At 47.4% G+C, this 461,373-nt stretch carries 473 protein-coding genes, 4 tRNA genes, 1 other RNA gene, 1 pseudogene, 3 riboswitches and 3 other annotated features (1 of these 485 running past the window's edge); of the genes and pseudogenes, 374 read left to right on the top strand and 105 right to left on the bottom strand.

Going from position 1 to position 461,373, the window contains the following annotated elements:
- From ADS79_RS21495 to ADS79_RS21465, 7 genes are all read right to left on the bottom strand, one after another.
- Positions 1-556, bottom strand: the 5' portion of a protein-coding gene (locus ADS79_RS21495; protein ID WP_049740414.1) for a metal ABC transporter permease. It extends 326 nt beyond the left edge of the window; only the first 556 of its 882 coding nucleotides appear in the window; it begins with the start codon at positions 554-556; its stop codon lies beyond the left edge, outside the window.
- On the bottom strand, positions 553-1,905 hold the full coding sequence (locus tag ADS79_RS21490) for a metal ABC transporter permease (protein ID WP_049740413.1): 1,353 nt from the start codon (positions 1,903-1,905) through the stop codon (positions 553-555). Before ADS79_RS21490 ends, ADS79_RS21495 begins: the two co-directional genes overlap by 4 nt.
- A complete protein-coding gene (locus ADS79_RS21485) occupies positions 1,902-2,690 on the bottom strand; it encodes a metal ABC transporter ATP-binding protein (RefSeq protein ID WP_049740412.1) in 789 nt (262 codons plus the stop codon). The genes ADS79_RS21490 and ADS79_RS21485 overlap by 4 nt, the downstream gene beginning before the upstream one ends.
- Positions 2,691-2,723: 33 nt before the next feature.
- Positions 2,724-3,677, bottom strand: coding sequence for a metal ABC transporter solute-binding protein, Zn/Mn family (locus ADS79_RS21480; RefSeq protein WP_049741097.1), 954 nt, complete (start codon positions 3,675-3,677; stop codon positions 2,724-2,726).
- Between the two features lie 211 nt (positions 3,678-3,888).
- Positions 3,889-4,287, bottom strand: a complete 399-nt coding sequence (locus ADS79_RS21475; protein ID WP_049740411.1) for an SET domain-containing protein — start codon at positions 4,285-4,287, stop codon at positions 3,889-3,891.
- Between the two features lie 137 nt (positions 4,288-4,424).
- On the bottom strand, positions 4,425-5,075 hold the full coding sequence (locus ADS79_RS21470) for a response regulator (RefSeq protein WP_049740410.1): 651 nt from the start codon (positions 5,073-5,075) through the stop codon (positions 4,425-4,427).
- Entirely contained in the window at positions 5,072-5,878 is an 807-nt protein-coding gene (locus ADS79_RS21465) for a sensor histidine kinase (protein WP_049740409.1), read from the bottom strand. Before ADS79_RS21465 ends, ADS79_RS21470 begins: the two co-directional genes overlap by 4 nt.
- Positions 5,879-6,023: 145 nt before the next feature.
- Here ADS79_RS21465 and thiD point away from each other — a divergent pair, with 145 nt between their 5' ends.
- Entirely contained in the window at positions 6,024-6,818 is a 795-nt protein-coding gene (gene thiD / locus ADS79_RS21460) for a bifunctional hydroxymethylpyrimidine kinase/phosphomethylpyrimidine kinase (RefSeq protein WP_049740408.1), read from the top strand.
- A gap of 76 nt (positions 6,819-6,894) precedes the next feature.
- Here thiD and ADS79_RS21455 read toward each other — a convergent pair whose 3' ends face one another.
- Both ADS79_RS21455 and ADS79_RS21450 read right to left on the bottom strand, forming a co-directional pair.
- Positions 6,895-8,223: a DUF4179 domain-containing protein gene (locus ADS79_RS21455; RefSeq protein WP_049740407.1), complete on the bottom strand. Its 1,329-nt coding sequence runs from the start codon at positions 8,221-8,223 to the stop codon at positions 6,895-6,897.
- A 5-nt stretch (positions 8,224-8,228) separates the two neighbouring features.
- Entirely contained in the window at positions 8,229-8,759 is a 531-nt protein-coding gene (locus tag ADS79_RS21450; protein ID WP_049740406.1) for a sigma-70 family RNA polymerase sigma factor, read from the bottom strand.
- A gap of 138 nt (positions 8,760-8,897) precedes the next feature.
- Between ADS79_RS21450 and ADS79_RS21445 the strand changes: the two genes are divergently transcribed.
- From ADS79_RS21445 to ADS79_RS21430, 4 genes are all read left to right on the top strand, one after another.
- Complete coding sequence (locus ADS79_RS21445) at positions 8,898-9,110, top strand: hypothetical protein (RefSeq protein WP_049740405.1); 213 nt, start codon at positions 8,898-8,900, stop codon at positions 9,108-9,110.
- 76 nt (positions 9,111-9,186) lie between these two features.
- Entirely contained in the window at positions 9,187-10,260 is a 1,074-nt protein-coding gene (gene splB / locus ADS79_RS21440; protein WP_049740404.1) for a spore photoproduct lyase, read from the top strand.
- A gap of 137 nt (positions 10,261-10,397) precedes the next feature.
- Positions 10,398-11,030: a deoxynucleoside kinase gene (locus ADS79_RS21435; RefSeq protein ID WP_049741096.1), complete on the top strand. Its 633-nt coding sequence runs from the start codon at positions 10,398-10,400 to the stop codon at positions 11,028-11,030.
- Positions 11,031-11,082: 52 nt separating this feature from the next.
- Positions 11,083-11,769 (top strand): deoxynucleoside kinase, encoded by a 687-nt coding sequence (locus tag ADS79_RS21430; protein WP_049740403.1) that lies wholly within the window; start codon positions 11,083-11,085, stop codon positions 11,767-11,769.
- 62 nt (positions 11,770-11,831) lie between these two features.
- Here ADS79_RS21430 and ADS79_RS21425 read toward each other — a convergent pair whose 3' ends face one another.
- Positions 11,832-12,422, bottom strand: a complete 591-nt coding sequence (locus ADS79_RS21425) for a TetR/AcrR family transcriptional regulator (RefSeq protein WP_049740402.1) — start codon at positions 12,420-12,422, stop codon at positions 11,832-11,834.
- Between the two features lie 18 nt (positions 12,423-12,440).
- Positions 12,441-12,872 carry a VOC family protein gene (locus ADS79_RS21420; RefSeq protein ID WP_049740401.1) on the bottom strand — a complete coding sequence of 144 codons (432 nt, stop codon included), beginning with the start codon at positions 12,870-12,872 and terminating at the stop codon, positions 12,441-12,443.
- A gap of 186 nt (positions 12,873-13,058) precedes the next feature.
- Here ADS79_RS21420 and ADS79_RS21415 point away from each other — a divergent pair, with 186 nt between their 5' ends.
- The 6 genes from ADS79_RS21415 to ADS79_RS21390 all read left to right on the top strand — a co-directional run bounded on the left by ADS79_RS21415 (position 13,059) and on the right by ADS79_RS21390 (position 16,939).
- Positions 13,059-13,796: a class I SAM-dependent methyltransferase gene (locus ADS79_RS21415; RefSeq protein WP_049740400.1), complete on the top strand. Its 738-nt coding sequence runs from the start codon at positions 13,059-13,061 to the stop codon at positions 13,794-13,796.
- An 88-nt stretch (positions 13,797-13,884) separates the two neighbouring features.
- Positions 13,885-14,169 carry a 4a-hydroxytetrahydrobiopterin dehydratase gene (locus ADS79_RS21410; RefSeq protein WP_049740399.1) on the top strand — a complete coding sequence of 95 codons (285 nt, stop codon included), beginning with the start codon at positions 13,885-13,887 and terminating at the stop codon, positions 14,167-14,169.
- 103 nt (positions 14,170-14,272) lie between these two features.
- Positions 14,273-14,596 carry a hypothetical protein gene (locus ADS79_RS21405; RefSeq protein WP_049740398.1) on the top strand — a complete coding sequence of 108 codons (324 nt, stop codon included), beginning with the start codon at positions 14,273-14,275 and terminating at the stop codon, positions 14,594-14,596.
- Positions 14,593-15,366, top strand: coding sequence for a DUF3109 family protein (locus ADS79_RS21400; RefSeq protein ID WP_049740397.1), 774 nt, complete (start codon positions 14,593-14,595; stop codon positions 15,364-15,366). The genes ADS79_RS21405 and ADS79_RS21400 overlap by 4 nt, the downstream gene beginning before the upstream one ends.
- 69 nt (positions 15,367-15,435) lie before the next feature.
- Entirely contained in the window at positions 15,436-15,945 is a 510-nt protein-coding gene (locus ADS79_RS21395; protein WP_049740396.1) for an acyl-CoA thioesterase, read from the top strand.
- A 73-nt stretch (positions 15,946-16,018) separates the two neighbouring features.
- Entirely contained in the window at positions 16,019-16,939 is a 921-nt protein-coding gene (locus ADS79_RS21390; RefSeq protein ID WP_049740395.1) for an aldo/keto reductase, read from the top strand.
- A 47-nt stretch (positions 16,940-16,986) separates the two neighbouring features.
- Here ADS79_RS21390 and ADS79_RS21385 read toward each other — a convergent pair whose 3' ends face one another.
- The 5 genes from ADS79_RS21385 to uvsE all read right to left on the bottom strand — a co-directional run bounded on the left by ADS79_RS21385 (position 16,987) and on the right by uvsE (position 21,344).
- Positions 16,987-17,412: a thiol-disulfide oxidoreductase DCC family protein gene (locus ADS79_RS21385; RefSeq protein ID WP_049740394.1), complete on the bottom strand. Its 426-nt coding sequence runs from the start codon at positions 17,410-17,412 to the stop codon at positions 16,987-16,989.
- Positions 17,413-17,497: 85 nt separating this feature from the next.
- Positions 17,498-19,003: a histidine ammonia-lyase gene (hutH, locus tag ADS79_RS21380; RefSeq protein ID WP_049740393.1), complete on the bottom strand. Its 1,506-nt coding sequence runs from the start codon at positions 19,001-19,003 to the stop codon at positions 17,498-17,500.
- Between the two features lie 595 nt (positions 19,004-19,598).
- Positions 19,599-20,069 (bottom strand): hypothetical protein, encoded by a 471-nt coding sequence (locus ADS79_RS21375; protein WP_176600553.1) that lies wholly within the window; start codon positions 20,067-20,069, stop codon positions 19,599-19,601.
- Entirely contained in the window at positions 20,056-20,223 is a 168-nt protein-coding gene (locus ADS79_RS35355) for a hypothetical protein (RefSeq protein WP_161807312.1), read from the bottom strand. The genes ADS79_RS21375 and ADS79_RS35355 overlap by 14 nt, the downstream gene beginning before the upstream one ends.
- A gap of 188 nt (positions 20,224-20,411) precedes the next feature.
- Complete coding sequence (gene uvsE / locus ADS79_RS21370; RefSeq protein ID WP_049740391.1) at positions 20,412-21,344, bottom strand: UV DNA damage repair endonuclease UvsE; 933 nt, start codon at positions 21,342-21,344, stop codon at positions 20,412-20,414.
- A gap of 206 nt (positions 21,345-21,550) precedes the next feature.
- Between uvsE and ADS79_RS35735 the strand changes: the two genes are divergently transcribed.
- From ADS79_RS35735 to ADS79_RS21335, 8 genes are all read left to right on the top strand, one after another.
- Positions 21,551-21,688, top strand: a complete 138-nt coding sequence (locus ADS79_RS35735; RefSeq protein ID WP_162839545.1) for a hypothetical protein — start codon at positions 21,551-21,553, stop codon at positions 21,686-21,688.
- A gap of 17 nt (positions 21,689-21,705) precedes the next feature.
- Positions 21,706-23,238, top strand: coding sequence for an amino acid permease (locus ADS79_RS21365; RefSeq protein ID WP_049740390.1), 1,533 nt, complete (start codon positions 21,706-21,708; stop codon positions 23,236-23,238).
- A 51-nt stretch (positions 23,239-23,289) separates the two neighbouring features.
- Positions 23,290-23,604, top strand: a complete 315-nt coding sequence (locus ADS79_RS21360) for a hypothetical protein (protein ID WP_049740389.1) — start codon at positions 23,290-23,292, stop codon at positions 23,602-23,604.
- 278 nt (positions 23,605-23,882) lie between these two features.
- On the top strand, positions 23,883-25,058 hold the full coding sequence (locus ADS79_RS21355; protein WP_049740388.1) for an amidohydrolase: 1,176 nt from the start codon (positions 23,883-23,885) through the stop codon (positions 25,056-25,058).
- A 27-nt stretch (positions 25,059-25,085) separates the two neighbouring features.
- Positions 25,086-25,913, top strand: a complete 828-nt coding sequence (locus ADS79_RS21350) for a DUF3100 domain-containing protein (RefSeq protein WP_049740387.1) — start codon at positions 25,086-25,088, stop codon at positions 25,911-25,913.
- Positions 25,910-26,347, top strand: coding sequence for a hypothetical protein (locus ADS79_RS21345; RefSeq protein WP_049740386.1), 438 nt, complete (start codon positions 25,910-25,912; stop codon positions 26,345-26,347). The genes ADS79_RS21350 and ADS79_RS21345 overlap by 4 nt, the downstream gene beginning before the upstream one ends.
- A gap of 214 nt (positions 26,348-26,561) precedes the next feature.
- The gene (locus tag ADS79_RS21340; protein WP_049740385.1) at positions 26,562-27,353 is read left to right on the top strand and encodes an ABC transporter ATP-binding protein; all 792 of its coding nucleotides are present in this window, start codon (positions 26,562-26,564) and stop codon (positions 27,351-27,353) included.
- An 85-nt stretch (positions 27,354-27,438) separates the two neighbouring features.
- The gene (locus tag ADS79_RS21335; RefSeq protein WP_049740384.1) at positions 27,439-28,134 is read left to right on the top strand and encodes an MBL fold metallo-hydrolase; all 696 of its coding nucleotides are present in this window, start codon (positions 27,439-27,441) and stop codon (positions 28,132-28,134) included.
- Positions 28,135-28,198: 64 nt separating this feature from the next.
- Here ADS79_RS21335 and ADS79_RS21330 read toward each other — a convergent pair whose 3' ends face one another.
- From ADS79_RS21330 to ADS79_RS21320, 3 genes are all read right to left on the bottom strand, one after another.
- On the bottom strand, positions 28,199-28,828 hold the full coding sequence (locus ADS79_RS21330; RefSeq protein ID WP_049740383.1) for a SurA N-terminal domain-containing protein: 630 nt from the start codon (positions 28,826-28,828) through the stop codon (positions 28,199-28,201).
- 164 nt (positions 28,829-28,992) lie between these two features.
- Positions 28,993-29,682, bottom strand: coding sequence for a tetratricopeptide repeat protein (locus ADS79_RS21325; protein ID WP_049740382.1), 690 nt, complete (start codon positions 29,680-29,682; stop codon positions 28,993-28,995).
- Positions 29,683-29,763: 81 nt separating this feature from the next.
- The gene (locus ADS79_RS21320) at positions 29,764-31,749 is read right to left on the bottom strand and encodes a beta-propeller domain-containing protein (protein ID WP_049740381.1); all 1,986 of its coding nucleotides are present in this window, start codon (positions 31,747-31,749) and stop codon (positions 29,764-29,766) included.
- A 183-nt stretch (positions 31,750-31,932) separates the two neighbouring features.
- On the opposite strand from ADS79_RS21320, the gene ADS79_RS21315 reads away from it, so the two are divergent.
- The 4 genes from ADS79_RS21315 to ADS79_RS21300 all read left to right on the top strand — a co-directional run bounded on the left by ADS79_RS21315 (position 31,933) and on the right by ADS79_RS21300 (position 35,767).
- Positions 31,933-33,465, top strand: coding sequence for a fumarate hydratase (locus ADS79_RS21315; RefSeq protein ID WP_049740380.1), 1,533 nt, complete (start codon positions 31,933-31,935; stop codon positions 33,463-33,465).
- 116 nt (positions 33,466-33,581) lie between these two features.
- Positions 33,582-33,835, top strand: a binding site (T-box leader).
- 104 nt (positions 33,836-33,939) lie between these two features.
- Complete coding sequence (trpS, locus tag ADS79_RS21310; RefSeq protein ID WP_049740379.1) at positions 33,940-34,932, top strand: tryptophan--tRNA ligase; 993 nt, start codon at positions 33,940-33,942, stop codon at positions 34,930-34,932.
- Positions 34,933-35,091: 159 nt separating this feature from the next.
- The gene (locus tag ADS79_RS21305) at positions 35,092-35,475 is read left to right on the top strand and encodes a LysM peptidoglycan-binding domain-containing protein (protein WP_049740378.1); all 384 of its coding nucleotides are present in this window, start codon (positions 35,092-35,094) and stop codon (positions 35,473-35,475) included.
- A gap of 103 nt (positions 35,476-35,578) precedes the next feature.
- Positions 35,579-35,767 carry a hypothetical protein gene (locus ADS79_RS21300; protein WP_049740377.1) on the top strand — a complete coding sequence of 63 codons (189 nt, stop codon included), beginning with the start codon at positions 35,579-35,581 and terminating at the stop codon, positions 35,765-35,767.
- Between the two features lie 103 nt (positions 35,768-35,870).
- Here ADS79_RS21300 and ADS79_RS21295 read toward each other — a convergent pair whose 3' ends face one another.
- Entirely contained in the window at positions 35,871-36,131 is a 261-nt protein-coding gene (locus ADS79_RS21295) for an alpha/beta-type small acid-soluble spore protein (RefSeq protein WP_049740376.1), read from the bottom strand.
- Between the two features lie 31 nt (positions 36,132-36,162).
- Entirely contained in the window at positions 36,163-37,278 is a 1,116-nt protein-coding gene (gene yfkAB / locus ADS79_RS21290; RefSeq protein WP_049740375.1) for a radical SAM/CxCxxxxC motif protein YfkAB, read from the bottom strand.
- A gap of 75 nt (positions 37,279-37,353) precedes the next feature.
- Here yfkAB and ADS79_RS21285 point away from each other — a divergent pair, with 75 nt between their 5' ends.
- The 3 genes from ADS79_RS21285 (at position 37,354) to ADS79_RS21275 (ending at position 39,579) form a co-directional block, all read left to right on the top strand.
- Positions 37,354-38,034, top strand: coding sequence for a DUF1385 domain-containing protein (locus ADS79_RS21285; RefSeq protein WP_049740374.1), 681 nt, complete (start codon positions 37,354-37,356; stop codon positions 38,032-38,034).
- Positions 38,035-38,233: 199 nt separating this feature from the next.
- Complete coding sequence (locus ADS79_RS21280; protein WP_236700050.1) at positions 38,234-38,941, top strand: class I SAM-dependent methyltransferase; 708 nt, start codon at positions 38,234-38,236, stop codon at positions 38,939-38,941.
- 161 nt (positions 38,942-39,102) lie between these two features.
- Positions 39,103-39,579 carry a GNAT family N-acetyltransferase gene (locus ADS79_RS21275; RefSeq protein WP_049740372.1) on the top strand — a complete coding sequence of 159 codons (477 nt, stop codon included), beginning with the start codon at positions 39,103-39,105 and terminating at the stop codon, positions 39,577-39,579.
- A gap of 87 nt (positions 39,580-39,666) precedes the next feature.
- On the opposite strand, the gene ADS79_RS21270 is transcribed toward ADS79_RS21275, so the two are convergent.
- The gene (locus ADS79_RS21270) at positions 39,667-40,200 is read right to left on the bottom strand and encodes a gamma carbonic anhydrase (protein ID WP_049740371.1); all 534 of its coding nucleotides are present in this window, start codon (positions 40,198-40,200) and stop codon (positions 39,667-39,669) included.
- A gap of 15 nt (positions 40,201-40,215) precedes the next feature.
- Positions 40,216-40,524, bottom strand: a complete 309-nt coding sequence (locus ADS79_RS21265; RefSeq protein WP_049740370.1) for a HesB/IscA family protein — start codon at positions 40,522-40,524, stop codon at positions 40,216-40,218.
- Between the two features lie 162 nt (positions 40,525-40,686).
- Here ADS79_RS21265 and rnpB point away from each other — a divergent pair.
- The 4 genes from rnpB (at position 40,687) to ADS79_RS21245 (ending at position 46,556) form a co-directional block, all read left to right on the top strand.
- Positions 40,687-41,072, top strand: an RNA gene (rnpB, locus tag ADS79_RS34575) — RNase P RNA component class B.
- Between the two features lie 238 nt (positions 41,073-41,310).
- Complete coding sequence (locus ADS79_RS21255) at positions 41,311-43,656, top strand: S-layer homology domain-containing protein (RefSeq protein ID WP_049740368.1); 2,346 nt, start codon at positions 41,311-41,313, stop codon at positions 43,654-43,656.
- Positions 43,657-43,874: 218 nt separating this feature from the next.
- Entirely contained in the window at positions 43,875-45,911 is a 2,037-nt protein-coding gene (locus tag ADS79_RS21250) for a molybdopterin-containing oxidoreductase family protein (protein WP_236700049.1), read from the top strand.
- Between the two features lie 93 nt (positions 45,912-46,004).
- On the top strand, positions 46,005-46,556 hold the full coding sequence (locus ADS79_RS21245) for a DL-endopeptidase inhibitor IseA family protein (RefSeq protein WP_049740366.1): 552 nt from the start codon (positions 46,005-46,007) through the stop codon (positions 46,554-46,556).
- Between the two features lie 116 nt (positions 46,557-46,672).
- On the opposite strand, the gene asnB is transcribed toward ADS79_RS21245, so the two are convergent.
- Positions 46,673-48,520 (bottom strand): asparagine synthase (glutamine-hydrolyzing), encoded by a 1,848-nt coding sequence (gene asnB / locus ADS79_RS21240; protein ID WP_049741095.1) that lies wholly within the window; start codon positions 48,518-48,520, stop codon positions 46,673-46,675.
- A 131-nt stretch (positions 48,521-48,651) separates the two neighbouring features.
- On the opposite strand from asnB, the gene ADS79_RS21235 reads away from it, so the two are divergent.
- The 9 genes from ADS79_RS21235 (at position 48,652) to ADS79_RS21195 (ending at position 58,465) form a co-directional block, all read left to right on the top strand.
- Complete coding sequence (locus tag ADS79_RS21235; RefSeq protein WP_049741094.1) at positions 48,652-50,403, top strand: LytS/YhcK type 5TM receptor domain-containing protein; 1,752 nt, start codon at positions 48,652-48,654, stop codon at positions 50,401-50,403.
- Positions 50,403-51,131, top strand: coding sequence for a LytR/AlgR family response regulator transcription factor (locus ADS79_RS21230; RefSeq protein ID WP_049740365.1), 729 nt, complete (start codon positions 50,403-50,405; stop codon positions 51,129-51,131). The genes ADS79_RS21235 and ADS79_RS21230 overlap by 1 nt, the downstream gene beginning before the upstream one ends.
- A 172-nt stretch (positions 51,132-51,303) precedes the next feature.
- Positions 51,304-51,654, top strand: a complete 351-nt coding sequence (locus tag ADS79_RS21225; RefSeq protein WP_049741093.1) for a DUF485 domain-containing protein — start codon at positions 51,304-51,306, stop codon at positions 51,652-51,654.
- A complete protein-coding gene (locus ADS79_RS21220; RefSeq protein ID WP_049740364.1) occupies positions 51,651-53,177 on the top strand; it encodes a solute symporter family protein in 1,527 nt (508 codons plus the stop codon). Before ADS79_RS21225 ends, ADS79_RS21220 begins: the two co-directional genes overlap by 4 nt.
- 165 nt (positions 53,178-53,342) lie before the next feature.
- Positions 53,343-54,899: a solute symporter family protein gene (locus ADS79_RS21215; protein WP_049740363.1), complete on the top strand. Its 1,557-nt coding sequence runs from the start codon at positions 53,343-53,345 to the stop codon at positions 54,897-54,899.
- A gap of 48 nt (positions 54,900-54,947) precedes the next feature.
- Positions 54,948-55,259: a hypothetical protein gene (locus ADS79_RS21210; RefSeq protein WP_049740362.1), complete on the top strand. Its 312-nt coding sequence runs from the start codon at positions 54,948-54,950 to the stop codon at positions 55,257-55,259.
- A 121-nt stretch (positions 55,260-55,380) separates the two neighbouring features.
- A complete protein-coding gene (locus ADS79_RS21205) occupies positions 55,381-56,238 on the top strand; it encodes a patatin-like phospholipase family protein (RefSeq protein ID WP_049740361.1) in 858 nt (285 codons plus the stop codon).
- A 142-nt stretch (positions 56,239-56,380) separates the two neighbouring features.
- Positions 56,381-57,442: an HD-GYP domain-containing protein gene (locus ADS79_RS21200; protein WP_049740360.1), complete on the top strand. Its 1,062-nt coding sequence runs from the start codon at positions 56,381-56,383 to the stop codon at positions 57,440-57,442.
- Between the two features lie 153 nt (positions 57,443-57,595).
- Positions 57,596-58,465 (top strand): universal stress protein, encoded by an 870-nt coding sequence (locus ADS79_RS21195; protein WP_049741092.1) that lies wholly within the window; start codon positions 57,596-57,598, stop codon positions 58,463-58,465.
- A 1-nt stretch (position 58,466) separates the two neighbouring features.
- On the opposite strand, the gene ADS79_RS21190 is transcribed toward ADS79_RS21195, so the two are convergent.
- On the bottom strand, positions 58,467-59,708 hold the full coding sequence (locus ADS79_RS21190; protein ID WP_049740359.1) for an MFS transporter: 1,242 nt from the start codon (positions 59,706-59,708) through the stop codon (positions 58,467-58,469).
- A gap of 62 nt (positions 59,709-59,770) precedes the next feature.
- The gene (locus tag ADS79_RS21185; protein WP_049740358.1) at positions 59,771-60,364 is read right to left on the bottom strand and encodes a TetR/AcrR family transcriptional regulator; all 594 of its coding nucleotides are present in this window, start codon (positions 60,362-60,364) and stop codon (positions 59,771-59,773) included.
- A 148-nt stretch (positions 60,365-60,512) separates the two neighbouring features.
- On the opposite strand from ADS79_RS21185, the gene ADS79_RS21180 reads away from it, so the two are divergent.
- Positions 60,513-61,355 carry a deoxyribonuclease IV gene (locus ADS79_RS21180; RefSeq protein WP_049740357.1) on the top strand — a complete coding sequence of 281 codons (843 nt, stop codon included), beginning with the start codon at positions 60,513-60,515 and terminating at the stop codon, positions 61,353-61,355.
- A 52-nt stretch (positions 61,356-61,407) separates the two neighbouring features.
- A complete protein-coding gene (locus ADS79_RS21175; RefSeq protein WP_049740356.1) occupies positions 61,408-61,812 on the top strand; it encodes a hypothetical protein in 405 nt (134 codons plus the stop codon).
- Between the two features lie 277 nt (positions 61,813-62,089).
- Here ADS79_RS21175 and ADS79_RS21170 read toward each other — a convergent pair whose 3' ends face one another.
- A complete protein-coding gene (locus ADS79_RS21170) occupies positions 62,090-63,517 on the bottom strand; it encodes a sigma-54 interaction domain-containing protein (RefSeq protein WP_049740355.1) in 1,428 nt (475 codons plus the stop codon).
- 283 nt (positions 63,518-63,800) lie between these two features.
- Between ADS79_RS21170 and ADS79_RS21165 the strand changes: the two genes are divergently transcribed.
- The 6 genes from ADS79_RS21165 to ADS79_RS21140 all read left to right on the top strand — a co-directional run bounded on the left by ADS79_RS21165 (position 63,801) and on the right by ADS79_RS21140 (position 68,706).
- Positions 63,801-64,466 (top strand): CoA transferase subunit A, encoded by a 666-nt coding sequence (locus tag ADS79_RS21165; protein WP_049740354.1) that lies wholly within the window; start codon positions 63,801-63,803, stop codon positions 64,464-64,466.
- Complete coding sequence (locus ADS79_RS21160) at positions 64,466-65,128, top strand: 3-oxoacid CoA-transferase subunit B (protein WP_049740353.1); 663 nt, start codon at positions 64,466-64,468, stop codon at positions 65,126-65,128. Before ADS79_RS21165 ends, ADS79_RS21160 begins: the two co-directional genes overlap by 1 nt.
- A gap of 44 nt (positions 65,129-65,172) precedes the next feature.
- The gene (locus ADS79_RS21155) at positions 65,173-65,985 is read left to right on the top strand and encodes a transporter substrate-binding domain-containing protein (RefSeq protein WP_049740352.1); all 813 of its coding nucleotides are present in this window, start codon (positions 65,173-65,175) and stop codon (positions 65,983-65,985) included.
- 87 nt (positions 65,986-66,072) lie between these two features.
- Positions 66,073-66,738, top strand: coding sequence for an amino acid ABC transporter permease (locus tag ADS79_RS21150; protein ID WP_049740351.1), 666 nt, complete (start codon positions 66,073-66,075; stop codon positions 66,736-66,738).
- Positions 66,739-66,756: 18 nt separating this feature from the next.
- A complete protein-coding gene (locus ADS79_RS21145) occupies positions 66,757-67,497 on the top strand; it encodes an amino acid ABC transporter ATP-binding protein (protein ID WP_049740350.1) in 741 nt (246 codons plus the stop codon).
- 27 nt (positions 67,498-67,524) lie between these two features.
- Positions 67,525-68,706, top strand: coding sequence for a thiolase family protein (locus ADS79_RS21140; RefSeq protein WP_049740349.1), 1,182 nt, complete (start codon positions 67,525-67,527; stop codon positions 68,704-68,706).
- A 94-nt stretch (positions 68,707-68,800) separates the two neighbouring features.
- On the opposite strand, the gene argS is transcribed toward ADS79_RS21140, so the two are convergent.
- Complete coding sequence (argS, locus tag ADS79_RS21135; RefSeq protein ID WP_049740348.1) at positions 68,801-70,516, bottom strand: arginine--tRNA ligase; 1,716 nt, start codon at positions 70,514-70,516, stop codon at positions 68,801-68,803.
- A 413-nt stretch (positions 70,517-70,929) separates the two neighbouring features.
- Positions 70,930-71,418, bottom strand: a complete 489-nt coding sequence (locus ADS79_RS21130) for a hypothetical protein (RefSeq protein WP_049741091.1) — start codon at positions 71,416-71,418, stop codon at positions 70,930-70,932.
- Positions 71,419-71,706: 288 nt separating this feature from the next.
- On the opposite strand from ADS79_RS21130, the gene ADS79_RS21125 reads away from it, so the two are divergent.
- Positions 71,707-72,204, top strand: a complete 498-nt coding sequence (locus ADS79_RS21125; RefSeq protein WP_236700084.1) for a sigma-70 family RNA polymerase sigma factor — start codon at positions 71,707-71,709, stop codon at positions 72,202-72,204.
- Positions 72,195-74,390, top strand: coding sequence for a YcdB/YcdC domain-containing protein (locus ADS79_RS21120; RefSeq protein ID WP_049740346.1), 2,196 nt, complete (start codon positions 72,195-72,197; stop codon positions 74,388-74,390). Before ADS79_RS21125 ends, ADS79_RS21120 begins: the two co-directional genes overlap by 10 nt.
- A gap of 74 nt (positions 74,391-74,464) precedes the next feature.
- Here the strand turns inward: ADS79_RS21120 and ADS79_RS34565 are convergent, their stop codons facing one another.
- Complete coding sequence (locus tag ADS79_RS34565; RefSeq protein WP_084766014.1) at positions 74,465-74,572, bottom strand: YjcZ family sporulation protein; 108 nt, start codon at positions 74,570-74,572, stop codon at positions 74,465-74,467.
- Between the two features lie 217 nt (positions 74,573-74,789).
- A riboswitch (SAM riboswitch) is annotated at positions 74,790-74,891 on the top strand.
- A 133-nt stretch (positions 74,892-75,024) separates the two neighbouring features.
- Between ADS79_RS34565 and metH the strand changes: the two genes are divergently transcribed.
- Together metH and ADS79_RS21110 are read left to right on the top strand one after the other, a co-directional pair.
- Positions 75,025-78,471, top strand: a complete 3,447-nt coding sequence (gene metH / locus ADS79_RS21115) for a methionine synthase (RefSeq protein WP_049740345.1) — start codon at positions 75,025-75,027, stop codon at positions 78,469-78,471.
- Positions 78,472-78,503: 32 nt separating this feature from the next.
- Entirely contained in the window at positions 78,504-80,372 is a 1,869-nt protein-coding gene (locus ADS79_RS21110) for a bifunctional homocysteine S-methyltransferase/methylenetetrahydrofolate reductase (RefSeq protein ID WP_049741090.1), read from the top strand.
- A gap of 159 nt (positions 80,373-80,531) precedes the next feature.
- Here the strand turns inward: ADS79_RS21110 and ADS79_RS21105 are convergent, their stop codons facing one another.
- From ADS79_RS21105 to ADS79_RS21100, 3 genes are all read right to left on the bottom strand, one after another.
- Positions 80,532-81,110, bottom strand: coding sequence for a mismatch-specific DNA-glycosylase (locus ADS79_RS21105; RefSeq protein WP_049740344.1), 579 nt, complete (start codon positions 81,108-81,110; stop codon positions 80,532-80,534).
- 93 nt (positions 81,111-81,203) lie between these two features.
- Entirely contained in the window at positions 81,204-81,347 is a 144-nt protein-coding gene (locus ADS79_RS35725; RefSeq protein WP_162839544.1) for a hypothetical protein, read from the bottom strand.
- Positions 81,348-81,612: 265 nt separating this feature from the next.
- Positions 81,613-83,133 (bottom strand): carboxypeptidase M32, encoded by a 1,521-nt coding sequence (locus ADS79_RS21100; RefSeq protein WP_049740343.1) that lies wholly within the window; start codon positions 83,131-83,133, stop codon positions 81,613-81,615.
- A gap of 175 nt (positions 83,134-83,308) precedes the next feature.
- Between ADS79_RS21100 and ADS79_RS21095 the strand changes: the two genes are divergently transcribed.
- The 3 genes from ADS79_RS21095 (at position 83,309) to ADS79_RS21085 (ending at position 85,942) form a co-directional block, all read left to right on the top strand.
- The gene (locus ADS79_RS21095; protein WP_049740342.1) at positions 83,309-84,907 is read left to right on the top strand and encodes a peptide chain release factor 3; all 1,599 of its coding nucleotides are present in this window, start codon (positions 83,309-83,311) and stop codon (positions 84,905-84,907) included.
- 212 nt (positions 84,908-85,119) lie between these two features.
- Positions 85,120-85,593 carry a GNAT family N-acetyltransferase gene (locus ADS79_RS21090; protein ID WP_049740341.1) on the top strand — a complete coding sequence of 158 codons (474 nt, stop codon included), beginning with the start codon at positions 85,120-85,122 and terminating at the stop codon, positions 85,591-85,593.
- Between the two features lie 25 nt (positions 85,594-85,618).
- Positions 85,619-85,942, top strand: coding sequence for a DUF2834 domain-containing protein (locus ADS79_RS21085; protein ID WP_049740340.1), 324 nt, complete (start codon positions 85,619-85,621; stop codon positions 85,940-85,942).
- A gap of 54 nt (positions 85,943-85,996) precedes the next feature.
- On the opposite strand, the gene ADS79_RS21080 is transcribed toward ADS79_RS21085, so the two are convergent.
- Positions 85,997-86,443: a nuclear transport factor 2 family protein gene (locus ADS79_RS21080; RefSeq protein WP_049740339.1), complete on the bottom strand. Its 447-nt coding sequence runs from the start codon at positions 86,441-86,443 to the stop codon at positions 85,997-85,999.
- A 14-nt stretch (positions 86,444-86,457) separates the two neighbouring features.
- Positions 86,458-86,982, bottom strand: a complete 525-nt coding sequence (locus tag ADS79_RS21075; protein WP_049740338.1) for a GNAT family N-acetyltransferase — start codon at positions 86,980-86,982, stop codon at positions 86,458-86,460.
- A 259-nt stretch (positions 86,983-87,241) separates the two neighbouring features.
- On the opposite strand from ADS79_RS21075, the gene ADS79_RS21065 reads away from it, so the two are divergent.
- Both ADS79_RS21065 and ADS79_RS21060 read left to right on the top strand, forming a co-directional pair.
- Complete coding sequence (locus ADS79_RS21065) at positions 87,242-88,390, top strand: MFS transporter (protein ID WP_049740336.1); 1,149 nt, start codon at positions 87,242-87,244, stop codon at positions 88,388-88,390.
- Between the two features lie 172 nt (positions 88,391-88,562).
- The gene (locus ADS79_RS21060; RefSeq protein ID WP_049740335.1) at positions 88,563-89,531 is read left to right on the top strand and encodes an ABC transporter substrate-binding protein; all 969 of its coding nucleotides are present in this window, start codon (positions 88,563-88,565) and stop codon (positions 89,529-89,531) included.
- Positions 89,532-89,593: 62 nt separating this feature from the next.
- On the opposite strand, the gene ADS79_RS21055 is transcribed toward ADS79_RS21060, so the two are convergent.
- From ADS79_RS21055 to ADS79_RS21045, 3 genes are all read right to left on the bottom strand, one after another.
- Entirely contained in the window at positions 89,594-90,388 is a 795-nt protein-coding gene (locus ADS79_RS21055) for a DUF817 domain-containing protein (RefSeq protein ID WP_049741089.1), read from the bottom strand.
- Positions 90,389-90,605: 217 nt separating this feature from the next.
- Positions 90,606-92,432 carry a cyclic nucleotide-binding domain-containing protein gene (locus ADS79_RS21050; protein WP_049740334.1) on the bottom strand — a complete coding sequence of 609 codons (1,827 nt, stop codon included), beginning with the start codon at positions 92,430-92,432 and terminating at the stop codon, positions 90,606-90,608.
- 311 nt (positions 92,433-92,743) lie between these two features.
- Entirely contained in the window at positions 92,744-93,577 is an 834-nt protein-coding gene (locus ADS79_RS21045) for a sulfurtransferase (RefSeq protein ID WP_049740333.1), read from the bottom strand.
- A 121-nt stretch (positions 93,578-93,698) separates the two neighbouring features.
- Between ADS79_RS21045 and ADS79_RS21040 the strand changes: the two genes are divergently transcribed.
- The gene (locus ADS79_RS21040; RefSeq protein WP_049740332.1) at positions 93,699-94,262 is read left to right on the top strand and encodes a DUF502 domain-containing protein; all 564 of its coding nucleotides are present in this window, start codon (positions 93,699-93,701) and stop codon (positions 94,260-94,262) included.
- A 108-nt stretch (positions 94,263-94,370) separates the two neighbouring features.
- Here the strand turns inward: ADS79_RS21040 and ADS79_RS34560 are convergent, their stop codons facing one another.
- Together ADS79_RS34560 and ADS79_RS21030 are read right to left on the bottom strand one after the other, a co-directional pair.
- Positions 94,371-94,616 (bottom strand): hypothetical protein, encoded by a 246-nt coding sequence (locus ADS79_RS34560; protein WP_084766013.1) that lies wholly within the window; start codon positions 94,614-94,616, stop codon positions 94,371-94,373.
- An 86-nt stretch (positions 94,617-94,702) separates the two neighbouring features.
- On the bottom strand, positions 94,703-95,146 hold the full coding sequence (locus tag ADS79_RS21030) for a DUF2621 domain-containing protein (RefSeq protein WP_049740330.1): 444 nt from the start codon (positions 95,144-95,146) through the stop codon (positions 94,703-94,705).
- Positions 95,147-95,325: 179 nt separating this feature from the next.
- On the opposite strand from ADS79_RS21030, the gene ADS79_RS21025 reads away from it, so the two are divergent.
- Together ADS79_RS21025 and ADS79_RS21020 are read left to right on the top strand one after the other, a co-directional pair.
- On the top strand, positions 95,326-95,700 hold the full coding sequence (locus ADS79_RS21025) for a hypothetical protein (RefSeq protein WP_049740329.1): 375 nt from the start codon (positions 95,326-95,328) through the stop codon (positions 95,698-95,700).
- Between the two features lie 60 nt (positions 95,701-95,760).
- Complete coding sequence (locus tag ADS79_RS21020) at positions 95,761-96,720, top strand: tetratricopeptide repeat protein (protein WP_049740328.1); 960 nt, start codon at positions 95,761-95,763, stop codon at positions 96,718-96,720.
- 82 nt (positions 96,721-96,802) lie between these two features.
- On the opposite strand, the gene ADS79_RS21015 is transcribed toward ADS79_RS21020, so the two are convergent.
- The 4 genes from ADS79_RS21015 to ADS79_RS21000 all read right to left on the bottom strand — a co-directional run bounded on the left by ADS79_RS21015 (position 96,803) and on the right by ADS79_RS21000 (position 100,017).
- Positions 96,803-97,300: an 8-oxo-dGTP diphosphatase gene (locus ADS79_RS21015; protein WP_049740327.1), complete on the bottom strand. Its 498-nt coding sequence runs from the start codon at positions 97,298-97,300 to the stop codon at positions 96,803-96,805.
- Between the two features lie 130 nt (positions 97,301-97,430).
- Positions 97,431-98,237, bottom strand: coding sequence for an ABC transporter permease (locus ADS79_RS21010; RefSeq protein WP_049740326.1), 807 nt, complete (start codon positions 98,235-98,237; stop codon positions 97,431-97,433).
- Complete coding sequence (locus ADS79_RS21005; protein WP_049740325.1) at positions 98,218-99,021, bottom strand: ABC transporter ATP-binding protein; 804 nt, start codon at positions 99,019-99,021, stop codon at positions 98,218-98,220. The genes ADS79_RS21010 and ADS79_RS21005 overlap by 20 nt, the downstream gene beginning before the upstream one ends.
- A 3-nt stretch (positions 99,022-99,024) precedes the next feature.
- Positions 99,025-100,017, bottom strand: coding sequence for an ABC transporter substrate-binding protein (locus ADS79_RS21000; protein WP_049740324.1), 993 nt, complete (start codon positions 100,015-100,017; stop codon positions 99,025-99,027).
- A 132-nt stretch (positions 100,018-100,149) separates the two neighbouring features.
- On the opposite strand from ADS79_RS21000, the gene rnz reads away from it, so the two are divergent.
- The 4 genes from rnz to ADS79_RS34555 all read left to right on the top strand — a co-directional run bounded on the left by rnz (position 100,150) and on the right by ADS79_RS34555 (position 102,300).
- Positions 100,150-101,109 carry a ribonuclease Z gene (gene rnz / locus ADS79_RS20995; protein WP_049740323.1) on the top strand — a complete coding sequence of 320 codons (960 nt, stop codon included), beginning with the start codon at positions 100,150-100,152 and terminating at the stop codon, positions 101,107-101,109.
- Positions 101,110-101,152: 43 nt separating this feature from the next.
- On the top strand, positions 101,153-101,377 hold the full coding sequence (locus tag ADS79_RS20990) for a hypothetical protein (RefSeq protein WP_049740322.1): 225 nt from the start codon (positions 101,153-101,155) through the stop codon (positions 101,375-101,377).
- A 92-nt stretch (positions 101,378-101,469) separates the two neighbouring features.
- The gene (locus tag ADS79_RS20985) at positions 101,470-102,081 is read left to right on the top strand and encodes a YczE/YyaS/YitT family protein (protein ID WP_049741088.1); all 612 of its coding nucleotides are present in this window, start codon (positions 101,470-101,472) and stop codon (positions 102,079-102,081) included.
- Positions 102,082-102,204: 123 nt separating this feature from the next.
- Positions 102,205-102,300 (top strand): sporulation protein YjcZ, encoded by a 96-nt coding sequence (locus ADS79_RS34555; RefSeq protein ID WP_141260806.1) that lies wholly within the window; start codon positions 102,205-102,207, stop codon positions 102,298-102,300.
- A gap of 69 nt (positions 102,301-102,369) precedes the next feature.
- Here the strand turns inward: ADS79_RS34555 and ADS79_RS20980 are convergent, their stop codons facing one another.
- On the bottom strand, positions 102,370-102,621 hold the full coding sequence (locus ADS79_RS20980) for a stage VI sporulation protein F (protein ID WP_049740321.1): 252 nt from the start codon (positions 102,619-102,621) through the stop codon (positions 102,370-102,372).
- A gap of 187 nt (positions 102,622-102,808) precedes the next feature.
- On the opposite strand from ADS79_RS20980, the gene ADS79_RS20975 reads away from it, so the two are divergent.
- Positions 102,809-103,732, top strand: coding sequence for a S8 family peptidase (locus ADS79_RS20975; RefSeq protein WP_049740320.1), 924 nt, complete (start codon positions 102,809-102,811; stop codon positions 103,730-103,732).
- Between the two features lie 86 nt (positions 103,733-103,818).
- Here ADS79_RS20975 and ADS79_RS20970 read toward each other — a convergent pair whose 3' ends face one another.
- Positions 103,819-104,145, bottom strand: coding sequence for a hypothetical protein (locus ADS79_RS20970; RefSeq protein WP_049740319.1), 327 nt, complete (start codon positions 104,143-104,145; stop codon positions 103,819-103,821).
- Positions 104,146-104,217: 72 nt separating this feature from the next.
- Here ADS79_RS20970 and ADS79_RS20965 point away from each other — a divergent pair, with 72 nt between their 5' ends.
- Positions 104,218-104,664, top strand: coding sequence for a DUF188 domain-containing protein (locus ADS79_RS20965; protein WP_049740318.1), 447 nt, complete (start codon positions 104,218-104,220; stop codon positions 104,662-104,664).
- A 1-nt stretch (position 104,665) separates the two neighbouring features.
- Complete coding sequence (locus ADS79_RS20960) at positions 104,666-105,334, top strand: phosphatase PAP2 family protein (protein ID WP_049740317.1); 669 nt, start codon at positions 104,666-104,668, stop codon at positions 105,332-105,334.
- 3 nt (positions 105,335-105,337) lie between these two features.
- On the opposite strand, the gene ADS79_RS20955 is transcribed toward ADS79_RS20960, so the two are convergent.
- Complete coding sequence (locus ADS79_RS20955; protein ID WP_049740316.1) at positions 105,338-106,219, bottom strand: LysR family transcriptional regulator; 882 nt, start codon at positions 106,217-106,219, stop codon at positions 105,338-105,340.
- Between the two features lie 136 nt (positions 106,220-106,355).
- Between ADS79_RS20955 and ADS79_RS20950 the strand changes: the two genes are divergently transcribed.
- Positions 106,356-107,573 (top strand): MFS transporter, encoded by a 1,218-nt coding sequence (locus tag ADS79_RS20950; protein WP_049740315.1) that lies wholly within the window; start codon positions 106,356-106,358, stop codon positions 107,571-107,573.
- Positions 107,574-108,029: 456 nt separating this feature from the next.
- On the opposite strand, the gene ADS79_RS20945 is transcribed toward ADS79_RS20950, so the two are convergent.
- Positions 108,030-109,421 carry an amino acid permease gene (locus ADS79_RS20945; RefSeq protein ID WP_049740314.1) on the bottom strand — a complete coding sequence of 464 codons (1,392 nt, stop codon included), beginning with the start codon at positions 109,419-109,421 and terminating at the stop codon, positions 108,030-108,032.
- Between the two features lie 214 nt (positions 109,422-109,635).
- A complete protein-coding gene (locus ADS79_RS20940) occupies positions 109,636-111,033 on the bottom strand; it encodes a sigma-54 interaction domain-containing protein (protein ID WP_049740313.1) in 1,398 nt (465 codons plus the stop codon).
- A gap of 220 nt (positions 111,034-111,253) precedes the next feature.
- On the opposite strand from ADS79_RS20940, the gene ADS79_RS20935 reads away from it, so the two are divergent.
- Positions 111,254-112,444 (top strand): ornithine--oxo-acid transaminase, encoded by a 1,191-nt coding sequence (locus ADS79_RS20935; RefSeq protein ID WP_049740312.1) that lies wholly within the window; start codon positions 111,254-111,256, stop codon positions 112,442-112,444.
- Between the two features lie 274 nt (positions 112,445-112,718).
- The gene (sda, locus tag ADS79_RS20930) at positions 112,719-112,856 is read left to right on the top strand and encodes a sporulation histidine kinase inhibitor Sda (protein ID WP_049740311.1); all 138 of its coding nucleotides are present in this window, start codon (positions 112,719-112,721) and stop codon (positions 112,854-112,856) included.
- Positions 112,857-112,940: 84 nt separating this feature from the next.
- Here sda and ADS79_RS20925 read toward each other — a convergent pair whose 3' ends face one another.
- Positions 112,941-113,447 (bottom strand): molybdopterin-binding protein, encoded by a 507-nt coding sequence (locus ADS79_RS20925; protein ID WP_049740310.1) that lies wholly within the window; start codon positions 113,445-113,447, stop codon positions 112,941-112,943.
- A gap of 144 nt (positions 113,448-113,591) precedes the next feature.
- Between ADS79_RS20925 and ADS79_RS20920 the strand changes: the two genes are divergently transcribed.
- The 4 genes from ADS79_RS20920 (at position 113,592) to ADS79_RS20905 (ending at position 117,902) form a co-directional block, all read left to right on the top strand.
- Positions 113,592-114,764, top strand: a complete 1,173-nt coding sequence (locus ADS79_RS20920) for a MalY/PatB family protein (RefSeq protein ID WP_049740309.1) — start codon at positions 113,592-113,594, stop codon at positions 114,762-114,764.
- 80 nt (positions 114,765-114,844) lie between these two features.
- Complete coding sequence (gene glsA, locus ADS79_RS20915; RefSeq protein ID WP_049740308.1) at positions 114,845-115,777, top strand: glutaminase A; 933 nt, start codon at positions 114,845-114,847, stop codon at positions 115,775-115,777.
- 93 nt (positions 115,778-115,870) lie between these two features.
- Positions 115,871-116,152, top strand: coding sequence for an Fpa/YlaN family protein (locus tag ADS79_RS20910; RefSeq protein ID WP_049740307.1), 282 nt, complete (start codon positions 115,871-115,873; stop codon positions 116,150-116,152).
- A gap of 103 nt (positions 116,153-116,255) precedes the next feature.
- Positions 116,256-116,494 (top strand) — a binding site (T-box leader).
- 73 nt (positions 116,495-116,567) lie between these two features.
- The gene (locus ADS79_RS20905) at positions 116,568-117,902 is read left to right on the top strand and encodes a sodium-dependent transporter (protein WP_049740306.1); all 1,335 of its coding nucleotides are present in this window, start codon (positions 116,568-116,570) and stop codon (positions 117,900-117,902) included.
- An 82-nt stretch (positions 117,903-117,984) separates the two neighbouring features.
- Here ADS79_RS20905 and cax read toward each other — a convergent pair whose 3' ends face one another.
- Positions 117,985-119,028, bottom strand: coding sequence for a calcium/proton exchanger (gene cax, locus ADS79_RS20900; protein ID WP_049740305.1), 1,044 nt, complete (start codon positions 119,026-119,028; stop codon positions 117,985-117,987).
- Positions 119,029-119,193: 165 nt separating this feature from the next.
- Between cax and ADS79_RS20895 the strand changes: the two genes are divergently transcribed.
- The gene (locus tag ADS79_RS20895) at positions 119,194-119,451 is read left to right on the top strand and encodes a hypothetical protein (protein WP_049740304.1); all 258 of its coding nucleotides are present in this window, start codon (positions 119,194-119,196) and stop codon (positions 119,449-119,451) included.
- Between the two features lie 69 nt (positions 119,452-119,520).
- On the opposite strand, the gene sleB is transcribed toward ADS79_RS20895, so the two are convergent.
- On the bottom strand, positions 119,521-120,297 hold the full coding sequence (gene sleB / locus ADS79_RS20890; RefSeq protein ID WP_049740303.1) for a spore cortex-lytic enzyme: 777 nt from the start codon (positions 120,295-120,297) through the stop codon (positions 119,521-119,523).
- 146 nt (positions 120,298-120,443) lie between these two features.
- Here sleB and ADS79_RS20885 point away from each other — a divergent pair, with 146 nt between their 5' ends.
- Positions 120,444-122,072, top strand: coding sequence for a thiamine pyrophosphate-binding protein (locus tag ADS79_RS20885; protein ID WP_049740302.1), 1,629 nt, complete (start codon positions 120,444-120,446; stop codon positions 122,070-122,072).
- Between the two features lie 78 nt (positions 122,073-122,150).
- On the top strand, positions 122,151-122,489 hold the full coding sequence (locus tag ADS79_RS20880) for an Asp23/Gls24 family envelope stress response protein (RefSeq protein ID WP_049740301.1): 339 nt from the start codon (positions 122,151-122,153) through the stop codon (positions 122,487-122,489).
- A gap of 155 nt (positions 122,490-122,644) precedes the next feature.
- Here ADS79_RS20880 and ftsW read toward each other — a convergent pair whose 3' ends face one another.
- Both ftsW and ADS79_RS20870 read right to left on the bottom strand, forming a co-directional pair.
- Positions 122,645-123,814 (bottom strand): putative lipid II flippase FtsW, encoded by a 1,170-nt coding sequence (gene ftsW / locus ADS79_RS20875; RefSeq protein WP_049740300.1) that lies wholly within the window; start codon positions 123,812-123,814, stop codon positions 122,645-122,647.
- Positions 123,815-123,886: 72 nt separating this feature from the next.
- Positions 123,887-124,231 carry a YugN family protein gene (locus tag ADS79_RS20870; RefSeq protein WP_049740299.1) on the bottom strand — a complete coding sequence of 115 codons (345 nt, stop codon included), beginning with the start codon at positions 124,229-124,231 and terminating at the stop codon, positions 123,887-123,889.
- A 167-nt stretch (positions 124,232-124,398) separates the two neighbouring features.
- Between ADS79_RS20870 and ADS79_RS36760 the strand changes: the two genes are divergently transcribed.
- From ADS79_RS36760 to ADS79_RS20835, 8 genes are all read left to right on the top strand, one after another.
- The gene (locus ADS79_RS36760) at positions 124,399-124,497 is read left to right on the top strand and encodes a putative holin-like toxin (protein WP_373419714.1); all 99 of its coding nucleotides are present in this window, start codon (positions 124,399-124,401) and stop codon (positions 124,495-124,497) included.
- Between the two features lie 272 nt (positions 124,498-124,769).
- Positions 124,770-125,210, top strand: a complete 441-nt coding sequence (locus tag ADS79_RS20865) for a CBS domain-containing protein (protein WP_049740298.1) — start codon at positions 124,770-124,772, stop codon at positions 125,208-125,210.
- A 134-nt stretch (positions 125,211-125,344) separates the two neighbouring features.
- Positions 125,345-126,394, top strand: coding sequence for a MerR family transcriptional regulator (locus tag ADS79_RS20860; protein ID WP_049740297.1), 1,050 nt, complete (start codon positions 125,345-125,347; stop codon positions 126,392-126,394).
- Between the two features lie 389 nt (positions 126,395-126,783).
- Entirely contained in the window at positions 126,784-128,283 is a 1,500-nt protein-coding gene (locus ADS79_RS20855) for a YcdB/YcdC domain-containing protein (RefSeq protein ID WP_049740296.1), read from the top strand.
- A 71-nt stretch (positions 128,284-128,354) separates the two neighbouring features.
- A complete protein-coding gene (locus tag ADS79_RS20850; RefSeq protein ID WP_049740295.1) occupies positions 128,355-128,900 on the top strand; it encodes an RNA polymerase sigma factor in 546 nt (181 codons plus the stop codon).
- Positions 128,884-130,440, top strand: a complete 1,557-nt coding sequence (locus ADS79_RS20845; protein ID WP_049740294.1) for a YcdB/YcdC domain-containing protein — start codon at positions 128,884-128,886, stop codon at positions 130,438-130,440. The genes ADS79_RS20850 and ADS79_RS20845 overlap by 17 nt, the downstream gene beginning before the upstream one ends.
- Positions 130,441-130,585: 145 nt before the next feature.
- Entirely contained in the window at positions 130,586-131,302 is a 717-nt protein-coding gene (locus tag ADS79_RS20840) for a thermonuclease family protein (RefSeq protein WP_049741087.1), read from the top strand.
- Between the two features lie 337 nt (positions 131,303-131,639).
- Complete coding sequence (locus ADS79_RS20835) at positions 131,640-134,063, top strand: sensor domain-containing protein (protein WP_049740293.1); 2,424 nt, start codon at positions 131,640-131,642, stop codon at positions 134,061-134,063.
- Between the two features lie 75 nt (positions 134,064-134,138).
- Here the strand turns inward: ADS79_RS20835 and ADS79_RS20830 are convergent, their stop codons facing one another.
- A complete protein-coding gene (locus tag ADS79_RS20830) occupies positions 134,139-134,678 on the bottom strand; it encodes a shikimate kinase (protein WP_049740292.1) in 540 nt (179 codons plus the stop codon).
- A gap of 196 nt (positions 134,679-134,874) precedes the next feature.
- Between ADS79_RS20830 and ADS79_RS20825 the strand changes: the two genes are divergently transcribed.
- The 3 genes from ADS79_RS20825 to ADS79_RS20815 are packed head-to-tail and all read left to right on the top strand — an operon-like array spanning position 134,875 to position 135,962.
- Positions 134,875-135,099: a spore coat associated protein CotJA gene (locus ADS79_RS20825; RefSeq protein ID WP_049740291.1), complete on the top strand. Its 225-nt coding sequence runs from the start codon at positions 134,875-134,877 to the stop codon at positions 135,097-135,099.
- On the top strand, positions 135,096-135,371 hold the full coding sequence (locus ADS79_RS20820) for a spore coat protein CotJB (protein WP_049740290.1): 276 nt from the start codon (positions 135,096-135,098) through the stop codon (positions 135,369-135,371). The genes ADS79_RS20825 and ADS79_RS20820 overlap by 4 nt, the downstream gene beginning before the upstream one ends.
- 21 nt (positions 135,372-135,392) lie before the next feature.
- Positions 135,393-135,962: a manganese catalase family protein gene (locus tag ADS79_RS20815; RefSeq protein ID WP_049740289.1), complete on the top strand. Its 570-nt coding sequence runs from the start codon at positions 135,393-135,395 to the stop codon at positions 135,960-135,962.
- Positions 135,963-136,007: 45 nt separating this feature from the next.
- Here ADS79_RS20815 and ADS79_RS20810 read toward each other — a convergent pair whose 3' ends face one another.
- Complete coding sequence (locus ADS79_RS20810) at positions 136,008-137,672, bottom strand: ribonuclease J (RefSeq protein ID WP_049740288.1); 1,665 nt, start codon at positions 137,670-137,672, stop codon at positions 136,008-136,010.
- Between the two features lie 153 nt (positions 137,673-137,825).
- Between ADS79_RS20810 and ADS79_RS20805 the strand changes: the two genes are divergently transcribed.
- The gene (locus tag ADS79_RS20805) at positions 137,826-138,167 is read left to right on the top strand and encodes a hypothetical protein (RefSeq protein ID WP_049740287.1); all 342 of its coding nucleotides are present in this window, start codon (positions 137,826-137,828) and stop codon (positions 138,165-138,167) included.
- A 136-nt stretch (positions 138,168-138,303) separates the two neighbouring features.
- Entirely contained in the window at positions 138,304-138,723 is a 420-nt protein-coding gene (locus tag ADS79_RS20800; RefSeq protein WP_049740286.1) for a hypothetical protein, read from the top strand.
- Positions 138,724-138,831: 108 nt separating this feature from the next.
- On the opposite strand, the gene ADS79_RS20795 is transcribed toward ADS79_RS20800, so the two are convergent.
- The gene (locus tag ADS79_RS20795) at positions 138,832-139,275 is read right to left on the bottom strand and encodes a protease complex subunit PrcB family protein (protein WP_049740285.1); all 444 of its coding nucleotides are present in this window, start codon (positions 139,273-139,275) and stop codon (positions 138,832-138,834) included.
- Positions 139,276-139,345: 70 nt separating this feature from the next.
- Between ADS79_RS20795 and ADS79_RS20790 the strand changes: the two genes are divergently transcribed.
- A complete protein-coding gene (locus ADS79_RS20790) occupies positions 139,346-141,247 on the top strand; it encodes a hypothetical protein (protein ID WP_049740284.1) in 1,902 nt (633 codons plus the stop codon).
- A 64-nt stretch (positions 141,248-141,311) separates the two neighbouring features.
- The gene (locus ADS79_RS20785) at positions 141,312-141,767 is read left to right on the top strand and encodes a YlbF/YmcA family competence regulator (protein WP_049740283.1); all 456 of its coding nucleotides are present in this window, start codon (positions 141,312-141,314) and stop codon (positions 141,765-141,767) included.
- Between the two features lie 22 nt (positions 141,768-141,789).
- Here ADS79_RS20785 and ADS79_RS20780 read toward each other — a convergent pair whose 3' ends face one another.
- Positions 141,790-142,113 carry a hypothetical protein gene (locus ADS79_RS20780; RefSeq protein ID WP_049740282.1) on the bottom strand — a complete coding sequence of 108 codons (324 nt, stop codon included), beginning with the start codon at positions 142,111-142,113 and terminating at the stop codon, positions 141,790-141,792.
- A gap of 76 nt (positions 142,114-142,189) precedes the next feature.
- Here ADS79_RS20780 and ADS79_RS20775 point away from each other — a divergent pair, with 76 nt between their 5' ends.
- Positions 142,190-142,531: a YlbG family protein gene (locus ADS79_RS20775; protein WP_049740281.1), complete on the top strand. Its 342-nt coding sequence runs from the start codon at positions 142,190-142,192 to the stop codon at positions 142,529-142,531.
- Between the two features lie 159 nt (positions 142,532-142,690).
- On the top strand, positions 142,691-143,455 hold the full coding sequence (locus ADS79_RS20770; protein ID WP_049740280.1) for a LamB/YcsF family protein: 765 nt from the start codon (positions 142,691-142,693) through the stop codon (positions 143,453-143,455).
- Positions 143,456-143,565: 110 nt separating this feature from the next.
- Here the strand turns inward: ADS79_RS20770 and ADS79_RS20765 are convergent, their stop codons facing one another.
- From ADS79_RS20765 to modA, 3 genes are read right to left on the bottom strand one after another with little or no spacing between them, the layout of a single operon-like run.
- The gene (locus ADS79_RS20765; protein WP_049740279.1) at positions 143,566-144,240 is read right to left on the bottom strand and encodes an ABC transporter ATP-binding protein; all 675 of its coding nucleotides are present in this window, start codon (positions 144,238-144,240) and stop codon (positions 143,566-143,568) included.
- 33 nt (positions 144,241-144,273) lie between these two features.
- Positions 144,274-144,942: a molybdate ABC transporter permease subunit gene (gene modB, locus ADS79_RS20760; protein ID WP_049740278.1), complete on the bottom strand. Its 669-nt coding sequence runs from the start codon at positions 144,940-144,942 to the stop codon at positions 144,274-144,276.
- Positions 144,943-144,978: 36 nt separating this feature from the next.
- Entirely contained in the window at positions 144,979-145,806 is an 828-nt protein-coding gene (modA, locus tag ADS79_RS20755) for a molybdate ABC transporter substrate-binding protein (RefSeq protein WP_049740277.1), read from the bottom strand.
- 148 nt (positions 145,807-145,954) lie between these two features.
- Between modA and ADS79_RS20750 the strand changes: the two genes are divergently transcribed.
- From ADS79_RS20750 to ADS79_RS20740, 4 genes are all read left to right on the top strand, one after another.
- Positions 145,955-146,914: a helix-turn-helix transcriptional regulator gene (locus ADS79_RS20750; protein WP_049740276.1), complete on the top strand. Its 960-nt coding sequence runs from the start codon at positions 145,955-145,957 to the stop codon at positions 146,912-146,914.
- 174 nt (positions 146,915-147,088) lie between these two features.
- Positions 147,089-148,942 carry a stalk domain-containing protein gene (locus tag ADS79_RS20745; protein WP_049740275.1) on the top strand — a complete coding sequence of 618 codons (1,854 nt, stop codon included), beginning with the start codon at positions 147,089-147,091 and terminating at the stop codon, positions 148,940-148,942.
- A 140-nt stretch (positions 148,943-149,082) separates the two neighbouring features.
- Positions 149,083-149,244, top strand: coding sequence for a YqzE family protein (locus tag ADS79_RS34550; protein ID WP_084766010.1), 162 nt, complete (start codon positions 149,083-149,085; stop codon positions 149,242-149,244).
- A gap of 30 nt (positions 149,245-149,274) precedes the next feature.
- Entirely contained in the window at positions 149,275-149,529 is a 255-nt protein-coding gene (locus ADS79_RS20740) for a YkuS family protein (RefSeq protein WP_049740274.1), read from the top strand.
- A 36-nt stretch (positions 149,530-149,565) separates the two neighbouring features.
- Here the strand turns inward: ADS79_RS20740 and ADS79_RS20735 are convergent, their stop codons facing one another.
- The 3 genes from ADS79_RS20735 to ADS79_RS20725 form a co-directional block, all read right to left on the bottom strand.
- A complete protein-coding gene (locus ADS79_RS20735; protein ID WP_049740273.1) occupies positions 149,566-150,420 on the bottom strand; it encodes a hypothetical protein in 855 nt (284 codons plus the stop codon).
- 109 nt (positions 150,421-150,529) lie between these two features.
- Positions 150,530-151,657, bottom strand: coding sequence for a YqhG family protein (locus ADS79_RS20730; protein WP_049740272.1), 1,128 nt, complete (start codon positions 151,655-151,657; stop codon positions 150,530-150,532).
- A gap of 42 nt (positions 151,658-151,699) precedes the next feature.
- Positions 151,700-153,400: a DEAD/DEAH box helicase gene (locus tag ADS79_RS20725; RefSeq protein ID WP_049740271.1), complete on the bottom strand. Its 1,701-nt coding sequence runs from the start codon at positions 153,398-153,400 to the stop codon at positions 151,700-151,702.
- 221 nt (positions 153,401-153,621) lie between these two features.
- Positions 153,622-153,718: riboswitch (glycine riboswitch) on the top strand.
- Positions 153,719-153,835: riboswitch (glycine riboswitch) on the top strand.
- 181 nt (positions 153,836-154,016) lie between these two features.
- Here ADS79_RS20725 and gcvT point away from each other — a divergent pair.
- From gcvT to ADS79_RS20700, 5 genes are all read left to right on the top strand, one after another.
- Complete coding sequence (gcvT, locus tag ADS79_RS20720) at positions 154,017-155,120, top strand: glycine cleavage system aminomethyltransferase GcvT (RefSeq protein WP_049740270.1); 1,104 nt, start codon at positions 154,017-154,019, stop codon at positions 155,118-155,120.
- Between the two features lie 41 nt (positions 155,121-155,161).
- A complete protein-coding gene (gene gcvPA, locus ADS79_RS20715) occupies positions 155,162-156,514 on the top strand; it encodes an aminomethyl-transferring glycine dehydrogenase subunit GcvPA (RefSeq protein WP_049740269.1) in 1,353 nt (450 codons plus the stop codon).
- Complete coding sequence (gene gcvPB, locus ADS79_RS20710; RefSeq protein ID WP_049740268.1) at positions 156,507-157,976, top strand: aminomethyl-transferring glycine dehydrogenase subunit GcvPB; 1,470 nt, start codon at positions 156,507-156,509, stop codon at positions 157,974-157,976. Before gcvPA ends, gcvPB begins: the two co-directional genes overlap by 8 nt.
- Positions 157,977-158,082: 106 nt before the next feature.
- Positions 158,083-159,150, top strand: a complete 1,068-nt coding sequence (locus ADS79_RS20705; protein WP_049740267.1) for an undecaprenyldiphospho-muramoylpentapeptide beta-N-acetylglucosaminyltransferase — start codon at positions 158,083-158,085, stop codon at positions 159,148-159,150.
- Between the two features lie 77 nt (positions 159,151-159,227).
- Positions 159,228-160,058: a lipoate--protein ligase family protein gene (locus ADS79_RS20700; protein WP_049740266.1), complete on the top strand. Its 831-nt coding sequence runs from the start codon at positions 159,228-159,230 to the stop codon at positions 160,056-160,058.
- Between the two features lie 79 nt (positions 160,059-160,137).
- Here the strand turns inward: ADS79_RS20700 and dat are convergent, their stop codons facing one another.
- Positions 160,138-160,989 (bottom strand): D-amino-acid transaminase, encoded by an 852-nt coding sequence (gene dat, locus ADS79_RS20695; protein WP_049740265.1) that lies wholly within the window; start codon positions 160,987-160,989, stop codon positions 160,138-160,140.
- Positions 160,990-161,440: 451 nt separating this feature from the next.
- On the opposite strand from dat, the gene ADS79_RS20690 reads away from it, so the two are divergent.
- Positions 161,441-162,790 (top strand): M28 family peptidase, encoded by a 1,350-nt coding sequence (locus ADS79_RS20690; RefSeq protein WP_049740264.1) that lies wholly within the window; start codon positions 161,441-161,443, stop codon positions 162,788-162,790.
- A 248-nt stretch (positions 162,791-163,038) separates the two neighbouring features.
- Positions 163,039-164,601: a PAS domain-containing sensor histidine kinase gene (locus ADS79_RS20685; RefSeq protein WP_049740263.1), complete on the top strand. Its 1,563-nt coding sequence runs from the start codon at positions 163,039-163,041 to the stop codon at positions 164,599-164,601.
- Between the two features lies 1 nt (position 164,602).
- On the opposite strand, the gene ADS79_RS20680 is transcribed toward ADS79_RS20685, so the two are convergent.
- On the bottom strand, positions 164,603-165,613 hold the full coding sequence (locus ADS79_RS20680; RefSeq protein WP_049740262.1) for a hypothetical protein: 1,011 nt from the start codon (positions 165,611-165,613) through the stop codon (positions 164,603-164,605).
- Positions 165,614-165,768: 155 nt separating this feature from the next.
- Between ADS79_RS20680 and ADS79_RS20675 the strand changes: the two genes are divergently transcribed.
- From ADS79_RS20675 to ADS79_RS20665, 3 genes are all read left to right on the top strand, one after another.
- The gene (locus ADS79_RS20675; protein WP_049741086.1) at positions 165,769-166,332 is read left to right on the top strand and encodes an NADPH-dependent FMN reductase; all 564 of its coding nucleotides are present in this window, start codon (positions 165,769-165,771) and stop codon (positions 166,330-166,332) included.
- Between the two features lie 99 nt (positions 166,333-166,431).
- Entirely contained in the window at positions 166,432-166,860 is a 429-nt protein-coding gene (mntR, locus tag ADS79_RS20670; RefSeq protein ID WP_049740261.1) for a transcriptional regulator MntR, read from the top strand.
- 163 nt (positions 166,861-167,023) lie between these two features.
- The gene (locus ADS79_RS20665; RefSeq protein WP_049740260.1) at positions 167,024-167,953 is read left to right on the top strand and encodes a patatin-like phospholipase family protein; all 930 of its coding nucleotides are present in this window, start codon (positions 167,024-167,026) and stop codon (positions 167,951-167,953) included.
- Positions 167,954-168,039: 86 nt separating this feature from the next.
- Here ADS79_RS20665 and ADS79_RS20660 read toward each other — a convergent pair whose 3' ends face one another.
- The gene (locus tag ADS79_RS20660) at positions 168,040-168,405 is read right to left on the bottom strand and encodes a hypothetical protein (protein ID WP_049740259.1); all 366 of its coding nucleotides are present in this window, start codon (positions 168,403-168,405) and stop codon (positions 168,040-168,042) included.
- A gap of 36 nt (positions 168,406-168,441) precedes the next feature.
- The gene (locus tag ADS79_RS20655) at positions 168,442-169,377 is read right to left on the bottom strand and encodes a DUF1385 domain-containing protein (protein WP_049740258.1); all 936 of its coding nucleotides are present in this window, start codon (positions 169,375-169,377) and stop codon (positions 168,442-168,444) included.
- Positions 169,378-169,507: 130 nt separating this feature from the next.
- Here ADS79_RS20655 and ADS79_RS20650 point away from each other — a divergent pair, with 130 nt between their 5' ends.
- The 4 genes from ADS79_RS20650 to efp all read left to right on the top strand — a co-directional run bounded on the left by ADS79_RS20650 (position 169,508) and on the right by efp (position 172,308).
- Positions 169,508-169,996, top strand: coding sequence for a YqhR family membrane protein (locus ADS79_RS20650; protein ID WP_049740257.1), 489 nt, complete (start codon positions 169,508-169,510; stop codon positions 169,994-169,996).
- A gap of 165 nt (positions 169,997-170,161) precedes the next feature.
- The gene (aroQ, locus tag ADS79_RS20645) at positions 170,162-170,602 is read left to right on the top strand and encodes a type II 3-dehydroquinate dehydratase (RefSeq protein WP_049740256.1); all 441 of its coding nucleotides are present in this window, start codon (positions 170,162-170,164) and stop codon (positions 170,600-170,602) included.
- A 34-nt stretch (positions 170,603-170,636) separates the two neighbouring features.
- Positions 170,637-171,707 carry a M24 family metallopeptidase gene (locus tag ADS79_RS20640; protein WP_049740255.1) on the top strand — a complete coding sequence of 357 codons (1,071 nt, stop codon included), beginning with the start codon at positions 170,637-170,639 and terminating at the stop codon, positions 171,705-171,707.
- Between the two features lie 43 nt (positions 171,708-171,750).
- The gene (gene efp / locus ADS79_RS20635; RefSeq protein WP_049740254.1) at positions 171,751-172,308 is read left to right on the top strand and encodes an elongation factor P; all 558 of its coding nucleotides are present in this window, start codon (positions 171,751-171,753) and stop codon (positions 172,306-172,308) included.
- A 106-nt stretch (positions 172,309-172,414) separates the two neighbouring features.
- Here efp and ADS79_RS20630 read toward each other — a convergent pair whose 3' ends face one another.
- The 3 genes from ADS79_RS20630 to ADS79_RS20620 all read right to left on the bottom strand — a co-directional run bounded on the left by ADS79_RS20630 (position 172,415) and on the right by ADS79_RS20620 (position 175,796).
- Positions 172,415-172,876, bottom strand: coding sequence for a GbsR/MarR family transcriptional regulator (locus tag ADS79_RS20630; RefSeq protein ID WP_236700047.1), 462 nt, complete (start codon positions 172,874-172,876; stop codon positions 172,415-172,417).
- A 100-nt stretch (positions 172,877-172,976) separates the two neighbouring features.
- Positions 172,977-174,434, bottom strand: a complete 1,458-nt coding sequence (locus ADS79_RS20625) for a serine hydrolase domain-containing protein (protein WP_049740252.1) — start codon at positions 174,432-174,434, stop codon at positions 172,977-172,979.
- A gap of 99 nt (positions 174,435-174,533) precedes the next feature.
- Complete coding sequence (locus ADS79_RS20620) at positions 174,534-175,796, bottom strand: MFS transporter (protein WP_049740251.1); 1,263 nt, start codon at positions 175,794-175,796, stop codon at positions 174,534-174,536.
- A 202-nt stretch (positions 175,797-175,998) separates the two neighbouring features.
- On the opposite strand from ADS79_RS20620, the gene ADS79_RS20615 reads away from it, so the two are divergent.
- Positions 175,999-176,973, top strand: coding sequence for a helix-turn-helix domain-containing protein (locus tag ADS79_RS20615; protein ID WP_049740250.1), 975 nt, complete (start codon positions 175,999-176,001; stop codon positions 176,971-176,973).
- Positions 176,974-177,211: 238 nt separating this feature from the next.
- Complete coding sequence (locus ADS79_RS20610; protein WP_049740249.1) at positions 177,212-178,237, top strand: NAD(P)/FAD-dependent oxidoreductase; 1,026 nt, start codon at positions 177,212-177,214, stop codon at positions 178,235-178,237.
- Between the two features lie 199 nt (positions 178,238-178,436).
- Here ADS79_RS20610 and ADS79_RS20605 read toward each other — a convergent pair whose 3' ends face one another.
- Genes ADS79_RS20605 through comA form a run of 3 tightly spaced genes read right to left on the bottom strand, consistent with a single transcriptional unit; the run spans position 178,437 to position 180,466 of the window.
- Positions 178,437-178,898, bottom strand: a complete 462-nt coding sequence (locus tag ADS79_RS20605; RefSeq protein ID WP_049741085.1) for a DUF441 domain-containing protein — start codon at positions 178,896-178,898, stop codon at positions 178,437-178,439.
- A gap of 39 nt (positions 178,899-178,937) precedes the next feature.
- Complete coding sequence (locus ADS79_RS20600) at positions 178,938-179,654, bottom strand: 2-phosphosulfolactate phosphatase (RefSeq protein WP_049740248.1); 717 nt, start codon at positions 179,652-179,654, stop codon at positions 178,938-178,940.
- Positions 179,645-180,466, bottom strand: a complete 822-nt coding sequence (gene comA, locus ADS79_RS20595) for a phosphosulfolactate synthase (RefSeq protein ID WP_049740247.1) — start codon at positions 180,464-180,466, stop codon at positions 179,645-179,647. Before comA ends, ADS79_RS20600 begins: the two co-directional genes overlap by 10 nt.
- A 145-nt stretch (positions 180,467-180,611) precedes the next feature.
- On the opposite strand from comA, the gene ADS79_RS20590 reads away from it, so the two are divergent.
- From ADS79_RS20590 to ADS79_RS20490, 21 genes are all read left to right on the top strand, one after another.
- Positions 180,612-180,875, top strand: coding sequence for a YqhV family protein (locus ADS79_RS20590; protein WP_049740246.1), 264 nt, complete (start codon positions 180,612-180,614; stop codon positions 180,873-180,875).
- Positions 180,876-180,954: 79 nt separating this feature from the next.
- A complete protein-coding gene (locus ADS79_RS20585; RefSeq protein WP_307725590.1) occupies positions 180,955-181,443 on the top strand; it encodes a CD1247 N-terminal domain-containing protein in 489 nt (162 codons plus the stop codon).
- Positions 181,444-181,639: 196 nt separating this feature from the next.
- The gene (spoIIIAA, locus tag ADS79_RS20580) at positions 181,640-182,593 is read left to right on the top strand and encodes a stage III sporulation protein AA (protein ID WP_049740245.1); all 954 of its coding nucleotides are present in this window, start codon (positions 181,640-181,642) and stop codon (positions 182,591-182,593) included.
- On the top strand, positions 182,590-183,108 hold the full coding sequence (spoIIIAB, locus tag ADS79_RS20575; protein ID WP_049740244.1) for a stage III sporulation protein SpoIIIAB: 519 nt from the start codon (positions 182,590-182,592) through the stop codon (positions 183,106-183,108). Before spoIIIAA ends, spoIIIAB begins: the two co-directional genes overlap by 4 nt.
- Positions 183,109-183,124: 16 nt before the next feature.
- Positions 183,125-183,328 (top strand): stage III sporulation protein AC, encoded by a 204-nt coding sequence (gene spoIIIAC, locus ADS79_RS20570; protein ID WP_049740243.1) that lies wholly within the window; start codon positions 183,125-183,127, stop codon positions 183,326-183,328.
- 13 nt (positions 183,329-183,341) lie between these two features.
- Complete coding sequence (gene spoIIIAD, locus ADS79_RS20565) at positions 183,342-183,731, top strand: stage III sporulation protein AD (RefSeq protein ID WP_005827266.1); 390 nt, start codon at positions 183,342-183,344, stop codon at positions 183,729-183,731.
- A gap of 17 nt (positions 183,732-183,748) precedes the next feature.
- The gene (gene spoIIIAE / locus ADS79_RS20560) at positions 183,749-184,933 is read left to right on the top strand and encodes a stage III sporulation protein AE (RefSeq protein ID WP_049740242.1); all 1,185 of its coding nucleotides are present in this window, start codon (positions 183,749-183,751) and stop codon (positions 184,931-184,933) included.
- Between the two features lie 9 nt (positions 184,934-184,942).
- Positions 184,943-185,614, top strand: coding sequence for a stage III sporulation protein AF (gene spoIIIAF, locus ADS79_RS20555; protein WP_049740241.1), 672 nt, complete (start codon positions 184,943-184,945; stop codon positions 185,612-185,614).
- A gap of 31 nt (positions 185,615-185,645) precedes the next feature.
- Positions 185,646-186,287: a stage III sporulation protein AG gene (gene spoIIIAG / locus ADS79_RS20550; RefSeq protein ID WP_049740240.1), complete on the top strand. Its 642-nt coding sequence runs from the start codon at positions 185,646-185,648 to the stop codon at positions 186,285-186,287.
- Positions 186,288-186,300: 13 nt separating this feature from the next.
- The gene (locus ADS79_RS20545; protein WP_049740239.1) at positions 186,301-186,966 is read left to right on the top strand and encodes a SpoIIIAH-like family protein; all 666 of its coding nucleotides are present in this window, start codon (positions 186,301-186,303) and stop codon (positions 186,964-186,966) included.
- Between the two features lie 220 nt (positions 186,967-187,186).
- Complete coding sequence (accB, locus tag ADS79_RS20540) at positions 187,187-187,690, top strand: acetyl-CoA carboxylase biotin carboxyl carrier protein (protein ID WP_049740238.1); 504 nt, start codon at positions 187,187-187,189, stop codon at positions 187,688-187,690.
- Between the two features lie 16 nt (positions 187,691-187,706).
- Positions 187,707-189,062: an acetyl-CoA carboxylase biotin carboxylase subunit gene (gene accC / locus ADS79_RS20535; protein WP_049740237.1), complete on the top strand. Its 1,356-nt coding sequence runs from the start codon at positions 187,707-187,709 to the stop codon at positions 189,060-189,062.
- Between the two features lie 67 nt (positions 189,063-189,129).
- On the top strand, positions 189,130-189,546 hold the full coding sequence (locus ADS79_RS20530; protein WP_049740236.1) for an Asp23/Gls24 family envelope stress response protein: 417 nt from the start codon (positions 189,130-189,132) through the stop codon (positions 189,544-189,546).
- Positions 189,547-189,663: 117 nt separating this feature from the next.
- The gene (amaP, locus tag ADS79_RS20525) at positions 189,664-190,221 is read left to right on the top strand and encodes an alkaline shock response membrane anchor protein AmaP (protein ID WP_049740235.1); all 558 of its coding nucleotides are present in this window, start codon (positions 189,664-189,666) and stop codon (positions 190,219-190,221) included.
- A gap of 12 nt (positions 190,222-190,233) precedes the next feature.
- Entirely contained in the window at positions 190,234-190,446 is a 213-nt protein-coding gene (locus ADS79_RS20520; RefSeq protein WP_049740234.1) for a DUF2273 domain-containing protein, read from the top strand.
- Between the two features lie 52 nt (positions 190,447-190,498).
- Entirely contained in the window at positions 190,499-190,903 is a 405-nt protein-coding gene (nusB, locus tag ADS79_RS20515) for a transcription antitermination factor NusB (RefSeq protein ID WP_049740233.1), read from the top strand.
- Between the two features lie 18 nt (positions 190,904-190,921).
- Positions 190,922-191,884: a tRNA (adenosine(37)-N6)-threonylcarbamoyltransferase complex transferase subunit TsaD gene (locus ADS79_RS20510; protein WP_049740232.1), complete on the top strand. Its 963-nt coding sequence runs from the start codon at positions 190,922-190,924 to the stop codon at positions 191,882-191,884.
- Positions 191,885-191,972: 88 nt separating this feature from the next.
- Positions 191,973-192,827, top strand: coding sequence for a bifunctional methylenetetrahydrofolate dehydrogenase/methenyltetrahydrofolate cyclohydrolase FolD (gene folD / locus ADS79_RS20505; RefSeq protein WP_049740231.1), 855 nt, complete (start codon positions 191,973-191,975; stop codon positions 192,825-192,827).
- Between the two features lie 70 nt (positions 192,828-192,897).
- Positions 192,898-194,277, top strand: a complete 1,380-nt coding sequence (gene xseA / locus ADS79_RS20500; protein ID WP_049740230.1) for an exodeoxyribonuclease VII large subunit — start codon at positions 192,898-192,900, stop codon at positions 194,275-194,277.
- Entirely contained in the window at positions 194,246-194,497 is a 252-nt protein-coding gene (xseB, locus tag ADS79_RS20495) for an exodeoxyribonuclease VII small subunit (RefSeq protein ID WP_049740229.1), read from the top strand. The genes xseA and xseB overlap by 32 nt, the downstream gene beginning before the upstream one ends.
- Positions 194,497-195,399, top strand: coding sequence for a polyprenyl synthetase family protein (locus ADS79_RS20490; RefSeq protein WP_049741083.1), 903 nt, complete (start codon positions 194,497-194,499; stop codon positions 195,397-195,399). Before xseB ends, ADS79_RS20490 begins: the two co-directional genes overlap by 1 nt.
- 102 nt (positions 195,400-195,501) lie before the next feature.
- On the opposite strand, the gene ADS79_RS20485 is transcribed toward ADS79_RS20490, so the two are convergent.
- Positions 195,502-197,196 carry a M3 family oligoendopeptidase gene (locus ADS79_RS20485; RefSeq protein WP_049740228.1) on the bottom strand — a complete coding sequence of 565 codons (1,695 nt, stop codon included), beginning with the start codon at positions 197,194-197,196 and terminating at the stop codon, positions 195,502-195,504.
- A gap of 253 nt (positions 197,197-197,449) precedes the next feature.
- On the opposite strand from ADS79_RS20485, the gene dxs reads away from it, so the two are divergent.
- The 8 genes from dxs (at position 197,450) to ADS79_RS20440 (ending at position 207,022) form a co-directional block, all read left to right on the top strand.
- Complete coding sequence (dxs, locus tag ADS79_RS20480) at positions 197,450-199,336, top strand: 1-deoxy-D-xylulose-5-phosphate synthase (protein ID WP_049740227.1); 1,887 nt, start codon at positions 197,450-197,452, stop codon at positions 199,334-199,336.
- Positions 199,333-200,151, top strand: a complete 819-nt coding sequence (locus tag ADS79_RS20475) for a TlyA family RNA methyltransferase (protein ID WP_049740226.1) — start codon at positions 199,333-199,335, stop codon at positions 200,149-200,151. Before dxs ends, ADS79_RS20475 begins: the two co-directional genes overlap by 4 nt.
- Positions 200,152-200,262: 111 nt before the next feature.
- Positions 200,263-201,120 carry an NAD(+)/NADH kinase gene (locus ADS79_RS20470; protein ID WP_049740225.1) on the top strand — a complete coding sequence of 286 codons (858 nt, stop codon included), beginning with the start codon at positions 200,263-200,265 and terminating at the stop codon, positions 201,118-201,120.
- Positions 201,121-201,125: 5 nt separating this feature from the next.
- Positions 201,126-201,575, top strand: a complete 450-nt coding sequence (gene ahrC / locus ADS79_RS20465) for a transcriptional regulator AhrC/ArgR (protein ID WP_049740224.1) — start codon at positions 201,126-201,128, stop codon at positions 201,573-201,575.
- Positions 201,576-201,590: 15 nt separating this feature from the next.
- Complete coding sequence (gene recN / locus ADS79_RS20460; protein ID WP_049740223.1) at positions 201,591-203,315, top strand: DNA repair protein RecN; 1,725 nt, start codon at positions 201,591-201,593, stop codon at positions 203,313-203,315.
- 153 nt (positions 203,316-203,468) lie between these two features.
- A complete protein-coding gene (gene spoIVB, locus ADS79_RS20455; protein ID WP_049740222.1) occupies positions 203,469-204,809 on the top strand; it encodes a SpoIVB peptidase in 1,341 nt (446 codons plus the stop codon).
- A gap of 264 nt (positions 204,810-205,073) precedes the next feature.
- Entirely contained in the window at positions 205,074-205,862 is a 789-nt protein-coding gene (spo0A, locus tag ADS79_RS20450; protein WP_049740221.1) for a sporulation transcription factor Spo0A, read from the top strand.
- 626 nt (positions 205,863-206,488) lie between these two features.
- Entirely contained in the window at positions 206,489-207,022 is a 534-nt protein-coding gene (locus ADS79_RS20440; RefSeq protein ID WP_049740219.1) for a hypothetical protein, read from the top strand.
- Between the two features lie 59 nt (positions 207,023-207,081).
- On the opposite strand, the gene ADS79_RS20435 is transcribed toward ADS79_RS20440, so the two are convergent.
- Positions 207,082-207,771, bottom strand: a complete 690-nt coding sequence (locus tag ADS79_RS20435) for a YidC/Oxa1 family membrane protein insertase (RefSeq protein WP_049740218.1) — start codon at positions 207,769-207,771, stop codon at positions 207,082-207,084.
- A 28-nt stretch (positions 207,772-207,799) separates the two neighbouring features.
- Complete coding sequence (locus tag ADS79_RS20430; RefSeq protein WP_049740217.1) at positions 207,800-208,066, bottom strand: hypothetical protein; 267 nt, start codon at positions 208,064-208,066, stop codon at positions 207,800-207,802.
- Positions 208,067-208,677: 611 nt separating this feature from the next.
- On the opposite strand from ADS79_RS20430, the pseudogene ADS79_RS34545 reads away from it, so the two are divergent.
- The 3 genes and pseudogenes from ADS79_RS34545 to ADS79_RS20415 all read left to right on the top strand — a co-directional run.
- A pseudogene (locus tag ADS79_RS34545) lies at positions 208,678-208,793 on the top strand (winged helix-turn-helix transcriptional regulator); the annotation flags it as partial.
- An 83-nt stretch (positions 208,794-208,876) separates the two neighbouring features.
- Positions 208,877-209,455, top strand: a complete 579-nt coding sequence (locus ADS79_RS20420; protein WP_049740215.1) for a beta-class carbonic anhydrase — start codon at positions 208,877-208,879, stop codon at positions 209,453-209,455.
- Positions 209,448-210,311 carry a metallophosphoesterase gene (locus ADS79_RS20415; RefSeq protein ID WP_049740214.1) on the top strand — a complete coding sequence of 288 codons (864 nt, stop codon included), beginning with the start codon at positions 209,448-209,450 and terminating at the stop codon, positions 210,309-210,311. Before ADS79_RS20420 ends, ADS79_RS20415 begins: the two co-directional genes overlap by 8 nt.
- Here ADS79_RS20415 and ADS79_RS20410 read toward each other — a convergent pair.
- The gene (locus ADS79_RS20410) at positions 210,308-211,174 is read right to left on the bottom strand and encodes a LysR family transcriptional regulator (RefSeq protein WP_049740213.1); all 867 of its coding nucleotides are present in this window, start codon (positions 211,172-211,174) and stop codon (positions 210,308-210,310) included. The two genes, ADS79_RS20415 and ADS79_RS20410, sit on opposite strands and share 4 nt — an antisense overlap.
- 100 nt (positions 211,175-211,274) lie before the next feature.
- On the opposite strand from ADS79_RS20410, the gene ADS79_RS20405 reads away from it, so the two are divergent.
- From ADS79_RS20405 to ADS79_RS20370, 9 genes are all read left to right on the top strand, one after another.
- Entirely contained in the window at positions 211,275-212,078 is an 804-nt protein-coding gene (locus tag ADS79_RS20405; RefSeq protein WP_049740212.1) for a class I SAM-dependent methyltransferase, read from the top strand.
- Positions 212,068-212,445, top strand: a complete 378-nt coding sequence (locus tag ADS79_RS20400) for a VOC family protein (RefSeq protein ID WP_049740211.1) — start codon at positions 212,068-212,070, stop codon at positions 212,443-212,445. The genes ADS79_RS20405 and ADS79_RS20400 overlap by 11 nt, the downstream gene beginning before the upstream one ends.
- Positions 212,446-212,447: 2 nt before the next feature.
- On the top strand, positions 212,448-213,236 hold the full coding sequence (locus tag ADS79_RS20395) for a class I SAM-dependent methyltransferase (RefSeq protein ID WP_049740210.1): 789 nt from the start codon (positions 212,448-212,450) through the stop codon (positions 213,234-213,236).
- Positions 213,237-213,334: 98 nt separating this feature from the next.
- Entirely contained in the window at positions 213,335-214,732 is a 1,398-nt protein-coding gene (locus ADS79_RS20390) for an Asp-tRNA(Asn)/Glu-tRNA(Gln) amidotransferase GatCAB subunit A (RefSeq protein ID WP_049740209.1), read from the top strand.
- A 129-nt stretch (positions 214,733-214,861) separates the two neighbouring features.
- The gene (locus ADS79_RS34540) at positions 214,862-215,038 is read left to right on the top strand and encodes a DUF2759 family protein (RefSeq protein ID WP_084766005.1); all 177 of its coding nucleotides are present in this window, start codon (positions 214,862-214,864) and stop codon (positions 215,036-215,038) included.
- 112 nt (positions 215,039-215,150) lie between these two features.
- Entirely contained in the window at positions 215,151-216,317 is a 1,167-nt protein-coding gene (steA, locus tag ADS79_RS20385) for a putative cytokinetic ring protein SteA (RefSeq protein WP_049741082.1), read from the top strand.
- 15 nt (positions 216,318-216,332) lie between these two features.
- Complete coding sequence (locus ADS79_RS20380) at positions 216,333-216,890, top strand: copper transporter (protein ID WP_049740208.1); 558 nt, start codon at positions 216,333-216,335, stop codon at positions 216,888-216,890.
- Positions 216,877-217,569: a glycosyltransferase family 2 protein gene (locus ADS79_RS20375; protein WP_049740207.1), complete on the top strand. Its 693-nt coding sequence runs from the start codon at positions 216,877-216,879 to the stop codon at positions 217,567-217,569. Before ADS79_RS20380 ends, ADS79_RS20375 begins: the two co-directional genes overlap by 14 nt.
- The gene (locus ADS79_RS20370) at positions 217,551-218,435 is read left to right on the top strand and encodes a hypothetical protein (RefSeq protein WP_084766004.1); all 885 of its coding nucleotides are present in this window, start codon (positions 217,551-217,553) and stop codon (positions 218,433-218,435) included. Before ADS79_RS20375 ends, ADS79_RS20370 begins: the two co-directional genes overlap by 19 nt.
- A 34-nt stretch (positions 218,436-218,469) precedes the next feature.
- Here the strand turns inward: ADS79_RS20370 and ADS79_RS20365 are convergent, their stop codons facing one another.
- Complete coding sequence (locus tag ADS79_RS20365; protein WP_049740205.1) at positions 218,470-218,730, bottom strand: DUF2627 domain-containing protein; 261 nt, start codon at positions 218,728-218,730, stop codon at positions 218,470-218,472.
- 171 nt (positions 218,731-218,901) lie between these two features.
- On the opposite strand from ADS79_RS20365, the gene ADS79_RS20360 reads away from it, so the two are divergent.
- The 10 genes from ADS79_RS20360 to ADS79_RS20315 all read left to right on the top strand — a co-directional run bounded on the left by ADS79_RS20360 (position 218,902) and on the right by ADS79_RS20315 (position 233,306).
- A complete protein-coding gene (locus tag ADS79_RS20360) occupies positions 218,902-220,968 on the top strand; it encodes a sigma-54 interaction domain-containing protein (protein ID WP_049740204.1) in 2,067 nt (688 codons plus the stop codon).
- 246 nt (positions 220,969-221,214) lie between these two features.
- Positions 221,215-222,306 carry a Glu/Leu/Phe/Val dehydrogenase dimerization domain-containing protein gene (locus tag ADS79_RS20355; RefSeq protein WP_049740203.1) on the top strand — a complete coding sequence of 364 codons (1,092 nt, stop codon included), beginning with the start codon at positions 221,215-221,217 and terminating at the stop codon, positions 222,304-222,306.
- Positions 222,307-222,599: 293 nt separating this feature from the next.
- Complete coding sequence (gene lpdA / locus ADS79_RS20350) at positions 222,600-224,021, top strand: dihydrolipoyl dehydrogenase (protein ID WP_049740202.1); 1,422 nt, start codon at positions 222,600-222,602, stop codon at positions 224,019-224,021.
- Between the two features lie 18 nt (positions 224,022-224,039).
- A complete protein-coding gene (locus tag ADS79_RS20345) occupies positions 224,040-225,032 on the top strand; it encodes a thiamine pyrophosphate-dependent dehydrogenase E1 component subunit alpha (RefSeq protein WP_049740201.1) in 993 nt (330 codons plus the stop codon).
- A gap of 13 nt (positions 225,033-225,045) precedes the next feature.
- Positions 225,046-226,029, top strand: a complete 984-nt coding sequence (locus ADS79_RS20340) for an alpha-ketoacid dehydrogenase subunit beta (protein WP_049740200.1) — start codon at positions 225,046-225,048, stop codon at positions 226,027-226,029.
- Between the two features lie 20 nt (positions 226,030-226,049).
- A complete protein-coding gene (locus ADS79_RS20335; RefSeq protein ID WP_049740199.1) occupies positions 226,050-227,402 on the top strand; it encodes a dihydrolipoamide acetyltransferase family protein in 1,353 nt (450 codons plus the stop codon).
- 376 nt (positions 227,403-227,778) lie between these two features.
- Positions 227,779-229,941 carry a copper amine oxidase N-terminal domain-containing protein gene (locus tag ADS79_RS20330; RefSeq protein WP_049740198.1) on the top strand — a complete coding sequence of 721 codons (2,163 nt, stop codon included), beginning with the start codon at positions 227,779-227,781 and terminating at the stop codon, positions 229,939-229,941.
- A 344-nt stretch (positions 229,942-230,285) separates the two neighbouring features.
- A complete protein-coding gene (gene mce / locus ADS79_RS20325; protein ID WP_049740197.1) occupies positions 230,286-230,705 on the top strand; it encodes a methylmalonyl-CoA epimerase in 420 nt (139 codons plus the stop codon).
- Positions 230,706-230,850: 145 nt separating this feature from the next.
- On the top strand, positions 230,851-231,966 hold the full coding sequence (locus ADS79_RS20320; protein ID WP_049741081.1) for a M20/M25/M40 family metallo-hydrolase: 1,116 nt from the start codon (positions 230,851-230,853) through the stop codon (positions 231,964-231,966).
- Between the two features lie 146 nt (positions 231,967-232,112).
- On the top strand, positions 232,113-233,306 hold the full coding sequence (locus ADS79_RS20315; RefSeq protein WP_049740196.1) for a DUF3866 family protein: 1,194 nt from the start codon (positions 232,113-232,115) through the stop codon (positions 233,304-233,306).
- Here ADS79_RS20315 and mciZ read toward each other — a convergent pair.
- Positions 233,221-233,481 carry a Z-ring formation inhibitor MciZ gene (gene mciZ / locus ADS79_RS36555; RefSeq protein ID WP_084766003.1) on the bottom strand — a complete coding sequence of 87 codons (261 nt, stop codon included), beginning with the start codon at positions 233,479-233,481 and terminating at the stop codon, positions 233,221-233,223. The two genes, ADS79_RS20315 and mciZ, sit on opposite strands and share 86 nt — an antisense overlap.
- Here mciZ and ADS79_RS20310 point away from each other — a divergent pair.
- From ADS79_RS20310 to ADS79_RS20095, 44 genes are all read left to right on the top strand, one after another.
- On the top strand, positions 233,464-234,021 hold the full coding sequence (locus ADS79_RS20310) for an NUDIX domain-containing protein (RefSeq protein ID WP_049740195.1): 558 nt from the start codon (positions 233,464-233,466) through the stop codon (positions 234,019-234,021). The two genes, mciZ and ADS79_RS20310, sit on opposite strands and share 18 nt — an antisense overlap.
- Before the next feature lie 28 nt (positions 234,022-234,049).
- Positions 234,050-235,198, top strand: coding sequence for an endonuclease Q family protein (locus tag ADS79_RS20305; protein ID WP_049741080.1), 1,149 nt, complete (start codon positions 234,050-234,052; stop codon positions 235,196-235,198).
- A 78-nt stretch (positions 235,199-235,276) separates the two neighbouring features.
- Positions 235,277-235,903: a stage II sporulation protein M gene (gene spoIIM / locus ADS79_RS20300; RefSeq protein WP_049740194.1), complete on the top strand. Its 627-nt coding sequence runs from the start codon at positions 235,277-235,279 to the stop codon at positions 235,901-235,903.
- Positions 235,904-235,997: 94 nt separating this feature from the next.
- The gene (gene fur, locus ADS79_RS20295) at positions 235,998-236,462 is read left to right on the top strand and encodes a ferric iron uptake transcriptional regulator (RefSeq protein ID WP_049740193.1); all 465 of its coding nucleotides are present in this window, start codon (positions 235,998-236,000) and stop codon (positions 236,460-236,462) included.
- A 118-nt stretch (positions 236,463-236,580) separates the two neighbouring features.
- A complete protein-coding gene (ald, locus tag ADS79_RS20290) occupies positions 236,581-237,711 on the top strand; it encodes an alanine dehydrogenase (protein WP_049740192.1) in 1,131 nt (376 codons plus the stop codon).
- Positions 237,712-237,771: 60 nt separating this feature from the next.
- A complete protein-coding gene (locus tag ADS79_RS20285; protein ID WP_049740191.1) occupies positions 237,772-238,011 on the top strand; it encodes a YqzK family protein in 240 nt (79 codons plus the stop codon).
- A gap of 89 nt (positions 238,012-238,100) precedes the next feature.
- Entirely contained in the window at positions 238,101-238,988 is an 888-nt protein-coding gene (gene xerD / locus ADS79_RS20280) for a site-specific tyrosine recombinase XerD (protein WP_049740190.1), read from the top strand.
- Positions 238,989-239,150: 162 nt separating this feature from the next.
- Entirely contained in the window at positions 239,151-240,323 is a 1,173-nt protein-coding gene (gene deoB, locus ADS79_RS20275) for a phosphopentomutase (protein WP_049740189.1), read from the top strand.
- A gap of 57 nt (positions 240,324-240,380) precedes the next feature.
- Entirely contained in the window at positions 240,381-241,190 is an 810-nt protein-coding gene (locus ADS79_RS20270; protein ID WP_049740188.1) for a purine-nucleoside phosphorylase, read from the top strand.
- Between the two features lie 24 nt (positions 241,191-241,214).
- A complete protein-coding gene (locus ADS79_RS20265) occupies positions 241,215-242,519 on the top strand; it encodes a pyrimidine-nucleoside phosphorylase (protein ID WP_049740187.1) in 1,305 nt (434 codons plus the stop codon).
- A gap of 333 nt (positions 242,520-242,852) precedes the next feature.
- Complete coding sequence (locus ADS79_RS20260) at positions 242,853-243,323, top strand: Lrp/AsnC family transcriptional regulator (RefSeq protein ID WP_049740186.1); 471 nt, start codon at positions 242,853-242,855, stop codon at positions 243,321-243,323.
- Positions 243,324-243,435: 112 nt separating this feature from the next.
- Complete coding sequence (locus ADS79_RS20255) at positions 243,436-245,091, top strand: peptide ABC transporter substrate-binding protein (protein WP_049740185.1); 1,656 nt, start codon at positions 243,436-243,438, stop codon at positions 245,089-245,091.
- A gap of 247 nt (positions 245,092-245,338) precedes the next feature.
- Positions 245,339-246,271 carry an ABC transporter permease gene (locus tag ADS79_RS20250; RefSeq protein ID WP_049740184.1) on the top strand — a complete coding sequence of 311 codons (933 nt, stop codon included), beginning with the start codon at positions 245,339-245,341 and terminating at the stop codon, positions 246,269-246,271.
- Between the two features lie 6 nt (positions 246,272-246,277).
- Positions 246,278-247,195 carry an ABC transporter permease gene (locus ADS79_RS20245; RefSeq protein WP_049740183.1) on the top strand — a complete coding sequence of 306 codons (918 nt, stop codon included), beginning with the start codon at positions 246,278-246,280 and terminating at the stop codon, positions 247,193-247,195.
- Between the two features lie 19 nt (positions 247,196-247,214).
- Complete coding sequence (locus ADS79_RS20240; protein ID WP_049740182.1) at positions 247,215-248,210, top strand: ABC transporter ATP-binding protein; 996 nt, start codon at positions 247,215-247,217, stop codon at positions 248,208-248,210.
- A gap of 15 nt (positions 248,211-248,225) precedes the next feature.
- Complete coding sequence (locus ADS79_RS20235) at positions 248,226-249,185, top strand: ABC transporter ATP-binding protein (RefSeq protein ID WP_049740181.1); 960 nt, start codon at positions 248,226-248,228, stop codon at positions 249,183-249,185.
- A 317-nt stretch (positions 249,186-249,502) separates the two neighbouring features.
- Entirely contained in the window at positions 249,503-251,575 is a 2,073-nt protein-coding gene (locus ADS79_RS20230) for a methyl-accepting chemotaxis protein (RefSeq protein ID WP_049740180.1), read from the top strand.
- A 100-nt stretch (positions 251,576-251,675) separates the two neighbouring features.
- Positions 251,676-252,860 carry a D-alanyl-D-alanine carboxypeptidase family protein gene (locus ADS79_RS20225; protein ID WP_049740179.1) on the top strand — a complete coding sequence of 395 codons (1,185 nt, stop codon included), beginning with the start codon at positions 251,676-251,678 and terminating at the stop codon, positions 252,858-252,860.
- Between the two features lie 146 nt (positions 252,861-253,006).
- Complete coding sequence (spoIIAA, locus tag ADS79_RS20220; RefSeq protein WP_049740178.1) at positions 253,007-253,357, top strand: anti-sigma F factor antagonist; 351 nt, start codon at positions 253,007-253,009, stop codon at positions 253,355-253,357.
- A 2-nt stretch (positions 253,358-253,359) separates the two neighbouring features.
- Positions 253,360-253,809 carry an anti-sigma F factor gene (gene spoIIAB / locus ADS79_RS20215; RefSeq protein ID WP_049740177.1) on the top strand — a complete coding sequence of 150 codons (450 nt, stop codon included), beginning with the start codon at positions 253,360-253,362 and terminating at the stop codon, positions 253,807-253,809.
- A gap of 11 nt (positions 253,810-253,820) precedes the next feature.
- Positions 253,821-254,576: an RNA polymerase sporulation sigma factor SigF gene (gene sigF / locus ADS79_RS20210; protein ID WP_049740176.1), complete on the top strand. Its 756-nt coding sequence runs from the start codon at positions 253,821-253,823 to the stop codon at positions 254,574-254,576.
- Positions 254,577-254,709: 133 nt separating this feature from the next.
- Complete coding sequence (locus ADS79_RS20205) at positions 254,710-255,324, top strand: stage V sporulation protein AA (protein WP_049740175.1); 615 nt, start codon at positions 254,710-254,712, stop codon at positions 255,322-255,324.
- Entirely contained in the window at positions 255,321-255,740 is a 420-nt protein-coding gene (locus ADS79_RS20200; RefSeq protein ID WP_049740174.1) for a stage V sporulation protein AB, read from the top strand. Before ADS79_RS20205 ends, ADS79_RS20200 begins: the two co-directional genes overlap by 4 nt.
- A gap of 105 nt (positions 255,741-255,845) precedes the next feature.
- Positions 255,846-256,334 (top strand): stage V sporulation protein AC, encoded by a 489-nt coding sequence (gene spoVAC / locus ADS79_RS20195; protein WP_049740173.1) that lies wholly within the window; start codon positions 255,846-255,848, stop codon positions 256,332-256,334.
- A gap of 12 nt (positions 256,335-256,346) precedes the next feature.
- Positions 256,347-257,372, top strand: a complete 1,026-nt coding sequence (gene spoVAD, locus ADS79_RS20190) for a stage V sporulation protein AD (protein ID WP_049740172.1) — start codon at positions 256,347-256,349, stop codon at positions 257,370-257,372.
- Positions 257,372-257,722: a stage V sporulation protein AE gene (gene spoVAE, locus ADS79_RS20185; protein ID WP_049740171.1), complete on the top strand. Its 351-nt coding sequence runs from the start codon at positions 257,372-257,374 to the stop codon at positions 257,720-257,722. The genes spoVAD and spoVAE overlap by 1 nt, the downstream gene beginning before the upstream one ends.
- Positions 257,723-257,757: 35 nt before the next feature.
- Positions 257,758-258,372, top strand: coding sequence for a stage V sporulation protein SpoVABEA (spoVAEA, locus tag ADS79_RS20180; RefSeq protein ID WP_049741079.1), 615 nt, complete (start codon positions 257,758-257,760; stop codon positions 258,370-258,372).
- Positions 258,326-259,795, top strand: a complete 1,470-nt coding sequence (locus ADS79_RS20175; RefSeq protein ID WP_049740170.1) for a spore germination protein — start codon at positions 258,326-258,328, stop codon at positions 259,793-259,795. Before spoVAEA ends, ADS79_RS20175 begins: the two co-directional genes overlap by 47 nt.
- Positions 259,796-260,125: 330 nt before the next feature.
- Positions 260,126-261,448 (top strand): diaminopimelate decarboxylase, encoded by a 1,323-nt coding sequence (lysA, locus tag ADS79_RS20170; protein WP_049740169.1) that lies wholly within the window; start codon positions 260,126-260,128, stop codon positions 261,446-261,448.
- 142 nt (positions 261,449-261,590) lie between these two features.
- Positions 261,591-263,864, top strand: a complete 2,274-nt coding sequence (locus ADS79_RS20165; protein WP_049740168.1) for a GGDEF domain-containing protein — start codon at positions 261,591-261,593, stop codon at positions 263,862-263,864.
- Positions 263,865-263,931: 67 nt separating this feature from the next.
- The gene (locus ADS79_RS20160) at positions 263,932-264,366 is read left to right on the top strand and encodes a peptidylprolyl isomerase (RefSeq protein ID WP_049740167.1); all 435 of its coding nucleotides are present in this window, start codon (positions 263,932-263,934) and stop codon (positions 264,364-264,366) included.
- Positions 264,367-264,505: 139 nt separating this feature from the next.
- Positions 264,506-265,174, top strand: coding sequence for a site-2 protease family protein (locus ADS79_RS20155; protein ID WP_049740166.1), 669 nt, complete (start codon positions 264,506-264,508; stop codon positions 265,172-265,174).
- 19 nt (positions 265,175-265,193) lie between these two features.
- Positions 265,194-265,961, top strand: coding sequence for a segregation/condensation protein A (locus ADS79_RS20150; protein ID WP_049740165.1), 768 nt, complete (start codon positions 265,194-265,196; stop codon positions 265,959-265,961).
- Complete coding sequence (gene scpB, locus ADS79_RS20145) at positions 265,951-266,535, top strand: SMC-Scp complex subunit ScpB (protein ID WP_049740164.1); 585 nt, start codon at positions 265,951-265,953, stop codon at positions 266,533-266,535. Before ADS79_RS20150 ends, scpB begins: the two co-directional genes overlap by 11 nt.
- A 95-nt stretch (positions 266,536-266,630) precedes the next feature.
- Positions 266,631-267,809, top strand: coding sequence for a D-alanyl-D-alanine carboxypeptidase family protein (locus ADS79_RS20140; RefSeq protein ID WP_049740163.1), 1,179 nt, complete (start codon positions 266,631-266,633; stop codon positions 267,807-267,809).
- Positions 267,802-268,392, top strand: coding sequence for a nucleoside recognition domain-containing protein (locus tag ADS79_RS20135; RefSeq protein ID WP_049740162.1), 591 nt, complete (start codon positions 267,802-267,804; stop codon positions 268,390-268,392). Before ADS79_RS20140 ends, ADS79_RS20135 begins: the two co-directional genes overlap by 8 nt.
- 13 nt (positions 268,393-268,405) lie before the next feature.
- Positions 268,406-268,939, top strand: coding sequence for a spore maturation protein (locus ADS79_RS20130; RefSeq protein ID WP_049740161.1), 534 nt, complete (start codon positions 268,406-268,408; stop codon positions 268,937-268,939).
- A 113-nt stretch (positions 268,940-269,052) separates the two neighbouring features.
- Positions 269,053-269,802: a pseudouridine synthase gene (locus ADS79_RS20125; RefSeq protein WP_049740160.1), complete on the top strand. Its 750-nt coding sequence runs from the start codon at positions 269,053-269,055 to the stop codon at positions 269,800-269,802.
- Positions 269,803-269,911: 109 nt separating this feature from the next.
- A complete protein-coding gene (resA, locus tag ADS79_RS20120; RefSeq protein ID WP_049740159.1) occupies positions 269,912-270,439 on the top strand; it encodes a thiol-disulfide oxidoreductase ResA in 528 nt (175 codons plus the stop codon).
- Between the two features lie 8 nt (positions 270,440-270,447).
- Positions 270,448-272,076 carry a cytochrome c biogenesis protein ResB gene (gene resB / locus ADS79_RS20115; RefSeq protein ID WP_049740158.1) on the top strand — a complete coding sequence of 543 codons (1,629 nt, stop codon included), beginning with the start codon at positions 270,448-270,450 and terminating at the stop codon, positions 272,074-272,076.
- 23 nt (positions 272,077-272,099) lie between these two features.
- Positions 272,100-273,329 carry a cytochrome c biogenesis protein CcsA gene (ccsA, locus tag ADS79_RS20110; RefSeq protein WP_049740157.1) on the top strand — a complete coding sequence of 410 codons (1,230 nt, stop codon included), beginning with the start codon at positions 272,100-272,102 and terminating at the stop codon, positions 273,327-273,329.
- 84 nt (positions 273,330-273,413) lie between these two features.
- Complete coding sequence (locus ADS79_RS20105) at positions 273,414-274,130, top strand: response regulator transcription factor (RefSeq protein WP_049740156.1); 717 nt, start codon at positions 273,414-273,416, stop codon at positions 274,128-274,130.
- A 1-nt stretch (position 274,131) separates the two neighbouring features.
- The gene (locus ADS79_RS20100; protein ID WP_049740155.1) at positions 274,132-275,919 is read left to right on the top strand and encodes an ATP-binding protein; all 1,788 of its coding nucleotides are present in this window, start codon (positions 274,132-274,134) and stop codon (positions 275,917-275,919) included.
- 14 nt (positions 275,920-275,933) lie between these two features.
- Positions 275,934-277,070 (top strand): HAD family hydrolase, encoded by a 1,137-nt coding sequence (locus tag ADS79_RS20095; protein WP_049740154.1) that lies wholly within the window; start codon positions 275,934-275,936, stop codon positions 277,068-277,070.
- Between the two features lie 61 nt (positions 277,071-277,131).
- Here the strand turns inward: ADS79_RS20095 and ADS79_RS20090 are convergent, their stop codons facing one another.
- The 6 genes from ADS79_RS20090 to ADS79_RS20065 form a co-directional block, all read right to left on the bottom strand.
- The gene (locus ADS79_RS20090) at positions 277,132-277,407 is read right to left on the bottom strand and encodes a hypothetical protein (protein ID WP_049740153.1); all 276 of its coding nucleotides are present in this window, start codon (positions 277,405-277,407) and stop codon (positions 277,132-277,134) included.
- Between the two features lie 12 nt (positions 277,408-277,419).
- Positions 277,420-278,703 (bottom strand): ArsB/NhaD family transporter, encoded by a 1,284-nt coding sequence (locus ADS79_RS20085; protein WP_049740152.1) that lies wholly within the window; start codon positions 278,701-278,703, stop codon positions 277,420-277,422.
- Positions 278,704-278,828: 125 nt separating this feature from the next.
- Positions 278,829-280,412: a phosphoglycerate dehydrogenase gene (gene serA / locus ADS79_RS20080; protein WP_049740151.1), complete on the bottom strand. Its 1,584-nt coding sequence runs from the start codon at positions 280,410-280,412 to the stop codon at positions 278,829-278,831.
- Positions 280,405-281,559 carry a pyridoxal-phosphate-dependent aminotransferase family protein gene (locus ADS79_RS20075; protein ID WP_049740150.1) on the bottom strand — a complete coding sequence of 385 codons (1,155 nt, stop codon included), beginning with the start codon at positions 281,557-281,559 and terminating at the stop codon, positions 280,405-280,407. The genes serA and ADS79_RS20075 overlap by 8 nt, the downstream gene beginning before the upstream one ends.
- 68 nt (positions 281,560-281,627) lie before the next feature.
- Positions 281,628-281,875, bottom strand: a binding site (T-box leader).
- Positions 281,876-282,244: 369 nt separating this feature from the next.
- Positions 282,245-282,451: a ferredoxin gene (locus ADS79_RS20070; RefSeq protein WP_031305339.1), complete on the bottom strand. Its 207-nt coding sequence runs from the start codon at positions 282,449-282,451 to the stop codon at positions 282,245-282,247.
- A 103-nt stretch (positions 282,452-282,554) separates the two neighbouring features.
- A complete protein-coding gene (locus ADS79_RS20065; protein WP_049740149.1) occupies positions 282,555-283,472 on the bottom strand; it encodes a hypothetical protein in 918 nt (305 codons plus the stop codon).
- Positions 283,473-283,589: 117 nt separating this feature from the next.
- On the opposite strand from ADS79_RS20065, the gene ADS79_RS20060 reads away from it, so the two are divergent.
- The 7 genes from ADS79_RS20060 to ADS79_RS20030 all read left to right on the top strand — a co-directional run bounded on the left by ADS79_RS20060 (position 283,590) and on the right by ADS79_RS20030 (position 289,896).
- Entirely contained in the window at positions 283,590-284,708 is a 1,119-nt protein-coding gene (locus tag ADS79_RS20060; protein WP_049740148.1) for a YpbB family protein, read from the top strand.
- Positions 284,705-286,216 carry a RecQ family ATP-dependent DNA helicase gene (locus tag ADS79_RS20055; RefSeq protein ID WP_049740147.1) on the top strand — a complete coding sequence of 504 codons (1,512 nt, stop codon included), beginning with the start codon at positions 284,705-284,707 and terminating at the stop codon, positions 286,214-286,216. Before ADS79_RS20060 ends, ADS79_RS20055 begins: the two co-directional genes overlap by 4 nt.
- 16 nt (positions 286,217-286,232) lie before the next feature.
- Complete coding sequence (locus ADS79_RS20050) at positions 286,233-286,814, top strand: CPBP family intramembrane glutamic endopeptidase (RefSeq protein ID WP_049740146.1); 582 nt, start codon at positions 286,233-286,235, stop codon at positions 286,812-286,814.
- Entirely contained in the window at positions 286,811-287,467 is a 657-nt protein-coding gene (locus ADS79_RS20045; protein WP_049740145.1) for a LysM peptidoglycan-binding domain-containing protein, read from the top strand. Before ADS79_RS20050 ends, ADS79_RS20045 begins: the two co-directional genes overlap by 4 nt.
- 33 nt (positions 287,468-287,500) lie before the next feature.
- Positions 287,501-288,451 carry an NAD(P)/FAD-dependent oxidoreductase gene (locus tag ADS79_RS20040; RefSeq protein ID WP_174769574.1) on the top strand — a complete coding sequence of 317 codons (951 nt, stop codon included), beginning with the start codon at positions 287,501-287,503 and terminating at the stop codon, positions 288,449-288,451.
- A gap of 150 nt (positions 288,452-288,601) precedes the next feature.
- Complete coding sequence (locus ADS79_RS20035; protein WP_174769575.1) at positions 288,602-289,042, top strand: hypothetical protein; 441 nt, start codon at positions 288,602-288,604, stop codon at positions 289,040-289,042.
- Between the two features lie 251 nt (positions 289,043-289,293).
- Positions 289,294-289,896, top strand: coding sequence for a genetic competence negative regulator (locus tag ADS79_RS20030; protein ID WP_049740144.1), 603 nt, complete (start codon positions 289,294-289,296; stop codon positions 289,894-289,896).
- 76 nt (positions 289,897-289,972) lie between these two features.
- Here the strand turns inward: ADS79_RS20030 and ADS79_RS20025 are convergent, their stop codons facing one another.
- Entirely contained in the window at positions 289,973-290,725 is a 753-nt protein-coding gene (locus ADS79_RS20025; RefSeq protein WP_049740143.1) for a PIG-L deacetylase family protein, read from the bottom strand.
- A gap of 314 nt (positions 290,726-291,039) precedes the next feature.
- Here ADS79_RS20025 and ADS79_RS20020 point away from each other — a divergent pair, with 314 nt between their 5' ends.
- Positions 291,040-292,329: a Glu/Leu/Phe/Val family dehydrogenase gene (locus tag ADS79_RS20020; RefSeq protein ID WP_049740142.1), complete on the top strand. Its 1,290-nt coding sequence runs from the start codon at positions 291,040-291,042 to the stop codon at positions 292,327-292,329.
- A gap of 105 nt (positions 292,330-292,434) precedes the next feature.
- Here ADS79_RS20020 and ADS79_RS20015 read toward each other — a convergent pair whose 3' ends face one another.
- On the bottom strand, positions 292,435-293,409 hold the full coding sequence (locus tag ADS79_RS20015) for an asparaginase (RefSeq protein ID WP_049740141.1): 975 nt from the start codon (positions 293,407-293,409) through the stop codon (positions 292,435-292,437).
- An 83-nt stretch (positions 293,410-293,492) separates the two neighbouring features.
- On the opposite strand from ADS79_RS20015, the gene prsW reads away from it, so the two are divergent.
- The 17 genes from prsW to ADS79_RS19935 all read left to right on the top strand — a co-directional run bounded on the left by prsW (position 293,493) and on the right by ADS79_RS19935 (position 306,618).
- Entirely contained in the window at positions 293,493-294,167 is a 675-nt protein-coding gene (gene prsW, locus ADS79_RS20010) for a glutamic-type intramembrane protease PrsW (RefSeq protein WP_049740140.1), read from the top strand.
- Between the two features lie 20 nt (positions 294,168-294,187).
- Positions 294,188-294,346 carry a hypothetical protein gene (locus ADS79_RS35720; RefSeq protein WP_162839543.1) on the top strand — a complete coding sequence of 53 codons (159 nt, stop codon included), beginning with the start codon at positions 294,188-294,190 and terminating at the stop codon, positions 294,344-294,346.
- A gap of 140 nt (positions 294,347-294,486) precedes the next feature.
- Complete coding sequence (locus ADS79_RS20005) at positions 294,487-295,098, top strand: cell wall hydrolase (protein WP_084766002.1); 612 nt, start codon at positions 294,487-294,489, stop codon at positions 295,096-295,098.
- 31 nt (positions 295,099-295,129) lie between these two features.
- The gene (ypeB, locus tag ADS79_RS20000) at positions 295,130-296,497 is read left to right on the top strand and encodes a germination protein YpeB (protein WP_049740139.1); all 1,368 of its coding nucleotides are present in this window, start codon (positions 295,130-295,132) and stop codon (positions 296,495-296,497) included.
- 118 nt (positions 296,498-296,615) lie between these two features.
- The gene (locus tag ADS79_RS19995; RefSeq protein ID WP_049740138.1) at positions 296,616-297,299 is read left to right on the top strand and encodes a flagellar brake protein; all 684 of its coding nucleotides are present in this window, start codon (positions 296,616-296,618) and stop codon (positions 297,297-297,299) included.
- Positions 297,300-297,324: 25 nt separating this feature from the next.
- On the top strand, positions 297,325-297,507 hold the full coding sequence (locus tag ADS79_RS19990; RefSeq protein ID WP_049740137.1) for a hypothetical protein: 183 nt from the start codon (positions 297,325-297,327) through the stop codon (positions 297,505-297,507).
- A gap of 138 nt (positions 297,508-297,645) precedes the next feature.
- Entirely contained in the window at positions 297,646-298,317 is a 672-nt protein-coding gene (gene cmk, locus ADS79_RS19985) for a (d)CMP kinase (protein WP_049740136.1), read from the top strand.
- The gene (locus ADS79_RS19980) at positions 298,314-298,919 is read left to right on the top strand and encodes a lysophospholipid acyltransferase family protein (RefSeq protein ID WP_049740135.1); all 606 of its coding nucleotides are present in this window, start codon (positions 298,314-298,316) and stop codon (positions 298,917-298,919) included. Before cmk ends, ADS79_RS19980 begins: the two co-directional genes overlap by 4 nt.
- 175 nt (positions 298,920-299,094) lie before the next feature.
- Positions 299,095-300,267, top strand: coding sequence for a 30S ribosomal protein S1 (rpsA, locus tag ADS79_RS19975; protein WP_049740134.1), 1,173 nt, complete (start codon positions 299,095-299,097; stop codon positions 300,265-300,267).
- 72 nt (positions 300,268-300,339) lie between these two features.
- Positions 300,340-301,425 carry a type 2 isopentenyl-diphosphate Delta-isomerase gene (fni, locus tag ADS79_RS19970; protein WP_049740133.1) on the top strand — a complete coding sequence of 362 codons (1,086 nt, stop codon included), beginning with the start codon at positions 300,340-300,342 and terminating at the stop codon, positions 301,423-301,425.
- Positions 301,426-301,481: 56 nt separating this feature from the next.
- The gene (locus ADS79_RS19965) at positions 301,482-302,117 is read left to right on the top strand and encodes a YphA family membrane protein (protein ID WP_049740132.1); all 636 of its coding nucleotides are present in this window, start codon (positions 301,482-301,484) and stop codon (positions 302,115-302,117) included.
- 6 nt (positions 302,118-302,123) lie between these two features.
- Entirely contained in the window at positions 302,124-303,020 is an 897-nt protein-coding gene (locus ADS79_RS19960; RefSeq protein ID WP_049740131.1) for a YIEGIA family protein, read from the top strand.
- Positions 303,021-303,032: 12 nt separating this feature from the next.
- Positions 303,033-303,215 carry a capping complex subunit for YIEGIA gene (locus tag ADS79_RS19955; protein WP_049740130.1) on the top strand — a complete coding sequence of 61 codons (183 nt, stop codon included), beginning with the start codon at positions 303,033-303,035 and terminating at the stop codon, positions 303,213-303,215.
- A 54-nt stretch (positions 303,216-303,269) separates the two neighbouring features.
- On the top strand, positions 303,270-304,583 hold the full coding sequence (gene der / locus ADS79_RS19950; RefSeq protein ID WP_049740129.1) for a ribosome biogenesis GTPase Der: 1,314 nt from the start codon (positions 303,270-303,272) through the stop codon (positions 304,581-304,583).
- A gap of 15 nt (positions 304,584-304,598) precedes the next feature.
- Complete coding sequence (gene plsY, locus ADS79_RS19945; RefSeq protein ID WP_049740128.1) at positions 304,599-305,201, top strand: glycerol-3-phosphate 1-O-acyltransferase PlsY; 603 nt, start codon at positions 304,599-304,601, stop codon at positions 305,199-305,201.
- 27 nt (positions 305,202-305,228) lie between these two features.
- Positions 305,229-306,287: an NAD(P)H-dependent glycerol-3-phosphate dehydrogenase gene (locus tag ADS79_RS19940; protein ID WP_049740127.1), complete on the top strand. Its 1,059-nt coding sequence runs from the start codon at positions 305,229-305,231 to the stop codon at positions 306,285-306,287.
- Between the two features lie 73 nt (positions 306,288-306,360).
- Entirely contained in the window at positions 306,361-306,618 is a 258-nt protein-coding gene (locus ADS79_RS19935; RefSeq protein ID WP_049740126.1) for a stage VI sporulation protein F, read from the top strand.
- A 119-nt stretch (positions 306,619-306,737) separates the two neighbouring features.
- On the opposite strand, the gene ADS79_RS19930 is transcribed toward ADS79_RS19935, so the two are convergent.
- Positions 306,738-307,241, bottom strand: a complete 504-nt coding sequence (locus ADS79_RS19930) for a hypothetical protein (RefSeq protein WP_174769576.1) — start codon at positions 307,239-307,241, stop codon at positions 306,738-306,740.
- A gap of 136 nt (positions 307,242-307,377) precedes the next feature.
- Here ADS79_RS19930 and ADS79_RS19925 point away from each other — a divergent pair, with 136 nt between their 5' ends.
- The 44 genes from ADS79_RS19925 (at position 307,378) to ADS79_RS19715 (ending at position 343,906) form a co-directional block, all read left to right on the top strand.
- Entirely contained in the window at positions 307,378-307,566 is a 189-nt protein-coding gene (locus ADS79_RS19925; RefSeq protein WP_049741076.1) for a DUF2768 family protein, read from the top strand.
- Between the two features lie 12 nt (positions 307,567-307,578).
- The gene (locus tag ADS79_RS19920; protein ID WP_049740124.1) at positions 307,579-307,875 is read left to right on the top strand and encodes a 2Fe-2S iron-sulfur cluster-binding protein; all 297 of its coding nucleotides are present in this window, start codon (positions 307,579-307,581) and stop codon (positions 307,873-307,875) included.
- 16 nt (positions 307,876-307,891) lie between these two features.
- The gene (locus tag ADS79_RS19915) at positions 307,892-308,233 is read left to right on the top strand and encodes a 2Fe-2S iron-sulfur cluster-binding protein (RefSeq protein ID WP_049740123.1); all 342 of its coding nucleotides are present in this window, start codon (positions 307,892-307,894) and stop codon (positions 308,231-308,233) included.
- 23 nt (positions 308,234-308,256) lie between these two features.
- Complete coding sequence (locus ADS79_RS19910) at positions 308,257-308,982, top strand: hypothetical protein (RefSeq protein WP_049740122.1); 726 nt, start codon at positions 308,257-308,259, stop codon at positions 308,980-308,982.
- A gap of 289 nt (positions 308,983-309,271) precedes the next feature.
- Positions 309,272-310,750, top strand: a complete 1,479-nt coding sequence (gene spoIVA / locus ADS79_RS19905) for a stage IV sporulation protein A (RefSeq protein WP_049741075.1) — start codon at positions 309,272-309,274, stop codon at positions 310,748-310,750.
- Positions 310,751-310,988: 238 nt separating this feature from the next.
- Entirely contained in the window at positions 310,989-311,261 is a 273-nt protein-coding gene (locus ADS79_RS19900; protein WP_005831316.1) for an HU family DNA-binding protein, read from the top strand.
- Positions 311,262-311,501: 240 nt separating this feature from the next.
- Positions 311,502-312,065 (top strand): GTP cyclohydrolase I FolE, encoded by a 564-nt coding sequence (gene folE, locus ADS79_RS19895; RefSeq protein ID WP_049740121.1) that lies wholly within the window; start codon positions 311,502-311,504, stop codon positions 312,063-312,065.
- Between the two features lie 496 nt (positions 312,066-312,561).
- A tRNA-Pro gene (locus ADS79_RS19890) sits at positions 312,562-312,638 on the top strand.
- A 108-nt stretch (positions 312,639-312,746) separates the two neighbouring features.
- The gene (locus ADS79_RS19885; protein ID WP_236700045.1) at positions 312,747-313,565 is read left to right on the top strand and encodes a lytic transglycosylase domain-containing protein; all 819 of its coding nucleotides are present in this window, start codon (positions 312,747-312,749) and stop codon (positions 313,563-313,565) included.
- Between the two features lie 36 nt (positions 313,566-313,601).
- The gene (gene mtrB / locus ADS79_RS19880) at positions 313,602-313,832 is read left to right on the top strand and encodes a trp RNA-binding attenuation protein MtrB (protein WP_049740120.1); all 231 of its coding nucleotides are present in this window, start codon (positions 313,602-313,604) and stop codon (positions 313,830-313,832) included.
- 73 nt (positions 313,833-313,905) lie between these two features.
- Positions 313,906-314,421 carry a hypothetical protein gene (locus tag ADS79_RS19875; protein ID WP_049740119.1) on the top strand — a complete coding sequence of 172 codons (516 nt, stop codon included), beginning with the start codon at positions 313,906-313,908 and terminating at the stop codon, positions 314,419-314,421.
- 116 nt (positions 314,422-314,537) lie between these two features.
- A complete protein-coding gene (locus ADS79_RS19870) occupies positions 314,538-315,374 on the top strand; it encodes a heptaprenyl diphosphate synthase component 1 (protein ID WP_049740118.1) in 837 nt (278 codons plus the stop codon).
- Positions 315,375-315,379: 5 nt separating this feature from the next.
- Positions 315,380-316,099, top strand: coding sequence for a demethylmenaquinone methyltransferase (locus tag ADS79_RS19865; RefSeq protein ID WP_049740117.1), 720 nt, complete (start codon positions 315,380-315,382; stop codon positions 316,097-316,099).
- Between the two features lie 73 nt (positions 316,100-316,172).
- Positions 316,173-317,042 carry a UbiA-like polyprenyltransferase gene (locus tag ADS79_RS19860; RefSeq protein WP_049740116.1) on the top strand — a complete coding sequence of 290 codons (870 nt, stop codon included), beginning with the start codon at positions 316,173-316,175 and terminating at the stop codon, positions 317,040-317,042.
- Entirely contained in the window at positions 317,039-317,635 is a 597-nt protein-coding gene (locus tag ADS79_RS19855) for a UbiX family flavin prenyltransferase (protein WP_049740115.1), read from the top strand. The genes ADS79_RS19860 and ADS79_RS19855 overlap by 4 nt, the downstream gene beginning before the upstream one ends.
- A gap of 5 nt (positions 317,636-317,640) precedes the next feature.
- A complete protein-coding gene (locus ADS79_RS19850) occupies positions 317,641-318,504 on the top strand; it encodes a menaquinone biosynthesis protein (protein WP_049740114.1) in 864 nt (287 codons plus the stop codon).
- A 9-nt stretch (positions 318,505-318,513) separates the two neighbouring features.
- Positions 318,514-319,479: a heptaprenyl diphosphate synthase component II gene (hepT, locus tag ADS79_RS19845; protein WP_049740113.1), complete on the top strand. Its 966-nt coding sequence runs from the start codon at positions 318,514-318,516 to the stop codon at positions 319,477-319,479.
- A 107-nt stretch (positions 319,480-319,586) separates the two neighbouring features.
- On the top strand, positions 319,587-320,030 hold the full coding sequence (gene ndk / locus ADS79_RS19840; protein ID WP_007716560.1) for a nucleoside-diphosphate kinase: 444 nt from the start codon (positions 319,587-319,589) through the stop codon (positions 320,028-320,030).
- A 137-nt stretch (positions 320,031-320,167) separates the two neighbouring features.
- The gene (locus ADS79_RS19835; RefSeq protein ID WP_049740112.1) at positions 320,168-320,941 is read left to right on the top strand and encodes a CheR family methyltransferase; all 774 of its coding nucleotides are present in this window, start codon (positions 320,168-320,170) and stop codon (positions 320,939-320,941) included.
- Between the two features lie 74 nt (positions 320,942-321,015).
- Complete coding sequence (locus ADS79_RS35715; protein ID WP_162839542.1) at positions 321,016-321,186, top strand: hypothetical protein; 171 nt, start codon at positions 321,016-321,018, stop codon at positions 321,184-321,186.
- Between the two features lie 351 nt (positions 321,187-321,537).
- Complete coding sequence (aroC, locus tag ADS79_RS19830) at positions 321,538-322,698, top strand: chorismate synthase (RefSeq protein ID WP_049740111.1); 1,161 nt, start codon at positions 321,538-321,540, stop codon at positions 322,696-322,698.
- Positions 322,698-323,798, top strand: coding sequence for a 3-dehydroquinate synthase (gene aroB / locus ADS79_RS19825; protein ID WP_049740110.1), 1,101 nt, complete (start codon positions 322,698-322,700; stop codon positions 323,796-323,798). Before aroC ends, aroB begins: the two co-directional genes overlap by 1 nt.
- Before the next feature lie 2 nt (positions 323,799-323,800).
- Positions 323,801-324,178: a chorismate mutase gene (aroH, locus tag ADS79_RS19820; protein WP_049740109.1), complete on the top strand. Its 378-nt coding sequence runs from the start codon at positions 323,801-323,803 to the stop codon at positions 324,176-324,178.
- 382 nt (positions 324,179-324,560) lie between these two features.
- Positions 324,561-326,075, top strand: a complete 1,515-nt coding sequence (trpE, locus tag ADS79_RS19815; protein WP_049740108.1) for an anthranilate synthase component I — start codon at positions 324,561-324,563, stop codon at positions 326,073-326,075.
- Positions 326,069-327,094 carry an anthranilate phosphoribosyltransferase gene (trpD, locus tag ADS79_RS19810; RefSeq protein ID WP_049740107.1) on the top strand — a complete coding sequence of 342 codons (1,026 nt, stop codon included), beginning with the start codon at positions 326,069-326,071 and terminating at the stop codon, positions 327,092-327,094. Before trpE ends, trpD begins: the two co-directional genes overlap by 7 nt.
- A complete protein-coding gene (gene trpC / locus ADS79_RS19805) occupies positions 327,084-327,887 on the top strand; it encodes an indole-3-glycerol phosphate synthase TrpC (protein ID WP_049740106.1) in 804 nt (267 codons plus the stop codon). Before trpD ends, trpC begins: the two co-directional genes overlap by 11 nt.
- Positions 327,884-328,552 (top strand): phosphoribosylanthranilate isomerase, encoded by a 669-nt coding sequence (locus ADS79_RS19800; protein ID WP_049740105.1) that lies wholly within the window; start codon positions 327,884-327,886, stop codon positions 328,550-328,552. Before trpC ends, ADS79_RS19800 begins: the two co-directional genes overlap by 4 nt.
- A complete protein-coding gene (gene trpB, locus ADS79_RS19795) occupies positions 328,515-329,747 on the top strand; it encodes a tryptophan synthase subunit beta (RefSeq protein ID WP_049740104.1) in 1,233 nt (410 codons plus the stop codon). The genes ADS79_RS19800 and trpB overlap by 38 nt, the downstream gene beginning before the upstream one ends.
- Positions 329,744-330,562, top strand: coding sequence for a tryptophan synthase subunit alpha (trpA, locus tag ADS79_RS19790; RefSeq protein ID WP_049740103.1), 819 nt, complete (start codon positions 329,744-329,746; stop codon positions 330,560-330,562). Before trpB ends, trpA begins: the two co-directional genes overlap by 4 nt.
- Positions 330,563-330,591: 29 nt before the next feature.
- Entirely contained in the window at positions 330,592-331,686 is a 1,095-nt protein-coding gene (gene hisC, locus ADS79_RS19785) for a histidinol-phosphate transaminase (RefSeq protein WP_049740102.1), read from the top strand.
- Between the two features lie 69 nt (positions 331,687-331,755).
- Complete coding sequence (locus ADS79_RS19780) at positions 331,756-332,856, top strand: prephenate dehydrogenase (RefSeq protein WP_049741073.1); 1,101 nt, start codon at positions 331,756-331,758, stop codon at positions 332,854-332,856.
- A gap of 78 nt (positions 332,857-332,934) precedes the next feature.
- Positions 332,935-334,215 carry a 3-phosphoshikimate 1-carboxyvinyltransferase gene (aroA, locus tag ADS79_RS19775; protein ID WP_049740101.1) on the top strand — a complete coding sequence of 427 codons (1,281 nt, stop codon included), beginning with the start codon at positions 332,935-332,937 and terminating at the stop codon, positions 334,213-334,215.
- Positions 334,216-334,495: 280 nt separating this feature from the next.
- Positions 334,496-335,623, top strand: coding sequence for an amidohydrolase family protein (locus tag ADS79_RS19770; RefSeq protein WP_049740100.1), 1,128 nt, complete (start codon positions 334,496-334,498; stop codon positions 335,621-335,623).
- Between the two features lie 147 nt (positions 335,624-335,770).
- Entirely contained in the window at positions 335,771-336,361 is a 591-nt protein-coding gene (locus tag ADS79_RS19765) for an RNA polymerase sigma factor (protein WP_049740099.1), read from the top strand.
- Positions 336,358-337,005 (top strand): zf-HC2 domain-containing protein, encoded by a 648-nt coding sequence (locus tag ADS79_RS19760; protein WP_049740098.1) that lies wholly within the window; start codon positions 336,358-336,360, stop codon positions 337,003-337,005. Before ADS79_RS19765 ends, ADS79_RS19760 begins: the two co-directional genes overlap by 4 nt.
- Before the next feature lie 103 nt (positions 337,006-337,108).
- Positions 337,109-338,053, top strand: a complete 945-nt coding sequence (locus tag ADS79_RS19755; protein WP_049740097.1) for a tetratricopeptide repeat protein — start codon at positions 337,109-337,111, stop codon at positions 338,051-338,053.
- Between the two features lie 119 nt (positions 338,054-338,172).
- Positions 338,173-339,291, top strand: a complete 1,119-nt coding sequence (locus ADS79_RS19750) for a hypothetical protein (protein ID WP_049740096.1) — start codon at positions 338,173-338,175, stop codon at positions 339,289-339,291.
- Between the two features lie 9 nt (positions 339,292-339,300).
- Complete coding sequence (locus tag ADS79_RS19745) at positions 339,301-339,516, top strand: IDEAL domain-containing protein (RefSeq protein WP_049740095.1); 216 nt, start codon at positions 339,301-339,303, stop codon at positions 339,514-339,516.
- Between the two features lie 195 nt (positions 339,517-339,711).
- Positions 339,712-340,137 carry a DUF2487 family protein gene (locus tag ADS79_RS19740; protein ID WP_049740094.1) on the top strand — a complete coding sequence of 142 codons (426 nt, stop codon included), beginning with the start codon at positions 339,712-339,714 and terminating at the stop codon, positions 340,135-340,137.
- Between the two features lie 222 nt (positions 340,138-340,359).
- Positions 340,360-340,878, top strand: a complete 519-nt coding sequence (locus ADS79_RS19735; protein WP_049740093.1) for a Rieske (2Fe-2S) protein — start codon at positions 340,360-340,362, stop codon at positions 340,876-340,878.
- 1 nt (position 340,879) lies between these two features.
- On the top strand, positions 340,880-341,551 hold the full coding sequence (qcrB, locus tag ADS79_RS19730; RefSeq protein ID WP_049740092.1) for a menaquinol-cytochrome c reductase cytochrome b subunit: 672 nt from the start codon (positions 340,880-340,882) through the stop codon (positions 341,549-341,551).
- Positions 341,552-341,580: 29 nt separating this feature from the next.
- Complete coding sequence (locus ADS79_RS19725) at positions 341,581-342,372, top strand: menaquinol-cytochrome c reductase cytochrome b/c subunit (protein WP_049740091.1); 792 nt, start codon at positions 341,581-341,583, stop codon at positions 342,370-342,372.
- 70 nt (positions 342,373-342,442) lie between these two features.
- Positions 342,443-343,042: a DUF1405 domain-containing protein gene (locus tag ADS79_RS19720; protein ID WP_049740090.1), complete on the top strand. Its 600-nt coding sequence runs from the start codon at positions 342,443-342,445 to the stop codon at positions 343,040-343,042.
- Positions 343,043-343,090: 48 nt separating this feature from the next.
- Entirely contained in the window at positions 343,091-343,906 is an 816-nt protein-coding gene (locus ADS79_RS19715; protein ID WP_049740089.1) for a sporulation protein YpjB, read from the top strand.
- An 82-nt stretch (positions 343,907-343,988) separates the two neighbouring features.
- Here ADS79_RS19715 and ADS79_RS19710 read toward each other — a convergent pair whose 3' ends face one another.
- Positions 343,989-344,846, bottom strand: coding sequence for a YitT family protein (locus tag ADS79_RS19710; RefSeq protein WP_049740088.1), 858 nt, complete (start codon positions 344,844-344,846; stop codon positions 343,989-343,991).
- A 221-nt stretch (positions 344,847-345,067) separates the two neighbouring features.
- Here ADS79_RS19710 and ADS79_RS19705 point away from each other — a divergent pair, with 221 nt between their 5' ends.
- From ADS79_RS19705 to ADS79_RS19525, 37 genes are all read left to right on the top strand, one after another.
- On the top strand, positions 345,068-345,412 hold the full coding sequence (locus ADS79_RS19705) for a nucleotide pyrophosphohydrolase (RefSeq protein WP_049740087.1): 345 nt from the start codon (positions 345,068-345,070) through the stop codon (positions 345,410-345,412).
- Complete coding sequence (gene dapB / locus ADS79_RS19700; RefSeq protein ID WP_049740086.1) at positions 345,409-346,161, top strand: 4-hydroxy-tetrahydrodipicolinate reductase; 753 nt, start codon at positions 345,409-345,411, stop codon at positions 346,159-346,161. The genes ADS79_RS19705 and dapB overlap by 4 nt, the downstream gene beginning before the upstream one ends.
- Before the next feature lie 48 nt (positions 346,162-346,209).
- A complete protein-coding gene (locus ADS79_RS19695) occupies positions 346,210-346,620 on the top strand; it encodes a methylglyoxal synthase (protein WP_049740085.1) in 411 nt (136 codons plus the stop codon).
- Positions 346,617-347,312 (top strand): bacillithiol biosynthesis deacetylase BshB1, encoded by a 696-nt coding sequence (gene bshB1 / locus ADS79_RS19690; protein ID WP_049740084.1) that lies wholly within the window; start codon positions 346,617-346,619, stop codon positions 347,310-347,312. Before ADS79_RS19695 ends, bshB1 begins: the two co-directional genes overlap by 4 nt.
- A 19-nt stretch (positions 347,313-347,331) precedes the next feature.
- On the top strand, positions 347,332-348,447 hold the full coding sequence (gene bshA / locus ADS79_RS19685; protein WP_049740083.1) for an N-acetyl-alpha-D-glucosaminyl L-malate synthase BshA: 1,116 nt from the start codon (positions 347,332-347,334) through the stop codon (positions 348,445-348,447).
- Positions 348,448-348,563: 116 nt separating this feature from the next.
- Positions 348,564-349,787 carry a CCA tRNA nucleotidyltransferase gene (locus tag ADS79_RS19680; protein WP_049740082.1) on the top strand — a complete coding sequence of 408 codons (1,224 nt, stop codon included), beginning with the start codon at positions 348,564-348,566 and terminating at the stop codon, positions 349,785-349,787.
- Entirely contained in the window at positions 349,777-350,760 is a 984-nt protein-coding gene (locus ADS79_RS19675) for a biotin--[acetyl-CoA-carboxylase] ligase (RefSeq protein WP_049740081.1), read from the top strand. Before ADS79_RS19680 ends, ADS79_RS19675 begins: the two co-directional genes overlap by 11 nt.
- 260 nt (positions 350,761-351,020) lie before the next feature.
- A complete protein-coding gene (gene panB / locus ADS79_RS19670) occupies positions 351,021-351,884 on the top strand; it encodes a 3-methyl-2-oxobutanoate hydroxymethyltransferase (RefSeq protein ID WP_049740080.1) in 864 nt (287 codons plus the stop codon).
- Positions 351,881-352,744, top strand: a complete 864-nt coding sequence (gene panC, locus ADS79_RS19665; protein WP_049740079.1) for a pantoate--beta-alanine ligase — start codon at positions 351,881-351,883, stop codon at positions 352,742-352,744. Before panB ends, panC begins: the two co-directional genes overlap by 4 nt.
- Positions 352,745-352,793: 49 nt before the next feature.
- Positions 352,794-353,177 carry an aspartate 1-decarboxylase gene (gene panD / locus ADS79_RS19660; RefSeq protein WP_049740078.1) on the top strand — a complete coding sequence of 128 codons (384 nt, stop codon included), beginning with the start codon at positions 352,794-352,796 and terminating at the stop codon, positions 353,175-353,177.
- Between the two features lie 83 nt (positions 353,178-353,260).
- Positions 353,261-354,742, top strand: coding sequence for a tetratricopeptide repeat protein (locus ADS79_RS19655; RefSeq protein WP_049740077.1), 1,482 nt, complete (start codon positions 353,261-353,263; stop codon positions 354,740-354,742).
- Positions 354,743-354,833: 91 nt separating this feature from the next.
- A complete protein-coding gene (gene dinG / locus ADS79_RS19650) occupies positions 354,834-357,743 on the top strand; it encodes an ATP-dependent DNA helicase DinG (protein ID WP_049740076.1) in 2,910 nt (969 codons plus the stop codon).
- A 41-nt stretch (positions 357,744-357,784) separates the two neighbouring features.
- Positions 357,785-358,678, top strand: a complete 894-nt coding sequence (locus tag ADS79_RS19645; protein ID WP_049740075.1) for a ComEC/Rec2 family competence protein — start codon at positions 357,785-357,787, stop codon at positions 358,676-358,678.
- A 17-nt stretch (positions 358,679-358,695) separates the two neighbouring features.
- Positions 358,696-359,319, top strand: coding sequence for a redox-sensing transcriptional repressor Rex (locus ADS79_RS19640; protein ID WP_049740074.1), 624 nt, complete (start codon positions 358,696-358,698; stop codon positions 359,317-359,319).
- Positions 359,320-359,335: 16 nt separating this feature from the next.
- Complete coding sequence (locus tag ADS79_RS19635) at positions 359,336-360,640, top strand: amidohydrolase (RefSeq protein WP_049740073.1); 1,305 nt, start codon at positions 359,336-359,338, stop codon at positions 360,638-360,640.
- A 378-nt stretch (positions 360,641-361,018) separates the two neighbouring features.
- Complete coding sequence (locus tag ADS79_RS19630) at positions 361,019-361,714, top strand: hypothetical protein (protein ID WP_049740072.1); 696 nt, start codon at positions 361,019-361,021, stop codon at positions 361,712-361,714.
- 29 nt (positions 361,715-361,743) lie between these two features.
- Positions 361,744-362,226, top strand: a complete 483-nt coding sequence (locus ADS79_RS19625; protein ID WP_049740071.1) for a cell wall elongation regulator TseB-like domain-containing protein — start codon at positions 361,744-361,746, stop codon at positions 362,224-362,226.
- Positions 362,227-362,381: 155 nt separating this feature from the next.
- On the top strand, positions 362,382-362,909 hold the full coding sequence (locus ADS79_RS19620) for a hypothetical protein (RefSeq protein WP_049740070.1): 528 nt from the start codon (positions 362,382-362,384) through the stop codon (positions 362,907-362,909).
- Positions 362,902-364,416 carry an AAA family ATPase gene (locus tag ADS79_RS19615; protein ID WP_049740069.1) on the top strand — a complete coding sequence of 505 codons (1,515 nt, stop codon included), beginning with the start codon at positions 362,902-362,904 and terminating at the stop codon, positions 364,414-364,416. Before ADS79_RS19620 ends, ADS79_RS19615 begins: the two co-directional genes overlap by 8 nt.
- Positions 364,417-364,578: 162 nt before the next feature.
- Positions 364,579-367,047, top strand: coding sequence for a WIAG-tail domain (locus ADS79_RS19610; protein ID WP_084766001.1), 2,469 nt, complete (start codon positions 364,579-364,581; stop codon positions 367,045-367,047).
- A 226-nt stretch (positions 367,048-367,273) separates the two neighbouring features.
- Positions 367,274-368,563 (top strand): asparagine--tRNA ligase, encoded by a 1,290-nt coding sequence (gene asnS / locus ADS79_RS19605; RefSeq protein ID WP_049740068.1) that lies wholly within the window; start codon positions 367,274-367,276, stop codon positions 368,561-368,563.
- A 116-nt stretch (positions 368,564-368,679) separates the two neighbouring features.
- Positions 368,680-369,378, top strand: a complete 699-nt coding sequence (locus tag ADS79_RS19600; RefSeq protein ID WP_049740067.1) for a DnaD domain-containing protein — start codon at positions 368,680-368,682, stop codon at positions 369,376-369,378.
- 131 nt (positions 369,379-369,509) lie between these two features.
- Positions 369,510-369,947, top strand: a complete 438-nt coding sequence (locus ADS79_RS19595) for a hypothetical protein (protein WP_049740066.1) — start codon at positions 369,510-369,512, stop codon at positions 369,945-369,947.
- Positions 369,928-371,106: a glycosyltransferase family 4 protein gene (locus tag ADS79_RS19590; protein ID WP_049740065.1), complete on the top strand. Its 1,179-nt coding sequence runs from the start codon at positions 369,928-369,930 to the stop codon at positions 371,104-371,106. The genes ADS79_RS19595 and ADS79_RS19590 overlap by 20 nt, the downstream gene beginning before the upstream one ends.
- 122 nt (positions 371,107-371,228) lie before the next feature.
- Complete coding sequence (locus ADS79_RS19585; RefSeq protein ID WP_049740064.1) at positions 371,229-372,275, top strand: glucose-1-phosphate thymidylyltransferase; 1,047 nt, start codon at positions 371,229-371,231, stop codon at positions 372,273-372,275.
- Complete coding sequence (locus tag ADS79_RS19580) at positions 372,272-373,075, top strand: glycosyltransferase family 2 protein (protein ID WP_049740063.1); 804 nt, start codon at positions 372,272-372,274, stop codon at positions 373,073-373,075. Before ADS79_RS19585 ends, ADS79_RS19580 begins: the two co-directional genes overlap by 4 nt.
- On the top strand, positions 373,072-374,025 hold the full coding sequence (locus ADS79_RS19575) for an NAD-dependent epimerase/dehydratase family protein (RefSeq protein ID WP_049740062.1): 954 nt from the start codon (positions 373,072-373,074) through the stop codon (positions 374,023-374,025). Before ADS79_RS19580 ends, ADS79_RS19575 begins: the two co-directional genes overlap by 4 nt.
- A gap of 21 nt (positions 374,026-374,046) precedes the next feature.
- On the top strand, positions 374,047-375,120 hold the full coding sequence (locus ADS79_RS19570; protein ID WP_049740061.1) for a glycosyltransferase: 1,074 nt from the start codon (positions 374,047-374,049) through the stop codon (positions 375,118-375,120).
- Between the two features lie 12 nt (positions 375,121-375,132).
- Positions 375,133-376,419 carry a UDP-glucose dehydrogenase family protein gene (locus tag ADS79_RS19565; protein ID WP_049740060.1) on the top strand — a complete coding sequence of 429 codons (1,287 nt, stop codon included), beginning with the start codon at positions 375,133-375,135 and terminating at the stop codon, positions 376,417-376,419.
- Positions 376,420-376,584: 165 nt separating this feature from the next.
- Entirely contained in the window at positions 376,585-378,393 is a 1,809-nt protein-coding gene (gene pepF, locus ADS79_RS19560) for an oligoendopeptidase F (protein WP_049740059.1), read from the top strand.
- Positions 378,394-378,654: 261 nt separating this feature from the next.
- Complete coding sequence (locus ADS79_RS19555; RefSeq protein WP_049740058.1) at positions 378,655-379,884, top strand: efflux RND transporter periplasmic adaptor subunit; 1,230 nt, start codon at positions 378,655-378,657, stop codon at positions 379,882-379,884.
- Between the two features lie 3 nt (positions 379,885-379,887).
- A complete protein-coding gene (locus tag ADS79_RS19550; RefSeq protein WP_049740057.1) occupies positions 379,888-382,974 on the top strand; it encodes an efflux RND transporter permease subunit in 3,087 nt (1,028 codons plus the stop codon).
- Between the two features lie 119 nt (positions 382,975-383,093).
- Positions 383,094-383,882, top strand: a complete 789-nt coding sequence (locus ADS79_RS19545) for an SDR family oxidoreductase (RefSeq protein ID WP_049740056.1) — start codon at positions 383,094-383,096, stop codon at positions 383,880-383,882.
- 43 nt (positions 383,883-383,925) lie between these two features.
- Positions 383,926-384,417, top strand: a complete 492-nt coding sequence (locus tag ADS79_RS19540; protein ID WP_049740055.1) for a YajQ family cyclic di-GMP-binding protein — start codon at positions 383,926-383,928, stop codon at positions 384,415-384,417.
- A 136-nt stretch (positions 384,418-384,553) separates the two neighbouring features.
- Positions 384,554-385,030 (top strand): hypothetical protein, encoded by a 477-nt coding sequence (locus ADS79_RS19535; RefSeq protein ID WP_049740054.1) that lies wholly within the window; start codon positions 384,554-384,556, stop codon positions 385,028-385,030.
- Positions 385,031-385,260: 230 nt separating this feature from the next.
- Positions 385,261-386,919 carry an AMP-binding protein gene (locus ADS79_RS19530; RefSeq protein ID WP_049740053.1) on the top strand — a complete coding sequence of 553 codons (1,659 nt, stop codon included), beginning with the start codon at positions 385,261-385,263 and terminating at the stop codon, positions 386,917-386,919.
- A 68-nt stretch (positions 386,920-386,987) separates the two neighbouring features.
- On the top strand, positions 386,988-387,500 hold the full coding sequence (locus ADS79_RS19525; protein ID WP_049740052.1) for a GNAT family N-acetyltransferase: 513 nt from the start codon (positions 386,988-386,990) through the stop codon (positions 387,498-387,500).
- 61 nt (positions 387,501-387,561) lie between these two features.
- Here the strand turns inward: ADS79_RS19525 and leuD are convergent, their stop codons facing one another.
- Together leuD and leuC are read right to left on the bottom strand one after the other, a co-directional pair.
- A complete protein-coding gene (gene leuD, locus ADS79_RS19520) occupies positions 387,562-388,149 on the bottom strand; it encodes a 3-isopropylmalate dehydratase small subunit (RefSeq protein ID WP_049740051.1) in 588 nt (195 codons plus the stop codon).
- Positions 388,146-389,576, bottom strand: coding sequence for a 3-isopropylmalate dehydratase large subunit (gene leuC / locus ADS79_RS19515; RefSeq protein WP_049740050.1), 1,431 nt, complete (start codon positions 389,574-389,576; stop codon positions 388,146-388,148). The genes leuD and leuC overlap by 4 nt, the downstream gene beginning before the upstream one ends.
- Before the next feature lie 116 nt (positions 389,577-389,692).
- Between leuC and ADS79_RS19510 the strand changes: the two genes are divergently transcribed.
- Complete coding sequence (locus ADS79_RS19510; RefSeq protein ID WP_049740049.1) at positions 389,693-390,580, top strand: LysR family transcriptional regulator; 888 nt, start codon at positions 389,693-389,695, stop codon at positions 390,578-390,580.
- 35 nt (positions 390,581-390,615) lie between these two features.
- On the opposite strand, the gene ADS79_RS19505 is transcribed toward ADS79_RS19510, so the two are convergent.
- Together ADS79_RS19505 and ADS79_RS19500 are read right to left on the bottom strand one after the other, a co-directional pair.
- Complete coding sequence (locus ADS79_RS19505; RefSeq protein WP_049740048.1) at positions 390,616-391,293, bottom strand: class F sortase; 678 nt, start codon at positions 391,291-391,293, stop codon at positions 390,616-390,618.
- Positions 391,294-391,343: 50 nt separating this feature from the next.
- A complete protein-coding gene (locus tag ADS79_RS19500; RefSeq protein WP_049740047.1) occupies positions 391,344-391,568 on the bottom strand; it encodes a hypothetical protein in 225 nt (74 codons plus the stop codon).
- Positions 391,569-391,744: 176 nt separating this feature from the next.
- Here ADS79_RS19500 and ADS79_RS19495 point away from each other — a divergent pair, with 176 nt between their 5' ends.
- The 6 genes from ADS79_RS19495 to ADS79_RS19470 all read left to right on the top strand — a co-directional run bounded on the left by ADS79_RS19495 (position 391,745) and on the right by ADS79_RS19470 (position 397,729).
- Positions 391,745-392,092: a thioredoxin family protein gene (locus tag ADS79_RS19495; RefSeq protein ID WP_049740046.1), complete on the top strand. Its 348-nt coding sequence runs from the start codon at positions 391,745-391,747 to the stop codon at positions 392,090-392,092.
- A 33-nt stretch (positions 392,093-392,125) separates the two neighbouring features.
- On the top strand, positions 392,126-393,031 hold the full coding sequence (locus ADS79_RS19490) for an RluA family pseudouridine synthase (protein ID WP_049740045.1): 906 nt from the start codon (positions 392,126-392,128) through the stop codon (positions 393,029-393,031).
- Positions 393,032-393,093: 62 nt separating this feature from the next.
- Positions 393,094-394,212, top strand: a complete 1,119-nt coding sequence (locus tag ADS79_RS19485) for a YheC/YheD family endospore coat-associated protein (protein WP_049740044.1) — start codon at positions 393,094-393,096, stop codon at positions 394,210-394,212.
- 271 nt (positions 394,213-394,483) lie between these two features.
- Positions 394,484-394,996 (top strand): hypothetical protein, encoded by a 513-nt coding sequence (locus ADS79_RS19480; RefSeq protein ID WP_049740043.1) that lies wholly within the window; start codon positions 394,484-394,486, stop codon positions 394,994-394,996.
- 32 nt (positions 394,997-395,028) lie between these two features.
- Positions 395,029-397,221, top strand: a complete 2,193-nt coding sequence (locus ADS79_RS19475) for an ABC transporter transmembrane domain-containing protein (RefSeq protein WP_049740042.1) — start codon at positions 395,029-395,031, stop codon at positions 397,219-397,221.
- Entirely contained in the window at positions 397,205-397,729 is a 525-nt protein-coding gene (locus tag ADS79_RS19470; RefSeq protein WP_049740041.1) for a hypothetical protein, read from the top strand. Before ADS79_RS19475 ends, ADS79_RS19470 begins: the two co-directional genes overlap by 17 nt.
- Positions 397,730-397,901: 172 nt before the next feature.
- Here the strand turns inward: ADS79_RS19470 and ADS79_RS19465 are convergent, their stop codons facing one another.
- Entirely contained in the window at positions 397,902-398,822 is a 921-nt protein-coding gene (locus ADS79_RS19465; protein ID WP_049740040.1) for a LysR family transcriptional regulator, read from the bottom strand.
- Between the two features lie 164 nt (positions 398,823-398,986).
- Here ADS79_RS19465 and ADS79_RS19460 point away from each other — a divergent pair, with 164 nt between their 5' ends.
- Positions 398,987-400,474: an SLC13 family permease gene (locus tag ADS79_RS19460; protein ID WP_049740039.1), complete on the top strand. Its 1,488-nt coding sequence runs from the start codon at positions 398,987-398,989 to the stop codon at positions 400,472-400,474.
- A gap of 14 nt (positions 400,475-400,488) precedes the next feature.
- Positions 400,489-401,730 (top strand): 2,3-bisphosphoglycerate-independent phosphoglycerate mutase, encoded by a 1,242-nt coding sequence (apgM, locus tag ADS79_RS19455; RefSeq protein WP_049740038.1) that lies wholly within the window; start codon positions 400,489-400,491, stop codon positions 401,728-401,730.
- A gap of 64 nt (positions 401,731-401,794) precedes the next feature.
- On the opposite strand, the gene ADS79_RS19450 is transcribed toward apgM, so the two are convergent.
- Positions 401,795-402,247, bottom strand: coding sequence for a GNAT family N-acetyltransferase (locus tag ADS79_RS19450; protein WP_049740037.1), 453 nt, complete (start codon positions 402,245-402,247; stop codon positions 401,795-401,797).
- 483 nt (positions 402,248-402,730) lie between these two features.
- On the opposite strand from ADS79_RS19450, the gene ADS79_RS19445 reads away from it, so the two are divergent.
- The 14 genes from ADS79_RS19445 (at position 402,731) to ADS79_RS19380 (ending at position 418,636) form a co-directional block, all read left to right on the top strand.
- Positions 402,731-403,402, top strand: coding sequence for a helix-turn-helix transcriptional regulator (locus ADS79_RS19445; protein WP_049740036.1), 672 nt, complete (start codon positions 402,731-402,733; stop codon positions 403,400-403,402).
- Positions 403,399-404,508, top strand: a complete 1,110-nt coding sequence (locus tag ADS79_RS19440; RefSeq protein ID WP_049740035.1) for an alanine racemase — start codon at positions 403,399-403,401, stop codon at positions 404,506-404,508. Before ADS79_RS19445 ends, ADS79_RS19440 begins: the two co-directional genes overlap by 4 nt.
- An 11-nt stretch (positions 404,509-404,519) precedes the next feature.
- Positions 404,520-405,482, top strand: a complete 963-nt coding sequence (locus tag ADS79_RS19435; RefSeq protein WP_049740034.1) for an ornithine cyclodeaminase family protein — start codon at positions 404,520-404,522, stop codon at positions 405,480-405,482.
- A 15-nt stretch (positions 405,483-405,497) separates the two neighbouring features.
- On the top strand, positions 405,498-406,457 hold the full coding sequence (locus tag ADS79_RS19430) for a dipeptidase (RefSeq protein WP_049740033.1): 960 nt from the start codon (positions 405,498-405,500) through the stop codon (positions 406,455-406,457).
- Between the two features lie 65 nt (positions 406,458-406,522).
- Positions 406,523-408,187, top strand: a complete 1,665-nt coding sequence (locus tag ADS79_RS19425; RefSeq protein ID WP_049740032.1) for a peptide ABC transporter substrate-binding protein — start codon at positions 406,523-406,525, stop codon at positions 408,185-408,187.
- A gap of 36 nt (positions 408,188-408,223) precedes the next feature.
- A complete protein-coding gene (locus tag ADS79_RS19420) occupies positions 408,224-409,159 on the top strand; it encodes an ABC transporter permease (RefSeq protein WP_049740031.1) in 936 nt (311 codons plus the stop codon).
- Positions 409,156-410,181 carry an oligopeptide ABC transporter permease gene (gene opp3C, locus ADS79_RS19415; RefSeq protein ID WP_218033828.1) on the top strand — a complete coding sequence of 342 codons (1,026 nt, stop codon included), beginning with the start codon at positions 409,156-409,158 and terminating at the stop codon, positions 410,179-410,181. Before ADS79_RS19420 ends, opp3C begins: the two co-directional genes overlap by 4 nt.
- 13 nt (positions 410,182-410,194) lie before the next feature.
- A complete protein-coding gene (locus tag ADS79_RS19410) occupies positions 410,195-411,211 on the top strand; it encodes an ABC transporter ATP-binding protein (RefSeq protein WP_049740030.1) in 1,017 nt (338 codons plus the stop codon).
- 9 nt (positions 411,212-411,220) lie between these two features.
- Positions 411,221-412,231: an ABC transporter ATP-binding protein gene (locus tag ADS79_RS19405; RefSeq protein WP_049740029.1), complete on the top strand. Its 1,011-nt coding sequence runs from the start codon at positions 411,221-411,223 to the stop codon at positions 412,229-412,231.
- Positions 412,203-413,516: a serine hydrolase domain-containing protein gene (locus ADS79_RS19400; protein WP_049740028.1), complete on the top strand. Its 1,314-nt coding sequence runs from the start codon at positions 412,203-412,205 to the stop codon at positions 413,514-413,516. The genes ADS79_RS19405 and ADS79_RS19400 overlap by 29 nt, the downstream gene beginning before the upstream one ends.
- 77 nt (positions 413,517-413,593) lie before the next feature.
- The gene (locus tag ADS79_RS19395; RefSeq protein WP_049740027.1) at positions 413,594-414,667 is read left to right on the top strand and encodes a M42 family metallopeptidase; all 1,074 of its coding nucleotides are present in this window, start codon (positions 413,594-413,596) and stop codon (positions 414,665-414,667) included.
- Between the two features lie 41 nt (positions 414,668-414,708).
- Entirely contained in the window at positions 414,709-416,298 is a 1,590-nt protein-coding gene (locus ADS79_RS19390) for a serine hydrolase domain-containing protein (RefSeq protein ID WP_049740026.1), read from the top strand.
- Positions 416,299-416,674: 376 nt separating this feature from the next.
- Positions 416,675-417,124, top strand: a complete 450-nt coding sequence (locus tag ADS79_RS19385) for a hypothetical protein (protein WP_049740025.1) — start codon at positions 416,675-416,677, stop codon at positions 417,122-417,124.
- Between the two features lie 291 nt (positions 417,125-417,415).
- Positions 417,416-418,636, top strand: a complete 1,221-nt coding sequence (locus ADS79_RS19380) for a hypothetical protein (protein ID WP_049741071.1) — start codon at positions 417,416-417,418, stop codon at positions 418,634-418,636.
- 134 nt (positions 418,637-418,770) lie between these two features.
- Here the strand turns inward: ADS79_RS19380 and ADS79_RS19375 are convergent, their stop codons facing one another.
- Both ADS79_RS19375 and trhO read right to left on the bottom strand, forming a co-directional pair.
- Positions 418,771-420,219 (bottom strand): amidase family protein, encoded by a 1,449-nt coding sequence (locus ADS79_RS19375; RefSeq protein ID WP_049740024.1) that lies wholly within the window; start codon positions 420,217-420,219, stop codon positions 418,771-418,773.
- Between the two features lie 150 nt (positions 420,220-420,369).
- Positions 420,370-421,314 carry an oxygen-dependent tRNA uridine(34) hydroxylase TrhO gene (gene trhO, locus ADS79_RS19370; RefSeq protein WP_049740023.1) on the bottom strand — a complete coding sequence of 315 codons (945 nt, stop codon included), beginning with the start codon at positions 421,312-421,314 and terminating at the stop codon, positions 420,370-420,372.
- Between the two features lie 211 nt (positions 421,315-421,525).
- Here trhO and dut point away from each other — a divergent pair, with 211 nt between their 5' ends.
- Positions 421,526-422,062: a dUTP diphosphatase gene (gene dut / locus ADS79_RS19365; RefSeq protein ID WP_049740022.1), complete on the top strand. Its 537-nt coding sequence runs from the start codon at positions 421,526-421,528 to the stop codon at positions 422,060-422,062.
- Between the two features lie 104 nt (positions 422,063-422,166).
- Here dut and ADS79_RS19360 read toward each other — a convergent pair whose 3' ends face one another.
- The gene (locus ADS79_RS19360; protein ID WP_049740021.1) at positions 422,167-422,469 is read right to left on the bottom strand and encodes a DUF3846 domain-containing protein; all 303 of its coding nucleotides are present in this window, start codon (positions 422,467-422,469) and stop codon (positions 422,167-422,169) included.
- Positions 422,470-422,760: 291 nt separating this feature from the next.
- Between ADS79_RS19360 and ADS79_RS19355 the strand changes: the two genes are divergently transcribed.
- The 9 genes from ADS79_RS19355 (at position 422,761) to ADS79_RS19315 (ending at position 433,283) form a co-directional block, all read left to right on the top strand.
- Positions 422,761-423,129 (top strand): cytochrome-c oxidase, encoded by a 369-nt coding sequence (locus ADS79_RS19355; RefSeq protein ID WP_049740020.1) that lies wholly within the window; start codon positions 422,761-422,763, stop codon positions 423,127-423,129.
- Positions 423,130-423,400: 271 nt separating this feature from the next.
- The gene (locus ADS79_RS19350; RefSeq protein ID WP_161807311.1) at positions 423,401-425,086 is read left to right on the top strand and encodes a methyl-accepting chemotaxis protein; all 1,686 of its coding nucleotides are present in this window, start codon (positions 423,401-423,403) and stop codon (positions 425,084-425,086) included.
- A 159-nt stretch (positions 425,087-425,245) separates the two neighbouring features.
- Positions 425,246-426,532 (top strand): FUSC family protein, encoded by a 1,287-nt coding sequence (locus tag ADS79_RS19345; protein WP_049740018.1) that lies wholly within the window; start codon positions 425,246-425,248, stop codon positions 426,530-426,532.
- Positions 426,533-426,631: 99 nt separating this feature from the next.
- Positions 426,632-427,153 (top strand): hypothetical protein, encoded by a 522-nt coding sequence (locus tag ADS79_RS19340; RefSeq protein ID WP_049740017.1) that lies wholly within the window; start codon positions 426,632-426,634, stop codon positions 427,151-427,153.
- Between the two features lie 232 nt (positions 427,154-427,385).
- Positions 427,386-428,435 carry a sulfate ABC transporter substrate-binding protein gene (locus ADS79_RS19335; protein WP_174769586.1) on the top strand — a complete coding sequence of 350 codons (1,050 nt, stop codon included), beginning with the start codon at positions 427,386-427,388 and terminating at the stop codon, positions 428,433-428,435.
- 30 nt (positions 428,436-428,465) lie between these two features.
- A complete protein-coding gene (gene cysT / locus ADS79_RS19330; protein ID WP_049740015.1) occupies positions 428,466-429,302 on the top strand; it encodes a sulfate ABC transporter permease subunit CysT in 837 nt (278 codons plus the stop codon).
- Between the two features lie 12 nt (positions 429,303-429,314).
- Entirely contained in the window at positions 429,315-430,181 is an 867-nt protein-coding gene (gene cysW / locus ADS79_RS19325; protein WP_049740014.1) for a sulfate ABC transporter permease subunit CysW, read from the top strand.
- Positions 430,178-431,299, top strand: a complete 1,122-nt coding sequence (locus ADS79_RS19320) for a sulfate/molybdate ABC transporter ATP-binding protein (RefSeq protein WP_049740013.1) — start codon at positions 430,178-430,180, stop codon at positions 431,297-431,299. Before cysW ends, ADS79_RS19320 begins: the two co-directional genes overlap by 4 nt.
- A 370-nt stretch (positions 431,300-431,669) precedes the next feature.
- Positions 431,670-433,283, top strand: coding sequence for an ABC-F family ATP-binding cassette domain-containing protein (locus tag ADS79_RS19315; RefSeq protein ID WP_049741070.1), 1,614 nt, complete (start codon positions 431,670-431,672; stop codon positions 433,281-433,283).
- A 97-nt stretch (positions 433,284-433,380) separates the two neighbouring features.
- Here the strand turns inward: ADS79_RS19315 and ADS79_RS19310 are convergent, their stop codons facing one another.
- Positions 433,381-433,566 (bottom strand): hypothetical protein, encoded by a 186-nt coding sequence (locus tag ADS79_RS19310; protein WP_049740012.1) that lies wholly within the window; start codon positions 433,564-433,566, stop codon positions 433,381-433,383.
- Positions 433,567-433,772: 206 nt separating this feature from the next.
- Between ADS79_RS19310 and ADS79_RS19305 the strand changes: the two genes are divergently transcribed.
- The 13 genes from ADS79_RS19305 (at position 433,773) to ADS79_RS19245 (ending at position 445,889) form a co-directional block, all read left to right on the top strand.
- Complete coding sequence (locus tag ADS79_RS19305; RefSeq protein ID WP_049741069.1) at positions 433,773-435,038, top strand: M20 family metallo-hydrolase; 1,266 nt, start codon at positions 433,773-433,775, stop codon at positions 435,036-435,038.
- A gap of 167 nt (positions 435,039-435,205) precedes the next feature.
- Complete coding sequence (locus tag ADS79_RS19300; RefSeq protein ID WP_049740011.1) at positions 435,206-436,063, top strand: carbon-nitrogen hydrolase family protein; 858 nt, start codon at positions 435,206-435,208, stop codon at positions 436,061-436,063.
- A 37-nt stretch (positions 436,064-436,100) separates the two neighbouring features.
- Entirely contained in the window at positions 436,101-436,769 is a 669-nt protein-coding gene (locus ADS79_RS19295; RefSeq protein ID WP_049740010.1) for a GNAT family N-acetyltransferase, read from the top strand.
- A gap of 47 nt (positions 436,770-436,816) precedes the next feature.
- Positions 436,817-437,488 (top strand): hypothetical protein, encoded by a 672-nt coding sequence (locus ADS79_RS19290; RefSeq protein ID WP_049740009.1) that lies wholly within the window; start codon positions 436,817-436,819, stop codon positions 437,486-437,488.
- A 116-nt stretch (positions 437,489-437,604) separates the two neighbouring features.
- Positions 437,605-437,850 carry a hypothetical protein gene (locus tag ADS79_RS19285; RefSeq protein ID WP_049740008.1) on the top strand — a complete coding sequence of 82 codons (246 nt, stop codon included), beginning with the start codon at positions 437,605-437,607 and terminating at the stop codon, positions 437,848-437,850.
- 368 nt (positions 437,851-438,218) lie between these two features.
- Entirely contained in the window at positions 438,219-439,088 is an 870-nt protein-coding gene (locus ADS79_RS19280; protein ID WP_049740007.1) for an energy-coupling factor transporter ATPase, read from the top strand.
- Positions 439,085-439,951 (top strand): energy-coupling factor transporter ATPase, encoded by an 867-nt coding sequence (locus tag ADS79_RS19275; RefSeq protein WP_049740006.1) that lies wholly within the window; start codon positions 439,085-439,087, stop codon positions 439,949-439,951. The genes ADS79_RS19280 and ADS79_RS19275 overlap by 4 nt, the downstream gene beginning before the upstream one ends.
- A gap of 11 nt (positions 439,952-439,962) precedes the next feature.
- Entirely contained in the window at positions 439,963-440,799 is an 837-nt protein-coding gene (locus ADS79_RS19270) for an energy-coupling factor transporter transmembrane component T family protein (protein ID WP_049740005.1), read from the top strand.
- Between the two features lie 60 nt (positions 440,800-440,859).
- Positions 440,860-441,417 (top strand): ECF transporter S component, encoded by a 558-nt coding sequence (locus tag ADS79_RS19265; protein WP_049740004.1) that lies wholly within the window; start codon positions 440,860-440,862, stop codon positions 441,415-441,417.
- Between the two features lie 4 nt (positions 441,418-441,421).
- Entirely contained in the window at positions 441,422-442,381 is a 960-nt protein-coding gene (locus ADS79_RS19260) for a P1 family peptidase (RefSeq protein ID WP_049740003.1), read from the top strand.
- A 51-nt stretch (positions 442,382-442,432) separates the two neighbouring features.
- Positions 442,433-443,650, top strand: coding sequence for a M20 family metallopeptidase (locus ADS79_RS19255; RefSeq protein ID WP_049740002.1), 1,218 nt, complete (start codon positions 442,433-442,435; stop codon positions 443,648-443,650).
- Between the two features lie 110 nt (positions 443,651-443,760).
- Positions 443,761-445,548 carry a M3 family oligoendopeptidase gene (locus ADS79_RS19250; RefSeq protein WP_049740001.1) on the top strand — a complete coding sequence of 596 codons (1,788 nt, stop codon included), beginning with the start codon at positions 443,761-443,763 and terminating at the stop codon, positions 445,546-445,548.
- A 92-nt stretch (positions 445,549-445,640) separates the two neighbouring features.
- Positions 445,641-445,889, top strand: a complete 249-nt coding sequence (locus ADS79_RS19245) for a hypothetical protein (RefSeq protein WP_049740000.1) — start codon at positions 445,641-445,643, stop codon at positions 445,887-445,889.
- 54 nt (positions 445,890-445,943) lie between these two features.
- Here ADS79_RS19245 and ADS79_RS19240 read toward each other — a convergent pair whose 3' ends face one another.
- Positions 445,944-446,849: a C40 family peptidase gene (locus tag ADS79_RS19240; protein WP_049739999.1), complete on the bottom strand. Its 906-nt coding sequence runs from the start codon at positions 446,847-446,849 to the stop codon at positions 445,944-445,946.
- A gap of 188 nt (positions 446,850-447,037) precedes the next feature.
- Between ADS79_RS19240 and ADS79_RS19235 the strand changes: the two genes are divergently transcribed.
- The 3 genes from ADS79_RS19235 (at position 447,038) to ADS79_RS19225 (ending at position 447,474) form a co-directional block, all read left to right on the top strand.
- Positions 447,038-447,114 (top strand) — tRNA-Asp (locus ADS79_RS19235).
- A gap of 191 nt (positions 447,115-447,305) precedes the next feature.
- Positions 447,306-447,381, top strand: a tRNA-Thr gene (locus ADS79_RS19230).
- A gap of 6 nt (positions 447,382-447,387) precedes the next feature.
- Positions 447,388-447,474: transfer RNA gene (locus tag ADS79_RS19225), tRNA-Leu, on the top strand.
- A 324-nt stretch (positions 447,475-447,798) separates the two neighbouring features.
- Here the strand turns inward: ADS79_RS19225 and ADS79_RS19220 are convergent.
- Entirely contained in the window at positions 447,799-448,149 is a 351-nt protein-coding gene (locus tag ADS79_RS19220; RefSeq protein WP_049739998.1) for a winged helix-turn-helix transcriptional regulator, read from the bottom strand.
- A gap of 162 nt (positions 448,150-448,311) precedes the next feature.
- Between ADS79_RS19220 and ADS79_RS19215 the strand changes: the two genes are divergently transcribed.
- The 8 genes from ADS79_RS19215 to ADS79_RS19180 all read left to right on the top strand — a co-directional run bounded on the left by ADS79_RS19215 (position 448,312) and on the right by ADS79_RS19180 (position 456,453).
- The gene (locus tag ADS79_RS19215; RefSeq protein ID WP_236700044.1) at positions 448,312-449,514 is read left to right on the top strand and encodes an MFS transporter; all 1,203 of its coding nucleotides are present in this window, start codon (positions 448,312-448,314) and stop codon (positions 449,512-449,514) included.
- Positions 449,515-449,942: 428 nt separating this feature from the next.
- Positions 449,943-450,176, top strand: coding sequence for a hypothetical protein (locus ADS79_RS19210; protein ID WP_049739997.1), 234 nt, complete (start codon positions 449,943-449,945; stop codon positions 450,174-450,176).
- Between the two features lie 268 nt (positions 450,177-450,444).
- Positions 450,445-451,059, top strand: coding sequence for a VanW family protein (locus ADS79_RS19205; protein WP_049739996.1), 615 nt, complete (start codon positions 450,445-450,447; stop codon positions 451,057-451,059).
- Positions 451,060-451,210: 151 nt separating this feature from the next.
- Positions 451,211-451,732: a hypothetical protein gene (locus tag ADS79_RS19200; protein WP_049739995.1), complete on the top strand. Its 522-nt coding sequence runs from the start codon at positions 451,211-451,213 to the stop codon at positions 451,730-451,732.
- A 174-nt stretch (positions 451,733-451,906) separates the two neighbouring features.
- On the top strand, positions 451,907-452,533 hold the full coding sequence (locus tag ADS79_RS19195) for a fumarylacetoacetate hydrolase family protein (protein ID WP_049739994.1): 627 nt from the start codon (positions 451,907-451,909) through the stop codon (positions 452,531-452,533).
- A gap of 287 nt (positions 452,534-452,820) precedes the next feature.
- On the top strand, positions 452,821-453,726 hold the full coding sequence (locus ADS79_RS19190; RefSeq protein ID WP_049739993.1) for a C40 family peptidase: 906 nt from the start codon (positions 452,821-452,823) through the stop codon (positions 453,724-453,726).
- 225 nt (positions 453,727-453,951) lie between these two features.
- Positions 453,952-455,532 (top strand): acetate--CoA ligase, encoded by a 1,581-nt coding sequence (locus tag ADS79_RS19185; protein WP_049739992.1) that lies wholly within the window; start codon positions 453,952-453,954, stop codon positions 455,530-455,532.
- A gap of 102 nt (positions 455,533-455,634) precedes the next feature.
- Entirely contained in the window at positions 455,635-456,453 is an 819-nt protein-coding gene (locus tag ADS79_RS19180; RefSeq protein ID WP_049739991.1) for a transglycosylase domain-containing protein, read from the top strand.
- A gap of 69 nt (positions 456,454-456,522) precedes the next feature.
- Here the strand turns inward: ADS79_RS19180 and xerS are convergent, their stop codons facing one another.
- Positions 456,523-457,635, bottom strand: a complete 1,113-nt coding sequence (gene xerS, locus ADS79_RS19175; protein WP_049739990.1) for a tyrosine recombinase XerS — start codon at positions 457,633-457,635, stop codon at positions 456,523-456,525.
- A gap of 92 nt (positions 457,636-457,727) precedes the next feature.
- Between xerS and ADS79_RS19170 the strand changes: the two genes are divergently transcribed.
- From ADS79_RS19170 to ADS79_RS19160, 3 genes are all read left to right on the top strand, one after another.
- The gene (locus ADS79_RS19170; protein WP_328135226.1) at positions 457,728-458,180 is read left to right on the top strand and encodes a (2Fe-2S) ferredoxin domain-containing protein; all 453 of its coding nucleotides are present in this window, start codon (positions 457,728-457,730) and stop codon (positions 458,178-458,180) included.
- Positions 458,181-458,489: 309 nt separating this feature from the next.
- Positions 458,490-459,683 (top strand): glycine C-acetyltransferase, encoded by a 1,194-nt coding sequence (locus ADS79_RS19165; RefSeq protein ID WP_049741067.1) that lies wholly within the window; start codon positions 458,490-458,492, stop codon positions 459,681-459,683.
- Entirely contained in the window at positions 459,680-460,642 is a 963-nt protein-coding gene (locus tag ADS79_RS19160) for an L-threonine 3-dehydrogenase (RefSeq protein WP_049739988.1), read from the top strand. Before ADS79_RS19165 ends, ADS79_RS19160 begins: the two co-directional genes overlap by 4 nt.
- A gap of 86 nt (positions 460,643-460,728) precedes the next feature.
- On the opposite strand, the gene ADS79_RS19155 is transcribed toward ADS79_RS19160, so the two are convergent.
- A complete protein-coding gene (locus ADS79_RS19155) occupies positions 460,729-461,025 on the bottom strand; it encodes a hypothetical protein (RefSeq protein WP_049739987.1) in 297 nt (98 codons plus the stop codon).
- Positions 461,026-461,166: 141 nt separating this feature from the next.
- Entirely contained in the window at positions 461,167-461,352 is a 186-nt protein-coding gene (locus tag ADS79_RS19150; protein WP_084765997.1) for a YozQ family protein, read from the bottom strand.
- Positions 461,353-461,373: the final 21 nt, after the last annotated feature.

Below are 461,373 nucleotides of genomic sequence, written 5' to 3'. Positions count from 1 at the left end.
AGTAATGAAAGAGGACAACAGGGATTCCGATGGCCGCTGCCAATGCCGGATCAAAGCTGCACAGCTTAAACTGTTTGAAAAAAAGGCCAATGACGACCAGGCTGAAGAAAAAGACACTGCCGATTCCCCACAGAGCACGAGGCCCCATATCGAAACCGCCCCATTGCCACGTATCCCAAGGGACGTAGGCAATCTCTCCATACAACACACAATCCAGATCGAGATCGACCTGCTGGGTGAAGAGGGAGACGAGTACTACACCCACAGAAAACAGGGCGGTAAATGTCACGCCGATGGCAGCATCTGACTTTACTCCACTTTGGTGCAAAAGCTGTACGATAAACACGGTGATAAGCCCGATGAGTGCAGCTCCGATCAGCATCGGCAAAATCTCCCGACTGCCGCTAAATAAGAAAGCGATGACGATACCAGGGAGGATCGCGTGACTGATAGCATCTCCGAGCATCGCCATGCGTCGCAGGATCAGAAAGCAGCCGAGAAATCCGCAAGATGCTGCTACGAATGAACCTGTCAAAATAATCAAAAACGTGTTCACAGCGATAAACCTCCTTGGTTCGAAGGCTGTAGCAGATGCGAGACGCCACCATGTGTAGGAAGCTCTGGCGTCAGATCGTAGACCTTTAATTGGGCAAGCATAAGCGACAAGGTTTCGTGGGACAGCTGCGGAGCCAGCTCATCCTGATTCACATCAATTTCCAGATCGTGGTACTGGTTTTGATTCATATGATAAACATCCCACAGTCGCTGATTCAGAACGAGACGATGAGCCGTCTGCAAACCATCGGCAGTAAACGTCCAATATGCATCTGATTGAGCATGTGCACGCTGTGAGACAAAGCTTTTTTTCTCCAGACCTCTCAATACCTTGCGCACAATAGCAATCCTTTTTCCGCATTTTTGCGCCAGGTTCTCTGCATCGAAGCCATAATAAACACTGGCTGGACGGCTTTTCATTCTCTCTTCGAGGCGTTCATACAGAGCTTGCATGACGTCCTCCTCACGCACCTTGCTGCGCATCGCTACATAGCGAACTAGCCGAGCGATTACACCGCGTCGAGGAGAGAACAACAGCGAAATCAGGAAAAAGGCTGTCGCAGAAAGGACGATGGTAGGTCCAGTCGGCAAATTCTCTTGCTGGGTACTGATCAGCGTGCCCAAAACACCACTGAGGGCACCAAATATTCCGGAGAGGACGACCATTCGCCCGAGTTTGTCTGTCCAGTAGCGGGCTGTAACTGCCGGAGCGATCAGCATGGCAGCGACGAGGACGACACCTACCGCCTGTAGTCCAATGACGACAGACATGAGAAGCATGAGCATCAGTAAGCCATCCAGAAGACCCATAGGGAATCCAAGCCCTCGGCCGAAGCCAGGGTCAAAAGAGAGCAGGGTAAATTCCTTGAATAGCAAGCCTGTCGCGATTATGAGGACAGCAGCTACTATCATGATGGTGATGACATCACTTGCGACGAGGGATGCGGCTTGCCCGAATAAAAATTTGTCAAGGCCGCTTTGATTTCCGCTCGCACTGTGCTGGATGAAGGTGAGCAGCACAATTCCGATTCCAAAAAAGACGGATAGCGTTAGTGCGAGTGAAGTATCCTCTTTGATTCGGGTATGACGCGAGATTGCCGTGATGCAATACGTAGCGAGCAATCCGGCAACGCCAGCTCCGATGAGAAATAACCCGATTGATTTTGAGCCAGTCAAAAGATAGACGAGGCAGACACCAGGAAGGGCCGCATGTGCCAAGGCGTCACCAACAAGTGATCGCCCGCGTAAAAAAGCGAAGCAGCCCAAGACGCCACTGCTTATTCCAAGCAAGACACACCCCATCAAAACCCACTGCGTGTTCGGGTCCTGCAGGGCTAACCAAATGTTCATGGCTCAATCTCTCCTTTTGCAGATGAGCTGGTGAGCAGCACTTGATTGCCGAGGACGTGGAGACGCCCTCCGTACGTTTTTTGCAAATTGTCAGAGGTGAAGGTTTCTTTTGTTGGTCCGGCAGCGATCACTCTTCGGTTTAGCAAAATGGTCCAGTCAAAATATTCTTCGACGGTCTGCAAATCATGATGGACGACAAGCACCGTTTTTTTCTGCTGCTTCAATTCATTCAGGAGTAGAATAATTGCTTTTTCCGTAGCGGCATCTACTCCCGCAAATGGTTCATCCATGAAATAGAGATGGGCTTCCTGTGCCAGTGCCCGCGCAAGAAAAACGCGTTGCTGCTGACCACCGGAGAGCTGACTGATTTGTCGACTGGCGTAATCGGCCATACCGACTTTTTGGAGGCATTCCATGGCGTAATCTCGATCTGTCTTACTGGGGCGACGAAACCACCCCAGACGGCCATACCGTCCCATGAGTACAACATCAAGTGCATCGGTAGGGAAATCCCAGTCTACAGACTCGCGCTGCGGGACATAGCCGACCAGCTTTCTTTGCTGCCGATATGGTTTACCATAAATATGCGTTTCACCCGAGGCAACAGGAATCAGCCCCTGCACTGCCTTAATAAAAGTGGATTTGCCTGCTCCATTTGGTCCGATGATCCCGATCAGCTTCCCCTCAGGTACCTCTACATGAACACTTCTCAGGACCGGCTTTTTCTGATAAGCAACGGTCAAGTCCCGCACGCTTAGCGGAGCGGAAGAGGTAGTAACTGACATGCCTGTTCATCCTTCCCTGCAGTTTTTTTCGTACTATTTCAGTGCATTCACGATTGTATTCACATTGTGCTTTACCATTCCGATGTACGTACCTTCTGGTGTTCCGGTAGTTCCCATCGCATCAGAGAAAAGCTCTCCACCAATAGAAACGGTATGACTCTTGGCAGCAGCTCCCTGCACGACTGCTTCAATCGAGCGCTTGGGCACAGAAGATTCGACGAAAACGGCTTTAATTTGGCGAGCCACTAGTGTATCGACCAGGCTCTGGACATCCTTCAAGCCATATTCAGAAGCTGTACTGATACCCTGCAGGCCGAGAACCTCTACATCATAGGCATGGCCAAAATACTGGAAGGCATCGTGCGCCGTAACAAGCACGCGCTGTTCTTTCGGAACAGAAGCAAGCTGGGTTTGGGCATACGTATCGAGCTCTTTTAGCTCAGCCAAGTATTTTTCTGCATTTGCCGTATAGCTATCCTTGTTTGGAGCGTCAAAGGCGATCAAATCATCCCTTACTTGCTCGACTGCTTTCATCCAAAGCGATACATCAAACCAGACATGAGGGTCGGGATTGTCAGGAGAAGCGGGATCAGCGAGCAGATCATCAGTGGTCAGCTTGGCGGTAACAGCCTTGACAGGTTTGGATTTTCCGATCTTTTCGAAAATATCAATCATTTTTCCTTCCAGATGCTGTCCCGAGTAAAAAATGATGTCGGCACGATCAATTCGCTTGATATCACCCTCCGAAGCTTTGTACAGGTGAGGGTCTACCCCAGCCCCCATCAGCTGGGTTACCTCTACATGATTACCGCCTACCTGGTTGACGATATCAGCGACCATGCCAGTCGTTGTTGTCACCTTCCATTTGCCGTCATGAGATCCGGGTGATACACGATTGCTGTCTGCACAACCGGCAAGCAGGAGAGAGGCAGTAATTACTGCGGTGAAAACTCCCTTTCCCCATAACGATCGATATGTAGCTGTCATGGTTTGTCTCCCTTCAAGTTTTTTATGTGTATGCATGAATGTTTCCTCCAGGCAACATTGACGCAAAAAAATGACATCATGCAACATTGTTTTCCAAGGATAAAATTTGCTTCCTTTGGACAAACCTGTTCATTGATGCTGGGTGTAGCTGTGCAACAGCATATGCAAAAGGCAGGTGAACGTGTCACCTGCCTGCTTGTGTTTTACTCTGTTATTTGCTTGCTCGCTTATTTTCTTCCTCATAAAACCAGAGGGGATCATCGCAATCAACATCGCCGTTGTAGTTGATCAAGATTTCTTCTCCTGCTGCAATATCCGTATAGGCGTAAAAATCAAAGGTGTGGTTGTCGAAATTAATATCGTACGTCGCGTTAGGAGTGTACGAATGGTTAAATAACATGCCATATCCGAGGAGAAACGCTGTGTGGTTAGCACCATACTCGAAGGCGTAATCAGCGAGCATTGTTTTCTCGATATGATCATGCTCCTCATTGGGGTATGGAAGGACAGGGGCTTCATGAATGAGATCGCCTTTTGCAATGTCACGTGTAGCGAATACGCCTCTATTTAAATCTCCGTTGCTAAGCTTGGATGTCTTTACTTCTATCACGAATTATCACCTGCGTTCTATTGACTGTGGAGTTTTTCCTTTTTAAGAATGACAGTTGATTCGGCTGAAAGCAACACTTTTTCCTCGTGAATGGCCAAGGTGATGGATGGAAACCTGCTATTCTCCCTGTATTCCAGCTATTTTTTCATGACAAGATGATGACGGACGGCGTAGGCTGCCAGCTGTACACGATTAGCCAGCTGCAGCTTCTCCAAAATATTTTTCAAATGATTTTTGACTGTATTTTCAGCGATGATGAGTGCTTCACTGATTTCCCTGTTCGTTTTTCCAGCACCAACATAAATGACAATTTCTCGCTCGCGGGGAGTGAGAACATCAGGAACCGTTTCGTCTACATGCTCCTCCTGCCTGAAACGATAAAGCAGTCGTGTCGCCATTTCGCGGGATAACTCACTGTCCTCGCCGAGCAAGGCATGAAGATAGTTGACCCAATCATCTGGCTCCAAATTTTTTAGCAGGTAGCCTTGGGCACCGAATTGAATAGCTGTAATCAAATCGGCAACATCGTCTGAAATGCTCAGAATGACGACCCTGATATGCGGATAGGCTTTTTTGACTTCACGTGTAGCCTCCAGCCCACTCCATTTGGGCATATTGATGTCCATCAAAACCAGATCCGGCTTTAGCTTGCCGCAAAGCTCGAATGCCTCCTCGCCATTTTCTGCTTCGCCAATCACCTCAAAGGATGGATCAGCGTCAAGGAGACTGCGGATGGCCATGCGTGCCATCGGATGATCGTCAGCGATCAATACACGGTAACCGTTCATCTAGTAGAACCTCCAGAGTGGGAAGTCAGGCTTATGATTGTGCCGCCTTCCTTACGTTTTCGAATATCGACAGCGGCTTGCAGCTGACGGGCACGTTCGCGCATCATCGATAGTCCGTATTTTTTGGTATCCACGGATGTGTGCGTGATCCCAATTCCATCATCCTCGATGGAGAGGACCCAATTGCGTGGATCTTCTGTCGTGAGAGAAATCCAGGAGTGACGTGCCTGTGCGTGCTTGCGAATATTGGCAAATGCTTCCTGGATGATCCCGAATAGCTGTACTTCTTCGGCGGCGGAAAAAAAGTTTTCCTTGATTCGAATTTGCGAAGCGACATCTACGCCTGACAGGGCACTCCATTGGCTAAGCCATTTTTCCAAGCGTTGATCAAAGCTGCCTTCTTCAGGCAGAGCGCGCAAATTAAAAATGGCTTGCCGGACATGATTGTCAATGGCAGATACGGCGACGCGGGCTTCATCCAGATGACCCTGCTTCAGCTTCACATTCAGAAAAAACAGAGACTGTGCAATCCCGTCGTGCAGTTCCCGTGCCAATCGCTCGCGCTCCTCATAAACAGCTCGGCGGGCCTGCTCCTCCACGATACGCGCATTCATCCTTTTAATTGTGCGAAACATCCAGGTGGCGAACAAATAGGACAAGAGGAGAGTGAGCAGGGTGATGTACACATTGCCCGTCTCCATCGACATATAGGGTAACAAAAAATCATGGCGAACGAATTCGAAGCCTCCGATGATGATCGTAGGAATCAATACGGTCAACCAGTAAAAAATGCGATAAGACATTTCATAATCCCTTCTTTACTTATAGCAATCACTACGAGTGCGTGTTCAACTGACCACTTTTTGAACAACCTCTACTAAGTATACCGAATGGGACAAGTGGATGATATACTCGTATGAGAAAAGGTGGAAAGCAGGAGGGAGATTCATGCAAACCATTGCGAAAGCATTGACAATAGCAGGCTCAGATAGCGGGGGAGGAGCGGGAATTCAGGCAGACCTGAAAACCTTCCATCAGCTTGGTGTATATGGCATGAGTGCAATCACGGCAATTACCGCCCAAAATACATTGGGAGTAGCAGGTGTATATCCATTGCCGACAGAAGCTGTCTCGCACCAGATGCGTGAGGTGCTGCGAGACTTGGGAGCAGATGCTGCAAAGACAGGAATGCTGTTCGATGCGGCAATCATCAAAGCCGTTTCGGAAGAGATTCGCACATTTGGTCTGAAGAAGCTGGTGGTTGATCCAGTCATGATTGCCAAAGGCGGAGCGAAGCTGCTTTTGGACGAGGCAATCGCTGCGTTGAAGACGGATTTACTTCCGTTGGCAGAGGTCGTCACACCGAATTTGCCAGAAGCAGAATGCATGACAGGGATGGAGATTCGTACCCCGGAGGAAATGCGGGAGGGTGCAAGAGCCATTCATGCACTGGGTGCGCGCAATGTCCTTATGAAGGGTGGTCATCTCGAAGGGGATACTGTCGTTGACATTTTGTTCGACGGAACGAATTTTTATGAGCTGGCACATGAGCGTATCCAAACGCGCCATACACACGGAACAGGCTGCACGTTCTCCGCTGCATTGACAGCCGAATTGGCAAAAAATACACCGCTCGTTGGGGCAGTAGAGAAGGCAAATCGCTTTATCTTTGAGGCGATCAAAACAGCTCCGCAAATCGGGGGCGGACACGGTCCAACGAATCATTGGGCAGTAGTGGAGTAGGTTGCATCCTTTCAGAAAAAAGAAAAACTCGAGTTCCTATACGCGGGAGCTCGAGTTTTTGTATATGTGTCCTTTTTTATTTGACTTGAACGGAAAAATCCCCATGCAACCGAATTGGGTAATTATTTAACGTGAACGTATAAAAACTGGGTTCACCTTTGTTCGTCAATCGCTTGAACCAATACCCGTAGGATTGGGTGGTTTCCTTATCGCGCGTGGAGGAGGTTCCTTGGACATAATCGTATTCATTCCCGAGATCATCGGTTAATTCGTTTACAAGCCCATAAAAATGGTTTACGTCCTGCTGCGCAACCTCCAGCGTAAAGTCCATGCCGAGACCATCGCCCGTTTGACGCAAAGCATCTAACTGAAGCTGGGTGTCTGGTGCTTTTACCAACGTTTTGGCCTTGGCATCAATAACGACCTCAAGCTTATCTTTATCGATGGCCCGAATGCCGTTTGCCTTCAAATACAGCTTTGCGGGTTGGACAAAATACGTGCTTTCCAAATTGTAAACCATGCCATTTTCTCCGTAGGCGCGAGACGGCACCCCATTCCCCCAGAAGGCGTAGTTCTGCCCTTTTTCATCCACGAGCCGGAGCTGATCGAAGTCAAAGACGTGCTTTTTATTGGCTGGATCAAAAAGAATACTGACTTCTGTTTGCGTTGGGAAAACGGCGATCTGCTCAATGGTGAAGTGCAATCCATCCACCGTTACCTCTTTCATGACAGGATAGACCTGCTTTTCCAACGAAACATATTTCGTCTTGTCAATCGCAAAGGAAACGTATAGCGGAGTGTCCTGAGGAGCATTGTCTATTGCGACGGTAACCTTTGCAGTCAAAGTCTCTGGAATGTTGCTGTCCTCACTGATATAGACGTCAAACCGATCGCGGCTGACCGATGCTTCCTTGTGATTGCCGGGTGACCAGGAAATGCCGTACTGCCAATCCTTTCCGTTCGGATTAGTCAGCTCGATTTTATCCAGAGAAACATGCTGATCGAGCTTTTCAGATTGCAGGGTATAAAACACAAGCATACGCTTTTGATCCATCAAAACCTGATCGATGGTAAAGCTGACTCCATCCAGAGAGGTGCTCGCCCCAACACTTTGCACCATATTGTGTTCTACTGCCAATCGCATGCCTTTGTCGTCGCTAATCAGCTCCACCAGTTTTTCCATACCAGGAATATGACTGACGTATGCCGCAACCGCAGGAGAAAGCTTGATAGAGAAAAAGAAACTTAACAAAAGCATACAAGCAGCAGCACCCGAGCCTAGACGGATAAACCTCCGGCGGCGCTTTTTCTTGACAAGATTTGCCTGTTTGATTCCATTGCGAATGTACTGCTCGATTTGGGGAGGCATTGTGTGTGATTGTGCCCGTTGCGTATCTTCCTGCATTCCCGTCACCATCCTTTCCTGAGGTCTTTGCGTAGGGCCCCCAAAGCCTTGTGCAGCCATGTTTTGATCGTTCCCTCTGGATGACCGAGCACATCAGCAATTTCCCGAATGGTTCGATCCTCAAAATACTTCAGAATGATGATATGACGATGCGCTGGGGTCAAACGGGAGAGGGCCTCCTCAATATACATGCGCTCGACAGTTTGCTCATGAAGGTCTATGTCCAAGTCACGGTTCTGCTCGTTGCCCACCTCTATCGGATCGACCAAAAGCCGTTTTTTCCTTTTTTGCTCATCGACACAGACGTGTATGAGAATTCTCGTTAGCCACGTGCTGAAATAGGCTGCCTGTTCAAGTCGGGACAGCTTGAGATAGGAGCGGCAGGTCGCCTCCTGGATGGCTTCCAGAGCATCATTTTCATTGTGTAGAAAGGCGTAAGCCACTTTATACAATTTTTCCTTTTGCAGACTGACGGCTTCAAAAAAAGCTTCATCATCGCCGCGTGTGGCACGCAGGACAAGCTGTTCCAGATTCACATTTTCTCCCTCCTAGAAATTAGACGCGCAACTGGGTGAAACGGTTTTAACAAAATGTGCAGCCTCATCGTTTTTGTCGAACCTACCGCCCACGAAGTGCTTACAGTAAAGAAAGAAGAGAAAGGGTGGGGCAGATGAATGTGGATCAAATGGGTAACGATTCATGAGTCGTACGGTCTTCCCAGAGTAGCGCAGGAGTGCCGCAGATTTCTCGAGACAAAAGGAATTTCGGTTAGATTGACGTCCCAAAAAACGAAAAGAGCAGGGTATCTCTATATGCTCCAGGTGCCTTCGAAGCAGGAGGAGCAAGCCAAAAAATGGCTTGCTGATTTCAAAAGCTCATTAGGATAGTAACCGTGGACCAGCCAGTCATCCCCTCAGCAAGACCAAGCAACTCGGGTCATACTAGTCAAAGGGGTGATTCTCGATGGCGACTACACTTATGGAAGCACCAGAAAAAACAGAACAGAAGGGCTCCCGGCTTTTTGTTCCGGATTATGTGTTTGTGGAGCCAAATGCGCTTCAATATCCACTTGGACAAGAGCTGTATCGCCGTTTTCAGGACGAAGGTATACCGATGCAAATGACTACAAGCCATAATCAGGTAAGGGGCATACCAGGGGAGACGGATGTAGAGAAGTACCGCAACGCGAAGCGCACACTTGTGATCGGGGTAAGAAAGACGTTAAAATTCGAAACCTCGAAACCGTCTGCTGAATATGCGATCCCGCTTGCTACTGGCTGTGCCGCTCATTGTCACTACTGCTACTTGAATACGAATATCGGCACCAAGCCATATGTTCGTGTCTATGTCAATACAGATGAAATTCTCGAACAGGCAAACAAATACATTCAGGAGCGTCCAGGGGAAATTACCCGCTTCGAAGCAGCCTGTACATCCGATCCGGTTAGTATTGAGCATATTACAGGCAATTTGAAACGGGCGATTGAATTTATGGGGAAACAGGAGTTTGGACGCCTGCGGTTCGTTACCAAATTTCATCACGTAGATTCCTTGCTGGATGCGAGTCATAACAAGCATACCCGGTTTCGCTTCAGCATGAACGCCGATTATGTCATCAAAAATTTTGAGCCCGGCACTTCCAGCTTCAGTCAACGTATCGAAGCAGCGGGCAAGGTAGCGAAAGCGGGCTATCCGTTAGGGTTTATTCTTGCCCCATTATACTGGTTTGATGGCTGGGAGGCAGGCTACACGAATTTGTTGGAGAGTTTACGTACCCAATTGGTTCCCGAGGCTTTGGAGGATTTGACTTTTGAATTGATCCAGCACAGATTTACAAAAATCGCCAAAAACTTGATCCTGCAGCGGTATCCGAAAACGAAGCTGGAAATGAACGAGGAAGAGCGCAAGTACAAGTGGGGAAAATACGGCAAAGGCAAGTACGTTTATCCTGATGTGCAAGCAAAAGCGCTGCAAGGACATTTGGAGCGGGAAATCGCTCGATTATTCCCGCAGGCACGCGTCGAATATTTTACATGATGAACCGGCTGGAAAGCTGCTCTCACTGGGAGCAGTTTTTCTTTTTTTTGGCTATCATTCGAATGGTTTCGACAAAAGATTGCGTGCGTGCTAAAATATGGAGTGCTCTCATTTTCGTGAAAGGATTCGAAGCATACATGAAGTCCATATTAATAACTGTCGAGGGACCTATTGGCATCGGCAAAACATCTTTGTCACGGGAACTAAGTCGTGCATTTGAGTTGCAGCTGCTGGAAGAAATCGTTTACGAAAATCCATTCTTGGGAAAATTTTACGAGAATATTGCGGAATGGAGCTTCCAGACAGAAATGTTTTTTCTGTGCAATCGCTACAAACAATTACAAGACATCCACAACGATTATTTAAATCAAGGCATCTCTGTTGTATCTGATTATAATATTTTTAAAAATACTATTTTTTCCAAAAGGACCTTGACTGGAGAAAACTTGCCCAAGTATTTGAAAATCTACGATATTTTGACTGAGGATTTACCACAGGCGAACTTGGTTATCTATCTGACAGCTTCGCTGGATACGGTCATGAAGCGGATTGGGTTGCGGGATAGGGAAGTGGAGCGATCCATGGATGTATCCTACATGGAAAATCTGATTGCGGATTACGATGAATTTATGAAAGCGTTTGAAAAGCATCATCCAGAAGTACCGGTTATCAAATTTGACTGTGATGATCTGGATTTCGTACATAGACCAGAGGATTTGCGCTATGTATTGGATCGTCTCGAACCACAGATTCGTGCGCTTAAGGCGTAACGGCATCATTTTTCAGTCAGTTTGCAAGTATTGTGAATAAGGAGTTGCGTACATGTCTAGGTTTCAAAGCAGCCAAATCCGTGAAAAATACGGAATACCAAGCAATGCGGTCATTACGATTGGAGGAACAGTCGGGGTAGGCAAGTCTACCTTTACACATGCTCTGGCTGAGCAGCTAGGTTTTCGTGTCTCGGTAGAAAAAGTGGATAACAACCCTTATCTGGGCCGCTATTATCATGATTTGTCGCGTTGGGGCTTTCATTTGCAAATATTCTTTTTGGCTGAGCGTTTCAAGGAACAGAAAAGAATGTTTGAGTATGGTGGAGGGTTTGTCCAAGACCGCTCGATTTATGAGGATACAGGAATTTTTGCCCGCATGCTGTATGAACAAGGCAATATGACCGAAGAAGATTATCGCACTTATACGGAATTATTCGAAGCGATGGTGATGACGCCATACTTCCCGCATCCAGACATCCTGATTTATCTGGAAGGCAGCTTTGACGATATTATTGACCGCGTCAAAGAGCGTGGACGTCCGATGGAGCAGCAAACTCCCATCGATTATTGGCAAGACTTGTTTGGACGCTATGAAAAATGGATTGGCTCGTTTCAGGCTTGTCCGATTTTGCGTGTCAATATCAATGAATATGATGTCGTGGATGATCCGACATCTGTTGAAAATATCATTGCTCGCGTAGCGGAAAAAATTCGTATTGGACGAGCTACCAGATTATAATGGTAAAAATATAGCGCACCCCTTACAACGCATGCTGGCGAAGCAGGGGTGCCTTTTTGTTCTTATTTTGCTTTCCAGCCTTCCAGCAAAAGCGATAGTGCAGTCTTTATTTCCAGCAGAGCCTGTTCCTGATCTGGCATCTGTGCAACCCAGAGCACACCCTCGTTCATCGCTCCCGATAGCAAATGGGTCATCGCGTTTATCGAAAAAGACTTGAGATAACCTTGCTGCGCCATGTCTTCAAGCTGCTCCCGCAAGAGTCGCATGGAATGCTGTTCATCCATCTTGCGCCACGCCTCCCAGCCTACCACTGAAGGACCGTCAATCAACAGGATGCGTCTGTTTTGGTTTTCGACGGCAGCGCTCACGAAAGCGAGACAACCGAGAAGCAGCTGCTCCCAAGGGTCACTGCTTTTTCCGGCTTCTGTCTCAACACGTTCGGCAATTTCTTTTTGAACCAAGTCAAGGATTGCCATAAATAAACCTTCCTTATTGCCAAAATGATGATAAAGAGCACCACGGGTTAGTCCGGCTTTTTTGACCAGATCCTCCATGGCGGCATCGGCATATCCATATGTGGTAAAAAAGTCCCTGGCTACTTCTGTTAGCTTGCTGATGGTTAGTTTGGCTTGCTCTGCTTTTGATGTTTTCATGAAAAAGGCAACTCCTGTCTATTCCCTGCTGTCGTTTTCAATGTATTGGCTGCTGAAATCCTCAGATGGCGGGATGACGGTAATGACATCAATTAATACTCCGTTTAGATCGGAGGTAATAAAATGGCGCTGCCCAAAAGCCTCGTCTCGGATATCCAGTTGGAGGTGCAGACCAGCTTTTTTGATTAATTTTTCGTATTCGGCGTCTACGTCATCCACTTCAAAATTCATGATAATCCCATTTGTCGTTTGGCGAAAGCCCGAAGGAATGGTTGAGTGTGTCGATTCAAGAACAGCCAGTTCAAAAGGAGGGATACTTTTATTATTTTTCAAGCTGACATACCAATCTGCTTCAAACACAAGATCAAAACCAAAATGATCGATGTAAAAAGCTGCGGTTGCAGCAACCTGCTCCGTAAGAATGACTGGATAAAAACTGTTTACTTTCATATATAGGCACCCCTTATTGGAAGATATCAACAATTTAACATACATACTGTATGTATGCAAGCGTGAAAAGCAAAAATATTTGCTCATGGCTTGCTCCTTTCTACACTTTGCGCATGGGAAAACGCCTGCGGATAAACCCCTCTGTGGTATAATAAGAACATCTTGGAACGATAAAGGAGCTCAGACATGGCAGAAGAATGGTTTGAACGCAGCTTTCGCGAAGATTACGTGCTTGTGTATCGGCACCGGGATGACTCGGCAGCCGATGGAGAGATCGCCAATTTACTGGAACGGTTGCCGATCAAGGACACAGGACGGGTACTCGATCTTTGCTGTGGGAGCGGGCGTCATTCGCGTGCGCTGGCTCGCCGGGGGTACGATGTGGTAGGAGTGGATTTGTCGCCTGTCCTTTTGCAGTTGGCAGAGGAACAGAACACCTATCCACAGCTGAGTTTTGCCCGCTGTGACATGCGTAATATTCCGTATCAGGGCGAATTTGATATCGTCGTGAATTTGTTCACCAGCTTTGGTTACTTTTCTACGGATGAGGAAAATGCAACCGTTATCCGAAACATGGCAAAGGCGTTGAAAACGGAAGGCGAAGTAATAATCGACTATTTGAATCCCGCCTACGTAACCGCGAATTTGGTCGCGCAGTCTACAAAGGAAGTCGGCACCATGTTGATTGAGGAAAATCGCTGGATCGAAAATGGTTTTGTAAAAAAACGAATCGTCATTCATGAAGATGCGACCGACGAGCCGAGAGTATATCACGAGCAGGTTCGACTTTTTCAGGTAGAACAAATGATTGCCATGCTTGAGCAAGCAGGCTTTGGGCAAATTCAAGTATTTGGTAATTATCAATTCGAAGAGTATGTCGCAAATGAATCACCACGCATGATTTTCTATGCGATTAAGCAGTAAGATAAAGCGGATAAGCGTGACTAACCGTTACGTCTGGTGAATATGATGGTGTAACAACCATTAATCGGACAAAAGGGGGCGTCTGGACATGAGCAGATTGTCTTTGGAACAGGTCAAACTGTATTTGGGCAAGGTGCCAGGATGGAAGCTGGTTGAGGACAGGATGGCATTATCACGCACTTACAACTGTCGAGACTTTGCTACAGCGATCAGTTTTGTCAATCGAGTAGCAGAACTGCTTGAGCCAGATAGCCAGCACGTGGAGATTCATCTAAACGGCGGGATGGTTACCTTTACACTCGCTACTCGTGAAGCAAAAGGCTTGACAGGAAAAGATTTTGCACTCGCTCAGACGATCAGCAAAGTCAGCTGAGCAAAAGGAAGTAGCCGCTTCTTTTTTGAAGCGGTATTTCTTTTGCTTCCATCCGATTGTTTGATATGATGAGCACGAGGAACAAGTAACGGAGGGAAATGAAATGGAAATTCAGCAGCACGCACGGTTATTGAGCATATTGACAGGTGACTTTGAAAAGCAGCAGGCAACGATTACTTTCACCCAATGGGATACAGACAGTGAGGATGACGAAGAGGTTGCCGAGTTTCGTGGACAGCTGGTAGGTGTCAAGCTGACCGAAAATGAATTCGACGAAAAAGACCTGCTGCTTCTATTCGCTGATGAAGAGAACGAGACAGTGGAAATATTGATGGAAATTCCGGGCGAGGAAGTAGACTTGGCGACATACAATGAAGGACGTCTCCAAATTTTTGGTACAGAAGCGGAGATCGTTTTGGCAAAATGAAAACGAAACATGCCTTTCGTTATGTAGGTACTCCTGATCCGATCACGGAGAGAGAAGCTTATCATTGCGAAAAATATATCAAAAAAAACAAAGACCAAATGCTTCAGACGCAGAAGTATTTGGTCGATGTTCCCGCGCTTTTATCGTTGTTTCATCTGGATTGCTGGAACTGTCGGAAGGTCCATCGTGAAACATGCTGTGAAGGTGGACAGCCTTACGCGGTAGAAAAGTGGCAGATTCCCATTATTGAGGGAGAGATTCCCGAGATTTCGAAACGGATCAAAGATGAGCAAGTGAAAAAAGCTTTGCATCAGGAAGGCGTATGGGACCCAGAGCAGCTTGTGGGAACCATTCGGATGAGGCACGGCAATTGTCTGTTTTATCAAGAAAACAATGGACGATATGGTTGCGCGATCCATGCCTATGCGGAAGAGACAGGGCATGATGTGCATTCGCTCAAGCCTTTTAGCTGCCAATTGTATCCCATCGATCTGATTGATACAGGCGAGAATATATTGCTAACTGCCGTTACGCAGGAGACCTCCACGTTTTCTCGCTGGGGGACGGATTATTTGGAGCAATTTTACTGTGCAAGCCGAAATCGTAGACAGCTTGCGGTTCACCTTAGTGACGATTTATTTGCCCTGGGCGGATATCGCCCGGCCTATGAATGGAACCTGCCATTACTGCGTTACTTATTGCAGGAAGAAGCGGATCATGTTGAAAAAATTCTGGCAGATCGCTACGACCTGTTAAGTGTGCAAGTGTGATTGGAACCATCCACACCATGTGTTATGATGGGTGAGGCTTAAAGTAGATTTGCAAAGGAGTAACAACAAATGAACGTCAAGACAACACAGGAATCTCGTACAATCCAGGCTTCTTTGGTACAACCATCCGACACCAATTATCATGGAACGATTTTCGGTGGAACCATGATGGCTTATATAGATGAAGTAGCTGCCATTGCTGCTATGCGTCACTCACGGCGTCCAGTTGTAACGGCTTCCATCGATTCGATAGATTTTCTCGCTCCTGTTAAAATGGGTCACTCCATTTGCCTAGAAGCATTCGTTTCTTCGACAGGCAGAACCTCCATGGAGGTTTTTGTGAAGGTGATCTCTGAAAATTTGCAGTCAGGTGATCGCGTGCTTACCGCAACCTCGTTTCTCACATTTGTAGCTCTGGATGAAGAGGGGAACCCAACGGAAGTGGCGGCTGTGGTCCCTGAAACAGAGGAAGAGAAAAATCTCATGACGTCTGCTGACGAGCGCAAGAAAATGCGCAAGGAGCGAAAAAGCAATACGCAAGCCTTTATTAGCCAATTGTCGGTTAAGAAAAGCATTTAGTCTAAGCGTGCTTTCAACCTGAGCGACAGCTCGTTCAGGACGCACTACATTTTCAAACCTGGGAGGAATGGGGATGAAATACCGGAGACTAGGGAAAACCGATCTGAAGGTTTCGGTGATCGGAGTAGGTACTTGGCAGTTTGGCGGCGAGTGGGGAATGGACTTTAGCCAGGCTGAGGTAGATCAGATCCTTGACAAAGCAAAGCAACTGGGAATCAACCTGATCGATACGGCAGAATGCTATGGGGATCATTTGTCTGAAAAGCTGATTGGCGAGTATTTGAAAAAGGATCGACGTGAGGACTGGATTGTTGCTACCAAATTCGGTCATCATTTTCATGAGCGATTTACTAGGACGAATGACTACTCTGCAGAGTCGGTCCTCCAGCAGCTGGATCAATCATTGAAGGCACTGCAAACAGACTATATCGATTTGTATCAGTTCCACTCTGGGCCGGATGAGGCGTTTGACAATGACGCTCTGTGGACGATGCTCGATAAGCAGATTGCTGCCGGGAAAATCAGACATCTCGGTTTATCAATCGCCAAAAACGATAACCTGCACCAAACGGCTTCTGCATCCAAAATCAATGCAAAAGCGGTCCAAGTCGTCTACAACCGTTTGGACCGAAAGCCGGAGGAAGAGGTTTTTGTTTCTTGCCAGGAGCAAGATTTGGGTGTGTTGGCACGTGTGCCGCTTGCAAGCGGGTACCTCAGTGGAAAGTACAAGCCAGGAGCGGTTTTTGCTGGCAACGACGTTCGCCACCGTCACGACCAGGAGCATGTTCGCAATTTGCTTGCACAGGTTGAAGAAATCAAACAGCAGGAAGTTCCCGAGGGCATGGATATGGCACAATGGGCTTTAGCGTGGTGCTTAAATCATCCAGCAGTCACTACGGTGATTCCAGGCAGTAAAAACCCTGCACAGGTAGAGGCAAATGCCAAAGCCGCTGACTATGTCAGTGACGAGCATCCACAAGCAGTACGGTCATAAAAAGGAGGAGCCAGCTGGACTGGTTCCTCCTTTTGTTTTGCACGGATTCAATCGATAAAACGAGATTTGATTTGCGGGGTAGGCAGCATGCATTGTTCGGCTTTGCCCATCCAGCGATAACGATTGCGCGCTACCCAATCATATAAAGCATCGCGCAGGAAACGTGGAACTAGCTGTGCGGCAGTTGAGAGAAGCGGCCACGCTCCGGATAGCTTTTTTCCTATACGCAAAACAGCATCTGACTTCGTGTAGAGCTGACCATCGGAGAGGAACACAACCGATGACAGTCCACGATCCGGGTAATCAAAATAGTGGAGCAGCTCCTGTCCTTTTTCCGATTGCAGGGAGGCAAAATGAATATGACCGGTTGGATCGCGTTTTAAAATGAATTGAACGGCGCCATGACATAAATGACAAACACCGTCAAAAAGTAAAATATGATCTGGATGGCCAGGCGGTAATGAGCGCTTCATTTGCAGCCCTCCAATAGAAGTAGCTTTTTATAGCCACTTCTAGTTTATCAGAGAACGTCGCGCGTTTGTAGGAATGAACGCATTTTTACCACAATAATGTGCCTTGTTGAACAAGCTCTTCCGCCTTCGTGAGATCGGGATGCATCTCACGGTCATCATGCAAGCGTGAAATGACGGAACGAAGTGCTTGATATGCGCGTGATGTGCCTGCTCCAAGCTCCCCTGTACCAAAGTCTATGGCTTGAGCGGCAGCCAAATACTCGATCGCAAGTACCTTTGTAGTATTGGCTACGACGGTCCGAAGCTTGCGAGCGGAGGTGGTACCCATACTGACGTGGTCTTCCTGGTTCGCCGAGGATGGGATCGAGTCGACGGAGGCAGGATGGCAGAGCACTTTGTTTTCCGAAACAATGGAAGCGGCTACATATTGCGTAATCATAAAGCCGGAATGAAGCCCACCGTTTTCTGTCAGGAATCCAGGCAGTCCACTTAGCTGTGGATTGACAAGTCGCTCTGTACGTCTTTCTGATATATTGGCGAGCTCTGCAATCGCAATTGCCAAGAAGTCTGCGGCAAAGGCCATTGGCTGTCCATGAAAATTACCACCCGAGATGACGTCCCCAGTTTCTGTAAAGAGGACAGGATTATCGGTCACACTGTTGCACTCGCGTGATACAGTAGTCCAGACATATTCGAGTGTATCCCTGGTAGCACCGTGGACTTGGGGAATGCATCGCAGGCTGTAAGGGTCCTGTACGCGCAGTTCACCTTGTTCTGTTGTACGCTGGCTTCCCGCAAGATGCTGAAGCAATCGCTTGGCAGATTCCTGCTGCCCTGGATGGGGGCGAACAAGATGGAGCTGAGGGTCAAAGGCTTTTGGAATTCCGCGCAGAGCTTCGATCGTCATGGATGCGATCACTTCAGCGCTCTCCAAAGCGATACGAGCATCATAGAGAGCAAGACACAATTGAGCAGTCATGGCTTGGGTTCCGTTAATGAGAGCGAGCCCTTCTTTTGCTTGCAAGCGAATAGGGGAAAGACCGACCTCGCGCAGTGCTTCACTTCCTGTTAAAAGCTTGTCGTTTACCGTTGCCTGTCCTTTGCCGAGCATGACTAATACCATATGAGCCAAAGGCGCAAGATCCCCGCTGGCACCAAGGGAGCCCTGCTGAGGAATCACAGGGTGTACACCACGATTGCACATTTCTACCAGATGCATCAGTGTTTCTTCCCGAATCCCCGAGTATCCTTTGGCTAGAGCATTGATTCGAAGTGCCATCATCGCCCGGACGACATCGGTTGGATAGGGATCGCCCATCCCGCATGCATGGCTCATGATGAGATTTTCCTGCAGCCTGCTTACGTCCTCACCTTGAACCATGACATCCGAGAACTTGCCGAAGCCAGTGGTAATTCCATAAACAACACGATTTTCACTGACCATTTTTTCTACCATGGAGCGAGAATGGCGGACCTTTTCTATCGATTCCAGTGTGAGTTCGATCGTGGTAAAACGACGTGCAATGGAAACCACCTCTTCAATTCGAAGATGATCTCCATCTAATTTTACGAGTTCAGGTTGCTTGTTCATGTTTGTTTTCCTCCTTTAGCAGAGCAGAGAACGAAAAGAAAGAGGGGTTAGGATAAAATATCCTAACCCCTCTTCCCGGGTGTATATGAAATTGGCAAAACGTGAAAGCCTGAAGCGGCAGCCCGGCGACATACGTTTTCCTCACTTTCGTCCTCATGCAACTGTCAGATTATTAATAGTTATTGCTTAATTGTAACCGATGTATACGTGCAGTCAAGATGCATATTGTCACGGCGACTGCACTAATTTCGAAAAATCGGGCTTAGTCCATTTTTGGAAACTGGGCGAGTGTCGTTTCTTGAGCGGGATATATGTCATACCATGTACTGTGTTAGTTCATCCGAAAGGACGTGTATGATTCAGTGGAAAAGCGACGCAAAATGCCGCCTATGCCTCCAGCACAGCCGAGGCGTCCTAAAGAAATGCCGAAACCGCCTTCGTCGAGTATGCCAATGCCATCACCGATGATGCCATCTCCTTCAATGCCTTCTCCGGTGAAGCCATCACCGATGAATCCGTCGTCAGAAATGCCCAGTCCTCAACCGGTAAAGCCAGTACGTCCGATGCCACAAAGGCCAATTATGCCTAATCCCAATCAGAACATACCGAAACCGCCAAACATGAAGCCAGCAAACCCAATGCCGCCAAACATGAAGCCAGCAAACCCAATGCCGCCAAATCGGATGCCAGCGAACCCAATGCCGCCAAACCAGATGCCAGCGAATCCAATGCCGCCAAACATGAAGCCATCAAATCCAATGCCGCCAAACCGCAGGCCAGCGAATCCAATGCCACCAAACATGATGCCATCAAACCCGATGCCGCCAAACCGTAGGCCATCGAATCCAATGCCGCCAAACATGATGCCATCGAATCCAATGCCGCCAAACCGCAGACCATCGAATCCAATACCACCAAACATGATGCCGCCAAATCGCAGACCAGCAAATCCAATGCCTCCTAGTTCGATGATGCCGAACAGAAGACCACCGAATGCATCACCGAATGCGATGCCACCAAGGCATAGAATGGAAGCCGGCATGGAAGTTGAACTATATTTGTTCAAATTCCAGTTCCATATGGATCGGATGCAATATTTCCACCACAAATGCGAAAAACATCGCGACAATCGACGCAAATACAATGAATATCGCAAGCATTACAGACATCACCAACGGAGAATGAAGCATTATCACGACCGCTGCCAATCCTGGCATCATAAAGGCAGCAGCTCATTCGGACGCGGTCCATCCTCATCGTTCGGGCACGGACACAGACATTCTTCCTCTTCAGGACATGATTGCGGCTGTGATTGCGGTTGTTCCTTCTAAAAACATAGCAAAGAACGCCAGTTCATCAGCTGGCGTTCTTTGGCGTTTTCTTTTGCGACCAAATCGAGTGGTATCGCTTATGCCTGTTCAGCAAAGGCTTCCACACTTATTCCTTTTTTCTTTAATTCACGACGCAAGGTCAACAGTGCATCATCTTTGTTTTTACATTCCAGGATGATATCAACATTGTAATCACCCAACGCTGAAACAAATTGAATAAACTGTTCCACGTCAATGTTATCAGCATGAGCGCGGAATTCCTGTTCTGATTTTGGCGATGACAAGTGCATTTTTGGCGTGCGCTCACCCCAGGTTCGAATGATCCGTGGCAAATAATCCACCCAGTTTTCACCATCAGAATGACACATGTGATGGTGGATATCAAAAACCATTGGAATGCCAAGTCTCTCCGATAGCTCCAGCACCTCGCGCATCGTAAAGGACGTATCGTCATTTTCCAAGACGAGGCGTTTTTTTACATTCTCGGGAAGTCGTTCGAAGTTACTTGCAAACCGATCCAAGGAAGCTGCCTTGTCATCAAAAACTCCTCCGACATGTGTAACCAAGACCGAGTTATCGTCTAACCCGAGTAAATCGAAAACACGTGCGTGATAGGCGAAATCTGTGATCGTCGATTCAATCACTGACGGTTTATCGCTATTGAGGATGTTGAAATGCCCTGGGTGGGCAGTCATGCGAATTCCGTTTTTACGAATAAATTCGCCTGCTTTTTGAAAATCCCATGAAAACTCCTTGGCCCAATCCCACTCAGCGGAAACGGGATGGGTAGCAAGCGGTACAAACTCGGAGGGGAGACGATACAAAAAAATGTGCCGTTCCACATTGTAGGCGAGCAGATCCATCAGATTAAAGAAATTGGTCTGCATGACTTGGCGCATTTTTTTCAGTCGTGCCTGAGGCTCCAGCTTGTTCAACTGGGCAACTGTCGTCTTTTTGTTTGGATTGTTTTTGGTGTTTACGCTGATGCAGGCATAGCCCAAACGGATCAAGGAACTCCCTCCCTTATAGGCGGCGTCATGATAATAGTATTCCCTGTGCTACAACCGAATGTTTGCCTGAAAACTTCCCAGCCAAGGGATAACCTTCACAGGTCCCATAGACAAACCAAACTGGTATAGCCCAGATTTTGCAACGTAAAATGTACTAATCCTGTCGCCATGTCACAAGAAAAATGTAGGAAGAAAGGAGGGGTTCTATGCTGCTGCTTGGGGTATTGCTCATATTGATTACGATTGGCGTAGCCGTAGCAATTGGTTACCGAGCTAATGAAAATGTTCGCAAGTTTGATGAAAGCAAGCACGAAAGCTTTATCGGCACAAAATCGAATTCGTGATAAAGGAGGGAATGCGAATGAAGCAGGAAAAAGAGCACCAGCTGCTGGAGGACAAAAAAGACCTCAATAAGTTTGGTTATGCGCAAGAGCTGCTTCGTGATATGGGCGGATTTTCCAACTTCGCGATATCATTTTCCATTATTTCCATCTTAACTGGCGCGGTTTCGTTATATGGACATGGACTTTTGTATGGCGGCTCGGGAATGATGGGGTTTGGCTGGACGATTGTTGCTTTGTTTGTCATTTTGATTGCTGCATCGATGTCGGAGCTGGCATCCGCGATTCCGACGGCTGGAGCATTGTACCACTGGGCTGCGATTTTAGGCAGCAAGAGGTGGGGGTGGTATACCGCCTGGATTAACTTGATCGGGCAAATCGGGATTGTAGCAGGCATCGACTACTCCTTTTCCTTGTTTGCCGATCCGCTTTTGGCCAGTGCATTTGGCTATACTTCAACAGATACGACAACCTTGATCCTGTTTGGGATTACACTGCTGCTTCACGGAACATTTAATCACATCGGCATCAGGCTGGTGGCACGACTTAACGACTTTTCTGCTTGGTATCATATCGGCGTTGTCGTGATTTTGGTTGGCAGTCTGGTATTTTTCTCACGTCATGAGCTTCAACCCCTCGATTATTTATTCCAGGTAGGGCAAACCTTCTCCGATAAACCGTATGCGATTGCTTTTTTAATTGGTCTTTTGCAAGCGCAATGGACATTTACCGGTTATGATGCTTCCGCCCATACGATCGAAGAAACCATTAATCCACGGGTTCGAGCAGCCTGGGGAATTTTCACTTCTGTGGCCTTTTCCTTTATTTTTGGTTTTATTATGCTTGCCTTTGTCACATTGTCGATCAAGAATGCTGCAGCTGCGAGTCAGGCTGACAATGCGTTTATTTATGTCATCAGCGAAGCATTAGGCGGAACTTTTGGTTCTGTCGTTTTGTGGTTTGTTACGTTTGCGATGTGGTTCTGTGGTTTAGCTTCGATCACGTCTTTCTCACGGATGCTTTATGCGTTTTCGCGCGATAAAGGGATGCCGTGGAGCCTTCACTGGGCCGAAATTTCAAGAAAATACAGAACGCCTGCGAAAGCCATATGGCTGGTTATTATTCTGTCATTTGCACTCGCGCTGTTCGATTATATTGTCAAAACGATCAATCCGAATACGACCTATACCACACTCGCTTTTCTGACAGCCGTTAGCGTGGTGGGATTGTACGTAGCCTATGGAATTCCGTTGTATCTGAAGCTGAGAGCGGAAGCAAACGGTCTGTTCCAGAAAAAGCATTATGGTCCGTGGAGCTTAGGCAATTGGAGTAAGCCGATTAACGTATTGAGTCTCATCTGGATTGTATTTATTTGCGTAATGATGGTGATTCCGCCTAACGAAACTGCAGGGTATGCACTTATCGCCATGTTTGTCGTGTTGTTGATCATGGATCTGGCGTATTACAAAAAGCATTTTAAAGGACCACAGGCTGCACTTGGTACGTCAGAAGAAGATATCAAGCGGCAAGAGGCAAAATTTAAAGAGCTCTAAAAAACGACTGGTCGCCCTCATAGCCAAGCTTTTGGCTGTGGGGTTATTTTTTTGGTCAAACAAAACGATCATGACGTTTTTGCACAATTACAGGCTGCGGTAGAAAAAGGGGACAAGCACCTGGTCGCAAAAAAAATGAAATATCCCCTGCGTGTAAACAAGGAGGGGCAAAGTCGGTTTGTCCACGACGAACAGCAATTTTTGACAGAGTACGATCAATTGCTGACGCCAAAGGTGAAACAGGCTTTGCTCCAACAAAATGTGGCTGATACGTTTGTAAATGCACAAGGTGTAATGGTGGGAGATGGGGAGATTTGGTTGGGGCAATTTGGAAATCAATTTGGTGTATTTGCTATTAATTTGTGAAAAGAAAGGGTTTTCAATCGAGTTTTTTTAAAAATCACTCAATAAAATATTTTTATCGTTTAGATTGTTTATTTAGAATGGACATAATAGACAAACAATTCTAAAATAACTTATAAATAGACAAGCTAGGAGGATAAAATTGGTAATATGTCCACGTGAAATGGACATTTGTTATTTTTAAAAAAGCATGATAAGATTCACATAAAGCTATTTTTTTTAATTTTACTTAACTAATCAAAAAAGGCACTACGTTTGACAGGGTAAAAGGAGTGGATTAAATGAGCTGGAATGCAGAAAAGCTGGCGGCTGAAGTCGCGGAGCAGGTTGTGGCTTGGCGCAGATATCTTCATCAGCATCCGGAATTATCGTTCCAAGAGGACAAGACGTCTCAATATGTGTATGAAACGTTAGAATCTTTCGGTAATTTAGAGCTGTCTCGTCCTACGAAAACAAGTATCGTAGCTCGACTTATTGGTTCTGAGCCAGGTAAGGTTCTTGGAATTCGCGCAGATATTGATGCATTGCCGATTCATGAGGAAAATGAAGTACCTTATGCATCCAGTAAGCCAGGTGTCATGCACGCGTGTGGACATGATGGTCATACGGCAATGCTGCTAGGTGCAGCCAAGATTCTTTCAGGATATAAAGACAAGATCAAAGGCGAAGTTCGCTTCATTTTCCAGCATGCTGAAGAATTGCCACCGGGTGGAGCGGCTGAAATCGTCAGATCTGGGGCTGCCGATGGTATGGACTCGATTATCGGGATCCACTTGGCGTCGTATTTGCCAGTTGGAAAGTTTGGTGTTCTGTACGGTGCATTGACTTCCTCAACGGATCGTTTCGACATTACGATCCAGGGAAAAGGAGGACACTCGTCCCAACCTGAAATGACTGTTGATCCAATCGTAATTGGTGCTTCTGTGATCAGCCATTTGCAACAAATCGTCTCCCGGAATGTGAGTGCATTGGACAAGGTGGTTATTTCCGTCACCATGCTGAATGCAGGTACAGCTTACAATATCATCCCGGATACGCTGACGATTACTGGCTCGACGCGTTGCTTTGACGAAGAAATCCGCAAAAACATACCGATTTGGATCGAAAAAATCGTTAAAGGGATTACTGATGCTCATGGTGCGAGCTATGAGTTTACGTACTCACTAGGCTATACCTCTGTAGTCAATGATCAGAACGTAACGAAGCTGATGGAGGATACGATTCGGGAGCGCTGGGGGGACGAAGACATTGTTTTCATCGACCCAGTCATGCCGGGAGAAGATTTCTCCGAGTATCTGAAAAAGGCTCCAGGCTGCTTCATTCAATTGGGCGCAGGAAATCCTGAAAAAGGCTTTACCTACCCACATCACCATCCACGTTTTGATTTTGATGAAGATTGTCTCGTCCGCGGGGTAGAGCTGTTCATTCGTGCGGCGGAAAAAGTAGTTATGGAATAACAGAAAAGGTAGAACTGGGGGAAGATTATGACTGAGGGACGCGCTAATGTGTACAAGCTCCATTTACTTGTGCTTGCACTTGTGGCAGTGACAGAGTTTATCGGAACAAAGAAAATCAACATAGGCATCGGTGTCATTGCGTTGTTTCCCATGTTGTATGCGCTTGTTTTAGGCGGAGTAATCAGCTGGCCTAAATTCAAGCTTTTGAAAGAGAAAGAAATGAATGCTGCAGCTAGCATTCTGGGTATTTCCTTTCTTCTCTTTATTGCGAAGCTGGGTGCGAATATCGGACCTGAGCTGCCAAAGCTCCTTGGTTCAGGTGTATCGCTGCTCGTACAAGAGGTCGGTCATATCGTTGGTACCATTGCTCTCGGGTTGCCGGTAGCTTTGTGGCTCGGCTTGAAACGCGAATCGATCGGGGCTACGTATTCTCTCGACCGTGAGCCAAACCTGGCGATTATTGTGGACAAGTTCGGAGCGAATTCTGCAGAAGCTCGCGGAGCATTGGGTGTGTACATTTGCGGAACACTGTTTGGTGCTATTTATATGTCTATCTTAGCGAGTTTATTAGGTAGTAGTGGGCTGTTTCACCCGATTTCACTTGCGATGGGAGCAGCAGTTGGTTCTGGTAGTATGATGGCAGCAGCAACTGGATCTCTCGCCGTCATTTTCCCGGAAGCGACAAAAGATATTGCCTTTTACTCAGGTGCAGCTAACTTGATGATGAGCATTGTCGGAACTTATGTGTGTATCTTCATTTCGTTGCCTCTTACTCAGCGCTTGTACAAATGGCTTGAGCCTGTTATCGGACGCAAAAACGCTTCCACTACAGAAGGAGGTAGACGCAGCGCATGAATCAAGTACTGACTATTTTACTTATCGGACTCATCGCCCTCATCGGAAACTGGATTGGATATGGGGTAGGGCCAGCTGAAGGATTGCCAGGTATTTTGTTGCTTGCGATCGTTACCTTGATCGGGATGGGCTTCACTAAAATTTTGCCATTCAAATCTCCAGTGATTGTATGGATTTCCTTGTTCGCGATGATCGCAACATCCCCTATCTTCCCAGGGAATGAATTCATCGCAGCATCAATCGCAAAAATCAATTTGCTGGCATTGGCTACGCCAATTCTTGCTTATGCAGGTTTGTCCTTAGGGAAGGATATTCATTTGTTCAAGGAGCTCAGCTGGCGGATTGTTGTCGTTTCATTGGTTGTCTTTACAGGAACGTTCTTGTTTGCAACCTTGTTTGCAGAAATCGTATTCAAGATTCAAGGCAAATTCTAATTCTCATCAAACCTTCTCAAACCTCTGTGAGCAGCTACTAGCTCATAGAGGTTTTTTCCATCCGCCGGAAGGAACGGTCGTGGGAATTGCCAAGAGACCATGCAGTTGAACGGTTTTGATACCTATAAAAGAATTGAACGAATGGAGAAGGACGGGTATACTCTTAATAATCAGAAAGATTACGGGGATAAAAAGAGACAGGAGTGGAGCAAGCATGATTCTAGATGTGAAAAATGTGACGTGGCAAAGAGATGAGACCACCATCCTGAAAGACATCAGCTGGCAGGTTCACAAAAATGAACATTGGTGTTTGGTCGGATTAAACGGCTCGGGAAAAACGAGTCTCTTGAAAATTATTTGTGGTTATACATGGCCCACATCTGGTGAAGTAAATGTACTAGGTAATCTGTATGGGACAGTAGATTTGCGAGAAGTACGAAAGACAATCGGGTGGGTAAGCACGGCTTTGATTGCTCAGCTGCATGATCATGAAACGGCCTATCGGATTGTGCTTAGCGGACGAGAGGCGACAATCGGGTTGTATTCCGTTCCGTCTGCCGAAGATAAGAAGAAGGCGGAGGATCTACTGAATACATTTGGCTGCGAAGCGTTAAAAAATCGGCCTTTTTCTGCATTGTCCCAAGGCGAACGTCAAAAGGTGCTTATTGCACGTGCGCTGATGGCTTCACCAAAGCTGTTGATTTTAGACGAGCCATGTACAGGGCTGGACTTGTTGTCGCGTGAACAATTACTAGCCATGATCGAACAAATCGCAGCGCAGCCTGATGGACCAACTCTCTTGTATGTCACGCATCATATCGAAGAAATATTGCCCTGCTTTACCCATACACTTTTGCTCAAAGAGGGCGCAGTAGATCAGGTTGGTCCTTCTCAGGAAGTTTTGACTGCCAATCGATTGACACAGTTTTTTGGAGTGCCTGTGAATGTTCAGCGCTCACAGGGGAGAGCATGGATTAGCCTTGGAGAAGAAGCTTCTGTGCGATAAGTGTCGGTAGGATCAGCACGCTTGTGTATGATTGTGTATAATAGCAGTAAGGAACTGTATCTGGGAGGAGAGGAGAGATGGAGGCATGACCAATGCGATTGCACCGATCACGGACTCCACCTGGGCGATCATCACCTACGAAGAAGCATGGAATAGCTTTGTCAGCAGCTACGTGATCCAAAAAGGTGATGCGTTTGTGGTGATTGATTCCCATCTGCGCAAGCAGCGTGCATACTTTCAACAGGCGCTTGTGGAGATTGGAGTCAAAACTGAACAAATTGAGTACGTTTACTTTACGCATCGACACGCAGATCATATAGGGAATGCTGACTTGTTTCCTTCTCGCAATAATTGGATTCACTTAGAGGATTATTATGAGCTGGACGACTTTTCGCAAACACTCTTCGGTCATACGTTTACGGGGGCTGGTGGAGACCTGCCAGTCCTTCGTTTTAGACAACTAGCGTTTCATACCGAGGGCTCTGTCGCATTTTTTGATCCTCAGAGCAAGGTCTGTTTTGTGGGCGATCATCTCATTTTGGGAGAGACGAAGGCAGAGCTTGGACAAATGGTGGGAACCGAGGATGAGCGCAGGGCAGCGTATAAAGCATACGTCCGAAAATTTGCCTTGAAGGAACCTGAACGAGCGCTTGCCTACGCGGTCGGGTTGGAGATTTTGCTGGATTGGCCAATCGAATGCCTGGCTACTGGGCATGGTCTGATTTTTCAAGGAGAGGTTGTTTCGTTTATCCAGGATTTGATTTCAATCGTAAAATCATAAGCAGCAAAAAAGACTTCTGTTCCATCCAGGTAGATGGTGTCAGAAGTCTTTTTGTTTCGCAGCCTTATTTTGATTTTGCTTCTTCGACAGAGTCGAGAGCAGGGTCCAATACCTTTACCTGGTATTTTTTGCTCATCTCGTCCATCCACTCAGGAGTATTTTTACGTCTGTTTCTGTCTTTTGCTTTTTCCTCAACCTCAGGGCGCACTTGCTCCAAGGTGCCATTCAGCTTATCTTTATATTTTTCATAGTAGTCCGTGATGTCTTTATCCGTAGTTGGGTAGGCTTTTTCGATCAGCTTGTCACGCAAGAGCAACAGTCTTGTTCGCTCCAGGAAGGCTTGCTCGTCCATTCCTTTTTCCTTCAAATACTCTTGGAATTTTTCTGGTGTTTTTAATTTCTCTTTAACAGGACCAACGACTTTGTTGAGCTCTTCATCAGAGATCGTAACTCCTTGAGCTTTTCCTTCCAGCCTAATCAGTTCTGTCGCAATGATATTAGCCATTGCTTCTTTACCGACAGTGAGCTTCATTTCGTCATAGATCTGGGTTTGTGTAATGCTATTGCCGCCGATCGTTGCTACAACAGCGCCAGACGCTTCACCAGCGGGTTCTTTAGCCTGAGAAACTCCTAACACGACGAGTCCGAGGACGAGAACGGATGCTGTCAAAATGGTTACATCAAATTTTTTCATTAGATAAATCCTCTCTTTCATGCATGTATGCCTCATATTGTAAGGTAGAATTACGGGGGAAAAATGAAAGCTTGTCTATACAAGTTTTACACAATTACTCCCCATGAAAAAACCGCACACGAAAAACGCATGCACGGTCGTGTGAAACATAGCAGTGAGTGCGATCAGCCTGCTTGCGTAGCAGCCTTTTGCCATTCCTCCAAACGTTTTTCCAGTTCAGAATAATTGAGATGCAAAAAGCGTGCTGACGATTTTCCCATTAATTGTCGCAAGTAGGCGAGAGCATGCTCGTAGTTTCCTTTTGCTGCCTCGATTTCAGCCAGACAGAAGAGCTTCCAATCACGAGCAGAACGTTTGCGTGCAATGAGCTTATAGGCTTCCAGCGCACTATCCACTTCACCGAGGCGTGCATGGGAACAAGCAATCAGTGCCAGCGAATCGGTCATTCCCTGATCCCGTTGATAGATGCGAAAAGCCACTTCTAATGCCTCACTATAGCGCCCTGACGAATAGTAGACAACCGCCAGATTATAGAACAAATAGTGAATCATGGCTTGATTGAACAAAGTGGGCTGTTCTTTGCATACGTTGATCCCTTGTACAACGAACTTTTCCGCCAGTTCATAATTGCCACTCATGATTTCGTGAGTGGATTTATCCAGCATGGCTACTGAGCGCGAACGGTTCTTGCGATAAGAAGCATCCAGAAAGCGAAGCCGAATGTCCAGTCTGCGTTTGTACAGATTGGCCATATATTGGAAGCGAAAGGGCCAGTGGAGCCGAAGAAACATGACCAAAATCACAGCTGCTAACCCTGCAAGTGTTGATGTCAAATTAAGACTAAGATAATCCACGTAGGGACACCCTTTCTATCTAACGCTACGTTCACTTACTCATCTTAGCACAGAACCAGTCCGCATGACAGAGCATTGCCGCTATTTCGTCAGTGGTAGAGTTCCTACTTGTCGTTTCGTAGAAAGCTGATGGGCTTTGACGTAACTGTCCGAAACGGTGTAGATCGTGTCATCAATAGTAAGGATTCGACTGATATTTTTTTCGGTTTGATACCAGCCGTCGCCAGCTTTTTTCATGTCTTGTTCATCCAGATGTGTAATTTTGTTTGCGAGGGTAAATCCTGATTGCAAATCCAGGTGATACACATATGCTCCCTGGAAGGTGAAGCGTCCGTAATCCCGTATGTTGTTTGCTGCCTTTTGTTCAGCTGTCCATTCATACACGGTCACCGGAAACGCCAAAAGGTCCTGATCCTTCGAGAAAAGAAGTGCTTTATGATTGTACAGCAGCTCAGAATCTGTTCCCCGATCACCGATGACGGTTTTGAATTTTTCTTTTGGATGAGAGACATCGGATACGTCGAAGAGAGCGACTTTCATTCCTTGGTAATACGCCATGTCTTTATCTGATTCTGCTTCTTTGCCAAAACCGATGATATGGTTCTCGTCATAGGGATGGAGGTAGTCGCTGTAGCCTGGTATTTTGAGTGCCCCCAGAACCGTTGGCGTTTTTGGCTTTGTCAGGTCCAGCACAAACAGTGGATCTACATTTTTAAAGGTAACCATGTAAGCACGATCACCCATAAAGCGAACAGAGTAGATTCGTTCTCCTGGTGCGATTCCTTCCAGCTTGCCGTAAATCGAGAGGTTGTTGTCCAGCACGTACAGATTGTTTTTGGAAGTATACTCATCCGTGCGCCACATCTCACCGTTCGTGGTGGCTACCCGCAAATACCCGTCATGTTCATCTAGAGAAAATTGATTGAGTATGCGACCCGGGACAGACCCTTTTCCGGCATAGGTGAGAGTGCCTTGATCCATGGCAAAACGGTACACATTGGTGTTTATTTCGTTTGTGGGCGCAATTATGATTTCTGGAGCAAAGGATTCTTTTGACTGGACAGGCAAAGGTGCTGCTTTGTATTCAGTAACTGCCACATACAAATTTTCCTTTGAGGCATAAGTGTTTTCACCAGCGCCCAGGTACGTATTTATGGACATTTTTTGCTTGGGATCATCGAGATTGACCCCTGCGACCATCAAGTAGTCGGGCTGTATTCGTTCAGGAAAGTATCGTATATCGCTGTAAGGGATGGTTTTATAGCCATCACCTTGCGTACTGTCACGGTAGATTGGTCCTGGTATTTCGCCCTGCTCCTGAAGGATTCTATATGTGTTTACATAGTTGTTTGCAGTCATGTACAAGCTTGGGCCAATTTTACGGGAAGACAGGTATTGACCTTCTACCTCGACCTGGCGAGTGAGCTGTGGATGCTTTTTGTCGGCGAGATCATATATCAGTGCTTTGACTGTTTGCTTTTCCGGGTACCAAGGGATACCGATTTTGTACGCCTGAACAGAGGATGTGCTCGTTGTAGGAGCGGGTGCCGATGCCGCCTGTGTTGCTTGCCCGATCACAACAAGTCTTTCTTCGTCGACGTACATTTCGAGTGGCTGGAATAATCCGTTCTCGTACGTAATGCGTGATTCCACCCTCAGCTCATTCACAGGGAAAGCCTTGACAATTCGTACCTCTGCATTCGTAGCTTGATAGAGATAGTTGCCGTCTGTTTTGACGATATCGGCTTCGTCAACTCCCTGCACCTGTGTATTTGTGGTGGAATAGCTCGCAGGTGAATCTGCTGAGCCCGATTCTCCTGCCATTGCCGGAGCTGCTGCCACAGGACTTGGTACGTTTTCCAGTGCAAGCGTATTGTATTTGTACATGATGCCCGAGTTACTTACTTGCAGCAGCTTTTTCAGGTTCTCGTATGATCCCACTGCAGGAAGCTCTGCTTTATCCGCAGCTGATGCAGTTGGCTCCTTCAAGACGCCATTTGCATAAAGAAACGGTGTAAGCGCCAAAAAGAATGCAGCTGATAAAAGACCAGCCCGTCTTTTTCTCATATTGATCCTCCCTTGTATGTTTTTTCTAGTGAGAAAGATTTCTGGTTATTAGACGGTGAGATGATCGGAATGTTTCACATCTTGATATGGGCTCCAATCTACGGACAGGTAGGACAGCATGTGCTATAATAGTAGGCGGTTTAGGATACCAATCACACCACTTCGTCAAAAGGGGCGTCATAGATGGAAAACTTGAAGCAAAGCATCCTGGAACTGATTACGGATACCTCCACAAACCTGCCACCAGACGTACGTCGTGCCGTCAATGCAGCAAAAGTGAAGGAAGATTTGGGCACACGCGCAGCGATCTCTTTGTCTACAATCACGCAAAACGTGGTTATGGCAGAAGAAAATGTTTCCCCAATCTGCCAGGACACAGGAATGCCGACATTCGAGGTAAAAACTCCGGTTGGAGTTAACCAAATCATCATTAAAAAGGCAATTAAAGAAGCAATTGTGGAAGCTACGAAAACAGGAAAGCTTCGTTCCAACTCCGTAGATTCCTTGACAGGTGCAAACAGCGGGGACAACCTCGGTCCTGGAACACCTGTGATCCATTTCGAACAATGGGAAGAGGACGATATCGAAATCAAGCTGATTCTCAAGGGCGGCGGCTGTGAGAACAAAAACATTCAATATTCTCTGCCCTGTGAGCTCGAAGGCCTTGGTAAAGTAGGCCGTAATCTGGATGGCGTTCGCAAATGCATCCTGCATGCGGTTTACCAAGCACAAGGTCAAGGCTGTAGTGCCGGCTTCATCGGTGTTGGGATCGGTGGCGACCGTACATCTGGATATGCGCTTGCGAAGCACCAATTGTTCCGCCATGTGGATGATGTTAATCCAAACGCTGATTTGGCCAAGCTGGAAGACTACATCATGGAAACAGCAAACCAACTGGGTATCGGTACAATGGGCTTTGGCGGAAATTCAACGCTGCTCGGCTGTAAGGTCGGTGTAGAAAATCGCCTGCCGGCAAGCTTCTTCGTATCCGTTGCCTACAACTGCTGGGCGTTCCGCCGTCAAGGTGTGCGTCTGAACCCAGAGACAGGTGAAATCAAGCGCTACCTGTACAAGGATGAAAAAGTAGATATGGACCTGACTCCAGCTGCAGCGGCTGAAGCGGGAGAAACTCGTCGCGAGGTTGTTCTTGAAGCGCCGATTACCGAAGAACAAATCCGCAGCCTGAAAGTGGGCGACGTGGTAATCATCAACGGTGAAATGCATACAGGACGCGATGCCCTGCACAGCTACCTGATGGAAAACGATTGTCCGGTAGATATGAATGGCGGAATTATTTATCACTGTGGTCCGGTAATGCTGAGGGATGAAGCTGGCGAGTGGCACGTAAAAGCGGCAGGTCCAACTACCTCTATTCGCGAGGAGCCATACCAAGGCGATATTATCAAGAAGTTTGGTATCCGCGCTGTGATCGGTAAAGGCGGCATGGGAGCAAAAACGCTGAAAGCACTGGGTGAGCATGGAGCGGTTTACCTCAATGCAATCGGTGGAGCGGCTCAATACTATGCAGAATGCTTGGAAAAAGTAGAAGGTGTCGACTTCATGGAATTCGGTGTTCCGGAAGCAATGTGGCATCTGCGTGTAAAAGGCTTTGCTGCGATTGTAACGATGGATTCTCACGGAAACAGCTTGCATGCGGATGTAGAGAAATCCTCCCTCGAGAGATTGGCTCAATTTGCAGAACCTGTATTTAAATAAGAGACTTGCGAAAAGCCTCTGGCGCACGAATGGTGCAGCTGGAGGTTTTTTCGTTATGTTTCAGTTGATTTCTTGATCATTTCCGTTTACGATGGTGGAAATCATATACGAACGGATTAACGATGTTGAAGAAGAGCAAGTACGTATCAGATCATGAGGTCCAGAGAGTCGGTGGTTGCTGCGAACCGATCCTCACCTGATACCGAATGGGCTTCTGAATCGCTTCGCTGAACGATGAGTAGGCGTTGCCGGGACTCTCTCGCCGTTATCATGAGAGGAGTATCGCAAAGATTTTTTCATTTTGCCGTACTTTAGAGTGAATCGCTTGTTGCGATTAAAAAGGTGGTACCACGATAACCTCGTCCTTTGTTGGGCGGGGTTTTTTGTATTCTTTGAAAGGGGGGATGTCCATGGATGAGGGTTGGTGGATCTCAAATGCACATGAAAAAAGCCAAAATTTGAGGAGGATCATCAATGACCGAGCGAATTTTAACAGGAGATCGGATTACGGGAAAACTTCACCTTGGACATTATGTCGGAAGCTTAAAGAACCGAGTGGAGCTGCAACATCATTACGAAACATACTTGCTCCTAGCGGATGTCCAGGCGCTGACTACTCACTTCGAGAACCCGGTGTTGATCAAAGAGAACCTGCACAATGTAGCGTTAGACTATTTAGCCGTAGGAATGAACCCAGATAAAGCAACCATATTTATACAATCTTTGATTCCGGAAATTGCTGAGCTTGCGACGTACTTTTCCATGTTTGTGACGGTTAATTCCTTACGTCACAATCCTACGATTAAAGCGGAGGCCGTGGAACGCGGATTTCAGGATATGTACTATGGATTCCTTGGCTATCCGGTGAGTCAAGCTGCAGATATTACTTTTTGCAAGGCTACACTGGTTCCGGTCGGAGAGGACCAGGTCCCTCACATTGAACAAACCAGGAGAATCGTGCGGCGTTTTAACCAGCTTTATAAGCCTGTATTGGTAGAGCCAAGGGCATTGGTTGGGGAGGTTCCGCGACTTGTTGGCCTAGATGGAAACAATAAAATGAGCAAAAGCCTAGGAAATGCCATTCATTTGGATTCTTCAGCGGAAGAGGTTCGTGAGAAGATAAAAAAAGCGACGACGGATCCTGCCCGAATCCACAAAACGGATATCGGCAATCCTGAAATTTGCCCAGTTTATGCTTATCATCAAGCCTTTCGGGAAGAAGGCTCCGATGAGATTTATGAAAGCTGTAAAAAGGGGCAAATCGGTTGTGCGGAATGCAAGCAAAAAATCACGCATGCAATCAATGATTTACTGGAACCTATGAGAGAGCGCAGAATCGTGTACCAAAATAATCCGCAAAGGGTCAATGAAATTCTGATGTCCGGTACAGAAAAAGCGCGTCTTGCAGCAAAGGAAACCATGCAAGAGGTACGAGAGGCAATGAGTATGAACTATTTCAAAAAATGAGTTCATGAAAAGAGATAAGCCTTTGGATGTTTGTGCCTGCAACGGCGAATGTACTGGGTGTTTGACCATTCTGGGAAAAATGGGTATTCGTTTATTACCTCACAGTCCAGGCGGGCATAGGTTAATAACGAATAAAAAACCATGGAGGAGTGGTCGTAAGTGAACTATGTAGTCCGTTCGGGGGATACACTGAACAGCATCGCTTCTCGTTTTGGCGTACCGGTTCAGGAGTTGATCCGTGTCAATAATATCGCGTATCCGTATTACATTTACGTCGGTCAAAACCTGTTCATCCCAGTTGCGACGACACCGACACCTGCACCAGCAGGTGAAGTAAATCGGAGACTGGACCGTTTGGAAAGACGGGTGGACGCGCTTCGTGATGATTACACGAGACTAAGTGACCGGGTGGATCGCCTGGAAAGTCGTGTTACCCGCTTAGAGACTCGTGTTACACGTCTGGAACGTTTGGTCATAGTACCAACCCCAGCTCCAACCCAGCCACCCAGGCCACGCCCACCAGGAACTACGCCGCCGAGATAGTGGACTTGTGACTTTTGACTTATGTAATTTTCCATCGATTCTTGATTTCCACTTTCCCCGTTTGTGCATAAGGTGGTAGTAGAGATCAGAAGGAGGTGCGGCCATGTTTGGGATAAACGGAAAAATTGTACGACACCATTTCATGGGCATCTATGGAAAAGTGGTGCAGATCAGGGAATTGGTGGAGGTAATTGATCAAGTATTCGACTCGTTCCATAAAGTGAACCATATCAGCAAGACGATGCTTGGTCCACGCAAGCCAAGTGCTAAAAAGCTGGATAAACTTCGCTAAATCAACGGAACGAGATCGGGAGAATGCAAAAAGAACCGCCTCCATGCATCGGGTAGCGGTTCTTTTTCATTTGATTCGGGTTTTCGGGTGATGCTGCATGTGTTTAGATGTTGTTTTTCTGCTTCATTGCTTGCATACCCATTCGCACCAATTCCTTGACCATGCTGCCTCCCAATCGACCACCGATGCGCCCGGCGGCGTTAGAGGGAAGTTGACCGTTATAGCCAGGCTGAAGAGGGATATCCATCTCCTGTGCGACCTCGTATTTCGCTTGATCAGGGTCTTCCACTTTGGCTACACGAGCTTTTAGAGAATCAAGTCCGCTTCGGGCATGGGGGACGAGAGGACGTCTGCGTCTACTCATATTGTCTCACCTCTGTCCGTAGTATGCCCAATTAGACGAGTGCTTTGCGCTCGGTAAAATCAATCTGTGGATAATACGTGTTGGCTACGAGCAGATTTGGCCCTGCACATGCAACGGCTGGGCAGAAACAATTGATTTTTTGATTGAGTGCATGTCCCTGCCATTTCGTAAACATGGATTGTAACGGGTCTGTCTGGATATTTCCCAACGGCTCGACATCACCGAAGTCAGTCACAATCACATCACCTGTAAAAATGTTGATGTTGAGTCTGTTGCGGCCGTCTGGATCATTGCGTGTCGTGACGTTTTTAGCTGAGCGCAGGCGATGGAGCAATTCGCGATCTGCTGCTTCAGAGCTGCATGCAAAAAACGGCAGCGTACCAAAAAGCATCCATAGCTCCTCGTTGCGAACATCCAGCATTCGATGAATGGCAGAACGAAGCTCATCTAGTGACAAGACATCCAGATCTCGTGCAAAATCGCTTGCGTACATCGGGTGCACTTCATGCCGTTTACTACCCATTTCCTGAATTTGTCGATGAAGAATCTCAAGCTTCGGCCATGTCCGATGATTCAGCATCGTTTCAGCAGAAACAAAAACTCCTGCCTCCGCAAGCTTGCGCGTATTTTCCATCATCCCGTGAAAAAGAGTTTCTGCCTGTTTGGATGAAACCGACTGTCTTGCTTTTGCGTAAACAATATCATGGAATTCTTCCGGGGTAGACCAGTTCCATGAGATATGCATCACATCTATGTAAGGCAGGATCAGCTCGTAACGGGAAAACGGCATAGACATGTTGGAATTGATCTGTGTGCGCAGGCCGCGATCTGTCGCATATTGAAGGATCGGAAGGATCACTTCTTTTACAGTACGCTCGCTGTACATCGGTTCTCCGCCTGTTATACTGAGGGTAAGCAAATCTTTTGCGGCGTCCAGTCGACGAAGAATCAGATCAACAGGCAGTGCGGGGGCGTCCTTGTATCTCAATGTATCACCAACCGCACAATGCTCACAGCGGAGGTTACATAGATTTGTGACGGTAAATTCGACGCTGGTCAGCTTATAGGCGGGTGGTGTCGCACCTAACAACGGCTCCCATGGATCGTGCCCGGGTGTAAGTGGTGTGGTTGGAACCATGCGGATCAATTGTGAAACCTCCTTCATACTGCATACACTCAACCATTATAACGACATTAGAGCGGAAGGAGAATAGTTTACGACATGATTATGGGAATGTCTTTTGGACGTGGTGTGCTTTTTCATGATCGCAATGTGCTGGCATGTGCCGAAGTAAAAGATGGCGTCATCCATTTGTGGGCTGAAAAAATCACGATTCGAACCATTGGCAAGCTATGGTATCGTATCTTTTTTTCCTTTCCTTGGTATTATCAACTATTTCACCTGCTGCTCGCTGGCTACGTAATAGCGACTTTCGTGAATCCTGCATGGGAAATCATAAGCCCGCTTTGGGTCGCGGTTTATATTGGCGGTTTTCACTTTGTTTTTCCACGTATGATGAAAAAATTTCATGGTGCAGAACATAAGGTGTTTAGCTACCACGGGAAAAAATCACTCTCTGCACTTAGTGACATTGCCAGAGCAGATATTGTAAATGATGGTTGCTCGACTAATATGGTGGTCTGGTTTTTTACCGGGTTTCTCCTTTCTGCCTTTTTCTTGCCGATGGAATGGAGTCTTGTCTGTGGTCTCGCCGGGTTATTCGCTGGGATGTTCGGAGATCGCGTCCTCCGCAAATATTGTGGATTTATTTACAAGCTCTCCGGTTTTTTTCAAAAGTATTTCACTACAAAAGAGCCTGATCGTCTGCACTTAGAAACAGCGATTCGGTCTTACATTTTATTTGAACATATTCGTGAAGCAGATCGTAAGCAAGCTGCCTGAACCTATAAACAATCTCTGTGTTTAAAACGGCGTTTTCTACATGAATACGCCGTTTTTCATTTTCTATGGCTCGATCTTGATTCGTTATACGTGTTTTGGTAAAATTTTGATAATCTTGTTGACTTCGTTCAGAAGAGAGCAGGATGCCGAGCTGAGTTGAGTATGTAGAGAAATGAAAATGAGTAGAGGAGAGCTGAGTATGGAACAAAATCAAGGCGTGTACGAACAAGTAGGAGTAGCCATGACGTGCCGCTCATACCAAGAGTATGTGGACATGTTTTCGCTGACAGAGGAGATAATGGCGCAGGGCCCAATATTGGACGTCGGGGCAGGAGCGTCCTCTTTTACAGCGGAGGCAACAGCGCGGGGGCTTAGTGCGATTGCAGTTGACCCGTTATATGAGCTGGGTGATCAAGCTATATATGAGAAGGGGAAGCTGGAGATCCGGGAATCGACGGAAAAGCTGGCAAGAATCGCTTCCACCCTTCATTGGAGCTATTATGGTTCTCTCGACAATCACCAGAAAAACAGAGAAGATTCGTTAGAGCGATTTATTCAAGCATATCGCGCTGACACGCAAGGTCAAAAATTCGTGGCAGGGGTATTGCCTCATCTTCCTTTTGCAGACGAACAGTTTTCGCTTGTGATCGGTAGCCATTTTCTATTTTTGTACCATCAGCAATTTGATGAAGGATTTCATCAGCGTGCATTGACGGAACTGGTCAGGGTGTGCAAGCCTGGTGGTCAGGTGCGCTTGTATCCAATAATCGGACTGGATCGGAAACCATACGCCCATCTGGAACAACTGGTGCAAGGAATGGAGAGGCTCGGATGTAGGGCAAGCTTGCAGCCAACATCATTTCGCTTTCTTGAAGGGGCTACCCATTTTCTGCAAATAGTGAAATAAATTCTGGAAAAAGTCGCTGATAAAGCGACTTTTCTGCGTAGAAGGGATGACTGTGTGATAAGAAACGAAAATGGAGATCTTGTTGCCGAAAAGTAAATAACTCTTTCAGGAACGTACGTTCTTGTGTTATCATGAAACAAAAGGGCAAGGAGCATAGACATATGGACACTGCTTCTCACGTTGGATTGCAACACTTTACCGATCAGCATGCAGATGCATTGCATCGCTTTGAGTTACCAGAGGAACAAGGGCAGTTTACCTCCTTACCTGAAAAAGTCTTGGGTGTAACTGAAGGTCAATATCGAATTGTGATTACAAGTGATTCTGTTCCTGTCGGCTTCTTCTTATTACATGCAACACAGCGAGTAAAGGAGTACACGGATAATCCAAATGCGATGCTGTTAACTTCCTTTTCTATTAATTTTGCTGAGCAAGGAAAAGGCTTTGCCAAAAAGGGACTTCTTTTGCTGCCTGACTTTGTTCATGCGGAATTTCCGGATTGTGATGAAATTGCTTTAGCGGTGAATCATAAAAATGTCCCTGCTCAAAAGCTGTATTTGCATACCGGATTTACAGATACGGGTTTGAGACGAATGGGTGCGATCGGGGAGCAGTTTATTTTTCGACTCGCTCTTTAATGACAAGAAAAAAGATCGGACGAAACAGATACGTGTTTTCGCCTGATCTTTTTTGATTTCCTGATTTGGCTTATCTCGGGACGGATGCTACTCACGCTCTAGCGGACTCTCCTCGAGCTTGCGATACATTTTACCCTTATCTACATAGGATTGACGAATGCGGATCAGCTCTTTAAAGTCTGCTTCTGTCAACTCACGCTTTACTTTAGCAGGATTTCCTACAACGAGTGAGCGTGGGGGAACTTTCATGCCAGGCGGTACGAGTGCTCCGGCAGCAACCATGGCGTCTTCGCCAATCTCAGCTCTGTCCATAATGATAGCACCCATACCGATCAGAGCACCGCGACGGACGATGCAGCTATGTAAGATCGCGTTGTGACCAACCGTGACTTCATCCTCCAGAATAAGCGGGTTGTTCGGGCTTTGGTGCAGGGTGCTATTGTCTTGAACGCTCACACGTTTACCGATGATTGTGGGAGCAATATCTCCACGGATGACAGTGTTGTACCAAATCGAAGTATCCTCACCAATTTCTACGTCACCTGAGACGACAGAGCCTTTGGCAAGGAAGACGGTTGGATGAATGCGTGGTTTATGATGCTCAAACGTAAGCAGTAGCATGAATAATCCTCCTAATCAGTGGGTGTGCGGACAATCTGTTTGCAGCGGACTTGGGTGAAGGATTGAAAAACGGCCTGATTTCATGTCACAATCAATCACGATTCCCGTTACTTTTTCCACATCCCATTCTTGATAAAAGATGCGAATGCCGTGCATTTCCTGGACCAGATCGCCTGCTTGTTTTTCAGTGATCGCGATGCTATAGGTATAACTGCCACAACCTGTAGTGGTAGGTACGAGCTTGATCCCTAGCTTGTCTGCATCACTCTCTTCCGCAATCATCAATGCCAGTCGTGCAGCGGCTTGCGGGGTAATGTTTATCACGGTCAACCCTCCTTGTAGCTCTTTTATTGTACTACAGGTTGGGCGAATGAACGAATGCGAAGAAAAGAATAATGCTAGAATATGGTTGTGCTTCCAATGTCCATGTGTTGACCGGCGAAGAGCCATGTGATAGAGTATGTGTTACTGATCCCGATACGCAGGAAATGTGGGTAGTCGCTGCCGTGATCGTTTCGACGATTGACGGTAGAGGAAAGTCCAGGCTCGCCCAGGCTGAGATGCTTGGAGTGTTCGTACCTGGTGCAAGCCAGGGCAGCTAGCTTCGTCTAGCTGACGGCGTGGAAAGGGCTCTCTCTGAGGCCCGAGTACGCTGAAAGTGCCACAGAAACGTAGCTTTTCTGGCGACAGAAAAGATGGAACGCGGTAAACCCTGCGAGCGAGAAACCCAAATTAGGTAGGGGAACCGTCCCAAAGGAATCAAACAGAGGGGCGGATGGTATCCTTGGATGCCATAGATAGATGGCTACCGCTCTTGGTGCGAGGGTGTAACCCGTTTGAAGCACGGGAGAGACAGAACCTGGCTTATAGCATTTCCTGCTGGAATGAAAGTAAAACCGTCTGATACTCAGGCGGTTTTTTTGCGTTTTACGCACGATTGGAAAAAGTTCCCGCAAGAAATGGGTGCAACATTTCACCATATGCTCACGTCAAATAGAGCACTCGCCGAAAAAAGTAGTTCTACGAATGGCACTTCTAACATTTGATCAAAAGGGGCAAGTTTTGGCGGGATTCATTTAAAGTAAATACAATATGGTGGAGGGATTTCTTTTGCAGAACTTCAAGGCACGATCTGCTAAGGATTTTAAAAAAATGGTAACAGGTGCGATAGTAGCAGGATTGCTGGTGATTCCGAATACGGGAATGGCTGCAACCTCGTTGCCATTAACTGATATTGCGAAAAATGTGAACAAGGATGCAATCCTCAAATTGAACTATGCAGGCGTACTCAAAGGATATACGGACGGTACATTCAGACCGGATAGAGAAGTGACGCGGGCGGAATTTGCCAAAATCGCGGTGCTGGCGATGGGATACACAGATGAACAGGCAAAAGTCATGCAAGGCAAGACGGCTTTCAAAGACTTGCCATCCAATCACTGGGCGACTGGCTACATAAACCTGGCCGTTTCCCAAGGAATCATTAAAGGCTATCCAGACGGGACCTTCAAGCCAGAAAACAATGTAAAAGTTTCAGAGGCACTGACTGTACTCGTCCAAGGACTGAAGATCAGTGTAAATACGTCGACAACTAGCGAATGGTACTTCCCTTATTTGCTGGAAGCGAACAAAGTAGGGATTTATGGTAACGAAGAGTCTCCAATTACAGCGGCAAAACGAGATGTAGTTGCAAAGTATACAGATCGTTTTATGGAAATGCCAGTGTATGCCAATGGCGCTTACTATGACAAGAACGGTAACGCAAAAGGAACTGTTCAAAAGCTCCAGGTCATCAAAGGAACAATCGCTTCCTATGACAAAACAAACAAGAAGTTCAGATTGATCGGAGAAAAAGACGACGTGACCATCTCGGACTCTGCTCAAGTATACGGCACGATTGTCGTAGGGGCTCGTGTTGAGTATATCGTGAAAAATGGTAAGGCCAATTTCCTGACCGTAGCGACGACCGAAGATGAAATCATCGAGGGTATCGTCAAGACAGGGCTAAACTTCACGACAGCTGTTGGTGATGAAAACAAATTCAAAGCAATCGTAGGCAATAAAGAAGTCATCCTCGAAGTAGAGGACGGAGTAAGCGTGTCGCGCTCCCAAATTGGCCAGAAGTTTGTTGCTGTAGTTGGCAAGAATGGCAAAATTGAATCGATTAGCTTCAGCAAAAATACAACATCGGGTATCGTAGAGAAAGTTTCGACTGTTACCGGCTCCAATGCGAAAAAAGAAATCAAGCTGGACGGAACTACGTATGTACTGGATTCCAAAGCTACAGTTAAAGGAAAAGCACATCCAAAGGCCAAGGAGACAGCGGCTGCCTACAGTGACCTGGAAAAAGGCGACCTCGTTGAGCTGACCTTGGACGTAGATGGAAAAGTAACGAACATCGTGTATACAAAGCTCTCTGCGACAGGCACGATTACTGTGGATACCGATGATAATTTCATTACGATCGACAAGGTCGACTATGATGTATTGCGCGATACCAAGCTGTACGTTGATGAAAAAAGAGTAGACGAACTGGATGAGTTGTCGAACAACAAGGTAGCGATCCTGACATTTGATGAAGACGGCAACCTGATCAAGGTCGAGCAAGGTGTCGGGGCAGCGAGCAACAAGCTCATTTCTGGTACAACTGGCTACCAGTCGGGCAATCCTGCCAAGCTTGCAACCATCAAAGTTGACGGAATAACCTACGATCTGCTGACTACTGCCAAGCTGACGATTGATGGAAGCAGCGTCTCTCCTACTTCGATCAAAGAAGATCAGCTCAACGATTATCGCATCATCACCTGGAAGTATAATGTCGGTACCAAGGATATTGTGGAGCTGACACTGGAAAAGCAAACGGTAAAAGGATACGTCACGAAAAAGTCAGGTACTAAAATTACTGTGGACGGGAAAGTGTACGAACTGGCAGCAGGTGTATCCATTGACAGTGATGCGGCAACCAATGACAAAGAGTACACACTGGTACTGAACAACGCAGGAAAAGTGAAAGCTGTTTCAGGTGCTTTGAAAAAAATCAGTGGTCTCGTTGATTCAGTAGAGGTTCGTCATGAAAACGGCAGCGTCATTTCTGCAAAGGTAGAAGTCGATGGCAAGACGTACAAGGTAAGTAATGAGGACGCAGTAGAAGACGTGGATCAGTTTGAATACGTGACACTGACGCTGGATCGCGACGGAGATGTCATTGCAGTATCTGTCCAAGGAAAGAAAACAAAAGAGGCGCAAAAGTTCATCGGGATCGAGTCGCGGGTGAACGGAGACAAATATGTTTACTACATGGATGACTCCACAAGCCTGAAGCTGACAAAAGGTGCCAAAGCCAAATACTACGATGGATCGAACATCAATCTGGACAACATCAAATCGACAGATAAAGTGGATTTGTGGGTAAACGATGCGGGCCAGGTGTACGTGATTGTTGTGAATAAACGATAAAAAAGAATGGTGGAATTTGAAAGAGGCAGTCACTTTTCGATGAGGAGTCGAGAGTGCCGCCTCTTTTTTTGGGGACTTTATTACGGTCAGGAAGTGAGAGAAATGTCGTAACATTCATGATAAAATGAGGGTAGAATGAGAAAAGCGTAGTTATTCGATGTGTTTATATGCCTATTGTCAAATGGCTCTCAGAACCTACAGTGAAAGAGGGACGTGTCGTGAATTTTACTGCACAAAAGGATGGCGTATTTCCTGGTGTTTGCTCACTCGATTGTCCTGATCAGTGCGGCTTGCTCTTGCATAAGCAGGACGGGAAAATTGTAAAAATTGAGGGTGATCCGAATCATCCGGTTACCAAAGGAAATATTTGCAATAAGGTCAGAAACATGACAGCGCGAATTTATGATGAAAAGCGTCTCGCTTATCCGTTAAAACGAGTTGGACCAAAAGGCAGCGGGCAATTTGCTAGAATTAGTTGGGAGGAAGCAATCGAAACCATCACAACCCGTTGGCGTAAGCTAATCGATATAGACGGTCCAACGAGCATCTTGCCTTACAGCTTTTACGGGAATATGGGCAGGATTAATGTCGAGGGTATGGATCGACGCTTCTTTCATCGCATGGGTGCCAGTCTTTTGGACCGCACGATTTGCAACAGTGCCGGAGGAGTAGGCTACAATTACACGATGGGCGGCGCTTTTGGCACCGATCCGGAAGACACCGTTCATTCCAAACTCTTCATTATGTGGGGAATCAATACGGTCAGCACAAATATGCACCAGGTTGTCCTTGCTGAGCAAGCCCGTAAAAATGGAGCCCAAATCGTCGTTATTGATGTCCATAAAAATCAGACGGGTCGCTGGGCAGACTGGTTTATCCCGATTCTTCCTGGAACAGACAGTGCATTGGCTCTGGGATTGATGCATGTTTTATTTGCAGAAAATCTGGTTGACGAAGCATTTTTACAAAAGTACACCGTTGGACACGAAGAGCTCCGTGCACATATCGTCCAGTATGATCCTGCTACTGTTTCAACCATCACAGGTGTTCCTGTTGATAGCATATATCGCTTGGCGAGAATGTACGGCGAGACGTCTCCATCCTTCATTCGGATTGGCAACGGCATCCAGCACCATGACAATGGTGGCATGTGTGTTCGAACGATCGCTTGTCTCCCCGCCCTTACAGGTCAGTGGTTGTTGAAGGGAGGAGGAGCAATCAAAGGCAATAAAGGCTTTCTGGAGCATAACAAGCAGGCAGTACAGCGCCCGGATCTCCTCCAAAACAAACAGACGCGAATGATTAATATGAATGAACTGGGGAAAGCATTGCTTGACGCAGATCCACCTGTACGATCCCTGTTTGTTTATACAAGCAATCCAGCCATCGTTGCACCAGATGGAAACAGAGTAAGAGAAGGCTTGGCCAGAGAAGATTTGTTTACGGTCGTACACGATTTATTTTTAACCGAGACGGCACGCTATGCAGATATCGTCCTGCCTGCGACCTCCTCCTATGAAAATATGGATTTTTATACGTCTTATTGGCACCATTATATTCAATTACAACAGCCCGTTATGGAGCCCTATCATGAAAGCAAGTCCAATACAGAATTATTCCGGCTGCTGGCGAAAGGCATGGGCTACCATGAGCAAGAATTTCAGGATACCGATGAACAAATGATCCGCCAAGCGCTTCATGAAAATCGCAATCCGTACATGGATGGAATCAGTTTTGAAGCACTTGTGGAAAATCATTATAGGAAAGCAAATATCGCAGGTTATTTTGAGGGGAAAATGGCAACTCCAAGTGGGAAGATCGAGCTGTATTCACAACTTATGGCCGACAGAGGGTATCCGCCTTTACCGACGTATGTTCCGCTGCCCGATGATGGACCATTTCCTTACTTGTTTGTTCCTGGTCCGAATCATAACTTTTTAAACTCCACTTTCTCGAATAATGCAAAGCACATCAAATTGGAGAAAACGCCTCGTTTGCACATGAATGCCGATGATGCTAGCAAAACAGGAATTGTGGACGGAGATATGGTCCGGGTATGGAATGACCGGGGAGAATGCGAGCTGATGGTATCAGTCGGGGATAATGTGCTCCCTGGTGTCGTTGTGAGTCAAGGACTATGGGCAGATTCACCACAGTCTAAACATTTCGTGAACGCACTGACTCCAGATCGCATTGCCGATATGGGCGGAGGAGCTACATTTTTCTCTGGCCGGGTTGATGTTGAAAAACGCTAATGCTTATCCACCGCCTTTTCTGATGAAAAAGGACAAACGGGCGTACTAGCATAAGCCCTTTTCCATACGGTTTATGGAGGAGGTGAATTTTTCTTGGATGAGTTGCGGATGTTCAAGCAGTTTATTAGCTCGGCTGAGCATGTGTGGACACAAATCGCATCCTCACCGACAGGCAAGTCCGTTTATACGGTAAATGGAGTGGATTATACGCCTTTACCCGAAAAGTATAATTCGAAGCGCAAGATTTCCAGGATTTTTCGCCGGTATTGGGGAAAACAGCTAACGGATGCGATGATGCGAAACCTTCAATTACGCATTCTGAAAGGAAAGCTGTGTATACCCTACGGAGGAATTCCACCTTTTCCCACCACCGTTCAATCATTACAAGTGCGGGCGATTCAGCCCAATCAGCGGGTCGTCCAAGCAATCCTGGTTGGAAAGGGCAAGAAAATCACTGTGGATTACCGCCTGATCAAAACGGGAAATTCCACTTCTTTTACTATCATGAAACGCTCGGGAAGACAGCTCGACCAGCGCTTTCGTCCAGCGACACCGGTGGCTGCTCAACCGAAGCCGTATATCCATCCAAAGGCTGCGCCCCAAGCAAAGCCCAGAGGCAGAAAAAAACTCCTCAATACCCCATAATTTATGGGGTAGAGGAGTTTTTTGTACTATCGGAAAGTATAAATGTAAGGATGATAGTGTAAGTGCAACTAAGGCTCCGCCAAAAGCTTGGCGTAGCCAAGTTTTCTAATGTCTGTTCAAGTGATGATCGATACGCGATATTCGCGAAGCCAGTAATCCAATTGCCCCAAATAGGCAAACAGCTGAGGCGTGCTCATTAATTGTCCGAAAAACGGGATGCTCGAGGCCTCTGCATCTGATTCAGCAATTTTGCGAATGGTCTTGAGATCAATCAATTGCACCAATGGAGAAGTGGGATCATGTAAAATGTCCAGGAGCCAGGAGCGGACCGCTTCTGTGTAGGCCGGGTTATGTGTCTTTGGATACGGGCTCTTCTTACGGTAGAGCACTTCGTTTGGCAATGTTCCTTCCATTGCTTTGCGTAGAATGCCTTTTTCTCGATCACCGTAATTTTTCATGTCCCACGGGATATTCCATACGTATTCGACAATTCGATGATCGCAAAAGGGGACTCGAGCTTCCAGACTGGCTGCCATGCTCATCCTGTCTTTGCGGTCCAATAGGGTATTCATAAACCAGGTAATATTGAGATAAAACATTTCTCGACGACGTGCCTCCAGTGGATTTTCCCCTGGAAGCTGCGGCACCTCATCCAATGTTTCCTCATAGCGCATCGCAACATACTCCTCGGGTTTAACCCAGTCTCGAAGCTCGGGAGATAACCAGGAGGCCCGTTCCTTGGTGGCTCTCGACCATGGGAATGTACCTGCATGCAACATATCCTCGCGATGAAACCATGGATAGCCTCCAAATACTTCGTCTGCGCACTCACCAGAAAGAACGACCGTCGTTTCTTTTTTGATTTCACGACAAAATAAATAGAGGGAAGCATCTACATCCGCCATTCCAGGTAAATCTCGGGCTATCGTCGCTGCTTTCAATGCCTCGACGAGGGCATCCGTATCGAACTCCATCCGATGATGCTGTGTCCCCAGATATTCAGAGACGAGCTGTACGTACGGAGCATCCTCATTTGGCTGAAAAGCGCTGGCTTTAAAGTGGCGAGCATTGTCCACGTAATCAATCGAATAGCTATGCAGTGTTCCGCGTCCCTCGCGCTTGAACGTATCCGCTGCAACTGCGGTAATAATGCTCGAATCCAGGCCGCCAGACAGCAAAGTCGAAACGGGGACATCGGCCACGAGTTGACGCGCAATCGCATCGGTTACCAATTCATTGACACGTTTGGCTGTTTGCATTACGTCATCTGTGTGTGGACGGCTTTCAAGCTGCCAATAGCGTTTATTCCGAATACCGTCTCGTGTCACAGTCAAAAAGCAGCCGGGCCTAAGCTCATGCACATCGTGGAAGACACCATGTCCAGGAGTACGCGAAGGGCTGATGCCAAACACCTCTGCCAGCCCTTCGCGAGAGAGAACTGGCTTTACATCAGGATGGGCAAGCAACGATTTCAGCTCAGAGGCTAGTAAAAAGGAGCTGCCTCGTTGTGCGTAAAAGAGCGGTTTGACACCCATACGGTCACGACCAACGAAAAGCTTTTGTTCACGTTCATCCCAAATGGCGAAAGCAAAAATCCCATTTAGCCTGCGCAGGCAGTCGTGGCCCCACTCCAAATAACTATGCAAGAGCACCTCGGTATCCGAATGAGACTGAAAGGTATGTCCAGCTGCCAACAGCTCTTGTCGCAAATCCTCGGTATTGTACAATTCTCCATTGTAAATCATCGTGCAGGCATGCTTGCTCTGGCATGTGCTCATAGGCTGCACGCCACCGCTCGGATCAACCACAACCAATCGGCGATGGCCGAATGCGACGCGAGGATTCAGCCAAAAGCCTTCTGCGTCGGGACCTCGTTTTGTCAGGCATTGCGTCATTTTCTGAATAACTGGAAGCTCCTGGGAAAGGTCTTTTTCCCAATCAACCCAACCGACAATTCCACACATCATGATCACCCTTCCCTGAAGCTTTTGCACACTCAGCGTATGCGAAAAGCCTAGATGAATTGTCTGTCCAGCAGGGAAATAAGAAGAAAAAGCGGAATTTATAGAAGATTTATACATAAATGGAGGGTGCGGTGGACAATCTCACACTTTTGCTCATCGAGAGAATGGGCATTCTGCTGACTTTGGCTTTTATTCTGACGCGTATTCCTTTGTTTCGTCAGTTATTGGACCGTGAATTGCACATGGGAACCTCGATTGCTTTTTCCGTTATGTTCGGCTTGTTTGGGATCGCGGGAACCTATGCAGGAGTAGTCGTGGGGGAAGCGGGTTATGTACCGAGCTTCTGGATTTTTCAGCTGAATGCCAGTGAAATCATCGCCAATTCGACTCTTGTTGGCGTGGTCATTGGCGGTTTGCTGGGAGGTCCTTTAGTAGGAATGGGTGCGGGCATCATAGCGGGCTTCCATGTGTTTCACATGGGCGGCTTTGGCGCTTTGCCGATTGGATTATCCGTACCGCTTACGGGATTGTTGGCAGGTTATGTTGCGCGCTTTTTTTCACAGGAGCGTGTCATCTCGCCATCGAAGGCGCTGTTTATCGGCATGTTTGCACCCGTCATCCAAATGTCGCTGCTGCTGATTATGGCGGGACCTCCTGACTTCATACGGACGATGGTGAATATAATCGGAGTACCAATGGTGTTGACGAACAGTATTTCCATCGCCATTTTTACAACGATGATTCGGGTTGCCCTGCAGGAAGAGGAGCGCTCAGCCGCATTGGAGGCTGAACGTGCCTTTAAAATAGCGGAGAGAATTCAACCGCATTTGAAAATGGGGCTTACGCCACAAACGGCACAGGCAGCAGCCTTACTACTTCAGCGCGAAGTGAAGGCGGCAGCCGTTGCCGTTATGGATCGTAAGCAGCTGCTTGCCCATGTAGGAGCTGGAGCAGATCATCATCTGCCTGGTGAAATGCTTTTGAGTGATTTGGAGCGCAGGGCTATCTACAGCGGTGGGATTGAAAAAGGTTTTGGCAGAGAGAGCATGGGCTGCTCGCACAAAAACTGTACGCTGCAAGCCTCGATTTTGCTTCCGATTCGCGAGGGAGGCAGCGTCATCGGCTTGATCAAGCTCTATTTTCGCCGTCCGCAGCAGATAGGCAAGGTAGAAGAAGCGTTGGCTAGAGGGCTCAGCAATCTGATCGCCAATCAAATGACACTTGCCCTGACCGAAAAAATGAAAGGGCTGATGAAGGATGCCGAGCTGCGTATGCTGCAAGCCCAAATCCACCCGCATTTTTTGTTTAACACGCTAAACTCGATTGTGACTTTGATTCGGATTGATCCACAGCTTGCCCGTCATATGACGATTCAACTGGGCACATTCATGCGGCTGAATTTAAAGCTGACCTCAAGCCCGCTCGTTTCTGTCCAGCAAGAGCTGGATCATCTATATGCCTACCTGGAAATTGTTAGAATTCGTTTCTCTGAACAGTTTGTCATCACCTGTCAAGTCGATGACGGCGTAGGGGAAGCGATGATTCCGCCCGGAACCTTGCAGCCCTTGATTGAAAATAGCATTCATCATGGGCTTAGCCATATGACGACGGGGGGAGAAATTAGCCTGACCGTGAAAAAAACTGCGGCACAGATTGTATTTGATCTAGAGGATAACGGGAGAGGGATTTCGGATGAACTCCTGCCGATTTTGGGAAGCGTCCCGATGAAGGGTGGGGATGGCAATGGGATCGGTGTACATAATGTCAATTCTCGTTTAGTCAGTTTGATGGGCCCAAGTGCCAAGCTTGTTTTTCGTAACAAACCTGAGGGTGGTTGTCATATTACCTTTGCGATACCGATTCAAAAGGAGGAGAGTGCCTGATGCCGATTCGTGTCATGATCGCAGAAGATGAGCGACTGGCTCGTGAAGAACTAATCTATTTGTTGCAGCAGGAGCATGATATTGAGCTGCTTCCCTATGCAACGAATGGGCGGGAGCTTTTGGACATGGTGGATGAGCACCAGCCAGATGTTGTGTTCCTCGATATCAAAATGCCAGAGCTAGAAGGTGACCAGGCGGCTAGAATGCTTGCTTCTCGCAAGCAGCAGCCACTTATCGTCTTCTGTACAGCGTACGAAGAGTTTGCGGTGAATGCGTTTGGCTTGCGGGCTGTCGATTATTTATTAAAGCCTACAGAACCGAGGCGACTCGCAGAGACACTTCAAAGAATACGCGAGCGACTGATTCAATCGAAAACGGAGTATGGACAAGCAAAGCGCTCCAAGCTGTTAGTCGAGGAAAACAACCGATTGGTCGTGATCGATCCTGCCACAATTGTGTATGCAGTACGAGAGGAACGCTTTGTCCAAATTAGTACACAGACAGAGACATATACGACGAAGATGACACTCACTCAATTAGCTGAAAAGCTGAATGGCTACGACTTTTTTCGGACGCACAAAAGCTATTTGGTAAATCTGCAATTTGTCCAAGAGCTGGAGCCGTGGTTTCATGGGGCGTACAACCTGACGTTAAAAGGGCAAAAACAGCTGCGCATTCCCGTATCACGAACGAGTGCAAAGGATTTATTAAAGCGGCTGGAAGAGTAGGCGATCCTGGGAGTCTTGTACTGCTTCCGGTAGCCACTGCATTTCGTGATACAGAATCTGCTTTTGACGCACGCTTCTCAGCATCTTGCGCGCAAAAAACGCCATGGATCGGTCAAATTCTCTACAATGGAGGAAGCGCTTACAAATGATCATTGAAGAGGAGGAGATTCCCATGGGCAAGTCGGCTTTAGCGCAAAAAGGCGATGGACAGCAAAAGACGAGCAACCACTATGCAGCGGTAATCCAGTCGGAAACTTTCAAGGAACTTTTGAGGAAAAAAAGAGCCTTCATCCTGCCTTCATCCATCTTTTTCTTCGTGTTTTACTTTACTCTTCCCATCTTGACCTCCTACTTCACGGTTTTGAATCAGCCTGCCTTTGGAGCGATCACGTGGGCATGGGTCTTCGCTTTCGCCCAATTCATTATGACGTGGGGGCTCTGCATCCTGTATACCAAGCGCGCGGCACAGTTTGATCAGCTCGTAGAAAAGATCAAACAGGAGACAGGGGGTAGAGGCCAATGAATGTAACAGCATTTTTGCTCTTTTTGGGAATCGTGCTTTTGACCTTGGTCATTACGTATTACGCTTCCAAGAAGACGAATACGACGAGTGAGTTTTACACGGCTGGCGGGGGATTGACTGGCTGGCAAAACGGGCTGGCAATTGCGGGCGATTACATGTCGGCGGCTTCCTTTTTAGGAATTGCCGGAATGATCGCGTTAAGTGGATTTGATGGATTTTTCTATAGTATTGGTTTTTTGGTAGCGTATCTGGTTGTTCTTTATTTAGTTGCGGAACCATTGCGCAACCTCGGGAAATACACGATGGCGGATATGATTGCAGCGCGTTTTGACAATAAGCAGGTACGGGGTGTGGCGGCACTCAATTCGATTACAATTTCCATTTTTTACATGATTGCGCAGTTAGTGGGTGCGGGGGCCTTGATCAAGCTGTTGCTGGGGATCGATTATACAACCTCGGTGCTGATCGTAGGTGCGCTGATGACCGTGTATGTCGTCTTTGGCGGTATGACGGCTACCTCGTGGGTGCAAATTGTCAAAGCGGTGCTATTGATGATAGGTACCTTCATCATCTCACTGATGGTATTTGCGAAGTTCGATTACAATCTGATGAATATGTTTGCACAGATGAAAACGGCAACTCCTTTAGGGGACCAATTCTTAAATCCGGGCAACAAATTCAAGGTAGGGCTGGATACGATCTCGCTCAATATGGCGCTTGTCCTCGGGACAGCAGGCTTGCCACATATTTTGATCCGCTTTTTCACCGTAAAAGATGCAACAACAGCGCGTAAATCAGTCGTCTATGCAACATGGATTATCGGCTTGTTCTATGTCATGACTGTCTTCCTCGGATTTGGCGCAGCTGCATTTGTCGGTGCCGGAAATATGGATGCGGCAGGGAATTTAGGTGCTCCGCTTCTGGCGCAAGCTTTGGGTGGCAACTTCTTGTTTGCTTTCGTATCGGCCGTTGCGTTTGCTACGATTTTGGCTGTAGTAGCAGGCTTGGTACTCACAGCAGCCTCTGCTTTTGCCCACGATTTTTACGGGCACGTTATTCGTCACGGCAAGGCAACAGAAAAAGAACAAATGAAGATGGCAAAATGGGCATCAGTAGGTGTATCCGTAATTTCGATTTTGCTTGCGTTGTTTGCCCAGAGCTTGAATGTTGCCTTCCTCGTAGCACTCGCTTTTGCGGTCGCGGCTAGCGCGAATTTGCCAGTCATTCTGTTTACAATTTTCTGGAGACGATTTAATACGACAGGGGCAGTCAGTGGCATGCTGGTCGGACTGTTCAGCTCCCTGATTCTGGTTGCACTGAGCCCGAATGTTTGGAATCCGGTTGCAGGCAAAGCGATTCTCGTAGGAGAGGCACTGTTTCCCTTGCCGAATCCGGGAATCGTCTCGATCCCCCTCGGATTTTTGGCTGCCTGGATTGGGACGATGCTATCGAGCACACGAAACGATGCCAAGTACGACGAAATTTTGGTGAAAGCGAATACAGGAATGAAAGAAACTGCGTAGAACAAGTATTCACAAGGAAACGCATGCCAATATCTGGAGGCTGGGGCGAACCCTCAGTCTCTTTTTGTATCGATCCAATAAAACGGATGGTTGCTTTGCTCTTACGTCGCCTAAAAGCTAGGCATCGCTGAGATTTCTTATTTGAACGAGGAGGAAGAGCTGCTCGTGACGACAATCATTTTTTTCCTTGCTGTGATTATTGGAACCATGGCAATTACGTATTCCGCTGCCAAGCAAACGGGAACGACAAGAGATTTTTATGCGGCGGGGAATCGTCTGACAGGGCTGCAAAATGGGATTGCAATCGCTGGCGACTATATGAGTGCTGCTTCGTTTTTAGGGATTGCGGGGACGATTGCTGTCTACGGCTTTGACGGGTTTGTGTACGCTATCGGCTTTTTTGTCTCTTATTTGATTATCTTATTCCTTGTGGCAGAGCCGCTGCATAATCTTGGCCGCTATACCCTGGCAGATGCGATTGCTGTTCGTTTTGACAGCCTGTGGCTGCGCGGTGTGGTCGCTTTAACGACTTTATTAATCACGATTTTTTACATGCTGGCACAGCTGGTTGGAGCCGGAGCACTGATCTACTATTTGCTTGGAATCGAGTACGACACAGCGGTCATGCTGGTTGGAAGCCTGATGACATTTTATGTTGTGTTTGGCGGAATGGTTGCAACCTCGTGGGTACAGATCATCAAGGCGATTTTGCTGTTGACTGGAACGCTTGTGCTCAGTCTGATCGTCTTTGCCCGTTTTCACTGGAGCTTTTCAGAGATGTTCTTGCATGTCAGCACGGCTACCCCTTTAAAAGAACAGTTTCTGCAGCCTGGCAATCAGCTAAATCATCCATTGGAAACCATTTCTTTGAATCTGGCGCTTATTTTGGGAACAGCAGGGCTGCCACACATCATTTCCCGCCTGTTTACGGTAAAGGATGCGGTGACGACGCGATACTCGATCTACACAGCGACGTGGGTCATCGGTGCATTTTATTTGATGACGGTTTTTTTAGGCTTCGGTGCAAGTGCTTTTGTCGGTTATGAAGCATTGAAAAATGTTGGCTTCGGTGGGAATTTAACCGTCACGCTACTGGCAGATGCTTTGGGCGGAGAATTTCTGATGGCCTACATAGCCGCGGTTGCTTTTGCCACGATTCTTGCTGTGGTTACAGGCTTGGTCTTGTCTGCGTCTTCTGCTTTTGCCCATGATGTGTACAGTCATCTCATACGCAGGGGGATGGCCTCTGAGAAGGAACAGGTCATGATTGCCAAATTTTCTTCGATTGCTGTAGGGTTGATCTCGATCTGGCTGGCGATCAGCGCCGAAAAAATGAACGTGGCAAGCCTGGTCGGTCTTACGTTTGCTGTTGCAGCATCAGCTAACCTGCCGCTCATCTTGTTCACCTTGTATTGGCGCCGATTTACATTTCGTGGAGCAATCAGTGGCGTTCTGACAGGGCTTGTTGCATCGGTTGTACTGGTCATGCTCGGTCCGACGGTGATGGACCCAAATAATGGACCGATTCTAAAGGAGCCGATATTTCCACTAGCCAATCCAGGTCTTGTTTCGATCCCGCTAGGCTTTCTGGGGGCAGTTATCGGAACACTTTTCGACCATCCAGAGCATGGGGCAGATGCACATTATGAGCGTGTGCTGTTCCAGGCCATGACTGGTGTTAAGACTCCGTATAGCTCGCAAGCAGAGCGCAAACGTGCATAAAGAAGCATTTCCTGCTCCACCCTACGTAAAAGGAAGGAGGGGAAGTCGTTGGGTGTAAACAAAGAGACCGATTCCGTATTAGCTGCTCAGCTGGACGTGTATGAGACGACTCGAGTGGCCCTCAATGATCTGATTGCTGAGTTATGTGAGGCACTGGAAGAGGAAGACACGGACCCGTATACGCGAAAAGGCTATGAAATGATCGGGCATTATTATCGAACTCCTGTCCATACAGGAGAATTGACGCTGGTTTTTGCTTCGGTGTTAGCGGATATTCTTCACAAGCTGGAGCTGACTCAGCAAGGCGAAGACGTATCGATGGTGCGTGATCAGTACAGCGTGATGAAAAAGGATGAGTAAGCAGGCGGCCCGCGCATCGGGTCGTTTTTTGTTGTTGGTTGCAATTGCAGGCAATCCTGTCGCATGAAGCGAACTTGATCCACTCATACTAGCCATAACCTCTACTGAACAGGTGATGGGTATGGAAAAAGTCGGTCTTGTTTTGCAGGGCGGAGGTATGAGAGGGATTTACACCGCTGGGGTTCTCGACTATTTTATGGAGCAGGATTTATACATTCCGTACGTCATTGCAGTGTCCGCAGGAGCATGTAACGGTGCCGCCTATTTGGCGAGACAACACGGATTGGGTAAGATCATGCACACGAAGTACATCCATGATCCACGGTATTTTAATCTCGCCCATTTATTTTCCAGCAAGCCCTTATTCGGTATGGATTTCATTTTTGACGAGATTCCACACAAGCTGGAGCCGTTTGCATTTGAACGTTTTCGCGAGGCGACTGAACAGTTTGTCGTCGTAGCAACCGACTGTGCCACAGGGGAGGCAGTTTTTTTCGGGAAAGAGGAATGCGATAATTTATTCCACGTCATCCGAGCCTCGTGTAGTCTGCCTTTTGTTTCATCCAAGGTTGTCATTAACGGGCGAGAGCTATGGGACGGGGGAATTACCCATCCTGTGCCGCTGCAAAAGTCGCTGCTCGATGGAAATCAACGCAACATTGTCATCCTGACGTCGTCGAGTGCACCTGGCTGGATTGTACGTAATCTTTGGCGAGTGGAGCGCTTCTTTACCGGATGCAATCAGCTCCAGCAGGCATTGATCCGACATTTTCGCATGTTTATTGAAGCGCTGGAGCAGGTGCGACAGCTGCAGCGGGAGGGGAAAGCCTTCGTGATTGCTCCTCCTGAGGGATCATTTATTCGTGGATTTGAAAGACGTCAGGAAAAGCTGCTTCATTATTACAACCAAGGCTACGAGGATGCACAATCCAGTTATGTGCGTCTGCAGACATGGCTGAAACAGAACGGGGATGGGTGAGTGTTGAAAGTCAGGAGTCACAGGAAAAGCACCTGTCAGAAGGGTGCTTTTTTGCATGAACAAAAAGAACTACGAAAGATGTTTTTCAAGTGCTAAGATGGGGAAATAACATCAGGGGAGATAGATTCAGGAGGAAGACCCCATGAAATATGTGAGCTTAGAACAGGTGGAGCCAGGCGATGTATTGGCTCGTAGCATTTATTCCAGTGAAGGCTTGACGCTGCTGCAAACCGGTGTTCAGCTAACGGTTGGAATGATTAATAAATTGCGTCGATTTGGTGTAAGTATGCTCAGTATCAAAGACCCGTTTCTCGATGAGATCAAAGAGGAAGAGGTCGTGACCGAAGCGACGCGAAAAGATGCAATCCGCAATTTATCTGGCGCCATCGCGTGTGTGCAGTCGGGAAAGCATCTCGATGTCAGAGGGATTCAGAAGTCGGTTGGCAACATTGTAGAGGAAACCTTGCGCAACAGGCGTGTCCTTTTGAACCTGGGGGAAATCAGAACGAATGATAATGCCCTCTATATTCATTCCCTGAATGTGTGCATGATGGCCACCGTAATGGGTGTAGGCTTAGGGTACAATACCAGTCAATTAAAAGAGCTGGCAATCGGTGCGATTTTGCACGATATCGGAAAGTTGTCAGTGGACAAGGAAGCCCCCGCCTACAAGAAGAATAGCATGGACAATCACCATACCTGGCTTGGCTTTCACATCCTCCGAAAAAAGCATGAGATGAGTATCGTCTCTGCACACGTGCCTCTGCAGCACCATGAATGGGTAGATGGCAGTGGGGTACCACGTGGACTATCGGGGGATGAAATTCATGACTTCGCCAAGATCGTGGCAATCTGCAACTACTATGACAATCTCATCTCTCCTTTTTCTGATGAAGAAGATACCATCGCACCTTACGAGGCATGCGAGCGGGTCATGGGTTTGGCAGAGAAGCGCTTTGACCATAAAATGGTGATTCACTTTTTGCGTTCGATTGCTTTCTATCCGACGGGAACCTCACTCAAGCTGAGTACAGGAGAGATTGGAATCGTCATTGATCAGAATCGCGGCTTGCCTTCACGACCTGTCGTTCGCGTCATCAAACGAGAGCAGGCAGCCAATAAGCGAATGTCGGATGATCATGAAATCAATGATATTGATCTTGGGGAAGAGACTACGATTTTCATTACGGGCGTGATGGAGTAATGGTCAAAATTGGTTATCAGGGTTTTTTTCTTCCAACATCAGGGATATTCCCTACATACAAACAAAAAGGCTTGGGCTACAATGGGGGTAGGTAGAAGGTTGATCAATCAAGTACAGCCTCGCCATGATGAAAAGAGGAAAGGACGTGTTTGTATGTCCCGTATTCTAGTTCCGATTGATTTTTCTGCACAGTCTATTCAGGCGGTCCGCTTCGCGCTGGCCTATGCCAAAGATAAGCATGAGTTGACCTTGCTGCATGCGATTCCTCCGTTCCCATCCCGAAATGTCGTTCGTAAGCTAGGACAAAAAAGCGTTGAGGATTTCCAATTGGATGAAGCGAGAGAAGATTTGAAAAAGTTTCTGACCATCGTGGAAGAAGCCCAAGTGCCTTACAAGCTGGAAATCGAGTTCGGCGAGCCACATGAAGTTATCGCCAAGCATGCAAAGGAAGAGCATGCTGCAATCGTAATGGGGACGCATGGCTATGGCCGAATGACGGGCTTTTTGCTGCAGAGCGTCAGTTATCCAACCATTCACGACGTACAGATTCCTGTCTTCTTGATTTCGGAGGAAACGGATGCAAGCCGCTTCCCATGGAAAAAGGTGCTGGTCACTGTAGACGGCTCCGAGCATGCAAAAGAAGCTGCAAAAAAAGCAATCCAGATGAGCAAGGAAATAGAGGGAATCTCCTTTAACCTGCTGACTGTAGTCACTCCTCCTGTTGCGTACGCTGGCGTATACGGCGTAGGCTGGGAAGACACAGGAACGCTGGAAGACTGGGGCCGCGAGACGATTCGACCATACGAAGAGCTGTTTGAAGCCGAGCAGATTCCATTCGAAAGCAAAGTAGTGATCGGTGATCCGGCAACCATGATCAGGGAGACTGCGAAAGAAGAAGCGATCGATCTGATCGTTCTTGGTCATCACGGCATGGGTGGGATTGCAGGTACATTACTCGGCAGCGTAACGTTTAAAACCATTCATCGCACCCAAACGCCGCTGTTGATTGTTAAAACATCATAAACTAGGCTTGAATCGTACAACTGTCCGTATTGCGGGCAGTTGTTTTTTGTTCATCAGAAGTCGCATTCCAATCCACGCGTGAGCTTCTCCAGGCTGCGAACAGGACGATGAAGCCAGCGATGACAAACACCGTGATGAGTGAGGTCGCCTGCATAAGTGGTCCAGCCAGGAAAGAGCCAATCATCATCAGCCCAACGAGAAGCGGCATGATGGTTCCATTAACGCGTCCTACATAAGCTTCATCAACGAGCTTGATCATGCGCATCCCGATCACGATTTCTAAAAAGGCCATGCCGACACCGGTGAAGAAACGCATCGTTGCAGTCACGTATACCCACACAGAGAGTGCTTCGATTACGACGGAGAGGGCGAAAAAAATCAAACCTCCAGTAACGATATGTCGTCCGTTTAGCTGCTTGTGGCACGCTGATGCCAGGATACCGCCAAGCAGCATGCCAAGTCCCTCCAGGGCGACAAACCATTGAATGGATTCTTTGGATAGGTGGAGCCGATCTGTAACCACAAAAACCTCGAGTGGATTGATCAGCCCGGAGCCAAGACCGAGGCAGGCAAAAGAGATGGAAATTCCTTTCAGGGACGGATTTTGCTTGACGTAAGTAACCCCTGCCTTGATATCGGATAACAGGGAGCTGTCCTCTTCACGTACGTTTGCTCCCGATGTCGGAAGCGTTGTTAAGATAAGCGTAGAGATGAGAAATAACACCGCCATCGTCATGAGCGAAGGGTAAATGCCCCCATGTTCATAGAAAAAGCTGCCGATAATCGGACCGGCGAGAAGGAATATTGCCCCCATGCTTTGTGAAATGGAGACGGCGACTCCAACATGCTCCTCAGGAACGTGACGCTTGATCAATTTGGAGGAGGAAGGCTGGGAAAATTGAGAGACGATTGCGGAGATAAAGGTGGCAAAAAAGACGGCAACCCAAAGTCCTTTCCACAGCAAGAAGACAATCACGAAAACGGATAAAGCGCTGAGCAGGTTCCCTGTGATCATTGTCCGCTTCGGATTCCAGCGATCAGCCAAGGCTCCGCCGATGATAGAAAAGAGCAAGATCGGAACAAGCTCGATCGCAGTCAAGAGAGAAACCGCGATCGGATTGTTGCCGCTGATTTCCATGACATAATAAAGCAGGGCCATATTTCGAATCCAGATCCCGATGTTCTCCAGCGTATCTGTGATAAAAACGGTTAAAAAGATGCGGTTTCCCCATAATTCTTTCATGATATTGATTCACTCCTTTTAATTAAACCGAACGCTCGGTCTAATTTTGTTTGAAAAAAAAGCTACCTGGCAACAATACCATGCAGCATGACATCAATTCCTCGCTTCATCAGCGAATGCAGACGCTCTTCTTCGAATTGGAAGCCGACATTTATCAGTCCGTTTAACAGTCCCTCGTAGATCATTGCGAGCTCAGCAGGATCACCTTTTGCAAACTCCCCGTTTTCCATACCCTCTTGGAAAAGGGAGATATACAACGTATAGGTGGAGCCGAGAATCTCCATTACCTGATCCATGATGGCCGGGTCAGCTAATTGGCTGCCAGAGAACTCTTCACCAGCTCTTTTTAATGGATGGGACAAAAAATCGTCAATGATAAAAGTCCCAAGTCCATACAGCTTTTCAATCGAGGTGGAGTACTCCTTCTCTTTTTGCTGCCACAGCTCAATAAACTCCTGATACTGCTTTTCTAGTAAGAACAGGAACAATTGCTCCTTGTTTTTAAAATGATAGTAGAGGCTTCCCTTGCTGGCTCCGGTTGCCTGGCAAATGTCTTCGATCGATGTTGCGGAATAGCCTTTTTGGGAAAACAACTCGGTAGCTTTTTCAGCGATATGTAGCTTTGTTTTCTCTCCGTCAAGCCGGCGTTTGGACATGGTAAGCCTACTCCTTTTATTAGACTGAACGTTCGGTTTAGATTTAGTCTACTGGATCGTGTGAAGAAGTGCAAGTGTCATTACTCTATCCGATTGAGAAATTGTGCCTGTGGAGAAACTGGATAGAAGAATGGAAAGGGAGAGAGCGATGCAGATTGGATGTCATGTAAGTATCCGCAACGGATATGTAGAGGCAGCGAAAACGGCGTACAGACTTGGAGCGAGCTCCTTTCAGTTCTTTCCAAAAAATCCGCGCAGCCTGGGAGTGAAAGCATTCGATGCACGGGATGCAGAAGCATGTCGTTTGTACTGTGCGGAAAAGAAGCTGCTGTCTATCGCCCATACAGCGTATCCCGTAAACCTTTGTACAATCGATCCAGAGCTTGCCCAGATAACGAGGAAATCAGTACGAAATGATCTAGCCATCGCGGAAGCTTGCGGGGCTATCGGCGTAGTTGTTCATTTTGGTCATTATAAAGGCGCGGATGTGCTCGAGGGGTACAAGCTGATGATCGAGATGGTAAATGAAATTCTCGATGGCTGGGAAGGCAAGGCTAAGCTGCTTATTGAGAACAATGCCGGGCAGGGGAGTCGGATGGGTACGACGCTTGAAGAGCTGACACAGGTACGCGAGCTGCTTGCCGAGCCACACAAGGCAGGCTTTTGCCTGGATACATGTCACGGCTTCGCCAGTGGATTATGGGACGGGAGCAATTGGGAGCAGGTCGCGGATAAAATGCGTGACTTAAACTATTTCTCCAGCTTGTGTGCGGTGCATGTAAACGATTCGATCTACCCGGCAAACTCCTTTCGAGATCGTCATGCGCAGATTGGCAAGGGGATGATTGGCGATGAGGCATTTGCTGCATTTCTGCGGACACCTGAATTACAAGGCTTGCCGCTTGTATTGGAGACGCCAAAAACGGGAGAAGACAGTCATGCAGAGGAAATCAGGCATGTGCAACAGCTGGCAGGTAATTGGCAGGGTTGACCCAGTTGTGGTACAGTGTGAGTTGATGTGGTGAACAATGGGAGGAGTACCTATGACAAAACGAGTCAAAGTGACAATCGCGGATTTTGCTCCGCTTAAAGAGAATTTGAACAACCCGGAGGAGCTGGCTCTGTACGAGACAGCAAACGGGAATATATACGATGCGGAAATCGAGCATGACGGCTATGCTATTGTTGATGTCACGGAGGAAGACTATATTGAGCTTGCACCGGGCGAATATCAGCTGATGATTGAAGAGTGGGTGAATGCTGGACAAATCGGGGAGCTCACCTTGCAAACAAAATCTGACCCTGCAGATGACAAGGCTCTCTTGTACCGAAGTGTTGATGCGAGCGGGAACGAAGTGCAAGCGCCGCAGTCATTGTCTAAGCAGGCGGTAGAAATGGTAGCAAACACATGGTTTGGCAAAAAGAAGAAGGCCGAAATCGAAGGGTAAGTCAAGGAGAACAGTTAGACGATTTGAGCCAGGGAGTCCAATTGATTCTAGAGGACGATCCACAGCCTCCTTTCGATACGGTTCACCAAAGAAAGCTCCAGCGCCAATGGTTGAACAAATAAGAGGAATGCTTCAAGCGTTTGCACAGCAGGAGCCTGCGAAATAAATATCCATGACAAAAACAGCCGGTACTTCCTTGATAAAAGGGAAGTATCGGCTTTTGTTTTGACCTTCATTTCCTCTGGTTTAGACCAATGAATCGCCTGACAGCCCTTGGTTAGATTGTATCGTCCTCAATGTCCAGCTGGATTTCATACTTTTTGATCCTACGCATTAAAAGCGACTGGGTAATGCCGAGAGCAGCAGCCGTTTTTCGGGTCGTTTTGTGAATACGCAAGGCTTGCATGATAAATTCGATTTCGATTTTTTCCATACGATCAGTCAGCGGTAGAGAGCCCAGTGTGAGCAGGCCATCCTCGAGCTCGCGGATGCTGCGCATTTCTTCCGGCAAATCGGTGACGTGAATTTCATCGAGCTTGGACGTGATAACGATACGCTCGACCAAATTTTCCAGCTCGCGGACATTTCCTGGCCAGTCATATTGGTGCAAAACATCCAGGACCTCCGAGGTAAACCTTCTTTTCTGGTTATGCTTGCGGTTGAATTTCTGCAAATTATGATGCAGTAGCGGGAATACATCGTCTTTTCGCTCGCGCAAAGGCGGTACATGGATCGGCAAAATATTAAGGCGATAGTACAGATCATGTCTGAATTTACCCAGCCGCACCAGCTCCTGAAGATTGGCATTGGTGGCAGCTATGATTCGAATGTCAGCCGTATAGGTTTTGGTGCCGCCAATGGGCATAAACGTTTTATTTTGCAGGAGCAACAGTAGCTTTGACTGTAGGTGGTAGGGAAGCTCGCTTATTTCGTCCAGAAACAGCGTCCCTTTATCCGCCATTTTCACCAAGCCGATTTTTCCTGAGTGGCTGGCCCCTGTAAACGCCCCCTTGTGGTAGCCGAACAGCTCAGATTCGATCAAGGTTTCAGGAATAGCGCTGCAGTTGACATGGATGAACGGTCCGCTGCTGCGCTCACTCAACTGATGTATTTGTTCAGCGAGATAGCTTTTTCCTACACCTGTTTCCCCTCGAATTAAGACGGTAGTATCGATGGGCGCGACTTTTTTCATCAACTCCAAAAGGGCGAGGTAAGACCGACTGTTCCCGATCAAGGTTTGAGAAGAGCTTTGGCTAGCTTCCCACTTCATCTGCTGGATTTCTTCGCTGTAACGCTTGAGCAATGCAACCGTTTCTTCCAACTGCGAGCTGGCACGTGCTGCCTCGGTAATATCCCGGGAATGGGCGACAATTAACTCGGGCTTCCCATCCTCATCAGGGATGATATGCCCGGTCACCAAAAACTTTCCTTTGCTATTGACCATTTGAATGGTAGTGGTTGGCTTCCCGGACTCCAGAACCAGTCGGGTAACAGAAGGATTAAAAATCCCCATTTCTTCTAAATCGGTCACATTTTTTCCGATAATCTCGGATTTCGGTATGCCACATAAATTTTCACTCGCATTGTTCAGCCATAACGTGGTTCCTTGCGCATCAGAAATGAATATACCGTCTGCCAGCGCATTGAGAATATCAATAAAACGACCGATTGAGGACAAAGCTAGTATCTCCGCATCTTTCTCCAAATGAATAGCTCCCCCCATTTTTCAACTGATTGTACAGGATCATACTGCTGATTGTATAGTGAATCGATTTTAAAAAGAAGTGAGTCGAAATAGATTCATACGAAAAGAAAGCATTTCTCGCTATTTTCGGTTCGAAAGTGAATTGACTTCGATTCAATAAAAAGACACCGCTTTCACAATATTCGTCATAATTCAGCTTTTTTCGAGTTGGCATAGAATTTGCAAAATGATGAGAGACGTAAGCGACTTACACGAGACTAAGAGAGATAAGGAATTGCATGCTATGTTGTCGAAACTGGTGACGCGCGAACAAGCTGTAGAGTATGTACAGAATGGTAGCCGGCTAATGCACGGTGGCTTCGGTACGATTGGTTCACCTGCATTATTGATTGATACGATCTTGCAGAAGGGCGTACACAGCTTGACGCTCATTGGGATTGATACCGGATATCCGCAAGTGGGAATCGGCAAACTGATCAGTCATAGGCGGGTGAGACACTTGATTACTACGCATATCGGCTCCAATCCCGAAGCCGGTCAGCAAATGATGGACGGGGAACTCGAAGTGACGTTTTATTCACAAGGGATTCTCGCAGAAAAGATTCGTGCGGGAGGCGTTGGTATTCCCGGAATCATTGTAGATGCGAACATGGGAGGAGAGAGGACGGGAGGAGGAGAGCCAGTCATTGTTGCGGGAAGACCCTGTCTCATTGAACCGGCGATTACGGCGGAGGTTGGGATCGTCTATGCAAAGCAAGCGGACACATACGGAAATCTTATCTATGACAAAACAGCGAGGAACCTGAATCCGTTGGTAGCCATGGCTTCTGATATCACCATCGCTGAGGTAGAGGAAATCGTTCCAGTAGGAGAATTGGACCCGGAAAAGATCGTGACGCCCGGCATTTTCGTAGACTGGATCGTCACGCGCAGCGGAGGGAGCTTGTAATGGGGCTAGGAATGGATCAGCGAAACATGATCGCCAGGCGCGCAGCCAAAGAGATAGCTCCTGGAATGGCCGTTAATCTGGGGATCGGGATTCCCGAGCTGGTCGCAGATTTTATCCCGAATGAATGGCACGTGATGTTTCACTCGGTAAATGGAATCCTCGGGCTTGGTCCAACGCCACTGCAGGGGGAAGAAGATCAGCATATATCCAATGCGGGTGGAACGCCTGTTACTGTTGTGCCTGGGGCATCGTACTTCGACAGCACCATTGCATATGGCATGATCCGCAGGAGAAAGCTCGATGTAGCTTTCATCGGAGCCTTACAGGTGAACCGCAAAGGCGACTTGGCAAACTGGATTGTTCCCGGATCGCGCGTCCATGGTTTCGGTGGCGGAGCCGAACTGGCCTACTACGCGAAAAAAGTGATTGTCCTGATGAGTCATGTGGATCCGAGTGGCGAGCCGAAAATTCGCAAGGAATGCACATTGCCGCTGACTGCAAAAGGATGTGTCGATTTGATTATCACAGAGCGGGCAGTCATTGAAGTCACTCAGAATGGATTGCTGTTGACTGAGGTCATGTACCCGTATTCTTTGGAAAATGTCGTTTTGCATACCGGAGTGACCTTGAACATTTCAGAAAATTTACAACTGGCAGAGTAGCGAAATAAGAAAACGCTACCAAATAAATAAGGGGGCCAATAAAAATGAAAAAAACAATCAAAACGATCGCAAGTGTAGTATTCTCCATGTCACTTCTCGTGGGATGTAGCCAAGGAGCTGCTCCTGGCAACAATGGGGGACAAGCAGGTGCACCATCCGGTGAAGCTTCTTCTATGACGAAAGAGGCGGGTGTGTTCATTTTCGCCGCTTCTGGTGAATATCAGCCATTCAGCTATTTTAAAGACGCGCAATTGACCGGCTTTGATATTGAAATCGGCAATGAAATCGCCAAGCGCTTGGGTCTTGAGCCGAAGGCAGTGACTTCTCCTTTTTCAGGAATTATCGCCGGGGTAAAAGAAGGACGTTACGATGCGGCTATTGCGAGTCATGCGATTACAGAAGAGCGGAAGCAGCAGATCGATTTCGCTGACCCGTACTACTTGTCCGGTGGTCAATTGTTCACACGTCCAGACGGCACGATCACTACCCTGGAAGAGTTGAAAGGCAAGGAAGTGGCGGTAGCTCTGGGTACAACCCATGAAAAGATGGCTCGGGAATATACGGATAATATTAAAACGTATGACAGTGATGTAACCGCTCTGCGTGCAATGGAGCAGGGAAAGCATGATGTCGTGATTACAGATAGTGTCGTTGGAGAAATTGCCATTCAACAAGGTCTGAAGATTAAGAAAAGCGGTGCAGCGCTGTCCGAGGTTCAGCATGGAATCGCTGTACGCAAAGGAAATACAGAACTTTTGAACAAGATCAACGAAGCGTTGAAGCAAATGCATGAAGACGGTAGCTACGCAAAGCTGAGTGAAAAGTATTTCAATCGTGACATCAGCAAAAACGAATAGTCTGTTTCATTCCACATATCGCCTGCCGTACCTCTGGACACAAAGGCACGGCAGGTGAATACCATTACAAGCGAGGGGTGGCATCGAGTGCCCAGTTTTGCACATCTGACTGAAGAGTTTTTCCGTACATTGCCGTTTTTTTGGAAGCCATTGCTCCTGACGTTCGAGTTGACGATCGCTTCCGTTATTGTGGGATCAATTATCGGGCTATTTGTCGCTCTCATGAAGGTATCCAAGATCCGCGTGGCTGCGATTATCGCTAACGTTTATATTATGGTCATCCGCGGAACACCGCTTATCGTACAGATTTTTGTCCTCTATTTTGGCTTTTATAAAGTCATCGATCTTGGTCAATTTTGGTCAGCTGCCCTTGCACTCGCGATTCACAGTGGAGCTTACATCGCAGAGATTTTCCGGGGTTCGATCCAGTCAATTGATAAAGGACAGATGGAGGCAGGGCTGTCTTTGGGGATGTCCGGTCGCCAAACCATGCGCCGAATCATTTTGCCACAAGCGTTGAAACGGTCCATTCCGCCACTCGGCAACCAGTTTATTCTGTCACTTAAGGAGTCGTCTCTGGCAGCATTCATCGCAATGGACGAGCTGTTCTCTCTGGCACGTCGCCTGTCTGCGGAAACCTTTGATGAAATGACGTATTTTTTGATCGTGGCCTTTTACTACCTGGTGGTTGTCATGATATTTACGTATGTTGTCCACCTGATGGAAAAGCGTTTGGCAAAAGGAGACGCGTAGAGCGCTGGGGGGAAAACGATGGAGAACAAACAAGAAATGATTCGTGTGCAAAACATGAAGAAAAGCTTTGGTCAGGTAGAAGTTCTGAGGGACATTACCTTGCAAGTAAACAAGGGTGAGGTCGTGGTCCTGATTGGAGCCAGTGGATCGGGAAAGAGCACTTTGATCCGATGCATCAATTTTCTGGAGACAAAAAGCGGCGGAGAAATATTCATTGAAGGAAAAAGCATCGATCCGAAAAAGGACGATTTGACGAAAGTGCGTCAAAAGGTGGGCATGGTATTCCAGCACTTCAACCTGTTTCCACACAAAACCGTTTTGGAAAACATCATGGAGGCACCTTTAATTGCGAAAAAGGCGGACAAGGAAGAAACGAAGCAGGAAGCACTCCGTCTGTTGCAGAAGGTAGGTCTGTCGGATAAGTCGAATGTCTATCCGTCCAGCCTCTCTGGTGGTCAGAAGCAACGCGTGGCAATCGCGCGATCGCTTGCGATGAAGCCCGAGATCATGTTGTTTGACGAACCGACGTCAGCGCTTGATCCAGAGCTGGTAGGGGAAGTGCTGGAGACGATGAAGCAGCTTGCCCAGGAAGGAATGACGATGATCATCGTTACGCATGAGATGGGATTCGCCAAAGAAGTGGCTGACTGGGTTGCCTTTATGAATCAGGGCAGGATTGTGGAGATGGCCCGCCCTCAGGAGATTTTTAACAATCCAAAAGAGGAACGCACGAGAGAATTTTTGAACCGGGTCTTGTAGATTGACAAAATGAAAGGGAGCATTGGTATGAGAGAAGTCGTAATCGTATCCGGAGTGCGCAGCGCGGTTGGAGCCTTCGGGAAAAGTCTGCGGGATGTTCCAGCAACAGAGCTGGGACGTCAGGTTTTGGAAGGCTTGATGAAGAAGACAGATTTTCCTAAGCAGGAAGTCAATGAGGTCATTTTTGGCAATGGCTATGTACATGGGGGAGGATTGAATGCTGCCCGTATCAGCTCGCAGCTAGCCGGATTTCCCCGCAGTGTGTACGGACATATTGTCATCAAAGCTTGCGGCTCGGGGCTAAAAGCAATTGGAAGTGCTGCTCTGGCGATTACTGCGGGACAAGAAGACGTAGTGATTGCGGGAGGCGTGGAGAGTATGAGCAACGTTCCCTATTTAGTAAAGAATCGCTGGGGGAGCAAGTTCGGTAACTTGACCATGGAGGATGCGCTTTTGTCCGATGGCTTGATCTGCTCGCTAGAAGGTGAGCATATGGGCATAACCGCAGAAAGGCTTGCTGTACAGTACGGTATTTCTCGTGAAGAGCAGGACCGATTTGCCTACGAAAGTCACAAAAAGGCAGCGGCCGCAATCGAAGCGGGAAAATTCGTGAGTGAGATTGTGCCGATTGAAATCAAGGATCGCAAAGGAACTCGAGTTTTTGAACAGGACGAATCGGTGCGACTGGATATCAAGCTGGAGGAGCTTGCAAAGCTGCGCAGTGTTTTCCAAAAAGAGGGGACAGTCACCGCAGGCAATGCTTGTCCGATGAACGATGGTGCAGCAGCCGTTTTGATGATGTCTCGCGAAAAGGCAGCTCACGCCGGATTGAAGCCGCTTGTGAAAATTAAAGCTTTTGCCAGTGCAGGTGTCGAACCAGGCGTAATGGGGATTGGGCCAGTGCCAGCGACACATAAAGCCCTGGAAAAGGCGGGCTTGACACTGGATGAGATTGGACTTATCGAATTGAACGAGGCTTTTGCCGCTCAAGCGCTGTCAGTGATCAAAAGCCTGGAGCTAGACGAGAGCAAAGTAAATGTAAACGGGGGAGCGATTGCCTTGGGCCATCCGGTTGGAGCGACTGGCGCAAAGCTGACTGTGACTCTGATAAACGAAATGCTTCGCAGACAAGAAAAATATGGCATGGTGACGCTTTGCATGGCAGGCGGGATGGGCATGTCTGTAATATATGAAAACCTGACACTCTAATCAGTACGGATGGACTTCAGGAGAACAAAAGCCGGTGCTTCCTATCGAGAGGAATGCAGCCGGCTTTTGTATGGTTTCAGCAAATGGATGGTGATTACATTTCTTCTGGTGCAGCCAGTCCCATGAGTCGCAAGCCTTCCTTGAGGACGCAAACAACTGCAGCTACGAGCTGGAGGCGAGAAGCCTTGATGTCTTCTTCTTCCGCGAGAATGCGGACATTGGCATAAAATTTGTTGAAGGATTGAGCGAGATCGATTACATATTTTCCGATTTGCGATGGATCGAAGTTTGCCGCAGCACGATCAATCACTTCCGGGAAGCTGTTTAACAAGGTAATGACAGCCCATGCTTCCTTACTATCCAAAGAACCTGGAGTTAGGCTTGCTGAAGACGAAGGCTGGTAATTTCCTTTACGTAATAGCGAGCATGCGCGAGCGTGGGTGTATTGTACGTATGGACCTGTTTCTCCTTCGAAGGTGAGCATTTCTTCCCAAGAGAAGTTAATGTCGTTCAGACGGAAGTTTTTCAAGTCATGGAAAATAACTGCACCCACGCCAACTTGGCGAGCAACCTCTTCTTTGTTTGCCAAGGAAGGATTTTTCTCCTCGATCACTTTTTGTACATCCGCAATCGCTTGGGCCAAAACTTCTTCTAACAGAACAACCTTCCCTTTGCGAGTAGACATTTTTTTGCCGTCCTTGAGCATCATGCCGAACGGGATGTGATGCATGTCTGCCGACCAGGAGTAACCCATTTTCTCCAGCACTTTGTAAAGCTGTTGGAAGTGGAGGCGTTGTTCGTTACCTACAACGTAAAGCGCCTTGGCGAAATCGTATGATTCGTGGCGGAACAATGCGGCGGCCAAATCACGTGTAGCGTACAAGGTAGCGCCGTCCGATTTTTTGATCAGACATGGCGGCATGTTGTATTCATCGAGAGAGACTACCATCGCCCCATCTGATTCGGTCAGCAGACCTTTTTCCTCCAGCAGGGTAACTACGCGATCCATTTTGTCGTTGTAAAAGGCTTCGCCATTGGTAGAGTCGAACGACACGTTCATCAGGTCGTAAATTTTCATGAACTCCTTGAGCGATTCTTCGCGGAACCATGTCCACAGATGTTCAGCCTCTGCGTCGCCGTCCTCCAGCTTTTTAAACCACTCACGGCCTTGGTCTTCCAGAGTAGAATCGTTCTCTACTTCTTCATGGAAGCGTACATACAGGCTCAGCAGCTCCTTAATCGGCTCGGCTTTTACTTTCTCCTCATCACCCCAGAGTCGATAAGCGACGATCAGCTTACCGAACTGTGTGCCCCAGTCACCCAGGTGATTGATCCGTACAGGCTGATAGCCTTGCTTTTCCATAATGTTTGCGATCGCGTTTCCGATCACGGTAGAGCGCAGATGTCCCATCGAAAACGGTTTGGCGATGTTCGGGGAAGAGAGGTCAATTGGAACCTTGCGACCTTGTCCGAGGTTGCTGTCACCGTACTCGCTTCCTTGTCCGAGAATGGTTCCAATTACTTGAACCGCTACGTCTTCTTGATCCAGGAAGAGGTTTACATACGGTCCTACTGCTGTCGCTTCCTTCAGAGGTGAGCCAGTGATTTGACCAGCCAGCTCAGCTGCGATCATAGGCGGAGCCTTGCGCAGTGCTTTTGCCAATTGGAAGCAAGGGAATGCGATATCACCCATAGCAGGGTTTGGTGGTGTTTCGAGCATGGCGTACACGTTTTCCGAGGTAAAGGTGTCTACGCCAAGTGTTGTGAGCGCTGAAGCAATCTTTTCAGCAACTTGATGTTTGTAGCTCATCATGATTTCTCCTTTCGATTGTAAAACGGTTCGGAACCCAAGAAAAAACAAAAAAACCTCTACGTCTCCTGTAAAAAGAGACGAGAGGTTGTTCTCCCGCGGTGCCACTCTTGTTGTTTTTGCCGCACGAACCATAACGGGCAAAAACCGCTTAACCTGCTGTAACGGGCAGTCCCGGCAAAACCCTACACGATCCGGTTGTCTATACGCACAACCAGGATGTTCAGGCAGCATCTCCGAGGGGCGCTTCCTCACAATGTGAACGCATCGGGCTCGCACCATCCCCGACTCGCTTTGGCTTCATAAATGGAGTACTATCCTCATCAACGATTCGCTTTGTCTCTTGCATTATAGCTGTTTGCTACCCTTGTTCGCAACACACTCTTCGTTTTTTCATCGATGATATACTTCGGTCAGGGTTGTTTTAAGATTTTGTCCAACGCAGCGAAGTATTCCTTTGTCAGCTTTTCTTTTTCTTCAGCGCTCAGGTTCTCGGAATCAGCCCATTGCTGCTTGAATTGCTCCAGTTGCTCCAGCATGGCCAGCTCGGCCGCAGCTTCTTCCTCCAGATCATAATTTTCGGAAGGATCAAATGGAATCAACCGATTATCGTTGCCGCTGCGCAAGTAAGAGGTACGCCAATTTTCTGGAAAGCGATAAGCTTGCTCCCCAAACATATATCCGAGAACATCATCAGAGTCGATTGGCAAAAAATGATCGTAATCGTCTCTTCGGCCACCCTCTGATAAATTTATGTGGGAGAGGAAGTAGCGGAGGTAATGCTCGCCTGTTTCCGGATTTTTGACAACGGAATATGTTTCAAACTCGGATTTCTCCAGCTCCTTGAGCGTCTCCAGACAGGAGATAAATTCGTCTTTATCGCGAGGGAGTAATGAGTCCATAATCATATCGTCCTTTCGATTAGCAATCAGCCCCATGATAACAAAAGCGGTTGGCTCTGACAATAAACGCTGGGCAGCCAGATGTAGATGGGGCTCTTTCCAAAATAACAGGGTCTCGAAAAGAAAAACGAAATTCGTTGTCACAAAAAGGCTGTAGCTGGATCAAATGTATGTCGTTCTTCTAAGGGAGGTGAATAGTTTGTGAATGCAAATGTAAATGCGGAAACCAGTACCAGCAAGGCAGAATGGACACTGCAGCCGACAAAAGAAGCTAAGCTGGCAGCGCTGATGAGGGAATATGGCGACAATATTGTACAGCTGGCGTATTTGATCGTCAAGGATAGAGGGATTGCCGAAGACATCACGCAAGAAGTCTTTCTAAAAGCTTATCGTGGACTGGATCAATTTCGCCAGGAGAGTAGTGTAAAAACATGGCTCTATCGGATCGCAATCAACGAATCGCGGAAATATTTACGTTCGTGGTCGTTTCGTCAAATCTTTTCCACCTATCTTTCGAAAAAGGAACCGGTGCCGGAAAAGGTAGCCGACACGAATGTTGAAGCAGCGGTCTTGCAACGGCTGAGTAAGGTGCAAATCGCTGAACGGGTGATGATGCTGTCTCCTTTGTACCGAAAAGTGATGCTCCTACATTACTATGAGGATTTGTCGATAAAAGAAATCGCACATGTGCTGGATAATTCCGAGGACGCGGTACGTGCACAACTACATCGTGCCCGCAAAAATTTTAAGGCATTGTGTGAAAAGGAGGGATCGGAATGGATGTAGATAAAGAGCTGCGAGAAGCTGTTCGCGTAGCAAGCAGACAGACAGCGGAGCAGGTGTCTTTTTCATCAGCATTGGCAGGGAGGATTCAAAAAGAAGTGGCAAATCAGAAGAAAGCGAGACGAAAAACAGCTGTTATGAGCGGTACGATTGCAGCATGCTTGGCAGCTGCAGTATGGGTCGGACAGCAGCAAGGCATGTTCACGATGGAGGGAACTGGGGCGTCACAGACAACAATAACAGAGCAGACAAATACACAGGTGAAAAACAAAGTGACTGCACAAGAAGCGTTTGCTCCCATTCTTGGAGCTGTGCCAGAGCTTCAAGGGCTACGGCTGGAAGAGAGGGGAAACGTAGGTGATATCAAACAGGTTGCCCTCCTAAAGGGAGACCGCTATGAAGGGGAATTTAGCTACGATGCGACAACCGGGCAAATCGAATGGTATCGCTATGAGAAAGAGGAGTCGAGAGAAGGTAAGCTACCTGAAATGATGGTGGCACAACAAAAAGCAATCACCTTTCTCCAATCCGTTTTAGGTGTAGAAAGCAAGCAGTATGCCCCTATATCTACTCATAAATTAACAGATGAAGGAATGCGCAACGGTACGTGGATGAACGTCACGTTCCAAAAGGAGCAAGAAGGCGCACGCATCCCGTTTGACATTATTTCTGTTCAAATAGACAGCAAGGGTCAAGTGGCATTTTTCGGTCGAACAAACAAAGAGGAGCAGGCCCTGCTTGGAAAATTGACTAAGTCTCTTCCTGAATTGAACCCTTCTCCTACTTTGGACAATAAATCCATGTATTACGGCGGTTTCGAAATCATGCTTGGAAACGCAGATCATGAAGAGTGGAAACAGGCTTCAATCAGCATGACAGGAAAAGCAGAGGATTTGCGGGCCTACCGCCTGATACAGGAAGGGGCCACTTGGAAGGAAGCCCCGGAAGCTCTGGCCAAAACTACAGCAAACGATTTCCTGCAGGATATGGTTGGAGCAGACAGTAAAAATTACCGATACGCATACAAAAATGACACAGTTGAATACCAGCGATATTACAATGATCTGCCGGTCATGAATGATACGATCCGGATGTCTGTTAACCAAGCGGGACGGGTTGTCTACTATTCCAAAGAAGCGATGAAAAAGCATGAGCTAGCCTCTTTTCCTGATGCAATCTCTGCTCTTTCAGAAGAAAAAGCGATAAAGGAAATGGAGGCAAATATCAAGCTGAACTACGTGCAGCTCTTTCCGGTTAAACGAGATGAAAGGACAAGGCAAATCATCCAAACGAGGTCACTGCTGGAATACACGATGTCCGTATCCACAAAGCAGCTTGGCCAATCACCTTCATTAGGCTGGTATATAGACGCTGCCAATGGAAAGATTGCCTATAGTACGGGTAACAATGGTCTTGACTACGATCGACGCAATGAGGCTAAAGTATTTTCTGTCCAACCATCCGCGACAAGAAGCATAGTGAAAACAAAGGAAGAAGCGAAAAGCCTGTTAAACAAACAATTCGGCGTTCAAGTAGACGGCTTTACGTATAATGAACATGCAGGTTCCCATCCGAGTACGGGTCAAGTCCGAAAAAGCTATGTATGGACAGACAAAAACCAAAAGCGTTATGAAGTGGGAACGGATGAAAAATCCGGCCGTGTCCTGGGGATCGAAATGCCTCGTCAGGGAAACCAACTGACCGTTAAGCGCGAGGAGGCACAGCAGGCCGCACTGGAGATGCTCGCTACCTATATTGATCCGGCGGTGAAGGAAGTGCAGCTGGCTGAGGTTATCGAACCAGGCGGTGCAACACCCGTTTCTTCGGGCAATTGGGGATTTGAATTTTTCATGAGTAAAGACGGTATTCCAGTTCTCGACAATGAACCAAATGAGGCGTACATCGTAACAGTTGATCCTACCAGCGGGAAAGCGAACGGGTTTGAAAACCGAAGAGGGACAGAGAGTCATGTGGAGCTGCCCGATGCAACCTCCGTCATTTCAAAGGAAAAGGCTGTAGAACAGTATTTGCGCGCCATGCCGTTGAAGCTCGTCTATCTGTTAAAGAACGAAGACGATCAATGGCTGGAGCGCCCGATTCTGGCCTATATACCTTGGAGTTATGACGAGAATGCAGGCAAGCATCTGCATATCGATGCTTTAACGGGCGAAATCACGGGGGAGCCGTAATCACTAAAAATAAAAAAGGGCTATGCCGCAGCCACTATGGATGGCTTGGCGATAGCCCTTTTTCTACATATTAACTAACATTCGTCACACGAACACCCAACAATGACCAAAAGGATAAACAGTACGAGCACCAATGCGAAGCAATCACCGAAGAATCCGTTTCCGCAGTAAGATGTACTCATTTATGTTTCCCCTCCTTTCCGTTATGCTCTAGTCTATACACGAACGCACAGATTGGCATGGGCGAATGACTAGTGCCAGTAAAAATGGGCGCCTGCAAAAAATGCGGCAGTAAAGAATAGACAAATTCTCAATTGACGAAGTGACAGGGGGGTGATAAGATACTGTCAAACGTCAATCACAATTGAAAAAATACGAATAACTCCATAAAATGTACGACTCTTATCCAGAGAGGCAGAGGGACTGGCCTGATGAAGCCTCGGCAACCGGTAGAAATCCGGTGCCAATTCCAGCAAAGCTACGTGCTTTGAAAGATAAGAGGATGGTTCAGGCGTTGCTGTATCCGCGGACAAATCCTCTTCTTTCAAAAGAAGGGGATTTTTTTTGTACCCTTTAGTAGCCTCAACTTTCGATCAAAGAAATAAGCCATGCTGTGGAGAGAAGGAGCAAGTGGATGAAACCTACTTTTCGTGAACAACTATCCCAAAAAATTCTGATATTGGATGGTGCGATGGGCACAATGCTGCAGCAGGCTAACTTGACTGCAGAGGATTTCGGTGGCGAGGAATACGACGGTTGTAACGAGCTGCTGAACTTGACCAGACCTGATGTCATTCGTTCTATCCATGAAAAATACCTGGAGGCAGGAGCAGATATCGTAGAAACCAATTCATTTGGTGGAGCTTCCATTGTATTGGCTGAGTACGATGTGGCTGACAAGGACATGGAGATCAATATTGCAGCTGCACGTTTGGCAAAAGAAGCTGTGGATGCTTACTCCACTGAGGAGTGGCCACGTTTCGTTGCTGGTGCGATGGGACCCACGACCAAGACACTCTCGCTTACAGGTGGAGTGACGTTTGAAGAATTGGTAGAAGCCTATTATCGTCAGGCAAAAGGCTTGATTCTGGGTGGTTCTGACGTTCTTCTCTTGGAAACATCACAGGACACACTCAACGTCAAGGCGGGTGGAATCGGTATCCGCAAAGCGTTTGACGAGCTGGGAAAAGAAATTCCCGTGATGCTTTCAGGCACCATCGAGCCGATGGGAACGACTTTGGCAGGTCAAAACATCGAGGCGTTCTACATTTCGCTGGAGCACTTAAAGCCCGTTACAATTGGTCTGAACTGTGCGACGGGCCCAGAATTTATGCGTGATCACCTCCGTACCTTGTCCGGTCTTGCCCAATGCGGTGTAAGCTGCTATCCGAATGCCGGGTTGCCCGATGAGAATGGTCACTACCATGAAACCCCACAAGGCTTGGCCTCCAAAATGCGGGCATTTGCCGAACAAGGCTGGTTGAACGTAGCGGGTGGCTGCTGTGGTACAACACCGGATCATATCCGAGCGATGGCAGAGACGTTAAAAGACTGTAAGCCGCGCAACAGTGTGAATGATCCCATAAGTGCAGTCGCCGGGATTGAAGTTGTGTACGTGGAAGACGATAATCGTCCACTCTTCGTTGGAGAGCGCACAAACGTCATCGGTTCCAAAAAATTTCGGGATCTGATTGCAGCTGGCCACTATGAGGAAGCATCAGATATTGCCCGTGCGCAAGTAAAGCGGGGCGCCCATGTAATCGACATTTGTTTGGCTGATCCGGACCGTGACGAATACGAAGATATGGAAAAATTCCTGCAATTCATCGTGAAAAAAGTAAAGGCACCGCTCATGATCGACTCGACTGATGCCAAAGTGATGGACCTGGGATTGCGTTATTCCCAAGGGAAAGCGATTCTCAACTCGATTAATCTGGAGGATGGCCTTGAGCGGTTTGAAGAGGTCGTTCCGCTCATCCACAAATACGGCGCTGCTGTCGTCGTTGGAACGATTGAGGAAGCAGGTATGGCCGTTACCCGTGAAAAGAAGCTGGAGGTAGCGAAGCGCTCCTACGATATTCTTGTCAACCAATACGGGATAAACCCAAATGATATTATTTTTGATCCACTCGTTTTCCCGGTGGGAACGGGTGATGAGCAATATATCGGCTCTGCCAAAGAAACGGTAGAGGGTATTCGCTTAATCAAGCAAGCCATGCCAGAGTGCAAGACCATTTTGGGTGTGAGCAACGTTTCGTTTGGATTACCGGCAGCGGGACGTGAAGTGCTGAATGCAGTGTTCCTGTATCACACGACAGTAGCCGGACTCGATTATGCGATTGTCAATACAGAGAAGCTGGAGCGCTATGCCTCGATTCCAGAGAGTGAACGAAAGCTGGCCGAAGAGCTTTTGTTTGAAACAAATGACGAGACGCTCGCAGCCTTTACCGAATTCTATCGTCAAAAGAAAAAGGAAGTAAGTGTCGAGGTATCCTCGCTGACTCTGGAAGAACGTCTGGCTCGATATGTAGTCGAAGGCTCAAAAGACGGATTGACGGAAGATCTGAAGCTGGCTTTGGAAAAATACGTGCCACTCGAAATCATCAACGGACCTCTGATGACCGGGATGGAAGAGGTAGGCCGATTGTTCAACGGAAACCAGCTGATTGTAGCGGAGGTTTTGCAAAGTGCAGAGGTCATGAAGGCATCGGTATCCTATTTGGAACCGTTTATGGAGAAATCGGATGCTGCGGCCAAAGGCAAGATTCTCTTAGCAACGGTCAAAGGTGATGTTCATGATATCGGTAAGAACCTGGTCGAAATCATTTTGTCCAACAATGGCTATGATGTCGTGAATCTGGGGATCAAGGTACCGCCTGAGCAATTGATTGCTGCTTGCAGAGAACAAAAGCCGGATGCAATCGGCTTGTCAGGTCTCTTGGTGAAATCCGCACAACAAATGGTCATTACTGCTCAAGATTTGCGTGAAGCAGGAATTGATGTCCCAATGATGGTAGGTGGCGCAGCGCTGACTCGCAAATTCACATCGAATCGGATTGCGCCGGAATACAGAGGAATCGTTCTGTATGCCAAAGATGCGATGGATGGATTAGACCTTGTAAATCGGCTGCAAAATCCGGAAGAGCGGGAACGTCTCGTAGAAGAACAACAAAACTTGATTGAGGCAGCGGCAACAGTACAGCCGATCGTCGAAGAGAAAAAGACGACACTACCAGCTCGTTCTGCGATCAGTCGGACAGTACCTATCCATTTGCCGCCAGATTGTGAAAGGCACGTCCTACGCTCGTATCCGATCAGCCATTTGCAGCCTTATCTGAATTTGCGGATGCTCCTTGGCAAACACCTTGGTGTTCGCGGAAATGTTGATAAGCTGCTCGAAGCGGGCGATGAAAAAGTATTGCAGCTGTACGATGTGGTAGAGGAATTCTTGGCGGATGCAAAGCAAAGCGGAACGATTACTGCGCATGGTGTGTACCAGTTTTTCCCGGCGCAAGCAGACGGCAATGACATTTTGGTTTACGATCCAAAAGATCCCAAAAAGCTTCTGGAGCGTTTTTCATTCCCACGTCAGCCAGAAGAGCCGCATCTGTGCCTGTCAGACTTCCTGCGTCCTGTTGAGAGCGGGGAAATGGATTACGTAGGTTTCCTGACCGTAACCGCTGGTGGTGGTATTCGCGAGAAGTCTACTGAGCTGAAAGATCGCGGCGACTATCTTCGTTCGCACGTACTCCAGGCGCTTGCACTGGAGCTTGCGGAAGCATTTGCGGAACGAGTGCACCACATCATGCGTGATGGCTGGGGCATTCCTGATCCACCGGAAATGACAATGCTGGAGCGTTTCGGTGCGCGTTATCAAGGCATTCGCGTATCGTTTGGTTATCCGGCATGCCCGAGCTTAGAAGACCAGGCGCAGCTATTCCGATTGCTGCAGCCGGAAAACATCGGTATCCATTTGACAGAAGGCTTCATGATGGAGCCGGAAGCATCTGTATCTGCGATGGTGTTTGCTCATCCAGAGGCGCGCTATTTTAACGCTGGACCTTCTGTATTTGAAGCATAGAGGAAAATCGATAAAGGAGAGAAGTGATTTCGTTGACAACAAGCAAGGTAGGTTTGCGAGAATTTCTACATGACAACCTGCTGATTGGTGATGGAGCCATGGCAACCCAGCTGCACCGGCTGGGTATGCCGGTAGGTGTCAGCTTTGAAGAGTTGTGCCTTTCTAATCCACAACTGGTTCACGATGTGCATGCGTCCTACTATCAGGCGGGAGCACGCTTTTTGGAAACCAATACATTTTCAGCGAATCGCGATGCTCTGGCCCGCTATGGTCTGGAGCATAAGGTGGCTCGGATCAATCGCTTGGCTGTAGCGATCGCGCGGGAAGCAGCCCAGGAGGATGCGTATGTAGCGGGTAGCATCGGGTCTATCCTGGCAGGGCGTGTTCGAAAAAAAGTATTGGATGAGTATCGTGATCAGTACGAGGAGCAGGCGATTGCACTCTTGCACGCTGGAGTTGACGGCCTTATTTTAGAGACCTTCGTCGACTTGGAGGAGCTGCTGCTTGCTCTGGAGGTCATTCGTCCACTGACAGAAGCGCCTTTGATCGCACAATTGGCGACATTGGAGGTAGGCCGCACACGTGACGGATATTCCCTGACTGAAGCATTTGCACACTTGAAGGCAGCAGGTGCCGATGTCGTTGGTCTGAATTGTCGCTTAGGACCAGCCGAAATATTGCGATCCTTCGAACAGGTGCAAATTCCGATAAATACCATTTTATCCGCTTTTCCAAACGCGGGACGCCTCGGCATGACAGACGGAGAATACGCATTTAAATCAACGCCAGACTATTTTGCCGAAAGCGCACTTCGTTTGCGGGAACAAGGTGTTCGTTTGCTGGGTGGATGTTGTGGAACGACGCCAGAGCATGTGCAGGCGATGGCCACTGCCCTGCAATCGCTTGAACCACTGGAGCGTGTCAATCCGCCGATCGTAACGGGCGACACACCTTCCATCACTGTGCAAAGTGCACGACTACACGACAAGCCAAGCATCGTAGAACGAGTAAAAACTGGTACAACCATCATCGTAGAGTTTGATCCACCACGGGACCTGGATGCCGAACAGTTTCTACACGGGTGCTGCGAGCTGCACAAGGCGGGTGCGGATGCGATAACCTTGGCTGACAACTCACTGGCTACTGTCCGTATGAGCAACATGGCACTCGGAGCATTAATGAAAAACAGACACGGTATCGATCCGTTGTTGCACCTCGCATGTCGTGACCGCAATCTGATCGGACAGCAGTCCCATCTGATGGGTCTTCATGCGCTGGGAATCGACCAAATTTTGGTCATTACAGGTGATCCGGCAAGATTCGGGGATTTGCCAGGTTCGAGCTCTGTTTTTGACGTTACTTCGTTTGACTTGATTCGCATGGTGAAGCAACTAAACGAGGGTATCTCCTTCTCAGGACGACCTTTGAAGCAAAAAGCGCAATTCATTGTTGGGGCTGCTTTTAATCCGAACGTACGGAAGATCGATGCAGCGATCGCAAGGCTTGAAAAGAAAGTGGAGGCGGGGGCCGACTACATCATGACGCAGCCTGTGTATGATGCGGAGTCCATCAAGCTGGTTTACGAATCGACCAAGCATATCGGGATTCCTGTATTTATCGGTATCATGCCACTGACGAGTTCGAGAAACGCAGAGTTCCTTCATAATGAAGTACCTGGAATCAAGCTGTCTGATGAGGCATTGGCGCGGATGAAGAGCGTACAGGGAGCAGAAGCGCGCAAAGAAGGTATAGCCATCGCCAAGGAATTGCTCGATACAGCCATCCGTTACTTTAATGGCATCTATTTGATTACACCGTTTAATTATCATGAGATGGCGGCAGAATTGATCCAATACGTGCGCCAGCAGAGCGCACTGGTGAAGGCAGTCGCACAGCCATAGCCATATCCATATACGAGTGAAAGAGGCCCAAGCATAAGAGCTGAAGATGACGAGCTCTCTGTGCAAGGGCCTTTCATTATAGTGGGCTGGCTTCTCGCAAATCAGTTGGTACACATACTGTCATTATACGAATCTGGCGGCAGTTGTGACACTACGACATTACTTTTGTGGATCGGGAAGGGGATGCCAGTCTTTTCTACGCAAAAATACGCTCAGTTCCCCGAATTTGGCGATGCGTTCCTCGCGCGTAAACGAGGCGTTAGCACCACTGGTGGAGGGAATGACAAACACGTAGCTGCCCTTCCAATCGTCCGTACCAAAGGCTTGCTCTGGCTGGAGGCCAAGCGTAACGGCTTCTTTTTTTTGTCCAGTGGCATGGCGAAAGGCTGTAATCCCGTTAAAACAGATGACTCGCGGACGGTAGGTTTGGATCATCTGGACGAAATGAGCTGCACCTGTCGCATAATCATCCTCACGCAATTCTGTTGAGGAGCGCGTAGGACGCGATACGAGATCAGTAATGCCGTAGTTGTAATCGAGCAAAGAGGATGTTTCCTCAGGCAGTAATTTGCGAGGTGTGAGACCACCCTCGAACAAACCTCGCCAAAAGAGATTGGCTGGATTCGCATAGTGGTACCCGGCAGTCGCCGAAACTCTGCCAGGGTTAATTCCACAAAATAAAACCGCCAAGTCGCGGCGGATGTAGGTAGGCAGCCATTTTTCCATAAAATCAACCATCGTGAGTTCCTCCCTTTCAGCACATTGTAGCACATCAGTGAGCGCTTTCACGAAAACGCAAAAAAAGCTGCCGATTAGGGCAGCTCACAGTTCTTACAGCTGAGGATATGGCACGATTGGTTCAGGCTGATTCACCATGAACTGATCCATTTCATTGCGAACGTACTTCTTTTCCTCAAACGACATTACTTCATGCTTTTCGTTGCCCCACAACCAGCGTGACAATGACTGCATCATTTTGAATCCCTCACTTAGTGGTAATGTTTTACATGCTCATCATACTCCTGTTTTGTGTGCTTGTGGTTGGTAAAGTGTGAAAAGAAAGTGAAGAAACAGTGGATAGAACGTGAACAAAAAGGAAGCGATTTCAGGTTCATTCAAACGATCCACTCAGAAAACCCTCATATTCTTGTGGCTGGAAAGTAGAAGCAAGAGGATACCCTTGCTCATACGAAAAAGCGCCCCCTACAAAAAAGGAGCGCTTTGCGTGAGAAAAATAAAACTACAGCTTGTAAATCTCGCTATATTTTTTCTCCAGGTAATTCATCAAGTAGGTAGCATTTGTACCTTCACCCGTGATCGCGGAAACAAGTTCACGTGGGCTTTTCATTTTACCATATTGATGAATTTTGTCTTTTAGCCATGCGCGAATCGGAGCGAAATCTCCGTTTGCTACCAACTCGTTGTAGCCGTTGATTTCTTGCTCCATAACGTGGGTAAACTGAGCAGCATATACGTTACCGAGCGAATAGGTTGGGAAATAGCCAAAGCTGCCGCCGGACCAGTGAACATCCTGCAAGACGCCGAGTGTATCTGTAGGAGGCACTACGCCAAGATATTCCTTCATTTTTTCATTCCAGATCTTCGGTAGATCAGCAACCTCAATCGTCTGGTTAATCAGGCCCTTTTCGATTTCGTAGCGAATCATGATGTGCAGATTGTACGTCAATTCATCTGCTTCTGTACGAATATACGAAGGTGTTACTTCATTAATCGCACGGTAGAAATCTTCTACGCTAACCCCCTCGAATTGCGCAGGGAAAGCTTTTTGCAGGTCAGCAAAGAAATGTTTCCAGAACGGCAGGCTGCGTCCGACCATGTTTTCCCAATAGCGAGATTGCGATTCGTGAATACCCATGGAGGTACCATCACACAGGGTTGTGAAGAGCAGCTCAGGATTGATGTTTTGCTCGTACATAGCGTGTCCTGCTTCATGAATGCAGCTGAACAGGGCTGAGTTAAAATCATTTTCGCTAAAACGGGTTGTGATCCGTACATCGCCTGGGTTAAAGGTCGTGCAGAAGGGATGTACGCTGCGGTCCATGCGGCCTGCATTGAAATCGTAACCGATGCGCTCGAGAATAAAGCGGCTGAATGCGTCCTGCTCCGAAATCGGGAAGTTTTTGGTCAGGAAGGAAGTGTCCGGTTTGTTCGGGGATTCCGCAATAGCTGCAACGAGCTTGACGGTTTTTTCACGCAAGGTAGCAAAAATCGGGTCCAGCTGATCAACTGTCATTCCTGGCTCATACAAGTCCAACAGGGTGTTGTATTTGTTTTTTCCGTCATTTCCCCAATACTCGATAAATTCGAGCTGGAAGTTTACGATTTTTTGCAAATAAGGCTGGAACAGAGAGAAATCGTTTTTCTCACGCGCTTCCTCCCAAACGGTCTCTGCGTTGGACGTGAGAACGACAAATTCCTGATAGCGTTCTGCCGGGATACGCTTGTTGCGGTCAAATTCTTTTTTGCACTCGAGAACAGTGTGACGGGTAATTTCGTCAAGGGCTTCGAGGGTGGCTGGCTCGCTCAGCTCTACTAAAAATTGCTCCATTTCCTTGGAGGTTGCTAGCTTGAATTGCTCGCCAGCGAGTGTGCCGATGATTTCAGAGCGGGCTTCCATTCCTTTGCGGGGCGCTTGTGTCGCTTTGTCCCAGTGAAGAACAGCGAGTGCTTGATTGTAGCTTGTCATCTTTTTCACATAGCTTCGGAAAGCGGTTGCACTTGTTTCGATGCTTGTTGTCATGAGGTCCCTCCTATTATTTGGGTATATGTAGGGTGGAAAATCAGTCAAAAAATTTTTACTACTAATATTATAACTGATTGAAGAAAAATTACTAGGTGGATGCAGTACGCAGTTGTCTTGTATAATCGTTAAAGTAAAGATAGTGGCTACTTATTCGAATGACAGGAGAATGAAGATGAGTCAAACCAATTCCCAATGGGAAAATGAAATAGCAAAACGACGTACCTTTGCGATCATCTCCCACCCGGACGCCGGTAAAACAACAATGACAGAAAAGCTGCTTTATTACGGTGGAGCGATCCGTGAGGCAGGAGTGGTCAAAGGACGCAAGAATTCCAAGCACGCTACCTCCGACTGGATGGAGATCGAAAAAAAGCGCGGAATCTCCGTAACCTCCAGTGCGATGGATTTTGAATACAACGGGCACCACATCAACATTTTGGATACGCCTGGTCACCAAGATTTCAGTGAAGATACGTATCGTACGCTGACAGCAGCGGATGCAGCTGTGATGATTATCGACGTGGCAAAAGGGGTAGAGGCGCAAACGATCAAGCTGTTCAAGGTTTGTCGGATGCGTGGAATCCCGATCTTTACCTTTGTGAACAAGCTGGACCGTCACGGAAAAGACCCGTTCGAGCTTTTGGAAGAGATTGAGCGCGTACTCGGAATTCGTTCGTACCCGATGAACTGGCCGATCGGCATGGGCAGTTATTTCAGCGGTGTATTCGATCGGATGAAATCGCGAGTTGAGCTGTATCAAACAGGCACTCAGCACGAAGATATTTCCTTTTTCCCTGTAGAGGGAGCAGAAGATTCATTGATCGGCGATCGAGTGGGTCCGGATCTCTGGCAGCAGCTTCAGGATGAAATCTCACTGCTTGACGTTGCCGGTGATGAATACGACCCGGAGCTAATTAACCAAGGACAGCTAACTCCCGTCTTTTTCGGTAGTGCGATTAACAATTTCGGCGTGCAGACCTTCCTGGACAACTTTTTACAAATGGCACCAGCACCTTCTGCCAAGAAAAGCTCTGCTGGCATGATTGATCCGTATACGAATGCGTTTTCTGGCTTCATTTTCAAAATCCAGGCGAATATGAATCCGGCACACCGTGACCGAATTGCGTTCTTGCGTATTTGCTCCGGAAAATTCGAGCGTGGAATGGCGGTTAAGCACGTTCGTTTGGGTAAAGATATTAAGCTTGCCCAGCCAGTACAATTTATGGCGCAAGACAGGGAGATTGTCGAGGAATCGTTTGCTGGTGATGTGATCGGGTTGTTTGATCCGGGCATCTTCCAAATTGGCGATACGCTCTGTGTTGGACAATCGTTCGAGTACGAAGAGATGCCTCACTTCTCGCCAGAGTTTTTCTCCAAGGTAATGGTAAAAGACGCGATGAAACACAAGCAGTTCCAAAAAGGGATCATGCAATTGACCGAAGAAGGAACCGTTCAGCTCTTCCGTACCTATCCGATGGAAGAATTAATCCTGGGTGTGGTAGGGGTGCTCCAGTTTGAGGTTCTCGAGTACCGCCTGAAAGCTGAGTATGGCGTAGAGATCATGCTGACGCGGATGCCATATCAGATCGCTCGTTGGCTTGAAGGGGATAAGGCAGAACTGGATGTACTTAAAAACAAGACCGTAACTGATCGCTACGGCCGTCCTGTTATGCTGTTTGAAAGTGAATACCAGCTGCGTGTGGCAATGGACAAATACTCTAACGTCAAGTTCCACGAAAGCTCTCTCGGGCTAAAAGCTGTTCAATCTTAAATGACGTATGATGAGGGTCTCACAACTATTGTGAGGCTCTTTTTTTATCTACAAGTACAGACTGCTCGCTGTTTCACCTGCGCAATGCGAAGGGCGTATCACGTATCAAAAATCCCCGAGATTGAAACAAATTGCTATTCACGGATGTTTTGTGAGCTTTGCTGCATGGTATAATTTGGATGTGATTGGATTGTCCATAGAGGAGGAAGAGCATGGGGCAGATCAGAAACGCCAATGAGCAGGATTATACGAAAGTGATTGCGGTTATAAACGACTGGTGGGGCGGTCGGCAAATGTCGGATATGCTTCCCAAGCTGTTTTTTGTTCATTTTCAGCCAACTAGCTTTGTAATGGAAGCAGAGGGGGAGATCATCGCTTTTCTCATCGGCTTCCTATCTCAAACGAAGCCCGAAGAGGCGTATATCCACTTCGTCGGGGTTCATCCTGACAGGCGAGGAGATGGGGTTGGCAAGGAATTGTACCAGATGTTCTTTAAAGAGGTAAAGCTACGCGGCTGTCATACCGTCCGCTGCATTACATCACCTGTGAATAAAGGCTCAATCCAGTTCCATAGTAAATTGGGCTTTGAGGTGGAGGAAGGTGATAAAATCGTTGACGGTGTTCGGGTCACGACCAACTACGACGGCCATGGAAATGACCGTGTACAATTCGTAATCAGGATCTAAAAAAGAGAAAGGAAGCGGTATCGAGGTGAAGGCTATCTATTTGATGCTCGCCATCATAGGAGCAATTCTGCCATATAGTCATTTCATTCCGTTTTTGCAGACCAACGGCTTAGACTCCAAGCTTCTTGTATCCCAATTGTTCGCAAACGATATCTCCTCTTTTTTTGCCACTGATTTTCTCATCTGCTGTGTCGTCTTTTTTTGCTTTCTCTATCAAGAAACGAAAAAACATCAGATCAGGCATGCATGGATCTATGTTGTCGCGACACTTACGATCGGGCTGTCATTTTCCCTGCCACTTTTTCTGTTCTTCAGACAGAAAGCGATGGAGAGAGTTCATACTTTTTAATCTTCATGGATGTGAACAAAAGACCCGAGGCAAACAACCTCGGGCTATTTCCTATCACCGGTTTCGATATTTCTCAGGAATCGTTACCCCACTTTTTTCGTCATTCCAAGCTACAGAACAGAACCTCCAGCCATTTGGGGTATAGATAAACTGCATCGTTTTCATCCCTTCTGTTTCAAATCTCTCTCCAGAAAGCACTCCGGATTTGCGATAGAGGCTGAAGCGATGAGCAATATTCCCGAAAATTTCAGTGACAGAAGAGGTTTCTGCTTCCTCAAAATCGACCAGTGCCCCATCGGTTAATAGCTTCTCTCTTGGCTCAATAAATTGCTGGAGAGAGTACACAACAGGGGCAGCATCTGTATTTTTTATAATCATGCCTTCAGGAATAAAAAGCTGGTAGATGATAGCTACATTTGGCTTCATTCCATCTTTATTCGTAAAAGCAGTATAGAAGGCAGCAACCAGATCATCGAGGATCGCGTTTGTAGCTGTATCCATCAAGCATTCTCCTTTTACTGCGCAGCAGGCTGAAAATCAATGGCAAACAGCTTCGACTCTTCGGGATTGTTCCCCAGTTGAATGGTTCCTTCTACATGCAATCCGATTTTTTCAAGGAGTCGTCCAGATGCATGGTTGTCCTGATCAGTGATGGCTACCAGGCGCTTTAAGCCGACAACATCTCTTGCATACGAAAGTACTGCTGAAGCAGCCTCATAACCATAGCCCATGCCGCGATAATCGGGTAGAAAAGCAAAGCCGATATCCACATCCTCGAGCGTGTCCCGCTTGATCATACCGCAAATACCGATAGGGACATTCCCTTCTTTTATCTCAGTCAAATAAAAACCAAATCCGTATCGCTCGTAATACGAGATGGCGCTATTCACAATATAATTCCGTGCATCTTCTACGGTTCGAACCCCGCGGTCGCCTATAAATTGGAGCCAGGCGGGATCGTTGACAAGAGAGAGAATAAAAGGTGCATCCTCAACGGTTTGCCAGCGAAGAATTAATCGATCAGTTTCAAGAACCTTCACAGCGATGACACCAGCCTTTCGCAAAAAGCGATTTTAATATGGATGTGGTCAAGGGGTACGATTTTTTTATTGAAGCTCTCGGTTCTTTCACCACCCTGCCTGAAGCCTAATTTTTGTACTAGGAAAAATATTACGGGAATATGAAAATGAAATCCAGCCTTTTTACGGGTTTTTCCCATGGCTTTTCCTATCCTACTTGGACGACTTCTCTCATATACTGGGACAAAGACTGACAGGTCGTGGAGAGGAAGGGAATGCAGTGAGGGTTCTCCTGTTTATTGTCTTGTTCCTGGTAGCGTTTGATATGCACGCCCAAACCCCTTTACTTGCGCCGTACTTGAATATTTTGGGTGTGTCCGCCGCGATGATCGGATTTGTTTTGGGTGGGTATGCAGTTAGTAATTTGACAGGAAATCTGATTGCAGGCCCTTTTTTAGATCGCTTTCCGAAAAAATGGTTCATTGCTGGAGGACTGATCCTCGCCGGATTTATGCTGATTGGGCAAGGTGTGGTCCAAGACACGGCCGGTTTTTTTGCATTTCGACTGAGTCTCGGCTTTTTGATGGCCTTTGTTTCACCAGCTTGTTCTGCGATGCTGGGGGAGACGGGAAAAACGGCACTCGAACAAGGCGAAATTATGGGCAAAAAAGGTTTGGTCCTCACGACAGCGGGCATAGTGTCACCTGCCGTAGGGAGCTTTTTGGCTGTTCAATTCGGCTATGGACAATCGTTTGTCATTCTCGGCTATATGATGATTGCCGCAGGTGTTTTTGCCTGGCTGATGCTCCCGGTTCGAGTAGAAGGAAGTAATCCGTCTCCACACCAAACAAAAATCTCAGCCAAGCACAGCCTCGCGCACGTATTGGAAAATCGCTTGCTCTATCCGGCCTTTTTGGGCGGGTTTGCGATTATTTACGCGCAGGGGACTATTATTTATGAAGTCCCGCTGCTCATTCAAAAGCAGGGGCTATCACCAGCCGTTACAGGTGTATTGTTTAGTCTAAAAGGCTTGGGGGCACTTGCGATTCTCAGCCAGTTTTGGCTCTATCGGGTTCCGGTTGAGACGCGATCCTTTGCAGGACTTGGGGTGCTGAGCCTGCTGTTGTATGTACTGGCAATCGGCTGGCATGTCCCCATTCAAGTCATGATGTTTTTCTTGGGCGCCTGTTTTGGGATGTTGTTCCCTGCCTTCGCGACGATATTGACTGCGCATTCACCTCGTGAGCAGTACGGAAGTGTGTTTAGCATTTATTCAGCGATTCTATCTGTGGGTGCTGTACTTAGTCCGATTGTGGCAGGCTTACTGGAAAACTGGCATCATTCCTACTTTATCGCTTTTTTCGTGACGGCAGGAGTATGCTTGATTGGCGGTTTGCATCGCTTTCTGTTGAGCGGCGTCACGAGATAGATGGACGAAGACAACAAGCAGGAGAAAGACCTTCGCATTTGAGTTCGGAAGGTCTTTTTGCTGTGGAGTGGTGAAAAGCAGAGATAGCCATTGCTCGTCTGTTCTTTTTCCCCTATAATACATAAATGATTATGATAATTATTATCAATTGAATCTTGGAGGTTTTTCGTGCATGAAAAAAAGGTCTATGACTCAAATTGCTTCTACCTTAATGGTATGCGCAGCGCTGCTGGTTAGCGCCTGCTCAGGACATACAGGGAATCCATCACCAGAAAAGACGACACCAGAGCAATCAGCTTCAGCGGAACGCGTGTTAACAGATGCGATGGGGAATAAAGTAACACTGCCGGCACATCCACAAAAAGTGATTGCCACTTACTTAGAAGACCACCTCATCGCATTAGGGGTCAAGCCAGTCGCCCAATGGTCTGTGGGAGAAGGCTCTGTACAAGGCTACCTGCAGAAGGAGCTGGCAGGAATCCCAGCCATTCCGTATGATTTGCCACCTGAAGTCGTCATGAGCTATAGCCCTGACCTGATCCTTTTGGAAAGTGCTGATTTGGCGGTGGGAGAGAAGTACAACCAATATGCGAAAATCGCGCCCACCTACACCATCGGAGTCGAGAAGAATACGGACTGGAGAAAAGAGCTTTTAACAGTCGGAGAGGTACTGAATAAAACGGACGAAGCGAAGGCGGTCTTGGCTGCCTACGAAAAGAAAGCACAGGAAGCCAAAGAAAAACTGCAGCAAACAGTTGGGCCAAAAACGGCTACGGCACTCTGGGTGCTCCCTAAAAGCGTCTTTGTAGTAAAGGAGAACTTGTCCAGTGGCGATGTCCTCTACAAGGATCTAGGGTTTACGGTTCCGAAAATCGTACATGAAGTGACAAAGGCAAGTGAGGCAAACTGGAGCAAGATTTCTTTGGAGAAATTGGCGACTCTGGATACCGATTATTTGTTTATCGTCAACAGTAAGGAGGTACCAATGAAGGATCTGGTCAGCGACCCTGTATACGCCAATATTCCTGCGGTGAAAAATGGGCATGTCTACGAGTTTCCCAAAGAGTCTAGCTGGCTCTATTCTGGTACGATTGCGAACGGGCAAATCATTGATGATGTGTTGAAAAGCGTTTTGCAGTAAAACAAAAAAGGCAACAGCGCAGTTGCCTTTTTTTGTTGAGTGAAAACAGTCGAACGTACCCTTTAGAGTATTTGCTTGCTTTCAGAGGACGCTGTTCTTCTGGCTTTCACATGCTTCAGCTCAGCGACGATGATGAAGCTGACGATCACAAGTAAAAACCAGGAGCTGATTTTGCTGAGGTGTACGAGTTCCCAGCCAGACTGTTGATTTGGGTAATACCACGCACCGAAGAAGGTAGCGATATTTTCCGCAATCCAGATGAAAAAGCCGATCAAGAAGTAGGCGAGAGGGAGCGGCATAAAGAAGCGCTCATGTGTGACGCGAAAATATACTCGCGTTTTCCAAAACACGATAAAAATCGCAGCCATCAGCACCCACCGAATATCCCACAGAAAGTGATGAATAAAAAAATTCAGATAGATAGCTGCGCCGAGTGTAATGGCAAAAAACGGGTTCGGCCATCCCGAGATCGTTACATCTAATCGACGCCACGCTTGGCATAAATAACTCGCGACGCTCGCGTACATAAATCCACTATAGAGCGGGACACCAAAAACTTTGCTGATCGCATCTTCAGGATATCCCCAGGAGCCCATATGTACCTTGAATAGCTCGAGTGCCAGCCCGATCAGGTGAAAAATGGAGATGACTTTCAACTCATCCACGCTCTCCAGCCCGCTTTTTACCATGTAGATTTGAAAGAGTAGGCAAAGCACAAGCAGCAAGTCATATCGAGCCAGTCCAGGAATCGTGACAAATTTGGACAGAGCGAGAGAGGCAAAAATAAAGACTGGGAAGAGACACGACATAGCCTCCTGATAGCCAAAATGAAGCAGAAGGCGAATAAAACGAATCACTCCTCGTTCTCTTCTGCTGGGCTCGGAGAAGGGGTTCGGTTTCGCTTCTTCGAAATACTTCAAAGCCTTCACCTTCTTTCTCAAATATTTACGACAATCCTTTAAAAAGAGTTACATCATTTTTTTGACTACATGCATAAAAAAATACATTGCCAGAGCGACAAGCCGCTTGGCGATGTATGTAGCAATCAAACAATATGGTCAGCAAAGAAGGTTTCTATCTACGCAAGGCATGCCCACAGCGGGCACAATACCTCGCACTTCGTGGCGAAGCGCTGCCACAGCTCCCGCAGTAGAGCTCACCGGTTGTACTATCCTCCTGCACAATATGCCGCAATTGCTCCTGTACATAGGGGTTCATCGTTGTATAGCTATGCAGCTCTTGCGTGCGACCAGTGCGAATGAGGAAAAATAATAGAGCGATATCGATACAGCCAATCGCAACCATCATCCCAATTGCAGCAAAACTACTCCCAAATTGAAAGTCCCAAAGCGCATGAAGAATAATGGCGATTATAATAAGCAAGGCTGCCCCGAATATCTTCGAACCTCCCTTAGCATTTCTTGCAGCTTTCGTGCGCCAAGTAGAAACAATCAACCAGATCCCGGCTGCGGCTATAGCTGTCCAAGCCCCATGGCCAAATGGGGATAGCAACGCTCTGATCCAAAGCATGGAGAGCATTCCAAGAGAAGAGGCTTCTTTCATATGCGACCATCCGTACAGCATACTTTCAATCGCAGCAAAGCCCATGCCTGCTGCAGCCCCGAAGACAAGAGCATCCATTAAAAAATGCATGCGCTTCGGCCTTACAAGAAGAAAGCAAACGAAAAGCTTGACGCCCTCTTCAATGAGAGAGATTGCAAGAGGGGAACGAAATTGTGAAAAATCAATTGCGCTTGTGGCAGTATGTATGAACCATAAACGTTCCACTAAGAAGGCAATTGGAACAGCGATAAGACCAGAGGCAGCAAATAGTAGGCTTAATTTCGTCTGTCTGATTCCCAAAAGCTGATGGTCTCTCATATAAGCAACAAAGGTAACGGGACCAACTAGCCCTCCTGTGAGTAGCGTGAAGATGTGCAGTATATCATTATTGAAATAAAGGGCCAATAAGGATAAAACAACAAAGCCCCCACCAAGCCAGAGAAGACTATCAATCCAGTGTTCTCTCGCTTTAGGCACAGGGGCAGCGGCGGCGTCTGCAACCAGCTCCTGTTCTTCACGAAACTCACTTTTTATCTTGGAGAGAGCATGAGGGTGACGGATACGAATAATCTCTAAAAATTGCTTTTGAATGGGAGTATAATAGCGTAGGATCGTAAGAAATTCTTCCTTGCCCAATACCATTAGCTCGCTGTCCTCTGACGCCGTAATCGTATACTCCGATAAAACATCAGAGAGCAGCAGCTCTTCTCCGAAAAAGTCACCTTCCAATAGTAGGGCTTTCTTGCGGCCTTTACTGCGTACTTCGAATCTTCCACTGCTCACCATAAAAAACTGATCTGTCCTTGCTCCCGTCTCTACAATGGTCTCACCCTTAGCGACCTTACGAGTTGTCAAAACCTCAGCAAGACCACGCAGCTCCGCATCAGGAATTACCGACCATATGGTAGCATTACGGAGCTTTCGATGAAGCATTCGGATACGAACGGTGAGCAGGAGACTTTCATGGAACAGAGGACTCACTTTAGCGAGGAACTCAAAGGATTGCCGTTCCAAGCGTAGGGCAACAACATCATGAATAGCCGTGACCGAAGCCGATCTGCGTTCATGCTGCAGTAATCCAATCTCACCAACTAACGCACCTGGTCCAAGCTCTGCTAGCAGAAGTGTATTGCCTACCAGATTTCGTGAGGACACCTGAACGCTGCCCGTATGAATGAAGAAGCAATCTGTGCCCATATCACCTTCTACAAGAAGCGACTGGCCATCGTTTAAATAGATCGGTTCAATCAGCTTGGCTGCAATTTGCAGTTCGTTATCTGGCACCCCTCGCAGCAATGGATGCTCGCGCAGGAAATCAAATACATCTTTAGCTGGCATTTATTATTCTTCCTTTATCTCATATTGCCTTATTTTTTCGCTTCACCCAACGCTTTACGAAGCTTCTTAGACAACTATAATCCCGATAGAGAATACCTTTTTCTTCCTAGTCATTTTCATTTTACCTCATCCTCTTACTTCGTTGGTTTTTATTTTACTGTTGTGAAAATAGATTTCTGTAGTATGAATTACAAAGTGAAAAAAAGATAAAACGGCGCAATCTATTGACTTTTACACAAAAAATACATCGCTCAAGCCATGATGGCTTAAAGCGATGTATATACTTTATGTAAGCTCTACAGTGACAATGGCTACTCTTGCTCTTCGCCTGTTGCTACCGGATTGTCCTCATAAGAAACCCAATCGCTCCAGCTGCCGGTGTACAATTTCACATCAGTCCGTCCTGCTGCATGAAGGGCAAGCAGGTTGGAGCAGGCTGTTACGCCAGATCCGCAGTAGACGATAATGTCTTGATTGGCAAAGTCTGCAATCCGCTCACTCAATTTTTCAACGGGGAGCATCGTCATGTCTGAAGCGAGATTGTCTTTATAAAAGAAGCTGAGCGCGCCTGGGATATGACCAGCTTTTGGGTCTAGCGGTTCCACTTCACCACGATAACGCTCTGGTGCACGGGAATCCAACAGGACCGTTTGCCGGCTACGTTCACGAACAGCCTGAACGTCTACAAGCATATCTGGACGAACATGCGGGGTGAAGGCACGAGCCTGTGGTGTCGGCACATCAGCGGTCACCTCGTAGCCAGCTTCTTTCCAGGCAGCATATCCGCCATCGAGGACAGCTACCTTATCGTGACCGAGGTAACGCAGAAGCCACCATAGGCGTCCAGCCATCGCCATTTCTTGATCGTCATAGGCAATGACAGTAACGTTTTCATCTATACCTGCACGTGAAAAAAGGGAGACGAGTGCAGTTGGGTCTGGCAGTGGATGACGCCCACCATGAGCTCCCTTTGGTCCAGAAAGATCACGGTTTAAATCAAAGTAACGAGCACCGGGTATGTGATCATTTCGATAATCCTCGGCGCCAGCTTCAGAAGCGCTTAGCGCAAAACGGCAATCGACGATGACCACATTTTCATCTTGGAGATGATCCTTGAGCCATTGTGGGGTGACGAGTGGTTGCATATATCTCCCTACTTTCCCTTTTTTCCTCCATCATAGCAGATGGCCTGTGAATCAGGTACAATAATTCTGGGAGAGGACTCTCGTATAGGCTTGGGTTAGGGTTTGGGGAAGGAGACGAAAAATGAAGCGCATAGCACGTTATTTTCTGGAAGGCTTGCTTTATGTGATCCCGCTTGCGGTCACCATCTACATCCTGTATTACATATTCACAACGGTTGACAGCTGGTTAAATCTCCGGATACCTGGCATAGGATTTCTCCTGACCATATTGGGGATCACGGTCATCGGTTTTCTCGCATCGAATGTGCTGACACGAGGGGTATTATCGCTCGTGTCCAAAATCTTTGAAAAAGTACCTTTTATCAAATTGATCTACTCATCTCTGAAAGATTTGATCGGAGCTTTTGTAGGGGACAAGAAAAGCTTTGACAAGCCGGTCCTAGTCACCTTGTTTAAAGACGGGAATGCAAAGGTGATAGGTTTTATCACACAGGAGGACCTGGAGGCATTTGGGCTTCGTGACCATGTCGCTGTGTACATTCCGCAGTCGTACAATTTCGCAGGAAACCTGCTGTTATTTCCAAAGGAGCAGGTCCAGCCACTAGATGTAGAAAGTGCAGAAGCGATGGCTTTTCTCGTCTCTGGAGGAGTCTCCGGAAAAAAGCAAGAGAAGAGCAAGAGCTAAAGGAACCTGCTGCAATGGAAAAGCTGATCTTTAGCGTGAATCTACGAGAAAACAAAAACCGAGCTTCCTTTTCCGGGGGCTCGGTTTCATATGTGTGTAGATGTTCTATTAGCTACTGAAAAATCCACTGTGACTCGAATGTCTGCGACGATAATGGCGATGACCATATGTTTTGTGACTAAGCTTCCAAAACGGGCTGCGGTGTCTGTAATCGCTACTGCTGTATCTGCGATAGCTGTGCCTGCCGCTTTTCCAAAGAAGGCTGGCACCTTTCTTTAATAGAGCTACCACAATGACGATAGCAACGATAAACAGGACCAAACCGATACCCAAGATGGTAAGTACAACTGACATCCACATCGCTCCTCGATAAAAGGTCTACCTTTGTTTACGGTTATCCCAACTAGAAGTTTCGAGGATGACTTCTTCCGAATGACTGACTAGCCCTCGGCATTCAAATATTTCTCGTATGGCTTGTAATCGATTTGCTTTGTCTTCAAGTGAGCAATCAGCCATTTATGGTCACGCTTCGGGGTAGCAACGATATAGCCCTTGACGATCAGGTCTGTCGTGATCGACGTGGCTTTTTCTTCGAGTGCAATCTGGCCAATCTTGGCGGCGATCGACCGTCTCGCTACATCGCGGAACAGCTGGGGAACAGGGTCCACAAGCTCATTGAGAAGCGTCAAGCCCTCATCGGTCCAAAGCGAGCGAGTTTTGTCGATGTAAAGATCCTGCCAGTCGAGATCGGATTTTCCGTCCTTTTTTGGCATGGATTTGAGGAACTTGCGAAACATAAAATAGCCACCAATGCCCATTAGGCCGACCAGTATAAAAGTCCAGGAAATGATGAAAATGGAAAAACCCGTGGACATGTCAGACATATGCGTACACCTCATTTACCATAACGTTTTCATGAAAAGGAATAGCTAGGTAAAGTGTACCGTATTTTGGTTCTGGCAACAAACTTTTTGTGCTTTTGGCTATCCTTGGGGTTTTCTCTTCCCAAGAACACATACAATTTAGTATGATTAGAATTAATCTTTATAGGGAGTTGACGCTCATGTTCAAGCTTGGACAACGCGTCGTCATCGTTGCCGACTCCTTTGAGCAAGGTTTGCCACTCGGCGAGTACGGTTACTTAATCGCACGTGACCGTAATCCAGACAGCGCGTTTGCGTGGGTAATTCGCATCCCCAAAATAGATAAGCAGTTTCCTATTGTAGAAGATGATATTGATCTAGAGGAACGGCTGATGGAGGAGGAAGCAGCGCGTGTATCACGAGAAGCTCTGCTTGACTTTGCTTTGGCCACGCGCAACGAGGCTCTGTTTCGACAATTGATGGGTATGCAGGATGTTGAGGAGAGCAATGACGAACCCGCGAAGGAATCAATGGAGGATTTTATTCGTAAAGTAAACATGAAAGCCTGGATTTAAGGCACGAGCTTGTCCAGTACCTTAATACTATTGCGAAGGAAATGAAAGTGAGGCTGTTTCATGTCTGATTTTGTGACGTTTACCAATGAATTTGGTCATTCCATCGAAATGTCCCGAGAAGATTACCAGAAAAAGGTGATTCCGCATAACCTGGATATGTACTGGGATGAGAAGGAAAAGCTTCGCGATTTCGCGATGGAGTTGGTGAAGGATCAATTTCATGAGCAAGCTGCCGTTGCGGCGGACAGGCTTCTCGAATTATATGGTCCGATTGAGTCTGCCCTGATTTTCCGTGCAGTCGTACATATGCAAGCAAAGGAATTCGACCGTGCCAAATCGATCTTAACGGATTGCCTGGAACGATTCCCGTCGTCGGGTACAGCATGCACGAATCTCGCCAAGATTTATGCGTACGAAGGGGACGAGGCAAAAGCGTTTGAGACGCTGAATACGGGATTACATAAAGACCCGAATCAAGAAAATGGACTCAACATGTTTGTAGAAAGCTTTCTGCATAGCGGTAAAAAGGAAGAGCTACGAGTACAGCTGGAGGCGCTCTCGGGAAAAGAAGGAGCTTGGCGTCCTCAGCTTCATTTGGCTCGTCTCGCGCTCACAGAGGATAATTTGCTCAAAGCCATGCATTGGTACAATATCGCGATTGAGGGAGCGAAGGACCGCTTCGAGGTCGTGATGACTGTCACAGGAGAATTGGGACAAGCAGGCTACGTGTATCAACTGATCCAGATTTGTGAAAGGTTCTGGACGCCGGAGTTTCCACTTCCGTATGCCGGTTTTAACTATGCCAATGCACTGCTTGCTACCGATCAAAAAGAAAAAGCGATCGCCATTTTGCGTAATATGCAGGAGCATTTGCAGGATAATTACAAGCCGATGGTTGATCATTTCCTCGCACGTGTACCAGGTGCCCAAGAGGTTGAGGAAGCTGCAAGGCAAAAAATTGCAGCCAATCCATCTGCTGACCCAGCGAGCAAAAAGAGCTGGTGGAAGTTCTGGAAATAACGATACCAAGCAAAAATACGCCCGGACATATGAGTCGGGCGTTTTTCCTTTCAGTGAGATAGTAGCACCCTGAGTCGTCTGTCTATCCCAGCTGCTTGATTTTTTCGGATATCGTCTCCTGTCTTTCCTCATCCCAAACGATAGAGATTTCAAAAGTGCCTAGCTCGAAGAAGAACGGGAACCTGCGGCGGAACCAAGGCTGCATGGGAACCTCTTCAATCTTATCGAGCGAGACCCAATGCAGCTCGCCTTCTGGAGGATCTGTCAAAAGTTCTCCTTCAAAACGGGTAGCCAGATAGTTAAATACCATATAGCGCAGGCCTGTCTGTGGAACCATGAATTCGTCAATTCCTTTAAAGACGAGCTCGCTTACCGTAAGACCCGTTTCTTCGTAGACCTCGCGGATTGTCGCTTCTGTCAAACTTTCGGGATACTCTACTTTCCCGCCAGGGGCGATAAATCCCGGGAAGCCTTTGGAGTCGGGGCGATTTATGAGAAGAACCTGATCATGGTCGCGGATCATGCACATCGTCATCAGCTCATATGTAATCGGTATGGCAGCAGTTGTAGGCGTGTTCATTGAAACGTTTCACCCCTTTCCTTTTTTTGTAGTATAGCATAGGCTTGTCCTCCTGCTTTTTCGAATTTTGGCATAAGCAAACGGTACGAGACGCCCCGGGTAGCGATCCAGTACCGTTTGGTCAAACCATTTATTTAAACTGGCTGGTGAGCCGCCGTTCCAAGAAAGCGACACCTTGGTACATCAGGGTCGCAACGACTGCGATGATAGCGAGGCTCATCATGACCAGGGTAAAATTAAAGACCTGGAATCCGTAAATGATCAAGTATCCGAGACCTTGCTCCGAAACGAGAAATTCTCCGACAATAACACCAACCCAGGAGAGACCGACATTTACCTTCAAGGTGGCAAGAATCGTGGGAATCGTAGCCGGCAGAATCACCAAGGTAAAGATTTGCCGCTTGTTGCCGCCCAGTGTTTGAACGACCTTTACATAATTTTGATTGACTTCTTTAAAGCTGCTGTAGATGTTGATCGTGGTGATGATGACCGATATGGCACAGCCCATGGCAATGACGGAAAAGAGTCCGGGTCCAAAGCTGACGATGAACACCGGCCCGAGTGCCACCTTAGGCATACTGTTGGCGATGACTAAATAAGGCTCGAGTACGCGCGATAGAAAAGGGGACCACCAGATAATCGCTGCGAGAACGGTACCGAGAATCGTTCCGAGCAAAAAGCCGATGATTGTCTCCCAAACGGTCATACCAATATGGGGGAGAAGACTGCCATCGAGTAACTGCGCCCAGAATTGAGCCCAAATTTTTGAGGGGTAGCTGAAAATAAGGATGTTGATCGTATTCGTACGAGCTAAAAGCTCCCAGAGTCCAAGAAACAAGAGGAACAAAATGCCCTGTGTCGTAAGTACCCACATGCGTGTTTTGTGTACCTCTTTTACATAACGTCGATGGACCGATTCAAGTTCCTTTGGCTGCATCAGATACTACCTCCATCTCTTTCCACACGCGATGGAACAGGTCTTGGAAGCCTTCTTGATTCCGTGCGTCAAATGGAAGGGTATCTCGAATCGAGGGGGGAACAATGATTTCGTTGTTGATCCGACCCGGGTTCCGAGAAAGAATGTAGATACGATCACCCATCGCTATCGATTCAGAGAGGTCATGAGTGACCAAAACAGCGGTTTTCTTATGACGGCGCAAGGTAGAGAAAATCAAGTCCTCGAGCTTTAGCTTTGTCTGGTAATCCAAAGCGGAGAAAGGTTCATCCAGGAGGAGTACATCCGGCTGACAGGCGAGGGTTCGAACGAGAGCAACCCGTTGCCGCATGCCTCCTGAAAGCTGCATCGGAGAGGACTTGCGCACGTCTGCCAGCTCCATTTCATCAAGCAGATGCAGGGCGTAGTCTTCTGTTTCTTTGCTCCGGATACCTTGTATATCTAAACCGAGGAAGACGTTGTCCTCGATTGTACGCCAGTTGAACAAATAGTCTTGCTGCAGCATGTAACCGACCTGGCGGGACGTACCTGAGACAACATGGCCATCAATCATGACTTTGCCAGCTGTGGGCTTCTCAAGGCCAGCAATCAGGGAGAGGAGTGTCGTTTTTCCGCAACCACTGGGACCAACCAAACAGATGAATTCGCCTTCCTCCACGCGCAGGTTAATGTCTTTGACCGCCATGAATGCCCTGGTCGTGGATAAGTAGAGATGGGTCACGTGGCCGAGCTCGATCTTGGCCGGCGTAGAAGGAAACTGGTTCATAGTTTATTTCCCTTCCTTGGCTGTTTTGGCGAAGGTGGTATTGACCAGCTTGGTATAATCTGCGCGCTGCTTGAGCTCTCCTGCTTTATCCATGATGTCTTGCAATTGGTTCCATTCCGTTTCGTCCAAAATCGGATCAGTAGAATAGGAACCTTGTTCCAGGTAACGTTTTACGGCACTCTCCAAAATTTCGGGCTTGATTTGATCAAAGTATTTGCTGATGACCTCAGCTGTTTCCTTTGCCGAGTGGCTGGCAACCCACTGTTGCCCTTTGTAGACGGCATTGGTAAACTTTTGGATAGCGGCGGAATTGCTGTCCAAATAGCTTTGCTTCGTCATGTACACCGTGTAGGGCACCGTACCGCTTTCTTTTCCAAACGAAGCGACGACGTGGCCGATTCCTTCCTGTTCAAAGCGCGAAGCCTCAGGCTCGAACAATTGGACGTATTCGCCGGTTCCGGAGGCGAAAGAAGCTGCAATATTTTTGAATTCGATATTTTGAATGAGGGTAAGGTCGCTTTGTGGATTGATATTATGCTTTTTCAGCACGTACTCTCCGACCATTTGTGGCATGCCGCCTTTTCGCTGACCGAGGAAAACACTGCCCTTCACTTGATCGAACGAGAAATTATCTATTTTTTTCCGTGCGACAAGAAAGGTGCCATCTGTTTGTGTCAACTGCGCGAAGTTAATGACGGGGTCTGCTGCACCTTGCTGGGATACATAAATACTTGTTTCCGAACCGACCAAGGCTACCTCAATCCCTCCGGATAAAAGGGCAGACATGACCTTGTCGCCACCTGGGATTGTAGAGAGCTCAACATCAATCCCCTCTTCCTTGAAAAAGCCTTTTTCAAGTGCCACATATTGTGGGGCGTAAAAAAGCGAGCGAGTCACTTCGCCTATTCTGATTTTTTCAGGTGTGCTGGAGCATCCGGTCAGGATCGCCATCACAGCTAGGCCGGTGGCTAGCCCCAGCGAAAGAAGTCGTTTCATATTTTTATTTCCCTCCTCCATGACTGGTGTCTGTTGTAAGCTATGCGCCCAGACAAAAAAGGGTGAATGCCTAGAGTGATGAACAGGCACCCGACTGTTGCAGGAGGTCGTAATGAAGGAGATGTATGTTTCGTGATCGTAACATTTTTAGGAACTGGATCAGGAGCACCTACGACGCGGCGCAATGTAAGCGGAATCGGGCTTCGTTTTTTGCAGGCAGGAAAATGGTGGCTTTTTGATTGTGGAGAAGGCACCCAGCATCAATTGCTCCGTGCACCGATGAAAATTAGCCAGCTGGAGAAAATTTTCATCACGCATCTGCACGGTGATCATCTCTATGGATTGATCGGACTATTGGCGAGCAGATCGCTTCGCAATGGGGAAGCCTCCACCCTGGAGCTATATGGCCCACCGGGATTGGACCGTTATTTTCGGGCCGTGATGGATACGAGCCCGGTTCACCTGCAATACCCGCTGCAGCTGCATATTGTCAGTGAAGGCGTTGTCTATGAGGATGAGGATGTGATTGTGACATGCCGACTAGCCAATCATCGTGTAGCTTCCTATGCGTACGCCGTCGAAGAAAAAGAAAAGCCAGGTGCATTCCGTGTGGATTTGGCTAAAGCGGCAGGTGTACCGTCTGGACCGTTGTACGGAGCCCTCAAGAGAGGCGAGCAGGTCACGCTTGAAGATGGGCTTGTGCTGGATGGAAAGGATTTTGTAGGAGAGTCCCAGCCAGGACGGAAAATCGTTTTTAGTGGGGACACCATGCCATGTCAGTCTGTATTGGAGCTGGCAGGAAATGCCGATTTATTGGTGCATGAAGCGACATATGCGGATAAAGACAAGGAATTGGCAGTGCGCAGCGGCCATTCCACAGCAAAGGAAGCAGCAGAGCTCGCGAAAAAGGCAGGAATCAACCAGCTTTGCCTCACTCACTTTAGCCCTCGCTATGAAGATGAGGAAGGAGATTTCACGATGGAGGATCTGCTCGCTGAGGCGCAAAAAATATTCCCTTGTACGCTGCTCGCAGAGGATTTGGGTGACGTACCCGTTAAGCGTGTGCGAAAATCGGTGGGAGGAATAGGGTAAGCCTGTTATAATGAATGATCATCACCAAGGAAAGAGGGGAAATATGAAACGGGTTACCTTTTCGACGCCAGAAGAGCTGGTTACACACTGTGAAAATGAAGAAGTTAGCTTGGTAATTGAATACCGGGACGATGATAATAAACAACGCCAGGTCATTTTGGCGGGTGATCACTTACAAGAAGCAGCAAGCTATTTGAGTCGTCCCAAGCCTGAGGCCTATTACCGAAAGGACGGCATTTTTTTCGAAGTAGTAGCTGGGTGGAAGTAAACGGTTGATACAAAGAGAGCATTACGGGAGAGGAAAGGTGAAAGGCAGTGTCCGGTATTCGGATTCGCAGATCACTCGTGGTTCGCTACTTCATGTTTATTTTGGGGCTGTTCATTGGTGCCTTTGGCTGTGTTCTCGCCATCAAAGCAAATCTGGGTGTAGCGCCGTGGGATACGTTCCACATTGGTCTGCAAAAAACGTTTGGACTGACGATCGGGATTTGGTCGCAAATCGTGGGAGTTATCGTTATTTTATCTTCATATGTCGTTGCAAAAATCAAACCGACGTTTGGTATGTTTTTAAACATGATCTGTTTCGGCAGTTTTCTTGATTTGATTCTTTGGTGGAACCTGGTCCCGGAGCCCGGGTCGATCTGGACGCGTCTGATTATGTTTTTAATCGGTGTGGTGGTGATGACCATCGGGATCGGAATGTATTTGTCACCGAGGCTTGGCGCTGGACCGCGAGACAGCTTTATGCTTGCGATGAACGAGCGTTTAGGCTGGAGCATCCAAAAAGTGCGTTTGATCATTGAAATTACCGTCTTGCTTGCCGGGGCTGCACTTGGCGGTCCTGTTTCGATTGGAACGGTCCTGATTGCGATTTTGACCGGCCCATTGATTCAAAGAACGATTCCTTTTTGGCAAATGGTCATGAAAAAACAATATGATTTGATCGAACCCGTAGAAAGGCAGGCAGGATAAGACTTTTCTTCGGTCAGCAAGTAGTAAATATCCCAATCTAGGTGCTTGATGGGCGATGGTCCAATCATGAATGGCTATTCGCACATACAGTATGACTAGTTGCTGACAAAGGAGGGAAAGCGAATGAGTAGCATGTTTAACGGATTTGGATTTGACGATTTTTCTTTGGTACTGGTGTTATTCGTTTTATTGACGATTGTTGCATGCTCTTGCGATTAAACAAATATCGTTCGTTCTTGGTTTAGCAATAGCAAAAGGGAGAGCAGATGCTCTCCCTTTTGTATTTTCTTACCCCAGCTTCTCGTGTACTTGCTTTTTGACACTGGAGATTTGCTTGTCGGATAATTTGATTCCGACAGCCTTGCTCACTTTTTTAATCAGGTCTTTCAGTTTTTTATCATCCTTCAAATCCTTTTTCGAATATCCTTTTGCCAGTGATTTAATATCATTCATGCTCCATTTCTTTTTGCTTTTCTTATTGATCTTTTTCAACAGCGCACTTGTCTTGCCTTTGCCTTTGCTCTTTTTCTTCTTTGCCATGGTCGATCGCTCCCATCCTGTGAAATACGCCTGCCCTAAGCAGTTATATGGGATTGTGGCGTTATTCGCTTGGACAGATGGCGACGGTAATACGCCTATTTTGGGGAGCGTGTGTGTTTGCCCAAACCCACCAAGGGGCAACGAACATAGGATGAGGCAGAGCATTGCAAGACAGGAGGCTAGTGAATTGAAAATAATCAGCTTTCACAAAGATATGCCATTTCAAGAGATTTTAACCGAATTAACATCAACTGTTATGGGGAAAGCAGAGAAGCTTCCCTGGCGCTGTTTCCATGATTTATCCTGCATGTGCGTCAATGAGAATGTATATGAACGTCATTATAAGCATTTTAGCAAGTATCAGGCGACCATCGAGGAAAATGTAACGATCAGTGTACATGCAGAAGGCGAGGATGAGGTGCCGTGGGGCGTCAAGTATGTGGGGGCCCAAAAGCTTTGGCGCAAAAGCCGTGGAGCAGGCGTGAAAATTGGGGTCATTGATACGGGAATCTCACGGGAGCATTTTGACTTGAGGGATCAGATCAAAGGCGGAGTGGACCTTGTACGTGGTAGACAAAATGGGCACGGTACACATGTGGCGGGGATCATCGTTGCTGAATTAAATCACAGGGGGATTGTTGGCGTTTCCCCAGAAGCAGAGTTGTACGATGTGCGAGCGTTCAGTGAATCCGGGAAATCCTCGTTATCTACGATATTGCGGGCGGTCGACTGGTCAGTGGAAAACAGGATGGACATTGTTAATATGAGCTTTGGGATGCCCCAATATAGCGAGTCGTTGGCGAGAGCGGTGGATAGGGCAAGTAATCACGGTGTTGTGATGGTCGCATCTGCCGGCAACAATGGAGGAGAGGTAGAGTATCCAGCCCGCTATAAAAACGTGGTTGGTGTCAGTGCTATTGACCAAAAAGGAAAACTGGCATCCTTCAGCGCTCGTGGAGCGGGGGCAAATACAAAGGCTCCAGGAGTAGAAATCTTGTCTACGTGGCCGGGGAATCAGTTTAAGCAGTTAAACGGCACGTCGATGGCAGCACCGCATGTTACAGGCTTAATGGCATTGGAATTATCACGAAAACGGAAATCTTCTGTTTAGCGGTTATGCCGCGAATAGACACGAAAGCCCCGGGAAACTAATCCAGGGGCTTTTTTGCTTACGAAATCGTATGTGGGGTCACCTTGTCATTGATGTACTTTCGTTTCGTGGTCTTGCTGGACTCGGAACCATATATTAAGATCATTAATGACGCTGGCCAATTCGTGAATTTCACTGTTCAATTCACAAGAACGAGTAAAATTCTCCTCTTCTGACATTTGTGTGGTTTTAGCGATTATGATGGTTTCCACACGTAGGATTTGGTCAGGGATCGTTGCTCGGATTTCTTCCCACTCCAGCAAAATGTCCGCTCTTTCTGTGGAAGAATATTCTTCCCACTCCAGATTTAACGCAGGAAGGCGAATGCCCAGTCGTTCATCTCGTACAAACTGATAGCGCAAAGGTAAGTTCACTCCTCTCCATCTCCATCATACCAAAAATGGAGCACAACAGGGAGAGAAAAAGCGCGCGAAAGGTGGAAAACAATGAAGAAGAAGCGCGTGCTAATTGATGCGGATGCCTGTCCGCGTCAAGCACTCATCATTGCACAGACATTATGCAGGGAGCGTGGGTGGGAGTGTGTGACATTCGCCAGCTACAATCATCAAATAGGCTCGGACAATCATGTTACGGTAGATTCTGGTCCACAAGCCGTCGATATGAAGCTGGCCAACGAAACGAGGGCTGGTGATATCGTCGTCACCCAGGATATCGGGCTTGCTGCATTGATTCTGGGAAAAAAAGGAATGGCACTCACGCCTCATGGAATGATTTTTGACCCGGAGCGAATCACATTTCATCTAGAGGAACGTAATGAAAAAGCCCGTTATCGACGAGGCGGCGGACGCACGCGAGGACCGGCTGCGAGGACGAGAGAGGATGATGAACGGTTTGCTCATTCGCTGCAATTTGTAATGGAGAGAGGGAAGTAGGATGCGAGCGAGAAAAAAAGAAACGGGTTTGATCGCATGGGCTTTTCTGTTTGCGATTTTTTCGGCAGTCATGCTCATTATGTATACGAGGAATGCGGTGTCAGGGATGGATGAGGCAGCCTTTGCATTTGTTTCGGCTATTCGCTCTGACGGCTTTACTTCGTTTTTTCAATTCCTGACCCATTTTGGCGGTGGCATGATTCTGGCTCCGCTTGGTGTTGTGCTGGTCATTGCTTTTTACATAAAAGGACATCGGGAAAAAGCAGTTCTTGTGATTTTGACTCTTGGGGTATGTGAGATTGCCAATGAAGCGATGAAGCTAATTTTCGCCAGGACCCGTCCAGACGTTTTTCATTTGATTGATTTGCCTACCTCGTTCTCCTTCCCCAGCGGTCATGCGATGGTCGGCTCAGCTTTTTATCTCATGCTTGCCTATTTGCTCAGTCGCTGGGGACGGGAAAAGCACTGGTCACGATACGTGGTGCCTTTTACGCTGCTTTTTATTATTCTGATTGCTGGCAGTCGCGTTTATCTCGGCGTCCATTTTTTCAGTGATATCGTGACAGGGTTTGCGCTTTCGATGTTTTGGTATTTTGCGGTGCGGATTGGCTTTGAAAGATGGGAGGGGAGAAGAGAGGCCTTCTCCGACCCCTTACAGCAGTCCCCTTAGCGGCTAAGTAGAGAATCCCCATTCCTTCATCAGACCCAGCCACTTTTCTACGCTGGGCTTGTTTTTTTTGTCTTTTGGCAAAACGATATACGCGGAGCGCTTTGGCGGCTTGTTTCCTGTAAGGATGAGCTCCTTTAAGGTTCCTGCCGCGAGATCGGCTTTGACAGCAGAGCGTGTCAACAAGCTGACACCTACGCCTTCCTTGATTAAATCGATGGCTAGCTCTGCCTTGTCTACGGTCAGCTTCGGTACATAGTTGCGCGGCAGGGTCTGTCTGATCCATTCGTTAAAAGGAGGCCCCCAGTTCATGTAGAGAAGCGGCAAATTACGCAGCTCACGCGAATCCACGTGTGTTGCGGAAGTAATCGAATTGTCCGGAGCACAGACTAATACAACCTCATCCTCCCAGGTGGGAATGACCTCAAACGTGGGGAGCGACGGTGGCACATAAACAATCCCGATTTGAATGACGTTGTCCAATAAATACTGGATCACGTCTGAGGAATGTCCGGTTTTGGTACTAATCGCAATTTGTGGGTAACGGTAGTGATACTCTTTTAAGATCGGCTCTAGGGTGGAGGTCCAAATGGCGTTGAGGCTGCCGATTGACAGGTAATCTTCATAGGGCTGCAGGGAAGCCACTTCATTCAGTGCTTCGTGGGAAAGCTTGAGGATTCTTTCAGCGTAGGGCAAAAGCGTCAGTCCTGCTTGTGTGATCTCTACGCTTCGTTTGTCCCGAATGAAAAGAGGTTTTCCTACTTTTTCTTCCAGTTGTTTTATGCGCATAGTCACAGTAGACTGAACCAAATGGAGCATTTCCGCTGCTTTGGTGAAATTCTTTGTCTGGGCCAGCGTGTAAAAAGCGCGCAATTGTTCGAAGTCCATATGGTCAGAATCCCTCTTATCTAAATATTTGATTACAATATACAAAATTGTTCGTTTCTCAAATTATACCCTGTTCTTTAAGCTGGGGATATCCCTATTTCCTATAGGGGTATTGGGAGAGCGAGGGGTATTCACGATGAAACGGGAAATATGGAGAGAAACGCCGTTTTCAGTAAAACTGCTGTTGACAACATCCTTTTTAATGAACTTAGGATTTTATGCGTTGATCCCGTATCTCACTTTGTATTTGACTGGCAGCATCGGCTGGACGCTAGCCATGGCTGGATTTGTTTTAAGTGTGCGACAATTTTCCCAGCAGGGCTTTGCTTTCTTGGGCGGAGTCATGGCTGATGTTTTTGGATATAAAGGTGCGATGGTCCTGGGTATGGGGATTCGTGCCATCGGCTTTGCCATGTTTGCTTTCTGCACAGAGACGTGGCATTTTTTTGTTGCTGCTATTTTGTCAGGCTTGGGGGGCGCACTTTTTGACCCGGCTGGATCAGCGGCTTTTGCGGTTTTGACTCCTGATACGATTCGCAAGGAAGTATTTGCGTTTCGAAATGTACTGATGAATATTGCCGTCGTAGGCTCCCAAATTGTCGGGACTGCCTTATCTGCCGTTGATTTTACGTACTTGTCACTTTTTGCGGGTGGAATGTTTGCCGTCAATGCCATCCTTTCCTTTTTGCTGCTGCCACCGATTGCAGCCACGAACACGCGACATAGTGTGTGGGAGAGCATGTCTATTGTCCTAAAGGACAGGCGCTTCGTGCGCTTTACGCTCATTCTGATGGGCTATTATTACCTGAACATGCAGGTTTTCTTGACAATTCCGATGCTCGTAGAGGATGTAACCCATAACAAAGCGTATGTAGGGATTGTCCTGTCAGCACTATCCCTGTTTGTCATTCTGTTTCAAATGAAAGTCACCCAGTGGCTCGAAGGCTACCAGCAACGGCTGACCTTGATCGGAATTGGGACACTCGTGATGAGCATGGGATTGTTTCTCTTCACCTTTGCCGACTCACTGTGGTTGCTGTTGATTGACGTTTTCCTGTACGCGCTTGGCACAATGATTGCGGTACCGAATCTCGTTGATGTCGTTCCGCGATTTGCTCCCAAAGAGCTAGTGGGTGCCTATTACGGCTTTAATGGTTATTCGATTGCGATCGGAGGTTCACTCGGACAGGTTGCAGGAGGTTGGGTCTATGACATCGGCTTCAAGCTCCAGACGCCATGGCTGCCTTGGACAATCTGTCTTGTGGTCGGACTTTTGGTGGCGTGGATGCTGTATCAGATGGAGCGCGATACCGGGCAGATTGGAAATGACTATCCGAAAATTGCCCGTTCATAAATTTGCCAACAAAAAATTTGGGCGTGAATTGAAACATTTTCCATGGGTGGTACGTATATATCGGTAGAGATGACTGGTGTATGAAAGAGAGGGAATAAGACATGGAAGATATGAAGAAGCTAAAACGGATGTTACTGGTAACAAGTTCCCTTGGATTCGCTGTATTTGCGATGGTAGTGATTACAGAAATTGTACGCATTTCCTTGTAGCACAGGCGACTAACCGAATAGCACATAAGAACACTCTATCGAGGCTTATTCAAGGAGGAGCAACCGCGTTTAGCGGAAAGTTTCACCGAATTTTTGCTGGGAGCGGACTCTGAGGTACTCTGCCACGCGCTCCAGAATTCATAAGCATCTCGCTTATCATTTCTTATACGTTAAAAAAGCTTGCAGCTTCTTATGAAGAGCTGCAAGCTTTTCTTTTGGTACCAAAGTTCATGTTTAAGAGCGGGATTTAGCTCGTAGGCTCCAGTTTCTTTTTGAAATGAAGCTGGTATATGATGACTGCAACAATCATGAACGGGACGCCGCAGTACAAGGCAATTCGTTGTTCTGGGTCAAATGCCAGGCTAACCAAAACGACCAGGTTCAGTAGTAAGGAGATCATCGGAACGACCGGATAGAACGGAGTACGGAATTTGAGATCTTCCACTTTCCCTCCATTTTTCAAGAAATGACGACGAAACGCGAGCTGGGACGCAGAAATCGAAATCCAGCCGATTTGGGCACCCAAGCCTGCGATAGACAACAGAACCATAAAGACGGTGTTCTCAGCGAAAAAACCGGAGAGCAGAGACAAGAGAGCGATCATAAATGTTATATAGAGCGCATTCATTGGAATTCCTTTGCGATTTACGGCGCCGAGCTTTTTCGAAGCCATTCCGTCATTGGAGAGGGAGTAGAGCATCCGCGTAGCTGCGTACAATCCAGAGTTTGCTACGGACAAAAGAGCTGTCAAAATAACAAAGTTCATGATGTCCGCTGCATAAGGGATCCCGATACTATCAAAAACGACAACAAAAGGGCTTTCAACGACACCAGCTTGCTGGTAAGGAATCATTCCGGCCAGAATGAATACCGCGAGAATGAAGAAAACAAGGGTGCGCCAAACAGTATTGCGAATTGATTTTGGAATTGTTTTTTCAGGCTCTTTACTTTCCCCTGCGGCAATCCCGATCAGCTCAGTCCCGGTAAAGGCGAAATTGACGGTAATCATGGTCATTAATAAACCCGTAATGCCATGAGGAAGCAAAGGGCTATTCGTGTAATTGCTGAGCATAGGGGCAGGCTGGCCATTTTTCAAATCGATCAGACCAAACATAGCCGCACCGCCTAAAATGATAAACAAGATGATAGCGCTTACTTTAATGCTAGAAAACCAGAACTCAGATTCAGCAAAAGCGCGAGCTGATAACGCATTCAATACAAACAACACGATGCCAAAGATCGCGCACCACATCCATACGGGAGAATCAGGGAACCAGCGCTGCATCAACAGTCCGGAGGATAAAAGCTCAAGAGCAACAGTTACCGCCCAACCAAACCAGTAAAGCCATCCTACACCGAAGCCAAGGGAAGGGCTTACAAAACGAGTCATGTAGGTTTGAAATGAACCGGATACGGGCATTGCTACCGTCAGCTCGCCCAGGCAAAGCATGGTCAGATACATAATAAAGCCACCAACGAGAAAAGACAGAATGGTACCAATAGGTCCAGCCTGACTGATCGTATAGCCAGAACCGAGGAATAAGCCGGTTCCAATAACCCCTCCGAGGGAAATCATGAAGAGATGTCTACTGCTCATGCTGCGTTTTAGTTCATTTTGTTGTTCATGGCTTGTGATCATTTAACCCTCTCCTAACACGAAAAATATAGCACGTGTGAATACGTTTTCAAGCGTGATATATGCATAGCAAGAATGATACCAAAAGGAAGAGATAGAAGAAATCTGGCACAGAGTAGAAATTTATGGATGGAGTGCAAAAATATTTTTCGTTTTTGTGCAAAATAATTAAAAAAACGCCAAAAAATTTGGCGTTTCGTGAAAAGTTTTTGAAGTTTTATCCCTTGATACCCAGTTTTCTTAGCCGGTATTGAAGACTTTGTCGACTGATCTGCAGCTCTTTGGCGGCACGTGAAATATTACCATTATAGCGGTCCACAACATGGTGAATGTATGCTGTTTCAAATTCCTGCATCGTTTCCTTCAATGAGCGACCATCCTCCGTGAAAGAAAGCACGGAAGGCTGCTGCTGTACGGGAACGACAACACTCGCTGGCGTGCGGCGCAAAAAGTGAAGCGGCAGGTGATCGTAGCGGATCGTTGTTTCATCGATCATTAAATTCATTGCGCCCTCGATTAAATGCTGCAGCTCACGTACATTTCCTGGCCAATCATGCTCCCAGAAAAATTGCAGGACATCTTCGCTGACTGAGGTTACTTCCATCTGAAACAGCTCGTTGTACTTTTCAATAAAGTGGGAAGTAAGTATCGGAATGTCTTCCTTGCGTTCCCGAAGAGGTGGCAAAAACAATGTCACAACACCTAAGCGATAATAGAGATCTTTCCGCAGATGCTGATTGGCAATCGCCTCCACAGGATCTTCATTGATGGCGGCCACGATTCGAACATCGATGGAACGGTCTTTGGTGTCGCCGATGCGGCGAATGGACTTCTCTTGCAAGGCACGCAACAATTTTGCCTGTAGTGGCATACTAAGCGAGTTGATTTCATCGAGAAAAAGCGTCCCGCCCTCTGCCTGCTCAAATAAGCCTGGCCGCTCTACCGCGCCAGTAAAGGCACCGCGTGCGGTTCCAAACAGCAGCCCCTCGATCAAGCTGTCAGGCAAGGCCGCACAGTTTTGAGAAATAAGTGGTCCGGCTGCCCGCAGACTTGCATTGTGGATGCTTTGTACAAACAGCTCCTTGCCCGCTCCCGTTTCTCCAACCACCAAGACGGAGGAGGAGGTGCGAGCAGCACGTTTGGCATTTTCAATCACATCCAGAATCGGCGTGCTTTTTCCGATGATCTGCTCAAATGTGTACCGGGAACCGTTTTTTTGCAGCAGATTTTCACGAATGAGCCGTTCCATTTTTGTGACGTCATTGGCAATTTCCATGGCACCAACAATCTGCCCGTTTTCTATGATGGGGTAAGTATTATTGATGGTCGTAATTTCTTTTTGCTTATCATTAAAATACGTTTGTCTTGTATTGCGAATACTGTTTCCTGTTCGTAAGCAGGTGAGCAGCGTGCTTTCTTGTCCAGGTGGGAATTGAAATACCTCAGATAATGGCTTGTGCAGGACATCTTGCCTCGCCATGGATTCAAGCTCGGTCATTTTGTGATTGTAAACAATCGTTGTGCCCATCGCGTCAATGACATGCACGCCTTCATTCATTCTGTCCAAAATATGTTCATAGATGCGCAGAAACGTGTCGAGTGTTGAATGGGGCATCGAAGACGACACAGTAATTCACCAGCCTTTCCTCATAAAAATATCATAACACGAATCTATAAGGGTGCAAAATGTTTCTGCACTACACGATTAGGAACTGTTGCATGCAAAAATATTTTGCGTGCATATGGATGAAACTGCGTGGTTTCTATGGGATTTTAGTTTGGCATTGATCTTGCAAAGTAAATATTGGCAAGTGACATTGAAGGAGGACATCCACATGGTAAAAACTCAAGGCGTAATTGAACAAACTGAAAAATTCGGTGCACGCAACTATAATCCGCTCCCGATTGTAATCTCCAAAGCTGAAGGTGTTTGGGTTGAAGATCCAGAGGGCAACAAATACCTCGATATGCTCAGTGCATACTCTGCACTGAACCAAGGTCACCGTCACCCACGTATTATCCAGGCTCTGAAGGATCAAGCGGACAAGGTTACCTTGACTTCCCGTGCGTTTTATAACGACCAATTGGGTGAATTCTACGAAAAACTGTCTGGTCTGACTGGCAAAGAAATGATCCTGCCAATGAACACAGGTGCAGAAGCCGTTGAGACAGCACTGAAAGCCGTTCGCCGTTGGGCTTATGATGTGAAGAAAGTTCCTGAAAATCAAGCGGAAATCATCGTATGTGAAGGCAACTTCCATGGCCGTACGGTAACTGTAACGTCCTTCTCTTCTGATGAAGGCTACAGACGTGGCTTTGGTCCTTTCACACCAGGCTTCAAAATCATTCCTTACGGTGATATCGAAGCATTGAAACAAGCAATCACTCCAAATACAGCAGCATTTATGCTTGAGCCAATCCAAGGGGAAGCGGGCATCCTTATTCCACAGGAAGGTTTCCTGAAACAAGCACAAGAAGTATGTAAGGCAAACAATGTTCTCCTGGTATGCGATGAGATCCAAACCGGATTTGGACGCACAGGTAAAATGTTTGCAAGTGACTGGGAAGGCGTTAAGCCAGATATGTACATCATGGGTAAAGCTCTTGGTGGCGGTGTGTTCCCGATCTCTGCAATCGCAGCGGACAAAGAAATCCTGAGCGTATTCGAACCAGGCTCCCACGGTTCTACTTTTGGTGGAAACCCACTGGGTTGTGCTGTAGCGGTCGCTGCTATGGACGTATTGGCTGATGAAGGTTTGGTTCAACGCTCCCTGGAGATGGGTGAGTACTTCATTGGTAAGCTGAAAGAAATCAAGAACCCAGCGATCAAAGAAATCCGCGGTCGCGGTCTGTTCATCGGTGTGGAACTGACAACAGCAGCTCGTCCTTATTGCGAGAAATTGAAAGAGCTGGGACTGCTTTGCAAAGAAACACATGAAACAACCATCCGTTTTGCGCCACCCCTCGTGATCAGCAAGGAAGATCTTGATTGGGCAATCGAACGCATCAAAAAAGTATTGAGCTAAATCGTACAAGAAAAAGCCGTTCCTGAGGGAATGGCTTTTTTGTATTCAAGCGTATGACAAAGTAATTCCAAAAATCTTTCGACAATATCCGACTCTTTGTGGATAAGACTGGAAGAAAAATCCACATCGTCCCATCTTGCTTTTGATCAGTTACACACAAATTGCCCACAAGTTACTCACAAGATGTCCACATGGCTTGTGGATATCAGAACGGTTGTTCGTTCTCTATGCATCTGCTACAATGGGCTCATAAACAAGATGGAGGTGAGCAAAGGTGAAATACTTGAGCGACCAAATGTTGATAGAAGTATATCATCGAGCTATCGACCTTCAACTAGATTCTGCTTTTATTGACTTGCTCGCAGCAGAATTAAAAGAGCGAGAGATACGCATCGGTCAGGTCAGTGCTTAACTCCACAAATGGATATTTGAAATTTAACATGAAAGCCATCCCTATTCGTAGCGGATGGCTTTTTCTTTGCCCTATTCAATTAGGTTAAGGGGCAGAAATAAATTCCATAGCGATGATTCCGGTCAATGGTTCTTCCTTTGCCAGGAGTGTCTCCGGCAGATAGAAGTATACAGGCCCGTTTTCAGTAATCGGCTTGCCGTTTTTGGAAAATTGCAGGATGGCGCGTCTGACTTCTGCAATCGAAAGGACGATCGCTTCCTGATCCTCACGGTGGAGACGGACATGTGTTGCTTCTGGCAATGGCTGCGCATTCGTAATAAAAGGGTCCAGGCGGATGCCGTATTCGCCTTCCAACACTTTGCGCTCTTCAGCCAGTGTGCGTCGCTCTGACGGCAAGGTTGCTCCTTCACGAAGCTCCTTGTCCCATTGAGTACCCGTTCCTTGCAGATATTTGGCTTGTTTGGACAAATCAGTATCAGTTTCACCCGTATACGAGGAAAGATCAAATTTTCTCTCATCAAAAACCCAGACAGTCGGATCCAAGGTAATAGGGAAAGAGACGGCCCCTTTAAAGACGATAACATCAGACATGAGGCATACCTCCATATGTAAGTAGAGTACCTGCTTTATTGTACCTCAGGGGCAGATATCAGGCAAACAGATCGAGGACTTGTCCAGGAGATGGATAAACGTATATTCTGAAAAGTAGAATACAAAAGAAAGAGGTGAAGTCACGTGAATTATGAATTTGATACATATATCGATCGCATCGGAACAAACAGCGTGAAATGGGAGACGAATCATCCTGATTACAATCAGGAAGGCATGCTGCCTTTATGGGTGGCAGACATGGATTTTGCGTGTCCACCGGAAGTGACGGAAGCTTTGCTCAAACGGGCTACACATCCGATTTATGGCTACCCGATGAAGCAGGCTGCCTTCTATCAGAGCTTGCAGGAATGGATACAGAAGCGATTTGGTGTTGCAGTAGAAACGAGCTGGATGACGGGGATTCCGGGAATCATACCAGGTTTGCATGTAGCGATCGAGGCATTTACCCAGGTGGGCGAGAAGGTTTTGATCCAGTCTCCGGTTTATCATCCTTTCTTTCATGCCGTTACGAATAGAGGGCGTCAGGTCGTTACGAGCTCGCTTGTGAATGACGAAAATCGCTATCAAATCGACTGGGATGACCTGGAGCAAAAATTGAGTGATCCTGCCGTAAAGCTGATGCTGCTCTGCAGTCCGCATAATCCGATTGGGCGAGTGTGGACAAAAGGTGAGCTAGAAAGAGTGGGAGAGCTGTGTACGCGGCAGGGAGTAATTGTGGTCGCAGACGAAATACATGCCGACCTGGTTTACACAAAGGGCAGCCATACTCCTTACTACTCCCTGCCACAGGAGATTTCTCGCAACAGCGTCACTTTTTTAGCGGCGAGCAAGACCTTTAATCTAGCTGGATTATTTACATCCTATCTGATGACAGAGAACAGCCAATTCCTGCGTGATTTTTCCCGTACGGCCTCCAAAATGGGCTATGAAAATCTAAACCTGTTTGGGATGGAAGCGACGATTGCGGCGTATAGACACGGCGAGGCATGGCTGGAGCAGCTCCTCGTCTATCTGAAGGGAAATGCTGAATACCTGCATCAGTATCTGGCAATGAGACTACCAGAGGTTTCGATGGCAGTTCCAGAGGCCACCTATTTGGGCTGGATGGATTTTCGTTCATTGGGTCTGTCTCAGACGGAGCTAAATGAGCTGCTGCGACGGGAGGCCAAGCTGGGCTTGCAAGATGGTGCTATGTTCGGAAGTGAGGGTGCGGGCTTTCAACGCATTAACTTTGGCTGCCCAAGATCGATTCTCGTAGAGGCGATGGAGCGGCTGGAGAGAGTGCTTCGCAAGTGAGATGCCATCATTTGACAGCAGTGCTTTTCATATCTACAATTTACATATGACAACTGTGAATGGGCATTAGAGGAGGGCGTATGGATAAAGCCTTGGCAGCGAAGCAATTGGAAGCAGTTTTGAAACAGGCGTCTGCCTATACGGGTAAAGGCAGTGTGGCATCCTACATTCCTGAATTGGCAAAAGAAGACCCGGGCCAACTGGGAGTCAGCATCTGTCTGCCGGATGGAACGCTCTTGTCAGCTGGGGATGCGGATGTTCGGTTTACACTGCAAAGCATCTCCAAAATATTTTCTCTCATCATCGCGCTTTGCCAAAATGGTCAAAAGCAAGTATTTGAACGTGTGGGCAAGGAGCCGACAGGTGATCCGTTCAACTCCATTATCAAACTGGAGACAATCAAGCCGCATAAGCCGTTAAACCCTATGATTAATGCAGGGGCGATAGCGGTTGCTGGAATGATCCAAGGGAAAAACATAGAGGAGCGGTTGAACAGCATTGTGGACATGCTGCGCAAAATGACAGGGAACCCGAGCATTTGTGTGAATGAAGCCGTCTACTGTTCGGAAAAAAGAACAGCAGATCGAAACAGGGCTCTCGCTTGGTTCCTCAAGGATAGCGGGATTTTGACGACCGACGTGGAGGAGACGCTGGACTTGTATTTCCAGCACTGTGCAATTGAAGTAACGGCAAAGGACGTTGCCCGGATGGGGATGGTTTTGGCGGCAGACGGAATCAATCCCCAAACAGGAGAGCGTTACGTTCCAGAGGAGGTTGCGCGTATCTGCAAGACCTTTATGGTGACTTGCGGCATGTACAATGCTTCAGGAGAGTTTGCTATTGATGTCGGCATCCCGGCAAAAAGCGGCGTTGCTGGTGGAATCATGGCAACAGTACCACACAAAATGGGCATAGGTGTATTTGGACCTACGTTGGATGATAAAGGAAACTCTGTTGCTGGAGTCGAGCTGCTCAGGCTACTCTCACAAGAGTGGAAACTTGGTATCTTTTAGCTTCTTACAGTTGTTCTTTCTTCGCCCCTTTTCAAATGGCCCAGAATAACGTACTATGTATGTTAAGGATGGAGGCAAACGGAGGGATAGGTTTTGACAGAAATTAAGGTTCCCGATCTGGAACAAAAAGCGCTAGCGTTGCTTCAAGCAGACGCAGACAAGATTTATAAACTGATCGACGTACAGATGGAGAACCTGACTATGCCGCAGTGCCCACTGTATGAAGAGGTACTAGATACGCAGATGTTCGGGCTGTCCCGCGAAGTAGAGTATGCGGTGCGCCTAGGACTTATTGGTGAAGAGATCGGCCGGGAAATTATGGGGTCCCTGGAACGTAAATTGGCTCATCTCCATGAATTGTATAATCAGAAGTAAAAGCGAGGAGGCAAGCGATATTCCTCGCTTTTCATTTTGTCTAAAAAACTACTTGCTTATTTTGTATGACTATATTAAATTTGTAACTATGTTTTTTATTGTGGAAAATGCGTTGAAGGAGACTAGTACATGGAGTGTCCGCTTGACAGGGAGAGGCTGCCAGAGACTGCAAGCAGCTTTGAAGTGTGAGCCATGGAATTCCCTCCGGAGCAATTCTCTGAAAGGTTCAACCTGGTAGGAGAAAATCGGGTCATTCCGTTACCAATGGTGAAAGTGAAGCGTGGGTGAATCGATGAGCCTATGCTTAATCAGGGTGGTACCGCGTATAAACTCGTCCCTTTTTTGGACGGGTTTTTTTTGCGTAAAAAAGAAAGTTAGGAAACATCATGAGAGACATAAAGGAGTAGAGATGGCTATGAAACAAACCGATCAATGGACGAGCAGGCTGGGCTTTATTCTGGCAGCGGCAGGCTCGGCTATCGGGCTAGGGGCAATCTGGAAGTTTCCCTATATCGTCGGAACCAGTGGAGGTGGAGCTTTTTTTCTTCTCTTCCTGCTGTTTACGGTGGCAATCGGGCTTCCACTGTTATTAGGTGAGTTCACGATTGGACGCAGTACGCAAAAAGAGGCGATTTCCGCTTATCGGACCATTGCACCAGGTAGTTTGTGGTATTGGGTAGGGAGATTGGGAGTGATTACCTGCTTTTTATTGCTCTCGTTTTACAGTGTGGTAGGTGGATGGATCTTGACCTACCTGATGCGAGGACTAACTGGACAACTAACAGGTCCCCACTATGATGCGCTGTTTGGGAATGTCATCGCAGACCCTGTCGGAGCCGTGGCTGCACAATTCGTATTTATGCTGATTACTGCTTGGGTAGTGGCTCGCGGGGTGCAGAGCGGTATTGAATCTGCCAATAAATACATGATGCCAGCGCTATTCATTTTATTCGTGATTTTGATGTTGCGTTCGCTGACACTGGATGGTGCGATGGAAGGTGTCTCTTTCTTCTTGCATCCTGACTTTTCCAAGCTGGATTCCCGATCGATTTTATATGCAATGGGTCAGTCCTTCTTTTCCTTGAGTGTCGGGGTGTCCGTCATGGTAACGTACAGCTCTTATTTGGCTAAAAACGAAAGTCTCGTTCGCTCGGCTGGCTCCATTGTCGGTCTCAATTTACTCGTTTCCTTGTTTGCGGGACTTGCGATATTTCCGGCTGTATTTTCTCTGGGAGTAGAGCCTACTGCGGGACCGGGCTTGCTATTTATCGTCCTGCCGTCTGTTTTTGAGAAGATCGCATTTGGCAGCATCTTTTTGTTGATCTTCCTGGCTTTGTTCCTGTTTGCGACCTTGACCTCTGCGTTTTCGATGCTCGAAATTATTGTGGCGTCACTGGCAAAAGGAGAGGAAGCAAAACGGAAGCGGCTTTCGTGGTTAATCGGTCTGCTTATTTTTGTGGCGGGTGTTCCCTCCGCGCTTTCCTTCGGTGTCTGGAGCGAGGTTACCATTTTCGGCAAATCTATTTTTGATGCGATTGATTTTCTTGTAAGCAATTTGCTAATGCCGCTCGGAGCTTTCTTAATTGCGATCTTTGTTCCTTTGAGGATGAAGCGAGAGGTATTGCTCGCTGAACTGCAGGCAGACACTCCACTAGGCAAAAAACTATTTGTTGTGTGGCTGCTTCTGCTTAAATACGTAGCACCGTTTGCTATTCTATTCGTATTTTTAAATACGCTGGGTATCTTGTAAAAATGATTCCCTCACAAAAAGGACTGCTGTGCTTGCTTCAAGCCACCTGCAGTCCTTTTTTTATACGGAAGAGACCAATTACCTAGGCGAAGAAAAAAGCCGTTCCTAGGATAATGTAGACGGTGAGAAGCAGTACACCCTCAAACCAGTTGGTTGCCCCGTCTTTCGTAATCGAAATGGTTATGAAGGTAGCGACCCCGATTGCTGCAAGCTCAAAAGGAGTAAAAACGATATCCATGGGCTTACCGATCAAGAGGCTGACCAAAATGAGACTAGGAGCTACGAAAAGCGCAATTTGCAAACTCGACCCAATTGCAATTTCCACTGCTGCACCGATTCGGCCCTTGAGGGCGAGCAGCATCGCAGCACTGTGTTCAGCGGCATTCCCAATAATCGCGATGACAAAAGCACCGACGAACAGCTCAGACCAGCCAAGGGATTGGGAAACGTGCTGGACTCCATGGACCAGCCATTCCGATACAATCGCGACAAACACCGTTGAGACGGCGAGCATGAGGATGGAAACACCTTTTGACCAAACCGCCTCGCTGCCATGAGGCTCGATGTCAGATAAAAAATCGCGGTGAGTGACCATCGAAAAGACGAGCCACAGAATATAGGCAATGATGAGCAGAACGGCAATGACGATGCTTAAGGTCTCAATCTTTAAGGGTGGCAACTCTCGCATGAAAACAGCTGGGATAAACAGAGCGACTATCGAGAGTGTCATCAGTGAAGCGTTGTGTCCTGCGAGCCGGCTATTAAAGGTCTGCTCCTTGTATTTGAGGCCACCCAAAAAAACACTGAGACCCAGCACGAGCAGCATGTTACCGATAATCGCACCTGTGATCGAGGCTTTTACCATGTCAAAAAGCCCTTCTTTCACTAGGAAAAAGGCAATAATCAGCTCGGCAGCATTGCCGAAGGTCGCGTTGAGAAAGCCACCAATACGGTCTCCAGCGTAATGAGCGACACTTTCTGTTGATTTCCCTAGCCACGCAGCCAAGAAAATGATGGCGAGCGAGGAAGTAGCGAATTGAAACATTTCATTTTGGGTGAAATAGTGGGCGAATGCAGCCAAGAGCAAGGATGCACCAACCAGTGTAAAAAAGAGCCGCATATTCATTGGATCACCTCGTCTAGGTTTGTGATGGATTGGATAAGTGCGGAGTGAGTAGTTTACCCTATGCGCAAAAAATCTCGATATCCTTCTCGTTTTTTGAACGTGTAGGTATAGCGTTCCTCTTGTGGCAGAAACTAAACAGTGTAAGAAAATTGGGAGGTGGCTCGTATGACAAAGCCTTTACTGTGCCCTACATGCAAGTCAAATCGTATGAGATTTACCGTGATCGAACAGACACCGCGCTATATGCGTCTTGACCCTCAATCTGGCGAAGTGGTAGCGGAGCTGAGCTCAGATGAGCTGGATATTTTTCACCAGCCGTACAAGGGTGAATCCTATATGGTCCAATGCGGTGTATGCGGGACGACAGAGCCGGAAGAACGATTTGTAAAAATGGCTCAGCATGTGCAAAATCAGCGATCCTAGCTGAAGCCAAGAACACAAAAAGAAAACAGGCACGGGGCCAATGACGACCGTGCCTGTTTTTGTTTGATCCTAACGGCAGAAAATATGTCTGCCGATCTTTTTGATTTGTGGACGGCTCCAAATCCAGCCAGAGGTAGCGGTATCCGGGTTGAAGTAGTAAATGGCTCCCCCAGTAGGGTCCCAGCCTTTCAGGGCATCGTTTACGGCTCTTTTGGACTGTTCGTTTGGCGTCAGCCAGATTTGACCATCTGCTACTGCTGTAAAGGCACGCGGCTCAAAAATGACACCAGCGGGCGTGTTTGGAAACGCAGCATTTTTGGTTCGGTTCAAGATAACAGCGGCTACTGCCACTTGGCCGATGTAAGGCTCTCCCCGCGATTCACCATAGACGGCATTGGCCATCAAGCGTAGATCATTGTCAGAGACTCCTGCAGGACGATACGTTTCTTTTTTGTGAGCACTCGGTGCATTTGGTGCGCTCGGTGCTGCCTTCGAGGTTTCTGGTACGCCGAGTTCAGCGGCAGTTGGCTTGTACTGCGTTGTTGCATTGTATAGCTTCAATTTTGTTTTCGGACCAAGCACCCCGTCAACCTTCATACCAAACTCATATTGGAAGTTGCGAAGTGCCCAGTAAGAGCGCCAGCCAAAAATACCATCTACTTTTCCTGTATAAAAGCCCAAAAATTTGAGTCGCCCTTGCATTTCGCGGACGTCTTTTCCTTCTGCTCCTACCTTGACGATTTGTTGACTGAAGGCATCGGAGCGCATTGGCCAAACCACTACAGCAGTCGTGACTAACATTGCGACAACAACAACAGCCATCAGCCATTTGAAAGGCTGCTTCATGGCAAATCCTCCTCCTGTAGGGTGCTACGACACCCAGATGATAATTGTTAGGTTACCCAAATTCCGTCAATCAGTCTTAGTAAAAAGATGGGGATTGCGTAGACTAGCGGGTAACGAACTCACTTGAAAAACGAGGAGGAAAACGCATGAAAGTAGCCCAGTTTATTACCGAACAACTGGTTCAGTGGGGAGTTTCGCGTGTATATGGGGTGGCAGGAGATGCCATTTTTGCTTGGCTGGATACTCTCGGAAGGCAGGAGAAGCTGGAGTACATACCATGCAAGCACGAAGCGGCTGCTGCGATGATGGCGAGCGCGGAGGCAAAATTGACGGGGAGACCAGCTGTGTGTATAGCGACGATGGGGCCAGGGGCCATCAATTTGTTAAACGGACTTGCAGATGCTTACGCCGATCATGTGCCGGTCATCGCGATCACTGGCCATGTGGAGACGCAAAAGCTTGGTGGCGGCTACAAGCAGTACATCCCATTGGAAGATGTGACTAGACCGATCACCCAATACCAGGCAACAGTTGTCCATCCCCAGGCAATCGGAGAAGTTATGCACAAAGCATTTGTGTGTGCCATGCATCAAAAAGGGGTAGCCCATATCGCCATCTGTAAAGATGTATTTGAACGAATGACTTCTGCGCAGATTGTTCCCCGGCTGCCACGTGTAGCCTCTGCAGTGCGCCCGGATCGAATTGAAATGGAACACGCGGCAGAACTGCTTCTGCAATCAAGGAGGCCGATTCTTTTGCTTGGAATTGGAGCCAGAGAGACAGCACAGTCTTGCCTGCAGCTGGCGGAGATGCTTGGTGCGGGTATCCTGCTGACCTTAGGTGCGAAAGGGATTTTGGAGGATGCACATCCGCTTGTCCTGGGAGGATTGGGGGAAGGAGGCAGTGAAACAGCGCTGCTTGCTTTGGCGGAGGCAGACCTTTTGGTGATTTTGGGAGCAAGCTGGTTCCCGCGTGCCTTTTTGCCAAAAGAGCTGGCGATTGTTCATGTAGATACAAATCCCGAGTCTATCCATGCGCATCCCAAGCTGAATTCGGTGACGGCAAACTTAGATGATGTACTGCCTTTATGGCTCCGGCGTTTAGAATCCCGTAGAATGGACCATGCTTGGGAAGAACAGGTAGAGCGATGGCATGCCCGCTTTTGGGAGGAAACGCAGAGTATTACAGAGCAAAAGGCTGATGAATTGGTAAAGCCGGAAACACTCTTTCATACACTTGGAAAAGTAGTGAACGAGGATGCGATTATTGCTCTCGATACCGGAGAGCATACCATTTGGTTCAATCGTGCTTTTCGAGGAAAAGCGCAGTTTCCGTTATTTTCTGGAAAATGGCGTACGATGGGATTTGGTTTGCCGGCAGCGATTGCGGCGAAGTTGACCTATCCAAAGCGGCAGGTAGTTTGCATTACGGGAGATGGCGGATTCCAAATAAATCTTGCTGAACTGATGACTGCTGCCGAACAGCAAATCTCCTTCTTGCTCATAGTGGTGAACAATGGGACTCTTGGTCTAGAGCAAATGAAAATGGTGCAAGCAGGGTTTAAGCCATTTGGCGTAAGATTGAACAATCCCGATTTTGTCTTATGGGCACAGGCATGCGGAGTCCAAGGACAGGTTGTAGAGAATGTTTCAGCGTTAGAGCCGCAATTGAGGCAAGCATTAAATAGCGGTCGCTTGACGCTGCTGGACGTGCGCTGCACATCACCGACATTGACAGAGAGAAAAAAACAAATTCCCTTCCAAGCCCAAGCTTGATTTGTTTATAATGAATAAAAAGGTAAAGGTACCCAGATAGGTAAAGCGAACTATTCGGGCGAAGAGGAGGACGTCCAGATGGCTGACAGGCTCGGTGATATCAAAGTAGCAGATCAAGTGATTGCAGTCATTGCTGGAGTAGCGGTTGAAGAAGTGTTAGAGGTTTCTATTCGTTCCGGTGGACTGTATCAGGATTTGGCGAAAAAAATCAATGGAGGGGCAAAAGGGATCACGGTATTTGTCGCAGACGACAAAGTAACCATCGACATGCGCGTGTCTGTCCTTTATGGAACACAGATTCATCAGGTATGTCGCACGCTTCAAGAGAAGGTAAAGGAAGCTGTTGAAGCATTAACCGGTCTTTTCGTAGAAGCAGTAAATGTGCGTGTCGAAACCATTGAAATCAATACCCCATAAGTAAGATGATCCAGATACATTACGTTCCTACCCCGATTGATTATGTGAAGATGACAAGCCAGCAAATACAGTCAGAAGCTTTTACCCTATATAAAAATAAAACGACCTGCGTAGCCTCGCAGGTCGTTTTTCATTTTCAGTTTTCTTCGGTGAAGCTACATGGAATACGGTTGTTTCTGTAATTGCTCGTCCACCTTCTGCCTGCTGACCTCCCTGGAAACGCTCAGGAGAAAGCCTGTAGAAATCAGACAGACAAGTAGCGAAGAGCCCCCATAGCTGATAAACGGAAGGGGGACCCCTGTAAGCGGAATAAATCCGGTTACACCGCCGATATTCATAATAGCTTGGATTCCGATCATGCTGACGACACCAATCCCCGCGAGGCAGGCGAAGGTATCTTTCACCCGCAGGCAAATATGTATGCCACGCAACAAAAACAACAAGTACACCAGCAAGAAGATTGAGGTACCAATAAACCCTATTTCTTCTGTAATGATCGAGAAAATGAAATCGGTATGTCGCTCAGGCAAGTACAAGTATTTTTGAATGCTTTTCCCAAATCCAGTACCGGATATGCCTCCGTGGGCGATCGCGATCAACGACTGAATGATGTTGTACCCGGTATATAGCGGATCGCTCCAAGGGTCCAGGTAGGATGCAAACCGGTTCGAAGCATGCTCTTTTGTGGAGATGTAGACCAAGAGAGTTACTGAGACAACGGGCACGCCAAGAAAAATGAGATGGCCGAGACGTGCTCCTCCACACACCAAAACAATCAAGGCACTTCCTAAAAGGATGCCCGATGTACCCAGGTCAGGCTGGATCAAGACCAGGAAAAAAAAGACACCGATAACCATCAATAGCGGCATTAAGCCTTTTTTTAGGTTTCGGATACCGTCTCCTTTTTTTGCGATGATCGCCGCTAGGTACAAGATCAAACCCAGCTTGGCGAACTCTGCTGACTGGAGGTTAAACGAGCCCAATTTAAACCAGGAGCGTGCACCATTAATTTTCTGGCCGATCCCAGGGATCAACACCAGAATTAAAGAAAACAAGCTAATTATTGCGATTGGCAAAAAATTACGCTTGTAAAAGGAGATGGGGATGTTCATCGCGATTAGCATCCCGATTACTCCGACAACCAAAAAAAGGATTTGCCGCTTGACAAAATACAGCTCATCGCCACCACAGTAAGAGCAGCCGTTGGAGGTAAAGCTGGTCAAGGCAAAAATAGAGCTGGAGCTCAGTACCATTGTGATGCCAAACCCGACAATCAGGGCGGTTAAAAACAGGAGCAAAAAATCAGGAACGCCCCTCGTCTTCATGATAAAACCCCCCTCTACGTGAAACAGAGAGGGGAGACCTCTCTGTAACGCAGTGCAATTTCGATTTGTATTCTAGTGCGAAGACAGTTTTTCGTTCAGCATTTGCAGCTTGAGCTTGGCTGTTTTCACAACAGAGTCAGGCATTGGGAAGTCGTAGTCCAGACCGTGCGGGAACAGGTGCTTACCCATGTAAGGGTCTTCCAGCTTGAGAACCGCATGGGTGTCTTCCAGTTTACCTTGGGTCACGTTTGCTTCGATACGCAGATAGAAAACGTTTCCTTTATCTTGGATTTTATAGTCGTATGTAGCGTGCTTGTAATCCCATGCGCCGCGGTCAAATCCGAGCTCATTCATGTAATGCTCCAGATCGGCGAAAAAGACTTCTTTAGTGCCAACCCCAGTGTCTTTAATAACCATTCTATTTCCTCCTACAAATGGTGATATTCACTTATTCATCATAGTCTGTTTTTGGAAGAATCGCAATGGATAAGTCGGTATTGTGGATGGATGACCATGATTGGATAGATATGGTATAATTTGTTACTACAATAGTTCGGTTTCTCAAGGGCGGTCGGCATCCCCGAATGAGAGGGGGTGATACCATGACAGTATTCGAGGCACTAAGTCTAATGTTGACATTTGGGACTTTAGTAGTGATGCTGTCTTCTAGTCGAAAAAAGTAGACCTCCCTTGAGCTAGACAGCCAGGAGGTCTACGAGCTGGTACTGTGAGCCGACTCCCATGTAGGAACGACTGTTGTAGCTTACGGCCGTACGGGTGATGAGGCACCCGTACGGCCTTTTTGGCTACAATCACAAGGACCATGCTTTCATCTTAACATAGGGGATGTGTCTTCTCTAGTCAGAAAAATCATGACACATGTCCCGGTTGGCGCATGAAACGATAGGTAGCAGGACACACTACAATCGTTCATTAGCAAAAGGAGGAGACTGACATGGCGAAGGTAGAAAACCGCACATTACGTGAAATTATGACGAAAGATGTCGCAACTGTGACGCTTAAGGATAATGTGTATGAGGTAGCTTGCAAGATGCGCGACTGGAATGTCGGTGTGATTCCGGTAGTGGACGAGAAAGAAGATGTGATAGGGGTCATTACCGACCGTGATATCGTCATTCGAGGGCTGGCTGAAAAGCATGAAGGCTCAACGGCAACAGAGGTAGTGATGACAAGAGACATTATTTTGGGTCAACCAGGAATGACGGTGGATGAAGCAGCGAAAATCATGGCGCAGCACCAAATTCGTCGCCTGCCTGTTGTAGAACATGGCAAGCTCGCAGGGATCGTAGCACTTGCTGACATGGCGATTCGCCAGGTTCACCATGACGAGGCGAGTGATGCTCTGCAAGAAATTTCCGAACCAGCTACGCATTAATAGAAGAAAGTCGATCGGCAAGAGAAGGAGCTGCTGGGATGAACCCAAGCGGCTTTTTTCAATTTTAGACTGTACATTCACGTAACGGTAAGGTTTATGATACAAAGTAAGAAATCATCTGGGAGAGGAATCTCATGCAAATCAAGGATATCGCACGGAGGCTGCATATTACACCTCGAGCAATCCGCTTTTACGAGGAAAAAGGACTGATTCAGCCTAAAAAGGCGGATGAATCTGGTTATCGTCATTTTTCGGAAGAAGATGTTTGGCGATTGCAGACGATTATTACGTTGCGCGAAGTGGGCATGCCCATTGAGGATATTCGTGAGCTATTGCAAGAGCAAAACGAAGCAGAGGGCAGCCTGCTGCATTATTTGGAGCTGCAGCGCTCGTTCATGTACAGCAGATGGGTAGAGATGAGTAAGGTAATAGCGACCACTGAGGCGATGATTGAACGTGTCAAAAGAGATCAGCAGATCGATCCAGGGGCCTTGTACGAACTGGCAGAAGCAAACAAGCGGCTGCGTCAAACACGCGATAATTGGGTGGATCGATGGAATTTCAATCAAATCGCAGACCAGTATGACGAACTGGTAACCCGCGAACAGGAAGGATTCAACACACATGCGTTTTATCATGAGATCCTGGATCAAGTGGTGGGGGCAGTAGCCCCGAAGCCAGGAGAGTCTGGGCTGGATGCGGGAACAGGAACAGGGAATCTCGCTAGTCGGTTCATTCAAATGGGAGTGCAGATGAGTGGTTTTGATCAATCGCCACAAATGCTCCTTCAATGTCGGCGGAAATCCCCTGAGGTGGAGACCAAGCTGGGCACCTTTTTTGCTTTTCCGTTTCTTGAAAATGATTTTGATTTTGTTGCCACGAGCTATGCCCTGCACCATTTGACAGATGATCAGAAGTTACTTGCCTTGGCGGAGTGTCGCAGGGTTTTAAAGCCTGGAGGTAGGCTGGTTATTGCGGATTTAATGTTTGTGGATCAGGACCATCGTCACGCACACTTGGATCATTTGCGGCGACAGGGAGAAGAAGAAGCGCTTTCACAAATCCTGGACAGATGCTACGCAGATCGATCCCGTTTGCTCGCAGAGCTTGATTCTTTGGGCTTTGTTACAGAAGTGAGGCAGCTAACTGAGTATGTACATTTGATCTGGGCCAAACTGAGGTAGAACATCCCCTCCATTTTTGGGCTCTTCCAAGTACTGACACATGTCTAGTCTGTTGCATAGGCTGTAGAGAGAAGGAAAGGGGGACTCCACTATGGGTCTGTTCGATGGTTTTTTTGACCGTGATAATGATGAGCTATTTTGGATTATTATTGTTGTGGTCGTTCTACTGTTCTTATTTAATACCGATCGAGACTAAATTTGCTCGTATAGACAAAACGACCTTGAGCGAGGTCGTTTTTTTCGGTTTGGGCAACTGCACGTGAAAGCGAAAGTGTCGAGTCCGAAAAGTGGACAAGCTTTTGAAAAAAGAAGGGAAAATTTGTAACCTTTCCTGTACTCGTTCGAATAAAGCAATGAGCAACAAAAAACACTAACGGAGGAAAAAGTACATGAAAAATTGGAACGGAGCCGTCAAGTTAGTTATTGCAGCAACCCTTTTGACAGCAAGCCCTGCATGTGCAGCAGATAAAGGCACGCAATTTAGCAGAAAGCAAGAAGTATCTACACAGGGATTAGCACAAGCCACCATCGACAAATTGGCAGAACTGCTTCCTTATATGAAGCAGTTACCTGTTCAAAAAATGAGGCAGGACGAGGCAAGCGATGTAATAGTTATCGAGCGCAAGCGGCTAGAGAATGATCCCTCTCCATCTATGACCATCTATCTGGATAAAAAGACAGGAGGCATTCAGAGCTTCGAATATCAAGCCGGTGAAGCAGATGGGGAAGAACTGCCGCTTGATGTACAGAAGAAAAAAGCAGATTCGTTTTTACAGGGATTACTGGGGAAATCAGCTGAAGAATACCAGTTTGATTCTCAAAAATCCGAAAAGCTTGGAGATCTCGCCTACCAATACGTTGTAAACGGAATATTGTTTGATGAACGTTTTCTGCTCGTTGGGGTGAATGGAAACGGTGAAGTGATCATGTTGATGGCGGATGGTGCGCCGCCAGTTCCCGCAAGCTTGCCAAAGCCAGATGCAGCTATTCCCCTAGCACAGGCCCAGCAAGCAGTTATTGACCGGATGACACCTGCTTATCGCCTGCAGAAAGACGGAAGTGGCATGATCTTGACCTATCATGTTTCATGGTCAGGTGTACTCGATGCTAAGACAGGTCAATCGGTGGAGACAGAGCACGCGAAATTCTACAGTCAGCCTAACCTGTCCGCTCCCCTCATTCCAGTATCACCCCAAAGCAAAGCCTTGATTGCAAGGAATAAAGGGGAAGCAGCAACTTTGCTGAAAAACCTCATCGGATTCGATACAGCAGACGCCACCTTTGTTGAGCGATCACCGGAAGAGGGGCCAAACGGCAAAGTGCAGGATTACGTTTGGAAAAAAGGAAACCAGATTGCGAAAGCTTCCGTAAAGCAAGGGAATGGGCAAGTCATGGAGTTGAGTCTGGAAGCGGCCAAGTCTTCAGTACCGACACAAAAAATCGCGCTAGAAGCTGCCAAAAAAACAGCAGTCGAGGTCTTGCAAACCTATCTGAATGCTGAGACGAAAGCGGTAGCGTTAGATTCAGATTCCCATCTGAGTGAGGACACGTCCTACAGCTTCACCTTTTACGGCACACATAACGGGCTTCCTGTATTGAACCAAATGTATCAAGTGACGCTCAGTAAAGAGACAGGGAAACTGATTGGATTGTCGGGCGATTTTTCACAATCAGCGAATGTCACGTATCCTGATCCGGCGAAAATCGTTTCACGTGAACAGGCAGCACAAGAGTACTTGAAGAATCATCCACTACAGTTGATGTATTTTTCTCCTGTAATCGATAGCAAGAGATCAGTGACCCCTCTGTTGGTTTACAAGCCTGTGGCGAATAAAGACGTGCTGGAGTATGTCGATGCAGTGTCAGGGAAAAGTATCCCTTCGAAATAGCGGATAGGCTGTGCCTGCTCTACGTAAGGGGCAGGCATGGCTTCGTGGGATGGGAGAAGGGAGGGAAGTGAATGGGTGAAAGCTACGAAGAGAAGATTACGAGTCTGGTCGAAACGTACTATGAGGATATTTTCTATTTCCTATATCATTTTATCGGAAATCGAAATGATGCCGAGGACATCGCCCAGGAGGTTTTTGTCAGGATCTTGCAGGCGTTGCCCCGTTTCGACGGGAGGGTACAAATTAAAACATGGATTTTTTCCATAGCCAAGCATGCTGCCATCGACTTGTATCGGCGGCAAAAATTTCAACGCTTGTTTTCAGATTTATGGTTCAGAAGGCTGCCAGCCAAGGATGGCCTGCCAGAGGATATTTTTGTGGAAAAGGAGCGGGACAAGGAATTGAAACAGGCCATTCTTTTGCTTCCACCCAAGTATCGTCTGGTCATTATTTTGCGTGCCCTTGAAGGATGCAGTGTGAAAGAAACAGCAGAGCTGCTCGGAATATCTGAATCAAAAGTAAAGGTAGACTATCATCGCGCGATCAAGCTCATTCAGAAAAAGCTCAGTGTGCGATCAGCAGAAGAGGGGGGAGAGCATCATGTATTGGGAAGATGAGGAGTTCCTACATGAACAGATCAAACTCCTGAGCGGGAATGCTCCTGAGCCTAGAAAAGATGAAATCAAGCGGCTGCAAGCTATCTTGTCTGAACAGGCAAGAGGCATGGATAGAAAAGAAAAAACAAGAACACGAGCAAGCAGGGTATTTCAAACTGCGGCTTGTCTTGCTCTGGCAGTATGGGGCGTTTCACTGGCGTTCCCCTCATTGTCAGACAAAGCACCTAGCCGTTTGGAACAGGTGATTGCCCCTCATGAAAGTGAAGGACCACCCTACATGTTGAACAATCCTCCACTCGACCACGAATCAACTGATTCACCTTCTCCTAAAAGCGGTAAAAATACGATGCAGATGGAGTCAAGAACAGCAGAGGTAGGTCATGAATACACAAAGAATGGTAGTACGTCCACGGATAAAGCTGCAGTTCCTGCCCATTCTGTGCAAACAGGGAGCGAAGGCGATGCAATAGCTAAAGCGAAGATGTATCTGGAACAGCAAATTGGTGCCGAGAAGCAATATGAAGTCGTTCAATCACTTACCAATCCACAGCAAAACGAGTTCGTATTTCTGCGCGAAGTTAACGGCCTTCCTTTTCTCAATGAGCATTATATCGTAGCTTTGGACGAACAAAATAAAGGAAAGGCAATTACGGCGAATCAAATTCAAGAAAGAGCATGGAATGAACAGCTTTTCCCAGACCCCACTGTTACCATTGGAAGAACGGAAGCTGAAAAAATCCTTGTTCAGACATTGAGTAGGTATTTCGCAGAAAAGCAGGCAGCGGTTTACGATCCTGATTTGATGGGGTTTATCGACGCCAAAAGCGGACAGCTGATCGGGATTGAAAAGAAATATGACGAGTTGCGCGGGAAAATTTACGACCTGGATTCTACGAGAAAAATATGGACAGTCACCACGGAAGATGAAGCCATCCAGTTGTTAGCTAGCGAGTTTGGACTTGTTGTTGAGAAGACATACAGGCGTTCAGAAAATGATTTTTTGGACACACGCAGCTATCGTTGGCGTACAGGGAAAAGTAGCACGATTACATTGAAAACGGTCTCTTCTACGGGAGAGGTGGTGGAAATGGAGTATGTCGGTCAGCCATCTACAGGTTCATCCGATCAAATGGATGCGGCTAGGGCGACACAAACAGCCATTTCGTTCTTGCAAAACTACCTGGCTGCCGAAGTGACAAGCTTGCAGGTTATCGAAGTAGAACATGACAAATTCGCTTACCGCATTTATTTCCAAGCTTTGCCTGAACAAAAAGGCTCTGCTTCTTTCTCTACCTATACCGTTGAGGTCCACGCAACAACAGGTCAAGTTATTGGCTTTCAAAAGAATTCTGCCAAAAAGGAGCAACCAATAACGAAGCAGAATCAACCAGTACGGGATGCAATCACAGCAAAAGAGTATATAGACAACCACCCTTTGCAGCTGGTTTATGTCTGGATCCATGGTCAAGAGGCTCCCTCTCTGGTCTATGTGCCTTTGGAGCGAAACCTATTATCCGGTTATCTAGAGGAGAAGAAATAAAAGGCACCGCTTGCCAATTGAGGAAGAGAATTATAAAATCATAAAAATCGCAATCGCGTAAAACTGACACGCTACGGGTCGGTTTTTTCGTGTGATTGCCTGCAAATAAAGTAGCAACATGCAAAGAGGAGTAGACCAAATGATTATGAAACGAATGACTGTGATGTACCTGTTCGCTTTTGCGCTTTTGCTTGCTGCCTGTTCCGCATCAAATCAACCACAGGCAAACGGACAGATTGAGGCCACGGTAAAGCGTGTGGTAGATGGAGATACGTTTGAACTAGAGAGTGGCGAAAAAGTGCGGATGATTGGGATGGATACTCCCGAGACGGTCAAACCCAACCATCCTGTTGAACCATACGGAAAAGAAGCGAGCAATTATACAAAAGAGCTGCTGACGGGGCAAAAAGTTACATTAAAGTTCGATGCGGAGCCGTATGACAAATACAAGCGGCTACTCGCTTACGTTTATATGTCTGACGGCACATTCGTGAATGAAAAGCTGGTGCGGGATGGTTACGCCCGGATTATGACGATCCCGCCAAACGTCGCTCATGCGGATTTGTTTTTAGAAGCGGAGCGGGAGGCAAGAGAGCAGAACCGAGGCTTATGGGGACTGGAAGACGAGAAAAAAGCGGAATCAAAAAAGAAAGAGGACAAGTCGAAGAAGAAAGAAAAAGATTCCGCGAGCAATACACAGACTCCCCCTGACGGGAAGCTGATCAAAGGAAATATCAATTCCAAAGGGGATAAAATATACCACGTACCAGGCTCGTCAAGCTATGAACAGACCAACGCCGAGATGTGGTTTGCAACAGAAGAAGAAGCACAGGCTGCTGGTTTCCGTGCGCCGAAGCGGTAGGAACAAGTCCACATGGATGTCATCTAAGGTTGTCGAGTGCTTTTCGACAACCTTTTTTCTGATTCAGGGAAAAGATAATCTACTTGATCTGGCTGCTAGGTGGGATTTTGAATCTTTTGTCGAAGATTTCAACATATTGACAATAAATGTTGTATAGTAAAGGAGACATAGGTCCTTAGCAAATATTGCAAATAAACACCAACTACATAGCTAGGCTTCCAGTCAGAGGTGTGCTGGTATGGCAGCGCTCCTACAACATACTTTTACATTGGCTCTAGAGGGCCGTCAATCTGTTCCTATGTATTACTTGTCATGTGCCATCAGATGGGGGAGTTACATGTTTACAGAAATCACCGACGTTTCTTATGCATTATCTGCACTGGAAGAGTCTTCCATCGTTTCAATTACCGATCATGAAGGAAAAATTACGTACGTCAATCATCATTTTTGTGAGATCTCGCAATATGAAAGTCATGAGCTCATAGGAAAAACACATAACAAAATAGACTCGGGCTTCCACCCAAAAGCATTCTTTAAGGAATTATGGGATACGATTGTTAGTGGGAAAGTTTGGAAAGGCGAAATGAAAAACCGGGCAAAGGATGGCTCCATTTATTGGTTGTACATCACCCTGGTGCCATTTCGAAATGCGGATGGATTCATCTATCAGTACGTAGCAATCGGAGCGGATATTACCGAGCGAAAGCTGATGGAAGAGAGCCTGGGGCACACGATGAAGGACTTGCATGACATTAAAAATGCATTGGATGAATCGTCGATTGTGGCGATCACAGATGACAAAGGCGTCATTACTTATGTGAATGACAAATTTTGCCAAATATCCAAATACCAAATCGAAGAGCTGGTAGGCAAGACTCACCGTCTTATCAATTCAGGTCATCATCCCAAAAGCTTTTTCAAGGAAATGTGGGAAACGATCAAACGAGGACAGGTGTGGAGGGGAGAAGTGAAAAATCGCGCCAAAGACGGCAGTGAGTATTGGATGAATACCACGATTGTACCGTTTTTGGACGATGCAGGAGCCCCGTACCAATACGTTTCCATCCGAACAGACATTACGGATCGGATTAAAGCGGAAACGGCTTTGGCTGAAGCTATGAAAAATGATTTTCGCAGAACGGTTAAAAACTTGCAAAACTGCGTATTCAAAATGGTAACCGACAAGCGAGGCACGATTACCTTTACCTTATTTGAAGGAAAAATTGCAGAAGAATTAGGGCTGACCACTGAGCGAATGATCGGAAAAACATCTCATGAGGTTTTCCCTGAGGAAGTCGCAGATCAGATGGAGGTTCAATTTCAGATCGCATTCAATGGGGAGATTGTCAATTTCGAGCTTGCCTATTTAGATAAATTTTTCTATATTACGCTCTCTCCAATTGAAGAAAATGATCAGATTTTAGAAGTGGTCGGCTCCATGATTGATATTACCGAAAGAAAAAAAGCAGCTGAAATCATTCATTATATGGCTCATTATGATGCGTTGACTAATTTGCCGAATCGCACTCTCTTTAATGAGACGTTGAAGAAGGCCTTGCAGCAGGCAAAGCAAAAGAAACAGAAAATCGGGGTTATGTTCATCGACTTGGATCGATTTAAAAATATAAATGATACATTGGGACACTCGATCGGAGATATTTTATTGCAAGCGGTAGCCCAACGGCTGCTTGGCTGTTTGCGAAAAGGAGATTCTGTTTCCCGTCAAGGTGGAGATGAGTTTGCTATTTTTCTGATGGATGTGACACGTGAGGATGTCGCTGATGTTGCGAAACGAATCATTGAGAAAATGGCAGAATCGGTTACGCTAGAGCATTTGGAGCTCTACATAACACCGAGCATTGGCATCAGCTTATATCCCGACGATGGAGAAGATATCGAGGTCTTGCTGAAAAATGCAGATGCGGCCATGTATCTCGCCAAGGAGCAGGGAAAAAACAATTATCAATTCTTTTCGGAAGAGCTGCATCAATCAATCTCGAGAAAGCTGAAGCTGGAGAGTGAGCTGCGAAAGGCTTTGGATGAGCGACAATTTATCTTGTATTATCAGCCGAAAATCAACATTAACACGGGAAGAATCATTGGCACGGAAGCATTGATTCGCTGGGAGCACCCCGAGCTGGGGCTGATTCCGCCCGCCCAATTTATTCCGATTGCAGAAGAGACAGGCCTGATCGTGAAAATTGGGGAATGGGTCATGCGAACAGCCTGTCAGCAAACAAAAGAATGGCAGGAAGCAGGCTATAAGAACCTGTCTGTCGCCGTAAATATATCTTTGCGTCAATTTATGCAGAACAATTTGATTGAAATGATTGAGAGCATCCTGTCTGAAACAGCTCTGGCCCCTGAGTTTTTGGAGCTGGAGATTACGGAGAGCATGGCTCTGGATGCGACCTATACGATTCGTATGTTGAATCGACTGAAAGCGCTTGGGATCAGTATCAGCATCGATGATTTTGGTACAGGCTATAGCTCGCTCAGCTATTTGAGCCAATTTCCCATCGATCGGCTCAAAATCGACCAGTCCTTTATGCGCAATTTAAATACGAGCAATCAAGCGATTGTAAAAACGATCATCGATATGGCACATAACATGAATATTGCAGTGATAGCAGAAGGTGTGGAAACACAAAAGCATGTGGATTTCCTAAAGGGGCAAATGTGCAAAGAGGTGCAAGGCTACTTTTACAGTAAACCCTTGCCATACATCGAAGCGACGACATTATTGCATTCCCGTTCATAAAGGAAAAGGAACCCTGTTCGCATAGGGTTCCTTTTTTCGTGCTTATAAAAGCTAAATGCTTGGTTCATTCCGTTCTCATGCCTGTTTCAATGACTCGACAATTTGGTTTGCAGCGGTTTCGGCATCCATATCGCTGCTGGAAATGGTGTAGTGACTCATGGCGTATGTCGACTGTCTGCTGAGGAAAAGCTCCTCGATCTGATCCAGGGTCTTATTTTGCAAAATCGGACGGGTATCGATGAGCAGTGGGATGCGTTCCTTCCAGGAATCCCATGATACATCGATGAAAAATACAATGCAGTTGGCGAGACACGCTTTTCTTACTTCCTCCTGCATATAAGCTCCCCCACCCAATGAGAGGATCTTTGAACGGGTTTCTGAGCAGAGTGCAACGATCAACTCTCGTTCCATTTTTCGAAAACTAGCCTCACCAAGCTCCTGAAAGATTGCAGATACAGGCATTTGATGGATGCGTTCAATTTCATGATCGATATCAATGAAATCACGATGCAGCTTTTTGGCGACAAGCTGTCCGATTGTCGTTTTGCCTGCTCCCATAAAACCGATGAATACAATGTGTTTGTCGTGTGACGATATGTCTATATTTTCAGTCATTTTTTAACTCACTTTCCATGTTCTTGATAGTTGCTTCTCTAACATTCTGACGTCTATTATGATGCGAAAAATAGCATGGTGTCAATTCCAAATGGGGAAACGTTTTTTTGTCGGGAAACTAATCACGCCTAATAGGCTGTCGACATAAGGTAATGGTGAGTAGTCAGATACCTATATCTGAAGGAGGATGTCTGGTTTGTATTCGCAAACAAGGGTCTATTTTCCATTTGTTGGCCCATTCGATCCCTGCCCACCCAAACGAGTGAAGACGTATCAGGTTCCACCAGAGCTGTTTATTACGTTTCAGCCAGAAAATCTCCCGCAGTATTCCCCAAGCGAAGCATTGCGCTTAGGTACGCTGTGGCCTGCGCTGTTCAGCCCCTATAATCCTGAAGCAGATAGGGCAGGTGGGCTGGGATGACTTCTGAAAACAACGCTTTTGATGAGCAGCATTATTACGCGCTGCTTGAAGAGCTTCAGGCGATTGATTTTGTTCTTGTCGAACTGAATTTGTATCTAGATACGCATCCTACCGATGCGAACGCCGTTGAGCAGTTTAATCAGTTCACCGAAAAACGTTGGGCTCTGGCAAATGAGTTCGAAACTTTGTATGGTCCATTGCAAAATTTCGGACGCAGTTATTCCGGTTTTCCTTGGCAATGGACGGAAGAGCCATGGCCATGGCAAGTGTAGAAATGAGGGGTAGAGCTAACGATGTGGATTTATGAGAAAAAGCTTCAATACCCAGTACGCGTAAGCAAATGCGATGTCAAAATGGCAAAATATTTAATGGAGCAGTACGGTGGAGCAGACGGAGAGCTCGCGGCAGCACTTCGCTATATGAATCAGCGCTATTCGATACCCAATAAAGTAATTGGCCTTTTGACTGATATTGCCACGGAAGAATTTGCGCATCTGGAAATGATCGCAACGATGGTCTACAAGCTGACCAAGGATGCATCAGTTGAACAGCTCGAGGAAGCGGGTCTTGGCGCACATTACGCGAATCATGACAGGGCTTTGTTCTACAGCAATGCAGCTGGTGTGCCCTGGACAGCGAGCTACATTGCTGCCAAGGGCGATCCAATCGCGGATTTATATGAGGATATTGCCGCAGAGGAAAAGGCGAGAGCTACCTATCAGTGGCTGATCGACATGACTGACGATGTAGATTTGCAAGACAGTCTGAAGTTTTTACGGGAGCGTGAAGTTGTACACTCCCTGCGATTCAGAGAAGCAGTCGAGATTTTAAAGGAAGATCAGGCAAATAAGAAAATTTTTTAGAAAAAGGGAAAAGAGAGCCAAGGGGGGCTCTCTTTTTTGCTGGATTCACACTTCCATGATGATGGGAAGAATCATCGGTCTTCTTTTCGTATTCGTATACAAGTATTGCCCGATGGATTCTCTGATACCTTGTTTTAATCGGTTCCATTGCTGTACGTTTTCTTCTGATAAAGTAGCCAAGGTTTGAGCGGCGATTCGAGTCGCTTCTTCCAGGAGACCCTCAAATTCAGGTGCGAAAACAAATCCACGCGATATGAGATCAGGTCCAGAAAGAATTTTGCCATCCGTTTTACTGCGGGTGACTACCACTACCAGAATACCGTCTTCGGAAAGATGCTTCCGATCCCGCAGAATGACAGTTCCTACGTCACCAATACCCAGCCCGTCTACAAGGGTACTCCCCGCCGGAACCTTACGTTCTTGCCAGGCTTCGTGATTATGGAAATCAACGACATCTCCGTTATTAATGATAAAAATATTTTCCGTCTCGATGCCGAGTGATTCCGCCAAGATGCGATGCTGCTGCAGCATACGATATTCGCCATGAATTGGGATAAAGTAGGTTGGCTTCATGAGTGTAAGCATGAGCTTTAATTCTTCCTGACTGCCGTGGCCGGATACATGCATACCTGTTCCAGACCCATAAATGACCTTGGCACCGAGAATAAATAAATTGTCCACGATACGTGTTACATTTCGCTCGTTCCCTGGAATAGGCGTTGCAGATAGGATAACGGTATCACCGGGGCGTACCTTGATATGCCGATAGCCGGAAGTGGACAGGCGAGCTAATGCGGCATTAGGTTCTCCCTGGCTGCCTGTACACAGAACAGCTACTTGGCTGGGATCGAGCTGATTTGCTTCCTCTGCCTCGATCAGCATTCCTTCGGGGATATACAAATACCCTTGCTCAGAAGCAATCCGTACGACGTTTACCATGCTGCGTCCAAGCAAAACGAGTTTACGATTTGTCAAATATGCTGCATCGATCACTTGCTGCAAGCGGTACACATTGGAGGCAAAGGTGGAAACGAAGACCCGCTGTTTCGCCTTCGTGAATGCCTCTTTTAAATGCTCGCCAACATGAATCTCGGATGGAGTAAAGCCGGAACGCTCTGCATTGGTGCTTTCAGACAATAATACGAGGACTCCTTTTTGCCCGATTGCCGCCATCTTGTACAGGTCTGGGGATTGATTGTTCACGGGGGTCAAATCAAATTTAAAATCCCCAGTATGGACAACCGTGCCTTCTGGTGTATCAAAAACAACCCCCAAACAGTCAGGAATGCTGTGATTGGTTTGAAAAAAACTGATTTGCAAAGAACCCAGCGTAATTTCTGAGTCGGAATGAATCGTGTTCAACTCCGAGTCATGCAGCAGGTGATGCTCTTTCAGCTTTTCGGCAACCAGTCCTAAGGTTAAGCGTGTCCCGTATAAAGGGATGTTCAACTGTTTCAGGAAGTAAGGAATTCCGCCGATGTGATCCTCATGTCCATGAGTGATGATCAGCCCACGTACTTTTTCGCGATTTTCCAACAAGTAGGTGATATCCGGAATGATCAGGTCAATGCCTAGGTAGCTCTCGTCCGGAAATTTCGAGCCACAATCAATTACGACAATATCGTCATCATATTGAATCACGTACATATTTTTTCCGATTTCATAAACGCCACCTAGGGCAAAAATGGACAGCGCATTTGTAACGGACATACCCAAGGAACCCCCTGTCACACCATAATATGGCTAATCTTTGCGATACGAAGAGGAATTATGTAACACGCTTATCATGTACATGAGAATAATTTGGAGAAAAAAGCGGCATCATAACCAAGTCAAATGCAACCAATACGATTGGAGGACCTTATGGAACCAATTTCCCAAAATCGGCAGCTTACTCAACAGCTTGCACACTGCGAGCAAGTGATTGCACAATTGGTCCAGCAGACGCAGCAGGCTTCTGCCCAATACCAGCAGCTGCTACAGCAGGAGCAGCAAAATGCCATGCAATTGCAGCAGCTTGCTCAACGTGAACATCATGCTGCACAAGTTATTCAAACCGCGCTTCAGGGACATCAAAAGGCGATCCAGCAATTGCAGCATGTTTCGAATATTTGTAACCAAGTTGCTCATTCTGCTTCCATTGCCAATCCTGCTTTTACCAATACGAATCAGCCAGAATCAGGATTTGGCAATTACGCACAGTAGGAATGAAGATGCCCCCGAGTGAAAATGCTTGGGGGTTCCTTATTTTTTTGGATGCGGTTATCGATGAACGCATGAATGAACAATCTAGCAATCGGGCAAAATGTGGGATGACTGAATTTGGAAAGGAGTTGTCCCGATGAAGGCGAAAAGATTGATATTCCGATTGCTGCTGCTAATTGCTGTTGCAGCCTGCATCGAGTGGTTCCTCTATTCGAACAAGGAAACACAAACAGGAGCCGATGTGGAACACATTTCAACGCAGCAAGTCGCTCCGACCTTGGCTGTTACACATTCCTTACAGCAGGATGATTTGCAACTGAAGCTTGTGGTGACCCATTTTTCTTTTTCTCTTGAGAATATGGGAAAAGAGAACAAGCACGGAGAAGGTCACGTCCACCTCTATCTGGATGGAAAAAAGGTTGCAAAAGTATTTGAGCCGACGTACGTTCTAAAGGATCTCCCGAGCGGTAAGCATGAGGTTATGGTCGAGCTAGCTCATAACAACCACGAGTCGTACGGTGTTTCCGAACGCTTTTCCATTGAGGTAAAGCAATAACAGCAGATACACACTGTACATAGGAAACGTGGTCATTCATGTAAAAAAGCCGACGTCCGAGTGCCATAAGGCGCTTCGAAGTCGGCTTTTTATTTAAATAGCTAAAGTCTAGGAACGAAATTGGACATTTACCTTCGCTTGTTGATCTGGCAGTGCGATAACCAAGGTCGGATACGAAATGACCTGGATTTTCATAGAGCCAGGAGCCGGAGTTTGCAAATGAGCGCGAACCGTGTAGCCATGTGCTCCTGTTTTCTTGATTTGATCTGTCACGATGCGATATCCGCCAGTAGGCTTCTGCCCTGCACTAATCACAACATAGGCTTTTCCATTGGCACGAACGATCGTGTGACCGCCACTTTTGCGTACTTTAGTCAGTGCTGTTTGTACGGCAGGTGGATAGGGAGCAGCCACAGCTTCGTACTGTACGTCGCTTTGAACAACCTCTTCCGTCACTGGTGCTGATGCGGTAGGATGTAGTGTAGGCAAAGCTTGTGTGCCTGTAAGTGTAAGCGTGGCTGCAAGCAACAAGCTAGGAATTGTGTTTATCATAAATCATTTCCCTCCAATTTTCATGCATTCATTTTCGAAACATCATCATAAAAAAGCAGAGGTGACTGGAGTGCGCGTACAGGATTCGTTGGAATACCTGTCCGAAACAACACAGCAAGCTATTTTGGTAGAGCAAAGGAAGCGATTTGGGATCGCTGACGATATGGATCTATCTTCACGATTGCAAGACCCGCATTTTTTGGGTCAAGTGTGGGATCAGGCAGGTGAGCTGGAACGAACAGTGATACGACTATTCGTGACTAGAGCAACAAGAGGTTTTTTTAGCAAACGTTCCTGGGAACGCGAAACGGCAAAAGAGCACAGGCATCTCTCAGTCGGATTGACCAAACTACGGCGACTGGGACTGATCTTGACTGTACGAAAAATGTGGAGTGAGATTGGTTATTTCATGCCACAGGAAGTACGGGAGCAGATGACTCTTTATTTGCTTCCAGAACCATCCGAGGCTTTTGTCTCTCTTTCAAAAACGCTCCCTTATTATATACCCGCTGGTAGGGGGATACAGCTGGATCTTTTTGGGCTTTTGGTTTTTATTCGGGAGAATCAGGTTCCCGTCACACAAAAAGGAGCCATTCATCGCCGCATGTCTCAAAAGATGCAGCCTTTGCTCTCACTAACGGACGAGCATGCGAAAGGCTTGGTGCTGCCTCCTTTGAATCAGGAACCACGAGAAGGCTTGGCTCTGACAGTCACCCTTGATTTTGCGCTACGGCTTGGACTGATCCAAACAAGTGAGCGACGACTCGTTATCCAGCCGTATCAAATTCAGCAGTGGCTCTCACTATCGCCACCAGAACGGTGGGAGCAATTATTTGAAATGGCTATCCAGCAATACTTGCCGCATGGTGGCTGGTGGGATGCGTTTGTTCAGGTTATGAAAGCAGTTTCCCTCGATCAATGGTGTTTTCTCGAGGCTCAATTGAGCATGCTAGAGACAGCGGGATTTGCTTTGCCCACGGAAGCAAAGAGTCTCGTTACGGAGCAGTGGTTGCATCTACTTGCTGGCATGGGTTGGATTGAGCTTGGAGAAGGCGATGATCAAAAGCTCTATTGGCGATGGAATAGCTTGCCACGCTTGACTGCAGAAGAAGGCTGGTTCATCGATCCTGCAGGGGCAATTACCATACCGCCGCTGGTCCCGCTACAAGATGTATGGGAGATCAGCAAGCTGTGTCAGCTAGAATTTGATGGCCCCTTAATTCGCGGTGAATTGTCTGCGCGTATGCTTCAGTCCTATTTGACAGCAGGTGCGACAGAGCAGCAGGCATTGGAGATTTTACGCTCAGGATGTGCACACCCATTGCCAGAGGGTCTTATCGAAATGATTTATCAATGGGCAAAAACCGCTCGTCAGATACAAATGGAGCCTTGCTTTTGTGTTCGTACTGCGCATGCTGGATTTGTGGAAGAGTGGAAGCAAATCTCTGAGTTCCGTCCTTTTCTGTCCCAGGTCATCTCGCCAACTGAGTTCCTCATACCTCAGGGAATGGAATTCGCTCTGATCTCAACACTGCGCCAATTTGGATACGAGCCGCAAGTGTTGTCTCATTTTTCTGCGCTATCTGCCGGTGCAGATTCTACAACAGATGAAAAAGGCAGAAACGGATTATTCCTCGTGGAACGGCCGTGGGATGGCTATGCAGTAGAAAATACTTTTCCAGAGCCAACCGATGGAATCCCAGAGATCGTTTCGCTGCCGAAAATGTGGACTCAGCATTTTCAATCGTATCATCCACAATCGATGCGGGATTTATTTAAGCGATCGGTTGAATTGCAGCTGGAAGTCGACTATCAGCTGCGTGGACAGGAAAAGCTGAGGGGGACGCCACTGGAGGTTCGCGTTGAGCTTGGCTACTGGATGGTAACGATGGAAACAGAAACGGGGAAGCATTGCTATCGAATGGAGGATATGGAGCGAGTGCGCATTGTAGTGCCTCAATATCTGTACTAAGAAAGTGGATCATGGTACAATCAAAAGGTAATTATGGCGTTACTGTGAAAGGAGGTCTCGCTCTATGGAAACGTTGGAAGCTGCGGACATCACGCAATTAATGCTGGAGTCTCACGAGTTGTCCTCGATGATTAACCAATCACGCGAGGTCTCGGAATATTTGCAAGCCAAACGCGAGATGGAGTCTGATACGGAGGTTCAGCGTTTGCTTGTATTGTTTGAAAAGAAGAAGGAACAGTACGAGGATGTACAACGATTCGGGAAATACCACCCCGACTACAATCATATATCCAAAGAAGTCAGAGAGCTGAAGCGTACGATTGAGCTGCGTGATTCCGTGCAGGCATTCAAACGGGCAGAGGACGCTCTTGACGAATTACTGTATCAGGTGAGTCGGACCATTGCTCACGCGGTATCGGATACGATCAAGGTACCAAGCAACAATCCGTTTTTAGAAGTGCAAAGTGGTGGTTGTGGCACGGGTGGCAGCTGCGGTTGCAGCGTAAAAAAACTGTCCTAGTCGAAGCGATACCTGGGATGCTTTAGGGCGTATTTTTTTCCCTCAGCAAGAAACAGTCCTCACACAGATTGCCGCAGCAAAATTGCTTTTCATTAGGTACGAGAAAGCGAAAGCGGTATACATGTGAAGTTTCTTGTGAGCGGACATAAATACATTCCGGCTTTAATTTTGTATCCGAGGTCAGACACTCTCCCGTCTCCATGAGTCTTTTCGTCAGACTTGGGGCGGGAAGTGTGCTGCTTACATAGAAGAAGCGTTGCCCGGCATGGGTTTGCCACCCGCTTTTTGTTACAATGCCGTCCTGATGGAGCTTTTCTTCAAATTGTTGATAAAAAGTTGCCAGCATAAGGCGACAATTCCTTTCTGTAACATTTTACTTACTGTCATGATAACATGATTGGGAAGGAGACCGATTGCCAAACATGAGAGAGCGAAGACTGGGGGTTGCAGTGTGGGTAAAAAACACGCGAGCCGCCAAAAATTTACGCAAATTTGGCACCATTCATTACATCTCCAAGCGGTTAAACTACGTTTCGATGTATGTGGATGCCAACCAGTTGGATGAGACGATCCGGATCATGGAGAAGCTGCATTTTGTCACGAAAATTGAACGTTCTCATCGCCATGAGATCCCGGTAGAGTATAACAATGCGAGACCGGATAAGGCGAAGGAGTACGATTACAAGCAGGAAAAGAATCAAGTAATGGCACTCGCAGAAACTTTGGTAACGGAGGAAAGTCCGGTTACGGCTGTTTCGACATAAGTGCCGTCAGGCTGCCATATTTCGGCAGCTTTTTTGCTTTTGCTAAAACGTTGTTCATGATATGCTTATGATAGATGATAAAATGAGTGACAATGCTAATGAATGCGTTTTCAAACAAGCATACATATATTGTGAGAGGAAGGGTGGGAGCATACATCCATGATTCAACTAGACATTAACTGCGATATGGCAGAAGGCTTTAGCCGCAGCCGGCAATCTGAGGATTTAGGGATTCTGAAGTGGATTACCTCTGTCAATATCGCGTGCGGATTGCATGCGGGCGACCCGCACCTCATTAGTAGAACGATTGAGGCAGCTCTTCGGCACAATGTAAAAATCGGAGCTCATCCGGGTTATGCAGATGTCCAGGGCTTTGGACGACGTTCAATGAATCTTTCGGTGAATGAAGTGTATGAACTGGTCTTGTACCAGGTTTCTGCGTTGTCCGGTATGACTCGTGCTATGGGGGGAGAGCTGCATCATGTGAAATTGCATGGTGCGCTGTACAATGAGGCAGCTGAGCGCCCTGAGCTGGCAGAAGCGGTCGTTTCGGCAATTGCTGATATTAATGAGGAGCTGATCCTGTACGCACTGTCGGGGAGTAAGCTTGTGGAAGCTGGGCTGGAGCATGGCTTGCAGGTCGCAGAGGAGGTATTTGCGGAGCGTGCCTATTTGCCGAATGGTCGATTGGCGCCACGTGAGCTGGAGGGCAGTGTGCTGATTAGCAAGGAAGAGCGAATGGAGCAAACCCGTCAATTGGTACTCAAGCAAAAGGTGCTCACAGTGAATGGACAGCATATTGATCTGGCAGCAGATACCCTCTGCGTTCTTCAAGAAGGGCCAGATGTTCTGCAATTCCTGGTTGACTTGCATCGCTGGGCCAAGCAAAACGGCGTTTCCATTGAGCCGATCATGGCAAGATAAACGAATCGACGATGATAAAAGAAAAGCCATACAGGAATGCCTGCCCTCCCGAGGACAAGGACGTTCCTGTATGGTTTTTTTTGTTCGATACAATATGGAAAGAACACTTTTTAAGTCACGGAAAGGCTCGGCAACGGAGGAGCTTCTACAAGCTTTTTCTTTTGCGCGATGAGCTTCCCATTTTTAATCATCAAGATGATGTCAGCCAGCTTCTCTGCCTCTTCCCGATCATGTGTAACCAACAGAAAAGGGATGTTCCACATTTGATGCAAGCGGAGCAGCTCATCCTGACATTGTCTGCGTGTATCGGCATCGAGTGCGGACAGTGGTTCGTCGAGCAAGAGAATATCCGGTTCTGTTGCCAAAGCGCGGACGAGAGCGACCCGCTGCTTTTGACCCCCGGACAATTGATGCGGATACTTTTGCATCAGCTGATCAATTCCTACTGTCGTAAGCAAAGGCTCCAAGTGCAGCTCATAGCCAGCTTTCAAGCCGTAGCGTACGTTTTGAGCCACAGTCATATGAGGGAACAGGGCATAGTCCTGAAATAAATACCCGATATTTCTTTTTTGCACAGGGAGCGGTTTTTTCCCTTGTTCGAAAAAGAACTGATCATGCAGCTTGATCTGACCAGAATCGGGATGAACAAGTCCCGCAATGCTGTTTAAGATCGTTGTTTTGCCAGAACCGGAGGGACCAAACAAGACAACAATCTCCTGCTGGATGGAAAAATTCACATCCAATAAAAAATCAGGCAATCGCTTCTGGATGTCAACCGTAAGCATCTTGGTCCACCTGCCTTACTTTTGATTGGCGTATCAGCGAACGTTGCGCCTGCTCCACCAGTTGAGCCAAAGGGTCGTCCCCATTCCCAACGAAACAATGATCACTACCCAAAACAATGCCTTTTCCATCTGTCCAGCTTCTACCGCAAAATAGATGGCTACAGGGATCGTATCCGTTTTTCCCGGAATATACCCAGCCAGCATGAGCGTGGCACCGAATTCACCCAATCCGCGGGCAAAAGACAATACGAAACCGGCTAAGAGACCAGGCCATGCTAAAGGAAACGCGACGGTCCAAAAGACTCGCCATTCCGAAGCCCCCATTGTACGCGCAACATTTTCAAAACGCCGGTCTACACCGGTAAACGCAGCAACAGCGCTTTGGTACATCAACGGAAAGGAAACGACTACAGAAGCGATGACAGCGCCGGTAAGTGTAAACACGATGGTAATTCCAAACCATTCGTTAAGCAGCTGTCCGAGAAAGCCGTTCTTCCCAAAAAGTAATAAAAGCCCAAAGCCAACGACTGTGGGCGGAAGAACTAGTGGTAGTAAAAAGAGAGATTCCAATACATGCTTTCCCCAAAAGTCCTTTTGGGTCATCCATCTGGCGGTTACCATCCCAAGTATAAAAACAAGGGAGGTGGAGAGCGCAGCTACTTTTAGAGACAGCAGTAATGGTGTGAGATTTGTTTCGATCATCGCTAACCACCTCCTTTTGCCATGAACATAATCTATTTACTGGAATCCGTACTTTTTCAAGATCTCTTTTCCTTTGTCACTTGTCAAGTAGGTGAGGAAAGCTTTTGCAGCATCACCATGCTGGGTTGCTGCTACAACAGCACCTGGATAAACAATCGGTTTATGCCATTCCGGTTTTGCAGTAGCCAGTACTTTAACATTTTTGGAGATGACAGCATCACTGGAGTAAACCACGCCTACCTCTGCATTTCCTGATTCAACAAACGTCAATACTTGTCTTACATCACTACCGTACACCATACGACCAGAGAGGCTTTCCCACAATTTCAAGGCTTCGAGTGTTTCTTTTGCATAGCGTCCTGCAGGTACTGTCTCAGGCTCGCCAACCGCGATATGCTTGATTGCCGGGTTGTTCAGCTCTTCAAAGGAAGTGATGGCTGGTGTGCCGTTCGCATTTGCCACAAGTACAAGTGCATTTCCAGTGAAATCCTGACGTGTTGCCTTGTCGATCAGCTGTTTTTCCTCTAGTCCATCCATATCCTTTTTGCTCGCAGACAAAAATACGTCAGAAGGTGCGCCCTGGGAGATTTGCGTAGCCAATTTGCCTGAGCTGCCAAAGTTAAAGGTAAGAGTCGTTCCTGGATGCTCGGTTTCAAAAGATGCTTTCAGTTCTGTCAGTGCATCAGTCAAGCTGGCAGCGGCAGAAATCATCAGCTCCACTTTTTCTGCTTCAGGTTGTTTTGCCTCAGGAGCAGCTGGCGTATTTTGCTGCGGTGCGCTCTGCTGTGGCGCCGGTTGAGAAGTAGAGCAGGCTGTTAGCAGAAGGCAAAGAGCCGCACCAATAGCCAAGAGTTGCTTCTTCATTTCGATAAGACCCCCAATGTGATGTTTAGTTATAATTAATTATAACTGGATATAATTAGATTATAGTGATTTGTCATTAATAATCAATTGCGATTTTTGTATAATGGAAAGAGTTATGAAACTGAGAGGAACGACTGGGAGGTCGGCTATGAGTAATGAAAATTCCTATACGACAGAAGAAATCGCAAAGCTATTGCGGATTTCAAAGCTGACCGTCTATGACTTGATAAAAAAAGGAGAGCTGCCTGCCTATCGAGTCGGAAGGCAGATGCGGGTAGATGCGAGTGATCTGGAAGCGTACAAAACGCGCGCAAAAGGGGAGTATCGTCAAAGCCCAACTGCACCTGTGCAAGCCAATCTGCTTGGGAACCAAGCAGGAAGTACGTCAGCAGCAGGTTCCGTACGAAATATTATTATTAGTGGTCAGGATGTAAGTCTCGATATGCTGGCAACCCAATTAACGCAAAAGGACAAGTCGATACGTCCTCTGCGCTCTTATGTTGGCAGCCTGAACAGTCTGGTTGCGATGTACAATGGGGAAGCGGATATCGTCAGCACTCATTTGTACGATGGCGACACAGATCAGTACAATATTCCGTATGTTCGTCGAATCTTGTCTGGGCATCGTTTTATCGTCGTGAACATGCTATCACGCATGGCGGGCTTCTACGTTCAGCCTGGGAACCCAAAGCAAATTTATACGTGGAAGGATATGACCAAGCCCGGAGTCCGGATGATCAACCGCGAAAAAGGCTCTGGTGCACGCACATTGATCGAGGAGCAATTCCGCATGGACGGGATAGCGGGCAAGGATGTGCGCGGATACGAGCGGGAAGAAGCGAATCATTTGGCAGTCGCAGGCGTCGTAGCCAGAAAAGAGGCCGATGTAGGAGTCGGTATTGAAAAGGCTGCAAACCTCGTAGGTGTCGACTTTTTGCCATTCATCCGCGAAAGTTATGATTTAGTTATCATGAAAACAAAAGAAAATGAATCATTAATCCGATACATAGTAGAGGTGCTACAATCTGCTTCCTTCCAAAAGGAGCTGGAAGCAATTGGCGGCTACGATTTGCGGCATACCGGACAGATTTTATATGAGACATGGTAGCTAGCCGTTCACACAAGCATCTCAAATCCTGTTCGAATTTATACTACAGTTGAATAAGTGTTTGTTAAAATAGAACGTAGGAAACTGGATGCGCCATGTCATTTTTGGCGAAGGTGGTTGCACAAATTCTTATATAAAATAGAACGCTTGCCGCCGAGCGATTTGGGGGCTGTCATGAAAACATTGCAAAAAACGAGCTTATTGGTTTGTCTAACGATCCTGGTTCTTTTTATTTCAGCAGGTGTTATCGCTTATTGGCCTGCGATTTCACAGCTTTTTACGGTAAGCAAGACGGCCGTATCCGATCAGACGGGTGTAGACCCCTTTTCCTATGATCCACCGTTGCCATCCTATGTAAAGGATTTGCATCCGAGCTATACAATTCAGGCCGAGCTACATACGTCCGAAGCCAAAATTTCAGGCAAGATGACAGTAGAATTTGACAACCCAAAAACAAAAGATATCAGGTTGTATGTTTACGATTACATATGGAACAAGATGGCTGTCAAATCGATTCGCTACAAAGACAAGTCACTGCCATTTTCGCGTGAGATATCCGTTGTCAAGCTGGATAATCCATTTGGGAATGAGCTTCGCGGAGCGCTAACGATCGAATTTGAAAATCCGGTTCCACGCAGAGGTACGCGGTTTGGGGTAAAGGATGATATTTGGACACTAACGACCTGGTATCCGATGCTCGCTGCGCAAAACCAGCAAGGAAGCTGGTATGATCCGCCACAGCGAATTGATTTTGGCGATCCGTTCATTTACCACTATGCCGATTATGATGTGTCCTTTGTTTCCCCACGCGGCTATCAGTGGATCAGCTCTTGGGGAAGAGGCGAGACTCGCGAAGTGGATGGAAGCAAGCAAGAGGTTCACTACCAAGCGAAAAAGCTGCTGAATTTTGCATTGGTAGGGAGTCCGCTGTACCATATTGAAACCATTACATTTCCACCTAATCTCACGGTTGATATTGCCTCTGTCGATAAAGGAAATATCGAACGAATCAAAACCATCGCACAATCCGTATTCCCTACCTACACGGACTGGTATGGGGCATTGCCTTATCCGCATGTGTCGATTGCGGAAACAAGTACAGGTACGACGTACGCTATGGAGTATGCGAACCTGGCGATTTTCAAGCGCGACATGTATCAGCGGAATTTGGTCGATCACTGGCTGCCACACGAGATCGCTCACTTATGGTGGTACAACAGTGTGGCTACGCTGGAAGCATCGCATGGCTGGCTGGATGAAGGATTGGTGGAGCTGAGTGTCTATCATTATTTGAACAATCGCTATGGCGGTCAGTCTGCGTCAACCTTGCTGGATGAATATACGCGGGACAATCAGCGCTTGCATGAAAAGCACCCCGCTGGCAAGCTGGACAAGCCTTTGCAAACCTTCGCCACAGAGGAAGAGTTCCATTGGACGTGGTATTCAAAAGGCGCGCTTTTGTTTGACAACCTGCGGCGTCAAATTGGGGATGACAGCTACAAGCGCTTTTTAAAACGGGTACAAGTAAACTATCATGGCAGTGTGATTGGGGCGGAGCATCTCGACCAAGCATTGGGACAAGCCCTGCAAGGCGAGGCGAACTATTTTGTCACCAACACAAAAAGTCCAAATGCGCAAAGTTTTAGCCCCGTTTATTTTGAACCCTACATCACTACAGTGATTAACGGTATGAGCTTTTATCCAAGCATTCCGGCGAGAGTCACGCAAAATACCGTTTACATCCCGCTTCGTGAAGTTGGAGAGCGTATGGGACTTGCCATTAGCTGGGATAAAGAAAAACAAATGATCCGTGTAAAAGGTAATGGCCGAGAGGTATTCATTAAAGAACGGGAGCAAATGGCTGAGGTAGGGGAGAAGCGTCTGGACTTAGGAAAGCCGCTCCTCGAAATTAAAGAGCGTACGATGGTCCCACTGTCTTTTTTCGATCAGGCGCTTGGATTTGAAACGAACTATGAGCCGGAAGAGAAAACCGTGAAAATTTATACAAGAATAGCAACGGAAAAATGATGGGAACCATGGGAGCGTGGCACTGGCGTAAAATAAAAGCCAGACGGTTGAAAACAGGGGTGGCGGGACAGACTAGAAGTGAAGCGCTCCGCCGCAGGCAAAACGGCGTGAATCCGCGAGCAAGAAGGAGGTCACGTACGATGTCTTTTCAGGAGTATTTGAAATACCTGACCAGATTGTTTGTCACGTACATGGAAACCCCAAAAGACGAACGTCGTCAACGCAAGACACCGAAGGAATCATGGTCGTCCCGGTGGTTTGGGGCAATTCCGATGTCTATTCGTCTAATGTGGCGCAAGTAAACCAACGATGAATGTGGACGGAGGGTGCAGATGGCGAGAGTAGCGGTTGAACATTCCCTATCCGAGATTCGAAAAATGCTGTGTGAAAATGGTTATGATGTTGTGGATTTGGGAAACTGGCAGCAAGTGGTTGATGCAATTGTCATTACGGGCCAGGATATAAACGTACTTGGCGATCAAAACAAAACGATTACGAGTGCGCCGGTGATCAACGCAGAAGGCATGACAGTAAACGAGGTTTTCCATGCTGTAAACGTAAGACTGTCTCCAACGGAGCATCATTGAACAGTTGAGACAACAAAATAACAAGCTCTCCGACCGTTATTCGGCAGGAGAGCTTGTTTGATTTAGATAAAACTGGCCAACTTTTTTGGCGTAGGAATAGGGAACAAAGCGCAGCCCTTCATCCCACACTCCGACATACGCGTTTTGATCATCCCATAAATGCAGGGAGCTGACGACAAAAGGAGCAAGCACCTCGGAATGGTGCAAAGGGACGGTAAGGGTAACAAAAGTGCCTTCTTTCTCCTGCCAAAGCTGCTTCCACGTGATGTCAGAGGTGGTCTGCAATTGATGAACCCAGCCGATCTGATCAAAAGGGTCAGCCGCCTGCTGCTTGAGCATGCGTGTCTGTGTCAAACGCTGTCCACTGTGAACCAGCTCTGCTGCTGGCAGAGTGCCCATGACAGGATCATTTGCGACAAATGCAGTCGGATAAGACTCGCCGGTTTTGGCGTTCACCATGTGTGGCCCAGGATTTTGTGTAAGAAGCCAATGGGAAGCGAAACCGTCATAAACCGGCTCCGCTGCGATTTCCCTTGGCGCAAACGCGTCGTCAAACAAAATGTATTCCCCTAGCCCGTATTCCAACAAGACAAATTTGCTTTTTGGATCTGGACCTGGATCTTCGCCGACCACTAAATAGCCGACCTGCTTGCCAGATTTTTTGATGCTGACCAGCCATTGATGCTGACCAGTCCCAAGCGTCTGAATATCCATTTCGGATTGCTGCCATTCTTTGAAGCCAGGATCACGATTCGCGATTGCGTCCTTCCATTCCGTGATCTGAGCTCGAAACTGCTTGTCCCAGCTGTTGTCCTCCTTGGCATTGACAGGGAAGGCAAGCAGCAGCAAGGAAAGCAGAGCAGAGATGAGAGGGAAATATCGTTTGCTCACAATTATGCACCACCTTTTACAAAGGTAATCCTATTCCTATTGTAACCAGGTATGCTAAAAAGATTTGTTGCAACTTGTCTTTTCCATTTGATCATTTCTCGTTGTTCTTTTACAGGATTCGTCTCGATACGGGGGTATTAGCTTTTCCAGGAAGAGAAGTCGTTGGAAATGGTGCAGGGGCAGAGTATAAATAAAACAACCCGCCGTTAATTAATTGGACCTCGATGCGTGGTTCGTACTGCCATTTGAGCTCATCCATTCGACGCGCCCGTTCCTGTTCTGGCGTGCTTTTTTGCCATTCTGCCTGGTTGATTTCTTCACGAGGTGTCGTTTGAATGCCATTCGCACGTAAAAAGTCGAGGATTCGTCCTCCAGAAGAGCGATATTCGTCAAGTGTCTGCGGCTGTTCGACAACAGCACTCGCAGGAGAGATCGCCGGGGCATCGATTACGACCGACTCTGGCTCCTCCGCGAGCGTAGGCGCAGTCTCTTCCTCGTCCTTGCTTTCTGCCATTGCTTCCTCTTCAGCTGGCGGCTCACGCCGAGCTAATTCTTCGTAGTACGCAGATACAATAGCCAGCTCCTCTGTTAATCTCTCTCGTGCTTCTTCTGCCCATTCTTGGTCTTCTTGCGCAAGGACGCTAGTGACTTCCTGTTTAACCATCTCTAGCGCTTGTTCGATGGTAATTCTCCGATCCAGAGTATAGAAGAAATCCGGGATGGCAGGGGTGAGGGGTAATGTAAACAGAAATGAAGTAAAGTCGTGCACCATTCGCGGATTGTGCAAATTTATCCCCAGGTACAACAAAATGTCTCGCTTCTTATCACATAGCAAGGATACCTTGAGATTCAATCCAAGCCACGGTACGAGTGGGGCTGAGCGCCGCTTGCTTCCTGCTCCGAGTGCTAGAGGACTTTGCTCGTACATGCAGAGAAACTGTCCATGCTTACGTGTTGAAGCAAAAATTTGCTGCATTCGTGAAGCGCCCAGATGCATATGCTCTGCGCGTAAACCATCCGGCATACGTTCGGGATGAAAGGCAAACGTCACAACCAGGGGCTGGTACGCGAGATTCATTTTTTCCACCCAGCTCCAGTAAAACGGGCGATTCCCGATATCCTTATCCACCTCGACGGGCAGCTTTACGGTAAGATAATCGGGATGGGTTTCGACAATATGAGCAGAAAAGCTGGCAAGATAGCGTTCTATGAATTGACGGACTTGTTGTTGCTGCATGGGTTATCCTCTTTTCTAGTTTAAGATGCGAGTACCGTTCGCTTACTGATCGGCAGCTTCTGATAGAGGAGCCTCTGTCCGTGATTGACGAACGGCACGTATCGCATGGCCCATATTGTCCAATTTCAAGGCCATTTCTTTATTGGAGCGAGAATCCATGATGATTTGAATCAAATTTTCCTCAAGCGACTGACTCAGGCTCAATCTCTCCACAATATCATCGAGCTCGCCAATCACCATCTCAAACAAATCAATTTTTTCATAAAGCAGACTCAGGATGTTTTCTTCAATCGTGCCGACAGTGGACATGTTGTAAATATGCACATCTCGTTTTTGTCCCAGTCGATGCACCCGCCCAATCCGTTGCTCGACGCGCATCGGATTCCACGGGAGATCGTAATTGATGACTTGGTTGCAAAACTGGAGGTTGATCCCTTCGCCGCCTGCTTCTGTCGCAATCAATACTTGGGCGCGATTTTGGAACAGGTCTGTCATCCAATCCTTTTTGCTGCGCTTGAAACCGCCGCGAAATGGCACGGACGTGATGCCATGATCGTGCAAGTATTTTTGCAAGTAATTTTGAGTCGCTCGATATTCCGTGAAAATGATGACCTTGTCATTCATTTGTTGAATCAGCTCGACCGTTTTAGCTGCTTTGGAGTGCGTATCGATTTTTTTGATCATCTCAACAAGGTTGAGGATTTGCTCGCGTAGTGGAGAACCCTCCGCCATACGCTGGTGCATGTTGTACAGCGTCATGAACGCAGCTTCCTTGCTGGAGCAGACCTCACGCTGCAAGGTGATGAGGGCAAGTGAATTGAAGCCGCCAATTCCGGACTGGTACTGTTCACGGACAAACCGGGTTACACCATCATAGAGGGCCAATTCTTCTTTGGACAGCTCAATCGGGACGGACTGCACGCGACGACTCGTAAACTGAATCCCGCCATCGCTGCGTTTGTTGCGAATCATGACTTTTTCGATTTCCCCACGCAGCTTTTCACTATTTTTCGACTGCCGCTTGCCTTCCACATAATTAGAGGAAAAAGAGGTAGTGTGACCAAGATGGCCCGGTTTAAGCAAATTAATCAAATTGTATAGCTCATCCATTTCGTTTTGGATTGGGGTTGCGGTTAACAGCAAACAATATTTTTTGCGGATTTCTTTTACGAATTGGTAGTTGCGGGTTCGTTTGTTTTTAAGCTTGTGGGCTTCGTCGATGATGAGCATATCGTAATCAATGTCCAATACGTGCCGGCGATGCGGATCACGCTTGGCTGTATCGATGGAAGCGACCACTACTTCATGCTGACGCCACATGTATTCTTTTTTCTGGGCGACAGCAGGAATCCCGAATTTTTGTTGCAGCTCTTTCGTCCATTGAATGACGAGGGACGCCGGGACGAGAATGAGTATTTTTTTTGCCAGACCTCGAACCATATATTCTTTCATGATCAGTCCCGCTTCAATCGTCTTTCCCAAACCGACTTCGTCAGCAAGAATGGCCCTTCCACGCATATCCATCAGAACACGCTCGGCTGTCTGGAGCTGATGAGGAAAGGGGGAGAGGAGAGGCAGGTACTTGAGGCACTGCAATTGGTCAAACTCACGAACAGCCATGGCTTCCTCTGCTTCCAGTGCTAGCTTCCATAGCTCCCATTTGTCCCAGGGCCCATCCTGCTTCAGGCGCTCCGAGAGTGGATCGATCCAACTTGTATCAAATGAAACTGGAACATTCGGCATATTGGTTACTCCTTTGCGTAGCTCTGCCATAACTTTCATGTCTATCTCGAAAAAACTTAACGTTTTATGATGGAAATATCATTTTGTTAAGTATTTCTTAAGCTGACTGTTAATTTGTATATTTTCAACAGCGTAGTCTCGTGGTAGGATAAAGGAGAAAGTTCCTTTCCTAGTATGGAAAAGTTATCAATAACTTATGTATGACCATCTAACCACCGCGAATGATAGTAGCAGGGAGAGACTGCGATCACCATTGCAGCGCCGAAGGAGCAAGCCGGAAACGGTGAATCTCTCAGGCAAAAGTACCTCTACTGGACGCAACTCTGGAGAGAGCTCAGGTAGGAGCCACCAAAGGGGAAACTTGCAAGTGAGGGAGATCCCCGCCTCGCTTGATTCGCAAGGTAACTCTCAGGTACAAAGGACAGAGGAGGAAAAATGGGCACCCTTATTTAGGTGTACCATTTTCCGAATCTGTCTTTTTTTGTGCAGATAGGGATTTATGTATTCCTGTCAGGTACAAATGCAACCGCGGCTCCGTCAAAAGACATGGCGTAGCCAGGTTCTCGGGAGTCAGGGGAAAAATGCCATTACGTTTGGTTATCAGGAGGTGCCACACATGTCCAATCTGAAGCGAACGCCATTGTTCGATTCTTATGCACAGTACGGCGGCAAGACAATCGACTTTGGTGGATGGGAATTGCCTGTGCAGTTCTCAAGTATTGGCCAGGAGCACGAGGCAGTTCGGACAAAAGCAGGCTTGTTTGATGTTTCCCATATGGGAGAAGTGGATGTAAAAGGGGAGAGTGCGCTCGCTTACCTCCAGCACGTTACGACAAATGACGTGTCCAAACTCGCGGTAGGGCAGGCACAATACAGTGTGCTGTGCTATCCAGATGGCGGGACGATTGATGATCTGCTCGTTTACAAATACGCAGATGACCATTACCTGCTCGTAATCAATGCCGGAAATATTGACAAAGACTACGCCTGGTTAGAGGAGCATCTGATTCCAGGTGTGACGATTGAAAATATCTCGCCACAAACTGCACAAATCGCGATTCAAGGCCCTTTGGCTGAATCGATTCTGCAAAAATTAACAACGACGGATTTGACGCAAATCGGCTTCTTCCGTTTCGAACGTAATGTCGTGATCGATGGCATTCCTGCTCTGGTATCGCGTACAGGATACACGGGTGAGGATGGATTCGAAATTTATTTAGCTGCTGACCAAGCAGCCAAGCTGTGGGATTCCCTGCTTCTTGCCGGTCAGAACGACGGTCTTTTGCCATGCGGACTTGGTGCACGCGACACGCTTCGTTTTGAAGCGAAGCTGCCGCTCTACGGTCAAGAGCTGAGCAAGGATATTACCCCGATCGAAGCGGGCATTGGTTTTGCGGTTAAGGTCGACAAAGAGGTTCCATTCATCGGTCAGGAAGCGCTGAAGGCGCAGAAGGAAAACGGCGTGCCTCGCAAGCTGGTAGGAATCGAAATGATCGACCGTGGCATTCCACGCACGCACTATCCTGTATATGCAGGGGATGAGCTCATCGGCGAGGTGACCACAGGTACCCAGTCGCCAACCTTGAAAAAGAACGTAGGCCTTGCACTGGTGAAAACAGAGCATTCGGCTATCGGCACCCAACTCGAGGTAGAAATCCGTGGAAAACGTCTAAAGGCAGAGGTTGTTGCTGCTCCATTCTACAAACGTCCGAAAAACTAAGCTGTAACCAACAAACATCCTATTAGAGGAGGACAACGTTCGTGAAATACCGCTACCTGCCCCAAACCGATCAGGACAAACGCGAAATGCTGGAAACGCTTGGAATTAACAGTATAGATGAGCTGTTCGCTGACATCCCTGAGGAAGTACGCTTCAAAGGTGATCTTAATATCCCAGAAGCACTGTCTGAGCCAGATCTGGTGAAGTACTTCACACGACTGGCGAACAAAAACGTGAATTTCAGCACACATGTAAACTTTCTCGGTGCGGGGGTGTATCAGCACTACACACCAAGTACAGTGAATCATATGCTCTTGCGCGGTGAGTTCTTTACTGCTTACACACCGTACCAGCCTGAAATCAGCCAAGGTGAGCTACAAGCGATTTTTGAATTCCAAACGATGGTATGCGAGCTGACCGGTATGGAAGTAGCGAACTCCTCGATGTACGACGGAGCGACTTCATTGGCAGAGGCTGCCATGATGGCTGCGGGTCATACTGGCAAAAAACGCGTGATTGTATCGCGTGCTGTGCATCCTGAAGCGCGTGGCGTATTGAAGACTTATGCATACGGTCAAAACGTTGAGCTGATCGAAGTAGGGACAAACAGTGACGGAGTGACTGATCCAGTTGCATTGGAAGCACTCATTGACGACAACACGGCTGCTGTGATTGTTCAGTATCCGAACTTCTTCGGAAACGTAGAAGACCTGGCTGCTATTGAGCCGATTGCCCATGGCAAAGGCGCTCTCCTGATCACTTCTTCCAATCCACTATCACTGGGCGTGTTGGAAGCACCAGGCAAGCTTGGAGCGGACATCGTGATCGGAGACATGCAGCCATTCGGCATTCCTGCTTCCTTTGGTGGACCACACTGCGGTTACTTTGCCACTACAACCAAGCTGATGCGCAAAATGCCAGGCCGTATCGTCGGTCAAACCAAGGATGAGAACGGCAAGCGCGGTTTCGTTCTGACCTTGCAAGCGCGTGAACAGCATATCCGTCGTGAAAAAGCGACTTCGAACATTTGCTCCAACCAGGCTTTGCTTGCACTTGCTGCTGCAATCACTCTGACAGCACTCGGTAAAAACGGCGTACAAGAAATGGCAATGATGAACCTGCAAAAAGCCCACTACGCTAAAAAAGCATTGGAAGCGAAAGGGTTGGAAGTAGTGAATGCTTCCCCGTTCTTCAATGAATTTATCGTGAAGCTGAATAAGCCGGTTGCAGAGGTTAACAAAAAGCTGCTGGCTGCAGGCATCATCGGTGGCTACGATCTGGGGCTGGATTATCCAGAGCTGGTACAGCATACCTTGATCGCGGTAACCGAGCTGAGAACCAAAGAAGAAATCGACACACTGGCGGCTGAATTGGAGGCGATCACACGTGCGTAACGACCAGGAGAAAGCACTGATCTTTGAAATGAGCAAACCAGGCCGTGTGGGCTACAATTTGCCTGCGCTGGATGTACCAGAGGTAGAAGTTGCCTCTCTGTTGCCAAAGCATTTGATTCGTGAAACGCCAGCTGAGCTGCCAGAGGTATCCGAGCTGCAACTGGTTCGTCACTATACCGAATTGTCTCGTCGTAACCATGGGGTAGACAACGGCTTTTACCCGCTCGGTTCTTGCACGATGAAATACAATCCAAAAATCAACGAGGATATCGCTCGTTATGCTGGCTTTGCCCAAACGCATCCGTATCAACCGGAAGAGACCGTTCAAGGAGCACTGGAGCTGTTGTATAACCTGCAAGAAGAGCTGGCAGAAATTACGGGTATGGACGCCGTAACCTTGCAACCAGCAGCAGGTGCAGCTGGTGAATGGACAGGTCTTATGATGATTCGTGCCTACCATGAAAGCCGTGGGGAAGGTCATCGTACAAAAGTAATCGTGCCAAACTCCGCACACGGAACAAACCCTGCCTCTGCTGCAGTTGCAGGCTTGGACACTGTTACGATTGCGTCGGATGAGCGCGGCTTGGTTGATATCCAGGCGCTGCGTGATGCAGTTGGCTCGGACACGGCAGCATTGATGCTGACAAACCCGAATACACTGGGGCTATTTGAAGAAGACATCGTAGAAATGGCAAGCATCGTCCACGAAGCTGGCGGTCTGCTGTATTACGATGGAGCAAATGCGAATGCGATTCTCGGAATTGCCCGTCCAGGTGACATGGGCTTTGACGTTGTGCATCTCAACTTGCACAAAACGTTCACTGGTCCTCACGGCGGTGGCGGTCCAGGTGCAGGTCCGGTTGGGGTGAAAAAGGTGCTGGAGCCATTCCTGCCAGCTCCGATCGTAGCGAAGAAAGAAGATGGAAGCTTCCATTGGGATAGCAATCGCCCGGATTCTATTGGTCGCGTAAAAGGCTATAACGGAAACTTTGGTATTCTTGTTCGTGCATACAGCTACATCCGCACGATGGGTCCTGAGGGCTTGCTCCAGGTTTCCCAAAATGCGGTTCTGAGTGCAAACTACATGATGCGCCGCCTGGCTACAGCGTACAACCTGCCATTTGATCGCGTGTGCAAGCATGAGTTCGTACTGTCCGGCGTTAACCAAAAGAAACTGGGTGTCCGTACATTGGATATCGCGAAGCGCCTGCTTGACTTTGGCTACCATCCACCAACAATCTACTTCCCGCTGATTGTGGATGAATGCTTGATGATCGAACCAACGGAGACTGAAACAAAAGAAACGTTGGATGAATTCATCGATGTTATGCTGCAAATTGCGCGTGAATGTGAAGAAACTCCGGAAATCGTACAGGAAGCCCCGCATACAACCGTTGTAAAACGTTTGGATGAGGCAACAGCTGCTAGAAAACCGATCCTGCGTTACCAACCACAAGCGTAATACATTTTTGCCAAGCCGCCTGTTTGTTATGGGCGGCTTTTCTTTCCAGTTGATGCTATCATGGTTGGAGGATAGTCATCATGACGGATGGGGGAGAAAGATCGGTATGAAAAAGCGTATTGCCTTTACGGGCGGGGGCTCGGCAGGGCATGTGACTGTCAATCTGGCCTTGATTCCGCATTTTATTCGAGCGGGCTGGGAGGTCGTTTACATTGGCTCCCTAACGGGGATTGAACGAGAACTCGTATCTGGTCTTACTGGTGTTCAATACGTCGGGATTTCTTCGGGTAAGCTCCGTCGCTATTTTGATTGGAAAAACATCACCGATCCCTTGCGCGTCACAAAAGGAGTTTGGCAGGCGTATCGCTTTCTGCGCAAATGGAAGCCGCAGGTGATCTTCTCCAAGGGAGGCTTCGTCTCCGTACCTGTCGTTTTGGGCGGATGGCTGAACCGACAGCCGGTGGTTATCCATGAATCGGATTTGACCCCGGGCCTGGCAAATCGACTGGCTACGCCTTTTGCAAGCAAGATTTGTGTTACGTTTCCTGAGACCATTGCGCACTTGCCAGAGGAAAAAGGAGTGCATGTGGGCGCAGTCGTACGCGAAGACCTCAAGCAAGGAAACAGGGATCAAGGCTTCACATTTTGTGGTTTTACGAAGAAAAAGCCTGTTCTCCTTGTCATGGGCGGAAGCTTAGGGGCGCGGCGGATTAATGAAGCCGTTCGAAGCAATCTACCAAAGCTGCTCGAGACTTATCAAATTGTGCACATTTGCGGAAAAGGGCAAGTCGATGAACAGAGTAAGCTGGCTGGGTATCGACAGTTCGAATACGTTCAGGATGAGCTGGCTGATCTCATCGCGATGGCGGATTTGGTCATATCGCGCGCAGGATCAAATGCGATCTTTGAATTTTTAGCCATGCAAAAACCGATGCTGTTGATCCCGTTGTCAAAAGCCGCCAGTCGTGGGGACCAGATTGTGAATGCTCGTTCTTTTGAAAAGCAGGGCTTCTGTCATGTACTAGAGGAAGAGGATTTAACAAACGATGCTTTTACACAGGCGATCACATCCCTGAGGGAGAATTGCACGGCGATTGCCACGCGAATGCAACAAGCAAATGAGCAAGATGCCTTGAGGCATGTAATCGCGGTTCTGCAGGAGATTGCCCACTGATTTAGCCCATTAGAAGCTTGCGGAGTTTTGCTGGACCAGCTTACAATGAATGCGTTGTCAAAGAGGAGGTACTTACTATGGAACAGTGGCGCTATATCGTGACGGAGCCGATGTCTCCCGCGATGAATATGGCAGTAGACGAAGCGATCTTGCAATTGCACAGCGAAGGCAAGGTAGGACCTACCGTTCGTTTTTATACATGGGATCCGGCAACCTTGTCGATCGGCTATTTTCAAAAGGCCGTAAAGGAAATCAATATGGAAGAAGTACATAAAAGAGGGCTTGGGTTTGTTCGACGTCCCACGGGTGGGAGAGCAGTCCTGCATGATCAGGAGCTGACGTACAGTGTCATCGTTTCCGAGGAGCATCCAAGGATGCCGTCTGGTGTGACGGAAGCCTATAAAATCATTAGCCTTGGCCTATTGCATGGATTTCAAAATTTGGGGCTGAACGCCGAAATGGTCTCGCTTGCAAGCGAAGAGGAGAAAGAGAAATACAATTCTCCAGGCTCCTCCGCATGCTTTGATTCTCCCTCCTGGTATGAGCTTGTGGTTGAAGGGAAAAAGGTCGCAGGAAGCGCGCAAACGCGTCAAAAAGGCGTAATCCTGCAGCATGGCTCCATTTTGCTGGACATGGATGTAGATTTGTTGTTTTCACTCTTAAACTTCCCGTCAGAGCGTGTCAAAGAGCGGATGATGGATAGCTTCCGTCAAAAGGCGGTTACAATTAACGAGGTAAGCTCACGTCCAATCAGCTTGCAGGAAGCGGTAGATGCCTTTGGGCGAGGATTTGCCTCTGGTCTGGAGGTTGAGTTAATCCCTTCCGAGCTGACAGCAGAGGAGCGCGCTCTTGCAGAAGAGCTGGCATATACTCGCTACGCGACAGACGAATGGAACCTGCGCCGGTAATCCTGAGTGGAACGAAGTTAAAAAAACAAAAGCTCTCAATGGTCAATAAGAGATGACCTTGAGAGCTTTTTTGTATACGTCAGACGAGGACGCTTTCATTGATATGCTGTTCAAACAATGCCTGAAGCTTTTTCACGACCGGACCGACTTGACCATCGCCGATGGGGTGACCATCTACAGAAATCAAGGACATGATCTCAGCCGTTGTACTCGTCAGGAAAAGCTCATCAGCTTGCTTGAGGAAAGTGATGTCAAATGCTTCCTCATGGACAGCGATGCCGTTTTCTTTCGCTAGGTCAATCACGCTTTGACGCGTAATGCCGTGCAAAACCATGTAGTCAGCCGGATGTGTGTACAATGCTCCATTTTTTACAGCAAACAAATTGGATGAGCTGCACTCCGTGATTGTGCCGTTGCGGTGCAGGATGGATTCCTGTGCACCAGCGTTTTTCGCGTACTGCTTGACCATTACAGCACCTAAGAGATTGAGAGTCTTGATGTCGCAGCGCTGCCAGCGGATATCATCCACAAGCATTGCGGACCAGCCCTTTTTCATATCTTCCAATGGGCGAGCCTTTTTACGCACGAAAGCCATAATTACAGGTTTGATGCCGCTTGGAATATCGTGAACCCGAGGGGCTGTGCCACGAGAAATTTGCAAGTAAAGGCTGGCGTCATCCTGATCTGTCAGATTGTTCTTTTCGATGAGCTGCAATGCAATCTCACTGAGCTCTTCCGGGCGCCAAGGCAAATCCAGCATGATTTCCCGAGCGCTTCTGTACAAGCGTGTGAGATGTCCCTCCCATTGATACATTTTTCCCTTGTAAATGCGGACAACCTCGTAAATACCGTCCCCGAAGTTGTAGCCACGGTCTTCAGGGTGCACTGCTAACTGACCTTCTTCCACCCAATTGCCATCTACATACAGCATGGTGAATCCTCCTTCAGCGCATATCGCTTGTTCTACTTTCGAAAGACTTATTCCCGCTAACGCTATAAAGAATGAAAGTGTGAGAAAAACAAAGCCCCTGTATTTGCTGATCAACCAAGTTTTTCTACATAGCGGTTTTATGAATCAACCTTAGCAAATCGGTATTGGAGGGTCAATTTGAAAATAGCAAATTGGTTATCAATAATTTTGCGTGTTGGGACACCCTTCCATAAACATTTCGTATGGGGGAGGAAAAAGGGGGGATGAATCGACAAATCGACGCATTCCATCGTCTAGCATAGGGGTATGGAAAGATTTGGGCAGAAGAGAAACAAAAGCTGTCGTCCAGTGACGTTGGATGAAAGTATTTGACTAACTATTCTGACTAGACGGTGTCTGAGAAAACAGCCCATAATAAATACACAAAGACCAAAGGGGAAGGGAGAATGCTATGCGATCCGTCCGATACTTTGCCATAAGTGCACTGCTTGCCTGGGGAATGACGCTGCTGCCAGTACCGTTCACCTCTGCAGTAAGTGCGAAAGCTCTCCCAGAATGGATAGATGAAGACAATTTATCTCGACATATGGATCATCTCGCCCGGTTGCCCCGACCGCCCGCTACGGAAACGGAGTTTGCAGCAGGTGCCTACGCCCTGGAAACGCTACGCTCCTATGGATATCAAACGTCCTTGCAGCCCTTTTACTACTACACCTATCGCAAGCCATCCACCCTCTCTTTTCAAGTAGAAGGTTCCACCCAAAGCTGGAATCCGTCTGGCCTAGCGTTTGGATCAAACGGAGTAGCGAATGCCCCCATCGTAGACAGTGGACAGGGGACAGCTACTGATTTTGAAAACGGAAAAGCGCGAGGGAACATTGCTTTTGTCAAAAGAGGCTCCATTACGTTTGCTGAAAAGGTTAGGCAGGCTGCCGCCGCAGGTGCTGTAGCTGTTATCATTTGGAACGACCGGGAAAGTGAATGGAAGGGCACACTGGTTGAACCTCTCGACATGTCAGTGCCGGTCATTGCTTTATCCAAGGAGCAAGGACTGCTCTTGCAGAAGAAGCTACAAGCAAACCAACAGGTGAAGGCCACTGTAAAGGTGGAGGGGAGCTACTCTAGCAAAGAAACATCCTCGAACTTCGTCGCTACTCGCAAACCTGCCGGGGGGGGAACTGGACAAATTGTCATGGTAACAGCCCATCATGACTCCACCCCTTCGTCACCAGGGGCCAATTACGGTGCTGCCGGATTGGCTGTGATGCTAGAGCTCGCTCGTACGTTGGCAGAGCGCCCTATTGATACAGAGATCCGCTTTGTAAGCTTTGGAGCTGTATCAGCAGGGGAAAAGGGGCCGCGTGCCTATGTGAGCACTTTGACCAAGGAAGAAAAGGAGAAAATCATCGCTGCGTATAGCTTGGACGGTGTGGGAAGCCAGGATGCCAAAGAATTGCTGGTTACGACCGTTCAGCGAACAAAAAATCTACCTGTCCAATTGGCGGAGAAAGCCGGAGCACGCTTTTCTACAGCCGTAGAGGATCAGGTGAGTGGATTTCGAGAGGATCGGGTTTTGGCACAGGAAGATATCCCATCTGCAATCATAACGCGTCCACCCGTGAACCATTTACGCAACAATCCTGATGACACTGCGGAGAAAATCAGCCTGGAGCAATTAACAAAGACTGCACAAATGATGTTTGTTGCTGTGACACAGATTACAGATTCGAGCACTTCTGCTTACCCGATCGTGAAAGAGCGTTATACAGTTCAAAGAGCGGTTGAGGAAGAAGAAATCTAGTGGGTAGAAAAACGTCCCAAGCGAGGGGCGTTTTTTGTGTGACGGATATGTCACAATATGTCGAATGACAAGGAATAGTCACATTTCGATAAAAAGCGTATAATTTTTAAGAATCTTAAAAATTTTATTCGATTAATTCATTTTACCACTTGCTGCCATGTCTCACTCCCATCCAATGTCAACCAATTTATCAAGTCATCCCAGCACCTAGTTATTGCAATGACATCATTGAAGCAGTGGAGGTTGTGATGAAACAAGTATGCTCGGATTCATTTGATTCTGTCCTTCTTATTCTGGTTGGGTGGATACCGATCCAAACCATTATGTTAGCGTTGTCTCCAGCCCGGGCAGAGCTGCATTATTTCATTTTCAGCCAATTGCTTTTTACGTTTTTTGTCGTTTTTTTGATCAAACGGTTGTTGACCAATTTTCAGAGAAGGAAGCTACTTGCGCTAGAGGAGAAAAAAACAGAACAGTCTGCAAATAACCAACTGAAAAGCAGTGAAATAATGGACGCATTTTTACAACAGCTGCCAGATCCGGTTGCCATCATGGACATAGAAGGCAATCTCGTTCGCATGAATCAGTCCTTTAGCAAGCTGGTAGGTTGTGAGAATGAAAAACTGATCAGTCGCTCATTTCCGAGTGAACCTGGTGAGATGTTTGATCTGACACCGCTTTTGAACGAAGAAAAAAACGTGATCGGTATGGTCTGGAGATTGCGAAGTGTTGAGAAGCAGCCGGTAGAACACAATATCGATGAAGCACATGCGAATTTTCGCTTGATTACAGAAAATATGACGGATATGGTCTTCGTCTATGGACCAAACGGAACACCCAAATACATATCGGCCTCACTAGCTATGCTGCTGGGCTATACGGCAGATGAGATCATGCAGATGGAGGAAAGGTCAAAGCTGCTTCATCCTGAAGATTTGGAACGAGTCCAGAAGGTTTATCTCAACAGCTGGACAAAAGAATCGGTAACAACCACAACGTATCGCATGCTCCATCGCGAGGGACGCTGGATTCACGTAGAATCCCGTTATAAACCGATTCGTGATCATGACGGAAAAGTGGAAAGCATCATGATTTTGTCGCGGGATGTCACAGAGCTGATGCTGGCAAAGGAATTGCTGAGACAATCGGACAAGCTGTCAGCGCTTGGACAGCTGGCGGCTGGAATTGCCCATGAGATACGGAATCCATTGACGTCACTCCGCGGATTTGTTCAACTGCTGCAATCATCCTTGGATGACAATCAAAAACGGTATTGCGAGATCATGCTTAGTGAGCTGGATCGTATTAATTTCATTGTGAGTGAATTGCTGGTTTTGGCCAAGCCGCAGGGAGTAAAGTTCCAGCAGAAGGATCTTGCCAAAATCGTAGAAGACGTGCTTTCCTTTTTGGATAGCCAAGCCAATTTAAATAACATCCAAATCCATACCTCGATCCACTCGCAGCTGCCGCTCATTTCCTGTGAAGAGAATCAGTTGAAGCAGGTGTTCCTGAATATTTGCAAAAATGCAATTGAAGCCATGCCAGAGGGTGGAGAAATTTATGTACAGGTGGCACAGGATTCCGAATCAGAAGTGAGTGTTCGGATACGGGATACGGGCTGTGGTATTGAATCCGCGCACATTCCACGTGTTGGCGAGCCATTTTATACGACCAAGGAAAATGGTACGGGCTTGGGACTCATGATCAGCTCGCGGATTCTTGAGGATCATGGAGGGAGTATTCATATTGAAAGTCAAAGGCAACAGGGAACGACAGTAAGCGTCCTGTTGCCAATCTCACGCTATACATAAATCAGTTCTGTTTTTTCCAAATGTATCTGCCCAAGACGAGCAAGCCACAGTAAGTAACAGCACTTGCGATGGCAGAAATACTCCATGGTATTGCGAGTGGGATCAAGGCAACGAATAAGAGCGTAGCCAAGATAACCATGATAAGTGGTGCGAGCTGTAAATCATGGCGCTGTGCCACAGGGGTAGCAAGAGCAAAGCACAGAATCGCAATCATCAGCCCTCCGTGGATGAGAGAGAGCAAGGCAAGCAGCCAATCTCCCATCGGAATGAGTTGCAGAAGGATTTGCTTGGTAGGCAATGCTGCTGCGTGAATGTCATGCCAGTAAGCTAAAAGAATCGCCTGCCCTAAAAGTGTGATCAAGAAGAAGAAACCAGTGCTTATCCCAACGCCCATCAGTATCGTTTGCTCACCGTCGGCCCGAGCTGCCAGAGGGATGGTGACGACCACACAGAGCAGTGTGTGCAGACCGAAATAAAAAAGGGAATGAACGAGCCAATTCAAATTCATTTGATAGCCCAGACTGGGAATAGGCACGTGAAACTGTTCGATAAAAATAAGACCAAAAAATAAAAAACCAATGGCCAAAGAGAGCGCCAAACCCGATACGATCCATTTCCAGCCGCGCATAATGAAGACGATGGAGATCGTAATCGCAAAGAGGATGAACCATAAAGGAGACAAGTCTGCGATCAGGTTACTTGCCAGTTGGCTGATCATGACGCCGAAATAGGCGATGAGTAAAAAATGAGTCACAACCGATAAGCTGGACGCGAGAGCTTCCCCGAATAGGTACAAATAAAGATCGTGTACGGAGCGGGCTCCAATACGGTGGCAGAGCGTGAGTAAAGAATAGCCGAACCAGCCCATCCCGAGGCTGACCAAAACAATACCTAAAGTCCCCCACGAGCCAAAATATGTGAAAAAGCGTAGCCATTCATAACCGCCTAAATAGGTTCCTCCAAGTGCAGATCCCGCAAAAACAATGGCGATCTGCCATACGGCTTTGTCCATAGGCATCATCCTTCTATCCAACTTGGTACAAGTGTATGTGCGAGGAGGGCTTGTTCAGAACAGGAGATAGAAAACAAACATTTTAATTTACTAATTAACTTAAATTGGTTATGATGAGAATAGCAGCATTGATTTTATCGTATGGGGTGATCGAAATGAAAATCGTAGGAATTGCAGGGAGCATGAATGCAAATTCGACGACGAAACAGGCAGTACAAATTGTACTTGCGGCAGCAAAGGAAGCGGGAGCGACAGTTGAAATGATTCACCTGGCTGACTGGAATCTGCCTATTTATGATGATAGAGAAGATGCTTCCACCTATCCAGAGTCCGTACATGCCTTTACAAAAGCCATTTCAGAAGCGGACGGACTCGTTATTGGTTCGCCAGAGTACCATGGAACCATCACAGGGGCATTGAAAAACGCACTGGATTTTCTGGAAGGACGTCATCTTCGGGATAAGCAGGTTGCCCTGATTGGTACAGCTGGGGGGAGCATGGGTGCGACGAATACGGTAAATACCCTGCAATTAATCATGCGCAGCTTGCATGCATGGCCACTTCCTTCCAGCCCAAGTGTTCCAAGCGCATACAATGCCTTTACACCGGAGGGCAAGCTAAAGGATGAGCGATTACAGGCACGTATGGAAGCATTGGGCAAGCAATTGGTTCAATTTGTCCAAATGATGAACCTGAATCGTGAAAAACAGCTAAATTAGGCAGGTTTATCTTGCAAATGCTTCTCAATACACGGTATTATATTTCTACGTGCCTTTTTTGGACGTCAGAAATATACGGTTTGGAAATGAGGGGTTCACATGCCGACGCCGAGTATGGAAGACTATTTGGAACGCATTTACAGCTTAATTGAAGAAAAGGGCTATGCTCGTGTCTCCGATATTGCTGAAGCGTTGGAAGTACATCCCTCTTCGGTTACGAAGATGGTACAAAAGCTGGACAAGGACAAGTATCTCGTCTATGAAAAATATCGTGGGCTGGTTCTGACTCCAAAAGGGAAAAAGATCGGCAAAAGATTAGTTGACCGCCACAGCCTCCTTGAAGATTTTATGCGAATCATTGGTGTTGCAGAGGAGCATGTGTACAAGGACGTTGAGGGGATTGAACACCATCTTAGCTGGGAGTCCATCACTTGCCTCGAATATTTGGTCCAATACTTTCAGGCAGATCCTACACGGATGGAAGAGCTTCAACGCATTCGCCAGGAAGATGAGCAAAAAGAAGAATAAATGTATGTATGTATGAACTAGAGCGCAAGCCGTCCAGGCTTGCGCTTTTCGCTGTCGTAAGGGATAAGCCATCGTCCTATATTTGTAACGAGGGGATTTTATTCGTTCATTCGCGTTGCTCACGCTTAGCAGGCATCTAGAAAGGTTTTTGAAGGAGGCTGGCATGAAAGCAGACGCAGTCTTTGAAGGTGGCGGAGTGAAGGGGATTGCTTTTATCGGAGCCTTGCAGGTTATGGAGGAGCATGGATACACGTGGGAAAAGCTGGCTGGGACTTCTGCCGGGTCCATCGTGGCCGCTTTGTTAAGTGCCGGATACACCAGTCAAGAGCTAAAATCGATCTACGAGGAGCTGGATTATTTCTACTTTCTCCAGCGAAGTGGGATGGGGCGTCTACCGGTTATTGGTCCGATTTACGAGCTAATTGTTCGTGAAGGGGTTTATCGGGCGGATCGTCTTGAATTGTTCGTTGAAGATTTACTGCGCAGAAAAGGGATACGAACCTTTGGCGACCTGCCGATTGGAAAATTGCGAATCGTTGCCTCGGATATCAGTCTGGGAAAAATGCTCGTCTTGCCAGATGATTTAATACGCTACGAATTGTCGGCAGAGGATTTTCCGATTGCTCGTGCTGTTCGCATGTCATCTTCCATCCCTTTTTTCTTCCAGCCCGCCCAGTTAAAAAAACCGGGTGAAACCCATTACATCGTAGATGGGGCACTTCTCAGCAATTATCCTGTTTGGCTTTTTGATGTAGAAGGAACCCCACGGTGGCCGACGATTGGCTTTCGACTTCAGGATGACCAGGCAAAAAGAGGGGAGGACCGGATTAAAGGACTGTTTTCGTTTACACGTGGACTTCTTTCCACGATACTCGATGCGCATGACCGCCTTTACGTAGAAAAAGCGAAAGCTGTTCGGACCGTCTTTATCAATACACTGGGGGTTCGCACTACTCAATTCCAGTTAACCTTGGAAATGCGGCAGCAGCTGTTTGCTTCGGGGGAAGCGGCCGCGCATTTATTTTTGGACCAATGGGATTTCGATGAATATGTCAAAGTGTTTCGCAATACTTCTCCGAAAATACCGGTGTGAGCAAGGCCAGGACACCACCATATCCGTACAAATAAAAAAACAGGCAGCCTGTCATCATAGGCAACCTGTTTCTTTGTTTCGCATCCTTAATGAGAAATGTGATCTTGTGATTTCCGATCGTTTTGCTTTTCTTTGGATTTTCCTTTGTTACCATCGATCACGCGGAAAGGGTGATCTTTTCTAGGTGACGTAGTGGATTGCTTTTTAAAGGCTTGTCGAATGATTGGAGTCTTGGGACTGGCCTTGGCTTTCGTTTGTTTTGGTTTTCGCTGCTCAGAGGCTCTTGAAAAGAAGGAGCCGCTTTGCAAATAATTCCGAACCACCAAAAAAAGTACGACACACAATCCCAAAATAATAAAGGTGTTAATGGGATCAGCAATGAGTTTCGTCAAAAATCCATAGATTGCTAGCAATAACACAATCAGAATCACTGGTGGAATGCGGCGTAACATAGGGCTTCACCTCTATGAGATTAAAAGTGCCTCACGTTATCCGGTCGTAGCCATTCTCTCTTGCGCATGCTTCTGATCAAGCTCTCGCATTTTTTGGAAGGAAGCAATCGCTACTTCCACTTGGCTATCATCAGGCTCTCTTGTTGTGATCTTTTGGAGCCACAGTCCCGGGTAGCCAAGAAAACGGAGGACAGGGGTTTCACGAAGCTTGTTTGTCCACTGTAGAACCTCATAAGAAACACCAATCACCAGTGGCAAGAGAACAATGCGTTGTACGACACGTTCCGTCAGGGAGTCATAACTGAACAGTGAGTAAATCACGACACCGACGAACACCGTGAAAATGAGAAAACTACTGCCGCAACGGTAATGCAGGGTGGAAAATTTTTGCACATTCGCTACTGTTAATTCTACCCCGGACTCGAAGGCGTTAATCACTTTGTGCTCAGCTCCATGGTATTGGAACAGCCTTTTGATGATCGGGGCTTTGGCAATGGCAGTGATATAGCCGAGAAGCAGTAAAATTTTGAAGCCACCCTCTGCAAGTGTTTGTGGGACACCATCTGGTACCCATTTCCCCAATAGAAAATCAGCGAGGAAGACAGGAACGAGGGTAAATACAAATTTGCCAAACAAGAACGAAAGGACCCCGACTACTGCGACACCAAGTATCATCGTAAGTTTGGACGGGCCTTCTGATGCTTCTTCACCTGATTCAGTATTGTAGCGTTCGGAGGCGAAGTTGAGATGTTTGGCCCCGTTCGCACTAGCCTCGATTAATCCGACCAGCCCGCGCAAAAACGGAATTTTTTTTAAGGGAGTAATCCATTTATATTCCGTACGGGGGGCTTCAAAATACTCAATGTCTTGATTTTTTTTGCGAACAGCTGTAACGGTCATTGTTTTGCCGCCGAACATGACACCTTCGATCACGGCCTGACCACCGTAGCTGGGTACCTTTTGCTCTGCCAACTTGAATCACCTTCCTTACCTCCTATATTAACGGAAATAAGACATTGAGGCTACAAGCAGTTCACGTTCTGGTTAGAAAAGTCAACAATTAGTGAAAAACAAGCTGGGAGCACATACTAGGGTGGAGGTGATGTACGTGGAAGTAACCAATACAAGAGGTAGACAACGAGACTATAAGGCTGAACAAGGTGGGCAGAGAACCGGCACAAAGATGGCAATGTCGAAAGTGCTTGAGCTCGCTTTTTGGGGAACGGTCATTTGGGGGATCGTTCGCTTGGTCGCCCACTTTTTAAATTTGACCCCATATGGTTTGGGTGCTTATGCCCGTCCGCTCGCAGGGGTAGACGAGAATTCGATGGCAGGTATTGGCTTGGGGGCAGCCATCCTTTTTGTAGAAGTTCTCGTGGCGACATTTATCTTCTCCATGTTTTTCAGCAAGCAGCGTGTTTGGTGGAGCGGATTATTATTTGGTTTGGTCATGCTCATGATTGCAGGATTTTTTTTTCGGATGGGGAACTGGAACCTGGACGTCTTGACGAGTGAAGGAGCCTGGTACTTGTCCTTTGGTTTATTCATAGGAATGACGCTCACGCTGGAGCGATCGGATGAAGACGAATGAGAAGCAAAAGGGTTTGGGTCTGTCCCATCCCGAAGGAGAATTCGTTCAAATCTTCCTAATCTGTTGCCTACTCTTTATTCTCTGTTCCTTTTGGCAAGGCATGTGGTAAAATGTTTCATTAGTAAAAAAACTTTTTTACCGAAACCTATTTGGGAGGGATGCATAATGACTTCCATCCTGCTGCTGAATGGCCCGAATCTCAATTTATTGGGAACGAGGGAGCCAGAAGTATACGGAAGGGAAACGCTCGCGGATCTGGTAGCAAATCTGAGCAAGGTAATGGATGAGCTGGGAGGTAAGCTGGAACACTGCCAGTCCAACCATGAAGGTGTACTGATTGATGCAATCCATCAGGCAAGAGGCGTGCATGACGGGATCTTGATTAATCCGGGGGCTTTCACCCATTACAGCTATGCGATTCGTGATGCGCTATCGAGTGTGGCCCTGCCAACGATCGAAATACATATTTCCAACATTCATGCCAGAGAAGAATTTAGACATCACTCTGTTCTGGCTCCTATTGTAATCGGACAAGTCGTCGGTTTGGGGATGGATGGCTATGAATGGGCATTGCGGGCACTTGTCCGTAAAATCGAGAAAAAATAATAGGGACCTAGGATGAAAGGGGAGACGGTTGTCAATGAAACAACGTCTGACAAAGCTAAGAGAAGCACTTGCAAATCTGGGAGCGGATGCGCTCATTACAGAAAAAGCGGAGAATCGTTTTTATTTGAGCGGTTTCACCGGCTCAACTGGCTGGGTGATTGTGACTGGTACTGAGGCGTTTCTAGTCACCGATTTTCGCTACGTAGAACAGGCACAGGAGCAAGCTCCCGATTATACAATCGTAAACAATGAGCGCAAAGCGCTCGAAGCAATCGCAAAGCTTCTTGCGGACAAAGGAGTCAAGCGTCTGGCGTTTGAGAGCAGTGTTTCATTCGGAACACATCAAGACTGGAATCGGGCATTCGAAAATGTTGAGCTGATCGCAACGAGTGGTCTCGTAGAAAAAATCCGCATGTTCAAGGATGAAGCGGAGATGGTAATCATCCATGAAGCCGTTCGTATTGCGGAGGCAGCATTTGAGCATATTCAAGGATATATTAGACCAGGCGTTCGTGAGACAGATGTCGCGCTTGAGCTGGAATATTTCATGCGCAAGCAAGGCGCTTCTGGATCTGCGTTTGATATGATCGTGGCTTCGGGTGTTCGTGGTGCACTGCCGCATGGACGTGCGAGCGAGAAAATCATTGAAGCTGGCGAAATGGTAACACTTGATTTTGGTGCCGCTTACAAAGGGTATAATTCTGATATTACCCGCACGCTTGCTGTTGGCGAACCAAATGCCAAAATGAAAGAGATTTATGACATCGTACTGCGTGCTCAGCTTGCTGGTGTACAAGCTCTCAAGCCAGGGGTAACTGCAAAGGCTGCAGATGCCGCGACACGTGACATTATTACAGCAGCTGGTTATGGTGACGCGTATGGTCACAGTGCTGGGCATGGTCTTGGAATTGAAGTGCATGAGCTTCCAGGACTGTCGACTGTAAGCACCTTTGTTTTGGAGCCAGGAATGCTTGTAACGATGGAGCCGGGCATTTATGTAAGTGGATTAGGCGGTGTGCGGATTGAGGACGATGTGCTCATCACAGCGGATGGCCATGAAAACCTCAACAAGTCTACGAAAGAGTTGCTCATTTTGCCCGTCTAATTTATACTATTTCTGTTATTGATTGATTTTCGGGAGGACTACCATGATCTCTGTAAACGATTTTCGTACTGGCTTAACAATCGAAGTGGATGGCAATATTTATACCGTGCTTGAATTTCAACACGTAAAACCAGGAAAAGGGGCGGCTTTTGTGCGCTCCAAACTGCGTAACCTGCGCAGCGGAAACACGACTGAAATGACGTTCCGTGGCGGTGAGAAAGTGAACCCTGCCCGCATTGAGTCCAACACGATGCAATACCTGTATGCGAGCGGAGACGAGTACACTTTCATGAATACCGAAACTTACGAGCAAATGACATTTACTCGTAGCCAAATTGAGCGCGAGCTTCGTTTCCTCAAGGAAAACATGAATGTACAGATCATGCAATACAACGGAGAAACCATCGGAATCCAGCTTCCTAACACGGTTGAGCTCGTTGTAACTGAATGTGAGCCAGGTGTAAAAGGGGATACCGCTTCCAACGTAACGAAAAAAGCTACCCTCGAAACTGGTTTCGTAGTAAACGTTCCTCTTTTCGTAGAAGAAGGAGAGCGTCTGATCATCGATACTCGCTCAGAAGCTTATGTTTCCCGCGCGTAACTAGCAGAATACAAAAAAGCTGTACCCATCTGGGTGCAGCTTTTTTGTTAAAACGAAAGCCCGCTTCAATTGACAGATGAAGCGGGCTTGATCACTTTTCATCTCATCAACGCTGGGTACGCCAGCGGTTCAGCAGTTCGTTCAGTGAATCCAAAAAATATTCGATGCCTCTTTCCATTTCCACAAAGCGCTTGGAGACTATCTCGTTTTCATTCACGTCTTGAATTTGCGCTCCTTTTTCGATCGTCTTTTTCAAGGAATGAACGCGCTCAATGGAGGCGAGGAACTCCCTTTCCAGCGCATTTTCTGAATATATGTAGTAGGTGATGCGGTCACCTGTTATGCTCTTTTTTTCTACATGCCCAGACTGTAACAGTAAACGCATGTTGGTCGACACGCTACCGAGGCTAACTTGGAGTGCTGTCGCGATTTGTTCAGCTGACAGTGTGCCTTCTGTGACCATCAGCAAGCCCAAAATTCTCCCGGCGATTCTGGAGGCGCCTTGCTGCTCGTGATACAGGCCGATTTCTTCGATATAAGCCAACAGTTCTGGAGATAACTTATTCAACGCCAAAACTCCCTTTGGAAAAACGTCAAGACGTTTCTCTAGTAACTTGACTAGGCCCGTCTTTGAAAACGAGCCTAGACCTTTCATCATTATACCAACATTAGCTTTTTCTGTCTGCTTTGGTCAGCTGACGGAACCCGAATAATATTCGGCAGACCCGCCTATTTTCGTCCCGGTAGAATATCACGGAATTGCTCATGCCGTGACCTAGCTCTGCGATGAATTGATCGGGGCCGACCGGAACGAGTGGTATAGCTCTTTCGATCTCTCCCATCTTGACGGAAATGGTGAGTGTCTCACCAGATAAGCTAACTGAGACACGGCTCCCCTCACTGGATGAATAATCACCACTATATTCGGTCATAGCTGGTGTCCCTGGCACATAGCTGGGGTAGGAGAACTCAGGTGTATCCACCGGCCGCTCATGTAGAGCATTGAGTGCCGCCGCTAACAGACCCCTTACTGCAAAAGCACCGTCTGCATTAATCAGGACAATCCCGGTAATTCCTGCTTCAGGCAGGATGTGCATTTGCGCAGAAACGCCTTTTATTCCGCCAGAGTGCTCAACCAAGGAGCCGCCGTGATAATGCGGAGATGGTGTGATGAACAACCCATAGCCGTAGTGAATAAAGGAATCAATCCCGATGTGAGGTGTCATCATCTGTGTGACGCTCACTTCCGAGAGAATCCGTACGTCGCCGGCGCAGCCACCTGTCCGGAAAATTTCGGCAAAGCGAAGCATGTCGCGGGCCGTTGATTTCAAGAAACCGGCTGCACGTTGTGCTGGTGCATCCAACCAATATGGAGAAGCGAACAGCTCGGGCTTACCATCTGTCAATCGCTTGGTATAGAGGGTGGAAATGGCAGTATCTTCAGGTAAATCGGAGATCGAAAAACCTGTGTTAGTCATTCCGGCGGGCTCGAGAATGTGCTTTTTTACATACACTTCATAAGGCATTCCACTGACCTTCTCGATAATTGCACCTAGCAGTCCGAAGGCGTCATTCGAATAGCTGAACTGGCTTCCTGCTCCTCCCAAAAGCGAGAGGCCCGATGCAGAAAGGTAGGCGAGCAAATCATCGTAGGTGTCAATGTAGGCCAGCTCCTGGATGCTCTTTGTATCAAAGGGAGGCAAAAAATGGGAGTAATCGGGATCTCCCTCAATGCTTCTCCGCATGGCACCGAATAGCGATGAAAGCGGCGGGATTCCTGACGAATTACTCATAAAGTGATGGATGGCAATTTGCCCACTTGCCTCCTCATCTCCGAAGCGGAACTGAGGCAAATGGGTAACAACTGGGTCTGTGACAGACAGCTTGCCAGCCTCCTGCAATTGCAAAATCGCGATGCAGCTGAATGACTTGGTGATGGAGCCAATACCAAATACGGTGTCCAATGTGATCTCTTTCTGAAGCTCGACATCACTGTATCCGAAGGCATGCTCGTAAATTTGCTCGCCATCCTTGGCAAGCGCAATAATCGCCCCGGGAACCATTTTGGGATCGAGGATTTTGTTGGCGTAATCTTCAAAGACTAAGGTCCAGTTTTCCTTGTTCATGGGAATCATCCTTTCTGATTGACGGTGGTTGAGATTAGATATCATGATCAACTCCTTTATCAAAATGGGATTCTTGCCTCACCTCCTTTAAAAATGAGTTCATACTCCAGGGGGGAGCTTGCTTTCGGCCAGCATACTATCGCTTTGAGCGGCAAGCTTGATTCGGACGCCGAATGTTGCAGCGATGGACAGCAATAAGCCCATCAGGAGAAAGACAAAGCTTGCCTCAAACGAAATGTGAGCAATGATGGCACCCATGGCGACAGGTGTAATGATGCTGGCTGCTTTAATACCAGTGAGGAGCATGCCACTGCCGAGGCCCAATACATTCGCAGGAATAATTTGCATGGCCAGTCCCATAACCGGCTGATTCGTCATAGAAAGAAACGCGAGTGCGGCGGCTTCATAGAGGACGAATTGCAAAACGGAGCCGGAAGTGATCATCAGAATAAGAAAAAGAGAGGAGAGTAATAAGGACGGAATGACCATTTGATGAAATCGATTCGCTAGATAGCGGTCAAACAACCAACCGCCTGTGAGGTTTGCCACCATGGCGGCGAACAGCGGGAGAGATGCGGCAAAGCCGGTTTGCGTCAAATCAAGATGCTTCTCGGTCGTCAAATAGGTCGGTACCCACGTGAGAAATCCTGTAGCGACGATGCTGATGCCAGACATGATCATCGTCAGCATCCAGATTTGGCGGTTTCGCAGCACATCAGTCAATTTCATGCCAGGCTGCTGTGTCGCAGTATTGGCTACATTTTCTGGAACTGCTTCCGCTACCGGATTAGCTACTTCTGGAGGAAGCGGACGGGGCAGCAAAAACCAAATAATAGGAGCTATTAAGAGCCCTAGCACACCGAGCAGGATTGAGGTGTTGTGCCAGCCCAGCATCACGATAAGCGGGGCTACAATCAGTGGTGTAATCGCGGAGCCGAACGGATCGGCAGAGAGGACAAATGCATTTGTTGTCGTGCGAATCTTGGCAGGGGTCCGCTCCGCTACAGCTTTAAGGATCGCAGGGGACAAAGGCGCCTGGATGATTCCGAGGAGTACACGCACGATGAATAGTGTGAAAAAACCATTTACAAAGCCAGTGAGTGAAGTAAAGATAGCCCAAAGCAACAGCCCGATAGCGATGATCCTTTTCGAACCGACCTTATCAGCAAATGCCCCGCCAGGAATTGTAAAGATAGCATAGCCGAGAAAATAAGCGCTTACAATTGCCCCCAGCTCAACCGAGTCGAGCCCAAATTCCTCGCCAATTAGGGGGAGCGCCATGATGATGCCGGTAACTCCGATCACCTCCACAAGTAATGTTAAAAATAAGAGTGCTGCACTAACTGAAACATGTTTCTTCACAAGCCATCACCACCTGTCCCGGATATGTGTCTAATCTTACTGATTTTCAGTTATTTCAGTCAATACTAAAATTACTGAAAACAAAAAGTTTAACCATTACGAATGTTGATAGTCATTCTCATTCGTGCTAGGATGGCGGTAAAATGAACGATCCGAGGCAGCGATGCTTGATTTGATCGACAAAAGCTATGGAGGATGGCAGATGGAACAAATTATTCACGCTCATGATATACATGGTTACTTTGACGGGCTTGCCAGTTATTTGACTGGAAGTGAAGTACTGCAAGGCAGTGAGCATAAGATTCTGCTCTCCCCTCTGCTAGGAACAGGGAGTATCACCCGCCAGAAAATACGTCCAGGAATCGAAGTCGTGTTGTCCGACATGACTCTTCAAGAGGATTGGAAACAATATATTACCGAGGATCAAGTATTTGAAATTCATTATTGTTTCAGCGGAAATACCGATTGTTTTGTAAATGGCAAGAGCTTTTCAACGGAAGTACGGCCATGCAATTTTTATTCGATGGAAACGACTGAGCTTTATTTGCATAAAAAATCCAAGCAAAAGTACCAATGCCTTGAAATCAGGATGTCTCCTGAGCAGCTCCTACGTTATTTTGAGGGGGAAAATGATTATGCTTATGTGCAGAAATGGCTTCAGAAGCAATTGGGAAACATTACACCACTGAAAGACACAGTGATGCTGAAACGAGCCGTACATGAGATTGTAAACTCTACTTATCAGGGGTCTATGAAGAGGCTGCATCTGGAGTCCAAGATTATGGAAATGCTCCTGCTCGTATTGGATAATGGATTGCAGGGTGCTGGTTCCTGGCCAGTCTCCAAAATAAAAAAACAAGACAGGGAAAGGCTGTATGCTGCTCGGCAAATGATTGAGGAACGACTAGAAAACCCGCTGTCGCTAAAGGAACTGGCAAGAGCAACCGAGCTTAACGAGTTTAAGCTGAAAACTGGTTTTAAAGAATTATTTGGGATGACCGTTTTTGAATATTTGCGTGACCTGCGGTTGGAAAAAGGCATGCTTCTCATGCGGATTGATCAGTTAAACGTCGGGGAGGCAGCCATAGCGGTAGGCTATAGCAACCCAAGCAACTTTTCAGCCGCTTTTTATAAAAAATATGGCTGTAATCCGCTTCAATATCGGAAATCCACATAGTAACCCCAAGCATCCAAGAAACGCCTTTTCGTATGGCGTTTTTTTATTTTCCCTTTGACAGTCGATTCGCTTGCAGAGGAAGACAATACGTTTGCAGTTGAAAAGAATCCTTTTGCAGGTGGAGATCATTTTCGCCAAGAGTGATAATCAATATCAGAGAACAACCAAGCTATGCTTCGGTAGCACTCGAGGGAGAGGTCCTTTGCTCCCATTCACAAACCATGAGGAGGGGCTCTTGATGAAAGAAGAAATCGATTCCTGCTATGATGTGACGATCATTGGTGGAGGTCCGTCTGGTCTTTTCGCTGCTTTTTACGCAGGTATGCGGGAGATGAAGACGAAAGTGATTGAAGCGGCTCCGTATCTGGGCCGAAAGTTGCCCTATTATCGCGAGAAATTTCTGTTTGACGTAGGCGGGATACAGGCGATTACCGCAGGCAAGCTCGTCGAGGAGCTTGAAGCGCAAGCGCGGACGTTTGGGCCTACTATCGTATTGTCGCAGCTCATTGAAAAAATGGAGCGGCTCTCCGACGGTACGATTCGTTTAACAAGTCACATCGGCGAAACGCATCTTACAAGAAGTGTAGTCATTGCTATTGGCGGAGAAACATTGGTCCCTCAGAAGCTGGAATTGCCAAACACCAAGAAATACGAAGGACGTCATCTGCATTACTCTGTAGACGACATCGAGCAGTTCCGCAATAAAAGAGTATTGATATCCGGTGGAGGTGACTCTGCAGTGGATTGGGCAATCGCATTGGCCTCCATTGCTTCATTCGTCGGTATTGTTCACAGGAGAAGTGATTTTCGAGCTCATGAAGGGAATGTGAGCAAAATGCGAAATTCCTCGGTCCATGTCATGACGTCTTCTCAAATTAAGGAAATCAGTGGAGATGAGGAGCACATTGAGCTCGTCATGCTAGAACAGACGGAGACAGGCAACATCTCCTCCTTGGAAATCGATGAGATCATCGTTTGCCACGGCGCAAGACCGGAATTGAGCGGGATCAAGGACTGGGGGCTGGGAATCGAGCAAAATCGTATTACGGTTGACGCCTGGATGCAGACATCCATTCCAGGAGTCTTCGCAGCAGGCGACGTTGTGGATTACCCTGGTAAGCTGCCTGGTTTGATCGCAGGAGGCTTCATGGAAGGGCCTGCTGCCATCAATCGTGCTAAGGCGTATTTGGACCCTCACGAGGAAGTAAGACCGATCTGGTCGACCGACAATGAAGTGCTCATGGCCATACACAGCAGAGCGTGATAGTCGAAAAAAATTCTCTTCACCAAAAGCAGCGTTCAGCCTTTCGCAATCGGGCTGGGACGCTGTTTTTACGTTTACAGCTGTACGGGGCTGTATGATCAAGCATCAAGCTGGTATCAAAAGTAGACAAAAAAATCCCCTCCTCAGAAAACAAGGAAGGGGGCTTCGTCTACCCTATCACTGCCGCAGCTGATCAGAACTATCGTCCGCCGAACCATTCCCACAGCTTCATTACAAATGCCGTTATGCCAGCCGCCATAAGCGGACCTACGGGAATTCCCCGGAAAAACACAATTCCAATAATCGAACCGATGACCAATCCAACAATCATATGTGGTTCGCTTCTCAGAAGATCAAGGCCTTTTCCATTCATCCATGTAGCAATCGCTCCACCAGCAAGAGCCGTTAAGCCAACGACGGTCGTAAAAAGTGGGGTGACGTCTTTCCATGAAATTTTCTCGCTGGCAAAAGGGACCAAGACGGAGATGGTTAAAAAAAGCAGTCCCAGCTCCAAGCCGCGCCTCTCGACCGTTGGGAAAAAGCGTTCCAATGCAGTCAGCTTCAGAACCAATAGAATACTTGCAGCAGTAGCGATAATCGGTGAACGGCCAATTAACCCTATGACGATAAGGATGACGAGCATCACTTCTCCAGACATCATTGGCATCATCAAAACCCCTGTCCCTGTTCTCCTTTCACTTTATGAGACAAGTTGGGGGAGTATTCGCTTCTCCTTGACGAACGGGACAAGTTGGTAGTGATCAATCTGCGCGCAATAGTGCAAATCCTTTGCAAAGTGATGCTGAACCAGTCTTTTTCCGGTAGTGGTTTGGAGAAGCTGTTCGACTAGCTTATCTCTGAGATGTAAATAGCTCGCCTTTAATGCTTCCCCTAGGTCACAAACTTGGAAATGAGTTTTCAGGTTCTGTGCCTGCACGATCATCATGCCTGCCGCCAATCCATCCTCCAAGGCAAATTCAGAACGGGTACCGGCACAGTACAGGGTGATATCTAGGTGATGGGAAAGGGCATGCTTGATGCACGCCGTCGCGTTTAGAAAGCAGCCGATGAGAAGTGTAGAGGCCCGTTCCGCTTTTTGAATGGCCCGGGTTCCATTGGTTGTCGTCAAGATGAGATGGCTGCCGCTCTTGTTTTTTGCGGCAATTTCGGTTGGCGAGTTATTGCAATCAAACTCAGGAATTTTGCGACAGTGCCGTTCGCCAGCAAGTACACAATCTGGTGTGCGAAGGGAGTTGGCTTGACCTATGGTCTCTACGGGGATGACGGAGAGAAAACCGTTTCCGAGTGCGGTCACGATCGTGCTGGATGCTCGTAGTACATCGATGACAATCACGACGCGGTTGCTGATCTGATCGAAGCGTATTTCCTCCACAGTAGGCACTACTTCTATGCGCACGGATCTGACCTCCCCTCCTCCATGATGAGGGCTGTATCACTGCGCAAGCCACGGCGGAGTGTTTCTAATGCCATAACGTCCGTGTACGCAATATTTCCGAGATTCACTTCATTCCCGATGGCTTGAATCAGGCTAACCTGTTGCTCTTTCTGCGGTGCTTCCCAGATCAGTTTGCTTGCCAGATCTTTTACCGAATGGACGATGTCCCGAACAAAATGGTCATCTACTTTTCCATCCGTATCAAATACACCGACAGTCCCGCTTTCCCGCGCTTCCACAATGACATGACTCGCCCCTGACTCCAGATCGGTGAAAAGTGTCTCGATAAGCTCGTCACGTTCTGCACGGTAATCGGCAGCTTTCTTTCCAAATTCGGTATAGACGACAAGTCCGGTCTCTACCCCGATCCGTATAGCCTCTCGGCGCTGTGCGGGTGGTAGGGCGAAGGTTCCATCAGAAATTTCTACCGCATTGAATCCTAACTCATGGATACGGGACATGTACTCTTTCACAGGTGTGCGGCGAACGGCTATTTCAAAAAAAGTTCCACCTGGCATGACCCTAAGTCCATATTGCTTTGCCAGCATGATTTTTTGCTGCAAAAGGTTGATCGGGTACAGGGCAGTTGTGCCAAAGCCAAGCTTGTATATGTCCATGTACGGCGCGGACAGCTCCAATAAATCTCGAAAGGCGCTGCTCCCGAGCCCCTTATCAATCACCATCGTCAACCCACGCGTTCGCGGTTTACTTCTTGTAAGCCCGAACGGATTTGCCCAGTTGGCGGGCACAAATGGATGCTCGCAGTCTAGCATTGGCAGGTTCCTCATTTCTTCTAGGCGTATGCTTCAGTCTATGCCTTGCTGGGTGGAGGAGTGAAAAGCATAGGCTTTTGCCCAGGTGTGGTGCTGAAAAGGTCTGGTACAGGCATAGAGTGGAACGAGGGGAGGACGAGACGGTATGTGGGAAAAAGCAATTATGGGGATGGCTGCGCTGCGTATTTTGTCCGGAAGTATTGAGATCTTGGCTGCTCTGCTCATCCTAAAGGTAAATCAAGTGGAAAAAGCACTTATGATTAATTCGGGCCTTGCGATCGTGGGCCCAGTTATTTTGATTACCACGACGGCAATCGGCTTGCTTGGAATGTCAGACCGAATCAGTTTTGCCAAAATCGCTTGGATTATGGTGGGGGTTTCATTCATTTTGATTGGTGTGCGAAAATAATCGCCAATTCCTTCCACTGGTAGCCCTGCTCACAATTGGGAAAGATAGTGTCAGGAATCAGATAGGGGGAGTGGAAATAATGGACTCATTGGCAAATCGAATTGCCTATTTGCGTGGCTTGGCTGAGGGGATGGAAATCAGTGAGAAGAGTGCAGAAGGGAAAATCATTCTTGAGCTGATTGATATCATCGACGATGTGTGTGCACAGTTTCATGAGCTTGAGACACGTGTAGAAGAAGCAGAGGATTATGTAGAGGCTATCGATGAAGATTTGGAAGATATCGAGCTATACTTGTTTGATGATGACGAAACATTATATGAAACGGTGGGAGATTGCGAAGACGAAGAGGATGAGTACGCGATGTACTACGACCTCGACGATGATGAGGATGCCCATGTTTATGAGGGGGCGGGCAGTGACCATCTGGAAACAACCTATGAGTTTGCTTGCCCGAGCTGTCATGAAATGATTTTTTTACATGAAGGGCAGGATGATGAAGGCTATACTCATTACGTCATTGAGCAGTCTGATTGCCATGCTCAAACGGAGCCGATTAATCCTACCTAATATCGTACAAAGCTTGTCGTCTCACGTGAACCAACGTGGGGGCAAGCTTTTTTTAATTTTTGGGGACAAGTATTCTGATGACGTATTTTTTAGCATAAATCTCGTCCATCTCTGCATAGGATGGAGGTAAGTTCAAGGTGGACAAAGGCTGGATGAGCAAAAAAGCTAGCTTCAGCCAAGAAGGAGGGAAACAGCTGTGAAAGAGGTCATGGCGATCTTGCCGGCATCCATACGCACGATTTTACATGCCCTGCCCTCCACGGTTACAGAGCAACTCGAAGAAATACGGCTTCGGCAAAATCAGCCCCTGGAAGTGCGCTTCGGTCAGCAATCCAGTTATGTCACAGCTTCTGGTCAGCTCACTTCCATTTCGAGTCAGGGGTGGGTGTTCACCGAAGAACAGTCAGTCAAGCTCTTGAACCAGGTGAGCCAGCACTCCTTGTACGCATTGGAAGAAGAGCTGAAACGGGGCTACATCACAGTGGTTGGCGGTCATCGGATTGGAATCGCGGGTAAAGTCGTGCTGGATGGAGGCGAGGTAAAAGGAATCAGGGATGTCACCAGCTTCAATATCCGTATTGCGCGCGAGAAAAAAGGAGCTGCACAGAAGATCATGCCTGTTCTTTTTGAGAAGGGCAAATTGCTCAACACATTACTCATCTCACCACCACAATGCGGAAAGACCACATTGCTGCGTGACATGGCCAGGTCCATTAGTTACGGAAGCGAGTGGTCTTCGAGTCGGAAGGTAGGGATTGTGGACGAGCGTTCCGAGCTGGCGGGTTGCATGCAAGGCGTGCCTCAGCGGGATGTGGGTCCGCGCACAGATGTGTTGGATGCTTGTCCCAAAGCAGCAGGCATGATGATGCTGATCCGTTCTATGTCTCCCGATGTTTTGATCGTGGACGAGATTGGGCGTCCTGAGGACGGAGATGCTGTATGGGAAGCGATCCATGCGGGTGTAGCTGTCATCTGCTCCGCGCACGGGGCGAATGTAACAGAGGTTGCGGAAAGGCCAATGCTTGGAAAGCTGGTTCGACAAGGAGCTTTTTCTCGCTACATTGTCCTGAGTCGGACGAAGGGTGTTGGTACGATTCAAGCCATCTACGATCAAGGCTTGAATCCGTTGAAAAAGGAGCAGGCCGTATGATCAAGCTGATCGGTGCCGTACTCATCCTTTTTTCCGCATCCATGGTTGGCTGGCAGATTGGACGCTATTACGCCTTTCGCCCCGTTCAGCTACGAGCCCTGTTGGTCGCCCTGCAAATGCTAGAAACGGAAATCGTCTATGGTCTGACCCCCTTGAATCGGGCCTTTGTAAAAGTCGGTCAGCGTGTCACGGAGGACGTTGGGAAAATGTTTCTCCATGCCGCGGAGCTGCTGAATACAGAGAAGGCTCAGTCCGCTGAGGAGGCTCTCAAGCTGGCAATGGGAAAGCTTTGGACACATACGGCCTTGCGAAAACAGGAACGGGATGTGCTCGCAAGCTTGGGCCAGGTTCTAGGTTCATCTGATCGGGAAGACCAGCAGAAGCATTTGCGTCTGGCTGTCACCCATCTTCAGGGACTCGCGGAGGAAGCGCGTCACGAACAGGAAAAGTACGAAAAAATGTATAAGAGTCTTGGCTTCCTTGGTGGTCTGCTGGTCGTCATCCTGATGTTCTAAAGGTGAGGTGTTCACAGTGGATTTTGATTTGACACCTGTTTTCCAGATCGGAGCAGTAGGATTCATCACAGCCATCTTGCATACGGTTCTGAAGCAGGCGGGCAAGGAAGATATCGCGCACTGGGCTACACTCGTAGGATTCATTATCGTCCTGTATATGGTGTCGCACTACATCGGCGATCTATTTACCGAGGTAAAACGCGTCTTCCTGTTCAACTGAGGAGGGGCTGCAGATGGAGATCGTGCAAATCGTCGGACTTGGACTGGTGGCAACGATTCTTGCTTTGGTCATCAAAGAGCAGAAGCCGATGTTCGCCTTCCTCTTGGCTATCGCCAGCGGCGTCATTATCTTCTACTTTTTGGTTGGCAAGATAGCGGAAGTCATCCGCATTCTCGAACGGCTGGCAGTCCAGGCAGATTTGAACCTGGTGTTCCTGGAAACTATTTTGAAAATTATCGGAATTGCCTACATTGCTGAATTCGGTGCACAAATGACCAGAGATGCAGGACAAGGGGCAATCGCCTCGAAGATCGAGCTGGCGGGTAAGGTCTTGATTCTGGTCATGGCTGTGCCGATTATCCAAATCATCATTGAGACAGTCATCGACTTGTTGCCGGCGTGAGGGGAGGTGGGATGTCAGTGGCGCTTACACGCAAGTTGATCCTAGTCTTGTTCCTACTAATGCTCTTCCCGATTGAAAGTGTATTCGCTTCTGCTTCGCCCACTGCTGACCCGATTAATGAGATCGTCCAGCAGCAGGTTAGCCATTTGCAGCTAGAGAGAGTAGAGAAGTACTGGACTCAGCTCCAGAAAGATTACAAAGGCTATTTGCCCGACATCAAATCAGAAGGTTTTGTGCAGCTTTTGATGCATCAAGGTGAATTCAGCCTTTCAAGTGTGCTCCAAGGAATGGGCAAGTTCGTTTTTCATGAGATTTTGATGAATGGCAAGTTGCTTAGCTCCATTATCATCATCACCGTTTTCGCCATGATTTTGGAGACGATGCAGAACGCTTTTGAACGAAATGCCGTTTCTACTGTTGCCTATTCCATTGCTTATCTCGTTCTGATGGTGCTAGCCATTAACAGCTTCCACGTTGCGATCACCTATGCGAAGGACGCGATCGCGAACATGTCGGATTTCATGCTGGCCATGATTCCTCTAGTCATTGCGCTTCTTGCGTCAGTAGGCAATCTGGCAACAGCGACGATGTTTCATCCTTTGATCATTTTCATGATTAATATCAGTGGGATGATGATCTCGTACGTCGTGTTTCCGTTGTTATTTCTCTCAGCGATGCTCTCCATCGTCAGCCTGTTCTCGGAAAGGTACAAAGTAACACAGCTGGCTACTCTGCTTCGCAATATCGCTATGGGTGTGCTCGGTTCATTCCTGACCATATTTCTGGCGGTCATCTCCATCCAGGGAGCGACCTCGGCTGTAACAGATGGGGTGACTCTTCGAACCGCCAAATACATTACCGGAAACTTCATCCCGATTGTCGGGCGAATGTTTTCTGATGCAGCAGATACTGTCCTCAATGCATCCTTACTCGTTAAAAACGCAGTAGGTCTAGCTGGGGTTTTGATCTTAATCACGCTGTGCGCTTTTCCGGCATTAAAAATTTTGGTACTGGCCCTGATCTACAACATATCCTCTGCCGTACTGCAACCACTGGGGAACAGTCCGATCATCAGCGCACTCGGAACGATTGGAAAAAGCCTTTTGTTCGTTTTCGCAGCGCTGGCAACAGTCGGACTCATGTTCTTCCTGGCCATTACCATCATTATCGCAGCGGGTAACATCTCTATGATGGTTCGGTAGGTGATACAGATGACATGGTTAACCTTATGGCTAAAAAAAATCATCCTACTTGTCCTTTTGGCAGCCTTTCTCGATCTGATCCTGCCGAATACGACACTCCAGCGTTACGTCAAGATGGTGATGGGTCTGATTCTCTTGCTGACGATCATCTCTCCAGTCTTCTCTCTGTTTAGTCTTTCGCAGGAGGATATTGCCTTTCGACTGGATCGCTACCAGCAGCAATTAAACAAACCTGCGGATGCCGAGTGGAAACGGATTACCGACAAGCTTTTGGGACAGCAAAATGAACAAATGACCGCTTATGTGCAAAACCAGGTTGCGGCTGGTGTGAAGGCCAGGGTGAAGGAAGCGTATGGAGTGGAGGTGCAGGATGTTGCCGTCACCGTAAATACCCAAAATCCCGATGAGCCAAAGCTGGCAAAAATCGAGCTTGTACTAGGTGAACCAAAAGAGGATAAGCCGAATGGGCAGGTTCCAATTGAGACCGTGAAACCAATTCAGCCTGTCGAGATCACGGTAGGTGAAAAGGTAGAGGAAAAGCCAAAACAGGAAATGGCAGCGAGCGCACAGCAGAACAACCCGATGCTAGCCCAAATTTCTAACGATATTGCCATGCAGTGGGGACTTGCCAAAGACCAGGTTGTCGTCGTGGACGAGTCTCACCAAGGAGAAAAACAATAACGGAAGGGTCCGAAGAAGCGAGGTGAGAGAGATGCTGGAAAGGCTAAAGAAGCTGTGGGAAGGCAATAGCGGAAGCAAAAAGCTGAAGCCATTCCACTACTTGATTGTCATATTGGGAGTAGGGATTGCCGCTATGATTCTGACAGACTTTCTCGCTGTGGAAAAAGATAAGGCACCCCTCGGATTTGGTGTCTCCACCAATGAATCGGGCGGTTCTCCAAGTGGAGATTCAGCCACTCCCGTTTTAGGAAGCTCACCCGCTACGGATATCATCGCTGAGTACGAAAATATTTATGAATCACAGCTGCGGGATATTTTGGGGAGCGTAGTTGGGGTTGGGGGGGTGGAGGTCATGGTCAATTTAGAATCCACGCCTGAACTCGTCGTAGAAAAAAACCGGAACATGCGGTCTTCCACCAATCAGGAAATGGACAAGGAAAAGGCGACTCGCAATCAAAATGACCAGACCCGAGATGAGCAGTTGGTCATCATCCAGGGCGGCAAGCAAGACCAACCCGTCGTCGTGAAAACGCTGAAACCTCGCGTTCGCGGCGTCCTGGTGGTAGCAAAGGGTGCTGATAACATTCAGGTGAAAGCGTGGATCACCGAAGCTGTTCAAAAGGTTTTAGACGTTCCCGCTTACAAGATATCCATTTTGCCCAAAAAAGGGTAGGAGGTAATGGCAAATGATTCTGCGGAAACAAACAGTGTGGTTGTTGACAATGCTAGCTGTCATGGTGGTACTTTCGGGTTATTATTTAGTGAAGGGACCTACGGACCAGGTGCCCACCTCGGGAAATCAGCAGGCTGTTCAAAAGCAGGAACAGATTTCTGGAGTCGTGGTTGAATCCAAGCAAGTAGAGCAAGCTCCTCAAGCTACACCAGTCGATGCAAAAAACAACAAGCAGGAAGCTACAGCACAGCCTGCAAATACGCCAGCCACTCCTGATTTATCGAAGCAAACAGCAGGAAATGCAGTGCTACCAGTCGCTGATACAACAAGCGAGATTTTCCAAGGCTATAAAATGAAACGAGAAGCACAGGTGCAGCAGCAAAAGGATGAGCAGCTCGCGATCATGAGCAATGCCGACTCCACACCACAAGCAGTAGCAGAAGCCAAAGCAAAATACGAAGAGCTTTCTTCACAGGACAACGCTACAATGACGGTAGAGGAAATGCTCAAAGCAAGTGGCTACCAGGATGCAGTCGTGTTTGTCCAGGATGATAAAGTAACAGTCATCGTACAAAAAGACAAATTGAGCGCTAACGAAGCTGTGGAAATCATCGCACACGTCAAACAGCATTTGAATGTTCCTGCTACGAATATCAACGTTCAGTTTAAGAGCTCTTGAGTGAATGCCAGCAAATCTCAAGTACGAATCACCGTTATAACAGGCACTCAAAACGGGCATGATTGTAAGGATTTCCTCGCTTCTTCTGGATAAGAAGAGGGGAAATCCTTTCTTGACGTGGTCTAGGCAAAAAGCTACCATGGATTTATGGTTTGCCATAAGGATACATAAATGACTCCCTGAATCTTGATTGAAACAAACGAAGGAGTGCTTGTTCGTAATGAAAATTCATGAAATCCGCGAAATTATTAAGTTGATTGATCAATCTTCCATTAATGAATTCAAACTGGAATCTGACGGAACAAAAGTAACGCTCAGAAAATCCGGCGCCACAGAAACAGTTGTCGTTACACAAGCTGCTGTACAAGCTCCTGTGGCAGCGCAATTAGCAGTTGCTCCAGCGCCAACAGTGCAAGCAGTAGCAGCACCAGTTGTAGCAGAAGCACCAAAAGCTACTCCGGTAGCAGTAGCAGACGATGCAAACCTGCACAAAATTGTTTCTCCAATGGTAGGAACATTTTATAGCTCACCAGAACCAGGCAAACCAGCATATGTTCAAGCAGGCGACAAAGTGAATGCGAGCAAAGTTGTTTGCATCGTAGAAGCGATGAAGCTGTTTAACGAGATTGAAGCAGAAGTAACAGGCGAGATTGTAAAAGTATTAGTAGAAGACGGCCAATTGGTTGAATACGGTCAACCATTGTTTTTGGTGAAGCCAGAATAAGGTGGAGGAGAGCGAAATGTTTCAAAAAGTATTGATTGCCAATCGCGGGGAGATTGCGGTACGGGTTATCCGTGCTTGTCGCGAGCTGGGCATTCGTACGGTCGCTGTCTACTCCGAAGCGGATCGTGAGGCGCTTCATGTCAAACTGGCCGACGAAGCCTATTGTATTGGTCCAAAGGCATCCAAAGAAAGCTATTTGAACATAGCGAACATCATGAGCGTAGCGACCAAGGTTGGAGCGGATGCGATCCATCCGGGCTACGGCTTTTTGGCGGAAAACGCTGATTTTGCCGAGATTTGTGCTGCGTGCAATATTACCTTTATTGGACCGGACCCAGAAGCGATTGTTAAAATGGGTGACAAGTCTACTGCCAAAGATACGATGAAAACAGCTGGCGTACCAACAGTACCAGGTACAGAAGGCTTGATTGAGGATATAGCGGGCGCGGTCGAAACAGCAAATGCAATCGGCTATCCAGTCATGGTTAAGGCAACAGCAGGTGGCGGCGGACGCGGAATGCGTGTTGCAGTAGATGACGAAGACTTGGAAAAAGCCATTCGTCAGGCACAAAATGAAGCAAAAACAGCGTTTGGCAATGCGGGTGTGTACCTAGAAAAGTTCGTAGAAGGTCCACGCCACGTAGAAATCCAGATCATGGCAGACAAGCATGGAAATGCTGTCTATCTGGGTGAACGTGATTGCTCTATTCAACGACGTCATCAAAAGCTGATCGAAGAAGCGCCATCGCCTGCCTTGAGCGAGGAGACCCGCCAGCAGATGGGCGAAGCCGCCGTGGCTGCTGCGAAAGCTGTTTCCTACCACGGAGCGGGTACAGTAGAGTTTTTGCTTGATAAACATGGAAAATTCTACTTCATGGAAATGAATACACGCATTCAAGTAGAGCATCCTGTAACTGAGCTGGTAACGGGAATCGACCTGATCAAGGAACAGCTAACTGTTGCGTACGGACAGCCGCTGTCATTCACGCAAGAGGACATCAAGCTCGATGGCTGGGCGATTGAATGCCGAATCAATGCGGAGAATCCTGCGAAAAACTTTATGCCATCTCCAGGACGTATTACCGAATACCTGGCTCCAGGTGGCTTCGGGGTTCGCGTGGATAGCGCAGCTTATTCCGGATATGCAATCCCGCCTTATTATGACTCCATGATCGCAAAGCTGATCGTCTGGGGCAAAGACCGTGATGAAGCGATCGAGAGAATGAAGCGCGCGCTCGGTGAATTTGTGGTGGAAGGAATTACGACAACGATTCCGTTCCACTTGAAAGTACTCGATCATGAAGTGTTTGTCAGTGGACAATTTGACACCAAGTTTTTGGAGCTGTATGATCTGAATCTTGGTGAGGAGTAAGGGCTGATTTGTAAAAAAACGGTGCTCTTGCTATAATGTAATACAAATCTAAAGGGAGGTGCGAAGCATGGAAGAGTTTACTCCAGATTTAGATAGAACGGAGCTTGGGAAAGTTCAGATCGCTCCCGAAGTGCTGGAAGTGATCGCGGGCATGGCTGCTTCCGAGGTTGAAGGCGTAGCACAAATGAGCGGCGGTTTCGTAGGAGAAATAGCTGAACGATTGGGCCGTAAAAATATTGCACGAGGCGTTCGTGTGGAAGTAGGTTCCCGTGAAGCTGCGGTTGATGTTTCGATTATCGTGAAATATGGACACCGAATTCCCGATGTTGCTCGAAATATTCAAGATAGTGTGCGTAATGCGATCGAGGGCATGACTGGTCTTTCGGTGGTTGAGGTAAACGTACATATCGTCGACGTAGAGCTGAAAGCCGAAGAAAAAGCGCCAGCGCCTGCTGTAGTGGAAGATTACCAGCGCGTGCGTTAACATGCAGCGGATGGATGCCCCCTACTAACAGGGGGCATTTTGCTCATTCAAATTGCGCTTTTGTCATATGTGCCTTGTTTGTCTCCCCTACAAACTTGGCTTAAAGGAGAGATGCACGTGAATTTGTTTGACCGCTTTATCTTGACGATTTACAGCTTTGCTCTGATCATCCTGTCTTGCATCGCCATCACCGCGTTTAGCGGTTGGATTTCTCCAGATGTATTTGCTCCTTATATTGATCAAATGCTAGCTGGGACTAACATCACGTATCTCATCGTTGCGATTATTTTCCTCGTTGTCAGTCTTCGTTTCTTCTTCAGTTCCTTCCGCAGAAGCAAGCCAAAAGTGGAACGCGGCATACGCCAGCGTAGTGAGCTGGGGGAGGTCAATATTACGATTCAGACGATCCAAACCATTGCTGAGCGTGCTGCGAGACGAGTAAAAGGTGTTCGTGATATGAAGACCACAGTCAAAGCTTTGGAAAGTGGCAATATCATTACCTTGCGTGTCTCAGTGGATGGGGAAACGCCTTTGCCTGATTTGACACAACAACTGCAGGCTGGTGTAAAAGAGCAAGTGGAAGGCATTGCTGGGGTTGTTATTTCCGAGGTAGAGGTAGTTGTTACGGAAGTGGCTCAGCAAGAAAACTACGCGGCTCGCAAGCGTGTGGAATAGAAGGTGAACGCCATGTTATGGGAGTTATTGTGGGAGCATAAGGGGAAGCTAATGGGGGTTCTGGCCGGACTTTTTTTCGGTATCATCTACCTTCTCGTCGGCTTTTGGGATACACTGGTGTTTGTTGTGTTTGTCGGAACCGGCTACTACATTGGCCGTAAATTGGATCATAAAGAAGATTTGCGGGAGATCCTTGATCGGATTCTGCCAGGCAAGTTCCGGTGATTACGTCCGGAGGGATGATCTCCGGGCTCACTTTAATTAGTAGGTGAATGGAATGAAACGAAGAACAGCACGAGAAAAAGCAGTCCAATGTCTATTCCAAATTGACATGGCTGAAGTCCCAGTGAATGAAGCGGTTGCGCTGGTTATGGAAGAATCCGAAGAAAACGCGCAATATTTGCGTTATCTTCTCGACGGAGTCTTGACTAACCTCACAGAGATTGATGCAGAAATCAAGAAGTATTTGCGTGGCTGGCAATTAGAGAGAATTGCGAATGTAGACCGCGCTATTCTTCGCCTCGCTTTCTATGAGATTATGTTTGAAGCAGAAACTCCTGACAAGGTCGTTATGAACGAAGCGATCGAGATTGCCAAGCTGTTCAGTGACGAGCAGTCCCATCGCTACATTAACGGTGTCTTGTCCAGCTTCTTGCAGACTCGTGAGACGGCACAGGCGTAACAGGCAGGAGATACAAGCATGACTAAGGTAATGTTAGGCATTGATACGAGCAATTACCGGACATCGCTGTGCTTGGCTCAGGAAGACGGCCGGATTGTGGCAGAAGCAAAACGCCTCCTGAAAGTAAAGGAAGGAAAACGCGGTCTGCAGCAGTCTGAAGCCGTCTTTCAGCATGTGATGAACTTACCAGAGCTAAGCGAGCAGATGAAGTGGATGGATTATGAGATCGAAGCAGTATGTGTCAGCGAGAAGCCTCGCCCTGTAGATCAATCCTATATGCCAGTTTTCAAGGTAGGAGAAGGCTTGGCTAAATCATTAGCGACCTATTTGCGTGTCCCGCTCCATCTCACCACACACCAGGAAGGACACATCGCAGCAGGGGAATATACGGCAGAAGTGCGTCCCGAGGAAAACCGCTTTTTGGCTGTGCATTTGTCTGGCGGAACCAGTGAGCTTTTATTGTGTGATCGCTTGGATTCGGGATATTCGATCGAAAAGGTAGGAGGAACGATTGACCTCCATGCAGGACAATTGGTAGACCGTATCGGGGTCGCGCTAGGGATGTCATTTCCGGCGGGGCCACAATTAGAAGAGCTCGCCAAGCAGTCTACGGGAGAGTTTCGGGTTTCTTCCGCGGTTGATGGCTTATCATTCAGCTTTTCAGGACCAGAAGCATCATTGCTGCGGGCATTGGGTGCAGAAGCGGCGAGTCATGCAGATATTGCGCGTGCGACAGAGCAGTGCATCGCCAATACGTTGGAAAAGGCTTTGCGCAACGCTGTCGGTCAAGGCTTGCCAAAAGACATTTTGATCGTTGGAGGAGTAGCGGCGAATCAGTACATGCGTGAACGCTTGATTAAGCGTCTCGAGCACCCTGCTGTGAAAGCGAAATTATACTTCTGTGACCCTGTTTATTCGGGAGATAATGCTTACGGTGTTGCTATGCTAGGATGGATGAAGCAAAAAACGAACATTAAATAATGATGAACTTTTTATGATTCGGCTTTACAGCTATTCGCTAAATCGGTACACTTAATGTATCGACGTAAATGAAGGAGGCTTTTTCTCCATGGCTGCAACCATTCTCCAAGGAAAAGAAGTAGCGCAAAGTATTCGTACCGAGTTGGCGACCGAAGTTGCTGATCTGAAAAAACAAGGGATTATCCCGGGATTGACCGTAGTGTTAGTGGGAGATGACCCTGCGTCTCATTCGTATGTACGCGGAAAGTCCAAAGGCTGCGAGGAAGTCGGCATCCGTTCTGAGCTGATTTTGAAGGATGCTTCGACTACAGAGGAAGAATTGCTTTCGATCATCCAAGGTTTGAACGAAAATCCGAACGTTAACGGGATTTTGGTTCAACTCCCTCTGCCAGCTCACATCTCCGAGAGCGCTGTGATTGAAGCAATCCATCCGGAAAAAGACGTGGACGGTTTTCATCCGATTAGCGTAGGCAACATGGTGCTGGGAAATGAAACCATGCTACCTTGCACACCGCATGGCATCATCGAATTAATTAAACGCACAGGTACCGAGATTGCAGGCAAGCATGCTGTTGTCATCGGTCGCAGCAACATTGTCGGGAAGCCAGTGTCCCTCCTTTTGCAGCAAGAAAACGCAACAGTCACAATGTGTCATTCTCGCACGCAAAATTTGGAGGAGCATACGCGAAGAGCGGATATTCTCGTGGTTGCAACGGGCAAGGCCCATATGATCGGAAAAGAACACGTGAAACCAGGTGCTGTTGTGATTGATGTCGGAGTCAATCGTATTGAAACAGGAAAGCTTGTCGGTGACGTCAAATTTGACGAAGTGCAAGAGGTAGCGAGCTTCTTGACACCTGTTCCCGGCGGTGTAGGCCCGATGACCATCACGATGCTTTTGAAAAACACAGTTTCGGCGGCAAAAAAGCAAGCAAAACGATAACAGTACCTGCTACTTATGGAAATGGATAGGGCGCCACTGCTTTATCCATTTCTTTTCTATGGGAGGGCGTATGGCTGTTCAAAACATTTTATCTGTCAGTGATTTAAATCGGTTTATAAAGCATGTTCTGGAAAAGGAAGCGTATTTGCAGGATGTCTGGGTGAGAGGGGAAATCTCGAACTTTACCCACCACTCCAGCGGGCATATGTACTTTACACTCAAGGATAAGACTTCACGAATCAAGGTCGTGATGTTCGCTAGCTACAATCGGTTTGTACGCTTTATTCCGAAGGATGGCACGAAAACAATTGTTCGAGGTTCTATTTCTGCCTTTGAGCGGGATGGAGCGTATCAGCTATATGCAAAAGAGATGCAGCCGGATGGTCTTGGATCTCTTTATTTGGCATTTGAGCAATTGAAGGAAAAGCTTGCATCGGAAGGACTATTTGCAGCAGAAAGAAAACGGTTGCTTCCTCGTTTTCCGAAAAAAGTAGGGGTCGTTACCTCTCCGACAGGCGCAGCGATTCGCGATATCTGCACAACCATTCGGCGCAGATATCCGCAAGCACAAATCGTATTGGCACCTGCCGTCGTCCAAGGTGTTGACGCACCAGGCTCGATCATTTCAGCCATCCGAATTATCAATCAGCAGCCAGATATCGATGTGCTGATTGTGGGACGAGGTGGCGGTTCCATCGAAGAGCTGTGGGCTTTCAATGATGAGCTGGTAGCAAGGGCGATTGCGGGATCGACTATCCCTGTGATTTCGGCAGTCGGTCATGAAACGGATGTGACAATCGCTGACTTTGTAGCGGATGTACGAGCGGCAACGCCAACTGCAGCAGCTGAGTTAGCTGTCCCTCACTACCTGGAATGGGTTGAGCGCGTCAAGCAATTTGATAGTCGCATATACCGTGCTGTTCAAAACCGACTTACCGCAGAAAGAAAGCGTTTGGAGCGACTGGAGAGCTCATACGCGATGCGTCAACCGCAGCGGAGATTAGAAGAATCAGCCGAACGTTTGGACCGAGCACATTTGCGGATGCGTCAAGCGATGAAGCATTTGCTGGAGCGAAGACGTGAACGCTTTGAACGAATCGATGGTCAGCTAAAGCGCTACAAGCTCGTGGACCGGATCGGGGAGCGGCGCAGGGCGGTATCGACCATTCGGGCACGGCTCGACGAAAGATTTCGCGGACAACTCACGCAAAAGAAAATGTCATTTGCCGCTCGCGTCGCGCAGCTCGATGCACTTAGTCCGCTGAAGGTCATGCAGAGAGGCTTTTCCTTGGTGTATACAGGTGAAACTTTGGTGAAATCCGTAGAGCAGTTTGCTCCCGGAGACGAGCTCATGGTACGATTAAAAGATGGTAGTGCGACTGCACGTGTGGAACAGATTAATCGGGAGGAGAAACACAATGGCTCGCAAGAAAACAGACCAAGAGAATGACATGCAGTTTGAAGAAGCGATGAAACGTCTCGAAGAAGTTGTGAATCGCCTGGAAGAAGGAGAAATTCCTTTGGAAGAGGCCATTACCCTTTACCAGGAAGGGGTAACGCTTTCCAGGATTTGCGGCCAGAAACTGGATGCCATTGAGGCCAAAATTGTTCAGCTCGTAGAAGAGGATGGACAGCTCAAGCAAAAGGCTTTTCGGGTGGAAGGGGAATGATGATCACAGTGGATACATTCCAAGCCTACCTGAAAGAAAAGATTTCTTTTATCGAGAACAATCTGGTGCCAGCTCTGGAACAGCAGGGTGTTCCTTCTGCCTTGTACGAATCCATGAAATATTCGCTGATGGCGGGTGGAAAACGGCTGCGTCCGATGCTGGTTTTAGCGGTTCTTGAGGCCTTGGACAAGCCGATCGAGCGCGGTATTCCATTTGCGGTTGCGCTAGAAATGATACATACGTACTCCCTTATTCACGATGATTTGCCTGCGATGGATGACGATGATTTGCGACGTGGCAAGCCAACAAACCACAAGGTGTTTGGTGAGGCCACAGCGATTTTGGCTGGAGATGCTCTTCTGACACGAGCGTTCTCGCTCATTGCTGAACAATATGGGGAGCGTGCGGATGTCTCGGCATCGACGACAGTCAAGCTGATTGCGGAGCTCGGCAAGCGTGCTGGTGCTACCGGGATGGTCGGAGGACAAATGGCTGACATCGAGGGCGAGACGAAACAACTCAACCTGGAGCAATTGGAATTCATTCATCGTCACAAGACAGGTGATTTGCTCATAGCAGCTCTGCGTGGTGGTGGATATCTGGCGGAAGCAACGGAAGCACAGATGGATGCCCTGACGAGGTATGGCGTCTGCATTGGACTCGCATTCCAGATTCAGGACGATATTCTGAATGTCGAGGGGGACGCGTCAGAACTAGGCAAGGCAGTTGGCAGTGATGCGGATCGTCAAAAAGCTACATACCCTTCCTTGCTTGGACTGGCTGAATCCAAGAAACGTTTGCTTGCCTTGATTGAAGAAGCGAAGGCTGCGCTTGCAGAAGCGGGAATCGAGCATTCGGCACTCAGTCCACTCGCAGATTATGTGCGGAATCGGAATAAATAGGAAAAAGCTGGCGTCCAGAAGTGGAAAGCCAGCTTTTTCTGTGAGAAACGTCTCGGCGTTTTTCATAAAAGTGACGTGATCGTTTGGTTTGGTTGAGGAGCTTTACAATCGCTTGTCATCTACAGCTTGTAACCAGCTTTCAATTTCACCAATGACTGATTGGATGCAGCCATCCTCAAAAGGCGAATACAGCTTTGCAAAGGCAACCAGCTCGGTAAACGATTTGCTGCCCCCCTCTTTACATAAAGCCAGATAGTCGCTCCATGCTTGATCGGCATTATCTTGCGCACGTTTCCAAAATTGGAAGGCGCAGATTTGGGCGAGAGTGTAATCGATGTAGTAGAATGGATCGCGGTAAATGTGGGCTTGCTGCTGCCAATAGCCGCCTGCTTCCAAAAACGCATTCTCATCGTAATTACGGTAAGGCAGATACTTGCGCTCAATTTCACGCCAGGTCTCTTTGCGTTCCTGCGGGCTCATTTCGGGCTTTTCATACACAGCATGCTGATATTCATCCACAGCGACGCCATACGGGATGAAGAGGAGAGCACCGCTCAAGTGATCAAACTTATATTTCTGTGTGTCCTCTTCAAAAAACAGCTCCATCCACGGCCAGGTCAAAAACTCCATGCTCATCGAATGAATTTCGCAGGCCTCGTATGTCGGGAAATGATACTCGGGAACTTCATATCGGCGGCTCACATACACCTGAAAAGCATGCCCAGCTTCATGAGTCAGTACGTCGATATCTCCCGATGTTCCGTTAAAATTGGAGAAAATAAAAGGAAGCTTGTAGTGGCTCATATACGTGCAATAGCCGCCGCTTGCCTTTCCTTTTTTGCTTACCAAATCGAGACAATCATTCTCTAACATAAAGGTAAAAAATTCGTTCGTTTCATCAGATAATTCTGCGTACATCCGTTTCCCGTTATTCACGATCCATTCTGGCGACCCTTTTGGAGTTGGATTGCCTGTAGCAAAACCAAAATCCAAATCGTAATACTTCATAGAATCAACGCCAATGCGCTCACGCTGTCTTTCGATCAGCTTTGTCGCAACAGGAACGATGTGCTCATGTACCTGTGCACGGAATGCGGCAACCATGTCGGCATTGTAGTCGGTCCGATTCAAGCGTGCATAAGCAAGCTCGACGAAATTGGCAAATCCAAGTTTGGTGGCGATTCGCGATCGTACCTTAACCAGGCTGTCATATATACGATCCAATTCCGCAGTATGCTGCTCCAAAAATTCGTACTTGGCTTCAAAGGCACGCTTGCGCAGCTGTCTGTCCGTCGACTTTTGGAAAGGAATCAGTTGCGGGAGATTGCGTTCCTCGCCTTCAAACATGATCTTGGCAGAAGCAATTAAAGCGGTGTATTGACTCGTCAAGCGATTTTCTTCCTGAAGATCGGCTACTACGTCAGGGGAGAACGTGCGCAAGGTGGTTTCCGCTAGCCGAAACAACTGGGCTCCCCACTTGTTCTCAAGCTCTGTCCGATAAGCAGAGTGGACGATCGCATCGTAGTAACGAGAGATGAGCCCTTGGTACAAGGGACTTGCTTCATCCCAATAATCCTGCTCAGCTTTGTAAAAAGGGTCCTCCGTATTGATGGTGTGCCGGATTTGCGCCACTTCCCGAGCGGTTTCTACCTCCTGGCGCAATTCAATCAACTGTCCCATTGCCTTATCTTGTTCTTCAAAGCTTGTTGCCTGCTGAAACGCATCTAACAAGCCCGTAAATTGCGTTTCAACTTGTTCCATGTCTACACGGCTGTATGTAATCTCTGTGAACTTCATGGGGTCACACCTCACTTTTTCCGAATTTGTCGATCCATTTTATTTTAACAGAATTTGGTGTTTTTGCGCAGTCAGAGGATACATATGGAGGAAAAGTGGTGTTTTTAATAAGAAACCGTTATAATGAATCAAGTTGAAATTAAGCGGAGGAAAGGCTTTATTGAATAAAAAAGAGCCGAGTTTTCCATTGGCCGGATTGAATTGCAGCATGCACAATCGCCGGAGAACGAACAGTTGAAAGTGAGGAATACCAATGCTGCTTACTTCTATAAATGATCCTCAGGACCTAAAAAAATGTACAGTGCCACAGCTCTATTCGCTGGCAACTGAAATCAGACAATTTCTCGTGGAGACGCTGTCTCAGACAGGGGGACATCTGGCTCCAAATCTGGGCGTAGTCGAGCTGACCATGGCGTTGCATTATGTATTCGATAGCCCAAAGGACAAGTTGATTTGGGATGTAGGGCATCAAGCCTATGTACATAAAATGCTGACTGGTCGCAGGGAGATGTTTCCGACACTGCGTCAATACAAAGGACTGTGTGGATTTCCGAAAATGGTGGAGAGTCCACATGATGTTTGGGAAACCGGACACAGTAGTACATCGTTATCCGCGGCGATGGGGATGGCTACTGCCCGGGATTTGAAAAAGGAAAAAAATCATGTTGTGGCAGTCATCGGTGACGGTGCCTTGACAGGCGGAATGGCTCTGGAAGCCTTGAATCACATCGGGCATGAAAATAAAAATGTCATTGTTGTCTTGAATGACAATGAGATGTCGATCGCTCCAAATGTTGGTGCCCTACACAATTACTTGGGCAAGATCCGTTCGACTGAAAACTATCGCTGGGCCAAGGACGAGGTGGAAGCAATACTCAAGTCCATCCCTGCTGTTGGCGGCAAGCTGGCGAATATGGCAGAAAGATTCAAGGACAGCATGAAGTATTTGCTCGTTTCGGGCGTTCTATTCGAAGAGCTGGGCTTTACTTATATCGGACCCATTGATGGTCATAATATGGAGCTTTTGCTCGATACATTGAAAACGGCAAAGCAAACAAAAGGTCCTGTCTTGATTCATGCGATTACGAAAAAGGGATTAGGTTATGCGCCAGCAGAGGCAGATTCCGTCAAATGGCATGGAATCGGTACCTACAAGATCGAATCAGGCGATACACCAAAGTCAGCACCGACCTACACATCCGTTTTTGCGGATACGATGATAAAACTGGCGGGTGAAGACAATTCGATTGTTGCTGTGACTCCTGCGATGCCTGCAGGCTCCGGACTGATTCCGTTTGGTCAAAAGTTCCCGGATCGCTTGTTTGATGTCGGAATTGCCGAGCAGCATGCATGTACGTTTGCAGCGGGATTGGCTACCCAAGGATTGAAGCCGGTCCTGGCGATTTACTCCACGTTCCTGCAAAGGGCTTACGATCAGCTGATACATGACGTTGCACGCCAAAAGCTCAATGTTACGTTTGCAGTAGACCGTGCAGGGCTGGTTGGAGCAGATGGAGAAACGCATCAGGGCATGTACGATATTGCTTTCATGCGCGTCATCCCGAATATGGTCATCATGGCACCGAAGGATGAAAATGAATTGCGTCATATGATGAAAACGGCTTCTGTCTACGAAGACGGTCCGATCTCGTATCGCTATCCTCGTCTGCCTGCTCGTGGGGTTCCATTGGATGAGGAGCTGCAAGTGCTGCCAATCGGTAAAGCCGAAATCGTTCGAGAAGGAAAGCATGTCGCCATTCTCTCGTTCGGTCATGTGTTCGAGCTGGCAGAACAGGCGGTCAATCAGCTTCAGACAGAAGGGATCAAGCCGATGCTGATTAATGCACGCTTCTGCAAGCCATTGGACGAGGATCTGCTGTTCCGTCTGGCTCAAGAAGGATACGATATCGTTACGGTAGAAGAAGGCAGCGAAATGGGTGGCTTCGGGAGTGCGGTCATTGAATGCTATAACCGTGCCGGGTATCATGGCATGAATGTACAAGTGATTGCTGTCGATGATTATTTTGTTGAGCATGGCAGCGTTAAGGAACAGCGTAATGAAGTAGGACTCACAGCGGAGAAAATTGCTTCTCGTGTGCGTACCCTGTTACCAATTTCGAAGGGCGTAGTGGAAGCATGAGCATAAGAAAAGAGAGAATTGATGTCCTCCTGGTAGAGCGAGGACATTATGAGACACGAGAAAAAGCCAAAGCAGCTGTAATGGCAGGTCTTGTTCAGGTCGCAAATGAGCGCTGTGACAAGCCAGGGACAAAATTTCCCGAGGATGTAGCCATTACCGTAAAAGGCGAGGTCCACCCTTACGTAAGTCGCGGTGGATTGAAGCTGGAAAAGGCACTCAAGGTATTTGAATTGAACCTGACTGATAAAGTCATGATGGACATCGGGTCATCAACCGGTGGATTTACAGATTGTGCGCTGCAAAACGGGGCAAAGCTCGTGTACGCCATTGATGTTGGCTACGGACAGCTCGCATGGAGCCTGCGCCAGGATGAGCGTGTCGTCGTGATGGAGCGAACCAACTTCCGGCATATGGACCCGGATGCTTTTGCTGGTGAGCTGCCTGATGCGGCATCCATTGATGTTTCGTTTATTTCTCTGAAACTCATTCTTCCTGTTTTGTACCGTTTTTTAAAGCAAGATGGAGATGTCGTTGCTCTGGTTAAGCCACAATTTGAAGCTGGCAAGGAAAAGGTCGGCAAGAACGGAATTGTACGTGAGCCTGAAATTCATGAAGCAGTGCTGACCGATATTGGACAATTTGCCAGCGGCCTAGGCTTTGCCTTAAAGGGTGTAGACTTTTCGCCGATAACAGGTGGAGAAGGAAATATCGAATTCGTCATGCATCTGCAAAAAAATGACACAGGAATGAATTCGGAAACCTGGTTGCAGTGTGTGACAGAGGTAGTTGCCTCTGCTCATGCCAAGCTGAAATAAAAAGAAAACAAAAGCCTCGGGCGTAAATGTACAAACGAGGCTTTTTATTTATGCATGAAAAGTTGTATACTTGTATAAGGATTTCCAACCAACGAGTTTGGGGTGGGCCATATGAAAAAAATTGGAATTATAGCTAACAAAGGAAAACCTGAGGCACGCATTGTCGCACGGGAGCTGCTTTATTTAATCGAGGTCAGAGGCGCACATGTTCTCTTGGATGAGAATATTGCATCTGATCTGGGGCGTGCCGATTTGGGGGCTTCCATAGAGGATATAGGAAGAGAAACCGATCTGGTATGTGTCCTGGGCGGTGATGGAACCCTTCTAGGAATTGCTCGCCAGCTGGCAGGCAGATCCATTCCGATGTTTGGTATTAATCTGGGAACTCTCGGGTTCTTATCCGAAGCGGAGCCAGATCATTTGCCACATGCTGTGGATAATTTGCTCTCTGGAAAGTACGATATAGAAGAGCGAGCGATGCTGGAGGCGTCCCTCGTCCGTAAAGGAACGACTTTAGGAACGTATACTGCGATGAATGACATCGGTATCGCCAAAGGCTCTTTCTGTCGGATTATCCAGTGTGCGGTATACTTAGATGATGCTTATGTAGCGACTTTTAGCGGGGATGGTGTCATCGTATCTACCCCTACTGGCTCGACTGCCTATTCATTGTCAGCAGGTGGGCCGATTGTAGCGCCAAATGTGGACATGCTATTACTGACACCTGTCGCACCGCATTCATTGACAGCACGTCCAATGGTATTATCCAGCGATCAGGTCATTCGTGTGGAAGTAGATGCGATCCATCAGGAGATGGGGCTTTCCATCGATGGACAGTTTGGATACCGTCTAGAGGGCGGGGATCACATCTACATTAAAAAGTCTCCATTTGTGACACCATTAATCAGGTGGAAAAAAGGCGGCTTTTTCGAGGCAATTCGAACGAAATTACAAGGGGAATGGGAGTAATCCATATGAACAAAGGGCAACGACATATCCGAATTCGGGACATCATCAGCAACCAGGAGGTTGAGACTCAGGATGAGCTGGTGGAGCGTCTGCGTGGTGCAGGATTCAATGTAACACAAGCGACTGTATCCCGAGACATCAAGGAATTGCATCTGGTGAAGGTGCCACTTCCGGATGGACGATATAAGTATTCAATGCCTGCTGAACAAAAGTTCAACCCGCTTCAAAAGCTACGACGCATGCTGGTCGATTCCTATATCAGTATCGATCAGGCTGACCATTTTATCGTTTTGAAAACACTCTCAGGACACGCGAATGCTGTTGCAGAGCTGATCGACAACTTGCCATGGGAAGAGATCATGGGAACGATCAGCGGCGACAATACGATCCTGATTATTTGTCGTTCCAAGGAAAATACACATGAAGTGACCAAACGCTTTATGGACATGCTGTAAAGGTGGTCGCTTGCGATGCTAGTAGAACTCTCTATCCGAAATTTTGCCATCATAAAAGAAGTAACTGTTTCTTTTCAAAAAGGCTTGAATATACTGACGGGGGAAACGGGTGCCGGAAAATCAATCATCATCGATGCATTGGGCTTGCTGCTGGGAGGACGGGCTTCTGCTGATTTTGTCCGTTATGGAGAAGCGCGTGCAGAAGTGGAAGGATTGTTTGAGCTGCCTGCCGGACATCCTGCCTTGACGGTTTGTACCAATGTAGGTGTTCAGGTTGAGCAGGACGGTATGCTGGTAGTGCGCAGAGATATTTCCAACCAGGGCAAAAGCATTATTCGATTAAACGGGCAGCTGGTTACGCTTGCCATGCTGCGCGAACTTGGACCGTGGCTGGTAACCGTCCATGGACAGCATGATACCCACATGCTGATGCAGTCTGACAAGCATATCAATTGGCTGGATGTATACGGAGAGACGGCACTAGGCTCTGCCAAGCATGAATATAGCCAGCTGTACACTGCTTTTCGCAAAACGAAGCAGGATTTGGAACGGATGGCGCGTAATGAACGTGAGCTGGTGCAGCGAATTGATCTGCTTGCGTATCAATTAAACGAGATCGAGTCTGCGGCATTGACGCCTGGTGAGGATGAAAAGCTGCTGGCACAGCGCAAGAAGTGGATGAACATTGAAAAAGTTTACTCAACCATGCAGGATGCTTATCGTTCCTTGCACGGAGATCAAAAAGGCATGGATTGGCTCGGGCATGCGATGGGGGATCTGGAACGCATCGTCGGCTATGAAGAGCAGCTCGTTCCGATTCTGGAAACCGTGCAAACGGCTTATTACCAGATCGAGGACGTCGTGCACAAACTGAGACAGCTCTCTTATCAGATGGACTTTGAGCCGGAGCAATTGGCCATCGTGGAAAGCAGATTAGATCAAATCCAGTTTTTGAAACGCAAGTACGGAAAAAGTGTAGACGATATTTTGGAATATGCGGCGACCATTCAGGACGAGCTGGATGATATGCATCACTACGAAGATCGCCTGCAGCAGATTGAAAAACGGTTAACCGAGCTTGCTGCTGATTTGGCTGTAGAAGCCTTGGAATTGTCCGTGATTCGCCAGGAGTGTGCGAGCAGGCTGGCTCAGGAGATCGAGCAGCAGCTAAAAGAGCTACATATGGAACGTGCCCGTTTTGCGATCGACGTGCGTCAAACGCCAGACGAGGACGGAGTCGAAATAGACGGAATCAAACGGCAGGTTGACGCCAACGGTATGGACCAAATTGAGTTTTTGATCTCGCCAAATCCGGGTGAGCCGCTTCGTCCATTAGCTAAAATTGCTTCTGGCGGTGAGCTGTCGCGGGTAATGCTGGCGATTAAGACGATTCTCGCTGGAACGGATCAAGTAGAGACGCTGATCTTTGATGAGGTCGATACAGGTGTAAGCGGCAGGGCAGCTCAGGCGATTGCCGAAAAGCTTGCTCGCGTTGCTGGCCTGCGCCAAATATTGTGCATCACCCATTTACCACAGGTTGCTTCCATGGCTGATGCTCATTTTCTCATCAAAAAAGAAATGAGCGAGTACGAGACAAAAACAATCGTCACTCGACTATCGGATGATGAACGGGTTACTGAGCTCGCTCGAATGCTGAGCGGTGCGGAAGTAACAGCGAAAACAGAAGAACATGCGCGTGAGATGATTCTGCTCGGGCGCGAGCGAAAGGCTGTCAACTAAGTGAGGTTGACAGTCTTTTTTCATTTCAAGCAAAAAGCATCCTCAAGTGGTTATTTTCCTGACATAATCCGTTGATCGGCAGGCAACATTATAGGTACACAAGGTGGAGGTGTCTTATTAGGTGTAGGTAGGGAACGGTAGGAGTGATTGCTGGTGATCCGACAAAACAAAAGAAAATGGATGGGAAGTCTCGTTCTCCTCATCACGGCGCTTGTCGTGAGTTCCACCCCGTTCCGCGATCTGTCATCCTTTCCTAAAGAATTGCGAATCATGGAAGGGTCCCTCGAACAGTTACGCGTCTCCATGCCAGTCATGGGCACTCTGATCAACAGCAATCCCGACATTTTACACGTCAATGGGACAGAGGCACGCGAAGTTTCCGTTGATTTAAGTAAGCCCATGTCCGTTGAGCCGCGTCGGGCCGGTGAAGCCAATTTACAGGTAAAGTGGCGAAACATTCCACTGACCGCTGTCAAAGTAAATGTATTGCCTGATTTACGATTGTACCCTGGTGGACAGTCAATCGGGGTAAAGCTGCAAACGGCAGGTGTACTTGTTGTCGGGCACCATTTGGTGGACAACGGTACAGCTAAATTTTCTCCTGGCGAGCAAGCTGGCATTCATGCAGGGGATATGATCATCAAAATGAATGATCTGTACATCAACGACATGAATGACGTAAAAAAGCTAATCAATGAGGCAGGAAAGAAGAACAGTCCTGTTCAATTGCTCGTCGTTCGTGGCAAGGAAAAGCTGAATCTTACGCTCAGGCCAACCAAGGATAAAAAAGACAATGAGTATCGCATGGGTCTATATATCCGTGATTCCGCCGCAGGTGTAGGAACGCTGACCTTTTACGACCCTGACTCCAAATCTTACGGAGCACTTGGGCATGTGATCTCTGACGTCGATACTGGACAGGCAATCGTAGTTGGAGATGGCCAGATTGTGCAGGCGAGCGTGACCTCGATTGAAAAAGGGCAGAGTGGGAATCCAGGTGAAAAGTTTGCCCGCTTCTACAATGAGAGCGAGGTACTTGGGAACATCACCAAAAATACTCCGTTTGGCATCTTTGGCAAGATGAAAGACGAGCCAAAACGCAGCTATTATGACCAACCACTGCCAATCGCACTTGCAGAGCAGGTCGAGGAAGGCCCTGCAAAGATTTTGACCGTCGTGAATGGTCAAAAGGTGGAAGAGTTCGATATCGAAATCATGAATGTGATCAAGCAGCATTTTCCTGCGACAAAAGGATTGATTATCAAGGTAACGGATAGACGTCTTTTAGAGAAGACAGGCGGTATCGTGCAGGGAATGAGCGGAAGTCCTATCATTCAAAAAGGCAAGATCGTTGGTGCCGTTACCCATGTGTTTGTGAACGATCCTACGTCTGGTTATGGCTGTTATATCGAATGGATGCTGCAGGATGCAGGAATCAACGTACGGAACACTCCTCAGTCCCAGTCCAAAGCCACGACGGATAAGGCTGCATGAATACAACGAGCCGTCACGCATTGCAAGCGAGGCGGCTTTTTCCATTTTGTCGTTCGTTTTACCGAATGAAGTATGAAAGAAGGTATTCTTTGTCGAAATAGCACTTAAATCATTCAATCTTTCGTCATTAGCAGGAATGGATATCCGTTTGTCGAATTATTTTTGTAGTGAAAAGATGGGATGGACTTATCCATTTAGAAATTTTCAACCTCTAGATTGCCACCTTCTTTCCAAAAGACCGTCCATTTGTTAGGAGGAACGACTTTGAGCAAGATTGAAGTGTTGTTGGCAGATGATAACCGAGAATTTGTAAACCTGTTAGAAGAGTACATCAGCAGCCAGTATGACATGAATGTTGTTGGGGTGGCATACAACGGTAACGAGGTAGTACGCTTGTTGCAGGATCGGGTACCTGACGTCCTGATTCTTGACATCATCATGCCACATTTAGATGGCTTGGCTGTTTTGGAGCAAATTCAGGCGATGCGTCTTTCTCCACAGCCAAAAATTATTATGCTTACGGCTTTTGGCCAGGAAGAAATTACGAAAAAAGCTGTTGAACTTGGTGCTGCTTATTACATTCTCAAGCCATTTGACATGGAAGTGCTTGCACAGCGTATCCGTCAAATCATTACTACCAAACCGGCCTCATCCTTCGTATCTTCTGTTAAGCCTCAATCAACGCTGCAAGTAAGAGGACGCAACCTCGATGCCAGCATTACCAGCATCATTCATGAGATTGGAGTTCCTGCACACATTAAAGGTTATTTGTATTTGCGTGAAGCGATTACGATGGTATACAACGATGTGGAGCTGCTTGGTTCCATTACTAAGGTCCTGTACCCGGACATTGCCAAAAAGTTCAATACGACAGCAAGCCGCGTAGAGCGTGCAATTCGCCACGCTATCGAGGTAGCATGGTCTCGTGGTAATCTTGACTCCATCTCCAGCTTGTTTGGCTACACCATCTCCAACACCAAGGCGAAGCCGACCAATTCCGAGTTTATCGCCATGGTGGCAGACAAGCTGCGGATTGAGGCGAAGATTAGCTGAGAGTAAGTAGGACAATGGAAAAATGAAGAAATCGGCAAATTGAAACGATGAATGATCTCTGACCCAATAGAAAGGGACATTAGCACAACAAAGCTAGTGTCCTTTTTTATTGTTTTGTGACAGTCATATTTTTATTTTTGGTGCAGTATCTATGCAGACATCCACAGCGCTAAATACGGACACATAAGGAATATTTTGGTATAATTTGAGTAGGTAATAAGTGATGAATAACCTAATGAAGGATCAACTGAAAATGAGAGTACGAATCAGGATAGAACTTACTGTTTTTGTCTCAAAGAGGTTTCATTCAGAGTCTAATTTCATCCAGAAGTGAGTGGTGTCTGTGCAAGAAGTGACAGTGGAAAAGAAAAAGAAATTTAACGGTTTCTGCTTAACTGGTTTTTATTCAGCAATTATTTCACTCTTCATTTATGATATCGGCTTTATCTTTTTCATTGGATTAATGGTGAGTATAATCGGTTTAATTCGATACAGAAAAGATTTACATAAAGGAAGATGGCAAGGAGTCGTTGGAGTAATCTTGCATTCGGCTTATCTGGTACTGAGTGTAATTCATAATCACAGTTGAATGAATTCAATTCATTCTGAAAAGGAGAGCAAACAAAATGGAGCGAAAATTATTAGGTCAAGTTGGAGTAGATTCTGGGCAATTGGTAATCATCGACCCTTGTTACATTGAAAGTGAGTGGCAGGGTAGGGAATCGGTACTTGGGGTTGATTTTTGGGGTCAAGGCCAAGAAAAGATATTCAATCTACTAAACTGTGAAGGGATTCAAATAGACCGAATAGGCGGTAAGTGTAGAGTCATAACCAGTGATGCCGAAGCAATGATGAAACGAATTAAACTCCTTTCAGAGGACATTAAACAAAAAATAGTGACTGCTCCTTATACGGATAGCACATATGATAAAGTTTGTGATATCACATTAACAGAGGATCAAGGAGGACAATTACATTTTAAGATGGGCCATGCGGGATTGGGAGTCGCATTTCATTCTGGTCTTGGAGATGGTATATATGACGTTTATGCGACCTACAAAGACATTGAGGGGTGGGGGAAACGTATCGTTAAAGTAGAAATTGAACTATTGGATGACGAGCATCTTGAAGAAATCAATGAACGTTTTGGAATGAAATGAAAACATGATTTTTTTAGGAGAGGCCCCTTGTTATCCAAGGGGTCTCATACTTATCTATTTTATTCCTGCTTTGCTCTCAAAAAAGAGCTTCCTCGCATCAGCACGCTTCTTCCCAGGCGAGAACGGTAAAATCCCCGCTCCAGCAGCCCAAAGAGCGAACCGCTTGTCCAGTACAGCCCAAGGGCAACCGGTGCTTTCCAGAGGACCATCAGAAAGACAACGACCATAACAGCCGAGCTTAACATCCTTGTAATTAGCGAGCTGTCTGTAGACATTTCAGCAGTTAAAGGGATCATGCTTGTAATAAAAGTCAGTCCAGCAGCCAGCGCAGGCAGCAGATGCCACGGGTCAAACTGGGCGAACGAGGCGACCCATGGAATCAATGAGGACGACATTTGCGCCCCATGCGTGAAAAACAAGCCATACATCGCCATGAAAATCGGCATTTGCACGATCGCTGTAGAAAACATGGAAAAGGGTTTGACCCCTGCTTTGCGATAAAGATTCATGGTTTCTTCCATCAGCTTGGTTTGATCCGCCTTATACTGCTCTTGAATTAGCTTCAGCTCAGGACGGATGGCACCCTGTAGTAATGTCTGACGAGCAGTTCGCAAACTAAGCGGAAACAGTAGCCCTCTAATGAACAGGGTAAAAAGGACAATGGCGATGCCCCAATCCTGTGCGAATTGGAAAAAAACCTGAAGCATGGACGCTAAAATATTGATAACAGGTTGAACGAATGCATACATGAACGATTCCTCCTTGTATAGTTGCTACTCAAAAGCAATACAAGAAGAAAAGCGGCTCTGCATCATCCAGAGAACGGCTATATTCCTTTGGTGGAGCTTTGCGCCGAACAAAAAGAATTCTTGGCCTGCCGCTGAGGCGTATCGCGCCGTTATCGTGGTCTGGGCAAGCGAGTTCGTATGGCAAAGGCACACGCAGTACAAGGGGCTTGCCAGGTCCACTAAACAGGTGAGCGACCAAATAACCTGACACCCCGAGAGCCAGCAGCAGTAGCGACATATCAAAGGAAAATTCCATCGCTTCACCTCCAATCGATCAGCTGCACACTCACATGATAAAGATAACACAACAATGCGCTTTCTTCCTACCTGTATTCTGGATGAAAGCATGGAATTGCTAGGATTCAGAAGATAATCTTGCCACACACGTAATTTGAGGAGCCACCTTTGCATTTCTCGGATCGATAAAAAAGAAGAGAAGTACATTGGGATGATACCGATAGCTTATTACGCAATCGTCATTGGTAGAATCGCAGCGTCTACTTTTCTGAACGAGAGATGGGTACCGTCAAGCCCGGGGATGTATACCACAGAAATGGAGACGAACTTGGAAGTATACATACAAAAAAACAGGTAAGTAGAGTAGGAGGGACCAGATGTGGAGAACTTTCCCATTATCGTCTTGTTAATTGGGCTCTTGATCACACTTTTTTCTGTAAAATATCCTCGATACCGGAATCTGACTCTCATTGGATCGGGGGCACTGCCCTGCGTTTTGTACAGTATCCAGCCAAGCTTTTGGTGGATTTGTTTGATACTACTAGTCATTACGTACTGTGCTGAATTTTGGAAAATTAAAAAAGGCAAAGCATAATCTACTTGCGAAAAATTTATGAACCATGCCCAGGACAGCGAGACGAGTATCCGCAAATCCCCCAAAAGTAGAATATTCCTTGACGCCAAGAGGGAAAACATTAATGCCTATTCTGGAGGAAATGTGCAAGTGGGGCGTATCGAATCAATAAAATGTGCCGCGTTCGCTTGTAGGATTAAGAGAAGAATGTAAAATAGAAAAGAATATACTTTTGAGTGAGGCAGGTGTTGCGAATTGCGTAATTTAGATGAAATTCTCGCATTTAATCGTGAATTTGTAGCGAATCAGGAGTATGAAAAATACCAGACGACGAAATTTCCTGACAAGCGTCTGGTAGTACTTTCTTGCATGGATACACGATTAGAAGAACTGCTACCGAAGGCCATGAACATGCGTAATGGAGATATCAAGCACGTAAAAAGTGCAGGAGCAATCGTATCCCACCCGTTTGGAAGTATTATGCGGAGTATCATGGTTGCGATTTACGAATTGAACGCTGAGGAAGTCATGGTTGTAGGACACTACGATTGCGGGATGAGTGCTCTCGATAGCAAACGTACGATGGCAAAAATGACGGAAAAAGGGGTCAATGCAGAGACCTTGTCTACCCTGCAGCATGCGGGTATCAATTTGAATAAATGGCTCCGTGGATTTGACTGTGTCGATGATAGTGTAAAAAGCAGCGTTGAGACCATCAAAAACCATCCTCTGCTGCCACCAAGCGTAGCTGTTCACGGTTTACTGATTGATCCGGTAACAGGCAAGCTGGATGTTGTTGTCAATGGCTATGACTATTTAGAAGCTCGTGGCTGACCCGCACTATCAACCGATCACTCGCAAGTCCTTTTTGCGCAAGGTCCTACTTGGCGTAGGGGGACTGGTCGGTCTGATGATGGGGGCAGGTGTATACGGCTACAATTGGGAGCGAAACGTACTACAGGTGGAACGGCTTTCTGTCACGCTTCCGAGTCTGCCAAAGAGCTTTCAGGGTACGAAGCTCGTACACTTCAGCGATGTACACCTGGGGCATTATTTGGAGCCGCAAGATTTGCAAAAGATCACGGACAGGATAATCGCCGAGCAACCAGATTTGATCTGCTTTACAGGTGATTTGGTAGATGAGAGCACACGAGCGCTGTCTGCAGCTGTCCCGATTTTAAGTCAGTTACAGGCACCATTAGGGAAGTATGCTGTGCTGGGAAACCATGATTACCGATTGAGCGAGCAAATGGTTATTCGGAATGCTTTAACTGCTTCTGGATTTGAGGTACTGGATAATCGAAATGTACCGCTCACGAAAAATGATGATCAGGTGTACGTAGCTGGAGTGGATGATGTGCTTCACGGTGTACCCAACATTCAGCAAGCACTGACTGCTATTCCTGAGGGAAAGACAGTGATCTTACTGGCACATGAGCCGGATTTTGCTGATGAAGCTGTCAACTATCCCGTGCACCTTCAGTTGTCGGGACATAGCCATGGTGGTCAGGTCAGGCTGCCAATAATCGGCCACCTGATGACACCAAAGCTAGCTCATAAATACGTACAAGGCATGTATCAAGTTGGCAATCATTCCATGCAGGTTTATACAAATAGAGGAATAGGGACAACCATTTTGCCGGTGCGCTTATTTTGTCGGCCTGAGTTGACGGTTTTAACCTTACGTTAATACGAATCTTTCATCCATTGGACGAATTGCTGAAAAGCTTCGTCCTCTTTTTTTGGATGCAAGTACGCAATCAAGGTCGGACGCTGAAGTATGCCGTTTGCAATATCATGTGCAACAAGCCTGCCCTCAGACAATTCGCGCTGGATTGTCCGTTCAGGCAGCATGGTAATGCCGAGTTGCCGCTCGACCATTGTTTTTACCGCGCTAAAGCTGTCCAGCTCCATGATTGCATTCGGGAAGACACCGTGCTGAGCGAGAAAACGGTCAATTCGTTGGCGATACGGTGCGGTATGATTGCCAAACAATATCATCTCCTCGGTTCCCCATTTTGCAAAGCCAGGAAAACCGTTTGCCCACGGATGCTCGGGTGCCATCACCAACAGGATACGATCGCTCGGCAAAAATTCCTGATGAATATGGGGATGATACATCTCACTTCCAAGGAAGGCGATGTCAGCCGTACCGGTCAAAAGGGCACTGAGGGATTCCTCATATAGCGTCGAGCGCACATAACAGGTAAAGCCGGGATAGGCATTGCGGTATTCCCCAATCAACCGAGGCAGCTCATAGGCGACAAAAGCTTTGCCTGCCACGATGTTCATTGATTGGGGCTGTTCCTTTTGCTGCGTAAAGGAGCGCATTTGCTCGACGATATTGGCGGCAATCGGCAGGAGGCGTCTGCCTTCGCCTGTGAGGCTGACCCCTGAGGCTGTACGCACGAATAATGGAGTGCCTACTCGTCTTTCCAATTGCTTGAGTCGATGTGTGAGCGTTGATTGTGCGAGAAACAACGCTTGAGCAGCACGGTTAATGGAGCCATGCCGGGCGATAGTTAAAAATACTTCAAGACTTTCTTGATCCATACCAAACAACCACCTATCGAAAAAGTTGATATCTTGTTAACCGTATTCTATAACAAAGAAGGTAGGAGATGGAATAAAATAATGGCAGGAGGTGGTCCTTATGCAAAAGAAGGATGAAATCAAGCAAGCCGTTCAACAGCAATTCGGAAAGAATGCGGAAAACTATGTTCATAGTAAAAACCATGCCAAAGGAAGCGACTTGGAACTGTTGGTGGAATGGCTGCACCCAAAAAAAGACTGCACTGTCCTTGATATCGCAACAGGAGGCGGACATGTCGCCAGAATCTTGGCACCTCATGTCGACATCGTTATTGCCGCTGACCTAACCCGTGAGATGCTGGAGGCAGCATCCCGTGCCAATCGGGAGGCAAAGGCTGAGAATATTATTTACGTACAAGCCGATGCTGAAGCTTTGCCATTTTTGGATGAATCGGTCGATGTGGTCACTTGCAGGATCGCTGCACACCATTTCCCAGATCCGAAGGCGTTTGTTCACGAGGTCAGTAGAGTATTGCGACCAGGTGGAGCCTTCCTTTTTATTGACAATGTTGCACCAGAGGACTCCGCTTTGGCGTCATTTGTCAATCGTGTAGAGAAAATGCGTGACCCGAGTCATGTGCGTTGTTTATCGATAAATGAATGGAGAGCGTTGCATGTTTCAAATGGATTAACCGAAAGCAAGCAACGCCAACGCAAAAAGAAATTTGAGTTTGTACCGTGGGTGAAGCGACTGTCTGAATCATTGGCGCAAGAAGAGGCGATTGAACAGTATTTACTAGCGGCTACAGAAGAACAGCAAGCTTATTTGGAAATGAAAATAGAACACGGCAGAGTCCTCACTCATCAAATCGACGAATGGATGGTACTGTGCTACAAAACAGGGGGTCAATCAAATGGAAAGTAAAAAACATGCGTGGGTCGGATTGGATCATGTTCAGCTTGCAGCTCCTTCAGGGGCAGAAGAAGCCGCCCGCCGATTTTTCGGAGATTTGCTCGGTATGACGGAGGTTCCCAAGCCAGAGAAGCTGCTCGTTCGCGGCGGAGTGTGGTTTCAATGCGGGGCTCAGTTCATCCATATCGGCATTGAGTCTGGTTTTGTGCCTGCCAAGAAAGCTCATCCGGCTTTTGTCGTGCAAAACATCGTGGCGCTCATGGAGCATTTGCAAAAAAATGATGTGCCCATCCGCATCGATGAGGAGATCCCTCAGTTGATTCGCTTTTTTGCAGAAGATCCATTTGGGAACAGATTGGAGTTTGTGGAGGCGAAGTAAATATGGGAATCGATTTTCATGCTAGGGAGAATCAGCATGCCTACACGGGGCGCGCTGTGAACGCATCTTGGTTTCAAGAAATCCAATCACTTGTGAATCCATCTGGAAAGCGTATCGTTGATATCGGGTGTGGGGGAGGAATCTACTCACAGGCATGGTCTGCCATGGGAGCTTCCTCTGTGATTGGCGTTGATTTTTCACAAGTGATGCTCGAAGCCGCGAAGGAACAATGCAAAGGGGACCCTGTGATCTCATTTGTACAGGGGGATGCTCTTGCAACTGGCCTCGAGGAAGGAAAGGCGGACATCGTTTTTGCACGAGCACTTATCCATCACTTGCAAGACCTTGAGGCCTTTTTTGCCGAGGTCAGTCGACTGCTAACTCCGGGAGGTATTTGCTTAATCCAGGATCGCACAGTCGAAGATGTCCTCATGCCCGCATCACCTGCTCATCTGCGTGGTTACATTTTCGAGAAGTTCCCGAGATTGATTCAAAGTGAACAGGGCCGGCGTCCAGCAGATCACCAAGTAAAAGCAGCGATGCAGCAGTCTGGTCTTGAGGGAAAGGAGACGATCAAGCTATGGGAGGTCAGACGTGAGTATCAGGACTGGTCGGAGCTTGAGGCAGATTTGTTGGCACGCAAAGGACGTTCGATTCTTCATGAATTGCAGGATTCCCAGCTGCAGGAGCTCACCATGTACATGAAAGAAAAGCTTCAAGGACACGAACCAATCAGGGAAAAAGACTGCTGGAGTATATGGCGGGGAGAAAAGGTGGGAACTAATAAATAAACGGCTTTCGTATTGCTTGTTTTAGGGTGCAGTTGTATTCTGGGTTTATATGCTGGTATATTGTGCGACAGATCAATGAAAAGCGGAGGTAAAAGCCTGTGGATTTGCTCACCCTATCTCAATCATACGAAGAAAAGAAGGTATCCCCTGTAGAAATCGTTCAACAAGTCTTGAGCCTGATCGAACAGGAGAATCCAGCTTGCAATGCGTATATTACCATTTGTGAAGAAGAGGCGCTTGCAGCAGCTAGCCAAGCTGAAAAGGAAATCATGTCTGGTAATAAACGTGGGCCGTTGCACGGAGTTCCGATTGCGATAAAAGATCTGATTTTTACAAAAAATAACCGTACGACCATGGGCTCCAAAGTTTATGAGCACTTTGTGCCTGATTTTGATGCAACAGTTGTTCAGAAGTGTAAAGATGCCGGAGCCATCATCCTCGGAAAGACAAACACGCACGAATTTGCTTACGGACCGATCGGGGACAGATCGTATTTTGGACCTTCCCGAAACCCATATGATTTGGAAAAAATCACTGGAGGGTCAAGCGGAGGCTCTGGCGCAGCTGTTGCTGCCAATTTGGCCTATGCTGCACTCGGAACCGATACAGGTGGTTCGATTCGGATTCCTGCATCTGCCTGCGGAGTTGTAGGGATGAAGCCAACCTTTGGGCTTGTGAGTAAATTCGGGGTTTTTAATCTCGCCTATACACTCGATCACGTCGGACCGATGACGAAAACAGTAAAAGACAACGCAGCCCTGCTCAATCTGCTGGCGGGTCAGGATGAAAAAGATCCATATTCCTTTGCGAAAGCAACAGAGGATTACTCACGTCTGATTGGTCAAGATATTAAGGGAAAAGTGATTGGCTTGCCCCGGTTCTTCTTTCAGAATATTGAGGAAGAAGTGAGGGTAGCTGTTGAGAAAGCGATTGCGGTTTACCAAAGCCTGGGTGCTGAAATTCGGGAGGTTGAGATCGGAGGAATCGATGAAATCGCCGAAGGACAGCGCATCACGATTCAGGCAGAAGCATATGCGGTGCATGAAAAAACAATGCGAGAGCATGCAGACGAGATCGATGCTGAGGTTCGCGAGCGTCTCGTTCTTAGTAAAGAAGTGCGCGGTTATGAGTATGTACAGGTACAACAGCGCAGGCAGCAGCTCATACGGCAATTCAACGAGAGCTTTCAAAATGTCGATGTGCTGCTTACACCGACTTTACCAATCGTCCCGACAGACATTTATCAACGTGAAGTGATGATCGGACATCATGCAGAAGGCGTTAGACAAGCTCTTTTACGACTGACCTCTCCAACCAACTTTACGGGAAACCCTGGCTTGTCTATTCCATGTGGATTTTCTAAAGGCGGGCTCCCAATCGGGTTTCAGCTCATTGGAAAACATTTAGAGGAGGCACAGCTGTATCAATTTGGATATGGATACGAACAAGCAGCCAGCATGAACCAAGCCGCATCGGGGAATAATGCAGGCAAGTAGTAACGTAACACAATTGTGAAATCGTTTGTCACAAATTTGGATATGCTTGTTTCGTAATAGCCAAAGCTATATAATGGAATTGCCATTGTATTCCGGTATGCGTCATCTTGGTAAAGGAGTGTCGTATTTATGAAGATCATTTTGTTTGATTTCCTGATGTTTGTCTTCACATTCTTTATTGCTTGGGGCTGTATGAACTCGTTCAAAGCAAAGAACAAGTTTGCTATCGGGTTTGGTCTTGTATCCCTGGCAGTATTCCTGTTCGCTGATGGTTTGATCATCTATTACATAACCAAGGGCGCGTAGTTTAAAAAAAGAGTGTAGCAGAAAGAGGTTGTGCATGATTGCACAGCCTCTTTTTCGTTTTCAGCGCATGATCAAGGAAATTTTTAGCATACTAGGGATGGAGGTGGAACAGGTGAGTAAGCAAAAACTTCCTGCTGCTACAGGAAGCACGTCAGTCATTGCAGCAGACCGCATGACCAAACAGTTGTGCAAACGGCTCCACTCCCAGCAAATAGCATTGATTGATCATCCCGATGTGGACGAGATGGCAGCACTGTCTTTACTGGAGGCGGGGGTAAAGATTGTGATCAACCTATCTTCGTTCATGACTGGACACTATCCGGCAGAAGGGGCTCGTCTGCTCCTAGGCGCAGGTTTGTCCCTTTTTGAAATACATTCTCCTGTGACCAACCAAAATTTGATAGAGCTTCTGGATGGTCAGTACGCAACGATTCACGAGAACAAGCTCTTCGTACACGTGGAAAATGACTGGCACCATGTATGCGAGTTAGAAAAGGTATCTACATCCTTCATTGATCTGAAGAGGTTCGAAGCCCAAGCTAGACTAAATGACACCCTTTCCTTGTTTATAGACAACACACTTGCGTATGCGAGTCAGGAAAAAGCGCTTTTTTTAGAGCCTTTATGTCCGATCCCCTTACGCACGAAAATAGCAAACCGTCATGTCGTTGTCGTCGCGCGTGGCAAGCACTACAAGGAAGATTTGCACACACTTGCTTCCTATATTCGGGAATGTCGACCTGTTTTGATTGGGGTTGACGGTGGCGCTGATGCACTACTGCAGTTTGGATACGTGCCCCATCTCATTATTGGGGATATGGATAGTGTTTCGGATAAAGCTCTCATGTGCGGAGCGGAGGTAGTTGTCCATGCCTTTGTCAATGGGAATGCTCCCGGGAAAAAGCGGGTAGAACAGCTAGGGATCGATTGTCATCTCTTGCCTGCACCCGGAACCAGTGAAGATGTGGCGATGCTTCTGGCATACGAACAACAGGCACAGCTCATCGTGACGATTGGGGCACATACCAATATGATCGATTTTCTGGAAAAAGGCAGAAAAGGTATGGCAAGTACATTGCTAGTGCGAACCAAAATCGGGACGAAGCTAGTTGATGCAAAAGGGGTAAGCCAGCTCTATCAACCAAGCGGTTCCTGGAGAGTGTGGGGGCTATGTATCGGCGCCATGCTGCTTCCTGTCACTTCAGCGCTTTTGATCAATCCGGTTACACGTCACGCTGCACAAATGCTTTGGACACAGTGGCGTACCTGGGGATTTTAGGAGGGCGCCACCGAAATGATTCATTTTCGTTATCATTTGATTTCGCTAGCTGCCGTGTTTATTGCCCTGGGTGTAGGTATCCTGCTGGGTGGGACAGCGGGACACAACTGGTTTACCTGGGGGGAGAAAGAGGTACTGGCAAACATGTCGGCCAAATATGACCGCGCCTTAAAAAGCAACCAGGAACTAAAACAGCAGATGAATCGATTGCATCTAGAGGTGGAACGCAACAAGGAAGAGGTGGTCCATCTCATGGCGCTTCGCTACGCTGATCAGTTGAAAGGAAGCAAGGTGTATATCTGGCCGGAAAGCAAGGGATCACTGGAGCGAATTACCCGCTTGCTGCAATCAGTAGGAGTGGAGGTCGCAGCACTGCAGGAGGGCAGCAAACCACTTGATGGCCTCTTGCTCATCTATGCGGACAAACAGCCACAGTGGCTTACGGAATGGGACAAGGCGAATCATGTGTTGCTCGTCAACCAGGAGCCGGATTCTGTAGCCAAGCAGTGGGCATTATTGGAGAGTGTACAGAAATTGCTCACAGAAACGAGGGACGCGGGTGAAAAAAGTTAGTGTTGTCATTCCTGCCTACAATGAAGAGGCTTCCATCAGCTCTACCCTGCAAGCAATTCGTGAGCGTACGCTTTGCCATGAGCTGATTGTCATTGATGATGGAAGTGTCGATGACACAGCAAGCCTGGCGAGAAAATGGGCCGATCTCGTCATTACCGCTCCCAAAAACAGGGGGAAGGGTGCCGCGTTGCAGGAAGGATGGCAATATGTGCGTGGAGATATCGTGATGCTGTTAGACAGTGACCTTCGGGAGAGCGCCGCTGAGGCAGAGCATTTGTTAGCACCGGTGATCGAAGGTGCATGTGATATGGCCGTTGCTGTTCTGCCTCCGCCGCGAAAAAAAGCGGGAATGGGACTGGCAAAAGGATTGGCCCATCACGGAATCCGCATACTTACAGGCTTTGAAGCACGAGCACCGTTGTCCGGCCAACGTGCTTTTCGGCGTGACCTCCTGCAGCAGCTAGGTAAATTGGATAGAGGGTTTGGGGTGGAGGTAGGATTGACCGTGGATGCCATCCGCGCAGGATATCGCGTGCTGGAGGTGCCTGTTCCGTTTTTTCATCGTGAGACAGGCAATGATTGGTCTGGCTATTGTCATCGCGGCAAAGAGTTCGTTGCGATTGGTCGAACACTTTGCCACAAATGGTGGGAGGGACAAAAGTGGAGACAAAATGGATAATCGCCTATGCGCTGAGTTTAGGCCTCCCTTTCTTTCTGCATCGGGCTTTTCTTGGATCTGTGCAAAAAAGACTGCACTATATGGGGATGCAACGAGTGAACTACAGAGGGAACGAGGTCTTGACTGCGGGTGGAGTTCTCATCGTGGCTTCCACTACACTGACTGTTGGTGTAGTGGTGCTGTATCTGGCTACAAGCGGCACCTCGACAGTAAGCTTGAATCATGGTCTGCTGCTCGTCACAGGTATGATCACGCTAGCTGTCTGGGGATGGCTGGATGACTGTTCAAAAGATGAATCGAAAAAAGGATTTCGTGGCCATTTTGGAGCGCTTTGGCGGGAGGGAAAAGTGACAAGTGGCTTGTGGAAAGCATGGGGAGGAGGCAGTACTGCCTTGCTTATTTCCTTGGCGATTGGTCAGTCGTTTTGGACGTGGCTTTTAGCAGCTTCATTACTGACTCTCGCGCCGAATGTCCTGAATCTTTTTGACATGAGGCCAGCCCGCGCCTTGAAGGTTTTTTGGCTATTGTTATTGATTGCAGGAGTAGCTGGGTACTACTCACCCTCGCCTGCTTCTTCAATAGTGGACTGGGTATGGTTATTGCCCGTCATTACATCGTCAATCTTACTATTTCGCCATGATGCTGGCGGCAAGCTCATGCTTGGGGATACCGGGGCGAATTCGCTGGGCTTTGCTACAGGCTATGCATTTGTCATCCATTCCTCATCTTATGTACAGGTGACCATGCTCTTTATATTTATCACGCTACACGTGATGGCAGAGTTTATTTCGTTCTCACAGTTCATTGACAGGCTTCCGTGGTTAAAGCGGATGGATAGCTGGGGCCGGTCAGCCGAGTCGGAATAAAAAAGGAAGAGCCAGGCTGGATGTCCGGCCTGGCCTACTCGTCATCTTCAGGTTCACGAACCATGAAGCGAGGTTGAACCCGATTTTTTTTCCGTTCGTGATGCAGAATGAAACCTGCGATGAACAAAACAGGTATGACAAATGCAAGAACCCCAAGAATGAGCTGTCCCCACAAAAAACCAACGTCAGGGGCGGTGGAATGAAAGAACGCGTCACGGATCAGTTTGATTCCATACATGGCGATGGCAGCAGGAATCACCATGATCAGTAGCGCGATCACTTTTTGAACGACCACGGGTGTTTCACACCTTTCTCTCTCTTCCTCCCATCATATCGAATGCTGCGAACCTTGTCCACAGCCAGGAAGTGTCTGAACGAGCGCACGTTAGCTAAGAACACCTGTCCTTATGCCAATCATTGGAGTACAATGGAATCGAGTTTGATTGTAAAAGGAGGGCATCGGTGCGTGCACAAGTTGCTCATCGTTGGTGCTGGACGTGGTGGAACAGCACTTATTAAGATGCTGAACCAGATGGATCGGTTAAAAATCGTAGCTGTTGTCGACCACAGGCCAGATGCCCCAGGCTTAGAGCTGGCCCGTTCCTTAGGTATCCATGTAGACACGGATTACAGACCCTATCTGGATGCAGATTTAGATGTCATTTTGGAAGCGACTGGTGATTTGGGGGAGTACAAGCACCTGAAGCACTTGAAGAAGGAAAAAACCGTGCTGATTCCTGGCACCTTCACACGCATTGTGATGAAGCTCATTCGAGAACGGGACAAACTAATTGCCGTGATGATGCAAAATCAGCGCGAGCGCGAGACGATGCTGGACTCCACGCACGATGCGATTATTGGTGTCAACCGTCAAGGCATTATCACCTTGTTCAACCAGGCAGCCGAGAGATTGATGGGGATCGATGCGAGCGAAGTACTCGATACAAAAGTATCGGAACGTATACCTAATACTCGCCTACATATCGTATTAGAGACTGGCTGTCCCGAATTAAACCAAGAGCAAATCCTGCCCAATCAAACCCGTATCATTACCAATCGCGTTCCCGTTCGAAATGATCGCGATGAGGTGGTTGGGGCAGTTGCTATTTTTCGTGACATAACAGAAGTGATGGCTCTGGCGGAGGAAGTCACTGACCTGAAGGAACTGCAAAGCATGATGCAAGCCATCATTCATTCATCAGATGAAGCTATTTCTGTAGTGGACAAGGATGGAAATGGATTGCTGATCAACCCTGCTTACACCCGCATCACAGGACTTTCGCCGGAAGATATTATCGGCAAGCCAGCAACGGTAGATATTTCTGAGGGCGACAGCATGCATATGCAAGTATTGAAGACAAAGAAACCGGTAAGAGGCGTCCCTATGAAGCTCGGGCCGAAACGCAAGGATGTTGTTGTAAACGTAGCCCCTGTCATGGTAGATGGCGAGCTAAAGGGAAGTGTGGGCGTTATCCATGACGTCTCGGAATTCAAGCGCTTGAGTGAGGAATTGGAAAAAGCCCGCCGCATTATCCGCACGTTAGAGGCAAAATATAGCTTTGCAGATATTATCGGGTTCAGCGAGCCGATGAAAGTTGCGATTGAGCAGGCCAAAAAAGCAGCACTCACTCCTGCAACTGTGCTCCTTAGAGGCGAGTCAGGTACGGGAAAAGAATTGTTTGCCCACGCGATTCACAATGCCAGTGATCGCAAGTACAAGCAGTTTATCCGTGTAAACTGCGCTGCCATTTCTGAAACGCTTTTGGAAAGCGAGCTGTTCGGCTACGAGGAGGGCGCATTCACAGGGGCAAGGCGCGGAGGGAAACGCGGACTATTTGAGGAAGCGAGCGGAGGAACGATCTTTCTCGACGAAATCGGCGAGCTGTCGATGAGCATGCAAGTCATGCTCTTGCGCGTCTTGCAGGAGAGGGAGGTCGTGCGGGTCGGGGGAACAAAACCAGTCCCTATTGACGTACGCGTCATTGCGGCTACACATGTCAATTTGGAATCTGCGATTGGAGCAGGCCGTTTTCGTGAAGACTTGTATTATCGTCTCCAGGTATTCCCTATTCCTATCCCTTCTCTCAGACAAAGACTGGAAGATATCGAGCCTATCGCTATGCATCTCCTTCGCAAAGCCAATCTAGAGTATGGACGGAATGTGGAAGAGATCGATCCGGGCACCCTGCAAATGCTGTTAGCGTATCTGTGGCCCGGGAATGTGAGAGAGCTGGAAAATGTGATTGGCAGAGCTATGATTCACATGAAGATCAACGAACGAATAATTTTGCCAGAACACCTGCCGCCACTCGAGCAAAGAATTGTGGGCACGACAAAAGAGACACCAGACAAGCAAGCTTCCTCAGGAAAAACATTAAAAGAGGCGGTAGAAGAAGCCGAGCGCGAGCATATTTTGCGGGAACTGGCTGCTGCACGTGGAAATAGGACCGTTGCCGCCAAGCGTCTGGGGATCGCTATTCGCAGCTTGTACTACAAGATGGAAAAGCTGGGAATCATGGAAGATCAGGTGTAAATCAGAAGGATAAAAAGTGGGTGTGCAAATATTTGCATGCAATATTTTGCGTAACTGTGCAATTATTTGCGTACTTGACCGATTGAATAATCTTCCACAGGTGCATCAATAAAGCGCTTTCATCAGTTGGTGTGCGTTGGCATGACTTTTGCATAAACTTCAAGACGGGGAATTCTCCTCGTGGTACAAGTATGATGGAGAACCGCGAGAATATGGAGAATGAATGACACTAGGGAGGTTTCTTCAATGAACATCTTTGATTACATGCAAAACTACGATTATGAGCAGCTGGTATTCTGCCAGGACGAAAATTCCGGCTTGAAAGCAATTATTTGCATTCATGATACGACACTGGGTCCAGCACTAGGCGGTACGCGTATGTGGCCGTACAAGACAGAAGAAGAGGCTATCATCGACGTACTTCGTCTGGGACGCGGCATGACCTATAAAAACGCTGCTGCAGGATTGAATATCGGTGGTGGTAAAGCGGTAATCATCGGTGACCCGCGTGAACATAAGAGCGAGGAGCTGTTCCGTGCTTTCGGTCGTTACATCCAAGGCTTGAACGGACGATACATTACAGCAGAAGACGTAGGAACAACGGTTGCAGACATGGATATGATCCATTTGGAAACGGACTATGTAACAGGCGTTTCGCCAGCATTTGGTTCCAGTGGAAACCCTTCTCCTGTAACTGCTTACGGTGTCTATCGCGGTATGAAGGCTGCTGCCAAGCTCGCGTATGGCAGTGACAGTTTGTCTGGCCGTGTTGTAGCTGTACAAGGTGTAGGTAACGTAGCATACAATTTGTGCCGCCACCTGCATGAAGAAGGCGCGCATCTGATTGTTACAGATATCAACCAGGAAAACGTAAATCGCGCAGTGAACGATTTCGGTGCAAAAGCAGTTGGAGTCAATGATATTTTCGGTGTAGAATGCGATATCTTCTCGCCATGCGCACTGGGTGCAATCATCAATGACGATACGATTCCACTGTTGAAAGCAAAAGTAATCGCTGGTGCGGCGAACAATCAATTGAAAGAAGAAAAACATGGTGACATGATTCACGAAATGGGTCTCATCTACGCACCGGACTATGTAATCAATGCTGGTGGCGTAATCAACGTTGCAGATGAGCTGCAAGGCTACAATCGTGAGCGTGCACTGAAAAAAGTAGAAACCATTTACGATACGATCCTGAAAGTATACGAAGTTGCTGAGCGCGACGGCATGCCTTCCTATAAAGCAGCAGACCGCATGGCGGAAGAGCGCATCGCAAGTGTTGGCAAGTCACGTAATACTTTCCTGCAAAACGGCAAGACTGTTTATCATCGCTAATTTTTTGCTGAAATAGCTAACTCCCTGACTGCTTATCAGATCATAAGCAGTCAGGGGCTACATAAGCACTGTTCTTAGAATATTCATATTCTCATAAATAGACGGGTGAGCGTCTTCTACTAACCCACCCGAGTTTGGAAACAATTTTCTCGTAACTACTTGCAAAAGCACGCCGGCCATGTGTCCAATGCATCTGCACCTGCTTTACTTCGGTACAACTTTCCGCAAGCAAAGCGTGGTTGCTCTTTGGCGAGCAGACCCAGGCAGGTTTTTATTGAAAGGAGCGATTACAGATGTCTCAAGAATTCGATTTAGTCGTTCTCGGTGGTGGCACTGGAGGCTATGTAGCGGCTATTCGTGCTTCTCAATTGGGAATGAATGTGGCAATTGTGGAAAAAGAAAAACTCGGGGGAACTTGTCTGCACCGTGGATGTATCCCTTCCAAGGCACTTCTTCGCAGCGCTGAAGTATTCTCTACTTTGAAGGAAGCCGACAAGTACGGCGTTCTGGCTGACAATGTGGGTTACGATTTTACAAAGATTCAAGAACGCAAGCAAGGCATCATCGACCAGCTTCATAAAGGCATTCAGTATTTGATGAAAAAAGGAAAGATCACGGTATTCGAAGGGTTTGGTCGTGTGATGGGGCCATCCATTTTCTCTCCACAAGCGGGTGCCGTACGCATCGAAAAGGAAAATGGGGATCAGGAAATGATCGTTCCGCGCTTCCTTTTGCTGGCGACAGGCTCTCGACCACGCACACTCCCTGGACTTACGATTGACGGCTCCTATGTGGTAACCAGTGACGAAGCACTTCAGTGGGAAAAGCTTCCCGCTTCCGTGGTCATTGTAGGCGGCGGAGTAATCGGAGTTGAATGGGCATCCATGCTTACCGATTTTGGAGTGGACGTTACCGTGGTCGAGTATGCAGATCGCATCCTGCCTTTGGAGGACGAAGAGGTAAGTAAAGAGCTGGCGCGTCTGTTGAAAAAACGAAAAGTGACGATTGTGACTGGAGCCAAGGTCCTTCCGGAATCGCTTGAAAAAGGCGAGGGGCGTGTTGTGATTCAGGCAGAAACCCAAACAGGCGTACAAACCTTTGAAGCTGAAAAGGTTCTCGTTTCCGTAGGCCGACAGGCAAATGTGGAAAACCTGGGATTGGAAGCAACCGAGATCAAGGTAGAGCGTGGCGCAGTGGTCGTCAATGAATTCTTCCAAACTGCTGAATCGCATATTTATGCCATTGGTGATGTCATTGGTGGACTGCAGCTCGCACATGTCGCTTCCCACGAAGGAATTTTAGCTGTGGAGCACATGGCTGGCTTGAATCCTCATCCAATGGATTACACCAAGGTTCCGAAGTGTACGTACAGTCGTCCAGAGGTCGCGAATGTCGGTTTAACGGAAAAAGAAGCGCGTGAGCAAGGCTTTGAAGTGAAGATAGGAAAGTTCAGCTTCAAACCATTGGGCAAAGCGCTAATTCACGGTGAGAACGACGGATTTGTGAAGCTGGTCGTTGATGCTAAAACCAATGATTTACTTGGCGTTCATATGATTGGTCCTCATGTCACAGACATGATTTCTGAAGCTGGCTTGGCTCGTGTGCTGGACGCAACTCCATGGGAGATTGGCCAGACGATTCATCCACATCCGTCCTTGTCTGAGGCGATGATGGAAGCAGCGCAAGCGGTTGACGGAAAAGCAATTCACAATTAACAAGGAGGGTATTTGTCGATGACAACCAAACGGCATGAACAAGTAGGCTTGACCGATGCGCAGGTGCTTGACATGTATTATTACATGCTGCTCGCGCGCAAGATCGATGAGCGCCAGTGGCTGTTGAACCGGGCGGGCAAAGTCCCGTTCGTCATTTCCTGCCAAGGCCAGGAAGCAGCACAGGTGGGAGCTGCTTTTGCGATGGAGACGGGAAAAGATTATTTGTGTCCGTATTACCGTGACCTCGGTTTGGTCCTCGTATTTGGTCAGACCGCACGTGACTGCATGTTGTCCGCTTTTGCCAAGGCAGAAGATCCAAACAGCGGTGGACGTCAGATGCCAGGTCACTTTGGCGGCAAAAAATACAATATCCTGACTGGCTCCAGCCCGGTAACCACACAGGTTCCTCATGCAGTGGGTATAGCTTTGGCAGGGAGAATGCAGCAAAAGGATCTTGTTGTGTATACGTCCTTTGGAGAAGGCTCCAGCAACCAGGGGGATTTCCACGAGGGTGCTAACTTTGCTGGCGTTCACAAGCTCCCGGTCATCTTCTTCTGTGAAAATAACAAATATGCGATCTCGGTTCCGATAAACAAGCAATTGGCATGCGAAAGTGTTGCTGACCGTGCTATCGGCTACGGCTTCCCGGGAGTAAGTGTAGACGGCAACGATCCGATTGAAGTGTACCGCGTTACCAAGGAAGCGGTAGAGCGTGCACGTAGCGGTGCAGGTCCTACTTTGATTGAAGCAGTAATGTACCGTTTGGTTCCGCATTCCAGTGACGACGACGATCGTGTATATCGGACGCGTGAGGAAGTAGAAGAAGCGAAGAAAAAAGATCCACTCATCGTATTTGCTGCCTATCTGAAAGAGGTTGGCCTTCTGGATGAGAATACGGAAGCAGATATGTTGGCTCGCGTTCAGCTGGAAGTAGACGAAGCGACGGAGTATGCAGAAAATGCACCATATCCGTCTCCAGAATCGACTCTGACATACGTATACGGGGAATAAGGGGGGTATCCTGATGGCAGTCATCTCGTTTATTGATGCAGTTACAATGGCGATGCGCGAGGAAATGCGCCGTGATCCAAATGTGTTTGTCCTCGGCGAAGACGTCGGTGTGCGCGGAGGGGTTTTCCGTGCCACAGTTGGATTAATTGAAGAGTTTGGAGAAGAGCGTGTGATTGATACGCCACTGGCCGAATCAGCAATTGTTGGGGTAGGTATTGGTGCAGCAGCTTATGGTATGCGTCCAATTGCCGAAATTCAATTTGCCGACTTTATTATGCCAGCAGTCAACCAGATCGTCAGTGAAGCAGCAAAAATGCGTTACCGCTCGAATAATGATTGGAATTGCCCGATTACCATCCGTGCACCATTCGGGGGAGGAGTGCATGGGGCACTCTACCACTCTCAATCGGTGGAAGCGATGTTTACCAATATTCCAGGCTTGAAAGTGGTGGCTCCGTCCACCCCGTATGATGCGAAGGGCCTTCTGAAAGCAGCCATTCGCGATGAAGATCCGGTGCTCTTTTTCGAGCATAAGCGCTGCTATCGCCTGATTAAAGGCGAAGTGCCTGACCATGACTATGTCCTGCCGATTGGCAAGGCAGATGTAAAGCGTGAGGGGACCGACATTACTGTCATTTCGTATGGCCTGGCTCTGCATTTCTGTCTGCAAGCAGCTGAAAAGCTCGCTCAGGAAGGAATCAGCGCTCATGTACTGGATTTGCGCACCCTCTACCCGCTTGACAAAGAGGCGATTGCTGAAGCCGCCTCCAAAACAGGTAAGGTCTTGATCGTTCACGAAGACAATAAAGAGGGCGGCGTAGGCGGCGAAGTAGCTGCAATCGTTGCAGAGCATTGCTTGTTTGATCTGGATGCACCGATCAAGCGCCTGTGCGGACCTGACGTGCCAGCAATGCCTTACAGCCCACCTATGGAAAAATTCTTCATGCTAAACCCGGATAAAGTTTTGGAAGCAATGCGAGAGTTGGCCAACTTTTAAGGCGAGGAGGACCCAGGATCATGGCAACGAAAGTGCTAATGCCCCAGCTCGGAGAGAGCGTGACCGAAGGCACAATCAGCAAGTGGCTGGTCAATGTGGGAGACACCGTAAAAAAATATGACTCGTTGGCTGAAGTAACAACGGATAAGGTAAATGCCGAAGTTCCTTCAACCGTATCCGGCCGTATCACTGAAATCGTGGTTTCGGAAGGTGAGACTGTAGCGATCGGTACGTTGATCCTTTATATAGAAGAAAGTGGAGAGGCTGGCGCTGTAGCACCGACACCGACGGAAGAAGCACCTGTCCAAACTCCACCGGTATCGCAAGCAAGCACACAGGTGAATGTGGCAGTACCAAGTCAACCGGCTCAAACCAGTACTGTCCCTAAACAGGATGGCCCGAAACAGCGCTATTCTCCAGCAGTAATGGCGCTTTCCCAAGAGCATGGAATCGATCTGTCCAGAGTCGTGGGGACCGGTGCAGGGGGACGCGTGACACGTAAGGATGTGCAAGCGATCATTGATGCAGGTGGACAGCAGGCGGCAGCGCCACTCATGCAAAATGCTGCACCAGAGGCAGTTGTGTCTAACGCAGAACCTACACCTGTCGCAGCAAGTACAACTCCTGCACCAGCTGTCCCGGCAGCATCTGCTAGCGTAGATATTCCGGTCGCAAGCGGCGATCAAATCATCCCTGTGACTTCGATTCGCAAAACCATTGCAAGTCGAATGGTCCAAAGCAAGCATGAGGCGCCACACGCATGGACAATGGTAGAGGTTGACGTAACGAATCTCGTTCATTTCCGTAACCAGGCAAAGGATGAGTTCAAGCGCAAGGAAGGTCTCAATCTTACATTCCTGCCATTTTTCATCAAAGCTGTTGTAGAGTCCTTGAAGGAATACCCAATGATTAATTCCACTTGGGCAGGGGACAAAATTATTGTCAAAAAAGACATCAATATTTCGATTGCCGTTGCGACAGAAGATGCGCTCTACGTTCCTGTCATCAAGCACGCCGATCAAAAGTCCGTTTTGGGCATTGCCAAGTCTGTTGACGACCTGGCAGCACGCACACGTGCAGGCAAGCTTACGATGGACGATATGACTGGTGGAACGTTCACTGTAAATAACACGGGTTCGTTTGGCTCCGTGTTGTCGCAACCAATTATTAACGCCCCGCAAGCAGCGATTCTGAGTGTGGAGTCCATTGTGAAACGACCAGTCGTTATTAATGACATGATTGCAGTGCGTTCGATGGTGAATCTGTGCATGTCACTTGACCACCGCGTGCTGGATGGGCTTATCTGCGGAAGATTCCTGCAAAGCGTCAAGCAAAAGCTTGAAAATATCGGTCCAGAGACAAAGCTGTATTAATCGTTTGGGTCAAGAGGGTAGCAAAAACCAGGCCGTGTTGTGAGGGCCTGGTTTTTAACGTATAAGAATTTATAAGCGAGACGCTTATGAATTCTGGAACGCATGGAAACTTTCTGCTAAACGCGGTCGCTTCCCCTTGGAGAAGCCTCGATAGAGGTTTTCTTATGGGGATCCCTTCAAGCTGAAGTGAAAAAATTTTCTTTTCGTACAAGGATAATATGTAACTTTTCCTTAAGTTCCGTCGTCTTACCAGTAGTAGCCAGGGAGTCTATCAATTTCCGTAGAAGAGATTCCCACTAGATATCATTTATGGTAGACTGGTAGCGACCTGCTAGAGATTTATTACCAGATTATAGGTAAAAATGGGAGGAAGAACATGAAGAAGACAAACAAAGCACTGCCATTAGTGCTCGCATCTGCGCTAGCAGCTACACCTTTTGTTGCAGTACCACATGCACAAGCGATTTCTAGCTTAGAAATTTCGGCCGATGACGATGGTGCAGGGGAAGATAGTAAGTACGATATCGAATTTAGATTAGACAAGGCGCTCGAATCTGGAGATTATATCTACGTTGAATTTGATTCCGACTATACGGTTAGCAAAAGTATTGGCAGCAGCGATATTAAAGCAGATTTCGATATCAAAAGCGTAAAAGTAAGTGGAAGAGAAATTCAAATCAGAATTGACGAGGATCTTGACAAGGGTGATGATGTTTCCTTCACCATCAAAGATGGAATCACGAATCCTGATGATAAAGGGTCCTATAGTGTTGATGTAAAAACTACAAATGAAAACGTTAAATCCAAAAAAGTAACGATAAAAGGTAGCTCTAGCAGCAGCTCCAGCAGCAAAGGCGACTACTCTGTTACCCTCGGTAGCAAAGCGTCTGGGGATACAACTAGCATCAAGCTGGGAGAAATCTCCCTGAAGAAAAGTGTAAAGCTGGAAACAAATGAGACGATTACAGTCATTTTCCCTAGCAGCAGCATGCTGCCATCCAAAATCGACTCTGACGATGTAAAAGTAAATGGCTCCGTTGCAAAAGAAGTAAAAGTAAAAAGCGATGAAGTAACCATTAAAGTACCGAGTGGTGCGAATAAAGACAGCTATATCAATTTGGAATTCACAAAATCGGCTGGTATTGAAAATCCAAAAACGGGTGACTACACCATCAAAGTGAAGTATGACGGTTCTACATATGAGTCTAAAAAGTTCGAGGTGACCAAATCCGGTTCCGGCAGCTCCAGCACTTCTTCAGACGCTTTCACGGTAAGCCTGTCTGATCCTTCTGCTGGTGCTCGTTCCAGCTATACATTTGACGCTGATTTCGGAAACAAGAAGCTGATGTCAGATGAAGATCTGATTCTGGAATTCCCATCTGCTGACATGATTCCTGGTATCTTGACGTACAGCGATTTTACGCTGAATGGAAAAACGGCGAAAAGAGCGAGTGCTTCGGGCAATAAAGTATACATCACAGCACCATCCGGATTCTCTTCGAGCAGTGAAGTAAAAGTTGTTGTTTCTTTCGGTGCCTGGATTTCGAATCCAAAGACAGCTGGCACTTACACACTGAAGGCATCCATTGAGGGTAAAACATTGGAATCCAAATCGTTTACCATCAACGGTTCTGCAGTGAATCCGACACCAACGAACCCAACAAATCCGACGAATCCAACAACGCCAACAACGCCAACTCCGAACGTAGTGAACAACAGCACAGCTACGATCGCGTTGACTTCAAATGCACTGGGTAAACCGACTGGCGTCAACATTGCCATCAAAGGTATGGGTATTGGTCTCGTGAAACAACGTGACTTTGTTGAGCTTGTATTCCCAGCAGGCTACAAAGTACCAGCGTACATCGCACCTGCAAACGTTTCGGTTAACGGCGTAGGAGCAAACTATGTCGCTGTTCGCGGTCAAAACGTTTTGATTTACCCTGCGCAGGATATTCCAGCTGCAACTGCTGCTAATATCACGATTACTGCTGCAGCAAATATCGTGAATCCAACTGTGAAAAATGCTTATAGCATCAGCGTTTTCACTTCAGAAGAAAAAGGTCTCTTGTTCGCACGCGCAGTAGGAGTTGGCATGCCATCACCTGCACAACCGGCACCACAGCCTACTACACCGACGCCTGCGCCACAGCCTTCTGTAACGGTTCCTACCAACGCAGCGCTGTTTAAAGTAAACACAGCGAACTTTACGTTGCATGGCAAGACATATCCGCTGCAAGTAGCGCCATACATCGCTGGTGGCAATACAACAATGGTTCCAGCTCAGTTCTTCAAAGAGGCTTTGGCTTTGACTACTCAATGGAACAACCAAAGTGTTGCGATTATCAGTGGTACCAAAGCAATCAAGTTTACTGTCGGCTCTAACAAAGCGAAAATCGGAAACCAAGAGGTTACTCTCCCGACGGCAGTTGTGCTGAATAACGGAATGCCAATGATCCCGGTTCGTTTCGTTACAGATAACCTGGGCTACCAAGTTGGTTGGGATGCAAAAACATCCAGCGTGTTTGTTTATAAATAAACCGACAATACAAAACCCCCTTTCGCTTTGGCGAGAGGGGGTTATATTCGTTTAGCCGGTCTGCTTATTGGAAATAGAAAAAGGTGGGGAGAATCAAAGCCAGAACAAGAATGACAATTAATATTTTGGCGACGAGGGACTGCTTCATCCTTCATCTGCCTCCTTTCTGTATGTACATCGCGCAAACGCGGGAAAAAGGTACGTTATCCATAACCAGCCTGTGCTAGAATTGGCGATAGAGACCATTTCCATGTCGTGCGTATGCGTACAAGTTTATACTCTACAACAGGATTGTACCGAATTGTATACGTAGTGGCAACAAGTAAAAAGAGAGGTTGATAATCGTGAACGCTCCTAACAAGATTGCCCACATCGGTATCGCTGTAAAAAGTCTTGAGCAAGCGCTTCCTTTTTACACAAATCATTTGGGACTTAGCCTCATTGGTACGGAAGAAGTAGAAAGTGAACAAGTGAAGGTTGCCTTTTTGGAAATTGGAGAAAGTCGAATAGAGCTTTTGGAGCCTCTCTCGGATCAGAGTCCGATTGCCAAGTTTATTGAGAAGCGCGGAGAAGGAATTCATCACATTGCCCTTGATGTAAACGATGTGAAGGAGCGTCTGATCCATTTAAAAGAACAAGGGGTTCCATTAATTCATGAGGTACCTAAAAAAGGAGCACATAACGCTCAAATCGGTTTTTTGCATCCCAAAGCAGCGGGTGGAGTTCTCTATGAGCTGTGCCAATATCCAGAAGAGGATTCGTAAAAACCAAACGATGTCCATTCGTGATGAGTGCCATCGGGAACATTGATATGTGTTTCAATGGTAGAAAAAAATATTTTGCGGTATACTGGAACTTGTGAATATGTACCAAAATCGGGGTTTGATTCGGGAGGTAACGCGTGTGGGTATGATCAACGAAGAACGTTTGCTGAATGAGTTTTTGGAACTCGTTCAAATTGACAGCGAAACCAAAAATGAAGCTGAGATCAACAAAGTGCTGAAGCAAAAATTGATCGATATGGGCTTCACGGTTGAGGAAGACGATGCTGCGGCTAAAACGGGACATGGAGGGAATAACCTGATCGCAACACTGGAAGCGACAGGAAAAGGCCCTGCTATCCTTTTCAGCAGCCACATGGATACGGTAGTTCCAGGAAATGGAATCAAGCCACAAATTCGTGACGGTTACGTCTACTCCGATGGTACAACCATTTTGGGGGCAGATGACAAAGCAGGGATCGCTGCTATTTTCGAAGGAATTCGCACCATGAAGGAGCAAAACCTGACACATCCAACCATTCAGGTCGTATTGACTGTGGGTGAGGAATCAGGTCTGGTTGGTTCCCGTGCAATGGATTCCAGTCTGTTGAAAGCAGAAATGGGCTTCATTCTCGACTCCGAAGGCCCAGTTGGTAAAATTACTTCTGCTGGTGCTGGCCAATACCGCATCGTAACCAAGATCCACGGAAAAGCTGCGCATGCTGGCGTAAATCCAGAGGACGGCATCAGTGCAATCTCTGTCGCTAGCAAAGCAATTTCTCGTATGCCTTTGGGTCGCATCGATTCGGATACCACTGCAAATATCGGTCGCTTCGAGGGTGGCAAAGCGTACAACATCGTCACGGATTATGTAGAGGTTTGGTCGGAAGCGCGCAGCCTTGTCATGGACAAGCTGGAAGCACAGGTTAAGAAAATGACAACCGCTTTCGAGGAAGCAGCAGCTGAATACGGTGCGACTTGCGAAAATGATGTGATTTTCATGTACCATGGATACAAGTACGACGAAGAGACACCCGTTGTGAAAAAAGCAATTGCTGCTGTAAAACGCATTGAGCGTAATCCTGAGCTGGTAGCAAGTGGTGGAGGTAGCGACGGAAACGTCTTTAACGGCTACAACATTCCTAGTGTTAACTTTGCGATTGGCTACGAGGAAATTCATACCAAAAACGAGCGTATGCCGATTGCTGAGCTGAATAAATCAGCCGAACTGGTACTCGCTATCATCGCTGAAGTACAAGAATAAGAATCAAGAGTCGGGACTGTCTGTCGTCCCGGCTTTTTTTGTGCGCGTTTTATGCCAACACCAGGTTTTCCAACTTTTCATGATTGGGACATGCTTGCGGAAACATAAACTAAAAGAAGGGTAGGCAGTGGGGATGGGGGAAAGCGATGCTTCGGCTAGGGATGGCGATGGTTACTGGGATACTGGAAGAACAGGCTGGAATGAGGATTCTGGATGTGCAAATGGAGGGGAGCCAGCTAACAGAGCAGGCTATTACTTTTGGTGCTGAAGAATATCGCGTAGGTGATCGTGTGCTCGTCAATACGACAGCGGTTAGGCTGAAGCTGGGTACTGGTGGGTTTCACTTTGTTGTTGGGAAAGTCGATCCCTTGCTCGAACGAGATGTTGTACCGAATGAGTGGGGACATATTATGAAAATGCGTTACGCCCCTTGGCAGCTCACAGTTGATACGGTGGAAGAACAGAGCAGCCCTTATCACAAGCTATTCCTGCAAGAGGATCTATCGCTCGAAGGAACGCCCGTCGTCATAAGTGAACTTCATAGCATGCTGCCTATTACAGTAGAAGCTCTACTTTCCCATCGGCCAGGAGAGAACATTGTTTATGTGATGCCAGATGGAGCGTCATTACCCGTAGCTTTTAGCAAGCATGTCCACCAGTTGCGGAAAACAAACAAACTGGCTGCAACTGTGACGGCAGGACATGCGTGGGGGGGAGATCACGAATCCGTTACCATACATAGTGCGTTATTGGCTGCAAAGCATATAGAAAAAGCAGCGGTCATTATTGTTATGTTAGGACCAGGCGTTGCGGGGACGGGTACTTCCTATGGATTTTCAGGAGTGCAGCTCGCTGAGGTGATACATGCCGTATCCGTTTTGGGAGGAATTTCGTTTTTTATTCCCCGAATCAGCTTTAGTGATAATCGCAGCCGCCACTATGGATTAAGTCATCATACGAGAGTGGTTTTGGGCCGTTACGCCCTACGGCCGGTTATCCTTCCGATGCCAAGCCTACAAGGAGAACGAGAAGTCCTTCTGGTACAACAATTATGCAAGCTCAACCAGCAAAATCAGCATCATATCGTTTGGGGACAAGTGGCAAATCTGACTAGGCTGTGTGAGCTGGAGCAATCCTATGGCTTGTCCTTTTCAACCATGGGGAGAAATTGGCGTGAGGACCCTGTACCCTTTCAAACCGCTGTTTTGGCAGCCGACCTGATTTGCCAATTCCGTTCATTCCAGCAGGAGGCGCTCATTGGCGACCCGTATTGGTTCTCCTTGCCAAATATTCTTGCAGAGATAAGTCTTTTTTTGACCAAGAGCGAAGCGCCGCTCTGATTTCCCATGCTTTCCCGACCAGACGCAGCTGCTTTTCATCTACATAGGTTTTCATCTCTGATCTCCTCCGATACAATAAGTGTGGACAAGCTTCATGCTCCCAACTTATGGGGGAGAAGAGTGGAATAGAACAACTTTGGAAAAAAGGATGATAGTTATGGGCAAATACGACCATTTATACGAGAAGACTATCGCGAGTCAGCCTATTTACGATGGACGGATTATTAAAGTCAAGGTAGATGAGGTGCTGCTACCAAATGGCAACACAGCAAAACGGGAAATCGTCAATCATCAGGGCGCTGTTGCCGTTCTGCCTTTAACAGACGATGGGAAAATGGTAGTTGTTCGTCAATTCCGCAAGCCGTTGGAATGCACCATTGTGGAAATTCCGGCGGGAAAGCTGGAAATCGGGGAAGAAGCACTCGCATGCGCAAAACGTGAGCTGGAGGAAGAAACTGGCTATGTGGCAGAAAATTATACGTTACTAAGCTCGTTTTACACCTCTCCGGGATTTGCAGATGAGTTGCTGCATGTCTTTGTCGCTACTGGCCTGACAAAAGGGGAGAGCCGGCCAGATGAGGATGAATTTGTCGATGTACTGGAGCTGACTCTGGATGAAGCGCACGATCTGCATCGTACTGGGGAAATTCGCGATGCTAAAACAGTTGTAGCGCTGTACGCTTGGGAAAACAAGGTGCTCCGTGAGCGTGGATAATACCCAGCTTTCATCCTACTTCTGCGACATGCACATTCATATAGGCGGTACGAGGAGCGGTAAACCCGTAAAAATTACAGCCTCACGCAACATGACCTTGACCAAAATCTTGGAGGAGGCATCTGAGAAAAAAGGCATGGATGTGATCGGGATCATCGATTCACATTCGCCAGAGGTGCAGGAGGAATTACTGGATTTATTGGAAAAGGGTGCTGCCACGGAGCTAGAAGATGGCGGGATCGCTTACAAAGAAACAGTGCTGCTCTTAGGTTGTGAGGTAGAAATTAAAGAGGCGGGGCGAGGAGAGGCGCATTTTTTGGTCTACATGCCGAGGCTAAAAGAAATGCAGGCGTTTACCAACTGGCTTTCTGTCAGGTGCAAAAACGTTCATCTAAGCTCGCAGCGCATTAATACGACGCTAACAGAGCTGCAAGCATGTATAAGTGAACTGGGAGGCCTGCTTGTTCCTGCGCATATCTTTACCCCGCATAAGGGCTTGTATGGAAGCTGTACGGACGCTATGTCAGATGTACTCGATCCATCCCGTATTTACGCCGTGGAATTAGGGTTGAGCGCAAATACAGAGATGGCAGACACATTGTCAGAGCTGCACGACAAGACCTTCCTGACTAATTCGGACGCGCACTCGTTAGGGAAGATTGGCCGTGAGTATCAAGCGATCGTAATGGCAAAACGGTCATTTGCCGAATGGGAAAAAGCACTCCGCAGAGTCGATGGCAGGAGGGTTAGCATGAACTTTGGTTTGCATCCAGAGCTGGGGAAATATCATCAAACTGCTTGTCAAGGATGCCAATCCCTGCTCCCAGCCGATGCAATGGGCAGATGCCCTGAATGTGGCCATAAACGGGTGGTTCGAGGCGTAGCGGCACGTATTGAGCAGTTGGCTGACCTGGCGGCTGGTCAGCATCCGGCGCATCGTCCTCCCTATATCGAGCAAATACCTCTTGATTTTATTCCGGGTGTAGGACCGAAAATGCTGGAGAAGCTCTACCACACATTTGGGACGCAGATGAATATTCTCCACCGGGTAAGAGAACAAGAGCTGGCGACTGTTACTGGTGAAAAAATTGCAGCTTTGATTGCTGGGGCACGCTCGGGAAGACTGCAGGTGCACGCGGGGGGAGCAGGTACGTACGGAAAAATCGTGATGAAGTAGTCTCGTACAAGGCTGTCATAGGTAGTGACTTGTCCGCATAAGCTGTACAGTAATCAGCGAAGCGGGAGGCGACGCAACGTGCGTTCACGAGTCGGACAAACCATCCAAACCTATGCGCGAGAACATCAATCCCTTTATTGGTTCACGATTGTCCTGTTTACGATGGGGATTATTTTCGGGGCCGTACTCGTCAATTCCTTGCCACTTTCACAAAAGCAGGAGCTGTATGGTTTTCTGCAGTATTTTTTTAACAGCTTGGGACAGCAAGGAATTCCCGAAACGAGCTCCCACTTTCAGGAATCCTTTGGTTACTACGCCAAGACTGTGGCCATTATGTGGGTACTTGGCTTGTCCATCATCGGTCTGCCCATGATTCTTTTGATGCTTTTCCTAAAAGGTGTCGTTGTTGGCTTTACAGTTGGCTTCCTGGTAAACCAGCTGCAGTGGCAAGGCGTCACATTTGCGATGATGGGTGTTTTGCCTCAAAATTTGCTGGTTGTACCGGCCTTGTTCATTATAGGTGTAAGCGGAATTTCTTTTTCCTTGCGCTTGATCAAAACGCGACTGGTCAGTAAGCGAGATGACATCATGCCTCATTTTATCGGCTACACAGCGCTAGTAATCTGCATGCTGGGCGTTTTGACAATGGCTGCTCTGTTCGAAACGTTCGTTTCTCCTAGGCTGATGCAGGTGGTACTCAATTAAGAATAATTATCAGGTAATAACTTATGCATTTGACTTATTCTACGCCCCTCTACTATAATAGGAACAGGTTTCATGCGAGCGGGGAGGGGCATTAATGTTGGAAGAAAAATTAGAGAAAATCAAGCAGCAGTTGCATTCACAAAATTACAAGCTAACACCACAGCGTGAAGCCACTGTTCGCGTTCTGTTAGAAAATGAAGAAGATCACTTGAGCGCTGAAGATGTTTACCTGTTGGTAAAGGATAAAGCGCCGGAGATCGGGCTGGCTACGGTATACCGGACGCTTGAGCTTTTAAGCGAATTGAAAATCCTGCATAAGATGAATTTTGGCGATGGGGTTGCCCGATATGACCTGCGAGATGACAACGCAGCTTATCATCATCACCATTTGATCTGCCTCAACTGTGGTACAGTGGACGAAATTTTTGAAGATCTGCTTGTAACCGCAGAAGAAAAGGTCAAGAATGTTTATAACTTTTACATTACCGATCACCGGTTGACTTTCTACGGAATTTGCAGCCGTTGCATTGACAAAGTGAATGTCGAGGACTTTAAGTAAGATAACTTCTCTGGGAACGGAGAAGTTTTTTCTTTTTCCGGGAATATTCTTCTGTAATGGTCATCGTTTTCCTGTGGCATCATAAAACGGTAGTAAGAGACAGGAGGCGATCAACGCCATGATTATCGGTGTGCCGAAAGAAATCAAAAACAACGAAAACCGTGTGGGACTGACCCCAGCAGGCGTGAGCTCGTACAAACAAGCAGGGCATCGTGTATTGGTGGAATCGTCGGCTGGACTTGGATCTGGATTTGGAAATGAAGATTATGTAGCGGCAGGCGCAGAAATTTTGCAAACAGCCGCAGAGGTGTGGAGCCAGGCTGACATGATCTGCAAGGTAAAAGAACCGCTCCCGGCAGAGTATCCGTATTTTCGCGAAAATCAAATCTTGTTCACATATTTGCATCTAGCTCCAGAAAAGGAATTGACGGAACAGCTCATCGCTAAAAAAGTGGTGGCTATTGCCTACGAAACGATTCAAATGGATGATGGGTCACTTCCACTACTTATACCGATGAGTGAGGTAGCTGGCAGGATGTCGGTTCAAATAGGGGCGCAGTACTTACAAAAGCAGGAAGGCGGAAAAGGAGTTCTGCTCAGTGGAGTTCCTGGTGTTCTTCCTGGGCGTGTAGTGATCGTAGGCGGAGGGATTGTTGGGACGAATGCAGCGAAGATGGCGGTTGGGCTTGGCGCGAATGTTACCTTACTCGATATTAATGCAAACCGTCTTCGTGAGCTGGATGATATGTTCGCAGGCAGGCTCCAAACACTGATTTCCAATCACTATAATATCGCAGAAGCAGTGCGTCAGGCTGACTTGCTGATCGGGGCAGTCCTCATCCCAGGGGCACGTGCTCCACGTCTCGTCACCGAAGAAATGGTGAAAACAATGTCGGCAGGCTCAGTAATTGTGGATGTCGCCATCGATCAAGGAGGCTCGATTGAAACGGTAGACCGCATTACCACCCATAGTGACCCAACTTACGTAAAGCATGGGGTCGTGCATTATTCCGTTGCAAACATGCCAGGCGCTGTACCTCGTACTTCGACAATTGCTCTTTCCAACGTGACGCTACCATACGGACTGCTTTTGGCGGGTAAAGGTTATCGCGCAGCGATCTCCCATCATCGTGCGCTGGCTCGTGGCGTGAATGTGCTGAATGGGCATATCGTATATGAGGCGGTCGCCAAATCATTGCAGCTACCGTATACACCTCTCGATGATATCATGCAAGATCTTCCTTTCTAGGCTCGAATGGAGTAGTGGACAAGTGCATATAATGGAGGGAGGCAAAGGGGAGGAAAAGAGATGGGAATATCGTATCGCCGCCTAATGGAGGTACTTCGTTTCCTGCTTTTGTTCATAACATGCACATTGCTTTCCTACGGGATTATTACGCTGTTGTCCGACAGGCTCCTTCCGTCAGATCCTTATCAAGAGCCGCAAGGAAATGCGGTGAAGGTCGTAAAGCTAGTAAATGCCCCCGAGACGCAGGATTTGGACGGGTATGTTGCGCGTTTACAGCTTTTTTACCTGACTGGTGAGTGATTCCACTTTTTTATGCTTAGAAAAGGAGGAATTTCATCTTTGATGTGGAATGGAATACGGGATACTTATCACCTGAAGGGGACAGCTTCATGGACAGTCTGATTGATCATTTTATCCATTTCCTTGCTGTGGAAAAAGGGCTTTCTCCGAACACGCTGGAGTCCTACCAGCGAGACATGGTAGCTTTTACCTCCTATTTGCAGGAGCAGGGCATCACGCAAATAGAGGCATCCACACGTACACACATCATTGATTATTTGCTTGTCCTTCGGGAAAAAGGACGCGCAACCGCAACCCTTTCCCGCAATATGGCATCGATTCGGGCTTTCTATCAGTTTCTCGTTCGCGATAAATACATAGACAAAGACCCATCCATACATCTGGAGACACCGAAAATCGAGAAACGCCTGCCCAAAGTGCTGTCGATCGAGGAAGTGGAACGGTTGTTGGAAAGTCCACCTGTGAATAATCCTGCTGGACTCCGAGACAAGGCGATGCTGGAATTGCTATATGCAACTGGCATACGTGTTTCTGAGCTTGTTCATTTGGATACAGCAGATGTGAATCTGGATATGGGCTTTGTCAAATGTATGGGAAAGGGGTCCAAGGAACGAATCATTCCTCTTGGCTCTGTTGCCATTCAAATGGTCCGACATTATTTGCAAGCAGGCAGACCTAAGCTGGTAAAAGGGACCGGGGATACAGCGCTGTTTTTAAATCATCTGGGCAACCAGATTACCCGCCAAGGCTTTTGGAAGATCATTAAGCGCTATGCTCTGAAAGCCAATATCCGAGCCGAGATCACTCCGCATACGCTGCGTCATTCATTTGCCACTCATTTGCTGGAAAATGGAGCAGATTTGCGGTCTGTTCAGGAAATGCTTGGTCATGCAGACATTTCCACGACCCAAATTTACACGCATGTGACGCGGACGCGGATCAAAGACATATACGCGAAGACTCATCCCCGAGCGTAAGAACGCATCAAGGTCCATTGTGGCCTTATGAGAATAAAAAGAGTACGATAGTGGTACAACTTACTCCGTCCTGATGCGAGACGGGGTAACCTTATTTACATCAGGTCAGACGTCTGACGACTTGAAGTCATTCTATTATTTTTTGAACTGGAGGCGTTATCATTGCGTTTTTCTCGAGTATTTTTGATCGTCATGGATAGCGTAGGAATCGGGGAACAACCAGATGCTCCGAAATTCAAAGACGAGGGAGCAAATACGCTAGGGCATATCGCTGAACGCGTAGAAAATTTTTCCCTGCCAAATTTGGCGAAGCTGGGTCTGGGCAATATCGCACCGCTTCGCAATGTGCCAATAGCTGAACAACCTGCGGCTCACTATGGAAAAATGCAGGAAATCTCTATGGGGAAAGATACCTCTACCGGACATTGGGAGATCATGGGCTTGCATGTATCGACTCCGTTTAATACGTACCCGGATGGCTTCCCAGCAGCGCTCATCAGTGAATTCGAAGAGCGTATCGGGCGCAAGGTCTTAGGAAACAAGGTTGCTTCTGGAACAGATATTTTAGACGAGCTTGGCCCTGAGCATATGAAAACAGGTGCAATAATCGTCTATACATCCGCAGATAGTGTCTTTCAGATAGCTGCTCATGAAGAAATCGTGCCGCTTCAAGAGCTCTATCGGATTTGCGAAATTGCCAGGGAGCTTACTCTGCGTGATGAATATGCAGTAACACGCGTCATTGCACGTCCATTCGTGGGAGAGCCAGGTAATTTTACTCGCACATCCAATCGTCATGACTATTCCGTCAAGCCATTTGCACCGACAGTAATGAATGAGCTGCAAGCAGCAGGACTGTCGTCTATTGCCCTCGGAAAAATCAGCGATATTTACGCGGAAGAAGGCATTACCAAGTCCATCCGAACCAAAGATAACATGGATGGGGTAGATCAATTGCTCGGCACCATCAAGGAGACATTCACCGGACTGAGCTTTGTCAATCTCGTAGATTTTGATGCCAAGTATGGCCATCGTCGCGATCCACAGGGCTATGGACAAGCGTTAATGGAATTTGATGCACGGATTCCTGAGATTTTGGGCGCTTTGAAGGAAGACGATCTGCTCGTAATTACCGCAGATCATGGAAACGATCCTGTACATCATGGCACCGATCACACGAGAGAGTACGTACCTCTGCTTGTGTTCCATAAAGGGATTGAAACAGGTACTGATTTGGGTATTCGCGAGACGTTTGCTGATTTGGGAGCAACCATCGCGGATAATTTTGGAGTACCGTCTCCAGCGATTGGGAAAAGCTTCCTGAGTCGTGTATAAAGATTAAGTGTTTATAAACATTTATATAGAAGAAACAGAAATGAGGAGTGTATCATGATGGCAAATTTTCACGAGGCAGTGGCGTATATTGAACCAAAATTAGCAGAAAAACCAACAATTGGCTTGGTCCTTGGATCAGGTTTGGGTGTATTGGCAGATGAAATCGAGAATCCGGTTATCATTCCTTATCATGAAATTCCTGGGTTTACTGTGTCGACTGTAGTGGGACATAAAGGACAGCTCGTTATCGGAAAGCTGCAGGGCAAGCAAGTTGTTGCCATGCAAGGACGTTTTCACTTTTATGAAGGACATGGTCTGGATGCGGTTGTATTCCCGATTCGTGTGATGAAGCTTTTGGGTGTAGAAACGATTATTGTGACCAATGCGGCAGGTGGAATCAATCAAAGCTACAACCCTGGTGATCTGATGCTCATTTCTGATCATCTCAATCTGACGTTCCGCAACCCATTGATTGGAGCAAACGATGACGAGATGGGCGCACGTTTCCCTGACATGTCAGAAGCTTACTCCAAAGAACTGCGTCAGCTGGCAAAATCAGTAGCTGCGGAGCAAGGAATCGAGCTGCGTGAGGGTGTATATGCGGGGCTGCTTGGTCCAAGCTACGAAACACCTGCTGAAATCCGTATGCTGCGTACCCTCGGCGGAGATGCAGTAGGAATGTCTACTGTACCTGAGGTTATCGTGGCACGCCATATGAAAGTGAACGTGCTAGGTATTTCTTGCATCAGCAACATGGCAGCTGGAATTTTGGAGCAGCCTTTGTCCCATGATGAAGTAATGGAAACGACTGAAAAAGTAAAAACACAGTTTTTGGCACTGGTTAACGGCATCGTAGCCCAACTGTAAACAAAAGAACGGAGGTGTTTTGGCATGCGCATGGTCGATATCATTGCCAAAAAACGGGATGGCGGCGAACTCTCAACAGAAGAAATCCAATTTCTGGTGAATGGCTATACGGATGGCAGCATCCCGGACTATCAGATGTCCGCATGGGCGATGGCTGTGTTTTTCCGTGGAATGACTCCACGGGAAACAGGTGACTTAACGATGGCGATGGCAGGGTCAGGCGAACAGCTTGACCTGTCATCTCTGCATGGTGTAAAGGTAGACAAGCACAGCACAGGTGGGGTAGGAGACAAAACGACGCTGGTCGTAGCCCCCCTGGTTGCTGCAGCGGGTATTCCGGTTGCCAAAATGTCGGGACGCGGTCTCGGTTACTCCGGTGGGACGATCGACAAGCTCGAGTCGTTCGCAGGGTTTGAAGTAGAGCGTACACGCGAGCAATTTTTGCAGCAGGTACGCGATATTGGTGTGTCTGTCATCGGGCAGTCGGGCAATCTGACACCTGCAGATAAAAAACTGTATGCGTTGCGTGATGTAACAGCCACCGTCGAGGCAGTGCCACTCATCGCCAGCTCCATCATGTCCAAAAAGATCGCTGCAGGTGCAGATGCGATCTTGCTTGACGTGAAGGTGGGCAAAGGTGCTTTTATGAAAAGCATCGAAGAGGCAGAGACATTGGCGCGTGCCATGGTAGCAATTGGTAGTCAGGTAGGAAGAAAAACGGTGGCAGTCATCAGCGACATGAATCAGCCGCTTGGCTTTGCTGTGGGCAATGCACTGGAAGTGAAAGAAGCTGTCGAGACGCTGGCAGGACGTGGACCGAGTGATTTGACTGAGCTGGCTCTGTCAATCGGATCACGCATGCTTGTCCTTGGAGGGCTTGTTCAGAGCGTGGAGGAAGGACGCAGCAGGCTGCAAGAGATCATGTCTACTGGCATGGCCGTAGAGAAGCTGGCGCAGATGGTAGAGGCCCAGGGCGGCAATAAACAGGATGTCTATGATCTTACTCGCTTGCCACAGGCAACCATCACCCATACCATCACTGCCGAGCAGGATGGCTATGTAGCAGAAATTGATGCAGAGGCAGTTGGCCACGCTTCAGTTGGGTTAGGTGCGGGCAGATTGACGAAGGAAATGCCGATTGATCTGGCAGTAGGTCTGGTTCTGAAGAAAAAACGCGGGGACGAGGTTCGCAAAGGCGATGTTTTGCTGACGATCTACGCAAATGAGCAGAAATTATTACAAAATGCGCTACACGAGCTGGAGGGAGCTATCGCTCTTTCGACAAAAGCTCCAGCAGTGCAACCACTCATTTACAAAATTATTGATTAATAGAGAGTAGCTTTTTTGTTGATTGATAAATAAAAAAGGGGTGTTGCGGAATAATTATGCATGCCCCTTCTTTGTTTAAAAATACAGTTTTCCGAGAAAAAATAGTTGATTAAATCTGCATTTTCATATTCAATATTAGATAATAACTGCGCAGTAGATAATATCAAAAATATTTTATTGTTCGGATCGACTTTATAAAGTTTTATTATTCTACTTGTCAAATTTCGTTGACACCGCTATCATTTCGGATTACTTTTAATGTACAGACAACATCTATAAGATTTTTTTCGAATTTCGTAAAAAAAGGATGGAGGTTCCCCAAAAATCGTATTTATGAAAAAGCTAGACCATGTTGACAAGCAGATTCTGCAAATCCTCCAGGAAGATGGTCGAATCCCGTATACAGAAATCGCACATCAACTTGGCGTGAGCGAGGGTACCATACGATCTCGCATCACCCGATTGTTACAGGATGGAGTCTTTCAATTCGTGATTCACCCTGACCCGGAGAAGTTAGGCTTACATGTACAGGCAATCATCGGGTTAACCACAAAGCTGGGATTGCAGAAAAGTGTCGCAGAAGAGTTGAGCAAATTTTCTGCCGTGCGATTTGTGGGCGCTTTCAGCGGCAAGCACGACTTGATCATACAAGCGTGTTTCCATAGCAATGATGAGCTGATCACTTTCGTCAACGAACGACTCTCTCAAATTGAAGGGATTGCAGCAGCGGATGTTTCTCTGGAACTGAAGCAGTACAAAGATTCCTTCTCTTTCGTTCAGGATGACGAGGTGACCCTGCAGTGAAAGGGGTTGATGCCTTCCAGCCGAAGTCAAGAAGCTTCGCGTTAAGTTCGTTTTTTTCGTCCTTTATTTTCTGAAAAAAGACAAAAAAGAAAACGTACTGGGGGTTATTGCGTTGAAAAAGAACATATTTGCATTGGTAAGCTCTATTGCTGTATTAGGAACGGCACTGGCTGGTTGCGGCGGAGGCCAGCAAGCAACTACACAGCCTGCTGAACAACCTGCTACTACACAACCGGCAGCTCCATCGACTCCAGCTGCAGAGGCAAAGCCACAAGTGCTGAAAATGAACCTGCACTCCGAACCGCCTACTGCTGACCCAGGTATCTCAGAGGATACGACATCTGCAGCAATCATCCGCGCTACCTTTGACGGTCTCACCCGCGTTGGAGCAGACGGAAAACCACATGAATCCGCTGCTGAAAGCTACACAATCTCGGATGATATGCTGACGTATACTTTCAAAATCAGAGATGCAAAATGGAGCAATGGTGATCCTATTACAGCCAAAGACTTCGAATATGCGTGGAAACGCGCGTTGGATCCAGTAACGGCTTCCAACTACGCATACCAGCTCTACTATGTGAAAAACGGAGAAAAAGCGAACAAAAAAGAAGTATCACTTGACGATGTTGGTGTGAAGGCACTCGACGATAAGACATTGGAAGTCAAACTAGAGAATCCAACTCCGTTCTTCCTGGAGCTGACTGCATTCCCTACTTACTTCCCAGTTAACAAAAAAGTGATTGATGCCAATGCGAAGTGGGCAGGAGAAGCAAAAACCCACGTTGGTAACGGTCCATTCAAAATGGAAAATTGGGAGCACAAGAGCAAGCTCGTGCTCGTGAAAAACGACAATTACTGGGATAAAGATTCGGTTAAGCTGGATCGCATCGAATTCTCCATGGTAGAGGACGAAAATACTGAATTGTCCATGTTTGAAAACGGCGAATTGGATTGGGCTGGAGCTCCAATGAGCTCACTGCCAACAGACGCTATCCCAGCGTTGAAGGATCAAGGCAAAATCACAACTCAACCAATCGCAGGTACTTACTGGTACAAGTTCAACACAGAAAAAGCTCCGTTCAACAACGTGAAGATTCGTAAAGCATTCGCTTACTCGATTGATCGTAAATCCCTGATTGATAATATTCTGCAAACGGGACAAATTCCTGCAACGGGTGCAGTGCCACCATCCATGGTACTGAATCCGAATGGCTACTTTAAAGATAACGATGTAGATGAAGCGAAAAAGCTTCTGGAAGAAGGCTTGAAAGAAGCTGGTTTGAGCAAGCTGCCTGCTATTACTTTGTCTTACAACACGTCTGAGGGCCACAAGAAAATTGCTGAGGCGATCCAAGACCAATGGAAGAAGCATCTTGGTGTGGACGTAAAACTGGAAAACAAAGAATGGAAAGTTTACTTGGAGGATATGCACGCTGGTAACTTCCAGGTAGGACGTATGGGCTGGCTCGGGGATTTCAACGATCCAATCAACTTCCTGGAGCTGTATAAAGAAAAAATGGGTGGAAACAACGATACTCGTTGGGAAAATCCAAAATACAAAGAGCTCCTGAATCAATCCGCGCTTGAAGCTGATCCAGAGAAACGTAAGAAAATTCTGGCAGATGCAGAGCAAATCCTCATGGATGATATGCCAATCATGCCAATCTACTTCTACACAAACTCTTGGGTACAAAATCCAAAAGTTAAAGGTGTCGTCATTGGCGGCTTGGGTGACGTTGACTGGAAATGGGCTGCAGTTGAGTAGGACTTCCTAAAAGGAATCGGGTCATGCAGCAGAGGGTATATGGCAAGCCCATATACCTTCTGCTTTGCAAACCCTTCCCATATATACCAGATGGCTTAACGCCATCAAAGAGAAAAATAGAGAGATACAAACGCAAGAGATCATTTATGGGTTATTTACACAGCCGATGTGTGCACTGTGTCGGTAACGTCCGCAGTGTAAACATGGGACGTGAAAGCATTCAAAATCTGTCAAGGGGGTAAGTTAGTTGATCCGTTATCTTGGTAAGCGCATCATCTTCATGCTCATCTCGCTTTTCTTGATCGTAACGGCCACCTTCTTCATCATGAAAGCAGTACCTGGTGGTCCATTTACTTCGGAGAAAAATGTACCTGATGAGATCAAGGCAGCATTAGAGGCTAAGTACAAGCTTAACCTGCCGATGCACGAGCAATATTTCAACTATTTGAAGGGTGTCGCTACTTGGGACTTGGGTCCATCCTTTACGGAAAAATCCTCGACGGTCAATGAAATGATCAACCGTGGTTTTCCTGTCTCAGCTCACTTGGGAGCACAAGCATTATTGCTGGCCATTTTCGGTGGTATTATTCTTGGCGTGATTGCCGCATTAAAGCATAACAAGTGGCAAGACTTTTCGGCAATGATCCTGGCAGTTTTGGGTCTATCCGTTCCGAGTTTTATCTTAGCTTCCTTTTATCAGTACGTATTTGCAATCAACTGGGGACTGTTGCCGATTGCAAAATGGGAAGGGTTTTCATACACCATTCTCCCATCCTTGGCTCTCGCAGCTTCTCCGATGGCGTTTATCGCACGGCTGACTCGTTCCAACATGATCGAGGTACTTGGCCAAGATTATATTAAAACAGCGAAAGCAAAAGGTTTGCATAGCTTCACGATTACTGTCAGACACGCAATTCGCAATGCGCTCTTGCCTGTTATTACCTACTTGGGTCCATTGATCGCAGGTATCCTCACTGGTGCGTTTGTTATCGAGCGTATCTTCGGTGTACCTGGTCTGGGACGTGAATTCGTTCTTTCCATTACAAACCGTGACTACACCGTTATTATGGGAACGACCGTATTCTATTCCATCATCTTGGTAGTGATGATTCTGATCGTAGACATCGCGTATACCTTGGTAGACCCGCGTATCAAGTTGTCGGACTCAGGAAAGGAGTAATGAGACATGCAGCAATTGACTAAAGAGCATTTCGAGCCGATTTCGGTTGACCTCCGTCAAGCAGAAGCAATCAAGCGTCCTAGTCTCTCTTTCTGGTCAGACGTATGGCGTCGATTGAGAATGAATAAAGTAGCAATGGCTTCTATGATTTTTATCGCAGCGTTGCTTGTTTGTGCGATTGTAATACCTCTGGTTACACATAACGATTACTTTACAACAGATCTGGCTGGCAAGAACAAAAAGCCATCTGCTGAACACTGGTTTGGTACAGACGATCTGGGACGCGATGTGTTCGTGCGTATTTGGTACGGAGCACGCATTTCCCTTGAGGTAGGTTTGGCCGCAGCATTTATCGACCTCATTATCGGTGTGATTTGGGGCGGTATCGCAGGTTTCTATGGTGGCAGAGTCGATGAAATCATGATGCGTATCGCTGATATTTTGTTTGCAATTCCTTACCTGCTTGTTGTTATTTTGCTCATGGTTGTTTTAGAACCGGGGGTCGGGACGATTATTATCGCCTTAACGATAACCGGATGGATTGGGATGGCCCGGATTGTACGGGGTCAGATGCTACAGTTAAAAAATCAGGAATTCGTACTCGCTGCGCGCTCTCTTGGTGCTGATAGCAATCGTTTGATCTTCAAGCACTTGATTCCGAACGCACTGGGTCCAATTATCGTAACGTTGAGCTTGACCGTACCATCTGCAATCTTTGCGGAATCCTTCTTGTCCTTTATCGGTTTGGGGGTAGCTGCACCGATTGCGTCATGGGGAACGATGTCCAATGAGGGGTTGCCTGCGATGAAGTATTATCCATGGCGCCTGATGTTCCCAGCGGTCTTCATTTCCGTAACCATTTTGGCATTCAACTTGTTTGGTGACGGTCTGCGAGATGCAGTAGACCCACGCCTGCGTAAATAAATTAGGAGGGATCATCGTTATGGAACGCATTCTAGACGTAAAAGACCTGCATGTATCCTTCCACACGTATGCAGGGGAAGTAAAAGCAGTACGTGGCGTTAATTTTCACGTGAACCGTGGAGAAGCGGTTGCAATCGTAGGAGAGTCGGGTTGCGGAAAATCAGTAACGGCTCAAACCTTGATGAAACTGATTCCAATGCCGCCAGGAGAAATTAAAAAAGGTGAGATTCTCTTCAATGGAGATAATCTCGTTAATAAGTCGAATAAACAAATGGAAGCGATTCGCGGTAAAGATATCGGGATGATCTTCCAGGACCCAATGACATCTTTGAACCCAACTATGACCATTGGGAACCAAATTACAGAGGGATTAATCAAGCACCAAAACATGTCCCGTTCTGCTGCACGTGAGCGTGCAATTGAACTGTTGGCCACGGTTGGTATCCCTCAGCCGGAAAAACGTGTGGAGCAATATCCACACGAGTTCTCCGGCGGTATGCGTCAGCGTGCGATGATTGCTATCGCGCTGTCCTGTTCGCCCAAGCTGTTGATTGCAGATGAGCCGACAACAGCTTTGGATGTTACCATTCAGGCTCAAATTTTGGACTTGATGAAGGACCTGCAGAAGAAAACAGGAACTTCCATTATCCTGATCACGCATGACTTGGGAGTAGTTGCTGAGATGTGCGATCGCGTTATCGTTATGTACGCGGGCAAAGTGATTGAAACGGGAACAGTAGATGATATTTTCTATAATCCTCAACATCCGTATACAAAAGGATTGTTGCGCTCTGTACCACGTCTCGACCTGAACCGTGATGAGCCGCTGACTCCTATTTTCGGTACACCACCGGATCTTCTGCGTCCGCCAGTTGGCTGTGGATTTACGGCACGCTGCGAATCTGCAATGCGTGTATGCCAGGAAATTGATCCTGAGCTGAACGAAATCAGCACATCCCAACGAGCAGCTTGCTGGTTGCAGCATCCGCTTGCTCAGAACCGCGCAGGATCGTAGGAGGAGGGGTACACAATGGATAACCGTGATACATTGATTGAAGTCCGCAACCTTAAAAAGTTCTTTTCCATTGGCGATAATACTCTGAAAGCTGTGAATGATATCTCGTTTGAAATTAAACGTGGAGAAACATTGGGAGTTGTAGGAGAGTCTGGTTGTGGGAAGTCCACTGCTGGTCGTACGCTTCTTCGTTTATACGATGCTACCGGTGGGGACGTCCTGTTTGAAGGAAAGAGCATCATGAATTTGAACAACCAGGAAATGAAGGCAATGCGCCGCAACATGCAAATGATTTTCCAAGACCCGTACGCATCCTTGAACCCGCGTATGACGGTTGGAGACATCATCGGTGAAGCTCTGGACATCCATGGCTTGGCGACTGGTCAAAAGCGTAAAGAGCGCATCCAAGAGCTGCTTTCCTTGGTTAGTTTGAATCCTGAGCATATGAACCGTTTTCCGCATGAGTTTTCAGGCGGCCAACGCCAACGTATCGGAATTGCCCGAGCATTGGCAGTAGAGCCTAAATTCATCGTGTGTGACGAACCTATCTCTGCTTTGGACGTATCTGTTCAGGCACAGGTTGTTAACCTGCTTGAGCAGCTGCAAGAAAAAATGGGCCTGACCTATATGTTCATTGCCCATGACCTGTCTATGGTTAAATACATCTCCGACCGTGTTGCCGTTATGTATCTGGGCAAAATGGTTGAACTGGCGGACAGTGACGCTCTGTACGAGAAGCCTTTGCATCCGTACACGCAAGCCCTGCTGTCAGCGATTCCGATTCCAGATCCAGAGGTTGAGCGCAATCGTGAACGTATCGTTCTTCAAGGTGATGTACCAAGTCCTATGAATCCGCCAAGCGGTTGCCATTTCCGTACACGCTGCCCAAAAGCAATGCCCGAATGCGCAGCGGCAGTACCAGAATGGAAAGAAGTAGAACCAGGTCACTTTGCTGCATGCCATCTGTATAACTAATCTTCAGACAAGCGGGTTCCCAGGCTATAGGTGGCCAGGAACTCGCTTTTTTTACCCAAAAAGAAATTGTTATTTTTTTACTGCAAGTTGATGAATTTTTTAGAAAAAAGGTTTGCAGATAGTGGAAAAAGGGTAGAGAATGGAAGATAGCTGTTTCCTATTGTTTTTTATACGACCCCAGATCGTATAAAAATTAGCAGGATACCGGCTCTACATATTGCTCAGGCCTTGTTTAGCGACCAGCTAGGCGAAGTCGAATTTACTGATATTCTCATATTGGTAAAATATAGTGGAAAAACAATAAGGGGGCAGGCAACATGAGCAAATTTTTGTCGCCGCGATGGAAAGTGAAAGAGATGACATCGTCATTTTTTTCACGCATGAAATCATTGAATCAAATTTCGTCCAGCCAGATGAAAGGTTCACTCGCAACAAAAATGATCGTTTTTGGTCTGATTCTCGTACTTATCATTATTGGTTCTCTGCAATACATAGCGATTTCCTTTTCCAAATCCACTCTCTTCAGCATTACATCGAAGCAAGCGAAAATGTTGGCAGAACAGCATGCAACCAGCTTGGAGGATTGGCTGGAATCAATCGTAGCCTCGTCTGAGACAGCCGCTTCCAAGCGTGTCATGATGACAGAATTAGAGCCGCTGATTATGGAGCAATTCAGCTTGATGCGTCAGGCTCATCGAGAAATATCTAAGATTTATCTGATTGATTCTAAAACGGGGAAATCTTTGTATTCGCTTACAGGGAAAAACGAGATTGATTTTAAACAAAAACAATACTTCCAGCAGGCAATCAGTAAAGGCGGAACAGTCGTTTCCGATGAAGAAATCGTTAAAGGGATTAACAAAAGTTTTCTTTATATTGCGACACCGGTTGGAGAAAAGAATAAAGACACAAGTCGAATCTTCGTTGTAGGCTTTACGATTGATCAAATGGTTCAAAAGGTACCTGAAATTCCATTCATGCAAAATGGCTACGCGTTTGTGGTTCGTCCGGATGGATTGGTTGTTGCTCACAAAAACCCGGAAAACAACAATAATATGTCGATTGCGGATCAGCCAGAGTATGCAGAAATGATGGAGCTCATGCAAAAAGAAACAAGCGAGAGCCTGATCTACGAGGATCAGGGGAACGACGCTTTTGCAGCATTTGCTCCGATCGCCATGCTGAACTGGGACATTGTACTTACCTCAGGCAGTGATGAGGTATATGGTGAAGTAAACGAAATGTGGATATACTTTGTACTGTTCAGCTTGCCCATTATCGCTATTTCCACCTGGTTGATTTGGTGGTTTGCAAAACGGATTCGCTTGTCCCTGTTTGCGATCGCCAGGGATATGGAACGAATCGGGGCTGGGAACTTTGACGTACATGTAAAAGTTAATGGTAATGATGAGCTAGCCATGGTAGGACGTAAGATGAATGATATGGCCGCTGAATTGCGCAAGCTTATTGCTTTGGTCCAGGGACAAGCTACCCAGCTCAACGTAGCAACAGATGAGTTAACGCAGTTCGCTCAGGAAAACAGAGGCGCGATCAATGTCATTACTGATAACATCTCGACGATTGCAGAGCGTGTTTCAACACAAACGAGTGAGGTACAGGCAACAGCCAATACCGTATCCGAGATTTCGCAAGGTGTGGAGCAAGTCGCAATTGCAGCAGAATCTACTTCGGTCGCAACTACGCGTACATTTGAGCGTGCTCAAGGCGGCATGCAGATGGTTGAAAACGTCATTGATACGGTGCGTCGCGCTACGAATGAAGTGGAGCGGACCGCACAGCAAATGCATAGCCTGCGTGAGCGTGCGCGTCAAATTACGAGTATTGTTGAAATGATCTCAAGCATCGCTTCACAAACAAACCTGTTAGCATTGAATGCAGCGATTGAAGCTGCACGCGCAGGTGATGCAGGTCGTGGTTTCTCAGTCGTAGCCAGCGAGGTTCGCAAGCTGGCTGAAGAAAGCAGCTCGTTCTCTGAGCGTATCGCATCTATCGCCCATTCTATTAACGATGAAGCAATGGATATGAGCAAAAACATGGATGAAATCGTAACCATGGTTGGTGGAGGTCTGCAATCGGTTGAGGCTGTAGGCACGGCTTTCCAAAATATTGTGGGAGAGATTCAAGCAGCAGCGGAGCAAAGCGAGTCGATGACAGCAACCTCAGAAGAAATGGCAGCTGGCAATCAGGTTGTAACCGATTCGATGCGCAGACTGGCGTATATGTCGGACGAAATCAGCGATTCCATTACCGGTGTAGTTGGGACAGTCGATGAACAATTGAACTCGATTGCACGCATTAATGAAAATGTAGAACAACTGAAAAAGATGGCTGATGATCTTACGGAAAATGTAAGCCGTTTTGTGATCTAATCAAGGGTCCCTTCTGTTACGTGCAGAAGGGTTTTTTGTTGTGAATATTTTCCTTTCGCATTGGTGAGAATAAAATCATGAATGGAGGGAAGAGACTGCTATGAAACGGAATGGATACATCGCTCTATGCTTCATCATGTTTTTCACCATCTTTTCTCCACTAGCTGTCGCAGCAGAAAAGGCTGGACCGCAAACTGGCGAAATGAATTTTGCCCCAAATGCAAAAGCAGCCGTTATGATAGAGGCTGACACGGGTAAGGTATTGTATGAGAAAAATTCGAACGAGAAAATGCCACCTGCGAGCATTACCAAGGTAATGACGATGCTGCTGATTATGGAAGCAATCGAAAGAGGAGAATTAAAGCTTACCGATAAGGTGCGGGCGAGTGAACGGGCTGCTTCGATGGGGGGCTCCCAAATTTTCTTGCAGCCAGGTGAAGAGATGGTTGTCGAGGATATGATCAAAGGGATTGCTATCGCCTCTGGGAATGATGCCTCTGTAGCGATGGCAGAGCATTTGAGCGGAACAGAAGAAACCTTCGTTGCCAAAATGAACGAGCGGGCGAAACAGCTCGGGATGAAAAATACCCATTTTGTCAATTCGAATGGATTGCCAGCCGCCGAACACTATTCCTCTGCAGCTGATATTGCTATTATGTCCAGAGAATTATTGAAGCACGAAGGTATTACTCGCTTTACAGGAACCTATCAGGACTATTTGCGCAAGGACTCGGCGAATCCGTTCTGGTTAGTCAATACAAACCGTCTGGTAAGGTTTTATGAAGGTGTAGACGGATTAAAAACGGGCTATACCAGTGAGGCCAAGTACTGCTTAACTGCAACAGCCAAACGCAACAATATGAGAATTATCGCTGTCGTCATGGGTGTACCGGATGTGAAGACACGCAACAACGAGGTTTCCACGATGTTTAATTATGCGTTTACGCATTATCAGGTTATGCCCATGTATAAAAAGGGGGAGACCGTCGAACAGCTTACCGTAGACAAGGGGAGTCAGCCCAAAATCAATGTGGTTACCCCACATGCGGTCAGTCTTCTCATGAAAAAAGGCGAGTCTGCCAATTCGTTTAAAAAAGAAGTCGTGATCAATTCTACGGTCAATGCCCCTGTGAACAAAGAGCAGGTAGTCGGGCATATTTTTATCCGCACCATGGATGGAAAAGAAGTAAACAGAATCGATCTTTATCCCGAACAAACGATTGATAAAGCAGGCATGTGGGAGATTCTTAAGCGGACCACCAAGAACGTATTAATCAGTTACTAACAGACACCATGAGCGCGAAAAGAATCGAGTTGCCTCGAATGAGCAGATGTGGCTACTCGATTTTTTTGTTCTTTTGTCGACTGGCAGGAATTGGTTAAACGAAAGAAGAAAGAGACAGCTAATACGGGAGAAGGAGTGTGTCAGCTATGAGTTTGCGCATTGCGATGGAGACCCGCCAGGATGTGCTGGTAATCCGCTTGCAAGGAGAGCTCGATCATCATACGGCAGAAGAGCTGCGAAGTAAGGTCGATGATATTTTACGAACCCCCCAGATCCGTCATATCGTTTTGAGTCTCGCCGAGTTGGCATTCATGGACAGCTCTGGGATCGGTGTTATTTTGGGCAGGTTTAAACAAATCTCTGCTCGTTCCGGAGAAATGTACGTTTGCTCGATTAATCCAACCATCTATCGAATTTTTGAGATGTCAGGATTGTTTAAGGTGATCAAGTTCCGTGAAAACGAAGCAGACGCATTGCTTGTTCTGGGGGTGGCGTAGTAATGACTGTACAACGTAATTTTATGTCCGTATCGTTCGCTGCATTGAGCCAAAATGAAGCATTTACCCGAGTGGCTGTGGCTTCGTTCATTTCTCATCTGGATATCACCATGGATGAGCTAGAAGAAATGAAAACCGTTATTTCCGAGGCAGTTACCAATGCCATTATTCACGGATATGACGAGAATCCCGAGGGTGTGGTACATATCTCTGTGCGCATTGATGAGGGAACGGTGGAGGTTGTCGTGGAGGACAACGGAAAAGGAATTGAGGATGTAGAGCAGGCGATGCAGCCGCTCTTTACAACCAAGCCAGAATTGGAGCGCTCAGGAATGGGCTTTACCATTATGGAGAATTTCATGGACTCTTTGGAAGTGGCGACTGCAGTTGGAAAAGGTACAACGGTTCGCCTGACCAAACGCTTGTCGTTTGCCAAAGCCTTACAAAATTAGGGGTATTGCCAATGGGTGCCGATATTAAAAACGCGAGTCAACCATTTCTGACCAATGACCAAGTGAAGGAACTGATCGCCAAAAGCCAGGCCGGAGACGCTCATGCCCGCGAACTTCTAGTGAACAGCAACATTAGGCTGGTCTGGTCTGTCGTACAGCGTTTTATCAACCGTGGATACGAAGCGGATGATTTGTTTCAAATCGGTTGTATCGGTTTGCTGAAAGCTGTTGATAAGTTTGATTTGTCCTATGATGTGCGCTTCTCTACTTATGCGGTACCGATGATTATCGGAGAAATCCAGCGCTTTTTACGCGATGACGGCACGGTAAAAGTAAGCCGATCACTCAAGGAAACAGCGAACAAGGTACGCAGAACAAAAGACGAGCTTTACAAGCAATTCGGCCGTGCTCCCACAATTGCCGAAGTAGCGGAAGCTGTAGGGATTACGCCGGAGGAAGTCGTTTTTGCGCAAGAAGCCAATCGAGCTCCTTCTTCCATTCACGAAACGGTTTTTGAAAACGATGGGGACCCCATTACGTTAATCGATCAAATCGCGGATGAAGGTGTCAACAAGTGGTTTGAAAAAATAGCGCTAAAGGATGCCATCAGCCGCTTGAGTGAGCGTGAGCAGCTAATCGTCTATTTGCGCTATTATAAGGATCAAACCCAGTCTGAGGTAGCCGAGCGATTAGGAATATCACAGGTCCAGGTCTCTCGCCTCGAAAAGCGAATTCTGCAAACGATCAAGGAGCAAATTGAACATTAGCCCGGCACTCCGTTTCAGGGGGCACAAGGTAAGCATCAAAGCGAAATTGCTTTGGTGCTTTTTTGCATGGCTTTTAAGAGGACGCACATACTAGCGGGGATTACACAAGACAAGGTGAAAGGAGGGAGCTCTCATGAAGGAAGCGCTATTTCTGCGCTTGCGAAAGCGTTTGGCAGTAAAACCCGAAGCCATAATCACGCTGGGCGATATATGCCAAATTTACTGGGATGGCGAACGCGAGGAAGCGATCAAACGAATGCCGATTTATCGAGTTGAGCCAAGCGATGGGAACTTGATCATTATTGATATTATGCAGGTGATTCAAAGGCTTCGTCAGGTTTATCCTGAGGCTGATCTGGATATCCAAGGCGCACCGCAAATTATTGTCGAGGTGCAAAATCCACGGAAACAAGCAAACCCTTTGCTGGTTGCCATTGTGTGGCTCGTGTTGTTTATTGGTTCTGGGCTTGCCATTATGAACTTCCATACCGACGTAAGCATGCCGCAAGTCCATCAGCGTATTTTTTATCTCCTCACGGGTCAAAAAAATCAACATCCACTCTGGCTTCAAATCCCTTACTCTATTGGGATCGGACTGGGGATGATTTTATTTTTCAACCATATTTTCAAGAAAAAAATTAATGAAGAGCCGAGCCCATTAGAAGTGGAATTGTTTATGTACCAACAAAATCTCGATCAGTACTATATTCAGAACGAAAACAAGGAAAACCAGCGGACGAAAACATGAGCCTTGGTGCATGCGTGCTGCTCGTTCTAATTGGGCTTGGTGGAGGATTGGCGGTTGGAAGTGGTTTTGTCGCTTTCATTACCGTTTTGGACATCATTCCTCGCCTTACACAGCTCACGAATGCGCATGGATATATTCGCAGCTTTGAATGGGCGCTGGTGAGTGGAGTTCTTGTGTTTACATTCATCGATTTTTTTCATTGGGGAGTGCAATTGCCCGTTGGGGTGACAGCCATTTATGGATTGATTGCTGGGATTTTCGTCGGAGCCCTGGCGGCAGGCTTAACGGAAGTACTGAATGTTTTTCCGATTCTCGCCAAGCGCATGAATATGGATGGCAATCTACTATTGCTGTTAATGGCTGTCGTGTTTGGCAAAGTAACGGGCTCGATTCTGCAGTGGCTTCTCCATCTCTAAACTGGTAAATACCACTATTCATAGGCATCTTTTGAAACAGGAAAGATATAGGTATGGCTTCTCTTGTAGACTCGCGCATTATTGGAAAAAAAGGAGTGAAAGGGCATGGCGACCAAATCGAAATCAAAACCCATCGGGGCATCGATGCAGATGACAAAGCAGCTGTACCAACAACAAGCTGCAAAATTCCAGCCCAAGCGTAATGTCCTGCTAAATTCTCTGCGTGCGTTTTGGGTTGGCGGGACAATCTGCTTGTTCGGGCAAGCCTTGCAAAATATGTACATTTACTTGTTTGGATTTACAGAGAAAACAGCGAGCAACCCTACCGTTGCAACACTCATATTTATTGCGGTTCTGTTAACGGGACTCGGTGTATACGACAATATCGGTCAGTATGCAGGAGCAGGCTCCGCTGTGCCCGTGACAGGCTTTGCCAACTCCATCGCTTCGGCTGCCATCGAGCATCGGAGTGAAGGGCTGGTTCTTGGTGTCGGTGGCAACATGTTCAAGCTGGCAGGCTCCGTCATCGTGTTTGGGGTAGTTGCGGCTTTTATTGCGGGGATATTAAAGAGTGTCATGAACATGATTTTTTGAGGAGGGGTGTCAGTGGCAAGCCAGAACCAGGCGTCTCGAATCAACCGGCAAACGTGGCATTTTGCTCAGGACGTAAGATTGCAAGCGTCTGCTGTGGCCGTTGGTCCGAAAGAAGGAGAGGGACCCTTGGCAGCCTTTTTTGACAAGATTCATGACGACATGTATGCAGGACAACAGACGTGGGAAGATGCTGAACGCCAATTGCTTGAGGATGCAATATCGGCATTGCTCCAAAAAGCAAAGATAACTGGACAGGATGTCGATGTCATACTGGCAGGCGATCTGCTCAATCAAAATATCACGACAAACTTTACGGCTGAAAAGCTTGCCATTCCGCTGCTAGGTATGTATGGCGCGTGCTCTACCTCGATGCTGACGCTTGCCAATGCCGCAGCTTTGGTTAATGCCGGATATGCAAACAAAGCAATCGCAGCGTGCAGTAGCCATAATGCCACGGCTGAAAGACAGTATCGCTATCCTACAGAGTATGGAGGTCAGAAGCCCCCCTCCGCTCAATGGACCGTGACAGGTGCAGGAGCGGGTTTGATAGGCATCGGAGGAAATGGGCCACGTATCACCTATGCAACAATGGGAAAGGTAGTGGACATGGGGATCAAGGACCCGTTTGATATGGGCTCTGCGATGGCACCTGCTGCTGTATCTACCTTTTTGGCTCATTTTCAGGATACAGGACGTACTCCAGAGTCGTATGACTTGATCGTGACAGGAGACCTGGCGTCGGTAGGCTATCCTATTGCAAAAGAGCTGCTGTTACAAGAAGGATACGACATGGACCCAGTGTACAATGACTGCGGTCTCATGATTTTCTCCCCTGACCAGGATGTCTTCGCAGGAGGGAGCGGTTGTGCGAGCAGCGCTGTGGTCACGTACGGTTACATTTTGGATCAGCTTAACCGGGGCGTACTTAAAAAAGTACTGGTTTGTGCGACGGGAGCCTTACTAAGTCCTGTCAGCTATCAGCAAGGCAATTCAATTCCGTGTATTGCGCATGCAGTTGCACTGGAAGGAGGCATATGATGGAGTACGTAATTGCTTTTATCATTGGAGGGCTCATTTGTGTCGTAGGACAATTGCTGCTCGACGTTGGTAAATTGACACCTGCACACGTGATGAGCACGCTGGTAGTAGCCGGTGTCGTCCTGGACTTTATTGGGGTCTACGACAAATTCATTGATTTTGCTGGAGCAGGAGCTACCGTGCCGATTACGAGCTTTGGACATTCCTTGTATCACGGAGCGATAGGAGAAGCCGAGCAGCATGGGCTGATTGGTGTAGCAACCGGGATTTTCGAGGTCACAAGCGCAGGGATATCAGCTGCGATTGCCTTTGGATTCTTTGCTTCCCTCATTTTCAAGCCAAAAGGATAGTCACTATGGCAACGGTTAAGGACGGTGGAGGCGACATGGACGAAGAACGAAGAAGAGTCATCCTCGTTACCGATGGCGATCATGTCGCGCAAAAAGTACTGGAAATGATAGCAAGAGAGATCGGCGGGCGATGCATTTCCTTATCTGCCGGGAATCCGACACCTCTGCGAGGACATCAGATGGTTGAGCTCATCAAAATGGCTGCCTACGATCCTGTGATTGTCATGTTTGACGATAACGGTGATTTCGGAAAGGGACAGGGAGAAAAGGCCATCGAGTACGTGGTCAAGCACCCGGATATCGAGGTGATCGGAGCGATTGCAGTTGCCTCTAATACACGATGGGTGCAAGGAGCGCGGGTAGCTTACTCAGTCAATAATGAAGGGCAAGTTGTGACAGAAGCCGTGGACAAAGACGGAAATGCCAGTCCAGAGCTTGTAAACCGAATTTACGGCGACACTGTCGATATTCTGAATGCCCTTCACGTTCCTAATCTCATCGGCATAGGTGATATCGGCAAGATGCTTGGAAAGGACAGCTTGCAAAAAGGCAGTCCGATCACAAAAAAAGCAGTGCAATGGATACTGGAAAGGAGCGACCCGAATGGCACAGGTAACGGAAAAACGGCGCCCCATCTCGGACCAAATTGAAGAAAATAAAGCATACTTAAATGACAGGCTAGGCATAGGCTCAAGCTTTGATATGGGCGTGCATGAGTTTTTCGTTGGGAGAACACGCCTTCTCTTGTATTACATAAACGGATTTGCTGACAGTAATATCGTTACACAGGTGATGCGGGAACTGAATGATTTGCGGGAACGTGATGTTCAGGATCATTTATTCGATCAACTGTATTATAAATACATCCCGTATTTTCAGCTAACGAAGATATCGACTACTGATGAATTCATGGACAAGCTGCTGGTCGGACAAGTAGGATTAATCCTTGATCGGTATGATACCGCTATTATGGTGGATGCTAAGGTTTTTCCGACGCGTTCTCCTATGGAGCCAGACACGGAAAGAATTGTTCGTGGCGCACATGATGGCTTTACCGAGACGTTGGTCATCAACACGGTTTTGACTCGCAGACGTCTACGAGATGAACGTCTTCGTTTTGAAATTATGCAAATCGGGGAACGGACCAAAACAGATGTGGCGGTTGCGTATTTACAGGATGTTGCAAACCAAGAACTGGTTGATACGTTAAAGGAAAGACTGCAGCACATCCAGATAGACGGGATTCCAATGGCGGAAAAAACGGTAGAAGAATTTATTATCGGAAAGACGTTCAATCCGTTTCCGATGGTGCGTTACACAGAAAGACCGGATGTTGCAGCGGTGCATTTGCTGGAAGGACATGTATTGATTTATGTAGACACATCGCCTAGCGTCATGATTACGCCTGCTACCTATTTTCATCATGTTCAGCATGCAGAGGAGTACAGGCAGACCCCTGTCGTAGGTGCTTACTTGCGCTGGGTACGCTTCTTCGGCATTTTTGCTTCTGTATTCGTTTTGCCCATTTGGCTACTGTTGGTCATGCATCCATCGATGATTCCCGACTCGCTTCATTTTCTCGGAATGAAGGAAAAAGGCAGCATCCCCTTATTGGCGCAATTTTTGATGGCAGAAGTAGGGCTTGATTTGATGAGGATGGCAGCGATTCATACACCGACCCCTTTGTCCGTAGCGATGGGATTATTGGCAGCAATTTTGGTTGGAGACGTTGCGATCAAGGTCGGCTTGTTTGCCCCCGAAGTCATCTTGTATTTGGCGGTTGCGGCCATCGGGATGTTTGCAACACCGAGCTATGAATTGAGCCTGGCTAATCGGCTCATCCGTATCTTTTTAATCCTGATGGTTGGTTTCTTCTCGACACCGGGTCTTATGATCGGTTTTCTGGTTGTATTGGTCGGACTTGCTGCCACTCGTTCCCTCAACACACCATATTTGTGGCCGTTTATTCCTTTTAATTACAAAGCCATGAAAGATATCATCGTACGAATTGCGGTACCTCGAAAAAACAATCGACCAAGCATTGTTCGCTCGCAAAATACATCGCGTCAATAATATTCTGAAAATGACTGCGGGCACCCATTGTCAAATAAACTATCGTGTAGTAAATTGGATGGGGAAGCCTTACTACGCTCGTTATGTTCGGCAACTGACGTCTCACAGTCGGTTGCCTTTCTTTTAAAAGAATGGAAAGTTCTCATTCACAAAAGGCAAAGTGACTTGGAAATACTTTCCAACACGCGCGATTAGGGTCCGGCGTCGACTTCTGGCTTTATCCAGGTAAAGCTTTTTGTCGAGAGTGACGCTCTAGTATGAGCAGATCACGCTAGACTGTTTGGTAATTTACAGAATGATTCGGTGTCAGAGACTGGGGAGGAACGAAATATGTTTTTACACGGGACAAGTCGAGTGAATGAACGAGGAATTTTGGAAATTGGGGGCTGCGAAACAACAGAACTGGCAGCGACCTACGGAACACCACTTTACGTATATGATGAAGCCCTGATTCGCAGCAAATGTCGACAGTTTATTGACGCGTTTTCCCAATCGGGCTTTTCCTTTCAAGTAGCTTATGCGAGCAAGGCATTCTGTACGATGGCGATGTGCAAGCTGGTAGAGGAGGAAGGCTTGTCTCTTGATGTCGTCTCTGGCGGTGAGCTGTATACGGCTCTGCAAGCAGGTTTTCCAGTAGATCGCATCCATTTTCATGGCAACAACAAGTCACTGGATGAAATTGTGATGGCCCTGGATGCCAAAATCGGCTGTTTTGTCGTAGACAATTTTTATGAGCTGCACCTATTGAGTCAGCTGGCGGAAGAGCGCGGTGAAAAGATTTCTGTTCTCCTGCGTGTGACTCCAGGTGTCGAGGCACATACACACGAATATATTTCCACCGGTCAAATCGACTCCAAATTCGGATTTGACGTACAGAACGGTCAGGCATTAGACGCGATCAAGTATGCACATGAAAGCAATCATCTGCATTTATTGGGTGTACACAGCCACATTGGATCACAAATATTTGAAACAGAAGGCTTCCTGGTAGCTGTCAAGCGATTGACGCAATTGCTGGGAGACGCCAAAGATCAGCATGGCTTTTTGCCGGAAGTGCTCAATGTAGGTGGCGGCTTTGGTATCCGGTACGTTGAGGGAGATACTCCACAATCAGCGCATACCTACATTAAGGCGATTACGGATCTCGTGCGCGCAGAATTGGACGCTCGCCAAATTCCATTGCCTGAGCTGTGGATTGAGCCAGGTCGCAGTATCGTAGGTGATTCAGGTACTACGCTGTACCGTATCGGCTCGCAAAAAGAAATCCCGAACGTGCGCAAATATGTGGCCGTTGACGGTGGTATGACAGATAACCTTCGCCCAGCTTTGTATCAGGCGGAATACGAGGCAGCGATTGCCAATAAAATGAACCAGCCAGCCACGGAGGTCGTTTCCATCGCCGGAAAATGCTGCGAGTCTGGTGACATGCTGATCTGGGACGTCAAGCTCCCTCCGGCTCAAGCAGGTGATATTTTGGCTGTTCCAAGCACCGGAGCCTATGGTTATTCCATGTCAAACAACTACAATCGGATCGCGCGCCCTGCAGTTGTTTTTGTAAAGGACGGGGATGCTGATCTGGTTGTAAAACGCGAAACGTACGCTGAAGTCGTGGGACATGATCTTCTGCCAAAACGCGCCCAGCTTCAACGATAATCCATAACGGTAGAGAAGCCTTCCTGGTGAGACAAGGGGGGGCTTTTTTGCATGTATGGGATTCTTACAATCTTCATAATCCATTCACTGAACCTTAAAGCTTCTTTGCAATAATTGGGGTGGCGAGGAGGATAGATTCAGCATGTTGTCGACGCTCATCAAGCGGTTTCGTCGCTTCCCCTTTTTTTCACTGGATAAACGGACATGGTTGAAAAATGTCATTGGCCAGGAATTCGACAAGGGACGCAGCGTAGTGATGTTTTATGTTGATATCGTTAAACTAACAGATGTAGAGTACCGCTATGGAGATAGCAGTGCCAAGCGTGTTCTGCAAATTTTTGAACGGATTTTACCCGCTGTATCTCGTCAAGTGTTTGAGATAAAAGGGAACATTCTCGCGATTCAAAAGCTATGGGGCGACGACTTTGCTATTTATGTCTCCTTTGGAGCCACTGTGAGTGAAGAGGATTGCAGAATGCTTTCGATTCATTTTCAAGAAGTTGCGGAAAAGCAACTGAATCGACATGTCAGCTTTGTAAATAGAGAGGACTTGCGTGTCCATATTGGATATGCATGGCTGCCAGGTCAGGATATTGTAAAGGAAATGTATACCTCGGTGAAGCATGCGGTTCATATGGCGAAATACGGGATTACATCAGAAAAATATACGCATGTTACGCAGTTTCATAAATTGCTAGCAGAAGAAAATGTGCAGATGCACTTCATGCCGATTATTCATTTGCCTGATGGCGGTGCGCTCGGATGGGAAGCGCTTGCTCGTGGGCCGCAGGATAGCCCTTTTGCCACACCGGCAACGCTGTTTACCTACGCAGAAGAGACAGATACAGTATTTCGTCTGGAGCATATTTGCCGTAAACGAGCACTCGAACAATTACGTTATCTCAATCCGCATGAAAAGCTGTTTATTAATCTTGATCCGCGTGCGATCGACGATCCTTTTCTTTTGAGAGGGAAAGTATTTTCGCTATTGGAGCAATATGGGCTAAATCCACACAATATCGTGTTTGAAATAACCGAACGACATGCGATTACTAATTACGCAGTTTTTCGTAAAATAATTGAGGAATATCGCAAAAAGGGCTACTTGATTGCGGTTGATGATGCCGGAGCAGGTTATTCGAGTCTGGAATCCATTACAGAAATCTATCCGGATTTTATCAAACTGGATATGTCATTGATCCGCAACATTGATGCGGACCCGATCAAGCAGGCATTGCTTGAAACAATTGTGCAATTCGCCGACAAGGTGAACTGCAAAATTATTGCAGAGGGGATCGAGACAGAGAGCGAATTAAGAACCTTGATGGATTTGGGCGTTGTATATGGACAGGGGTACTTTCTCGGCAAACCGGACAGAGGTATGGCACAGGTATCCGGGCAAGCGATGAACTTTTTGCGCTTTATGCAAGAAAAGAGAAGCAACGAACAAGTTGAGCCGATCATTTTCACGCCAGCCATGACCGAAATCCTGGCAAAGACCATTTGTGTGGAAAAGCATGCAAAAGTGCGACGCATCCACGAGATTTTTGAACAAAATAAGCGGATAGAGAGCATTGTGGTCCTGGAAGAGGGAGAGCCGATTGGACTTCTCATGCGTTTTCAGCTTTATCAAATATTGGGTGGACAATACGGTATTGCGTTGTATTATGATCGCCCAGTAGCGCAAATCATGAATACCAATCCGCTATTGGCGTGTAAGGATGACAAGCTGGAGGAGGTTGCCAGACGAGCAATGGCTCGGGACGCACATCACTTGTATGACGTGGTGATTATCATTGGAGAAAAGAACGAATATATCGGAATTGTTACGGTCCAAAGCCTGCTCGATAAAATGGCTTCGATCAAGCTCGAATTAGCCAGCTCGGCGAATCCGCTTACGGGGCTGCCTGGTAATGTACAGATTGAAAGAGAGCTCAATCAGCGTGTGAAGCAAAAGGTGGACCAAATGGTCATTTATTGTGACCTCGACCATTTCAAATGGTTTAATGATCGCTATGGCTTTGAGGTTGGAGATCAGATCATCGTGCGAACAGCGTCCTTGTTGAAAGAGGCTGCGAAGCGTTACGGGAGCGGAACTGACTTTATTGGTCATATCGGTGGCGATGATTTTATTTTGATCACTACTGCGCAATGTGCAGATGGGCTCGGTGCATTTATTAGCGATGCGTTCACTCCGTATTTTGCGGATATATATGCAAAGCGGAGAATGGAGGACGGAGAGGTTTTGTCCATGTCGATGGCAGGGGTTTACATACAACCGGGCATGTACGAAAATGCAGAGGCGATTGCCAAGCAAGCAGCAGTCATGAAGAAGCTGGCAAAGTCGTATGCAGGCACGGTGTTTATCAAGGACTGCGAGTTTCCTTTTGAGGATCGGCTGCGATTGCAGGGTTAAATTGGACGTCAACTCCATCGCATGGTAAAATGAGAACGTTAACTTTACCTGGTTTGGAGGCATACATATGAAAAAAGCACATATCACCATGGAAAATGGCAATGAGATCGAATTGGAGCTGTTTGATCAAGAAGCTCCTGGAACAGTAGGTAACTTTGAAAAGCTGATCAACGAAGGCTTCTACAACGGCCTGTCTTTCCACCGTGTGATCCCAGGCTTCGTAGCACAAGGCGGTTGCCCGCATGGAACCGGTACTGGCGGCCCTGGCTACACAATCAAATGTGAAACCAAAGGAAACCCGCACAAGCATCTGCGCGGTGCGCTCTCCATGGCGCATGCAGGAAAAGACACTGGCGGAAGCCAATTCTTCATCTGCTATGATTCCTTCCCTCACCTTGATGGCGTACATACGGTATTTGGCCGCATCACTTCCGGTATGGAGCACGTGGACGCGATCAAGCAAGGCGACAAAATGAGCACTGTAAAAGTGGTAGCTGAATAATAAGCTGCTAAGTCAAACACCGGCGCCGAAAGGGTGCCGGTGTTTGTTTTCTCTCTATGAATACCAAAAGCAGAATACTTGTAAGCCTATCCATCTGCTGGTATCCTAGAAGGTAGACGATTTTTCTGAGGAGGAACCAATGGATCTTTTTCACTTTGAATGGAATACGGTGCCGTTTCGCTTAATCGCATTCGTCATCGCTTTCTCTTTACACGAATGGGCGCACGCCTTTATCGCTTGGAAGCTGGGTGACAGCACAGCCAAGGATGAGGGACGCCTGACATTGAATCCAATCCCGCACATTGATCCATTCGGTTTGATTCTCATTCTGTTTGGTCCGTTTGGATGGGCGAAGCCAGTTCCAATCAATCCGCTTCATTTTCGTGGAAACAAGCGCCTGGGCATCGTCTATGTTTCAGCAGCAGGCCCGCTTATTAACCTCGTGCTCTCGATCATTTCCTACACCATATTCATTTTGATGGGCTATTACGGCGTCACGCAGGGAATGGGTGAGAAAGCCGTATTTGCGATCGAGCATACCATGCAATATTTGGTGACGATTAACGCTGCTTTGTTTATGTTTAACCTGTTGCCTGTTCCTCCACTGGATGGCTACAAAATCCTGCGCTTCCTGTCTCCGCGCAGCTGGGACGGGGTATTCTACAAGTTTGAAATTTACGGACCGTGGATCTTGTTATTGCTCATCTTTATTCCGGGAATCCGCTCGATTATATTTGATGTTCCATTCATGATGGTAATCATGGGGGTTCAGGGAATCGCGCAAAGCATCGCAACACTGTTTATTTAGAGGAAACGAGGGACTACTGTTGGCATACAGCATTAAACTGGATTCCTTTGAGGGCCCACTCGACCTGTTACTTCACTTGATTGACAAGGCCGAAGTGGACATCTACGACATACCAGTAGCAGAGATTACCGAACAATATCTTGCGACAATAGACACGATGCAGCAGCTACAACTGGATGTTGCGAGTGAATTCGTAGTCATGGCGGCAACCCTCCTCTCTATTAAAAGCAAAATGCTGTTGCCAAAGAAAGAGGAACACGTCTTTCAACAGTTCTTGGATATGGACGTAGAAGAGATCGACCCTCGCGAAGAGCTGGTTGCTCGTCTTTTGGAGTACAAGCGTTACAAGCTGCTGGCAGCACAACTGCGCGAAATGGAAATTGGGCGCAATCAGGTGTTTACACGCCCGGCAGAGAATCTGGCTCCTTACGTACGAGAGGAAGACCATACCGTAAAGGATGTATCTCTCTACGATCTGATAAATGCGCTGGAAAAGCTGGTGAAGAAGGTCAAGGAAAAAGAACCGATTACCAAAGTCTCGCGTGATGAAGTCTCTATTAAAGACAGGATGAAAGAGATTCGTCATCTTGTTCGCGGAGTCGGTGGTATGGTTCGTTTCTCCCAGCTATTCACAGGTGGTGCTACTCGTTCGGAGATTGTCACCACTTTTCTTGCGCTGCTTGAGCTAATGAAGGCAAAAGAAATTACTTGTATTCAAAATCAACTCTTTCAAGATATTATGATTTGTGAAAATGGATCGAAAGGAGCCTCAAATGATGGACTATGACAAGCTGAAAGGCGTCATTGAGGGCTTGTTGTTCATCTCGGGTGATGAAGGAATCGACGCCAAAGAAATTAGTGAAATCACCGAGGTATCCGAAGATGTAGTTGTCGACGTGATTGAGGATATGAAAGCGGACTTTCGCAGGGCGGGTCGTGGCATTCAAATTGTGGAGGTAGCCAAAGCGTACCAGTTGACCACACTGCCTGAGCATGTCCCTTATTTCGAGCGTTTGGCAACATCACCGGGACAATCGACGCTTTCCCAGGCTGCCTTGGAAACATTAGCGATTGTTGCTTATAAACAACCATTGACGCGATCTGAAATCGAGGAAATTCGTGGTGTAAAATGCGAAAAGGCATTAAATACCCTTTTGTCGAAGCAGCTCATTCGCGAGGCGGGCAGGGCAGAAGGAATTGGACGTCCGATTCTTTATGCGACGACAAAAGATTTCCTGGAACATTTTGGGCTGCGCGAGCTTGGTGACTTACCGGAGCCGCCCATCAATCTCGACATCGAAGAGGCGCGCTTGGAAGCATCCGCACTCTTTGGAAAAGCAGAGGAACCATCAAACGACTAGTTACCTGGACAGTTTTTCGTACTATCAAACGACTCGTCCCCATATACTTTGTACAAACTATGTATCGTTGTACTTTTGTGATGGGGAGGACGTTTATGAACGTGCGAAAACAGCTGTCCGGCGTGCTCGTCGTTTTTCTTTTGATACAGCTATTAATCGGGCCGGGGGGCGAGGCAAAAGCAGCGGGCTCTCCTCCTGGCCTTTCCGCAGAGGGAGCGGCATTGATAGATGTGACGAGCGGCAGAATTCTCTATTCAAAAAATGGAACGAAAAAGATGAGGATCGCCAGCTTGACGAAGACCATGACGGCGATTGTGGCTATCGAGATGGGTAAGCTGGACGCGGAGGTTACGGTTCCACCTGAAGCGGTTGGTGTAGAGGGGTCTTCGATCTACTTGAAGCGATCGGAAAAGCTGACATTAGAGGAGCTTTTATATGGGCTGATGCTGCGTTCAGGCAATGATGCAGCGGTTACAATCGCCACACATATTGGCGGCTCCGTACCAGGCTTTACTTACTTAATGAATGAAAAGGCTGCCCTCATCGGAATGGAGCATACGAATTTTACAAACCCCCACGGTTTGGACGATAGTAATATGCATTATTCTACAGCAGAAGATATGGCAAAGCTGTCAGCCTATGCGCTGCATAATCCTACCTTTCGAAAAATCGTTTCGACGAAGGTGAAGGACATCTCCTGGGAGGGAGAAGAGTGGGATCGACGGCTTTTGAACAAAAACAAAATGCTGCACCTGTACAACGGTGCGGATGGAGTCAAAACAGGCTATACGAAGCTGGCAAAGCGATGCCTCGCTTCATCGGCAACTCGTGATGGCAGGCAGCTTGCGACGATCACTCTGAATGCTTCCGACGACTGGAACGATTCGGCTAAGCTCATGGACTGGGGTTTTAGCAACTTCCCGCTGAAAAAGCTGGTGAGCTTGGGAGAAAACGTACAGCCGCAAACACCGGTAACGATGGAGGCAGGTACGCATTTAGTCGCGATGAATGCTTTTCAATACCCGCTGCAATCATCAGAGGAGGCGGTCATGCGTACGAAGGTGGTCATGGGGGAATCGAATGTAACAGCCAAGATGGACGGTCAGCTGATCGGTTTTCTCCAGTTCTATCTCAAAGACGATATGATCGGTCAAGTACCGTTGAAAGTGGATGTGACTGAGCAAACCTGGACGTCGCCACAAGCACAATCAGGTTCGCAAACCTTTTGGCACAAGCTGTGGGACTTGATGGCGGGGGGGCTGTGGAGTGCTTAATATCATCTGGCTCGCCCTGATTGTGATCAGTATCGCAGTAGCCGCAGCAACAGGAAGGATTGAAGCAGTTAATCAGGCTGCATTTGAGGGAGCCAAAACAGGCGTAACAGTTTGTTTTGGTCTCCTCAGCATTTTGGCATTTTGGATGGGGATCATGCGCATCGCAGAAAAGTCAGGCCTTTTGGAGCTGCTCGCTAGGATTCTTTCGCCAATCATTTCGCGTTTGTTTCCCGATGTTCCAAAAGGCCACCCAGCTATGGGATATATTTTGTCGAATATGAGTGCGAATTTGCTAGGGCTCGGGAACGCTGCTACTCCGATGGGATTGAAAGCGATGGAAGAATTGCAAAAGCTGAACCCGGACAAACAAACAGCCTCACCTGCGATGTGCACATTGCTCGCTATTAATACAGCGAGTATTACGATTATTCCAACAACAATGATTGCCATCCGCATGCAATACGGGTCTGTGAATCCGGTAGAAATCGTGGGAACGACCCTGCTCTCATCCTTTGCTGCTACGATTGTTGCCTTATTGATTGACCGCTGGTATCGCTATCGGCACATAAGACGTCACCGATAAAGGGGGAATGCACATGTACCAATGGGTATCCCTGCTCTCCCTTTGGGCCATTCCCGTAATGATAGCCTTTGTGCTGCTCTACGGCTGGAACAAACGGGTTCCGGTTTATGAGACGTTTGTGGAGGGTGCAAAAGGGGGGCTTACGACTACCATTCGTATTTTGCCTCATCTGATCGCGATGATGGTTGCTGTGACCATGTTCCGGGAATCAGGGGCGCTTGAGCTGCTGCTTGGTGCGATCAGACCAGTGCTGGATGCCATTCATGTTCCAGAGGAGATTGTTCCTTTAGCATTGCTCAGACCAATGACAGGGACAGGTTCACTGGCAATTGCGACTGATTTGATTGCACAGTACGGACCGGATTCTTTCCTTGGACGATTGGCCGCGACTATGCAAGGGAGCACAGACACTACGCTATATGTGCTCACGGTCTATTTTGGTGCAGTCGGTATCCGAAATTCGGGATATGCCTTGAAGGTAGGGTTATGGTCTGATCTGGCTGGTGTCATTTTTTCCCTACTGGTTGTTTCATATGTCTTCTCCTAAATGCACAATTTCACAGAATCCGACAAAAACTTCCCTCTGCCCGGGGAAGTTTTTCCCTTTTTCTTGTCCACACTGGTAAGAATGGGTATGATGTTGTAGAGGTGATCCATACGATGGAACGTTTACAAAAAGTCTTGGCACATGCTGGAGTAGCCTCTCGTCGCCATTGTGAAGAGTTGATTGTACAAGGCAAGGTACAAGTGAACGGCAATGTGGTTCGTGAGCTGGGGACGAGAGTGAACCCGCAGAGCGACCAGATCGTGGTGAATGGAAGAAGAATTCAGCTGGAGCAACACGTGCATCTTTTGCTGTACAAGCCGACAGGGGTTATTACGAGTGTCACGGACCCGCAAGGACGACGGGTCGTAACCGATTTGTTAAAAGGGATTAAGGAACGGGTATACCCAGTAGGTCGTCTGGATTACGACACGTCCGGCCTTCTTCTCTTGACGAATGACGGGGAGTTGGCAAACAAGCTCGCTCACCCCAGCTACGAAATTGATAAAGTATACCGGGCATGGGTCAAAGGGATTCCAACGCCTGAAAAGGTAAAAAAGCTTGCAACAGGTATCCGCCTGGAAGACGGCATGACTTCGCCAGGGGAAGCGAGGCTTCTGAAAGCAGATGTGAAGGCAGGAAAAACCTTGATCGAGCTGACGATCCATGAGGGGCGTAACCGACAAGTGCGCAGAATGTGCGAGGCTATCGGGCATCCTGTTATCACGCTGGAGCGCATCCGCCTTGGATTTCTTACATTAGAGGGGCTTTCGTCCGGGCAATTTCGTCCGTTGACCACTACGGAAGTTGAGCTTCTCCGACAAGGACTGGTCAAAAAGAAGCGGGATGGAGGCCACAAGCGCTGATCGTTCAAAATCTGTTCATAAGTTATGCGCTGGCGGAAAAACTAGGAACGCTATAATAGAAAGGAAAACCTTGCATTTTCTATAAGGAAGAGATGGGAGTTTGGGCAACATGAACAAAAGTAATCGTACATACGTTCGAATTGCTGTATTGGGCCTTTTGCTCGTGGCACTTGTCTTTGCTCTCTATTCCAGCTTTGTGAAAGATCCACAAGCTGTCAAAGTAGGGAGTGATGCTCCGAACTTTAGCCTGGAGCAGCTAAAAGGACAAGAGATGGCTCTTGGTGATTTGAAAGGGAAAGGCGTCGTGCTGAACTTCTGGGGTACTTGGTGTGAGCCTTGTAAGGAAGAAATGCCCGCTTTGCAAGCTCAATACGATAAGTTTAAGGACAAAGGACTTGTTGTACTGGGTGTAAACATCGGAGAATCGCCGATCGCTGTTGAGCCATTCGTCAAGCAATTCAATGTTTCCTTTCCGATTTTGTTAGACCGACAATCGCAAATTACGAAGCTGTATCGGATCGGACCGATTCCTACTACTTTTTTCATCTCGCCAGAGGGAGAAGTAAAGGAGATCTTCATCGGTCAACTAAATGAAGCAATGATTGCGGACAAAGTGTCCAAAATTTTGCCTAAGTGAGGATTGAAATGGATCAGCGAAAATGTGAATGTGGGCATACGAATCCCGTTGGAACGTTGCTCTGCGAATCTTGCGGAAAGCCGCTAGACATAGTAATTTCGGAGCAGACGGCATTTCCAGACATGCGCTATGAGGGCATGGCAAGACGTTCTCAAACCTACACGAAAAAAATAATTGATCGGGTTTGGAATTATTTTTCCTCGGTTAAAATTGCAATCGGTATCATTATTGTCATCCTGGTCGCTTCTGCGGTTGGAACCATTTTTCCACAACAGCAATACATTCCTGTCCCTGTCCCGACTGAGGCAGATGTTGCACGCTTTTACACCAATACGTACGGGACTCTCGGTACGATCTACTATCAATTAGGCTTCCACAACCTGTATTCTTCCTGGTGGTTCGTTACACTCCTGGTCATGCTTGGTACATCATTAGTCATCTGTAGTCTCGACCGTGTAGTTCCACTTTACAAGGCACTCAAAAAGCCTCGTATCAATCAGCACAAATCCTTTCTGAAAGGTCAAAAGCTATTTGCAGAAGGAGAGCTTGCTCCAGGTACGGACCAGGCAGAATTACTGGCTGGCTCTGCAGCGGCATTGCATAAGAAAGGCTACCGCATTTTCCAGACTGACCGTGCATTGATGGCGGAAAAGGGGCGGTTTAGTCGGTGGGGTCCTTATATTAACCATATCGGCCTGATTCTTTTTCTGATTGGTGTTTTGGCACGCAGCATTCCAGGCTTTTTCCTGGATGAGTATGTCTGGGTACGCGAGGGAGAAACAGTAGCGATCCCGAATACGCCTTATTACATGAAGAATTTGCAATACACGACGGAATACTGGTCTGAGGATGAAATGCCGGTCAAGCTTGAGCTGAACGGCGGAGCCATCGCGAAAAATTACCAGACCGATGCCATCTTGTACATAAACAAAAATGCAGAATTGCCAGGAGCAAAGCCTGATCTTGTAGAAATTAAGAATGGGCCGATTGTCGTAAACCATCCGATGGTATACGAAAGTCTTTTTTTGTATCAGTCTGGTATGCAAGAGATGCAGCTGGGTGCATTGAATTTCAATCTCATGGACCTGAAGAACGGAAGTAAAGAAGTAGGCAAGATTAAAGTTGATTTGTACAATCCAGCGCAAGAGCAAGACATTGCTGATGGGGTAAAAGTGAGGGTGCTGGATTACTTCCCGGACTTCATTATGGGGAAAGACGGAAAGCCAGCTACTAAAACGAATTTGCCTAAAAATCCAATGGTTGCTTTTGAAGTACTGGACCAGAAAAACAAGCTGAGTGAGAAGATGGTTTATTTGCAAGGCTCGATCCTTACGCAAAAATCCGATCCCAAATATGGAATCGAGATCAAAATGCCTGATCTGATTGACATCTCAGGTATCAACGTGCGTATGGATAAAGCGGTTCCATTGATTTATTTCGGCTCGTTTATCTTTATGATAGGGGTCGCGATGGGCTTCTTCTGGCAGCATCGACGGATTTGGGTTCAATTCCAGGACGGTACGATTTTGATGGCTGCGCATACGAACAAAAACTGGTTTGGCTTGCGCCGTGAAGTTGACGGACTCGTTGAACAGATGAAATTCCCTGTGACGATTGAAGAAAAATCGAAGGCTTAGAGCTTCAAGGAGGTACACTTGACGTGCAGCTCATCCAATTGAGTGACTGGTTATTGGATATAGCGTTTGTGCTCTACGTGATTTCGTCTATCGTGTTCGTCGTTGCGATGACAGGAAAGAACTGGGCTGGACGCGATCCTAAGCAACATGAAAAACGATTCGGTACGATAGCTTATCGGTTGGCTGTCGTGGGCTTCATAGCTCAAACAGGTTATGTTATTGCACGCTGGATTGGTGGAGGACACAGCCCAACGAGTAATATGTTTGAGTTCATGGCATTCTTGGATTACTGTATTATCTTGGCTTACCTGATCATTTATCGGATTTACAAGCTGAATGTCATCGGTGCCTTTGTACTTCCTTTAGGCGTGATCATGTTGGCCTACTCCTATGTTTTTCCAAAAGATGTAACGCCTTTGATTCCATCCTTGCAAAGCTACTGGTTGCATATTCACGTAACGACTGCAGCTTTGGGTGAGGGGATACTTGCCGTAGGCTTTGCAGCAGGCTTGATGTATTTGATTCGCACCGTACCCCAGCACGTCTCGACCAAAAGTACAAAATGGCTGGAAGTCGTGCTTGCCGTTGTTCTGATGCTGGTAGGGTTCATCCTGATGGAATCGACCTTCGCCAGAATGGATCAAAAAACGGTATTTGAAATGAATCAGCCACAGCCAAATATGCTTGGGCAAATGGAAAAGGTAAAAGCGGAGTATACAATGCCTGCTCTGGTAGCCCCTGCTGATTCGACGATCATCAAGGCTGGACCGATGTCGCCATTGTTCAGTGCTCCATCGTGGATGGAGGGCAAGGATGCGGCACGTAAATTGAATACGATGCTGTGGTCAGTCATCACCGGTGTTATCTTGTATGGCGGTCTGCGTCTTATCTTCCGCAAGCGGTTGGGGGCAGTCATTCAACCGTCAGTTGATGGCATCGAGCCAGACCTTCTGGATGAAATCAGCTACCGCGCAATTAGTATCGGGTATCCGGTATTTACACTAGGGGCATTGATTTTTGCAATGATCTGGGCGCAAGAGGCATGGGGGCGTTTCTGGGGCTGGGACCCGAAAGAGGTTTGGGCTCTCATTGTTTGGCTCTTCTATAGTGCATATTTGCACTTGCGACTGTCTCGCGGATGGATTGGAGCCAAATCTGCCTGGATGTCCGTGATTGGATTTGTCATTATTCTAATCACACTGGTAGTCGTCAATCTGGTCATCGCAGGTCTGCACTCTTATGCTGGTGTGTAACCCGTCAAAAAGCTGGTCTTGCTGCCAGCTTTTTGGACTATCTTTAATCGGATTTAGAAATCATAAAGTCAAGAGGTGTAGAGAATGGAAAAATTGGCACGTATTCTCGTAGTCGATGACGAAGAACGTATCCGTCGACTGTTAAAGATGTACCTGGAGAGAGAAAACTTTTTGATTGATGAGGCAGATAATGGAGAACAGGCTGTCGAAATGGCAGTTGGCAGCGACTACGATATTATTTTGCTGGACCTGATGCTGCCTGGTATGGATGGAATTGAAGTCTGTCAGCGAATTCGTGAATTCAAAGCAACACCGATTATCATGTTGACGGCAAAAGGAGAAGAAACGAATCGTGTACACGGCTTTGAAGCAGGTGTAGACGACTATGTTGTAAAGCCATTCAGCCCACGTGAGGTTATGTATCGAGTGAAGGCGATTTTACGCCGTTCATCTGCTACTGCCTATTTGAAAACCGAAACGTTCAACAGCCATTCCGTACTCGTTTTCCCGGAGCTGACCATCGATCACGATGCGCATAAGGTGATTGCAAGTGGTCAAGAAGTAAGTCTGACTCCAAAAGAGTACGAGCTTCTTCACTATCTGGCGCTTTCCCCGGATAAAGTGTTTACACGCGAAGAACTACTGAAGGATGTATGGCACTACGAATTTTTCGGCGATCTGCGGACAGTAGATACACACATCAAGCGTTTGCGCGAAAAACTAAACCGCGTCTCTCCTCAAGCGGCTAACATGATCGCTACAGTATGGGGTGTCGGTTACAAACTAGAGGTGCCTAAATAACGTGGACGTCTTTTTTCGCAGCGTAGTTGGAAAGCTATGGATGACCATCATTGCACTATTCGCACTGGTCTTAACGATATTCAGCCTGCTACTCGTGCAATCCTTTGACAGCTTTTATAACGCACGGCAAACGAAAAATTTGCAAGAGCTTGCAGAGGGCTTGTCAACTGGCTTGGAAGCAAGCAAGGATAAGCAAACGGCACTGGAGATGGCTTCGACGTTTGGCCTGGTGCATCATACGGGTATGATTGTTTTGGATGAAAAGCGCGAAGTCGTTGGAAAAAGTGAAGGTAAGGGTCTGCCAGAGATTCCGGTAGAGCAATTGCTGAGTGCACCGGGCTTAAAGCTGGATCAGGCTTTGGCAGGGAAACATCCTGCGCCGGACAGGCTATATGTGCAGATTGATACGGCCGGCTCCCCGGATCGCTCTGGAAATCTCCAGCTGTTAGCCGTTGCGGTGCCGCTAGAGATATCTACCGGAAAGCAAGGATCAGTGGTCATGTACCAGGCGATTGAAGATTTTGATGATACCGTCAGTGAAGTCAGATTTCTAATTTTTGTCGTAGGTGTGATTGGATTTGTTTCAACGACGGTATTTGCTTTCTTTTTATCCTCGCGAATTACGATTCCGTTGCGCCAAATGAAAGAGACGGCACATCGTATTGCAGAAGGAGATTTTCACGCAGAAATCCCGATCAGAACCACTGACGAGATGGGGGAGCTGGCTTTGTCATTTAATACGATGGCGAGTAAGCTTAATCAACTGGTCGATGCCCTGTCCAAGGAAAAGGAACAGCTGGCCAGTGTCCTGCGCAGCATGGTAGATGGTGTCGTATTGATCGATGAAAATGGGAAAATTGCAGTGAAAAATCCTCCTGCCGAGCGCTTCCTGCGCGATTGGGTATACCAGAATGCGGATGAACAGGTCCCGCTGTTTTCCTTCTATCAAAAGGTTCAGACCGGAGAAGAAGTGATTGAGGATATACCAGTGCAAGGTCGCATCTGGGCACTTGTTATGGTACCACTTAACGACCGAAACCAGATTCGCGGTGCTGTTGCGGTTATGCGAGACATCACACAAGAGCGTAAATTGGATAAAATGCGGAATGATTTCGTAGCGAATGTCTCTCACGAGCTGCGAACACCGTTATCCATGCTGCAAGGCTACAGTGAAGCGATTGTGGATGATATCGTAGCAACACCGGAAGAGCATAAGGAACTGGCAAAGATTATTTATGACGAATCAGTTCGCATGACCAAGCTTGTAAATGAGCTGCTGAGTCTGGCGCGCATGGAAGCCGGTCACGTAGAACTACTCCAGGAAACACTTGAACTGCGTCCGTATTTAGAGCGTATTCAGCGCAAGTTTACGAATTTGGCGAGAGAGCGGGACATTCATCTGCTGCTCGAAATGTCTACGACACATAGTCATGTGCATATCGACCCTGATCGCATGGAACAAGTGCTTACAAATCTTGTTGACAATGCGCTCAGACACACTCCGAGTCAGGGCAGTGTCATCATCCGGGCACGCGGAGATAAAACCTTACTACTAGAAATCAGCGACACGGGCAGTGGCATTCCACAGGAAGATCTGCCGTTTGTATTTGAACGCTTCTACAAAGCTGACAAAGCGCGTACGCGTGGTCGGTTAGGCGGTACGGGTTTAGGTCTTGCGATTGCGAAAAATATCGTGGAAGCGCATGGCGGAACCATCAGTGTCCAAAGCAAATTGGGAGAGGGAACAACGTTTACCATTGCTCTGATGTTGCAATCGAAAAACAAATAGGAGTGTAGAGAGAAATGATCAAAACGATCCTTTTTGACGTTGACGGGGTTATGCTTAGTGAAGAACGTTACTTTGATGCATCTGCTTTGACTGTGTGGGAGCTGCTTTACAGCCCGCAATACCTGGGACTGAAAAATGACTCGTTCTCACCTGCACCGGTAGAATCAGAGATTCGTCGGGTTCGTGCAGAAGTATTTGCGCAGGACGATGTACTGAACTTCATTAAATCACGTGGAATCAATTCGAACTGGGACATGGTTTTCCTGGCATTCTCCTATCAATTGATTCGTTTGCTTGAGGTACTGAAGCCACAACTCGGCACCGAAGCAACCAACATGCTGGCAGGTCAAATCGATCGCCCACAATTAGCGCAAATCAGAGAGTGGGGTGCAACCCTTGCTCCAGATTTTAACGTGGATTATGCCGCATTCACTGCTGATTTTGCAAAAGGTCCCGCGCAAAAAGCAGAAATGCTGCTGTATTTGAACGTCATTGCTGAAGAGCGCTGCGGGGTAAAAACCGAAATGTTCTCGCGTAATAGCGATTTGTGGCAGCTTGTACAAAAAACCTTCCAGGAATGGTATCTGGGTGATGATCGGGTTGCGGCTTCCATCGGTCGTGAAACGATGCAGCCAGGCAAAAAAGGCTTTTTAACGGATGAAATTCCAATTGTACCACCTGCTGAAATGGTTGAGCTGTTCCGTACCTTGAAAGAAAAGGGATACACAATTGGAATTGGGACGGGCCGTCCTACCATTGAGACACATGTTCCTCTCAATGACATGCAGATTTTGGAATGGTTTGATCAAAATCGTGTCGTGACTGCTTCCCATGTCCTTGAGGCAGAGGAAGAGTATCCGGCGTACGCACCTATGTCAAAACCACATCCTTTCTCCTATGTAAAGGGCCTGCTTGGCTTGTCGACGCCAAATAGCGAAGTCGTAAACTTTGCATTGCCGATTGCAAATGGAGAAGAAGTGCTGATCGTGGGGGATTCACTGGCTGATTTCCTCGCAGCACGCTCGATTGGCTGCAAGTTCGCAGCTACACTGACAGGTTTGTCTGGTCAGGACGCACGCGCCAAGTTTGAAGAAGAAAAGGCAGATTACATTTTGAACGATGTTCGTGAAATCTTGTCTATCTTGGAATAAGAATAGAAAAAAGACTCTGCTGAGCAAGCTCTCGGCAGAGTCTTTTGTTTGTCCCGATTGCTTATGCCCATCGCAAGGAGGTCAAGCATTGGAAACGGAAGGCATGAATTAAAAATGCGGAAATCATATCGTTGCGTACGATGACTTCATATGTCCCATCCTCGCGGGAGTAGAACAGCACATCCGTATAGTCTTTATTGTCTTCAAAAAAACTTCGAACCTGCTTCAGCCGACTACGCATCTCTTCTGAGCGAATCTCGATCTGAAAGGTAACGTCACTGGACTGCTTCGTCTCTGTGATGGCAATCAGTGTCTCGTCAAATGTATAGTGGAGCAAGTGATTTCCTCCTTACCAAATGAAATAGCGCAGGTATACATACAAATGTGCAATGAGAATGGACATGATCATGAGTGGAAAGGCGATTTTCATGAAGCTGACAAAGCCAATGTGATGACCTTCCTTTGCAGCCAAGCCGGCGACGATGACGTTTGCGCTGGCTCCAATGAGCGTCCCGTTCCCACCCAGGCAAGCGCCAAGTGCCAGACTCCACCAAAGCGGTTCCAAATTCGTAATTCCGAGTGCGCCCATTTCCTTGATCATAGGGATCATGGTAGCAACGAATGGAATATTATCAACAAAAGCGGATGCGATCGCACTGAGCCAAAGGATAAGCAGGGAGGTTTTCAGTGGATCAGCACCTGTCAGATGAATTGCTTCGCCCGCCAATTTGGCGATGACACCGGTTTCCACAAGCCCGGAAACAAGCACGAACAAACCGATAAAGAAGAAGATCGTATTCCATTCTACTTTACTGATGGCATCCTCCAAATAGTGCTCACCTGTTAGCAGCAATAGAAGGAATGCTCCGGTCAAAGCGATCGTTGCTGATTCCAAATGCAGGGCACCGTGGAGCATGAAACCAATAATCGTTAAAGCCATGACCGTTAATGATTTTTTCAGCAATTTCGTGTCTGTGATCTCATCGCGTTCATTCAGCTTCATGATTTTTGCGCTTAATTCGGGTGTGGTAACCAGCTGCTTCCGATAGATCAACACGAGACAAATGATGGTTGCTGCCATGATGACAACGATGATCGGGCTGAGGTTGTACAGAAACGCCATGAAGTCCAGTTCAGGAACCGAGCTGCCAATCATAATGTTGGGTGGGTCTCCGATTAATGTTGCAGTTCCGCCTGCGTTGGACGCAATAATTTCGCTGATTAAAAAAGGAATCGGGTTGAGCTGCAGCTGCCGCGCAATGCTAAAGGTCACAGGGACAATCAACAAAACCGTTGTGACATTATCTAAAAAGGCAGAGGCAACAGCCGTAATAATACTTAGGTAGACAAGGATTCGAATAGGCTTACCCCCGGCGAGCTTGGCTGCCTTGATCGCAACATATTTAAAAACACCTGTCTGCGCAGTTACAGCAACGAGAATCATCATTCCAATGAGTAGACCTAACGTATTAAAGTCAATATGATGAATCGCTTGCTCCTGCGTTACGATACCGAATAGCACCATTAGAATGCCACCGGACATGGCTACGATCGTTCGATGCAATTTTTCACTAATAATGAAAGCGTATGTAACTAAAAAAATACCAATAGCGAATAAAGCCTGATTGGTCACAGTAAAACTCCTTTCTTGCGTTAAAGTGCCATGTCCTAATTATAGCGATAATAAAAAGTATGGTAAAGGAAAAGACCCGGTATAGTACCAGGTCTTTTCGAAAGGAGCTAGGAAATGAATCGATATTAGAGCTCGATTTGCGTTACGCTTTTCACCTCAGCAAGCTCTCCCATCGTATCCAGCAGCTCTGCTGTCAACGGCTTGTCAACAGAAAGCATCATGATCGCATCGCCGCCAATGTCACGACGGCCCACCTGCATGGTCGCGATGTTTACGCCGTTTTCGCCCAGAATCGATCCAACGCGGCCGATAACACCCGGACGGTCATTGTGGTGGATGTAGAGCAGATAGCCTTCTGGAGCTACGTCGATGGCAAAATCGTCAATCTTCACGATGCGCGCACCATATCCATTCAAGCGAGTACCTGCAACCGATCGTGTTTCCTGTGTGGTTTTGAGGGTAACGGTCAGCAGGTTTGTGAAGCCTTTGTTTTGTGCTGCTTTTTGTTCCGTTACGGTAATGTCTCGCACTTTTGCCAGCAGAGGCGCGTTTACGAAGTTTACTTCTTCACCTAAACGGAAGGAGAGAACTCCTTTTAACACTGTACGAGTGAGAGGTGCCGTATCAACCTCAGTCAGTTCACCGCTGTACTTGATTTGGACTTCTGAGATGGAGCCAACCGTTACCTGTGCCAGGAAGTGACCGAGCTTTTCTCCCAAAGTAAAGTATGGTTGAACTTTCGCCATCACATGTGCCGGAATAGAAGGTAGGTTCACTGCGTTTTTGAACGGCTCGCCACGCAATACCTTCAAAATCTCTTCAGATACGTCTACAGCCACGTTTTCTTGTGCCTCAACGGTCGATGCACCCAGGTGTGGAGTGGTTACGACTTGTGGAAGTCCGACCAGCGGATTATCGACTGGTGGCTCGACTTCAAATACATCCAGTGCAGCTCCTGCAACTTTGCCGCTTGTAATGGCTTCAAACAGTGCTTTCTCGTCGATAATACCACCACGAGCGCAGTTGATCAGTCGCACGCCATCCTTCATTTTGGCAAACTCTTTTGTGCTGATAATGTAGCGTGTTTCTTTGGTCAATGGGGTATGCACCGTGATGAAGTCAGCATTGCGGCTAATTTCATCAACAGTAGCGTTGGTCACTCCCATTTTTTCTGCACGCTCTTCGGTCATGAATGGATCGAAGCCCATAACTGTCATTCCGAATGCTTTGGCGCGCTTTGCTACTTCGGAGCCAATACGACCCATCCCGATGATTCCCAGCACTTTATTGTTCAGTTCGACACCTTGAAAGCTTTTGCGGTCCCAAGTGCCGTCCACGAGCTTTTTATGCGCTTGAGGAATATTGCGTGCTACTGCCATCAGCATGGCAAACGAATGCTCTGCAGTAGAGATCGTGTTTCCATCCGGAGCGTTGATGACAGGAACACCTGTTTGTGTAGCAGCGTTGACATCAATATTATCAACACCGACACCAGCGCGTCCGACTGCCTTGAGCTTTTTACCAGCTTGTAGAACTTCTGCTGTTACTTGTGTTTGGCTGCGTACGAGCAGGGCATCGTAGTCGCCGATAATTTCGAGCAGCTCAGCAGGGGTGAGATTTGTTTTGCGGACGACGTCTACATCCGATGCGTCCAGCAGTTGTTGAATTCCGTATTCGCTAAGTGGGTCCGTAATCAGTACTTTATACATGTGCGATGAGCACCTCCTGAGCAGCTTTGACACCGGCACCAAGTTCAACTGGAGCGCCAATTTGGTGGAGCGACATTTCAATAGCGGAAATGACTTGCAATACATCGAGCGGCTCGCAATAGCCCATGTGGCCGATGCGGAATATCTTTCCTTTCATATGCTGCTGGCCACCTGCAATCGTAATGTTGTATTGCTTGGTGAGCGTCTTGCGGAGCGCTTCCGCATCGAATGCGCCTTGTGGATTGCATGAAGTAACGGTAGTAGCTCCATAGGCATCCTCAGCCATCAAAGGTACATTCAACGCTCTCATAGCAGCGCGAGTCATGTCACGCATCAGCTCATGGCGTTTGATAACAGCTGGCAATCCTTCTTCCTCCAGCATATCGAGTACTTCGGCCAGACCAAAAATGAGCGAGACGGCTGGTGTGTATGGAGTTGTTTGATCAGCCAGGCTTTTGCGGTACGCTTTGAGATCGAGATAGAATGCCAGCGATTTATTTTGTTCAATCACTTTCCAGGCACGCTCACTTGCAGCGAGGAAAGCGAGGCCAGTAGGGAGCATGAACGCTTTTTGCGAGCCTGTTACCACGATATCTACGCCCCATGCGTCCATTTCGCAAGCCACTGCACCCAGGCAGCTAACCGCATCCACGATGAAAAGAGCATCGGATTGCTTGCGGATGACTTGAGCTAATTCTGCGATTGGGTTTTGGACACCGGTAGAGGTTTCGCAGTAGGTAGCAAAGACAGCCTTTACTTGCGGTTTTTCCTTGAGGAAAGCTTCGAGCAATTCAGGAGTGACAGCCTCTCCCCAAGCAACCTCCAGGCGATGGGCTACAATCCCGTAACGCTCACAGATTTTCGCGAAGCGTTCACCGAAAGCACCACTGACGAGGATAGCAGCTTCATCACCTGGCTGCAGGGTGTTTACTACGCCCATTTCCAGAGCACTTGTTCCGCTGCCGGCGAGAATATACACATCTTGTGTCGTTCCGAAGTAAGGCTTCAGACGTTCAGCAGTGCGAGCAAACAGAGCAGAGAACTTGCCGCTGCGGTGACCAATCATAGGTTGGTTCATTGCCTGCTGAACGCGAGGTGGAATAGGGGTGGGGCCAGGAATTCTCAAAATCAATTTGTCAGTAAACATAGCTTTCTCTCCTCCTAGTTATATAACAAAAAAACCTCCCGTTCTCACACTGCTCCTATTACAGAACAGTGAGGGACGAGAGGCTTGCTTCGCGGTGCCACCCTCATTCGCCCTTCTTCTCTCAAAGAAGAGCCTTGGCAGGTACATGACCTGAAGAGATAACGGATCTACCGTTCGCGTCTACTGGACAAGATTAGTGCCTGTTCGACGCAACAACTCGGAAGTGCTTATCTGCGAGTGGAACCACCGATTCGCAGCGACCATCGGCTCTCTGAGGGTTTCCATGTACACAGCTTTTCTTCGTCATCGTTGTTCAAGTATGCGTGTTTCGTAAGATTTGTACTTACGATATCATGGCAAAAAAGCAACGTCAAGCACAAAAACAAGAAAAAATGAACATTACCAAAAAAAAATCATTTATAGTTCGTGAATATTGTAATGAAAATAGTGATAATATCAGTAAGAACAGGTAAAAACCGAACGTTAAGATATTTATCTCACAAGAAATGGGAAAAATGCAGTATAATGTTCGGATTTTCCTTACAGCATCATCTTACCTGATAATTATGAAAGTTGGAATGGGAAAATGCTGATCATACGTTCAGAGAAGTAGGGGAAGGCTATAAATGAAAAACCCCTCACGCACAAATTGTACGGAGGAGTTTTTGTCATTGAAGAAGGAATCCTATTCCACTTTAATAGAATCGGTCGGGCATCCTTCTGCAGCGTCACGGACGTCGTCTTGAAGGATATCCGGGATTTCAACGCTGTTTGCATTGTCATCCAGCTTGTTGAATGCAAGGCCCTCATCGTCATAATCAAAGACGTCAGGAGCCGTCGCGCCACAAGCACCGCACGCAATACAAGTATCTTTATCTACCCATGTTGTCATCGTGGTTTCACCTCCCATTACGAAGTGGTACGTCCACTATCATAGACCATTGTATGCTCTTGTTGACAAGATTTCAAGATAGAATCAGTCTAAAAATATACGACTACTTGTAAAGAGGGATTTCTGGAGCTTTTAAACTGGAATAAAGCCTGGAATTCAACTCTTTAAAGTCTCCTGCATGAACAGCATCTGTGGCATGCACCAATTTGACGGCTGACGCAAAATCCTTGATTCCGAGAGTTTGTGCGTCATTGGAAGAAACCAGCATGTCAAGGCGTGCGGTCAGATCCTCGGGATTATAACTCTGCCATTGCTTACCTGCTGACATGGAAGTCGCCGCTAGATAGGTGCGGTAATGAAACGGGTACTGTCTCCACACCGCTGTAGTGACCGCTGACGGTAATTCCTTTGGCAATGGCTGTTTGGTGACGTAGGCAGATTCCCATACGGCAGCAGAGTGATATACCCGCTCTTGTGCAGTCAGCCAATTGTTATTGAATAAGGTCATTCGGCCAGCAATATCTGATGGCGTTACTGCATTACTATTCTGGTCGCTACGCACGTGCTCCATACTATCCAAATACGCCCGTATACTGTCCGTAAAGAGATTATGTGCTTGTACTAACAGGGGAGACGTAGGCAAAGGAACGTTCTTTTCCAATTCTTTTTTTGTCTGTTCCGCTAATTTGACTAATTGCTTCAGTGATTCAGACTGTTCCTTTTTATCCATTTGCCCCCATTTTTCCATCGTATTGAAATGGGCTTGCTTCATTTCCAGGGCAGGTGCATAGACCGCGTAATAAAAGCGGATAAAGTCCTGTTCGCTATAAAGCTTTTGTTCGCGTAAAAGTCTTTCCTTCTCTGCCTCTTTTTGTTTGGCTTCCAAGGCAGCAGCTTGCTCAGTTTCAATTTGTGTCTTCATATAATGTGCACCGAAAAAAAATCCACCAACCGCGCAAGCAAGTGATATGATGATCATGTACGCCATCATAAATTCTGACTTATTCAACCGTTTTGTCATAAAAATCCTCCAAATAAAAGTGCAGCGTTTTGTCGTCAGCGCCATATGTAGCGTGTAACATATAGAAGATGCTGCCATAATCATAAAGATAGTAAAATGATAGATAAAGGAGCACGAATGAACAGTCCTAACAGTGCTGGCTTGGAGCTGGATTTCCTTTGTACAATCGCATTGAATGTCATGATTCCACTCTCCAATGAACGAACGCTTCAGGCAGCCTTTTACATTTTGCGAGGCCGAAAAGCCAATCAAACTCTGCAAGACGTGCATTTGTACAACCTTTATCCGTATTATCGGATGTTTCCACGTTTTACAAAAGAGGATTGGGATAAAATTGTTTCAACTTTATTACAAAAAGAGTTTATTCGGCCTATTTCCAGAGACGAGCATGCCAAAAAATCCACCTTTGTGGTAACGCAGGCAGGCAAGGATTTTGCTCAAGCAGAATCTGAGCGCTACCAACTTGATTATTGGCTGGCTCCATTTACGCAATCAGATATGGCAGAGCGGCTTGGGCTCTTTTGGCTGAGACTGCACCTGCTCGTACAAACTGTATCCCACTTGCTTGTGGGGGAGCTCGGATTCGTTCCCGTCGTTTCGGACAAGCATACACAAAGGTGGGTCCGTACCGAGCTGCAAGACCATACAGCCAGAGAAACGTGGCAGGGTCATTTGGAAGAGGAGCTGTACGCACTGTTGCAGCCATTACCTGCTGAAGCACAGGAATTGATTATTGCCCAGCTATCAGGTGCTGCCCAGGTCGGAAAAACGCTGGGACAGCTTGCGCAGAAAAAAAGAGAGACACCATCTTACCTGCATCTTCCTTTTCGATACGGACTTGCAGCGAGTATCCTTCGCTTGCAAAGGGAACCAGAACAGTTTCCTCTGTTATCCCGATTAGTCATTCAAAACCATAAATTTGATTCGCGCTTAACGGACAGCGCGGCAAAAACGTATGAGCTGATCCAGCGAGGACTAGGAAAAACGGAGGTTGCGGGTAGACGCGGGATCAAAGAGAGCACGGTGGAGGATCATTTGGTTGAAATGGCACTGCGTTGTCCAGAATGGGATTTTTCAGCGTATTTGTCAAAAGAGCTTGGTGAGACTATCGTTCAAACAAGCGAGCAATTGCAGACCAGTCGTTTGCGTATGATAAAGGATCATTTGGATCAATCTGTGTCTTATTTGCAAATACGTCTGGCTCTTGCTCGAAGACAGGGGGAGAAAGTGACGTGAGCGATTTGTTGCAACGTGCATTAAGCAAGCATTTCGGTCACCCTTCTTTTCGACCTGGTCAGGAAGACATGATTAGACGGGTGATGTCTGGTCGTAATGTGCTGGGATTATTGGCAACTGGAGGGGGAAAATCGGTTACCTATCAGCTTCCCGCTCTACTCTTACCGGGAATGACCATTGTTGTTTCCCCGCTAATCTCGCTAATGATTGATCAGGTTCAGCAACTCCGCGTACGAAGCCGAATTGCGGTTGCGTATATAAATAGCTCGCAAGACCCGGCAGAAAGTCGTGAATTGCTGCGCGAGATCGGAGCAGGAAAATTCAAGCTGCTATACATATCACCAGAAAAGCTTCAGCAGCCATATGTTCAGGAAGTATTGCGTCGGGCGCGTGTTTCTTTGGTAGCGATTGATGAAGCCCATTGCATCTCACAATGGGGACACGATTTTCGAACCGATTATCTCCGTTTGCCAGAGGTCATAAAGAAATTGGGAAATCCTCCAGTTTTGGCTGTTACGGCGACTGCAACAAAGGCAGTTCGGAATGAAATCTGTGACTTACTGAACGTTTCAGGGGAGGATGTGATTGTCCAGCCCTTGAATCGTGCGAATATCGCTCAGGACTTGGTCGTCACAAATGACGAGGGCGAACGACGCGAGCGAGTCCTAGAGATGATGAACACCCTTGAGGGTCCCGGCATCGTTTATTGCAGCACCAGACAGGCTGTCGAAGTGTTGACTGCCACTTATCAGCTGGAAGGGAATCGACGTGTGCATGGGTATCACGGAGGCATGAACAGCATGGAGAGAATGCTGATCCAACAGCAATTTTTAGCAAATGAGCTGGACATCATTGTCGCTACGAATGCCTTTGGAATGGGAATCGACAAATCTAATATAAGGTTCGTCATTCATTATCAGCTGCCAGCGAGTATGGAAGCATACGCCCAGGAAATTGGCCGGGTAGGCAGGGACGGGCGACCTGGCTATGCAGTGCTTTTTAGCGGAATGGAAGATGTTCAAATTCATCAGCACATGCTGGAGCGGGAGTACCCGAGTCAGCTCCAGGTCCAGCAGTTTTGCCAGCTGCTTTCAACGGGGAGCCAGATCACCAGCGAGGCTTTGGCTTCTATAGACATCTCCGAGGAAATGGCTGGTCTCTTGTCCTTCTATACTGAAAAAGCTGCGTATTCGTCAAAGCCAGGAAGTATTATGCCATACGATCCAGACAAAGCGCTCGGCATTTGGCAGGTTACACAGGCAAGAAAAAAACAAAAGCAGCAAAAGCTGTTTGGAATGCTGAACTATGTGCAAAGTTCAGACTGTCTGCGGCGCAGCATCAATCAGTATTTTGAAGAAGCGGAGTATGCATATACCCTGCAATGCTGCTCACGATGTGGCCTGGATCGAGCTGTATATAACAGGGCGGCCAATTCTGAGCAGGAAAAGAAAGATGAAAAACCATGGAACTTACGGCAGGCGTTACAGATTCTTTTGCCGAAAAGATAAAGGAGCGATTACATCAGTGAAGCAAAGTGGGCAAGAGATGGATGAAGCTACCTTACGGCTGAATCTCTGGCTAACGCAAGGGCTAGTTTTGATTGTGGCTGCAATCAGCAGCTTGTGGGCACATGGTATACAGGCAACCATGGAGATGTTTCGTTTCCCGGAATGGTCAGGATTGACATGGGCAGGCTGTGTGATTGCCGCTATCGTCATTTTGAGCATTGGAATGGAGAAATACTTGCCAGAGCGTTGGCAAGACGATGGAAGTGTAAACAAAAAGATTTTTGGCAGCATGTCTTTCGCAACCACTCTTTTCGTATGTATGGCGGTTGGCTTAGGAGAAGAATGGCTGTTTCGTGGAGTGATTCAGTCATTTGCGGGTAATTTCTGGACGAGCCTCCTGTTTACACTTGTGCATGTCCGTTATTTAACAAAACCTTTAATGGTTCTCAGCGTGTTTGGAACAAGCTGGCTGCTTGGTATGCTGTTTATTTATTCCGGCTCGTTATGGTCTTCTATTGTAGCTCATATTGGAATTGATTTGCTGTTGGCTTTTTATTTGCAGGCCACCATGAAAAAGGAAAAGGGGGAGAAGAAGTGAACCTAGAGCCGAATCAATTGCCACCTCGAAGCTCCCGTCATACGCAACGGAAAGTCAATGTATCGTTTACAAAATGGATTCGGTCGGGTCTGGTTGTGTTTGGTGCTGTTTTTATTGGGGTGATTCTGATTGAATTATACCAGGCCCAGCTCACCCATGAATCGGAAAAACCTGGTACGCCCAGTTCACCTATGGTTACCGTGAGCGAAAGAACGACAGATAACATCGCTTCAGCCGGTCAAGAGGAAAACGTCACTAGCAAGGCGGAGGTAGCTAATAGTGCTGCACCGATCGTGCAAGAGACGAAGACTGTCCCGGAGACAAAAGTGGGAGCGAAAACGGAAGTACCGCAGAACTCAACCACTGTACAGCCTGCATCGCAACCATCCGCAACGACTGAGCCGAAAACAGCTCCAACTGCGAGTCCACCTGCAAAACCCGCATATACAGCAACAACAGTCCCCGCTTCAACTCCAGCACCAAAACCAAAGGCAATCAAGCACGTGGTGCAAAAAGGAGAGACGCTGTACATGCTGTCTCGCAAGTATTACGGGAACAATTTGAATGTTTCGAGGATTGCCAAGTACAATGGCTTTCAAGCGGATACACAGCTTACTGCAGGCAAAGTTGTGATGGTGCCTATCGCTCCGTAATGGTGCAGCCATTTTAGGGCAGGATATGAGGAAATGGCTGCGACAGGTGGAGTGCTTGTGATTTATGATACGGTAATCATCGGTGGAGGTATTTCAGGGTTACAGACGGCCATCCAATTAGCAAGAAGCTTACGCCATGTTGTCGTATTGGACATACCGGGAGGCCGTTCGTTGGTGGCAAAGACGTATCGAAACATACTTGGATATCCAGAAGAGGTAAGTGGTGATGAACTACGCCGTTTGGGTCGACAGCAGGCAAAACAATACGGGGCCATGATCATTGAGGATGAAGCGGTATCTCTAGAGGAAAACAGCAGTGGAGAATTTATTGTCAGAACAAAAAATGGAGTAGACCCATTGGTAGCCAGAACGATTGTAATGGCGACAGGGATACGTGATCCCTTTCCCGCGATTTCGGGTATGGGTGAGTGCCTGGGGAGCTCTATTTTTTTATGTCCAGATTGTGATGGCTTTGAGAGTGTGGGGGAACCCATAGCCGTGATCGGAGCAGGACCACAGGCAGTCGAGATGGCAGATGAGTTGTCCCATTATACCCAGCAAATAACAGTTTTGAACCATGCCGCTGCTTTGACGGGATCTGAAGATATTGAGCGATTAAAAAAGCAAGGCTTCCCGTTTTATGATCAGAAGGTGCGACAGCTCTTGCATGAAGCTGGTCAACTGCAGGGGATAGAGCTTGAGTCGGGAGAGAGAGTGAAAGTGACGAGAGCCTTCCTCGCTTTTCCAGGTGCAGACGTACAAACAGGGCTATTGGCTGGTTTACAGGTACATAGGAATGAAAAAGGGCATGTGCGCACTGATCAGAGAACAAAAGAAACGGAACATCGCAATATATGGGCAGTCGGTGATATTACCATGCATTCACAGCAGGTGGCAATTGCGATGGGGGATGGAGCGCAGGCAGCAATTTGGATTCAAAAGCGACTTCGTGAATATGATAAGCAGCTACATAAGAAAAGCTAGCGCCGGGAGACCGGCGTTTTTTTGTTTGACAGGTAAATGAGGAAAAAACAAAATATGCAACCTTGGAACCTCAAGCTTCGTAGAAGAGGAAACAGAGCTTATTTTTTCCATACTTGTTTCAGGAACCCGAACTAGCAGGATTCAATATAAATGGGGAGAAAGAAACGGTATTGGGAGGCACCATTCCTTATGGTGATTGCAGGGAGAAGCTTATTGGTAGGACTATTTGCTTGGCTCCTGGGAAATGGAGCTTTGCATTTGTTTCCTGCCAAACGTCTACACCTGAATCGAATCGGAGACTGGATCTCCATGATGATGTTTTCACCTGTAGAAATATTCCTATCTCTCGCTATGCTTGTACTTGCCACTTTGCTTTTGATTGGCTTGCTGCTATTTCACATCAGCCAGTCGATTTATCAAAAGTATACGCAAAACGTGTGGTGGCACGTGCTATTAGGTTTTTTTTCAGTCTTTGTACTAGCCGTTCAAATGATCAAAATGCCGATTGCGACGATGACTACGATGCTTGCACTCGGTTTGTATGCAATCGCATCTGGAGGGCAGCTTTTCCTGGGAAAGCGCAGGAATTGACAGGGTCTCACAAACTCTACTTTTCAATGGGCCTAATCGACACGCCGGCTTCGAAACTGCACGAATAAAGGCGTGAGGTGTCACTTGACTATGTTCTGGCTAGTAAATGTGATATGATAGGACTAACCCGGATTTTCCAATGTGCTAAAAAATGGATGAATGCTACAAGCTATTCGTCGGAAAATGCGGAGAACTCTTACAGGCTTACCATCATATTTTATAGTACGACTGGATGGCGAGGAGGGACAGTCATGCGTGTTGAACGCCTTGGTCAAGACAAAATAAGAATCTTTTTAACGTTTGACGACCTGTCAGAGCGCGGGATAGAGAAAGAAGACATGTGGCGTGACATTCCTAAAGTTCATGAACTGTTCAACGACATGATGGAACAGGCTTATCACGAGCTAGGTTTTGAAGTTTCAGGGCCTGTTGCAGTTGAAGTGTTCGCCTTGCCAGCTCAGGGAATGGTCGTAATTGTAACGCGCGGCAAAACCGGCTCAAAGGACGGGAAGGAAGAGGGAGAATACGAAGACGAGGACGTCTATGAACTAGAGGTCACTTTAGAAGAAAGCGATCTGATTATGTACGCCTTCCGCGATTTTGAGCACATGGTTGAAGCTGCTCATCGTGTAAATGCTCTTTTGACCAACGGGGGCTCTGCCTACTTCTATCAGGGAAAATATCACCTGGTTTTGGAAGAAGTCGATTTGGATCAGGAGCGTTATCACAAGCTGATTGCGATCCTTTCTGAGTACGGGGAAGCGACACCGACAACAATCTATGTTTTGGAAGAGTATGGAAAGGTTGTCGTAGCCGACGATGCAGTAAAAGAAATATGCAGGCATTTCACCTGATGATGGGTGAGGGTCTGGGGATATAAAACAGCACCTAGTCATCTAACTAGGTGCTTTTGCTGTTTTTAGGGGATTTTTATTGAATGTTGGCTATTCCGGAAAAGAAATCATCTTCCTTGCCGTTTATCACATAATCGGTGAGATTGGTCCAGGCAAGAATGTATTGATTCAGCGGTGGTACCGTTGCGAATTCTCCAGCAGGTACACCTGGAAAAACACGATCGACAGATAAATGCTGGGTTTTATGAGCTCGTAAGGCTTCTGCTACCTGTGGGCGGTACTCAGGTTCGTGAATCACAGTAGTAATGCTCTCGATCGGATCGGAAAAAGGTGGCTGTACCGCACCGAAAGTCCCGTTAGAAGCGCGGGTTGCATAATAGAGCTTGCGCACAGAGGTATTCGCTGGAAGAGAATGAACAGCCTGTGTGGTCGCTGCCGATATGGCCCGATGATCGGGATGGCCGGATATGCCATGTGGTGCAAAAGTCACTACGACTTCTGGTTGCCATTTTTCAATCGCAGCGTGAATATGGCTGACTAATTCGGGAAGCGGAACATCGCCTAGGTATTTGTCTTCATAGTCAAGGAGCTCAACAGTGTCCAGACCAAGGATAGAGGCTGCAGTACGAAGCTCCTGCTCCCGAACCGCAGGTAGTTCTTCTGGCGTACAGATTGGAGGATTTCCAGCTTTTCCAGCTTGCCCTCGGGTAGCGCAGAGCAAGTGTGAACTGGTGTTTTTATCCTGGGAATATTTGCAAATCGAGATCCCGCTGGCAAACGTTTCGTCATCAGGATGGGCGTAAATAAACAAAATGCTGTTGTTTTTCATAAAAACACCTCCATGAATAAATTTCCAATGTCATCGATACTATTATGGCATATATTCACTTTTTTCGTAATGAAGCAGCTCTCGCTGGGTATGCTACTATTACTGAAAAAGGCCATATTGGCGCTGGAATCGTCGTTTTCTGAAAATAAGAATTTTGATTTTTCCAAGTAAGCGCTTTTTTGAATGTTTATCCAGAAGGCAAAAGTAAAAAAACATAACAAAAACGTAAAAAACTTTTTTAAGCTTCTCATACATGAAACAAGCGTGTATACTAAAGGCTGCATTTACCGAAAACATTTTTGAGGTGGTAAGTAATGGGTAATCAAGACGTGGTAACCGAAAGCACCGAAGGGAAAGAAAAGCAAGAAAGTCTAAACTTGCTGACTTCGACTCAAACGGTGATCAAGGAAGCACTGGAGAAACTAGGTTACCAAGAATCGATGTTTGAACTCTTGAAGGAGCCGCTACGCGTTTTGACCGTACGCATTCCGGTTCGCATGGATAACGGCGAAGTGAAGGTGTTTACCGGATACCGTGCACAGCACAACGATGCAGTTGGTCCGACCAAGGGGGGCATTCGTTTCCACCCTGAAGTTACAGAGGATGAAGTTAAAGCGCTTTCCATCTGGATGAGCCTCAAAGCTGGTATCGTTGACCTTCCGTACGGCGGTGGTAAAGGCGGTATCATTTGCGACCCGCGTGAAATGTCTTTCCGTGAATTGGAACGATTGAGCCGCGGTTACGTTCGCGCTATCAGCCAACTTGTGGGACCAACAAAAGACATTCCAGCTCCGGACGTTTTCACAAACTCCCAAATCATGGCATGGATGATGGACGAGTACAGCCGTATTCGCGAATTCGACTCTCCTGGTTTCATTACCGGTAAGCCAATCGCGCTCGGCGGTTCACATGGTCGTGAAACAGCAACTGCAAAAGGTGTAACCATTTGCATTCGCGAAGCTGCAAAACGTCGTAACATCGAAATTAAAGGCGCTCGCGTAGTCATTCAAGGCTTTGGTAATGCAGGTAGCTACCTGGCGAAATTCATGCATGATGCAGGAGCAAAAGTAGTTGCTATCTCTGATGCTTACGGTGCGCTGCATGATCCAAATGGTTTGGATATTGACTATCTGTTGGATCGTCGTGACTCCTTCGGTACTGTAACCAAACTCTTTACCAACACAATCACAAACAAAGAATTGTTTGAACTGGATTGCGATATTATCGTGCCAGCTGCGATTGAAAACCAAATTACAGCAGCAAATGCACACAATATCAAAGCGCAAATCGTTGTAGAAGCGGCGAACGGCCCAACTACATTGGAAGCGACCAAAATCCTGACTGAACGTGGAATTCTTCTTGTTCCAGACGTACTGGCAAGTGCCGGCGGTGTAACCGTTTCCTACTTTGAGTGGGTACAAAACAACCAAGGCTACTACTGGTCCGAAGAAGAAGTTGAAGAAAAACTGGAAAAAGTAATGATACGTTCGTTTGAAAATGTTTACTCCCTGTCTCAAACACGCCGCATTGACATGCGCCTCTCCGCTTACATGGTGGGTGCACGCAAAATGGCAGAAGCTTCTCGCTTCCGTGGCTGGGTATAATACATTTTTGACCCACCTCCATATACAAAAGAAAACCCTCCTTGGATATTCCAAGGAGGGTTTTTGGTCTGCATTGCGATTGGACAAGCATCGTGCCGCTGGTTTTTATTTTTCAAACAAATCCTGTAATTGGGCAAAATCCCGTGTTTGCTGTAGTGCAACAATCAGCTTCAATCGTGCCTTTTGTCCATTTAAGCCGTTCGAGAAGACAATGCCCATTTTCTTGAGCTGATGACCGCCGCCTTCATAATCATAGACATCCTGTACTTGTCCGTTATAGCAACGGGAGACGAGTACGATGGGAATGCCCTTATCCAGAAGCTGTTTGAGTGTCGGAATAATCGAGGGTGGCAGGTTACCCAAGCCAAATGCTTCGATAACTAATCCATCAATCGATTGCTCGAGTAAAAATTGAAGCCATGCGGGCTCCATACCTGCAACAGCCTTGATAAGAGGGACGTTCGCATCCGCGTGAGTAATGGCATAATGCTCGCGATCCAGTGGCGCGTGGTGGTACTGAACATTTTTCTTTGCAATCGTACCGATCGGGCCATACTGTGGTGATTGGAAAGTGGCGACGTTGCTTGTGTGCGTTTTGGTGACGTGGCATGCTGCATGAATTTCATCGTTAAAGACAACGAGAACCCCTTTGTTTCTGCTGTCAGGATCAGCTGCTGTACGCACCGAGGAAATCAGGTTGACAGGTCCATCTGCACCTAATTCGTTGCTGCTTCTCATGGCGCCGGTTACAACGATGGGTACACTCAGCGAGAGAGTTAGGTCAAGAAAATAAGCCGTTTCCTCCAGAGTGTCGGTGCCATGGGTAATCACTACACCGTCATAGGAGGCAAGGGATAGCTCCACTTCGATGTGCTGCCGCAATTGATTCATGATAGCAGGAGTAATGTGAGGGCTCGGCAAATTGAGGACATTTTTCATCGTGACGTCAGCATAACGTTCCAGAAAAGGAAGAATCTTGTTCACAGCCTGATCATCCAACGGTTTAACACCATCATCAGATGCATCAACTGACATAGCAATTGTACCGCCTGTATTCAAAACCAATATTTTTTTCAACATGATCTCTCTCCTGTAGCGGGTTTTCATGAATCCGTATTCATGGTACGATGAGTAACAGCCTTGTGTAAAGGAGCAATAAACAGATGATTGCTATGATCGGAGCGGCAATTGCCCCCGGTATCGCCATCTTAAGCTATTTTTACCTGCGTGACAGTCTTGAGCCTGAGCCTATTTCGATGGTAATTCGTTCGTTTGTTTTCGGGATGCTACTGGTCATCCCGATCATGGTACTCCAGTACATCATGCAGAATGAGTGGAACTGGCAGGGAGGACTTGTTGCGGATGTGGTGCAATCCGCTGTCGTTGAAGAATTTTTTAAGTGGATGGTCATATTTTTCACCGCATACAAGCACGTAGAGTTCGATGAGCCTTATGACGGTATCGTATATGCTGTTGCTGTATCCCTTGGATTTGCAACATTGGAAAATCTTTTTTACTTGATCATCAACGGGTTGAATATTGCCTTCTGGCGTGCGTTGCTTCCTGTTTCCAGTCACGCCTTGTTTGCCGTGTGGATGGGCTATTATCTCGGACGGGCGAAATTCTCGAACAGCCGAAAAAAGGAACGTACCTTCTTGTGGCTGTCCATTGCATTGCCAATTGGACTTCATGCTTTGTACAACGCCATTTTTCTCTCGGTTCAAAATTGGATCGTCGTGATTGTGCCATTCATGCTTCTCTTATGGTGGCAAGGATTAAAAAAGGTGCAAAGAGCGCATGAATACAGTTCTAAAAAACTCTCTTCCCGTCCACAATAGACGTGAGGAGGAGACGAGACGTGTTTAAAACGGAACGAGCGAAAGTGACTATTCGTTGCAATGTATGTGGAGAAACATTCACCCTGCGAGGTCGTCGTGAACCTGAAGGTCAGGTTGAAACAGGCTTTAAACAATGTTTGTGCGATAACGATCAGTATTTTAGTATTAACGAGTCATAAGTTTTTGAGTACGAGCCATACAACTGAAATAATCCCCGAAGGACCGGTGCACATCGCATCGGTCCTTTTTCTTGTGCAGCTTCCGGCTCTGTGGTCTCTTGAAGGCTTGGTTTTTCCGGCGATGCGAATCTACAGATTGCATGCATAATCCATTCTTTCTCCACCAACACTATGCAAAGATTTCAATACATGCCAAGGAGGTTTCAACCGTGCGTTCATTGTGGATTTCAGGAATGATTGTTCTGTTGATCGCAGTGTTCTTTATGGGAAATCAGCTTTTGTCTTCAGAAAAGAGCGTCGCTTCCCCGCGGAGAACTGAGATGGCAGCACCAGCAAAAGAGAATAGCAAGGCAAAGCAAAGCACCAAAACAAAACAGAGCTCGCATCCTTCCCGCGTATCAGCAAATGATTTAAAGCTGATGGCAAACGCAGTGTACGGTGAGGCGAGAGGGGAGCCGTATGAAGGTCAAGTGGCGATCGCAGCAGTGATTCTCAACCGGTTGAAAAGTCCTTCATTCCCTAATACGCCATCCGGTGTTATTTTTGAGCCCCGAGCGTTCACGGCTGTCGCGGACGGACAAATTTGGCTTGAGCCTAACGACAATGCCCGCAAAGCTGTGCAGCAAGCGCTTAATGGCTGGGACCCGTCAGGTGGATGCACTTACTATTTTAATCCCGCAACGGCTACTTCCCAATGGATTTGGAGCAGGCCTCAGGTTAAGAAAATCGGAAAGCATATTTTTTGCAGATAGTACGATCAATGTCGAAGAGGAGTGAAAAGGGATGGTTTACGGAGCAACCGCACGTATTTTATTTCCCATCGCCCTTGTTGCTTTAGTCGGGGCAGGTGTGTGGGGATACCAGGAGCACAACGAAAAGAACTCAGTCTTGATCAAAGCAGAAAACTCGTATCAACGGGCTTTCCATGATCTCACCTATCATGTTGACAAGCTGCATGATGAATTAGGCAAGTCGCTGGTAGTCAATTCCCGCAGACAAATGACACCGACACTCACAAACGTGTGGCGCTTGTCATATGCTGCACAAGCTGATGTAGGGCAGCTCCCACTCACACTCATGCCATTTAATAAAACGGAAGAAATGCTGTCGCGTGTCGCTGATTTCTCCTATCGTGTTGCAGTACGGGACTTGGACAAAGAACCGTTGAACGAAAAGGAATACGGCACCCTGAAAAGCTTGCATAAACAAGCAAAGGATATTCAGGACGAATTGCGAAACGTACAGACAAATGTCATTGACAAGCAGCTTCGCTGGATGGATGTAGAGACAGCTCTCGCCTCCGATGACAAGAAGTCCGACAACACGATCGTTGACGGCTTCCAAACGATTGAGAAAAAAGTGCAGGAATACCCGGATTTGGATTGGGGAGTCGGAATCCAAAGTCTGGACAAGAAGAAACAACAGCGGATCAAGGGAATTGACGGAAAGCCGGTAGGAGCGGAAGAAGCAAAGCGGATTGCGATGGAATTTCTGGGCGTAAAGGATGGCGGAAGGAACATCGAAGTCAATGACAACGGCAAAGGGCAAGAATACACGGCCTACAGTGTTCGCATACCATCCAAAGATAACAAATCGGCAATCAACATGGATGTGACGAAGCGTAGTGGAAAAGTCGTCTGGATGATGGACGAGCGTCCGGTTGGCGAAGAAAAGCTGTCGATGAAGCAGGCGGAAGAGCATGGAAAAACGTTTCTGACAAAGCATGGTTATGACAATATGGTAGTGAGTGAAATCGACAGCTACGAACGAAGCGCATTGTTCACTTTTGTTCCTGTGCAGGATGGTGTGCGTATCTATCCGGATTCTGTAATTGTGGAGGTCGCGCTTGATAATGGCGAAGTGACTGCGTTTAACGCTACAGAATACTTGTTTAACCATAAAAAGCGCCTCTTGTCCGAACCAAAGCTGACGAAAGAAGAAGCGCGAAAAAGGGTAAATCCGAGTGTAAAGGTGACAAGCGAGAGACTGGCTTTGATTGAAGGGAAGAATGATGGAAAAGAAGTGCTCACGTGGGAGCTGAGTGGAAGCTTCGAAGGAAATGCGTACTCGATCTATGTAAATGCATCAACTGGCGATGAAGAAGAAGTGGTCAAAATGGATACGAACAAAGAGAATGAATCAGAACGGTAGAAAAGTAGGGAATGGACGAGGGAAAGCCTTGATTTAGGGGCTTTCCCTAATTGCTGATTCCGCATAAGTGGGTATATAATGGAAGCGTGAGAGGAAGAGAAGGAGGAACAAAGGTTATATGATGCTTCCAAGGATTGGACAAACTATACGACTCAATTTTATGAGTTCCTCTGAAGAGACTGAGCTGCATTCCTTTAAGAGCAGAATTACAGATATTCAGGATGATGTAGCTTCCATTGAGTTGCCGACCAGTGAAGTAACAGGGCGAACCGGTCTGTTTGGTCCGGGTACAGAATGTTCTGTCTGGTATGTTGGTGAGGATGGCTCTCGTTATGAATTCAGTTCTTCCATCGCTGGTAGAAAGAGTGAGCACATTCCCGTACTTTTGTTGCAGCTCCCGGCGAAAGAACACATCCTGCGGACACAGCGGCGCAATTATTTGCGGATTGAAACGACGCTTGAGATTGCTGTCAAGCTGAACGATCCGATTCGTCAGTATCACTTTTTGGCGAGAACGATGGATGTCAGCGGAGGCGGGCTGTCTTTTACTTGCGACGAGTCATTTCGTTTACAAGAAAAGGACATGTTGAAGGTCTGGATTTCATTGCCAGGTAAAAATGGACAGGTCCAGCACGCATTTGCTGAGATGGAAATAGTCAGACAAAAGCCTGCTGAAGAAAAAGGTTTACATCAGTGGATTTCAGGAAAGTTTATTAAAATGAGCGAGCTGGATCGGGTAAAAGTTGTTCGAGCCTGTTATGAAAGACAGCTGGAGCTCCGTAAAAAAGGGATCGAGGACTGACGACTGACCGAAGGAAGTGACCTCTATGACTAGTCAGTACAATGAGCGTTTTAGGCGATTTTCAGAGCGGATAGAAAAGGGGATCTTGATAGGAATCGTCGTCTGCGCAATCGTACTGATAGCGGGGGAATTCTTGATTCAATACGCACCTGTTCGTGTGCTTTTGATCGAGACGGAGCAATTGGAAGGGGTATTGCCGATACCCTAAAGGTTTGCGAATGCTTCCATACTATGGTACTATTATAGATAACATAGAAACGCATCACATGAATGGGAAAGGGCTTCGATAGAAGCTTTTCTTGTTTTATTCCCGTTCAGAACTACTGTACATAGCAGGTGAGAAGTAATGAACATTGCAATTGATGGACCAGCGGGAGCAGGTAAGAGCACTGTTGCCCAAAAAGTAGCCGGACAACTGGAGTACGTATACATTGATACGGGTTCCATGTATCGGGCCTTGGCTTGGGCGGTTCACCATAACCAATTAGCCATCGAAGACGAACCTTCCGTTTCCGAACTATTGCAAAACAATGAGATTCGCCTGGTTCGCGAGCATGGACAGCAGACTGTGTTTTGGAATGACAAAGATGTGACGGGTCTGATTCGTTCGACCGAAGTAAGCCAGTATGCATCCATTGTAGCCAGCTATGGCTCCGTCCGGGAACAAATGCTTGTTCTGCAAAGGAACCTAGCCAAACAAGGAAATGTGGTTATGGATGGAAGAGACATCGGAACTCATGTACTTCCAGATGCAGAAGTGAAAATTTTTCTCACCGCCTCCAGCAGGGAGCGTGCAGAAAGAAGATGGAAAGAATTGCTCACAAAAGGAATCCAGACTGATTTGGATGAGCTGGAAAAAGAGATTGAAGAGCGCGATCTACGCGACATGAGTCGGGAAGTGGCTCCTTTGCGCCAGGCGGATGACGCTGTATTGGTGGATACCACAGGAATCACCATTGATGAGGTCGTAGATCGAATCTTACAAATCTGTGAGCGAACGGGAGAGTCCACCCAGTGAGCTATTATCGATTATTTCGAGGCATTTTCCGATTAATATTTTCCCTTGTCTATCGTTGGCAAGTGATCGGGCGAGAACATATACCTAAGGAAGGCCCAGTGATTCTTTGTGCGAATCACATTTCTAACTGGGATCCACCGATGCTCGGCTCAGGTATTGATCGTCAGGTGAAATTCATGGCAAAAGAGGAGCTATTCCGCATTCCGGTTCTGAATTTTTTACTTATAAAATTCGGAGCATTTCCGGTGAAGCGGGGAGCTGGAGACCGCGCTGCTATCCGCTCGACGTTAAAGCTGCTTGAAGAAGGACAAATTTTGGGAATTTTTCCAGAAGGAGCGCGCAGCAAAACGGGTGAGCCAGGAGAAGCAAAGCCGGGAACAGCCATGTTTGCGCTCAAATCACAGGCGGCCGTCGTTCCGGTGGCGATTATTGGACCGTATCGGATGTTTCGTCCGGTGAAAATCGTGTACGGAAAGCCGATTGATATGTCTGCGCTGCGCGAGACGAAGGGCGGCTCCGATACGCTCAAGGAAACGAGCGATCTGATCATGGCGCATATCAGGGAACTTCACAATCAGCACCGCCATTCACTGCCTGTATAGAATTGGCAAAGGGAAGAATACTAACTTAAGCTGGAACTTACTGGCTTCGTTAAGGCTAACTGCGGCTCTCGGGCAGCAGTTAAAAATATACATGCTCCCGCCTTCGTGTAATGAGGTTGATGCTAACCTGTACATAGATAGTCTGGGACTGGATGGTATTAAGGAGGTCTTTTGGATGATGGAAGAAACAAACGTAAGCTTAACTGATGCAACAACGGTTTCCGTAGGGGATGTAGTAAAAGCGACTGTTACGAAGGTGGAAGACAAACAAGCGCTTGTTGATGTGGGTTACAAATACGATGGCCTGATCCCAATCAGTGAGCTTTCTCCTCTGCATGTTGAGAAAGTTTCCGATGAAGTAGCTGTAGGCGACACATTTGAAGTAAAAGTAATCAAGCTCAATGACGAGAAAGAAGAGCTCGTTGTCTCCAAAAAAGCGGTAGCGATGGAATCTTCCTGGGCTGATTTGGAGAAAAAAATGCAAGCTGGTGAAATCATCGAAGCGACTGTCAAAGAAGTAGTAAAAGGCGGTCTGGTTGTTGACGTAGGTGTTCGCGGTTTCATTCCGGCATCTATGGTTGAGCGCCACTTTGTAGAAGACTTCTCGGACTACAAAGGCAAAGCGCTGACTTTGAAAGTAGTAGAGATGGATAAGGAAAAGAACAAGGTCATCCTCTCCCACAAAGCTGTACTGGATGATGAAGTAAAAGTGAAGAAACAATCCATTCTGGACAAAATCCAGCCAGGTCAAGTTCTGGAAGGAACTGTTCAGCGCATGACTGACTTCGGTGTATTTGTGGATATCGGCGGAGTTGATGGCTTGGTTCACGTATCAGAATTGGCGTGGAACCGTGTAGACAAACCTTCAGATGTCGTGAAAGAAGGCGACAAGGTACAGGTTAAGGTACTGAAAGTAGACCGCGAAAATGAGCGTATCGGACTGAGCATCAAGGAAACCCAGGCTGGTCCATGGGCGAAGGTAGCAGAAGAATTCAAAGCAGGCTCCATTGTAACAGGAACAGTAAAACGTCTGGTTACGTTTGGCGCCTTCGTAGAAGTGGCTCCTGGAATCGAAGGTCTGGTGCATATTTCCCAAATCGCGAATCGCCGTGTGAACACTCCAGGTGAGGTGCTGAAGGAAGGCCAAGAAGTTCAGGTGAAAATCCTGGATGTAGTGCCTGCTGAACAGCGAATCAGCTTGAGCATTCGCGCCGTTGAAGAAGATCGCGAAGAGCAGGCAGAGCGCGCAAGCAAACGTGAACAGCAACAATTCCAACAAGAAAACAACCAACCGATGGGTGTAACACTTGGAGAACTGTTCGCTGATCTGAAAGATAAGTTCAAGTAAGGTAGTATGTGGAAAGCCTGGGGATACGCTCTGATGCGTATCCCTTTTTCTACTTGCAGGGGAGGCATAGACATGGATCGATCTACAAGAAAGCTAGACCATATACGACATGCGCTGGAGACGACAGATCAACCTTTTAACAGCTTTGATGAGGTCAGCTTTGTTCCTAATAGTTTGCCCAATATCGGGTATCATGACGTCAGCCTTGCTACAGATCTTGGCTCCTTTCGGCTTGCATCTCCTATTATCATCAACGCCATGACGGGAGGGGCAGAAGCAACGACGGAAATTAATCGAAAGCTGGCGATCATTGCACGTGAGAAACATTTGGCAATGGCGGTAGGATCGCAGATGGCAGCGCTACGAGATCCCGGAGTCGCAGACAGCTATCGGATTGTGCGCAAGGAGCATCCAAATGGAATTGTGTTCGCCAATGTTGGTGCAGAAGCAACTGTCGAGCAGGCACAGGCAGCGGTTGACATGCTCGATGCGGACGGTTTGCAAATTCATTTGAATGTGATGCAAGAGCTGCTCATGCCAGAAGGAGACAGAGATTTTCGTGGATACATCGAGAATATTCAAGCGATGAAAGAGAGTCTGGATGTGCCAGTAATGGTCAAGGAAGTCGGCTTTGGTATGGCAAAAGAAACGATTGAAAAGCTGAACCATATCGGCATCTCAATCATCGATGTTGGGGGAGTAGGGGGCACTAATTTCGCCAAAGTCGAGAACAGACGTAGTCAAAAACCGTTGGCAATGTACGAGAATTGGGGACTAACGACGGTCGAAAGCTTGCTGGAAGCAGAATCCTTTAGCCAGTCAAAAAGCCAGGCAAACGTGGCGATCATGGCTACAGGAGGGGTTCGTCACGGATTGGATGTCCTAAAAGCACTCGTGCTGGGTGCTTCAGCAACAGGTATCGCAGGAGAAATGCTTCGTTTGGTGCAGACAAGCTCTCTGGAGGACTGCCTGACTGCTGTAGATGAATGGCATCATGAGTTGAAAGTAGGGATGACCGCGCTAGGCGTGACCAGAATTGCAGACTGTCCGCGGATACCTGTATTCGTTTGCGGAAAAGCAGCTTATCAGGCACGATTACGTGGGATCGATCTGGAGATTCTTGCGCAAAGAGTTTTTGATCGAGCAACTGATTCATGAAAGAGTAACGCTTGAGGCATACTTTGGGGAGACAACCACATTTTGAGGAGATGAACATGAACGAGGGAACCATTGCGATTCTCTTTCAATGGTCTCTGCTTTGCCTTGTCTGGATGGGGAGCTATGATACGCTGCTGCGAGAGGTGAGAATACAGCGTAGAAACATGCTAGCTGTACTCGCGGCTTTTCTGGTTTGTTCGTTTGTCAGCTGGAAGCTCTATTTTGCTCCTGTTCACGTAAGTCTCAGCGGAACCATTCTGCCACTGCTTGTGAGCGTTGTTCTCTACACTCGGCTGGGCAAAGAAAGACGGAGGCTGCATCTGCTGGGAGCAATGGCTACAGCGATTTTGCTGGTTTGGCTACGGTGGTTATTTTTCACAGATCCCATTTTGTTGTTCTGGGATGAGCGAATTATTGTCCCCGTTATTGCCGTAATCGCGACCTTTGCTATGTGTCGCCAGAGTGCGGCACAGCTTTTTCAGCTGATTTTTGCCCTTACTGCTACTGACATTTTGCACACTTTTTACTTCTGGAAGCTGTCAGGGGCATGTGTACTCGGGACTGATTTTGCTCAGGATTTCTTGTGGAGTGGCATTATGTTGCTTGGAGTAGTCGTTCTCATTTGGTCTGTGATCCGGCGGGTGTTTCGGAACAAAGAGCCGGAGTCTTCCCATTCAGATGCTGGCAGGTGATGATTGTTGCTCAAACAGCTTCTTGCAAATGAATTTGTTTTTCCGATAACACTGGGATTCATCTTCGGGATATTGTGTCGGATTCACCTACTGCGTACCGATTATCGCCAATATCCAACCTATCCGCACGGAAAAATCATACATGTCTCGCTTGGCGTGATTGCTTCTGCATTAGGCGCGTTGGCTATACCGGCTCTGTTAAAAGAAAACTATACAGCGGTGACATTCTTGACCGTAGCAGCACAGCAATTTCGCGATGTTCGCAATATGGAGCGGACGACTCTATCTGAGATTGACAAACAAGAGCTTGTTCCCCGAGGTGGGCCGTACATCGAGGGAATCGCTATGGTGTTTGAAGGACGTAATTACATGGTGATCTTCACTTCACTGGTAGCGACGACAGCCACCATTTTGTTTCATTGGTGGGGAGGGATAATCGCTGGGGTGATTGCCTTAATCATCTCCCGCAAGCTTCGTTCCGGAAAAACGCTTTCGCTTATCGTTGAGGTAGAGCCAGCGGAGCTTAGGGTTGAGGGAAGAGATTTGTACGCCGGTGATATTTACATTATGAACGTAGGACTCCAGGATGCCAGGCAAGTAATCGCTGAGCAAGGAATGGCATTTATACTGGTTCCTAAAGACGCAAACGCCAAGGTAACGATCGCGCATCCCGGTCAACGTCAAGCGATTTTGCATGATGTAGCTACACAGCTGGGGGTATACACCGATACAGGCGAGCCCTCTCTGACTCCTCTGGTAAAAAGGGATATGCACTCCGGAAGACTTGGAGTCTTTTTGCTGCCACAAGTCAAGGATTACGACCGAGCAAAAACAGTGATTGAAGCGGTTCCGATCTTAGAGAGTGTCTTCCGGATGCCAGAAAAGACGAAAGCCTTGTACTAGGAGGTGGCGAACATGACGAGTCAAATCTTGGCGGTGATTACGGTGGACAAGGCGAGCATCGCTGGTGGTGCTCCGATTTTTATAGAGCCAAACAAAGAGCGCATGCAGCAAACGGCATTCACTCTGGAAAAAATAATGGATGCGATGGTTCATGAGATCAACGAGGATACCCTTATCATTGTTCGGCATAAGTAGTGTATGGTATGATTAGCAAGTCAAAACGTAAAATGAGAGAGAGTGTTGTTGATTATGGGATTACCAGTGGTAGCCATTGTGGGGAGACCCAACGTGGGCAAGTCCACGATTTTTAACAGATTAATCGGCGAACGTGTCGCCATCGTGGAGGACATGCCGGGAGTAACCCGTGACCGCCTTTACGGCAAAGGGGAATGGTTGACCCATACCTTTCATGTGATTGATACGGGCGGGATTGAATTTGGCGAGACCGACGAAATACTTACGCAAATGCGTTATCAAGCTGAACTTGCGATTGATGAAGCAACAGTAATCATTATGATCGCGGACAGCCGTACAGGTGTGACTGATGCGGATATGGAGCTGGCACGGATGCTCAACCGTACAGGTAAACCAATCGTCCTCGCCGTCAATAAAGCGGACAACCCAGAAATGCGCGCAGATATTTACGATTTCTATTCCTTGGGATTGGGCGAGCCGTTTCCAATCTCCGGAAGCCATGGTCTTGGGCTAGGTGACATGCTGGAAGAAGTAGTTCTGCATTTTCCTTCCGAAGATGATGAAGAGAACAAAGATGATACGATCCGTGTATCCATTATTGGCCGTCCGAATGTGGGCAAGTCTTCCCTGACAAATGCGATTCTGGGTGAAGAGCGCGTAATCGTAAGTGATGTCGCCGGAACGACACGCGATGCGATAGATACGCCGTTTGAGCGAGATGGACAAAGCTATATCCTGGTTGATACCGCCGGGATGCGCAAGCGCGGGAAAGTGTATGAGAACACCGAAAAGTACAGCGTTATGCGTGCGATGCGCTCCATTGAAGACTCAGATGTTGTCCTCGTGGTACTTAATGGGGAAGAAGGCATTATTGAGCAGGATAAAAAGATTGCAGGCTATGCGCATGAAGCTGGTCGTGGTGTAATTATTGTGGTCAATAAATGGGATGCAATAGAAAAAGACGACAAGACCATGCAGCGCTTCACTGAATTGATTCGCGAAGAGTTTAAATACCTGGATTACGCTCCAATCATGTACGTATCCGCAAAATCGAAGCAGCGCGTGCACACAATTTTGCCGAAAGTAAATGATGTTTCCCAGGCGCATGCCATGCGTGTACCGACATCTGTTCTTAATGATCTGGTGACAGATGCAACCGTCCGGACACCACCGCCGTCTGACAGAGGAAAACGCTTGAAGATCAACTACGTTACACAGGCAACTGTAAAACCTCCGACGTTTATTTTGTTTGTAAACGATCCAGAGCTGATGCACTTCTCCTATGAACGATACATAGAGAACAAAATACGTGAGGCATTTGTTTTCGAAGGCACACCTGTTCGAATCTGGACGCGGAAGAAAACGTAGGGAGGAAAAACCGCCATGGTGTTACTGTCTTGGGTAATCAGCTATCTGATCGGGTCCATCAGTTTTAGCTATCTCATCGCCAAAAAAGTTGCTGGGATTGACATTCGCTCACATGGCAGTGGAAACGCGGGTGCCACCAACACACTACGTGTACTGGGGAAAGGACCAGGCATCGCTGTACTTGTTCTTGACGCGATAAAAGGCTTAGTGGCGATGGGGATCACGCATTTGATGACAGGAGACCCTACTGCTTATGCTGTAGCTGGCCTTTTCGTTATTGCGGGTCACAATTGGCCTATTTATTTCGGTTTTCGCGGGGGAAAGGGCATAGCAACCACACTCGGCGTGGTGCTGGGCTTTTCTCCCCTGGCCTTTTTAATTGGAGCTGTCCTGGCTGTGCTCGTTATTGCTGTTACCCGTTATGTATCTTTGGGTTCCATGGTCTTGGTAACAGCGATTCCTGTTTCCCTGTTCTTTTTGGACAAACCGATCGCCTTTTTTTGGACGAGCTTGGTCATCGCTATTTTTGCTTATGTTCGTCATTATAATAATATCCGAAATCTTCTTTCAGGAAATGAGCGTAAACTAGGAGATAAATCTCAGCGTAAACTGGGATAGCATTACGAATCAGATAATCTTTGTGGAATGGATTTTGGAAAAGTGGAGGGGGACGTATTGAAGAAAAACGTGACCGTGATTGGTGCTGGTAGTTGGGGAACAGCACTCGCTTCTGTTTTGGCGGATAATGGGCATCACGTGACGATTTGGGTACGTGATCCAAAGCTCGCCGATCAGATCAATACCAAGCATGTGAATGAAAAATATTTGCCGGATGTGGAGCTTTCCACTCATATTGTAGCAAGCACGGATTTGGAGAGTGCAGTAACAGGCAAGCCGATCGTTCTGTTGGCTGTGCCGTCTCATGCGATGCGACAAATTTGTCGGCAGCTGGTGCCGTTTTTAGACCCCGAAGTATTGTTGATTCATGCGACAAAAGGCTTCGAGCTGGAGAGTCTGAAACGGATGTCCGAGGTAATCATGGAAGAAGTTCCAGTAGCCATTTCGTCTAGACTGGCTGTTTTGTCCGGACCAAGTCATGCTGAAGAAGTAGTTCTTCGCCAGCCAACTACGGTGGTAATAGCCTCTGAATCTGGAGAAAGTATGCTTCGATCTCAAGATTTGTTAATGAACGCCAATTTCCGCGTCTACACCAATCCAGACCTGGTTGGTGCTGAGATTGCTGGTGCGTTAAAAAATATTATTGCACTCGGAGCAGGGATGTCCGATGGTCTAGGATACGGCGATAATGCCAAAGCAGCCCTGTTGACCAGAGGTTTAGCTGAAATCAGTCGTCTCGGAATGAAGCTGGGTGCAATGCCGCCAACCTTTGCAGGGCTCGCAGGTGTGGGAGATTTAATTGCCACATGTACGAGTAAGCACAGCCGGAATTGGCGTGCTGGCTATCTGCTAGGACAAGGAAAAGAGTTGGATGATGTGCTGGAGCACATGGGAATGGTAGTGGAGGGCGTTCGTACGACAAACGCAGCTTTTGCCCTCGCTCGCCGTGAGGGCGTGGATATGCCGATTACTACTGTGCTATACGGCATTTTGTTTGAAGGCAAAGATCCTCGCCAAGGCGTGGAGGAATTGATGCGTAGAGGAAAAACGTTCGAGATGAGCTATCTTGATCCAAATGGAGCGTAGTTTTTAGGCCTCACACATTTAGGCTCCTGCACATACCATAGGATGAAAGCCTAGGTAGCAGGAGGAGAGAGGTATGAACAACTTTTTTTTGAAAAAGCTGCAAGGAAAAGACAGTGAACAAGTGGATGAAGCAAAATTGCGTACGCTGGCAGGGCAAGTAAAACGAAGTGACTTTGAGGACGAAGATAAGCTTCGTCAAATTATTCAGTCGCTTGCTGCTTTGACCGGAAAGAAGATCACTGCCGAAAAGGAAGACAAGATCATTGAAATGTTCCGCAATCAAGAAATTAGCATCCATGACATGTCATCCATAACCAAGCTTTTGAAGTAGGAGAAATGGGCGATTATGCCCGTTACCTGCTGAGAAAACGATCATACAGTAAGACTAGGAACAATCATGGCTCTACAGGGACATGGCTGACCTACAGAACCAAGAAAAAAAGAGGGATCTCATCCCTCTTTTTTTCGTTGCTTGGAGATGCTGTTGCCAACCGTTTGACTCAACAAGTTTTGCACGAGTGGAGATTGAAGAAGTCCCAGGAGCTGACCGATATCGATATTCGCTAAAGGGTTGCTGCTCGCTCCTGTTTCTTTATCACTTGCTTGCTCGACGACCTTTTCTTTTTCGGGCTCTGCAGCAGCCTTTCGCTTGGAAGTGGGCTTTTCAGCGGCTACAGCAGGTTCAGGCTCAGGCGTGCGCTTTCCCAGATTTTCAAATACCTCCATAGCACCGTAAAGTGAATCCATCGTCTCTTCTACCTGCCGGATCGTTGTGCTGATCCCTTTAATATTGGTGCGCATTTTGGATACCGATGATCGCAGGTCTACGGCTGGCAGCAGCTTTTTAGGTGTGACAGCCAGTGATACATCTGTCACCTGCTGCTCACTTAGCTTTTTGCTGGGTATGGGAGCATAAGGATTCCGCCATTTCCGGTTATTGGGTTTGTTGCTCAACTTCCATCCCTCCATTGGGCGTTCTTCATCACGATAGTCTATGCGAATGTCCAGAAGGAGGTTCGAACGCTGTCAGACGAAGGCTGGAGAAGTATGGTATAATGAAGCAAAAAATGCAAAGGATGCTGCAATCCAGATGTATATCGATCCTATGACCAAGATGAACATCTCCCTGCTGGCCATCGGCCTGATGTTCGTCTGCAATTTACTCATGATCTTTGCACGAAAAATGACAAATGCCCTGTTGCGTTTTCTAGTAAAAACATGCGCTTTTTTGCTGCTAATAGCGGTTTTTGTAATGATTCTGATTGTAATTTTTGTGTAAGGAGAGCGAAGAATGGCGCAATTAACTTTACATACGCGCTCTGGCAGTCATGAGCTGCCAGTAGAGCTGCACCAAACCATTGTGACGATTGCCAAGAAAAACAAAGTAACCTGGGGTCACGCATGCCAGCGAGGAGTATGTGCACAGTGTCGTACGTTGGTAGTTGAAGGAGCCGAATACTTGAACGAAATCACGCAAGAAGAGAAACTGCGACTTCGCAAGGCAGAGCGGGCTGAGGGCTATCGTCTTGGCTGTCAGATTCAGGTCGTTTCCGAGGGAGATGTAATGCTCACTCATCGGCCGTATTGACAGGAGCGGAGTATATATGGGCAAGGTAACGTTTTTGCCAGGGGGCAAGAGTATCAAAGCAAGAGCTGGACAAACGCTCGTCAGCACAGCTGCTGCTGCACGAGTGGTTATCCCTCAGAGGTGCGGAGGACACGCTTCCTGCCTCATGTGTCGGATTGTCCTGGAGAATGGAGAGCTGACAAGTCCAACTGCTCTTGAGCTACGCAAGATGCCTGAGCAGGATTTGGCCAAAGGCATTCGTCTTGGCTGTCAGGCTAAGGTAACACAAAAGGATTGTACCATCCGTATTCCTGAGAGTCGTTTTAAATCAGTCGTACAGGCTGCTTTGGAACGAGAACGCAGTGAAAATGAAGATTGAGGCTAAGAGGTGTGGAAAACAGCATGTGGCAATCATGGCGTAAAACGTTCAAGCTGGTGGCGAGCATATCGGTCCTGTCTGTCGTTCTGACAGGCTGTCTGTATCCGGATGAACGAAAAGCAGAAAATCAGGTTCCAAGTACATTTTTTCTAGATGCAACACAAAAAGCGATTGAGCAATTTCAAAAGGATACACAGGTTTTGCCAATCGTAACGAAACCACTCGATACTCCCATTTTTGAAAAATACGAGATAGAATTTCGGAGAATGATTCCGAAATATATGCCTGACGTACCGGGAAATGCCTTTGAAAAAGGCGGTGTATTCAAGTATGTCTTGATTGATGTGGAGACGAAACCAACAGCAAAACTGATCCATTTGGGAGCGGTCAGTACCGTAGCGGATGTCCAGAGCGCAGTTGACCGCTACCGTAACTATTTTAATAAATTACCCATCCAGGCTGATCTGGGGAATGGTTATTATTCAATTGACCACTCAGAAATTGGAGTAAAAGTGTGGCAGGTTCAGTCCACGATGGGAAACTATCTGCTGCCGCTGGTGATGAATGAGCAGGGGCAGGTTGGTATCGACTACGGGGCCGATATTGCGACACTGCTTCGTGAGACAAAGGTGACGGTAACGCCAAATACAGATCCGCGGTACGTACTGGCCAGGGAGTCCATGTTTGTGCCAGCAAAGTCTTTTCCATACGAGCTGGTTGATGGCGAACCAAAATTGTTGAAACTGTAAGAAGGCCTTTAGCGAGGCTTTCACAAGAAGGAGCGGCAACAGATTCGCGCGGAGAGTTACTATTCGCTCTAGAATTCGCAAGCACGACTCCTGTACATTCTTATACGTGAACGGAGAAAAACGACTCATCGTGGGTCGTTTTTTTTTGTTCTAGTTATCCCAAAAATACATATATTTGTACTGTCCACGAAACTAGTACGAGATTCCCTACGAAAATACTGACGGTCAGGGATAATTCGGAAAAACGGTCATAGTGTAAAAATAGACAAATAGAAGGAGGTCATCGATGGTGGAACGAGTCGATATCTTTAAAGACATTGCCGAACGGACGGGCGGAGACATCTACCTAGGTGTCGTAGGTCCGGTTCGTACGGGAAAATCGACCTTTATCAAGCGGTTTATGGAGCAGGTCGTCATCCCGAATATCCAGTCTGAAGCTGAGCGGATCCGCGCTACAGACGAATTGCCGCAAAGCGCTTCGGGCCGAACAATCATGACGACAGAGCCTAAATTTGTTCCTAACCAGGCCGTCAATGTACACGTAACCGAAGGACTCAGTATCAACGTTCGCCTCGTTGACTGCGTCGGTTATACGGTACAAGGGGCAAAAGGCTTTGAAGACGATAATGGCCCTCGCATGGTGAATACACCGTGGTATGAGGAGCCTGTCCCGTTTGAGGAAGCTGCTGAGGTAGGAACACGCAAAGTAATCCAGGAACACTCCACCATTGGGATCGTCGTGACAACGGACGGCAGCATCGCTGAGATACCGCGCGTGGGATACATTGATGCAGAAGAGAGAGTCGTAAGTGAGTTGAAGGAAGTCGGAAAGCCTTTTGTTATCGTCGTCAACTCTACACGCCCTCGCTCAGACGAAGCACAAAATCTCCGTTTGCAGCTTCAGGAAAAATACGATGTGCCGGTTGTGGCCCTGTCTGTCGATCAGATGACGGAGCAAGAAGTGCTTTTGCTCATGAGAGAAGTACTGTTTGAATTCCCAGTACATGAAGTGAATGTGAACCTCCCTAGCTGGGTTATGGTTCTGGAGAATGGACACTGGCTCCGTCAGAATTATGAAGAAGCCGTACGTGAGACTGTGCAGGATATTCGCCGGTTACGCGACGTGGACCGTGTCGTCGGCTTCTTCAATGATTATGACTTCATTGAGCGGGCGTCCCTCGCTGGAATGCACATGGGCCAAGGGATTGCAGAGATTGATCTCTATGCGCCAGACGAGTTGTATGATCGCATTCTGATGGAAATTGTGGGTGTCGAAATCAACGGAAAAGACCATCTTTTGAAAATTATGCAAGAGTTCGCCCATGCCAAGAGAGAATACGACCAAGTGGCGGAGGCTTTGCACATGGTCCGGAGTACTGGCTACGGGATAGCGGCTCCGTCGTTGCATGAAATGACCTTGGACGAACCTGAGCTGATTCGTCAAGGCCCACGTTTTGGGGTAAGACTGAAAGCAACAGCTCCATCGATCCATATGATCCGAGTCGATGTCGAGTCCGAATTCGCTCCGATCATCGGTACCGAAAAACAAAGTGAAGAGCTTGTCCGCTACCTGATGCAAGACTTTGACAAGGACCCACTATCGATCTGGAACTCCGATATTTTTGGTCGCTCCCTCCATTCCATCGTGAGAGAGGGTATCCAGGCAAAAATCACGATGATGCCGGACAATGCGCGTTACAAGCTCCAAGAAACCTTGGGTCGCATCATTAACGAGGGTTCAGGTGGACTGATTGCAATTATACTCTAAGGACTAGGTAATAAGTCCTATGAATAGCGAGTGCAGAAGGGGCTCCCGCCGTGACGGGAAGCCTTTTTTTCTTGTATTTCGCTTTATTTCGACAGGAGGGGCTTGAATTTAAGAAATCGGTGTATTACTATAAGCTTGTCAGATCGGTAAAAACAACCAATCGTGTATAAAATGCTTCGTTTCGGTTAAGAAAAATAATAGCTAGGACTTGGTGTTCTTTGAGGGGAGGTGAACAAGAATGAACAAAACAGAACTGATTGCAAAAGTGGCTGAAACCACTGAACTCACCAAGAAAGATGCAACCAAAGCAGTTGATGCGGTTCTCGACGCAATTGCTGATGCACTGAAAACGGGTGATAAAGTCCAACTGATCGGCTTTGGTAACTTCGAGGTTCGTGAGCGCGCGGCTCGTAAAGGTCGTAACCCACAAACTGGTGAAGAGATCGAAATCGCTTCCAGCAAAGTACCTGCTTTCAAACCAGGGAAGCAACTCAAAGATTCCATCAAGTAATCTTTTACGATTGCAAACGAAGCACTTACATAAAAAAATCCACATTGTCCGCAATGTGGGTTTTTTTCTGCTTACATACACTTCAGCATGAAAATCTTGTCAGATCTTTTTGTTTTTTTGCATCCAGTATGATAAGATGAGCATGTTTCGCCTGCTGATGAAAGCGTCATGCAGGTACAAGGATTTGGCGTACCACAAGGTTTGTAAAAAGTGGTGTGTCATCAAGTAGGAGGTACAAGGATGAACGTTGATTTGGATAAAATTAAGCAAGCGGTTCGGATGATTTTGGAAGCAGTCGGTGAAGATCCAGATCGTGAAGGCTTGCTCGATACTCCTAAGCGTGTGGCAAAAATGTACGCCGAAGTTTTTGAAGGCATGCACATAGACGAACAAAAGTATTTTGAAACGGTATTTAGCGAGGATCATGAAGAGATGGTTCTGGTCAAAGACATTCCGTTCTACTCCATGTGCGAGCATCACCTGGTTCCGTTCTTTGGAAAGGCACATGTCGCTTATATTCCAAAGGGAGGTCGTGTGGTGGGCCTGAGTAAACTGGCTCGTGCTGTAGATACCGTCGCACGTCGTCCACAACTGCAGGAAAGAATCACAACCACAGTAGCGGATGCCATCGTAAGCAAGCTGGACCCGCATGGGGTAGTGGTTGTAGTAGAAGCGGAGCATATGTGCATGACTATGCGCGGTGTGAAGAAGCCAGGCTCCAAAACAATCACCTCAGCAGTACGCGGTGTGTTTGAAAAGGACGCTGCAGCTCGCGCAGAAGTATTCAGTCTGATTCGTTCCTAGTTTGAAAAAGCTGATCGTCTAAATATGCGATCGGCTTTTCCTTTTGTGGGGCTGAAGGCATTACAGAAAAAAAGCCAGCTGGTAAAGGTGAATGATACTGGGATCAAATCGTTGCAGTTAGAACCGCGTATGGTTGCAGGTGAGACGAAGTCCAAAATTCATGTGTTTTTCGGAAATGCATTATTAAAATAGCGCATTGATTCGATGACAGCATCTGAAGTGTAAGGAGGTCTCTGCGCCTTAAATGATTCTTTCGTGCATGCAAAGAGAGCTCTACTTTCTTTCTATCAGTAAGTTTGTACTCCGCTACGAGAGTAGCAAGTAATGGAACCTACTCTGATAAAAAATGATTGGCAAAAATTCGCTTTTTACTCTTGCGAGGGTGGGCTGATGTACTGTATAATTGAGCCCATAGGTAAAGAGAACGGTTTCATTACTGAATGAAAGACGATCACTCAGACCTTGAATTTTCCCTTTCACGTAAATGTGAGCACGTCGGGATGTGGCGCAGCCCGGTAGCGCGCACCCTTGGGGTGGGTGAGGTCCAGGGTTCGAATCCCTGCATTCCGACCATTTATATGAACAGACCAGAAGCCTAAGCAACAGGCTTCTTTTTTGTTGCGAGCAAGCATTTGAGCCGCTCTTAACGTTAAGGTGAAGCTGCGACTTTGAGGCCGCCTCATGGCGACATCGCCGTGCTTGCAAATCTGTTTAACCTTGGATTCCAATTTCGCTATTGGCTTCCTGATATTTCTTTTCTATAATGGGAAGAAGACTAGCGAGGAAGGGTTGTTCGTTACCATGAATGTTCCTGTATCACTACAGCCATATTTGAACCAGCTGTCGCAATACAATGATTATGGCACGCAGCAGTCTATTCTTCCAACAGGTGATGAGGATTTATTTGCTACTCTTTTACAAGACAAGATAGCAAATGGACAAAGAGTGATTACCTCAGAGGAAATTTTAGCGGAGCTTGACGGTTCGCCTGATCTGGACTTTTCAACAGGTGCCTTTGGCCGCAATGCCGATATGTCGAAAACATATGCTTCTGATGAAAAGGCGACAGCGATCGCTCCCAAAGAAATTTTAGAAAAAATTGACCGAATGGCACGCGCAATAGGTGTAAACTCCGACTTGGTTCGTGAAGTAGTCAGAGCTGAATCCAATTTCGATCCGACGGTTGTTTCTCATGCCGGGGCAAAGGGACTTATGCAGCTCATGGATCAAACCGCAAAAGCGATGCATGTGCGAAATGTGTATAATCCGGATGAGAACCTGGCGGGCGGAACCAAGTACTTGAAATCTCTCCTGGATCGCTATGATGGCAATGTGAAGGTAGCGCTCGCTGCTTACAATGCCGGGCCAGGGCGAGTCAGCCGCTTGGGGATTGATACGGATGTAGAACTAGAAGCGAAATACGAGCAGCTGCCACAGGAAACACAGCGTTATGTAGAGAAAATCATGAACCGATTGCAGGCGAATGGGACAACCTACTAGGAAATCGTGATACCGTAATCGTCAGGAGGGAACAGCGTGTCTCAACCATCTAGTTTTAATCAAGATTACTTTGTCGTCAAAGCGAAAGAAAATGGCGTGCATGTGATCGGACTTACACGAGGTACTGACACTCGTTTCCATCACACAGAAAAGCTGGATAAAGGCGAAGTCATGATCTTTCAATTTACGGAGCATACTTCCGCGATAAAAGTGCGAGGGAAAGCACTCATTTATTCGCAGCACGGAACGATCGATACAACAGAATGATCTCGCTGTTTTCCATAAAAGCAGGCATAGCCTGCTTTTTTTGTTTGTACAATGGTGGAGAGGAGGGATGCCCATGCCCCGCAAATTCGTGACGGCTATCGCCGTTTCCACATTGATCGCACTGTTGCTCTCTCTTGTGCCAAGTAATAGCTGGAAAATGAATGACATCCCCACATTTCAAGCAACGCATCCCATTCATCTGAGCGAGCAAAATACGTTGGATTTGTTTACAAGGGTAGAAACACATTATAATATTAAGCGTATAAAATGGGAAAACTCGTCAATTTATGTCGATTTAGCAGTGAATTCCGATCAAAAGGTAGAGCTTCCTCATGTTTTTTACGATTTTTATGGCTTGACACATGATTTGTTCACGCTTACTGACAATGTGAAACAAGTATATTTTCGCTTGCTAGAAGTGACGGATACCACCCAAGATTCAAAGCTACTTGTAGCAATTCAATCGAGTAATGAAAACCTACCTAACCCGATCAAACCGTTAGCTGAGCTGTCAGATGTGGAAGCATATGTGAGAGATACATTTCCTGTTCGAATTGAGCCCTATTTTTATGAGAGAATTAGTCCCTGACCAAAGAAGTATGGTATGATAACAGGGACGGCCTTTTGACCGGACGGCTAAGTATGATGGAAGTGTACGAAAGCAGGCAGACATCTTTAGGTTGCGCAGCTTGTGGAGGAGGACGCATGAGCAAAGAACACACCCCCTATGTAGAAGAAGTTCGGTTGATTGTCGAACAGATCTACAAGCGATCTACCCATCCCTTTGTAGAATATTACGTTGATGTTCCTTCCATGGCGGAAAATCGTCTTGAGCTTTTGTACCTGTTTTTACTGGAGCAGGGCATGACCAAGGAACGGGCAGTGACTTTCTGCACAGCGACGGGACTCGTCCAGCTGGGACTGGACATGCACGAACATGTGAAGAACGAGTATGAACAATCAGAGACGGCAGAACGCAGCAGACAGTTGACGGTATTGGCTGGGGATTACTACAGTGCCCGCTACTATCATTTGCTCGCGGAAGCAAGTGAAATCAAAGCGATTCAAACATTATCTGGTGCCATTCAAAGAGTCAATGAAGCCAAAATGAAGCTGTATACAGCAGGTCGAGATGGCAAGCTTCCGACAGATGAAGAATACTGGGAGCTTCGCAATATGATTGATACAGGATTGTATGTAGCAATCGTTGAGGAGTACGCCGATTCCGAAGACAGCCGTCGTTTCTGGATGGAGCTGATGAAGGAAACAGCCAAGGTAGAGAGTGTCATCGGAGAATGGGAGCAAATCAAGTGGCAAGAACAAGTTCCCTTTGGTTTTGCCCGTTTTTTGCTGCAAAAACCAGGTGCTACACTCGCGCAGGTGTTGTCCAGCGTCGAGCATACCGCTATGGAATTGATCGGGATGTGCGAGCAGATGGTGCGCACCCTGCATCCGGTAGAAACGCGTAGCATGCTCTCAGCGATAACAGCGAGATACTCCCATCGGATTAATCGCTTGAAAAGGGTAATTGAGGAGATGTAAGCCTAGTGGACCAAACCCAAATGAAAGACAAAGCAGAATACGTTCACTCTGTATTTGAAAGCATTGCGGATGAGTACGACAAGATGAATAACGTCATTAGTTTTGGAAGTCATGTCGCCTGGCGAAACTACACCATGAAGCAGATGAACATACAGCCTGGCCATACTGCTTTGGATGTGGCTTGTGGGACAGGGGATTGGACGATTGCTCTGGCGCAAGCGGTTGGACAGGAGGGCAGTGTCGTTGGGCTTGACTTCAGCCAAAATATGCTGGATGTTGGAGCGTACAAGGTTGCAAACGCCGGAGTAGGCAATCGAATCAAGCTGGTGAATGCCGATGCGATGAATTTGCCTTATGAGGACAATACGTTTGATTTTGCTACCATCGGCTTTGCCTTGCGCAATGTGCCCGATGTACAGCGAGTATTGAATGAAATGGCAAGAGTCGTTAAGCCGGGCGGTAAAGTCGTTTCTTTGGAAGTGTCCAAGCCTCCCTTTATTCCTTATCGAAAGCTATTTTATCTTTATTTCTATAAAATCTTGCCACTGATTGCAAAGTGGACAGTAAACAAGTATGAAGAGTATGCCTGGCTGCCGCAATCCTTAACCAATTTTCCGGACAGTCGAGAGCTGGCGAAAATGTTTCAAAATGCAGGACTGGACCCTGTCCAGATCAAGCTGTTCATGGGTGGAGTTTCCGCTCTGCACATCGGAACCAAACAGTAATTTTTCATTTACTGGTCCCCGCTGTAGTAGTGGGATGATCCAGTATTTCTTTAGTGGATAGGAAGTGTAAGACATGGGACTTCGTAAATTGAAAATAATTTTGGAAATGATAAAATTCGAGCACTCCCTTTTTGCTCTGCCTTTTGCTTTTATGGGAGCTGTTTTGGGTAGTATTGTAATAGAAAAGGCTTGGCCTACTTGGATGGAAATCTTTTGGGTCACAGTAGCGATGGTGGGAGCACGCAGCGCGGCCATGTCGTTAAACCGGGTAATCGACCGGGTAATTGACGCGAGAAATCCGCGTACGGCTACCAGGGCCATTCCAGCTGGACTCATCTCCATATTGGAAGTTATTGCGTTTATTGTTGTGTCTTTTGCCGTTCTGTTCATTGCGGCATACCAGTTAAATGATTTAGCAGTCAAACTGCTGCCGCTGGCTGTTTTCGTATTGGTGCTGTATTCCTATACAAAGCGGTTTACGTGGTTGTGCCACTTCATTTTGGGTGTAGCAATCGGCTTTGGTCCACTCGGCGGTTGGGTAGCTACAACCGGTCAGGTAGACCCGATTGGTTTATTGTTGTTTGCATCTGTGATGTTTTGGACGGCGGGCTTTGATATCATTTATGCGTGTCAGGATGCTGATTTTGACCGCAAAGAAGGGCTGTTTTCCATGCCGAGCCGCTTTGGCATCAAGAACGCCCTGATCGTTGCACGTGTTTGTCACATTCTTACCTTTGTAGGACTGATGTCGTTGTATGCGGTAGCAGACCTGTCCATCTGGTTTTTGATTGGTGTGTTGATTTCCGGTGCGATTCTCATTTATGAGCACAGTCTCGTGAAGCCAACCGATCTATCCAAGCTTGATGTCGCTTTCTTTAATATGAATGGGATTTTGAGTGTCGTCATGTTTGTCTTCACGATGATTGATTTGGTGATCTCATGAGCCAGCAAAAATGGGCTGTTGGGATAACGGGTGCGAGTGGTGCCATTTACGGGGTGCGACTGGTACAAGAGCTGCTTCGTGCAGGACATATCGTTCACCTGATGATAACGGAAGCGGGCTGGCAGGTTTTTCATGATGAGCTGGATTGGGAAACCGATGACAGGGAAGGATTTGTACAGGTAAAGCTGAAGCAGGATTTTCCCGGTGAGCTGCATTATTGGGGACTGCGCGATTTTAACTGCCCTGCCGCGAGTGGCTCCTACCGGTGCGACGGGATGATTGTCGTACCTTGCTCGATGGGAACGGTTTCAGGAATCGCTCATGGAGCATCGGGGAATCTGTTGGAGCGGGTGGCGGATGTCATGATCAAAGAAGGACGCCGCTTGGTACTCGTGCCGCGAGAAACGCCACTGAATGCGATTCACCTGGAAAATATGCTGAAGCTGAGTCAACTCGGTGTGAAAATCCTGCCGGCGATGCCAGGTTTTTATCAGAAACCGCAAACAATGGATGACCTCATTCATTTTGTAGTAGGGAAAACTTTGGATGCACTTGATGTGCCACACTCGCTGTTTCGGCGTTGGGGGGAATAGGAAGCATGCAAAAATCCTTGCGAGTCGGACAAATCTTATACACAAACGTACTCCCTGTTTACTACTACTTTGACCAGCCTAAATTCGAGGATCGGATTCAATTTATTCGACAGGTACCTGCCCAGTTGAACCAGGCCATGGCTGCTGGCGAGATTGATCTGGGTCCGATTTCTTCCTTTAGCTATGCTGAGCATGCTTCCCAATACGTGGCGCTAGCGGATTTGTCCGTCAGCGCCAAAGGGAGAGTAGGCTCCCTTTTCTTGTTCAGCAAGAAGCCGATCGAGCAGCTGAATGGGGCGAAGATTGCATTCACAAATACATCAGCGACTACTGTCAACTTGCTCAAAATCATTCTCCTTAAGTTTTACGATTATGAGATTTCTTACGTTACACAAGAACCTGTGTTAGAGGAAATGTTGCTTGGAGCAGATGCAGCGCTTTTGATTGGCGATGACGCAATCCAGGCAAAACGAAACAGTCACAACCTGCACGTCTATGATTTGGGAGAACTGTGGCATCAGTTTACGGGGTATTCCATGACATTCGCCATATGGGCTTTGCGCAAGGCAGCCATTGCGGACCATCATGATTTGATTGCAGAAGTACATGCTTCCTTCTTGGACAGCAAGAGGAAGACAAAAGAAAATCCAGCTCCCTTAATTGATTACGTTCACACCCATTTCGGAGGAGAAAAAGAAGAGTGGGTCCGCTATTTTCAGGGCTTGCAGCATGATTTCGGCGACGTACAGCGAATCGGACTAGAGTATTACTACCGATGCGCGGCAGAGCTGGGACTTCTGGCGGCACCAACTACTGTCGACCTGTGGCAGGCTGGGGGCCGGCAGACCAAAACTACGTTGACGAGATAGGTGGAACGGATGAACCTAGTCGATATTTACTTCAAGATGAAAAAGGACGTCCAGTATATTGAGGATGAACTGGAAAAGTCCATTGATACGGATGTGCGTGAGCTCTACCAATCCTCTACCCACCTTCTCAAGGCAGGAGGAAAACGGATTCGTCCTGTATTTGTGCTGCTCGGGGGGAAGTGGGGAAAATATGATCTCAAGCGTTTGAAGCATGTTGCTGTTCCGCTTGAGCTGATTCACATGGCGTCACTCGTTCATGACGATGTGATTGATGATGCAGACAAGCGACGCGGAAAAGATACCGTTCGGATGAAGTGGGACAACAAGGTAGCCATGTATGCGGGTGATTATATCTTTGCACGGGCATTGGCGATTGCGTCTCAGTTGCCGATTCCGCAGCTGCATCAAATCTTGTCCAATGCCATCGTTGAGGTCTGTAAAGGCGAAATCGAACAGGTCAAGGACTTGAACAACTGGGACCAGAACTTCCGGACTTATTTGCGTCGGATTAAACGCAAGACAGCTCTGCTCATTGCAATCAGCTGTCAGCTGGGGGCCGTTGCCAGCGGTGCGACCGAAGAGCTGATTCGGAAAATGTACTGGTACGGGTATAACGTAGGGATGGCTTTCCAGATTACCGATGACATTCTGGATTTTACGGGAACAGAGAAGCAGCTGGGAAAACCAGCCGGAAGCGACCTGCTTCATGGCAATATTACACTTCCTGCGCTATACACAGCTCATCATGGCAGAGCAGCGAAACAATTCCAGTCATGGATTGCGGAAAATACGTTTTGGGATCACACCGATGAAGCGATTCGCCTCGTTCGGGCTGATGAGGGAATAGCTTTTTCACAGAAGCTGGCGGAGCGTTATATCACGCGAGCGCATGCAATCTTGTCGGATCTGCCTGATAATCAAGCGAAAACTTCGCTCACAGGAATTGCAAATTTTATCATTGAGCGTAAATTTTAATGATTTTTTAACCGTCAGGCTGTTGCTTGACCACCATAGTTTTGATAAAATTTCTGTTGGTGGTGTCATATACACCAATACATAGCTCTAATGGAGGCATACTTACAATGGAAAAAACATTCCTTATGGTAAAACCAGATGGCGTACAACGCAACCTGATCGGGGAGATCGTTTCCCGTTTTGAGAAAAAAGGATACCAACTCGTAGGCGCGAAGCTGATGACTGTTAGCCGCGAACTGGCTGAAGAGCATTATGCAGAGCACAAAGAGCGTCCTTTCTTTGGTGAACTGGTAGACTTCATCACATCCGGCCCAGTATTTGCTATGGTATGGCAAGGTAACAACGTAATCACAACTGCTCGCGCTATGATGGGCAAAACCAACCCAGTTGATGCAGCTTCCGGAACAATCCGTGGCGATTTCGCTACTTCCGTTGGTATGAACATCATCCACGGTTCTGACTCCCCTGAAAGTGCTGAGCGTGAAATCGGTCTGTGGTTCTCTGCAGAAGAAGTACTTTCCTTCGAAAAAACAATCCAACGCTGGATCTAATTCGTCAGGACAAAAAAACCCCTTTTTTGGGGTTTTTTTCTTTTTTTCGTCAAAATCTCCGGTAGTTCTGATAGGATTTTGCGCAAATAATGGCGAATCAAGTAGAAGTGTAATTGCAAAAAGGGGGTACAGCTCTCATGGAAGATAAGGACTTTCTCCAATTTATAGCGAATGTTAAAAAAATGACCGGAATCGATCTTGCCCTCTACAAAGAAGCGCAAATGAAGCGTCGTCTTACCTCGCTACGAATGAAACGGGGATATGCCACGTTTACTCATTATTTTGATGCCATTTCCAAGGACAAGGAACTGTTCTATGAGTTTCTGGATCGGATGACGATCAACGTATCGGAATTTTTCCGCAATCCAGGTAGGTGGGATGTGCTTGAAAATAAAATATTGCCTCGGCTAGCCAAACAGTCAGGGCGTGTCAAATGCTGGAGTGCAGCCTGTTCAACAGGGGAAGAACCGTATACGCTATCTCTGATCCTGCTTCGGAAAAAGCTGGAGGCGACCATCTTGGCTTCGGACATTGATGAAGGTGCCCTGTCCAAGGCAAAGCAAGGCGTTTACACAGACCGTTCCCTGCAGGATTGTCCGAAAGAGCTAATATCCAAGTATTTTGCCAAAGATACACTCAGCTATCGGATTTCAGAAGAAGTAAAGAAGCGCATTACATTTAAAAAGCATAATTTGCTCGCTGATACGTTTGATACCCAATTCGACCTTATCATTTGTCGAAACGTCATGATTTACTTCACAGAGGAAGCAAAGCATGAGCTGTATCACAAATTCAGTCGTGCACTAAAACCAGGTGGGGTCTTGTTTGTTGGCAGCACGGAGCAAATCTTCCAGCCCCAGCAATATCAGCTAGAGGCAGAAGATACGTTTTTTTATCGAAAAATGGGATAATTCACCAGTGCTGAAGTATATCTCTGCTCATTTTTCCCAAGACTAGGAATACCTACTTGCAGGGGAGGCAGCAGATGGATAAGCACAAGGTCATCGAAGCGTATCGTCGAGGTCTGATTACACTTCAAGAGTGTGGACAAATCCTGGGAGCGGAAAAGACGCAATTAGACGATTTAATGCGTGTAGACCACCTCCGTCAACCGATCAGCTCCAATCCGTTTTTGGTGGTGGACCGCTTTTCATGAGCGCCATGTAATAGCCAAGCGCTTCTCCAACCGGAGGGGCGTTTTTCAACGTATAGGAAATTATAAGCGTGGAGCTTATAATTTCCGGAGCGCATGACAAGGTGCCTCAGCGTACGCATCCGGCATAACTACGGTAAAACATTCTGCTAAACGCGGTCGCTCCTCCCTGAGGTGGCCTTGATAGAGGTTTTCTTATGTCAGATATAAGGATTTCCGTTGGTTTTGCCACTTTTGTATTTCCACCGAGGTACAGGTATGATATTATAGCGCTTAAAAGTGATAAAGGACAGCGACCCTTTTTAAACCAAAATAGGGGATAAAGCTGCCTTGGAGGATGGAGGAAGGAAAGAGATGCGTTACTTGACAGCAGGGGAGTCTCACGGGCCTCAATTGACAGCGATCATCGAAGGCGTACCGAGTAACTTGCCTATTTCCATTGAGGCGATAAACGAGCAATTGGCACGCCGCCAAAAAGGACATGGCCGTGGAAGAAGAATGCAAATTGAAAAGGATCAGGTGAAGATCGTTTCTGGTGTACGTCATGGATATACCACAGGAGCACCAATCACGCTGGTCGTTGAAAATAAAGATTGGACACACTGGCAAGGAATTATGAGTGCAGAACCGGTCGAGGGTGCAGAAGAAAAAAGACGCGTATCTCGTCCTCGCCCTGGACATGCTGATTTGAATGGTGCGATTAAGTATCACCAGCGCGATATGCGAAATATTCTGGAACGTTCCAGCGCGCGTGAGACAACGGTCCGTGTAGCTGTAGGCGCCGTGGCACGTCAATTGCTGGCAGCCTTTGGCATCCGCGTGGGCGGACAAGTACTGCAAATCAACGATATTGTTGCAAAGCGTCAAGACGTTACACTGGACGAATTGATTGCACGTACGGAGGAATCGCCCGTTCGTTGTCTGGATAAAGAAGCAGAGCCTTTGATGATGGCTGCCATTGACAAGGCAAAGGAAGATGGAGATTCCTTGGGTGGTATCGTCGAGGTTATCGTAGAAGGAGTTCCGATTGGACTTGGCAGCCATGTTCAGTGGGATCGCAAGCTGGATGGACGTCTGGCCGGGGCAGTTATGAGCATTCAGGCTTTCAAAGGTGTAGAAATCGGAGTCGGCTTTGAAGCAGCAGGATTGCCAGGCTCCAAGCTGCACGATGAAATTATTTGGAACGAAGAAACAGGCTACAGCCGCAAATCAAATCGTGCGGGTGGACTGGAAGGCGGTATGACTACAGGAATGCCCGTTGTGGTTCGCGGTGTCATGAAGCCAATTCCTACCCTCTACAAACCACTCATGAGCGTAGATATCGATTCCAAAGAGGCGTTCTCTGCCAGCATCGAGCGTTCCGACAGCTGTGCTGTACCAGCTGCTAGCGTCGTAGCGGAAGCAGTAGTCGCTTGGGAAATCGCAAGCGCCATGTGTGAAAAATTCCCGTGTGACTCGATGGATGACATGTTGGAAAATGTACGCCAATACCGTGAGTATACGGTGAAATACTAATGAGTACCCAGAGCCTGACTGTCGAACTGGGAGAGCGCTCTTATCCGATTGTGATTGGGAATGGCCTTTTGCAGCAAGTACCAAACCTGCTGCAAGAGGCTGGCATTTCCTCTTCTAGCAACCTGCTAATTGTGACAGACGAGCACGTAGCTGTTCGCTATTTGTCATTACTGCGTGATGTCCTGAGGGCTGCAGGCTACAAGGCCTCGGCAAGCGTCATTGCTGCAGGAGAGCAGTCCAAGAGCCTGGCTGTTTACGAACGGATCATGACGGAAGCGATTGAAGCGGGTCTGGATCGAAAATCTGCCATCCTGGCGCTTGGCGGTGGCGTCGTCGGAGATTTGGCTGGTTTCGTAGCTGCTACGTATATGCGTGGCATTGATTTTGTCCAACTGCCTACAACCCTGCTTGCACATGACAGCTCAGTTGGTGGTAAGGTAGCGATCAATCACCCGCTTGGGAAAAATTTGATTGGTGCCTTTCATCAGCCACGAGTGGTTATTTACGATACCGCAGCGCTTCAAACATTGCCAAAGCGCGAAGTGGCAGCGGGATTTGCAGAGGTCGTCAAGCATGGACTCATTGCAGATGAGTCTTTTGTAGATTGGCTGGAAGTGAATGCACAAGAGCTGTGGGAGCTTGATTCAGAATTGTTAGCGAAAGCGATTCAACGTGGCTGTGCTGTGAAGGCAGAGATTGTTTCAGAGGATGAGACTGAGCAGGGAAAACGAGCGTTGCTTAATTTAGGCCATACCTTTGGACACGCTTTCGAGGCGTTGTCGCAATACTCGGCACTGAATCACGGTGAAGCGATTGCGATTGGCATGTGCTTGGCGGCAAAGGTTGCTGAGCGCATCGGCTTTGCGGAAAAAGGAATTTACGAACGAACGAAAGAGATTCTTCGTCTCTATCATCTACCTACCTCTTGGCCGGGTGAGCTTGCACCAGAAGCCGTATTGGATGTAATGAAGCGGGATAAAAAGACGATTGGCGGCAAGCTAAACCTTGTTTTGCCAAGTGCGATTGGACAAGTAGAGGTAGTAAAAGATATTGATGAACATCTGATATTGGATGTAATGAGAGAAGAAGTGGAGGCGTAACCATGGGAGTGCGAGGGATTCGAGGCGCCGTAACGGTAGAAGCCGATACGCGTGAGGAAATTGTATCATCAACAAAATGGCTGATTGAAGAAATGGTAGGACGCAATGAAGTGAACCCGGAAGACATCGGAAGCATTATCATTACGACCACACCAGATTTGTGTGCAACATTTCCAGCACAAGCGGCGCGTATGATCGAAGGGGAAGCCTGGGCGTTTGTACCATTGATGTGTGCACAAGAAATTGCTGTACCAGGCGGGCTGCCTCTGTGTGTACGTGTCATGATGCACGTAAATACAGACAAGACAGCAAAAGAAATTCACCACGTTTTTCTGCGTGAAGCCGTTAAGCTTCGTCCAGATTTGACAAATCACAGTTGACATTCGAGGCGCTCTCTTTTACCATAAGTGAAACGAGAGCGCCTCGTTTACCGGTTTTAAGCAGATTCCGGCTGAGAGCAGAGTAAGTAGAGCAGAGTAGAGATGAGTTAGGTTGAGGAGAGAAGAGGTAAGCTGGGTACATACAACTACCCAATCCAGGTCCGTTCTGGATTTTTCTACGTGGAAGAATTTATGGGCAATCGTCTGTAAATTCTGGAGCATGTTTTTATTTAGTCAATATCTGGACGCTCCTGCATGTGGACACCTCGATTGAGGTTTTCGTAAATATTTTTCTCCCCCTACCTCTCGCTCTAAAAAGCGGGTAGAGAAAAGGTTAGCTTCAATTCCCTTTTCACTCCCACTAAAAAGGAGATGAGAGTCCATGTATTTCCCCTCCCTGGCCGAAGTGCAGTCCCTTTCGGCATCGTATTCAATGATCCCTGTGAGCATGACCTTGTTGGCTGACCAGGAAACACCTATTCGTCTGTATCAGAAGCTTCGCACGAGTGATTCGTTCCTTTTGGAGAGTGTGGAGGGCGGTGCTCGTTGGGCGCGGTTTTCATTCATCGGCATGAACCCGTTTCAAATTGTGGAAGCAAAAGGGGAAGAAATCGTTGTTTCGAAAAGGAACGGTCAGCGATTTGTCCAAACAGGGAATCCTGTAAACTTTTTGCGCGAAGAAGCGGATCGGTATAAAAGTCCAAAGCTTCCGCGCTTTCCTCGGTTGAGTGGCGGAGCAGTCGGATTTTTCGGTTATAATACCCTGCGTTATTTTGAAAATTTGCCTCCTCATCGGCAAGAAGCAGTGCGTGTACCAGATATGCGGTTCCTGTTCGTAGATGAGATGATTGCATTTGACCATTTGAAACAAGAAATCCAACTCATTGTCAATCTGCATGTTGAGACAGGAGATACAGAAGCTCGGATTGCTGAAAAATACAAACTAGTTTGTGAACGACTTGAGGAGCTAGCTACGAAGGTAACAACTCCCCTGCAGGTCGACAGTCGTATAAAGGTGGCTGCCGAGTCACCTGCACCACTTACAGTCGAACCAAACATGAGTCGAGAGCAGTATGAGCGAATGGTGGAGCAGGCAAAGGAATACATTGCGGCTGGCGATATTTTTCAAGTCGTGCTTTCACAGCGCTTCTCGGTGAAAACAGATGTAGATCCATTTGCTGTCTACCGCTTGCTTCGTACACTGAATCCTTCCCCGTACATGTACTACCTGGAGTATGAAGGCGAAACCGTTGTCGGTACATCTCCAGAGCTTTTGGTACGTGTAGAGGATGAAAAGGTCGAGATGCGGCCTATAGCGGGTACACGCAAGCGCGGTGCAACTCCACAGGAGGATGCAGAGCTCGCAGCCGATTTGCTCGCGGACAACAAGGAACGGGCAGAGCATTACATGCTGCTCGATCTCGGACGCAATGATGTCGGCAAGGTTTCCTCCTATGGCAGTGTAAAAGTAGAAGAGGCTTTGGTCATTGAAAACTACTCCCACGTCATGCACATGGTGTCACATGTGACAGGAAAGCTGCGGGAAGGACTCCATGCCTTTGATGCACTCCTGTCAGCATTTCCGGCGGGCACGGTATCCGGTTCTCCGAAGCTGAGAGCGATGGAGATCATTGCCGAGCTGGAGCCAGATGCAAGGCACCTGTACGCAGGAGCGATTGGCTATATTTCGTTTGACGGTTCACTGGATAGCTGCATTACTATCCGAACCCTGTTCTTCCAGGATGGTTATGCTCATGTGCAAGCGGGCGCGGGTATCGTGGCAGACTCTGTTCCCGCAAGCGAATACCAGGAGACCATCAATAAAGCAGCAGCGATGATATCTGCTTTGGAAAAGGCGGAGCAGCTATTCGCGCGGAAGGAGGAATTGCCATGCTAACCCATGCATTGGACCAAATTCTAAAAGGAACTCATTTAAACAGAGCTGTCGCAGAACAGGCAATGGGCGAGATCATGGATGGAAAGGCAACTCCTGCACAGATCGGTGCGTTTCTGGCTAGTCTGCGCCTAAAGGGAGAGCAGGTAGAAGAGATCATCGGCTTTGCACGTGCCATGAGAGAACGTGCGACTCGTTTTCCTGTCGATCTGCCTGGGTTAGTCGATACATGCGGAACAGGTGGAGACGGCAGCAACACGTTTAATATTTCAACCGCGAGTGCAATTGTCGCAGCCAGTGACGGAGTGAGGATCGCCAAGCACGGAAACCGGGCTGTATCGAGTAAAAGTGGGAGCGCGGACGTTTTGGAAGCATTGGGCGTGCCCGTTAATCTATCGCCAGAGGATGCGGCGGATTGTCTTCGCGTTACGAATCTGTGCTTTCTATTCGCACCTTTATACCACCAAGCGATGAAGCATGCTGCAGGACCGCGCAAGGAATTGGCTGTTCGGACTGTTTTCAATCTTTTGGGTCCTCTGACAAATCCGGCAGGCGCCACGCATCAGTTGATGGGGGTTTATGACAGACAGCTTCTTCCTACGGTAGCTGCTGTTCTCCGAGAGTTAGAGGTGAACCGAGCACTGGTTGTAGCGGGCTCTGACGGTCTAGATGAATTGACTGTGACGGGAATCAGTCATATCGCCGAGCTACGGGATGGAGAGATCTACACCTATGAGGTAGATCCCGAGGAGTTTGGATTACGTCGTCATGAAAAAGAGGCTCTGCGCGGCGGCGATGCGAGTGAAAATGCGGCGATTATTCATGATGTTTTTGCGGGAAAACGCGGAGCAGCACGAGATATCGTCCTGCTTAATGCCGGAGCGATCCTGTATTTATCTGATCGTGTCAGCACGATTGGAGAGGGTGTCATTCGGGCAGCTGAACTGATTGATGACGGGCTCGTATTGCGCAAGCTGGAGCAGATCCGTCAAATAGCAGGAGGTATGATTCATGCTTCGTAAAATCGCCCAGAAAAAACATGAGGAGATCAGTCGTCTAAAGGCTGCAACGACCGTAGCTGCTCTCTTGTCTGATACAAAATCTGTATCCGCTCCGAAAGGCTTTCGACGAGCGCTGGAAACAAGTACTCGACCAGTCAGCGTGATTGCTGAAGTGAAGAAAGCCTCGCCATCAAAAGGCTTGATTCGACCAGACTTCGATCCGATTGCTATCGCCAAAGCGTACGAAGCTGCGAAAGCGGAATGCATTTCTGTTTTGACTGATGAAACCTTTTTCCAAGGCAGCCTGTCCTATCTGCGCGGTATTCATGAAGCGATCGATCGCCCGTTGCTGCGAAAAGATTTTCTCATTGACGAGATCCAGGTGGTGGAGGCACGTGCTGCAGGTGCAGACTGCATTCTGTTAATCGCAGCAATTCTCGAGCCCGCCCAGCTGCGCCATCTCGCGCAAACAGCGGAAGAGCTGGGGATGGATGTACTGATCGAGGTACATGACAGACGGGAATGCGAGATGGTGTTTCAAGCAGGCGAGCCTAAGCTGCTCGGCATCAACAATCGGAACCTCCATACCTTCCAAACAGATCTGGCTGTAACACATGAGGTCATCGCTGATATACCCAAATCGATAACCGTGGTAAGCGAAAGTGGAATCTCCGTACCTGCTGATATTGAAAATGTCAGGTTGGCAGGCGCACGGGCGGTGTTGGTCGGAGAACACTTCATGCGTCAGGCGAATGTAGAGCAGGCTGTACTCTCCCTGGTTGGAGAGGCAACTGCCTCGGGGGTGAACAAATGACCAAGCTCAAAATATGCGGGATTAAACGAACAGAAACCTTGACGCTTCTAAAAGAGCTGGAGGTCGATTATGTCGGTTTCGTCTTTGCACCTAGCAAGCGTCAGATAGATGCAGCGACAGCGAAAGCTTTGCTCGAATCTGTAGCGGGTCATCCACCAGCAGTAGGCGTGTTTGTGAACCCGAGCATGGAGGAGCTGTCGGAAATACTCCGAGAGGTGCCACTTGCGGTTATTCAGCTGCACGGACAGGAAACCCCTTCCTTTTGCCAGGAGGTCCAGGAACGTTTTTCCTTGCCTGTTTGGAAAGCTCTTGCAGTAGGGGGAGAGGCAGATGCAGCAATGGAAATCAAGCGATACACCGGAAAGGTAGCTGCCTTTCTGTTCGATACGTACGATCCGAGTATGGCAGGAGGTACCGGAAAGCGTTTTTCATGGGAGCAGGTTCCGTTGCTTCAGGAAAATTGCGGCGAAGCGGCTTGCGTAATCGCAGGCGGAATCAATCCGGAAAATGTAGCAGAGCTCGTGAACCGTTACCCTGCACAGATGATTGATGTATCCAGTGGAGTGGAGACAGACGGTGAGAAAGATGCCTTGAAAATAAAAGCATTGGTGGAAAGGGTGAAAGCGAATGAACACGCAGCAAACAACGACACGTGTCGTGCCTGATGAAAATGGTCGCTTTGGACAGTTCGGAGGAAAGTTTGTCCCTGAAACATTGATGAATGCGGTAGCAGCATTGGAGCAAGCATTTGAAGACGCCCGCCGTGACCCTGCGTTTGTACAGGAGCTAAACGAGCTGCTGAGCGAGTATGCGGGACGTCCAACACCTCTGACTTATGCAGAGCGATTGACAGAAGCACTTGGAGGGGCTCGAATCTACCTCAAGCGTGAGGATCTTAACCATACAGGCGCCCACAAATTGAACAATGCTCTTGGTCAAGCCTTGCTTGCGAAGCGTATGGGGAAAAAATCGATTATTGCCGAAACGGGTGCGGGGCAGCATGGGGTAGCCAGCGCGACTGTGGCAGCCAAGCTGGGACTTTCCTGCAAAGTGTTTATGGGCGAGGAAGATATTCGCCGTCAGTCGCTGAACGTGTTTCGGATGAAGCTGCTTGGAGCAGAGGTGATTCCGGCAGTATCCGGCTCTCGCACACTAAAGGATGCAACGAACGAAGCAATTCGTCACTGGGTCACTCATGTGGAGGAAACCTTTTATGTGATTGGTTCGGTAGTCGGACCTCATCCCTATCCATACATTGTGCGTGAATTTCAAAAGATCATTGGAGAAGAAACGCGCAGTCAAATCTTGCAGATGCTAGGCAGACTCCCAGACGAGGTAGTGGCTTGCGTAGGAGGCGGCAGTAATGCAATCGGGATGTTTTATCCGTTTATTCAGGACAAGACGGTTGCTTTGCGCGGAGTAGAGGCTGCCGGACACGGCGTAGATACTGCAAAGCATGCGGCAACACTTAGCCTGGGACGCCCGGGTGTGATTCATGGTTCGCTTACTTACTTGCTGCAGGATGAGCATGGACAGGTTCAGGAAGCACACTCTATTTCAGCTGGACTCGATTATCCGGGAGTAGGGCCAGAGCATTCTTATTTAAAAGACACGGGTAGAGTTGCCTACACATCTGTAACGGATCAGGAGGCATTGGACGCAGTACAGCTGTTATGTCGTACCGAAGGCATCATCCCGGCGCTGGAGAGTGCCCATGCTATTGCAGAAGCTGTCAAGCGTGCACCGCAAATGTCCAGTGAGCAGATTCTCGTTATTTGCTTGTCAGGACGTGGAGACAAAGATGTGTTGACCATTCAGGAAGCTTTGGAAGAGCGCATCGAAGGGGGGAACCAATCATGACCGTAGCAACAAATCGAATTGACCGCTTGTTTGAGGATCGCAGTCGCAAACGTTTCATTCCGTTTATTACGGTTGGTGACCCGACAATCGAAGCTACTTTTCAAATTGTGACTGCGATGGTTGAAGCGGGAGCCGATGTCATCGAGCTTGGCGTACCGTATTCGGACCCGCTGGCAGATGGTCCGACGATTCAACGAGCGTCACAACGTGCCTTGGAAAATCGTGTGTCGATCTCAGATGCATTGAAGCTGGTAGCACGCCTCCGGGAAACAGGAGTTGAGGCATCACTCGTTTTGTTCTCCTACGTGAATCCAGTGTTTCAATACGGGATCGAGCGCTTTTTTGCAGATTTGGCGGCGCATGGAGCGGATGGTGTCGTCATCCCGGATTTACCGATCGAGGAAAATGGCCCGGCTGTGGAAGCGGCAAAGAAATACGGCATTCATGTTATTTCGTTAGTTGCACCTACTTCAGAGTCGCGCATCAAAAAAATTGGCGAGCAAGCAACTGGATTTTTGTATTGTGTATCCTCACTTGGTGTGACCGGAGCACGAACAGACTTGCGTGACGATCTAGCGGAATTTCTGCAAAAAGTGAAATCGTCCACCAATGCGCCAACCGCAGTTGGATTCGGCATTTCTACCCCAGAACAAGTACGGGCTGTAGCGCCTCATACGGATGGTGTTATCGTTGGGAGCGCGATTGTGCAAGAGATCGAGCGCTATAACGAGCAATTGAAAGACCCCGAATTGATGCCAGAGGCAGTTGGAAAAATAAAAACCTTTGTACATCAGTTAGCGAGTGCGCTACAATAATGGGAAAAATGTGACTGGAGTGAACGTGGATGCAACCGAAGCAACGCATACTCAATGCCCCGGTATATCAGCCTGGGAAACCCATTGATGACGTTAAGCGCGAATATGGTTTAACAGAAGTGATTAAGCTGGCGTCCAACGAAAATCCTTATGGCTCTTCACCAAAGGCAAAGGCAGCTATCGTCGAGCAATTGGACAATCTGGCACTTTATCCAGACGGCGCAAGCCTGAATTTGCGCTGGGACCTAGCTGATTTTCTCAAAGTAAAGCCGGGCCAGTTGATTTTTGGGAACGGTTCTGACGAAAATCTGTTGATGATTTCTCGCGCTTTCTTGAATGAGGGCACAAATACGGTAATGGCATCGCAGACGTTCTCGCAATATCGCTCCAATGCGATCATCGAAGGCGCGGAGCTGATCGAAGTTCCGTTGAAAGATGGCGTTCATGATCTGGAAGCGATGGCGGCAGCCATCAATGAGCAGACACGCGTTGTGTGGGTATGTAACCCGAACAATCCGTCTGGTACGATCGTTACAACTTCCGAGCTGGAAGCATTCCTGAAAAAAGTGCCAAAAAACGTGCTAGTTGTTTTGGATGAGGCATACTACGAATATGTTGTGGACCCCGAGTATCCACAAACGATTCCAATGCTTGCTGAGTATCCGAACCTGATCATATTGCGTACCTTCTCCAAAATCTATGGTCTTGCAACGCTGCGTATCGGTTACGGAGTTGCATCTGAGGAGCTCGTTTCTCAACTGGAACACGTTCGCGAGCCATTCAACACTGGCGCACTCGGACAAGTCGCAGCCCGTGCTGCACTGCAAGACCAGGAGTTCGTCACTAGCTGCCGTGAGCGCAACAGAGAAGGCGTGAAGCAATTCACGGATCGTTTTGATGAGTGGGGACTGTCGTATTATCCTACTCAAACAAACTTTATCCTGGTTGACCTGAAACAGGATTCAGATGCCGTGTTCAAGAAGCTGCTGAGCCAAGGGATCATCGTTCGCTCCGGTAACGCACTTGGCTTCCCGGGCTACCAACGGATTACGGTAGGTACGAAGGAACAAAATGAAAAGATCCTGACCGTACTTCAAGAAATTGTGGCTGGCGCATTGAAATAACCCGAAGAATGCCGGGCATCTGTCCCGGCATTTTTGTCTACGCAGACGAAGGAAGGATAGAAAGTGGAGATGAAAAAGACCACCATTGCCGTAATCGGTGTCGGATTGATAGGCGGTTCGATTGCTTTGTCGATGCGACGTGATCCAAATATTCGGGTCGTCGGTTACGATGTACGTCAAGATTGTTTAGATAAAGCATTGACCCTGGGAGTCATCCATGCAGGAACGACAGATTTGCAAACGGCGGTCAGAGAAGCGAATGTGATTTTTCTTGCTTCACCGGTCGAACAAATTTTTGCGACACTGCATTTGCTGACTGAGCTGGATTTGCAGGAAGATGTGATTGTTACCGATGTAGGAAGTACCAAGTCGAATATCGTTGCCCAAGCTTTGGAGGTTATACCCGAGCATGTGACTTTTATCGGCGGGCATCCAATGGCAGGCTCCCATAAATCTGGAGTGGAAGCCGCTTCTGACAGATTGATGGAAAATGCGTACTACGTGCTGACGCCTGCTCCAGGAACTTCCAAAGAAAAAATCGAACGGCTGACAGAAATGCTTTCACTAACACGGGCAAAAGTCGTACACATGGACGCCAACACACATGATCAGGTTGTAGGTGCAGTTAGCCACTTCCCGCATGTACTGGCATCTGCTCTCGTAAATCTGGTGGCGGGCTACGATGACGAAAATGCGTGGCATGCCAGACTGGCTGCGGGCGGCTTCCGAGACATCACAAGAATTGCATCCAGTAATCCGCGGATGTGGCGTGATGTGCTGCTGCAAAATCGCGACCATATTTTGAAGATCGCAAATGACTGGGCGAGTGCGCTGCAAAATGTAGTTACTCTCGTGGAGAAGGGTGACCCGGACGGTATTGAGCACTTTTTCAAGACAGCGCGTGATTTTCGTGATGGGCTGCCTGAGCGTAAAGCAGGTGCACTGCCACCATTAAATGATTTGTACATTGACATCCCTGACCATCCTGGGGAAATCGGCAGAATTACCACTCTATTGGGAGCGAGACAAATCAATATTACGAACCTGCAAATCAGGGAGACTCGCGAGGATATCTACGGGGCTTTGCGAATTACGTTCCAATCCCAAGAGGAATTGGAAAAAGGCGAAGAATTACTGCGTTATTTCGATTACAATGTATACAAGCGATAAACGCTTTGTTGTGCCCGCGTACTTTACAACGAAGACGCTTCACAGCATGACTAGAAAGAGGAAAAGGGGAGTGGAATTGTGCTTCGCGTAAGACAAGCCCAAAAAATAGAAGGAACGATCTGTGTTCCTGGAGATAAATCAATCTCACACCGCGCGGTTATGTTTGGCGCACTTGCCAACGGGACGACAACGATTGAAGGCTTTCTTCCTGGGGCGGATTGCCTGAGCACCATCAGTTGCTTCCGTAGCATGGGAATTGCAATCGAACAACAAGACGACAAAGTAACGGTACAAGGAAAAGGCTGGTATGGATTACAGGAGCCCTCTGAGCATCTTGAGGTAGGGAATTCGGGCACGACGATCCGCCTGATGGCAGGGATCATGTCGACACAGCCTTTCCACGTTGTGATGGAGGGGGATGAATCGATCGCAAAGCGCCCGATGCGTCGTGTAATCGGTCCCCTTCGTCAAATGGGAGCCAAAATTGATGGACGCAAAGATGGCGAGTTCACCCCGCTGTCGATTAGAGGTGGCGACTTGCAAGCAATCACGTACCAATCTCCGGTTGCAAGTGCCCAGGTGAAATCAGCGATTTTGCTGGCTGGTTTGCAAGCAAAAGGAGTAACCAGTGTCACTGAGCCACACTTGTCCCGTGACCATACAGAACGCATGCTTCAAGCCTTTGGTGTGCAGGTGCTGCGCGATGGCTTGACGGTTTCGGTAGAAGGCGGCCAAGAGCTCCAGGGTCGTGCGATCTCGGTGCCAGGCGATATTTCTTCGGCAGCATTTCTGATCGCGGCAGTGATGGTTGTGCCAGGAAGCTCTCTCTTGATTGAGAACGTCGGAATCAATCCGAGCCGTACAGGAATTATTGATGTGGTCAAAGCGATGGGAGGAAGTCTTGAACTGCTTAATGAGCGCATCGTGAACGAAGAGCCTGTGGCAGATCTATTGGTCACACATTCCGAGCTGCATGGAATTGAAATCGCTGGAGATCTCATCCCGAGACTCATTGATGAGATTCCGGTGATTGCTGTAATGGCTTCCCAGGCAAAAGGAAAGACCGTTATCCGAGATGCCGAGGAGCTGAAAGTGAAGGAGACGGATCGCATCGCAACTGTCGTTAGCCAATTGTCCAAGTTTGGTGCAAAAGTAACACCAACGGACGATGGCATGATCATCGAGGGCCAGACGCCTCTGACAGCGGCTACGATCGATAGTCACGGTGACCACAGAATTGGCATGGCTATGGCAATCGCTGGTCTGGCGGCTTCAGGTGAAACCGTTGTAGAAAATGATGAAGCGATCGATGTATCGTTCCCAGGCTTCGGTCAACTGCTTGAAAAGGTCAGCAAGTAAGAAGAGAGAACCCGCAAAATGTTTGCGGGTTTTTTCACATAGTAAAGGATTCTTTTTTTAGCAAAAATGATTTGACAAGCGCTTACATTCCGTTTAATATAAAAATACAGTATGGTTTCTCTCCACTCCTATCCAATATAATAAAGCACAAATGTGCTACCGTCGTTTGAATGCGCTTACAATCAACGGCGGTCTTTTTTTTTGTACTTTTTTCCTATCTCGTGCATAAGCTCGTACTAATCGTAGATCTCGATTGGAGTGATCGAGAGGAGGACGAGCTATGTCACAGCAAGGATTGGTAATTCGCGGCGGGTCGATTGTTACTTCGCAAGGGATAAAACAAGCAGATGTCTGGATATCGCAAGGTAAAATCATAAGGATAGCCAAAGATGTCTTATCCAAGACATGGCAATCACAAACAGCTTCTTTTACAGAAGTAGATGCAAATGATATGTATCTTTTGCCTGGATTATTGTTGCTCTCTGATCAATCATTGTATAAAATTCGTGAGATGCAGCCTTACATAGATGCGATCCGAAACATGGTTCGTTTAGGATGTACAAGCCTTGTCGATGTCTTTAATCTGGATCGCTGGATGAGTACTTCTCAGATGAATTATCAGCAAACTCAGCATTACAACAGCTTGATTGATTATGGCTGGCATATTGGTATAAAGGCTTCGGATCTACGAAATCAGGATGTGGCCAAATGGGGAAAGAGAGGGTATACTGCGATTCATATCACGATTCGCAGCCCAGAAGAAATTTCCAGCCTAAATTGGGAAACGATTTCGGGAGTTCATACGTCTTATAAGACGATCTTTCATTTACACATACCGCCAGAAGCATCTGTGAAAAAAGATCGCCGGGATCAAATCCTTCAAAAATGGATAGATGTCACCAGGTATTGGAAAATACGAACTGTGCTTCCTGATCCCACATTCCTTTTTGACACCAAGCAGTATGATCCTTTTTATCACGTTTTTTGGCTGAGCAAGGACTGGACAGATCAAGCACTGCGGCATATGTCTCGTCATTGGTACGAAATGTGGCCAGTGGCAGCGCCTCTGCACGAGGTTCAGTTCGATTATCGCAGGAGATGGTGTACACCTGAAGAAATGCTCTGTTTATTGGTTCGACTCACTTCGACGAATGTAGCCAAAGTCTTGGGTTTATATCCGCGAAAAGGATGCTTGACACTGGGAGCAGATGCGGATATTGTCTTCCTGAAAAAGGAAAACTGGTTGACAAAGCATGATCTTTCCACTATTCTCAATTTTAGTGAAATATTTTTTCCAACTTCTGTTATGTCGAACGGTAAGTGGATATATCGAAACGGCGAATTTTTCTCTACGATTGGGATGGGCAGGTGCATTCGCGACCTTAAGCCTTACACATATGTTATTTAACCCCAGCATTGGGGGTTTTTTCGTGAAGGATTCATGGAAAATATCGAGAAAAAGAATGGTACATTAGCGCAACTTTTTACATCCCCGGCAGTCTAATGTTACGAAGGCTGCTGAGGGATCGGAATCGCTAAGGAGGTAATCCTGGTCATGACCGATTCCCAGCTTATCCGAGAGATTAAAGAAGGTAATCTGGAATGCTATGCTGAACTGATTCGTCGATACGAAAAAAAGATCCTCTCCTTTGTTACACATTTATTGCGTCAGGCACATTTAGAGCACATCGCTGAGGATATCTGTCAGGAGACGTTTTACAAGGCGTATAAAAGCATTCATTCTTTCCGAGATGTAGAAGCCACTTTTTCAACCTGGCTCTATACGATTGCACGCAACTCGGTACTCAGTGAATTGCGCAAGAGTCGCAATTCTGATGTCTATTTAGACGACACACTTCAGGTTCCTATGGCATCCCCGAAAAACTTGCCCGAGCAGGTTTTATTACGCAATGAACGGGAGAGCATGGTAAGACTGGCGATTAACAGCTTGCCAGAAAAACAACGCTCAGCCTTGATCCTGAGAGAGTACGAACAGATGGATTACACAGAGATTGCCACCATTTTGGATTTAACGGTGAGCTCAGTGAAATCTTTGCTGTTTCGAGCGCGGCAGAGTATTAGAGGTCAGTTGGAAACCTACATCCTGGACCCTCATTTGGATGAAGCTGAAGGGATGAATCGATGATGAAATGTGAAGAAGTTCAGGAAATTCTGCCTGAATACGCCGATAAACTATTGCCGGAGATGACTCAACGCCGTGTTGACCATCATATGGCAACATGTTATGCCTGTCGTGCCGATTACGAAATGTGGACGGACAGCGGGGAGTGGATGGAGACGCATAAGGAAGAGTATCACTCGGTGACTCCTTCTCGCTCGATCGTGGACGCTGTAATGGCCCGGATTTTATCTGAAGAGAAGTGGGCTATTCCGATTGGGCGTAAAATATTTAGCGTAACAGCCAGAATGAGACGTATTGGTGCAAGTGTTGCTGTTCTTTTGTTAATGCTGTTTACGTTTACCTTGTACGTCAATACGAGTACAACTGACCAAGCGAACTCCCTGGTTATCAATGGGGAAGTTATGGCGATGAATACACCGAAAGCACAGGTGATTTCCTCGTCTATCCAATCAGATGATGGTACATACGTAGTAGAGGCGACCCCTCTTTCGAAAGAGGACACGCTTGTCAATGCTACTGCCTCCATCATGGCGCTTGAGGGCAAACCGAGCACTACCGAGTTGCCAAAGCCCAATTATAGTATTATGCTAAGTGTTTTCGGTATTTTGATAACCGTTTTAACTATGAGCTGGCTAACGCGAGCATAATGGTATATGATCAAGAGTAAAGAAAAAGACCGTCTACGGACGGTCTTTTGTGGCTCTTCATTAGGGGAGCTGCAGCTGCAATCATACATATGAGGTGAATGAAATGCCGAAAAAGTGGCTCTATGTCATAGATGAAGCAATCAAACGGATTGAAAACGATGAGGTTGAATTAGGCCTCACAGCTTTGCAAAAAGTACAGGAGCACGGAAAAGACTTGCCGGAGGTCATGATGTATTTGGCAGAAGTCTGGTATCGTCTGGGGCATTTGGACGATGCGGTGAGCTTGTTAACCGACGTCATGGAAAAGAATCCACAGATGGAACCGTCCCTGCGTCGTGAATGCCAGCTGCTCCTTGCTGAGATTGCGCTGGATTCCAGTGATTTCGAAACAGCACAGCATATCTTATATGAATGCAAGGAATCAGGCTTTGAAAGCATTCAGCTGGATTTGCTTTTGGCCGATTTGTACGCTTTGCAGGACCTGGATGAGGTAGCTGTGAAGTATCTGGAGCAGGCGCGTCAAAAAGAGCCTGATAATCAAGATATTATGGCAGCACTAGGGAACCTGTATTTCCGTATCGGGGAAGATGACAAAGCAATGGAGATGCTGGAGATGGCAGGAGCAGAAAGCCTGGACCTGCTGCTAACGAAGGGTCGTTCCCTTGCGCAAAACGGACAATTTGAGCAAGCCTATCAAGTGTTCCGCCAGGCGCTTGTTCTCGATCAATCCCCGGAGGTCCTCTTTGGCAGCGCCATGATGGCGTTTCATGTAGGACGTTTAGATGAAGCAGTGGAGCTGGTGAAAAATTTGCAAGCGATTGATGAGGAATACGTGGCAGCGTATCCTTTGTCCGCTGATATCTATCTTTCCATGGGGAAAACAAAAGAAGCGATTGATTCATTGAAGCAGTACGTGTCCTTATCCGGATTCGATCTGGATCAAATTCGCAGACTGATTGCGCTCCTTACTCAGTCTGGGCGTTATGACGAAGCCAAGGAATATCAGCAATTGCATGACCAGTGGAACGAGGAAAGCGAAGAAGAGTAAATAACTTCATCCGATAATCAAACAAACAGGAAGTCACTCAGGTGGCTTCCTGTTTATTTTTCCGCTTTTTGGTAAGAATGAGGGATACAAGAAAGCCATCGTAAAGAAGGGATGCACAGATGAACTTGGCTGAGATCTTGGTGTATACCGATATCCGGCAGCTCCATCAGATTGCCAACCATTATGGATGCGAATGCAACCCTCATTCAAAAAATGATCTGATCACGTCACTTTTGTCCAGCTTGAGACACAGGGTGACAATCTCAAAAGAAGTCGAGCAACTAACAAACGAAGAAACGCATTTTATGCTGCTTTTGTTCCTGGACAAGCGTACGATCATGTCCCTGGAGGATTTACTCGCAAAAGCCGGAGTGGCACTGGAGAATCAAAAGGAAAAGAAACAAGAACAAGCAAGGCGGTACATCGCGCAAGCCATGCGGAGAGGCTGGTTCTTTCCGGTGAAAAGCAAAGCAGTAGGTCAGTATCAGATCCCGTTAGATATTCGCGAGCCGTATTTGCAGGCATGGCTTGAGAAGTGGAGGGAAAAAAACGCACTGGTGCTCCAAAGTCCAGATGCTTATCGCGATGAAGGTACAGCCCTATGTGATGACATCATGCAATTTTTACGCTTCCTCTCGCAGGAGCCCATTCCGCTGACCGCTGAAGGTGGGATGTACAAGCGTTATCAACAGCAGCTTTTCCAATTCCTCCATGTCAAAGAAGAACCACTTTTGCCTCAGAAATGGCGATTCGGTTACGGCCTGCATTTTGATCTGTATCCTGACCGATTTTCTCTGTTGTATGATTTCTGCTATTTCCATAAATGGATTGAGGAAAGAGAGGGCAGAGTGGCGATCACAGATGCAGGGGTTGAATGCCTGGAGCTACAATATAGTGATCAGCTCTACCACGACTTTATCCGTTTTTGGATGAGATTGTACAAAAGAGCAATCCCCAACCTGCCGATGCTGGTTCAACTTATTCCATTGATTGCATCAGGGGGCTGGGTAAGCCAGCAAGCTTTGCACGAGACACTGCAAGCTTGGATAAAGGAGTTTTACTACGATTCACCCACTGATATTTTGATCAACCGCGTGTGTAAGATGATGGTGCACCTGGGACTGCTCCGAGTAGGCCAAGACGATCAACAGCAGTGGTTGTACACAGCCACCTACGCGAGTCAGAATTGGCTTCACAAATATAATGGTTTTACTGAAACGACTATTTTATTGAAGTGAGGGATGGGCATGGAGTGGCCAAATTTCTATTCAAACGCGTACGGAACGAACAATCAGATGGTATCTGGATTATTGTCTGAGATGGTCATCGATGAACAGATGAGACAATATCGGAAAAGGGTGCTGTACCAAGAAATAGATGAAGCGTTGGCCGTGAAAAACAAGGAATTGTTTTTGCAGCTTACAGACGAATTAAAAGTGATTATGGCTTACGAAAAAGTGTAATCGTAAGAAAACCCCTATCGAGGTTATCTCAAGGAGGAGCGACCGCGTTTTAGCGGAAGGTTTCCATGCGCTCCAGAATTCATAAGCGGCGCGCTTATAAATTCTTATACGTCAAAAAAAGGGCTGTATTGCTTGTTTCCTCGGATTCATGGTACGCTTGTTTCCAGAATCTACAGGTGAAGAGGAGACGACCTTATGCAGTGGAATATGAACGAATTTGAAAACTGGGAGGAGTTGCGGACCTATGTAGATACCGCGCTGCTCCCTCTTTATTTGTATCGCTCCGGTTTTTCGGTCGACGAGCATGTATTGCGGATGAACTATTTATTGAATGTTGCAGCGGCAATTGAGCAGAAGCTAAAAGGGAGAATATTGCTTTTTCCCATCAGCTATCAATTTGTTGATGAGCAGCCTGCGCAAAAACTCCCCGAGTCTTTTTGCTTCCATATATTGCTGCATTTTCGCGGAGATCGCATCCGGCTTGCAGAAGGGATGGAGAATGGGGTCCTGATCTTGCCGGTAGGGGACGAAGATCTTGATTCTGCTATTCGTTTTGAAGTGACAGTAGATGTCTTATATAAGGAAGTCATTCGACTTTGGCAGCAAAAGCGTGATCAATAGAGAAAGCGTTTTCTGGTAATACTATAGAAAACCAGCAGGTACAAGTTGCTATTTTTGACAAAATGGCAACAATCACATCACTATAAGGGATTGGGGTAAGACATGTCTACTGGACATTCTTGACAACTAATTAGGCGTTAGCTATGATTGGGATTGACCTAGTGTATATGTGTGAAAACGCCATCGTTGCGCTATTTTTCAGGATAAGGAGGGAAAAAAGAGATGGGAGACAAACGCGAAATTTCCAGACGTACTTTTTTAAACTACGCACTGATGGGAACTGGCGGGTTCCTTGCTGCGGGAATGATTACCCCAATGATTCGATTTGCGGTTGACCCACTTCTGCAGGGACATGCAGGTGGAGATTCAGTAGCTGTTGGCAGTCCGGACGAGTTTAGTGCCGAGCCAAAGCGCGTTGAATTTAAGGTCCATACCAAGGACGGTTGGTATGAATCCGAATCCACTTTGTCTGCATGGGTAACCAAGAATGATAAGGGTGAAATTCTTGCTCTGTCCCCGATCTGTAAGCATTTAGGGTGTACAGTTGACTGGAATACCAGTCCAGAACATCCAAATGAATATTTCTGTCCGTGCCACATGGGCCGTTACTCAGTTAACGGTGAACACATCTTGGGAACGCCACCAACTGCATCCCTTGATGAGTACGAGGCAGAAGTAAAAGACGGAAAATTGTATTTGGGTAAAGTAAAAGCAAATCCTCGTCCGGGGGTGAACGGCTAAAATGTTGCAAAAAATGTATGATTGGGTCGATGAGCGCTTGAACATCACTCCGATGTGGCGTGACTTGGCCGACCACGAAGTACCTGAGCACGTGAACCCGGCACATCATTTTTCTGCTTTCGTTTACTGCTTTGGTGGACTAACGTTCTTTATTACCGTTATTCAAATCTTGTCTGGCATGTTCTTGACGATGTACTACGTTCCAGACATCATCAATGCTTATGAATCCGTTAAATACTTGCAAAACGAAGTAGCCTTCGGGGTAATCGTTCGCGGTATGCATCACTGGGGCGCGAGCTTGGTCATCGTTATGATGTTCCTACATACGTTACGTGTTTTCTTCACAGGTGCATACAAAAAACCTCGTGAGTTGAACTGGGTAGTCGGCATGCTGATCTTCTTTGTCATGCTGGGTCTTGGTTTCACAGGATACCTGCTGCCATGGGATAACACCGCTTACTTTGCGACCAAGGTAGGTTTGGAGATCGCAAACTCCGTACCGCTCATCGGTCCATACGTAAAAATGTTGCTCACTGGTGGGGATATCGTAGGGGCACAAACACTGTCTCGCTTCTTCGCGATTCACGTGTTCTTCCTGCCAGGCGCACTTCTCGGTCTGTTGGGAGCTCACTTTGTGATGATCCGTTCGCAAGGTATCTCGGGTCCACTATAATCGGTCTTCGATAAAAAGGAGGAAATAGCATGGCAAAACTAGATAAAGATGCTACCTTCGTCGGAGATTCCCGAGTATCGGCGAAGCGTATCCCTAACATTTCTCCATCCTACTCCGACTTCCCAGGAAAAAATGAGCCGTTTTGGCCAAACTTCCTGTTGAAAGAGTGGATGGTGGCAGCAGTTTGCTTGGTCGGATTCCTCATTTTGACGGTTTCCCATCCGTCACCATTGACCGACAAAGCAAACCCGAACGATACATCTTTCGTTCCGTTGCCTGACTGGTACTTCCTGTTCCTGTACCAAATGCTGAAATATCCTTGGGCTGCTGGTGATTGGGTAGTCCTCGGTACAATCATTATCCCTGGTATTGCTTTCGGTGGTTTGATGCTGGCTCCTTGGTTGGATACTAGCAAAGATCGTCGTCCTAGCAAACGTCCTGTAGCAACTGGTTTGATGCTGACCGCTCTTGTAGGCGTTTTCTATCTGACTTGGGCAGCTGACCATGAGCATTCCGCAAACCATTCGGCTAACAAAGGTGGAGCAGCAGGTGGTGGAGGGTCCAGCGCGGGAGCTCCTGCACCAGCTGACACCAGCTTTACAGCAGATGCTTTGTGGAAAGCTCAGACAAGCTGCATGGGTTGCCACGGAAAAAACATGGAGGGTGGCATGGGTCCTAACCTCCAAAAAATCGGCGCACAATTAGATGCAACTCAGATTGCTGAAATCATCAAAAATGGTAGAGGTGCAATGCCTGCCGGTATGATCAAAGATGATGCAGAAATCGCAAAGCTGGCTGATTACATGGCGAGCTTGAAATAAGCTAGTGAAGAAAAAGCTGACGAATGGTCAGCTTTTTCTTTAGCGGCGTACACAGCGGGAGACGATAATCATGATCTGGATATGGGAGTGGTTTAGGCATTCATTGGGGAAAAGATGGTTTCTTTGGACACTGCTTGTTGTAAACCTGTTAGGGACCATATACGGATTTATCTGGTATGGGCCACAATTGGCGGAAACACCAGTGTACCTGCGTCCTTTCGTCCCGGACAGCCCAACAGGTAGCGGTCTTTTTACGTTGGTACTCCTTACCTATTTGTTGGGTCGCCACATTCCTGTACTGGAAGCCCTAGCTGGCATCACCAATTTTAAATACGGTGTCTGGGCAGTCGGCATCATTTTGGCTGGCTGGATGATGGGTAATGAAGTGCGCTCTACGGACGTAATGTTGATTATCTCTCATACAGGTATGGCTGTAGAATCTGTCCTGTATGCACGCTTTTACAAACTGAGTATCTTGCCTGTAGGTATAGCCGCTCTGTGGACACTCAACAACGACTTTTTGGATTACGTCATGAAAATCCATCCGTGGTTGCCGAGTGTGCTTGATCCTTATGATGGGATTGTGGGTCTGTTCACGGTGCTGCTGAGTTTGATTTCCATATCCGTCATTTGGTTGGTAAATATGAAGTATACGACAAACAAGGTCTAATCTTGTCCTCCTTTCCATACGCTTTAAAAGGGAAGGAGGTTTTTTGCGTTGAAGAAAAACATCCGATTTTTATTGTTTTTCCTCATGATTGGTCTATTTTTATCGTGGCCCATCCACAATCTTTATTCCAAGCTGGATCAACCGATAGAGGAGAAACAGCTGGCTGCACTGGATCAAATTGCACATGAGCTGCTTACATTCGCAAAGAAAGGTGATCTGGAGGGGGCACAGCAGAGAATTGTCGAGTTGGCTGATAGATTCCCGAATCAACACTTGCCTGTACCCATTCGAATTGAAAGCCTCAATGCTGTCACGCAGTCCATTTTGGCTGCCAAAAAAAGCTTTGCATCGACAAACGTGAGTGAACAACAGCTGCTCTGGCATGCGACACAAGTCCGTGTGGCAATTGATGCGCTTACGCATATTCAACAGCCGATGTGGCGTAGCTATTATCCTTCCCTCGCCAATCAAGTGCAAAATCTGCAGCAATCGGCAGTGGAAAGAAACTTTTTTCAATTTCGTGAGCAGTTTGATGAAAACTATCGCTTGTTCTTGGCAATCAAACCGGCAATGAGTATTCAGCTTCCAGAAGAACAGATGGTTTCTTTGGCGAATGCCTATGATGTGATTTATAAAGAAATGAGAAACACGAAAATGGATTGGCAGGTTGTACGGGAAGCCTTGCGCGATCTGAACGGATCGATGCAAATAGCTTTTGTGGGGGCAGAGGAGAGTACATTTGCCAGACTCATGATGCGCCCGGATTCGCCTATGGTCATGGTTCTGTCTGTGGCAATAGCACTGTTGATCGCTTTGTCATACGTTGCCTGGAAGAAGTACGATGGAGAGATTCGATCTGCTTGAAAAGGAACAAAATGGATAAAAACCTTGCCATGAATCAGCGGCAAGGTTTTTTGGTGTTTTAAACGATAGTCATGATGAAAAATTACTGATGAATCGGCTTTTTATTTTCATCCAGCGTGAAGCCTTCTCCGAGTACCTCGTGCACGTCGTTTACGATCACAAAGGCATGGGGATCGATTTCCTGAACGATATTTTTAAAGCGCATCACTTCGTTGCGGCTAACGACAACATAAATTACTTTTTTGTCTTCACCAGAATAGGCACCTTTACCAGCGAGAAGGGTCACACCGCGCCCCAAATCAAGAATTTGTGCAGAAATGCTTTCCGCGTGATTGGAGATGATCGTCAAAGCTTTGCCTGCATACGCACCATCCTGCAAGAAGTCAATCACGCGAGCGGCAATAAAGACAACAACGAGCGTATACATTGCACTTTCCAGATTGAGATAAAACAGAGAGGCACCAATAACCAGGATGTCACCTAAGAATAGCGTCCGTCCCATGCTGACACCCATATACTTTTGCAGCAGACGGGCAATGATGTCGACACCACCAGTCGTACCCCCATAACGAAAAATGATTCCGAGACCTACACCGACAGCAACACCTGCGTATAAAGAAGCGAGTAGCCGATCTTGCATCGGGAGGGGGAGTACACCATCAAAGACAGAGAGGAAAACGGATAGCGAGACGGTTCCTAAAATCGTGTAAAAAAACGAGGTTCTTCCAAGAATCTTCCAACCGAGAAAAAATAACGGTATGTTCAGAGCGAAAAAGACGACACCCTGATCCACAGCGGGAAACAACAGCTTGATCAAAATGCTGATACCTGTGATTCCACCTTCGGCCAAGTGATTCGGGATGTTGAAGGCATTGATTCCGAACCCCATAATGGCAGAACCGATAATGATGGCGATGATGCTTTTCATACGATGATTCATAATGTCCTCCTGTTCGCCAATCGAAGCCAAAATGGATCCGATCGACATGAGATGCAGGTAATTCAAAGGTCACACAACGGGTCACACGAATGCCATTATATAGGAACAAATCTTGAATTGTCCATATGTTGGAAGGCTCAGTACTTCAGATTTGGCAAACGCAGCCTTTTCGGGTACGATAGGTGAAAGAGAGAAGTAAGAGAAGGAAAAGGAGTGACCCGATGGAACGGCAAAAGACCATACAGGAGATGCAACAGGAAGTAGATCAGTACATATCGCAATTCAAGGAAGGCTATTTTTCTCCGCTTGCTATGCTCGCGAGGATGACAGAAGAAGTAGGCGAGCTAGCGAGGGAGATTAACCATTTTTACGGTGAAAAGCCTAAGAAAAAGGACGAGGGCGAAAAAACAGTCGAGGAAGAGCTGGGAGATGTACTCTTCATTGTGATCTGTTTTGCGAATTCCCTCGGGATTGATCTGCAAGAGGCCTTTGATCGTATTATGCACAAATTTAACACACGCGATAAAGATCGCTGGACGAGAATAGAGGAGAACGAAACAGAATGAGTAATCAAATTCGTGTAGCGGTAGCGGGGGCAAATGGCCGAATGGGCCAAGAAGTCGTGAAAATGCTGGGCACAGATGCCGAGCTCGTATTCACCGGAAATTTGGATACACGGGTGGACGATGCAGGAGTAATCGCGCAACTCGAAGAAATGAAACCGGATGTACTCGTCGATTTCACCACCCCGCACAGTGTGTATCGTCATATGGAGCTTTGCCTTGCTCATGGAGTTAGACCTGTAGTAGGAACAACTGGGCTGACACCGGAGCAGCTGCAAGAAATGACCAGTCGCTATAAAGAAGCGGGTTTGGGCGGAATCATTGCACCAAACTTTGCAATCGGTGCGATCCTGTGTATGAAATTTTCCGCTATGGCTGCAAAATATATGCCTCATGTTGAAATTATTGAGCTGCATCATGATCGCAAGCTGGATGCACCAAGTGGAACTGCACTGAAGACGGCAGAAATGATTGCAGCGGTTCGGGAAGAGATGAAGCAGGGACATCCTGAAGAAGTAGAAACGATTCCGGGGGCACGTGGTGCTGATTACGAAGGATTCCGTATTCATAGTGTTCGCTTGCCGGGTATGGTTGCTCACCAGGAAGTGCTTTTTGGTGCGACTGGCCAAACGTTGTCCATCAGACACGATTCGATTAACCGTGAGTCATTCATGCCAGGTGTAAATATGGCGATCAAAGCAGTAATGAATATGAACGGTCTCATCTACGGTCTGGAACATTTGATTGATTAAACGTTCGTTTAAATGCATTCTCTAGTGAAGAATAGGGGAGAGGTTTGCGTGAAAATTGCTTTAATAGCCCACGATCGAATGAAGGAAGAGATTGTCCAACTGGCTATGGCCTACGAAAACATCTTGGCAGAGCACGACTTGTACGCAACAGGCACTACCGGATCACGAATCATGGCAGCTACTTCACTACAGCTCACCCGTTTTCTGTCTGGACCTCTCGGAGGGGACCAACAAATCGGAGCGATGATAGCACGTAATGAGATGGATTTGATTATTTTCTTGCGTGATCCCCTTACTTCTCAGCCACACGAACCAGATATCATTGCATTGATTCGTCTCTGTGATGTTCATAAGATACCGGTTGCGACCAATTTAGGCTCAGCCGAGATTATGCTGAAAGCATTGGAGCGTGGGGAATTAGACTGGCGCGAAGTGGTCCATAAGGAGAAGGAATCATGAGTTCACTCGATATCCTTGCAATCGGAGCCCATCCCGACGATGTCGAAATTGGAGCAGCTGGCAGTCTTATTTTGGCTGCCAAGCAAGGGCAACGCGTAGGAATTCTGGATTTGACCTATGCCGAGCTGTCATCTAATGGGAATGTAGAACGTAGACAGCAAGAGGCACAAGCTGCAGATAAGCTTATGGGTATAACGGAGCGGTTCAATTTTGGGTTGCCAGATCGTGGATTGGAACAGGTGCGTGAAGATGCGATTAGTCGTGTTGCTTGGCTCATTCGGCAAACACGCCCGAAAATGGTTCTGGCTCCATACTTTTCCGATCGTCATCCCGATCATGAAAGTGTCAGTCGGATTGTTCGTGAGGCTGTCTTTAATGCAGGCATCCGCAAATATCAATCGGATTCTTCTGTGGAGGCATATCGACCAAAGCAGCTTCTTTACTATTTTATTAATTCAACGGTGACTCCTCAAATGGTCGTCGACGTAACGCCCATTTACCCGGAAAAAATGGAAGTACTTCGCTGTTATCGCAGCCAATTTGAGCTGGAAGAGGGCAGTGTGCAGACCCCACTCACGAATGGATATTTAGAAATGGTGGAGTATCGCGAACGTTTATTTGGTCAGCAAGCAGGTGTAGCTCTCGCAGAAGGCTTTGTGAGTGCAGCTCCATACGTTTTGACCACCCTGTAAGAAGGAGTGACATCCAGACATGAACATCGGCATTACTTGCTACCCCTCATTAGGTGGGTCCGGCGTTGTGGCGACTGAATTGGGGAAATTATTGGCAGAACGGGGCCACCAGGTGCATTTTATTACTGGCGGAATGCCGTTTCGTTTGGGTGCCTTTCACCCGAATATTTTTTATCATGAAGTCGAAGTGAACAACTACGATGTATTTAAATATCCACCCTATGACTTGACCTTGGCAAATAGGATGGCACAAGTCGCGAAAAACGAAAAACTGGATTTATTGCATGTGCATTATGCAGTCCCGCATGCGTTATGTGCATTTTTGGCGAAGCAAATGGTAGGCGACCATCTCAAGATTGTGACGACACTCCACGGAACGGATATAACCGTTTTGGGTTATGATTCTAATCTCAGCGATATGATCCGATTTGGAATCGAGCGAAGCGATATGGTGACGGCAGTTTCCAAGGATTTGATCGACCAAACCAATGAACTGCTGCATGTGGAAAAAGAGATCGTTCCTATCTACAATTTTGTGGATAAACGGCGCTATTATCCAAAAGAGGTTAGCGAGCTGAAAAAAGTGTTCGCTCCGAACGGCGAAAAAATTCTAATGCACATCTCCAACTTCCGTCCTGTAAAAAGAGTACCGGATGTTATTGATATTTTTTCGAAGGTCCAAGAAGAAATGCCAGCCAGACTGATCCTGATTGGAGAAGGACCGGAAATGGGCGCTGTGAGAAAGATGATTGCCGAGCGAGGATTGACCGATGATGTATGCTTCCTGGGAAAACAAGAGGACGTGGCCGAAGTTCTCTCCATGGCAGATCTGATGCTTTTACCCTCAGAGAAAGAAAGCTTCGGCCTTGTTGCCTTAGAAGCGATGGCATGTGGTGTTCCTGTTGTGGCGACAGTGGCAGGGGGATTGCCAGAGGTTGTGATCGACGGTGTCTGCGGTTTCTTGCGCCCGATTGGTGACGTGGAAGGAATGGCTCAGGCGGCTATTCAATTGTTAAAAAATGATGAGTTATATCAGACATTTTCCAAGAACAGTATTGAGCGTTCTTGCACGACGTTTTGTCACGAAAGAATCGCTTCCCAGTACGAAGCGCTTTATGAGCAAATGCTTAGTTAGTTACCTTTCACGAGCTGAACAGCTTTGGATATAAGGATGAACAATCCGTATAAAAATCTCAAGTGAATCGCCTCCTGATAATCTATTGCGGACGGCGTGGGAAGGAGGGAACAGGATTGGTTGTCGAATTGGCAAAACGTGTGCTGGAAACGTTGGAGGAGAACGGATTTGAGGCTTATTTCGTCGGTGGCTGCGTCCGCGACTGGCTCTTAAACAGACCTGTGCACGATATAGATATATGTACGAATGCCCATCCTGGCGACGTGATGCGTCTATTTCCTGACCATGTTCCGACCGGGCTCAAGCATGGCACGGTTTCTGTGAAAATCGAAAAGCAATTATTTGAGGTCACAACCTATCGGACTGAAGGAAAGTACGAGGATTACCGTCGGCCGGTGGATGTTCAATTTGTTGCACAGCTGCGTTTGGACTTGGAGCGGCGTGATTTTACAATAAATGCGATGGCGATGGATAGGAACGGAAATCTGCAGGACCCGTTTGGAGGCAGAGCAGATTTAAAAGCCTGCCTCATACGGGCGGTAGGCACTGCTTCCGAGCGTTTTCAGGAGGATGCTTTGCGACTCTTGAGAGGGGTGCGTTTTGCGGCACAGTTAGGCTTCTCGATCGAGGAAGAAACGCTTTCGGCAATGAAAGACACAGCTCCTCTGCTATCGTATATTGCAGTCGAACGGGTACGGGAGGAATTGAACAAAACGATAAGCAGTTCAGGAGTCCAGCTAGGCTGCCAATTACTAACAAAGACCAGGCTGCTTGCTTTTTCTCCGGGCTTAGATCGAATGTTTGACCAATCAGGAGAACAAGTAAGGAGACTCACAAGACTTCCTACCCTCGTGCAAAAATGGTCGTTGCTGATGTACGCGGCAGGCTTCACGCATAAAGAAGCCAAAGAGGTGTGCGGCTATTTGCGCATGTCCAATCGAGAAACAGACATGATTGTCAGTTTTGTCCGATTGCTCTGTCTGCTCGGGGTAGAATGGGATCGTCCCCAAGAGGTTGACTGGGGCCCGTTGCTTTTGGCGGAAGGCTGGGAAACATGTCAAGCGCTTGAAGAATTACTGCAGACATGCTGGTCAAACGAGAGGGACACCCAATCTGCGCAGGTGCTTGAGACGGTTTATGAGCATATGCCTGTGAAGAAAGTAAAGGAGCTCGCTGTATCAGGCTTGGATCTGCAAATCGCCCTGCAAAAGAAGCCTGGCGAGTGGATTATGCAGGTACTGAATGTCCTATTGGTCCAAACCGCTTTACATGGGTTGCCGAATACGCCTGAAGCCTTGATCGAGGCTGCAAAGAAAGAGGTTGCCAATCATGAACATTAAACAGGTGATATTGCAAGCGTTTCGTGATCATCCGGGAGAGTTTATTTCCGGTGAAGATTTAAGTCAGACATGTGGCTGCTCACGCACGGCTGTATGGAAGCATATTGAAGAGCTGCGCAAGGATGGTTACGAGGTAGAGGCAGTCCGCAAGTCGGGCTATCGATTGATTGTGGCTCCAGACCGTCTGTCAGCAGCGGAAATTATGGCTGGCCTACATACAGCACGTATCGGACAAAACGTCTTTGCCCACGATGAAGTCGTCTCCACCCAGCCGCTTGCGCACGAGGCTGCCGCCAAAGGTGCTCCAGAAGGAACTCTGGTTTTGGCCGAACAGCAGACAGGGGGAAGAGGACGACTGGGACGCCCGTGGCATTCTCCAAAAGGAACCGGGATCTGGATGAGCCTCATTGTCCGCCCTGCTATTCCGATTCCGAAAACACCACAAATGACTCTCTTGACTGCGGTAACAATAGCCCGAACGATTCGCGAGGAGACAGGAGTCCCTGTAAAAATCAAGTGGCCGAATGACATTTTTTGCGGAGACAAAAAGGTATGTGGCGTTTTAACAGAATTGAATGCGGAATCAGATCGTGTGAACTATCTAGTGATCGGAATTGGACTGAATGCGAACAGCGTGCAATCTGATTTCCCGGAAGAGCTGTCTGAAATCGCTACCTCCCTGCGAATTGAATCAGGTGATGAAGTGAAGCGAGTCGATTTTATCCAGCAGTTTTGCCGCAACTTTGAAGAGGAATACGATCACTTTTTGCAGCATGGCTTCCAGCGTGTAAAGCAAGAGTGGGAGAAGCATTCCTATTCAATTGGACGATGGGTATCTGTCCAGACGATCAGCCAAATGTTTGAAGGACGAGCTGTCGGATTGGACGATGAAGGAGTGCTTATGGTTGAGGATCGTGCGGGAATTATGCACAAAGTGTACTCGGCAGATGTCAATTATCGTGCAAATGAATGAATCTTTTGCTATACTCCAAATGGAGACCGTATCGCTTTTGTGAACGGTACTCATGGAGTATTTTTTTCAGTTCTGGTGTATAGCTAATTCAATAGGTGTATGGACAAAAATCTGCTCAGAGCCTATGTGGACCGAGACAGAAGGATTCCGTAAAGACGCAAGATGTCTCTTTGGCATGGACAACCTTCTCCCGATTCGGCGAGAAGGTTTTATTTTTCCATACAATCCACAGGCTAGGTGCGTACGGGGAGAAATGAAAAATGGCAAACGCATTGAAACAAGTAACAACCGCAGACATTCGCAAGAAAAAAGAGACTGGCACGCCGATCACAATGATGACTGCTTATGATTATCCATCTGCGAAGCTCGTAGAGGAAGCAGGAGTCGACATGATTCTGGTCGGAGATTCGCTCGGCATGGTTGTGCTAGGGTATGACTCGACGCTTCCAGTAACGATGGAAGATATGATTCATCACACAAAAGCTGTGACGAGAGCGGCAAAGCGAGCATTTGTTGTAGCAGACCTGCCTTTTTTGAGCTATCATGGGACGCTCGCTGAAGCAGTGAAAAATGCAGGACGACTGATGCAGGAAGGACTCGCCAAGGCTGTGAAAATGGAGGGGGGCAGTGAACTGGCTCCTATCATTACACGCTGCGTACAGGCAGGTATTCCTGTCGTCGGACATATCGGGCTTACTCCACAAGCAGTTCATCAGCTTGGCGGCTACAAAGTACAGGGTAGAAGCCTCGAAGCGGCCAAAAAAATGCTGGAGGAAGCATTGGTGATTCAGGAAGCTGGGGCATTTGCCATTGTGTTGGAATGTGTTCCAGAAGAGGTAACAGCGATGATCGCCTCAAAACTCGAGATTCCTGTCATCGGTATTGGCGCAGGTGCGTCTTGCGATGGACAAGTCCTGGTCTTCCACGATCTGGTTGGTTACGCTTCCCAGTTGACACCCAAATTCGTCAAGCGCTATGCCGAGGTGGGAGAATCGATTCGTGACGCCGTTGCTTCGTATGTAAAGGAAGTAGAAGCAAGGAGCTTCCCGGCTGCCGAGCATGTATTTCACGCATCGGAGGACACGATTAAACAGCTGTATGGGGAAGGTGTAGGTCAAAAATGATTAAAACGATGGAGCAAGTAACAACTATTGCCGACATTCGTATTCACATAAAGGAAGCAAAACGCGAGGGAAAACGAATCGGGTTTGTTCCTACCATGGGATTTTTACATGAAGGTCACCTTAGTCTGGTCAAAGCAGCACGTGAGATGTGTGATCTGGTTGTCATGAGTATTTTCGTAAATCCTTTGCAGTTTGGGCCCAATGAGGACTTTGAGCGTTATCCAAGAAGTATCGAGCGGGATTCTGAAATGGCAAGCTCGGCAGGTGTAGATTTGCTGTTTACACCTGATGTAAATGAAATGTACCCACGTCCGATCCTGACCAATGTGTCCGTAGCTAACGTCACGGCGCCTTTGTGTGGGGCTTCCCGACCTGGACACTTTGATGGTGTAGCGACTGTCGTGACAAAGCTGTTTCAGATTGTTCAGCCTGACTATGCTTTCTTCGGACAAAAAGATGCGCAACAGGTGGCAGTTATCACGCAAATGGTCGCTGATTTGTCGATGCCGATTGAAATTGTGCCTTGCCCGATTGTCCGTGAAGCAGATGGACTTGCCATGAGCTCGCGCAACGTGTACTTGTCGCAGGAAGAGAGAACACAAGCGCTCGTGTTGTCTGAGAGTCTGCAGCAAGCCAAAAAGTGGCTCGAAGAAGGCATGGCATTGGGAGAGATCAAAGACAGCGTGATTCAAAAAATTAGCGAAAGGCCGCTCGCGTCGATTGATTATGTGGAGGTTCTGCGCTTCCCTGATCTGGAGCCGGTCACTCAAGAGAAGACAGGGCAATCTATAATGATTGCACTGGCTGTTTATTTCGGTAAAACGCGTCTGATTGACAATCTCATTACGGAAATCCGCTAATCCTGAATACAGGGAAGACAACCAGGAGAGACAAGGGGAGGAATTACCTGTGCTGCGCACAATGATGAAAGCGAAAATCCATCGGGCTACCGTGACAGAAGCCAACCTCAATTACGTCGGTAGCATTACAATTGACAAGAACCTTTTGGATGCGTTGGATATTTTGCCTAACGAGAAGGTCCAAATCGTGAATAACAACAATGGGGCAAGGCTGGAAACCTACGTGATCGAAGGAACTCCTGGAAGTGGTGTCATTTGCCTGAACGGTGCTGCTGCTCGTCTCGTACAGGAGGGTGACATCGTTATCATCATTTCCTATGCGATGATGTCTGACGAGGAAGCGCGTACGTACAAGCCGCGTGTTGCGATTATGGATGAGAAGAATCAAATTAAAGAACTGATTGCTGAAGAAATTCACGCAACCATTTTGTAAACTCCACACATCGACTTTTGCATAGAGCCACCTGCCTTGTGAGACAATGAGAGTACTCACGCCTCATAGGGGGTGGCTTTTGCGTGAAAATAGAAGATTGGTTCCAGACACTTCGCCGAAAGGCTGAAATCATTGAAGAAAAGTGGTCGGATGCTTCCGAGCAAGAACGCCATCAAATGGCTGATCAGTTATTTCATTTGCGTCAAGTAAGTGATACAGTTGTGGACCTGTGGCTGCAGTTTGAAGAACGTCTGTCAAACGCGATTCGTACCATCAAGCAATTGGAAGGGCATTTGTCAGAGCAGCAAAAGGAAAAGCCAGAAATGAAAGCAAAAGCATCAGCGGATGCTGTGACCAAAGCGAAAGTCTCGCTTCAAAAGCAAGAGGCAGTCAAAGATGAAACAGAAGCAGCGCATAGCGAATTAAATGGATATGCGCCGATGTTTCGCAAAGGCGAGGGCTTCTACCATCTGAGAATGTATCAGGACGCAAAGAAATGCTTTGCAGAGTTAGTAAGCGAATCGCCGGATTGGGAAGTAGGCCGCTTGTACTACGGATTCAGTTTGTTGTTTTGCGAGGAGCCAGAAACGGCATATCGTGAGTTTCGTCTGCTGAGCAAATCAGCCAGTTCGCCCTCTGTAGTAGCGTTCAGCTACAATGCCATGGGCTGTATTTTGGCTGAGGAAGAGCAGTGGCTTGAAGCAGCTCAGGCTTTCAAGGCATCTGTGGAAATCAAAGAGGATCAATTCGAGGCCAAGTACAATCTGGCACTTTGCTTTTTGATGGACGGCTATGCGCAAGAAGCTCTGGATGAGATTGAGGCCTATTTGGTGAAGAATGAACACGACTGGGAAGCGCAAATGCTTTGGCTCCGGGCTGCTCAATTGCTGCAAAGCATGGATGAATCCGCAGAGCTAATACCTCCAGCTTCGTTGCGCCTTCCTACTCGGGATTTGGACAGCGATACCCTACAGGAGATGGCGTCCTTATATGAGTCGGTCGGGAATTATCATCGGGCACAGGTTTGCTATCACTTTTTAACCGAACGCCTGCCCAAGGAAGGCTGGACGTGGCATGGCTTGGCTTGGAACACCTGGTTAATCGCAGGAACTAGGCGGGCTCTGACACTCGTGAAAAAAGCGATCTGCCTGTCGCCAAACAACGATGACTTCACATTCAGCTATGGATGGATGCTGTTGTTTGATGGGAAGCTGGAGGAAGCCGTTCGAGCTTTTCGCAGTATGCTCGAAAAGGATCGGGAAAATCGACTGGGACAATCCGGCATGATCTCGGCTTACGAAAAAATGGGCGAGCTTCAGGAGGCCAAGCGCATAGCGAAGCAGTTTACCGTGGATGAAGAGCCGTACGTTCGTTCTCTTGGCTACTTTCATCTGGGGAGACTTGCTGTGATTGAAGAAAACTGGCGCTTGGCCGAGCAATATTTTCAACGGACGCTCCCGCATAGTAACCAGTTCCGTGAGATCCCGATTTACCTGCAGCTATGTGCCATCAAATTGGGCGAGCAGGGGGAAGAAGAATCCTCCAGTCAGCTTTTGCAGCCTTAAATGTGCGTGGGGAGCAGGAAAAACCCTTTCACTGCCGAATGTGAAAGGGTGCGGATAATAGCATCCGCCCAGGTTACGAGGTGACATACGTTTGAAACGATTACTGGTAGTAGATTTCGAAACAACGGGTAGCCATCCGCGTCAGGGAGACAGCATCATCCAAATCGGAGCCGTTGCTATTGACGATGGACAGATTACGGACAGCTTTTCAACCATGATTAACCCCGGACAGGTGATCCCGCCATTCATTACCCAATTAACTGGAATAACAGATGAAATGGTGGCAGACGCTCCTTCTTTGGAAGAGGTGTTCCCCCGTTTCTTGCGAATGCTAGATGGTCGCACGTTTGTTGCGCATAATGCCAGCTTTGATCTTCAATTTTTGCAAGAAGCCCTGCTGAGCCAGGGCTATTATGCATTTGATGGCTATGTACTCGATACGGTTGAGCTATCACGTATTCTTTTGCCGATGCAAAACAGCTATCGGCTTGGAGAATTGGCATCGGAATTGGAGATTGAGCATGATAATCCCCATCAGGCAGATAGTGATGCGATGGCAACAGCCCAGCTCTACCTGCACTTAATGGATATTTTGGAGTCAATGCCATTAGTTACGATACAACGACTGCAAATGCTTGTCTCCTCCTTTCGCTCGGATATTGAAGTTCTTTTGCGGCAGATCGAGATGGAAAAACTGGCTTCGTTGCCTGAGCTCGATGACACGGTTAGCCCGAACGTCAATGAAGAGTCATCCATGTGGGATATTTATCGCCAGCTAGCCCTCAGAAAGCGTCCGGAAAAGCTAACGGCATCCTTTCAGCGTCCTGATTTTGGCAGTGTGGACCATAAACCCTTCGTAGATCGGTTGGAGGATGTAATCGGTGATGAAGGGACCATGCGCACCCATGTAGCCGGCTATCAACGCCGGGATGCACAAGAAGCGATGATGCATGCGGTGTTTCAGGCGATGCAGGAAGGCTCTCATCTACTGGTGGAAGCAGGTACAGGCACTGGCAAATCGCTTGCGTATCTGCTTCCGGGGATTATTTGGGCAAAAGACAACCAACAGCAATTGGTGATTAGTACCAATACGATTCAGCTACAAGAACAGCTGCTGAATAAGGAAATTGCAACTCTGCAGCAATCCCTGCCATTCTCATTCTCTGCTTCGACGCTAAAAGGCCGAGGAAACTATTTGTGTCTGCGCAAGCTTGAGCAGACACTGGAGGAGCCAGTAGAGGGAAGCAGCCAGGAGCTTCGTCTCGTCAAAGGTCAGATGCTGACTTGGCTGACGCAAACGAGTACGGGTGATGTAGAGGAGCTTAGCATGCCTCCTAGCGGCCATTTATTTTGGCAGCAGGTGAAAAGTGATACGGGTTCTTGTCTGAATCGAGCCTGTCCGTGGTTTAGCCGTTGCTTTTATTTTCAGGCAAAGGAACGCGCACGGGAGGCTGATGTACTCATTGTCAACCATGCTCTTCTGATCAGCGATTTGCAAGCGGAAAACCGGATTCTGCCACCCTATGAGGTCGCGATCATTGACGAGGCGCATCATTTGGAGGAAGCAGCAACCCAGCATTTGGGTAAACAATTTACGACGACACAACTTCTGTTCCTGCTGGATCGCGCTTCGGTAGACGAAGGGGGAGTCGTGCCTCGCTTGGCGGAGGAATTGCAAAATTGGTTGCCAGCGATCAGCGATGTCGTGACTGGGCAAATGACGGAACTGAAAAAGCTGTCATCCACTCTGCGTGACAAGGCGCAGCAATGGACACAGCTACTGTATACATGGGCATCCGAGCGAGCGGAAGAAACGACAGATGCTGGACGAGAAACGGTCCGTTACCGCATCGAATCATTCTCGGGCAAGCACGAAAAAATCCGGAAGAATACCAAAAAGCTGATTGACGCTATGAGTTCGTTTGCCGGCTACCTGGATGGACTGCTTCGTGCTGCTCCTGCCGATGAAAAGCCTACATTTGCCGTGCGTAGCCTGCGTACTGATCTGCAAGGCTTGGTAAATGAATGGCAAAAAGTAATCGAGCTGCTGCATTTCTTTTTACAGGAGCATGATCCCGAGTATGTATATTGGATGGAAGTCGAGTCGCGAGTTGGCCGCAAGCAGGTACATCTGTCAGCCGCACTCTTGAAGGTTGCAGATTCGCTTGCTCAACCATTATTTGCTCAAAAGCATAGTTTGATTCTGACCTCTGCCACATTGACCGTAAAAAACAGCTTTTCGTATATCATGAGTCGTTTTGGACTGGATCAGCTGCCAGAAGAGCGAGTGAAGACACTTTCTCTGCCATCGCCTTTTGCTTACGATAAACAGGGGCTGCTGCTCATACCGGCAGATTTTCCGGCTCCGGGGAAAGAAAATGACCAGATTTATCTGGAAGCAATCATTCAAGGCTGTCTGGATGTTGTGCTTGCAACCAAGGGAAGGACATTGATCCTGTTTACATCCCATTCCATGCTTCGAATCGTGTATCAAGCACTAAAGGAAAGACTGGCAGATGCACCAGAGGCGTATACGCTGTTTGGACACGGCATTGACAGCAACAACCGAAGCAAGCTCGTTCGCCTGTTTCAAAGCATGGAACGGAGTGTTCTGTTTGGTACGAGCAGCTTTTGGGAAGGCGTGGATATCCCAGGGGATTCGCTCAGCAGCCTGGTCATTGTTCGCCTGCCCTTTACTCCACCCAATCATCCGGTTTATCAAGGGCGTGCCGATTTGCTGAAAGCAGAGGGTAAAAACGCGTTTATGTCTATGGCGCTGCCGCAAGCCATCATTTTGTTCAAGCAGGGAGTTGGACGATTGATACGTCATCATCTGGATCGTGGCGTTGTCGTCGTAATGGATACGCGCGTAGTAGAATCCCGATATGGCCGTTCATTCCTGCAATCCTTGCCGTCGTACCAGATCGAAAGTGGGCCGTGGCCGACGCTTCGAGAGAGAATAGAACCATTCCTTAGTATGCAATCCCTGCCAGATTCATAAAATGAAGCAATAGTCTAGCAGAGATTTAGGTGATAAAATAAATGTTATGGAAAAAAGAGTGGCGCTGGTTGCTCGTTTTTGGTGTGATGCTTCTTGCTGGCTGTTCCATTGACAGTCATTTGCAGGAAGCAGTAAAAGTTGAAGACCCCTACGAAAGCGAAAGCGAACAAGATTTTTCTGGCCTGGTGATTTCGTATTGGGCACTGCCGCATGGAGAAAGCACATTAGTGCGATTACCGCGAGGCAAAACCATGCTGATCGATACAGGCACTGCCGAGGATTGGCCTGTATTGTCAGAGTACCTGGCAGAGCAAAAGCTGACACGCTTGAACTATCTTGTACTGACAAATGATCAGCCCGAGCATGTAGGGGGATATTCGCTCTTATCCAAGCAGATTTTGGTCGAGAACGTCATCGTCCCCAAATTGATAAAACAAACGATTGAGCGGGCAGTACCTCTTCGTTCAGGCGCAAAACAGCTTGCAGTAGAAGCCAAGCAGGTGATCGCTCTTGATGAAGAGGTATCAATGCACGTCTTGCTTCCAGATGAGCCATTGTTTTTATCACCCCAAAACAATTCACTCGTTTTTCGCCTCCAGCACGGCCATTTGCGTTTTCTATTTACCAGTGGTGTCAATGAAAAAGCAGAAGAGCGTTTGCTTGAGCGACAGGCAGATCAGCTTAAGGCAGAGGTGCTAAAGGTAGGGGACGAGGGTAGCAACCAAGGGACCTCTCAACCCTTTCTCACTGCTGTCGACCCGCAGATTGCCATCATTCAATCAGGGAAACCACGTGATAAAATGAAGGATGGCCAATCAGAGGTCCTCGAGCGTTTAGGTGAATCGTGGGCAGAAACGTATATTACGAGTGACGCTGGAACAATCATGATTTTATCAAACGGAAAAGATTATCGTATTTTGAAGCAAAAGAAATAAGGGGGGGAAGACCGAACGTGGCGAAACACGAAAAGATTTCGGAAGCGGTCGTCCGCCGCCTGCCGATTTATCTGCGTTACCTCAGTTACTTACAGCAAGTTGAGGTGACAACCGTTTCTTCCCAGCAGATGGGCAGGAATCTCGATGTAAATCCCGCCCAAATCCGAAAAGACCTGGCTGCCTTTGGCGATTTTGGTAAAAAAGGTATTGGCTATGATGTAAATTACTTGGTAGAGCAGATTCGGCAAATCTTGAAATTGACCGATGAGATCAGAGTTGCGCTGGTTGGAGCCGGTAATTTGGGACACGCCATCAGCAACTATAACGCTTATTTGAAAGATAACATGCGGATTGCGGCCATTTTTGACAGCAATCCAAACAAGGTAGGGAATGAGCTCGCCGGGCTAACCATACAACCATTGGATGAGCTGGCAGAAACCATTGCTGCAAAACAAATCAAGCTGGCGATCATTACTGTTCCTGCGCCAGCCGCGCAATCCGTATGTGATCTGTTGACTCAAGCGGGGATCAAAGGCATCCTGAATTTTGCACCGACGACGATTCGAGCACCCAAGGATGTACGCATTCATTACGCAGATGTGACTTCCAATCTGCAAAGCTTGGCTTATTACCTTACGTAGAGAACGGAGTGTACTCATGAAAAAAACCATCCTTATTCACGCAACCGTCATCACAGTAAATGACACAAACGAAGTCATCCATGATGGCGCTGTAGCTTTTGAAGGCGATAAGATTACCTATGTAGGACCTACTCCTGAAGATCTTTCCGATGCTGGCTATGATGAAGTCATCGACCAAAAAGGAGATTTTATCTTGCCAGGGCTGATTAATACACATGGTCATGCAGGGATGTCCTTGTTGCGTGGATATGCGGACGACCTTCCACTCCAGCAATGGCTCGAAGACAAGATGTGGCCATTGGAAGCACAATTTACAGGCAACTCCGTAAAATGGGGCACCCATCTTTCCCTGATTGAAATGATCCGTACAGGTACAACTACCTTTGTGGACATGTATGATCACATGGATGAGGTGGCCAAAGCAGTCGAAGCTACCGGCATGCGTGCACGACTGTGCCGAGGCATGATTGGACTGTGTTCAGAAGAAGAGCGTCAAACCAAACTAAAGGATGCTACGTTGTTTGCCAAGGAATGGCATAACCAAGCTGATGGTCGCATCACAGTCATGATGGCGCCTCATGCTCCGTATACATGCTCACCGGAATTCATTACGCAAATCATTGAAAAAGCAGATGAGCTGTCCTTGCCTCTGCACATCCATATGTCAGAAACAGCTTGGGAAGTCGGGCAAAATGAAAAAGATTACGGACTGCGCCCAGTTGCTCATCTGGAAAAGCTGGGAATGTTTTCACGTCCTACCTTGGTTGCCCACGCCGTACATTTGACGGATGAAGAGATTGACATCTTGGCAAAATATAACGTGAAGGTTTCTCACAATGTAGTGAGCAATCTGAAGCTGGCAAGCGGCGTTGCACCAGTGACAAAAATGTTGGCAAAAGGCGTAAGTGTTTCTCTTGGAACTGACAGCTCTGCGAGCAACAACAACCTCAATCTGTTTGAAGAATTGAAGCTGGCAGCTATTTTGCATAAAGGCGTGAATAACGATCCGGTAGCAGTTCCAGCTGAGGAAGCGTTGCGTATGGCTACTCGTTATGGAGCGGATGGTGTGTTCCAGGCTGATACATTAGGTTCCCTGGAAGTGGGCAAGAAAGCTGACCTGATCGTACTGGATAGCCATCAGGCGCATTTCCACCCTGCACATGAACCGATTTCTCATGTGGTATATGCGGCAAATGGACGAGATGTAAAAGATACGATTGTAGCTGGTAAATTCCTGATGCGTAATCATCAGCTGCTGACCATCGATGAAGAACGTGCCATCTATGAAGCCAATCGTGTTTTCCAATCCCTGAAACGGTAAAAAGGCTCCTGTCAGGTGTGGACAGGAGTAAACGAAATAAGGTGTAGGTAGGGGAAATTGGGTATTATTCGGGTTGTTCGCTCATTTTCGCCATATTTCTGTCAGGGAATGATGGCGAAAATGTAGTGTGGGTGTGTGCGACAATCGACGCAGTGGTGAGGACAAACCAGCCCAGGAGACGCGGTATTCCTGTAACAGAAACCCTAGTATGTCAGGAGAGGTGGTTTGTTGCGACCATTTCACGCGCTCACCTCCTCGGGGTGTATAGGTAGTATGACCGACCATCACCATGCTATGATTAGCAAGTTTTCCGTGTCGTTCTAAAACCTTCCCGTATAGCATAGGCTATAGACAAAAATGGGACAGGGGGAACAGTATGTGTATATACGGTCCAAGCAAATGTGGTGGCTCATCCCGATCTTTCTCGGGCTATTCCTCATAGGGACTGCACTAGGCACATTGAAAAACAAAATGGGATCAGATGAAACAGCATCCTCAGATCAGGCAATAGCCGGCGAACAAAATCCTGTGGCGCTTTCACGGCTATTGGATCAATTGACGGAAGATGAGGAGCGTTCGTTCATTGTTTATATGCGGGACAGCGTACTGTATGGGCGGTATCAGCATGAGCGTTTTTCCTTGAATGGGGAAGTAGGCGGCCACAAACTTGAGATGTCACGAGATGCAGAAGAGCGAATCGCTATTCAAATTGATGGAGAGATTCAGAATGATGCATCACTCCCGTATGCTCTCTTCACACCATATGAGCACGCGACCTTGATCAAAGGGGTATTGCAATCGGTTAAGACAAAAAGCATTCAAGACCATGGGGGGCAAGGGCTGTATGGATATCGACTGTCAGTGCCTGCTCAAGAGGTAACCTCACTTTTGGCGATGTGGCTTGGACCATCTTTTCGCATGGATGATTTGCCGCCTGATTTGGCAAAAGGAATTGGCGTTGATTATCAGATCTGGTATGATGCCGAGTCCCAGCAAATTCGACAGCTAGAGCTTGAACTGCGCATGCAGACGGCAACGGGGGTCAAGCAAGAACAGCTCCGTTTCCGGTTATGAGGTCGGGCGAATAAAGGAGTAAAAATCCAGTGTTTGTAAGAATTGTTGTGGGAATCATCGCTGTTATTCTGCTCACAGGAGCGGGATTTGCGTATCATTTGACATCCTCTGTTGCAGAGGAGAGACAAGCCTTTAATGGGGTTGTACAGCAATGGGTAAAGGATCGAACGACGATCACTGAGATAGAATCCATTGATGAGTACCGAGGCAAGGAAAGCTATGCTGTTGTTCTAGGGAAGAACCAAGCGGGCACCCAGGTTGTCGCGTGGCTGACAGATAAGACGGCAGCTTTTGATACGATGGAACGTGCGGTTCCTCGAAAAAATGTGGAAGAAGCCGTACTAAAAAACTTTCCAAATGCGGAAATTAGGCATATCGTTCCGGGATTAGACAATGAAAAACGCTTTTGGGAGGTAACTCTCAAGGATCAAAATGGACGGTTTCATTACCTGCATTATGATCTGTTTAGTGGCGCTTTGCTTGCTTCGTACGCATTATCTCCAACTTCATAAGCACGAACATGAACAGACCTTTTCCTATGATGGGAAAAGGTCTGTTTGGCATTTGACCCAATAACTGTATACGAAATTGATATACTCATATGATATACTAGTCTCGTTGAAAGAGAGAAACACGACCGCAAAAACATGATATAGGGGGAGTAGCTGTGCAGTTGAAAAAAAGTGCGATAGGCTTGTCCTTGCTGGCGACACTGGTACTCCTGTTCGGTGGATGGTTCTTGTACCAAAAGATGGAGATTGAAGAACCAATCCGTACAGAGATCGGTCAGATCCATTCCGCTACGCTGGGTCAATTGAATATAGGAAAAGACAAGATTGAGATAGATTTGAAGGTTACAAAGCCAGAAACGTTTCCGCAAGAGTATCGCGAGTTGGCCGCCAAGACGTCCAAGCTTGCCGGCAATAAAGAAGTAGTGATTCGCGTCGTGAATCAATCACAAGCGATGAACGATATTTGGAAAAACGGACAGTTCTTGTTTACTGAAGCCATTGATTTGCACCAATACAGTCGCATCCCGCAAATGGTATCGGAATGGAAGGCTGCCAACAAGCTGGATGAAGCGACTGTGCTGATGGATGATGCCAATATCTACGTTTATATGAAAAAAGGAACGGAGGATTTTTATACAATTGTACCCCGTTCCATGGAAAAAGAGGTGACGGCTCGTGTCTAAAGAATTGTTGATCGGTGTCGTTCCCGCAGTCTTGATTTTCTTGATGTTTCTAGGGGTGAATATCACTCCTTTTCTGCTCTTTGCACTCGTGCTTGGTGCGATTTACTTCATGGTGATTCGTCAGCAGAGTGGTCGAGGCGGCAACGTCGCTCTCGGTGGGAAGCGAAAGCAAAACAAACACGAAATCCCAAAATCCAATGTGCAGTTCGCTGACATCGGAGGTCAAGAGCGTGCGAAAAAGGAGTTAAAGGAAGCGCTTGATTTCCTCGTCTATAAAGATAAAATCGCGCAATACGGCATTCGCCCAATCAAAGGTGTCCTGTTGACAGGTCCTCCCGGTACAGGGAAGACGTTGATGGCAAAGGCTGCTGCCAATTATACGAACTCAGCGTTTGTTGCAGCGTCGGGTTCGCAGTTTGTGGAAATGTACGTTGGGGTTGGTGCACAGCGTGTCCGCGAGCTGTTTAAAGAAGCGAAAACGATGGCAGAAAAAAACAACCAGGACAGCGCGATTATTTTCATCGATGAGATCGATGTGATTGGCGGCAAACGCGACGGTCAACAGCAGCGCGAGTACGATCAGACACTCAATCAGTTGTTGACAGAAATGGATGGAGTGGCAACAAGTGACAAGCCGCGAGTCCTCGTTATGGCTGCTACCAACCGAAAAGATATGCTGGATGCAGCTCTGCTTCGTCCAGGTCGTTTTGACAGACATATTATCGTCGATTTGCCTGACAAGCCGGCCCGTGAGCAGATTTTGACGATTCATACAGCGAATAAACCCCTCGGCTCTGATGTTACGTTGGAAAAAGTGGCACAAGAAACATTCGGATTCTCTGGCGCCCAGCTGGAGAGTGTCGCTAACGAAGCAGCCATTTATGCGATGCGGGATGCTGGTGAAAAGATCGAAGCCAGACATTTTGCGTACGCTGTAGACAAAGTCATGCTTGGGGAAAAGGTAGACCGTGAAGCATCGGAAGAAGAGAAGAAACGGGTAGCTCTGCATGAGCTTGGTCATGCCATTGCAAGCGAAATGGTGCGCCCTGGCTCGGTCTCTCAAGTAACGCTCAGCCCTCGCGGAAAGGCTCTTGGCTACGTTCGCCAGAATCCGATGGAGGACCGCTATTTATACACCAAGGAAGCGTTGGAAAAACAGATTATGGTGTGCCTTGGCGGAGCAGTAGCTGAAGAGATTTACTACGGTGGTCGCAGTACAGGCTCTAAAAACGATTTTGAGCAAGCTTTGGGAATGGCACAGGAGATTGTCCAAAGCGGGATGTCGCGTCTCGGCATTGTCCATCTACAATACGTGGATAAGACGCGAATTCATGACGAGGTAGAACGCCTTTTGGATAATATGCTGGATCAGACTCGTACCCTTTTGAAGCAATTTGACGATGTCTTCCAGACTGGGCTGGGCACATTAATGAATGCGGAAGTGCTTCAAGGTGACGAATTCCGTTCTTTGTTAAAACAAGTCAAAAAAGAAGAAGTAGCTGTTTGATCTCGATCATTTTATACACACTGCAAGCTGGTACGTATGTGCCGGCATGCAGTTTTTTTATGTTGTCCGCTAAACATTTTTCCTAGGGCGGTGCCAAACGCCTATTCAAATGAATATCCTACAAAATGATTAGGGAAAGACATCAGGAGGCAAGGAGACTCTATGGCGAATGTGAACCGGCGTAAACTAAACAAAAACCTTGGGAAAACCATCAGGCAAACCCAAGTAGAAATTCCGTTGATGCAAACTCCCCCCGAAGTAAAATGGATGCAGGACTTGGAAACGGAGCTGCTTGGAACGGATTCGGTGAATACACAGCAATCCAGCTCATATGCAGGGAAGAGCACGCAGCATTACACACCACCTATACAAAACGTGCCAAAGCAAAGCATTTCCTCCAATCAGACGACGTACTCCAAAGTAATCAAAGAGCGCAACGATGATCGTGTCCAATCGTTTGTCTATACAGATGACTTGACGGATCAATCGGTGACGACAGAAAAAATCGCAAATAGAGCCATTGATTCGTCCAAGATAAAACCGGGCACGATTGATAGCGTTCTATTAAAGGATTACGCTGTAGATAGCAGCAAGCTCGCTGACCGAAGTGTTACCTCAAGTAAAATTGCTCCCCATTCTATTCACGGTGAACATTTGGGGAGAAATGTGATCACCGGCGAGATGGTGCAGGATCATTCCGTAGCCGGACAAAAATTAGTCAATAACAGCATTACATCAGAAAAGCTGGCGGATAAAACAATCGATTCGATGAAGTTTGCCGAGGGAGCGATCCAGAGCAAGCATATTCAGGAACAGGCGATTACCACTGAGTTGATTCAGGATCAGTCGATCACGTCTGACAAAATAAAAATGGGAAGCATCCAGACGCGTAATCTCGCCAACTATTCGATCAACGCCGTCAAGCTAGAAGATGGAGCGGTTACCAACGACAAACTTCGTGATGGAGCCGTAACAGCACCAAAGATCGATGAAGATGCGATCGAGTCTCGTCATATTCGGGAAGGAGCGATCTCACATCATCATTTGACAGAGCAAATCATCGACAGCAACAACCTAAGTCCCGGTAGCGTGACAGACCAGCATATTGCTTTCCAAACCATTTACAGTCAGCATCTCCATGCCGAGGCTGTCACCAGTGAGAAGATCAGTCCCTATGCTATTTTGACAGAACACTTGGATCATTCTAGCGTAACGGGAGAAAAGGTAGCAAAGGAGTCGATCGGCAGCGTTCACCTTCAAGCGTCAAGCATCCTGACGAGCCATTTTCAGGATGGTTCTGTGACGACAAAGAAAATCGGAAATCAACAAGTCACGACGGACAAATTGGCGGATCACAGTATTACGATTGAGAAGCTGGGGAATCGCAGTGTAGGCGAACAACAGATCGTAGAAGAGAGTGTCGGGACAAAGCATCTTGTAAATGGTGCGGTTCGGGCTGAAAAAATTGCAAAGCGATCCATTGAGGACCAGCATTTGACCGAGAGACTCATCAGCAGCAATCATATCTCGGAATATGCCATTCAAACTCTGCACCTGCAAGATCATGTCGTGACAACCTCTAAGCTGGCGCCAGAGTCGGTATCGACGGACAAAATTACAGAACTGAGTGTGACGACGAACAAGCTGGCGGATTCGGCTATTACAGCACCAAAAATGGCAACAGAAGCAGTGAAAACACGACATTTAGGTAAAGCATCCATCACCAGTGATAAAATTGCTGACAAAGCCGTAACATCGGCGCATCTTGCCAGTCTCGCCGTACAAAACGAACACATTCAGCCAAAATCCATTTCCAAGGAGAAATTGCAGGAGGGAAGCGTCACCCGTGATAAAATTGCTGAGCATAGCATTGATGCTTCCAAGTTGGATACGCAATCGGTAACGGGTGAGCATGTCGTAAAAGGAGCACTTTCAGGGATTCATCTGCGAAAAGGCTCGATCACGGCCGAGCATGTGACGGAAAATAGTGTAGAAGCACAGCATGTTGCACCGCGGGCCATTACAGAAGAAAAAATAACGAATGGAGCCGTGACGGGGGCCAAGATTGCACCGGGCGCGATCACACAAAATCATCTCGCCGACAACTCTGTTACACCACAAAAGCTCTCTTTCCAGCCGGTAGAAACCATGAGCCATTTGGGGGTAACTCTTCAGCAATTCGGATTTATTCCGTTTCGTGTCCCTGCCCATGCACAGACAGTCGATGTTATCGTCAGATTGCCACTGCCGTATGCGGACACGCACTACTGCATCGTCGCGATGACCAATCAAGCGGGCTACTTCGCTTCGTTAAAATACACAAAGCGTACTTCTGCCGTCATTACTGTATCGCGCTCAGACAGCGGGCAGGAAAGCTCAGGTGTGCTTCAATGGATTGCGATTGGCGAAAAAGGAACAGTAGTAGAAGAGGATCTTTTGGACCACGTGATTACTGAGGCGTGGGAAGACGATCAAGATCAAGACGATCAAGATCAAGACGATCAAGATCAAGACGATCAAGACGATCATGATCAGGAAGATCAGGAAGATCAGGAAGAGTTGGAGCTTGAGCTGGAAATCCATGTCCAGGATGCAGAGGAATCCGATTCCGAGGAAGACAACCAATCCTAAATATTTGAAGGTAAGGAAGACAAAGACGAGTCAATAGGCGTGCTATGAGAGAGGGGGCTTTTCCACCTGAGCGAAGGTCTCCCTTTTTTATTTTTTGGTAACATAACTCAATTATGGTCAACTATATATGACGAGACTTTCATTGAATTTGCGACATCCCAATAGTATAATTGCTCTGTATACTTAGTCTGTATTTGTGTGGCAAGGTAAATGGAGGGAATATCCGATGTTGACGACGATTGCCCAGGTTGGGCAGCATGTTGGACAAGAAGTACGAATGGGTTGCTGGTTATATAACAAGCGCAGCAGCGGAAAGATTCAATTTTTGCAGCTTCGCGATGGCTCCGGCTTCATCCAAGGGGTAGTAGTCAAGGCAGAAGTAGCCGAAGACGTTTGGGAGAAGGCATCCCAATTGACACAAGAAAGTTCTTTATACATAACAGGTGTAGTACGTGCCGATGATCGCGCACCAAGCGGATTTGAACTCACGGTAACCGGTGTAGAGATTATTCAGATCGCACAGGAATACCCGATTTCTCTTAAAGAGCATGGCGTTGATTTCTTGATGGACCACCGTCATCTCTGGTTGCGTTCTCCCCGCCAACGCGCGGTTATGGCGGTTCGTTCGGAAGTCATTCGTGCTATGTACGAGTTTTTCCAAGAGAACGGATTTTACAAAGTGGACCCGCCAATTCTGACGCCAACCTCTGCGGAAGGCACGACGAATCTGTTCCACACCAAATATTTTGATGAAGACGCATATCTGTCTCAATCCGGCCAGCTTTATATGGAAGCTGCTGCAATGGCACTTGGACGGGTGTACTCTTTTGGACCTACCTTCCGTGCTGAAAAATCCAAAACGCGTCGCCACCTGATTGAATTCTGGATGATCGAGCCGGAGATGGCCTTTGTCGATCATGAAGAAAATCTTCGTATTCAGGAAGCATTTGTTTCGCATGTTGTGCAGTCCGTTTTGAAAAACTGTGCACGCGAGCTGAAAACATTAGAACGCGATACAACGAAACTGCAAAATGTAACAGGGACGTTCCCACGCATTTCCTATGATGATGCGATCAAGCTGCTTCAGGAAAAAGGTAGCGAGATCAAGTGGGGCGATGACTTCGGGGCACCTGATGAGACGATGATTGCCGAGCACTATGACAAGCCTGTATTCATCACGCACTATCCGACCGAGATCAAGGCATTTTACATGAAGCCACATCCTGAGCGTCCGGAAGTGGTCCTGTGTGCCGACATGATCGCACCGGAAGGATACGGTGAAATCATCGGCGGCAGCCAACGGATTGACGATCCAGAGCTTTTGGAAAAGCGTTTTGCTGAGCATGAGCTCTCTGAAGATGCTTATCGCTGGTATCTGGATCTTCGCAAATACGGTACAGTTCCGCATTCCGGCTTCGGTTTGGGCCTGGAGCGTACGATTGCCTGGATTTGCGGATTGGATCACGTACGTGAAACCATTCCGTTCCCACGCATGTTGAACCGTCTGTATCCGTAGTCGATTTTTTGAATCCGACACACCCTGTTGCTATAGGGCAGCAGGGTGTTCCTATTGTTTGTACAGCGCGTCTTTCGCACTTCCTTGCCATTCCAACTCAGAGGTGAACATGCGTTATGGATTCCCATATTTTACGATTGTTGCAAGAAGGTGCAACATCCGTATCCAATCTCTTACTCAAAATGTATAAACGGATGTCGTTGGCTGATGACGAGATGATGCTGCTCATCCAGCTGCTCTCCTTTCAACAGGAAGGGAATCGTTTTCCTACCCTTACCGAGCTGGAGGAGCGGATGTCCATGTCCAGCATGAGACTGATTCAGTCGTTGCAAAAGCTCCTTAAGGAAGATTGGTTAAGCATTGATGAATTTGTCGATCCGCAGTCCGGGATGCGACATGAGCAATACAATTTGACTCCTTTGTACAAAAAGCTGTATCAGACCTGGCGCGAGCAGCAAACAGACACGCGTGCATCTGAGCCACTTCTGGAGCCTTATCTGGAGACAGCTGCATCTTTAGATGTGGAGCCGGTTGCCATTTACTCGCGTTTTGAGCAAGCATTTGGTCGTCCACTGTCGCCATTCGAGCTGGAAAGCATTCATATGTGGACTGAGCAGGATGGCTATCAAGAAGAGCTAATTTTGACAGCACTTCGAGAAGCTGCAACCGTAGGAAAATTGCACATCCGCTATATCGACCGGATATTGCTGGAGTGGCAAAAGCAACAAATTACCAGCGTAGAGCAAGCTCGCTTGTACAGCCTGAATTTCCGCAGGCAATCGAATAGTGCAAGAGATTATCGGCAACCGCTTTGATTGAAGCCAATCAAGGCGGTTTTTTTATGTTTCCATAGAGGTTTTTGTAAGAAGCTTCCATTCCCCGTACCCATTCTCCGCGACTGTCATACCATATTACGTAGATGTAAGTTGCAGGAGGCGAATGTCTTGTGGAAAAACGAAAAAAAGATCTGCCTCACTGGGTGACGCCTGGTGTTTTCTCCGGCAATTATGTAGTGGATGAAGCAGTAGAGCGGATTTCAATCGTGAAGCCAGTAGAGCCAGCAGCAAAGGCAGAAGAGGAGATAAAGCTAAACGGGAATGACGAAGCCGTCAATGAAGAGACAGCAGCACCTAGTCCAAAACCTGAATTGGTGCTAGAGCCAACTTTTGAAATCATTATGCGAGAGACGGATGTCGCAACGAGCGACGAGCTGAGAAGCTTGGAGCAGGAAGTCGCTACCTTAAAAGAGGAAGTGGCAGCGTGGGAGAAACGCTGGAAGGAAGCTGAGGAAAGTCAGAAAAAAGAAATGCAATATCTGTATCAGGTGGTCCTTTCCCTAAAAAAGGAGTGGGAGATCGAGCGGAATGAACATCGCCATAATTAGTCCTGGGCCTTTCTCGGTGCCACCAGTCAATGGCAGCTCGGTGGAGCACGATATTGACGAAGTGACCAAGATGATTGACCCCGAGCACCAGGTGACGATCTATACCCGCAAATGTGCCACCTATCCAAAGTCGTCAGTAGAAGAAAATCGTGAATTTATTCGCTATGCCTATAAGGGACCGACTCCGTATTTGCAAAAAATTATCAAGCACATACGCAAGCATAAGCCAGATGTCATCCTGGTGGAGAATAGACCGACGTATGTGCTTGCGCTCAAGCGTCATTTTCCTAAAATCCCGGTTTTTGTGAACATGCACTCACATGTGTATGGCTCTACCGCAATGATCAGCAAGGCAAAAATGAAAAAAGTCGTTCGGCTGGCATCTGGTTTTATTACGAATAGTGAATTTTTACGCCGACATTTTATGAGAACAAACCACATTCCTGGTCACAAAATCCACGCTGTTCATCTTGGTGTCGATGTGTCCCCTTATCAGGAGGCAAAGCTGCATTCCTCCATCAAAAAGTTGCGCAAGCAAATTGGGCTTAAGGAAGATCACCGTATTCTCTTTTACGCGGGGAGGTTGATGCGAGGTAAAGGTGTTCACGTCCTGTTAAAGGCTTTTCGGCACGTGAGCGAGAAGGACCCACTGGCTCGCTTGGTTATCGTCGGTGGAACCGGGTATGGAAGCAATCGGCTCAATCCCTACGTGAAAGAACTGAAAAGGCTGTCAGAACCACTTGGAAACAAGGTCAAGTTCGTCAATTTTGTTCCGAGTGTAAAAATGCCACTCTACTATCAACTCGGGGATATCGTTGCGACTCCCTCCGTATGGAAAGAAGCCTTTTGTCGAGTAAACCTGGAGGCAATGGCATCAGGTAAGCCTGTAATTTCTACGCCGCGTGGGGGGATCAAGGAGGTTGTGACCCACCAAGGAAGCGGTTTTATTATCCCTCCAAAAGAGTGGAGCAAGGAGCTGCCAATTATCTGGGAGCTATTATGGAGCGCTCCGCATATTCGTACGGAAATGGGAAAACAGGCACTGATGCGAGCCAAGCAGTTTTCCTGGTACGCGACCGCTCAGGGCTATCTAAAAGTATTTGAAAATGCAGTTGCCAAACGCGAGGCGGGTAAACAACCACTTCAGAAAACGGGATGAAAAAATTTTTTGGCCTATAGGTGGTTGCCCTTTCTTACTCCTATGTGGACGTCTGCCCTGTCCAGCTATCAAGAAACGCATACCTTATAAGTATCGCAGAGCACAACTGGGGAGTGATACTTGTGAAAGGGTTAATCTTGTGTGCTGGACGTGGTACGCGACTGCACCCCTTCTCCTATTCGCAACCGAAAACCCTCCTCCCTGTGGCCAATCATCCGGTATTACACTATTGCATTCGCAAATTGCGTGAAGTGGGTGTCCATGACATCGGGATCGTCATTCACCCTTCTCAAGTGCAGATTCCTCCACTCGTAGGTGATGGCAGTCAATTCGGAGCTGCTATTACGTTTATAGAGCAGGAAGAACCGCTGGGAATAGCTCATGCCGTCCAATTAGCGCAACCGTTCTTGCAAGACGAACCGTTTATCTTGTTACTTGGTGATAACTTGTTGATGGATTCGCTGCACGGGCTGAAGCGTGCATTTTCCGAAGAAAATTCAGACGGCGTTGTGATGCTAAGTGAAGTGGAGAGACCACAGGATTATGGGATCGCCGAAGTACAGGAAGGGCGTCTGGTCTCAGTAGAGGAAAAACCCCGTCAGCCAAAGAGCAATCTAGCGGTTATTGGCGCATACCTGTTTACCAAACCCATTTTTGAGTCGATTGCTACACTCCAGCCATCCAGCCGTGGTGAATATGAGATCACGGATGCGATTCAGTCCTTGATTAATCGAGGTTTTCATGTTGATTATGCCGTTACAAGTGGCAAGTATTCGGATGTGGGGACCATTGACCGTTGGCTGGAGGCTAACCGCTGGATGTTGACACGCGATTTAGGCGTGACTCATCAGGTTGGCGATGAAACCAGTGTGGTAAATTGTGACATTGTCGGTCCAGTCTTGATTGGAAAAGGATGCAAGATTGAAAATTGCCGATTAGGACCATATGTTTCGATTCAAGACGGTGTTCATCTCAAAAATTGTACACACATTGAGAACAGCATTCTTCTTGAGAACAGCTTGTTGCAGGATGTTACCTGGAAAGTAACTGATAGTGTATTCGGGCGCTCCTCGCATTTAGAGGGCCATTCTACAGATAACAGTGGTGTATTCATCTTAAGTGACAAGTCATCAATTCGCATTCCGGCAGTGAAGAGGGAGGAGCCATGATTCCGACCTTTACCGTTGTCATTCCCGCGTACAATCGTGCCTCGTTCATTAGAAAAGCAGTCAGAAGTGTACTGAACCAAACTTGTAAAGACTGGAAGCTCTTGATCATGGATGATGCCTCGACAGACCGGACGAGAAAGAAGATAGAAAAGTATCTCTATCATCCCAACATCATGTACTACCGCATGGAGAAAAATGCCGGGATATCCAAAGTGATGAACCAGGCATTGTCGATGGTAGATACGCCTTACCTCGTTCAGCTGGACTCCGATGATTGGTTGCCAAAGCGAACATTGGCTGTTTTAAAGAAGTACATCAATAAGAGTAAAAAAAGCACAGCCTTGTTCTATGGAAATATAAAAATCTGGAGGGTACGACGGGGAAAGTACTACAAACCGTTTCTCGTTAAACATAAACACTTCCGCAACAAGTACCAGTTTTTGAAGTACAACCGCTGGATGGTTGCTCCTCGTTGCTATCGAGTTGCCGCTCTCCGTGAAGTTGGCGGCTGGGATACCTCTGATAAATACGAAGGCAGAATTATGGAGGACAGACGCATCATCTTGCGCTTGATTGAAAAATACCGAGTCAGATTCATTAATCGCAAACTGTATAACCGGACCAAGCATCGTGGTCAGCTGACTGACAACAAAATGAAGCGTAGACGGAACCACCTCCGGAAAAAGACGTTCAAGTATTATTTGAAACGGTGGGGGAAAAAGTACAAAGCCGTTTACGGATATAGGGATGGTTATCTCGTGATCAAACGGCTGAAGAAAGTGAGGCGGCGACGTCGATGACAAAAGCGCTTGTTACCGGTTGTGCCGGTTTTATCGGGTCTCATTTGACTCAGCGCTTGTTAAATGACGGAGTAACAGTCATCGGGATTGATGGGTTTGTAGACAATTACGATGTGGCTGCAAAGCTTCGAAATTTGGCAGAGATCGGGAATCGGCCCGCCTTTACCTTTCACTCGACGATGCTACAAGCACAGCGCTGGAAGGATTGGCTGGATGGTGTGGATGTCGTCTATCATCTTGCCGCCCTTCCAGGTGTTCGAAATAGCTGGGGGAAGGCTTTTACTGACTATGTCAGCCATAATATATTGGCAACACAGTTTTTGCTGGAGGCATGTGCGCAGTTGCCTAAACCGCCAGTTGTCGTGGTTTCCTCCTCCTCTTCCGTCTACGGGACGATGCAGGGCACCTTTACAAATGAGAATGCCCCGTTACGTCCTGTTTCCCCATATGGTATGACAAAGGAAGCCATGGAACAAATTTGTCTGGTTTACGTAAAAGCGTTTGGTTTACCTGTCACAATGCTGCGGTACTTCACGGTCTATGGACCCAGACAACGACCAGATATGGCCTTTCACCTTTTTTTCCGAAAGATGCTGAAGGGGGAAGCGGTGTCGGTGTTTGGGGACGGTCAGCAAAGCAGAGATTTCACCTATGTAACCGATGCAGTTGAAGCCAATTTGCTTGCTGCAAAACATGCAGCGCCCGGAGACATATTCAACGTCGGTGGCGATCGTGAAATAAAGCTCATTGACGTTCTTGGCATCATGGGTGGCTTGCTGAACATTACTCCACAAATTGTTTATCAGACAGGTCCTGTCGGCGATTCGCAGCGTACTTGTGCAGATATCACCCTCGCTCAAACTCGCTTGGGTTACCATCCACAGGTTTCGCTGGAAGACGGATTGCGTCAACAATTAGCCGATATACGTTCGCAAGGAAAGGGATCATGACACATACAGGAGGACAGCCCTATGCATCGGGTCCTCGTTTATCGAAGAAAGTTTCTCCCTAAGAGCGAAACCTTTATCTACGAACAATTGATCGGACATCATCAGGTCAAAACGATGGTGCTGACGAGACAACGTCCATTTAACCGAAAACAGTTTCCTTACTCGCCGGTCTATGTGCGCAAGCGTATGACCGGCCTCTCCACATGGTTGAAGCACAAAAAAATCAAATGCGTGCATGCCCGCTTTGGGCCGGCTGGTCTGGAAATGCTGCCGCACGCAAGAAAAGCAAAGCTGCCACTGATTACATCCTTTCATGGATTTGATGCGACCAAGCGTGTCAGGGAAAATCCCGGCTACCGACGAGCGTTGAAGCGTCTATTTCGACGGGGAAAAGCCTTCACAGTCGTAAGCAACCATATGAAAAAAAGGCTCATACGACTCGGCTGCTCAGCAAAAAAAATCACGCTTGTTCGCTCGGGCATAGATTTGCGCAAATTTCCAATGCTGCCAGTACAGCCGGTTGAGAATGGGGAATTTCGGCTACTCAGTGTTGGCAGATTGACGGAGAAAAAGGGGATGGATACGTTAATCAAGGCGTTTTCTACCGTTCACAGGTCGCATCCGCATGCAAAATTGATCATCGTCGGTGAGGGTGATCAGAAAAAAAGATTGAAGCGCCTCGTTAAAAAATACAAGCTGGGCAAGCGGGTTGTCTTCAAGGGCGCTTTGCCGCATCGGGATGTGCAGAGTGAGCTGGCGAGATGTCATGTGTTCGTCATTGCTTGCAAGACTGCAAGAAATGGCGATCAGGAAGGCATTCCGAATGTGTTGATGGAAGCGATGGCTTCTGGACGTCCTGTCATTTCTACTTATCATTCCGGCATTCCCGAATTGGTGGAAAACAAGCAGACGGGATACCTGGTTCCCGAGCGATCCCCTACCAAATTGGCGAAAATGATTAGCCATGTCCTGTCACAGAGACATGAATGGGCAGAAGTCGTCGCACGCGCGAGAGAGAAAGTGGAACGAAACCACGATATTAACAAGCAGCGAGCCAAGCTGGAAGAGTTGTACTTGCGCGTGATGAAAAAATGATGGGGTGAAACAATGAAAGTTGCCGTTATCGGTACAGGATATGTAGGCTTGACGACGGCGGTCTCTCTGGCCATGTATGGTCACGAGGTTGTGGGGATTGATCTCGTCGAGGCAAAAATAGCAATGCTTAAGCAAGGATTGTCACCCATCTACGAGCCGGGGCTTGAAAAGGCGCTCGTTCAGGTTCTGCAGCAAGGGATATTGACCTTTTCCACGGATCTAAAGGATGCCAAGGATTCCGAGGTCCTCTTTGTTTGTGTGGGAACACCGGAAGCTACTGATGGGACGGCTGATTTGTCCTATTTACTGGCTTCCATATCCGACATAGGAGTGCTGCACAATAACAACCCAATGGTACGTACAGCTGTCATTAAAAGCACGGTGCCTGTCGGGACAGGAGATCGGGTTGCAGCATTATTAGAGGATGGTCAATCCCTTTTTGTCGTGTCAAATCCCGAATTTTTGCGAGAAGGAAATGCACTTGCAGATGCGTTAAAGCCGTCGCGAATTGTAATCGGGGCGAATCATCAGGCAGCAAGAGCAGTCATGGAGCGTTTGTACGAAGGCGTAGCTGCACCACGGGTCATTACGACAAGAGCCAATGCAGAGCTGATCAAGTACGCTTCAAACGCCTTCTTGGCAACCCGGATTTCGTTTATGAACGAGCTTTCTCGGCTGAGTACTGTGCTTGGAACTGATATTTTGACAGTGGCACAGGGCATGGGACTCGACAGCAGGATTGGACCCGAATTTTTACGGGCAGGTGTAGGCTACGGAGGTTCCTGTTTTCCCAAAGACACGATTGCCTTGCTCCAGCTTGCACAAGAAAAGGGAGTATCTTTAAGCCTGCTGGATAAAGTTCGCGAAGTTAATCGGTCCCAGCCTGTCTGGTTTATGCAGCAGGTGAGAAAACACATCCCTGAGTTGAAAGATAAACAAATCGCTTTGCTTGGGCTCGCCTTCAAGCCTGATACGGACGACATAAGGGAAGCTCCGTCACTTACGATTATAGAGGAATTAAAAAAGAGCGGAGCGGAAATCCGCGCATATGATCCGATTGCAGCACCAGCAGTTCAAAAGCTGCATCCCGAGGTTACGTACTTCGATACGCCGGAAGAAGCCTGTAAGGGCGCCCATGCCGCTTTATTGATTACGGAGTGGAAGGAATGTATCCAGCTTCCCTGGAGTGTAATTCATGCGAACATGGCACAGCCTGCCTTATTTGATGGTCGCAACGCATGGCCAATGAATGAAGTGAGGGAAGCGGGCTTTCACTATACAGGCGTAGGCAGAAGCTGACTTTTCCAAAAGGGAGAGCTCAGCTTTTTTCTTGTGGAAGCTACTCTCCCCATGATTCGTTGCGAGAAAGATGTTCTTCTCATTTGAACCGAATAACATAATAGGATAGGATAAGAATATGGATGATTTGACCATAGGAGACATCAATCCGAGGGAGTGATCACGGTGAACAAAAGCAAAACACTGCCTAAACGCAGTGACGTCCCCGCTGAATACAAATGGCGTTTGGAAGATATTTATCCAAGCGATGCTGATTGGGAAAAAGACGTTCAAAAAGGAAAGCAACTCGCTGATCAAATAGCAGCACTGAAAGGTACGCTGGGACAATCGGGTAAAAACCTGCTACAAGCGTTGACGCTGCAAGATGAGCTGCTCAAGACCCTTGATCAGGTATACGTATATGCACGGATGAGACGTGATGAGGACAATGCCAACAGCACGTATCAAGGGCTTACCGATCGTGCGACAGGCCTGAGCACACAGGCATACGGCGCTATTTCGTACATACAGCCGGAGATTCTTGCTATCTCCAATGATGAGCTACAGAAGTGGATCGAAGAGGAGGCGGGCCTTGCGCATTATCGCATTCTATTGGATGAAATCATGCGTTTTCAGCCACATACGTTATCTTCGGAGGAAGAGGCGCTGCTTGCAAACATGAGTGAGCTTGCTTCAGCACCGTCCAAAATTTATGGGATGCTAAACAATGCCGATATGAAATTCCCGATGATTACGGATGAGAATGGGGAAGAAGTCGAGCTGACGAAAGGCCGTTATATACAGTTCATGGAGAGCAAGGATCGCCGTGTACGCAAAGAGGCATTTGAGGCATTGTACGAGACATACGGCAAATTCCGGAATACAATTGCAGCGTCGCTGACCTCGGCGATCAAAGGTGATGTTTTCTACGCCCGTACACGTAAGTATCCATCTGCTTTGTATGCTGCGCTGTTCGCTGACAATGTGGATTTGTCTGTGTACGACAATTTGATTGCGACGGTTCGCGAGCATTTGCCACTGATGCATCGTTATATTGCGCTTCGCAAAAAGCTGCTTGGTGTAGATGAGCTCCACATGTACGATCTCTATGTTCCGATCGTACCTGAAGTGGAGATGAATATCCCCTATGATCAAGCAGTATCAACGATTAAGGAAGCTCTCCACCCGCTTGGAGAAGAGTACGGCAGCATTTTGGAAGAGGGCTTCAGCAATGGCTGGATTGACGTATATGAAAATGCAGGGAAAACGAGCGGTGCCTACTCATGGGGAGCCTATACGACCCATCCTTTCGTGCTGATGAACTACCAGGATAACGTCAACAACATGTTTACCCTCGCACACGAAATGGGACATGCGCTGCATAGCTATCATTCGAACCATGCACAGCCTTACACGTATGCAGATTATAAAATCTTTGTAGCCGAAGTGGCCTCTACGCTGAACGAGGCTCTATTGATGAATCATCTGCTCGAAACCACGACCGACAAAAAACAGCGGATGTACTTGATTAACTACTACTTGGAGCAGTTCCGCGGTACGGTGTTCCGTCAAACGATGTTTGCTGAATTCGAGAAGATTGTCCATGCAAAAGAAGAGCAGGAGGAGCCGCTCACTGCTGACTCCCTGAGTGAAATTTATCGGAAATTGAATGTAGCGTATCATGGACCGGATATGGTCGTTGACGAAGAGGTTGATTTGGAGTGGGCGCGAATTCCTCACTTTTACCGCAACTTCTATGTCTACAAATACGCGACAGGCTTCTCAGCAGCGACCTCACTCTCCAAGCAGATTTTGGAGGAGGGGCAACCGGCTGTTGATCGATACCTGCAATTCCTCAAGGGCGGTAGCTCCAATTATCCGTTGAATTTGCTCAAAACAGCGGGCGTAGACATGACATCTGCAGCACCAATCGCAGAGGCACTGAGTGTATTCAAAGGGCTGCTAGAAGAGATGGAGCAGCTCGTGGGAGAGTAAGCTATTTCCTGAAATAGAATATATAGGGAAAAACGACAGTCAAGAGACGATCTCTTGGCTGTTTTTTCATGTTTATACTTTTCATTGAAAAAAAACTAAAAAACGGTAACTGAATCATATTTCCTTCGTATATACTTTTGACTTGTGCAAATTCTCCGACCTGGGACGGAGGGGAAGTTCCATCCGGTGACTGTTTTGCAGTGTAGGGAAAAACTGGCACAATAACGCAAGGGAATGATTGTAAAACTTGGAGGAATCACTGTGAAAAAACGAGTGTCGGTTGTTCTGGCTTCACTTTTGCTCGTCACCGCTGGCTGCGGCGGACCAGCTGCTGAAACACCACAACAGGCAGAGGCAGAAGTAAAAGCAAAGGTAGTAGAGGTAGTGAAGGTTAAAAAGGAAAGCAGCCCAGTTTTATTGCGGGTGACGGGAATGGTCGAGGCAAAACGTGATGCCGTACTGCCATTCGGAACAGGTGGAACAATCTCTACGATTTCAGCAATCAAAGGAACGAAAATTTCCCAAGGTCAAGTCTTGGCAACATTGGATGCCAAGTACTTCCAGCGAGAAGTAGAGGCAGCGGCAAGTCAGGTAGAAGAGGCGACAGCACGTCGCACAAAGACACTCAAAGGAGCAACAGCAGAAGCGATTGAAAAGCAGCGTCTGCAAGTAAAAAGTGCACAGGAAAAATTGGAAAAAGCGAAGCAGGATGTCGCAACTGATGAAAAGCTGTTAGCTGGTGGAGCTATTTCGCAGAGCGAAATAAATGAGCGAAGACGTGCCTTGACTCAAGCTGAAATTTCTGCACGAGATGCCCAGCTAGCGTTAGATGAGTTGATGCGCGGGGCACAGCCAGAGGACATTGCGTTAGCAAATGCTTCGATCAAGCAAGCGAGCGGTCAAGTAGAACGGGCAAAAAAGAGCCTCGATGATGCCAAGATTCAAGCTCCGTTCTCCGGAACGATCGTAGATGTCTACAAGCAGGTAGGCGAGCAGGCATCCCCTGGTGAGAATATCATCCATCTGGTTGATTTATCAGAAGTAAAAGTGACTCTGGACGTAACGAACGATTTGATCAGCCAGTTCCAGGAAAAAGCAAGCGTACAGGCGGCATCCGATGACGGCAAGAAGAGCGAGGGGACTGTTACATTTGTTTCACCGGTTGTTGACAAGCAGACAGGTAAATACCGCGTGGAAGTAACGATTCCGAACTCCGAAGGCTACTGGCGCGGGGGGATGGCAGCGGTTGTAGAGATGCCACGCAAGGTGAACGGCTTCCTCGTTCCTCTTGAGAGCGTCGGAGTAAGTCAGGAGAAGCACTATGTCATGGCAGTTGAGAATGGCTTGACTGTAAAAAAAGAGGTCAAAACAGGACAGATGGTAAATGACCAGATTGAAGTTGTTTCAGGAATCAAAGAAGGAGATCAGCTTTTGCGCAGTGGAATCACGTTCTACGTCGAGGGGCAAAAAGTTGAGGCGAAGGGAGAATAGAGCATGAACAAGATGATTCTCTTTTTGCTGAAAAGACGGTTAATCGTCTACCTCTTTACGTTTTTGCTCGTGATTGCAGGATTAGGCTCCCTAATGAGCTTTAACATCGAGCTGGTTCCGAAGACGAACTTTCCGATGCTCTCCGTCAATATTTCAGGCGGATCGCTCCCTCCAGAAGAGATGGAAGAGAAGATCACGAAGAAAATTGAGCAGGAATTGAAGACCTTGGCTGACATCAAGGAATACTCTTCAACGACAGGCACCGGCTACGTCAACATGACGATCAAAGCAAAAGAGGGCAGAGGTGAGCAAGCCAAGCAGGATGTACAAAATGCAGTTAACCGCTTGCGCAACGGCTTCCCTAAGGCAGTAGATACGGTCAACGTTTCCCAAATGAATTTCGGTGACGAGCAAATGATTGACTACGCGTTGGTTGGGTCAGATCCTCAGGCTATGCTGAGTATAGCCAAAACAACGATTAAAGATAGAATCGAAGAAGTGCCAGGCGTGAAGGAAGTAAAGATTTCTGATCGCAGCTTTGAAAATCAGATTGCGATTAGCTTACTGCCGGAAAGACTCAATGCGTACCGGACGACACCGGATCAAGTTATCTCTCAGCTGAAGGAGACGAACTGGAAGCAAGCGATTGGAACCTTGGAAAATAGCGGCTTTGATACGGTTGTCATGATTGATAACACATACAACACCGTGCAGGAATTAAGTGTAGTGCCGATCAATACGCCGAACGGAACAGTAACGTTAAATCAGCTCGCAACGATCGAAGATTTGCGCGGAAAAGTGAAAAACTCTGTTGCTCTGACTAATGGTAGCGTATTCGTTCATTTAAGTGTTTCGCGCGCAGATGGTAGCGATCTGATTACGACTCAACACAAGGTCGAAGATGTGGTTCGTGAAATCAATGCGGAGGCAAATGGGCAGTACAGCATGAAGGTCATGTTTGAAGCCGTATCCTATATTCAGCATGCTGTTTCCAATCTGAGCCGCGATGTTATGATCGGTGGAGCGCTTGCGATCATTATCTTGTTCGTTTTCTTGCGCAACTGGCGTGTGACCTTGGTAATTGCAACGACTCTCCCGCTTTCTGCTTTCATGACTTTTATTGCAATGAAACTTGGCGGCTACAATATCGACATGATTACGCTCCTATCACTCAGTCTCTCGGTCGGTCTGATCGTAGACGCCGCCATCGTTGTATTGGAGAGCATTTATCATTTCCGGGAGAAGGGCGAACCACTCTCGCAAGCGATTGTAAAAGGGACAAGAGAAGTATTTACGCCTGTTTTTACCTCGCAGCTGACGATTATTATCGTATTTTTGCCCCTCATTTTCGCGGATTTTGAAGACTGGCTAAAGCCGATCCTGACTACGATTGCCTTCACGGTATCATCAGCGATCATTGCCTCTACCATTGCGGCGTTCTTCTTTGTACCAGTATTTTCTGAACGATTTTTACAGAAGGACAAAAATGTTTCCATCGAAGGCGAAGGAAAAGAAAATGCGATTAATCGTGCTTTCAACAGCTTGCTGAAGCTGGCTTTGCGCAATCGAGTCAAAACGCTGCTTGTTGCATTGGCAATGCTGGTCAGTATCGTGTTCCTGATGCCATTTATGAAGATGGGGCAAGGAATTAACCCCAATGAAAACCTGGTGTTTGCTACTATACAAATGCCGACGGGATCTACGCTGGAACGCTCGCAAAAAGCGGCTCTTGCAGCGGAGGAAGCATTGCGACAAATTCCTGAGGTCAATGACATCTTTTTCTTCTCTTCCAAAGAGAGTTCTGAAATCTACATCTCCTTGAAGCCAAAGAGTCAAAGAGAAAGAGACAAGGATGCATTAACGTTAGACATCAATGAAAAACTGAAATCAGTACCTGAAGTCGACTCTATTTCTACATCGTTTGGTAGTCAAGGAGGAAGTGCACCAATCCAACTCGATATTGTCGGTGAAGAAATGGAGCAAATGAGCAAGCTCGCAACAGATGTAGAAGGTATGCTCGCGACAATCCCGGGTTTGGAAAACATTCGTAACGACTTCAAAGAAGGAAAAGAAAAAGTAACGCTTGTCCCCAAACAGGATGCGCTAGCCCGCCTGGATGTGGATCATCGTTCCTTGCTGCAACAGCTTAGCGTGATGATCGGCAATCAACAAATCACCTCTATTACGAAAAATGGAATCGAGGTAGATGTAGTTGCCAAGATGCCGGATAATTGGCTCAAGCACCCTGATCAGCTTCGGAATGTTACCGTGAGCTCAAGAAGTGGAGCACAGGTACCGCTTGTGGATCTGGTTGACATCACCTACAGCAAATCACCGGTGACCATTACACATGAAAAAGGTCATCGCATCGTAAAAGTGTCCGCTGAAATGCAAGGCACAGATTTAGGTGCAGTGGGTCGTGAAATCAATGAGAAATTACCTGCACTGGCAGTTCCCGCAGGTCTCAAGCTCGAAATTGCAGGTAAGCTGAAAGAACAGAGTGCCAATATGACACAAGGTATCTTTGTGTTCATCGGTGTGCTTGCTCTGATTTACGTAGTAATGGTTGCACAGTTTGGCCGTTTGTCCCAACCGTTCATTATTATGCTGACTATACCGATGGCATTAGTTGGCGTGGTCATTGGGTTTGTGATTACGCAGCGGGTATTCGGTGAGCTGGCGATGATCGGGATTATCATGCTCGTTGGGATTGTCGTATCGAATGCGATTTTGCTCATCGACCGGATCAACCTGTTGCGTAATCGTGGAATGAAGACAGGTGAAGCGATTATTCAAGGGACAAAAGACCGTGTACGTCCCGTCATTATGACCAAGCTGACAGCCATTCTCGGGATGCTCCCGATGGGTCTGGCGATGGCGGAGGGCTCCGATTTGGAAGCACCTCTCGCGACCGCGGTTATCTCCGGCTTGATTTTCCATACAATGGTAACGCTGGTTCTCGTACCTGTTTTGTACTCGCTGTTTGAAGGAGTTAAAGAACGGCAGTTGGCTCGCAAAGAAGCACGTAGGGAAAAACGTGAAAGCAAGCGTGCTCTGAAAGCCAAGCCTCCGCAAGAAACAGATCTATAAGGAAAGAGAGAGAAGGGGAGTGTGCGAAAACCCTTCTCTTTTTCTTTTCGTTCGTTTAAAAGTTAGGTAGAATAAGGGAATAAGCATACATAACAAGACCGTTTGAAGGGAGAATCGATATGGATTTGCAGCTTCAGGGAAAGACGGCTATTGTTCTGGCTTCTTCCAAAGGATTAGGCAAGGCGACTGCGTTCTGCCTCGCTCAAGAGGGGGCGAATGTCACGATTTGTGGACGTGATGCGGAGGCACTTGCTTCCGTTCGAACCGAGATTGAGCAAGCAACTGGCAGGGCGCCACTGGCTGTAAAGATTGATGTGACAAAAGAAGAGGATATCAAGCGCGTAGTAGAAGAAACAGTCAATCATTTTGGCACTGTCCACATATTGATTAACAACTCGGGTGGGCCTGTTGTTGGAAAATTCGATCAATTGACAGACGAGCAATGGATTTCTGCTTTCCAGCTGAACCTGCTTAGTTATGTACGAGCAATTCGTGCTGTGCTGCCCCATATGCGGGCAAATCAGTTTGGGCGAATTATCAATTTTGCCTCTTCATCCTTCAAGCAACCGTTGGAAAACTTGATCTTGTCCAATACGTTCCGCACGGGGGTGCTTGGTCTAGCCAAAACCCTATCATCTGAGCTTGGTCCTGACGGTATATTGATAAATACGATTGGGCCAGGGCGCATCGCGACAGATCGTGTTTCGCAATTGGACGGTCTTAGCGCAGAGGCACAAAATACCAGTACTGATGCTGTTCGCGAAAATTGGGAAAAACAAATACCACTTGGTCGTTACGGTCAGCCAGATGAGTTCGCTCGCATGGTGACATTTTTGGCGTCGCCAGCAAACAGTTATGTGACTGGTCAGGCGCTTCTCGTAGATGGTGGTATAGTAAAAGCGATCTAATAGTAGACGGCAGTAACGATAAAACGAGAAGGGGGAAAAACGGATGAGTAAAGAAAGCTCGTTTGATATCGTATCCAAAGTAGAGATGTCTGAGGTAAACAATGCAATTCAGACTGCACTCAAAGAAATCGAAAATCGTTTTGACTTTAAAGGAAGCAAAAGCAGTATTTCTTTGGAGAAAGAGGAGCTCGTATTGATCTCCGATGATGATTTCAAGCTGACCCAGGTGAAAGACATCTTGCTTGGTAAACTGGTAAAACGAGATGTGCCGATCAAAAACCTCGATTATGGGAAAATCGAGCCAGCAGCGGGCGGAACTGTACGCCAACGCGTCAAGCTGGTTCAAGGCATAGATAAAGACAATGCGAAAAAAATCAACAATATTATTAAAGAAGCAGGACTAAAGGTAAAAACGCAAATTCAAGATGATCAGATTCGCGTGACAGGAAAAAGTAAGGATGAGCTACAGCAAGTTATTCATGCGATTCGAAAAGCGGATTTGCCCTTGGATGTGCAATTTATCAACTATCGGTAATCACTAGTACGTGTTCAAAAGGTTGGCTATTTCAGCTCCAAGAAAACTAGAAAAGTTTTGCTTCTAACTCTCTACTACCTTGCGTATGCATGTACTAATAGGTGTGACAAGCACTTGCGAAAGGGAGAGTAGAGACATGAAGGTCTTTATTATCAGTATGCGCAATCTCATTTTAGGTGGAATTGTCTTCGTTGTGGTCCTGGTGGCCGGAATCGTGCTATTGGTGAAAGATCCTTTGCACGTCTCTGACTCGTATCGACCAGGAGAAGCGAGTGTTCCCGTAACTGCAACATCATCGGATATCCAGCCAATCAGTACGGAAAAACCGTTATTGAACATGGATATCAAGGTGGACGGCACCACTGCTGAAGTAACGTTGCTCACACAAAATTTCCAGTTCGTCCAGGACAACGGAGACATGAACCAGAAGCCTGTTTTTGGCCAAGGACATGCGCACCTGTACATTGACGGGGAAGCAAAAGGGATGATCTATCATCCAGATTTCTTGCTGAAAAAGCTGCCCAAGGGAGAACACGAGATTCGGGTAGAGCTGAACTACAGCAATCATTTGCCGTATAAAGTAGAATCGACACAAAAATTTGTCGTTGAGTAAGAAAACCTCTATCGAGGTATTCTCAAGGAGGATCAACCGCGTATAGTGGAAAGTTTCCATGCGCTCCAGAATGTAAAAGCCTCGTGCTTATATATTCTTTATACGGTGAGAAAACAGCGTTCCGATGAGGGACGCTTTTCTTTTTGTGGGTAAGCAGGAATAGACTGGAAGAGGAAGAATCATGATTGTATATAGCAGAATAGTCTGAAATTTTTAGAGGGGGGCGTTTTATGCTGCGATCAATCACAATTGGTGATTTACTCGATGAGACAGCGGGGCGTTACAAGGAAAAGGAAGCAGTCGTTTATCAGGAAAGGTCACTTCGGTATTCCTTTGGTCAATTTCAGGATATATGCAATCAGGTAGCGAGAGGCTTCATGTCGCTAGGTATTGAAAAAGGGGAAAATGTCTCGATCTGGGCAACGAACGTTCCAGAATGGGTTATTTCCCAGTTTGCAACGGCAAAAATGGGTGCGGTGCTTGTGACAGTCAATACCAGCTATCGGACACATGAGCTGGAATACTTGCTGCGTCAATCAGAGTCGACTACACTGCTGCTGATTGATTCGTATCGGGATGCCAGTTATTTGGAGATGATCCGTGACATATGTCCTGAGCTTGCTGAATGCAATCCTGGTGAACTGCGATCCAAGCGGCTTCCTCACTTGAGAAACGTCATTTATTTGGGAGAAGAAAGGCAACAAGGGATGTTTTTGTGGAAAGACTTGCTCGAGCGTTCAGAGCTGGTCAGCGAAGAAGAACGCATCGTCAGGCAGCAATCGCTACTCCCGGATGATGTGATCAATATGCAATATACATCGGGAACGACTGGATTCCCCAAAGGTGTCATGCTTTCTCATGTAAACATCGTCAATAACGCGATTAAAGTAGCGGAATGCCAAGGACTTGGCTTAGAAGACAGGGTATGTATTCCTGTTCCCTTTTTCCACTGCTTTGGTTGTGTAATGGGCACTCTCGCTTGCGTGGCGACAGGAGCAACAATGGTACCAGTAACCGCCTTTGACCCAGGGCTTGTCCTATCAATCGTAGAACAGGAGCGATGCACAGCTTTGTACGGTGTACCGACGATGTTCATCGCAGAATTGAACCATCCGACGTTTGAGGCTCGTGATTTGAGCTCATTACGAACAGGTATCATGGCGGGTTCCTTGTGCCCGATTGAAGTAATGAAAAATGTCGTCGACAAGATGGGGATACGAGATATTACGATTGCATACGGGCAAACAGAATCATCCCCTGTGATTACTCAGACCAGACCGGAGGATTCGATTGAACGAAAGGTAGCCACAGTGGGAAGGCTGCACGAGGGTGTAGAGGCTAAGATTGTTGATCCGGTAACTGGAGAAAGCCTCCCACTAGGCGTTCAGGGAGAATTGTGCACACGCGGATACCTGGTGATGAAAGGCTACTATAACATGCCTGATCAGACTGAAAAGGCAATCGATGCTGATGGTTGGCTGCACACGGGAGATTTGGCTACGGTAGATGAAGAAGGATATTACAAAATCACGGGAAGACTCAAGGACATGATTATCCGCGGAGGGGAGAATATTTATCCACGCGAAATCGAAGAGTTTCTGTATACCCATCCTAAAATCCTCGATGTACAGATCGTTGGTGTACCAGATCCGAAATTCGGGGAGCAGGTACTCGCTTGCATTCGCGTCAAAGAGGATACTGATTTGACCGAAGAAGAAATTCGTTCCTATTGCGAGGGAAAGGTAGCGCACTTTAAGATCCCCCGTTATATACAGTTTGTCACCGAGTATCCGATGACTGCCTCGGGAAAAATACAAAAATACAAGCTGAGAGAACATGCGATGCAATTGCTTGGATTGTCCGCAAGCGAGGCGACAGAAACGGCATAGGTTCTTTACAATCCTCCCTGTGTCTACTATGATGAGTGGATATGTACAGGGAGAGGAGCAGCACGACAATGGAGATTCGGTTACTCGGACCAGAGGATGCAAAAGCTTTTTCCAAGGTAAGACTGGAAGGATTGCAAAAAGATCCTGATGCTTTTGGAGCTTTGTATGAAGAAGAGATCAAACGAACAGATGCTGAATGGAAAGAAAGGCTCTCGAATGCCCACACGGGGGACAGCGGCTTTTTCGGAGCGTTTGTTGAAGGTGAAATTGTGGGAATCATCGGCTTCTTCCGACATCGAGGGACCAAGGCTCGTCACAAAGTTTCGGTTGTCTCCATGTATGTACGTGAATCCCATCGAGGAACAGGGATTGCAGCGGGGCTCATGCAAGAGGAAATTGCGTATTTGAAGAAGCGGGGCGATGTTGACCAGGTTCAGCTTGCAGTCGTGACATCCAATCCTGCCGCCACTCGCTTTTATGAAAAAATGGGCTTCCTCCCGTATGGCTTTGAAAAAAAAGCGTTGAAAATAGGGGAGCGTTACGTAGACGAAACCCATATGTACCTGATGATAAACGAGTAGGCGAACACAAAAAAGCGAAGGCATTGTGCTCATGCATGCCTTCGCTTCTCTATGGTTGATACTAACGGCGGTTAGCCTCGTAAGCTGTAATTTTATCCTCATATTGCAAGGTAATGCCGATATCATCAAGACCATTCAAAAGGCAGTAGCGGCGGTAGGAATCTACCTCGAACGGGTAGGAGAGACCTTCGCTGTCACGAACGACCTGTTCTTGCAGATCAATGGTCAATTGGTAATCTTTTTTGCCTTGTGCACGATTGAACAGCTCATCTACCTGTTCTTCACTAAGAGTGATTGGCAGGATGCCGTTTTTGAAGCAGTTATTGTAGAATATATCAGCGAAAGATGGAGCAATCACTGCGCGGAAGCCATAGTCCAACAAAGCCCACGGTGCATGCTCACGTGAAGAGCCGCAGCCAAAGTTATTTCGGGCAAGAAGAATCGAGGAATCTTTATATTCCGGTGTGTTCAGGATGAACGAATCGATGATGGAGCCATCAACTGCAAAGCGCCATTCGTAGAACAGGAATTGACCGAATCCGCTGCGTTCAATGCGTTTCAAAAACTGCTTCGGGATAATGGCGTCAGTATCGACGTTCACACGATCCAAGGGTGCTACGAGTCCGTTATGGATGACAAATGGATTCATTGGAATACCTCCTTGCTTGCGTTTTCGCTTTTCCATTCGCGTACATCAACAAAGTGACCAGCAATCGCCGCTGCTGCAGCCATTTCAGGGCTGACAAGGTGAGTGCGTCCACCGCGTCCTTGACGGCCTTCGAAGTTACGATTGGAAGTAGAAGCGCAACGCTCGCCTTCTGACAGGATATCTGGGTTCATAGCGAGACACATGGAGCAGCCAGATTCGCGCCAGTCAAAGCCAGCTTCCTGGAAAATGAGGTGCAGACCTTCTTGCTCAGCAAGCTGTTTAACTGCTTGGGAGCCTGGAACAACCATGGCATGTACGGAAGGGGAGACCTTGCGACCTTTTGCTACTTCAGCTGCTTTTCGCAGGTCCTCGATCCGACCATTCGTACAGGAGCCAATAAATACACGGTCGATTTTAATTTCACTCATCGGTGTGCCTGGTTTCAGATCCATATAGGCAAGAGCATCACCGGCAGCCTTGCGCTGGGCAGTTGTTTCAAAGGACTCAGGGTCTGGAACGGTATTTGTGATATTTGTACCCATGCCAGGGCTGGTTCCCCATGTTACTTGCGGAGCGATCTGAGTAGCGTCGATCTCTACACAGGTATCATATTGTGCGCCTTCGTCTGTGCACAGCTGTTTCCAAGCTTCAACAGCAGCGAGGAAGTCTTCGCCTTGTGGGACAAAGCGCTTGCCTTGCAAATAATCAAAAGTGGTTTGGTCTGGAGCGATCAGTCCTGCACGAGCACCACCCTCGATTGTCATATTGCAGACGGTCATGCGCTCTTCCATCGTCAGGCTGCGGATGGCAGCGCCAGTATATTCAACGACATAACCAGTTGCGAAATCAGTTCCGTATTTTGCAATAATCGCCAAAATCAAGTCCTTTGCACTTACACCAAATGGCAGGTCGCCGTTTACACGCACTTCCATTGTTTTTGGCTTCAGCTGCTGGAGACATTGGGTAGCGAGGACATGCTCAACTTCACTCGTACCGATACCAAAAGCGAGGGCACCGAATGCACCATGAGTGGAAGTATGGCTGTCACCACAAACAATTGTCTTGCCTGGATGAGTCAGTCCGAGCTCAGGACCGATTACGTGTACGATCCCTTGGTCAGGACTGTTCAGGTCAGCAAGTGTAATCCCAAACTCTTTGCAGTTTTCAGTCAATGTTTCCATCTGCTGACGGGAGATCGGATCTTTTACGTTGAAGCGATCTGCTGTAGGAACGTTATGGTCCATCGTTGCAAAAGTCAGCTCCGGGCGACGTACTTGTCGACCAGCCAAACGAAGTCCTTCAAATGCTTGCGGGGAAGTCACCTCGTGAACCAGGTGCAGGTCAATGTACAAGAGGCTCGGTTTACCAGCTTCTTCGTGGATCGCATGATTGTCCCAAATCTTTTCAAACATAGTACGGGCTTTCATAGTGATTCCTCCTCCTTCGTGCGAAAACTCTTACAACGGTTGTATCATGGCAAAGAAAATAGTTCAAAGATATAATAATTATGAGAAGGATAGTTTTTGCCTATCGGGAGGTTTTTATGGAGTTACGACAAGTTCGCTATGTCCTGGCAGTAGCGGAAGAACGCAGTTTTTCACGGGCAGCAAACCGGTTGCACTTGGCTCAGCCATCGCTGTCCCAACAGATTGCCAAGCTAGAAAAAATTCTCGGAGTGAGCTTGTTTCATCGTCTGCCGCAGCATGTGGAGCTAACGGATGCCGGTCAGCGTTTTGTACAAGTCGCCCAGACGCTAGTCGATATGTCAGAAGGGCTAGAGCGTGAAATGCGCTCTTATGCAGTAGGAGAGAGCGGAAAGCTGTTGGTTGGAAGTCTACCCATAACAGGAGCGTATGTGCTCCCGAGAGTACTGACAACCTTTACAAAGCAGTTTCCGGGTGTTGAGCTCCAATTGATGGAGGACACTTCTAGCCATTTGGAACAATTGCTTGTAAGAGGAAAAATTGATGTTAGCCTGCTGACAATGCCAATCAGCGATCCTTCTCTGGAGATTGTTCCAGCGATCAAAGAGGAAATCTTTTTAGCAGTGCCTCCGCATCATCCATTAGCTGACAGGGACGAGGTGGAATTGACAGAGGTCGCGGACCAGCCCTTTATTTTGCTAAAGGAAGGACAAGGCTTTCGTACGGTTTCTTTGCGCCTCTGCGAGCAGGCTGGGTTTCGTCCTCGAATTGTGTTTGAAAGCAGCAATATCCAAACGGCTCAGTCGCTGGTTGCAGCCGGAATGGGACTGTCTTTCGCACCGAAGATGATCACCATGGCCCCTGGTACCGTCGAACCGCCTGTCTATGTACGAATCAACTCCAAGCCATCACGTACGCTGGTAGTTGCCTATCGAAAGGACAGACCGCTTTCACGCCCTGCAGAAACGTTTGTTCAATTGTTGATTGAACAGGGTGGAAAAATATAAGTAGAAAAAGCCCAAAGTGCCGCTATTTATCGCGATCACTGGGCTTTTTCCAATTGCACATTTTCTTCCTGTACAAGCTCTGAAAATACGACAAGTCGACGGGCATGCTCCTGTTTTTTCTTGTTGAACTTCCCTGCACATGTTATCAGGTTGAGATGCGCTTTATCAGAAGTACCAAAAATTTCTTCAATAGGTGCTTCGTTATTTTTATAGCTGACAACCCGTTTTACTTCAAAGGTTAAATGCTTCCCGGTTTCCTCTAAAATTTTGATGTGGTCTCCGGCTTGTAGCTTTCGCAGGTTATAGAAGATAGCGGGTCCTGTATAGTGATCAAAATGCCCGGCCATTACCGCGTTGCCCTTCATTCCCGGCTTCGTCCATGGTGACAGGATGCCTACATGATCAAATGCTTTTGGTACATCCATTTGACCATTAGCTAAAACACCAACGGGCTCCACAACGGCATGAAGATCAATGGAAGGGATTTCTATGCGCTTCGGATTAAGCCCGTTAGAAAGAGGGGCAGCTGGGACCATTCTTTTCTTGGGTGGTACTGCCGGGCCGTAAACAATCGCCATTTGCTCCGGCTCTACTTCTTGTGGCTGTGCGATTTCTTGTACGGGCATGGGCTGAGCGGGAGGGGACTGGGTAACATGATTACAGCCAGATAGAACGAGACCGATCAGGAGCCATTTCATTAACGTATTCTTCATGCAGCAAGTCTCCTTACACAAACGAAGTAAAAAGGGGGGGAGGCCCCCCCTTATTCCATTTCGCTAGCGCCGCCCATGCCTGTTTTCGGCATCGCCTTGATGTGCGCTTTGCCCAGAGCTTTTGTATGCATTTTGTGAGCTTTTGTCTTCATGTGGTGAGATTTTGTGTGAACCTTGTGATGCTTTTTCGTGTGATCATCGTGAGTAGCGGCAGAAACAGGCAGAGCAGAACCCAGCAAGCAGAGGACCATTACAAAAGCAGCAAACTTTTTCATCTTCACACCATCCTTTTGGATTCTTGTCCTTACAAGCCATATCATTTCCGATAGTCGAATTGTTAGTAATGGCAATTGTTTCACACCCAAAAAATAGGCGTTGCACTTCTGGATTACACAAAAAAGCAAAAGCTATGATACACTATTGCCAAATCATTATGGGAGGCAGATCAACCATGAGAGAGATTAAAACTGAAGCAGACTTTGAACAAATCATTTCTAATACGAAACCTGTTATTGTCAAATTTTTCACCGATTGGTGCCCAGATTGCCATCGAATCGACCCATTCATGCCAGCGGTCGAGGAAAAATACAAGGCTGATCTGGACATGATAGAAGTAAATCGTGACACGCTACCTGATTTGTCACAAAAACTGGATGTATTCGGCATTCCTAGCTTCATCGCTTTCCAAGAAGGGAAGGAATTGATTCGTTTTGTTAGCAAGCTGGGCAAAAGCCGCGATGAAATCGAGCATTTTCTGGATCGCGTTATTCAAGTGAGCAAAGGCTTGGAAGAGGCTTAAAAAAGAGATCACAAGACAGGGAGATACAAACCCATGCAAGTCATGAAAAAAGAAGGGGAATGGCTCATTACCCATTTACGTGCAGAAGATGCCGATACCCCTATTGGGAACCTGTTGCGGGAAGAGTGGAAGCTCCCCCGTAAACAGGTCCATCTTTTATTCCAGTACAAAGAGGTTCTGCTTGACGGTGAGCCAGTTGCCCAGCATATAAAAGGTGCAGAGGGTCAGGAAATTCGCTTGCGCTTGTGTCCGCCAGAGCCGCTCGGCCTAGATCCCGCGAGTGAGGTGCCTGACATCCTGTATGAAGATGATCACTTGCTGATTGTCAACAAGCCGGTTGGGCTGCTTTTGCATCCAACCGAATCGCATCACCATCTCACGCTGGATCATTTGGTAGCGGGTCATTTTTTTCGGACGGGTCTGCAAGCAAAAGTAAGACACGTTCACCGACTTGACCAGGACACCTCAGGCGTTGTGCTTTATGCCAAGCATGCGTGGGCATCCGCTCTTCTGGATGAGCTTTTACGTGAGAGAAAAATCAAGCGTACATATTGGGCATTTGTTCATGGCAGGGTGTCTAAAGACAGCGGGAAGATCAACGAGCCGATTGGAAAAGACCGCAATCATCCGACTAGAAGACGGGTTACGCCAAATGGCGACCAGGCCATCACCCATTACCAGGTTCGTGAGCGGTACAAAACAGCGACCCAACTGGAATGTCGGCTAGAAACAGGTCGTACCCATCAGATTCGGGTTCATCTGAGCTATATCGGTCACCCGCTGCTGGGAGATGAGCTGTACGGCGGCAAACGTGATCTTATCCAAAGACAAGCGCTGCACGGGGCTATTCTGCGCTTTGAGCATCCGTTTAGCCAGCAGGTCGTAGAAGCACAAGCCCCTTTGCCAGAAGACCTGTTATCCTTGGAAAAGAAGCTGTAGGAAGCGCCAACTGGCTGGTAGGTGAATAAACTGCCAGGGAGGAAACGAGAGAGGGTGCATTCATGAAACGACCCATCATCGGAATCCTGACCTGGCGAGAAGGCAAAAAATTTGCAGAGCCAGCTTATTTTCGGCGTTTACTCCGGGCAGGACAAGAGCTGGGCAGTACAGTTTTCCTGTTTTCCCCAAAAGATGTGCTTGCATCAGGCAAGCAGGTCAGGGGTTATGTACTGGATGCTGGCGGAAAATTTCAGGGACGTATTTTTGATCGGCCTGATGCGGTTTTTGACCGCTATCGGTACACTCCCACCCAAGCTTTTAAAGATTATGTAGCTTTTCGCCGTACGAGCCATTTTTTGTATGCGAATAACCGTCTGGCTAACAAATGGCGGGTTCATGATGTTCTCCAACGGGATACCCGTATGCATCGGTGGCTGCCGGAAACCTGGCTGTACAATCGAACCAATCTGGTCAAAATGCTGGGGCGGCATTCTCTCCTTTATGTAAAGCCGTTGAATGGAACCGGGGGGCGAAACATCCTCAGCATCGAGAAGACGTCAGATGGATATCGCTTGTTAGGCAGGGACAAACAACGGGCAAAGGTCGCGACAGTGCTAAAGCAGGTATCATCTGTTCATCGCTGGGTAGATCGCTGGACGAGAAGTGAGAAGTACATCGTTCAGCAAGGGTTGAGACTGCAACTCGTTCCGGCTCGTGCAGTAGACATGCGTCTTTTGATCCAAAAGGATGGCCAAGGCGACTGGCGAATTACGGGGCACGGGATTCGTGTAGGTGGTGAGCGCAGCGCAACCTCCAACCTGCATGGCGGTGGCAAGGCAATTCCTGTTACCACCTTTTTGCAGCCTCGGTTTGGAGCGGAGCGATCTGCCCAAATTGTGGAGGATTGTGAGCAGCTTGCTTTTCAGACAGCAGAGACGTTGGAGAATCATTTTGGGAGAATGGTGGAATTCGGGTTGGATATCGGAATTGACGTCAACGGGAGGGCCTGGCTAATCGAAGTTAATCCGAAGCCCGCACGCGAAATATTCCGCGAGATGGGAGCTGTGCAGCAGTATAAGCAAGCCATTTCCAGACCACTCGAATATGCGATGTACTTGGCGAAAACGAGAGGGCAGGACAGTCGCGAGACCAGGCTCTCCGCAAAAGCAGCCAATCGCTAATGACGAATGGATAGAGTAATCAGAGAAATCTGAGCTCTATCCATTTCTTTTTTATAAAAAAATCGAAAAATGTAACATGGATCACACTAATAAAAAAGATTTGCCTTTATACTGATAGCAGGAGGATACAGGATGGGAAAAGGCGAAGAATAATGTGGATTCTGGTACCTAAGTCCCACTGTGCGTTTAGATTTACTGACGAAACGGGTAATAACCTGTTAGGGAGATATGACGGCTTTGGCTATTGAAAGACTGAGGGAGTAAAAATGACATGAGCTATTATTTTTCGATTTGTGCTTCAGAATATTATCAGCAGAAATACGTTGAATTTCTATTAGAGAATTACGAGCACTTGCAGCTGCCATATGCTTTCCCCGTGGCACTTAGTTATATTGTCAGTCCTATTTTGATGACTCATGAATCCTTTCTTTGTTTCAATGACGATAATGACGTAGTCGGAGCATTTGGTTGCATCTATGGAACGGGTGAAAAGGAGTATGAAGATACTGATATTGTACAAATCCAAGTCATCTTTTTAGCGGAGCCATATAGAGGAACCCTTCTTTTTGCTCGTGCGCTTCATTTTTTCACAGAATACCTCGAACAATTGGACAGGGAAGTAAAAGAATTACGTTTCTGGGCCCCGGCGGAACCTTCCTTACAAAAGCTTTTTGCAAAAGTAGCTGCAAGAACGGCAACCGCCCACACCGAGCATGGGATGCTGGACGAATATCGCTGCTCGCCATCTGTTCTGCTTGCGTACGCAGGAAGAATGCGTCAATAAAGGTTTATTGCTAGCTCGAAGGAGACTACTAGATGATTTTCGTTATGAAAAATTTGCTTGCTTACATCAGACCATATAAACGGTTGACAGCTCTCTTTTTATGTACGCTTCTACTCGATCTTGCTTTTATTTCATTGGCGCCTCTAAGCTTCAAGTACATTATCGACAACGCAATTGAGCCCCGAGATTTCCAATACTTCTACCTTTTCTTAACTGTGTTTGGAATCTGCGCTGTAATTTGTATTTCCTCCGGCCTGGCAAGTGATGTAGCCCTCGCCAAATTAATCACGAAGGTGCAAACTGATTTGCGAAAACGTTTGTTTGAGCATCTGCAGCACATCCATGTAGGGTACTTTCAAAAAAAGCGGTCAGGGGAGCTTGTCTCTCATTTTACCGTTGATTTGCCAGCCATTGAAAGCGCCTTGTCTGTACTGCTGACTACGGGACTTCAGTCACTTGTCGTGGTCGTGTTCAGTACAGCGGTCTTGTTTACTTTGGAGTGGAAAATGGCGCTATTGATTTTAGTAGGCGCATTCATTATTTTTACCGGACCGTTTTTCCTGAACAGGCGAGCGCAAGAGGCCAATAACCAATACTTTGAGCAGGTTGGCTTGCTTGTAAGTGACGTCAATGAAAATATGAAAGCCCAAAAGGTAATCAAAGGCTATCATTTGCAAGCTTCGATGATTCAAAAATTTCAATCAAGGTTGCAGGCTTTCTCGATCGCGAATTATCACAAGCAAGTAATCGATGCACGTCTGGAACGATTTCCGATGGCAAGTCTCCTTCTTGTCAACTTCGCTATTGTCGCGTTCGGTTCCTATTTAGCGCTGCAAGGCTATATTACCGTTGGTGCTCTGGTTGGATTTTTCACGATGTACACCTCTATGGGAAATGCGGTCTTTAACCTCACCTATACCATCCCAGCCGTTACGGAAGCATCCGTCAGTTTAGAACGTCTCAAGCAAGTATTCGACCAACCAAAGGAAAAGGAAGGCACAGTCATGGTCACTGGCGAAGATGAAGGAGGTCAAATGGTACTCGCGGCGGAAAATGTGACCTTTGGATATGATGAGAGTCAACCTGTACTCAAGCAAGTCACATTGAATATTCCATTTGGTTCAAAAGTTGCTTTCGTCGGATCAAGTGGTTCAGGAAAAAGCACAATGCTCCAGCTGTTGATTGGCTTTTATCATCCAGAGCACGGACAGATCCGAATCAATCGTACGGACATGCAACACGTGGACCAAGGCACGTACCGCGAACGAATCGGGATCGTTTTTCAGGAAAACTTTTTATTCAATGGATCCATATTAGAAAACATTCGCTTGGGACGCTCTGCTGCAACGATGGAAGAGGTCGTAGATGCCGCAAAACAGGCTGAGATTCATGAGTATATAACGAGTCTTCCAAATGGCTATCAGTCAGAAGTGCTGGATGAGGGAAGCAATTTCTCTGGTGGACAAAGGCAGAGAATCGCGATTGCTAGAGCCATTCTGCGAAATCCATCGATTTTGTTTTTGGACGAAGCGACATCCGCTCTGGACCCAATCGCAGAGTCCTCCCTTAACCGAACGTTCCATGAGCTCTCTCACAACAGGACAGTTGTTTCCGTTACCCACAGGCTGGCATCGATTACAGAAATGGATCAAATTTTTGTCTTTGACAAAGGGAAGCTGGTCGACTGTGGAAGTCATCAGGAAATGATTGAGCATGGCAGTTTTTATCAGCAATTATGGGAAAAGCAAAATGGATTATCCATCTCCGAGAGTGGAAAGGAAGCAACGATTGATAGCGGGCGGTTGTCCAGACTTCCGTTTTTCCGTGGAGTCGATCAAAATGTCTTGGCGGATATCGCCAGCTTGTTTCAAACAGAGACTTTTTCAACTGGTGAGTCGATCATTCGAGAAGGCGATAAAGGCGAGAAGTTTTATGTCATTGTAAGAGGCAGGGTAGAAGTTACCAAAGCCACATCCGAGACAGAAAGCGGTTCAATCAGAGTCGCTGTTTTGGAGGATGGAGATCATTTTGGAGAGATTGCCCTGCTCGATCATATTCCGAGAACCGCTACCATTACAGCCCTGACGCCGTGTATTTGCGTATCTTTGCAGCGCAAGGTACTCCAATACATTTTAGCGAGCAATCCAAAAATCGATGAATACGTAAGGGAAACACTGAAGGGACGTAGAACAACGGAGGTACTAAGCCATGCAGGCGACATTTAGAAACTGTGTAAGCGCCGAAGACTATGCCCAGTTCACATTATATTTTGTTCGCAATCGACAGGATTTTAGCGTGGAGTTTACCTTGTGCGATACCTTGTTTCATATTCTTGATTCGATCAATCAAGCCCAGATCATTTTGATTTTCGATCCGATGAACACTGTCATCGGCTGGGGACATTATCGCTATATCAATACACAAAACCAACACGATCCTGCTGGAGAGATTGTACTAGTGGATTCAGTAATCGTGTCGAAAGAATATCGAAGCACCCGGATGTTTGCAACGGGACTGTGTTACTTGGTTAATCAAATTGCGAGAGAGAATACGCATGTGAAGCTGTTTCAATTTCGAGCGCAGGAGCAGAATGTGTATCTGAATCGACTCTACTCCAAATTTGCACAAGTAAGCGGTCAAGACGAGGGCAACTATGGAATGGAGAATATCTATTCTAGTGAATTCCAACAATTACAGAGCTACTTGAATAGAGTGAATAAAGGGCAGATATAGAATTAGCCGAGAGAACGGAGAAGGGAGGTGACATACATGATCCCAATGATGCCAAGGTTAGACAAGAAAAGCGGCACTAAAATCAGTAAGATTCTCATGATGAATGAGCAACTGAGAGCCGCTAATGCTGTTGCTGCAAAATAAGATTGGATATGAAAACAAGCTGCTGACGTTAAAACGTCGGCAGCTTGTTTTCATATGCCCTTTCATTGCGCTCATCCAGCAGCGTGATAAATTGCTGGGCTGCGGGAGAAAGATGCTTCCCCCGATGATACACGTACCGAATCCCCCTGAGAAATTCGACCCCTGTTATCGGAATCTCCACGAGTAAACCGTGCTTGACGTCCTGGCTGATCGCAAATCTAGAAACAATCGACACGCCAAGACCGTGGATAACCCCTTGTTTGATCGCCTCCAAATTACTGATCTCCATAAAGTGTGGAAAGCTGATTCCGTACTCGTTGAATTTGCCTTCCAAATAGACGCGGGTAGCGGATTTGTTTGGTTTGAGAATCAAGGTTTCATCAACTAAATCATCTAAGGTACAAGACTCTTTTTGAGCCAGTGGATGCTGGTTATTTACGATGAGAACCAGCTCGTCCTGATAGAAGGTTTTCGAATGAAAGCGTACCTCATCAATCGGAATGCGGTCGGAGAGAACAAGAAACTCGACCTTGCTTGCCTCCAGCATGTCAAGAAGATGGCTGGAGGAGGTAATATTCATATTGATCTTGATGCCAGGAAATTTTTTCGTGAACATGCTAAGAATAGCAGGAAGCAAGTAGACTCCAACAAAATTACTCGCCCCGTATGAGAGTGTACCAGCAGACAGATTATCCAGCTGCTTGATGTGCTCCTTCGACGAATGAAATAGATTAATGATTTGCTCGGCATACGGTTTAAAATGCTCGCCATATGTAGTTAAATAAAGCTTTTTGCCGATACGGTCAAATAGAGGAAAGCCTAAATCGCGTTCGAGGCTTTGGATTTGCATACTGACGGCAGGCTGTGAGCAGTAGAGCAAATCTGCGGCTTCGGTAAAGTTTAGACAATCCGAGAGAGTGAGGAAGGTTTGGAGCTTTGTCAGATTCATGGTTTCCGTCTCCTTCTCTGATCAGGTAGTGCTTTTTCAAATTATATCAAAACTCCTGAATGATAACATTATCTTATGATTATTGAAAATAAATCAAATTGTTTTATGATATGTGGTTGAATAAGATGAAATCGTATACATTTCATGGTGCGAGGGGGATTTACATGAGCGATAATCTGGCAGCCACAGACAAGGAAGGAAAAGGACCACCTATCAAAAAGAAGAGTAGATTTGAAGAACGGATGAAAAAATGGGGAGTACCCATCGCCATCATCTTCATGCTGTTGCTACTGTTCATGCCTACTCCAGAAGGAATGGAGCCGGCTGCCCAAAAATCAATCGCTATCTTTACAGGGGCGCTGGTGCTTTGGATCACCACTCCCATACCGATTTACTTGACGTCCATTATTGCGATCCTTCTGCTGCCGTTGATTGGAGCGGTAGAAGATCAGGAAGTTGTCTTTGGTACATTAGGGTTTGATGTTATCTGGTTGATGGTTTCCGCCTTTATTCTTACTTCCGCTATGATCAAATCCAATTTGGGTCGGAGATTTGCCTTGTGGATGGTAACGAAATTCGGTAAAACTCCGAAAATGACGCTATTGGTTTTAATTGCGATTAACTTTATCTTGGCATTCTTCGTACCTTCTACGACAGCGAGAGCGACGCTCATGGTGCCCATCTGCTTGATCTTGCTCGAGGTTTACAAGGCCATCCCGGGAAGAAGCAATCTGGGTAGAGTGATGATGCTCCAAGGCGTGCAAGCCGACGCCCTCGCGACTTCTGGGGTCATGACAGCGACTTCAGGCAACATTATCGCTGTCGGGTTTATTAATGAGCTGGCGGGTGGACAGATTGGCTATATGGACTGGCTGCTGGCGTCCATGCCGACAGCAATTATCACGATGCTCATCACCTTTTTCATAGGCTTCAAGTTATTTTCGATCAAGGATGAATCGAATTTCCAAGATGTGATGGGAACGCTGCATGATGAATTGAAAAAGCTGGGTCAATTCTCGACAGATGAGAAAAAAGCTACGATCATTTTTATCCTGACGGTCATCCTGTGGGCAACTGGAGACTACCACAAGGATTGGTTCGGTTTTGAAATCAGCACAGAACAGACAGCTGTACTGGCTGCATTGCTTTGCTTGCTTCCGAGAGTGGGCCTTCTGACCTGGAAAGACACGAATATCAAATGGGAGCTCATGATTTTCGCGGCGGGTGCGTATGCGGTAGGAAACGCGTTGGATAAGTCAAAGGGTGCGGAATGGATCATCAAAAATGTGGTAAGCACGTTGGGGCTGGAACAGATGAGCCATGCCATGGTTGCCGTTGTAGTCATCTTCCTCAGTATGTATAGCCACCTCATTTTCACAAGTAAAACGGTGCGAGTGACAATCTTGATCCCTGCCTTTATTGCCCTGGCGAAGACGCTCGGCATGGACCCGGTACCACTTGCTTTGGCTGCTGCTATGACGATGACGTATACGATTACATTGCCGCCGCATTCGAAAGTGAATACGATCTATTTTGGAACCGGTTATTTTTCTGTATTGGATCAGGTGAAATACGCGGTTGTTACCTGCTTTATCGGGGCATCAATCATCAGCTTGGCTTACTTTACCTGGTTTAAGGTTCTGGGATTATAACAGTAGGAGGATGTATGTTACAAAGAAAAGTGATTGTCGCAATAGCTGACGGCATCGGGGACCGTCCACATCCGCTCATAGGAAACAAGACCCCGTTGGAATACGCGCACACACCGAATCTGGATGATCTGGCCGCAAAAGGCATTACGGGGATGATGAATCTGATCAGCCCTGGGATTCCGGTCGGAACAGACATGGGACATTTAATTTTGTTCGGGTATCAGCCTGAGCAATATCCGGGACGTGGACCAATTGAGGCGCTGGGAGTTGGGATGGATGTCAAGCCAGGCGATGTTGTCCTGCGCTGTAATTTTGCTACCGTTAATGAGGAAGGAATTGTCCTCGATCGTCGTGCCCAGCGCATTCGTGAGAAAACCGATGAAATCGCCGCCGCGATTCAGGAAATAAAGCTAGCGGATGATGTGGAGGTCCATTTCAAACAGGCCACCGAGCATCGAGCTGTTCTTATTTTACGGGGAAATGGCCTCAGCGATAAAGTGAGTGATTCCGATCCAAAAGCGCCGAATGACGGCAAACCGTATCTATCCATAAAACCGCTGGATGATTCCAGTGAAGCAGCATATACCGCATTTCTGCTCAACCTCTTCCTGGAAAAGGCACATGCGATGCTGTCCGATCATCCCGTCAATTTGCAGCGCATAGCTGAAGGCAAGCTGCCCGCCAATTTTATATTGACCAGAGGAGCAGGGCAGATGGTTGATTTGAGGCCGATCACTGAACAGCTAGGGATGACGGGTAGCTGTATTGCTGGTGAAAGCACAGTATTGGGTGTAGCTTCACTCGCAGGCTTTCAAACGTTTTCCGATCCGGCCATGACGGGAAACATCGACACGGATATCGCCTTGAAGGCAAGCCTGGCAATCCAGGAAATACAAGAAAAGGATATGGTCTATGTGCATGTCAAAGCTCCCGATCTGATGGGGCACGATAATCAGCCGATCGAAAAGGCCAAATCCATTGAGCTATTCGATCAGATGGTAGGAATGATAGCACAGCAGCTGCCTGATGATGTGTATCTGGCGCTGGCAGCCGACCATTCTACGCCTTGCGAGGTAGGGGAGCACACAGGTGATCCGGTACCGGTGCTCATATATGGACCGAGCATTCGCAAGGACCGCATCATGCAATATAATGAACTGGACTGTGCGCATGGCGGCCTGGGTCATTTGAGCGGAAGCGATTTCGTCCGGACACTGCACGGATTTATGGGATTGGTGAAAAAGCAAGGAAACTGAAAACAACCCTGATTTTCTACGCGAAAGTAGGAAAATCAGGGCTTTTCTTTGTACAGGGATGTCTCTACAGGTCTTGGGAGAGACGAACCATGTCAAAGAGCTGGATCCCGTTTTCGAAAATTGGTTCATTGTAATGTCTGATGAAGAAGTCTTTATCGATCCAAGTCATCCGAAAGCCGCATTTCTGGTAGAGTGCAAGCTGATCCAGGCTGGAATTGCCCGTGCCGACCTCTATCGTTTTATAACCAGATGCCTTTGCCACCTCGATGGCGTGCAGGACCAGCTTTTTGCCGATGCCCTGTCCTTGGTGACCTTCATCAACTGCTACATTGACAAGCTCAATCGTATCTGGCCTGGTTTGAATAAGAACATAGACTCCAACGAGATCATTTTCTTTTGCAGCTACATAGCACTGACCTCTTTGTAAATACTCTTCCACCAGCTTTTGCGATGGGTCAGCAAGCAGTAGCAGGTTCATGGGGGCTTCTTCGTGAGGAGCCAGTTTTCTCATATCCATTGGTTATTCTCCTTTTGCCCGATCAGTCACCGCCACACTAGTAGAAGGGAGGGACGACGGGGATTATCCCTTAAGCATGTTTGTATGGTTGCTATTATAGCAATGGTTACGAAAGTTTGTAAAATATGTCAGGTTGGGAAGCGCAGGACAGGTGTTGTGTGATTTTGCATCGTTTTCCATGACGGGTCAGTGAGCAGTTTGGAACGCTTGATCGACGAGAGAAAAAAATATAAAAGAAGCAAGGGAATTGGAGCATACATACTCACTTTTATATAATTTTTTATCTGATCAATCCTCTGAAGAACAGTCCAATGTATTGAAAATATTGTTTTATAAAGGTTTTTTGTCCTGTGTTTGTTGATAAGAAAGTCTATGTGCATTATTTTTATAGAAAAAATTATATTTTATCTTGAATTAATTATATGGGTCATTATAATGAGTGGTAGCAGGCATCAACAGAAACAAACAATAGGAGCGTGAAGCATGGGGAAATATACAGAGGAATTGAAACGGTTTATTCCGATTGCGGATGCCATGGCCCAGACCTTTGGCAAAAATTGCGAGGTAGTACTCCATGACTTGAGCTCGCCGCAGTCATCAGTTATTTACACAGCCAACAACCATGTAACGGGACGGGCGATCGGTCAGTCTTTCAACCATTTGATCACGCAGGTGCTTTTGTCCCAAAAGCTGCAAAATGATGTGGTAGCCAATTACCGAACAGAGACGGAAGACGGACGAACGATCAAGTCGACAACAGCTTTGATTCGAAATGCCGAGGGAGAAGCAATCGGCGCTTTTTGTATCAACATCGACATCCAGCCGTTGGTGAGTACCCGGGAGTTCATAGAAGATTTTATCCGGATGGATGAAGAACCAGTGGATCGTGAAGAGGTTGAGGTGGTACAAAATGTGTGGGAGATTGTCGAACAGATGATTAACCAGATGATCTCCGAAAAAGATGTAGAGAAAATCGAGAAAAACGAAAAGCTGCAAATTGTCCAGTTTATGGACAAAAAAGGTGTGTTTTTGATCAAAGGGGCACTGGAAAAGGTGGCCGCCGAATTGAAGATTTCCAAGGTCACGATGTACAGCTACCTGGATGAGCTGCGCAGAAACCACAAGCAGGAGCTGGAGGAGGGGGTGACCAGATGAGGCAACAAATAGGCAAACAAGTGGACGAGCTCGATACACCCTCTCTGCTCATCGATCTGGACCGTCTGGAGAAAAACATGCGCGAGATGCAGTCGCTTGCTGATTCGAGAGGGGCTGCTCTCCGGCCCCATATCAAGACGCATAAATGCGGAGCAATCGCACAGATGCAGATCGAGTGCGGAGCCAAGGGAATTACGGTTGCAAAGCTGGGCGAGGCAGAGGTCATGGCCGATTTGGGGATTACGGACATTTTTGTAGCGACGCAAATCGTCGGGGTACAAAAGCTATCCAGACTGGATGCACTGGCAAAGCGGGCAACAATCAGGCTGGCAGTGGATTCCCTTATCCAGATCGAGCAATTGTTTCAGTATTGCACGCAAGCAGCCGACGTGGAAATCATGATCGAGGTGGATACAGGCTTACAGCGCTGCGGGGTAGAGCCCGATCGCGTAGAAATTCTTATAAATAAAATTATCGGAAAATTCCCTGAAATAAAAATAGGCGGAATTTTTACGCACGAAGGTCATGTTTATCAGGCGGTTGATCGGAAGCAGATGGTGCAAATCGCTCGCCAAGCCCAGCAGACGATGGTAGAGCTCAGTCAGCGAATTCGTTCAAGATGGGGGATTGCAAGTGAGGTCAGTGTAGGCTGTACGCTAGCGCTGCAGAGTGCAGGCATTCAATCGGGCATAACCGAGATTCGACCCGGCACTTACGTCTTCTACGATGCAACGCATGCCGCTTATTTTGGAGATACGAGCCGCTGTGCAGCGACAATCGTGGGAACTGTCATTTCGAAATCTGGCGATAAACGGGCTGTCGCTGACGTCGGAGCGAAGGCGATGACAATCGATATGAGGGCAAGTGGATTGCTTGCGACAAAGAGCTTTGGAAGCGTTTACAGACACGAAGAAGTGATCATCCGAAAGCTGTCTGATGAGCATGCGATTATGGTGCCGGGAACGCCATTTGCAATCGGTGAGCGCATCGAGATTATACCGAATCACATCTGCCCTACTGTCAATCTATACGATACGGCATACGGAATCCGCAATGGCAAGGTCGAAGTGGTGTTCCCGATTCACGCGAGAGGTCGCAATCAATAGGGAGTGTAATGATGGCAAAAGTATTGGTGATTAATCAGGGACTATTTCAGGAGTTGGTGAATTTTCAAGAAGTGATGGAAACGGTTGAAACGGCATTTACACAGTTTGCCCAAAGTAGAAGCGTCGTCTTTCCATCCGTGCGCGAGCGAATCGAGGAGCACAACGGGATTTACAGCATCAAATCATCTTATTTGATTGAGGAAGGGGCAATCGGACTGAAGACTGGAGGCTTCTGGAATGACAACTGGAAGAAAGGCAAAACCAATCATCAGTCTGTCATGCTGCTGCTTTCCCCGGAAACAGGTGAGCCGATTTGCTTGTTGGATGCAAACTCACTGACAGCCATACGGACAGCCGCAGCTGGTGCGGTAGCAGCAAAATATTTGGCACTGCCCGAGAGTAGGACCGTCAGCCTGATTGGCGCTGGTATCCAGGCACGGGCGCAGTTGGAGGGACTTCTGCACTTGTTCCCGCTCGAAAAAGTCACCGTGTATTCCCGGACACAAGCATCTGCAGCCAGGCTGGTCGAAGAAATCCGGCAAAAGGGACTGCAAGCTGAGCAAGCCGAGACACCCAGAGAAGCAGTGGATAGCTCCGATATTGTCGTCACGACTACACCAGCCTTCTCTCCCGTAATCAAGACATCATGGCTTCAGAAAGGCGCCCATCTGAATGCGATGGGTAGCGACACAAGCGGGAAGCGCGAGGTCGAGCTGGATCGATTGCCAGACAAAATCGTCTGTGACCTGTGGGAACAAGCATCGCACCTAGGCGAGCTACAAGGTCAACTCTCGAGAGACAGCCTGTTTGCTGAGATCGGTCAGATTACTGGAAAAGAGCTGCCAGGTCGACAAACGCCAAGTGAAATCACCATGTTTGACTCGACTGGTTTGGCAATTCAAGATCTGAGCGTAGCGCAATTCGTTTATCGCAAAGCCATGGAAGAGCAGAGAGGGATCTATGTGGACCTGTGAACAAAGGAGGCTGCTATGCAAATTATCGATCTACATTGCGACACCTTGTTGAAAATATGGCTATCCAATGGCCAGCTTTCTTTTTGTGACGCGCAGGAATTGGAATCGAACAAAGAGCGACTAAGGAAAGGTGGAGTGAAGGTGCAATGCTTCGCACTCTTCCCTCCTCCTAATCTAACCGTAGAGCAAAAATTTCAGGCCGTCCTCTCGCAAATTCATTATTTTTACGAGGAAGTCCTGGGAAAAAACAGGGAGATGAAGCAGCTCAAGGAATGGGAGGACATCGACCAGCTTCGCGAGGGAGAGATCGGTGCGATGCTCTCGCTGGAAGGTGTAGATGCAATCGGGGATGATTTGCACAAGCTGACGATTCTGTATCAGCTCGGGATTCGCTCCATCGGCTTGACTTGGAATCAGACCAATTATGCCGCAGGAGGAGCATCGGATGCCAAGGGAGGAGGCTTGACTGCACTTGGTCAGAAAATGGTTTTGTTCAACAATCGGCACCGAATGTTTACAGATGTATCGCATTTAAACGAGCAATCCTATTGGGATACGCTTGAGCTCGCTGCTTATCCGATCGCTAGTCATTCCAATGCGAGAGCGATCCTCGATCATCCGAGAAATTTGTCTGATGAACAGGCGAAGGCGATGTTTGCCAATGGGGGAATGGTGAATCTGTTTTTCTCCCCGGCTTTTGTCAAGGAGGGAAGGAGGGCTGCCATTACTGATTTGCTTCGCCATCTTGATCATTTCTGCTCGCTGGGCGGAGTGGATTACCTCGGAATTGGCTCAGATTTTGACGGGATCTCAATTCCTGAGCGCATCAATCAGCTGGAAAATGCGGCGATGCTGCAAAACCTAGTTCAGGAGCTGTTGCGGCACTACACAGAGGACCAGGTGCGAGGATTTGCCTCGGAAAATTTTATGCGGAATCGACCGAAGGCAAAGGACAAAAATGAGATCACAGCATGAGAAGAGTAGCTTGCATTCCTTTTTATCAGCATTCATTCGGGTTTTATCCATAGGGGGAATAAACAATGAGGGTGAAACAAAAAGGATTCCTTTATTTGCTTATTTCAATTCTCATTAGCTGTACGGTACTTACTGGTTGTAATTTCGGTTCGGCAGGAAAGGATTCTGGCGCTCCTGCTCCGGAAGGGAAGTCAGGGGAGCCGGCTGCGGTCAAGCAGGTTCTGAATGTTTCCACGGGAGCGGAGATTGCGACATTGGATGCCGCGCAGATTTCCGATGCCGTCAGCTCTACAGTAGTCAACAACATCAACGAGGGCTTGTACCGCTTCGATGACAAAAGTCAGCCAATCCTGGCAATTGCAGAGGAGCACAAGGAGAGCGAGGACCATTTGACCCACACTTTTCTTTTGCGCGACGCGAAATGGGCGAATGGCGACCCGGTTACTGCCCAGGATTTCGAATACGGCTGGAAAAGGGTATTGCGGGAGACCGGACCCTACGGTGTAGCTTTTGAAATGGCCGGGATTGCAAATGCAGGTAAAATTTTAAGTGGTGAGATGAAGCCTGACGATTTGGGGGTCAAGGCTGTCGATGCGAAAACGCTGGAGGTCAAGCTGGACAGAATAAGTCCGCTGTTCGTGCCTCTGCTGCCGTTGGCCACGTTTTTGCCGCAAAATCAGAAATTTATAGAGCAGGCTGGCGATCAGTATGGTCTGGAACACGACAAGGTACTGGCAAATGGACCGTTTGTTTTAAGCGATTGGAAGCATGATCAAAGCTGGCAGTACAAGAAAAACGAATCCTACTGGGACGCTGCTAACGTCAAGCTGCACGAAATCAATGTGTACATCGTAAAGGAACCTTCTGCAGCGGTCAACTTGTATGAGACGGGGAAGCTGGATCGCGTGGCGGGCTTGACTTCCTCGCTGGTAGATGCCTACAAGGGAAATGATGATTACGAAAAGATCGGGACATCAACGACCATCTTTTTGCGGTTGAATCCTGATGTTGTTGCTTTTCGCAACGAAAATATCAGACGGGCAATCAGCATGGCTGTTGACAGGGAAAGCTTAACGAAAGTCGTATTGAATGATGGTTCGATGCCACTATATGGTCTGGTGCCGACAGGATTCTCCGTCTCACCTGATGGAAAAGATTTCCGTGAAATAAATGGGGACTTGAACAAAGGAACGCCAGAAGAAGCTAGAATATTCTGGAAAAAAGGTCTGGAAGAGCTTGGACAGATTGGTTTGGAAACATCCGTAATCGTTGCTGACCAGGAATATATGAGACAAACAGCAGAATATTTGAAGGCGCAGCTCGAAACAAACTTGCCCGGATTTGTACTGAAATTGAAAACAGTGCCGTTCCAACAGCGGATCAAACAGGAAAAGGCATTTGAATACGACATGGCCTTGTCTACATGGGGACCGGACTATATTGATCCAATGACGTATCTGGACATGTGGGTAACGGGTGGTCATGCCAACCGGATGAAGTATTCCAATCCGAAATTCGATGCGCTGGTTGCAGAGGCAAACAAGGAGCTTGACTCTGGGAAACGCTACGAGATGCTACTGCAATTGGAGAAAATGTTCATTGAGCAAGATGCGGCTGCCGTACCGTTATTCCAGTCTGGAGAAGTCATTTTGCAAAGTAAAAAAATCAAAAACCTGATCATGCATCTCAGCGGACCTGATTTTACGTATAAGTGGACGTATCTCTATTAAATTTTGCAGCGAAGTATGGAATTTGGAGGCTTGCCGATGAGACTGTTTTTCTTGAAACGACTCGGGGTCATGCTGACGACTCTTTTCATCATTGCCACCGTAACCTTTTTTCTCATGAAATTGCTTCCAGGTACGCCGTATAGCAATCCGGAAAGGTTGACCGAACAGCAACTCACTTCCTTGAATCAGAAATATGGACTGGATCAGCCGTTGTCGGTGCAATATGTGCGCTATTTGAGCAATCTGGTGCAAGGTGATTGGGGTGTCTCCTTTCAATTCAAGGGGCGCCTGGTCACTGATATCATTTTGGATCGCATCGGACCATCTGTTTTAATTGGCTTTCAAGCTATGGTTGTTGGATCCATTATCGGTCTTGGGCTCGGGATTCTGTCGGCACTTCGACAAAATACGCTCTTTGACTTTGGAGCGGTAACGCTGGCTGTACTGGGTATGTCAGTACCTTCGTTCGTCTTTGCCGCACTCTTGCAATACTATGTCGGGGTAAAGCTTGGCTGGCTACCGGCGGGACTGTGGGAAGATTACACATACTCCATCATGCCTTCGCTGGCGCTAGCGGTAACCGTGGTTGCGGCAGTCGCCAGATTTATCCGTACGGAGATGCTGGAGGTGCTCAGTCAGGATTACATTTTAAGTGCACGGGCAAAAGGAATTTCGGAGACTGAAGTCGTGTGGAAGCATGTTGTTCGAAACTCGCTGATTCCTGTCGTCACTATGCTTGGACCGATGGCTGTTTCGATTATGACAGGAACGCTTGTTATCGAGAAAATCTTTTCCGTACCAGGATTGGGAGAGCAATTTATCCTCTCGATCATGGTAAATGACTACAGTGTCATCATGGGAATTACGCTCTTTTACAGCACCTTGTTCATTTTGGTCGTCCTGCTGGTCGATCTTATTTACGGATTTTTGGACCCGCGCATTCGCGAGAGACTAGGGGGGAGCACGGGATGACCATGCACGTAACAAGGCTGGCCCCAGAGGAGATTAGAGACGATTTGTTTATACCGGAGCCTTTTGTAGAAGGGGTGGCTGTTGAAACGGCCGCTCCGCCTGCCTCCGCGCCATGGAAAGCAGCGCTTATTCGTCTGCTGAAAAACCGGGGAGTTCTCCCGGCAATTGTAATGATCCTCGTTATTGCCGTAATGGCATTTGTTGGACCTGCGCTGACTTCCTATACGTATGACGGACAAAATGTCGCCCATTCCAATTTGCCACCGAAAATTCCTGGTCTGGTGTGGCTCGGGTTTGATGGTTTGGACAATAAAGGGGTCGATTTGTACGCCCAGCGAAACGTCCCGGAAGCACACTGGTTTGGCACCGATGAGTTCGGCAGAGATATGTGGACACGGGTGTGGAAAGGGACGCAAATCTCACTGTTTATCGCCCTTATCGCTGCTTTGCTCGACTTGTTTATCGGTGTCATTTACGGCAGCTTGTCCGCCTATTACGGAGGCAAAGTGGACAGCGTCATGCAGCGAATTATTGAAATCCTCGTGGGTATCCCTAATCTGATCGTCATTATTTTGTTCATTCTCATTTTGGAGCCAGGGATTACGTCGATCATCTTGGCGATGGCGATTACGGGCTGGGTCGGGATGGCACGGATTGTGCGCGGACAAATTTTGCAAATGAAAGGGCAGGAATTTGTGCTGGCAGCCAGATCGCTTGGTGTATCCAACAGCCGGATCATGCTCAAGCATTTGCTCCCGAACGCCATGGGGCCGATCATCGTTACGCTGATGTTTACGCTGCCTACGGCGATTTTCTTTGAGGCTTTTCTAAGCTTTATCGGACTGGGACTGCAAGCACCACTCGCTTCACTCGGGGTACTGATCAATGACGGCTATAAAAGCATGCGCCTGTTTCCGTATAAATTGGTCATTCCAGCCGTGATGATCAGCCTCATCATGATCAGCTTCAACCTGCTGGCAGACGGGCTGCGTGATGCGCTTGACCCGAAAATGACGAAATAAGGAGAGGGCCATCATGAATCCACCAATCCTGAATGTAGATAATCTGCACGTTTCTTTTCATACCCAGCGCGGAGAGGTGCACGCCGTTCGTGGAGTCAGCTTTTCTTTGCAAAAGGGGGAGACGCTCGCCATCGTGGGGGAGTCGGGCTCTGGTAAGTCGGTCACGGCGAAGGCAATCATGCGTCTTTTGCCAAAGCATAGTACGAAGATCTCGTCAGGGCAGATCCTGTATGAAGGGCAAAATGTTCTCGCTCTTCCTCCGCGCAGGATGCAAGGGATTAGAGGAGCAGAAATCTCGATGGTGTTTCAAGACCCGATGACTTCTCTAAATCCGACGATGACCATCGGCAAGCAGTTATTGGAGGGCATCAACAAGCATCAGAGCGGGGATCAGAAGGCAGCTGTGAGCAAAGCGGTCAGCATGCTGCAGATGGTCGGCATCCCTAATGCAGAGGAGCGCATGAAAGCGTATGCCCATCATTTTTCCGGTGGGATGAGGCAACGTGTAGGCATTGCCATGGCGCTCGCGTGTGACCCCAAGGTTTTGATTGCCGATGAGCCGACAACCGCGCTGGATGTGACCGTACAGGCTCAAATCCTGGACCTGATGAAAGAGCTGCAAAAGAAAACGGGGACAGGAATTATTTTAATCACGCATGATTTGGGTGTAGTTGCCAACATGGCGCAAAAAGTAGCTGTCATGTATGCCGGAGAAGTCGTGGAGACAGGACCGATTGCCGAGATTTTTTACCGACCCAAGCATCCTTACACATGGGGACTGTTGCGCTCCATGCCACGCCTCGATTCGGAGCGTGGGGAGGCACTGATTCCGATTCAAGGAACGCCGCCGGATTTGTCCCTGCAGCAGCAAGGCTGTCCGTTTGCCCCCAGATGTGCGCATGTGATGAAGGTTTGCAAATATTATTCGCCGCAGCCAACGGAAGTGTCTCATGGCCACATGGCAAAATGCTGGCTCTTGGACCAACGGGCACAAAAGGGAAATCGGCTGGCTGGAGTTGTGGGAGGGTGATCGGTAGCCATGGACAAAAACGTTCTGCTTGAAGTGAAAAATCTAACGAAGCATTTCCAGCTCAGTTCGAATAAAACGCTGCGCGCTGTGGACGATGTCAGCTTCTATATTCGTCAGGGCGAAACGCTTGGTTTGGTAGGGGAATCAGGCTGCGGAAAATCAACGGTTGGCCGCACACTCCTGCAACTGTACAAGCCGACGAGTGGGGTAATCCGCTTTGCGGGGGAGACGATCAGCGATCGTACGGAAACAAAAGGACACAAAGCATACACAAGTCAGATGCAAATGATTTTTCAGGACCCGTATTCTTCGCTTAACCCGCGGATGACGGTGACGGACATCATTTCAGAAGGGCTGATCACACATCGTCCGAATCTTGCGAAAAAAGAGCGTCAAGAGAAGGTCATGGAGCTTTTGGAGCTGGTGGGACTCAGTCGGAAGCAGGCCAACCGTTATCCGCATGAATTCAGCGGTGGACAACGACAGCGTATCGGTATTGCCAGGGCGCTAGCGGTCGAGCCATCTTTTATCGTTGCAGATGAACCGATTGCTGCACTGGATGTGTCGATTCAGGCGCAAATCGTCAATCTGCTGATGGAATTGCAGCGTCAAAAGAAATTGACCTATCTGTTTATTGCTCATGATTTATCGATGGTAAAGCATATTAGCGACAGAATTGCCGTCATGTATCTGGGACAGTTGATCGAGCTGGCTAGCAGCGAGGAGCTGTATGCACGACCGCTGCATCCTTACACTGAAGCGCTTTTGTCCGCTATCCCATTGCCTGATCCGCTCCAAGAGCAAGCGCGGGAACGAATCGTGCTGCAGGGCGAGGTGCCCAACCCGATCAATCCACCGTCGGGCTGCCGCTTTCATACCCGCTGTCCCAAAGCAATCGACATCTGCGGTATGGTAACTCCGGTTTTCACAGAGGTGCTGCCGCAGCATTATGTGAAATGCCATTTGTATGGTGAAAGGGGAAGGAATCTGGATGACAATAACAAAATGGTCAGCGTTTGAAAGCTTAGTGGAAAGGCGAATGGAGGAAGAGAAAATACCTGGTATTGCCATTGCTGTTGCGCAGTATGGGAACGTACTGTACGAGCGCGGCTTCGGGTATGCCGATTTGCATACAAAGGAGCCGATCAATCCAGACACCGTTTTCGGGTGCGCCTCTGTAACCAAGTCATTCACAGTAATGTCGATGCTCAAGCTGGCCGAGGAGGGGCGGCTGAAGCTGGACGATCCAGTGCACTTGCATCTTCCCGAATTTGAACTATGTGGTCTGAAAGCAAGTGATAGCGTGACCATTCAGCATTTGATGTCCCATACCACCGGCTTGCCGCCTCTACCGCGCAGGACGGAGATCAACAGACTAAATGACCACTTGATGTATATCGCTGGTGAGGAATACGAGCTGCTTGGTGAGCCGGGAGAATATTTCAGCTATTGCAATGATGCGTTTCTGCTGCAAGGCGCGATCATCGAGCGGCTGACCAACCGTCTCTATCGCAGATTTGTTACGGAAAAGATCCTTGCACCGCTGGGGATGCATCGCTCTACGTTTAGTCTGGAAGAAATCGCGAAGATGGACAATGTGTCTGTGCCGTACATGAAAAACGGGCAGACGGGTGAACTGGAGGCTGTACCCTGGCCTCATCTTGGAAATTACGAGGTAGGCGGTGGCTTGCGTTCGACGGTAAAAGATTTGCTGCGCTACGGGAGTGTCTTTGTGGGCGGCGATACCGAGCAGCATGTGGTTGGAAAGCAATGGTTGGAAATGATGTGGCAGCCTGTCCATCAGGTCGGACGAAACCTATTTTACGGGCTGGCCCTGGATGTCGTCCCTGATTACGCAGGTGTGACGCTGGTCAGCCACGGTGGAAGTCTGCAGGGTGTATCCTCGCATTTTGGTTTGGTACCTGAAAAAGGTTTGGTCGTCGCTGTCTTGATAAATGCCACCAGCATGCCCGCAGAAGCCATTTGGCGGGCGGCGGTCAATACGACGCTGGGACTGCCACTGGAGCACGATGTGTCCGAGGAGCCGCACTACGAGGCGACGCTAGAGGAACTGCAAAAGCTTGCAGGCACTTACCAGTCCAGAGAAGGAGGAAGCATTAGCATCTCGATTGAGCAGGGTACGCCTATCCTGACTTTCGCAGATGAGTCATACGTGCTCCGAGCTAGCGACAGCGATACGCTGGTCATCGTGAAGAATGAAAACCCGATGCGTTTTTTCTTTAAAGACGACGAGTTGGCGTGGGCAGTATTTTTCGGCTTCCGGATGTGGACACGTCAAAAATAAGATAAATCTTGATTTTACTGTGGGAAATGCGAGGGATCAGGAGAAATGGCAAGGTGTACTAGAAAGGAGAGTTGAACTTGAAGCGCTTGGAAAAATGGCTGACGGAGTTAGATGCTATACCGGCAGTAGCAGGTGATGAGGAAAGGGTCGCCGCCTATTTGCGTGAGCAATTACATGATGAGGTGGATGAATACCAAAGTGATGCACTCGGCAACCAGATTTTTATCAGAAAGGGCAGTGACCCAAACCTGAAAGTCATGCTGTGTGCCCATATGGACGAAATCGGATTTATCGTCAATTACGTTGACGAGCGCGGCTTTATTATGTTCTTGCCAGTCGGCGGACATGACAGTCGCATGGTGATCAATCAGGTTTTGGAGATTCATACGGAAAAAGGAGTCGTCAAAGGTGTCACAGGTGCGAAGCCTTCCCACATCGTTACGGCAGAAGAGGCGAAGCTCGCTATTCCACTTAGTGAGCTGTATTTAGATGTAGGAACCTCGAGCCGAGCAGAAACAGAGGGGCTTGGAGTCATGATCGGTGATTTTATCACCTTTTCTCGAGAAGGACAGTTCTTGAACGGTGGCAAGGTATTTACCGGAAAAGCAGTAGATAATCGCTCTGGCTGCGCGGTCATGCTAGAAGTCATGAAGCGACTTGCGGGAAAAGCGCTTACTGCCTCCGTCTATGCTGTCGGCTCGGTTCAGGAAGAGGTCGGGATGCGCGGAGCAGGTCCGGCAGCATTCTCGATTCAACCAGATGTCGCACTGGCGATTGACGTTGCGCTGACTGGTGGAACACCTAAAATTGAGGAAAAAACGATTCCGCTCACACTGGGAGGGGGTCCAGTCATTCTGTTCTACGAGTGGGTCACAGACAATTGGGCGGGAAGCAGTGTCCCCAAAAAGCTGACCAGAAAGCTCGTGCAGACAGCGGAGAAAAATCAAATTCCGTACCAGCGCGGCGTGTACCTGAACTGCGTGACGGACACGTATTCGATCAGCCTCGCGGGCAAAGGTACGATTGCAGGATGTATTTCTGTACCATCTCGTTACATTCATTCGGCTACAGGGCTCGTGCACATGGATGACCTCGAAAACGCTGTCCAATTGATTGTGGCTTTTATTGAAAGCTTCGATCAAAATTGGTAGAGTAAGGAAAAAGGCGTGGGAGAGGAAAGGGAGTGCTTGGTATGAATGTGATGGTGACTGCAAAAATCGATTCTATTTTTTCGCGTTGGCAGGATGGGGTATGTCCCGGTGGGCAGGTTTTGGTGCGCAAGGACGGAGAAATCATATACGATAAATGCTTTGGCTATGCCAGTCTGGAGCACAAACTGCCGATTACAGGCGAGACGGTTTTTCACGTTGCGTCTGTCTCCAAGCAAGTAACGGTCATGTGTGTCCTGCTCTTGCATGAAGACAAACTGCTTGACATTGACGATGACATCAGAGTGTATATCGCTGATCTCGTTGCTTTTTCCGAGCCGGTGTCTATCCGTAATCTGATGAACAATGTAAGCGGAGTCCGGGATCAATGGGAGCTTTTGATGCTGCAAGGAGTCAGAATCGATGATACCATCACTCAACAGGATGCCAAGGACGTTATAGCCTCGCAGGCCGAACTGAATTTTCCACCTTTATCTCGTTATATGTACAGCAACGCGAATTTTACGCTGCTCGCGGAAATCGTAGAAAGAGTTTCCGGCAAAAGCTTGAATGAGCTAGCCAGAGAACGTATTTTTGCACCGCTAGGCATGAGCCAAACCTGCTTTAAGGATCGCTATTGGCAGATGATTCCGAATCGTGCGGAATCATATAAGCTAGTAGGCAGCGAATATGTGCATGCTGTACTCAATTACGGGACGTACGGTGCTACCTCGCTGAATACAACAGCAACAGATTTTCTGAAGTGGATGGAAAACCTGAAGAATCCGGTCATCTGCAATAAAGAGACGCTTTCACTACTGCTCGCTTGCCCCACACTTTTGGATGGGACAATCAGTCAATACGCAGGAGGAATTGCCGTAGCGGATCCTAAAATGTACAAAGGCCGTCCGTTTGTTGGGCACGATGGTTCGGATGCCGCTTTCAAAAGCTCTACCGTCCGTTTTACAGAAGAGGACATCGAGATCATTATTTTCAGCAATACAGAAACGGTTTCGCTGGGAAGTGCCGTAAATCAGATCGCTGATATTGTGATGGGAGTAGAGGCAAGCCAGACTGTGGCTACGGAGGTACCGGAATTTTATCGGGCAGAATTTGACGAAAGGGATGCTGCGGGTCTGTACTTTACGCGTGGAGAAGTCTCCATGATCGTGGAGGTCACGAAGCAAGGCGATCAGTTATGGATGCGAGAGGGATACGGTGCCTCGCCGCTTTCTCACCTGGATGGAAATCGCTATAGGCTATCTACACTTGATGCCGACCTCTTCCTAGGAAAAAGTGCGGGCATGCGCTTTGGAGCCCGATTCTTTGAGCTCGAAAAAAGAGAAAATGGCTCAGGGAATTGCGAAGAATGGTCAGGCTATACAGGCAAATACGAGAGCGGAGAGGTAAGGACGAGGTACGAGGTACTGGCTGAGGCGGGAGAGCTTTTTATCTCTCACCATAGAAACGGAAAGCATTTGATGGCACAGATCGCTCCCGATCAATTCGTCGCAAGCATCGGACAAAATCTATTCGGCATTACCATCAGCTTTACGAGAGGGGACAAAGGTGAAGTAACGGGTTGTCTATTCTCGAGTAGCAGATTGTCCAATGTCGCTTTTACCAAAGTATAGATGCATACATGACACCTTATGAAAGGTTGACGTGTGAATGCTGGTTACCGCATTTTGCACGTCGACCTTTTGTTTTGGCTCTTCCACCTTTTATGATTTTCCGTGGATTCCGTTCCTTTTCAGAAGGAGTTTTCCCGTCGATGTCGAATGATGTATAATAGGGGAGCATGAAAGTTTTGCCAGGAGGGGCCGCCCGCACTATTGCAGCGGTTTTTTTTGCGGAATCAGATTGGAGTACTTTCACTAAAAGTGGGGGTTTGCCTCTAAAGAGAACTTGATAGCAGTTTTCTTACTGGAATCATCGCCAATTTCGCTTTTGCTATGATTAGGCGCCGCCCTTTGTTGGCGAGACTGAAATGGTGAAGGAGTGGTGAGGATGGAACAAATTCTTCAACTCGTAAAAGACTACTGGCCGGTCGTAGTTTGTATCATAGTGGTAATCTTGTTGGCACAATGGGTTGTACGCAGCTTGATTCGGATTATTTCACTTGCGGCAATTATCGGGATTGTGCTGGTGCTGTTTTTTCAATTCAGTCCAGATGAAGTTATCCAAATGGGCCGCCAAGCGGTTGTGGCTACACAAGAAGTGGTTGATAAGACAATCACGCCTGTGTTGAACAGCGAGCTAAAGGATGCGGATGTCACGTTTCAGCCTGACGGTACTTACGAGGTGCGAACAAGCAGTATTCGAATCGTAGGGAAAAAAGGAGAAACAAAAGCTACCGTTTATTATAAGGATGATAAATGGGAAGTCGACATCGGCCAATTGGGTCAGGTGTTCCAGGACCGTCTGGGAAAAGCTGAGCTGCAAGAAAAAACGTCATAGGAAAAACGAAAAAACGCATGGCCTCTGGTTACGAGGCATGCGTTTTTTCGTGTATATGCCCATGTAAAAGCAGACTCGAAAAAAATACTAGTTTGAGAAAAAATTTTCCTTTTATTCAAACGATAAGGAGCCTGTACTTATACCTAGTCGCGCAGAGCTTGCATTGAATACGGCTCCTTCAGAAACGACTATGATTGGCATTATATGCTATATTTTGATTAAGCTCCGAGGGATTGGTTTGTGTTGATATTCAAAGCAGAAGTCAGGAGTTAAGAAGGAAGGATGAAGGACATGCCACATCATAAACAATCTCGTTCTCCTGCTGGGTCTATTAGTGTAGATGGTCGTTACCTCGTCGATCTGACTGGTCCTCGCAGCCACACACTTGTTCTCAAGCCCGGCGTAGGTAGCCTCTCCATTGGGCCGTCACAATTGGGCGGTAAAGCAGACTTGCACGTCGATCCTTGTACGCCTATTAATTGGAACGTATTCGATTCCTTTGCTACACCAGCAGGCTCGCCTTGGCCGCGATTTCTTTACTACACAGGCAGCGACGCAGGCTTCTTCGATTGGGCCAAGGAACGTCCCATTGAAGAAATGTCATGGGTTCCGATCCTGTCTGAAGACATTGTCGTGGACGCCAGCCACTCCAAATTGCACGGCTTGTCTATCGATTTGGACAAGCTTGAAAGTCGGTTGCATTTGAAACTCCCGAAATCGCAGATCTCTGAATATTTTCGTCTGAGTGTGGCTGGTGATCTATCGCGCTTCTCTGCCGATGGTGACATGCCATATTCTCTGACACTGAAGCCGCGCACCAGCCGACGCAAGAGTGATGATCCTTTCTTGCTACCTGATCTGGGCGAGTTGAACCAGGTCACGAGCCTGACCCTTCAAAACGAACCGATGGCACAGCCTATCTCGCTGGAGTGTCTAGGACGATTCCAAAATCTTACGTCGCTGAGTTTATGGGGGAATTTCTGCGATTTGGATCTGCTAGCTCGTCAGACCCAGTTAACGAACTTGGAGCTACGCTTCATGCCTGATCTGGGTGACTTGCCGCCATTAACTGTGTGGTCATTACTTGACAGATTTATCGCCTATAACGTGGAGGAGATAACGGGCAAGAGACTGAGGCAGCAAATAAAAGTGCGAGCTAAGACCCGACCATGGACTGGCTACGCTTCAGTGAGCCAGTTACGGAAGCCTGAGTGGTGGACGACTGAGTTTGGTCGCCCATTTTCATCCTGGCCTAAACGCCTGGCAAAGGTGGGCAATGAAGCCTATGACGTTGCAAAAGAGGCCCTGGCGAGGGCCAGTAGTCTTGCTGACGCGGAGGCAGCCATTACCGCCTTCACCATACGTTTCAATACCCTCAAAGGCATCGAAACCAGTGAACGAGAAGATCTTGGTGAAGCCGTATGGCAACTTAGCCAGTCTGACCACCTTATCGGCCAGCCTATAACAGAGGAGATGGCTCAACGCTGGTTCGATGCAGCACGCGGTTACTGATTGAAGGGAAGTAATTGTTGTTTACAAGTTTAAAGGCCATCCTTTGCGGGATTGGCCTTTTATGGATTGGTTTAAGGCAGTTCTGTGGGCTTTTCTTATTTTTACAGTCTATAACTGTATTTTGATGAAACCATTTAGGAGGTCAACTTTGGTGCGATACGTAAACGGCTCGCTTGCTCATAGGCATATGCCAGGCGAATCAAGACATGCTCGTGGAAGGCAAGTCCAGTAAACATGATGCCAAACGGTTTACCTGTTCCGGTATAACCTGCTGGAACGGTAATAGAAGGGTATCCTGCTCGCGCAGCAATTTCATCACCCGTACAGCCCGGAAACAGCAGGGCATCAAGCGAATGCTCTTTGACTACTGCATCTATGCCACTGGCCTGTGACATATCCAGATTGTACAACAGATCCTGCAAGTATGCTGGTTCCGTCAACGTACCACTTGTTTGCTCCGAGCTTTCCAGCAAGCTTTGACCATAACGTAGCGCTTGTTCCTCGTGAGCGCGGTTAAATTCAATTACGTCTTGGAGTGTTCGGATGGGGGAGGATGCAGGCAAGGTCTTGAGATAAGCATTCACTCCAGATTTGAATTCGTGCAACAGGACGCTGCGTCCCCATGTAGCGTTTTCAGTAGGAATGGTGACAGAATCGATGAGGGTGGCACCAGCAGCCTTTAGCTGGGCAATCGCTGCCTCGAACAGTTGAATTTCATCTGTATCGCATTCTGCTTGGAATCGAGAGCGAATCACTCCAATTCGTGCTCCACGCAGTCCATTGTTGTCGAGAAAAGGTCGGTAATCGCTATGCCCACAACCATCGCTTTTTCCTGTAGCGGGATCATTTACATCCACCCCTGTGAGAGCTCCGAGTACGATGGCTGCATCGGAAACGGTACGCGTCATGGGTCCAGCGGTATCCTGCGTATGGGAGATCGGAATAATCCCACTACGACTGATTAAGCCAACGGTAGGCTTGATGCCGACCAAAGAATTTTGTACAGACGGATAGAGAATCGATCCGGATGTTTCTGTGCCGATTGCTGCTACCGCAAAGCCGGCTGCCATCGCAGCAGCAGAGCCCGAGCTGGAGCCGCCGACATCAAAGATTCCCGGACCATACGGGTTTTGAACTTGTCCACCGCGTGAGCTATACCCGTTTGGCATGTGATCCGACATAAAATTAGCCCATTCTGTCAGATTGGTTTTACCCAGAATGACTGCACCAGCATCACGCAAGCGAGCAGCGACAAATGAGTCCGCTGAGGCATAGGAATCGGCTAGTGCCAAGGCTCCTGCACTGGTATGCATACGGTCGCCTGTTGCGATGTTGTCCTTGATTAGAACAGGAATTCCATGAAGTGGACCACGACTGCCTGATACAGTTCGTTCCCGGTCAAGCGCTTCCGCAATGGCGATGGCATCTGGATTGATTTCGCAGATCGCATTTATGGATAGGCCTTGTTTATCGTAGGCTGCGATTCGCTTTAAAAAGGAGAGAGTCAGCTCACGAGAGGTTGTCGTATTCTCTTCCATCGCTGCTTGCCATTCGAGAATGGTTGATTCATGATTGAGTATCATCAGACTCCACCTTTGTCATATGTTTGTAATTCTATTTAGTTTACCAAAAATAGACAAGGGTGTAATCATGTAGTATGGATGCGGCGTAATTCAGACATTATCAAAAAAGAGCTGACCTCCGTAGCAGAAGTCAGCTCCTTGAACGATTTATTATGATTGAGCTCCTGCGGCTGCCAGCTTGGCTTTCTTCTCAGCCTCTACGAAGCGATTGCGTGGATGCTCGCGGCACTCGTCCGAGCAGGAACGCTTGTAGGTTTGTTCGCATTCAGGGCAGCAAAAATGCTGCTTGTTGCAGAATGGATTTGCGCAATTAAGGTAACGGTCTTCGACTTTGCCACAGTAGTAGCAACGTCCGATAACAACATCATCCTCTGTATGGTTGATCGGAACAGAAATACGTTCATCGAACACATAGCATTTTCCGTCCCATAGACGACCTTGTACTTCAGGATCTTTTCCATACGTAACGATACCGCCATGCAGCTGGTATACGTTTTCGAAGCCTTGGTCCATCAATACACCAGTCAGCTTTTCGCAGCGAATACCGCCTGTGCAGTAGGTGAGGACCTTTTTGTCCTTAAACTGACTCATGTTGTCGCGAATCCACTCAGGGAATTCACGGGAAGAATCTACTTCTGGGCGAATCGCACCACGGAAATGTCCCAAATCGAATTCGTAGTAGTTGCGACCGTCGAGAATGACAACATCCTCTTCTTGCATCATCTCGTAAAATTCTTTTGGATTCAGATACGTACCCGTTTTTTCATTCGGGTTAACGTCATTTTCCAAGCGCCAGGTAACTAGCTCATTCTTGGCACGGACAAACATCTTTTTAAAAGCATGCTCCTCCGACTCATCTATTTTAAACCACATGTCCGCAAAGCGAGGGTCGCTGCGAACGTAGTCCATATAGGCATCAGTTTGTTCGATGGTTCCGGATAGTGTACCGTTAATCCCTTCAGGAGCAACGACGATCCGACCTAGCAGTCCGTTTTCTTTGCAATACTTCAGATGCTTCTCAGCATACTCCTCATAATCGTTTAACGGAGTATACTTGTAAAATAACAAAATGCGATATGGTTTTTGTACTTGCAATGTACAATCCACCCTTTCTTTTTCCTATATTAAATTTTGATGCAACGGTGATTATATCATAATAGGAGAGAGAAAGCCTAGAAAATGAAAGGAAATTGTGAGCTTTCTATGAAAAAATCCAGCTCTGGTATTCCAATCGCAGCCTTGATGCATGGAAAGTGTTCTTGTACACTAGGTGAGGATGAAAGGCTAGATAGAGGAGAGAATTCAGATGAACATGACCAATGAACGCCTGGTAGCACAGGTGAAAATTAAAAAACTGCATGAGGATGCTGTCATTCCCAAGTACGCACGTGCCATGGACGCTGGATTTGATCTCGTAGCAGTAGAAGACACGTTGGTTGCACCTGGACAGTCTGCAAAGATTCCGACTGGGCTGGCATTTGCGTTGCCTGAAGGCTTTGAATTGCAAGTACGTCCACGTTCGGGGATCGGTGCAAAAACGAAACTGCGTTTGTCCAATGCTCCGGGTACGGTTGATGCGGGATACCGCGGAGAAGTATGCGTATTGATTGACAATATCCGCTTTCCTTCTGAGAAAAAAGGAAATGTATGTCTTGATGCAGGCGAAAAGGAAGTCACCGTGGGCCAAGAAGTAGATGCGCACAGCTATCTGATCAAAAAAGGCGATCGTATTGCCCAAGGAGTCATCGCAATTGTGCCGGTAGCGCAATTTGAAGAGGTTGACGAGCTTGATGAAACAGAGCGTGGTGCTGGCGGTTTTGGCAGCAGCGGAATCAAAGGGTAATTCGCTCTCATCATTGATAAGAAGAGAAAAAAGACCCTCCCATCTTGTTTATGTGCCTAAAGAGTGCACGTGATGAGATGGAGAGGGTCTTTTTTATGAGACACTTATACTTTTGCGGCTAGAAACTGATTAATCAGCTCCACATCGGCATCAGATAGCGAATGTCCGTCCGCTTTTACAAAGACACAGGGCCCATACACCCAGTCCAAGTAGCCATCGGAGGTAATGGGAAAATTATTAGCCAAGACTCCCCTAGAATCTTCATTGACAACAAGCGATATGCCGTCCAGGTTGTCATCCGAAACTACTTCAAAATCGCCATCCACAAGCTCACTTAGAGTGTCCGAATTGGCGATGTCCATTTTGTAGGCTTCCTCGTGAGGGCGTTTTACGTAAACAGTAATCAAGATTCATCACTCCTCTATATTCCCATCATAACGCAAATCAAGAGGTCGTGGATATACGGTGGATGGACAACTTTTCATACTCCAAGCCCGCATCCATCCACGCCACAGGAGATGCACAGCTCAACCCATACAAGCTCACACACGGAATCATTGCCGATTCTGTGAAAAACGGAATGCAGGTATTGTCGGTGATAAAAAGGCGGATTGTCGAACAGACAGTCCGTTTTTTTTGTACTCACATGAGCGGTAGGAAAATAGTCATAAAATGTAGGCGAAGGGAGGTGGAAGAAAATGGCTGGACGTTGTTTACGGATCGCTGCTGTATATTTTGTCATTGCGATTGTTTTGGGAATTGTCATGGGAATAACAAAAGCATTTGCCTACGCATCTGTGCATGCACATCTCAATCTGGTTGGCTGGGTCTCGCTTGCGATTATAGGACTTATCTATCGTGCATATCCGCAAGCGGCAGAGACAACGATGGCGAAGTGGCATTTTTGGTTGCACAATCTTTGTTTGCCAGTGATGCAAGGCTGTTTGTTCCTCATGCTGTTTACGCAAATAGAGTCTTTCGTGGTTGGAGCAATTATCGGCTCACTTGGATTGGGGGTAGGAATTGTTCTGTTTGCCTGTAATTTGTGGAAGCATGTCAGTGATTAGTATGAGCATAACGAGTGGGCCAGTATGCTTGGCAGTAGCCGAGGCATGCTGGTCTTCTTTTTGGGGAGACAGATTGTTTTTAATTTACATTCAATTCTGTCAATAACTACGAAAAAAGGTTTTAGCAATCCAAAATACGGGAAAAGAATGTTCCAAGGGGGAAAAACATCGTAACAGAATCTGGAGGGGGCGCCATACTCATATTTTGAAAGTGGTTTTGTCAGAATTTTTTGTCTTGCTATCATTTTGTTCAAAAGGTGATCATATGCGGGTGTCAATCAGAAATAAAATGCTCATTGTTTTTTTGCTTATATCTGTGTTGTTTGGCGTAGTCAGTGGTCTTTCCTACTTACAATTCATGAAGGTGAAAGACGCTTACTCTGAGCTTTTGAACCAACAAATGACGATCTATTTATATGCACAAGATATGGAAGGCCTTGTCGCCCAGCAAAACTCAGCTCTGCAAGGGTATTTATTAAACAAAGAGAATAACGAGTTGGATGCACTGAGCGAAGCATCTGGTAAAATCGTGCAGCGATTGGAGCAATTGACGCAGCTGATGAATACTCCTGAGCAAAAAGAAAGAATGGATGTGCTCACAAGGCTGAATCAAGAATTCACATCGAAAGTGGATGGCGTGATTGCTTTGGTAAAAGAGGGGAAAATGGCTGAAGCGATCGAAGCGAATAAAAAAGATGCAAGTGCATTGGGGCGCAGTATCAGAGTGCTTGCAAATACGATTGTCGAGGACCAGCAAGAACTGATGGAAACAGCTAAAGCAGAAGTCGATACTCACGTCACCTTACTGTCCACAGTTGTCCTCTCCATGAGTGCAGCGATGGTCATCGTGTCCTTCTTGATCGGTCCCATCATAGCGCGAAGCATCTCCAAACCGATCTTGCTCATTACAGAAAAAGCAAAGCTTATTGCTGCTGGCGATTTGTCGGTCGCAGACATTACGTTGAAGAACAGGGATGAAACGAGGGACCTTGCCCAATCCTTTAATCAAATGAAGGGAAATTTACGAGAGCTGCTCTCGCAAGTAAACGCAAGCTCCGAACAAGTAGCTGCCTCTGCCGAGGAATTAATGGCAAGCACGGAGCAGGTGACGCTCGCAACCAATCAGGTAGCGAAGACGATTCAGGAGATGTCTACACAAGCGACTGCAGCTGCCCAGGCAGGAGAAGAGAGCGCCAAAGGCATGGAGGAAGTAGCATCTGGGTTTACGCATATTGCCAAATCGACTGCGATCGTTTCGGAAACGGCGCTTGAATCAGCAGAAGAAGCGAAGCAAGGGAATGAGGCAATCCAGAGTGCCATTCAGCAAATGAATGTGATCAATCAATCTGTTGCATCATCTACATTACTTGCGAATCAATTAAACGAACGCTCCAAAGAGATTGAGACCTTTATCGAGGTCATTACTCAGATCAGTAACCAAACAAATTTGCTGGCATTAAACGCGGCGATCGAGGCAGCCCGGGCTGGCGAGCATGGAAAAGGGTTTGCGGTCGTCGCTGACGAAGTAAGGAAATTGGCAGAAGAGTCGCGTAGCTCAGCAGACCAAATTATTTCGTTAGTTCAGGAAATCCAGCAGGACACTGCCAAGATCATGAATGGCATGAAGATGGAGACAAAGGAAGTCGAAGAAGGCATCAGAGTGATTCATCATGCAGGGGAGTCGTTCCATCGAATCGTTAAAGCGATTGAGAAAGTAAACGTTCAAACAGAGGAAGTGTCAGCATCCTCTCAGGAAATATCGGCTGGCACACAGCAAGTGGCTGCTTCGGTTGAAGAAATGTCGAATATGGCAAAGGATTCTGCTGCCGGCTCTGAAAATATTGCATCGGTTGCAGAAGAACAGCTGGCATCAATGGAGGAAATCTCAGCTTCGGCTGCTTCCTTATCCAGATTGGCTGAAAATCTGCAAGAGGCCGTACATAAATTTAAAATCTAGCGAGTAAAAAAGCAGTCATCCAGAGGGCTGCTTTTTTCTTTGCGGAAGGGGACAGCTGGCGAATAGAACGAGAGGCCATGAGCAATGATAGGCGTAATCCTAGGCAAAATCAGGTTTTACAAAAGAACGGAGCATTTTTGGGGGAGGGGAGGAAGGCTTATGTTTATTTCGATGCTCAAGCAAGCCTTTCAAATGAATCGGAATCCACTTCCCTGGCCAAAAGCAATCAATGCTGGTATATGCTTGAGTTTACCAATCATGATTGGGGTCATTGCTGGAAATCTCTCGTACGGCCTGCTGGCAGGTATCGGGAGCTTCACTTATTTGTACGTAGCCAATATTCCGTATGTTCAAAGGGCCAAAAAGCTGTTTCTTGTTGCGATTACAATGTCGCTGTCCGTCGGTCTGGGAACGCTGCTTGCCCCTCATCCGCTTGCAACAGCGATTGTGGTTGGGATTATCGGTTTTGCGGCAACATTTGTTTTTGGGGCCTTGCAAATCAAGGGTCCTGCATCGATTTTCTTTCTCTTAGGCTTTACGATGGCAACAGGAATGCCTATTGATCCTTCTTTTGCGCCTCTTCGTGCAGGGCTTGTGTTAGCAGGAGGGGCATTTGCCTGGCTATTGGGCATGGCTGGATGGTTTTTAGATCCGCATGGTCCAGAAACCAATGCCGTTCAAAAAGTGTACAGGGAGCTGGCTGTTTTGATTCAGGCGGCGGGAACGGACAGGTGGGTGGAGGTCAGACAAAAGCTGGTTAACACACTGCGCTCGGCTGAAGAAACATTGATCGCGGGAAAAAACCCATGGGGCAGTGGTGAGCATTTTAGGAGACTCATATTGCTAAATGACCAAGCGAATGCCATCTTTGTTTATCTCCTTGAGCATTTTGAGGGAAGGAAGGTCAAGCTCCCATTGGATTTGGCAGCGATTGTTCAGGCCATCTCAGATTCACTACCCGAAAAAAAGAAACAGGAATTACTGATATGGGACAGTCATTTTGATGGAAATGAAGTGGTACAAACCTTGATTGATAAAGTAAATGAAGCGATAGCCATCTTGAATGAACCATTTGTTGTGGTGAATCGAGAAGGTGATTTTTCTAGATCATCATTATTTCGTGTTTTCGGTGGAGCCTTTGACAAAAACTCGATTGTCTTTTTGACTGCTGCTCGTTTCGGTGTGGTCCTTATGATTGCAGATCTTGTGGCTTATTCGTTCGAATTTAATCGCTCGTATTGGATCACGTTATCCTGTGCTGCAGTCATGTCAGGCTCAACGATTATTGCAACCTTTCATCGCGCGTTGCAGCGTTCATTGGGAACAATCGTAGGAATTATGATAGCGGCCATCGTTCTTTCCACCAGACCAGAAGGGTTTGTCATTGCGATCATTGTATTTTTCCTGACGGCACTGACAGAGCTTTCGATTGTTGTGAACTACTGAATTGCCGCCTTTTTCATCACGCCAAACGCACTTCTTTTGGCTGAGAGCACGAGCCATTTTTACGATCTCGCTTTCTTTGCCAGTACGAGGGTCATTGATGTGATCATTGGGTGTGGGATTGGGTTGATTGGTACAGCCTTAATCGGACGGAGAAAAGCTTCGAGCCTCCTCCCACACTTCATTGCGAAAACGATCCGCAGCCAGCAGCAGTACTTGTTTACCCTTTTCTCCGAGCATAGAAATGGTATAGATGTCATCGAGTCCAGCGAGAGACGAAAGATGCAAACCAATATTACGAATCTGAAGCTGGTTTATGAAACGGCCATTGGAGAAATTCCGAGGAATAAAGTTGCATTAGAAATGATGTGGCCCGTCATATTTTCGATCGTACAAATCGGCTATTTACTTGAGGCTTGCCTGAAAGCCACGAATTGCCCCATCCTCTCTGACGAGACACTTTCCCAGCTGCTCCTTGTTTTTGAGACGATGGCCAAGTCTGCCGAACAAAATGGAGTAATCCCGATGAAGCTCGTGCCCGAGATCCAGGGGTTTTCCAAGCTGCAAAAAGAAATTGCCGATTTACAGGATGCGCTGCAGCTTGCCAAAAGAGCATTGTCATAATCGAGTGTGTTTCGGTTAATCCGGGGCACACTTTTTCGTTTTTTGATCCAATTATCTGAGCGCCCATTTTCCAGTAATAGGCATGTGTCATTAGAACCTAGCCCGGTTGTTGGGCATACGGTATTTGGAAATGTCGTTGACAGGGAAAAAAAGGGATGTATAATTCAAAATATCAAAGTATTCCGATTAAACTAGTAGAGATTATAAGGGAGTGAAAATTAGCCACATGAAAATGAAAGCAAGCTTGATCCAATCCATACTGAAGCCTTTGGGGATCGTATTTTTGGCTGCGGCCATCGGGGGATGCCAAGCAGTTACAGGCGGGGGCACTACTACGCCAGAATCCGGCCCCACAGTGGATTTGCTGAATGTTTCGTATGATCCGACAAGAGAATTTTACCAGGATGTAAACAAGGAATTCGCACAGGAATGGAAAGAAAAAACGGGTCAAAACCTGAACATCAAGCAGTCGCACGGAGGATCGGGTAAGCAGTCTCGTTCCGTCATTGACGGGCTCGAGGCGGATGTGGTGACCCTCGCTCTCGCTTATGATATAGACGCTCTCGCAGAACGTGGACTTATTCAGGCAGATTGGCAAAAAAAGCTCTCTGACAACAGCTCACCCTATACATCTACGATCGTTTTTCTCGTGCGCAAAGGAAATCCGCAGCAAATCAAGGATTGGGACGATTTGATTAAACCAGGTATTTCGGTCATCACACCGAATCCGAAGACATCAGGCGGTGCTCGCTGGAATTACCTTGCCGCATGGGGCTACGCTTTGCAAAAAAATAACGGAGACGAAGCCAAGGCAAAAGAATTTGTAACCAGTCTGTTCAAAAATGTACCCGTTTTGGATTCAGGCGCTCGTGGTTCCACCACTACTTTTGTTGAGCGGGGAATCGGTGACGTCTTGATCGCTTGGGAAAATGAAGCGTACCTAGCCGTTAATGAGCTGGGCAAGGACAAATTTGAAATTGTGAATCCGTCCATCAGTATTTTGGCGGAGCCGCCAGTAACGATTGTCGACAAGTACGCGGATAAACACAAGACACGTGAAGTCGCAGAAGCGTATCTGCAATTCCTCTACACGAAAAAAGGGCAGGAGATTGCGGCAAAGCATTACTATCGCCCGCGTTCGGAGGAAGTGCTCAAAGCTCATACGCCAGCATTCCCGCAAATCAAGCTGTTTACGATTGATGAGTTGTTTGGCGGATGGACCAACGCGCAAAAGGTTCACTTTGCCGACCAAGGTATTTTCGATCAAATCTACAAGCCATAGACAATCCATCCCATCAGAGGAGTTATCTCCATGAGAAAATTATTGCATAACAGAGGGTTCTTGCCGGGCTTTGGCATGACGATGGGCTATACGATCATTTACTTGAGTTTGCTGGTATTGATCCCTCTGTCTGTTCTTTTCTTAAAAGCTTCAACAATGAGCTGGGAACACTTTATCGGAACGATTTTGGATTCCCGGGTACTTGCCTCTATTCGTGTGAGCATCGTAACATCCTTTTTTGCCGCCTGTGTCAATGCCGTTTTTGGTGTATTAGTAGCGTGGGTTCTGGCTCGCTATGATTTTTACGGCAAGCGAATCATCGACGGAATTGTTGACTTGCCTTTTGCATTGCCGACCGCAGTAGGAGGGATTGCCCTCACTTCGATCTATGCAGAGAACGGCTGGGTCGGTCAGTATTTGGCAGAATGGGGGATTAAGGTAGCCTACACGCCGCTTGGTATCTGGGTAGCATTGACCTTTATCGGTTTACCATTCGTCGTCCGCACGGTACAACCCGTATTACAGGATTGGGATTTACAGATGGAGGAAGCCGCAGCGACACTTGGTGCGACCCGCTGGAATACGTTTACACGGGTTATTTTGCCTCATTTGCTGCCAGCGGTTATTACGGGCTTTGCGCTCGCTTTCGCCAGAGCATTGGGCGAATATGGCTCCGTAGTTTTCATTTCGGGGAATATGCCGCTCAAGACGGAGATTGTACCTCTATTGATTATGACCAAGCTGGAGCAATTTGACTATGCCGGGGCAACGGCGATTGCGACAGTGATGCTGGTTGTTTCGTTTATCATGCTGTTGATCATCAATTATTTGCAATGGCGAATTAACAAATTTGATGCAGCCAGATAGGGGGCAGCTGTTGTGAAGCATTTGACGGAACCAGCCTATGTGCGCTGGATATTGATTGGTGTTGCCCTCCTGTTCCTTACGCTGTTTCTTATCCTGCCGTTGATCGCGGTATTTACGGAAGCCTTCAAACAAGGCGCAGGAGTTTTTGTCGCCGCGATTGCCGAGCCTGAGACGCTTTCCGCTGTCAAGCTGACTCTATTGGTTGCAGCGATCAGTGTGCCACTCAATGTAACATTCGGGATTGCGGCAGCTTGGGCAATAGCCAAATTTTCATTTCGCGGGAAAAATATCTTGCTTACCCTGATTGATTTGCCTTTTGCAGTCTCTCCTGTGATTGCGGGTCTGATCTTTGTCCTATTGTTCGGCAGTCAAGGCATCCTGGGACCGTGGCTGGACTTGCATGACATCAAGATTATCTTTGCTGTACCGGGCATTGTGCTGGCCACGACGTTTGTGACGTTTCCGTTTGTTGCGCGTGAATTGATCCCGATTATGGAGGCCCAAGGAAAGGACGAAGAGGAAGCTGCGGTTTCGCTTGGAGCGAGTGGGTGGAAGACCTTCCTAAGGGTAACGCTGCCCAATGTCAAATGGGGGCTTTTGTACGGGGTGATTTTGTGCAACGCGCGGGCTATGGGCGAATTCGGTGCCGTATCGGTGGTATCCGGGCACATCCGGGGAATGACGAATACACTGCCGCTGCATGTAGAGATTTTGTACAACGAGTATCAATTTGCTGCTGCTTTTGCTGTTGCGACCTTGCTTGCAGCTTTGGCATTGGTGACGTTGATTGTGAAAAGCTTTATTGAATGGAAAACAGAAAAGCTGTCAGGCGCAGAAGTGGAATCACCATTTGACGTGTCAGAGGAGAGAGCCGGATGAGTATTGAGGTAGAAAACATTAGCAAGTCGTATAAGAGCTTTACCGCCTTGAAAAATGTCAGTCTGCAGATTCCAGAAGGCGAGCTGGTTGCTCTCTTGGGGCCGTCCGGCTCGGGAAAAACGACCCTGCTGCGCCTGATTGCAGGCTTGGAGCAGCCGGAGGAAGGGCGAATTTTGTTTAACGGTGAAGATAATACAAATCGTGATGTACGCGAAAGACGTGTCGGATTTGTTTTTCAGCATTATGCCCTTTTTCGCCATATGAATATTTTTGATAATATCGCCTTTGGTTTGACCGTTCGAACCCGCAAAACAAGACCAAGCAAAGAAGAAATCAAGGAAAAGGTGCATTCTCTGTTAAAGCTTGTGCAACTGGAGGGTTTGGCACATCGCTACCCATCACAGCTCTCCGGTGGGCAGCGTCAACGGGTTGCGTTAGCGCGGGCGCTGGCTGTTGAACCTAAGTTTCTGCTACTGGATGAACCGTTTGGTGCACTGGATACCAAAGTGAGGCAAGAGCTGCGCAGGTGGCTGCGGCATTTGCACGGCAAGCTGGGGCTGACGATTTTGTTCGTCACACACGATCAGGAAGAGGCGATGGAGCTCGCTGACCAGGTTGTCGTTATGAATGAAGGAAGAGTGGAGCAGGTTGGATCGCCCGAAGAGATTTATCATCATCCGGCAAATCCGTTTGTCTACAGCTTCTTGGGGCGCGTCAATCTGTTTCGGGGAAGAGTGCATAACGGCAAAATCAAGCTTGGGGAAGCAGAGTTTGAAACGGAGTGGGAAAACAAGGCAGTGGAGCTTCCCGCCGTCGGTTACATGCGTCCACATGATGTAGAGGTATCACTTCATGCACCGCTAGACACTGCAATCCAGTCCGTGCAAGCGCAAATCAGTCGCATTTCTTTATTGGGGCCAATCGTTCGCCTTGATTTAAAAAGGCTCGATACCAATGAAGTATTCGAAGCCGAAATGAGCCGACAACGCTTTTTGGAGCTGGCTCTTGTAGAGCAAGGAATCGTGCATGTTACCTTTAACAATCTGTCCTTTTATGTAGAAGAGCAGCCATCTGTAACACCAGCACCTACGTTTATACCGCTACAGGTCAGCGTATAGTGAAGCAGGCAAAAAGACAAAACAAACCGGTCAAGGGGCAAGTCGGGACCGGTTTGTCGTTATGCCATGCATTACTCTCCGCGTTGCTTGGAGCGTGTTTCTGCTTTGCCTACCGTTGTGGAAGACCTTGTTTGCGACGGATTTTCTTTGTTGCCCATTTCGTTTTTGACACCATTTTTTTTGGACATGGTCACAGGCCTCCTTTCTCATGGATGAGTGATCTCGGATAGCTTTCCCTCATTACAGGCTTTCTATATGCCAGGAAAAACAAAACAGCTCTGGTCGAAAACTGGCCATTGTTTTTGCAAAATGAGGCTTTCTCTGGTAAGATAAGTGATTGAACGATTCAAAAAAGGCAGGTATTGCGACGATGATAAGCACTCAGAACGTGACGCTGCGCTACGGCAAGCGCGCACTGTTTGAAGATGTATCCATTAAGTTTACCCCTGGTAACTGTTACGGCCTCATCGGTGCGAACGGTGCAGGGAAGTCCACATTCGTGAAAATCCTCTCTGGAGAGATCGACCCGACGAGTGGCAACGTATCCGTAACGCCAGGTGAGCGTATCGCTGTATTGAAGCAAAACCACTTTGAATTCGATGATTTCGAAGTGTTGAAAACAGTCATCATGGGTCATAAACGTCTGTATGAAATCATGGAAGAGAAAACCGCTCTGTACATGAAGGAAGACTTCTCAGAAGAAGATGGAAACCGTGCTTCTCAGCTGGAAGGCGAATTTGAGGAACTGAACGGCTGGATGGCAGAGGCAGATGCGGCGAGCCTTTTGATTGGGCTCGGCATTCCTACTGATTTGCATGACAAGCTGATGAAGGACCTGTCAGGTACAGAAAAGGTACGGGTTCTTTTAGCGCAAGCGCTCTTCGGAAACCCGCATATTCTGCTGCTGGATGAGCCGACCAACCACTTGGACATCGAATCGATCCGCTGGTTGGAAAACTTCCTGGCTGATTATGAAAACACCGTTATTGTCGTTTCCCATGACCGTCACTTCCTGAACAAAGTGTGCACGCACATCGCCGATATCGACTTCGGCAAGATTCAAATGTACGTGGGTAACTACGATTTCTGGTACGAATCCAGCCAATTGGCACTGAAAATGGTTCGTGATCAGAATAAGAAAAAAGAAGAAAAAATGAAGGAATTGCAGGAGTTTATTGCGCGCTTTTCTGCCAATGCCTCCAAATCCAAGCAGGCGACCTCACGGAAAAAGCTGCTGGAGAAAATCACGTTGGATGATATCCGTCCATCCAGCCGCAAATATCCATTCATTAATTTCAAGCCAGAGCGTGAAGCAGGCAAAAATCTGTTGGCTACAGAAGCTCTTAGCAAAACCATCGAGGGCGAAAAGCTGTTTGAAAACCTTCATATCACTATCAACAAAGGGGATAAAGTGGCATTCGTCGGTCCAAATGAGCTGGCAAAAACTACATTCTTCCAAGTGGTATCAGGTGAACTTCAACCAGATAACGGTTCCTTCGAATGGGGTATTACGACTTCCCAAGCGTATTTCCCGAAAGACAATGCGGAGTATTTCAATTCAGACCTGAGCCTGGTAGACTGGCTGCGTCAATACTCTAAAGATCAAGACGAGACGTTTATTCGTGGCTTCCTTGGTCGCATGCTCTTCTCTGGTGACGAAGCCCTGAAAAAAGCAAACGTACTGTCCGGGGGAGAAAAGGTCCGCTGCATGCTGTCCAAAATGATGCTGGCAAGCGCCAACGTATTGATCATGGACGAACCTACGAACCACTTGGATTTGGAATCCATTACAGCACTGAACAATGGTTTGATCGACTTTGACGGCACTTTGCTGTTCGTCTCTCATGACCATCAGTTCGTGCAAACAATCGCGAACCGCATCATCGAGTTCACACCAAAAGGCGTCATTGATAAGATGATGACGTACGACGAGTATCTGGAAAGCGATGAAATCAAAAAACTGCGTGACGAGCATTACGCTTAATCGCTAGCATAACAATCAGGAAAAAGCCTTTGGCGGCGCTAGGTAGCGACGAACCAAAGGCTTTTTCTCAGTGTACTTTCTACTGGGTATGAAAAACTCAGGGATTGGGCTCACCCATAAACTCAATTTTGTTCAAAAAAGCCTCCTTACTGGTAAAGATGAGCCGTTCCTTGCGAGGAATAGTAAAAAAGACAATGATATATTGATCATCGATATATTCCACGATGCCGCGTTTTTTCGGTCTATCGATTGTTCTTACAGGCTTGTTCAACCATTCATTCATATATGTTCCCCCTACGTGACTCTTCCTCCTTATTATACCAATATCACAGCTAATCCCATAGGGCGTTAACAGTCTCAGTGTGTTTGAACAAAAAGAAGTGATGGGTGTGCTAGGAGCGGGACGAGTTGAATACCATTTTGGAAGAGGCTCATACAAAAGACCCATGTAAGAGCATGGTCCAAAAAGAAGGAGGCTACACCAGGATGATGGATGGCAATACCAAACGTCTAACGATAAATACGACGCGTCTGCAAAGCCGAATTGAACAATTATCGCAAATCGGGAAGATCGGAGAAACTGGCGTATGTCGATTAGCATTGTCCAAAGAGGATCGTGCAGGTGTCGAGCTGGTACGCAGCTGGATGGATGAGGCAGGGCTCAAAACAAGGGTCGATCACTTTGGCAATCTGATTGGTCGAATGCAGGGTGCCTATGAAGATGCGCCCGTACTCATGATCGGCTCTCATATTGACTCGCAGCCTTATGGTGGACGCTTTGATGGTGTCATTGGCGTGCTGGGAGGGCTGGAAGTCATTCAGACCATGCGTGAGCAAGGAGTGATTCCGCAACAGCCGATTGAATTGGTCGCATTTTGTGATGAAGAAGGATGCCGTTTTCAAAAAGGCTTGTTCGGCTCCTGGGGGATGATTGGCAAAATCGATCCAGAAGATTTGGAGCGTACAGACAAAAATGGCATCTCACGCAGACAAGCGCTACTTGAGTTTGGCTGCGATCCTGCGCGTTTGGAGGAATCCTGCTACGCGGAAGGTAGCATCGGAGCCTATCTGGAGCTGCATATTGAGCAGGGACCGATCCTCGACAATGACGAGGAGCCTGTCGGCATCGTAACAGCGATCTCAGGTCCTTTGTGGTGGACAGTAGAAATGACGGGCTTCGCAGGACACGCAGGCTCTGTTCCGATGTACATGCGAAAGGATGCTTTGTTAGGGGCAGCAAAGGTAATTACGGCACTAAATGAGCTGGCAAAGCTGGATGCTTCTGCGCCGACCGTAGGTACAGTCGGTCATTTGCAGGTGTTCCCGGATTCCCGCAACATTATTCCGGAGCGAGTCCGGTTTACAGTGGATTTGCGTGATATTGACCTAGAGAGGCGCAATGCGCGCGAGCAAGCGCTGCGAGAGGTGATTGAGCTTGCAGCCATGGAGGGCGGGCTCACTTATACCATTACAGAGGATACAAATAGTGTACCGCGCTACTGCGCAGAATGGATAAAACAGATCCTGCGTGACCAGAGCAAAGAAATGGGTCTTACTCCGCCAGAGCTGATGAGTGGCCCGTTCCACGATGCCTTAGCGCTTTCCTATGCATGTGATTATGCAATGATTTTTGTCCGCTGCAAGGACGGAATCAGCCATAATCCTCAGGAGTATTCTTCCTACGAAGATATCGCACTCGGGACCGAGCTTTTGTACAGAACTGCGGTGCAAATTGCCTGCCGTGAATATCAGTAAAGACCAGTCATCCATCTTGAGAGAGGTGGATGGCTTTTTCGTTCAATTGAAAGGGGACTTTGCTGATCGTTTTTGATATATTTAAATCATAAAGGTGGTTTAAAAACTCGTCTTTATTCAAGGTGATAGAACACGTACTATTAGTAAAGTGGAAGGGAAGAAATGGAATGAAAATGCGCGTTTCTGCTGTGCAGTACCATTTGCACACCATACATAGCTTTGATGATTTTGCTGCACAAGTGGAGCATTTCGTAAAAAATGCTCAAGAGTACGATACAGAGTTTCTTCTATTCCCGGAGTTGTTTACGACTCAGCTAATGTCAATTGGGGATGAGAATGGCAATGCTCTTCCCATCACAGCCTTGCCGTCCTTTACCGAGCAATACATAGAGTTGTTCAAATCGTTGGCTGCCAAATACGAAATGTATCTGATTGGCGGCACACACATCATTGAAGAACAAGGAAAGCTCTACAATACGGCATTCCTGTTTTACCCGGATGGTCGCGTAGGCCAACAAAAAAAGATTCATATTACGCCATGGGAAGTCAAAGGCTGGAATATGGGAGCCGGAGACTCCTTGCAAATTTTTGAAACCGACAAAGGCAAAGTCGCGATGATCATTTGCTACGATATCGAGTTCCCTGAGTGGGTGCGGATCGCAAAAGCCCGGGGTGCTGATGTCATTTTCTGCCCATCCTGCACGGATGATCGTCATGCCTTCCATCGTGTTCGCTATACCAGTCACGCTCGGACGATTGAGAATCAGGTATATGTCGTGTTGACAGGAACGGTAGGCTCCCTGCCGACAGTCGATTTTATGCGGGCGAATTTCGGACAAGCTGCCATCCTCACACCAAATGATATTCCGTTCCCACCAAGTGGCGTTCTGGCAGAAGGCGAAATCAACAACGATATGCTCGTGACGGCTGATCTGGATATCCAGCTGTTGTATGATGTGCGGGAAAAAGGATCAGTAACAACATGGCGTGACCGCCGCACCGATCTGTACACAGATTGGAAGTAGGATACTTGCAGATATAATCGGGAACAGGAGGATGGTCATGTACCGCAAAGAGCTGTATGTGCTTGACGGAGACAAGCCTCGCCGAGCTGTAATCCGCAACTATACACAATCGGATTTTTTCGAGTTGATTCAGATACAGGCAGAGAGCTTTCCGCCGCCGTATCCTTCGGAGCAATGGTGGAATCAGGAACAGCTGACCAACCATGTCACACTTTTTCCTGAAGGAGCGATTTGCGTTGAAATAGACGGTGTGCTGGCTGGATCCATGACAGCCCTGATGGTTTCGTTTGATCCTGCCCATCCTGAACATAGCTGGGGAGAAGTGACGGATGAAGGTTATATTCGTAACCACAATCCGCATGGAGATACGCTGTACATCGTAGATTTATGTATTCGTCCACGCCATCGCAAGCTGGGATTGGGCCAGCTGATGATGCAGGCCATGTACGAGCTGGTGGTGCATAAAGGCTTGAAGCGATTGCTTGGTGGGGGACGTATGCCGGGCTATGGACGGCATGCAGATACACTGACTCCTCAGCAATATTTGGAGAAAATCGTATCTGGTGAGCTCAAAGACCCGGTGATCTCCTTTCTCATGCGCTGTGGTCGAACCCCTGTTCAGGCTGTATCTAATTATTTGGAGGACAAGGAGTCACACAATTGCGCAGCGTTGATGGAATGGAAAAATCCGTTTCAAAACCACTAACCGTCATGAAAGACGATTTACCTTTACCATATAGGAGGCATTTATTTATGGAATTCGCACGTATTACACACATTGACAACCCACTTTTTGCAAAAATGCACCGCTTGATGCAAGGAGTATTCCCACCAGAGGAAGTACTGGATTACGATCTGTGGAAGGAACCGTTGGAAGATCCGGGTATCCGCGTCTTTGTTGCGGTTCATGAAGGAGAAGTGGTGGGAGCCACAGAATATCGTTATTACACGGATATGAATGTTGCAATGACAGACTTCACGATCATTGGCAGAGAAGGACTTGGCGTTGGGCGTTTTCTGGCGAGAGAGCGTCAAAAGGACCTTCTCGCACTCGCTTCCGAAAATGGCAAAGAGCTGTATGGTATGTTCGCTGAAATTTATGATCCATATCGTGTAGAAGAGCATGCATTCGGTGGAATCAAACCGATGGACCCGTTCGTTCGCCGGGAAGTGCTGTCTCATCTGGGCTACAAGCGCACCAACTTTACGTATGTTCATCCGTCCTGGCAAAATGACGGCGAAGCGGTAGCAGGGCTGGATCTGGGCTTCATGCCAACGAACGAAGACCAAACGACGCTGGAAGTAGAGCTGATTGTGACCTTCCTCAAACGCTACTATGCCGTACTTCCACAAAAGCCGCAAGCTTGGCTCGACATGGTGGCAGAGCTGGAGACAAAGCAATCCGTAGAGCTGCTCCCAATTTAATACGAACATCATGAACCGACTCTCCTGTGGAGCTAAAACTGTTTTAGTTTCACGGGAGATTTTTTTCTCCGGCCGTCTGCCCGAAAGAAGTTTAACAGAAGAGGAGTGAGAAGGAATTGAATGCACAAAGCATGGCCGCCATATTACTGTATATGGCTGTTATTTTACATTTGGTAGGTATGAGCGGATGGGTAGTCCCCAAGCTGTCCCAGTCGATCGAGCTCGCAACACTCGCCTTTATGCTGACAGCTCTTATTGCTTTGCGAAAGAAAAAGAGAAAGACGAAGAGAAGGCCACGCAAGCCACCTGCTGAAGTTGAGGTTATGCTTGACCAGGCGCAGGAGGGAGAGGCCGGCAAGTGATATACACGATCAAAGTGGAGCAAGGAGGCTACTGGTAGTTACATTTATTATGTGGCTGACGAAAAGGGAAGTAGATTTGTATAGGAGAATTTTGGAAGTGGAAAAAGGAAACACGGGAGAGGCAGCGAAGATTTTGGGAATGGGCCGATCTCTCTGTGAACAAAGTTCGAGCACGATGGAGAACCATATCGCGTTGCAAATGCAACATAAGTAGTGCAACCTGCAACAATCAAAAAGGGTGAACGGGCAATAATTAACTGAAAATTTCAAACATAATGACTTGGCATGGTTGTTGCTAATGAGATTGATAGGAAATCAAGCGTAGTGATTTTGAACCACACGAATCCCGTACAAAGTGAGGGGAGTACATGTCTACACAGCCAATCATTCGAGTTGAGAACGTCTCGTTTGCGTATCAGTTAAACCAAGACCAGCAGGTTCCTGTGCTGCAAAACGTCTCCCTCGAGGTGTTTCCCGGAGAGTATGTAGCCATTATTGGTCATAACGGGTCAGGAAAATCGACCTTATCCAAACATTTGAATGGAATTTTGACTCCAAAAGAAGGCGATGTCTTCGTAAACGGAATCAATACCCGTGAAAAGGAACGCATTCATGAAGTGAGAAGTCGAGTAGGAATGGTATTTCAGCATCCGGATAATCAGATCGTTGCAACAATCGTTGAGGATGATGTGGCATTTGGGCTAGAGAATATTGGAACCGCCGAGGAAGAAATGAAGGAGCGTATTGATTTTGCGCTGGAAGCAGTGGGGATGAGTGCATTTCGTCATCGACCGCCCCATCATTTGTCAGGTGGTCAAAAGCAGCGCATCGCCATCGCAGGGATTTTGGCGATGAAGCCGCAATGTCTGGTTCTAGATGAAGCGACGAGCATGCTGGATAGCTATGGTCGACAGGACATTCTCACGGTTGTTCGCAAGCTGCATAGTGAAGGAATGACGATCGTCACGGTTACCCATCACATGACGGAGGTAGCAGAAGCAGATCGCGTCGTCGTGATGGAAGGGGGCAAAATCGTGCTTCAAGGAACACCGCGAGAAGTTTTTGCCCATCAGGATAGGCTTCAGGAGCTGCACCTGGACGTACCGGATGCGAGCAGGATCGCCGCATTGGTTCATTCAGAGTGTCCGTCGTTTTCTCCCGATTTGATTCATAACGAAGAAGTAGTAGCAGAAGTGAATAGTGTGTATGTCAGAAGAGCGGAGGCGAGCGGAACATGACGCAAACAAGCCCGATGGTCTCAGTAAAAAATCTATCCCATGTTTACATGCAGGGAACTCCTTTGCAGCACCGTGCCTTGGATCAGGTCGATCTCGAAGTGGCAGAAGGCGAGTGCCTGGCGATCATCGGCCATACAGGCTCTGGAAAATCAACACTCATCCAGCATTTTAACGGTCTCATTCGCCCACAATCCGGTTCAGTCGTCATCAATGGATTGGATGTATCACAGCCAAAGCTCGATATTCGCACGCTGCGACGTCAGGTAGGGCTGGTGTTTCAAAATCCGGAAGATCAGCTGTTTGAAAAGCTGGTAGGGGATGATGTTGCATATGGCCCGTTTAAAATGGGCTTGCCGCTGGAAGAGGTAAGACGGCGGGTCCATTGGGCGATGGAGCTGGTCGGGCTGTCGTTTCAGGAGATGAAGGATCGTCCTACGTTTGCGCTCAGTGGCGGACAGAAGCGCAAGGTTGCACTGGCAGGTGTGCTTTCTTTGCAGCCCAAGGTGCTCGTACTGGATGAACCGACAGCAGGGCTTGACCCACGTTCGCGCAAAGAACTGCTGGAGCGAATCCGCGGATTGAACCGGGAGGAAAAGCTGACGGTTATCTTTGTATCTCACAACATGGAGGAGGTAGCGCAGCTTGCCGATCGTGTGTATGTGATGGCAAACGGCAAAGCTGTCTTGGATGGTACTCCACGCCAAATTTTTGGAAATCAGCAATTATTGCGTGATCATCATATTGGTACACCAGAATCGGTAGACATTTTGTACCGTTTGCGCGAAGAGGGGTATGAAATGGATCCAGGCGCCTATTTACCGGAAGATGCTGCACTCGAAATTTTAAAACTGATTAAGCGATAGGAGGGATCAAGATGTCAGCGGAATTTGAATTGACACGTAATATTACGATTGGCCAGTATTTGCCTACCGGATCAGTCGTCCATCGTCTTGACCCGCGGTTTAAGCTGGCTGCTTTTGTTGTAATGATCCTGGCTATCGCCATTTGCAATACGTACATTGGCAATTTGTTTGCTTTGGCGATTTGTACCTGGATGTTTTCCGTCTCCAAAATCCCCCTTCACTACGGAATTTCAGGGATTAAGCCGGCGGTACCGTTTATTATTATTCTCGCAATCATGCAGCTTCTTTTTTACGGCGAAATCGCCAATGGAGGTACGATTTATTTGAAGTACGGGTTTGTCACTATTTCCAGCGAAAGTATTCGACTGGTAGTCGTATCTGCGATGCGCTTCGTCGAGGTCATCTTTCTATCCAGTGTGCTGACGCTGAGCACGTCTACGACAGAGCTTACGCATGGGATGGAAAGACTGCTTGGCCCACTGGAAAAAGTCAAATTTCCCGTTCATGCCTTTGCTTTGATCATTACAATCGCAATTCGCTTCGTGCCGACCTTTGCCATGGAGATGGAAAAAATGATGAAGGCACAAGCATCTCGTGGTGCAGACTTTGGGACGGGAGAATGGTGGCGTATTGTACGCAGAACCAAGGATATGTTTCCGATCATTATCCCGCTCTTTAACGTGGCCTTGGCCAGAGCAGAGGACCTGATTCTTGCGATGGAAGCCAGATGCTACGTGCCAGGTGCTTCCCGAACCCGGTTCGCACATTACAAAGCAACCAGTAAAGATTATCTCGCAATCCTTTTCAGTGTTGTCATTTCTGTGATCATGCTTGGAATACCGTTTTAGTAGGCGGGAGTTCTCCCTTTTTGGGGATTCCAGATAGATGGAGATAAAGGAGGAGTACGCATGGAGAAGGGCTTGACGGTACGAAGGATCGTAATTGCAGGTGTCTTGGGGGCGATAGCGATTTTGCTAGGTGTTACGCGTCTTGGCTACATCCCGGTTCCAACAGCGGCAGGGAATGCCACGATTATGCACATTCCGGCAGTAATCGGCGGTATCATGGAGGGATGGGGCGTTGGTATGATCATCGGTCTCATTTTTGGAGTATCTTCTTTTTTAAACGCCACCGTTCCCTTGTTTAAAGACCCGCTTGTAGCGATTTTACCGCGCTTGTTTATCGGGGTCACCGCCTACTTGACGTACGTGGGTCTGAAAAACGTCAATCAGTATCTGGCGATTGGGGCTGCAGGCTTCATTGGTGCAATGACCAATACCATTCTGGTGCTTGGAATGGCTGTTATTCGCGGCTACATGCCATTTGGCGTAGCGACAACGGTAGCGGTCACCAGTGGTTTGCCTGAAGCGATTGTCTCGGTTATCGTCACACTGGCAGTTGTGGCGGCATGGAAAAAGATTGGTTCAGCAGGAAGACAAAAGTCGAAAATTTCAGGAGATTTGTGAGCGAATGACTGGAACGATTGTTGATGTGCCCGGAGTAAAGGTAGGGCACGCTCAAAACGAAGAAGCGCTAACAGGATGCAGTGTGATCATGCTAGATCGACCGTCTGTATGCGGCGTGGATGTCCGGGGTTCTGCCCCGGGCACACGCGAGACGGATTTGCTCGACCCTGTAAATCTCGTCAACGCTGTTCATGCGATTTGTTTATCGGGAGGAAGCGCATATGGACTGGATGCAGCGACAGGGGTCATGCAGTATTTGGAGGAACAAGGCATTGGGCTAGAGGTTGGTTTTGGCGTGGTGCCAATCGTGCCAGCGGCTGTACTGTTTGATTTGGCAGTGGGTGATCACAGAATTCGTCCGGATCGCACGATGGGGTTCCAAGCAGCGACAGCCGCAAGTAATGAGACCTGCCCGCAAGGAAACGTCGGAGCGGGAACAGGAGCCACGGTTGGCAAGCTGAATGGGTTTGCAAATGCCATGAAAAGCGGCTTGGGATCAGCTTCGATTACCCTGCCCAACGGTTTGGTTGTGGGGGCACTGGTTGCAGTCAATGCAGTCGGGCATGTGATGGAGCCGGAGAACGGTCAAATACTTGCCGGACCACGAGATGACGAGGGCAATATCCGGGATAGTGTTGAAGTGATGAAGGCTCACACATTTTCGCCTATTCCGCCAGGCACGAATACAACGATCGCCGTGGTAGCCAGCAATGCTACGCTGACAAAAGCAGAAGCAAAAAAGGTGGCGCAAATGGCCCATGACGGTCTTGCACGTACAATTCGACCGATCCACACGATGTTTGACGGAGATACCATTTTCGCTGTTGCCACGGGTGGTATCGAGACCTCTGTTGATCTCATCGGCACTCTGTCTGCAGACGTGCTCGCAGAAGCTGTCATACAAGCAGTCAAATCAGCTAAGGCAGCAGGAGGACTTCCTTCTCATAGCAGTATTCACAGGTAGCCAATCCGTTTTCTTATCACACAAAAGGATGCAAAAGGAGAGGATTTTCCAATGAACCAGGTTGTTTCCTTTGTAGACGAACAGGAAGTTGTCCGCTTGACGCAGGAGCTCATCCGGATTCCAAGTGTTTTCCGACCTGAACAGCCAGGAGCAAACGAAGAACGCGTAGCTCTTTTTGTAGCCGATTACCTGCGAAACATGGGGATGCAAGTATTCTACGAAGAGGTAGTTCCGGGAAGGCCGAATGTAATTGCTTTTTACGACTCAGGCAGACCAGGTAAAACGCTATTGTTTGAGGCGCACACAGATGTTGTTACAGAGGGGGATCGCGAAGCCTGGAGCTATGATCCTTTTGGAGGACAAATCTCTGGCGGTCGCATTTATGGACGCGGCTCCTGCGATACCAAAGGCAATCTGGCTGCGGCCATCTGTGCAGTCAAAGCTATTCAACGATCCAAAGAGACATTCACTGGGAAAATTCTCTTATGCATACCGTGTGATGAAGAAGGCATGATGATCGGCATTAAAGATTTCATTCGTCGAGGCTGGGCGAATCATGTGGATGCCGCCATTATTTGTGAGCCGGAAGAAAATCAGCTCTGCATCACACAAAAAGGGGCCATGCGGGCGATACTACGAACGTATGGCAAAATGGCGCACGGGGCCATGCCCTTGACTGGAATCAATCCGAATACACGTATGGCACGTGCGATTGTAGCCCTGGAGGAGCTGGAGCGAAAAGAAATGGCGCGTCTCGGACAGCATTCCATGCTCGGGTGGCCGAGTATTACGCCGACCATTTTACAAGCCCCGGTAAAAGGCGATGCCCAGATCAATGTCGTTCCTGATCAGTGTATGACGACGCTGGATATCCGCACAGTGCCCGGTCAAGATCATGATGAGCTGCGCCATGAAATGCAGGAAATACTGGATTGTTTGGCTAGAGAGGACGACAAGTTCAAAGCGACGCTTGAGGTGATCGAAGAACGTCCGTGGACGCTGACGGGGATGGAAGAAGAAGTCGTACGAGCCGTCGCGAGCTCCTACCAGGAAATTACGAAAAAGGAGCCTGTCTACAATGGAGTACCGGGAGCGACAGATGGTACCTTTTTACACAAAGCGGGCATTCCGATATTAACGACGGGAGCTGGAGATCGCCATATTCCGCATCATGCGGACGAATACGTCGATATCGATCAGCTCGTAGAGTCGACCCAGCTCTTTGCCTTATCTGCCTTGACCTATCTTACTCAACCGGTCCGCGCTTAAAAAGCATACCCTGCCAAATTGCTGGCAGGGTTTTTTTGCTAAAAACTTGCTCAATCCATCCAATTTTTTTTACAATGGTAGAGTACATAAGTTGAAGGAGGCACGTGCCCATGGATATGCGCTGGAATTTAGACGTTCTCTATACGTCATTCGACTCGCCTGAGTGCAAGGCTGATTGGGAAAAACTATGCCGTGAGATGGACGAGTTAAAAAGTTGGGCCGGGCAAAATCTGCAAACGAAAGAAGCTGCCGTTGCCAAAATCGAGACCTACCTCACAAAATTGACTGCTACCCTGCAAACACAAGCACGTCTATACAGCTATGCAGAATTGACTGCAAGCGTTGACGCGAAAAATACAGATGCTTTGCAGTTGATCGAGCGTATTCAGGATCAGACAGTGGATTTGGTGGAGCCAGAGGTCCAGTTCAAAAAATGGTTAGGATCTTTAGAAAATTTGGAAGCGCTTATCGCAGAGTCTTCTCTGCTGGAAACGCATCGCTTCTTTTTGATTGAATTGGCCGAGCAGAGCAAGCATATGCTCAGCGAAAAAGAGGAAATCATCCTGGCCAAAATGAAAAATACCGGCTCGAATGCATGGACCAAGCTGCAGGAGATGCTGACATCGACTCTCTTGGTTGAGATCACGGTAGATGGCGAGAAGAAACAACTGCCATTGCCAGTTGTACGCAACATGGCGTACGAAAAAGATGCCCATGTCCGTAAAACCGCGTATGAAGCAGAGCTTGCCGCTTACAAAAAGATTGAGGAGTCCTCTGCCGCCAGCTTGAACGGAATTAAAGGCGAAGTGATTACGGTGGCAAAGCTGCGTGGTTATGAGTCAGCGCTTGACAAAACGCTCAAGGATTCGCGGATGGACAAAGAGACGCTAGACGCGATGCTTACAGCAATGCGCGAAAGTCTGCCAGCATTCCATACTTATTTCCGCAAAAAGGCGGAGCTTCTGGGACATGCAAATCGCCAGCTTCCGTTTTATGACCTGTTCGCTCCAGTGGGGGAAGCTGATATGCGCTTTCGTTATCAGGAAGCACGCGATTTTATCGTAAAGCATTTTGGTAGCTTTAGCGAAAAACTGGCGAACTATGCAGCACGTGCCTTTGATAACAAATGGATTGACGCAGAAACTCGCGAAGGAAAGCGGGGAGGGGCATTCTGCTACAATCTGCACTTCATTCGCGAAAGCCGTATTATGGCAAACTACACGGGTAGCTACAACGATGTAAGCACTCTCGCCCATGAGCTGGGTCATGGCTATCACGGAGAATGTCTGATAGACGAAGCATTTTTAAACAGTGATTACCCAATGCCGATTGCAGAAACAGCTTCGATTTTGTGCGAAACGATCATTGCTAATGCGGCCCTGGAACAGGCGACACCAGACGAGGCTTTTGCCATTCTCGAAAATGATATTTCTGGCTCAAGCCAAGTTATTGTCGACATCTATAGTCGCTACCTGTTTGAGACGGAGCTTTTTGCTCGCCGTGAGAATGGATCGTTGTCCGTGCAGGAGCTAAAGGATATCATGCTGCAGGCACAAAAGGATGCCTATGGCGAAGGGCTGGACCCGTCGATTCTTCACCCGTACATGTGGGTATGCAAGCCTCATTACTACAGCGCCGATTATAACTTCTACAATTTCCCATACGCGTTTGGCCTGTTGTTTGCAAAAGGTTTGTACGCCGAGTATTTGAAACGCGGTGACGCCTTTGTCGGGCAGTATGACCAGCTGCTCTCCGTAACTGGTAAGCAAAGCATCGCAGATGTAGCCGCGATTATGGATGTCGATGTGCGCTCTGTGGAATTTTGGCGCAACTCCCTGGCTTTGATTGCCAAAGATATTGAAACCTTCGTAGAGCTGGCGTCTTCTCGCCAAAAATAAAAGCAAAACCGTCCGAGATAATCGGGCGGTTTTTTTGCGCATAGTCAGGTGCCTACGTGGAGAAAGTAAGTAAAAACAAATGAGGTGATAACGTGGTAAACGGATTGCAATTACTTGACCTACTACGGGAAACGGAGAACAAAATGCTGCATTTACATAGAGCGATCGACAGGGTGAGCAGTGAACCGGACTTCAAAGAGTCGGTCAGCGTCTTAACTGTAGTGGTCAGAGACTATCAGCTCCAGCTCGATAAAATGAAGCAGGCACTCGGTAAAATCGAAATCGGAGCCAACCAGCAGCAAATTTCTCAGCAGACATCTCAAAATACAGAGACGCATTAATGAAAAGGCCCACTTTCTTTCTGTACGAGACAGGAGAAGTGGGCTGTTTTCTTGCTATTGGAACTGGATATAACGTTTTGCGCCATAAAACGGATAGAGCTTGTGCATGTATTCCACTTTTCCATAACGCACATCGTCGCCATTCGCATGGACAATCGTTCCGTTTCCGAGATAAATTGCCACGTGAGATACGCGTCCTTTTCCAAGCGCATCATAGAACAGAAGATCACCTGGCTGTGCTTCATCCAACGAAACAGCTTGTCCACCATTAAATTGATCTTCGGAAGTGCGAGGAAGTGTAACCCCGAGCTGGTTAAAAACGTAAGAAGTAAAGCCGCTGCAATCAAAACCGTTTGGTGTCGTTCCACCCAAAACATATGGGGTTTTGAGCAGGGGAGTGAAAATACTTTCCAGACGTCCAAGACTAGCGGAGTCTATGTCTCCAGACATTACCGGTAAGGAAGATAGCTTTGCGCTCAAAAATTCTGTAGCGACATAGGCTTCGTCGTCCTCAAACTCAATTTTTGTCCATTCACTGCCTGTTTCGAGTACTTCCACTAGCGAACCGAATTTCAATTTTCCAAGGATTTTTGCATCCGTAGAAGGTTTCTTGCGAACGTTCAGGACATCGCCTGTGACGCGCGCCTTTTCTCCTGCTGTAATCCCTTCCGATTCAGAGTGGGACTGGTTGTTGCCTTCAATCACATCTGGCGGTGCAGCTTCATCCACAGAGTCCGACAAGCCTGTCGTTGGCAGTGACAATGTTTGACCAATCGACAGTTGATCTGTATGGAGCTGGTTCACTTGGATCAGTTGGTCTACGGTTGTATGGTTCTCGCGTGCAATTTTACTGAGAGTATCACCTGCTGACACCACATAAGCGGGAGAGGCTGCGTGGGCAGCTGTAGGCAGCAGAGTGAAGAGGGCGAGGAGGGTGAATACCTTCGAAGTGTGTTTCATGTCATCGTCTCCACCAATCTACTAATTTCTGCATATCTAGATAAAATTCTAGCGGATTTTGGTTGGTAAATCTATGAAAAAATAATCTTTTAAAAAACTTTTTGTGAACTCTTGCAATCTTAAATATGTTCGTGCTATATTACAAGGGTCCTTTTGAGAGAAATCAAAACGGAAGACATGAAAACCATGGAGCTGTGGTGAAGTTGGAGTTCACGCCGGTCTGTCACACCGGAGGTCGCGGGTTCGAGTCCCGTCAGCTCCGCCATTTCTAAAGAGGTTTTGGGCCTCTCACCCGTAAACGGGTTCACCCTCGTAGAAATAGCAAGATGAATCGCTCGGGTACTTCAGATCTGGCTTCTCAGAAGAAGAGTTTCGAGGTAGAAGCGCCAGTGGAAGCGAGTCCCGTCAGCTCCGCCATTCTTTAACTAGAATGAGCGAAATAAATATATGAATCGTGCCGGTGTAGCTCAATTGGTAGAGCACCTGACTTGTAATCAGGGGGTTGTGGGTTCAAGTCCTATCGCCGGCACCATTTTTTGCGGTCGTGGCGGAATTGGCAGACGCGCTAGATTCAGGTTCTAGTGGTGGCAACACCGTGGAGGTTCAAGTCCTCTCGACCGCACCACCTTAACAAAGTACAGGCTCTTGAATTTGTCCTTGTGACGATTCAGGAGCTTTTTGCATATGCGGATTTTGCAAGGTATTACTCATTTGACGTCAACGGTGGCGACCATTCTGCCCCAATCGAACATTTGCGGACAACGCCGCAGGTACATCGAACGAGTAATACTGCTGCTCTTGAACAATCGATCCAGAGCGTTTCCTACAGACCGATCATATCCTGTTTGACATCCAGAATAGCTTGAAACAATGAAATATTGAATAAATATAACAGCGCCCTTTCAGACAGGGCGCTGTTTTGTTTGGTATTCTTGGGCTTTCTAACATCTTACTCATATTTATTCAATATCTGATAGTCGCTTTGCTCGAAGGTATCCTCCAAATAAGTTTCTCCCCATTCGCACATCGACGTTAAAATTGGAGCCATCAACATGCCGAGTTTTGTAACGGAATATTCCACTTTAGGCGGGACTTGATTGTATATTTTCCGGCTTACGATTCCGTCTGCTTCAAGCTCTCTTAGCTGCTGAATTAGCATTTTTTGTGTGATGCCCTGGATCATCTGCTTTAATTCGCTTGTTCGCCTGGTCTTTTTGGTTAGATGATACACAATAAGCGGCTTCCATTTGCCTCCAATGATGCTCATCGCAACTTCAAGCGTACAGTAATATGTTTTCACTCCCTGACTCCTCCTTTGTTCGTACAATAATTACTTTTTAGTAACTATATCACTAAAAAGTCTGTACTACTAAAATTAACACCTTTCACTCATAATGACAAATACAAGACAGATGGCTGCAAAGTTAGAGAAAAATTTGAATCATGAAGGATGGAGATGGGGATGGAAAATACAACCGAAATGGCTGGTGTACATCTAAGCGCCAAGCAGAAGTTACTCGTTTTTTCTTTAGTCTTGCTGACATTCGTCACAGGAACAAGTGAATTCGTTATTGTCGGATTATTGTCCCGAATTGCATCCAGTCTGGAAGTTACCATTTCATCAGCAGGAGCGTTAGTATCCGGCTTTGCCTTTGCAGTGGCCGTCGGCACGCCGATTGTGGTCGTTCTGGTCAGCCGCTATCCAGCTTATCCGCTCATGCTGGGATGTATGTCCATTTTTATAGCGGGAAATATAACCAGCGCACTTTCTTCCTCTTACTTTTGGCTACTAGGGGCAAGAGTTGTTACTGCAGTCGTATGCGGGTTAATGCAGACAATTGCCATGACGGTTGCGAGCGAGGCCATACCCGCTTCGAAAAGAGGCTTGGTTGTGTCGCTCGTCTTTTCAGGGTTTACAATTGCAAGTATATTAGGTGTGCCGCTAGGAACCTGGATCGGGCAAACAGGCGGCTGGAACATGGCGTTCTGGTTCACAGCCGGTTTGGGATTTATTTCATTTGCGATGCTTTCGCTTACCGTTCCGAGAAACCTAAAGGGGACCCCAAGCTCATTAAAAAATCAATTCGGTTTACTGGCTCATGCCCGGATGATCACAGCATTCTTCGCCCCAGCACTAAGCCTTGCCGCCACTTATGCGGTGTACACATACATCACGCCTATATTGGAACGTGAGCTACTTATTCCAGCAAGATATACAAGTCTTATTTTGCTGCTTTTTGGGGCTGCCTCGATCATTAGCACATTGCTAGCTGGAAAAATTGCTGCTCATGATGGTTTGAGAAAATTACGTTTTATTTTTCTTTTGCAAGCCATCGTTCTTGTTTCACTCTATTTTACGTTGCATTCTACCGTGCTCGGATTGATAACGATCTTCTTGATCGGACTTGCCATTTACTTGTTCAATGTCACATTTCAACTGTACTTGATTGATTTGGCTGGGGAATACTCACCTTCCGCTAAAGTGTTCGCCGCTTCTTTGTTTCCGGTGTCCGTCAATTTTGGCATTGCGGTGGGAGCGGCAATTGGCGGACTGATAGCGACCAATTTCGGTTTACCCTACACGGGGTGGATGGGCGGGTTACTGGCATTAGCAGCGGCCTTCCTTACCTTTATAAGCGTTCAGATGCAAAAAAAGAAATCATAGTTGCCGGACAGCGGTTGTATGGTGCTGCTCAATGGTGAGAAGTTCCTTGAAGCATTAGACACTTGATTGATTCCGCTTGCTTCCCAATCGCGTGCGTGTTTCCGGTTCTAGTGGTGGAAACACCGTAGAGGTTCAAGTCCTCTCGACAGCACGATCTCTTCAAACACAGGTCTCTGAACGCATTTTTTATGCGGATCAGGGCCTTTTTGTTTGTCGCTAGGTTTAAAGGCTCCACTCATCACCTGAGCTTAGGAAAAAACGAATCAGGAAATTGCGTGACGAAATATCTGTGTTCCACCGTGAATAGGGAAACTTATTTTCGAGATTGGTTATTTAATACCTGCACATTGATGCAATTTGAAGCATTTGTGTATAATTGGAAGCCTCCGACCAGCAACTAATAGGGCATGTATGGTTTGGTCTAAAGGATGTACACCACGATCAGGGCGAAAGAGCAAGCCGTCTGCTGCAGTGCGGAAGAGTTCGCCACAGCGAATGCGGCATCGGTTGAGGTCGAGAAGCTGCAGGTGTGGAAGTCGATGCCGGCTGTCCAGCAAGATCATTTGTTCAAAGTGTCGGCCAGGCATTGGATGATGTCTGGATCAATCGCCGAAGGTAAAGTCATCGATGATGTAGTGGCTGCTGTTACCGGCAAAAAGTAGCAGGTTAGGGGTCATTGACGACGAAGAATGAAAGTTGACCGAATAGGAAGGACCAAGCTACAGTCATGGTTCTTTCTTTTTTGTAGGTCTCTCGTCATGAAGTATGGCATGAACAAAAAACCAACATTTGCAGGTTGCTATGACTTTTAATCATACGTAACATAAATGAAGAGAAAGTGAAATTGCACTCATTTTTAAGTACTCGAATCCGTTTTCCATAAAGATTTCACCTAAGTAACTGATATCGAAAAAGCGAGGGAGATTATCCATGAAGAACTTCAGGTCAATAGCGGTTGGCACCGTTGCGACAGCCTTGCTATTTTCTTTGGCTTCATCCGTCATACCTGTAACGGCATTTGCCAAAAGCAGCTCTGAGCTTACCCCGATGGAGCTGAGGGAAAAGTATGTAAGCAAAATGGAGATTAGTGACAAGGATGTCCTGGGTTTTTATCATACGACAATGGATACGAGCTCAGAGGCACGTCGATACAATATTGAGAAAGCAATGAGGAAAATCAATAACGAAATAATCGAGCCGAACGCAGTCTTTTCCTATAATAAAGAAGTCGGGAATGCAAATCTTGAGGAAGATGGCTGGCAAAAAGCAGGTGTGATCTTGAATGGCCAGCTCACTGATGATTATGGCGGCGGAATTTGCCAAGTATCCAGTACGTTGTATAATGCAACAGAAGAGGCACAAATGACGATCGTCGAGCGACATCATCACAGCAAGTCGGTTGGCTATGTACCAGCTGGTCAAGACGCAACAGTGGCCTTTGGATATTTAGACTTCCAGTTTTCTAACCCTTATGATTTTCCGGTAAAGCTCAAAGCCAAAACCTATGATGAAAAGCATGTTGTGATAGCAATCATACGCGCATAATACAAGAACAAGATGAATAGCAGGGTGCGCCGAAAAGGGGTGGCCCTGTTTTTTTTGTTCGAAATAATTTCCAGAAAATGGGCGAAAAAGTTTTGGCGAATGGTTTTTAGTCAAGCATTTCTGACCATACTTTGGAGAGGGAGGTGCCGAGATGTATATAAAGGTGACAGGAGACAGCGAGGATCAAAAGGTTCTTGTATTGGGAGAGCCACTGATTCGTCAAAAACAGGACGGCTATCATCTTTTGCCAGGCAGACTGGTACGTGCATTGAAGCCTGATGATCTGCCGATTGGGATTCGATTTAAACTCGCTGGTGCACTTCCCTCTGGGTACGGTTTTTATCGTGAAGACACCGTCATTTTTCGCAGATTAAATGAATCATCAGCTTTATGGATTGATGTGACTTCTGCTTATCTCGTCTCGGAGTGGGATGGATTATTTCCATTGGAGGCGACGGTACTCGCGCGGAAAACAACCCTTGAGCAATTGGAACGATTTTGCTCTGTCAGGTGTGAAACAGGGGAGCAGCTCATGAAAATTCGTTACGAGTTTTCCTGGTGCACACAGGAGGAGCTAGATTTGGAGAGGGCATTGGAGCAAATTTGCGACACCGTTTTTGAGGTAGAAGCGAAAGGGAATGCACGTCTTTGGCCTGGACATGGTCATTTTTAAAAACGGGGAGGAAGAGCTGCTTGCTAAAAAGCAGCTTTTTTGTTTGGTCTCTTTCTAGGATGTAGATCCTGGACGCTGCTTCCGAAGACCTGGGCTCGTGAATCTTTTATTAGATTCGGGACATGGCCATGATATAGTAAAAAGGAGTGAAAAGCTGCCAAAGGAGAGGACACAATGGAACGGATTCGAAATATTTATTGTGTAGGACGCAATTATCGCCTTCATGCTGCAGAACTAGGCAACGATGTACCAACGAGACCGATGATTTTTGATAAGCCAACCCATGCACTGGCAGAGGCCGTTGGCAATGAGATTGAACTGCCAGGTACTCGTGGTGAGCTGCATTATGAGGCAGAGCTCGTTTTACATATTGCCAGACCATATGAAGCTGGTGTCACATTAGAGCAAATGGTGGACAAAATTGCGCTGGGCATTGATTTTACACTGCGAGATGTCCAGAGTGAGCTGAAGAAAGCTGGTCATCCATGGCTTTTGGCAAAAGGATTTAAAAACTCAGCGATATTGACTTCCTTCCATGCATTCCCAGGAGTGGATGCCTTGCAAAATACCGAGTTTTCCTTGTTGAAAAATGGTGAGCAGGTACAATGTGGGAAAATTAACGACGTTATTTTTGATTTGATGACGATCATTACCTATATTTCGGATCATTTTGGCCTAGATCAAGGGGACATCATTTATACCGGTACACCAGCAGGGGTAGGACCAATTGCAGATGGTGATGTCATGACGCTCGTATGGGGCGAGGAAAATTGGGGTCAGTTTACAGCGAAAATGAAGTAAAGCGTGGACCTATTATATGGAACGAAAGAACCATCTTCTGACATGTTCTTGCAGAAGATGGTTCTTTTTTAGCAAAGTTGTTTAAGAGAGCGGGTTTCTCAACCTATCTGGTTCTATGGTACTAAAAGGCAGTGGCCGCATAGTTTACACCTTGTTTTCAGACTAGTCCGATGCTACCAAATCCGTGATTGGTAAATTTTACGGTCTTATCCTCCTGTTTCCTCCTGAGGTAATCTGTCCTTGTACCCGAGAACGGGTTCCACAACATGGCAAGGAGGAAAAGAAAAGTGACGAAACGAGATTGGGTAATGAAGTCAACAGTAGCAGTCATCCTGAGTACGTCCCTGTTAATGGGTGGTCAAGTTGGACAAGCGGCCGCTAAGACGCAAGATTCACAACAGTCAAAAATCGTGAATATTGCGACCTCATTGATTGGTAAAGATTACGAGTACAAAGCAAAAGGACCAAAACAGTTTGGTTCCGCAGAACTGGCAACTTATACGTACAAACAGGTAGGTATCTCCATCGGAAGCACCATCTCCAGCTTGTCCAAGGAAGGGAAGAAAGTCTCTCAAAGCAAAGTAGAACCAGGGGATTTGGTATTCTTCTCATCCAGTGGCAGCAGCACCCCAAGCTTCATGGGTATCTACATAGGCAAAGATCAATTCGTGTATTCTTCGCAAGGGGAAGACGAGGTAGTGGTGAAAACCTATTCCGACTATAGCAAAAAATTCGTCACAGCACGCCGAATCCTGGATGGATCTGGCTCCTCTGACAATTCTTCCAATACACCGGACAAGCCAGCGAGTGATGTTGCCAGCAAGGTCATTAAAAATGGGGAGAAGTATCTGGGGACGAAATACAAATTTGGTTCCAGCAGCAGCACAACAAAAACATTTGACTGCTCATCCTTTACACAACGCGTCTTTAAGGAAGCAGGCATTACATTGCCACGCGATTCCCGTCAACAATCGACTGTGGGCAAATCAGTATCCAAAAAAGATCTGCAAAAAGGTGATCTGATCTTCATGAAGGCTTCCGCCAACAGCTCTTCAGACCGGATTACACACGTAGCTATTTATGCAGGAAACGGTAAAATTTTACATACCTACGGCAGTCCTGGTGTAACGTACTCCAAGTTCGATGGCACGAACTGGGAGAAACGTGTAGTGAAAATCAAGCGAGTCATCTAACCTGCTTCCATAAGATACGCGATGATCGGGCTCTCGTGCTTTTGCATGAGAGTCTTTGATATGTAAGACGCAAGTGCAGCACAATAGTTACGCGTCTCTCCGTTGCCAATTATTTCTTTGCCAGGCGAATAAAAGCTGGTCACACGATAGACAGAATAGAGGAAAAATAGGTAAAACGTCGAATATTATTTTTCTGTATATCTGAAAAAACTGGAGGTGTGTCATTTGCAACTGAACATGCCAGCATTTTATAACTTCGCTGCACAAGTAGATGAATGGGCAAAGAAAAATCCAGAAAGACGCGCAGTCTGGGAGTTGGACGAGCAAGGTCAAGAGCATGTATTGACCTACGAGGAGCTGCGTCGCTATTCCAATCGGATAGCCAATGGACTTGCTTCTGTCGGGATCGAGCGCGGCGACAAGGTTTTGGTTCTTGTGACCCGGGGAACGCTTGCATATGGTCTGTATTTGGCATTGTTAAAGCTGGGTGCTGTCATTTTGCCAGGATCAGAAATGCTGCGCTACAAAGATATCGAATACCGTGTCAACCATGCCAAAGTGAAGGCAGTCATCGGATTTGACGGTGTTCTGGATGAAGTTGAGCCAACCCGTGGACAGTGCCCTTCGCTGAGTCACTATATGACGGTAGGAGATGCCAAAGAGGGCTGGATTTCTCTCGGTAGTTTGATCGAGGAGCAAAACGATGAATTCGAAGTAGCAAACACGAGTTCTGACGAGCTTGCATTCCTTTCCTATACATCTGGAACAACAGGCGGGCCAAAAGGAGTCATGCATGTACACGGCTGGCCAATTGCCCATCTGGCTGTCGCAGCTACACAATGGCTGGATGTGCGTGAAGGTGATGTGGTTTGGGCGACAGCAGGACCAGGCTGGGCAAAATGGATTTGGAGCCCTTTCGTCTCCACACTGGGTATGGGTGCCACCGCTTTTGTATATAAAGGCAGATTCAGCGCGGATAATTATTTGACTATTTTGCAAAATCATCCGATTTCCGTCCTGTGTGCGACACCAACAGAGTATCGCCTGATGGCAAAAGTGTCTGATTTAGATCAATACAAGCTAAATGCACTGCGCTCGGCTACATCTGCAGGGGAGCCGCTCAACCGGGAAGTGATCGACACGTTCCGCCGTGAGTTTAATTTGACAGTACGTGATGGCTACGGCCAAACAGAAAGCACACTTTTGGTTGGGACTTTTGTCGGGATGGAGCCGAAACCGGGATCGATGGGAAAACCCTCGCCAGTGGTACGAACCGCTATCATTGACGAAGAGGGCGAAGAAGTGCCGATCGGCAAAGTAGGGGATATTGCGATCGATCGGAAGATGGTCGCTCTGTTTAAAGGTTATCTGGATGATCCGGCACGTACAGCCAAAGCCTACCGTGGTGACTGGTTTGTTACCGGTGATCAGGGACGGATGGATGAGGACGGTTACATCTGGTTCGAAGGACGCTCCGACGATATTATCATTTCAGGCGGTTATACAATCGGGCCGTTTGAGGTAGAGGATGCCCTAGTGAAGCACCCTTCCGTGGCAGAATGTGCGGCAGTAGCCAGTCCTGACCCAGAGCGCGGAAATGTGGTAAAAGCGTTTGTCATCTTGAAAAAAGGCAATGCACCATCAGATGAGCTGGTAACCGAATTGCAGGATCATGTGAAACGCTTGACGGCTCCCTATAAATACCCTCGTAAAATCGAGTTTGTTTCGGAGCTGCCCAAGACGACTTCGGGTAAAATCAGACGTATTGAATTGCGGCAGCAGGAAGCGGGACATTATCAATCGTAAAAAGAATTACGGAATTGTAAGGTTACTGTAATTTGATTCGATGGGACCAAACACGCTTACCCCCTACAATAAGAGTAGAAGCAAGACAAAGGGGATGAGCGCATGAACCACCTTTCCATACCCGTTGTTGGAGATGCGCAAACATATATTGCGGCAAACGAGAATGAACGGGCACAAAAACAGGGCTCGGTTTGGAAAAAACGAATTGGAATTACACTACTGACGTTACTTGTCTGCGCCATGCTAGCACCGATACTGCTGGGCTGGGCAGGAAATATATGGATTGATGAAAAGAAGCTGGCTGCGCTCCATGACACAAAAGCGGCAGTGTACGTCAAGCTGGATGAAATGCCTGATTACATGTGGAAAGCTTTTGTCGCCATTGAAGACCATCGATTTATGCAGCACGGCGGGGTAGACCCGGTGGCTTTGGCACGTGCGCTCTGGATTGATGTAAGTGAGGGTGGCTATGTGCAGGGGGGCAGTACGATTACGATGCAGTTAGCCCGCAATCTCTTTTTGACCCAGGATAAAACGATGCTGCGAAAAGTAAAGGAAATGGCGATTGCCATGCAATTGGAGCAGCGATACAGTAAAAAAGAGCTGCTGGAAATGTATTTGAACGTCATCTACTTTGGGCATGGAAAATACGGGATTGAGGAAGCGAGCGCCTTTTACTTCAACAAGTCGGCAAAAGATAGCGGCAATGGCGCCGTCACCTTAGGAGAGGCAGCTATTCTTGCTTCCTTGCCGAAAGCACCAGAGAATTATTCGCCTGTCAAGCATTGGCAAAATGCGAAGCAGCGGCAATCGATCGTACTGAACCGAATGGCGCAGCTTGACGTCATTAATCAGGCGCAAAAGCAGCAAGCTCTGGCAGAAGCGATCAAGGTCAGTAAACCTGTTAAACCTGCCTCTTAACCGAAAAAATGACTATCCGTACCCTGCATGAGGTCGGATGGTCATTTTTTATGTTTTTATCATTGATACTCAGGTCGTTCGGTTGACTGCCTTCCCTAAAGCATCCTCGAGGACATGCGCATACTGCATGGTCGTCTCGATTTTGGAGTGTCCCAACTGGGCCTGCAGCTGATGCGGATCAGGGTTCAAGCGTAAAAACTGAGTTGCAAAGCTGTGTCTGAGCTTATGTACGGACAAGTCTGGGATGCCAAATGCCTTGGCGTACTTCTTCACGAGCTTTTGAACGGAACGAACCTCGATCCGGTGTCCATTCGGATTGGTGGGAGAGACGGCGAGAAAGACGGCATCTTCCTGGGATGAAGGCAAATATTTGTCTCGTTGCTGTAAATAGCGTCCCAAATATTCTTTTCCCCAATCGCTGAAAAACGGAGCGTCTTCTTTTTTTCCCTTTCGCACCATTTTCAATTGATTCTTTTCCATTACAATATCAGACAGGTCCAGGCTCACGATTTCAGAGACACGAAAGCCTCCAGAGAGGATCAGAGCGATAATCGCGGTATCACGATCGCGGTTCTGCAGATGAAACTGCTGTTTCTTTACCGTATGACAATGACTGAGATAACCGTTATAGACAAAATCGACAAACTGATAAATTTCATCGTCAATGAGGATTTTGGCACGAATCGCGTTCGCACGGGCGAGAGGTGTGAGCTCGACCATTTCTATTTCTATTTTCGCTAAGACATTGCGAGTCAAATAGGATTCGCCATTCTCATCCTCGGCCAAGGCAGCTAAATAATGAAACAGTGATTTCAGGCTGGAGATCTTGCGGCTAATGGTCCGATCACTGTATTCCTTTTTTGCGCTGCGGGTAGGGTTGGTTAAAAGGGCTGCTCGCTCGTACAGATGAGATTCCTGCAAATACAAAATATAGCTTTCCACCGTTTCCTTCTTGAGATCATTCAGATCCTGTAAAGGAATATCCTTCATCTCGGAAGCAGGGGTCAAGCCTTCCGTCATCATCCAGCGGAAGAAAAAAGTGATATCACGCAAGTAGCCGAGCAGCGTAGAAGGGGAATTTTTCTTCGTTTTTTTATGCTCGATAAATTTCTCTACATACCAGGGAAAGGAGCCCATGAGTTCAAGTAGCTGCAAGGCATCGCGTTGCTTGGTTACGGACATGCTCTCACCACCATTCATCGTCATTGTGTACGAACATATATTCTACCAAAAACAAAACGTTCTGGGAATTGCTAATTGCGCTATTTACAGGCATGATGAGAAGAGATATAGTAAAACGATGGATAAACGTAATCATTACGTTTTATTCTGCGGAGGAGGGAAGGCAAATGGCAACTTGGAATTTATCGCAAACTGTGCACCATGTATTGATTTGTAACGGGGGCAGCTGTATGCGAAAAGGGGGAGAGGAAGTCACCGTAGCTCTCCGGGAATCGATTACGCGAGCTGGATTGGATGATGTCGTACATACAACCCGAACACGCTGTAACGGACGATGTGAGGATGCCTGTGTCGTCATTGTATACCCAGAAGGAATCTGGTACGAAAACGTGACGCCAGATCATGCGGAGCAATTGGTGGAGCAGCATCTGCGCAAAGGTGAGCCAGTCGAGTCATTGCTGACGCATCGCTTTAAGCCAGATGGGTTTGAACGAACCGCAACAGCGAGAACCGGAATCTTAAAATCTGAAAAAGCGAAGAAATAGTACAAAACCACATTCCACTTCTAAGCAGTGGGAGAGTGGTTTTTTGTTTTTTGCCAGTAAGTCTAAGATTACTCCAACAGGAGAACTTATGGAGAGGGACAAAAATTTCTCATGAAAGCGCGATCATTTATGTCTTTGTCATATGGACACATAAAGAAAAAGGTGGTAATCTATTCTTAAATAATATTGATTTAGAGCGTTTTTAATAAAAATAGAGCGTCCGTACGGTGTGTACATTTGTTTTTGTGGAAATTACGAAAACGAATTGCAGGTGTGCAGCCTATGGTCGAAATGCTGGAGGGATTCTCGTTGGCGAGCAAAACATTGGAGCATTTCTTACATGAAAATTTGACTGATCTAAAAAGCAAAGGCCTGTACAATGTCATCGATCCACTGCAAAGTGCAAATGGCCCGGTCATCACGATCTCAGGAAAAAAACTGATCAATCTATCCTCCAATAACTACCTCGGTTTGGCAACAGATCAACGTCTGATAGAAGCCGCTGTTGCTGCCGCTCAAAAATACGGGGTAGGAGCAGGTGCAGTTCGGACGATTAATGGTACGCTAGAGCTTCATACGAAGCTGGAAGAAAAGCTTGCAGCCTTTAAACATACAGAAGCTGCTATCGCGTATCAATCCGGCTTTAACTGCAATATGGCTGCAATATCTGCGGTCATGGATAAAGATGATGCGATCTTGTCAGACGAGTTGAACCATGCTTCGATCATTGATGGCTGCCGACTTTCCCGTGCACAAATTATTCGCGTGAATCACTCCGATATCGATGACCTGCGTGCGAAAGCAAAAGAAGCAAAAGAGTCTGGTAAATATAAGAAGCTGATGGTTATCACCGATGGTGTATTTTCTATGGATGGCGACGTTGCCAAGTTGCCGGAAATTGTAGAGGTTGCCGAAGAATTCGACCTGATTACGTACGTTGATGATGCACATGGCTCTGGTGTTCTCGGTAAAGGCGCTGGTACCGTGAAGCATTTTGGCTTGTCCGATAAAATCGACTTCCAGATCGGAACGCTTTCCAAAGCGATTGGCGTAGTAGGTGGGTATGTAGCAGGTCGTCAGGAGCTGATCGACTGGCTCAAAGTGCGCAGCAGACCATTCTTGTTCTCGACGGCACTGACTCCTGCAGATGTGGCTGCATCGATTGCCGCAATTGATATTTTGCAAGCGAGCACAGAGCTTCATGACAAGCTATGGGAAAACGGAAATTATTTGAAAAAAGGCTTGAAAGAGCTTGGCTTTAATATTGGGCACAGCGAGACTCCAATTACTCCATGCATCATCGGTGATGAGCAACAGACTCAAGAATTTAGTAAGCGACTGTACGAAGAAGGCGTCTACGCCAAGGCGATCGTGTTCCCAACCGTTGCAAAAGGTACAGGTCGTGTACGGAACATGCCAACGGCTGCACATACAAAAGAAATGTTGGATCAAGCCCTGAGCATCTATGAAAAAGTAGGCAAAGAAATGGGGATTCTCAAATGAAAAAGATACTGGTAACCGGGGCGTTGGGGCAAATTGGGTCCGAGCTCATTACGAAGCTGCGTGATGTGTACGGTGCCGATCAGGTTGTTGCAACCGATATTCGCAAAAAAGAAGACGATCCAGTCGTGGAGGCAGGACCGTTTGAAATTTTGGATGTAACGGATGGCCAGCGGTTGTTTGAGCTTGCCAAAACTCATCAGGTTGATACGATCATGCATTTGGCAGCCTTGTTGTCTGCAACTGCGGAAGCAAAGCCATTACTCGCATGGAACCTGAACATGGGCGGATTGGTCAATGCTCTGGAAGCTGCACGCGAACTGAACTGCCAGTTCTTCACACCTAGCTCCATCGGCGCATTTGGTCCTTCTACACCAAAAGACAACACGCCACAAGATACGATTCAGCGTCCAACGACGATGTATGGTGTAAATAAAGTATCAGGTGAACTATTGTGCGATTACTACCACCAGAAATTTGGGGTAGATACCCGTGGTGTACGTTTCCCTGGTCTCATTTCTTACGTAGCACCTCCAGGCGGAGGAACGACAGACTATGCCGTAGATATTTACTATAAAGCTATCCAGGACGGTGCTTACACCTCTTATATTGGCAAAGGCACCTATATGGACATGATGTATATGCCTGATGCGCTCAATGCGATCGTAGGGCTGATGGAAGCAGATGCATCCAAGCTCATTCACCGCAATGCGTTCAACGTAACTGCGATGAGCATCGAGCCAGAGGATGTTGCGACAGCGATTCGCAAGCATATTCCTGATTTTAAGCTTTCCTATCAGGTGGATCCGGTTCGTCAGGCGATTGCGGACAGCTGGCCAAATTCGATCGATGCGACAGCGGCTATGCAAGAATGGGGCTTTAAAGCAGAGTTCGATTTGGATAAAATGACCGAGGACATGCTGGCAAAATTGCGGGGAAAGCTGCTGCAAAAGGTTGGATAAATAAATAACGTAACGGTTCGGCTGCCACTTGCTGCTATCATGCAAAAGTGGCGGTTTTTTGTTTGCGTAATGATCAACAGGCGACCTTATGTCAATTTTTCCCATTCATAGGTATTTTTCAACTGCTCCATCTCGTGCAAAAATTCGGCCTGAGTTTCCTGCTGTGCAAGAAGCTGTTGGACGTAATCCTTATCGATCAAGAGACTGGCAACGTGATGATTATGGTGCAGAAGATACTGATGTTTCTCGTCCAGCTGCCACTTGAGGAACCACTTTTGTGTCTGAAGCAAACGAATATTTCGCTGGAATTCATCTTCTGTTACCCAAGGAGAGATGAATTCACAAGAAAAAAGATTGTCTACCAATCGAGAAAAATAACCCATGTGGCACCTCCATAAGAAGAACTCTTTAGAAGATACGAAAAAAGCGGGGGAATGGTTTCGAAAAAAAAAGCCTTCTTGCTCAGGCAAGATGCTTTTTGGTCAGATCAGCCATTTTCAAGTAGGGAGGATTTCGTCGTCCTGTTACTCTTCCTCTGGGTCGAGGCTTTCGTCGCTCGTGCCTTGCATAAAGGTATCGCTGACTTGTTCATGCGTCGAAGCCAATCCTTTTTCCATCTGGGAAGAACTCTTTTCAAAAGAGGAGTCGTACATTTTATCAGCGACTTCTTGGGAAGCCTCACGCAAAGTCTGATCGTTACTGTTTTTCATGATGTTCTTCCTTTCGAACTT

The sequence above is a fragment of the Brevibacillus reuszeri genome (genome assembly GCF_001187725.1).
Classification (GTDB): Bacteria; Bacillota; Bacilli; order Brevibacillales; family Brevibacillaceae; genus Brevibacillus; species Brevibacillus reuszeri.
This window is presented reverse-complemented; position numbering and strand designations above follow the sequence as displayed.

What these genes read in the sequence shown, in the direction of transcription:
- ADS79_RS19735 (WP_049740093.1), top strand. Translation starts at nt 340,360, where the DNA reads ATGGGAGACAAACGCGAAATTTCCAGACGTACTTTTTTAAACTACGCA.
- ADS79_RS20175 (WP_049740170.1), top strand. Translation starts at nt 258,326, where the DNA reads ATGGCACAGGTAACGGAAAAACGGCGCCCCATCTCGGACCAAATTGAA.
- ADS79_RS20475 (WP_049740226.1), top strand. Translation starts at nt 199,333, where the DNA reads ATGAGCATAAGAAAAGAGAGAATTGATGTCCTCCTGGTAGAGCGAGGA.
- ADS79_RS21295 (WP_049740376.1), bottom strand. Translation starts at nt 36,131, where the DNA reads ATGAGTAGACGCAGACGTCCTCTCGTCCCCCATGCCCGAAGCGGACTT.
- ADS79_RS35355 (WP_161807312.1), bottom strand. Translation starts at nt 20,223, where the DNA reads ATGATGCCAGGATTGGCAGCGGTCGTGATAATGCTTCATTCTCCGTTG.
- ADS79_RS21130 (WP_049741091.1), bottom strand. Translation starts at nt 71,418, where the DNA reads ATGGACTCATTACTCCCTCGCGATAAAGACGAATTTATCTCCTGTCTG.
- ADS79_RS21030 (WP_049740330.1), bottom strand. Translation starts at nt 95,146, where the DNA reads ATGTCTGACATGTCCACGGGTTTTTCCATTTTCATCATTTCCTGGACT.
- ADS79_RS21165 (WP_049740354.1), top strand. Translation starts at nt 63,801, where the DNA reads ATGTTGTCGAAACTGGTGACGCGCGAACAAGCTGTAGAGTATGTACAG.
- ADS79_RS19580 (WP_049740063.1), top strand. Translation starts at nt 372,272, where the DNA reads ATGATTCCGACCTTTACCGTTGTCATTCCCGCGTACAATCGTGCCTCG.
- ADS79_RS20865 (WP_049740298.1), top strand. Translation starts at nt 124,770, where the DNA reads ATGGCGAAGGTAGAAAACCGCACATTACGTGAAATTATGACGAAAGAT.
- ADS79_RS20230 (WP_049740180.1), top strand. Translation starts at nt 249,503, where the DNA reads ATGAGCAAATTTTTGTCGCCGCGATGGAAAGTGAAAGAGATGACATCG.
- ADS79_RS21155 (WP_049740352.1), top strand. Translation starts at nt 65,173, where the DNA reads ATGAAAAAAACAATCAAAACGATCGCAAGTGTAGTATTCTCCATGTCA.
- ADS79_RS20845 (WP_049740294.1), top strand. Translation starts at nt 128,884, where the DNA reads ATGTATTGGGAAGATGAGGAGTTCCTACATGAACAGATCAAACTCCTG.
- ADS79_RS21095 (WP_049740342.1), top strand. Translation starts at nt 83,309, where the DNA reads ATGAGTCAAACCAATTCCCAATGGGAAAATGAAATAGCAAAACGACGT.
- ADS79_RS19645 (WP_049740075.1), top strand. Translation starts at nt 357,785, where the DNA reads ATGTTATGGAAAAAAGAGTGGCGCTGGTTGCTCGTTTTTGGTGTGATG.
- ADS79_RS21000 (WP_049740324.1), bottom strand. Translation starts at nt 100,017, where the DNA reads ATGAAACGACTTCTTTCGCTGGGGCTAGCCACCGGCCTAGCTGTGATG.
- ADS79_RS19935 (WP_049740126.1), top strand. Translation starts at nt 306,361, where the DNA reads ATGAACAACTTTTTTTTGAAAAAGCTGCAAGGAAAAGACAGTGAACAA.
- ADS79_RS19410 (WP_049740030.1), top strand. Translation starts at nt 410,195, where the DNA reads ATGAATCCACCAATCCTGAATGTAGATAATCTGCACGTTTCTTTTCAT.
- ADS79_RS20030 (WP_049740144.1), top strand. Translation starts at nt 289,294, where the DNA reads ATGCGTGTTGAACGCCTTGGTCAAGACAAAATAAGAATCTTTTTAACG.
- ADS79_RS35725 (WP_162839544.1), bottom strand. Translation starts at nt 81,347, where the DNA reads ATGATGCAGTCATTGTCACGCTGGTTGTGGGGCAACGAAAAGCATGAA.
- ADS79_RS19525 (WP_049740052.1), top strand. Translation starts at nt 386,988, where the DNA reads ATGGAGATTCGGTTACTCGGACCAGAGGATGCAAAAGCTTTTTCCAAG.
- ADS79_RS21365 (WP_049740390.1), top strand. Translation starts at nt 21,706, where the DNA reads ATGAAGCAGGAAAAAGAGCACCAGCTGCTGGAGGACAAAAAAGACCTC.
- ADS79_RS21390 (WP_049740395.1), top strand. Translation starts at nt 16,019, where the DNA reads ATGAAATACCGGAGACTAGGGAAAACCGATCTGAAGGTTTCGGTGATC.
- ADS79_RS19450 (WP_049740037.1), bottom strand. Translation starts at nt 402,247, where the DNA reads ATGGATATGAGAAAACTGGCTCCTCACGAAGAAGCCCCCATGAACCTG.
- ADS79_RS21220 (WP_049740364.1), top strand. Translation starts at nt 51,651, where the DNA reads ATGAATGTAACAGCATTTTTGCTCTTTTTGGGAATCGTGCTTTTGACC.
- ADS79_RS19420 (WP_049740031.1), top strand. Translation starts at nt 408,224, where the DNA reads ATGAGACTGTTTTTCTTGAAACGACTCGGGGTCATGCTGACGACTCTT.
- ADS79_RS20245 (WP_049740183.1), top strand. Translation starts at nt 246,278, where the DNA reads ATGCAGCAATTGACTAAAGAGCATTTCGAGCCGATTTCGGTTGACCTC.
- ADS79_RS20395 (WP_049740210.1), top strand. Translation starts at nt 212,448, where the DNA reads ATGGGAATCGATTTTCATGCTAGGGAGAATCAGCATGCCTACACGGGG.
- dxs (WP_049740227.1), top strand. Translation starts at nt 197,450, where the DNA reads ATGCTGCTTACTTCTATAAATGATCCTCAGGACCTAAAAAAATGTACA.
- bshB1 (WP_049740084.1), top strand. Translation starts at nt 346,617, where the DNA reads ATGAGTTCACTCGATATCCTTGCAATCGGAGCCCATCCCGACGATGTC.
- metH (WP_049740345.1), top strand. Translation starts at nt 75,025, where the DNA reads ATGAAACCTACTTTTCGTGAACAACTATCCCAAAAAATTCTGATATTG.
- ADS79_RS20985 (WP_049741088.1), top strand. Translation starts at nt 101,470, where the DNA reads ATGTTTATTTTGGGGCTGTTCATTGGTGCCTTTGGCTGTGTTCTCGCC.
- ADS79_RS19575 (WP_049740062.1), top strand. Translation starts at nt 373,072, where the DNA reads ATGACAAAAGCGCTTGTTACCGGTTGTGCCGGTTTTATCGGGTCTCAT.
- ADS79_RS20035 (WP_174769575.1), top strand. Translation starts at nt 288,602, where the DNA reads ATGGGGAGAAAGAAACGGTATTGGGAGGCACCATTCCTTATGGTGATT.
- ADS79_RS20830 (WP_049740292.1), bottom strand. Translation starts at nt 134,678, where the DNA reads ATGACTGAAAATATAGACATATCGTCACACGACAAACACATTGTATTC.
- comA (WP_049740247.1), bottom strand. Translation starts at nt 180,466, where the DNA reads ATGCTAGACTGCGAGCATCCATTTGTGCCCGCCAACTGGGCAAATCCG.
- ADS79_RS19600 (WP_049740067.1), top strand. Translation starts at nt 368,680, where the DNA reads ATGGATTCCCATATTTTACGATTGTTGCAAGAAGGTGCAACATCCGTA.
- ADS79_RS21315 (WP_049740380.1), top strand. Translation starts at nt 31,933, where the DNA reads ATGGAAAACTTGAAGCAAAGCATCCTGGAACTGATTACGGATACCTCC.
- ADS79_RS21480 (WP_049741097.1), bottom strand. Translation starts at nt 3,677, where the DNA reads ATGACAGCTACATATCGATCGTTATGGGGAAAGGGAGTTTTCACCGCA.
- ADS79_RS21275 (WP_049740372.1), top strand. Translation starts at nt 39,103, where the DNA reads ATGGACACTGCTTCTCACGTTGGATTGCAACACTTTACCGATCAGCAT.
- ADS79_RS21190 (WP_049740359.1), bottom strand. Translation starts at nt 59,708, where the DNA reads ATGAAAGAATTATGGGGAAACCGCATCTTTTTAACCGTTTTTATCACA.
- ADS79_RS20155 (WP_049740166.1), top strand. Translation starts at nt 264,506, where the DNA reads ATGGATCTTTTTCACTTTGAATGGAATACGGTGCCGTTTCGCTTAATC.
- prsW (WP_049740140.1), top strand. Translation starts at nt 293,493, where the DNA reads ATGATTGCTATGATCGGAGCGGCAATTGCCCCCGGTATCGCCATCTTA.
- ADS79_RS19300 (WP_049740011.1), top strand. Translation starts at nt 435,206, where the DNA reads ATGAAAATGCGCGTTTCTGCTGTGCAGTACCATTTGCACACCATACAT.
- ADS79_RS19545 (WP_049740056.1), top strand. Translation starts at nt 383,094, where the DNA reads ATGGATTTGCAGCTTCAGGGAAAGACGGCTATTGTTCTGGCTTCTTCC.
- panB (WP_049740080.1), top strand. Translation starts at nt 351,021, where the DNA reads ATGGCAAACGCATTGAAACAAGTAACAACCGCAGACATTCGCAAGAAA.
- ADS79_RS20640 (WP_049740255.1), top strand. Translation starts at nt 170,637, where the DNA reads ATGAAACAACGTCTGACAAAGCTAAGAGAAGCACTTGCAAATCTGGGA.
- ADS79_RS19320 (WP_049740013.1), top strand. Translation starts at nt 430,178, where the DNA reads ATGAGTATTGAGGTAGAAAACATTAGCAAGTCGTATAAGAGCTTTACC.
- ADS79_RS36760 (WP_373419714.1), top strand. Translation starts at nt 124,399, where the DNA reads ATGAGAGGGGGTGATACCATGACAGTATTCGAGGCACTAAGTCTAATG.
- ADS79_RS19310 (WP_049740012.1), bottom strand. Translation starts at nt 433,566, where the DNA reads ATGAATGAATGGTTGAACAAGCCTGTAAGAACAATCGATAGACCGAAA.
- ADS79_RS20775 (WP_049740281.1), top strand. Translation starts at nt 142,190, where the DNA reads ATGAGAGAGCGAAGACTGGGGGTTGCAGTGTGGGTAAAAAACACGCGA.
- ADS79_RS21425 (WP_049740402.1), bottom strand. Translation starts at nt 12,422, where the DNA reads ATGAAAACATCAAAAGCAGAGCAAGCCAAACTAACCATCAGCAAGCTA.
- ADS79_RS19725 (WP_049740091.1), top strand. Translation starts at nt 341,581, where the DNA reads ATGGCAAAACTAGATAAAGATGCTACCTTCGTCGGAGATTCCCGAGTA.
- ADS79_RS19425 (WP_049740032.1), top strand. Translation starts at nt 406,523, where the DNA reads ATGAGGGTGAAACAAAAAGGATTCCTTTATTTGCTTATTTCAATTCTC.
- ADS79_RS21090 (WP_049740341.1), top strand. Translation starts at nt 85,120, where the DNA reads ATGGGGCAGATCAGAAACGCCAATGAGCAGGATTATACGAAAGTGATT.
- ADS79_RS21105 (WP_049740344.1), bottom strand. Translation starts at nt 81,110, where the DNA reads ATGGTTGATTTTATGGAAAAATGGCTGCCTACCTACATCCGCCGCGAC.
- ADS79_RS20270 (WP_049740188.1), top strand. Translation starts at nt 240,381, where the DNA reads ATGGCAAATTTTCACGAGGCAGTGGCGTATATTGAACCAAAATTAGCA.
- ADS79_RS19740 (WP_049740094.1), top strand. Translation starts at nt 339,712, where the DNA reads ATGCAGTGGAATATGAACGAATTTGAAAACTGGGAGGAGTTGCGGACC.
- ADS79_RS21180 (WP_049740357.1), top strand. Translation starts at nt 60,513, where the DNA reads ATGCAGATTGGATGTCATGTAAGTATCCGCAACGGATATGTAGAGGCA.
- ADS79_RS19925 (WP_049741076.1), top strand. Translation starts at nt 307,378, where the DNA reads ATGTATATCGATCCTATGACCAAGATGAACATCTCCCTGCTGGCCATC.
- sleB (WP_049740303.1), bottom strand. Translation starts at nt 120,297, where the DNA reads ATGAAGCAGCCTTTCAAATGGCTGATGGCTGTTGTTGTTGTCGCAATG.
- ADS79_RS21160 (WP_049740353.1), top strand. Translation starts at nt 64,466, where the DNA reads ATGGGGCTAGGAATGGATCAGCGAAACATGATCGCCAGGCGCGCAGCC.
- splB (WP_049740404.1), top strand. Translation starts at nt 9,187, where the DNA reads ATGGCGACTACACTTATGGAAGCACCAGAAAAAACAGAACAGAAGGGC.
- trpD (WP_049740107.1), top strand. Translation starts at nt 326,069, where the DNA reads ATGCTAACCCATGCATTGGACCAAATTCTAAAAGGAACTCATTTAAAC.
- ADS79_RS19705 (WP_049740087.1), top strand. Translation starts at nt 345,068, where the DNA reads ATGGAACGGCAAAAGACCATACAGGAGATGCAACAGGAAGTAGATCAG.
- ADS79_RS20950 (WP_049740315.1), top strand. Translation starts at nt 106,356, where the DNA reads ATGAAACGGGAAATATGGAGAGAAACGCCGTTTTCAGTAAAACTGCTG.
- trpB (WP_049740104.1), top strand. Translation starts at nt 328,515, where the DNA reads ATGAACACGCAGCAAACAACGACACGTGTCGTGCCTGATGAAAATGGT.
- ADS79_RS19530 (WP_049740053.1), top strand. Translation starts at nt 385,261, where the DNA reads ATGCTGCGATCAATCACAATTGGTGATTTACTCGATGAGACAGCGGGG.
- aroQ (WP_049740256.1), top strand. Translation starts at nt 170,162, where the DNA reads ATGACTTCCATCCTGCTGCTGAATGGCCCGAATCTCAATTTATTGGGA.
- ADS79_RS19570 (WP_049740061.1), top strand. Translation starts at nt 374,047, where the DNA reads ATGCATCGGGTCCTCGTTTATCGAAGAAAGTTTCTCCCTAAGAGCGAA.
- asnB (WP_049741095.1), bottom strand. Translation starts at nt 48,520, where the DNA reads ATGTGTGGAATTGTCGGTTGGGTTGATTGGGAAAAAGACCTTTCCCAG.
- ADS79_RS19380 (WP_049741071.1), top strand. Translation starts at nt 417,416, where the DNA reads ATGCCACATCATAAACAATCTCGTTCTCCTGCTGGGTCTATTAGTGTA.
- ADS79_RS20435 (WP_049740218.1), bottom strand. Translation starts at nt 207,771, where the DNA reads ATGTATGCATTCGTTCAACCTGTTATCAATATTTTAGCGTCCATGCTT.
- qcrB (WP_049740092.1), top strand. Translation starts at nt 340,880, where the DNA reads ATGTTGCAAAAAATGTATGATTGGGTCGATGAGCGCTTGAACATCACT.
- ADS79_RS19870 (WP_049740118.1), top strand. Translation starts at nt 314,538, where the DNA reads ATGAGCAAAGAACACACCCCCTATGTAGAAGAAGTTCGGTTGATTGTC.
- spoIIIAF (WP_049740241.1), top strand. Translation starts at nt 184,943, where the DNA reads ATGACATGGTTAACCTTATGGCTAAAAAAAATCATCCTACTTGTCCTT.
- ADS79_RS19470 (WP_049740041.1), top strand. Translation starts at nt 397,205, where the DNA reads ATGCAGGCGACATTTAGAAACTGTGTAAGCGCCGAAGACTATGCCCAG.
- ADS79_RS21330 (WP_049740383.1), bottom strand. Translation starts at nt 28,828, where the DNA reads ATGAAAAAATTTGATGTAACCATTTTGACAGCATCCGTTCTCGTCCTC.
- ADS79_RS20125 (WP_049740160.1), top strand. Translation starts at nt 269,053, where the DNA reads ATGGAACGTTTACAAAAAGTCTTGGCACATGCTGGAGTAGCCTCTCGT.
- ADS79_RS20165 (WP_049740168.1), top strand. Translation starts at nt 261,591, where the DNA reads ATGTTGTCGACGCTCATCAAGCGGTTTCGTCGCTTCCCCTTTTTTTCA.
- ADS79_RS20780 (WP_049740282.1), bottom strand. Translation starts at nt 142,113, where the DNA reads ATGCTGGCAACTTTTTATCAACAATTTGAAGAAAAGCTCCATCAGGAC.
- ADS79_RS21025 (WP_049740329.1), top strand. Translation starts at nt 95,326, where the DNA reads ATGTTCAAGCTTGGACAACGCGTCGTCATCGTTGCCGACTCCTTTGAG.
- ADS79_RS19800 (WP_049740105.1), top strand. Translation starts at nt 327,884, where the DNA reads ATGACCAAGCTCAAAATATGCGGGATTAAACGAACAGAAACCTTGACG.
- ADS79_RS21405 (WP_049740398.1), top strand. Translation starts at nt 14,273, where the DNA reads ATGGAAATTCAGCAGCACGCACGGTTATTGAGCATATTGACAGGTGAC.
- ADS79_RS19240 (WP_049739999.1), bottom strand. Translation starts at nt 446,849, where the DNA reads ATGAAACACACTTCGAAGGTATTCACCCTCCTCGCCCTCTTCACTCTG.
- ADS79_RS19900 (WP_005831316.1), top strand. Translation starts at nt 310,989, where the DNA reads ATGAACAAAACAGAACTGATTGCAAAAGTGGCTGAAACCACTGAACTC.
- accC (WP_049740237.1), top strand. Translation starts at nt 187,707, where the DNA reads ATGTTTCAAAAAGTATTGATTGCCAATCGCGGGGAGATTGCGGTACGG.
- ADS79_RS20345 (WP_049740201.1), top strand. Translation starts at nt 224,040, where the DNA reads ATGACAACCAAACGGCATGAACAAGTAGGCTTGACCGATGCGCAGGTG.
- bshA (WP_049740083.1), top strand. Translation starts at nt 347,332, where the DNA reads ATGAACATCGGCATTACTTGCTACCCCTCATTAGGTGGGTCCGGCGTT.
- dapB (WP_049740086.1), top strand. Translation starts at nt 345,409, where the DNA reads ATGAGTAATCAAATTCGTGTAGCGGTAGCGGGGGCAAATGGCCGAATG.
- ADS79_RS20105 (WP_049740156.1), top strand. Translation starts at nt 273,414, where the DNA reads ATGGAAAAATTGGCACGTATTCTCGTAGTCGATGACGAAGAACGTATC.
- ADS79_RS20585 (WP_307725590.1), top strand. Translation starts at nt 180,955, where the DNA reads ATGGACTCATTGGCAAATCGAATTGCCTATTTGCGTGGCTTGGCTGAG.
- ADS79_RS19885 (WP_236700045.1), top strand. Translation starts at nt 312,747, where the DNA reads ATGGCGACATCGCCGTGCTTGCAAATCTGTTTAACCTTGGATTCCAAT.
- ADS79_RS21420 (WP_049740401.1), bottom strand. Translation starts at nt 12,872, where the DNA reads ATGAAAGTAAACAGTTTTTATCCAGTCATTCTTACGGAGCAGGTTGCT.
- mciZ (WP_084766003.1), bottom strand. Translation starts at nt 233,481, where the DNA reads ATGGTCGTATTTGCCCATAACTATCATCCTTTTTTCCAAAGTTGTTCT.
- ADS79_RS20605 (WP_049741085.1), bottom strand. Translation starts at nt 178,898, where the DNA reads ATGATGTCTGGAGAAGTGATGCTCGTCATCCTTATCGTCATAGGGTTA.
- ADS79_RS19780 (WP_049741073.1), top strand. Translation starts at nt 331,756, where the DNA reads ATGAAAAAGACCACCATTGCCGTAATCGGTGTCGGATTGATAGGCGGT.
- gcvT (WP_049740270.1), top strand. Translation starts at nt 154,017, where the DNA reads ATGTCCAATCTGAAGCGAACGCCATTGTTCGATTCTTATGCACAGTAC.
- rpsA (WP_049740134.1), top strand. Translation starts at nt 299,095, where the DNA reads ATGATGGAAGAAACAAACGTAAGCTTAACTGATGCAACAACGGTTTCC.
- ADS79_RS19760 (WP_049740098.1), top strand. Translation starts at nt 336,358, where the DNA reads ATGATGAAATGTGAAGAAGTTCAGGAAATTCTGCCTGAATACGCCGAT.
- ADS79_RS20530 (WP_049740236.1), top strand. Translation starts at nt 189,130, where the DNA reads ATGGAAGAGTTTACTCCAGATTTAGATAGAACGGAGCTTGGGAAAGTT.
- ADS79_RS21285 (WP_049740374.1), top strand. Translation starts at nt 37,354, where the DNA reads ATGATTATGGGAATGTCTTTTGGACGTGGTGTGCTTTTTCATGATCGC.
- ADS79_RS20400 (WP_049740211.1), top strand. Translation starts at nt 212,068, where the DNA reads ATGGAAAGTAAAAAACATGCGTGGGTCGGATTGGATCATGTTCAGCTT.
- ADS79_RS19170 (WP_328135226.1), top strand. Translation starts at nt 457,728, where the DNA reads ATGATGAGAAGAGATATAGTAAAACGATGGATAAACGTAATCATTACG.
- folD (WP_049740231.1), top strand. Translation starts at nt 191,973, where the DNA reads ATGGCTGCAACCATTCTCCAAGGAAAAGAAGTAGCGCAAAGTATTCGT.
- ADS79_RS20745 (WP_049740275.1), top strand. Translation starts at nt 147,089, where the DNA reads ATGAAAACATTGCAAAAAACGAGCTTATTGGTTTGTCTAACGATCCTG.
- ADS79_RS20285 (WP_049740191.1), top strand. Translation starts at nt 237,772, where the DNA reads ATGGGAATATCGTATCGCCGCCTAATGGAGGTACTTCGTTTCCTGCTT.
- ADS79_RS19915 (WP_049740123.1), top strand. Translation starts at nt 307,892, where the DNA reads ATGGGCAAGGTAACGTTTTTGCCAGGGGGCAAGAGTATCAAAGCAAGA.
- leuD (WP_049740051.1), bottom strand. Translation starts at nt 388,149, where the DNA reads ATGAATCCATTTGTCATCCATAACGGACTCGTAGCACCCTTGGATCGT.
- aroH (WP_049740109.1), top strand. Translation starts at nt 323,801, where the DNA reads ATGGGAGTGCGAGGGATTCGAGGCGCCGTAACGGTAGAAGCCGATACG.
- lpdA (WP_049740202.1), top strand. Translation starts at nt 222,600, where the DNA reads ATGTCTCAAGAATTCGATTTAGTCGTTCTCGGTGGTGGCACTGGAGGC.
- ADS79_RS21335 (WP_049740384.1), top strand. Translation starts at nt 27,439, where the DNA reads ATGACCAATGCGATTGCACCGATCACGGACTCCACCTGGGCGATCATC.
- ADS79_RS21435 (WP_049741096.1), top strand. Translation starts at nt 10,398, where the DNA reads ATGAAGTCCATATTAATAACTGTCGAGGGACCTATTGGCATCGGCAAA.
- ADS79_RS21020 (WP_049740328.1), top strand. Translation starts at nt 95,761, where the DNA reads ATGTCTGATTTTGTGACGTTTACCAATGAATTTGGTCATTCCATCGAA.
- ADS79_RS20965 (WP_049740318.1), top strand. Translation starts at nt 104,218, where the DNA reads ATGAAGAAGAAGCGCGTGCTAATTGATGCGGATGCCTGTCCGCGTCAA.
- ADS79_RS20015 (WP_049740141.1), bottom strand. Translation starts at nt 293,409, where the DNA reads ATGTTGAAAAAAATATTGGTTTTGAATACAGGCGGTACAATTGCTATG.
- ADS79_RS20025 (WP_049740143.1), bottom strand. Translation starts at nt 290,725, where the DNA reads ATGAAAAACAACAGCATTTTGTTTATTTACGCCCATCCTGATGACGAA.
- ADS79_RS19535 (WP_049740054.1), top strand. Translation starts at nt 384,554, where the DNA reads ATGAAGGTCTTTATTATCAGTATGCGCAATCTCATTTTAGGTGGAATT.
- ADS79_RS19460 (WP_049740039.1), top strand. Translation starts at nt 398,987, where the DNA reads ATGAGCGATAATCTGGCAGCCACAGACAAGGAAGGAAAAGGACCACCT.
- ADS79_RS21140 (WP_049740349.1), top strand. Translation starts at nt 67,525, where the DNA reads ATGAGAGAAGTCGTAATCGTATCCGGAGTGCGCAGCGCGGTTGGAGCC.
- ADS79_RS20730 (WP_049740272.1), bottom strand. Translation starts at nt 151,657, where the DNA reads ATGCAGCAACAACAAGTCCGTCAATTCATAGAACGCTATCTTGCCAGC.
- ADS79_RS20700 (WP_049740266.1), top strand. Translation starts at nt 159,228, where the DNA reads ATGGAACAGTGGCGCTATATCGTGACGGAGCCGATGTCTCCCGCGATG.
- ADS79_RS21400 (WP_049740397.1), top strand. Translation starts at nt 14,593, where the DNA reads ATGAAAACGAAACATGCCTTTCGTTATGTAGGTACTCCTGATCCGATC.
- ADS79_RS20980 (WP_049740321.1), bottom strand. Translation starts at nt 102,621, where the DNA reads ATGGCAAAGAAGAAAAAGAGCAAAGGCAAAGGCAAGACAAGTGCGCTG.
- ADS79_RS21270 (WP_049740371.1), bottom strand. Translation starts at nt 40,200, where the DNA reads ATGCTACTGCTTACGTTTGAGCATCATAAACCACGCATTCATCCAACC.
- trpC (WP_049740106.1), top strand. Translation starts at nt 327,084, where the DNA reads ATGCTTCGTAAAATCGCCCAGAAAAAACATGAGGAGATCAGTCGTCTA.
- ADS79_RS19485 (WP_049740044.1), top strand. Translation starts at nt 393,094, where the DNA reads ATGAAACGACCCATCATCGGAATCCTGACCTGGCGAGAAGGCAAAAAA.
- ADS79_RS20340 (WP_049740200.1), top strand. Translation starts at nt 225,046, where the DNA reads ATGGCAGTCATCTCGTTTATTGATGCAGTTACAATGGCGATGCGCGAG.
- ADS79_RS19855 (WP_049740115.1), top strand. Translation starts at nt 317,039, where the DNA reads ATGAGCCAGCAAAAATGGGCTGTTGGGATAACGGGTGCGAGTGGTGCC.
- scpB (WP_049740164.1), top strand. Translation starts at nt 265,951, where the DNA reads ATGGACTATGACAAGCTGAAAGGCGTCATTGAGGGCTTGTTGTTCATC.
- glsA (WP_049740308.1), top strand. Translation starts at nt 114,845, where the DNA reads ATGGATAAAGCCTTGGCAGCGAAGCAATTGGAAGCAGTTTTGAAACAG.
- ADS79_RS20095 (WP_049740154.1), top strand. Translation starts at nt 275,934, where the DNA reads ATGATCAAAACGATCCTTTTTGACGTTGACGGGGTTATGCTTAGTGAA.
- ADS79_RS21100 (WP_049740343.1), bottom strand. Translation starts at nt 83,133, where the DNA reads ATGACAACAAGCATCGAAACAAGTGCAACCGCTTTCCGAAGCTATGTG.
- ndk (WP_007716560.1), top strand. Translation starts at nt 319,587, where the DNA reads ATGGAAAAAACATTCCTTATGGTAAAACCAGATGGCGTACAACGCAAC.
- ADS79_RS20470 (WP_049740225.1), top strand. Translation starts at nt 200,263, where the DNA reads ATGAAAAAAATTGGAATTATAGCTAACAAAGGAAAACCTGAGGCACGC.
- spoIIIAD (WP_005827266.1), top strand. Translation starts at nt 183,342, where the DNA reads ATGGAGATCGTGCAAATCGTCGGACTTGGACTGGTGGCAACGATTCTT.
- ADS79_RS19255 (WP_049740002.1), top strand. Translation starts at nt 442,433, where the DNA reads ATGAACCAGGTTGTTTCCTTTGTAGACGAACAGGAAGTTGTCCGCTTG.
- ADS79_RS19440 (WP_049740035.1), top strand. Translation starts at nt 403,399, where the DNA reads ATGAGGCAACAAATAGGCAAACAAGTGGACGAGCTCGATACACCCTCT.
- ADS79_RS19875 (WP_049740119.1), top strand. Translation starts at nt 313,906, where the DNA reads ATGCCCCGCAAATTCGTGACGGCTATCGCCGTTTCCACATTGATCGCA.
- ADS79_RS20315 (WP_049740196.1), top strand. Translation starts at nt 232,113, where the DNA reads ATGCTTCGGCTAGGGATGGCGATGGTTACTGGGATACTGGAAGAACAG.
- ADS79_RS20740 (WP_049740274.1), top strand. Translation starts at nt 149,275, where the DNA reads ATGGCGAGAGTAGCGGTTGAACATTCCCTATCCGAGATTCGAAAAATG.
- ADS79_RS20225 (WP_049740179.1), top strand. Translation starts at nt 251,676, where the DNA reads ATGAAACGGAATGGATACATCGCTCTATGCTTCATCATGTTTTTCACC.
- ADS79_RS19215 (WP_236700044.1), top strand. Translation starts at nt 448,312, where the DNA reads ATGGAAAATACAACCGAAATGGCTGGTGTACATCTAAGCGCCAAGCAG.
- ADS79_RS21225 (WP_049741093.1), top strand. Translation starts at nt 51,304, where the DNA reads ATGGGCAAGTCGGCTTTAGCGCAAAAAGGCGATGGACAGCAAAAGACG.
- ADS79_RS20065 (WP_049740149.1), bottom strand. Translation starts at nt 283,472, where the DNA reads ATGACAAAACGGTTGAATAAGTCAGAATTTATGATGGCGTACATGATC.
- spoIIAB (WP_049740177.1), top strand. Translation starts at nt 253,360, where the DNA reads ATGACTGTACAACGTAATTTTATGTCCGTATCGTTCGCTGCATTGAGC.
- ADS79_RS19355 (WP_049740020.1), top strand. Translation starts at nt 422,761, where the DNA reads ATGGCTGGACGTTGTTTACGGATCGCTGCTGTATATTTTGTCATTGCG.
- ADS79_RS20940 (WP_049740313.1), bottom strand. Translation starts at nt 111,033, where the DNA reads ATGCCCCATTCAACACTCGACACGTTTCTGCGCATCTATGAACATATT.
- plsY (WP_049740128.1), top strand. Translation starts at nt 304,599, where the DNA reads ATGGTGTTACTGTCTTGGGTAATCAGCTATCTGATCGGGTCCATCAGT.
- ADS79_RS19765 (WP_049740099.1), top strand. Translation starts at nt 335,771, where the DNA reads ATGACCGATTCCCAGCTTATCCGAGAGATTAAAGAAGGTAATCTGGAA.
- ADS79_RS20850 (WP_049740295.1), top strand. Translation starts at nt 128,355, where the DNA reads ATGGGTGAAAGCTACGAAGAGAAGATTACGAGTCTGGTCGAAACGTAC.
- ADS79_RS20885 (WP_049740302.1), top strand. Translation starts at nt 120,444, where the DNA reads ATGAAAGTAGCCCAGTTTATTACCGAACAACTGGTTCAGTGGGGAGTT.
- ADS79_RS19920 (WP_049740124.1), top strand. Translation starts at nt 307,579, where the DNA reads ATGGCGCAATTAACTTTACATACGCGCTCTGGCAGTCATGAGCTGCCA.
- ADS79_RS21060 (WP_049740335.1), top strand. Translation starts at nt 88,563, where the DNA reads ATGAAAAAAAGGTCTATGACTCAAATTGCTTCTACCTTAATGGTATGC.
- ADS79_RS20240 (WP_049740182.1), top strand. Translation starts at nt 247,215, where the DNA reads ATGGAACGCATTCTAGACGTAAAAGACCTGCATGTATCCTTCCACACG.
- ADS79_RS19265 (WP_049740004.1), top strand. Translation starts at nt 440,860, where the DNA reads ATGGAGAAGGGCTTGACGGTACGAAGGATCGTAATTGCAGGTGTCTTG.
- ADS79_RS21350 (WP_049740387.1), top strand. Translation starts at nt 25,086, where the DNA reads ATGACTGAGGGACGCGCTAATGTGTACAAGCTCCATTTACTTGTGCTT.
- cax (WP_049740305.1), bottom strand. Translation starts at nt 119,028, where the DNA reads ATGAATATGCGGCTCTTTTTTACACTGGTTGGTGCATCCTTGCTCTTG.
- ADS79_RS19275 (WP_049740006.1), top strand. Translation starts at nt 439,085, where the DNA reads ATGACGCAAACAAGCCCGATGGTCTCAGTAAAAAATCTATCCCATGTT.
- ADS79_RS20070 (WP_031305339.1), bottom strand. Translation starts at nt 282,451, where the DNA reads ATGACAACATGGGTAGATAAAGATACTTGTATTGCGTGCGGTGCTTGT.
- ADS79_RS21005 (WP_049740325.1), bottom strand. Translation starts at nt 99,021, where the DNA reads ATGAACCAGTTTCCTTCTACGCCGGCCAAGATCGAGCTCGGCCACGTG.
- hisC (WP_049740102.1), top strand. Translation starts at nt 330,592, where the DNA reads ATGCAACCGAAGCAACGCATACTCAATGCCCCGGTATATCAGCCTGGG.
- ADS79_RS19990 (WP_049740137.1), top strand. Translation starts at nt 297,325, where the DNA reads ATGACTAGTCAGTACAATGAGCGTTTTAGGCGATTTTCAGAGCGGATA.
- ADS79_RS20260 (WP_049740186.1), top strand. Translation starts at nt 242,853, where the DNA reads ATGAAAAAGCTAGACCATGTTGACAAGCAGATTCTGCAAATCCTCCAG.
- ADS79_RS19495 (WP_049740046.1), top strand. Translation starts at nt 391,745, where the DNA reads ATGAGAGAGATTAAAACTGAAGCAGACTTTGAACAAATCATTTCTAAT.
- ADS79_RS21490 (WP_049740413.1), bottom strand. Translation starts at nt 1,905, where the DNA reads ATGAACATTTGGTTAGCCCTGCAGGACCCGAACACGCAGTGGGTTTTG.
- ADS79_RS21455 (WP_049740407.1), bottom strand. Translation starts at nt 8,223, where the DNA reads ATGCAGGAAGATACGCAACGGGCACAATCACACACAATGCCTCCCCAA.
- ADS79_RS21120 (WP_049740346.1), top strand. Translation starts at nt 72,195, where the DNA reads ATGGATGTAGATAAAGAGCTGCGAGAAGCTGTTCGCGTAGCAAGCAGA.
- ADS79_RS20020 (WP_049740142.1), top strand. Translation starts at nt 291,040, where the DNA reads ATGGGTAATCAAGACGTGGTAACCGAAAGCACCGAAGGGAAAGAAAAG.
- ADS79_RS34560 (WP_084766013.1), bottom strand. Translation starts at nt 94,616, where the DNA reads ATGTCAGTTGTACTTACCATCTTGGGTATCGGTTTGGTCCTGTTTATC.
- ADS79_RS19345 (WP_049740018.1), top strand. Translation starts at nt 425,246, where the DNA reads ATGTTTATTTCGATGCTCAAGCAAGCCTTTCAAATGAATCGGAATCCA.
- ADS79_RS21465 (WP_049740409.1), bottom strand. Translation starts at nt 5,878, where the DNA reads ATGTCTTATCGCATTTTTTACTGGTTGACCGTATTGATTCCTACGATC.
- ADS79_RS19465 (WP_049740040.1), bottom strand. Translation starts at nt 398,822, where the DNA reads ATGAATCTGACAAAGCTCCAAACCTTCCTCACTCTCTCGGATTGTCTA.
- ADS79_RS20870 (WP_049740299.1), bottom strand. Translation starts at nt 124,231, where the DNA reads ATGGTTATTAAAGACACTGGGGTTGGCACTAAAGAAGTCTTTTTCGCC.
- trpS (WP_049740379.1), top strand. Translation starts at nt 33,940, where the DNA reads ATGACCGAGCGAATTTTAACAGGAGATCGGATTACGGGAAAACTTCAC.
- ahrC (WP_049740224.1), top strand. Translation starts at nt 201,126, where the DNA reads ATGAACAAAGGGCAACGACATATCCGAATTCGGGACATCATCAGCAAC.
- ADS79_RS19965 (WP_049740132.1), top strand. Translation starts at nt 301,482, where the DNA reads ATGAACGAGGGAACCATTGCGATTCTCTTTCAATGGTCTCTGCTTTGC.
- ADS79_RS19205 (WP_049739996.1), top strand. Translation starts at nt 450,445, where the DNA reads ATGAAGAACTTCAGGTCAATAGCGGTTGGCACCGTTGCGACAGCCTTG.
- mntR (WP_049740261.1), top strand. Translation starts at nt 166,432, where the DNA reads ATGCCGACGCCGAGTATGGAAGACTATTTGGAACGCATTTACAGCTTA.
- ADS79_RS19295 (WP_049740010.1), top strand. Translation starts at nt 436,101, where the DNA reads ATGTACCGCAAAGAGCTGTATGTGCTTGACGGAGACAAGCCTCGCCGA.
- ADS79_RS19540 (WP_049740055.1), top strand. Translation starts at nt 383,926, where the DNA reads ATGAGTAAAGAAAGCTCGTTTGATATCGTATCCAAAGTAGAGATGTCT.
- ADS79_RS20665 (WP_049740260.1), top strand. Translation starts at nt 167,024, where the DNA reads ATGAAAGCAGACGCAGTCTTTGAAGGTGGCGGAGTGAAGGGGATTGCT.
- ADS79_RS21385 (WP_049740394.1), bottom strand. Translation starts at nt 17,412, where the DNA reads ATGAAGCGCTCATTACCGCCTGGCCATCCAGATCATATTTTACTTTTT.
- ADS79_RS19435 (WP_049740034.1), top strand. Translation starts at nt 404,520, where the DNA reads ATGGCAAAAGTATTGGTGATTAATCAGGGACTATTTCAGGAGTTGGTG.
- accB (WP_049740238.1), top strand. Translation starts at nt 187,187, where the DNA reads ATGAAAATTCATGAAATCCGCGAAATTATTAAGTTGATTGATCAATCT.
- resA (WP_049740159.1), top strand. Translation starts at nt 269,912, where the DNA reads ATGAACAAAAGTAATCGTACATACGTTCGAATTGCTGTATTGGGCCTT.
- ADS79_RS21415 (WP_049740400.1), top strand. Translation starts at nt 13,059, where the DNA reads ATGGCAGAAGAATGGTTTGAACGCAGCTTTCGCGAAGATTACGTGCTT.
- ADS79_RS20835 (WP_049740293.1), top strand. Translation starts at nt 131,640, where the DNA reads ATGTTTACAGAAATCACCGACGTTTCTTATGCATTATCTGCACTGGAA.
- ADS79_RS20510 (WP_049740232.1), top strand. Translation starts at nt 190,922, where the DNA reads ATGACTAAGGTAATGTTAGGCATTGATACGAGCAATTACCGGACATCG.
- ADS79_RS20330 (WP_049740198.1), top strand. Translation starts at nt 227,779, where the DNA reads ATGAAGAAGACAAACAAAGCACTGCCATTAGTGCTCGCATCTGCGCTA.
- ADS79_RS19405 (WP_049740029.1), top strand. Translation starts at nt 411,221, where the DNA reads ATGGACAAAAACGTTCTGCTTGAAGTGAAAAATCTAACGAAGCATTTC.
- der (WP_049740129.1), top strand. Translation starts at nt 303,270, where the DNA reads ATGGGATTACCAGTGGTAGCCATTGTGGGGAGACCCAACGTGGGCAAG.
- ADS79_RS19565 (WP_049740060.1), top strand. Translation starts at nt 375,133, where the DNA reads ATGAAAGTTGCCGTTATCGGTACAGGATATGTAGGCTTGACGACGGCG.
- xseA (WP_049740230.1), top strand. Translation starts at nt 192,898, where the DNA reads ATGGCTGTTCAAAACATTTTATCTGTCAGTGATTTAAATCGGTTTATA.
- ADS79_RS20750 (WP_049740276.1), top strand. Translation starts at nt 145,955, where the DNA reads ATGAGTAATGAAAATTCCTATACGACAGAAGAAATCGCAAAGCTATTG.
- trpA (WP_049740103.1), top strand. Translation starts at nt 329,744, where the DNA reads ATGACCGTAGCAACAAATCGAATTGACCGCTTGTTTGAGGATCGCAGT.
- ADS79_RS19375 (WP_049740024.1), bottom strand. Translation starts at nt 420,219, where the DNA reads ATGATACTCAATCATGAATCAACCATTCTCGAATGGCAAGCAGCGATG.
- spoVAE (WP_049740171.1), top strand. Translation starts at nt 257,372, where the DNA reads ATGGAGTACGTAATTGCTTTTATCATTGGAGGGCTCATTTGTGTCGTA.
- ADS79_RS21340 (WP_049740385.1), top strand. Translation starts at nt 26,562, where the DNA reads ATGATTCTAGATGTGAAAAATGTGACGTGGCAAAGAGATGAGACCACC.
- xseB (WP_049740229.1), top strand. Translation starts at nt 194,246, where the DNA reads ATGGCTCGCAAGAAAACAGACCAAGAGAATGACATGCAGTTTGAAGAA.
- ADS79_RS21485 (WP_049740412.1), bottom strand. Translation starts at nt 2,690, where the DNA reads ATGTCAGTTACTACCTCTTCCGCTCCGCTAAGCGTGCGGGACTTGACC.
- ADS79_RS19860 (WP_049740116.1), top strand. Translation starts at nt 316,173, where the DNA reads ATGGGACTTCGTAAATTGAAAATAATTTTGGAAATGATAAAATTCGAG.
- ADS79_RS20410 (WP_049740213.1), bottom strand. Translation starts at nt 211,174, where the DNA reads ATGGATCAAGAAAGTCTTGAAGTATTTTTAACTATCGCCCGGCATGGC.
- efp (WP_049740254.1), top strand. Translation starts at nt 171,751, where the DNA reads ATGATCTCTGTAAACGATTTTCGTACTGGCTTAACAATCGAAGTGGAT.
- ADS79_RS19290 (WP_049740009.1), top strand. Translation starts at nt 436,817, where the DNA reads ATGGAATTCGCACGTATTACACACATTGACAACCCACTTTTTGCAAAA.
- ADS79_RS20040 (WP_174769574.1), top strand. Translation starts at nt 287,501, where the DNA reads ATGGCTGCGACAGGTGGAGTGCTTGTGATTTATGATACGGTAATCATC.
- ADS79_RS20405 (WP_049740212.1), top strand. Translation starts at nt 211,275, where the DNA reads ATGCAAAAGAAGGATGAAATCAAGCAAGCCGTTCAACAGCAATTCGGA.
- ADS79_RS20895 (WP_049740304.1), top strand. Translation starts at nt 119,194, where the DNA reads ATGACAAAGCCTTTACTGTGCCCTACATGCAAGTCAAATCGTATGAGA.
- ADS79_RS20725 (WP_049740271.1), bottom strand. Translation starts at nt 153,400, where the DNA reads ATGCCGAATGTTCCAGTTTCATTTGATACAAGTTGGATCGATCCACTC.
- ADS79_RS21430 (WP_049740403.1), top strand. Translation starts at nt 11,083, where the DNA reads ATGTCTAGGTTTCAAAGCAGCCAAATCCGTGAAAAATACGGAATACCA.
- ADS79_RS19940 (WP_049740127.1), top strand. Translation starts at nt 305,229, where the DNA reads ATGGATTTTGGAAAAGTGGAGGGGGACGTATTGAAGAAAAACGTGACC.
- modA (WP_049740277.1), bottom strand. Translation starts at nt 145,806, where the DNA reads ATGAAGAAGCAACTCTTGGCTATTGGTGCGGCTCTTTGCCTTCTGCTA.
- ADS79_RS19750 (WP_049740096.1), top strand. Translation starts at nt 338,173, where the DNA reads ATGAACTTGGCTGAGATCTTGGTGTATACCGATATCCGGCAGCTCCAT.
- ADS79_RS20520 (WP_049740234.1), top strand. Translation starts at nt 190,234, where the DNA reads ATGTTATGGGAGTTATTGTGGGAGCATAAGGGGAAGCTAATGGGGGTT.
- ADS79_RS21175 (WP_049740356.1), top strand. Translation starts at nt 61,408, where the DNA reads ATGACAAAACGAGTCAAAGTGACAATCGCGGATTTTGCTCCGCTTAAA.
- ADS79_RS20320 (WP_049741081.1), top strand. Translation starts at nt 230,851, where the DNA reads ATGATCAACGAAGAACGTTTGCTGAATGAGTTTTTGGAACTCGTTCAA.
- ADS79_RS20615 (WP_049740250.1), top strand. Translation starts at nt 175,999, where the DNA reads ATGGAACAAATTATTCACGCTCATGATATACATGGTTACTTTGACGGG.
- spoIIIAG (WP_049740240.1), top strand. Translation starts at nt 185,646, where the DNA reads ATGCTGGAAAGGCTAAAGAAGCTGTGGGAAGGCAATAGCGGAAGCAAA.
- ADS79_RS20765 (WP_049740279.1), bottom strand. Translation starts at nt 144,240, where the DNA reads ATGCTTACGGTTGACATCCAGAAGCGATTGCCTGATTTTTTATTGGAT.
- ADS79_RS20960 (WP_049740317.1), top strand. Translation starts at nt 104,666, where the DNA reads ATGCGAGCGAGAAAAAAAGAAACGGGTTTGATCGCATGGGCTTTTCTG.
- ADS79_RS34540 (WP_084766005.1), top strand. Translation starts at nt 214,862, where the DNA reads ATGAAGATCATTTTGTTTGATTTCCTGATGTTTGTCTTCACATTCTTT.
- ADS79_RS20785 (WP_049740283.1), top strand. Translation starts at nt 141,312, where the DNA reads ATGGAAACGTTGGAAGCTGCGGACATCACGCAATTAATGCTGGAGTCT.
- ADS79_RS19500 (WP_049740047.1), bottom strand. Translation starts at nt 391,568, where the DNA reads ATGAAAAAGTTTGCTGCTTTTGTAATGGTCCTCTGCTTGCTGGGTTCT.
- ypeB (WP_049740139.1), top strand. Translation starts at nt 295,130, where the DNA reads ATGGTTTACGGAGCAACCGCACGTATTTTATTTCCCATCGCCCTTGTT.
- xerD (WP_049740190.1), top strand. Translation starts at nt 238,101, where the DNA reads ATGGACAGTCTGATTGATCATTTTATCCATTTCCTTGCTGTGGAAAAA.
- ADS79_RS21280 (WP_236700050.1), top strand. Translation starts at nt 38,234, where the DNA reads ATGGAACAAAATCAAGGCGTGTACGAACAAGTAGGAGTAGCCATGACG.
- ald (WP_049740192.1), top strand. Translation starts at nt 236,581, where the DNA reads ATGATTATCGGTGTGCCGAAAGAAATCAAAAACAACGAAAACCGTGTG.
- ADS79_RS20200 (WP_049740174.1), top strand. Translation starts at nt 255,321, where the DNA reads ATGAGCCTTGGTGCATGCGTGCTGCTCGTTCTAATTGGGCTTGGTGGA.
- ADS79_RS21395 (WP_049740396.1), top strand. Translation starts at nt 15,436, where the DNA reads ATGAACGTCAAGACAACACAGGAATCTCGTACAATCCAGGCTTCTTTG.
- ADS79_RS20335 (WP_049740199.1), top strand. Translation starts at nt 226,050, where the DNA reads ATGGCAACGAAAGTGCTAATGCCCCAGCTCGGAGAGAGCGTGACCGAA.
- ftsW (WP_049740300.1), bottom strand. Translation starts at nt 123,814, where the DNA reads ATGAAGACGAGGGGCGTTCCTGATTTTTTGCTCCTGTTTTTAACCGCC.
- nusB (WP_049740233.1), top strand. Translation starts at nt 190,499, where the DNA reads ATGAAACGAAGAACAGCACGAGAAAAAGCAGTCCAATGTCTATTCCAA.
- aroC (WP_049740111.1), top strand. Translation starts at nt 321,538, where the DNA reads ATGCGTTACTTGACAGCAGGGGAGTCTCACGGGCCTCAATTGACAGCG.
- ADS79_RS20205 (WP_049740175.1), top strand. Translation starts at nt 254,710, where the DNA reads ATGAAGGAAGCGCTATTTCTGCGCTTGCGAAAGCGTTTGGCAGTAAAA.
- ADS79_RS19390 (WP_049740026.1), top strand. Translation starts at nt 414,709, where the DNA reads ATGAATGTGATGGTGACTGCAAAAATCGATTCTATTTTTTCGCGTTGG.
- ADS79_RS20265 (WP_049740187.1), top strand. Translation starts at nt 241,215, where the DNA reads ATGCGCATGGTCGATATCATTGCCAAAAAACGGGATGGCGGCGAACTC.
- ADS79_RS21015 (WP_049740327.1), bottom strand. Translation starts at nt 97,300, where the DNA reads ATGAACACGCCTACAACTGCTGCCATACCGATTACATATGAGCTGATG.
- ADS79_RS20060 (WP_049740148.1), top strand. Translation starts at nt 283,590, where the DNA reads ATGAACAGTCCTAACAGTGCTGGCTTGGAGCTGGATTTCCTTTGTACA.
- ADS79_RS19195 (WP_049739994.1), top strand. Translation starts at nt 451,907, where the DNA reads ATGGAACGGATTCGAAATATTTATTGTGTAGGACGCAATTATCGCCTT.
- ADS79_RS20140 (WP_049740163.1), top strand. Translation starts at nt 266,631, where the DNA reads ATGAACGTGCGAAAACAGCTGTCCGGCGTGCTCGTCGTTTTTCTTTTG.
- opp3C (WP_218033828.1), top strand. Translation starts at nt 409,156, where the DNA reads ATGACCATGCACGTAACAAGGCTGGCCCCAGAGGAGATTAGAGACGAT.
- ADS79_RS20795 (WP_049740285.1), bottom strand. Translation starts at nt 139,275, where the DNA reads ATGATAAACACAATTCCTAGCTTGTTGCTTGCAGCCACGCTTACACTT.
- ADS79_RS34550 (WP_084766010.1), top strand. Translation starts at nt 149,083, where the DNA reads ATGTCTTTTCAGGAGTATTTGAAATACCTGACCAGATTGTTTGTCACG.
- serA (WP_049740151.1), bottom strand. Translation starts at nt 280,412, where the DNA reads ATGTATAAAGTACTGATTACGGACCCACTTAGCGAATACGGAATTCAA.
- ADS79_RS19400 (WP_049740028.1), top strand. Translation starts at nt 412,203, where the DNA reads ATGACAATAACAAAATGGTCAGCGTTTGAAAGCTTAGTGGAAAGGCGA.
- ADS79_RS21230 (WP_049740365.1), top strand. Translation starts at nt 50,403, where the DNA reads ATGCCGATTCGTGTCATGATCGCAGAAGATGAGCGACTGGCTCGTGAA.
- lysA (WP_049740169.1), top strand. Translation starts at nt 260,126, where the DNA reads ATGTTTTTACACGGGACAAGTCGAGTGAATGAACGAGGAATTTTGGAA.
- ADS79_RS19335 (WP_174769586.1), top strand. Translation starts at nt 427,386, where the DNA reads ATGAAAGCAAGCTTGATCCAATCCATACTGAAGCCTTTGGGGATCGTA.
- ADS79_RS19155 (WP_049739987.1), bottom strand. Translation starts at nt 461,025, where the DNA reads ATGGGTTATTTTTCTCGATTGGTAGACAATCTTTTTTCTTGTGAATTC.
- xerS (WP_049739990.1), bottom strand. Translation starts at nt 457,635, where the DNA reads ATGTCCGTAACCAAGCAACGCGATGCCTTGCAGCTACTTGAACTCATG.
- trpE (WP_049740108.1), top strand. Translation starts at nt 324,561, where the DNA reads ATGTATTTCCCCTCCCTGGCCGAAGTGCAGTCCCTTTCGGCATCGTAT.
- spoVAEA (WP_049741079.1), top strand. Translation starts at nt 257,758, where the DNA reads ATGGACGAAGAACGAAGAAGAGTCATCCTCGTTACCGATGGCGATCAT.
- ADS79_RS19270 (WP_049740005.1), top strand. Translation starts at nt 439,963, where the DNA reads ATGTCAGCGGAATTTGAATTGACACGTAATATTACGATTGGCCAGTAT.
- ADS79_RS19720 (WP_049740090.1), top strand. Translation starts at nt 342,443, where the DNA reads ATGATCTGGATATGGGAGTGGTTTAGGCATTCATTGGGGAAAAGATGG.
- ADS79_RS20800 (WP_049740286.1), top strand. Translation starts at nt 138,304, where the DNA reads ATGAAGGCGAAAAGATTGATATTCCGATTGCTGCTGCTAATTGCTGTT.
- ADS79_RS19770 (WP_049740100.1), top strand. Translation starts at nt 334,496, where the DNA reads ATGTCACAGCAAGGATTGGTAATTCGCGGCGGGTCGATTGTTACTTCG.
- ADS79_RS19755 (WP_049740097.1), top strand. Translation starts at nt 337,109, where the DNA reads ATGCCGAAAAAGTGGCTCTATGTCATAGATGAAGCAATCAAACGGATT.
- ADS79_RS20485 (WP_049740228.1), bottom strand. Translation starts at nt 197,196, where the DNA reads ATGAAGTTCACAGAGATTACATACAGCCGTGTAGACATGGAACAAGTT.
- ADS79_RS20880 (WP_049740301.1), top strand. Translation starts at nt 122,151, where the DNA reads ATGGCTGACAGGCTCGGTGATATCAAAGTAGCAGATCAAGTGATTGCA.
- ADS79_RS20690 (WP_049740264.1), top strand. Translation starts at nt 161,441, where the DNA reads ATGCGATCCGTCCGATACTTTGCCATAAGTGCACTGCTTGCCTGGGGA.
- spoIIIAB (WP_049740244.1), top strand. Translation starts at nt 182,590, where the DNA reads ATGATCAAGCTGATCGGTGCCGTACTCATCCTTTTTTCCGCATCCATG.
- ADS79_RS21300 (WP_049740377.1), top strand. Translation starts at nt 35,579, where the DNA reads ATGTTTGGGATAAACGGAAAAATTGTACGACACCATTTCATGGGCATC.
- ADS79_RS20160 (WP_049740167.1), top strand. Translation starts at nt 263,932, where the DNA reads ATGAAAAAAGCACATATCACCATGGAAAATGGCAATGAGATCGAATTG.
- aroB (WP_049740110.1), top strand. Translation starts at nt 322,698, where the DNA reads ATGAGTACCCAGAGCCTGACTGTCGAACTGGGAGAGCGCTCTTATCCG.
- ADS79_RS19505 (WP_049740048.1), bottom strand. Translation starts at nt 391,293, where the DNA reads ATGAAGAATACGTTAATGAAATGGCTCCTGATCGGTCTCGTTCTATCT.
- ADS79_RS19850 (WP_049740114.1), top strand. Translation starts at nt 317,641, where the DNA reads ATGCAAAAATCCTTGCGAGTCGGACAAATCTTATACACAAACGTACTC.
- ADS79_RS20680 (WP_049740262.1), bottom strand. Translation starts at nt 165,613, where the DNA reads ATGGACAAAGCCGTATGGCAGATCGCCATTGTTTTTGCGGGATCTGCA.
- ADS79_RS19280 (WP_049740007.1), top strand. Translation starts at nt 438,219, where the DNA reads ATGTCTACACAGCCAATCATTCGAGTTGAGAACGTCTCGTTTGCGTAT.
- ADS79_RS34555 (WP_141260806.1), top strand. Translation starts at nt 102,205, where the DNA reads ATGAGTAGCATGTTTAACGGATTTGGATTTGACGATTTTTCTTTGGTA.
- ADS79_RS21205 (WP_049740361.1), top strand. Translation starts at nt 55,381, where the DNA reads ATGGAAAAAGTCGGTCTTGTTTTGCAGGGCGGAGGTATGAGAGGGATT.
- ADS79_RS19745 (WP_049740095.1), top strand. Translation starts at nt 339,301, where the DNA reads ATGGAGTGGCCAAATTTCTATTCAAACGCGTACGGAACGAACAATCAG.
- ADS79_RS20590 (WP_049740246.1), top strand. Translation starts at nt 180,612, where the DNA reads ATGTGGGAAAAAGCAATTATGGGGATGGCTGCGCTGCGTATTTTGTCC.
- ADS79_RS20955 (WP_049740316.1), bottom strand. Translation starts at nt 106,219, where the DNA reads ATGGACTTCGAACAATTGCGCGCTTTTTACACGCTGGCCCAGACAAAG.
- dat (WP_049740265.1), bottom strand. Translation starts at nt 160,989, where the DNA reads ATGCTGTATGTAGATGGCAATTGGGTGGAAGAAGGTCAGTTAGCAGTG.
- ADS79_RS20905 (WP_049740306.1), top strand. Translation starts at nt 116,568, where the DNA reads ATGAAACAAACCGATCAATGGACGAGCAGGCTGGGCTTTATTCTGGCA.
- ADS79_RS19315 (WP_049741070.1), top strand. Translation starts at nt 431,670, where the DNA reads ATGATAAGCACTCAGAACGTGACGCTGCGCTACGGCAAGCGCGCACTG.
- ADS79_RS35735 (WP_162839545.1), top strand. Translation starts at nt 21,551, where the DNA reads ATGCTGCTGCTTGGGGTATTGCTCATATTGATTACGATTGGCGTAGCC.
- ADS79_RS19180 (WP_049739991.1), top strand. Translation starts at nt 455,635, where the DNA reads ATGAACCACCTTTCCATACCCGTTGTTGGAGATGCGCAAACATATATT.
- ADS79_RS19995 (WP_049740138.1), top strand. Translation starts at nt 296,616, where the DNA reads ATGATGCTTCCAAGGATTGGACAAACTATACGACTCAATTTTATGAGT.
- asnS (WP_049740068.1), top strand. Translation starts at nt 367,274, where the DNA reads ATGTTGACGACGATTGCCCAGGTTGGGCAGCATGTTGGACAAGAAGTA.
- ADS79_RS20625 (WP_049740252.1), bottom strand. Translation starts at nt 174,434, where the DNA reads ATGAACAAGGAAAACTGGACCTTAGTCTTTGAAGATTACGCCAACAAA.
- ADS79_RS20860 (WP_049740297.1), top strand. Translation starts at nt 125,345, where the DNA reads ATGCAAATCAAGGATATCGCACGGAGGCTGCATATTACACCTCGAGCA.
- ADS79_RS19480 (WP_049740043.1), top strand. Translation starts at nt 394,484, where the DNA reads ATGAGCTATTATTTTTCGATTTGTGCTTCAGAATATTATCAGCAGAAA.
- ADS79_RS20935 (WP_049740312.1), top strand. Translation starts at nt 111,254, where the DNA reads ATGGTAAAAACTCAAGGCGTAATTGAACAAACTGAAAAATTCGGTGCA.
- cysT (WP_049740015.1), top strand. Translation starts at nt 428,466, where the DNA reads ATGAGAAAATTATTGCATAACAGAGGGTTCTTGCCGGGCTTTGGCATG.
- ADS79_RS21050 (WP_049740334.1), bottom strand. Translation starts at nt 92,432, where the DNA reads ATGCCAGCTAAAGATGTATTTGATTTCCTGCGCGAGCATCCATTGCTG.
- ADS79_RS20545 (WP_049740239.1), top strand. Translation starts at nt 186,301, where the DNA reads ATGATTCTGCGGAAACAAACAGTGTGGTTGTTGACAATGCTAGCTGTC.
- ADS79_RS19200 (WP_049739995.1), top strand. Translation starts at nt 451,211, where the DNA reads ATGTATATAAAGGTGACAGGAGACAGCGAGGATCAAAAGGTTCTTGTA.
- ADS79_RS19710 (WP_049740088.1), bottom strand. Translation starts at nt 344,846, where the DNA reads ATGAATCATCGTATGAAAAGCATCATCGCCATCATTATCGGTTCTGCC.
- ADS79_RS20840 (WP_049741087.1), top strand. Translation starts at nt 130,586, where the DNA reads ATGAAACGAATGACTGTGATGTACCTGTTCGCTTTTGCGCTTTTGCTT.
- ADS79_RS19385 (WP_049740025.1), top strand. Translation starts at nt 416,675, where the DNA reads ATGGAACAAATTCTTCAACTCGTAAAAGACTACTGGCCGGTCGTAGTT.
- ADS79_RS19445 (WP_049740036.1), top strand. Translation starts at nt 402,731, where the DNA reads ATGGGGAAATATACAGAGGAATTGAAACGGTTTATTCCGATTGCGGAT.
- ADS79_RS20660 (WP_049740259.1), bottom strand. Translation starts at nt 168,405, where the DNA reads ATGTTACGCCGCATTCCACCAGTGATTCTGATTGTGTTATTGCTAGCA.
- ADS79_RS21040 (WP_049740332.1), top strand. Translation starts at nt 93,699, where the DNA reads ATGAAGCGCATAGCACGTTATTTTCTGGAAGGCTTGCTTTATGTGATC.
- ADS79_RS21185 (WP_049740358.1), bottom strand. Translation starts at nt 60,364, where the DNA reads ATGTCCAAACGCCGGCTTGACGGAGAGAAAACAAAGCTACATATCGCT.
- thiD (WP_049740408.1), top strand. Translation starts at nt 6,024, where the DNA reads ATGCAAACCATTGCGAAAGCATTGACAATAGCAGGCTCAGATAGCGGG.
- ADS79_RS19490 (WP_049740045.1), top strand. Translation starts at nt 392,126, where the DNA reads ATGCAAGTCATGAAAAAAGAAGGGGAATGGCTCATTACCCATTTACGT.
- ADS79_RS19835 (WP_049740112.1), top strand. Translation starts at nt 320,168, where the DNA reads ATGGAAGATAAGGACTTTCTCCAATTTATAGCGAATGTTAAAAAAATG.
- ADS79_RS20810 (WP_049740288.1), bottom strand. Translation starts at nt 137,672, where the DNA reads ATGTCCGTTACAAATGCGCTGTCCATTTTTGCCCTAGGTGGCGTTTAT.
- ADS79_RS20130 (WP_049740161.1), top strand. Translation starts at nt 268,406, where the DNA reads ATGTACCAATGGGTATCCCTGCTCTCCCTTTGGGCCATTCCCGTAATG.
- ADS79_RS19250 (WP_049740001.1), top strand. Translation starts at nt 443,761, where the DNA reads ATGGATATGCGCTGGAATTTAGACGTTCTCTATACGTCATTCGACTCG.
- ADS79_RS19910 (WP_049740122.1), top strand. Translation starts at nt 308,257, where the DNA reads ATGTGGCAATCATGGCGTAAAACGTTCAAGCTGGTGGCGAGCATATCG.
- argS (WP_049740348.1), bottom strand. Translation starts at nt 70,516, where the DNA reads ATGAGCTACAAACATCAAGTTGCTGAAAAGATTGCTTCAGCGCTCACA.
- apgM (WP_049740038.1), top strand. Translation starts at nt 400,489, where the DNA reads ATGTTACAAAGAAAAGTGATTGTCGCAATAGCTGACGGCATCGGGGAC.
- ADS79_RS20815 (WP_049740289.1), top strand. Translation starts at nt 135,393, where the DNA reads ATGTGGATTTATGAGAAAAAGCTTCAATACCCAGTACGCGTAAGCAAA.
- ADS79_RS19955 (WP_049740130.1), top strand. Translation starts at nt 303,033, where the DNA reads ATGACGAGTCAAATCTTGGCGGTGATTACGGTGGACAAGGCGAGCATC.
- ADS79_RS21355 (WP_049740388.1), top strand. Translation starts at nt 23,883, where the DNA reads ATGAGCTGGAATGCAGAAAAGCTGGCGGCTGAAGTCGCGGAGCAGGTT.
- ADS79_RS20490 (WP_049741083.1), top strand. Translation starts at nt 194,497, where the DNA reads ATGATCACAGTGGATACATTCCAAGCCTACCTGAAAGAAAAGATTTCT.
- recN (WP_049740223.1), top strand. Translation starts at nt 201,591, where the DNA reads ATGCTAGTAGAACTCTCTATCCGAAATTTTGCCATCATAAAAGAAGTA.
- spoVAC (WP_049740173.1), top strand. Translation starts at nt 255,846, where the DNA reads ATGGCGACCAAATCGAAATCAAAACCCATCGGGGCATCGATGCAGATG.
- ADS79_RS19430 (WP_049740033.1), top strand. Translation starts at nt 405,498, where the DNA reads ATGCAAATTATCGATCTACATTGCGACACCTTGTTGAAAATATGGCTA.
- ADS79_RS21410 (WP_049740399.1), top strand. Translation starts at nt 13,885, where the DNA reads ATGAGCAGATTGTCTTTGGAACAGGTCAAACTGTATTTGGGCAAGGTG.
- ADS79_RS20650 (WP_049740257.1), top strand. Translation starts at nt 169,508, where the DNA reads ATGTACGTGGAAGTAACCAATACAAGAGGTAGACAACGAGACTATAAG.
- ADS79_RS21445 (WP_049740405.1), top strand. Translation starts at nt 8,898, where the DNA reads ATGTGGATCAAATGGGTAACGATTCATGAGTCGTACGGTCTTCCCAGA.
- folE (WP_049740121.1), top strand. Translation starts at nt 311,502, where the DNA reads ATGAACGTTGATTTGGATAAAATTAAGCAAGCGGTTCGGATGATTTTG.
- ADS79_RS19550 (WP_049740057.1), top strand. Translation starts at nt 379,888, where the DNA reads ATGAACAAGATGATTCTCTTTTTGCTGAAAAGACGGTTAATCGTCTAC.
- ADS79_RS21345 (WP_049740386.1), top strand. Translation starts at nt 25,910, where the DNA reads ATGAATCAAGTACTGACTATTTTACTTATCGGACTCATCGCCCTCATC.
- ADS79_RS20075 (WP_049740150.1), bottom strand. Translation starts at nt 281,559, where the DNA reads ATGTTTACTGACAAATTGATTTTGAGAATTCCTGGCCCCACCCCTATT.
- ADS79_RS20820 (WP_049740290.1), top strand. Translation starts at nt 135,096, where the DNA reads ATGACTTCTGAAAACAACGCTTTTGATGAGCAGCATTATTACGCGCTG.
- ADS79_RS21145 (WP_049740350.1), top strand. Translation starts at nt 66,757, where the DNA reads ATGGAGAACAAACAAGAAATGATTCGTGTGCAAAACATGAAGAAAAGC.
- ADS79_RS20945 (WP_049740314.1), bottom strand. Translation starts at nt 109,421, where the DNA reads ATGATCACAAGCCATGAACAACAAAATGAACTAAAACGCAGCATGAGC.
- hutH (WP_049740393.1), bottom strand. Translation starts at nt 19,003, where the DNA reads ATGAACAAGCAACCTGAACTCGTAAAATTAGATGGAGATCATCTTCGA.
- ADS79_RS20305 (WP_049741080.1), top strand. Translation starts at nt 234,050, where the DNA reads ATGCACATTCATATAGGCGGTACGAGGAGCGGTAAACCCGTAAAAATT.
- ADS79_RS21200 (WP_049740360.1), top strand. Translation starts at nt 56,381, where the DNA reads ATGAAATATGTGAGCTTAGAACAGGTGGAGCCAGGCGATGTATTGGCT.
- modB (WP_049740278.1), bottom strand. Translation starts at nt 144,942, where the DNA reads ATGATCGAAACAAATCTCACACCATTACTGCTGTCTCTAAAAGTAGCT.
- ADS79_RS21320 (WP_049740381.1), bottom strand. Translation starts at nt 31,749, where the DNA reads ATGAGAAAAAGACGGGCTGGTCTTTTATCAGCTGCATTCTTTTTGGCG.
- ADS79_RS20310 (WP_049740195.1), top strand. Translation starts at nt 233,464, where the DNA reads ATGGGCAAATACGACCATTTATACGAGAAGACTATCGCGAGTCAGCCT.
- ADS79_RS20685 (WP_049740263.1), top strand. Translation starts at nt 163,039, where the DNA reads ATGAAACAAGTATGCTCGGATTCATTTGATTCTGTCCTTCTTATTCTG.
- leuC (WP_049740050.1), bottom strand. Translation starts at nt 389,576, where the DNA reads ATGAAAGCCCGTACTATGTTTGAAAAGATTTGGGACAATCATGCGATC.
- ADS79_RS20855 (WP_049740296.1), top strand. Translation starts at nt 126,784, where the DNA reads ATGAAAAATTGGAACGGAGCCGTCAAGTTAGTTATTGCAGCAACCCTT.
- ADS79_RS20610 (WP_049740249.1), top strand. Translation starts at nt 177,212, where the DNA reads ATGAAAGAAGAAATCGATTCCTGCTATGATGTGACGATCATTGGTGGA.
- ADS79_RS20990 (WP_049740322.1), top strand. Translation starts at nt 101,153, where the DNA reads ATGAAACGGGTTACCTTTTCGACGCCAGAAGAGCTGGTTACACACTGT.
- ADS79_RS20705 (WP_049740267.1), top strand. Translation starts at nt 158,083, where the DNA reads ATGAAAAAGCGTATTGCCTTTACGGGCGGGGGCTCGGCAGGGCATGTG.
- ADS79_RS20235 (WP_049740181.1), top strand. Translation starts at nt 248,226, where the DNA reads ATGGATAACCGTGATACATTGATTGAAGTCCGCAACCTTAAAAAGTTC.
- ADS79_RS20805 (WP_049740287.1), top strand. Translation starts at nt 137,826, where the DNA reads ATGGAACCAATTTCCCAAAATCGGCAGCTTACTCAACAGCTTGCACAC.
- ADS79_RS19590 (WP_049740065.1), top strand. Translation starts at nt 369,928, where the DNA reads ATGAACATCGCCATAATTAGTCCTGGGCCTTTCTCGGTGCCACCAGTC.
- ADS79_RS21125 (WP_236700084.1), top strand. Translation starts at nt 71,707, where the DNA reads ATGAGGGAATATGGCGACAATATTGTACAGCTGGCGTATTTGATCGTC.
- ADS79_RS20925 (WP_049740310.1), bottom strand. Translation starts at nt 113,447, where the DNA reads ATGTCTGATGTTATCGTCTTTAAAGGGGCCGTCTCTTTCCCTATTACC.
- ADS79_RS35715 (WP_162839542.1), top strand. Translation starts at nt 321,016, where the DNA reads ATGGATAAGCACAAGGTCATCGAAGCGTATCGTCGAGGTCTGATTACA.
- ADS79_RS19510 (WP_049740049.1), top strand. Translation starts at nt 389,693, where the DNA reads ATGGAGTTACGACAAGTTCGCTATGTCCTGGCAGTAGCGGAAGAACGC.
- ADS79_RS20380 (WP_049740208.1), top strand. Translation starts at nt 216,333, where the DNA reads ATGATTCATTTTCGTTATCATTTGATTTCGCTAGCTGCCGTGTTTATT.
- dut (WP_049740022.1), top strand. Translation starts at nt 421,526, where the DNA reads ATGAACATGACCAATGAACGCCTGGTAGCACAGGTGAAAATTAAAAAA.
- ADS79_RS21080 (WP_049740339.1), bottom strand. Translation starts at nt 86,443, where the DNA reads ATGGATACAGCTACAAACGCGATCCTCGATGATCTGGTTGCTGCCTTC.
- ADS79_RS19210 (WP_049739997.1), top strand. Translation starts at nt 449,943, where the DNA reads ATGTACACCACGATCAGGGCGAAAGAGCAAGCCGTCTGCTGCAGTGCG.
- ADS79_RS19675 (WP_049740081.1), top strand. Translation starts at nt 349,777, where the DNA reads ATGAACATTAAACAGGTGATATTGCAAGCGTTTCGTGATCATCCGGGA.
- ADS79_RS34565 (WP_084766014.1), bottom strand. Translation starts at nt 74,572, where the DNA reads ATGAGTACATCTTACTGCGGAAACGGATTCTTCGGTGATTGCTTCGCA.
- ADS79_RS20355 (WP_049740203.1), top strand. Translation starts at nt 221,215, where the DNA reads ATGAACATCTTTGATTACATGCAAAACTACGATTATGAGCAGCTGGTA.
- fni (WP_049740133.1), top strand. Translation starts at nt 300,340, where the DNA reads ATGGATCGATCTACAAGAAAGCTAGACCATATACGACATGCGCTGGAG.
- ADS79_RS21470 (WP_049740410.1), bottom strand. Translation starts at nt 5,075, where the DNA reads ATGAACGGTTACCGTGTATTGATCGCTGACGATCATCCGATGGCACGC.
- ADS79_RS21195 (WP_049741092.1), top strand. Translation starts at nt 57,596, where the DNA reads ATGTCCCGTATTCTAGTTCCGATTGATTTTTCTGCACAGTCTATTCAG.
- ADS79_RS19160 (WP_049739988.1), top strand. Translation starts at nt 459,680, where the DNA reads ATGAAAAAGATACTGGTAACCGGGGCGTTGGGGCAAATTGGGTCCGAG.
- ADS79_RS19305 (WP_049741069.1), top strand. Translation starts at nt 433,773, where the DNA reads ATGGATGGCAATACCAAACGTCTAACGATAAATACGACGCGTCTGCAA.
- spoIIAA (WP_049740178.1), top strand. Translation starts at nt 253,007, where the DNA reads ATGAGTTTGCGCATTGCGATGGAGACCCGCCAGGATGTGCTGGTAATC.
- resB (WP_049740158.1), top strand. Translation starts at nt 270,448, where the DNA reads ATGGATCAGCGAAAATGTGAATGTGGGCATACGAATCCCGTTGGAACG.
- fur (WP_049740193.1), top strand. Translation starts at nt 235,998, where the DNA reads ATGTTGGAAGAAAAATTAGAGAAAATCAAGCAGCAGTTGCATTCACAA.
- cmk (WP_049740136.1), top strand. Translation starts at nt 297,646, where the DNA reads ATGAACATTGCAATTGATGGACCAGCGGGAGCAGGTAAGAGCACTGTT.
- ADS79_RS19475 (WP_049740042.1), top strand. Translation starts at nt 395,029, where the DNA reads ATGATTTTCGTTATGAAAAATTTGCTTGCTTACATCAGACCATATAAA.
- ADS79_RS19635 (WP_049740073.1), top strand. Translation starts at nt 359,336, where the DNA reads ATGAAAAAAACCATCCTTATTCACGCAACCGTCATCACAGTAAATGAC.
- ADS79_RS20675 (WP_049741086.1), top strand. Translation starts at nt 165,769, where the DNA reads ATGAAAATCGTAGGAATTGCAGGGAGCATGAATGCAAATTCGACGACG.
- ADS79_RS20005 (WP_084766002.1), top strand. Translation starts at nt 294,487, where the DNA reads ATGCATAATCCATTCTTTCTCCACCAACACTATGCAAAGATTTCAATA.
- sigF (WP_049740176.1), top strand. Translation starts at nt 253,821, where the DNA reads ATGGGTGCCGATATTAAAAACGCGAGTCAACCATTTCTGACCAATGAC.
- ADS79_RS19150 (WP_084765997.1), bottom strand. Translation starts at nt 461,352, where the DNA reads ATGAAAAACAGTAACGATCAGACTTTGCGTGAGGCTTCCCAAGAAGTC.
- ADS79_RS19260 (WP_049740003.1), top strand. Translation starts at nt 441,422, where the DNA reads ATGACTGGAACGATTGTTGATGTGCCCGGAGTAAAGGTAGGGCACGCT.
- ADS79_RS20440 (WP_049740219.1), top strand. Translation starts at nt 206,489, where the DNA reads ATGGAGCGAAAATTATTAGGTCAAGTTGGAGTAGATTCTGGGCAATTG.
- hepT (WP_049740113.1), top strand. Translation starts at nt 318,514, where the DNA reads ATGAACCTAGTCGATATTTACTTCAAGATGAAAAAGGACGTCCAGTAT.
- ADS79_RS21045 (WP_049740333.1), bottom strand. Translation starts at nt 93,577, where the DNA reads ATGCAACCACTCGTCACCCCACAATGGCTCAAGGATCATCTCCAAGAT.
- ADS79_RS19610 (WP_084766001.1), top strand. Translation starts at nt 364,579, where the DNA reads ATGGCGAATGTGAACCGGCGTAAACTAAACAAAAACCTTGGGAAAACC.
- ADS79_RS20770 (WP_049740280.1), top strand. Translation starts at nt 142,691, where the DNA reads ATGATTCAACTAGACATTAACTGCGATATGGCAGAAGGCTTTAGCCGC.
- ADS79_RS21010 (WP_049740326.1), bottom strand. Translation starts at nt 98,237, where the DNA reads ATGCAGCCAAAGGAACTTGAATCGGTCCATCGACGTTATGTAAAAGAG.
- panC (WP_049740079.1), top strand. Translation starts at nt 351,881, where the DNA reads ATGATTAAAACGATGGAGCAAGTAACAACTATTGCCGACATTCGTATT.
- ADS79_RS20430 (WP_049740217.1), bottom strand. Translation starts at nt 208,066, where the DNA reads ATGGAATTTTCCTTTGATATGTCGCTACTGCTGCTGGCTCTCGGGGTG.